Raw genomic sequence first — 461,373 nt, 5'->3', positions numbered from 1 at the left:
TCGGCAGTCGGGCCACTGGTCCACGCTTCCAATCGAATCGCCATTTCTGCGCTGATCGCCGCCTTGCCGTTGATGACCCTCGATAATGCCACGCGGGATACACCCAATTGCGCAGCCGCATCGGTAACGCCAATACCCAGCTCGGGTAAAACGTCCTCTTTCAAAATACTGCCCGGATGGGGTGGGTTAAATTGGGCGGTCATGCTGCCGTCTGGCGATGTACCGATAGTTTCAGCCCGACCGCCTTAGTAACGGCTAGCAGGGTTTTGATGGTGGGGTTACCTTTGGGCGACAAGGCCCGGTATAAGCTTTCGCGTTTAATACCCGCCCGCTCGGCAACTTCCGCCATACCTTGCGCTTCCGCAATCTGGCGTAGTGCCGCCAATAACGCTTCGCGGCCACCGGGCTGGTCAACCTCTTCTAACGCTGCCGCTAGATATTCATTGGCAAAATCAGGATCTTCGCGTAATAGCTCGATAACCGTTTGGTCGTGTGGTTTTGATGCTTCACTCATGGTCTGTTCTCTGCTTCCAGTCTTTCCAATAGGCAACGGCTTTGTCGATGTCGCCCTGTTGTTTGCGCTTGTCGCCACCGATTAGTAACAGCAGCAGCTTGGCCCCGGCCTGCGCGTAATACACGCGATAGCCGGGACCGTAATCAATGCGCAGTTCCCATACGCCGTCTTGTATGGGCTTGCAGTCGCCGAGATTACCGGCGGCCATGCGTTGCACCCTGGTTAATACCCGAGCTTTCGCTTGTCTATCCGCCAAGGCTGACAGCCAATCCTTGAAGGGTAGCCGCCCATCGGCGGCCTGGTAGTCTTCAATTTGATACATTGTGGATTATAAGTTACAAGTAGACAACTGCAAGCGGTTTACCGTTAGGCGTCGGCTTCGCTTTCCGAAGCATAACGCGGCTCGACAGCTTCGACTATTTGATGCAGCTTCGCCGCCGCCATTCTGGCGCCATCGACCAAGGCTGCCAAAACAAATCGATCTTCTATGGTGTCGTCAGCCCATAGTCGCGCCGACAACGTTTTGGTCAATTCTTCGATAGCATTGATAAATTTGAAAGCGTCTTGTTGCCCCTCGGTCTGAAGGATTGAACTTAGTTCCGCCGATGCCGCGCGGGCGGCATCGACCTGCGCGGCCATGGCAAGCCGGTCCTTTATAGCTTCGTCATGCCACAGGCGTTCCGACAGCATTTCGGTTAATTCTTCGATAACGTTGGTGAATATGAAAGGGTCTGATTCTGGTCTGGACAATGACATGGTGGTTACTCCTTATGCGTTGGGGGTTTCGTGGCTATCCCAAGCCTTAATGCTGCGGTCGATGGCCGTCAACTCATCTATTACTACCCCAATTGCTGGTAATAATTCGCTGTTCTCCATCGCACTAAAAACTAACTCCAAAATGCAACGCGCCCGCTCGGTTTTAATCACTATGTCATCAAATAGATCTATCAGGTCTCTGGTATTAAGATCGCTATTGTTGTTATGTTCTTGGTTTTCTGTATTCATGATGTTCTCCTGTTATTTCTGGCGGATTGCCGCAGTCATCACCCGCTCGACCAGCTTCGATTTGTGCTCGGTGGATAGGTGCGCGTAGCGTTTGGTGGTTTGGGTGGATTTGTGGCCTAGCACTTCGCCAACCTCATAAAGGGAAGCGCCGGACATGGCCAGCAAACTGGCGGCACTGTGGCGTAAATCGTGAAACCGGAAGTTTTCGATTCCCGCTTCTCGTAATGCCTTATCCCAATGCTTTTTGAACTCGAACGGTCGTTCTGGCTTGTTCTCGCTGGCAAAGATAAGCGAGACACCGACTTGGCGCAGCGGCCGTAGCTGGTCCACAACAAAGTCAGGCAGAGGACACCAGCGGGGTTCGCCGTTTTTGCTGGTTGCCAACCTGGCCAGGTTGTTATCGAAGTCGATGTCACTCCAGCGGAGGTTAAGCACTTCGGCTTTACGCATGCCGGAAGTCAGCGCCATCAACACCAACAAATGCAGCTTATCCCAGTCTGATTTTTGACACGCCGCCAGCAGCCGTACCCGTTCGCCTTCATCCAGGAATCGATTAATCTGGTTGTTAACCTTGCGAGCGGCCACCCGGGCGACCGGGTTGGCAACAACATAACCCTCGAAAATCGCATATCTGAAAATCGCCGACAGCACGGTGCGATAACGATTGACCGTAGACGGCGAACGGTCTCGATTGATTGCTTTGGTCTTGCCGGCGCCATCGCCACGCAGCACCTTGCCCGCTTCAAAAGCTTTAAGCCGTTGGCGGATCATATCCGCGCTGATGTCGACCAACTTATAGTCACCCAGGCAAGCTTGCCAATACTGGGCCCGCCTGGCTTGGTTGACCGCGTCCTTGCCTTGCCATTGCCGCATGTATTCGTCGACCAAATCAGCAAACCGCAAACCAGCACCGCGCGAGCCCAAGGCCTCCATCATTTCGTGGTCAGACTCGATGCGCTTTACCCAGGCTTGCGCATCGCCTTTGCGGGTGAAGGTTTTGGATTTTATTGCAATGCCGCGCTGGGTGATGATCGCTTTATAGACGACACCCGACTGGCGTTCAATTTTTCGGATGGTGGCCATTAGGCTGGCCTCTCTTCGCTGAAAGCTGCCGAAAATTGCGGCAAAGCGTAGTCTCTCAGGTCGAGTGATAACGCAAGCTGTCGCAATGTTTCCGGATCAGAGTCTACCGGCAGCGATTCAAGCAATCGCTCATATACGTCTCGGCCACGTGACAGGGAATAAAGTATGCGTTTTCGTGGATCGTCATCACCCTCGCCAACATAAAAGCAGCGCAAATCTCGAAGGCAATACCCTGTCAGGCCAAAAACGTTGCCAAAGCGCCGCGCCTCACCCTCTGTGGGAAAGCCGGGAGAGGCCAACAAATGATTGTCAGGATGATGAACAGTCCAAAGTCGAATGACTGGGTGGTCGTAGGCGCCGCATGTCTTACACTGCACGCTACCGCCGTCGGGAAAATACGGATAAACCTCAGCAGGCAAGAAAAACCCTTCAGGATCACCGCATGAAGGACAATACGCAAACCGGTCAAATAGGAAATAATCTGAATTGACACAAGAAACGACCGGACCCGCGTTGTGTTGCCTTTTAGGAATAGTGGTCATGTCATTCCACCCCGCGGCTAGTTAACGGCTCCACGACCTGTGGAAACCTATCGAAGACCAAGGGGCTGCTTTCCGAATAATTGCAGCCAACATCCTCAGCCAAACAATTGATGGTGTTCTGTGCATCACCGGCAATTGAGTGTATTGCCTGGAGCGCATTACGTAAAAGGCGTGGGTTGGTATGAAATTTTGAACTTTCAGACGCGCAAATAAGCAAATCTGAAAATAATTCGATTAAATCAAACGCTTCTTGCGAAGTTTGATCAATATGAGTGATGGTTTGTTTGAACGTTTGGACATCAGCACCAGGTTCTGGTCGTGATGTTGATGGGGTTTGTTTTGAATTTATTGCGGACATAAAAAAAGCCCTCGGTGTAACACAGGTTCTCTGGAACCTTTTTGAAAAAATCCACATGTGCCCTAAACGGTGCCCTGTGGCGTTTTTTCAACGTGTTAAACCGATGGCTTTATGATTATTATCCTTAAGAATCAATCAGTTATCTGGTAGCGGGGGCAGGATTTGAACCTACGACCTTCGGGTTATGAGCCCGACGAGCTACCAAGCTGCTCCACCCCGCGATTGATTTGACTTATTATACAGACCTTAAATTATTTAGCAAGCAATAAACATGCTATTTGTTAAATAATGCCAACAGATAAGTTCCTTATGTGCTTGCTGTTGCTTTTAAAATCTGATTATTAGGGTTGGCCGGCTGGCAAATCCGCTGTACTCAGATCGGTATTTAAACAGGTCGGATGACCGAAACCATTTGCACTAACACCGGTACCTCCGTTCGGATTGGTGGTAATGTCATAAACGATATTATCAGGACGCTGTGGGTCGCCACTCACTCCCCCGACGCCGACGATATGGTCAAGCCCCAGATTATGCCTGACTCTCCAGGCGATATTATGATCGGCACAAGATGTGTCGCCGCTTAAACCGACGCCACCGACCAGCGTTTTACCCACTGAATACAAGCCTAGGCCACCACCGAATACATTAATGCCACCAATTTTTGACCCAACCATAGGATCTTGAGGAGTACCGTTTAAGCCTGAATTTCCACCGTAAGCAACGCCGGTTTCAACTGGATTGCTCTCTTGAAGTCCGAATAAACTACCACCAGGCTGTACCGCTGAATATAAATTCGCTGTCGATAACGCCAAACCATTGGGCTTGCCGGAACCAGCAGAATCTGAGGAAGAATCAAGACTGAGCGAATTGGCTGTGTTGGCTTTTTGCGCTGAGATAACGCGACTGGCCGGCCACTGTGCGCCCCGATTGGTGCCGGAAAACGCTACGGCACAAACCACGCCGTCACGATTAACTAATGTGGCCCACATATGCAAATTAAGCCCGCTTTCCTCCGCACTCACTGCGTCGTCAAGTGCAGCTTTTAATGTGGCGTGATTGGGCAAACCCCGACAGGCATGCCCCACCCCTTTATTGTCATCTTTATCGGCGATTGCCGCACCGGTGTTGGCCAGCATCAAAAGTGAAGCAGCGAATAACCATCGTGTATTCATAAAAAGCCCTCCTAATTGTTTGTATATTTATTAGGCTTGAGGCTTAATATTTTCCGCAACGCAGCCTTCAATCAGTCCCCCAAACCGACATGGATTTTAGTCGCATGAATTATCATGGGTCAAATGAGAACAATGCCAAAAAACACTGACTGTTAAAAAATCGTTAATTCAGTTCAAACTGAAAAATCAAACCAGAGGCGCATAATCAAGGCGGCAAAGACGCCTGCCACCACGTCGTCCAACATAATGCCAAATCCACCGTGCACGTGCTTATCGAGCCATTTGATCGGCCAAGGCTTGACGATGTCGAACAAGCGGAACAACACAAAACCCGCCAATAAGCTCTGCCAGGAAAAGGTTATGCCGGTCATCGTAATCAAAAATCCGGCTACTTCATCCCAAACGATACCGCCGAAGTCATGGACTTGCAATTTTTTAGCGGCTTGATCGCAAATCCAGATACCGATGCAAACGCTGACCAGCGTTACCGTTAGATAAATCCACTCATTCGTTTGCAGCAAAGCGAGGTATAGCGGAATAGCGGCGAGCGTACCCATCGTGCCGGGCATGGTTTTGGATAAACCGGAACCGAAACCAAACGCCAGAAACAAGGTAGGGTCTTTGACGATTTGCAACGCACTCAAACGTGCGTTGCCGTAATGCTCCTTAAGAAAAATGCTCAAAACCCTTCACCTCGAATGCCTCCACAAACCCTGCCCTATTCATCCGCAAACCCGGCTCGGCCTCGATACGCCCCACACAAGTAGCCGCAGGCAATGATTGAGAACGATCCGCCGACACAGTAAAACACAATTCGTAATCATCGCCGGCAATCAAGGGCATGCGCCAATCGCCGCTGTGCTCGATAAACTCTCTCACTGACGCGGATAGCGGTAAGTTGTCCCATTGCAAACACGCACCAACGCCGCTTTGTTCCAAAATATGCCCCAAATCGGCAGCTAGTCCGTCGGAAATATCGATACAGGCATTGGCGACGCCGCGCAGCGCCAAGCCTTCCGACACCCGCGGCTGTGGTTGGTTAAAGCAACGCAAAGCCAACTCCTGATCGGAGCAGGCATAACCTTGTTTAATTTTCAAACCCAAACCGGCATTACCCAGTTGACCGGTGACATAAATCAGATCACCTGCCTGGGCCCCGGAACGCAATAGCGCCCTACCCTGCGGCAGCACCCCCATCGCTTGCACCGTCAAAGTCAACGGTCCGGACGTGGTGTCGCCACCAATCAAATCGACATTATGTTGCCGAGCCAGATTGATAAAGCCATTCGAGAAAGCTTGTAACCAAGTTTCATCGACTTTGGGCAAGGTCAACGCCAATGTCACGGCGAACGGCTCGGCACCCATTGCCGCCAAGTCACTTAGATTAACCGCCAATAATTTATGACCCAGCAGCTCAGGATCCGCGTCAGCAAAAAAATGCACATTCTCGACCATGGTATCGGCGGTGACCGCCAATTGGTAGCCGGACGGAATGTTCATTAGCGCGCAGTCGTCGCCTATGCCCAATTGATTAAACGGATGCCGAGGGGCATGCACCGCAAAATAGCGGCGGATAAGATCGAATTCGGCGACCGCCATCAGTTTTGGATTTTCGCCTGCTTGGCGGCTATCTCGACGGCGCGCTGTTTTTGCGCGACTTTATCGAGAATACCATTCACGTATTTATGACTGCCGTCGGCGCCGAAATCCTTGGCCAGATTGACGCCTTCGTTAATGATGACTTTGTACGGGGTTTCCAAGCGGTTGATCAGCTCGTATGCGCCAATGCGCAGGATAGCGCGTTCCACCGGGTCGATTTTTTCGACCGGCCTATCGACGAACTCGGCCAGCGCGGCGTCTATCACATCCAATTGTTTCGGTACGCCATGAAACAGCTCGCTGAAATAGGTTTTTTGCGCGCCTTTCAGATGCTCTTCTTCCAGAAAATAGGTTTCGATACGGATCAGGCTCTCGCCGGACATTTGCCATTGATACAGCGCCTGTACCGCGCACTTTCTGGCGTTGGTTTTTGCTTGACTCATTAAAGACCCAGGTTATTAAAGAGACTGACCATTTCTATCGCCGATAAAGCAGCTTCCGAGCCTTTGTTACCGGCTTTGGTGCCGGCACGTTCGATAGCTTGTTCGATGCTGTCCACGGTCAACACGCCAAAAGCCACCGGCACGTCATATTGCAATGCAACTTGCGCAATACCTTTCACGCATTCGCCAGCGACATATTCAAAATGCGGTGTGCCACCGCGAATCACCGCGCCCAAGGCAATAATCGCATCGTATTTTTTGCTGGCAGCAATTCGTTGCACCACCATCGGCAACTCAAACGCGCCCGGCGCTTTTACCAGGGTAATGTTGTTTTTATCCGCGCCATGACGAACCAAAGCATCGATCGCGCCGCCTTCCAGTTGTTCGACAATAAAACTGTTGAAACGCGAAGAAACAATGCAAAACTTGCCGCCTTGCGCGGAAAAGTTGCCTTCCAGAGTCGTGACTGTTGCCATCTGTTTACCTGTTGTTGAATGATTGAAATCTTTTAAAATCAAAATCAATGCGTCGCATCGATATGCTCGACCACTTCCAAATCGAAGCCGGACAAGCCTATGTATTTTTTCTGCGCACCCATCACCTTTAAACGCCTTACTCCCAAATCCGAGAGGATGCGGGACCCGGCCCCGGTGGTGCGCCAATCCGAATCGGCACTTAAATCCTGACTGTTTTTGACGCCATGATCCTGCATTTGATAGGCGTGAATCAGCTCGACTAAATCCTTGTTGTTTTCTTTCTGGCGGATAATCACCAACACACCGCGCCCTTCTTCGGCGATATTTTTCAAGGCTTCCCGCACCGGCAGACTGCAATCGCTGCGCTTGGAAAACAATAAATCGTCGATCAAATTACGGGCGTGGACACGTACCAACACCGGTTCGTCGCCAGCGACATTGCCCATCACCAAGGCCAGATGCACATTATCGTCGTTGCAATCCTGGTAGGCATACAATCTAAAATCGCCGAATTCGGTCGGATAGACGCATTCGCTGATCCGCTCCAGGGTATTTTCGTGTTTGATGCGGTAGTGGATCAAATCGGCGATGGTACCGATTTTCAGATTGTGCTGTTCGGCAAACACTTCCAGATCGGGCCGGCGCGCCATCGAACCGTCGTCGTTCAGGATTTCGACAATCACCGCCGCCGGCTCAACACCCGCCAGCCTAGCCAGATCGCAACCGGCTTCAGTGTGACCAGCCCGATTTAACACGCCACCGGCTTGCGCCATCAATGGAAAAATATGCCCGGGCTGCACCAGATCGCTCGGCTGGGCATTTTTCGCTACCGCCGCCTGCACGGTCAAGGCGCGGTCGGCGGCGGATATACCGGTTGTCACGCCGGTAGCCGCTTCAATCGATACGGTGAAATTGGTGGTATAAGGCGTATTGTTGTCGCTGACCATCAGCGGCAAACGCAACTGCTGACAACGTTCACGGGTTAAGGTCAGACAGATCAGGCCACGGCCGTATTTGGCCATGAAATTGATGTCTTCCGGCCGGGCAAAGGCCGCCGCCATCAACAAATCGCCTTCGTTTTCCCGGTCTTCATCGTCCATGATGATGACCATTTTGCCTTGGCGAAGGTCGGCTATGATTTCTTCTATGCTATTCATTTAATAAAGCCTGCGTTTTGTAATAAGGCCTCGGTGACACCGCCTTGACTATAAGCTGCGGTTTCGCCTTTCATCAAGCGCTCCAAATAACGGGCCAGCAAATCGACTTCCAGATTCACCTCGTTGCCGGCTTCGGTGCTACCCAGGGTGGTTTCTTGTAAGGTATGCGGCACGATGTTCACGGAAAAATACGCGCCGTCGACAGTGTTGACGGTGAGACTGATGCCGTTGATGCAAATCGAGCCTTTTTCGGCGATGTATTTGGCTAGCGAATCCGGCGCCTTGAATTTGAAGCGGATCGAGCGGCCATCGGCCTGCTTCTCGACCACTTTGCCGATACCATCGACATGACCGCTGACGATATGTCCGCCCAGGCGGCTGGACGGCGTCATCGCCAGCTCCAGATTAACCGGCGTACCGGTACTTGCTGTCTTTAAGGTGGTGCGCGATAAAGTCTCGTTGGAGACGTCGGCGCAAAAATAATGTTCGCCCAATTCCACGGCGGTCAGGCAAACGCCGTTCACCGCAATGCTGTCGCCCAAGGCGCATTCGCTCAACGACAGCTTGCCGGTATCGATAATTAACCGGCAATCGCCACCTTTAGGCTGGATGGTCTTGATTTTGCCGATGGCTAAAATAATCCCGGTAAACATGGTTATCACTCTATAAAAGTAAAAATGTCCGTAACGATCAGCGCGGCGCTGGCTCGGAGGATTGCTTTGGCGCGTGGGGGGGCGGGTCTTTCTTTAGCGACTTAGCCGGCTTACGATAAACATCAACGGTTTGATAGGTGCCGCTATGATAATCGTAGATTTCGATTTCGTGCTTTTCGCCAATCAATTTGCCGCCTTGAATCTGCAAGGTACTGGTTTCCGGGGTATCGTCCTCATCCGCCGTCGCCGAAGCAGGCAGCAGGCTAAATACCAATGTCATGACAATAATACTTTTCATCGTTTCAATCGGTTTTTGCTTGATAGCGTAATCTTAAATCCGGTCCAATTTGCCGGGCTTCGATCAGGCGCAGTGTTTTTTTATCCTGCATGGTCAGCATGCCCGGCAGACTAAATAGGCCGCGCCCTTGATCGCCCAACACACACGGCGCCATGTAAATCAACCATTCATCGATCAGTCCGCTATTGAGCAGCGCACCATTCAGCGTGGCGCCGGCCTCCACCCAAGCCGTGTTGATTTGTAACTCGGCCAGCAACTTAAAAACCTGTACCAAGTCTGCGCGCCCGTTCCGCGCATCGACCTGAAAGACTTTGCAGCCCACGTCGCGTAATTTCTGCTGTTTTAGCGCGTTGTCGCTACAGGTAATAATCCACACATCTACCGCATTGTCCAACAGCCTGGCGGATAAGGGCATGCGTAATTGCGAATCCAGCACCACTTTGACCGGCTGCACCGCATCGAAATCGACGCGCGCATTCAATTGCGGATCGTCGTACAACACTGTATCGATGCCGGTGACAATTGCGCTGCTGGCCGCCCGCAAGATCTGTACGTCTTGCCTGGCTTGGGCGGATGTAATCCATTGACTCTCGCCGGAGGCCAGCGCGGTACGGCCGTCGAGGCTCATGGCCAGCTTGCTGCGTATCCACGGTAAACCCAGCTGCATACGTTTAAAAAAGCCTTGGTTTAGCTTTTCTGCTTCTTGCTGCAAGACGCCGACCAGCACCTCAATGCCTGCCTCCCGGAGTTTTTGCAAACCGCGTCCAGCCACCAGGGGATTGGGATCCTGCATCGCCACCACGACCCGGCTGATCCCGGCAGCGATCAGCGCGTCGCTGCAAGGGCCGGTTTTACCATGATGGCTGCAAGGCTCCAATGTGACATAGGCTGTGGCGCCCCGCGCATTATCTGTTTTAGCCAGCGCATCGACTTCGGCATGGGCAAATCCGGCGCGTTGCGTCCAGCCCTCGGCAATCACGTTGTCGTCTTTGACCAACACACAACCGACATGGGGGTTGGGATCGGTTGTGTATTTGCCCTTTTCCGCCAATTTGACGGCGCGCGCCATATAGGCCGCGTCTTGACTAGGCGTCATGCTTTTGCAGATTTTCGATCATCGCGGTGAATTCGGAGACATCCTGGAAGCTGCGATACACCGAGGCGAAGCGTACGAAAGCGACATGATCAAGTGTTTGCAATTCTTGCATCACCAGTTCGCCCAATTCGCGAGCCGGAATTTCCCGTTCGCCCTTCGCCGTCAGGGCTTTTTTGATGCGGCTAAGCGCCGCTTCGACGGCGTCCACTTGTACCGGGCGCTTTTCCAGGGCCCGCTGCATGCCGGACCGCAGCTTGGCTTCGTCGAAACTTTGCCGGGCGCCATTGCGTTTAATGATGCGCGGCAAGGTCAATTCAACCACTTCAAAGGTGGTAAACCGCTCTTTACAGGCCACGCATTCGCGGCGACGTTTGACTTGATCGCCGTCGTCGGCCAAGCGGGTATCGATCACCCGAGTATCTTGTGCAGAGCAAAACGGACAACGCATAGTAAAGAGCCAAATCGAGATTCAAAGGGCGGCCATTTTATTACAGAATGGCTTTATATTGAAATCGGCTAATAAACCGCGCCTCATTCGTTCAATATCCCTTTCGCGACCGAGCGGATATGCACGTCGCGTTGCGGAAAAGGTATCTCGATATGGTGGGCCAGCAAAGCTTCGTATATTTTTGTGTGCAGGCGATGGGTAACGACTGTCCTATCGCTGAGTTCGCGGACGAATACGTTAATTTTGAACTGTAGGGCACTATCGCCAAAGCCGACAAAGATCACCAACGGTTCCGGGTCGCTCAGCACTTGCTCTACGCTTTTTACCGCATCGGCCAGAATTTCCTCCACCATTGCCACGCTGGTGCCGTAGGCCACGCTGACCGGCACCACCACCCGGGTGACGGTATCCGACAGAGTCCAGTTGATCAAACGGTCGGTAATAAAGGTTTTATTCGGCACCACCAACTCTTTTCTATCCCAATCGACAATATGCGTCGCCCGCATTTGAATGCGGCTGACCCGGCCGGTCACATCGCCGACCGTCACCGTGTCGCCAACCCGAATCGGCCGCTCGAACAACAAGATAATGCCCGACACCATATTCGCGAAAATCTCCTGCAAACCAAAACCCAAACCCACCGACAGCGCGGCCACCAGCCATTGCACTTGCGACCAACTGCCGCCCAGCTCTTTGGCAACCGCCAGAAAGGCGATGGTTATTAAGGAATAACGCACTAACTGGATCAACGCATAACGACTGCCGGCGGTCATTGCGAACTTGCCGGCGGTTACCAAATCCACCAAGGCTGGAAAATTGCTGGCAAACACAAAGGCCAGGCCGCTGTAAACCAAGCAAATCAGCAAATTGATCAGCGTGATGGGTTGTAATGTTTCTTTACCTTCCACCATTTCACTATGCTGCCACAGCACGACCTGATCGAACACTGTCAAGGCCGGCAAAATATCGCTCCAGATCATCCAGAAACCCATCAACATGATCACCATCACTACCGTGGTCAATAACTTATGGCTTTGCTGATTGATTTTGGAAATATCCAGTAATTGCTCCTCGACCGGATAGCCCCCTTCCAAGTTGGCGCTACTCACGGCAGCTTGTTCGACCTGTTTACGTTTTTGTCGCGCATTTTTTAAGGCCAATTGCCGTTCCGTGTTGCGCAACCAACGCAATACCAAGCCCTGGAACAATACGGTGATAAAAATCAAGCGTAGCGTTAGTAGCAACTTTTCCTGCAACTCCAATGCGCTTTGGTAGTAGCCCGCCACCGCAAAGCCGATGATGACCAGCGGCGTCAAGACGGCGATACCGTACCAGAGGTAACGCAAACTGCTGAGCCAGCCATCGGATTGTTGATAGAAGTTTTTGCCTAAGCCGGTTATGGGTTGCGTGAGGCGATGCAACACGTAGCTCATCATCAACATCATCACAATCATTGCCGTTCTACCCAGCGCATGACTGTGTTCCGAAAACAAATCGCTACCGGTCATCGCGGTGATAAACACGCAAGGTACCAGCACGAATCGCGCCCATTTCATTTGCGCGTAAAGTAACTGGACCGCATGTTGCGGCCACTGCAACAAGTTGTCGGCGACACCGCCGGGTTTAAACAAACGAAACACGAATTGCACTATGCACAAGGACACAGCGGTGGCGGTCAGGCCTTCGGCAAAAGCATGGCTAAACAGATTGGCCCGAACGTTCAATATCAACACACCAGCCATCCAGGCCATAAGCAATGGACCCGATAAGGAGAGCAATAACAGATATAGCAAGCTGGATAAAATTTCCGCAAATTCTTGATTGACGGCTTTTTTTCCTAACAGCTCCGTCAAGCGCTGTTTGACGCCGGCACGAAAGCGCCAGTGGAATATTACGACACTCAAACCACCGAGTACCAACAGCGGGAAATGACTAATACCGTCCCAAAAACCGCTCACCACCCCCAACCAGTTCCCGGGACTCATAAACCACAGCAAGGAGGAGAAAATATCTTGCAGGAAATATTTGTCGATAACCGGGGCACTTGGCACCCAGAGCAAGCGTTGATCCAAATACGCGCTAAATTTGTCGGCTATACCCAGCATTTGCTGCAAACTAAAATCGACATCGCCCAGCACTCGGCCGTATTCGTTGTAACCGTTAGCCAGTCTTGCCACCAGATCTTTCTGATCGTTCAGCAACATCCGCAATTCGGTACGCACCCTCAGCTTTTCCGAGTCCGGTGTGTTCTCCGGCAACTGGGCAATACGCGTCAACAACAGTTGATTAATATCGACCAGGCCCTTTTTGGCTTCATCCAGCTTGAACATTTCCAAACTCGCCAGCGCAATCTGATTTTGAATCTCGTCGCTCAAGGTGCTGTATTGTTTGCGTTGCGGCAAATTACGGCGCTGTTCGCGCAGTAAATTACCCAAGGCCGGACTTAAACCCGCCAGGCTGATTTTTTGCTCGGCGCTTTGAAAGTCCTTTTCCAGTTGTTTGTAGCGGACGTCGATTTCGTTTTTCTGGAGCGAGTACAGCTCCATATTTTTGTTTATTTCCTGCAAACTGCGGTTGAACTGCATGTTCTCTTTCGTGGCAGCGCGAATTAACGGATGCTTGCCCTCCGCTTCTTTTTCCGCCTGCAATAACGCTGCTTGTTCTTTGTCAGTTTCCTGCTGACGCCGCTCAAGTAGGAAATTATCGAGGTCGGCAATCACCAAGCTCTGCTGCTCGCGTTGCAAGGTCAACAGATGGACACGATCTTTATTGGTTTGCAATTGCAAAGGATTGCTAAGATTTTCCAGCTCCAGCGTTTTCAGCGTGCTGTTTAACAGGCGAATCCGGCTATCCAGCTGCACTTGCCTGGCTTCTTTTTGATATAGATTATCGCCGGCTTCAGACGCCAACACTTGCTGTTCACGCTGACTGGAGGCCTGCTTACTCTTGATTTCGGAGACTTTTTCCCTGATCAATTGCGGGCGGCCGCTCAGTTCGCCCAAAGTGGCTTCGATACGGCTAATCTCCGCATCCAAATCGCTAAGCCGGGTTTTTTCGATAAGCAGCCGTTGCTCTAACTCATCCGTCGGAAAAATCGCTAGTTTCTCCGGCTTACGAGTTTTCAAATTGGCTTCGGCCTCGGCTATTTGTTTTGCCAATTGCTTAACTTCTACCGGCAAGCTGTTTAATGCCTGCTTGAACGATTCAGCCTGTTTATCCTGGGCCTCCAATTCATTGAGGTTGTCTTCGCTCTCATGATAAGCGGCCAGAATCCGGTTTTTCTGCTCTTCAGGCAGATTTTGCTTGTCTTTGACGGTCTGAATACGTTGTTGTATGTCGGCAAGCGATAGCGATTTAATCGCCGGCTTTTGATTTGCGGCGTGGGCTAGGTTTAAACTGATCAGCAAAAACAGCAAACAAAAGGCAAAGCCGGATCTTAAAAAATTAGGTTTCATGCGTTGGCTGGATAACAAAATAAATCTTAAAAACACATTATAAGAATGGAAAACGGATTGAGCGAACTGGAAGGTGTTATTAAATATCGCCTTGATCATCAGCATAACGAGTTCGCTGCGGACATCGACATCAGCGAACTCAATGCCTGGCGTAGCCTGTTTTATCGCTTGCGGCTGATTGGGCAAATAGCCGAAAAATACGCTGGGCTGGGGTTTGGCAACATCAGTCGGCGCCTGGTTCCAGGCGGTCAGGCGTTTTTGATCTCCGGCACTCAAACCGGACATTTGCCGGTTCTTGACAAACAACACTATGCGCTGATCGAAAGCGCATCGCCGGAACATAATGCCATCAAGTCGCGTGGCTTATCGCAACCGTCCTCGGAAGCGCTCACCCATGCCAGCGTTTACCAGCAACACCCAGCGATTAACGCCGTGATACATGTGCACTGTCCGGAGTTGTGGTTGCAGACCGACCGGCTGAATCTGGCTTTTACTGCGGCAAACGTGCCCTACGGTACCCCGGAAATGGCCAATGCCGTTGCCGCGTTATTTACCTCAGGTAGACTGCAACAAACTGGATTATTCAGCATGCTCGGCCACGCAGACGGGATTGTGGGGTTTGGCGAGACCTTACCCGAAGCGTCCTGCTTATTAATCGAGCAACTCGCCAAGGCCATGGCTATTGAGCAAAACCGGCCGTGGCTTTAGAATACCTGCATTCATTAGCATTTATTAATTTTTCTCATGCCGGACATTATCATTTACACCGCTAAACTCTGCCCGTATTGCACCATGGCAAAAAAACTTTTTGATCGCAAAGGCGTCGGCTATACGGAAATCAATGTGGATGCCGAACCTGGACTACGTCAGCAAATGATGGAAAAAACCAAGCGTCGCACCGTACCGCAAATCTATATCGGCGAGCGACATATAGGCGGGTTTGATGACTTGCATGAGCTGGATATGAACCACGAGTTAGATCCGTTACTAAGCGCTTAAGCCGGTCAACACTGGTTTTGACATACCTTCCTGGACACCATCTTTATTGAATGACGCCAATTGCGATAACGCGCCGTGTATTATTTGTCTTGGATAAATGACCGGCCTAAAAATGCCCAAAATGCATGAGTCAACGGCGCGAGCAGCCCATTGTGGTCTTATTTGACGATCACCAATTGCAGACCAAGGCGGGTGACCAATTCGTTGCTCTCTACCCAAACCACTTTGCCCAAAGCGCTCAATCCAAGTTCGGCAGCCAACAGCTTAACCGGAGCGTTGATCTTGATGCAGGGATGATTACCCGTTAGCTTCAAGCACATGCCCTCTACCGAGCGATTCACGCCTTCCACACTGAAACGCTCCTTGTCGATAAACAATTCGGCTTTAAACGCTTCCAGCTTGCGGTAACCGCGCCGCTTGCGCCAGAGCTTGTGGGCATTGTGCACGACATCGCGAAACTCCATGCCCATCATGATGCGATTGCGTTCGCGTTTTACCCAAACGATATCGACTTCGCCAGCCAACATCAATTCCGCGACAAATATTTCCGCTCGCCGATCTTCATTCAACAACGCTTCAAAATCCTGGATAGTGGTGAGAAGGTCACCAGGACTGACTTCGACCATCGCGCCTTTCAGCGACACATCGTAGCAATTTAGTTGCAAGGTTTCGCCGCCAACAAATAATTGGCCTTCCGCGTTAAAGTTTTTTCGGTACTCTTTTCTATCCTGAAACATGATCGCAATCTCTCTATAACGTCGGTCAAAGATAGCTTAATTTTTGATTTGCGTTGCGCGGCGGCAGGCTTTACCTACCTGCACCATCAGCAATTCGTCAGTCCGTTAAGCAAATCGGCCTTGATGTCATCGATATTTTCCAAACCCACCGAAATTCTCACCAAGCTGTCTTTGATGCCGGCCTCGGCGCGCGCTTCAGGCGTCAAGCGACCATGCGTGGTCGTTGCGGGATGGGTGATCGTGGTTTTTACATCGCCCAAATTCGCGGTAATCGACAACATGCGTGTCGAATCAATCAGCTGCCAGGCGTGATCTTTACCGCCTTGCAATTCGAAACTGACCACTGCGCCGAAATGCGTCTGCTGGCGCTTAGCCAACTCGTGCTGGGCATGCGATTCCAATCCAGGGTAATGCACCTTGGCAACCGCCGGTTGTTGCTCCAGCCATTTGGCCAGCTCGAACGCATTATCGCAATGCGCTTTCATGCGTAACGCCAGCGTTTCCAGTCCACCTAGAAATACCCAGGCGTTGAACGGGCTCATCGTCGCACCGCCGGTACGCAGATAGGGATACACGTATTTTTCGATCAACTCTTCGTTGGCCACCACGGCGCCACCCACGCAACGCCCTTGGCCATCGATGTATTTAGTCGTGGAATGCACCACCAAGTCCGCGCCCAAGGTCAATGGCTGCTGCAAGATCGGTGTGCAAAACACGTTATCAACCACCAACAACACTCCATGCCGATGGGCAATGTCCGCTAATACCTTAATATCAGCGATTTCAATTAACGGATTGGAAGGCGTTTCCAGAAACAAAAACCGCGTATTGGGCTTAATCGCCGCTTCCCAGGCCGCCGGCTCGGTCAGGCTGACAAAATCGGTCTCGACACCAAACTTGCTGAAATAATTCTGGAAGGTCAAAACTGTGTTGCCGAACACACTGCGGGAACAGACCACATGGTCGCCGGCTTTCAGCAAAGCCATGCCCACGGCCATGATCGCCGCCATGCCCGACGAAAACGCCAGACAACGCTCGCCCTTTTCCAAATAAGCTAAACGCTCCTGAAACGCGCTGACGGTCGGATTGGTGAAGCGCGAGTAGATATTGCCGGGTTGTTTTCCGGTAAAGCGCAGGGCCGCTTCCTCAGCCGATTTGAACACATAGCTGGAGGTAGCGAAAATCGGGATGCTATGTTCGTCTTCGTGAGTGCGCTTATGCCCGGTGCGGATGGCCAAGGTTTCCGGGGCGTAGTCTTGCCAATCAAATTCACTCATTTCGGGTCCTGTTACTTTGCAACTTGCATCTCTATGATAAAGCTGCTGCTGTTACGCAATTCCTGCGCATTGTCATTGCGCAAGGCTTCGATGCGTGCCAGATAAGCATCGTCGATATCGCCGGTAATGTAATCATGACTGAAGCATGAGGTATCGAAATGCTTGATGTCCGGGTTACCTCGACCGACCGCTTCAATCAAATCGTCCAAGTCTTGATAGATCAGCTTGTCGGCGCCCAGAGCCTCGCAAATCTCATCCTCGGTGCGATCATGCGCAATCAGTTCATGCGCGGCCGGCATGTCGATACCGTAAACGTTGGGATAACGTACCGGTGGCGCCGCAGAGGCAAAATATACTTTATTGGCACCGGCATCGCGGGCCATTTGGATAATCTGCTCGGAAGTAGTGCCGCGCACGATGGAATCGTCCACCAGCAATACATTCTTACCGTCGAATTCCAACGAGATGGCATTCAGCTTTTGCTTCACCGACTTTTTACGCATTTTTTGCCCAGGCATGATGAAAGTCCGGCCGATATAGCGGTTTTTCATAAAGCCTTCGCGAAACTTCACACCCAGGTCATGAGCAATTTGCGAGGCGGCGGTGCGGCTGGTATCCGGAATCGGAATGACCACGTCGATGTCGTGGTCAGGCCATTCCCGCTGAATTTTTTCGGCCAGTTTTCTACCCATCCGCATTCTGGCTTTGTACACCGAAATATTGTCGATGATCGAATCCGGCCGGGCAAAGTAGACATATTCAAAAATACACGGACAGTGATCGACGACTTCCGTACACTGCTGGGTGTGTAACTGGCCGTCTGCTTCGATAAATACGGCCTCACCCGGCTCGATGTCGCGAATCAATTGAAAATCCAACACATCCAGCGCCACGCTTTCCGACGCGATCATGTAATCAGTGCCGTCATCATTTTCTCGCTTGCCAAACACAATGGGCCGGATACCATGCGGATCCCGGAAGCCCAACACGCCAAAGCCGGCGATCATGACCACGACCGCATACGCGCCACGGATACGTTTGTGCACGGCTCTAACCGCTTGAAACACATCGTCCACAGTCAATTTAAGTTTGCCGAATTGCGCCAGTTCATGCGCGAATACATTCAACAACACTTCCGAATCAGAATCGGTATTGATGTGACGTTGGTCATCCATAAACACCTGATATTTCAATTCTTCGGTGTTGGTCAGGTTGCCGTTGTGCGCCAAGGTCAAACCGAACGGAGAATTCACGTAAAAAGGTTGGGCTTCAGCCGAACTGGTGCAACCGGCGGTCGGATAGCGCACATGGGCAATACCCATATTGCCTTTCAGCTTCATCATTTGCTTGCTGGAAAATACATCCCGCGCCAAACCGTTATCCTTACGCAAATGCAAACGGCTACCGTCGCAAGTTACGATGCCGGCGGCGTCCTGGCCGCGATGCTGAAGTACCGTCAGGGCGTCGTACAAATCCTGATTAACACTTTGATTGGAAACAATAGCGGCAATACCACACATAGCAGACCCAAGTTATCGATAATGGATGTAATCCGCCAAACCGGTCGGCATGTGGGTTTTCAACCACACTGCCAAGGCTTGGAACGGAGGAATGAGAAGGGATTGTTTCCACCACGGATCTTCCGGCAACGGCGTTAGGCCGGCCAGCATCACCAACAAGGAAACCAGTACCGCCCCGCGGGCAATACCGAATAACATACCCAGCAAACGATCACTACCTGTCAAGCCGGTTTTTTCGATAAGCTGACTCAGCAAAAAGCTGATTAAACTACCCAAAATCAAGGTGGCGAAAAATAGCAACGCGAATGCGGCGGCGATTCTGGCAGAAGGATAGCTGATGGTGGATTGCAGTAACACCGAAACATCCCGGCAGTACTGCGTTGCAACCCAAACCGCCACCATCCAAAGTACCAACGCAAACGCTTCTTTAATAAAACCGCGCAGTAGACCCATTATCGCCGAAATCGCGATAATGGAAATGACGACGTAATCCACCCACAGCAACTTGGCCCAGGGTACAAAATCCAACATGGTCTAGCCGGCTAAATCAAACAATACGAGGTTGGCAAATGGCTATTCGTCCGCCGAAACAAAACTGTTGACGTTAATTTGCGCCAACTTAGCCTTCACGGCCTGGGCCTTGGCTTTATCGACGATAGGCCCTATGCGCACTTTAAAAACAGTACCTTTATCGCTGGCAACCTCTCTGACCGATGCGGCGAAACCTTGTTGCTTCAGATTATCCTGCAAACTGACGGCGTTAGGTTTTTGACTGAATGTACCCACTTGCAAATACCAGCGATTGCTGTCCTCGGCAGCCGCCGCTTTGCTGGCTGGTGTAGCCACCTGCGCAGGAGCCGGAACTGCCGCTACCTCTGCTTTTGGTTCTGGTAATTTGTTAACCGGTTTAAGCACTTTCGGCGTCGGACTGACCGCTTGTAAAGGCTGGACAGCAGGCGCAGGCGATTTGCTCGGTTTAGTCAGGACTGCCGGCGGCACATCTTCCGCTTCAGCAGGTTCTTCATCGACTTGCGCGACTGCCGCCGATGGCGCAGCGGGTTTGGCAGCCGGCAGACTCCGTGGCGCCGGCGCGGTGTCTTTGGCGGTCAATTTAACTTGCGGCTTAGGCGCTTCCAACTCCGCTTCAGATTCGCCTTCTTCCAGCACTTTAACCGCTTGTTTGGGGGCATTCTCAGCAGGGAGAGTTTCCGCTACCTCTTCAACTTTTTCCGGCAGAGGCATGATTTCCACATCCTGAGCCTTGGCAGGTAGCTCGGGGATTTTCAATTCATTGATGCTTTTGCCGGTTTCGTCGATCGGGTCGTCAAATAACATCGGCACGAAAATCGCCGCCAACGCGGTAATCACCGCCGCACCAATCAATCGCTGCTTTAACTCTTGATCCATTCTGATCACCTCTAAGAAAATTTCGATAAATATTCGGATACTAGAAAAAAAGAACCAAAAATCAAAAGCAACTCGTCTTGCCCGGTGTTTTGCCGAGCCGCGTGAAATGCCTCGGTAAAATCGGCAAAACCGCTACGGACATTGTCCAGGCCTTGTTGCTGAAAGATGGTTTCTAACATATCCGCACTAGCAGCGCGAGGATTAACCAGCGGCGCTAAGTACCAAGTTGTCACTTTGTCGCGCATCATGTTCAATACGCCGGCAATATCTTTATCCCGCATCATCGCAAAAACTGCGTGTATTCTGACTTCCGGGAAGTATTCGTGCAAATAGTCGATTAGTGTTTGCACAGCTTGCGGGTTATGCCCCACGTCAAGCAAGATTCGCGGCGAGCCGGCAATCAATTGAAAACGCCCGGATAGCTGGGCACTTTGCAAGCCTTGCCGAATTGCATCGTCACTGATCGCTAGTAGAGGCTGTAGGGTTTTTATCGCCATTATCGCCGACGAAGCATTTCGATATTGGTGCTCACCCTTAAAGGCCGGCGGTGGCAAGCGACTGATTTGCGTATCAGCAGACCGCCATTGCCAGTCGTCCGACCGTTTTTGATACGTGAATGCGTTGCCCATTTGCAGTACGGTGGCCCCCACTTGCTGAGCGACTTCGACTACCGAGCGAGGCCCTTGTTGATCGCCAATTATAGCCGCTACACCCGGCCTAAAGATGCCGGCTTTTTCCCGGCCGATGGCTTCTTCAGTATGGCCCAGCCAATCGACATGATCGAGTGCTATCGTCGTCACAATCGCCGCATCGGGATCAACAATATTCACCGCATCGAGCCTGCCGCCCAAACCGACTTCCAGCAACTGAATATCCAGACCCGCGTCGGCGAAAATACTCAACGCCGCCAATGTGCCAAACTCGAAATAGCTCAAACTGGTCTCGCCGCGTGCCGCATCTATACGGGCAAAAGCGTCGCAAATCATCGCATCGGCAACGGGCTCGCCATCAATACGAATGCGTTCGTTATAACGCAAAATATGCGGCGATGTGTAAGCACCCACTCTATAGCCCCCGGCGCGATATATCGCTTCCAGAAATGCCACGCAGGAACCCTTGCCGTTGGTGCCGGCAACTGTAATAGTCAGCGGCTTTTTCTGCTCGGGGTTAAGCTGCCGATATACGCCGGCAACCCGTCCCAATCCCAAATCGATAGGCCGAGGATGTAATTTTTCCTGCCAGTCCAACCAGGCTTGCAGCGAATCAAAACGTGTCATTTCGACCGTATTTATTCCTGAGGCTGCGGATTATCGCTCTCACCCTGATTGCTTAATGGCTCACTGTAAGGAATAACGTCGACCACGTCCGCGCTGCTGCTACCGGCGCACATAATAGCCAGAATACTGGCTATTTTATCGCGCATCTCGCGGCGATCAACGATCATGTCTATGGCTCCGTGTTCCTGGAGAAATTCGCTGCGCTGGAAACCTTCCGGCAACTTTTCACGAACCGTTTGCTCGATGACTCGCGGACCAGCAAAACCGATTAAGGCGTCCGGTTCGGCTACGTTTATGTCGCCCAACATCGCCAGACTGGCGGAAACACCGCCCATAGTTGGATCGGTCATGAAGGAAATATACGGAATTCCGGCTTCGGCTAATTTGGTTAAGGCCGCGCTGGTTTTGGTCATTTGAAACAGCGAGAACAAAGACTCCTGCATTCTGGCACCGCCGCTGGCAGTAAAGACGATGAACGGCACACCCAAACGCAAACTTTCGTTCACGCCGCGCACGAATCGCTCGCCAACCACCGAGCCCATCGAACCGCCCATGAAACCAAAATCAAACGCCGCAGCGACGATACCGGCGCCTTTCAGCGTACCTTTCATCACCACCAATGCATCGTTCTCGTTGCTTTGTTTTTGCGCCTGACTGATGCGATCTTTATAGCGTTTGCTGTCCTTGAACTTCAAAGGATCGCTGGGCTTTAATCCAGCACCGATCTCTTGACGGCCATCTTCATCCAAAAACATATTCAGCCGTTTGCGCGCCGAAATGCGTAAATGGTGATCGCATTTTGGGCAAACGCTTAAGTTTTTTTCTAGCTCGGCGTTGAACAAAATCGCATCGCAACGCGGACATTTATTCCACAAGCCTTCCGGCACGGTGGTTTTCTTCTGCGAGGATTCGGTTCTGATGGCAGAGGGGACCAGTTTTTCAAACCAACTCATTCGGTGTAGTCTCCGCTTGAAAGCTTAAACATCCATGGCTTCGCGCATGGATTTCAACAGGGTGATGATCTCATGCTTGGCTTGCTGAGGATCATCGAGATTTGCTTCTATTTTACTGATCAGCGCGCTACCCACCACGACACCGTCGGCAATAGCGGCGATAGTTTTCGCGGTGTCGGCATCCTTGACTCCGAAACCAACCCCAACCGGCAAAGCGGTATTCTGGCGAATCAGTTGTAATTTTTGTTCGACATCGGCGGTATCCAAATGCCCGGCACCGGTGACGCCTTTCAGCGACACGTAATATAAATAGCCGCTGCCCACTGCATCCATTTTCTGAATCCGTTCAGCAGTGGTGTTAGGCGCCAGTAAAAAAATCTGATCTATGCCGCGCTCGCGCAGCATATGGACGCAAGCCTCGGATTCTTCCGGCGGCAAATCCACGGTCAACACACCGTCAACATCGGCGCGTTGCGCAGCATTGGCAAAATCTTCGTAACCCATGATTTCGATCGGGTTTAGGTAACCCATCAACACCAATGGCGTGGTCTGATCGGTTTTCCGAAACTCGATGGCCATGCTCAATACTTTTCGCAAACCAACATGGTGCGATAACGCACGCTCACTGGCGCGTTGTATTACCGGGCCATCGGCCATCGGATCGGAAAACGGCACACCCAATTCAATGACGTCGGCACCAGCCGCGACCATTTCGTGCAGCAAAGGGACGGTGAATTCCGGATAAGGATCACCGGCAGTAATAAACGGAATTAAGGCTTTACGGCCGGAGGCTCTCAATTCGGCAAATTTGTTAGCTAAACGGCTCATAAACTGATGCCCTCGCGTTGCATAATCGTTTGCATATCTTTATCGCCGCGTCCGGACAAATTAATAACAATGATTTGATCCTTGCGCATGGTGGGCGCCAGTTTCATCGCATAAGCCATGGCATGGCTGGATTCCAGAGCCGGAATAATACCTTCCATGCGGGTTAAGGCATGAAAGCCAGCCATGGCTTCGTCGTCGGTTATGTTCACATACTGGGCTCGACCGGTATCTTTCAGCCAGGCATGCTCAGGGCCAACGCCGGGATAATCCAGGCCGGCGGAGATAGAATGGGTTTCGATGATTTCGCCATCGTCGTCAGCCATCAAATACGTCCGGTTGCCGTGCAATACGCCAGGACGGCCGGCACATAGCGGTGCTGAATGACGACCGGTTTCAACGCCGTCGCCGGCCGCTTCGACGCCGATCATTTTCACGGACTTGTCGTCGATAAACGGATAAAACAAGCCGATGGCATTGGAACCGCCGCCCACGCATGCCAAGAGCACGTCGGGCAAGCGGCCGGTTTGGTCGATGCATTGTTGACGGGCTTCACGGCCAATCACAGCCTGAAAATCCCGAACCATTGCCGGATAGGGATGCGGACCGGCCACGGTGCCAATAATATAAAAAGTATTATCGATATTGGTCACCCAATCGCGCAGAGCTTCGTTCAATGCGTCTTTGAGGGTTTTAGAGCCTGATTGCACAGGCACCACGGTGGCGCCCAACAACTTCATTCGATAGACATTCAGGGATTGGCGGGCCACGTCCACTGCGCCCATGTACACCACACACTCCAAGCCCAGACGCGCCGCGACAGTCGCGGTGGCAACGCCATGCTGACCGGCGCCGGTTTCGGCGATGATGCGGGTCTTGCCCATGCGCTTAGCCAACAGGGCTTGACCGACCGTGTTGTTAACTTTGTGTGCGCCGGTATGATTGAGATCTTCGCGCTTCAGATAAATCTGCGCACCGCCCAAATGCTTACTCCAGCGTTCTGCATGATACAGCGGCGACGGTCGACCGACATAATCCTTGAGATCGGCATCCAACTCGGCGAGGAACTCCGGATCCTGCATATAGCGCTGATAGGCTTCGTTCAATTCGGTAATGGCCGGCATCAGCGTTTCCGCCACAAAAATACCGCCGTAAGGCCCGAAATGGCCCCGGGCATCCGGCATATCGTATCTTTCTGTCATAGTTCTCAAGTCGCTTGATTAGTTTTTCTTATAAACGCAGCCATTTTCGCTGCATCCTTGATGCCTTTCCCGGCCTCAACACCGCTGCTCACATCCATTGCATACGGTTTTACAGCTTTAATCGCTTCCCCGGCATTTTCCGGCGTCAATCCGCCCGCGAGAATGATCGGCAAACTGCGGGTCGTCGGAATCAAATCCCAGTCAAAACCGCTACCGCTGCCGCCCTGCATTCCCGGATGATAGGCATCCAACAGTAATCCGGCCGCATCGTTGTATTGCTTTTGCAACCCTAGAACGTCCGTATCCGCTTGCATGCGAATGGCTTTGATATACGATTTATCGTAAATCCGGCAACCATCTGCAGGCTCATCGCCATGAAATTGCAGGCAATCCACCCTTACTTTATTCAAGACTTCACGAATCAAAGCCGGCGCGGCATCGACGAACAAGGCTACCACGTTAACAAAGGCTGGCAATGCTCTGCTGATGCTTGCGGCTTGTTCGATGCTTACGTTTCTTGGACTGGGCGGATAAAACACCAAACCAATAGCATCCACGCCCAAATTGGCGGCACAAAGCGCATCTTCCACTCGGGTAAAGCCGCAAATTTTAACGCGGGTACGCATCCAAAGCCTCACAAAAAATGGCGGCGTAGGATAACACAGCTATCCGATATGTCATGTCGGGACCAATAAAAAAAGGCTGACCCTTGTCAGCCTTTGTCCGACGGCTCTTCAGGCGGGCGTCAATGGGCATGATGATGGTCGTGATGATGACCGGCAACGCCATGCGTCGTTTCGTCCTGATGACTATCTTCCGGTTTCAAATCTTCGACTTCGGCTTCTTCATGCGTTGCCGGCAAACTATCCTCAACAGCACCTTCGTGTTCATGAGCGCGCGCCGCCGCTTGATTGACTTGATCCGCAGCGTGCACCGAGACGCCATGTTTATAAACCATCAGACCACCCAGATCGGCGGCAAACGCCAACAAGGCGGCTAAAATCGCCGCCATCAACAAGTACAGCGTGTTAGCTGGTCCGACTATCAGCCCTTTGCTAAACAAACGCCACGCCGACAGCGCAGTAGCCAGACTCAATACCGAAATACCCAGATGCTCATGATGCTCCATGATCTCGTGAACATCACCACCATGCGCCACACTCCCTGCCGCCACTAAACCGGCCGCCACGGTAAGCGCGGCAAACACGGTACCCAGATACAGAAATGCGCCGGCTATCTGCCGCCACTCCGAGCGCTTCGCCACGCTGCCGATCAAATCCAGAGTGAAGAACATAGTCAACAACGCAATCGGGAAATGCACCAGCAAGGGATGAATATTTTGTAACGCAGCAACGCCCGGCAATAAACTATCCAGACTTTCCGAAGGAGATTGCCGCACCAGCACTTCTAGGAAGGACAATAAGCTCTCCACCCCACCGGCCACTCCTCCACCGTTATCGCCGCCACCATGCACGGCAAACGTCAAGTGATCGTTTAGACCCCACATAAAATCTCCCCCGCTTCAGTTTTGCGCGGATACTACCACGATAGGCCTTAGCCTAGTTAATCGTCACTTGGGTGGACATAGTCAAGGCCCTGGTTTTACTTTCCAAAAACTCGGTGCCTTGTTGCTGGATAAACATCACTTGCAATTTCTCAGCATCGGCAAGTTTCATCCCTTCTTCCTGCCCCAGGCACAATAAAGCGGTAGACCAGGCGTCGGCTATGGTCGGGCTTTCGTTAAACACACTGACAGCAACTAAATCGTGCGTTACCGGCTTGCCGTTGCGGGCATCCAGAATGTGGCTGTAACGCTTGCCTTTGACGTCGAAATAATGCCGGTAAGTACCCGAGGTCATCACCGACATCGGCGTTTCCTTTGGTAATGTCACCACTTTGTGCATTTTTTGTTCGCCCGGCAGCGGTTTTTCCACCGCAATCCGCCAGGCCTTACCGTCCGGTTTGCTACCCAGCGCTTTTAATTCGCCGCCGATTTCCACCAGATAGTTTTGGATACCCAAAGCCTCAAGCGTGTTGCTGATTTTCTCGACACTATAACCCTGGGCGATTGACGACAAATCCACTCGTACATTCGGCAGTTTTTTCGACATATGACTATCGTCGACCAGCTGCAATTTGTCCATGCCGACATTCGCCAAAGCTGCTTGCAGCGCCGCATCGTCTGGGATAGTCAACTCTTCCCCCATGAAACCCCACATCTCGAACAAAGGCTTGATGGTCAAATCGTAACACCCCTGGCTCAGCTTGCTGACGTTGTCGGCCACTTTAAACAAAGCCACGATTTCGTCGCCGACCAGCTGAATATTTGTCGACGTGTTGGCGTTAAATTGTTCGATTGTCGAGTCCGGTCGGTAATTGGATAAGGTTTTATCCAAATCCAGGAAAACTTTTTCAACTTCAGCGCTGACTTGCGCATCATCCCGCGCTTGGGGCGTCCAATAACTGATGTGATACGTAGTACCTTGCGCGAAACCGCTAAAAGTCTTTACTGGCGGCAGCGGCTCCGCACATCCCAGTACCAGCAACAATCCCAGTATTACCGCGATCCATCCTTTCCGTAGCATTAAACCCCCGTGCAATTAACGCAAAAGCGCTGAAATAGTTTTGAAATGGCTATGCCGAGCATCCCGCAACCATTCGAACAACACCGATTCGTGACAGCTCAACGTGACACCTTGCTGCAGCATGCGCTGCAAGGCGTAATCTTTGTGCTGGACTTGGCGCGAACAAACCGCATCAGCCAACACATGAACTTGATAGTTTGCACTTAACAACTCAAGCGCGGTTTGCAACACGCACACATGCGCTTCCTGACCTATCACCACAACCTGCTTCCGACCGGTATCAGTCAGGGCTTGCTTGAAGCCGTCCGCGGCGCAACAAGAAAAACCGGTTTTACTAAAGGTACGGGTATTGCCCGGCAAACACTCGCTAATCTCGGTTTGCGTTGACCCCAGCCTTTGCGGATACTGTTCGGTCAATAACACCGGCACATCTAACAACCCGGCGGCCTGCAACAAGCGCCGACCGTGTGTGAGCATCTGTTGCTGGTCTAAAGCCGGCATAGCCGTCGACAAACGCCCCTGAATGTCCACCACCAGCAAAACGCTGTTGTCAGCGTCCAGTAAATTGGGATGCATCGTCATCGAAATTAGCCGTGCTTCATGATGCGCGCTCGGTCTCGCTGCCAATCCTTGTCTTTGGAAGCTGCGCGCTTGTCGTGCAATTTTTTACCTTTCGCCAGACCGATTTTCAGCTTGGCGCGGCCCTTGATCCAATACATCGATAGCGGAATCAGGGTGTAGCCTTTGCGTTCCACCGAGCCGATCAGCTTGTTCAATTCACGTCGGTGTAACAATAATTTTTTCTTGCGTACCGCGTCCGGATTGACGTGGGTGGACGCCGACAATAAAGCCGACACATGCGCCCCACTCAGCCAAGCCTCGCCGCGTCTGATCTCGACATAGCTCTCTTTCAGCTGAATCCGGCCGTCACGCAAGCTTTTCACTTCCCAACCTTCCAATACCAAACCGGCTTCGAAAGTCTCGTCTATGGTGTACTCGTGGGAAGCCTGGCGATTAACCGCAATCGTGTTATCGGTGGCTTTGTTGTCCTTCTTGGATTTTTTGGCTGCCATTCTGTAGCGAAGTTTTTTTAAACTGACTGAAAACGTGAATTTTGATATTTTACTCACACACCCGTTAAATAACGATATAAAAACACAAGGGCTCCCCAACATGACCGATAAAACCCCATCCATCCACGGCGAATGGTCCTCCCGTTTCGCCTTTATTCTGGCCGCCACCGGTTCGGCGGTCGGTTTGGGTAATATCTGGAAATTTCCTTACATCACCGGCCAAAACGGCGGCGGCGCCTTTGTGATGGTGTATTTAATCTGCGTGGCAGCCATCGGCATACCCATCATGATTGCGGAAATCATGCTGGGCCGACGTGGCCGGCAAAGCCCGATCAACACCATGCAATCCTTGGCCGAAGAAGCCAAAGCTGATCCACGTTGGGGCTATTTGGGCTGGATGGGCATGATCGCCGGTTTTTTAATCCTGGCCTACTATAGCGTGATTGCCGGCTGGTCGATGGCTTATATCTTTAAAGCCTTTTTCGGCGGTTTCTTCGGTACCGACGCCGGCGAAGTGAAGCAAATGTTCGACAATTTGATGGCCAGTCCGATTCAACAAATTTTCTGGCACACCGTGTTCATGTTCATCACCATGCAAGTGGTGATGCGCGGGGTGAAAGGCGGCCTGGAAAAAGCCGTGCGCTTTTTAATGCCGGCCTTATTTGTGATCCTGATTATTTTGGTGGCTTATGCGATGGCTTCCGGCTCCTATGCGCAAGGCATCCACTTTTTGTTCAGCCCCGATTTCAGCAAAATCAACGCCGACGCGGTGCTGACCGCGATGGGCCACGCCTTCTTCACCCTAAGTTTGGGCATGGGCGCGATCATGGTTTACGGCTCTTACCTGCCCAGCCATGTCTCGATTGCCAAAACCACCTTTTTTATTGCCGGCGCGGATACCGCGGTAGCCTTGCTGGCCGGCATCGCCATTTTTCCCTTGGTGTTTGCCAATCAACTGGAAGTTGCCACCGGTCCGGGCCTGATCTTTCAAACGCTGCCGTTAGCCTTTGGTCACATGAGTGGCGGTTGGTTATTCGGCGTGCTGTTTTTTGTATTGCTGTTTTTCGCCGCCCTCACCTCTTCAATTTCTTTGATTGAACCGGCCGTGGCCTGGCTGGTGGAAAACAAAAATATTGATAGGCAAAAAGCCTGCGTCTGGGCAGGCGCTGCTTGCTGGGGCTTGGGTGTGGCGGTGGTGTTTTCCTTTAACATCTGGTCAGAATTCAAAATCTTCGATAAAAATCTGTTCGAACTGCTGGATTACCTGACCGCCAACCTGATGCTGCCTTTGGGCGGTTTGTGCATCGCGGTGTTTGCCGGCTGGATGATGAAACAAGCCCATGCGGAGCAGGAACTGGAACTGCCGGCGCAAGGCTTTCAGGCTTGGCAATTTCTAATCAAATACGTAGCGCCGGCAGCAGTGTTCATCGTCTTCTTACATGTACTCGGGGTGCTGTAAATGATCACGGTTGTACAAAAAAGCGCCTTGGTCAAGTTTTCTGCCAAGCAAATGTTTGATCTGGTGGATGATATCGAGTCGTATCCCAAGTTCTTACCTTGGTGTTCCGGCAGCAAAATATTGAAACGCGAAGGCAACATCGTCGAAGGCCAAATCGACATCGCCAAGGCCGGCTTTCATAAATCCTTTACCACCCGCAATAAAGTCGATCAAGGCGGCAGAATCCAGATCAGCTTGCTGGACGGGCCGTTTTCCTCGCTGGAGGGATTTTGGAGCTTTATGCCCTTGCGCGAAGACGCCAGCAAAATCTCGCTGGACCTGGAGTTCGAGATCTCCGGTATGCTGGCCAACCTGGCCTTCGGCCCGGTGTTTAATCAGATCTGCAACACCATGGTCTCCTCCTTCACCCAACGCGCAAAAGCCTTGTATGGCGGATGAGTTGATTGCGGTTGAGGTGGCTTACGCCACGCCAGAACGACAATTGATGATTCCTGTCAGCCTGAAGGCAAATTCCAGCGTCGATCAAGCCATAGAAGCTTCCGGGATATTGCGGGAGTTTCCGGAAATCGATTTAAGTCAGCAGAAGGTGGGGATTTTTGGGGTAGTTTGTAATTTGGATAAAACTCTGTGCCCAGAAGATCGTGTCGAAATTTACCGACCTTTAACGCAGAATCCAATGGATGCGCGGCGGGGGCGGTTGCAGAAGTAGTTTGGGTAAACTTTTGATGGTTAACCAATTTGATTTAGGCAGTGCTAAATACAGACACACAGTTGAAATGAACCGATATTTTTATTTTTTTAAAACGTTTGGACATCGTTTTGACCCAATGTTTTGCGTCATTTAGGATGTCTAATTGTAGTTAGAGCGCTTATGCCTCAGAAGCCAATCACCATTCCCGATGCAGTTAGGCAATTGCTTGCGATTGTTGAGCTATTGCGCCAGTCGTACAAGACACAGAAAAAACAATTCACTCTCGATGGCCGATTGGTCGGCGACCTCGGCGAGGTATTGGCGGAAGAAGCTTACGACATCAAGCTATTTGAGGATCTGCAAAAGCACCACGATGCAACTGCCAGTGACGGCCGACTTGTTCAGATAAAAGCAACAATGCAAAAGAATCTGACCTTTCCGGTTGACCACATCCCGCTCTACTACATCGGAATACAAATTCACAGCGATGGCACATTTTCAGAGGTATTCAACGGCCCTGGCGCGCTCGCTTGGGAGGCCGTGAAGAACCGAAAGCCAACGAAAACAAATTTGCACTCTGTGTCCGTCTCAGCTCTTTCAAAACTTAACGCCAAGGTAGCGCCGGCTGATCGCATCCCAAAGCGCGCTCTAACCCTGCGCTCAAGTGGGACGCCTGCCGGCAAGCCGGCAGCCGCCCCTTAGCTCCACGTTAAGTTCCAACCCCTCGTATATGACACGCATATCAACTGAATATGAAGTGCTTGTACGCGATCTTCACGCGGCACTCGTCCGAAATGATCAATTTGACAACGTAAACGTTCTTCACAACGTGAAGATAAAAGGCCGTTCCGGGGCCACGCATCAAATTGATGTATATTGGGAATTCAAAGTTGCTGGCGTCACCTACAAGACCTGTATCGAATGCAAGCACTACAACAGTCGAGTAAAAAAATCTGATGTAGCTTCTTTTGTCGGAACCATCCAAGACATTGGAAACGTCACTGGAGTATTTGCTACTACCGTAGGGTATCAACAAGGCGCCGTACTCATAGCCAAAGCGAATGGCGTTCGCCTAGTCACTGTCAATCACCTGCTCAAATCTGTGAGCATCACCTCAAATTTCACTGCCCCGAACACGGATATCTTGCACATCAAATACGACGAAGAACAAGCCAAAGAGCGCCTCAAAGAAAGAGGGCTGACTTCTTTTTCAATTGCTTCTCAGTGGAACCGAAACACCGTGCTGTTCGATGCGAATGGAGAAGAGAAAATTGGTCTCGTTCAGTTCGTTAACGAAACAATGACAGAAGAAGGTATAGGCACTGTGGAGCCAGTCGATCTATACGACAAAACGGAGCTAGGCTTGCTTCGTATCGCTGAAGTTCAATACCGCCTAACAATGCATCGCTTCCAAACTACTGATGAGGTCGTTCTGAACGATACAGCGCGGGCCATCATGGAAGACGTTTTAGCAAATCAAGCTTGCTACCTGAATGACGATGGCTCAGTATCAAAAATTGAAACCTAACCCCTCATTCAACGGGACGCCTGGCGGCGCCCGTTAATTCGAACGTTATGTTCCGCAAAATGGACTCCGTTGAATTCGAGCTTATTGGGCAATGGCCGGATATTGATGACAAAGTCCTCGATGCCCTCCTTTGCCAAGAGTACTACTATGGTGGGGCGCTAGCCGCCCGACCCGACGGTGCTCAACCGGTTGTGATATTGCAATAATATAGAGAGCAGAGCGAAGCCCAACAAAATGCGAATGTTGGGCTTAATGTATACAACTTAACTTTTATGCCGGCCACCAGAGTCCTAAGGATTGGTTTTCCTAAACTTCAGGCTATTGGTAAATATCATTAATGCCGATCAATTTCCTTCGCTTGTGCCCCGCTATCAATGGCTTTATCAATCAACATCACGCTACCCCGTATCAGGGCGGCAAAGAGCAATATCGAAAAGACCAATCCCATCGGTAGTATGCCCAGCAAACCGGCAATGACAATGATCAGCATAGCTATGCCGGTGTTTCCTATCTTAGCGATCTTCATTTGCCCTCCCGGACCGTTTGTCGGTCGAAACGAAATCTCGCATTCACTATATCGGCTTATTTAAATTCAACAATACACGCAAGCGGTAATATATTGTTTTACTTAATAAAACAGTAACAATATTAAGTGTATTTGTGATTCACCCCTATTCGAGGCAAACAGCCACCCGATTTTTAAATTAGGCGGCTTCGTCCAGCAACTCCAGGCCTCTAAACACCGAGCAGCGCTTAAATACCTCTAGCTCCGGCGCCAGTTGTTTTTGCTGGCAGAATTTGGCGACCAGTTTGGTCAGGCCCTTGATGTCGCGCCCCGTAGCGCCGGGAAAGATGGCTGCCAATTCGTCGATCAATTCTTCTTTGACCGGCAAGCTAAATTGCTCAGTCATGACCCGCCAGATTTTGCATCTGTCCGCATGATCCGGGGCGTGGTAGCGGAGCATGGCGATACAGCGGGAAATAATAGCTTCGTCGATGTCGTCCACTCGATTGGTGGTCAGGAACAGCAGGCCGTTGAAATACTCCAGCACCCGCAAGAACACACCGACCACGGCATTGGAGGCCAGGTTGTCAGCACGGCTTTTGATGTACACGTCGGCTTCGTCGATCAACATCACCGCGCCCCAGCGCTGGGCGCGGATCAAAGTGTCCTTCAAGGTTTTTTCCATCTCCGCGACGTTTAAACCCAACTGCCCGGAATGCACCCGGTACAAGGGCCGCTTGATGATTTCCGAATAGACTTCGGCGGTCAGAGTCTTACCTACACCCGCAGGACCTGCACACAGCACCGTGGTGCCGCCGGATTTGCCGGCGACGATGTCGTCCATCAGCATGTCCATTTCCGCCGTCAGGATGTCTATCAGATCGGTTTGTTCCGGTGGCAAAATCAGTTTTTGTTTCAATTCCGGCTGATACACATATGGCTGGGTATCGTCGACGTGCACCCAAACGTGGTGATGCAACTCCAAATGAAACATCAGGATATAGCCATGGACCGGCATTTCCGTGAACATACCTTTGGGGACATCGGCTTTGGCGGCTTCCATGGCGCTTTCGGTTTTGCTGTCATAGCGCATGCTTTTACCGGCTTTGCGTAGATAAGTGCCGAGAATGTCGCCGGAGGCATCCAGGCTCAACGCCCGTTCGCTGAGGATATTTTCGTCGTTGACCAAGCGGCAGATCCCGCCGCCGGAGGACATAACCACCGTATTCTTCCGCGTCCAGTCGCTGCTGCGATGGCTGGCGGTTGGGTCCTCGGCATATTCGCCGGTACCCCACCCGGAAAACTGTTCGCCATAGCGCGCCCGCCAGTCAAAATACCGCGCGGTAGCCTCATCGTAACTGGCGATTAATTCCGGGGTTTCTTTTAAGTACCCTTTGGTGGCAAAAATCTCCGGGATGGTTTTGTTCGCCAGATCTTTGCTACGAATGATGAGGCTCTCCACCATGATTTTACCCTTGGTGTTGGCCTTTAATTCGATCAAGATCCGCCCGGCTTCTTCTTCTCCCGGTGGGGTGTAATCCAGGCGAGTGATCAGATAAGCCAAGGTTCTGCCGGAAGGCTGCACATGAAATAGCCAACCACGCAGCCCGCCCTCCAATAAATAATTGGCAATTGCCGGCAACAACATTTCCAGTTGATCGACGTTGTAGCGATGGCTGTTGTCGGCCAGCGCCGCTTGCAAGGCTATCAATAGCGCCGCTTGCTGTTGTAAGGCTTCACCGTGTTGCAAGTAGATGTCGGCCAGACTGGCTAATTCTGCCTCACTGAGTAAATCGTAAGGCACTTGCGCCTTGGTGCCAAAACGCAATTGCTCATTGATGCTTTGCAAGCGGGGGTGATCGTTAAGCAGTTGTTCGAGATGACGTTTGTCGATGGTTAATTTCATGGCATCAATCCTGTGACGGTAAGGCTAAACAAAGTACTTCGGCTAAATGCAGCGGCTTGGCGAAACCGCCATTGCCGATCTGCTGCTGACAAGAGAAACCGTTGCTGACCAGCAGTGCGTCAGGTTCGGCACGTAGCGCTGGAAATAAGGCCAACTCGGCCATGGCTTGGGCTTGATCGTAATGCTCGGCTTCGACGCCAAAGTTGCCGGCCATGCCGCAGCAGGACGATTCGATCAGTTCGAATTTCAGATCCGGCAGTTGCTTGAGAAGTTTGCGCACCGACTTGATCGCACCAACGGCTTTTTGATGGCAGTGGCCGTGCAACAGCAAACTGTTAACGCCGGGGATGGCTTGAAACTCTATAGGCCAGCGTTTGCCGGCTTGTTCGCGGACGATAAACTCTTCCAGTAACAAGACCTTTTCCGCCAGTTTTTGCGCCGGTTCGCCTAAACCCAGCTTTAAATATTCGTCACGCAAACTGAGAATGCAGGACGGTTCCAAGCCAATGATCGTGCGCCCCGCAGCGACATGCTCGGCGAGAGCCGCCAGCATGCGCTGCGCTTCGATGCGGGCCTTATCGATCAGACCATTGGAAAAATAAGTGCGGCCACAGCATAAGGGCCGATCCGCTTCATCGCCAGCCAAGGGCGTAGCAATATGCACATGATAACCAGCGGTATTCAGCAGTTTTTTAGCGGCTTCGGCGGCGGCCGGATTAAAGTAATAATTAAAGGTATCGACCAGCAGCACGACCTGTTTCTCGACTAACTCCGGATGCAAACTTAATTCGGATTGCGCCGGCACCTGAAACGCTTGCGCGGCGGGTTCCGGCAAGCGGACTTTGGCGCTGATGCCCAGCCAGGCTTCGCCTAAACGCGCCAGCAGCGGCATGCGATTGCGCCATTGGATTAAGGGCCGGAGCGCGCGCCAACGCAGTATTTTCGGTAACTCCGCCCACAAGCGCCGCCGCAGCGTCAAGCCATTGCGCCGCACTTGCTGCGCCAGAAACTCGGCCTTGATCAAGGCCATGTCCACTTCGTTCTCGCACTCGCGCTTGCAGCCTTTGCAACTGATGCACAAGGCCATGGTTTCGGCCAATTCCGGATTGAAAAAGGCCGCGTCGTTTTCGGCGTTCAATGCTGCTTTCAAGGCTCTCACTCGGCCGCCGGGCGACAGGCCGGGATTTTGCGTCACCCTAAAACTAGGGCACATCACCCCTTTGGCATCCCGTTCGCATTGCTTGCTGCCGATGCACACTGCCACGGCCTTGGCAAAGTCGGCGCCATGCTTGGGAATATCGGCATAGGCGTCGCCCATCCCGGCGTTTTCATAAGACGACCAATCCAGAAACAGTTTCATAGGCACTAGGCTGATTAAAAACCTAGATCAAGCAAAAACGAAGCCAGTCGGATCGGCATAGGGCGGATAAGCGCAACGCTTCCCGCTTTCCCTTCAGTACTTGGCGGATGCACTGCGCTTATTCGTCATGCCTTTGCTGCGATTGTGACATTTCCCCACCGGATTGCTGCTCGGCACACTGTAGCAAAACCGACAATCCGCAAAAGCCGCGAACGATTTGTCACAGCGTAGCCGAGCCAAATCACCGGCGACCCCAGGTAATACGGGCCACCTATTTCGGCACAAATATTGCGGAAATAGGTTTTTTAACCTGGGAAAACAAAAGTGGAATTAGAAAACTGGGATACCCGCTATTTCATCAGCTATAGCGGCGTGAAATTACCGTTGAAACTAGTCAACGAACTGGCAGACGAAAGCCATCTGGAAAACCGCAACACCTACTTCCGCGGCTGCTACGCTGCCGATCAACGTCTAATGCTGCTGGAAAAACTGGTCTATGGCGAAGTGGAATTACGCCATGTCTATACCTATCATGCTAACGGGGTTCTAGCCGAGGCGGAGATAACGGATGCGGACGGCGAGATCGACCTGTTACGCTTTGACGAAACGGGAGCTGCGTTGAAAGTTGATTAGCTGGCCGGTGTAATAGATTCATAAACCTTTGCCATAGGCAATTAGCTACCGCCTACAATACAATATGTCTCTCGCGCCTTAACCTTGGCGACCGACATTTTGTTTTCATTCAACCGCAAACCAGCATGAGCAAAGACATCCGCATCCAGCGCCTCAGCGGCGAAGCCCTGATTCAATACATTCCGGAACTGGCGCGACTGCGCATCGAGGTGTTCCGGGATTTTCCGTATTTGTATGACGGCGATTACGAGTACGAAAAGAAATACCTGCAAACTTACATAAATTGCCCGGAAAGCGTCATCGTGCTGGCGTTCGATGGCGACGCCATCATCGGCGCGTCGACGGCGATACCATTGAAATACGAAACCGACGAGGTCAAAAAACCATTCGTTGAGAACGGCTACAACCCGGATGAGGTGTTTTATTGCGGGGAATCGGTGCTAAACAAGGCTTATCGCGGCTTGGGCATAGGCGTGCGCTTCTTCGAACAACGCGAAGCCCATGCCGAAGATTTGGGCGGTTTTAAACACATCACCTTCTGCTGCGTTGAACGCCCGCTTGACCATCCGCGCCGGCCGGCGGATTACGTGCCGCTGGATACATTTTGGAACAAGCGTGGCTACGTCAAACATCCCGAGCTGAAAACCACCTATACCTGGAAAGATCTCGACGACGTCGCAGAAACCGCCAAACCCATGACTTTTTGGTTGAGAGAAGACCGTGCCTAAAATCGCCAGCGCCCAATACGACATCAGCTTCCTGGAAACCTGGGAAAATTTCGCAGCCAAGGCCCGCAGCTGGGTCAAGGAAGCCGCCGAGAACAAAGCCGAGATTCTGTTGTTCCCGGAATATGCCTGCATGGAATTGGCATCGTTGTTTCCGAAGGAGGTTTATTCTTCGTTGAACGGCCAACTGGATGCCTTGCAAACCTTGCTGCCGGGTTATCTGGACCTATTCAAAACCCTGGCCGCCGAATACCGGGTTTACATCCAGGCCGGCACTTACCCGGTCAAACACGACAGTGGCGAATTTCGCAATCACGCTTATTTCTTCACCCCGCAAGGCGACGTGGATTATCAAGAAAAGCTCACGATGACTCGCTTTGAGAACGAGCAATGGCATATTTCCCGCGGCCTGGACATCAAGTTATTCGATACTGTGTTCGGTAAAGTCGCGATCAACATTTGCTACGACAGCGAGTTCCCACACTATGCCCGCCAACAAGCCGAGCGCGGTGCCAGCTTGATTTTGGTGCCGAGCTGTACCGATACCGAAGCCGGCTATTATCGGGTGCGCATCGGTTGCCAAGCCCGCGCCTTGGAAAACCAATGCTACGTAGTACAAGCCTCATTGGTCGGTAACGCAGATTGGTCGGAAGCGGTGGATGTGAACTGCGGTGCGGCGGCGATTTACACGCCGGTAGATCGTGGATTTCCGAATAACGGCATTCTGGCGATTGGCGAATACAACCATGTTCAATGGGTCTACGCCGATTTGGACCTCTCCGCCGTCGACATCGTCCGTCAGGAAGGTCAGGTGTTTAATTACCGGGATTGGCCTAAGCAATTCGATTGCCGCTAGGCACTCACAACCCTTTTCTAACCAGTACGCCAGGCAGCACGAGGCCTGGCGTACTGGATAATCTCGCATTTCGATCCAACAAAACGCCGATCAATTAAGACATTTCAGCTCGATCTCATCGTGCATCATCAAGGCCACTTGCTTTAACAAAGCTTATCTCCTTGGTTTTTGCGCCAATTCTCCTAAACTTGCGTAATGCCGAAAAAACAGTGCCCGCAATAGCCAAGCCCGGTTATTATTGAGGTGTTGTCCATTTACACGCCCCGGCGGAGATATGCATGCTTGACTCAATCGCTCTTGATATCCAGGCTCTGGTCAATCTGCTAAGCAGGTTAAGACCGGAATTGCTGGATCAAATTTGCGCGAAACATCCCGGTTACACCGAAACCCTCAGGCCCGGAAAATTAATGGGGCAAGACAGCGATTCGCAATCGCAGTTGCTGGTCGATTTAGCCATGAGCACCAAAGGCCTAGTCAAGCAGGAGTGTTTGAGTATTTATAATTTGCTGAGCGTGCGTTTGCGAGGTTCGGTGCGCTTACGTCTGATCGGCAGCACCATCGCCACCTTGTCGGCCGGCGCATTGATAGCAGCCTTGACTCAGGGAATACCCAAGTTGGTACTGGCGTTTGCCGTATTGACTGTATTTGCCGCGGCATTCATGCTGGTGGGTGAATGCCTGGAAGGTTATTTCGGCCGACAGCGCGGCTTGCGAGAAATGCAGGATAGGCTGCTGAAAAACCTATTGGAAGTAGCCGATATTGAAGCCGAGTTGCGTCTGATGGAGTTCCGCGGCAATTTCGACGGCATCGAACCGCAAATCCGCAAATTAAATACCGTCGCGATTACCAGCCAGCAAATCCAACATTTGGTCGGCTAAGTGCATTTCCAGGCGTAAAACTTAAACTTCAGACCTAGCCTCGCCAGACCGACAGATACCTGACTTCAGTAGCGAAGCTTCAAATCGCACGCCCCAACGAATCGACTAGACAGCGAATTGTCTTCACTGGGAAATTGGTTCACATCGACACCGCAACCCAAGTTCACCGGCCGGCTTTTGCGTTTTTCAGTCGGTTTAAGGTTTGCCGTGCCGCGCCCGGTATTACTCAACAAAAGATTCGAGCTATCAGTGGCGTCGGCTGTCAGCGCTTGGTCCGATGGGGTCAGAATTAACGCGGAGGGCGTGTCGAAGCTTTCTGGAGGCGGTGCATCCGCAAAAACGTTTAGCGCACAAATAACTAGCAAGCCGCCGATGATGGCGGAAACTGGTTTGGACTGCTTTAGAAACGAAAAATCATGGGCTTTCATGATTTCCTCCTGTTCCAAAGTTGGCATTATGAGCTCGGCAAACAAACCCTCCTTCTACATGAGTTTGTCCAACCTGCTCGGTCTAAGCTATCTGCCGGTAGCGGCCAAAATTGTTGCGACGACTAACAATCCGCTCTAGCAAATGGGGTTCTATCTAAACATTGATCGCTTAACACAATTTTAATTGGTTACTGCGAACCAGGCTGCAAATACAATCCTGGAAACGTCACTAATAATAGTCCGATCACGGTTAATTGGCGAATTTTAAAACGCTTAGTTGCAAAATTTTTCTTATGATAGTCAATTAGTTGACAAACAAATCTCATAAATTTTCGAGCATAATTGATGCCAAACCACTAGGATACACACCAAACTAGGCAGCAAATTCATTGCAAGCCGGGTTTGCTGTACTCAGGCCTTCGCTGAAAATCTTGGAAACGGAGCGCCAGCGAAGTGAAGATTTTTAGTCCCCGATAGCCGTAGCGCCGGGCGGGTTTTCGCAGCGAAGCGGAGAAAACCTGCAAGGCATCGCGACACGGCGTTAAGTCATGCGAGAGCCGATGTTTCGACACCTTGTTGGGTCGGAACGAGGTGACGCGGACGAATCGGGGCGCCGAAGGCATAAGCCGTCGCGTAATTTTTGCCGATTTTTTCCAGCAGGATGCCCGAAAAAATCTTTCGGCAAAAATAGCGACTCCCCGGTTCTCATAAATCCTGTGAAAACCAAACTACCCCCTTTCCCCAAATCAGTTAGACGGATTTAGGGCATGGCAACGTTGACCGGCCTGCCCAGTTTGGCAAACCGCTTGAGCAGTGCCGCTTTATGCAACAAAGCCGATTCAGTTGCAGATAATGTCGGCTTGAATGCCCGTCAGCGGCATTTAATCCTGGTCGAAATTTGTGCTGATTGCTGGTTTACGCGTTTTCGATTGCGAGTCGCAACAGCTAAGTAACACTTCCACTCAACAACTGTTGCCCTACAAACACCTCCTAAACACAAGACCCGGGAAATTGGTGCTCAGCAAGCAATTCAGCAGTTAATACCAACTAAAATCCCTCGCTATCCGCTCGCGCCTAACCCAACTTTCGCCCTAAAAACAATCGATAAATAAACCACTTAGCGTTCTTACCTGCCATCCATACCAAACATAGCGACGCTATTCGACAATCTGGCACAGCTCGTGCTGTATTGGAAATCAACAGCACTAATCAAAGCTTATTTAGCGTATCAAACAGCCGCCTACTTAGCGCGGCACAACAGGGAATATGGCATTTATATTTAAGAAATGGGGAACAGTGGCATGAGCAGTCCTTTAGCGACTTTTAATAAATTTGCACCGGCGGGCGCTCCCGCAGATTGGGACGCAGCGGACGTTGTTTCGTTAAAACCGTCTGTCGCTCAATTGTCCGAAGGTTTAACGCATTCGCGAGTCGCAGTTGCCTTGGGGGATTTTAAGTACGTCACTGAAACGCGCGATCATAAATGGGTAGATTTTTTACTAATCGGCGTGCTGACTATTTTTATCCACAACACCGTGGTCAATCACTTTAGCGGCGCGGCGTTTGAGCAGGAAATTGTGGAGCCGATCAAGCCTGAGACCAAAGTCCAAATCACGCTGACAAGACCACAACCCAAACCGGTGCCCCCACCGCCACCCTTGGTCAAACCTAAGCCACCCACTCCCAAGGTAGTACCACTGAAACCGCAAAAGCCTAAACCCGTGGAAAAAGTGGTAGAGCAAGCACCCGCGCCCGATCCGACTCCGGTAGTAGATACCGCGCCGGCAGCGCCTACCGCACCGCCAGCCCCGCCGGCGCCAGTGGTTGAAGAAAAAATCACCGAGCCGGTAGCCGACGCGGCTTACCTGCACAACCCACTGCCCGAATATCCGGAAGTCGCGCAAGAACGTGGCTGGGAAGGAAAAGTGGTGATGAAAGTACACGTGCTACCCGACGGCACCACCGATAGCGTTACCGTCAGCAAATCCAGCGGCCAGAAAATCCTGGACGATGCTGCCGTCAAAGCCGTTCTCAAGTGGTCTTTCGTGCCGGCCAAACGCGGCGATACGGCGATTGCCCGCTACACCACGGTTCCATTTACTTTTAAATTGTAATTATTTTTTGAGGATCAAAAATGTCTGATATCGCAACCAATGTCATCGTCGATGGCACCCTGAACACCTTAATCGCCGCTTCGGTCGTGACCTGGGGCTTAATCCTGATCAAAAGCGTTCAACACATTCGCATTTCCTATCACAACCGCCGTTACAACAAGGAGTTTTGGAGCGCGCCCAACATTCAAGCGGCTGCGCACTTGGAAAACCAGGACGGCCCTGCAGCACGAGTCGCCGGCATCGGTTTCTCCACGTTGATCGAAACTGACGGCGGTGCATCCACTCACGATCTGGAACACACCTGGGACAGACAGGAATTGCTGGACAGACGTTTGCGCCAGCAAATGCAAAAAGAACGCGGTTCGCTGGAAAGCGGCCTGGCGGTGCTGGCGACCATTGGCAGTATCTCGCCGTTCGTGGGCTTGTTCGGTACCGTGTGGGGCATCATGGGTGCGTTGACCAATATCAGCAAAACCGGTTCGGCCAGCTTGGAAGTGGTCGCCGGCCCTATCGGTGAAGCCTTGATCGCCACCGCTGTGGGTATCGCGGTCGCGGTACCTGCGGTTGTGGGTTACAACTTTTTCATCCGCCGTAACAAAGTGGTTTGGGCCTTCCTGGACGACTTTGCCATCGACTTCGTGCACTTGGCTCTGAAAAGCTCGTTCATCATCGAACGCGCTGGCAGTAAACCGGCAGCGGCGGCAGCTTCCGCACGTTTGACCGATGTCAGCGGCGGCAAAAAGTCCAATATCAAAGACACTCATGAAGAATTAATCGCGAAAGAGGCGCACGCATAATGGCTTTCAATACTAAAGACGACGGCGGCGATGACGTAATGGGTGAAATCAACGTCACCCCTTTGGTGGATGTGATGTTGGTGCTGCTGGTGGTGTTTATCGTCACCGCCCCCTTGTTGACCCAGGCGGTACACGTCAACCTGCCGAAAACTGCGGAAACCGCGCCGCCGGACGACAAAGCGGCCTCGTATCTGAGTGTGGATGCCCAGGGCAAAATCTACATCGATAAACAAGAGTTTCCGTTGGAAATCATCGAAGGCGAATTGCGAAACCGCCTGGCGGCCAACCCTGAGTTTGCTTTAAACCTGAACGCGGACGACGCGGTGCAATACGGCATCGTTGCCAAAGTGATGTCATCCATCGAACGAGCCGGCGTCACTAAGCTGTCGGTTCTGACCGTTCCGCAATAAATCATGAACTGGCCGGGTAACAAGTTTGCCCGGCTGGTTAATCGCGGCGGCGAAGGCTGCGGCACCAGCACAACCCGAACCACGCCAAGACCAAGGATGCCGCTGCTGCGTCCAGGGTTTATTTGCGTTTAGGCACAAACTTTTAGGAGAACTTTAGGATGGCGCGCAAGACCGCTCAAGACTTTCATCCAGAAGCGTTACAAGCTTTTGATAAATACGTGCATGGCTATATTTCCCGGCGGGACTTTTTATCATCGGTGCCTAAATACGCCCTACTCGGCCTGACCGCCGAAGCCCTGCTGGAAGCACTTAACCCGCGCTTCGCCGAAGCCAAGCAAGTAGCAGACGATGATCCGCGCATTAAAGCCACCTATGTGGAATACCCCTCCCCGCATGGTAACGGCAAGATTCGCGGTTACTTGGTACAACCGGCCAAAGCCGCCAACAAACTACCAGTGGTGCTGGTTATCCACGAAAATCGTGGTTTGAATCCGCATATCCAAGACATCGCTCGCCGCCTGGCGCTGGATAATTTCATTGCCTTCGCACCGGACGCGCTGTTTACCTTGGGCGGTTATCCGGGCGATGAAGACAAGGCCCGCGAATTGTTCCAAAAACTGGATAAGGAAAAAACCCAGGCCGACTTTTTGGCGGCAGCGCAAGCCATTAAAAAGCTGCCGCAAAGTAACGGCAAGCTCGGCGCGGTAGGTTTTTGCTACGGCGGAGGCATCGTCAACTTCCTGGCCACCCGTCTGCCGGATCTGGGCGCTGGCGTACCGTTCTACGGCGCCCAACCTGCCGCCGATCAGGCCGCAAAAATCAAAGCCCCTTTACTGATCCATTACGCTGGCGTCGACGACCGCATCAATGCTGGCTGGCCGGCTTATGAAGCGGCCCTGCAAAAAGCTGGCGTCAATTACGAAGCCCACACCTATCCGAGCGTGCAACACGGTTTTAACAACGACACCACCCCACGCTACGACGCTGCCACCGCCAAACTAGCCTGGGACAGAACCGTCAGTTTCTTCAACGCTTATCTGCGCGACAGTTAAACCATCGGGAGGATTTCAATGAAAGTGGAAGTGCATATTTGGGATTGGCCATTACGACTGTTTCACTGGTTGTTGGTAGTAGCCGTGGTCGGCGCTTACGCCACCGGCAAACTGGGCGGCAATCTGACCGACTGGCATGCCCGCTTCGGCAGTTTGATTCTGGGCTTGCTGGTCTTTAGATTGATCTGGGGCTTTATTGGTACCACTCATGCCCGCTTCGCCAGTTTCTTTCCGACGGTTTCCAGACTAGTCGAATACGTAAAAGGCGAATGGCAAGGCGTTGGCCATAATCCTGCCGGCGCCATAGCGATTATCGCCTTGCTGGCGGTGTTGAGTTTTCTGGCTATCACCGGCTTGTTCGCTAACGACGATATTGCTTTTGAAGGTCCGCTGTTTCATGCCATCGACAAAGAGGTCAGCGATAAATTGAGCGGATGGCATATTTTTGCAGTGAATATCCTGCTGGGCTTGGTCGCGGTGCATGTCAGCGCGATTGTCTTGTACCAACGCCTGAAAAAAACCAATCTGGTTGTCGCGATGCTGACCGGCAAAAAGCAATTGCCTAAATCCTTGGCACCCTCCCCGATCAAACCAGTCGGCCCGATCCGCTTCGTGATCACTTTGTTAATCGCGGTGACGGTAGTCTGGGGCGTTTGGAGCGGCGGTTTTGTGAATTATCTGGCGCCCTTGGCCAGCTTCCAAACGGCTACGGCCCATCCAAAAACCTAAACGTTACTTTTTCTACAACACCACAAGGAGTTAACCCCATGAAATTGAAACTGATAATCACACTGGCGCTGGGCGCTGTCACGACAGCGGCTGTGGCCGGCGACATAGAAGACCAGATCCGCTTCCGCCAATCCGCCTACTCGTTCTTGGGCTGGAATACTGCGAAAATCAAAGCGCAAGCAGCTGACCATCCGGAAACCTTTAATAAAGATCAGGTGATCGCTGCCGCGAATGCTGTTGCCGCGGTCGCCAATTCCGGTCTACTCAGCCTTTACGGCCCGGGCACCGATAAAGGTACCGGCTGGAAAGCGACGCGTCTGAAGCCGGAATTCTTCGAAAAACAGGACGAAGTGAAGGAAATCGAAGCGACGTTCATCAAGGAAGCCAACGAATTGCAAAAAGTGGCGGCTAACGGCGACGTAGCGGAAATCAAAGCCCAATTCGGCAAAGTTGGCGCATCTTGCAAAAGCTGCCACGATTTGATTCGGGTTCGCGAATAAATACATCTGCCCCGAACGCCAAAAATCCATGAGGCTTTAAGGCATTTCTAGACAGCAACTCGGCTTACCGGGACTTGTCCGAACCCTATTTGGACGAGTTCCGCATCTAAAAGTATGGACAGAAACACCAATTCGATCATGTTGACCAGAGGGTCGGATTGGGTTTGACCACTTCCCTAAAAACGGCATGCCTGGCTTAGTGCCTGCATTTCTAATCTTGGCATATTAACTTCAAATATTATCGTTTTATTTAATGAGTTAGTTTCGCTAACCTTTGCGTTTATCAGCAAACCATCAGTTACTAGGGACTTACTGGACAGATACTCATGCCTTTACAACAATTAGTCGAATATTTTAACGATAGACTGGAGCAAGAACACAATAACGGCTTACGGCCATTTGTGCTGGACAACGGCGCGGTGCACGGGATATTCGGCCCGATCTGCATCGGTAGCAGATTGTCGCCCCTGCGCCAGACTTTGCGCACAGCAAATGTTATCGGTCACATTGCGCAACTGAACGTATCCACTATCAACAAACAGACCATTGAAAGCAGCGAACTGGAACAATACCTGGCCCTGCCCCAGGCCGAACAAGCCAATGTCGAATCCATCATCAATTTCGACCGGATGTCACGAGCCGTACACATGCTGAACTATTTGCCGCAAGCACATCTGGACGAATTATTGTTTCTGGAAGTCGACCCGCGGCATATACTCGGGGTCAAAGAGGATCATGGCGCTTATTTTGAAGAAGTGATAGTAGCTTGCGGCCTGCAAACTGCCAATGTCGCCATCACATTGACTGCAAACAACGCTTATGCCGGTTTTTACCAATTGCTGCTAAAAGGCCTGAACAACTATCAACGCCGCGGCTACCAATTGGCGTTGAAGTTTGATTATCACTCGCTGGAAAAATCGGCCTTCGAGCTCATCACCCGTGCGGCGCCCAACTTTGTCGGTATCTCGGCGCTGGAATTGGACCGTATCCGCGACAATAAACTTCTGGAAAAACTCCAACAGTTAAGCAGTTTGGCAAGATCGATCAACAGCCAAAGCTTCATGCTGCAGATCGACGACAAACGCACAGCGGCATTGGCTCGCAATACCGGCTTCGAGTTGGTACAGGGGGACTATTTCGAACAAAGCGTCCAGTTATCTGCGGCCAACGGCTAATGAAATAGTTTAATCATGCCGGACATTTCACAGGACACTCTTTATACCGTCTTTTGAGGTGAATATGAGCGAGAGCAACCAACACAAACGTCCCGAATATAATTTGTAATTAGTGTTATGGTTCACGCCGCTTGTCGAATGAGTTGAAAAAGCAAGGATTTGCTGTTGGGCGATATAAAACGCGTCAGGTGATGCTGCAACTCAAGCTGAAAGTGCGCTATCCCAAACGCTATCAATCGACAACGGATAGCAATCACAATGAGGCCATTTTTCCCAATCATCCAGATCGGTAACTTAACGTCGTAAAACCCAATCAAGTTTAGGCGACCGGCATCATAAGCGTCCTCAGCATTTGCCGCCTATTGTTTTAACGTAGGCTTTTCCTCTAATTTCACTTGCTTTGTTTCTAAAGCAGGATCCCTGCCAGAATCGCGCTGGTTTTTCAAAGCTTCCCAAGCGACAATAGCCAATGGGAATGACATAGACCACCAACGACCAATCGATACTTGTCGAAGGTTTCCATCAACAGTGCTTCTATAAACCAGGTTCTGACCTTTGCCATGGCAAACAAACGCAGTCCTAAGTAATCATCAAAAGCCATATGCTGTCCAGGTAGCAAAGCTTTAGCGGTACGGGGGTCGAATTGCATTTTGGCATAGGCTTTTTGAAGCGAATGATGGCGCGCGGCTAACCGGAAAAAACCCAGTCTAAAAGGTGAACTACAGGTAAGTTTTCATAAGTGTCGATAATATTATGCTCAACATAAAACAAACAAATATTACTTAGGCGTAATCTGCTTACAAATGAAGAACCAGAAAACACAAGGCACCAAGCAAGACGAGAAAATGCAACACACGCCGATGATGCAGCAGTGTATTACCCATGAAATATAAGGATTTTTTTATATTATACTTAATTTACTATACTAAAACCTATACTGTCACTAATGAAACGCCTCATCGTCTCAATTCCTTGGCTTTTAGGTGCCAGATCTTCACAACACACTCTTTTTTATCGAACACCTTCACAAGTTTGCATGCTGCCCCAAACCCACACGACGCGGATCATGTGCGGCCGACCGCCAATACCGGACACATCATCGAAAAAAACCAAGTCGCTTATATCGGCCTGGACTCGTTATCGGATGGCATAGTGGGCAGTACGATTGGCTCGATTCTGTTGGCCGATTTGGCTGCTGTCGCCGATAATAAGGCGCTTCGGATCGACCAGTGAATGTGTCGTCGACGAGGCGACTGAAGTCATCAACGATCCTTTCATTCAAGTTTTGAACAAAGGCCGCGGCACAAAATTCCGATTGTTCATCGCCACACAAACCTTTACGGATTTTGCGGCCCGTACGGGTTCCCAGGATAAGGCCCGCCAGTGCTGGGTAACGTCAATAACCGATCGCCCTGCGCATCATAGACAGTGACATCTCTGACAATCTGCCCAAAACCCCGCTCAAACACATCATGCGCACTCAGGGCGTCGCCACCAGTTCGACCAATCCCAAGATCCTGCCAAAGCGGGCGTGATTAGCCTCCAAACCGTCCGAGCGGGGACTGTCGCCAAATCAACCATGGATAGGATGGATCAGTCTAGTCGACTCAAAAAGGTCGTGTTGTTGAAACTATTGGTCTCTATATACAAAAAGGTCAACAATCCGGTATCGGGAATGTTCGATGAAAACCGATACCCCCTACCCGTTTGCACACCCAGCGGCATAGCCGCGGAACACCTAAGTATGTCACTTGTGCGCCCTCGGCCATGCAGACATACAAGCGACATGTTTTTGGTCGTATTTGAATCGTACCGGGGCCGAATCCTTATGTCCTCCCTTGGCCATGATGTAATAATTCAAATTTCTTTCAAAGGCAAATATATATTAGTGATCAACTCCTGTTCGGACACATCAGGGAAGAGGTTCAGATAGTGAAAAAAACAAGGAAATTCCCGTAATTCTTCATTGCTTTCTGGCAACCATGTCCCGTATAAAAAACGTATCTTGTCGTCCATTGCTTCATGCGGGCCTAGATGGCGAATTACAGCGCAACGCCCTCCTGGGATGATTTTAGTCATGACACCTTGCGGATTCTCCGGCACGTCAGTTTCGACTGAGCCGCAGAGGTCAAATCTGAATTTTTCAGGGGGCGTGATTTTGGGGTCGTCGTAGGCGAGTCCGTAAGTATTGCTGGTTTTCACAGGGGACAATTGGCTGGCCTTGCGCCATTCGATAAAGACCCCGACCGAATCGTTCAATGTCTCAACCGCCCCACGGTGCTCTAATACGGCAACTTTGGTTTCTTTAAATTTCACGATGTTTACTTGCATGTTGGTTTTTCCTCTGGGTATGGGTAGCCGATATTTTTCATGCCAGGACTTCCATTGCGGTTTTTTTCTGAATTGTGAGGGTGTCTGACCAAAGGATTTTTTAAATGCGCGGGCAAACGATTCCGGATTTTCGAATTTGGCATCAAATGCGATATCGATAATCCGCAGATTTTGGCTAAATGCCAACTGGTATGATGCTCGTTTTAAACGTATCAACTGGATAAATCTGAAGACATTAATCCCCATATACTCAGAAAATTGCCGATGGAAGTGATATTTCGAAAATAAGGCAATCCGGCTTAATCTTTCTACAGATAAATCTTCATCAAGGTTGTCCCGGATGTAGTCACATACTCGGTCCATTCTGTCTTTATATGAACATCTCTGCATAGCTAGGTCAGTCATTGTTCCAGTAATCTCTAATATCTTCTAGGCGGGATTATTCTGTCATGCTCCAGAATGGGTATCCTGATCATAATTGCTATCCTAAGAACCAATTTTTTCCTATTGTCGCTAGCCAGGTTAATGAAGCAGACTAACGCACTTGCGAGCAGTGCTTACGCTTGTATCAGTGCAACCATAATGTCTTAAGCATACAAGTTGATTGCATTTTTGCATCGGAATACGCAACCGGTAGGCACACGCGGCAATGCCCATTAAAATGTGCATCCGCCCTCTTTATCTGGAATCGAAATGCCGTTAAAACCCGTGCTCAGTGCCATGGCGATTGCGTTGACCATCGGCACATTGCTGCCCTACATACGTGCTATCGTTAAAGGCGCCGTTCAGCCGCATGTGTTCTCCTGGGTGATTTGGGGCTGCACCACCTTCGTGGTATTTCTGGCGCAAATCGCGGATCGCGGCGGCGTCGGTGCTTGGCCGATCGGTGTGTCGGGCAGTTTGACCATCTTGGTGGCATTTCTGGCCTATCGGCGGCCGGGCGATTTGACCATTACCCATAGCGACTGGGGCTTTTTTGTGGCGGCCCTATCGGCTTTGCCGACATGGTATCTAACCGCCGATCCACTCTGGGCGGTAGTGGTGTTGACGGTAGTCGACGCGCTGGGTTTCGGGCCGACGGTGTATAAAGTCTATGCACAACCGGACAGCGAATCGCCGGGATTTTTGGGGTTTGAGGCGCAATGGAACGGAAAACCGAGTTAGCGCCCATGTTAATGGGCTGTCAGGATAAATTCATCTCCACTTCAGGTGCTACCTCATACATTAAAAATAGGACATATTGCTCCTTCAATGCCTGACGGGGCTACGTTCCGGCCTAATGTCGACAGTGTTTCAGTGAACAAAACTCCCCACCAACAGCTCAGTTGATGATGTATTTTTAGCCTTTAATACATTCGTCACATTTCCCCTGTATTTTTCAGTGTAATGCTCGATATTTGGCATGTTAGCGGCGGCCATTAAGTAATTGCCATCAAGCCACAACCGAGTTTCGCAACCAGAATAAAAGGGATGTTATTCCATGATATTTTGCAGAGCATTCGCATTATGCCTACTGTCGCTTAGCCTTTCGGTCCATGCGGGAATTTACGATCAACCGACGGCGAAAGGTGCTCAATGGTTAGCGGGGCAACAGAACATCGATGGCAGCTGGGGAGCAAGCGCAGACATTCAGCCGGTTTATACCAGTGCCGTTGTTCGCGCACTTGGTACCGCATACAAACGACAAAAAGCCTTCTTCGCCGGCCTTACCTGGCTGGAAAGCCACGATAGTGGCAACGTCGATCTAATTTCTCGTCGTGCAGGCACACTCAATAGTCATGGCGATGATCTCGGTTATGCGTTGACCTATTTGCAAAACGCCCAAACGCGTAACGGCACCGTCTTTTCTGGCTGGGGGTTGTCTCCGATCTATACCAGCTCGGCCATCGATACCGCTCTGGCACTGATCGCTTATGCCGATCTGGGCAGCAGTATACAAGTACAGCCAGCTCTCGATTTTCTGAAAAGTAGCCAGCGTACCGGCACTAACGATCAAGGCTGGGCGGTTGGTAATGCCGGCAGTAGTGACCCGGCCGTTACTGCGCTCGTGATTCAAGCACTAAGCCGTTACACCGTGCAGGATGGCACACTTGCCAGCGTTATAAGTAACGGCCTAAGTACGCTCAATACAATAGTCAACTCAACTGCGCCGACGGTTATTCAGGCGCTGGCAGCACAGGCCGCGCAAGAGGCCGGCAACAACACCCTTGCCACCACCTTTCTGTCGCGACTAACTGCCAGCCAGGGACTGGACGGCAACTGGGATGCCGATCCTTATACCACCGCATTAGCGACGCGGGCAGTGGCCACTGCCGCCAATTCATCGGTTCAATCCACGCCCGTCACCATCCCCGACCAAGCCTTGCGCAAGGCGATCAATCTGGCATTGGGGCGTAACTCCATGGATTATCTGAACCGAGGCGAACTAGCGCAGTTGACTAACCTGACCGCCGTCAATCAGGGCATTGCCGATCTAACCGGGCTGGAATGGGCCGTCAATCTGGCCAGCGCCAATCTTAACAATAACAATCTTGCCAACATAACCCCATTATCCGGTTTGACGCAACTGGCGTCGCTGGACTGGACCGGAAATCCAGGCAACCCTGGCGCACCAGTACAGGTGCCGGCGGTGCCGGTGTTGGGCCAACTCCTGATGGCTCTGGGGTTGTTTGCCATCATGGGTTATTGCCGTCGTTCGTCTATCAGCAAAGGAGTATGGTAATGCGCATTATGTTATGTTTGCTTCTGGCAGCCTTTACGGCGCATGCAGACTCAAAGTCTGCCAGTCAAACGGAGGCAAACACAGCCAGCCACGCACTGCCTCCGGAAAAACTGGATGCCATCCGCTTGATTGGGCGCCAGGTGCTACAAGCTAAAAATAAGGTACAGGAAGAGTCGCCGGAAAAAGAGCAACTGGTACAGTTACGTACAACCTTGGATAAATTAATCGCAGCAGAAGCATTGCCATCGCAAACAGTCCGCATCAGCCTGGGAAATAAAGCCCCCGTGGTAGCACCAAACCAGCAAGCAACAAGCGACGCCTTACGCGCAACTGCAAGAACGCAAGCCTGGGATGTGGTGACAAAGCTTCGTCAGGACGCAAGCCAATGGCAAAGCCGGACCAAGGCCGCCGCAAAACACGAACTGTATTCCGCAGGCTTTCCAGTGGGTGAGCAGCGAGGGCGACTTTTCGAACAATGGGCGGACAAGCTCGAAGCAACCATCAGCGACACCAACACAGACCGAGTCACTCTATTACGAGATTTTCGCGAGCGGCTCAAATTCGAAAAACACGGCGTCATTGACTTGCCGCTGGCTAGCAAAACCCCAACCATTCAAGCCATGCCCTGGGAAGAAGCCGAAGCATCCAAACCAACCTCCAAACAAAGCCGTAAAAACAAATCCAATCACTAACAAGGAATCGTCATGTTGCCACGCCGGTATTTGCCGCAAATACTTCGCTCATTCGCCATTTCCTTGGGTTTAGCCACCGTTTTACCCGTAACCGAGGCATTTGCGCTGCAATCCGAAACGCCTGAAATCATTTTCACAGGTAGCGAGGCCCAACCTTTAGTTGATAAATCAGCTCAATTAAAAAACGCGGTTGCCATTTATGAGTATGTGCGTAACCAATTTGAGTTTTCCGCTTACCACGGTTCGCGTTCGGGGTCGATCAATACCTTTATGGGGCAACGCGGTAGCGATGTCGACATCGCTACCGCGTTGATTGCCATGCTGCGTTCGCAGAACATCCCGGCCCGCTATGCTGTTGGCATCGTCCGGCTACCCGCAACTCAGTTGACCAACTGGCTGAGAATTAGCAATCTCGATGTCGCTGTGCAAGTGTTGAAAGACCAGGGCATTCAAGGTGTCACGCTGGCTGCTGATCGCAGTACGGTGGATTTGGAACACGTGTGGGCCGAAGTGTTAGTGCCTTTCGATCAATACCGGGGGTTGACGACCAACTCGTCGGTAGACTGCGCGCTGCCGGCAAATGTGTCACGTTGTAATTGGATTCCATTGGATGGCAGTTTTAAACAAAAGACCTACAATGGTTTGAATATCGATCCCTACAATGCTCTGAGTTTCGACTATACCGGCTATTACAATGCCATTAAGGATTCCGCGACCGATACACAGCTGCGTAAAGATAAAAACCCGCTGACCATTCTGGAAGAACAGATTGCAACCTGGTTGCGTAGCAGCAATCCCGGTAAAACCCTGGAGGATGTCGCCGATGCCGGGCAAATTGTCGAAATTCGAGATGGGTTATTACCTGCCTCTCTGCCTTACCCGGTAATAGGCAGCATTCGGCGCTACGATTCGGTGGCCCTGCACGATGCGGCCGTACCCGCTAGCGAGCCGAAAAAATGGGGTAAGCGATTGTCGATCAGCATCTATATGGTCGCCCCACTATCCGGCGGCGGCACGCTGACCGTTAATCTGGGCGCGGGCAATGCCTTATTAGCGGAACTGAATACCAGGCGCTTGACGCTCACTACCGAGTTTCCGCCGCCAGGTAATATCCCCAATATGGTCACCCGATTAGGCGGTACTGAAATAGCCCGTCCGCTGTCGGGTAACGGCACTATCTCCGGCTATACCCCCGCCATCGGTAACCCCTATACCATTACGGTGACGATGGACGGTTCCCCCGATCCCAGTGGAGGTACCAATGATCGAACCATTACAGCGACCTATTCCGGCATCATCGGCGGTTATTATTTGATCGCCACCGGCGGCGAATCGTCTAACTGGTCGCAAGTGCATCGGGCGGCGGATCAACTGTTGGCCGATAACGTCAACTACAAGATCGTTTTTAATCCCGCCGACCCCGGCAGTAATGGGCAGGCTTGCGATTATACCAGCGGTATGAACTGCACACCCTATGTGGATACCACAAACAATGGCTGGGACGCTTCAGACTTACCGCTTTTACAAAACAAACCGGCTCTGGATGCCCTAACCGGCGGTCTGCTATATGTTGCGGCTACCCAGTATTATGCCAACCAGCGCGAACAGTTCGAGCGAGCTGATCATCTGATGAAAACCAAGACGCCAATCATCGGTTTTCTCGGTGTGGTCAGCTCTGTGTACGATGTTGAATACATCGACGGCACCGCATTTTCCGTCCTGCCGGGTGGTTTGTTAATCGACATGAAGGGTATTACCATCGGTGGCTCGTACCGCAGCCATGAGGCAGCCCTTAATTACTCGAACCGCCAGTTCGAATTCCTGGGCCATATTTCCTCGTCGTTGGAACACGAAACCTGGCAGGAATTAACCGGCTACGATGCCGTATCGACGGTGCGCGGCATCCAGATGGCCTTGGCGGGCGGCTCTAGCCTTGTCAACGTCAAACGCGATACGACCACCAATACCGTACCGGCTTTTCTCAATTCGGTCGGTTTCGGGGCTTCGGCACCTTCGCCTTTTTCGCTGGCATCGCGCACCTTATTCAACACTACGCCAAACAGTTGGTCGCATACGACGACAACCGCGCTAGAGGGGTTCGATATGCTGAAAAAAGCGCCTGCCGGCGCAACCGATTCACGACTAGGAACGCTTTCTTATTACAACGACAATTGGAATGGCTACCTCACTAACTGCGATCAAAACGAAAACACCCTCAATGGTTGGAAGACCACCTATGGCGGTTCGACCACTTTGACCGCCGGTGGCGCCTGCGGAGCCAGTTGGGGAGATGGTACGACCATTGATTCCGCTCTGGTACTCATGCAAAACAGTTTTAACAGCATCCGAGGCGGTACGAATACAGCTTTTTTTAATTATCTGGATGCTGCGCAAGGCTTTATCAGCACCGATTTTGCCTACCGTTCCAAAACCCTCGCGGCCAATGTTTACTCGACTACGACCGTCGCTGGCATCCGCAACGATTTATTGTTGCGCGATACCAGTCAATCCTGGGTCGAATATACCTTGCCCGCCACTTTAGTCGCTGGCCCCAGTAACCATTTCGAGGTCGACATCCGCAAAGTGTATACGACTTCGACCGGACGGCTAAACTCGCTGTCTTTCGAAATCCTCAACCGTGGTAATTAACAACATGGACCGGAACCGCAACCCGATTAACCGACCTATTCGTCGCCACTGGATGGTGGCAACGTTCGCCGTTTTAAACTTGATGTTGGCGGAATCCATATTCGCGGGCGGTTACGTCGATGGCCGTGTAGCGCTTGAACCGGCTACCGCCATTAATACCGGTGCCATATCGGTCTCCCCAACTTTCAATAACGATCAGTTCAATGACAAGATACTGGTCGGCACAGTCAATAACGATCAAGTCAAGACGCCATCGACGGCGGACCCGGTGTCAACGGTCTCCGGCAACAATTACCACGACGAAACCGATATTCAGATTCGCGGGCGCAATGCGCTTAACTACTTGTTCACCCGCACCTATAACAGCGCGCCCAGTGCTACGACGGTTGATCGTGGACTGGGTTTCGGTTGGGTGCATTCCTACGGCATGCGTCTGGAATCCAACGATTTCGGGATTTGTCCCAATTGCAACAGCATACAGAAATCGGAAAACGCCAACAATAAAACCTCGTCGATCACCTATACCGACGAACGCGGCGGCGAGCAGAACTTTTTGGTTAATGAAACCAGTTATGCAGTGACCACCCCCAAAGGCGTCTACGACACATTGACCTTGGACAGCGCCGCGGGTCAGCACACGCTGACCTTCAGAAACGGCACTAAATACACCTTTGAGACGGTTAGCGGTAATTTAAAAACCACGCCCAACCTCACTGCTCGTTTGAAATTCATCGATAATTCTTGGGGCGACCGTTTGACCCTGACTTATGATGCCAACGGGCGACTGTCCACGGTGACCGATAATTTGGGTATTAGCGGTCGTAGCGGTCTGGTGTTCACCTATTATGCCGACAATCATCTCAAAGACATTACCGATTGGACGGGACGTCAATGGCGTTATAACTTTAGCGGCAGCGATCTGACCGGCAAAACCAACCCCCTGAACCAAGTCGTCAGCTATACCTATCAAGCCGGGCATTTGCTGCACGAGATTGTTCAGCCGCTGCAACGCAACAGCCAGACCGTCAAAACCACCTTCAATTACTACCAAAACGGTCGGGCCTTCAATTACCACAATGCGTTGAACCACACGGAAACCCTGGACTACGACCTCTACCGCAAAACCACCCGCGTCACCGACCCACGCGGCGGCATCCGCCGCTACAGTTATGATGCTGACGGCCGGATGACCAAACTGGAAGAAGCCGACGGCGGTTTATTGCTGTTCGAAAACCAAAGCGACGGTATTCGCAATAAAAAGTATGACGCGCTGGGTTATGCCACGCAATACAGCTACCGGCTCGACAAAGCCTTGAGCGGTGCCTCCGACACCGGCGGCAACGTTTCCCGCGAGCAAGACGCCTTAAATCAAACCGTCGACACGACTTACGGTCCTTACGATCAAGTAGCCACGGTCAAGGACAAGCGCGGCACCGTCATCACCACCAGTTTTTATACCAGCACGGCCGGCTGCGCCTTGAACGGTAAGCCGCAAGCGCTGACCCTGTCTACGCTGAACGGCCAAGCCAACGTCAAACTGCACGATTATTGCTGGAATGCCGACGGCACTCTGGCGACGCTGACCGAGTATCTGATACCCGGCAACACCGTCCGCAAACGGGTTACCGCCTACACTTACGAGGCGGGCAGTAACGGCTTGAAGCTGGCTGATACCAATGTCACCGGGTCCGGGCAGACCCTGCATACCCACTTCACCTATGACAGTCTGGGCCGGAAACAAACCGAAACATTCTATCGTCGGACTTCGCCGACCAACGCCACATTGTTGGCATTAACCACCACCTATACCTATGACTCGCTGGACCGGCCCGTCAAGGTCACCGATCCCGAAGGCCGCATCCAGGAAACCGTGTTCGACGCCAACGGCCAAGTGGCTCAGGAAAAGACTTGGTATCCCACCAGCGTAGCCAAAGTGGGCTGTGCGGCTCCCAGCGGCGGCTACGTCATCTGTACTGACGCCACCCATCAGTACGATGCCGCCGACCGCCGCATCGCTACCACCGATGTGTTCGGCAAAACCAGCCAATTCGGTTACGATGAAGCCGGCAATCTAAGCAGCCAGATCGATGCTAACGGCCATTCCACAAAATACGAATACGACGCGATGAATCGTAAAACGGCGGCCATCGACGGCAACGGCCATCGCACTGAAACGAAATACAATCTACGGGGCGAAGCGATTGCCGTCACCAACGACAACGGCGAAACCGTCAAAAGCGAGTACGACGCCGTCGGTCGCTTGACCAAGGTCGTCGATCCTTTGGGCTTCGAGACCAGTTTTTCTTACGACGCCAACGGCAACCAAACCTGCCTCATCGACGCCAATGCGATCAGCAATGTCGGCGACCCCGGCCATCAACCCCTCAACGCCGACGGCTGCAGCGAAAGCCGGCAATATGACGAGTTAAATCGCCTCAAGCAAAGCAAGGATGCCCAAGGCAACATCACCGCCTACAGTTACGATCTGCTCGGCAACCGCCTTACAGTTACCGATGCCGAAAACCATACCACTGCCTTCCATTACGACGACCTGGGACGCTTGACCGAAACCGTCGATCCGCTCATCGAAACCCCGACCGACAAGACCCAGCTGTCCGTCTACGACGAAGCCGGCAACCTGATCGAGACCACCGACCGCAAGGGCCAGGTTAGCCGGCACACCTACGACCGTCTGAACCGTCTGACCCAAACCGATCATTTAATCGACAGCAGTCAGGAAGTCTATACCTACGACCTATTTGGCGATCTGATCCAAAGCCAAAACGCCGATGTCACCTATACGTATACCTACACCGCCAAACACCAGCTCAAAAGCAAAACCGACAGCCGCTCCAGCAAAACCCTAAGTTGGGCTTACGACCCGGTCGGTAATATAGACACCAAAACCGACTACCAGGGTGACATCACCGACTACCAGTACGACAATGCCAATCGTCTGGTGGCCGAGACCAACCCTGCATACCTGCAAGTCAGTTACCATTACGACGGCGCGGGCCGGTTACTGGACCGCATCCTCAGTAACGGCGCCCAAACCCGCTACGGCTGGGACGCAGCGGGCCGCTTGACGCAACTGAAAAATACCACGCTTACCGGCCAGCTGGTTAACGATACGAGCTACACGCGTGACCGGCTCGGCAACATTTTGACTCAGATCGACCATAACGCCAGCGGCCAAGTCACGGGTACCACTACCTTCGGCTACGACCCGGCATATCGTTTGCTCAGCGCCGACTACCCCGGTACCGCCAACGATGAAAGCTTCAGCTACGACAAGGTCGGCAACCGCAAGACCTATACAAAGGCCGGCAGCGTCAAATATTACAACGTCGATGCCGCCAACCAGCTCAAAGACATCCGCACCGGCAGCCCAACAGGTACCGTCTTCGAAAGCTACCAATACGATGCCAACGGCAGCCTCACCAACGTCAGCGGCAACCGCAGCCTAACTTTAACTTGGGACGCCAACAACCGCGTCAAACAAATCAACACCAGCCAATACCGCTACGATCCATCCGGCTACCGCATCCAAAAAGCCGCCAGCCTGACCAGCCGTTACTACCTGGAAGGCGAACACCTGGAAGCCATTTACGAGAGTAACGGCGCGTTACGCGACCAATACCTGCGCGGCACGGTGATCGACGAAGTGGTCAACGGCTACCACCGCGACGCCAACAACAGGATGGTCAACAGTACCTACCACCACGACGCCTTGCAATCTGTGTTGGGGCAAAGTGCCCACGACGGCCAAATCCAGGCCACCCAAAGCTACACCGCCTTCGGCGGCAACCTAAGCTCAACCGGTACCAGCAACGCCGCGCAGAAATATACCGGCCGGGAAGCCGATGGGGAGAGCGGGTTTTATTATTATCGGGCCAGGTATTATGATCCCAATACTGGGCGGTTTATCTCGGAAGACCCGAAGGGGTTTGCGGCTGGAATTAATTTCTATGCCTATGTCGATAACAACCCGGTTAACGCCAATGATCCAACGGGATTGGACCTAATTTCCAATATCGTTTCAGGACTTGCAAAATTAGGTGGCCGATTAGGATCTGCTGAAACCAGGGCGCTGAACAAAGCGATTGCGGATGAATATCTCGCTACTGGTGACTGGGTGCTGAAAAGTGGGGGCGGCAAAGCAGAAGTTTTAATTCCCAATCCTGCTACTGGAGGCGCTAAAGGTGGAGCCTATGGCGATATTGTGCTAAAAAATATTCAAACAGGAAAAGAGCTGATCATTAACACCGTGACTACGCGCGCCGATGGTATTACGCCAGTAGCCAGAGAAATTGCGGCAGGTGTTAAAATTCAAAATCTTCGTCCGGATAGCGAATTTCAAATGGTTTCAAAAGTCACCGGCGGCGTTATCGGTGCCACAGCAGCGGGCAGTGCCAACGCCAGTAGCGGTATTTTCGGGACAGGAATTACGTGGAATGATGTCGGCAATTTTGTGATTGATTTTCTAACGCCAGGTGGTGTGGGCTCGGTTGGAGCTGGCAGCGACATTGTTCCCAATACAAGTTCCATCAATTGGAATTCTTCCAATTTTTGGAGCTCATCAGCCAATGGTGGCTTCGTGCTCTACCCAAACAAAGCCAATACCAATATGATGCGATCTGTGTATTCAAAGTAAAGGTAATCAAGTAATGTCTAGGGGTCATTCCATCTATCATTTTGCAACAAAAAATGATTATGCTCTTGTCATATCGGATATTTCATCGCAATTTGACCTGAAATATGTTGTGGATGAATGGCGGCTTGAACCGGATTTTCCAGTTTATAAATCGCCTTTAGAAGTACCTGATTTTGATTTTTGTAAATGGCCAAGTTCTTGTGAGACTAGGTTTTTCGTATTGCCAGTTAACGCTGAGCTGCCATTCAAATTTTGGGATAAACGGCAAACTCCCGAAAAGTACGGGTTTATGCCCTCTCAGATTGGTGACCCTCCAAACTACGACTTTGTATTTTTGGACCCTTGCGGCTTTCACAAAAGCGAAGAGTGGGGAGAAGGCTTTATTAAGGGATGCCTGTCCACGAATTCCATGCATCCGGATTCTCTTGCGATCTTCAACGCCTTCAAAAAATCAATCCGTAAGCGTTTCGAGCATATCGGTATTAATTATGTCGGGCCGGAGGCAGCGAAATACCTAGATTCTGGCGGACGCTTGGTACAAGACCTCAGATCGCCGCGAGAGCAAAATCTTAGACGACCCGACGAATCTGAACTGGGGAAATCTTTGCGAAAAAACGATCCAGAAAAGTTTGCTGCCGCCTTACCCTCATCAATTGATCTTAATACTCGTGATGGTTATGGATGGTCTTTGATCGAAATGGCTGTATTGCATGGAAGTGACAAAATAGTAAGGTACTTGCTGACACAAGGCGTTGAATTAGGACAGGCACCTGAATTGGCACAGAGATATTCAGCATTATCAAAGGAATATCAGAAGTCGTTTGAGCTTTTGAAATAACTCGATAAGGCTTATAGGATGCCAGCATCGAGTCCACCAAAAGCCTGGACGTCTTGAACACGACATGGAAGGTAACGCTATTGTTTTCATGCAACCTCCCTTCTGAGGCTAGTCGCCTATATGGCCGACATGAGAGGTTGCAATTCATACTATTCGTAGCCTGCTACGCGCTACTCGACTACGCCTATTTTAAGATTCCAGTCGGCCTGTTTGCCAATGTCATCTACTACCACGGCGTGGTGGCAATTTGCGCCGATCTGGTCAACTGGCTGGCTCCGTTGGAGCATGTATCGGCCAAGCAGAATCATTTGCTTTCGGCCAAGGCCGATCTGGAGATCGTGCGTGGCTGTGACGGTGCCGGTGTGTTGTTTTTGGTGGTGTCCGCCGTTCTGGTGTTTCCGTGCGGATTAAAGCGGAAACTGCTCGGTTTATTGCTGGGCATCGGTTTGATTTATAGCCTCAATCTACTGCGTATCTTTGCGTTGTATTTCGTCATCGCTTACCAACCCGGCTGGTTTCAGCTGATTCATACCTATGTGGCACCGACCTTAATGGTGGTGTTGGGGTGTTTTTATTTTGCCTGGTGGGCGTTCGGTTCAACGAATCAAAGTCATGAACCGGCGTGAGCTGTTTGTTCTGACCATGAAAGGTCTGCTGGCCTGGCTAGTGTTGTCCGGCTTGGTTTTGTATTTTGGGGAATGGCTGGCAAAAGGGCTGTTCCCGCTGCTTAAGGCGGTCATGATCTCAATGGCTCCCGACCTATCATCAAGCTTAAACTTACTGAAATCAGTGCAATCTCAATTGGATTATTCGATTGAGTTGTCGGCCTGGGTGCTTAGGCCTGTTTACTTGAACGCCAATCATTTCATTCCGCCTGGCACCGAGTTGAAATCATCCGCCCATTTGCTGCATAGCTTTGTGCCGCTAGTGATTGAAGGTTCGATTCTGCTGGTTTGGCCGGTGCAAGGCTGGCGGCAGCGATTATTGTTGGTCGGTTTGGGTTTGTTGGCTGCAGTTCTGGTGGTTATGGCCACTTTGCCGGCACAGCTATTAGGCAAATTAGAAATATCGTTTCAAGACATCGCCGAGTCAGGCAGTAGTCCTCGTGCTATTCCGTGGTATGTGGACTGGATGGTGTTTTGCGAATTGGGCGGTCGTTGGCTGCTCGGGATCGCGGCCGCTTGGTTGTCTATTCAAATACAGCGTGGATTGTTGCGAGTCTGATGTGCCATGTACTGACGACTGCGCTATTCCCTTGGTCTAAATTGACCTTGTGACAATTTTCTGATGATTTGAAATCAAGCGTGAGCCGCGCTAATTTTTGCCAACATCGAATTTCCGGTGCGATTTTTGTCACTAAATATTAATTTCATACCTTTTGCATGTCATACTATAAATGACGGTTTAAGTGACAATTTTGGCGCAGTAAAGAATATTCTTTAGCCCTGTCACTTAATCGAACGTATAAGTGACAAGGCGGAATGATGTTAATTGGTTACATGCGGGTTTCAAAAGCAGACGGTTCTCAGGCATGCGATTTGCAGCGTGATGCGTTAATGCTGGCCGGTGTCGATTCAAAGCACCTTTATGAAGATCATGCATCGGGAAAACGAGAAGACCGCCCCGGTTTAGCTGCCTGTCTCAAGGCATTGCGTGAAGGAGACACTTTACTGGTGTGGAAACTTGATCGACTGGGACGTGATCTCCGACATTTGATTAACACGGTACATGATCTAACCATTAGAGGTGTTGGTCTCAAGGTTTTAACCGGCCACGGCGCTGCTATTGACACGACAACCGCTGCCGGCAAGCTGGTCTTTGGCATTTTTGCCGCGCTGTCTGAGTTTGAGCGTGAATTGATTTCAGAAAGAACTGTAGCCGGTTTGGCGTCAGCCCGAGCACGCGGTAGGAAAGGCGGTAGACCCTTTAAGATGACGCCTGCCAAACTACGGCTGGCTATGGCGGCGATGGGGCAGCCGGAAACAACGGTAGGAAATCTCTGTAAGGAACTGAGCATTACCCGGCAAACATTGTATCGACATGTTTCACCCAAGGGAGAACTGCGGCCGGATGGGGTAAAGTTGCTGGCCAGTGGTTAGAAGACGTTTAATCTGGTGATATCGCAAGGCCAGCGCCAACCATTATAGGTAAAGTTAAATCATATGCCTGTCGGCTTTCTGCCCAACGAACAGCGTGAAAATTATGGCCGCTTTACCGCGACTTTATCAGGTGATGACTTGGCCCGTTACTTTCATCTTGATGACGCTGCTCATGCGCTGATCGCCAAAAAGCGCGGTGATCACAACCGGTTTGGTTTCGCCGCTCAACTTTGCACCGTTCGCTACTTGGGTACTTTCCTGGACGACCCGCTGGATATACCCGTTCCGGTCATGCAAACGCTAGCCAAGCAACTGGGCCTTACGATCACGGATAGTCTGCGGGCGTACAGCCTCGGTGAACAGCGATTGCAACATGCGACAGAAATCCGTACTTGTTATGGCTATGTCGAAATTACCGAGCCTCAAGTCGGTTTTCGTCTCACTCGCTGGTTATATTCTTTGTGCTGGACGGGTACTGACCGGCCTAGTGTGCTGTTCGAGCGAACAACTACCTGGCTGGTAACGCATAAGGTTTTGCTGCCAGGCTATAGTACCCTCGAACGTTACATCGCCCGTCTGCGCAGTCGGGTGGAGAAGCGACTATGGCAATCGCTGTGCCGTGGCATCAGTAGTGGACAGCAAGCAGGGCTTGAAAAGCTTTTGCTGATAGCAGACGGCAATCGTAATTCACAATTGGATCGCTTGCGGACTGGGCCGGTGATGATTAGCGGCCCATCGCTGATACAAGCTTTGCTTCGACTACATTCGGTACGCCAACTTGGCATTAAATTGTCAGTGGCTCACATTCCGACGACGCGCTTGGCGGCCTTGGCCAGATACGCGAGTACCGCCAAAGTAAGTGCAATATTGCGTTTGCCGCATCAGCGCCGACTGGCTACACTGGTTGCCTTTGTGCATTGCTTGGAGGCCACTGCGCAAGACGATGCGCTGGAAGTATTGGAAGCGCTACTACGCGACCTGTTTAATGCCGCCATCAAAGCCGATAAAAAAGCGCGGCTTCGCACGCTGAAAGACCTCGATAAAGCGGCTGCAACCTTAGCCGGCGCCTGCCAAATTCTGTTGGATACGGGGCTCCCCGATGTTGAGCTGCGTTCCCAATTGTTTGAGAGAATTCCGCGTGACGCACTGACGCAAGCCGTTGATGGTGTGATTGCCCTAATTCGGCCCGCTGACGACGTGTATTATCATGAGTTTGATGCCAAGTACAAAACGGTGCGTCGGTTTTTGCCCGCACTGCTTGAGCATATCCGCTTCGGGGCAAACTCTGATGGCGAGCCAGTCGTAGCCGCTTTTGATTGGCTACGCACCAATATCACCCTGAAGAAACCCGGAAACGATGCGCCGCTCGAATTGGCTGACAAGTCGTGGCAAAAACATGTGCAGGGCGATGATGATTCATTCGATTTACACGCCTACACCTTTTGTGTGCTGGAGAAATTACAAACCGCATTACGCCGGCGGGACGTGTTCGTTGCGCCCAGTTGGCGTTATGCCGATCCGCGTGCCGGTCTGCTTAAAGGCGAAGAATGGGAAACTACGCGGCCACTGATCTGCCGAACGCTCGGATTATCCGCTGCCCCAGAGCCTACGCTCACGGCCATAACCAACGAGCTGGATATTACTTACCGAGCCGTTGCCGCCAGACTGCCTGACAATCAAGCAGTGCGATTCGATACGATTGGCGACAAACAAGAACTGGTACTCAGTCCACTGGACAAATTGGACGAACCGGCCTCGCTGACCGCGCTACGCGATAAAGTTGCCAATATGTTGCCGCGAGTTGAGCTGCCGGAGCTCATGCTGGAGATTGCCGCACGCACGAATTTCACCGATGCTTTTACCCATGTCTCGGAACGCTCGGCACGTGCCACCGATCTCCATGTCAGTTTGTGCGCGGTGTTGATGGCCGAAGCCTGTAATACCGGATTGGAGCCATTGATTCGAGGGGATGTAACGGCGCTTAAACGTGACCGGTTATCCTGGGTCGACCAGAACTACATTCGTGACGACACCTTAACCGCAGCCAACGCCACACTGGTCGCGGCACAAAGCCGCCTTACGTTGGCGAATGTCTGGGGTGGCGGCGAGGTAGCCTCAGCGGATGGCATGCGTTTCGTTGTCCCTGTGCGTACTGTTCATGCCGGCCCCAACCCAAAATACTATGGTACCGGTCGCGGTGTGACTTGGTACAATCTACTATCGAACCAGTTTTCCGGACTGAATGCCATCCTGGTGCCGGGTACGCTACGGGACAGCTTAATCTTATTAGCGGTGGTGCTTGAGCAGCAAACCGATCTACAACCGACGCAGATCATGACTGACACCGGTGCATACAGCGACGTGGTGTTTGGCCTGTTTCGCCTGCTCGGTTACCGATTCTGTCCGCGTTTAGCCGATGTCGGCGGCACCCGCTTTTGGCGGATTGATCCCAAAGCTGACTACGGTTTACTCAATTCGATCTCAAAGCATCAACTCAGTTTGAAGAAAATAACGCCACATTGGGACGATATGTTACGGTTGGCGGGCTCGCTTAAGCTGGGCAGAGTTCCCGCCTCCGGCATCATGCGTACACTTCAAGTAGGCGATAGGCCAACTCGATTGGCCCAGGCTATTGCCGAATTCGGGCGTATTGAGAAGACGCTTCACACCTTAATGTATATTGATGACGAGGCCATGCGCCGGAGTACTCTGACCCAGCTAAATCGAGGAGAAGGTCGTCACAGCGTAGCCCGTGCAGTTTTCCACGGCAAACGCGGCGAGTTACGTCAACATTATCGGGAAGGCCAAGAAGATCAATTGGGGGCTCTCGGCCTTGTGCTGAATATGATTGTGTTATGGAACACCATTTATATGGAGGCCGCATTGAACCAACTTCGAATGGAAGGTTATCCGGTTAGTGACGAAGATGTCAGCCGATTGTCGCCTTTACAGCATGAACATATCAACATGTTTGGACGGTATTCGTTTTCGGTACCGGAATCGGTCGCGAACGGAGAGCTAAGACCATTACGCGATCAAGAGGGCAAAGATAACTGAAGGTGGTTAGCGCTGCTTGCAGCAAAATCGATGCTTACAATTTCGAATGCGGCCACCCCAAAGGCGCATCATGATAAGCGCTAACCCGGTTTTCCGTTCCACTGCGCCTCAAACCCCATGATCGGCAAATATCAGGACCATCTGCCGCTCTATCGCCTGGAGCAAATCGCCGCCCGTGACAACCTCATCTTGTCCCGGTCAACCTTGGCCGACTGGGTCGGACGCGTCGGTGTGGCGCTACAACCCTTGGTAGATCGTCTGACTGGGCACCTACTGCAAGGCAATACCTTGCATGCCGACGAAACGCCGGTGGCGCAACTCGACCCCGGCAGCGGCAAAACCAAGAAAGCTTATCTCTGGGCCTATCGCAGCAACGATCTGGCGGATGCCGGACCGCGACTCATCGTCTTCGACTACCAAAAGGGCCGAGGCGGCGAACATGCTCGTCAGTTTCTGGGCACCTGGAAAGGTCACCTGATGGTCGATGACTATGTCGGCTACAAAGCCCTGTTCGCGAACACGGGCAACGGCGAAGCTTGCATCGAGCTGGCTTGTCTGGCCCATGCGCGCCGAAAGTTCTTCGATTTACATCAAGCCAATCAAAGTCCCATGGCCTTTGAAGTCTTGCAGCGCATCGGTGCGCTCTATGCCATCGAAGCCGAAGGCAAAGAAATGAGCATCGAAGCCCGTCGGCAATTGCGTGTGGAAAAGAGTCTGCCACAACTGCGAGCCTTCCATGACTGGCTCATGAAAACCCGTATCGGCACCGCCCACGGCGGTGCGTCTGCCAAAGCCTTGGACTACACTTTAAAACGTTGGCCAGCGTTGATCCGCTATGCGGAAACAGGGCATCTGCCCATCGACAATAACCCGGTGGAAAACTGCATCCGACCCATTGCGCTGGGCAAAAAGAACTGGCTATTTACCGGTTCCGAACGTGCTGGGCAACGTGCCGCCGCTATTCAAACCTTACTCGGTACTGCCAAGCTTAATGGTCTAAACCCGGTAGCATGGTTAAAGGAGACGTTGGAAAAACTGCCGATCTGGCCCAATAGCCGCATTGATGAATTGCTACCTTTGACACCGGAGCAAATCGACGCCATTAAACAGACTTTGCCTGAAAGGGCAAAGTGGTAGGGTCACTCGCTTACCTTTATCGCGCAGCGTCCAGCGACCGAAGGGAGCGAGGTTGAGCGCCATGTTGGGCCACTGATGGCTGAAACAATGAGAGAGCTCAAGAGCGCTAGGCGGCAACGCCGAAGATGCCGTACACATAGGCCCTACTTCTTGGGCAGCGAGGAAACGAATTGAAGAGCGGCAGCTATGAGTTTGCTGCGCATCTCGTCGTTTCCGAAAGCGCGCGAATCGGCGCGAACCCAGCCAGCCATGTGTTTCCCGCGAGAGACCATGGGCTCAATGCCTGGGACGGCGAGAGCCCAATCGTCGTTACCCTTTCCCAACCGCAAAAGCATTCCGTCATCACGTGCTCCACAGAGCAGATTTCCCCAAAGTAGCCAAGCCCAGCCGCCAAACATTGCTTTGTCCGTGATGCCAGGTGTCGTTCTGAGATCGTCGAAGACTATCTCTTCAAGTCCTTTGTCTCGAGCCACGGTTGCTCAATTTACTTTGGGGTGCGATTGGGTACCGCCTTTGGTGCAGGGGCCCAGCGTAAAGAAAGGTAACAGGCCTTGTGCGGCCTTTCGTGCGAGGTCCATGTGACTGCCGGGTTAGCCCTCGGGCGGCTCTGAACTATCTGTGCCGTCATTGGGGGTTGAACACGACAGAGGTTGACAGTTCACTTTCGGTGGGCATCTGGAACTGCGTTTCCATGAAGTCAAACATGGCGGGCGTTACTTCAAAAGAAAACGAATCACCTTTGCTGACATTTCGAGAGAGAACACGATTTCTCCGAATCTCAAGGGGCGTAGTTACAAAGTGGGTGCGCACGGAAAGACTCTTAGCTTGGGCCAGAGCAACAAACCTGGACCTGTCGGCGACCTTCATGAATCCGAGGTCTAGGACCACGTTTCCGCCACGTTGCGCCACATCTGACGCCACCGCCCAGATTCTTTGCTCGCAACGTTGGACGCGCTCCATTATCCAGGCGATGTTTATCGGATTTGGTAAATCCGGGGCGTACAACTCGCCTATCCAATCGTCAATTGAAAAACGCACGCCTTGCTCTTGATCGGCAAGCGTACTTGAATAGGTTGTCTTACCAGCACCTTGCTGGCCAAAGACTATGTGAACCGTTGCCATGATGAATTCTTCTTAAAGAGTGCAGTGAGATAAGTCTGGGGCGAGATGGCTAACGCTGTGCATAAGCCGAGAGCAAAAGCACCTCGCTTTTGCGAATCGGGCGACCGAAGGGAGCGAACTTGATGCACTTGTTGGACGAAGCCGCTAACGCGGAGAAAAAAGCAAGCCTTGTCGCAGTGAAAAACTGTGAATGTATAAACGACCCAAAGTGAGGGCAATCACAAAAACCGGGGCTTAAATACCCAGCCATCAGTCCGCTGAAATCAATTGAAGCATGTATTTGCATATTGCTTACGTTAGCCCTTCAATTTACACTGACCCGCATGAAAATCACCCAAAAACGCACATTATTCAACTCATTGATTTTCATAAGAATACATCTGGAAAAAGATATTTTCTAAATATCGTAGTCTCAACATCTTGTCAAGAAACATTTCCCATATTAAATGACCGCTATTTTGTAATCCGGGCTTGTCCAACAAACGGTTCAGATTGTGGTTCGCGTTGCTCACACAATCTAACCTTATTCGTTATGCCTCATTTTGTTTTACGCTCCATCGCGGCTCTGGATTCATTGAGAAGTCTTCAGGATAACGCAATACCAATATTGCTGGGTTTCGCTCGTATACCCGGATGACGCGATACAGAAGCATGCCAGCAAGAAGAGCTGTATGTGATTGAGTGCCGTTGATTTTCAACTTTGACCAAGCAACGTTGGCTGCGGCGGTACCCTTGATCTCTATTCGCTGGACTTGACCATTTGATGTGATTTCGAGATCACAGTCTTCCACTTTTTCTCGGAATGAGCACAGTGGGTCTATAGATCTGAAATGGAATTTTGTTAGCTCTACGGCTCTATTGCCTACGGTTGAGCTCTTTACTGTTGGCGGAAACAGGGTGTTAAGACGCTGAAACTCAGATTCTGGGATATTAATTTCCAGTCGTTCCACGACTCGTCTCCTGTGAGGCATAACAAGGAATTAGATGGTTAACAACATATCTACCGCTAAATTTACATCGACGCAATAAAGCATTGATCTGCATTTGTTTTTTCCTTTCGTCTATCATCGGAACCAAGTAACAGTGGTTGGTTAAGGCCAAATCTGAACCATTGAATCAGATGGAGCGTTCGACCGCAAGGGTTGGACTTTACTCAGTGACCAGCCACCACTATCCCGCAATTAAGCCTTTGTACGCGACTAGAGTTTTATGTTTTCACCAGTCCAGCACTGACTGCGCCGCATTCATATACTCCATACTCCCAAAAACGTTTTCCCGGCTTGGCCGGGCCGCGCCAGCCGTTGGCGCGCAGTTGTTGGGCAATCAGGTAATTCATCAGGCCGTGACCGACCAGCAAGACGTTGCCATGCGCTTCCGCCAAGCCGATCAGCCGGTTTGCGGCCTGTAGCGCCCGGCACTTGGCAACTGCATAAGCTTCGCCGTTTTGCCCAAAACCGGCCAACCAGAGCAATCGACAAACCATCACCCACGCCGTAATGGGTAGTGCAATCAAACCGCTGTCGAAATGCGGCAGCGCCGATTCGCGAAACAAGCTATCCGCCACATGCAATTGGCCAAACCCCAACGCATGGGCCGATTCGACCGAGCGCGGCAAATCGCTGCATACCACGTAGCTGAGATGGCGCAGTTCCGCCAAGATTTCCGGCGGTGGCCGGTCGACGATGCCGGATGCGTCGTAGGCCTTGGCGATAGCGGCCAAATCCTTGCCGCGAGCCATGCCCGACAGTTGGACAGCCGGTTTGCCGTGTCTTAACAGGATGATTTGCATGTCAGGTTTGCGCGACGCTGTAACAGGAATCGCCTATCTTGGCGGCGAAAAATTTCAAAGCGCTCAATACGGCGTGCCGTCCTTGCGGGCGAAGCGGAAGCTATTGTCGACAAAGGCAGCCTGCAAGTCGTCGTCCGGGTAGACGACTTGGTCACCCGCGCTGCGGTCGCCGATTTCCAGATACAGGACATCACTCGTTGATTCGTTGACTAACCGGTGGGCATCGCCGCTGCCGGCTTTAAAACCGGCACACATGCCGGGCGACAAAGGCGTGGGGCCGACATCGGTGTAAAGGGTTGGGCAGCCTTGCAAGATGTAGATGAACTCGTCCTGCTGGCTATGTGCATGGCGCAACGCGGAAATCGCGCCGGGTTCCAATTTGGTTAGATTGACGCCGAAGTTTTGCAGGCCGAATAATTCGCCTAACGCCCGCTTTTCCCGGCCTGCCAGCCGGGCGCCATGCAGGTCCAAAATGGCTTGCGGATACAAGGATTTTCTTGCGCGTGGCGGCACTTGCTCCGCTACGACGGCAATTGGGGGCGCTGATTCAGTCATTGGGAATGATCCTAAGAGTTAAAAAATGCAAGATTAGTCGACAAACGGCGCGCAGATAAAATCGATGCCGCCGTAATCGCAACCGCACTGGCTCAACAGCGCGGTGATTTGGCCGCGATGGTGAGTTTTGTGGTTCAACAAGGTAGTCAGCATGGTAGCCACGGCCAACACTTTATCTTGCCCGGTGGACAGACTGCGAAAGGCGAAGCGCCGTTGCAAATCGTCGGCTTGCAAGCCTTGAATCCAATCCAGCAAAGTCTGGTCGCAATCGGCTTACGCTGCCCGCAGTTCAGCGAAGTCGGTGTAGAGCTCCAAATCCAAGCGCTGATACGGCACCGGCCGACCTTGCAACCGCGCCAGCCAGACGCGATCACCCAGCAGCAGATGGTTCCAGGTGCCGTGTATGGAATGAAAAAATACGCTCCTATCCTGTTTGCGTTCGGCATCCGCCAAGGTAGCGCAAGCGTCGTACAGACGCTGGTTGACCCACTGGCTGTAACGCGCCAGCAACAGCAAATTTTCCAACAAATTCATGAGATGCCTCCGCACTCTTGGTCTATGGTTCGCCGAAAGGCCTGTTGCAAGCTTTGAAATACCGGGCCGGGGCAACCAGGCATTGATCGGCAGTCGATACTGGCGACCGGAATCAGTTCCGCGCCGGTGCCTGTCAAGAAACATTCGTCGGCAGCATACAGGTCGTACACGCCCAAGGGCTGCTCCCTGGTTTCGATGCCGTTGTCCCGCGCCAACTGTAGCACCAATACGCGGGTGATACCTTCCAACGCGCCCTCGCTGCAAGGCGGCGTCAGTAAGCAGCCGTCGCGGACGATGAAGACATTGTCGGCGGTGCCTTCGGCGACCCGGCCTTGGGCGTTGAGCAGGATTGCTTCGTCGGCGCCGGCATGGTTGGCTTCGATCTTGGCCAGGATGTGGTTCAAATAATTCAGGCTTTTGATGCGCGGATCCAGGCCGTCGGCCGGCAAGCGGCGTATCGAGGACACGATTAGCCTCGCACCGGCCTGTTGTTCGTCAAGGGCTATCATCGTCAACTGGTCGGCAATGGCGATGACATTGGGCTGCGAACAGCTTTTGGGATTCAAGCCCAGCGCTCCGGCGCCGCGTGTGACCATTAAACGGATATAGCCGTCGTCGTCGGCAAACGCTTCGATCAGCCGTCCGATGACGGTTGTTAATTCGTCGGTAGAGAGGGGTATTTCCAGCGCAATCGCCCGCGCCGACAGCTGCAGTCGCTGCAAATGCCGTTGCAGACGGAAGGCACGGCGCTTGTAAAAGCGTATGCCTTCGAACACGCCGTCGCCGTACAGCAGTCCGTGGTCGTTGACCGGAATGAAAGCTTGTTCGGCGGGCATCAGTTCACCGTTCAACCAACACATTGAGAGGGGTTTCATCGATTTCTCCTGAAAAATAAATTTTGTTTTTACGATTTTCGGCTGATCACAACACAAGCCAGAACCGCCAACGCGGTTGCCAATTGTTCAATCTCGACGCTTTCGCCGATCAACGCCGAACCCGCCGCCATGCTTAGAAACGGCTGCAGCAATTGCAGTTGGCCGATCCGCGCGGTACCGCCCAGCGCCAAACCGCGATACCAGGCAAAAAATGCCAGATACATGCTGACCACACTGACGTAGGCGAAGCCCAACAGACTAGGCCAGCCGACCAGCTCGAAGCGCGGCGGCGCGGTTTGCACCACCCACGGCAGCAACAGCGGTGCACTTATCAATAAGGCCCAGCTGATGGTTTGCCAAGCGCCGAGCTGTTTGGCCAACCGCGCACCTTCGGCATAACCGTAGGCCACGCAGGCAATCGCCGCCAGTAAATACAGATCGGCTTGCTGCAAACCTGCCACACCGGACCGGTAAACGAAGATCAGGATCGCGGAGCTACCCAATGCCGTTGCCAGCCAGAATCGCCATGCCGGCCGATCACCCGACAACAGCACGCCGAAACCGGCGGTCAACAACGGCGTCAGCCCTACCACCACGGCACCATGCACTGCAGAAACGTGTTGCAACGCCAACGCCGACAACAGAGGAAAGCAGATCACCACCCCGCTGGCGGTTGCGGCCAACCTGAGCCATTGGCTGCCTTTGGGCAAGCGACCGCCTCGCCACCACAACGCCAATGCCGCCAACAACGAAGCGGCGACCGCTCGGCCCAGGCCGACGAATACCGGATCGAGTTCCGCCACCGCCAGCCGGGTCGCCGGCAATGTCAAGCTGAAACCGAGGATGCCCGCGCAGCCGAACCAATAACCGCGCGTCAGCTCGGAAGGCTGGGGAAGCGTCGTAGGGTTTCGGCCGCCAACGGCAAACTTGGCGCGGTTCAACAAGCGGAATTTCATAGTCTTGCCCTGTTTGATTGGAGGGGCTACTTTAGACTATGATCAGACTATCGATACAGATGCAAATTCTGTAAATTACATCGATACAATTTTGACTGATGATAAATTGTATCGATACCTAAACGCCGGAACTGTATTGCAACTGCCATGAATCTTCGTTACGAAAACCTCGCCGAACATTTACTCAACGCCATCGCGCAGAATCTGTACCGACCAGGGGCACGCCTGCCCAGCGTTCGTCAGCTCAGTCAGCAACATCAGGTCAGCACCGCAACGGCAGTCAGCGCATTGCGGCTTTTGGAGGACCAGGGTCATCTCGATGCTCGCCAGCGCTCGGGTTATTACGTCAGGTCGCGTCCGCGCAGTTCGCTGCAGGAGCCGGCAATTTCGGCGCCGCCGCGCGAACCGTCATTGGTGACGGGTCAGGAATTGGTGTTGCGTTTGGTCAAGGCCGCCAACGATCCGAGAATCGTGCAGTTGGGCGCAGCGGTGCCGGCGGCGTCGTTTTTGCCGACGCAAAAAATGGCCCAGCTGTCGGCCAACGTGGCCCGCCACTACAGCAAACGCATTGCCAATTACGAGTTTCCGCCGGGCGCGCCGGAATTACGCCGGCAAATCGCCCGCCGTATGTCGGAACAAGGCTGCCCGGTCGATCCCAACGACATTCTGATCACCAACGGCTGCCAGGAAGCGATGACGCTGGCTTTGAAAGCGGTCACCCGACCGGGCGACATCGTCGCCATCGAATCGCCGACTTTTTACGGACTACTACAGATCATCGAATCGTTATCGCTACGCGCGATCGAAATTCCGACCCATCCGCGCGACGGCATCGCGCTGGACGCGCTGCAACTGGCCTGCGAGCAATGGCCGATCAAGGCTTGTATCGCGGTTCCCAACTACAGCAATCCTCTGGGCTATTGCATGAGCGATGCCCGCAAGCGCGCCTTGGTGGATCTGGTCAACCGCTACCGGATCGCGCTGATCGAAGACGACATCTACGGCGACCTAGGTTTCGGCCCGCAACGGCCGTCGATGGCGAAAAGCTGGGATAGCGAGGGACGAGTGTTGTATTGCTCGTCTTTTTCCAAATCGCTGTGTCCCGGTTTGCGGGTGGGTTGGCTGGTGGCCGGGCCGTACCTGGAACAAACCGAATACCTGAAATACGTCGGCAATCTGGCGACGCCGACCCATGCGCAATTGACGGTCGCGGAAATGCTGGCCAAGGGCGGCTACGAACGCCATCTGCGCCAGGCACGCAACCAATATCGGCAAGCGGTGGAAACAATGACGGCGGCCATCGGCGTTTATTTCCCGTCTGGCACTCGTGTTACCCAACCGGAGGGCGGCTTCGTAATCTGGGTGGAGCTGCCGGAAACTGTCGATGCGACGGCGTTGAGCCGGCGGGCGTTAACGCAAGGTATCAGCATCGCGCCCGGCCCGATGTTCTCGGCAACACAAAAATACCGCAATTTCATCCGCCTGAATTGCGCGGTGGATTGGGACGAGCGAGTCAATCAGGCGTTGGTCAAATTGGGACAAATGGTCGACGATGAATAGTCCGGATTGTAATTCCCAAATGCCCTGAGTCATCCAAAATCAAGCCTTCGAGTCAATACAGCTCAGCTAGCCAACGAGCGGTTTTATCAAATTGAAGTAACACCTCATTGTCGATTTTGGTCAAGCCCCAGAAGCCATTCAGGGCTTTGTGTCGCTATTGACTATATAGCGCCATTTAATTTGTCACTACACTAAAAGTCGCGCCATAAAAATGCTCTTGGTGGCACACATAATCCTCAGCTCCATCCGCCCTCCCAAGTCATCACATTCCTTCCGATCATAAGATCAAGTAAAAAAGCAGGAGGATCGGCGAAAAACAGCTAAAAGAGAGGTTTTTCGAACATATAGAATTTCTGGCAACGTCTTAAACTCGCTTCAAAACCATAACGGTGAGCTAGCGATGTTAATTATTCACATAAAAAAACAGGGGGTTAAGCACCCTGGCGTTTCAATCCAAAACCCTATTAAGCATTTTTGGATTGGATTGTTCAGTGGCCTTTGCCTCATCAGCCAACCCATGGAATCAATGGCTGCTGATTCCATTCAAGCGAATGGCAACAGCCAACAGTCCCTGGCATCAAACACTAAATTTCAAAACACGCAGTGGGGACAAGTTGCCCGTAGACATCGCATTGATCCCTATATTCTGTATGCCGTTGCGCTCATGGAGTCGCGGAAAAACGGTGAACAGAATCGTGTCATGCCCTGGCCCTGGGCCATCAATAACGCTGGCAACTCCTTTATTCCTAACAGTCAGCAGGAGGCAGAAGTTTTACTCAATCAAATGCTGGACCAAGGTAAGCGCAATATCGACGTCGGCATCATGCAAGTGAATCTGCGATGGCATGGCCACCGCGTTGCGAAACCCGAACAACTCTTGATCCCGAGCATCAATATCGAAATCGGCGCTAGCGTACTCTCAGAGGCCATCCAATCGGCGCCAGACAATCTCGCTCATGGAATCGGCCGATATTACAGTTGGCAAAACGAGCCAGCAGCCATCCAGTACGGGCAAAAAGTGATTGCCCTGGCGAATCAAATCCGAGCAATTCTTTAGTCAATCGAGGATTGCAGAATGGATGAAAACCTTTACAAACTCAATCTCGACTACCTCATCGTCGCTCAAGCCTTAATTTTTTCCGAAAGCGAACAGAAAGCAATGTTCTGCCTGGGCTTAACGGCAGACGCGGTTTCATTGCTCAGAAAGATGCCGCTCGAACGACTGAAGAGCCTGGCACGAAACGATTGCCTGACCTTTGTTCCCCGTTTCAACTCTCACAAATGGAGCGAATTCCTAAACACCACAAAAGCCGAAGTCCCGGATGTACTCGATGCACGGGCCATCGATCTCCTGATGCTTTTGTCCACCCACCCTCCCGAGTCATGAGCAACCATTGCGCCTATGCTACTCGGCTTAAAGATCAGTATTGGGCCTATCAATTACTGAAGCGAAAGCTTCGTACGGTATTGGCATGCCGGGCCATCAAAACCCTGCGCCCCAAAGAATTGTGCAACCTTTATTTTTCCTTGCACCGAGAAAGCCCGGTATCGGGGCTAGTCCCAAGTATTACGGCGATGCCGCAGGCACGCGAATCGTTTCTGTACATGGCCCTATTTGCTTCAATCTATCGAAGCGCTTGTCCGGGTGATATCAGATCGGAAATAGACCTGAACGCTATGATTTTTGCCTGGGATACTTTTTGTGCATTCTATACAAACCATATTCAAGAACGTCGACCGTTTGGCCGCATAAGGCCTGCAAATTTCGATGAAGCCTGGATTATCACCGAAGCCCTGAAAGACGGACTTGCAGTACTACCTTACTGTACGACCTGCCATACGCCCTATTTGGTTATTCATGGCTGTAAATACCAACAGGTCTGCCAAATGTGCGTGCTAAACCAGATGCGTAAATCCAAATACCTCATTGGCTAATTGATTCTTTCCAAGAATCTTGGGATAGTAGCCACTAGAATTCAGGATCAGCCGAATATTCGAAGTGGAGTCCACCAATGGCGACATTCTCATCCCAATTAAGCCGAAAAGACACTTCCAAACCCTCAGTCTTTGCCGGACATCATGCTACCGTGATTTGCAACGAATGTAGCCGATCCATGGTGCCTAGAGTAGTCGTTTACTATGGCAGACCAACCAAGTCGGTTTGCCCTTTCTGTGGCGCGACGTTTGCGCGGTTTCCGAGTGGATTACAGCAATTTTTACAACGGTTTTCCCAAAAAATTGTTTCATTCGCTGCGTTTAAACGAATAGCTTTGGTAGCCGCTGGCTTTGGTTTGATTTGGCTTCTTGCAACGATGGAAATACTGCCTAGCGAGATGGAAGCCCTTGGGATTTTCGGTAGCATCATTTTCAGCGCTTTCGGCCTAACTGAACTTTTTTATCAAACTATCGAATTCATTGCGGAACAGTTATCGCACAACAGTAGCTATTATTGGTCGGCTATAGCTTTGATCGCAATTCTGATTCAGTATGTTAGAGATGATCTAACTCGTTACGTCGTGATGGCTTCCTTCCTGATGATAGTTCGATGGATACTAGCCGGTTTTGCAGCCGCTAGAAATTATTCTCAGTAAAAGTTAATAGTTTATGCGGCCTCGCGCCCGATTGTAATTCCCAATCTGGTCAATCAGATCCATGCGGCCTTGACCAGCTACACTTTTAAGTAGCTTGGCGATATCATTACCTTCGATACTGCCTTCCTCTTCTATTAACTGGCTTCTTGCAATACCAAGGGTGCCGCCATATTCGCCAGCAACGGCAATTCCTGCAACCGCTTCAAACATGGCAGCTCGATAATAAGCCTGCTGACCTGGAGTCAACCTATCTGCAACTTCGTTTACTCTCTGATCTGCCCATACTTCCGAGGCGTCTTTAAAACCGGAATACGACTGGTTTGACGCATACTTTATCGAATCCCAAATACTCATCCCTTTTGCCTGACCCTGTTGTACAAACTCAGCAAACTCTCGGATATGTTGATTGCTAACGGAGCCCACAGCTTCCAGATTCTTCGCTGAGTTGTAAATGCCACCACCCAAATAATCAAACGACGCCTCAGCTACCGAAGGCATTTCATTGGCCGCTGCCGCAATCGATTGTCTAAAGTGCTCTGCTTTGACATTCGCCAATTGCCCAAAGCCTTCTTTTGAAGTTTGTTCACGCTCTGCCAGGTTACGATCATATTGTGCTTCGACACGGGCTTCGCCACCGGCAATTTTCCCCGTTGCCGAACGAATCTGTGCCTGTGCACGCTGATTTAGCGATTCGGTTTCAGTGCGTGGGTCTTTAAGCTGAGCCTGTTCGACGGTAGCCTGAACCTTACCTGTTTCCGGTGCATTGGCTTTCAGGGATTCATTACGGTTGGCATCCAAGGTTTGATCGGCTTGCGGTGCATTAAAGGCATCGCCCAGCAGTTGGTAACCCAAGAGTTGCGCCTGGTGCGTTTGTTGATCATCCAGCGTGCGGTAACTGGGTGACGAAAACCCAGTCAATAACGACATACCAGCGGCGGCATAGGCTTGATCGGCATCGCTGATCCAACCTGCGGCTTTCCACTGCGAGGCCAGTCGTTGGGTATCACCACGCAGCCCATATTGATCGAGGTTTTGGTCCAGACGTTCCATCAAGCCGGGATCGTGCGCGATTTTGTACCCGGTTTCCGCCGCGCCGAAACTCGCTTGAGTCCCGAAGCGTTGTTGGGCCGATAGGGTTTGTTGATAGGATTCGCTGGCGGATACCGCGTCGGTTGCGCTGTTTTGCAACGAGGACAACGATTGATTTTGTAGCCCCATTGAGGCAACGTTTCGGGTGCCGGTTTGTGCATCCAGCGCCAGGCTTTTGGCTAAGCCGGCTTGATAGCCCTGACTGTCGTTGACGGTTTGACTGATGTCGGCGGCGATGGCGTCGGACTTGTCCTGACTGACTTTGAAGTCGTTTTGCAAGCGACCCGAGATCGCACCACTCAATTGGTCGCTACCCAGCTTGGCCCCGGCATTGGCACTGCCGGCCACCAACGCCGAGAACTGATCGGCGGAAATCCCGGTATCGGCATGTTTCTTGGCAAAGGCTTCACCGAACTGACGGTTATAAGCATCGGTATAACTGGAACTGCTGGCAATTTGATTACCCAGCGAACGGCTGTCAAATGCATCGCTGCTGATGCTGGCTGACTTCGAAGCCGTCGACGACACGCTGTGCATGAAGTTACTGGTGGCTTGTTCAGAAGCGCTATAAGCCGACGATACCGCCGTACTCATGTCTTTGCCGGCGGTAAATGTGGGTAGCACTTTGTCGACGCCAGTTTGGGTGACCGCCGACAACGGACTGTATTGATGTTGCGCCTGGGCATTCAAAACCGGCGCCGGGCTGATCACATCGGGCGTGGCGATTTTCTCATTCACGTAATCACCTCCATCCATGCGTCCTAAGAAATGGGTGGCGGTTACCGCTCCACGATAGATCAGCATCAAAGTGATCGCCGGTGTCGACGCCGCCAGCATGCCGCCAATCGACAGCCATTGCTGCAACTCCATGTCCAGCTGGTAAATGCCCATCATCGACGGCAGGTTATAGGTAGCCGTGGTCAGCGCTGCCATTTTGCCGGCGGCCGACATCTGGATGAACAGATTGATCACCGCCAGAATCGGCATCCACAACTGGATCCACAGCAGCATCGAGAAGTAGCTGATATTCATCCGGATACCGACATTGCCCAGCATCACCACGAAGGCCATGATCGGGGCGATTGCATAACTCAAACCTTCGATGAAGGCCATCATGGGCCGAACGATCTTGGCAAACAGGGTTTGCTCGGCCGCCCATTGGGTATTGCGTTGCTGAATGGCTTGTTCGACCATCGCCGCCTTGTTCCAGTGTAAGCCGTCTTCATGCCGGCCGATGACGCCTTTCTCGAACATCGGCATAATGGCCGACATCAGCATGTAATCGGCGGCATCGACTACTCCTGGCCCGGCCAAAGCATCGAAGGCGTCCTGAATTTTCGGTACCGTGTCGGCTGCCGCCGGCACACCAAGGGAGGGCTGTAGTAAACCTTCCAGCGCCGTCGCGAAATTACCGGTGGCTACCACGCTCAAATCGGCCCAGGCATCCGTGCAGGTTTTGGTTTGCGGTTGTCCGCCGACATAGATTTCCGTCATGTAGATGTCGGAATCAAACCTTATCGCATTCAACGGATCGGCATCGCGCAAGATGGCATCCACCGATTTCTGGTTCAGATCGACACCGGTCAAGGTGCATTCACGCACGTAGTTGGCAAACGAGGTTTCCATGTCGCTGCCGGCATTCGGCACGTTGGCCGCGCCTAAATTCACCCGCGACAGCAGATTCTTCCGCACCGCCGTCAAAGTCTGCAAACTGTCCGCAAAACCATTGCCGGTCATCGACGGTGTGCCAAAGCCCTGCTCAAACAAGCGTGTGGTGCGATAGCCCATGTTCGACATCACGCTACCCACTACCGCCGGCCCCAACGGCACATTGTCGACAACCACCACGCTGCCGGTATACGCATCTTCGATCGACACCCGCACCGATGGTGCATACAACATCAACCACAACACATAGGCCAGCAATAAATCCTGATAGCGAATGCCCCTGCCATCCCATTGCAACAGCGCCCGCAGCATGACGATGATGACCCCGATCAAACCACCGACGGCTGCGGCGGTCCGGTAATCGCCAGTCCCGGAGATCATCGCGATGGCATTCAGGACAGCTTGCAAATAGGCGGAATCGCCCACGGAGAAGATTTCAAACATGGGCGACCTGCCTTTTAAACAACGAGGAAGAAAACCATCATGGGGGACGTGGAATGAACGTTTAAGGACTTGGCCAAGCCATCCCGGAAGCCGGCAACTGCGCCACGGTGCCGTAGTGTTTAGGCTTCACGGTATTCATCAATTGCTGGTAAAACGCCATCAAGGTTTGCGGATTACCGTAGCGGCCGGCGATGGTGACGTACTCGTCTTGAATCTGCTCACGGGCATCCTCCTTCAAGGCATCCATCAGCAATTTGGCGTAGGCATGGTCGTTCATGTGCGCGGCGGTTTGTACTGCGGCGAGCAAATCGTTAACAATCAATTGCGCCAGTTCCAAGGCAATCACCGGCGCCGCTTCTTCGGCCCACAGTTTGGCAATACCGGCATCCTCCCTTGCCAGGTTATGAATCATGCCGCCGATGGCATCCGGCACAGTTTGCATGAAGGCTTTTTCGCTGTCGGTGATTTGACCGCTGTTGGTCGAGAATTTGTAAATCAAACCGTTGCCGGAATTGGCCGATCCTAACAAGATCTCCATCACCCGTTGCTTCAAGCCGACCAGATTGACATTCTGGACAATGGGTTTGAGACACTGATCGGCATCGTGGCCATCCGAACAGGTATACAGCCTGACGGTCTGATAGCTGTTGCCGGCGTCATTGCCGTACATCAAATCCTTGATCCGCAACACCGGTGGCGGCGCGCTGATGGCATTGTTCTCGCCTTTGCCGTCGGGCGCGGCTTGCGGCGCATCGACGATCACCGTTCCGGAAATACTCATCGCCGCTTCCAGCAAACTGTTGCCACCAAACCGAAACCAGCCGCCGGCGTTCTGATTGACCAAGGCCCGCCACACCAGATTACCCTGGATGATCTTGGTCATATCCGTCTGGTCGTTCTGTTTGACCTGCTGTACCGGATCGCCCAGGGTGCTGGTATTGGTCCAACTGGAAAAGACATCCGAAATGCCTTGGGTAAACGAGGCATTGGACAAGTTGGTTTTGCTTTGCAGGTCGAAGGCTTTGACGGTATCGTTCACCAAGCCCTGCGCCAACCGGCAGGAGTTGCTGAACATCTGGTTCATCTCCTGGATTTTCTTTTGCAGATCGGTCATCACCGAAGCACACCAGGGACACATCGCTCCGACGGCGAGTTGGAATGCATAGCCTGAGGCATTGGCGGCGACATTGCGCAGCAATTGCACGAACTGGTTGAAGTTGATGAAACTGAAGCTGCCGGCAAACAAATCGATACCGCCACAACCCGCGCTAAATGACGGCGGCACGAACGAGACCAGGTTGGTATTGGTGATGCCATTGCGCGCCACCAGGCTGCCGCCGGTAATCACGCCACGGCGCTGTCCCAAATGGGCGGTTGGGGCCGTGAAATTGGTCATGGTGCCGAACATACTGTCCATTTCCTGTTGCAGGTCGGCATAGGCTGGAAGAGAACTCTCGATCAACAGGATCAATACAACGACCTGGCGATAGCGTAATCGAATCGTAAACGACGTCATGGCGTGCTCCCCAAATGCGCACTGCGTTGCAATGCCTGGATCAGTGACAGTGGATCTCGAGTGACCGCAGGGCTGATGCTACCGGCCGTCGGTAACAACATCGGCGTGTTACGAATGCCCTGGGTGGTTTGGTATTGCGTGGCATCGATCCAGCCGGCTTCCTTGGCCGCCAGCAGAATCCGACCGGTGATTTCTTCCAGCGACAAGGCGCCTTGCGCCAACGGCACGATTTGCTTGGGCGGTTTCATCAGAAAAAGCGCAGGGGTTTGCTCAACCCCCAACATCGCGGCCTGACCGTTATCCCGCTTGAACTGACTAAAAAAGCTATTCGGCATCGGTAGGCCATCCAGCGACACGGGATAGATTTTGAAACCATAAGCGTTTTCCAGCATGGCCAGAATCGGCGCCTGCACATGGCAATAAGGGCAATCGGACCGAAAGAAAAACAAAATACCGGCTTGGGCGGCAATCGCTTTCAAAGCCTGTTCGGCGACCACACTGGCTTGATGATTGGCTTCGTTAGCCGCATAGGTTGCCACGGGTCGGCGCACGGTTTCATCGAGTTGCGGATCAGACATCACCACGTAGCGCGCGGCGTTGGTAAACCGCTCGGCTTTATCCATCATCACCCGCTGTAGGTAATAGAACGCCGCCACATTCTCGGGACTCGGATCGTCGATCGCCTGGTTCAGGTAATGCTCAAGGTTTTGCTTTAACCAGGCTGAAGACATCGGTTGGGGTTCTGCAGAAGTCTGTGCTTGATTTGTGGTTTCAACTTCAGTTTCAACGACGCTGGGCGGTTTGATATCAGGCTTGGGTTTTTCCTGAACGGATTGAATTTCGGGTTGGTTTTGTTTTGCCGGCTCCGGCAACACCTCATACCAAAACCAGCCGCGCTGTTTGTCGGCAAAATAGGAAACCTCGGGCGCGTCGTCTTTACCCATCGCCAGCGAGGCTCTGAGACACAAACTCATGATGATTGGTAAAGAAATGGCGATTCGGTTCATCGCGCCATTGTCCGTCAGATCTTCCCAGCGACTTTTGCAGCTGACGACGAAAACGCCATCAGCTGCAAGATGGTTCAAAAGCTATCGCAGAATCCGACCGTAACGGCAGACGATCGCAAATTCGGCGTCAACTGCAATCGGTACCCCATATCGGTTGCCTAAAATACTGGCGTTATTGCGAACGGGCGATGACCCGTAAATCCCAACAGGAAATCGACTTTCGATTTGCCTACGCTAGTAGGGAAACGAGGCAACGGCAATCGGCCTGAAAGCCGAAGTTATTTCCTAGGTAGGCATGAGTCACGCCGTTTTGCCAAGGCAATGCCTAAATGAGCCATCGAGTAAATGACAGTGAAATGCCTACTGCGGTAGGGATTCAATGTGCATATGGCTATGCAGTAAGGCGCTTTCCAAGGCTCGGAATTAAAAGAAAATCCCGTTAGGCATTGTCCATGTCTATCCCTACAGTTAAGTAATAGGAAAATTCATGTCAAGCGAACAACCTGTCAACAGTCAGCTCAATCTTACTGAACAAGACCTGCTGCATTGGATCGAAACCCGGTGCGATCATCTCCAGGCACAAGCCAAAGTATTGGTCGATGATTATTGGCGCCAAATGAAAAGCCAGCGCCAAAAACACAGCAAAAGCGAATCGGGCCGAATCGGCGTCCGCATCCGCTGCCGGGAAAACCAACGCGGTTTCAGCATTGAGTGGTATCGCATGGCCACGTTACGACAAAACGGTCAAACCAAGCCAATTGCGCAGTACGTTAAGAAAGGCCGCGGCTATCGTTATCCGCTCGGCAACCTGCTGAAGGGGGAACCCGCCTGGGAGACGGAATTAGTCGAAGAACTGGAAACCGAGTTTGCCCATATCCGGCAACAGCTCGATCGATTGGGAAAAATTCGGGATGCTCTGCAGCGTTATTGCAGGGTAATTGAAGCCGAAGCCAATAACAAATTCATCGGTTGATGATTGCAAGATTACGAGCATTGTTCCAATCGGCTTGCTAGAAAGATAGACCCCGATACGGCGATTACCTGTCGGTCGGGATGGCCATTCAATTTCAACGATTAATACATCCTGAAATCCATTCGAATGTCTGGAATTCGGCGAGCAAATTGAAATTATCACTGTGTCATAACGGCCAAAAGCCGTCAGTGGAGAAATGAACAAATCTAATTTTGAACGACAGTTACAACAGCTATAGCGGTCTTTCAAAACCTGACTTATAAATCCTAATCAAATACTCCTTCTGGCGAAACCAAGTCATCAAAATCATTACCTGAAAGATCTCCACAACCATTCAACATATTGTCTGACAACCCCCTCTTCCAATTTAGTAAGCTATCAAGCTTCATATCAAAGGTGACAAACTCAGCGGTGATTACTGGATAGTAGACAAAGACATCCCGTGTTTGACCAATTCGATAGGCTCTATCGGTTGCTTGATCTTCTTTAGCTGGATTCCAGGTACGGGTATAGTGAATAACATGGTTGGCGGCCTGGATATTGACGCCAAAACCAACTGCTAAAGGCGAGAGTATGATGACGCCGAATCCCGGTCGTTCTTGAAAGGTTCGGATCCTTTTTTGTCGACTATTTACGGCTGATGCAGCGGCTGACGTTGTGCCATTGATAATATCGGGCAAAATGCCGAATCGTTGAGCAATGTAAGCTTGAAGTTGACGTTGCAGGTCATGAAACTCAACGAAGACAATGACTTTTTCGTTGCGTTGCTGGATTTCTCCCAAAGCCGATAAAAGCCATTTTAATTTCGGTGACTTGATTTCATGGTCGGATAATGACTCATACAAATCAGCCTTCCTGCCCTGCGGGTAAGGGCTTGAGCACAACTGGCGTAAATACTGTATCAATCCTAAATGATTATTGCCGATTTGGTTGGATTGGTTTACTCGATAGCTTTGAACTGCTTGTGCATATAATTGCCGTTGGTAGTTCGATAAAGGCAAATCCCGACAACTATCGACTTCGATTTTGCTCGGTAAGTCTTTTGCTACCTGTGCCTTGGTTCGACGCAAAGTTTGCGGATCGATTAACGATTGCAACTGGTTAACCCTGGCTTTTTCCTCGTCGGTTTTAGCTTCGATAGGTCGGCGATAACGTGAGCCAAAATCGTTTAAAGCACCCAGCAAGCCCGGCTGAATAAAATCGAATAAGCACCATATGTCCGCTAGCGAATTTTCTACGGGGGTTCCCGTACAAGCAATCTTAAAGCGAACATTTTGCTTTTTGGCTGCGCGAGTAACCAATGCACCTGGATTCTTAATTTTTTGTGCTTCGTCGCAAACCATAATTGACCAAGCCTGAGCAGCCAGCGAGAACTCCAAGTCACGGAGGGTTTCGTAGGTCGTCAGCACAATCTTTGCGTTGCTTATCCAATTAGGCACTAGAAACTTCACCAAGCCTTCCTGAATTAACTGCGGATCAATCTCGGATTTGTCCAGTTTCTTATCGCGTAAGCTTGGCCCATAGAGCATCATCACGGGCAATCTGCGGGGCAGGAAAAACTTTTCGATTTCTTCTTGCCAATTTTCCAGTAACGAAACCGGGGCAACGATCAGCATGGGATCAATGTCTGGCTGGTCTTCTAAGCAGCGAGCCATAAAGGTGAGAATTTGTAGCGTTTTGCCCAATCCCATGTCGTCGGCTAACAGCGCACCGCGGCAATAGTCTGGCGTATATCGCCAAAGATTTTGCAACCAAGCCACACCTTGCAGTTGATGTTGTTTTAGCTGAATTGATTCGCGTAAAGATTTAGGTAATAACGGTTGGGCGTCATTGGGTAATTCAAGCGTTTTCTGTCTGTCTTCACGATAATCAATCCGGTCAATATTGCTTTTCAGTATTAACGATTGTCCGTTTGGCGAAGCGTGGGTGGCTTGAAAAGACCCTTGTAAAACTTCGTTTTCCGCATGATCTATTGCATTCAGCAGGTCTTTCGCTTCAACAATGCTGACTGGACGTTGAACCCCAGGAATATTTACTTGTTCTGAGCCTTCTATTTCAGCTTTATTAATAGCGTCCTGAATAGCATGTCGACCTTGCTGGTCAATTGGAATGCTCTGAGTCGGCGTGGTGCCTTGCTCAGCAACGCTAAATCCAAACTCAACGTTGTCGGGCACCCAGCCCGCCTCATCGGATTTGCGAGCGATATAGGGTGAAACATATTTCTTTTCAACACCAATTCCCTCAATCCGGTCAGAGTAACGACCCAAATCAAAAATATCGGCGTAGGCAAGCCCAACTGAATGTTTAGGCTGCCATTCATTAAAAATCAACTTTAGGTTTTCTAATTGGAATTCTGCATCGCCAAGGATTTCCAATTCGTAACCTTTCCAAAGCAGGCACTGCCGACCTGCTTTAAACTGCTTCTCAAATTGGGCTATAAATTCGCCCAATTGCTGAACATGTTCAAATTGAAAACAGCTGCTGTAATTAGATTCGGAACCGGTGGATTCGATATTTAACGATACTCCGGTTATTTTTCCCGTTTCATCATAGTTTGGATCAATGAAAAATCGCTCAAAATTGATACCCGCTGCTGTCCGCGCTTCCTCAAATTGATTTTCATCAATGACAGCAATGGCATCGTCGCCTAAAGTCGCATACGGATTTCGGATGAATGCTTCAGCCCGCTGACCGGACACATAGCGTCCGGGCCAGCGCCGCAGTTCCTGTAAAACCGAGCGAACCTGCGGCGACACCAAAACTTGCACAATGCCTTGCCCGTCTGGAATATCGTAACGTTCGGGAACCGAACTGTATCTATCAAAAGTTTCTAGCCATTTGCCGGGCGCACCGTCGAAGTCGGGGTCAACTTGTACAGTTTTTGCGCCATTACTCTTCGATTGATGCAAGTGCAGCATGAGTTTTTCAGGCGACAAAACTACGGTCCGCTGTAAAAAATCTGCCATTGATACTTTCGCCGTGCAGGCATATCGCCGGATAAGGCTCCAGGACTGACGATTTCTCTGTGGAGATCGATCTTGGGCGGATAATCCGTAAAACGCTCGTACCTCTTTCACTAGATGCCAAACTGGTTCGCTTAGTAGCCAACTTTGATTTTGAAGGGTGATGATGGCACCTTTTATTGTTGGCGCAGTGATTAACTTATGGCCCCGGCCATCCCACCAATCGCCGAAGGTAATGCGAAAGTCGTTATCCTCTAACGAGCCTTGACTAGACAAACTAGGTTTGTAAGCCGTTAATGCAGGTAGTTTTAGCAACTTTAATAAATCACCAGCATGGCCTTCTTCACTGGCTAAGTAGCGGTATAAGTCTTCCCAAGCCAGAAACAAATTGTTGTCTTTAGGTATTATGAAACCTAACTCCTCCAATTGGTTTAACAAGCTGAGGGTTGCAGAATCGTGTCCTAAAATCACCCATTGATTCTGCCAGTCGTCAAGACTAGGCTCGACGGTGTAAAAAACCCCTTCATGCGTGTACCGAGAAATAACCTGATGGGATAACGTCGATACACTTTCTAATGTGCGTTGAGTTCCAAACGGCCAAAATTTAGACAATCCACTCACGCAAGCCACCAACCTTTATTTTGTTGATACTGAAAACCTGTTTTTCTCAGTGCGTCGGCTATCGTTGCCTGTTTATCAGAAGTGCGAACCCAAACTGCACCGCCAAGGTTCCTATGATCATCAAAATGGAGATTGTGCATAGCACAAAACTCTCGGAGCTTATCGAGGTCAATCGGTTTCAATTGGTGGTTACTGCGCGATGATTCCTCCGTTAATTTTCTATTTTGTGAAGGACTAAAAGAGGGTGATATTCGCTTGGAAGCAGAGAATGGGTCTTGATGAGCATGATTTTCCATAGGGGCGGCATTTGCATATTTAAGTAGCGATTTTGCAAATTCTTGTTGCCAACCATCGAAATGCGATAGCTTGCCTTGCCAGCCTGGATGTCGTGTGTTTTTTAGACCTGATTGCGTTCCCGCTACCGAAGTTTGTCCTGTAGCAAAAGGCAGGTTATTGAAGCTAAATACATGACAGGCATTATTTTGTTTACCAAACTCGATGAAAACGAAGTTGCCAATTTTCATCAGGAAAGCATTATCGTAATTTTGATTACTGCCTTCCAATCGCATGCAATGCCCTTCCATTTGTTTCCGAATTCGTTTGTAATCGGTCTGCTGGTTATAAAAGCTGAAGTTCCCCAATGCCAACCAAAAATCTTCAATTGCTTCAGCATACTGCAACCAAAACTCCATGCGCTGAGTATCGGCCTGACGATCAGCCTGTAACAGCTCAAAAAAGTCCTTAATATGCTGCTTGGTCAACCACAGCTTGACCATGTTAGTAGCCGTCTCACCAATCTGGGCGTGCCACATTGGTTTATTGGCTTCCAGCCAAGGGCTTTTCCATTCCCGTAAAGCCGTATCCCGCAAACCGTGGTGTTCGGGGCGATTAACACACGCTTCATAACGTCTTAGCAGCAAGGCTAAGCCTTTGGTGATCAACAAGGTATGCTTATCCAAAAGCTGAATTAACGGTGCAATCTGCTGCACAAATTCAGGGTCTTTCAAATCGGTTGATGCTTGAACGTGAGCTATAACCAGTTCATCCATTACCCAGGTGTCGTCATCAACACCCAGGCGATTTTTCAATTCATCAACGATCTTCAAATCGCCGGCTAGCAACGCCTTGGCATAAGGCTTACAAGGCGCATCCGCTAAAAGATTTTTATGTTGGTACAGTGCTTGCGCCCAATCCATAACGGGTTTCTGTTTTGCGAGGGCTTGACAATGTTGGGCCAATAAATCACGAAGTATCAACCAGTTTTTGCCACCAGTGACTAGCTCAGTAGCATAGCAACGATAATTGAAATAGCTTTTTAGCAAGCCTTGATAACAACGGCGAAATTTGCGGGGTTCCTGTTGAAGATGCTCGACTGTTTTAAGCAAGTCTGTAAAAAGCACATCATGTTCAATCAATCTTGTCGATTCAGCACCATAGGGCGAAGATACTCCGAAACAAATGTATTTGATGTCACGAAAAGTGTTTAATTGCCCGGTATTTAGATAGGCAAGCACGGCAGACTCAATGCCGTGTGGGTCAGCAGGGACTGTGGCAATATCACCAAATTCACGCCGCAATGCCTGAGTACTCAGGGCCATTTCATGACTTAAATCAGGGAATGGCGACTGGAATGCCTCATGATTAATTTGCCGGAGTCGTTCGCGAAATGAATGGATCGGATTCATGACCCGGTTAACATGGAAACTGTTCGGTGTATTCGTTCATAGAATCATAACTGACGGTTTTCTGATTACTTAGGCGTTTCACAAGTGGGCATCAAATTAAGCCGTTGGGCCCGACGTGCAAATTTACGATCATCAAATGTCACAAACGTATTGCACTGTTTTGATGCCGCCAAATGCAAAGCATCTGCAAACTCAAGCCCGGCCCGGCACCAAGTAATCGCAGATTGTAACGAGGCGTCGTCTTCAATGATGACATTTGGCAAGCCTTGCAAATGTTCAAAAACAGCCATCACTTGCTCGGCTGGAAAGCGAAACTTTTCAGCCTGTGATAACACCCAGAAAAACTCGAGTAATACTGTTTTGGTCACGAATAATTGGGGTTCATCTCTGAATAATGCTAATGCTAGCGCGGATTGCAAAACATCATCCTGCGCGTAGTATCTAACCAAAATATTGGTATCGACCGACTTCACAGTGATTGCACCGCACCTTTAGCTATCGCATCCTCCATTTCCTCCAGACTGACCGTCGGCCCGGAATAGCCCAGGATTTTGGGGCCGTCTTCAACCCGTGAAGGCGGGTTGGTTTTCACCGGTCGCATGACGATGGCGTCGCCTTGGCGCTCAAAGATCAACTCGACACCGGGCTTTAAACCCAGGGCATGAATAAGATTGTCTGGAATATGGACGTCGCCGTGACTGGATAAGGTTGGCATATCGGCTATTCTCGAAAAAATTGAACTAAATGGATTCTCGCGTTTTCAGCTATAAAGCGCAAACACCAAAATTTTCATCACTGTTCGATGTAACACGAGCAGATTCCTTGATACCCCGAAATTCCAGTCGCAATTCAATTCGACGGCTTTCTTCCAGAGTCTCTTTTTGCGAGTTGGATGAATAGCCGCCGACCAAAAATAATTGGCGGATATCTTCATGTTGTTGACGCGACAGTTCAGCTTCACCGGCATCCTGCTTTGCCAATAATACACATAGTACACGCTGACTACGCTGCATACTGAGGTTAAGATTAAGTAAGTAACTACCACGTTTGTCAGCAAAGCCTTCCACGACGATACGTTTTAACCAAGCTTTACCCAGTTCGCTGTTGGCAACGCCCAGCACATGTGGAATAAAAGCACGTAATAATCGAGCCTGATCGGGTTTGAGTTGGTGGCTCCCGGTATCAAAGCGAGCGCGGTCGCCAAAATCGACGACTTGTCGGTCACGGTTGACGTGGATACCGGTAAATTGTGGGTCGTTTTGCGCGGCGAATTCGATTTGATCCAGCAGCTTGTCGATAGCGTCTCGGCGAGCATCGGTCGCCCGTTGTTCTTCGGAAACGGTTTTAGTCACCGCCAGCAATGCCACACTCATCACCAACAGAAACATCACCATTAATGCCGTCATTAAATCGGCGAATGAAATCCAGAACGGCTTTTCTGCTTCGTCTTTGAGCTTCTTGCCAGAGCTAATTCGCGCACTAAACATGATCTATCTCCTTGCCGGGATAGTCTCAACCACATCACCCAATTCAGCAATTGCCGATTTTAGAATATCAACAGCGTCCTTCAGCTGTTTTTGATAATCGGTATTGCTGGATTTTATCGCTTTCGTCAGATTACCCGTGAAAACTTCATGGGCATTTGCCAATTCTTCGCAGATTTCTTTAAAAATACCATCCACCGACGATTGCGCCTGTTGCAGATGGTCGGCTGATAGCTTGATTTGATTAACTAAACCTTGCGATACACTGGCATCCAGTTTGGCAATTTCTACCGTGGACTTAAGTGCGGCCACCATTTCAGACAGCGTTTTACCCGCTTTGTCATAGTCAGTTAGTGCATTCTGTACGGTAATTGCAGTGCTATTCAATGCTACAGAAGTTGTGGCAATTTTGTCACTGACACTACTCGTCTGTTGCATAACCCCTGCAACACTGTCACCCGCTTTGGCAAAGTTTTCGGCAGACAGTGCCAAGGTTCCTGCACTTGCTTCCATACGCTGGGTATTGTCTTTGGTGACATCGCGCATGGTTGCAACAGCCGCTTGCATTGATGAAACAACATTATCGGTTTGACCGAGCATGGTCTGAACTTGTTCGGTCAATTGCTCGATCAGGTGTGCGCTTTGTTCGGACATGTTTTGTTGTATGGCTGAAGCGCTTTGAAGCAGCTTATTTTGTTGTTCTTGATGATTTGCGGCTGCTGAGTGCGCTTGGTTTTGCAGTTGCTCTGTAATAGCTGAAACCTGTTCACCCAGCAATGACAGCGTGTTTTGTATTTGGGTGCTGGTTTCCGATTGTGATGACTGCATCATGTCACGCAATTGGGTGACAAACTCGGTCATGGTTGTATTCAGCGCCAACTGCCGGGATTCCATGCTTTCCAGGGCAACGCTTAATCGCTCGCTCATGGCATCAGCGGCATTTTTTCCTGCATCATCCAGATTGTTCGCCAGTTGATCGAATCGAGCAACGGTAGACTGCATGGCGGAAGTCGTCTGCTGTAATAGCTGGTTAATCGCACCCATTTGCCCACCAAACGAATCTTCAAGTTTTGCAGAAAACGTCACCAGGGCTTCATTCAATGCTTTAGTCACGACTTGGCCGTTGGTGTCGGTAGTCGTGTTAACAGCTGCGGCGATTTTTTGCAGTGGATCGCTCAAGCTATCTGTGATGGCGTTGGCGATTCTGTCACCGCTTTGTTCGGTTGTTTGAACTTGAGCATGAGAGCTGGCCGCGAAACTGGCCGCTATAGAGTCTGTTTGCTGTTTAATCATTTCAGCAAGCATTTCTTTAAGATCAGTTACCAAGGCATCTTTTAACTGTGCAGTTTGCGTGGCACTGCTTTCACCGGCGTTAACAAGTCTTGCTAGATATTCTTCGCCAGCACCGCCCTCGAAAAGTTTATCGAGTTCCTGGCATAATTCTTCAACCTGCTTGATTCGGCCACTGATGCATAATTTTTCGAGGAGCGTTGTTAACATTGCTAAGCCTATGGCTATCGCAGACATATAAAAAGCTTCCCGGACCCCAAGAATCAGGTGATCAAGGCTCAGTCGTACTTTTTCTGGATCGCTACTTACCGAGAAATTTGATAGTCCCCTTAGTAGTCCGATAAAGGTGCCGAGAATACCAATGCCAGTCAAAATGCCTGGCTGGTGCTTGAAATATTCTGTTTTGAGCTCAACACCGATCAGTGTCTCAACATTGAAAATAGACTCTGCCGGAACGGTAGATCGCCAGCGAACAACACGTTCCTGACCAAATTCGTCAGGGGCGGTCTGTGGATGCAATGATTCCTCGAACTCCGACCAGCAATATGCGAGCTTGGAAGAAGTCATGATGTCTTTACCAATCAACTCTACGTTGATTGCTTGTCCGTCCCCTTTAATGTCTTTCAGTTTCGATATTGCCCGTTGTAGTTCTCGACTTAAGCGAAATGACGGCAACAAAAATTTGATGATAAAAAATACGATCAATCCAAAGATGATGGACCCCAAAACCCATAAATGCCAGTAGGTTCTGAGGTTCTCTTCGGTGATATAGTCCATTGCAATTCCTTTTATTTAACGATTAGCTGAGTTACTTATATGGTTTTAGAACGGGTTTTATTAATCATCATCTAGCACCATTGAAGGGTTAACCACCTGATCGACACCAATTTCCAAGGTTTCTACACCTCTTAGCTTACGCTCCATGGCTTTAGTACGGGTTGTTTGTAGTGTTTCCAGGGTATTAGAAGCTGAGTTGATATGTTTATGTACCGCTGCTAATTGCTCGGAATATTTGACAAATTCGGTTTTGACCTCGGCTAAGACCTTCCAAACTTCGCTGCTGCGTTTTTGCACCGCCAAAGTTCTAAAACCCATGTTCAAGCTGTTTAACAGGGCTGATAACGTAGTAGGGCCAGTGATGGTAATTCGGTAGGCGCGTTGTAAGCGGTCGAACATCTCCGGGTGGCGCAACACTTCCGCATAAAGGCTTTCCACCGGCAAAAACATGATGGCAAAATCAGTGGTATGAGGTGGGTCTATGTATTTACTACTGATGTCTTTGGCGAAACTTTCCACCACTTTTAAAAGTTGTTTTTGGGCAATGTCAATTGCTGTGATGTTGCCTTCTTCCCAAGCGGCTAATAGGGCTTGATAGGTTTCCAACGGGAATTTGGAATCAATCGGCAACCAAACGGTTTTTTCGTCGGATTTGCCGGGTAGTTTAATGGCGAATTCCACATTCTCCCGGCTACCTTGTTTGGTTGCCACATTAACGGCGTATTGGTCAGGCGAGAGGATTTGCTCGAGGATATTGCCCAGTTGATATTCACCGAGAATACCTCGGGTTTTGACATTGGACAGCACCTTTTTCAAGTCGCCAACCCCAACCGCCAATGTTTGCATTTCGCCCAAACCTTTATGGACTTGTTCTAGGCGGTCGCTGACCTGTTTGAACGATTCACCAAGGCGTTTTTCCAGAGTGTCGTGCAATTTTTCATCGACGGTTTTGCGCATTTCATTCAATTGCAGAGTGTTATCTTCACGGATAGCTTTTAACTGATTTTCGATGGTCTGTTTGACTTCGAGAATGCTATTTTTGGCTTGTAAGTTTGCATCGGCCTGCTGTTTGCCCAAGTCCGAAAATTTGCTGCGAAGTTGTTCTCCAAAATCCTTGATGCCTTCAGAAAACTTGCCTTCAAACGATTTCAACCCGCTGTTGAGTTCGTCACGGTTGACTTTGGCATCGGCTTTGATCGTTGTTTCAAAAGCGGTGAAACGTTCAAGGGTCTTATCGCGAAATTCGTCCTGTTTTTGATTCAGTGCATTGCTGGTGGTTCGTAATTGATCGTTGAACGCCTTGATACCATCAGAAAACTTACCCTCAAACGATTTAAGCCCACTGTTGAGTTCGTCACGATTGACCTTGGCATCGGTTTTGATGGTTGTTTCAAAAGCGGTGAATCGTCCTAGGGTCTTGTCGCGAAATTCGTCCTGTTTCTTGTTCAAGGCCTCGCTGGTAATATGAAAGGACTCGGAAACACTTTTCTGGAATTCGTTGGAATGACTAATCAGTTTTTCCGACAAATCGTTAAACGCTGTTTTGAATGATTGTAGCTGTTGGGTTTGAATTGAATTGTTTTCGGAAATCCGCCTAAGCAAAGTATCTTGCAAAGTTTTGAAATTGTCCTGAGTCTCACGGCGGTTATCTGCGCTGACTTCGCGAAGTTCCCGGCGGGACTCAGAAAAACCTTGGCCGATGCTGCTTTCCGCGTTTTGTAACAAACGGGTAAATTCCGGGATAGCAGTATCCGAGTGACTTTTAAGTAAGCGATTGACTTTGATTAGTAACAAAATCAGCAGGATTAAGATTGCTGATAAAAGTAGGACGCCAATAAAAAAGGGTGTTTGAATTAATTCGGTCATATTTAGAGTGTCAAGGTTGTAACTCAACGATAAACTTGAGTTTTTAACGCTAGATTCTACGTTGCCGGGCCATTTAAACCAACTCAAAAAAGATCACTAACTAAATATTTCTTCGCAGTCAGAATGACCGCTATAGGTCAGGGACCAGCCAAAGAGGTTGAAAGCAGCGAGTGGCAGCTAGGGGTCGGTTGGACTCAGTGACGAACGACCGCTTTCAGGAGTCGGAACTCAATGACAGCTTTCCGGCGATGAATCTGAAGAGCGGACAGTCGCCGAGCGACCCAAAAGCGACATTTGAAGCCTTGCGCTCAATGTCGGCAGGGATTCAATGAGCTGACATTCAACGTTCAAATTCACTTGGCAGCGGAAGCCTGCGAAGCAGGCTGTAGCCGGTCGGGTGGAATGCAGCGTTAGGCGTTGGTGTTCGCATAGAACGTGACCAAGTTTCCGTCGGGGTCAAGGATGGCGAACTCCCTCGTTCCCCATGGCTTGATTTGCAACGGGGCATTCGGGTGCACTACGGCTTGGCTCGCGCATTGAGCGTGCAACCCTTCGATTGCTTGGACTTCCACCCTGCAACCTGTTGCTTCCGCAATGTGCCGATCTGTGCAAGCCCAAAAGTGAATTTCGACTGGGCCATTGGAAACAATGCCGTATTCACCTTGGGCTACGTGTACTTTGGTGAAGCCAAGCTTGGACGCGAAGAACTCGACACTTCGCTCGATATCAAGCGATGCGAGAACAGGCGTTGCAGAAATGAATTTAGTAGGTGTGCTCATGCGGGAGTCTCGACGCCCAAGTTATTAAGCTGTTAACAGCATATCTACCACGAAACTTGTGTAGCCACAATAAATCTGTGAACTATAAGAAATTTTCGCTTCCGAATATCATCCAACCTGCGCTAAAAAATCGCTTAATGTCGATATTCGCACCATCCAGGAGTTGCTCGGTCACAGCGATTTGAAAACGACGATGATTTACACCCATAACATGCTGAACCGGACGCTTAAAGAAGCGAAAAGCCCGTTGGATTTTTAAGCCAATCAAAATCATTGGCAGCAATGAGCCAGTTTGCAGTCAGTGGTCAATGAGTGTTCTGTGGCGGCAATCTGGCCGCTTGGTTGAGGTCGCCAACGACTGCTTTGCGGTCCGTCAGTTCGTAAAATCTGGATTTGCCTGACTGGCCGGTTTGGAGAAACGCGACCGTCAAGTTTGGGTCGTTCTGATACGGTCGCCAAGGACCGCTTTGTAGCCATCCAGTTCGCAGAATCTGGATTTGAGTGACTGGCCGGTTTGGAGAAACGCGACTGACCGCAAGGGGTCGTCACAAGACGACCAAGGGCGTTCCAAATAAGCCCAGTGACAAACTCCTCACTAGCATTCGTTTCAAAAAAGAAATCCTTGCTATCACCAGTCCCTATATATAGATTAAAAAAAGATTATATATAGATTAGCACCCTCAAATTTCAGCGCAAGAGAATTGCTGAAGCCCACGAATAGCATGGCCTGCGGCGATTTCACAACTTGCTCGAAGCGTCGGTCTAATGCCGTGTCAAACGTCGGCCTAATGCCGTGCTTTTTGTCGGTCTAATGCCGTGCCCGTCGGTCTAATGCCGTTACCTTGTCGGTCGAATGCCGTGCCTCCGTCGGTCTAATGCCGTATCCGCGTCGGCCTAATGCCGTATTGAGCGGCTTCGACCGACCCAAAATAGCGTCGGTCTAATGCCGTGCTTTTTTAGAGTTGCTGGTCGCCCAGAAAACGTTGTTGACTGGGCGTCGGTTGGCGTTTGATTTTCACCATATCATCAGAAAATTCAAAGCTAGCCAAAGTGCCAATACTCACCAAGGCCTCCAGCGCTTTACCCAACCGATATTTGAAATCGCGCAGGGTTTTCGAACCACTGCCGCTCAGTCGGTGAATGGTGGTAATTTTCATCGGGAACGGAGCGGCATGGGATGACAAAAAACCGTGTAACCATAATGCCAAGGGTTGTTTGCGCAATTTCTGCCGCTGTTCGAATTCAATGTAGGTGTAGCCCTCTTCGAACAGGCGCAGCATGGATTCGGTCAATTCCACTACGTAGCGCTGCGTCCGTTCATCACGGTAATAGCGCAAGAAGCCTTTTTCACCGAAGGCATCCCGGCCGTGAAAGGTGATTTCGACAAAAGCGCCGCCCAACCGGGCCATCGATTCTTTCAACCATTCATGTTGGCTTTTGCCGCTACCACGCCCCAATGCCGTCAACAGGGCATGGGCACTGAAGGTCACGCTAAAACCCGGTAATTGCTGCCGAGACAAGTGCACGATCTGCATCCAGACATCGAGATCGGATTGGTTGAGTTGTATGCCGAGGTAGCGAACCTCAATGCCATCGACCGCAGCCAACAATGTTCGTTTTTTGTAGGCAATGCGCTCCTTGCCTTGGATGCCGGCGAACAATGCGCTCCGTAAGCAAGCATTGGGCGTACCGCGTATCACCGACGGCCAATTGGGCAGTGAAGTCATGGGTTCGACGACCCGCAATTTGGCCTTTTTCCGCTCCGTCAGAGATTGAAAACGTTCGGTGAGATTATCGAGCGAATGGTTGGTGGTATTTCTGTCCATGACGACCACCTCACTTCTTCAAGCTGCCTGGATGACAACCATGACTCAAAACGTCGTGCGGAATCGGCATGGTTTTGACTAACGCCCGCTCCTCCGATGTCATATCGAGCTGATGATGACAATATTTTCGCCAAGCACGTTCAGTGACCAGTGTATCGTCATCCTGGCGATCGGGAATGTGCGACGCGCTGACATCGAGAACGCGATCCGATGAGTCGTCGCTTGCCACGTAAACGCCAAGCGGCTGATCGACTTGCCTGACAACGTGTTCAATCGATGCAGACCGTAATACCGAACCACCCAATCCTCCTGTCTGCCAAGCGTTATCCAGGCGCCAGGGTTGTTCGGGTTGAATCGGCACAATCGATTCGATGATAGTCTCGCTCACGGCGGCATCGGGCCGATTCAGCGAAGTACAGGCCGTGCCGCACAGTACGGACACAAGACAATGGATTGCGAGCGATTTGGATTTCATGAGAGCTCCAGGGGTAATTAAAGGGAGCTCGTTACACTAAACACTCTTTTGCCAGGCCTGCTTGCAGCTGACGTCGAATTCGTCGTCAGCTGCAAACGACGATTGAAAAATTCCCGGCAAGATGCGGCGTTATGGAAAATACGCCTTCGACGCTCATTACCCGCATCCGCCAACGTCTGTTTGGCGTCGAGTCCGCGCCTATAGGTCCGGTTGCGACAACGATTGATGAGGACGTGCCGCGTTATCCGCCCTTCATGAAGGGTCTGCCGGCTGCGCCTGTGGAACGCATCCTGTCCAGTCAAACGGAATTGATTGCGGCCATTGAACAGGCGCTGGCCATGCCGGATAGTCTTTATCAAACCATAGCTGCGCCGGTCATACGCCGTTATGCCGCCTACAGCCACTTGTTGCCGGCGTCGGAGTCGCATCATCATCGCGGCGCCGGTGGCTTATTTCGGCACGGATTGGAAGTCGCCCATTGGGCCACTTTGGCTTCTCAAGGTAGTTTGTTTGCCACATCAGCATCACCCAAGGAACGAAAAGCACAAGAATTACGCTGGCGTCTGGCGGTCTGTTTTGCCGGGCTGTTGCATGACATCGGCAAACCGGTCGCCGATATCGCCGTGGTCGACGCACAAGGGCAACATACCTGGAACCCTTGCGATGAAAACATCACCGACTGGGCTTTGCGAAATGAGATCGACCGATACTTTCTTCGCTGGCGGGATAACCGCCATAAACGCCATGAACAGTTTTCTGCCTTGGTGATCGAGCGCGTCCTAACTCGCGAAGCGCGCACATTCATTCTGGAGTCTGGCCCCGACATCATGCAGGCCATGCTGGAAACCATTAACGGTTTGGACCGCGGCTCCAAAGTTTACGCACTGGTGATAACCGCCGACTGCAAAAGTGTGGAACGGGATTTAAAAGCGCATTATCAAAACATCGACTCGGCCTTGGGCATGCCGGTGGAAAAGTACTTGTTCGACGCCATGCGCCGCTTGGTCAAGTCCGGACAATGGACCGTCAACGAAAAAGGCGCTCGACTATGGCGTTTTGAGGATGGCCTGCATATCGTCTGGCGTGCCGGTGCGCAGGACATCGTCACCCTGCTGGCCAAGGACAAAGTTCCCGGCATTCCGCGCGACGAAGACACCTTGGCGGACATCCTAATCGAACGCGGCTTGGCAATCCCTAAGTCCTGGCCGGATGGTCGGCAATACCGCTATTGGCAAATGCAGCCTGAAGGCTTGGAAAATCCGCTGTATCTGTTGCGCCTAAAATTCGCGGAACTGATTTTCAGCGGCGAGCCGCCAACCGTGGTTGAAGCGCGCGAAATTAGCGAACAGGATGCAACTGCGGTAAACCCCGAACCCGTTACCAATCCGGCACCGAAAATCAGCAAACCGGCAAAAGCCAAGAACGTTGCGGTTCTGAAGCCACCCCAACGCCCAGATAATCTTGCGTCAATTTTGCCAAAAGCAACACCACCAGAACCCGCAAATGACCCAAGCACCCTACCCGATTCGCGGCTAATCGAATCGGCACCACGCACTTTGAATTCTCAAGGCGCGAAGGACCTGAATACCTTGCCATCAGATCCCGATCAAGGACTGTCGCAAGCCAAATCAGCCGATAGTTCCCCTTCGTTGTATCAGTCAGTACAACCTGAAAGTACAGCGCCAGTTGCGGCGACCAATACAGAAACAACTAATTCGGCCGCAAAACCCGATCTCTCAACGACGGATACAAAAAGCATCTCTAATCCGGTCGATAGCGCCAAGTGCTGGCTGGAAAACCACGGCAATGCCGGCCAATGGCTAATGGACATCTCTTCTATGCTTAATCAAGGCCAATGGCAGTTAGGCAGCGATATTCTGGAAGTTCAAGACAAATATTTGCTGCCATTTCCAGCTACCGCCGAAAAACTCGCCGTCGATCCGCCCCAGTTCATCAAAATCCTGGAGGACAACGGTTGGCTGGTGACCGATGTCCTGTCGCCGATGCGCAAGGTACAAACCATCCAATCGGTCCGCGGCGTCCTGCTGGCATTGGAACCGAGTTTGGCTCTGAAGGCATTAGTGAAATCCCAAGCCAGAGTCACGCGGACAGCGCCATCTGCGCAAACCCCAAGCAGCAATGCTGACAAGAACAGAGATCCAGTTAAGTCTTCTCAGCCTAAATACGAGGCCTTTCGAGAGCCTAAGCCTGTCCGGCCCAAATCAAACGCGACAGGCAAGCAAAAATCAATATATGGCAACGCACCAGACTGTTCGATCAATTCCGAGCCAGATAAAGCAAGTTCTTCCCTAACAACCCCACCGGTAAAACCCGGAACAATCGACTTGCTGATTACACATGTGCGGCAACAAAACATTCCGCCCGATGAATCATCGCCAGAAGGCAACTGGCACACAGTGTCCAATACCGCGCTGGAACAATTTCTGTCGCAACATTCGACGATCAAGCGCACTCGCCTGATGCTCGATATCGCCAACCATCCGGATTGTCGATCGATCAGTGCCACAGAAGGCATCCAGGTTCGGTTACGCCCTTGAAATCCGATTACGACTACCAGTTTCCCTGGCGCCCCATCTTCGAGGTGTATGCCATCAGCGGCTGGCTGGGCGGGGCTGGTCTGGCGTATCTGACCAGTCGCTGGTCGGGTTTGCCGCGCGAACCTTTCGATTGGTTGATGACGGCGTGCGGAGTGATGGCGTGTTGGCGGTTGTCGCCGGCGCTGAGTCTTTGGTACCGCAAACGCCGGTTGCGTCAGTTTCGATTCCAATACCTGGATGCCGAAAAGCTTGTAGCGATGGTGAAACATCATCCCGAGGCCTTGTGGTTCGGCTGGGGATTTGATTGGGTACAAAAGCATGCGCAATTGGCGTATGAGATTTTGAAACGCGATGTATCGACCTTGATACCCAGCGATCATCAACGCATGGGCTCGGCCTGGATACACGGCCTGGAAGTCTCCGAAAACGACATTCGTCAGCCCTTGCAGCATACCGCCGGCCATACGCTGCTGGTCGGTACCACCGGCGCCGGCAAAACCCGCGCCTTTGATGTGTTGGTCACTCAGGCCGTCTTGCGCGGCGAGGCCGTGATCATCATCGATCCCAAAGGCGATAAGGACTTGATGGCCTGCGCCAAGCGCGCCTGCACCTTGGCCAAGCGCCCAGATCGTTTCGTGTATTTCCATCCGGCGTTTCCCGAAGACAGCGTACGACTCGATCCCTTGCATAACTTCAACCGGCCTTCGGAAATCGCCAGCCGTATCAGCGCCATTTCGCCCAGCGAAAGCAGTAACGATCCGTTCAAGGCCTTTGGCCAAAAATCGTTGGATAACGTGATTCAGGGCTTGATGGTGATCGAGGAGCGACCAACCCTGGTCAAGTTACGCCGTTACCTGGAAGGCGGTCCTTCGACATTGGTAATTCAAGCCCTGGAACGCTATTTCGACAACAACCTGGGCCATTGGCGACAAGAGGCGCGGCCTTACCTGAAGAATGCCAAGGACATCGATTCCAAAGCACTGGGCCTGGTTAAGTTTTACCGGGAGGTCGTGCAGTATCAACTGCCGAATCTGGATCTGGAAGGCCTGTTGTCTTTGTTCGAGCATGACCGAGCACATTTCAGCAAGATGGTCGCCTCCTTGATTCCGATCATGAACATGCTGACCTCCGGTTCATTGGGGCCTTTGCTTTCGCCCAACCCGCACGACGTGGATGATCTGCGTCCCATCACCAATACCGGTCATATCATCGAAAAAGCCCAGGTTGCTTACATCGGTTTGGACTCGTTATCGGACGGCATGGTGGGCAGCGCGATCGGTTCGATTCTGTTGGCTGACTTGGCAGCCGTCGCCGGCGATCGTTACAACTACGGTGTCTCGGACCGACCGGTGAATGTGTTTGTCGACGAAGCCGCCGAAGTCATCAACGATCCCTTTATTCAGGTGTTGAACAAAGGCCGCGGCGCCAAGATTCGCTTGTTCATTGCCACGCAAACCTTTGCCGATTTTGCCGCCCGTACCGGTTCCCAGGACAAAGCGCGGCAGGTACTGGGCAACGTCAACAACCTGATTGCCCTTAGGATCATGGACAGCGAGACCCAACAGTACATCACCGACAATCTGCCCAAAACCCGCTTGAAATACATCATGCGCACCCAGGGCGTGGCCACCAGTGCGACCAATCCCACGGTGTTTTCCGGCAATGTCGGTGAACGCCTGATGGAAGAAGAAGGCGATTTGTTTGCACCGCAGTTGTTGGGGCAACTGCCGGACCTGCATTACATCGCCAAGTTATCCGGCGGCCGGATCGTCAAAGGTCGCTTGCCGATTCTGCGGTCGGAACTGGATCGCCAACGGGACCGCCAAGGTGCGAGCTCATGACCCGCAATCTGTTGTTCAGCCTGATGCTCTGGCTACTGGAAGTAATCCTGGTGGCCAGTTTTGTGTCGGACCGCTGGACGCGCGAACTTCAGCGCGCCGAAGACCGGATGATGATCGGCTATTTTGGCGCCGAAAAAGAATCTCAAATCAGCCGTACCGCGCAGCGCTGGTTTGATCGCTTGTTTGTCAGCACCGGGATTCGAGACAGCGTGTTCCGCTATTTCATTCCGACCGAGCGCGAACGCCAGATGTCTAAAGGCTTCGAGGATGTCGGGCGCAATGATTTGTTTCCCTTTATCGAAAGCCGACTGAATGTGCTGTGGGACACGATCTTTCAAATGATCAAGCGCCTGACCACCGCCTGCATTTGGTTGCCATACTTGGCAGCTGCCTTATTGCCGTTTGTCGTAGACGGACTGGTGCGGCGCAAAATCAGCCAGACCAACTTTGATTACCCCAGCCCCATGGCGCATCGCTACAGCCTTTATCTGATTCTGGGCGCGCTGTATCTATTGCTGGTCAGTTTGACCTTACCGTTTCCGATTCCGCCGCAAGCCATCCCGATAGGCGTTTTTGGCGTCGCCTACGCCGTCAACGTGCTGTTGGCCAATACGCAAAAGCGGGTTTAGTGAGCGTCGCCATGGATTTCATCGCGTTTTTACCGGGCGACGGCCAAGGGATAATCGCGCCGGAGACCCTTAAAATCTACTGAGTCAGCAAACGATGCCGCCAAGCATACGCTGTGGCTTGAGTACGATCCGTTAAATAAAGCTTGGAAAGAATATTGCTGACATGGGACTTCACCGTTTTTTCGCCAATGCCCAGCTTCTCGGCAATCAACACATTGGAAAGCCCTTGAGCAAGCAATAACAGAACCTGCATCTCCCGGTCACTGAGTTCTTCATGAAAAGGACGTTCACTGTGACGACGCGACATAGCGGTCATTAACAACGTCGCAATGCGCGGACTTAGGGTACTTTCGCCCCGTGCGGCAGCGCGAATGGCCGCCACCAATTCATCCGGGTCGGTATCTTTCAGCAGATAGGACAGTGCGCCGGCCTGCGTAGCCTCGACCACGGTTTGCTCGGTTTCAACCGAAGTGAGAATAACGATATGGGTATGGGGACTTGATCTTTTGATGCGTTTGGTGGCTTCAATGCCATCCATGTCCGGCATGACGATATCCATCAAGACAACATCAGGTGAAAGTTCCTCGCATAGGGCAACGGCTTGCCTGCCGCCGAGTGCGGTAGCCAGCATTTTAAGATCTTGCTCGGATGATAATAAGGCATTCAGGCCCCGGCAAACAACGCCGTGGTCGTCAGCGGCGATCAGGGTGATAAAAGATGCTGATTCAGACTTCACTAAGGTGTTCCTCCCAAGTAATTGCAATGGTTGTTCCCTGGCCTGGTGCGGTTTCGATTGAGAATGTGCCAACGGGGAGTGAAGCGGCACGCTCGCGCATGGAAAGAATGCCCATCCCCTCGGTGGGGAGCGTTGGATTGAAACCCATGCCATCGTCTGTTATCAGCAACTCGAAACGCATTGCTGATTTGACCACGCTGATGACAATTAGCTTTGCGTTTCCGTGCCGTACGGCGTTGGTAACGCTTTCCTGAATAACGCGACTTACCACAAAAAACAGGCTGTCCGGCAGCATTAAATCCGGCGGAACGACGCAATGGATATGCACATTAAATTTGCTCTCCAGATTTTCGCACAAGGTAAGAAGGTTCACCGTAGAGCCCTCCTGTTCCGGGCTAATAATCCGCAGTTCCGCAATAACCCCCACCAGCTGCTCTTGCGCCTGTTTCAAGATAAGCCTGGATTCGAGCAGATTTTGCTTTGCCTCGCCTAAATCCGGCGCTTTTGAACTGATTGCCGCCAGTTGCAGCGCAAGGGCGAACAGATTCTGTTTTACCGTATCGTGCAGTTCTCGCGCCATGCGTGTCCGCTCATCTTGAATCGCGGCTTGTTGTTTCAAGCCCAGCAATTCCTTCAACTGCCCCACCATGATATTTAAGTTGTGGCTATGCTCGGATAATTCATCGGCGTCGTTATCGATAATGCGCTGATCTAAATCCCCCTCACGCCATGCACTGCTAACCGATGTGATATGCCGTAACCGCCGGATAAAGTTTTTCGAGGCTAAATACCCGCTCATCACGATACAGAGGGTAATGACGAATGGCATGAGCTCCGAAACCCAGTCTTCGTCGCGGTAGAATTGCTTGGCGATGCTGAATTTTGCCGTGATCAGCAGGGCGATGCGCCCTTTTTTTGTCGGCTCACGGACGCTAAGCGGGATATTAATAAAAACAGAATGGGGCAAATGCTCGGGGACCAATGCTTCGCCGCCGGAAACAGCGGCACGATGGGTCATTAACAAGGCGATGACGCGTTCATCGGCGCGCATCAGATGTTGTGCAATAGGGCGGTCATTTTCGTCAAATACCACATAGCTTGCGGTTGGATCACTGGAAGAACGTAAGTGATCCGCCACGGCATTATCGTCCAAATTTTCCCGCATCATCAGATCATCAATAATCTCCGGCGCATCGGCGATGTCTTGCGTATCCAGTGCCGCGCTTGCTATCAGGCGCCGTATGGGTTTCAGGCGTTCGGTCACTGTCTGTAAAACAGCGGATGGCTGCATCGCTTCATTAAAATGTTGGTAGTGGATAATGGTGTCAAAAACAGATATCAGCGACTTAATGCCGACTATAGAGACCACCGTGTAAACAAGGGTCAGCTTGAACCAGAAGCGCCTGGTAAACGCCGGGCGGCAGGATGAGATAAATTTTTTCATACGGTCAATATAAAGCAAAGCCCCTCCTGTTACTTCATCCTTAAGGCCTGGCCTTACTCCGCCTTAAGGAGGATTTTTACACCCGCCCCAGTACCGTTGTTGAGTCCAAGTGATCCCGTAATAATGTGACCAAGGGCATATTCGCTCTATGCGCAAACTGCGTAGGTCTTTCTTCTACAACGATCACTTAAAGGTTAACGCCATGAAACTTAACAATACCAATACACTCTTTGCGGCAACCACGCTGACTTTACTTAATGCTTGCGCCTCAGCGCCAACCCCAACCGCCGATGTGAGGGATCCTTATGAAAACTGGAACAGAAAAGTGCAGTGGTTTAATGACGGCCTAGACGATTACCTGATGAGACCAGTGGCACAGAGTTACCAATGGGTAATGCCCGATTTTGCCGATCAGGGGGTGTCGAATTTTTTTAGTAACATCGATGATGTCGGTGTCACCGTTAATTCAGCCTTACAAGGGAAATTTGCCCAGGCAGGTTCGGACAGTGCCAGGTTGGTTGTCAACACAACAGCCGGGTTAGGCGGTTTGTTTGATGTTGCCACCTTAATAGATCTACCAAAACACAAAGAAAATTTCGACACAACTCTGGGCGAATGGGGCGTGGGCACAGGGCCTTATTTAGTGCTGCCGCTTTTTGGCCCGAGTTCCGTCAGAGGCATTGCGGGTGTGGGGGGCAAAATGGTGACTAATCCGCTGCAATACGTCAGTGGCGTGGGGATGATCGGCATCCTCGGTGCCGTAGATAAACGTGCGGACATGTTAGCGATGGATAAAGTCGTCAACGAAGCCGCAACGGATCGATATGAGTTTTTCAAAAACATGTATCTGTCGCGAGACAGATCTATGGGTGGGGTGGGCGGTAATCAGGTAAACGACCCTTTAAAACCTGATGAAGTTGATACTAAATGATGTTTTTCAATAACTTATCAATATAAATCCCACCGTTTGACGACAGGTAGACAATTGCTGGTTGTTGCGCCCGTATTGGCGGTTTTTTGGGGATGCCTAACCTAATTCTTGTTGTTGATGATTTTGGCACCAGCCGCCTTAAGAATGATTAGGTATTCCTAATATCCAGTCAAAGGGGCGGAAATCTAACTAAATTTCAAGAGTGAAACCATATGAAGCCTGGCAAATGAAATCCTATTCAATTCTCGAAATAAACGAAGTTCTTAAAGGCGTGATTTTGGGTACAACGGATCAAAAAATTACAGCTCCGGAACAAATTGAGCTTGCAAATAGTAGCGAGATTTCTTTTATTGGAAACAAAAAATACGAAAAATTTTGGGGAATATCAAAAGCGGCTGTTGCTATTGTAAACGAAGACATTTCGATTGAGCCTGGATTAAATAGGGCTTTTATAAAAGTTAAAAATGCCGAACTAGCGATGTCACGGGTATTAAAACTTTTTGCGCCGCCAATGCCGCTATTCAATAGCGAAATTCATCCAACAGCGGTTGTTGATAAGACCGCCATCATGGGAAACGGGGCAAGGATTGGGGCGGGCTGTTATATCGGTCCGAATGTCGTGCTGGGTGACAACACGACGCTTTATCCCAATGTGACGATTTTTGACGACTGCACTATCGGAAACAACACCATTATTTGGTCGGGTGCGGTCATTCGGGAACGTTGCCATATCGGCAACGATTGCATTTTACACCCCAACGCCACCATTGGCGCCGATGGTTTTGGCTTTAGGCCTTGCCTGGAAACAGGCTTGGCAAAAATTCCACAAATTGGCAATGTGGTAATCGGAAATGGCGTTGAAATTGGCGCCAATTCTTGTGTGGATAGAGGTAAATTCAGTTCAACTGTGATAGGCGATGGCTGCAAAATCGATAATCTGGTGCAAATTGGCCATAACAGTAGGCTTGGCCGCTTTTGCGTGATGGCGGGAAATAGCGGTTTAGCCGGATCGGTAACGCTAGGGGACGGCGTTGTCATCGGCGGCAGCGCTTCCATTAACGACCACGTCACCATCGGTAACGGAGCCATTGTCGGTGGATGTTCGGGCGTAATCGGCGATGTTCCCGCCGGAAAAACGGTATTAGGTTATCCAGCCGTGGAAGCGCGTGTTGCATTAAAACAATGGGCCATTTTGAAAAGGCTGGTTAGTTTTTCTAAAAAATAAGCGCCTTATCCCCATGAAGGCAGTTCAGTTTTCCTCGGCTCGACTTTTCTTTTCAAGACAGTAATGAAGCAATTTAACCTATTCCACTTCGGCCTTATCCTGCCGGCGTTATCCGGCTGCGCTTTGGACGGCGGCTTATTAACAACGGTCGGCCCCGATTACCAAAGCCCGGAACCGCCCACGGCACAGCACTGGTATGCCAAACAGCCCGCTCCGGATGGATTACCGGTCGCGCATCAAGGCGATTTGTCCAGCTTAAGCAAATGGTGGGAATGTTTCGGCGATCCGGTGCTTGATCGATTGCTTGCCGCCGCGCAACAGGAGAGCGCATCCATCGCCAAAGCCAATGCGCAGATTGTAGAAGCCAGGGGCAACTTAGTCAGCTCCGAATCAGTATTCCTGCCGAGTTTGGATTCAAGCTTAAGCAGCACCCGCTCAAATTTCTCAATGGGCGGCACGCCTAGCCTACGCAACCAACATCAACTCAGTGTGCAGTCCAGTTGGGAGGTCGACTTGTTCGGCGGCTTAGCGCGGCAACGGCAAGCCGCCCTCAGCCAATTGCAAGCGCGTACGGCATCCTGGCACGATGCCCGTGTGGCGGTAGCGGCGGAGCTTGCCAATGCTTATCTGGCTTATCGTTATTGCGAAGCGCAAGCTTTGCTCAGTAAGGAAGATGCCGAATCCAGGCAAGCTTCGGCGCAGCTTACCAGCATGGCCGGTAGCGCCGGATTCCGCAGTCCGTCCGATGTCGCGCTGGCCAATGCCAGCGCCACCGAAGGCAGTAATTTGTTGTTGAAACAGCAGGCGCAATGCGAACGTTCGGTTAAAGGTCTGGTGGCCTTAACCGGTTTGCCGGAAGCGCAAATCCGGACGTTATTGGGCGATACGCCGCAGCGGATGGCGCAATTGCCCAAGCCGCCGCCCTTCCAGGTCACTGCCGTGCCGGCCAATGTGATCAGGCAACGGCCGGACATTGCCACCGCCGAACGCGACATGGCCGCGGCCAGCGCCAAGATCGGCGTGGAACAGGCCAAGCGCTTTCCGAAATTGAGTCTGTCCGGGAATATCACCCCCGTGTTCCAAAACATTAACGGTGCGGCCCTGACCTTGGCGGAAACTTGGTCTTACGGGCCGACGCTCAGCTTGCCGTTGTTCGATGCCGGTAAACGCGCCGCCAATGTGGAAACCGCTAAAGCCCAATACCAGTCGGCCATCGCCCAATATCGAGCGGCGGTCAGGACAGCGGTTAAAGAAGTCGAAGAAGCCTTGGTGCGCTTGGCGAGTGCAGACCAGCGTCTGCCCTTGGCGCATACCGCGGCTGCCGATTACCAAGCCCATTTTACAGCGACCCGGCAATTGTACGAAGTCGGCCTGGGCAACTTGATTGATGCCGAAACCGCCCGCCGCAACGCGTTTACCGCCCAATTGGCGGTCACGGAGTTGGAGCAAGAAAAAGTCAGCGCTTGGATTGCGCTGTATCGTGCCGTCGGCGGAAGCTGGGAAGATCGTGCGACCGAACCAGCGGCTTTAGTTGCGGAAAGATTGCCCGGCCAACCCGAGAACCCATCCATAAACATCATTTCTCAACCCTAGAATCAGTTATCCGGAAACCAATCATGACTAAAGAAAAATCGCTAAGCATTTGGCTTGTCGCGGTCGCGCTCATGGGCTTAGGGATGACCCTGGCGCTGAGCAAGGAAGCGCCGCAAGCCACTGAAAACGCCAAACCAAGCGCTAGACCGGCGCTGAATGTATCGGTTATCCAACCGGTCAATCGGGACATCCCGCGAAAATTAACCGCAAACGGCTCGGTCGCGGCCTGGCAGGAAGCCATCATTGGCGCACAAGTCAGCGACTTGCGTCTGGACGAAGTGCGTGTGCAGGTCGGCGAAAAGGTCCGTAAAGGCCAAGTATTGGCGGTGTTCGACAGTAAAAGCGTGATGGTCGAGATCGCCCAAACCCAGGCGGCCTTGGCTGAGGCCGAGGCCAGCCTGGAAGAAGCTCGACTAAATGCCGACAGCGCCCGAAAAATTGCATCCTCCGGTGCGTTAAGCAACCAAATGGTGCTGCAATACTTGACCGGGGAAAAAACGGCGCAAGCCAAAGCCGCCTCGGCAAAGGCGCAATTGGACCGGCAGCTTTTGCGCTTGGACCACACCCGCGTCGTTGCTGTCGACGACGGGTTCGTCTCTTCGCGCACCGCCACCTTGGGCGCGGTGGCCACGCCGGGACAAGAACTGTTCCGGCTAATCCGGCAAAATCGCCTGGAATGGCGAGCGGAAGTCACTGCTGCCGAAATGGTGCAACTTCAGCCCGGTATCGACGTGGCGATTTCGGTGCCCAACGTCGGTCAAGTCGGCGGTAAAGTGCGTTATTTGGCACCCAGCCTGGATATGCAAAGCCGTAACGGGCTGGTTTATGTCGATTTGCCCCAAGCCGGAGCAGCCGGTCTGCGCGCCGGTATGTTTGCCCAGGGTGTATTCCATTTGGGCACTAAGGCCGCGCTGACCATACCGCAAGACGCCTTATCGCTGCGCGAAGGCTTCAGCTATGTTTTTCGCTTAGGAGAATTTGCCCAAAACCAAGCGAAGGTTATCCAAGTCAAAGTGCAATTAGGCGAAAGTGCGGGCGACCATTACGAAATCCTTTCGGGGCTTAAGCCCGAAGACCAGATAGTTGCTAGCGGCGCGGCCTTTTTGGCGGACGGCGACAATGTCCGGGTGCTGCGTTAATGAATATATCCACGTGGTGCATAAAAAACCCCATGCCGGCTATGATGCTGTTTGTGATGCTGACTTTTGGCGGCTTATACAGCTTTAAGGCCATGCAAATCCAGAACCTTCCCGACCTGGATTTGCCGACCATAACCGTTATGGCAAGCCTGCCGGGGGCATCGCCTTCGCAACTGGAAACGGCTGTGGCACGGAAAATAGAAAACGCAATCGCCACTTTGCAAGGCTTGAAACATATCATAACCAAAGTGCAGGATGGCAGCGTCGGCATCACCGCCCAATTCCGCCTGGAAAAGCCTGGGCAGGAGGCCTTGGACGACGTGCGCTCGGCGGTGTCGAAAGTCCGCGCCGACATGCCCGCCGACTTGCGCGACCCGGTCGTCACCAAACACGATATCGCCAGTTCTCCGGTGCTGGCTTACGCGGTCGCCTCCAATCAACGCGACGACGAGGCCTTATCCTGGTTCGTCGAAGATACCATCGCCAAGCGTCTGCTTGCCGTGCCGGGCGTCGCCGATATCAAGCGGGTGGGCGGCGTCAGCCGGGAAATCCGGATTGCCCTGGATCCGGTCAAACTCCAATCCCTCGGCACGACTGCCGCCGATATTTCCAGACAATTACGCGAAGTGCAACGCGAAAGCTCTGGTGGACGTACCGACTTGGGCCAAGGCGAGCAACCTGTCCGCGCTCTGGCCAACGCGGCTTCCGCTGAGGAGTTGGAATGGATGGAACTGTCTCTCGCCGATGGCCGCCACATCCGCCTGAACCAAGTGGCGACAGTCAGCGATAGCGTTGCCGAACAACGCTCGTTGGCTTTATTGGACGGCAAGCCTGTCGTGGGTTTTGAGGTTACCCGCAGCCGTGGCTCCAGCGAAGTGGATGTCGGTGTGGGCGTACAGAAAGCGCTGGCGGAATTAAAGGCGGAAAACCCCGACATCGAAACCACCGAAGCCTTCAATTTCGTGATTCCCGTCCAGGAAGAATTCGACGGTTCCATGGCATTGTTGTACGAAGGCGCATTGCTGGCGGTATTGGTGGTTTGGCTGTTCTTGCGCGACTGGCGGGCAACCTTTATTTCCGCCGTTGCCATGCCGCTGTCCGCCATCCCTGCGTTTTTGGGAATGTATTATTTCGGCTTTTCCCTTAATGTCGTTACCTTGCTGGCGTTGTCGCTGGTGATCGGCATCCTGGTAGACGATGCCATCGTCGAGGTGGAAAACATTGTCCGCCACCAACGCATGGGCAAATCGCCTTATCAGGCGGCGATGGAAGCTGCCGACGAAATCGGCTTGGCGGTGGTGGCGACCACGTTTTCCCTGGTGGCGGTATTTTTGCCGACCGCCTTCATGAGCGGTATCGCCGGACGCTTCTTTAAACAATTCGGCTGGACAGCTTCGTTGGCAGTCCTGGCTTCACTACTCGTCGCCCGAATGTTGACCCCGATGATGTCGGCTTATCTGTTGCAACATGACCATAAGCCGACGGCTCCGGACGGACGGTTTATGACAGATTATCTTACGATGGCCGCATGGTGCCTTAAGCACCGGCTAATTACCATCGGTGGCGCGATGGCGTTTTTCATCGGCTCCCTGCTCTTGATCCCATTATTGCCTCAGGGGTTTATTCCACCGGACGACTTTCCGCAAACCCAGGTTTTTGTCGAACTTGCGCCCGGTGCAACTTTGGAACAAACCCGCGCATCCGCCGAAGCCGCCAGAAAATTGATCGCCGACCTACCTTATGTGAAAAGTGTGTACACCACGATAGGCGGCGATTCCGTCGGCACCGATGCGCTTGACATGTCCGCCGGCGCGGAAGTCCGCAAGGCTACCTTGACCATCTTGTTGGCCGCCCGTAACGAAAGGCTGGTGCTTAAACAAGTCATCGAACAAGATATTAGGGCCGCTTTGTCGGCTTTGTCCGGTGTCCGCAGCAAAGTCGGATTCGGCGGATCGGGCGAAAAATATGTTCTGGTGCTGAGTGGCGACGATCCCAAAGCATTGAATGCCGCAGCCAGGGCGGTCGAAAAGGACTTAAGGGCCATCCAAGGCATCGGCAACATCGCTTCCAGCGCCTCGTTGGTCAGACCGGAAATCGCCGTCAGGCCTGATTTCGCCCGCGCCGCCGACTTGGGCGTAACAACCGCCGCCATCGCCGAGACCTTGCGTATCGCCACCGTCGGCGATTACAACGAGTCCCTGCCCAAGCTTAATCTCGCCCAACGCCAAGTGCCGATCATGGTCAAACTGACCGAGGACGGGCGGCGCGACTTAAGCGTGTTGCAACGGCTTGCCGTACCGTCAGCCAAAGCGGGTATCGGCCCGGTCATGGTCAGCCAAGTCGCCAACCTTGACTTGTCCAGCGGCCCAGCCGTGATCGACCGTTACGACCGCTTCCGCAACATCAATTTTGAAATCGAACTGGCCAGCCTGCCGTTGGGCGATCTGAGCACCGTTGTACAGGCCCAGCCTAGTCTCCAAGCGCTACCCGCAGGGGTAAAGCAAATCAATATCGGCGATGCCGAAATGATGGCCGAACTTTTCGGCAGTTTTGGCTTGGCCATGCTAATAGGCGTACTCTGTATCTTTATCGTGCTAGTCCTGTTGTTTAAGGATTTTTTGCAGCCCATCACGATATTGTTGGCCTTGCCGCTATCGTTTGGCGGCGGCTTTATCGCCCTGCTGTTGGCACAAAAAAGTTTTTCCATGCCGTCTTTGATCGGGCTGATCATGCTGATGGGTATCGCTACCAAAAATTCGATCTTGTTGGTGGAGTACGCCATCGTCGCCAGACGCGACCACGGCATAAGCCGGGTCGATGCCCTGCTGGATGCCTGCCACAAGCGCGCCCGGCCCATCATCATGACCACTATCGCCATGGGCGCAGGCATGTTGCCGATTGCCATGGGCATGAGCCCGGCGGACACCTCCTTCCGCAGCCCGATGGCGATCACCGTCATCGGCGGCTTGGTGACGTCTACGCTGCTCAGTTTATTGGTCATCCCGGTCGCTTATACTTATTTGGACGATGCCAAACAGATAATGTACGGGCTATGGCAACGGCTTAACAAAACCAAAAACAAATTGGCCTTATCGGGGGAATTTTATGAATTACCTTAGGTAAAAACAGTAGCCGGTCAAACTTTATATAAGAGACGAACGGTAGCTGTTGATTAATTTGGTAATTGGCTTGTCGAACCATGAGCGAAATCAACTTGTTCAGCATTTCCCTAAACTGATCGCCTGCCGTCTGCCTAGCCCTGCTAATGTAACGTCCGCAACGTTTCTTTAGCTTTGGCGACTTTGGTCAAGATGGCGTCTGGAGTAGCGGTCCATTGGTAAGGCTTTGGTTGGGCATTGCAGTTCTCAAGGTACTGCATGATCGCCCGCTTCAATTCGTCGACACTGCGAAATACCCCGCGTCGGATACGTTCTTCGGTGATGTCACGAAAGAATCGCTCGACGAAGTTTACCCAAGACGCCGACATCGGCGTCGGCGTAAAGTGCATCTGGAAACGCGGATGCTTGTCCAGCCAGGCTTTCACGTTGGGATGCTTGTGGGTGGCGAAGTTGTCGACGATCAGATGGACGGCCAAGTCCTTGTCGGTCTGGCGGTCGAGCAGTCTCAAGAATGTCAGAAACTCGTCGTTGCGGTGTTTAGGTAAGCACTCGCGGATCACCGTGCCCTCATGGACATTGAGGGCGGCGAACAAGGTGGTGGTGCCGTGACGTTTGTAGTCGTGCGCATCGTGCCGTTCTTGCCGGGTTTTATCAGCAAACCCGGCTAAGTGCGATCAAGTGTCTGGATCTGGCTTTTCTCATCCACGGATACTATTTTTCAGCTGATCGCAAATTCGTCGTTAGCTGCAAACGACCTACCTAAAATCCTCTTCACAATAATGGCCATCCTAACCGGAGGTCATTATGGAACCCGTTGCCATCCCCCAAACCATCGACGATCCGATACATATCCTGCTGTGGGGTGCGGACGAGATTGTGCCCTTCATGGTCAGCATGCTCACCGGCATGTTGATCGATCAGTTCATGCCCGGCTTGGCCCTCGGTTTTATCGCAGTCAAGTTTTACCGGCGTTTCCGCGACAACCGGCCTGATGGCTATACCTTGCATGCGTTGTATTGGCTGGGTCTTTTGCCCAGTCGCGCGCAGACCATCCCCAATCCCTACATCCGCCGGTTCCTGCCATGAGATGGTCGGAGTTTCTGCAAACCTGGGACGGGCATGAGACCGAGAACCGGCTCAGCCGGGTCATTATCATCGGCCTGCTGGTGATTTGTGTCATTACCTCATTGGCCGCCTGGCGCACCGAGCGCAGCATCATTCTGGTGCCGCCGAGCTTGACGCAGGAAGTCGAGGTCACCCGCAGCCAAGCGTCCAGCGAGTTCAAAGAGTCCTGGGGATTGTTCCTGGCCGAATTGCTCGGCAACACCACGCCGGCCAATGCCGACTTTCTGAAAACCGCGGTCGAACCGCTATTGGCGCCGGATATTTACCGCAGTGTCCTGGATGCCATGAGCGATCAAATCAAGGCCATCAAAATGGACCGGGTCGCGATCAGTTTCACTCCGCGTCACGTCGCTTACGAAGCCGAGACCAACAAAGTCTTCGTCAGCGGCGAACTCAAAAGCCAGGGCCCCAGTTCCAAACCGGACGTGAAGCCTCGTACTTACGAATTCATCATCGCCATCAAAAACTATCGTCCCCGGCTGGAATACATCGACGTGTATCCGGATTCCCCCAGAACCTTGGACCGTCTGAAAGCAATGCAAGGCCAAACCCGCGAGGCTCGACCATGAATCGCTCATTCCCGCCAATTTTGTTATTCCTGACCGTTAGCACTGCCTTGTCTGCGGATGAATTACCCGTGACTGTGTTACCACCGGCAACCACTGTGGCCGAAGATTCTTCCTCATCACAGCCAGTTGTCCCATCGCAACCCGATTTTGGCATTGAATTACCCCCAGTCGATGCCAGCATCTTGAAAGCGGCCAAGCAACAGGCGTCGGCATCAACGACCGCCACTTCAATCGGTCCACAACACATTGCCGTTAAACCCGGCATCAACGAACTGATGCCAATTGCCGTCGGCCACTTGAATCGCCTGGTCACGCCGTTCGAACATCCGGTAGTCACGACCACCAGTCAGGCGACTACCAGTACCAAAGGCAAAATCGTTTATGTCGCCACCGCCGACGAAACGCCGGTCACCTTATACATCACCCCTGGCGACAACCAGGACATCGCACTATCCCTAACCCTGATCCCCAAACGCATTCCGGCGCGGGAAATCCACCTCGATCTGGATAAGGACAGCTACCAGTTGCTAAACCAATGGCAGCGCGCCGATAGCGCGAGTCGCTCCTCCGACCAACAGGAACAGGCCTACATCAGCCAACTTAAAACATTGTTTCGGGATTTGGGTTTGCAAAAGACCCCGGCCGGATATTCACTACGCGAACCGAAGTTCCAGGAACAGATTCGCTGCCTGCAAGACCGCGTGCAGATTAAAACCGGTCAAGCCCTGGAAGGCCAGGACCGGCTGATTCTGGTGGGGCTTGCCAAGAATACCGGCAGCGAGATGCTCGAGTTCGACGAACGCAGCTGTGCAACGACGCAACAGGATGTACTTGCCGTTTCGGTCTGGCCCAGCGTGGTATTGAAGCCCCAGGAAGCCACCGAATTGTATGTCGTGGTCCGACAAGCGCCTGAGGCGTCATCCAGTTTGCGACCTTCGTTACTGAGCGGAGGCCAACCGTAATGGCCAACGTCGAGTCCTGGTGGACACGCTTGAGTCCGACCGCCAAACGTAATATGGCCGTCGGCGGCATCGGTACCGTGGTATTGGCCGTCATCATCGCACTGGCCACTGTCACCCCGGAAGTCAGCAAGCCGCTGAGCAAACAGGCGACCATCCAACACATCCTCACCGATAGCGATCCGCGCTCGCTGGGGATTGATGGTATTTCTGCGCAATTGCGCGATCTGCTGCAGAAAAACGACGAACAAGCTCGTCGTCTGGCGGCTATCGAGGAACAACAAAAGCGCGAACAGCAATCCGACGAAATCCGTTTCAAACAATGGACCACCGCTGAGCGGGAAGCCTATGAAGCCAAGCTTCAAGCGGTCACCGGTGAAGTTGAGACGTTGAAGAACAAAGCGTCTACAACGGCAGTGGCTGGCAACCCTGGCGACGCCAATCAACCTGCTGTGGAGCCAACGGCACCAGGAAGACCGTCATACCGCCGCCCGAGCAATCCGCCGTTCGACAACGGGCAAGACGATCTCAACCGCGTGTTCGAGCAAGCCGCTATTCCCGCGCCGACTGCTAGCAATACCGGCGTCTCAGGAGGACGAGCCAATAACCAAGCACCGGCGGCGATGCAAATTCGGGTCATCCAGGAAGGTGCTCAGCCGTCCAACGGTAAAGACAAAGACGCAGTGTCGAACAGCGCTCACGGACAGTCGCAGCAAGGCCACACCAACAGCGACGTTTTCATCCCGGCCGGCAGCATTTTGACCGGCGTGTTGTTGAATGGCCTCGATGCCCCGACCGGCAAAAAAGCCAAGAAAGAACCAATGCCGGTGCTGTTCCGGATCAAGAAGGAAGCCATCTTGCCCAACCGTTTCCATGCCGATGTGCGCGAGTGCTTTCTGTTGGCCGCGGGCTTCGGCGACTTGAGTGCCGAGCGCGCCTATTTTCGCGGCGAGACCTTTTCCTGCGTACGCCAGGACGGTGGCGTAATCGAAGTCCCGATGAATGCCTACGCCACCGGCGAAGACGGCAAAAACGGTGTACGTGGCCGCGTCGTTTCCAAACAAGGTGCACTACTCGCCCAATCCATGATGGCGGGCTTTTTACGCGGCTTTTCCGATGCCTTTGGTCGCAACCAGATTCCGATGCTGATGACCGGCGGGCTGGGGGCACTTTCCGGTACTACACCGTTTCAAAGCGCGTTTTCCTCGCAGTCGATGGAAGGCGGTGCCCTGAAAGGCGCCGGTTACGCCATGGAACGTCTGTCGCATTTTTACATGGACATGGCCGAAGAGATTTACCCGGTCATCGAAGTCGATGCGACTCGCCAGGTCACCTTCATCGTGCAAAAAGGCACGGCGCTGAAGCTGAAGTCGCCGAGCTGATTCTTTAACCCAACTCCAAAGGTCGTTATGACGCCACGCCAAATTTCTTTATTGATAGCCACGCTACTCGGTACATCCATCGCCCTGGCCGCCAATCCGCAAAAGCAGGCGGTCTCGGATATTGCCGCCGGTTTGCTCTCGATCAAAATCGACGGCATGCAAGACTTGCCGATCTCGGGCCTGAAGATGGTCAAATCCGGCGAGCAGACGGTGTTTATCTCCAGCAATGGTCGTTTTGCCTTTTACGGCGGCAAATTGATGGACATCTGGACCCAGCAGGAAATCAAGGCACTGGCGGATATCGGCAATATCGCCAATCGCATCGATCTGTCCCGGATGAAACTCAAGGCCGACGACCTTGGCGCCGTGACTGTCGGCCACGGCAAAGGCCAGGTGCTGGTATTCATCGATCCGCGTTGCCCATACTGCGGCAAGGTCATGAAAGACCTGCAAGCCTTGCAAGACCAATACACCTTCAAACTGGTGATGGTCCCCATCCTCGGCCCCGAATCGCAAAACCTCGTCGTGCAACTGGCCTGTCAGCTGGGCGCGAGCGATGCCAAAACCAAAGACGCCGTGCGCGACCGCTTGTTGAAACAGGATTACACCGGCTTGCCGAGCGAACCGCCCGTTCAATGTAACAAAGAGCCGCTGCAAAAAGCCGTGGTCACCGCCAAGTTGTTCGATTTGAAGGGCGTGCCATTCCTGATCGCTCCGGACGGCCGCACTCACAGTGGCGCACCCGAGGTGTTAGCGGATTGGTTGGCCGATAAACCGAAACCGTCGCCCAGTCTGGCAACAACGCCCGATACAAACGCACAAAACACAAACGCCACGGAGAAAAAGCCATGAAACGCTTTCATCAGTTTTCTATTTATAGCCTCAGTGTACTGCTGATCGCCATCACCACCGGTTGCGCTACCGACTACGGCTGTAAAGGCATGCCGGACGAACCCAGCTGCCTATCGACCACGCAGGCCTACCAGGTGACCAATACGGCGATAAAGGAAGCGCCTCCCGAAACCAACCAGGAATCAGAGCCAATGTCAAAACCGGCACTCGCACCACCGTTACAACAACCCGTGCCCAAAATAGAGGATCCCACGCCGATTCGCACGCCATCCCAAGTCATGCGTATCTGGATCGCGCCTTGGGAAGATGCCGAGGGCGATTTGATGGTGTCCAACTACGTCTACACCGAACTGGAACCCCGGCGTTGGATGATCGGCAAGGCGGCTTCGACAGCCAGTTCGTCGTTGATTCCTTTGCAAGTCGAGCAACGCCCACCGGAGAAACGATCCAGCGTCGATACCACTGATGACGAGAGTCCAGTGAATCGATTAGGCAATAAATTGCCCTGATCATTGATCCCATTTCACCGCAGGTCACACCCCCTGCGAGAGCGAGCGGGCAACCGCTTAACAAACGCCGGACTGAACGTCCGAGATTCGACGGGCAACCGTCTTTTAACCTGAATGAGGATATTTTTGATGAAAACGTCGTATCGAACCGGGGTACTGGTGACCCTGGCATCGCTATTTTTTATGTTGATGGCATCCGACGCCATGGCCGGTGCTGGCGGTACCGAGTTCAACAACGTCTGGACCTTGCTGACCGGCTGGGTGGAAGGCTTGCTCGGCCGCATCATCGCCATCGTGTTCGTCATCGTCGGCCTGGTCGCCGGTGTCGTGCGTGGCAGCATCATGGGCTTCGTGCTGGGAATTGCCAGCGGGGTCGGCCTGTTTGCGGCACCGACCATTATCACCAACATCGTGACGGCCACGATTTAGGCCTGGAATAACGATGACCGGTTCAACTATTGATACCGAGAACGCGGCGGGCAACCGCCGCCCTTGCACATTGGCGAAGGATAAGCGGACCGTCAAGGTCCAAGCCGCCAATGGTCAGCCGATCAACCCCTGTCATCCGGCTAGAGCCCGGCAGTTGAAACGCAAAAAGCGTGCGGTTCGCGTTTGTCGACATCCCTTTACGATTCGCCTGCGTGCCGAGCATCAAACCGAAGCCATGCAACACCTGTATTTCGAGGATCAGACCCCATGACCACCGCGCAACGCCAACGTGCCGATCAGTTATTCACGGTACTGGCTTATGAATATGACCATCATCTGTTCTTGATGGCCGATAGCAGCATTGGTTTTGGCTTTCTGTGCCGACCGCTGACCGGTGCCGATGCCAGCGTTTCCGCGCGCGTCAACGTGTTGCTAAACCAGGACTGGCCGACTGACACCTTGTTGCAGGTGAGCCTTTGGACTTCGCCTGACATCGAAGAATCGCTGGCGATCATGCAGACCCGGCGCTTGAAACAGCAAAAGCCAACCTATAAAACCATGACTCAAGCCAGTATCGAGTTTCTGCGACAAGGCACCACCAAACCGCCGGAATCGATCTCGGGGGCTCGCTTGCGGCGCAGTCACATTTTCGTGACCGTGAAATTGCCCATGGCACATCCCCGGCCCAGTGAAAGTGACATCCGCCGGGCAACCGAATTGCAACTCGCTACGCAACAGTCAGAAGGGAGGTGATGGAAAACGGACGAATTACAACACCAAAATTCGCCCCGAAAACCACGAAATTCGCGGGATTCAGGCTAAAAACAAAAAATCTTGAATTCCGGACAGTTTAGGGATGAAAGTGCGGAAATATCCCGATGAATATCAGAAAAATAGCCCCAACAGTTGCGGAATAAATACCGTTTAAACGCCATTTATTCCGTCATCGAACGCGTTGTAAAACACGCAATAAATGATCTGCGGTCACATTCTCTACCAAGTTTTTATCGCTATCAGGAAAGCCTACCAGCTCCCGTTTCGGCAACCCAGGATGATTAACCCGCTTTCTGACAATACCCGCAAACGCCAAGGCTTTTCGATTCTTTGGAACAATCGTATAAGGGTCGGTACCGCCATGGTGAAACCCTGCCAGTTTGGCATCCCGCGCGCCATCAAAACCTAAAATCAACGTGTCGTCAGATACTTGATAATTCAAACTTGCCAGCATTCGGCCGGTCCGATTTAACGGTCCACCTTTCCTGTCACCCGCTGCAAGCGTCAAAGGCGACAACGCCTTCCAATCCTTACCTTCCGGATCAACTCCTGCCTCATGCCGCCGCCTATTCACCCGTAACAACGATTCGCCGATGCTACCAAGCATCTCTTCAGGTGTTGCAATTTCCCGGCGGATTGCCTCCATCATCCGATCTAAATGACTGGCCTCAAACTCTATCTCAAATTGCATAATCCACCGCCGCCTATATAATAAAGGAGTGAATCGGTCAGACTGCGCCTCGCGCGCTACTGCACAGTATCCGATCCATAAACGCGACCCTTAAAAGGTCGCGTTTTTTATTTCTTGAAAACCATCCTGCCGGCCCGCTGCCGATCAAAGTAACCCTCGCGCGCCTTTTCCGATTTTTGCGACCCCATAAACACCGTCGAGCCAGTCCAACCCGTCTGTCCCCACTCGAAAACCGCATACGCAAATTCATTTTTGCCGTCAATTTCCAAAGCCCGCAAATACCGACGTTTTAACCGCCAGCGACCTTTTTCTTTGGCATCCTGTACCCAAACCCACCAGATTTCATCCGGCTCGATCAGCGTCATTGCCAACAAATTGAGATATTGCAGCCGATGCTCCTTATCCGTATTCGCCAGCCACTTAAAATCGCCTTTGCCATCCTCGAACAACGCCTTGGTAATCGCCAGCGTACTCCCTGCCGCATCGGTAAACGCAGCGCCTTGCTCCAACGTCGCGCCGAAAATATCCAAAAACTCAGTCACCGCCGCTGCCGGGGCGATATCGGCTGGCAACAAAATATTCGATGAAACCTTGGTCGGCTTCGGCATGTCCGGTACTTTAAACCCAGTCGGCCATGGCTTATCGCGCTGCTTCAATACAGCGTCGTAACCCGTCAACGGCGGTACCGTCAGCGGTTCCAGATACGCTTTGCCCGGATTGTATGCAAACCCCGGATCGATCCCTTTCGGCACCCGCACCGTGCGCGGATTGCTGCCTTTAGCGCCAACCGTCTTTTCTTCCCACTCTATCGCAGGCGACTCATCTGGGCCGGATTTTCCTTGAGATGTCCATAAAGCCTGTGCCTCAAATTCGGATAATGAATCAGCGGTGCAATTACATCCCCAAGCATTTTGCGGGTAGTAATAGCCCCAAAATGGATCATCAATAGGCAACGTAATGCCATCCAGTTTTTTATGTTCAATCCTGGGGTGTTCTATAGTGTGATGGTTATAAGTCAGATAAGGTCTTAGGTGTTTGACTGCCATTTGCTGTTGCCAGCGGCCAGCGTTGTAAGACTGTTTAATGTTGGTATCGTAGATAATCTTGCTACGCCAACCCGGCGTACCGTTATACGACCAAACATGTTTTGCAACGATATCGTCAAACCGCAGCCGAAAATCTTCATAACCGCCGCCGTTCTGCTTGGCGTCGTAAATCGCGTTATAAAAATCCTCGACTAGCGCATCCTGAGCCGCGCCGGCTACTACAAACGCATGGCTATGCTGCTCCTGCCAAATATCGGTCCAGCCGGATGTTGGCAGCTGGATTTTTGCCTTATAGAAATCGATGGCTTCCTTAAAGGGTAGTTTTTCAGGCTTCAATTGGCATCTCCCAATACGCCAGCGGACCTTCTTCGCGAATAATCCGACCGCGAAACGGTGGTGCCAGTCCTTTCAATCGCCAACAATATAAGCGCTTTGTACGGTAATCCGTTGTCAACTGACGGCGTAGTTCACGCAAATCCGCACGGGTAATCGGATGACTGGGCCAAGCTAAATCAGCACCCATCTGTACCTCGCCCCGACCGATAAAATCCAGAGAACACACCAAATTAAAAGGGTCGCCTGCATCAAAGCCGTTCCCCTCTGCGTATCGGCGCACCGTAGCTTGTTTAATCTCGATATGCACATTGCTCATTGAGATCCTCTCAAAATGCCAGCTTTAGAGAAACAAACGGTAGCGTAATGGTTATGACCTTTACGTTTTGATATTCGACCGGCATGTAATACCCAAGGCGAAAAAGATGGTTAACACGTGTGCCGGTTTGTAGTGTGTCGAACCATAACTCATTCGAAACTTTGACGATTAACACCGCGTGTTTGAAATCAAAAACCCATTTTTTAATCCACATCGCTACGCCCCGCCAAATGCGCCGCCGCCATCCCCAACTGCAACGAGTCCGCCCAGGCGGAACCGCTTAAATTCAGCGCCTCAATCCCGGCAATCGCCTCATCAAACGAACCGGCCGCTGCCACCACCGCCGCAATCTGCTGAATTGCCGCCTCTTCGTGCGGCATACACAACGCCGCCAGTTGCTGACTGTAATTGCCGACGATATCGCCGTCCGCCTGTTGCTTAGCCAGCGCTGCCAGCCGCGTCAAGGCCGCATTGGCCGCATTGGCCGGTGATGCCGCCGCCGGTTTGCCGGATGCCGTTAAAATCTTCGCATCCTTGCCAGCCCGTGGAATCTGCAAGGCGTTATGCGCCCAATCCACATCAATCTCCAGACCCATTGCCGCGCCTTTCTCCAGCACATCCACCAACGCTTTTTGATCGACCTCATCCGCCGTGTCGTAGCGCCAAACTGGCATGCGGTCTTCCGGAAACAGCCCGTTCAACAACACAATCGGCTTGATGATTTGACTATTCAGCGTCGGCTCCAGCTGCCGTACGTCGTGCAGCATAATCTCGCGGCGCACCTTGTCATGGATCACTCCCAGCGCGTTGGTGCTAGTCTTGCCGTCCGCCTGGCTGGTCAACGTGCCGCCCAGGATGGCCATGGACTGTTTGCGCTCCCAATACTCGGTCGCGTTTAAAAAGTCGGTGACATTACCCGTCGAGGTTTGCGTCACAAAATCGATAGTCATCGTGCTGGGCACGATGCCGGCACCGTCGTTGCCGATATTACGCACTGCCTTCAGCAGCTGGTCGCGCTCGTTTTTGCCGATGCCGCTGGGATATTTACCCAAGCGCAGCGGCATGCCGTACACCTCTAAAAACCGCTGCATGTCGCGGATGTTGTAGGCCTTATACGCATACGTCCACGCCAGCACCCGAAACAACGCCGCTTGTTCGATATACCCGGACTTGGCCCGATGCTCATGCACTACCCAGCCCCATTCCCTGAGCGGTTCCGGCGCGCCGTTTTTCAGGTACATCAGCGCGCCGGTTTTGATGTCGATGCGCAACTCGCGTTGCGGCACCCAGTTCAAGGCCTGCGGTACCCATTCCGCGCCGGTGCGCCAATCGATCTCCAACGCAGCCAGGCCCTTGCCGATGGCATCGGTAATGTCGTACTGCGCGTCCTCAAAACGCGGGATTTTGCATAGCATGTCTTTTAATTCCTTGGTGCGGTCGATCTCGGCCTGGGTAGCATCCTCGCGCGGGTGCAAATCCCAACCCAAACCGGTCACCGCGCGGCGGCGTTTGCCCAATTCGCTGAAGATATGCGGGTCTTGCTCTTCCACCAGCTCGAACAGCGTGGCTTGGTCGGTGATGTAACCCTGGTCGGCTTGGGCGAAAGCAGCAGCCAGCCGGGTTGGGTCCAGCGTGTTGACGCTCATGTAATTGAGCATATGGCTTTGCGTGGATCGCGCCCCGGCTTGCAGGGTTTCCAGGCCTTTTTTGCTGACCTGGGTCAGTTTCGCTAGGGCGGCTTTGGCTTGTTTAATCATCGTCGGTCTCCATTGCATAAGACGGCTTTGCGTAATCAACATCGCCTAACAATGCATCACTTGGAAACACCATCGTGTTCATTTGGTCGTATAGCTTTACAACCTGATTAAAAACAGCGCTTGCTAATTTAGAGTCATAACCAAACTCGTCAACAAAGGTCGAGAATGTCGAGCCTCGCCCATTGATATACAACCAATCAAGATAATCCGCAGCGATCCGCAACAACGCGACATTATTCAAATGCGCTGTGTGCCTCCATTTGGCTAATTCACGCTGCTTCAAAATTTCGGCTTTTTCTTCATTCACCCGATTCAATATCTGGAGCTGCTCGTCGTCGGTGAACTCGCTTAGATCAAACGCTGTATCAATCATCATCCCAATCCTCATCATAATCAGCACTGCGGCGGCTGGTAGATCGGCGTTTTCCGCGCCCCCCGCCCGCTGATGTGTATTTAAATTCGCCGCCAAACTGTTTGGCGATCTGCCACAGCATTTCCAGCGCGTCCGGGCCGTCGTCGTGGTCGGCTTCCGGCCAGAATTTCAATTGCTCGGTCATGGTTGACTGATTCCTATGCAACCGAATCAGGCCATTATTAACATGTGGCTGCAAACTGATAATCCTCAGGGCTTTGTCAGTATCCGGTTGCACCGGAATGCCCGGAAAAGCAACAGAACGGCGCGCAGCCTCTTTTATTAACTGTGTATGCAGAAAAAATTGAAACTGCACGGTTTCTACCGCCCACGCCACGCATTGATACTCAATCTGATAGTCAATCGCTCGGGTAATGATTAAATCCGGAACCCGCTTGCAGATGTCCGCTTCCACCACATCCAGAATCATCGTTTTACGATCCAAGCCGCCGACCAGAATCGCCGACGGGTCACCTTTTGGTGTGCCTTTCTTACCCAACGATGGGTCAATCGCTCCAAAAAATATCCAGTCCGCCAATCGGTTAACCCAAAACTGAATATTTTTGAACGGTGCGTTTTCATCGTTGCCAGCCTCGTTTTGCTGCTCCTGGCTAAAGGCGTCGTGATCGGTCGCCCGCATACACATCAAGCGATACAGAGGCCGCACATCCGGCCAGCTGACCACTGCGCCGGCATCCATTTCCGCTTTGTTGGCTTCGTAAAATGCTAACGCCTCAGCTTCGAACTGCTCCTTTTCCTCATCTTCACCGCTGCGGGTGTAAAGCGCTTCCCACTGATCCCATAAGTCCATGCGGTCCGGCCAATTGACGATTGACCGGAATATTTGCCGCCGCCAGCCGGGTTTGCGGCTAACGCGGTTAATTGCCGCGTCGTAATGTAGAGACGTACCCACGTAAAAAACGTCCATGCCGCCGCCCGGTCCGGCCAGGCCGATAACCGCTTTCAGCACGATGTCTTCAACCTTGTCGCGCTGGGCTTTGACTTTAACGTTCTCGTCGTTTTCCAAGTCGTCAAGAAACATGATGTCAGGCCGATGCGGGCCGTGCTTCATACCCCGGATTTTCTTGCCGGTACCGCCGATGCGAATCTTGATATTGTTGGTCGTTATCGCCGTCGTCGCCTGCCACACCCGGCCTCGGCCTGTGGCTTCCGGAAAATCCATTAGAAGGCGTGGATTGGTGTCCAGCTCTGCTTTGATACTTTCCAGCATCTCCGCCGACTGTTCTTCAGTGTTCATCAGGATGCCTGCCATGTGCTTTCTGGCCTTGGCCGGAAGCCCCAGCGCCTTCGCGCCACCTTTTTCATCGATCAATACGGCCCGGCAGATACACCACAACAGACCCAGCTGCGTTTCATACGTCGATTTTGCCTCGCCGCGCGGCGCTTCGTGAACTTCGCGGGCATCTCGATCACTATCGATACATGCCGGCAAGCGTTTGAAAATAAACCGATGGAAATCGCTGAAAAACGCGGTTGGCACGTAATGCGGAAAATACGTCTGGCAGAAAAATTGATAATCGAATAGACAGCGTTCACGGCGTTCCTTCGTCGCCTCAGGATCGGTGGCAAAGGCCTCTACCTCCAGCTCGATCTGCTGGCGGATTTGCTCGCCGAGCACCGCCAGCTCTTTCTCGAACTCGCGCCAGTTGCGGACTTCTTGGATGTCGAGGGATTCAGACATGACGCAGTCCACTCCATTGCCAATCCGATATACCTATCGGACGTTTAATCGATAGGTAATGATCTGCTCTGGCTAGCATGTCGTGATATAGCGCTATTTGGTTCCGTGATTGACGCAACAGATCATTTGGGCTTTTGCTCTCTTTCGCAGATAGCCTCAGCCATATTCCGGACCATTTATAGCAATGCGGTTTCGGTGATTTACGTGCCATTTCGCCGGCATAGCACATAGCCTCTCGCAATGTCAGTGGTTGTTTTTCAACCATACCTTTTCCCCAACACCGCCCCAATCTCATCAATATGCGGCTGCAAGGCCCGCAAGGCTTGCGGATCGCGCTTTTGCAGCAAATCGACCACGGTTTTCAAGGTGTCCAGCGCTACCGACAAGCCGCTAAACTGCGGATTGATGCGACTAAACGCCTTGGCGAACTTGGCGTGAGCATCGGCCAGCTGCGACAGCACACCGGCTTTTTCATGAGCCGGAATCGGCGAATTGTCCAGCTCGCGGGTTGTGGTCAACACCAGCCGGGCAAAATCCTCAATCATGTTTTTGTTCAGCTCGTCAATGCCTTGCTCGCTGATTCGGTACGCCGCCCGCGCCGTGTCCCAATCGTCGCCGCGTTCTTTTGCCAGCCGTTTCCATTCGCGCGCCGTGTCGTAGCTGACATTGCCGCATGCAGCCGCAGCCGTCAGCGCCATGCCTTCAACGTACATGCGGCGGACGTTGGCTCGGGTTTCCGGCGTGTGTGCCATGGGTTCCCCTGGTTACCAGTGAATCTGGCGTTTGATTAACTCAATCGCCGCAGCGGTAATTAAGCCGCTGATCGCACCACCCACCGCGCCGCTTTTGGCAATGTCTACGGCTTGGCGTTTGTCTTCCGCTTCCAGCGCGGCAACGCGCCCGCCCATGGTATCGATGTGCTTCATTAGTCGGCTCTCCATGGCGTTCATCTGCTCTTTGGAGGCATCTTCTATTCGGTGCAAATCTTTGCGGATCACTTCAATCTGCACCATCAAGCTTTGATGCATCACCCGCAGCTCGCCGGTCAACTGCCCGAGTGCTTGGGCGACGGCGGTATCGTTTGGATCACTCATGCGGCCTCCTCAATCCAACGCACAATGCTCAGGAATTCACGGTGGGATATGCCGCTATTCATTGCATCCAACAGCTGTTCATGCAGATCCACTACGGAGTCGTGCATTAACCAAAACTCGCGAACCGCACATTGATTTTCACGGTACATGTCTTCCAACTTTTGATTGACGGCCTCGTCAAAGCGATGCGTTATCGCGGTTTCGCTGATAAATGACCTTGCCAATGCCGAATGCTCGATAGTCAATGCGGAGTGAATAGTCGCTGCGGCTCGTATCGCCCGGTAGCCGCGCTTAATGCGCTCGGCTAAAAAGAAAATCTGTTTTCGAGTCATGTGGCCTCCTGGTTAGTAGTTTGCTGCATAGCGCCATCTCCATAACGGGCAGTAAAGTGTTTGCAGGTTGGAGCTTACGCGCGCGCGCGAGGCTTGCTTAGGCTGGAAACGTTTCCAGCGCTGCCGGTTTGGGGTGCCAGGCGTAGAGTGCGACGCCACACACAACCCGATAGGACATGCTCATGAAAAAGGCACTAGCGTATTTAATCACTCGGGCGGCGGGGCTATTCCTGCTGGCGGTATTCAAGGTATTACCCGTGGTCGGCAGGCTGTGGCAATTTTGCCGAACGCGGTATTTGATTAATCTATGGATACCGTTGCGCATCATCCAATGGCTGATCTATCTGCCGATACACGTGTTTTTAGTGGTAATGGTTAGGCCCTGGCTGGCCTGGGTAGCCGTGAAATGGTTCAGCACCGAGAACAAATTGGACCTGCAACCTTGGTTGTGCTGGTTCATGACGCCGGATAACCCGCTATCTGGAGATAAAGACTGGCAGACGAAGCACATAGCGGCCGGATCGGACCCATTGAGCGACGAAAACCGCATCGCCTGGATACGCCGCAACGGCTTTAACTGGTTTAACTATCACATCTTAGGTTGCCGCAATGACACGGTATTCGAGCTGTTCAACCTGGCGATACAGAACGAGCATTGGCTATGGGTGCGCCCGGACGGCTATTGGCTGGTGAGAGCCTACATCCCCTGGGGCAAGCGCTACTTGAATCTGTTCTGGGGTTGGTCTTTGTTCGGCGAGATAGACGGGCGCTGCAAATTTACTGTGACCACCCGCTTTAAAGATCACAAGCCGGGGTAAGCCATGTTTGCAAAACTCTACGGACCCGATGACCACCAAGTGTTAGTGAAGCTGGATGAAGGCGACGAAGGGCCGGAGGTGCGGTTCTATTTCAAACCCGCCGGTCTGGGTATCTGCTCCTCGGCGTTGATCTTCAAAGATGACACCGACGATGCCTGGGAGAAAGCCGAAGCCGCATTCGCCAGTATCGACGAACAAAAAGCGATGGCGGTCGTTGGGGAAATAAAAGAAAGCCTAGCCAAGCACTTTAGCGACGGTCAATCGACATGAGCCCCGACGAACTTAAAAAGATCGCCGCCAAAATCAGCAAGTGCTTGGCCCTTGCCGCCAGCGACAACCCCGCGGAAGCCGAAGCCGCTCGCCGCCAGGCCGACGCGTTGATGAAGAAATACAACCTCACCAGCGGTGATGTGGCAGCCGCCGAGGTGCATGAAGAGGCTATCGATACCGGCGCGCCGTACAAAATGCCCATATACCTGGGCCGCCTGTCCGTGATCATTGCTGAAGCGTTCGGTTGCGGCACCGTCTGCGAGCTGGGCTTCGTCAATATCAACACCGCCGTCAAATTCTTTGGCTTGGGTTTAAAGCCCGAGCTGGCAGCGTATACCTACGAGGTATTGCGGCGGCAGATCGGCAAAGACCGCGCCGCTTACAGCGCCACGCTCAAACGCTACAAACGCGCCAACCGCATCCGCAAGGCCGATTTGTTCTGCCAGGCCTGGGTCAGCCGCATCGCTCGCCAGGTCAACGCCTTTGCCGGCAACGAACAGGAAAAGGCCGCTATCGAGGCCTACAAAGGCCGGCAATACGGCGAAAGACTGGAAGACGACCGCCGCGCCCCGGCCAAGCCCAGGCAGAACAACGACTGGCAAGCCCAAGCCGGCGGCTATCAAGCGGCCAATGATGTATCGCTGCATAAACCGGTGCAGGGTAAGCGTGGGGTGTTGTTGGGGGTGCAGCAATGAGCAGCGGCCAAGAGCCGCCGCCGCTAGTGGGCTTGGTTTTTGTGCTGCTGAGCCTATGCGTGATGTGGGGATATGTCTATATGTTGCTGGAAGTGGCTATTTGGGGCTGGGACTACACCGTTCAGCGCTTTTGGGAGCGACTGGCGTCGCTGGGGGCCGCAAGATGAAAAGCCAGTTTTTAAGGTTGGCGCTAAAGAATTTTCTGGTATGGCTGTTCGGCTGGAGTATGTGGGGTTTGGCCCATCACGAGGTTGCTACAGAATGTAAATTGCTGGGCAAATTTTACGTTGGCAGCGAAATATTCGAATGCGTGAAGGTGGAGCCAAAGCCATGATTGAGTTTGTAGCAGCATGGCTTATTTTTGGCGGGCTGACAATTAATACCGGAAGTCCCCTGGCATCCTTCTTTTTTGGGGTTGTAACCGGCGTGTTCTGGGCTGTTTTTGTCACGGTCACTAAATGACCTGGCAAGCCCGTGTCGACAGCAACTACCAGCGCATCAAAGCGCATTACGAAAGCCGGGGCGGCACGCGTTGGCAGGATGTCACCGCAGATCCGCGCGTCTTTAACCGGGTCTGGCGCAACATGCTGCGGCTGCCCAAGGGCGATAACCCACCACCTAAGGAGTATCGATGAAAGCCTTTTTTGATAGACCGTTATTTACCGGATCGGCATGCATAGTGGCGTTGTTGATCTGCTTGATAGTCGACCGCCCGGCGCTGGTCGCTCGCCTGTGGTGTGGCCGGCAAGTTTCCCCCAGTTAACCAGCGCGTTACATTTTAGAACTTACCAAGGAGCACACAATGAAACTAGGCATAGACTGGAGTCAAAACTCCACCAAACGCGGCGTTGTCTGGCTAATCGCCGGCATCATTGGCATTTATTACAGCTGGGGCACTCATGACGTCAACCAACTGCTGTCGGTAGCATCCGCCGTGGCGGGCGGGTTGGGTGTGGGGGTTAAGGATTAAGCTAAGTAGCGGGCACCCAAAACCGTGCCCACGCACTTGACTTTATTTCGAGAATTTTAATGTTTAAACAATTACATAAAAGAATGTCGCTGGCTCTGATAGTGCTTTCATACAAATTATTGATTTGGTTTGCATCACGTAATTATTTTCTTTGGGTTTTATATTTGGCCTTCTTTGATATTCCTTTAGTTATGGTAGCCACACTGATTTTGGCAATATTGGCCGCAATAAGAGAATTTAAATGTTGTCTTGTAGAGAATGATGTGCCAATTAATTTAAGCCATTCTTTTTACGAGGAAAATAAAGAGAGGGTCATCAGAAGGCTTAAAAAAAACATGCGCAGATATACTAGCTCTGTGCCTAGCGTAAAAGTTTCTGAAAAATAAAGAAGATTCTATATCTACTGGAGGTTAGTTTTGAATACCCTGATACCAGGCGCACAAGTGTCGAAACAAGGTATAACACTCACCGTTGATTTTGTTAGTAACGGCGTAGTGTATTACATGAAGCATCGCCAAAAACCAGATGGAGAACCAGATTCATTAGCAAGTGATTGGTCTCGTTTCATAGGTTTATTCAGAGTGCCTATCTCGGAATGGAACGCGCAAACGGCTTAAAAACGAAGGCCTAGAGCCTCATATAGCGCGCCATTGAGCGCCCAACCTCAGAGGGCCTTTGAGCCCCTTTTTTTCTGGAGGAATCTATGCAGTTCGATCTTGAATTCGATACCAGTCATTTGACCTATATCTTACGTGCTGCCAGGCAGGAAATAGATCAACCCGAAGCGATGTTGAACAGCATCGGCGAATCTTTATTGCGGGTTAATCGGAAACGCCATGAAAAAGGCGTCGATCCGGAAGGCAAGGAGTGGAAACAGCTGTCCGATTTGACATTGGCAGAGGGGAATCGCAAAGGCGGACCGCTGAAAAAAACTGGACGGATGCTTATGAGCCTGCTCTATCAAACTAATAACGATGAGCTTCGCTTATGGTTTGATGGTGCGCGAGATGCCAAGCTGGCAGGCTTTCATCAGTTTGGTACCAATCCTTATGACATCGTGCCAAAGCATGCGAAGGTATTGGCCTTTGCCGGCATTGTAACCAAGCGCGTCCATCATCCAGGCCTGCCAAAGCGGGAGTTGATTGGCTTTCCTGATTCTGACAAGCAATTGGTCGAGAACGTCACGGCCGATCATTTAACCAGGATTTTGCAGCGCGCGAGGGCAAGGTGAACAATTAGGCATTTGTTCTACTTTTTGCGCTCTTTACCAAGGGTCGCCTTAATTTCCTTAAGTATGGTTGAGAAATCATCTACAGCAATGCGTACATCATCTGGCGCGACGACGCGATGAGTTTCAGGAAGAGCCGTTCGAAACGCCTCATCGGGATTAATAGTGCGCCCATCCATTGCCGTAATGAGTAAGTCATATCGTTCTTTGAGGCGAGCCTTTAATTTTTTGACAGTATTTTCAGAGTGAATAGCCATGGCAAATCCAGATATAAAAATGTTAAATAAGAAAGTTGAAATAGCCGAAGTAAGGTTAGCGTTGCTAAAAAACAAAATAACCGATGCCGATTTAAATAATGAAGACGATGTAATTGAATGCCGTGTTTTATTAAGGGACGTTATCACTCCGTTGAATATTGCGCTAACTGATTTAAAGTAAATAATCCCGTTTTTATCGGTAAGCTTGAGAGTGCTTACCACACCGGCGGCAAATAAATATTTTGTCGCCTTCCAGGCTTCTCATTACAAACCGCCATTTGTAGCCGATTAGGCGGCAGATTAGGGATTTGAATATCAATTCAATTCACGATTACAAAACCGGCAAACTACTGCTTCTTTTTTAATAAGCTCCGCGCATGCGGGGCATTTCTTCATTTCATCAGCAATTAGCTTGGCTTTGTTTTTGTTCGATAAGATCAGCATGTCGATACCCATGATGATGTTGACCACAACCCAAGTTGTTAACACATCGCCGCCGGAAATATAGGCGTTCCATGAAATTCCGATAATCAGCAAGCAGCCTGCAATCCCGATTAACCATTTCCCCATGTACATGTAGCCCAATCCGGGCAACACAATGTTTAAGCCAATTGCCAACGGCAGGCTTTTTTCCTTGATTTGTTTCTCTTGATTCATTCCGTTTCTCCTTTGTTGATGGGTTTTTTCTGTTTCTCTACAGGTACAAAATTTAACAGGTCTAGCACGATTTCTTCGTTCTCATCAAGGGTTCCGGTTGAAGTGGACCCCTTATCTGGATATAGCGGGACACCATAAGCGTTTCTAAGAGCCACCAAACTATTCAATCCAGCCATGCGCGCGTCTTGCGTAGGGAATGCGCGGCAATTGCGTAAATAGGCCAGTTCAGTTGGTGTAGTGGCTGCGTTACCTGCTCGCACGTTGGATATCACCCAGAGCACGTCAACACCAATGTCGGCTTCGATTAGGCGCTGAATATAGTCCAGGTCTGGCATGCGCTCGCCTTTTTCATACTTGATTTGAGCGTTCTTCTTAACGCCACAAATTTCTGCGAATGCCGGTTGACTTAAACGCAATCGCTCTCTTTCGGCTTTTAGCCGCTCTCCGATACTGGTATTCATAAAAAAACCTCAAAAACTATTTACAGGTATTCAAACGGGTGCTATGCTTAAGCCGTATTCAGCATTTAACAGCCAACAGGGGGCGATTATGACACCGCAAGAAGCTAAACAAAAATTGATTGAATCCGGCGTGACGGCTGCCGAGTACGCACGTCAGCACGGTTTCAAGTACACCCAAGTCGTTGCCGTCTTAAACGGCACCAATAAAGGCCGCTATGGCGAGGCTCACCGGATTGCAGTAGCGCTCGGGCTGAAACAAGGAGAAGCGGCATGATTACCGACGCCATGATTCGAGAGCAGGGCATTGATATTGGGATCAGGCTGATGCCCGTTGCAAATCCAAAACCAATTTCAGGATTGAAAGAATTGTCCAGAGTTTTAGTGGAAGAAAGCGCGGTTGAGCAATTCAACAGAGCCATGACTAATTGGTTTCATGGGTTGATGCGGGAGTTAGGTCAATGAGTGTCTTTCCGGTTGAGTTGAATATAGGCGACGAACTTCCGTCAGTTCGCACATTTATTGACGGCGAGCTATTAAATATTGATGTTGACCAGCAAGCCATTACGCCAATAACTAAAACGCCCGACGCCGGTGATTCTGGCACTCAGCGCGAAATCGCCCAGGTCCAGCTATCGGAGTGGATTGGACAGCGTAAATTTTCGGCAGCTCTTCAAAAATTACTGACGGTCAGTGATTTAGTGGAATTGCAAAAAGTAAAAGAAACGAAAGCTTACAAGGGTTTGGTAGTTGTAATCGATGGAAAACTACAGACGGTCAGTAGTTTTAAGCAGCTCTGTGACTCCATTGGGGTCTCTGAGCAGCATGTTAGTGAACAACTATTAAACCTGAAGACCTTTGGTCCAGAATTTGTCGAGTATTCGGATAAATACCTGGGGTTTCGCGATGTCCGTGCGTTGCGCAAGTTACCAGACGACGAACGTACCGCATTGATCGAGGTAGCTAAGTCCGGCGATAAAGATCAATTGTTAGATTTGGCCGAGTCGTTGATAGTCAAACATGCCAATGAAAAGCAATCGCTGCAAACCGCCTTGGCTGAACAATCTTTGCGCCTTGAAGATATGGAAAACGCCGAGTCCAAACAGGTCAAAGTCCTGAAAGCAGACCTGGAAGCCGAGCAAGCCAAGGTCGCTAGGCTACAAAGCAATGACCACCGCGTCTACAGCTTCGACCTGCAAACCCACTTGGTGCGTGAGGAGTGCCTAGCGCATCAAGCGGAAGCCGAACTGGCTTTAAACAGCCTGCGACAGCTGTTTGAAGACTGTGTAAACGACGATAACAAAGTCGAGCGCGATCTGCGCATCGAACAAGTGTGGGTCACGCTGCACGTCACGGCGGCTCGGGCGATGGATGCCTTGGCCTTTCTACGCGGCTTTGGCCTGGAAGGCATGCCGGATTCTATCGGCCATAAGCATTGGTTGACTGATGACGAGGCGCTGCGCTGGCTGGACGATTACGAGCGGGTTGAGTACAAGCATATCAAGGCCAAGATAGAGCGCCACGACAAGCGCGAAGCTGCCAAGCCCAAAGGCCCAGGCCGCCCCCGCAAGGACAAATAAGGGGCATGCGTCATGAGAACCAACCCACTCGTACAACGGATGGACAGCAATAGCCCCGCCGTGCGCACCACTGCCCAGGTTATCGCGCTACGTCAGCGCGACCCCTGGAAAGAGGCCAGCGAGAAGCAGCGCGATGTGGCGCGGGCGCGGATGGTGATTGTGGAAAAGCTGATGGATATGGAGCGCAACGGCTTTAGCGCCAACAAGGCGGTGGAAACCCTGCTGTGTTACGCGGAGGTGGGCAATCTGCATAACCATTTGGTGTGGGCCATGCAAACAGCCGCGAAAGCCGGGCGAGCGTTCCCCAGCCGCAGCGCAATCTTCGAATGGCTAAAGGTCGTTAAAGACGGCGGCGGTAGAGTCGATCTGTTGGAAGCGCACAAGGGCAAAGTGGTGAAAGAGCAACCCGCGTGGTGGGGCCCTGCGCTGGAGTATTACAACCAGCCCAGCAACCCGGAATACTCCGTCGTGTGGCGACAGCTGGCCGAGGTGGAAGGTTTTGCCTGCACTTACGACCAAGTCAAAAACTACTTGAAAAGCGTACCGGCCATGCTGGGCCGCCATAGCCCGGCACGGATTGGCCGCAAGCTGTATCGGCTTACCGAAAAGGCCTACATCCGCCGCTGTACTGAGCGGTCCTTGCCGGGTGACGTGTATGTGGCCGACGGTTACATGGCTGACATTTATCTCGTCAACCCCATCGACGGCAAGTTTCCCTGGCGTCCGGAGCTGACGGTGGCCATGGACATGCGCAGCCGCTTTATCGTGGGTTGGCGGGCCGATGAGCACGAAGGCACCACGGCCGTACAGAACTTGTGGGCAGAAACCTTCGCCCGCTGGAACCACGTGCCGCTGTTTCTGTACGTGGATAACGGCTCCGGCCATAAGAACAAGCTGATGAGCGACGAGATGACCGGCTTTTATGCCCGCCATAACATCGAGGTGATTCACGCCATACCCGGCAACCCGCACGGTAAAGGCTGGATCGAGCGATTTTTCGTTGAGGTGAAGCGCGACTTTTTGAAAGCCTGGCGCCCCGCCTTTTACTGCGGCGATGACATGTGCGACGAGGCCCGCGCGGAAACCATCAAGGCCGTTAAGGCCGGCCAGTTGCAAGCGCCCACCTTGCTGGAGTTTGCCGACGCGTTTAACGCTTGGATAGACCGCTACGTGCAACGCCAGCATCCGGAGAACAAGCATGTCACGCGGCAGCAGGTTTGGGGCGAACTATCGCCGCTGCCGCCGCATGCCGATTTGCTGGAGATGAAGCGGCAAGCGGTGGTGCTGACCGTCAAGCGGGCCAGCATTACCCACAACAAACGCCAGTATGGCCATCCGGACCTGCATGCCTACAACCACATGCCGGTGGTGCTGGAGTACGACTTGATGGACAACCGTGTGGCAGTGATCCGCACCCAAGACGGTCGCTGGATCTGCGATGCGCATTTGATCAACGCCATAGATGCCATCGACAAGAGCCGCTCGGAAGAACGCCGCGACAAACGGGTGGAAGACCAGCGCAAACGCTTGCAGCGCAAGGTGGACGAACTCAACGCCCGCGCTGGCCTGGTGATAGACGCCGATGCCGTCGCCAGCGATGCACAAACCCTGTTGGACCAAACCCCGGCGCTGCCGGAACCCGAGATTGAGATTGATATTTTTACATTTGAGTGAGGTAAGCACATGAGCACAAGAGAAGAAGTTTACGTAGCGATAAACGAAGAGCGCGATTACCAGGATATGAAGTGGGGGGCTATCGATGAGCATTCACATGAAGTGGGTTCATGGTTAACGATCATGCGTTATTTGTTAGGAAAAGCCGAAAGCGCTTATACAACGGCGCACGGCGATAGTGCCTCGCTGGATGAAATACGTCAGCTGGTAGCCGTTGGTGTGGCATGCATGGAACAGCATGGACCAATAAAGCGAGAAAAAATTGATTTAGTCGCAATGAGAGGCTCTTTATGAGCACCTACCCCGAACACTACACCCCGGAAGACATCCGGCAGGTCGAGCAAATCAAGGCCTGGATGGCCGAGCGCAATTACAAGCAGGCCGCATTGGCCCGCCTGGCCCGCGTGTCGTCCAGCTCGCTGTCGCAAATCCTGGGCGGCACCTACGCCACCGCGCCCGGCAAGCTGCTGGTTAACGTCGCCAACGCCATGAAACACGCCGACGACACCGCTAGCGATACCGTCGCCGCCGTGGAAACCAGCGTGTTCCGTGTGGCTAATACCGCCTTCCAGATGGCCCGCCGCTACCGCAACTTTGCGGTGGTATCGGCCTTTGTCGGCACCGGCAAAACCTTTGCCGCCAAGCATTACCAACGCACCACGCCCAACACGTACTTGATTGAGGCCACGCCCACTATGACCGTGCAAAGCCTGATCAAGCTGCTGGCCCGCACGGTGGCCGGCTTTGACGGCAAAGGCAGCATAGACGACAAGTTTCGCGCCATCGTCGATAGCCTGGTCAACACCGACAGCTTGTTGATTGTGGATGAGGCCGACACCTTAACCCCGCATGTATTGCACACCCTGCGCCGGCTGCGCGACCTGGCTAATGTCGGCATCGTGCTGTGCGGTACCGAGCATCTGACCGGCCTGATTCGGCCCGCCCACGGCCAATTCGACCAAATCCGCAGCCGCGCCGGCTTTTGGCCGGAAACGATACGCGGCATCACCGCCGACGATGCCGCCGCCCTGGTCCAGGCCGCGTTTGGCGACGAGGACATCAGCGACGAGGTAATCGCCCGGTTGTTTGCTTACTGCAAAGGCTCGGCGCGGATGCTGATCGAGGGCCTGGTAGCCGCCATCACTCAATTCCGCAACGGCCGCGAGCTGAACGTACAGCTGGTGGATGCGGTGGCTAAACAGGCGTTATGCCTGCAATCGGTGGCGTAGGGGGCTGTGATGCGTAGAGAAATGATGATGGAAAAAGCCAAGCCATTAAAGAGGGCTGTGAGGATTAAGGGGCATTCAAGCCGCGTGTTTTTTTACGACGAATTTCACCAACGGCGCGCGATGGAACATAGCTATCACGCATTTGGTTGGCGAATTTTGGCCGATAGCGAGGTGGCACTATGAGCATCTGCATCATCACCATCCGCGACACCGACACCGGCGTGGATATTCAGTCGGTTGAGGTCGCCGATCCGTCCGGGGACCTGGACACGCCGGCCATCGTGCTGGGCGCGGCCATGGTCAACAACGCCCAGCGTTACCTGGAGCGCCGCGCAGCGGCGATATCGCCTTATCAATCGCACACCCAGCATTAGGAGCAGACCATGACCGAGTTTATCCCTAAACGCCGCATCTCCGACGATGTGAGCAACAACATTTTGATGGCGTATCACCAACGCCGGCAGACCGACGGCAAAAACCAAACGGCGCCGCTGAACAGAATCATTGACGCGCAAAACAAAGAGATGCTGGAACTGGAGCACCAGTTATTCACCGCCCGCGCCACCGCCGTCATATCACTACTAACGACAGCCGTCATCCTGTACCAATGGCTAATGGCCCCCGCGCTGGAGGCCCTGTAATGTCTAACGCCTGCGTCATCCCTTGCCCGTATTGCGCCAAGGACATAGACATCATCCAGGGAATGGAAGTGCTAGCCGGTCAACAATGGACCGCGCTCCTAAAACCCCTCCCTAACAGTGTGATCGGTGCCTTGCTGCGCTATCTGGAGCTGTTTAAACCGCTCAAGCAAGAACTGCGCTGGTCGCGTCGGCTGGTATTGACTCAAGAGATCGTGCCGATGATGACTGCCGCGCAGGTCAAGCGCAACGGCATTGTTTACGCTGCTCCGCTGCCCGTGTGGGAAGCGGAGATGATGAAGCTGGTCGTCAACCGTCCCGAATCGTTAGTGCTGCCGCTGAAAAGCAACGGCTATCTGCTGAGCATGATTGCCGGTCGAGGTGAGCGCGCAGCGGCCAAGCTGGAGCAAGACAAGATCGAGCAGCAACGCAACCGCAGTAATGTCGGCGGCGCGCCGATATCGGTGGCGGCGTTGGCCGAGCAGGCGCAGAAGAAAACCAAGAGCAAACCGCCGGCCGGTTGGAAAGGCGCTGTTCCAGTACAGGACAGCTCGTAGGGTGGGTTAGCGCTAGCGTAACCCACCAGACAACCTACGAAATGACAAGGAAACATCATGGCAACTAAACGACAAAAAGCCCCGGCACTGGCCTACGCCTGCCAAACCAAAGAAGACACCCAGTCTGCAATCTGCGAACTGGGCCTGGTGCAACGCGAGTTAACCCGCGTGGAAACCGAGATCAACGACGAAATCGCCGCCATCACCGATAGCCGCAAGGTACAGATCGAGGCGCTAAAAATGCGCTCTGAAGCGCTGTTGAAAGGCATTCAAACCTGGTGTGAAGCAAACCGCTCGGACCTATGCAAGAACGGCGCAAAAACCGCCAACCTGATCACCGGCGAAGTCAGCTGGCGGTTGCGTCCGCCCAGCGTGTCGATTCGGGCGGTGGATAAAGTGTTGGAAACGCTGAAAGTGCTGAAGCTGGACCGGTTCGTTCGCACCAAGGAAGAGCCCAACAAAGACGCGATGTTAGCCGAACCTAAGGCAGTATCCGGCATCGCTGGTATCACCATCGTTAAGGGCGTGGAAGATTTCGCCGTCACGCCGTTTGAGCAGGAGGTGGTGTGATGACGAGCTTAGAACGGGCTGGCTTGCAAAGCCGTATACAGATGCTGCGGGAGTGCGCCACACTGTTGCGCAATGCCGCCAACCATGCCGACAGCCGCGCCGCGTATAACGAGGACATGGCCGCCGCTGCCAACGCCGACAACGAAGCGGACGAGTTAGCGGCGCAATTGCAGGACGCGCAGCCGTGAGCGACTTGGTCAAACACTTCCTCAAACAGGTCGGCATCGCTAAAAGCTGGGCAGAAAAGACGCTGCCCGGTTGGGATGACGACATGCATCGCGCACTGTTGCAGCGCCACGGTGCGACCATGATCGAGGGCCGTATATCTGCCAAGAGCATGAACGTGCCGCAGCTGGCTAAAGCGTTGGACGATTATGCCGCCCGTGGTTGGCCGCGCCGTAAGGAGTGGGCCGGCACCAAAACAGCCTCGCCTAAAACCGTGTCGCCGCAGATCGGCCACATCGTCAAGCTGTGGGGCAAGCTGGGCCAGGCTGGCAAAGTCAGCAACGCCAGACGCCAGGCGCTGCTGGCCTTTTGTGCCCGGCAAACCGCGCACAACGTGCCGGACCTGGATAGCCTGACCACCGAGGAAGGTCAGGCCATTATCGAAGCCATGAAAGGCTGGCTGGGGCGCTAAGGCAAGGCTATGGACTTCCCGGACGTCGACCAATCGCTATTAGCCACACTGCCGCCCGTGCTACGGGCGATAGTGCAGGCGCTGGGCTATGCCCGCGCTAGCGATTGGTTGCGTCTGCACGGTGGGGTGAACATCAACCTACCGCAGCACTACACCCAGGCGCTGGGCTTGTCTGACGAAGAGCTTAAACGCATGCGCGTCACGTTAGCGCCGCACCTGGATAGCAATGGCCGGTTTTATTGCCCCAAGATCGACAAGCTGTGGATTAAGCACCGCAACGCCGCGATTGTCGCTAACGCGGATTGGCAAAGCGGCTCCAAACAGGCCCGTGCGTATCTGTTATCGATCCGGCAAATATCCAATATCCGCCGCCAGGCCGAGAGCGACGATATACAAGTGGATTTATTTAAAAGCCCCTAGGGGGCACGGCTCCAGCGGGCGGTGAGCTAACTCAAAAAACACCCGCAGTCGACCCGGATTTCCTTACCTCCGTCCGGCGAATCGGCCGATTGGCCCCATGTTACGTGGCTTTGTTTTATTAACGGAGATCTATGATGATTCATCACCTAAAAACCTTTCCCGCATTTTTTGAAGCAACCGCGCGCCATGAAAAGCTCTTTGAAATACGCAATAATCGCGACAGAGGCTTTCAGAAAGGGGACGCCGTGATACTTTACGAATATGATCAAATCAACGATAGAGTGACAGGCCGGGAAATCATGGCCAAAATCACCTACGTCCTGAATTTTGCGCAGAAGCCGGATTGGGTGGTGTTTGGGATTTCGATAATCGACAACCCGGCTAATTGAAATACAGCCCCTCTAAGCCCCAATACACCCAATCCCGCCACCGTTTCCATCCCAAAAGTCTTTAAACGTTTCTACGGGTTTTTAAACGGGTTTTGAACGCGGTTCCGTTTGCGTTATCAGACGGTATCGCATCGAATACTAACACCGTCCCCCTGGAAACATTTCCAGCCTCGTTTCCACTCGCCCAAATCCGGATACTGGCCGCAACTGAATTGTTGAGGTCGTCATGTCCAAGCCCGCCGTCAAACTTGCATCGCTTGCCTTCGAAATCGCCGCCGATGGTGCTGTGCCCGGCGAAGCGCATTTATTGCCGGTCGGTCCTTTCCGTGCCGCCGATGGCAGGCCGGAAGATTGTGAAGCCTGGCTGCTGGACGCCACGATTGCCGCCAGCGTGATTCAACGTCTGCGCGACCGTAAGAACGACACCCTCATCGACTACGAACATCAATCCCTGCGCGCCGAATGGAACGGTCAACCCGTTATCGCCGCTGGCTGGTTTCATGACATGCAATGGCGCGATGGCAAAGGCCTATACGCGGTAGGCGTGGACTGGACCAAAACCGCCAAGCAACGCATCACCGATAAAGAGTACCGCTACATCAGTGCGGTGTTTTGGTACTACAGCGGCACCGGCGAGGTGCTGGATGTGGTCAGCGTGGCTTTAACCAATACCCCCGCCATCGACGGCCTGGATGATCTGGGCGAAGAAGGCATGGCGGCATTAAACAAACGTTTTTCCCTACCCGACCCCAATCCGGAGCATACCGATATGGCCACACCGCAAGAAGAGCTAGCGGCGCTGCGCGTGACGCACGCCAACACCGAAACCGCCCTGGCGTCATTAACCGCCGAACGCAACACGCTGAAAACCCAGCTGGCCGCATTGACCGCCGAGCACGACGCGGTGGTCGGCGAACTGGCTGCGTTGACCAAGCAAATCAACGATGACAAGGCCGCTGCCGAAGTGCAGAAAAAAACCGACCTGATCACCGCTGCTTTGACCGATGGTCGATTGGCGCCGGCCTTAAAGCCTTGGGCGGAAAAGCAAACCATCGCCGCCCTGACCGAGTATTTCGAAACCACCGGACCGCTGCCCATCACCCAACGCCAGGCCGGCGACGGCCATACCACCGGTACTGCCGCGCTGACTGCCGAACAAAAGGCTATCGCCGACAAGATGGGCGTGACCGAAGAGGAATACCTCGCGGCACAGAAAAAACACGCCCGCTAACTGCCGGCACCGTCATTTACATTAGGAGCAAACGATGCTGACACAAGCGCAAATCGACGCACTGAAAACCACGCTCCAGGCCAATTTCGATAAAGGCCTGGTCGCTACACCCAGCAACTGGAAAATGATTGCCCGGTTGATGAAATCCACCAGCAAAAGCTCAACGTATGCCTGGTTGACGCAATGGCCTTCATTTAGGAAGTGGGTCGGTTCGCGGCTACACAAAGCGATTGCCGAAAAAGCCTATACCGTCACCAACGATAAGTACGAGGCCACTATTGATGTGCAACGTACCGACGTGGAAGACGATGATTTCGGTCATTACGCCACAGTGGCTTATGGTCACGGCGAAGCAGCCTCTCGGCTGATGGATGAAATCATGTTCTCGGCCTTGCTGGCCGGCTGGTCTACCAACTGTTACGACGACCAGTTCTTTTTCGATACCGATCACCCGGTGTATGCCAACACTGACGGTACCGGTGCGGTTACCGCCACCTCGAATATTCAAGCCGGTGCCGGCGCGCCTTGGTATTTGTTCGCGCCCAATGCACCGGCATTGATCTTACAAGAGCGCGTGCCGGCTACGCTGGAGTCGCAAACTAATGCCAACCAGTCTACCAATGTCTTCGAAAACGACGTGTTCAGTTTTGGCGGCCGGTGGCGCGGAGCGGCGGCTTATGGTTTCTGGCAATGCTGCTACGGCAGTAAAGCCACGCTGGACGCCACCAACTTTGCCGCCCTTTACGACCGGATGCTGGCCCAAACTGGTGACGGCGGTATCAAGTTGGGCACGGTGCCTAATCTGCTGGTTTGCGGGCCAACCAATCGTGTCGCCGCTGAAAATCTGCTGACCAAACGCACGCTCGCGACCGGCGAAGACAACATCAACTACAAAAAGGTCGAGCTGCTGGTTACCCCCTGGGTAGCGTAAGCGCCGATTTGATTGCCCGCATTAGGAGACTGAAATGCCCAAAGTTTATGTCCGCGTTAATCCACGCAGCCAAATCAGCAAGCGCCACCGTTGCGCGATTGAGTTTACCCAGACCTGGAAAGAGCTGGAAGACATCGACGCCGCCACCCGCGCCGCGCTGGAAGAAGACCCCTATCTGGAAGTGAGCGAAACCCCGACCGTGTTGGTTGAGGTGGCCGCCGCCGTCCAAACCGCTGCGCCGGAAGCCAGCGGCAACTCCATACAACCCACCGAGAGCACAGCGCAGCAGGACTCGGCGGACGCCGCACAAGGAGATAGTGAGCAAGTAGGCACGGCGTCCGCTGCTGATGGGCAGGCAACGGAGATAAACGATGTTAAAGATTCTGGCCTTAACGGGGTTATTAATGACCCATCCGATTCAACCTCCGATGCGCCGGAAGCCACCAGTGGTACTGACGCAGGGAAAATTCCTGGTAGTCAACAGGAAACCCAGGCCATCCAGGATGAAGCCGGGGCCGAGTTATCCGCTGCCAAAACGAAGCAAGCCTCGGTAGCTGAAGCGCATGTTGATACCCGTCTCGAAACGATCAAAGTGGCCATTGCACAACTCGACCCCAACAACGCCGAGCACTGGTTAAGCGATGGTAAGCCGGTTATCGATGCTGTGTCTGCGTTGGCCGGTTTCAAAGTGCTGGCCGCTGAACGCGACCAAGCCTGGAACCAAGTTAAAACCCAAGCGGTAGCCGGCTAATGCCCTTCGCCACCCGCGCCGATCTACTGGCCCGCAGCAATGCCCGCCGCTTAGCGCAACTGGCGGTGCCGGCCGATAAGACCATGCCGCCGGAAGCGGCGCTGCGGGTTGCCATCGACGGTGGCGACTTGACCGGCTACACCGCTGATGAACAGGTCGCGTTGACTCTGGCATTGGATGCTATCGACACCGCGCTGAATGATGCCGAGCAGGTGTTGATCGGTGCCGGTGTGCCGGACGGCACCCAAACCAGTTTGCTGGCACGGATGGCATCGACTATCGCATTGTTTTATCTGCAAGGCGCGGAGCGCATGACAGCCGAAGTGCAAAAGGCTTACGACGGCGTGATGGACATGATCAAGATGTTCAAACGCGGCGAACTGGACTTGGTACCGGCACCGCCGCCTGGCCCGCTTGATCCGGTTATATCCGAAGACTTGGTGCAGTTTGAAAGCTCAAGCCGACGCTATGGCAGCACATCGACCGTGATCGAGGACTGGTAATGATCTCGCTGACGCCCGTGCTTGACCACCTGAGAACTAAGCCGTCGGATTTTACCCATGCCTGGTTTCGCGATTTCGGCATGGCGGCCGAATTTGCTCAGATTGACCCGAAAGCGCTGCCGGTGCCGGCCATATGGTTAATACGTGCATCCGACAAATCGGATTCCGTGGATACGGAAGGCCGCGCCGAGGATATGGATTTGGCATTCGATGCCGTGATTGCGATAGAGAACATTCGCACTCAACGCGCAGGCGAAACTGACGATGTGTTGCTGGATTATCGCCACGCTGTGCGTAAAGCGTTGCAGGGGTGGGAGGTCGCAGCCGACGTCAAGCCTATCAAATTCAAAGGCGGGCGAGTCATGGAGTACACCGCGACCGATATTTACTGGGCTGATCGATACAGATTTAACGCCCTGATTACCAACTATTTACCCGATCCAGGCCCCTACGACAGCCTGAATTACATAGGAGCACCTGCATTATGAGCATGGCATTTGATTACATTCCCGCCTCGTTGCGCTATCCGGGCGTTTACGTCGAGATCGACGGCAGCCAGGCCGGGCTGGGCGACGATATTCCGGCTGTGTTGCTGGTCGGCCAAAAACTGGCGGCGGGCACGGCAGCAGCGGGCGAAATTGTCCGCATTACCTCGGTATTCGATGCTCAGCAAAAATGCGGAGTTGGCTCTATGCTGGCACAGATGGCCGCGCGTTACCGGGCAATAGATGAAGTGTTTGACGTGTATGTTTTGCCCTATTCAGACAATCCCGCCGGCGTCGCCGCTACCGGCACGATTGTAGTGACGGCCGCCGCTACTGCCAACGGCACTCTGGCGATTTATGTAGCTGGCAAACTGATCGATGTGGGCATCACCACCGGTATGACCACGGCGCAAATTGCCACAGCCATTAACGCGGCGTTTACCGATTTGGACATACCGGTGACGGCTGCGGTTATAGGCAGCACGGTAACATTGACCGCCCGCCACAAAGGCACATGCGGCAACAACATCGACATCCGTTTGAACCTGTACGGCGAAATCAAACCGGCCGGCTTAGGGCTGACCATTACTGCCATGTCCGGTGGATCGGGCGACCCTGCACCCGGCAATTTGGCAACCATCATTGGTAGCAACCGTCGGTATCGCTACATTGCCCTGGGTATTAACGATGCTGCCACGCTGGCAGCCTGGCACACCGAAAGCCAGCGCCGGTACCAGCCGCCCGTGCAAGGCGGCTTTAGAGCCTTTACCACGTATCGTGGTGATGCAGCCGCAGTAATGGCGTTTGGCGAAACCAAAAACTACGAGCACATCTGTGATTTAGCGTTGGAGATTAACCCAACCACCACCTGGGAGAGTGCCGCTATGTTGGCAGCGGCCGCAGGCCCGCAGCTTTACAACAACCCGGTCGAATCTCTGGAAGATATCCAGTTGACCGGCATGGTCGGCGTGACGTATTTCGATGATTTCCCGACCGCCAACAGCCTGCTGTTTAAGGGAATGTCGGTGATGAAGGTAGCTAAGGATGGCTCATGCTACATCAAGAGCTTGATTACCATGCATCAATACCGGCCCGATGGCAGCGCCGACGACGCATACCTGGACATCAATACGCCGGAAGTGATGGAGCGTATCCGCGAGTCACAAATTGCCGCAGCCAAACGCAAGTTTACTGGCACGGCGGCGGCTGAGAATGACGAGGGCTATAAGCCAGGGTTGCGCATTACTACTAAAGATTCGGTCACCGCCTTGTTGTTGAGCCATTACCAAAATGTGCTGGTACGCGAATTCGGTTGGTGCCAAAAGTACGATTATTACAAGGCCAATTTGTATGTCGAACAAGACCCGCTCAACCCCAGCCGCTTTAACTTCCGCGATACGCCGGTGCCATTGTCGCCATTCAAGATACTGGCTGGCCGCGCGCAGTTTGTGAAGCGCGTTTAACGACACTTTATTGGAGATTGACACATGGCCCAATTAAACAACATCCGCACCGTGTCGGTGCCGTCTATCGGAAAGTTGCCGCTGGGGGAAAACCCCGGCACGTTTACCCCATCTGGCTTGACGCGTCAGCACAAAGCCGGCCGCCTGCCTACCGACGGCGGTTACATCACGGCCAGCAAGCCGGCCTCGCTGGAGCTAAATATCAACCTGCAAAGCGGTATCGATATGGATGCGTTGAACGCGGTGGCCGGTGAAGACGTAATCATCCGTCTGCAAGACGGCCACGTGTACATGATGAGCGAAGCGTTCGTCACGGAACCGGTAGGTTTTGGCGATGGTGAAAGCAAGATCACCATTATGAGCAATATATCTGAGCGGATTGCGTAGGGGGCGGTATGGGTAAGCGAGTCGCGAGGGGAGTTTGGGAATACGACAGCCGGGCCGACTTTGATGCGGACGGCGGGGCTGTAAGGTACGGCAATGGACTGGTGAGGATTAATAATATAGATTTTGTTTGTGCAAATGGTTTATTGCGTCCGCTAGCAGGCGAGACTGGGGCTAATAAGCGGCCTATTTTGATTGCAATAGGCCACAGCTTTATAGCGCAGGACTCTCCGACCATTGATGCGTTTTACAGCGCGACGTCCGGCAATGTGACTGCCGGTGGGTCTACTAATGCGGGCGTCACTGCGGTCAGTCATCTGTTGTATTTCAACGCGCTAACGTTATGTACATTTGATTATTTGCTGTGCGACATTCCGGCTGCTCAAATTACGCCGTTGTCTACCAGCAAGTTCACCAACGGCATATATGGCGCTAGCGGGCAAACGCTGATTAACGTCATTGATGCTGCATGCGATGTGTTATTCCGTCGCGCTATACAACTAGCGGATGGCGCGGCGGTATTTTGTGTATTCGATCCGTGGATCAACGATCTTAATGCCAGTGATGTTGCAGGACATTGGCAAGCAATTTGGCGTACGTGGCTGCGCATTCAGTCCAAAGCGATCGATTCGGGCATCACTCCAATCCTGCATTCGCCGTCTCCATCTACGTATATCAACACGCCTAACAAAAGCGCAAACTGGTACAAAGTGCGCGACCTAGTGCTATCAGAGGGCATCAAAAATACGGACATTATTGCCGTGAATACCTCAGACCTGTACCGCAATACTGCTCAAGCATCTGGATACCCGTGGCCGTTGGGCTATGCATCGGATGCAGAGGCGGTGGCGCTAACCGGTCACGCAAATGGCAAAGTATACTCACTGTTTAACCGACATGCCGATGCCGCTGGCGGGAATGGATTACATCGCAATGCAAGGGGGCAGGCGCTGTGCGCGATAGCGACTCGCGATGCTGTAGAGGCTAGCGGCAAGCTGGTATTTGCACCTCCCGCCAACGTGTCGCACTTGTCGCTATTGAATCTAGCCGAAAATTCCACGTTCGAGGCGACGACTGGCACCGCTGTTGCGGGCGGTACTAATGTGGCCGCCGGTGCATCGACTACGCACCGGGGTTGGCAGCGCAATGCGTTCGGGGCTAATAGCCAAATCAATGTCACGGATGTGGTCGATACGCTGGGCAAGATCGAGCCATTAGTGTCGATATACCCGACATCAGCTGCCGCAGTGAGCGACCATGCCGGTTTGACATCCACGTTGCAAGCATCAACCCTTTTGGTCCCCGGCGTGTCGGTGTTGAGGTATTTTGAGCATGTCACTGTCCACAAGGCTCTTAATATTTCATCAATGGAAAGGCAAATCCGCGTCACCGGTGGCAGTTTTGCCGGTGTCGGTGCAGGGACTGGTGGCGGGTCCGCCCCGTCAGATCTTCCTCCGGATAATCAGCTGGGTTGGCGAAACGCGCCAGGCTTGCTGGAAGGGCAAGAGTTGGTATGGTCTAGTTTTCCTTTTTACTGTGACCCAACCCCAAATAATACTATCCGTAATATCGGCGGGTCGCTGTTGCAGTCGTCCGCGCCATTTACATCGGTTGGCAATGCGAACAACTCAGGCTCTGAACAAACCGTGCACTATGCCGGTCTGCAAATTGTTGGGTAATTATTATGAAACTATTAAATCCCATAAAATTTGGCAAAACCCAAGTCACCGAACTCAAATTCCGCGACTACACCACCGCCGCAGACTACCTGTCCTACGACAAGCGCGGCGGTGTGGCGCAGCGGGTGTCGCTAATCGCGAGTTTAACCGGCACCGACGAAGCGTTGATCGAGCAGCTGCGCGGGCCGGATTATCTCCGGGCTGAAAAGATCGCGACCGATATGATGCTGGCTGATGAGCTGGCAGCGTTCCCCAAGCCGGACGATGCGGAGCGCGACCTGGAAAAAAAGTCGGACGCATCGTCATAGCTGTGGCGTTGGTGACTAAGGTGTTGAATCAACCGCTTCCCATTGCCAAAGCCTTGCCGCTGGCCGAGTTGTTTATGTGGGCCAAGGTGGCGGCGGCGATGGATGGCAGGAAGTTCGAATAATTAAAAGAATCTGACGCGGTAGTCTCTGGAAACATTTCCAGCCTGACCACCTTGCACCCACCTCTATAAACTTCGGTTACATCCCGTGACCGGAGTTTTTTTATGTCCAATGCCGCCGAGGCCGAATTACGACTAAAGTTCGTCGATAAAGGCGCAAGCGCCGGACTCGACAAATTCACCGCCCACGTCGATAGAGTCACCAAGCAAACCGAAAGCGCTGTCGAGCGTTCCAACAGCCGGCAGCGCACCTCCTTCGAGCGGCTATCCCTGGCCCGCGAAACGCTGGGCATGCGCTCCGAGCAAAAAATTCAACGCGAAATTCAACAAACCGAAGCGGCTTATAAACGCCTGGCCGCATCCGGCACACTCAGCCAAGACCAACTCACCCGCGCCGCCGAAAAGACCCGGCAAAAGATTACCAAGCTGACCAATGAAATGGGCAAGCTGACAGCGGAGCAACAACGCGCTGCCAAAGCCGCGAAGGACTTTGAAACGGCACAGGGGCGGATTAGAACCGGTGTGGCCGTGGGCGCTGGTTTGGTCGCTGGCGGGTATGCGTTTCAAGCGCCGATAATGCATGCGATGACCATGGATGAACGCCTGCGCTATATGTCTAATGCTGCGTTTCGGGAGCGTGATAAATCTGGCCGTTTAATAGGTGCCAAACAGTTAGAAGAATCTATTAATTCCTCCATCAAAGAGGGAGGTACGCGGGAAGACGCCGCCGGCGCCTTGGAAACTCTGATTAATTCGGGGGCTGTCGGTCCAGCTGACGCAATGAAAATGTTGCCATCGTTGATGAGAGGGCAAAACGCATCGCGTGCCAGCGCTACCAATCTCGCTGAAATAGGCATCAAGGCGATCAAGGGGTTTGGTATTGCTCCAGACGACTTCGCAAATATTCTTAATATGGCACATGCCGGTGGCAAGGCCGGTAATTTCGAACTGGAAAATATGTCCAAATGGTTGCCGCAACAAATGGCAGCCGCTGGAGCAGCCGGCATTTCGGGTAAGGCCGGTTTTGCAAAGCTAGTGGGGATCAATCAAGGCGCTATCCTCAATGCCGGCACAAAGGACGAAGCCGGCAATAACGTCGTCAATATGCTTCAGAAGCTCAATTCCGCTGATAGCGCCAAGGATGTGCAAAAGCAGCTAGGCATCGATCTGAGCGGGCATTTGCAAAAGCGGCGCGGGCAAGGTGTTGACGGTATTGATGCGTTTGTCGAGTTGCTCGATAAGAGTGTGGCTAAAAACACAAACTACCAAAGCCTGCAAAAAAAGCTTAAGAGTGGCAAGAATAGTGAAGAAAGAACGGCTGCGCTTGAAAGCATGGCAAAAATCGCGGAAGGCGCTGGTATCGGCAAGTTGATTCAAGACCGGCAGGCCCTGATGGGTTTTCTGTCGTACATGAACAATCGTGAGTTTGTAACTAAGGTTGTCAACGAGGTCAAAGCTAATGATGTGAGGACCGGCGGCGAGATCGATAAAGATCAGTCGGTTATGACAGATTCGCCGATGTTTAAAGTCAGGGAAGCCCAGCAGCAAGCGGCTATCGCACAAAAGAACGCTATGGATAACTTGACGCCAATCATTGGCCGGGTTGCCGAGGGTTTTAGCGATTTATCACAAAGATTCCCAGATTTAAGTTCCGCTGTCCTCGGTGTGGGGCCTCCTATGTTAGCTGCTACCTCTGCGGCTGGGGCGCTTTCGATTGCGCTCGGCGGTGCCGCTGGTACTGGTGGTTTAGCTGGCGCGGCAACGATGGCGTCTTCAAAATTGGTTTCTGCGGCTGGCCTTATTTCCGCTGCGGTGGCCGGTTATGAATTTGGCACAAACACGGTTACGCCGCTCGTTGATGAGGTTGTGCGAAAGTTGACTGGCAATAAAGACGATACGGCGGGTACTGCGCTGTTTGATTTATTCAATAAGCCTGGCCCGGCATCCGAAGTGCACTTAACGGTGGAGTCCACCACGCCCGGCTTTATGGTTAAGCAAAAATCCAAGTCGGATGGCGTCAGCGTCACCACCAAGGGCAACACCGGCAACTTGTTTAACGGAGCGCCCTGATGGCCGAATCCTATCGCGACCGCTGGAGCAATGCGCGCTGGCGTGACATCGAGTTTTTGACCGATAGCCATGATGCTAAGGGCGGCCGCAGAAAAGCCGTGCATGAATTTCCCGGTGCCGAAGAGCCGGTGGTTGAAGACATGGGCGGCAAGGCAGGCGATTATCAGCTGAACGCCTATTTCATCGGCAACGATTACGACCGGGAAGCGGTTGAACTGATAAAAGTGCTGAACCAGCCCGGCGCCGACTGGTTGTTGCATCCCTGGTTAGGCCGGATTTGGGTGGTGCCTGTTAGCTGGTCACGGCGCGAGAGTAATGACCAGAACGGTTTTTGCACGGTATCGATTAGTTGGGTAGCGGGTGGCGATAAGCCGCCGGAAGCGACGCCTGATCAAGTCGATATCGCCGCCAGCAGCATCGACGCTTTTGCCGGTGCGGTGGTCGCCGATTTTAGTCTGTTGCCGATGAGTGCCGGCGGCTTGTCGGCGTTTGTTGCGCAAGTGCAAGGCAAGCTGGAATTTGTGCGGCAAGCGATCAGCTTTGCCACCTTGCCGCTGACGTGGTCTAGCCAGCTGCTGGGCTTGGTATCCGGCATCAAAGGCGATCTGGGTACGCTGGCAGCCATTCCTGGCAGCTATGCCAATGCTTTTCGCGGCTTGAGTAATGCCATCGGCTTGGGCGCGGACGATGCCGGCTTGGCCGATACCGACCGGCCCCGCTTGGTATCCCGCTTGGTGTCGCTGTCGACTAATACCGCGTACAGCAATTTAAGCGGCGTGGCCGCGACCGATAGCGCCGTGCGCGGCAATTTGGCCCGCGATGCGGCGTTGCAAAGCCGTTTGTTTTTGGCGGCTGCGATGCAAGTGGCGCTGGTGGATTATCGGGCCGAAGTGGACCGCACGGCAGCGCTGGTGGCGATTGATACGGCTTACGATACCTTGCTACCCACCTTGCCGGATGCGGTGTTTCAAGCGGCTGTCACAGCCCGCACTGCGCTGGTGGAAGCGGTGATGGCGCAGGACTTACAGCCGCAGCAAGTGCGCGACTTGGTCGGGTATTTGCCATCTACAGTGTTGGCGCATCGGCTACAGATTGATGAGGATGTGTTTTTAGCGCGCAACGGCGTGCGGCATCCGTTATTTGTGCGTGGGCGGGTGTATGGTTGAGATCCGTTTCAACGGCCAGCGCTATGCGTACTGGCAAAACGTGCATATCAGTGCCTCGGTTGACGATCTGGCAGCCTCGGTTAATCTGGCTGTGACGCGGCCCGGCAGCGGCGAGGCGTTGGGTATAGATGCCAACACCAAGATCGAAGTGTTAATCGGCGAAACCGTGGTGGCCACAATCCGTTCCGATATCGACCATGAACATGTCGATGCCAACAGCCACAGTATTGCCATTGATGCGCGTTCGTTGGGTCGCGAGTTGGTCGATTGCCAATACTCGAAAACCTTATCCGGATTAAAACTCGGCGAGATTGTGAAGCAGCTTTGCAGCACGTTTAACGTGCCTGTGAAGATCGATGCCGACACCGCCGTAGTGCCCGATTTTGCGATGCAATGCGAGTCGCCGTCCAATGCCCTAATCAATGCCGCCCGCGCCGCCAATTTGCTGTTATACCCCACGCCGGACGGCGGTGTGATTCTAACCAAGCCCACCGACGCAGCACCCGTGGCCACGCTGGTATATGGCGAGCATATCGAGTCGTTTGATGTGGTTAACGAGCACAAGCTGCGCTTTTCCGATTATCTGGTTAAAGGCTATGACTACGCCACTGATCAGGCATTGAAGGGCGCGGTAAAAGACAGCGGCATCAATTATTTTCGTCCGTTGCATATCCTGGCCGACAAGACCGGTCAAGGCCTGGGCGGTTGCGACCGGCGGGCGACATTGGAACGCAACCGCCGTCTGGCCCGCGCCCATCGTATCGATCTGGAGGTGTACGGCTGGACGCATGCCGGCGGCGTGTGGGACATCAATACCCAAGTGCGAGTGATTATTCCCATGCGCGATATCGACGGCGTGTATTTAATCGGTGATCGCGCTTTTACCCTGGACGACCAGCGCGGCAGCATGACCCGGTTGACGGTGATGAAGCGCGAAGCGTTTATCGGTGAAGAAAAGACTGGCGGCAAGGCTAAGAAAGGCGCCAAACATAAAGCTAACAAAGCCCAGGATAAGGTGATTTATGCAACAGATTTGGGCTAGGTTGCAGCTCTTGTTTGCCCACGGCGTGGCGACGTTGATTGGGCCTGATCGGGTGCAAGCCAAGGTGTTGGATGGCGAGGTGTTGGGCAACCTGGCGAGAGTTGAACCGTATGGGTTTAGTTATCGCCCACAACCCGGCGCACAGGTGTATTTGGCATTTCCAGGCGGCGACCGCTCCTATGGCGTGGCGTTGGTGGTTGGAGATAAGCGCTACCAGCTGGAGTTGCAAGCGGGCGAAGTGGCGTTGCATGACGATATCGGCCACGTTATCAAGTTGGGTCGCAATGGCATTGCAATCGATGGCGGCGGGCATGATTTGACGATCAGTAATGTTCCTAATATGCGGGTACCGGATGGCGACGTCATCGTAGGCGGTATTTCGGTGCGGCATCATTTGCACAATAACGTTCAGCCGGGTAGCGGCAATACTGGCGAGCCGCACTGAGGAATTTATGTTGAAACTAGTCCAAATCGATATCGGCGTATTCGATCTGCAATTTGATGATCCAGCGCTGAACGATGCGCAGGCGGCGATTGAAACCCTGGTGTATGCCGTGTTGTTTACCGATGCGGAAGCGCCGGCCAGCCGCGTGCCTGATCGCTATGAGCGCCGGGGCTGGTGGGCCGATCCGGAAGCCGGCACCGGCCTGTGGCATGTGCGTTACCAAGGCCTTAGCGATGCGGCCAGGCGCGAGGCGTTATCGATGGTTGAGCAAGCCTTGCTCGATCATGGCCTTACAGAAGTATCCGTAAGTGAGCAGGCCGGCGCTGGAAACGTTTCCAGTGTGTTTATGATCATCACCGGTTTGCATAATGGTCGCACCTTTAATATGAGTGTACCCCTGTGACCGATTATGTCCGCCCCTCGTATGTCGAATTAAAAGCCCGCATCGAAACCGATCTGGCAGCCGTGCCGGCGGTGCTGCGTGGGCCGTTGGCGGCGATGTGGGCGCGGGCGTGTCACGCTCAGCATGGCAATTTGGAGTGGATCGATAAGCAGTGCTCGCCGCTGACGTGCGAACTGGAACGCTTATATGACTGGGCAGCCCTATACGGTGTGGATCGCCTGGGTGCCACTGCGGCAACCGGTAATGTGTTAGCGACCGGTACCGTCGGTACCAGTTTGCTGGCCGAGACCGTGCTGCGCGGCCAGAATGGCCTGGATTACACAGTGTTGGCTGCGGTAACGCTGGGCGCCGGCTCCACGCCGGTATCGGCGCGCTGTAATACGGCCGGCAGCGCCGGCAATATGTTGGCCGCACAGACTTTGACTTTGGTCGACCCGGTTCCTGGTATATCCGGCACATTGACAGTTGCCGTTGGCGGCCTAACCGGCGGCGCGGAACAAGAGACCGTAGAAAGCTGGCGGGCACGGGTGGCGGATGAATGGCGCACGATGGTGACGCGTGGCGCTCGTTCCGGCAAGCCGGACGATTATCGCTATTGGGCCAAGTCTGCCCATCCTTCTATTACGACCGCATTGGTTCAGCCCCAGACGCTTGGTCTGGGCACGGTGATTGTTCGGCCTATTTGTAACGGTTTATTAAATCGTCTGCCGTCGCCGGCTGTGCTGGCTGCGTTGTCGGCGTATTTAACCGATATAGCTCCGGCGACAGCGGATTGGTCAGTGGCTGCGCCGCTAGTACATGCCGTGACAATATCGATTGATTTGCTGCCAGGCTACGACACGGTTGATAACCGTAACGCCATCACGGCGGCGCTGTCGGCATTGGTGCTGGCCGAGTCCAGCGAGACGTCGTTGTTAGCCATGGCGGAGATCGATGCGGCAATTGCCACCGTAACGACCCAGTACACCCGGATTGCGCCGCTCGCGGATATCGCCATCGGCGCCGGCGAGGTGTTTGTATTGCAACCGGTGGTGTGGGCGTAATGCAAATTACTCTGCACACGGATGACGAATTCGCCGCTGCGGAACAGGGCCTGTTGCCGCCTGGCGCGGCCTGGCGCTGGCCGGTGGGTGGGCTGGGTCATGACTTGTTGGTTGGCATGGCATCTGAATTGGCGCGTGTTGAAGCGGCGACCCAGCTTGTATTGGACAACGCTATCGAAACCCACCGGCCCAAGATTAGCAGCTGGCATATCAGCGAATATCGACGTGTAGCTAATGAGGCCATTGCTGGCGTGAGCGAGACGATGCCGCGAAAAATGCTGGCGGTTGGCAGTCACGTTGGCGACCGCTGCTGGAGTGCAGCTGGTCCGGCTACGACATTCCCGGTGGATTTGGTGCAGGTGGATCATTTAGTTACCCGGCCGCTGCGCGTGGGTAGTCATGTCGGCGATAGGTGCTGGGGGCATCGAGGCCGGTATATTCTGCGCGTGCGTTATTACCGGTCGGTGGTCGATTCGAAAGTATTGTGGGATGCGTTGGCCGAGTTTAAGCAGGCGCACGTATTTTTATGGTTTGAAGACATCACCGGCAGCGGTGGAGAGGTGAGTTATGCATAAGATTGACGGCGCGGGGCATATCGGCAACCAGTTTGTTTCCGAAGATGCGTTGATAAATCGCGCACCGACCGAATTGACAGATGATTGGCTTAATGCGGTGCAAGGGGAGATTGTTGAGGTGGTGCTGTCCGCCGGCTTGGTATTGTCTAAAGTGGACAATACTCAATTGCGGCAAGCCATCAAAATACTTAAGCAACCAAAGCTGATTAAGATTACTAGCAGCGGCAATTTTTTAACGTCAGCCAACATTACCCCCTCAACGGTTATTAAACTGACTCTGGTTGGTGGTGGCGGTGGCGGTGGCGGATCGGATGCCGCATTTACCTTGGCTCAGGGCGGCGGTGCGGGTGCTGCTATCGAGTTCCTAATCGCCGGCCTACAGCCTAATACCAATTACGCGGTGGTGATTGGTGCGGCTGGCGCAGGCGGCGGACCTGGGGCCAATGGTGGCACCGGTATTGCCACCACGATAACAATAAACGGTGTAGTTTATTCAGCTGGCGGTGGCATTGGCGGCCTAGGCACGACAACAGCAGTGATCAACGGCGGGCAGCTCCAAGGCGTGGCGAATGCAGCTGCGCTGGCGCTGCCTCATAAAAATATATTTCAGATTGCTCCTGCCCTTGGTTTTGCGGTGTCATCGGTGTCAATTGGTGTGGGTCCAAATGGTGGTTCAACGCCATTTGGTGTTGCGGGTATCGGCGGGCAAACAGGCGTCGGAGTGGGCAGCGATGCAAGCGGGTTTGGCGCTGGCGGCGGTGCCGGCATAGGGCTAGGCAGCGGCGGTGGAAATGGTTCGGCGGGATTGTTTATAGCGGAATGGGTGGAGTAGCAATGAGGCTGGCTGAAATTAATAATGGGGTGGTAGTTAACGTCGTGGAATCCGAGGCCGCTATTGGCGGATTTGTGGAATCCAATACGGCAAATATTGGCGATCAGTTTGTTGGTGGGCTGTTTTTGCCGCAGCCGTTGTCAATGTCGATTATACGAGATCAATTGTTTGCGTCTGTAGACATCGAACGGGCACGACTTTGGCGGTCCGGGTTTCCGGTGCAAATTGGCGGTGTTGCCAAGTGGTTTCATTCGGATGAATTTAGTCTGACTCAGCATTTAGGCCTGAAAGACAAAGCGCGTGATGTGTTGTCGGCCGGCGGCACTATGAACGATGACATCACGATTGGTGGACAACCAGTGCAGTGGTCCACCATGGATGGATCGTCCGTGACGATTACCGTGCAAGTGGCGTTTGATTTGGTGAGTAGCGCGGGGCTGCAACAGGCCATGGTGTTTGCAGCTAGTCAGGCGCATAAGGCTGCTATCCAAACGGCTGCCGATTTATCGAATTATGACGTATTGTCCAACTGGCCAGCTGTGTTCGGTGAGTGATTAAACGGTGCGACCGGCGATGGTGCGCTAACACCATCGCCGGCCACCATCCGCAGAGCGAGCTGCTTCTGGCCTTGGCACCGCGCCGTGTACACAGCGTGTCAAGCCTAGTTCAAAGTGGCTTTTTATGGAAATTGTACGTTGCGGTTGTTGCGGTAGAAAATTGGCTGAGGCAGAGTTTATTCGCTTGGCTATTAAATGTTCCCGGTGCGGAACGCTGAATGATTTGAAGGCCGTTGAGCCTCTCACTAGCGCGCCTCGAGCGCCATGTAATGAGGTGCCTCATGTCAAAACCAATTATTCCATGGGTGGGCGGAAAACGCCGCCTGGCTAAGACTATTCTGCCTTTGTTTCCCGATCACGAATGCTACGTCGAGCCGTTTGCCGGCGGCGCGGCTTTGTTTTTTATGAAACAACCGTCCGATGTCGAAGTATTGAATGACATCAACGGCGAATTGGTGAACCTTTACAGGGTGGTTAAACATCATTTGGAGGAGTTTGTAAGGCAGTTTAAATGGGCTTTGGTTAGTCGACAGATTTATGCTTGGTTGCGTGAGTCTCCGCCTGAAACGTTGACAGACATTCAGCGTGCCGCGAGGTTTTACTATCTGCAAAAGCTAGCCTTTGGCGGTAAGGTGGCTAATCAAACCTTTGGCACCGCAACTACCAGTGCTCCTCGGTTGAATTTGCTGCGGATTGAAGAGGAGTTGTCGGCTGCGCACTTGCGGTTGTCGCGGGCCTATATTGAGCACGTGACCTGGGATGATTGCATTAGGCGTTATGATCGGCCTCATACCCTTTTTACCTTGATCCACCCTATTGGGAGACAGAGGGTTATGGTGTTGGGTTTGCGTTTGATGAGTATGAAAAGATGGCCGGTCTGGCTAAGTCTATCAAGGGCAAGATGATTGTCTCGGTCAATGATATTCCGGAAATGCGCGAGGTGTTTCGCGAGCTGATTATCGAGTCTGTCGACATCGATTATACCGTCGGTGGCGGCGGCCGGAGAAAGCCCGCTCGCGAGCTGATAATTAGGAATTATTGAGTGTTTATTGCGTGTCCTGAATTCAAGCCAAATATGCGTTTATTCCCCGTCCGGAATTCAAACGCTTTTTGTCCGGAATTCAAACGCGCTTTACTCAGTCGTTGTCGACCATTGGCTTGTATCCGGAGGTATTGGGTGCCGATCAGTATGTACGCATCCTGAACACGCTGCTCAACTGGCAGCCCGATGCCGGCTGGAAAGACCGGGTGGTACCTGAGTGCGATCCTACCCAATTGATACGGGATCAATTGCTGGATTTCGACAATGCGATTCGGACCGACGAAAAAGGCATTTGGCTAGGACAAAAACGCGTTAAGACCTTATCCGCCAAACGCACACCGGATCATTTTTACTTCGGCAGCGCCAAGAGTTATCTGGGCGACATTTTGTCCGGCACCCGCGGCATTCGTCAAAACACCTTGCTCAGTTTGACCCTGCATTACCCGGATGCCGAATCGACCCGCACCCGGCAAGAAGGCGTGCGGCAATTCATTACCAACCAGGTCAATACGCCAATCGCCCGGTTTTTGCCGGCACTGGTACAACGCAAACTCCATTTCGACGTGTTGTTCGACGCCTATCGTGATGGCGACCGGCCGATTCGGGCGTATTTCGGCGTCTTGCTGTTTTGCGACGAACAGGAAGAAGCCGCAGCGGTGTCCAATGCTCGGGTGTATTTTCGGGAATTGGGCTTTCAGCTTTTGGAAGACAAGTATTTCTGCCTGCCGTTTTTCCTGAACTGTTTACCCTTTGGGCCGGAGCGTTCAGCGATTGCCGACCTGAAACGTTATCGCACCTTGGCCACGCGCCATGCGATTCCGTTATTACCGCTGTTCGGTGATTGGGCCGGCACCGGGACGCCGACCTTGAATTTCGTCTCCCGTAACGGCGAACACATGGCTGTGTCGCTGTTCGATACCACTGGCAACTACAACCTGTGTATCGCCGCCGAATCCGGTAAAGGCAAATCCTTCCTGACCAACGAGATCATCGTCAGCTACCTGACCGAAGGCTCGCAAATCTGGGCCATTGATGTTGGCCGCTCTTACGAAAACCTGTGTGAAGTGCTGGAAGGCGATTTCGTCAAATTCACCCACGGCTCCGGCATCTGCATGAACCCATTTGAAATCGTGCAGAACTTCGAGGAAGAAGCCGACATGTTAGCCGGATTGGTCAGCCAGATGGCGGCGCCGACCGAGAAACTCACTGACTTTCAAACTGCGGGTCTGAAGCGGATTTTGAAGCAACTGTGGACCGAGAAATCGCAGTCGATGTCGGTCGACGACATTGCCAAACACTTGTGCAATGAAGCCGATCAGCGTTTGAAGGATGTCGGCGAGCAGTTGTTTCCGTTCACTACCAAAGGCGAATACGGCCGCTACTTCAATGGCCGTAACAACGCTAAATTCGCCAGCGACTTTACCGTGCTGGAATTGGAGGAGCTCAAGGGCCGCAAGCATCTGCAGCAGGTCGTTCTGCTGCAACTGATCTACCAGATCCAGCAGGAAATGTATCTGGGCGAACGCAATCGACCCAAGATCGTCATCATTGACGAAGCCTGGGATTTGCTCACCGAAGGTGATGTGGCCAAGTTCATGGAGCACGGTTACCGGCGATTTCGTAAATACGGCGGTGCGGCGGTGACTATTACACAGTCTGTGAACGATTTATACCGCAATGCAGCTGGCCGAGCCATTGTCGAGAACTCGGCCAATATGTATTTATTGGGCCAAAAAGCCGAAGTCATTGAAGGCATGAAGCAGGATCGACGTTTGCCGTTGTCGGACGGCGGCTATGAACTGCTAAAAACCGTGCATACCTTGCCCGGTGCCTATTCGGAAATTTTCTTCATCACCGAGATGGGTTCCGGCATCGGCCGCCTGATCGTCGACCCCTTCAAGCGCATCTTGTTTTCCACCAAACCCGAAGATGTGCAGGCACTCAAGCAGCTGCGTCGGCAAGGCTTGAGCTTAGGCGATGCCATTCAACAACTACTCGACAGTCGACAAACCAAACCCCGGGAGGTCAGCCATGGACGTTAAATCACAATGGCTGAGCATGGTGTTGATTGCCGCCAGTTTAGGCACCCTAGGCGGCTGGTTTGCCGCGCATCAGCAGCTGCAACAACCGATTGCTCGACTCAATCTCGTAACACCGGTATTCATCCTGGACAGGGCCAAGCTGATTCAGTCAATACCGCCGAATGCCACACAGGATCAAATGGCCAAGATGGTTGACGACTGGCAAGGCCAAGCCAAAAAACTCAGTGATGCCGGTTATCTGGTGATCGATTCGACTGCCGTGGTCGCTGCGCCCAGTGATTTATACATTCAAGCGCAAGGACGGTGAGTTATGAGCAGCACTCAATCTTCATCAAACCCTGCGCATTCTAAACCCGCCCGATTAAGACCCTACCAAACCAAAGCGGCATTCGGGATGTTCTTGCTGAAAGCGCTGCCCATCCTGGTATTGATATTGGCGGTTGAACGCTACGTCGGTCAACGCTTTCTGATTGGCGGCGATGATCAAGTGGATCGCTGTTTGCCTGACAAGTGGATTTACCTGATCGACACTTACAACAAAGACATCTGGCGGGGCGATCTAATGGCCTTTCACGCCGAACGCATGGCGCCTTATTTCAAGGATGGGCAAATCATCGTCAAAATCGCCGCCGGCGTCACGGGTGATACTGTCCATGTCGATCAACTGCACACGACGATCAACGGTGAACGGGTTATTGACGGGCTAACGTTGGCCGAAAAACTAAAAAAGCCGGCCAATAGTTTTAAACGTCATGAAACCATTCCACCGGCTGCCTATTGGGTAACCGGACAAACAGACAAAAGCTTCGATTCACGATACTGGGGCTATGTCTACGATCATCAAGTGATTGGACGGGCTTATGCGTTGTTTTGACCTCCTTCAGTTTCCTTGGCGGCAATCGGTGATCTGTCTGCTTTGTTGGGTTGATATGCACCCGGTTCAGGCTGAGGAAGCCTGGCTGCAACGTTCTCAGGCTATTTTGCAGACCTTGGAGGGACAGCCTCGACCCGACTGGTTGACCGGTCAGTCTGAACAACTGGATATGAAACACCAGGCGCAAAAAGTGTTGGAAGCGTCGCAGGCGATTCGAGCAGAGACGCCATCGACACAATCGACAACAGTGGCAAGCGGCCTGACGACAACCCCTTCGAACAAACCACTTACCCTGTTGTTTGTGTCCTTCTCGCTGGGTGAGCCCGTGCTGAAAGGCATCGTTGAAGAAGCCGCAGGCCGGGACGATGTGTTACTGGTCTTTCGTGGTCCAAAGCCCGGCCAAAAACTACCAGCGTTGATGGCCGACCTGAAACGATTGCTGAAAGGCATTGATCCCGTTCCGAACATTGTCATTGATCCCACCCGTTTTCAAAGCTGGTCGGTATCGTCCGTACCAGACATTGTCGTCGAACAAGACGGTAAAGCCCAATTGCACGTTCGAGGTGTCAGCAGTTTGCCCTGGCTGGATGAACAACTCAAAGCCGGCAAACAGGGTGAGATGGGAACGATGGGCGATGTCGGCGAGATTGCTGAAATCGACTTGCTCGAAGAGATCAAACGCCGGATGGCCGCCATCGACTGGAAACAAAAGCAGCAACAGGCCATCGCCCGATTTTGGGACCAACAAAAATTCGAAGTATTGCCAGTTGCCCATCAGGACCTTGATCGGACCGTGGATCTAACCATCACCGCACCGCGCGATCTGGCAGCGCCCAATGGTCAATTAATTATCCGTGCCGGCCAAACCGTCAATCCGTTGGACAATATGCCGTTTGGCTTATGTCTGATGGTATTCGATGCCACGGTACCGGCTCAGGTCGAGCTGATTCAACATCAATCCTGCCAGGACAAAAAAGCCCGTGTGCTGTATTTGGCCACCTCCCTACCCCGTCAGGATGGCTGGGAACACTTGAAGACCTTGGAAACTAGGCTTCAGGCACCCGTGTATTTACTGACGCCGGATGTGCGCATTCGTTTTCAATTACAGCAGGTACCGGCGATTGTGGAACAGGCCGGCAACCACCTGATGGTTCATGAACGCAAAGTGCCGTCTTTACAGGGAGCGCCATCATGAAGCGATGCGTTTTCCATTGGGTTTTTGGTTTACTGATGACGCTGGCAATCCCACTTTATGCCGATACCACGACAACCACCACTGATCCCTTGTGTGCCGATGCCCAACTGTGGTCCGGCAAACTCATCACCGATATTTGTTGGAGCTGTTTGTTTCCGATTCGCGCCGCCGGTGCCTCGTTAGGGGGTGGCAATGTGCCGAGTATCGCTACCGATCAGAAGTTTTGTTTCTGCACCGATCCCATGGGCATACCGGAATTGGGCATGACCATGGGCTTATGGAATCCTGCTCGATTGATCGAGATCGTTCGTAATCCCTGGTGCTCGCCGGCACTGGGCGGCCATAAGTTCAGTGCTTCAAATGTTAGATTGATCGCCACCACCGGCAAGGCTGACTTCGATGCCAGTGAAATGTCGTTTTTCAATTACCACTACTTTGCCTTTCCGCTAACCATCATGCTGGATCTGTTCTGGGATGGCCGTTGCAACAGTGACGGCTATCGCGACTTTGATTTGCTGTATGTCTCGGAACTGGATCCCACCTGGAACAACGATTTGCTGGCGTTCTTTACCAGTCCGGAAACGGCCTTGTTTGCCAATCCGGTGGCTATTTCAGCGTGTGTGGCGGATGCCGCGGCAGCTGCTACCGGCAATCCTCTAGATGCCTTGTTTTGGTGTGCCGGTGCTTGGGGGCATATGTATCCCTTATCCGGGATTTCACCGACCAGTTACGGCACCGATCCGCGGATTACCAGTTTGTTGGCCACACGGGCCACCGCCGCTTTGCATCGCCGAGGACTAGCCTGGAAAACCTCCGGTAATGAGTCTCTATGCGGTGGCTCCATTTACCCCTTTATCCCCAAATCGCAATACCGACTGTCGATGTTTTATCCGGTTGCGGAGACCGAATCCAATCATGTCATTGGCGAGACGACGTTTAAATGGGGCGCGGGACGTACCTTTCCGGGACCGGGTGAAGATCATCTGTACCTGCTGTGGCTTTGGCAGGACTGCTGCGTGGGGTTGTGATGGGCTTCAGAGCGCTATTCGATCCTCAGCGACGGTTTGTCCAGACAACCTCTGGAATATTGTGCGTGACGCTGGCCTGGACGCCATTTGGGGTGTCTTGGGCGGATGCAATTCAAGCTGCTGGCCAACAGGGACAGCAGACTGGGCAACAAATAGTGGGTGGGTTTCAATTTCCGCAGGATAACGGCAGTGGCGTGATGACATTGAATCCGGGTTCCACGCAGGAAAGCGCCATCTCGATTAGCACGTTGTTTCCGGATGCCAATACCACCAACAGCACAACGGCCAATATCACCAGTCTGTATGGCAACAATCCAGGCACGATTGCCGCCGGCTTGGATACGCAAACTACGTTAAACACCGAAAGCAGTGCCACCGGCAATGCCTATCGGACCCTGGTCAACAATGCGCACCAGTCGCATCCGGATCTTCAAAACGATGCTATCTGGAATGCCGGTGATCAGGTGTTTGCCGATTTTACGCCTTGGGCGCAGTCGTTCTCGGACTGCACCACGGTGACAACGCAAACCGCGACTAGCCATGCGGTGCAGGTGCCGGATTATCAATTGTGTCTGCGCCAACCGACTATACCGTCCAGTTGCACGGCGACGCATCAAGTGCAGGTCGAACCGCTACTGACCTATGTCTCCGGTAACGGCGGCATCTCAAGCTGCGGTCCGGGATGTATGGATTTGTATGTGGGTGTGGTCGGCGACAATTACTGGTCAGCCGGTTGTAGTGTGTTTAATTGGCAAGTCACTTATAACGTCATCCACCCGGAAGCGATTACCAGTGCCACCTTGGAAATGGTGGAGTTTGATGACCTTGCGCGGGTGTATTACGGCGGCAATCTGATTTATACGGGTTCTTCGGGCTGGGGCGGATCCTGTGAGCTCAGCAAAAGCTGGGTGGATCATCCAAATACGGATGTGACCTATGCCTTCAACAGCACGGGCAATAAGGTGTTTCGACAGGACACGATGGTCGGTGGCAATGGCGAAGGTTATTCACGGATTCGCCTGCGCTACGATGTCTCGAAGCTGATCAGTCAGGATCAATGGAGCTGGAGCGGACCGAACTGCCAAAACCTGGCCAACGCGATTACCGATGGTATTTGCCAGGCCGGCAGTCAACTCAGTTGTACCCATGACCCGGCCAATGACACAGGTTGTTATGTCGATCCGACCTCGCAAATTTTGATTTGTGGGTCGGATTTAAGCCAAGCACCGGTGGCCAGCTCAACCGGGATTCGAAATACCTGCATGGGTGTCTCGGCAGCAGGCCAATGTGATTTAAGTGCCACGGGTCAATGCTGGACCGACACAGCAGGCACGCATTGTCTGCAACCGCCGAGTGGTAATACACCGACCACGAGTTGTTCCACTTTGGAAAGTCGCAGCTGTTCGTTTATTAAAAGCCAGTGCTTGGACGTACTGGGCTCGGGTACTTGCTGGGACAGTGTCGATACCTATGACTGTGGTCAGTCGATGGCCATTCCCGGTATTCAAACTAGCACCCAGCAACAGTGTGCAGGTCCGATTCGCTGTATGGGTGAAGACTGCGTTGCGCTGAATCGCACCCAGAGTCAGGATTTCAGCAAGGCGGTGGCTTTACTCAATACCGCTCAGCAAATGGCGATGGATTTGAGCTGTGATTATGCCAATGCTGATCTGCAGCAGAAAGATCCCACCTCCTGCCAAGTGTTCAAAGGCAAGGACGCCCGTTGCAAAATGGTTGGTGGTGCCTTGAATCTGGTGGATTGCTGCGAAACGCCTTCAGGCGCCATGGGGCTTGGAAAATACATCGACTTACTGCTGGCCACCAGTCAAATGGACAATGCGATTATGACCATGGACAGTACCTCAGCGATTCGTGGTGCCTGGGAAACCCTGAGGACACCGTTCTCAATTGCCGGTGATGCCTGGAATGGCGTGCAAAGTAGCTTTGCCTCCGGCGTCAATGACTTGGTCGGCTCCGATTTGCTCAGTGTATCGGATATTGCCGAGCAAGGCCTGTTGGATGCACTCAAAAGCGAACTGACCAATTCCGTGGCCGAATGGATTGGAAGTACCTTTGGCGAAGCGGCAGGTAATGCCTTGTTCAGTGCGGGAGGCCAGGCAGCCTTCGATTCGGCCGGCAATTTAACACCTGCCGCGGAATCCGGCGGCGTTGAACTGGGCGGCGGTGCGGCCGTGGCCGGTGAAATGCTCAGCACTCTGATGGGTGCCTATACCGTGGTGATGATCATCATTATGGTTATCCAGATGGTGTATTCCTGTGAACAATCCGAATACGAACTAGCGGCGAAGAAGCAGCTGAAAGTCTGCAAAGACTTAGGTACCTTCTGCAAAAGCAAGGTGGCGGGAGGGTGTTGGGAGCGCGAGGAACGTTATTGCTGCTACAACTCACCATTAGCCCGTATTCTCAACGAACAAATCAAACCGCAATTAGGGATGGATTTTGGTACGCCTGAAAATCCCAGTTGCACCGGTATCAAAGTATCGGACCTGGATCGCGTCGATTGGACTCAGGTCAATCTGGATGAGTGGTTAGGCATTCTGGCACAGACCGGGCATTTACCGACAGACGCCAGCGCCGCATCGATGTTGAATCTCGATCAATTGACCGGCAGTGGCAGCCGGTTGAATCCGCAGAAATACAGTGCAGCCTCCAATGGGCGGCAGGATACCTTAACCCGCACCCAGGGCCGAATGACCGACCTGGATGCGCCCAAGGTCAAACGGCAATCGGAACTGGAAGGATGGGGAATGGGGCCACAATAATATTCGTGACGTCTTTCGACTATGTCAGAACCATAATAGCTGTCGTACTCTATACAAGATTTTGCGATTATGTCCGAGATCGATTTCGGTTCATCCCCGCGGGTGCGGGGAACGCTGTAGACGGCAACGGCAAAGCAACACCGAAAACGGTTCATCCCCGCGGGTGCGGGGAACGCGCTTTTTTAAAGTCGCCGGCGGCGCCGAATGTCGGTTCATCCCCGCGGGTGCGGGGAACGCGTATCTCTGTTCGAAACCTGCCGGAAACAGCGGGGTTCATCCCCGCGGGTGCGGGGAACGCAGCGGCTTTATCCGCTTTAGGCGTCGCCATGGCGGTTCATCCCCGCGGGTGCGGGGAACGCTCAAGGATTAGCAAATCAGGCTCAACCAGCCCCGGTTCATCCCCGCGGGTGCGGGGAACGCTGGTTGCGGCGGGATAGCAATGATGCCAACGGCGGTTCATCCCCGCGGGTGCGGGGAACGCGCATTAGTTTCTTGCGCTCGGTCGTCTGCAATCGGTTCATCCCCGCGGGTGCGGGGAACGCTTTTTCATGGGCTTATTCCATCGTCTTTATTGCGGTTCATCCCCGCGGGTGCGGGGAACGCCATGCCCAGTTGCTCATTCAGTGCCAGAAAGACGGTTCATCCCCGCGGGTGCGGGGAACGCTAAGCCCGAATGGGCTCAAAGGCAAACGGCATCGGTTCATCCCCGCGGGTGCGGGGAACGCGGTGCGTAGCTTGCGAAGCATTGCCGCGTGTCCCGGTTCATCCCCGCGGGTGCGGGGAACGCCCAGAGCCGACCAGCTCCACCTCAAAATCCAGCGGTTCATCCCCGCGGGTGCGGGGAACGCGGCGTTATTGGATTGATAGGTCGCGCCTGTGCCGGTTCATCCCCGCGGGTGCGGGGAACGCGAGATAGACTCGATGGCCGCTTGCTGATCGGCCGGTTCATCCCCGCGGGTGCGGGGAACGCCGCCCTGCACCGGCGGTTGGTAACGGCGTTGGCGGTTCATCCCCGCGGGTGCGGGGAACGCGTTTCGAACATGCCTTCGCCGAGCTTTTGATACGGTTCATCCCCGCGGGTGCGGGGAACGCGCCCTAGCATGATAAAGTTTATCGCATTGGTTCGGTTCATCCCCGCGGGTGCGGGGAACGCGTCGTAATGGCATTAAATACAGTTATCAAAGACGGTTCATCCCCGCGGGTGCGGGGAACGCTTTGCGGCTGGTGACTAGCCAGCGGCGTAAGTCGGTTCATCCCCGCGGGTGCGGGGAACGCCCCACCATATCGACGGCTAAGGCTCATATCCACGGTTCATCCCCGCGGGTGCGGGGAACGCCGGATCGTGGAGAACCACGCCAAGATCATGGCCGGTTCATCCCCGCGGGTGCGGGGAACGCTCGTAATAATAATCTTGATAGATTAGTTTCGACGGTTCATCCCCGCGGGTGCGGGGAACGCTCGAACGGTCTGCAATCCAACATCGTAAGTGCCGGTTCATCCCCGCGGGTGCGGGGAACGCCGTGGCGTATTCGGTCGAAATCGAAACGCTGCCGGTTCATCCCCGCGGGTGCGGGGAACGCTTTCTGTGCTTTATTTTAGGATTACAGGCCGTCGGTTCATCCCCGCGGGTGCGGGGAACGCTCTTTAGTAACTCTCTAGCATTCATAGTGTTACGGTTCATCCCCGCGGGTGCGGGGAACGCTGGCGTTACTGCTTTCAAGTCCTTCTTCGTTGCGGTTCATCCCCGCGGGTGCGGGGAACGCTTTAGTGGCAGCGGTTTTTGCGTCTGCCTTGGCGGTTCATCCCCGCGGGTGCGGGGAACGCTGTTGTGGAGCCGCTACTTGACGAAATGTTGACGGTTCATCCCCGCGGGTGCGGGGAACGCAGTGCTGGGTTAAGACTCGGTTGCATAAAAGTCGGTTCATCCCCGCGGGTGCGGGGAACGCTTTTCCTCGCACAGTAACTAACCTCCACTCTCCGGTTCATCCCCGCGGGTGCGGGGAACGCACTAGTGATAGTTGGCTTGCTGATTCTCTTGACGGTTCATCCCCGCGGGTGCGGGGAACGCTTATTCTCTCGAATTAAAAAAAGAGTATAGTCCGGTTCATCCCCGCGGGTGCGGGGAACGCGGCAGTTTGCTGCATTTCCGGCGAGTAGCGTCTGGTTCATCCCCGCGGGTGCGGGGAACGCTCGCACGGAGGCTTTGGAGGCTTGTCTGACATCCGGTTCATCCCCGCGGGTGCGGGGAACGCATTGACCGATTGAATAACACTCTCACCATGATCGGTTCATCCCCGCGGGTGCGGGGAACGCTTTTCGATAAGACACCAACGTAAATACCCCGTCGGTTCATCCCCGCGGGTGCGGGGAACGCGCCCGCGAAAAACACGCAGAAAACCCTGACGCCGGTTCATCCCCGCGGGTGCGGGGAACGCTCTACGTTCAGATAGGAATAACCCTATTTTGGCGGTTCATCCCCGCGGGTGCGGGGAACGCAAATAATGTTTGGTCAGTCTGTATTGAAGCGGCGGTTCATCCCCGCGGGTGCGGGGAACGCGATCGTATTAATGATCAGACCAGCCTTGATGCCGGTTCATCCCCGCGGGTGCGGGGAACGCCACGGTGACGGAGGTTACAGGTTAAAATTTGACGGTTCATCCCCGCGGGTGCGGGGAACGCCATATGTCAATGCTGGCTGGTTTGTGTTTCCACGGTTCATCCCCGCGGGTGCGGGGAACGCTATTTGGCTGAATACATCTTGCTTGTAGCTTACGGTTCATCCCCGCGGGTGCGGGGAACGCTTGGCCGAATCCGGCGTAAATATCCCAGTCGGCGGTTCATCCCCGCGGGTGCGGGGAACGCTTCTTCGCTTCTTTGTGTTCTTGTTTACCTGCCGGTTCATCCCCGCGGGTGCGGGGAACGCTCGCAATCAGGCTTGCCGGTCAGCGTTGACAACGGTTCATCCCCGCGGGTGCGGGGAACGCCCCGAGATATTGCACCACCCGGCTCGGCCCGTCGGTTCATCCCCGCGGGTGCGGGGAACGCTTTCGTTGAAACCCCTTGGGTGATTGGGCGAACGGTTCATCCCCGCGGGTGCGGGGAACGCTGGACGCAAAGATAACCGCGCTGTTCAACAAGCGGTTCATCCCCGCGGGTGCGGGGAACGCTCTGGATATTTCGCCATTTCGCGTTTCGACGCCGGTTCATCCCCGCGGGTGCGGGGAACGCTATTTGCACCAAGCCGGATGATGCGTCGATTACGGTTCATCCCCGCGGGTGCGGGGAACGCTCGTAACTCGGTACGAATACCCAAAGGTTAGACGGTTCATCCCCGCGGGTGCGGGGAACGCTTTATTTTAGCTGGCTTAAAATTTTCGTTTACTGGTTCATCCCCGCGGGTGCGGGGAACGCATTGAATAAAGCGATAGGTTCCAACCAACAATCGGTTCATCCCCGCGGGTGCGGGGAACGCTAGGGGAGTGGGGAGAATGCGCGGCACCATCCCGGTTCATCCCCGCGGGTGCGGGGAACGCTATGACAAGTGGTTGAATCAGATCGATGGCAGCGGTTCATCCCCGCGGGTGCGGGGAACGCGCCGCCAGCGCCGACCGCACGCAAGCCGCCGCCGGTTCATCCCCGCGGGTGCGGGGAACGCTTTCATTTCCATGCTGTAGTGGATCGGCGTGACGGTTCATCCCCGCGGGTGCGGGGAACGCCCTTCATCCAGAATTAGTGTGGCGTTAGATGGTGGTTCATCCCCGCGGGTGCGGGGAACGCCATCCAGTTGACCGCCCCACCAATCGCGTAATTCGGTTCATCCCCGCGGGTGCGGGGAACGCACAACCACATCAGCGATGAAGTGATTGATTCTCGGTTCATCCCCGCGGGTGCGGGGAACGCCATTAATAGTGCCAACTGCCCTGTTACTGTCACGGTTCATCCCCGCGGGTGCGGGGAACGCGCAACGGCCGATAAGTTAATCGACGCGGCCGACGGTTCATCCCCGCGGGTGCGGGGAACGCCTGTGGAACAGATGCTGTACCTTCGATGTCACCGGTTCATCCCCGCGGGTGCGGGGAACGCGAGTTGCAAAACAACGGTTATTACCTGCAAATCGGTTCATCCCCGCGGGTGCGGGGAACGCGTCAAACCGATTACGGTGCCGATCAAAATTACCGGTTCATCCCCGCGGGTGCGGGGAACGCTTTCAGTTCGTCGATGTCGAACAGGTCGCAGCCGGTTCATCCCCGCGGGTGCGGGGAACGCGCTTTCGACCGTTGATCCAGTATTACGCGCGACGGTTCATCCCCGCGGGTGCGGGGAACGCTTTCGCATTCAGGATGACGCCGTTTCCGGTCACGGTTCATCCCCGCGGGTGCGGGGAACGCACTGGTTGAACCGTCCGATAGCGTTAACTGCACGGTTCATCCCCGCGGGTGCGGGGAACGCCTGTGCAACAGATGCTGTACCTTCGATGTCCCCGGTTCATCCCCGCGGGTGCGGGGAACGCCTCGTTACGCATTGCCAGCATGGCGGCGTGGGCGGTTCATCCCCGCGGGTGCGGGGAACGCGACTTACATATTTGAGGATAAGCAATGTTTAACGGTTCATCCCCGCGGGTGCGGGGAACGCGTCTGGTGGTAGCTCAACGAGTAGATTTATTCCCGGTTCATCCCCGCGGGTGCGGGGAACGCAAAATGCGGCACGGCTTGCACGGTTGGATTGGCGGTTCATCCCCGCGGGTGCGGGGAACGCGGCGGCATTCATCCGAACGAACTGACATGCAGCGGTTCATCCCCGCGGGTGCGGGGAACGCACCGTAATAGATGAGCTAGTTGTCCGCGTCGGCGGTTCATCCCCGCGGGTGCGGGGAACGCAACTTTTGCGGAAAGTGGTCTGTATAAACGGACGGTTCATCCCCGCGGGTGCGGGGAACGCGCGCGTTCCGGCCATCTCACTGTATGATCTGGCGGTTCATCCCCGCGGGTGCGGGGAACGCGGCGGCATTCATCCGAACGAACTGACATGCAGCGGTTCATCCCCGCGGGTGCGGGGAACGCCACCGTAATATCGGCATGATCGATAGTGGGCGCGGTTCATCCCCGCGGGTGCGGGGAACGCTGCCGGAACCAGGGCTCGGCAAACGTTGCCGGCGGTTCATCCCCGCGGGTGCGGGGAACGCGTCCTGTTGCCCGGCATGATTGGCGTGACCTACGGTTCATCCCCGCGGGTGCGGGGAACGCTTTGATCTGGCTGGCGTGAGTAAACGCCCGGTCGGTTCATCCCCGCGGGTGCGGGGAACGCCAGTTGCTCTACCCATATCGAGAAGGTTTGGCCGGTTCATCCCCGCGGGTGCGGGGAACGCCTATAACGTGGCGATTGGCGCATTACTGTTAGGCGGTTCATCCCCGCGGGTGCGGGGAACGCCCGCGCCGACGGTTTCTTTTAAGGCCCGCAGCTGGTTCATCCCCGCGGGTGCGGGGAACGCTGAATACCAATCCATTTAACGACATAGCCATACGGTTCATCCCCGCGGGTGCGGGGAACGCACAATAAGAAAGACGGCGGGCATGCAAAAGCACGGTTCATCCCCGCGGGTGCGGGGAACGCGTATTAGCGCTTGTTTTTAGTGAACTGCTATACGGTTCATCCCCGCGGGTGCGGGGAACGCTTTCGACCGACAGTTCATAGATATGGCTGAAGCGGTTCATCCCCGCGGGTGCGGGGAACGCATTGTCAGCAAGAAGCAACCAGAATCGAGTTTCGGTTCATCCCCGCGGGTGCGGGGAACGCGCAGGACAGGCTTGGCGCTGTTCATCATATAACGGTTCATCCCCGCGGGTGCGGGGAACGCCTCCATTCGATCTGTTTGCGCAATTCTCATTTCGGTTCATCCCCGCGGGTGCGGGGAACGCTTTTGGCCGTCTGCCGAAGTGCGCTGTCATTTCGGTTCATCCCCGCGGGTGCGGGGAACGCTATTGATGTTGCAACAGATCGCATTGCGTTTCCGGTTCATCCCCGCGGGTGCGGGGAACGCTGCCATGCGTGTCTGTAGACTGCGCTTGACGCCGGTTCATCCCCGCGGGTGCGGGGAACGCGAGCCAACGTGTGCCGCCATTTTTGCCGGTTGCGGTTCATCCCCGCGGGTGCGGGGAACGCGTTCTAACAAATGCTGGCCTTGTGAAACTAAGCGGTTCATCCCCGCGGGTGCGGGGAACGCTCAAGTTTGCCTGTTTCGATCTTCCCACCACGCGGTTCATCCCCGCGGGTGCGGGGAACGCACTAATCGTAACTTATTGTTACGCATATAAAAATAACTCGGCTAAATTTCTACCGAATTTTTTACCTTTTCCAAGTTGTTAAAGAGCTGGCAAAACCCCTTACAGCACCCCATACCCCAACAGGAATTTAGTGCGCATGCCTCCCTCACCCCGGCCCACGCCCTGAGAGCGAGGGAGACAAATCCGGATCTTCCAGCGGAAAAATCGACACCAGTTTTAAACCGTCCAGCTCGACCGGCAGGCGGCGGTTTTTACCCAGGGTCATAAAATCGAAACCCGATTCGGTATTGGTGGACCAGACCATGACGGCGTTGCCGTCTTCCAAGCCATCCTCGACTTGCGACCAGATCATTTCGCGCACCTTGGCAGACAAGTCGCCGACATAGACGCCGGCGCGAATTTCGATTAGCCATACCGCCAAGCGCCCACGCAGCCTGGGCGGAACGTTTTCAACTACGATGACCAACATCGCCGATACTCTCTGGGTTGGGAATGACCGGAGCGATGTTTTCCTCGGCCGGTTTGGGGACTTCCAATTCGCCGGCCGCCAGCACTTCTTCGATGGTCGGGATGATTTTGCGCAGAATTTTGCTTTGCCGGAACACGTCGCGACACATCAAGCGTACTTCGCGCTCCGGGTTGGGATAATTCTTGGCGGCGATTTTGAAGGCGTGCGGGACGATTTCGTCGAATTTGAACAGGTCGGCAATGTCGTAAACGAACGATAGCGGTTTGCCGGTGTGAATGAAACCAATCGCCGGCGCATAACCGGCAGCCAACACCGCCGCTTCGCAAATACCGTACAAACAGGCGGTGGCAGAACTGAGGCAGCGGTTGGCGGTATCGCTGTTGTCCCACTCCGTATAATCGTAATTACGACCTTTCCACTCCACGCCGGCCTGTTTGGCCAATAATTGATACAACTTCCTGACTCTGGCGCCTTCTATGCCGCGCAGTTGCTCGACACTTCGGCGTTCGGGCGGCTTTTCGCCGAAACGGATTTCGTACATTTTGCGCACAACCTTCAAGCGGGCATCATCGTCCAGCGCCAATTTGGCTTGATACAGCAATCTGTCCGATCTGGCTCCACCTGGTTGGCCCGCTGCATATAATCTCACACCGGCTTCGCCGACCCAGACCAGCAAGGTCCCTGCCCTGGCGGCCAACGCGGCGGCGTGATGGGAGACGCGAGTGCCGGGCTCCAACATGATGCAAGCGATGGAGCCGACCGGGATGTGAGTGCGAATGCCCGTTTCGTCAATGACGACAAAGGCGCCGTCCTTGACGTCAATCTGGCCTTTTTCGATGAAGACCATGGACACGCGTTCTTTCATGGCGATAGGTTTTAGGGGTGGGAGCATGTCGAACAGCCCTTATTCAAGTGACAAAGTAAGTAGTCGGCGCCAATCAATCGCTAGGCTGGGGTTTTCTGGTTGCGTTGGCCATCCAATATCGCATACCCCGCCGGCAAAAAGCGCTTATCGCCGGTTTCAGTTCATTTCTTATTCGCGGTACGGGCAAAATCGACCCGGAAACAGCGACACTTCCGAAGCCTTCATGGATAGCCACAGAAGGTTCGATCGCACCTAGTAAGCATTCTATCGTACACACGGCAGGCTCGGATGCACGCCCGAAACGTCTGGCGGCACGCCCGGCAGGTCTGGACGCACGCACAGACCGTTTGGGGGCAGCCACAGAACTCGGGGCGGCACCTCCGAAACGCTTGTGCGCACCGACAAACTCTCTGTAAGCCCCCACAAAACGATGGAACACACCCCAAAAACTACCCATTGCCCAGTCGTTTTACCATCAGCAAGCCGCAACCGAAGGCTTTGACCCCATCACAGAACTCATGGGTTGTGAGCATGAAAGCTTGGAATTGCATGATTTTTTTCCTCAGAACCTGGCGATAGATAACAGGCCACAACCGAAGGCCTTGGCCGGGCCGATACCACGTATAACTTGCGATTCGAATTCCGCCGGATCGATTATCGTCATAACACCATCGAAAAGGACCGTTTGAATCTTGCCGCTACGCGCTTCCTTGGCTTTACGAAAATAGGTGACCGGTTCAGGTTGGACAATCAAGGTTTCCAACTGAGCAAAATCCTGAACCTTGCGTTCCAACCAGGCTTGTTGCTGCTCTTCATGCAACAACGGCACGCGGACGGTTTTAGTAAAGGTCTTGCCCTTTTTTTCGACCGTACCTTTGCTGCTGTCTTTGATGGTTTTAATTGGATTGGCACGCAACCGAAAGCGTAAACGTTGACCGCTGGGAATAGCCAACGCAAATTCGCGTTGCGCCAGCAGCAATGGGCTTTGCTCACCGCCTTCCGGCTTGATTGCCGATTGCAGTAGCACATGAGTACCAACGCCCGACTGAACTTGCTCGACCCGAAACAAAAAATCCCGTTCCGCGTCTTCACAGCCAGGGAACAGTCGCCACAAGGCTTGATGAAATTGATACGGATTTTTCGCTTGCTGCCAAGGGATATGGATCTTACTCAGAAACATGCTGCCCTCCTTGTCCATCCGTTACATAAACCGTACGGCTAGCGAATTGCCTCGGCTGGTGAATGATAGGCACATCGCGCTTTTTTAGCGGCATGGCCGTCTTTAAATATTCCTCGCTATAGACCGTTCCGCCGGTTTCGCCGCTCAACGCCAATGCCGACAGCGCCGAATCGGCAGACACGCGAGCATCGAATAGCGGCCGCGCCAACGGGCAACTGCGGCGCCCGAGGACCGGCGTGTATAACGGTCGTTTCAAGGCGTGCTCGATTTCGTCCAGGCTGATTAATGCTTCGTCATTATTCCAAATCGCCACGGTATAAAACGCGTCTTGCCAATATTCCCGCCAGGTTTGAATGGTATCGTGGCTTTTTAAGCCTCGGTAATCCTCGCGGGAATTTTTAACGGTGTGGTAGTCGGTCATTTTTTGACCTTGCTGATCGACACGAACAGCAAACGACACACTGGACGCCAAAGCTTGCAAGCCTTCGCGGTCGATGCGGTCAATACCCAGACACGCCCCCAATAAACCCAGTAACGCGCTTCGGCCCGGAAATAATTCCGAAGGCCGCAAGCCCTCGAAACTTTCCCGACCCCAGGCTTGTAGCGGCCCTTGTAGTTTAAGAATCAAATAATCGCGCATGGCGTTTATCCTTGGCCGTTGGCTCTGACCCAGCTTTCCAATTCGGGCAATGATAGTTTTGAGTTGATACCTTCCGGCAAACTAACATCATCCAGTGCAAATTCGGCGCAACGTTCTTGCAAACCATAGCCGCGATGGATTTTGTCCCAATAACCATTTAATGCAGTGATCGACGGTTCCCGGAAACCGCCGGTTTTGTAATCGACCTGAACCGGCTTTTCAAAGGCGTTGGCCAACGAAACCGGCTGATGAGAGAAGCTGACCAAGGCCAAATCCGCCAAATTGTGCGCGGCAAAACTTTGTTGCTTGGCGCTTGGCACTTCGGTTGCCAGCATGTGCAACACATGGGCGGCAATGCCCAGGGCTTTAGCGCGACCTTCGGCGGTTTCCTCGGCCTTGATGTCGGACAACAAGCCTAGATTGACCTGCAACTGTTTCAAGTTAAGGCTGGCGTAACGGTAAAACACACCGGAAGAAAATTCCTGGGTATCCAAATGCCCGGAGCCCAATTCCTGCAAATCATCGACAGCCGTGAACCAATCGATGTCGGCATCGACGGCGTGAGTGGTGATGGCGTGGGCGACGGCCAGCGCACCATCGATTTTGCCTACCTGGCTCATCAAGCCCGAAGTTGCCATACGACCCGACAGGGCAATATCCAAACCTGTTGCCAAAGCCTGACGGAAAGCTAATCCGTCTTTTTCGATTTGTTTTTGCAGCTTCTTGGCATCGACACCCTCGGCTTCCAGCGCTTTGATTTGATCGCAGAAATAAGCTACTTCCTCCAGTACCCAGGGCGCTACCGCATCATCTTTAGCATCGCTAGCACTAGCGTCTTTGCCGGAAATGTAATCGATGGCTTGTTTGATCAAGGCTTCGTCGTAACGATTGGATAACGCGGCTACCGCTTGGCTTTGGTAGTCGGCCAAATGTTTGGTGCGAACGCTAGGCTCGCCCAAATGCTCACGGTAATAATCGCTATGCCGCATCGTCCGTTTCAGACTCTGACTGGAAACCCGTACCCGGCGTTTACCGCCGAAAATCGCCGATTTTTGCATGTTCATGTCGTCGCGGTTCAGGCAAGACGGGCTGTGAGAGATCAAAACGTGGAAGTTGATAAAGTTTTCGTTCATGGTGGTTTCCTTTGGGTTAGGCCAATTTATTCGTATGGTTCTGGTTCCCAAACTCCTGTTTGGGAACGGATTCTTGAAAGTTCCAGCTTTCATTTTCCTGCTCGGGAAGCAAGAGCTTCCAAGACCGAGCGCCCAAACTGGAGCTTGGGCGCCAGCAAACGCTTTCGTTCACGGTTGGCGCGGCGTTAAGCAGATTCTTTAGTTTTGGTGTTTTGATAGAAGAAAAAGTCTTCCAGCAATTGGCGTTTGGCGCGGTCGTTCCAGTAATAAATGGTTTTGGCGGCAGATAACCAATCCAGCTTGGGTTGAATTTGTTTGAGCAAGCGCCGCAGTTGGATTAAATCGTTTGGTTCTTCGGATCGAATCACCATGAACAGTCGCTTTTCGTTGATGTCGGCTTTAGCCAATGCTCTTCCTAACGAATCGCCGCCGTCTTGATGAGCAATCAGCGGAAGGCAATACACCACGCGTTGAAAGCGATAAATGTCTTTGCTGGTCGCTATGTTTTGTATTAGCCGATAGAAAGCAGGCACTTCAATTAAGTCTTCAGGCCTCGCAACACGCCTTAGCTCTGCTTGCAATCCGGGTTTTTGCTTTTGTACTTTTTCGTAACGCTCATACACAGCCATTAAATCTGGCTCATATTTTTGTCCTTCACTCATGGGTTAACTCCTTGTGGCTCCAGTTCGTTAAGCGATTTGTGTAACGAGCGTCTGGCTAATGCCAGCGCTTTCAACATTTTGGGTTCCTGTCGGTAAGGCTCGGTGGCTTGCTCGAATAAATCGAGTGCGGCAGCTCTGAGCTTCCTATTCAGCACTTGCAGCGTAGAATCGGGCTCCGCGAAATTCACGCCGGCAAAAGTTTGATGCAACAGGTTTTCGGTTTGCTGGTAATAATTCGCTTCGACCGGGTCGCACAAATTAACCCCGGAACCGTGGACTTTATCCTTTACGCCAACCGCAAACAGATAGAGTGCTTTGCGCAAGGCGGTTTTATAAGCCAAACCGCCTTCGATGATTTTATGAATCACCAATCCATGCTCCGCCCAACCATGCGCCAAACTGAATAGCTCATGCCGACGCTCCAACACGGTCGCTTGGTTGTTGCGGTAACCGCCGACGATCAATTGAATTTTGTCGGCCGCCATGAAGGTTCTGGCCTGTTGCAGTACAGGAGCGGCTTGTTGACCTTGTTTGTCGTCCAATTGATCGACCACTAACTTACTCAAATGCGTCCAGGTCGGCGCGGTAGTGGTGAACGACGGAAACTTCTCTTCTTTTTCGCCTTTTTTGACGGCAAATATGCGAGACGAAAGCGGATGCGGCCAAACACCTTCCACGCTGTAATTGAATTTGGCTTTTTTGAAGCCTTGGTAAACCGGCTCCTCGCAGCCGCAACAGCTACACGTCGCCATATCCTCGACCGGTAACAATTCGAAATGCGCAGGCTGCCAAAGCAAACCACGATTTAAGCCAATCGATGAAGCCGGGATTTTTTGCTCTGCCTTGATGGTGTCGATGTAATTCGGGCGTTGACCTTTGGTTTCCTGATACCAAGGCATAGCCGATTCGGCGGACTCCGCAGTCAAGACGTTCAGCCAAAGCGTCTGCCTCAAATTTTTGCCTTTGATCAAAACCGTAATCGGCGTACTGCCGCGCAGGCTTCCTTTAAAGCCACCGCCCATGCTCGGCGCATTATTGGCGACGTTGAACAACGCTATTGCCGCGCAACCTCCGCATAAGGCATCGCCCAAACCCGGCGGATTAACGAAGGCCTTATTGGTGCCATCGGCAACGCCAGCCAACAGCTTATCCATGCAGGTCGGCTCTTTGGCGTTGACGCCGCGAATCTGCATGAACGGCGTTTGCGGATGATTCAAATCGAACCAATCCAATTTGTCTTTGCAAGCCTCCGCGTAGCTTTCCGACGTCAATGGTTGCTGAACAAATCGCCCCAACTCTTTTTTATCCTTGGGCGTAAACAATACTTGGGTGATGGCACAAAGCAATTGCAAGCACGCCAGTTCCATGTCGTCGCGCGGCAAACACAGTTCGCCGTCCACTTCTCCGCAGAGCAGTTGTTGCAGACCGATTTTTTGATAACGGCCTTGGTGTTGAATGGGTACCCAATTCGATGACAGCAAGTTAAAGCTCATTCCGATCCTCGTTTTTATCTTTTCCAAATCACTGACAACGCGACAAGCAAAGCCAATACAGCGACCGCCATGGCAGACGAGTTGTTCAAGCCCTCAATCAATTTTGAAAAATTTTCAGGCGACATAAGACCTCCAAAGCTCAGAAAGGCCGCATCATACTCTGAAAAAAATTTTTTACAAGCTATTAGGTATAAGTAAAAAATAACTCTATAAAAAGCATGTTAAAATCTTTACTCCCTGTAGCCACAGGGATGAACCGCTATTTGGTATCAGTTAATTTCTGATACAGCCATTTTCCCCGAACCCTCGGGGCTTGCGGGGGAGAAATCCCCCGCACTTCTGTTCATCACATCTATCCGTTCAAACCCGATGTCTCTTTGATAGGAATATCGTTTGTTGCCATATTCAGCAAAAAACGCATGGTCCGTCCCTTTATTGAGCATCAATCGCACGAAGCCATCTGTCTCAATCGAGGGAAAACTAGCGGATTTACCCCAGCTATTTGGCACGGCGACAGTATTCAGGTTTAGAGCTTCCGCTTTCTCGCTTTCGTCAAGATCGTTCAAACACACACCGTTCAAAAGACACTCTCGACCATCAGCATTTAGGCAGATCGGCAAAACGTTCAAACTCATCTCGCCATCACGTGTCAGCACAGCAACGTTCGCGTCGTTATCGTCTAAACCAGGATTCATTCTTAAATTCCTTAGTGCGTTATAGCGGCTTGCGTTGCAATCTAAATCGAATTTTTCGTAGTTTTTGCTGATCAATTCTGGCTCATCATCCCAAGGATTCTCACCGTAAACCTTTTCTATCCAATCGCGGTAAACACCCGGAAAAGTGATCTGCGCATCGTTCTCTCGCTCGGCCTGCTCCAACAATTGCTGCGTCCGCCAAAGCACCCGGCTGTTGCCGTAAACCACCGCATGCAAGTCGTAATCGATGTTTTCCGGCAGCAAGACAGTGCAAACCGGCTCAGTGAAACCAACTGGCCGGCCGGTTTGATTTTTAGCATGCCGATGCAAGCGCCCCATGCGTTGAAACAACAAATCGACCGGGCAAAGCTGGGTGATCAGCCAATCGAAATCCAAGTCCAGCGACTGCTCGACCACTTGTGTCGCAATCAGCAAACGGCCTTGCTGACCGCGTGCGGAAGATTCCGGTCCGAACCATTCGAGTACGGTTTGTTCCTTTTTCTGACGGTCGGCAAAGATAAAACGGGAATGAAACAACAGGAGTTGTTCTTCGTTCAGTGTCGGCGACTGTTGCATCTGTTGCCGCAACGCTTGGTAAATCTGCTGAGCCACGGCGACCAGATTGCAAACCAAGCAAACTTGCGCGCCTTGTTCCGCGGCATTCAGCATGCGTTGCAACAAATTTTGGTCCGGCAACAATGCCGGCGTTTTCAGCAATTCAATATTGACGGTCGTCGCTTTGGGTTGTTGCTCGGGCAGTTCGGACAAATCGAAGCATTCGACTCGACCGGCTTGGCAATGGCTGATCAGCGGATAATGCTTGTTGTCGTTCGGCAAAGCGCAATTCCACGCTGCCGCTAACTGGCGTTTTTGTTCGAACGGCAAGGTTGCCGACAACAATATCGCGCTGCCGCCGGCCAAGCGTTGTTGCTCCAGTACGGCTTCCAGCAAACCGTACATGTAGCTGTCATAGGCGTGAACTTCATCGACGATCAACACGCTGCGGCCTAAGCCGAAGCCGCGCACGAACTTGTGTTTGACCGGCAACACCGACACCAACACCTGATCGACGGTACAAACGCCGATTTGCCCAAGAAAGACCCGTTTGCGGCTTTGCGCCAGCCAGTTACCGCATTGCACCCAGGCTTCTTCGTGACCTTGCGCGGTTTGCGGTCGGCAGGCTTGTTTCAAATCGATGAAATCCTGCTGATACTTGGCTCGACCATGGGCCAAGACCAAGTTGGTTTGATCGACAAACAACAGCGGCGCAGCTTTTTCCAGACGGCTCAACATCGCATTGGCCGTTGCTTGCGTCGGTAACGCAAACACGATGCTGTCGGCCAAACCCGCTGCCAACAGTTGCCAAGCATAGGACAGCGCGGTTTCGGTTTTACCGGAACCGGTGGAGGCTTCGATGATCGTCAATCCTGGCGCTTGCGGGAGTTTATCGACCAGACATTGCACCTGCCGCGGTCTGCTATCCGAATCGAGCAATGAACTAACGCCTTGGTAGGCTTTAACCTGTCCGATCACGCCGGCATCAGCCAAGGTATCTTCGGCAACGGTCAGTCGATTGACATACCAAGCTCTTAGCGCATCGATGTCGTCGCAAGGCTGGTCGTTGTATTCGAAGTGATCAGAAGAACCCAACCAATCACACACCGAACAAAAACCGGCCAGCATGATTGCTCGCGATTGATTGTTTTTGCTGGTTTTCAATTCGGGAGGATTGTCGCTGAGCGTTAATCCGGCGGGTATTAAAAACAGTTGCTCCAAAGCTTGCAGCCATTCCATTCGGCTTTGTTTGAGTGTATCCATTAGCTGCTTAGAGACGGCTAACGGTAAAGCGTATTTAGGCCTATCTTTGTCGCCACTATCCGGCACTATGCCGTGGTGCCCGACGACTGGCGATAACCAACTGCACCAAGCCTCCCAATCGTCGTTGTCCTCGAAACAAAAATCGCCATCGCCCGCCGAAAAACGCTCTTCGAGGTCTTTATAGAACCAATACAAACCGGCCGGGCCGTGGTTGTATTCCTTAATCTCAAGACCATTCAACTGCGCGGGCACTTCCGATAACTGAGGATTGACTGCTTTCCAAGCCTCTGCGGCTTTTCGCTGAAAACGCAGATCGAACTTGCCGTAATCGTGCAAGGCGATGAAAAACAGCATCCAAGCTCGAGTATGCTGGTCGTCTAAATTGCTCGCCGCAGCAAAGCTGCGGCGAAGACTAGAGCTGGCTTTCAGCCAAATATCTGCCACCGCCGCCACATCCAAACAATGGTAAGGCAGCAAATGGTAAGCCGGGCCGTCATCGGTTTCTGGCTTGGCTTTACCCCAATATTGGAAATACGATGCCGTCACGCTCAATCCCTGGTTTGTTTGAAAATCCATGTCTTGCGGACATTATCCGCCGCCAAATAGTGTAGTCGTTTGTCAGCCTTCATCCGAAAGTAACCGATTTACCAGTTAATAGTTGCGGTAAACTGTACCTCATAACTAAATTGTCATGCAAATAAAGTTTGCATATACTCATGACTGATAACGAGCAGGATTTATTACTCAAGTGGGACGTACGCCAGCGCTTGACGTTGCTGGAAGCCACCGTTTTCTGGACAGGAGAGTTGGTAACGAACTTTTTGACCGAAACTTTTGCCATTAGCCGGGTGCAGGCTACCAAAGACATCGCACTTTACATATCGCTACGGCCGGACAATCTACGTTACGACCGCTCATTGAAGCGCTATCTGATTACTGACCAATTTGTTCCGCTCTTGATCACTGGTCACCCGCATGAGTGTTTGCATGTGCTGCAGGCAACACAGAACTCGTCAGCATCGATACTCACTTTAATCAGTAACTTACCAGCTGTTGAGGTTGTCTCAGCCCCGATGCGCCTGATCGATATTGCCGTTTTAAGACCGATTTTACAGGCGGCGCGTTTCGGTTTACTTCTTGAAATCGAATATCAATCCATGACCAGGCCCGAGCTGGCTGAGCGCCTGGTGCAACCCAAAACATTAGTATTCGATGGTTTGCGTTGGCATATGCGGGCTTTTAGCCTGACCCATGGCGAGTATCGCGATTTCGTGCTGGCGAGAATTTGTGTGGCCACGTCAAAAGGTAAACCGGATTCGCCCAGCCCTGTTGATACGGCTTGGGAAACATTACTGAATGTTAATATAGGCCCACATCCTGGCCTAAGTACATCCCAGAAGCAAGCAGTCGAACGCGATTTTGGGATGATAAACGGATGCATTTCGACGCCAGTCAGAGCGGCACTATTGCCGTATTTTTTGTTGGCACTTCGTATTGGCAACGACGATTTAAAACGCGAAGCCATCACTCAACAAATCATTTTGCTCAATCGTAACGAATTGGGAGCCTTTATTGATTTTAACTAAGTAGTGAGCTTCGTCACCCAGCCATTAGTATGTTGATCACTTCTCAACCGACTAGTCCACGTTGCAGCCCATTATGGCCTGATCCAATTTTCCCCAAACTCTGCCAGATTGCGTATTACCGCCTTGTCTGTAACCAATGTTCGCCAAGTTGCTTTTAACAAACTCTGCTCCCGTCATCATTTGGTAAGCCCTATCTTAGTTAGCATTATTAAGACATATTGCAAACCAACCCGCTTTAGAACCTACTCCAAACCTTATGATCGGATAATCCCACCACAACTAGCATAGTTTATCCAGATTAGTAGTCATATTGACCCGCCACTTCCGGTGGTTTGCAATGAATCGGGTTCATCAATCACTGACTCGTCCTCGGTAACGGTTTCCGGCTCATCCTGGAGCCCAGATTCTTGCCGTGCCAACCGTACCTCTTCACCATGTCCCTGGGCATACGCCTCTCGATGCGCTTGCCGTTCTATGGTGACAATTCGATTCGCCAATCGCTGTAACCTTTGCTGCCAATGGTACCGGGCATCCACACAATGCTTATTGTCGATGACCTGGCATAGCCACAAGGTATCCATGACCATCATCAACTGATCGAGAAGCCGAATCAGCTCTACAAACTGGGCAATTTGCGGCGAGGCAATCCGAGCGACAAATTCGCGGGGATGGGTGTAGGTGGGTATTTCAGCAATCCCGTTATCCGCTTTCAATTTCTCCAGCCGGGCTTTTTCTTGCTGAAGTTGTTCGGCGCATTCGGTAATCATCATGCTGACAATAGCTTCAATTTCATCAACGGCTTCTTCCTGGCCGACGATCCGTAAAACCACATCAATGGCATACAGAGACCGAATCAAACGCTCATAACTATTGCGTATGACCCGAATGGCTTGCTCGCTGTTAATTTTGAAAGTTCGTTCAAACACCGGACGACTAATCGCAGTTCGCGCGGGTTTAATCGGTGCGGAAGTTTCAGCCATATGGGTTCCTGGTTCACGATGAGAGATAGTACCCGATAGTAAGCCAAGATTTTTTAATGCCCTTTGCAGCTAATGACGAATACGACATTAGCTGCAAGATCCCTCCAATTTTTTTCTGCTTCAATGCCACCGACAGTTGTTGGCTGGTCAAGTCGGTTCAGATTTTTCACTAAGGCCGATTCAGGTTAGCAACTCCACCCAACCCTTCATGTTGTCTTTCAAGATGACTGAATCCGGCATTAGCCGGCGTTCCGTTGTTAAGCGGCGGCGATGGTTTTCATGGTCGTGTCAGGTGCGTCAAGCCTGATGTATTTATATTTTTACCCAGTCCGGGAATGTATTTTCCCAACCGGGATGATGCCTCCAGGACTATCCCCATCACCGCGCAGATGGGCTTATTTCTTTACTGTCGGGCGCGGCCGATGGAGGATTTGATCATGGCAAACCGTGGTGTGAACAAAGTTATTTTATTGGGTCGTCTTGGCGCCGATCCGGATATTCGGTATCTACCCAATAACGGCGGCAAAGTGGTTGCGGTGCGTTTTGGCGACCAGCGAAGTCTGGAAAGATACAAAAAACGCCAAACAAGAACGTACCGAATGGCATCGAGTGGTTTTTTTCAAAAAACTGGCCGACACCGCTGGCGAGTATTTGAAGAAAGGTAGCCAGATTTACGTGGAAGGAACGCTTCGCACCCGGCAATGGGACAAAAACGGCGAAAAGCGCTACCGCACGGAAGTCGTGGCTCATGAACTGCAAATGCTGGATCGCGCGAGCGATACGTCAGGCACCAATGGCACGCATCAGTCATCTTCATCATCCTCTGCACCGGATGTGGCTGGTATGGATGAGGATTTTGATGATATTCCGTTTTTCTAATCAACAGCATTGAGTGACTTCCGGCCAACCGGCTTGAACTACTCACAATTTGCCGAATAGCACTGCAATCTCGGTGTTTTTTACCCCAAGGGGACGTCATTCCCCGACTGGGGCATTGCGTCCTCACTTTTTAAGGAGACACGCAATGAGCAATCAATCCCGTACGAATTACCCACCCAAAACCCGCAATCTGCTGATGCCGATTGACGCTAACCAGGTCTATGGCCTTTCCGAGCAATCCTGGAAAGTGCTTACCGAAGTGACTTTCCCCACAGCTAAAACCCCGGAAGCCATCCTAATGGCTCTGGATTACTGCAAAGCCCGCAAGCTGGATATTTTCAAAAAACCCGTGCATGTGGTGCCGATGTGGAGTGCTGCTTTGGGGCGTAATGTCGAAACCGTCTGGCCGTCCATCATGGAAATTCAGACCACCGCGTCGCGGACCGGTGTTTGGGCTGGCATGGACAGGCCCGTCTGGGGCCCTGATGTTACCAAGACTTTTACCGGTCGCTATAAGGACGACAACGAGCAATGGCAGGAATCCAGTGTCACCGTGACCTTTCCCGAATGGGTGGCGGTTACTGTGTATCGGATCGTCGGCGGCAAACGATGCGCCTTTACCGAGGAAGTCTACTGGCTGGAGGCTTATAGCACGGCCGGCGGTAAAAACTCGCAAGTGCCGACCGCCATGTGGATCAAACGCCCCAAGGGGCAATTGGCTAAATGCGGAAAAGCGGCGTCCTTACGTGCAGCCTTTCCGGAGGAATGCGGTTATGCGGCCGAGGAAATGGATGGCAAAACGCTCGACGACCTCACCGACGCTACCGTAATTGATGGCGAAGCGACTGTGTGGGAAGGCGATGCAGGGGATCGGTTTGCCGAATCACCCGAGCACACGCCTCAGGTGATCAACTTGTCGCAAGTCCATCCCAAGGTGCAAAAGGCCGTAGCGGAATTGGTACGTCGTACCAAGGCGGCAGGTGCCTGGAAAGCAGCCTACGACTATGCCCACCAGAAGTTCAAAGGCATCGACCTGACCTTTGCGTTGGCCGAGTTGGACAAGGTATCACAAGTTGATCCCAAGGCAACACAAGCCCTGGAACAAACCGAAAACACTGGCATGCCACCCTTGTCCGCGAAAGACATGGCGATGAATCAGGCCCGTCAAACCCTGGGGCACGCGGCGTAGAAGCGCTGCAATCCCAAATTCTTTAACCACCCACGAGGGCGTCATGATTCGCCCACGGGGTAGGACATGACGCTCTTGTTTTATCAGGAGAGGTCATGAACACAAACGATCAATCATTAAACCGCGTGCCCTGTCATACCGACTGGCAACGTTACGATTCACCCACGGTGTTACGCCGTCACGGCCGTGGTTTTCTGGAACGCCTGTGGCGACCCCAGGCCAACGAACCGAACCCGCAGCCCTTGAGCCGACCGGAACTGACAACGCTGGCCGAGAGTTTTGGCGGTGTGTGTCTGCCGGCGCAAGACGAACTGCTGTTGCTGTTCGGCGATGGCCATTGGGCCCGGCGTTGCCAAACCCAGTTGCACAAGCTCGGCATCGAGACGGTTCGCTTCGGTTGTCAGGTACAACTGACCGGATTTTCGCGATGAAGGTCATCGACGTTTCGCAACGTTCGGACGCCTGGCGGCAATGGCGCTTACAAGGTGTCAGTGCCAGCGAAGCGGCCATTGTCATGAATCGTTCGCCGTACAAAAGCCCTTGGCGGCTCTGGGCCGAGAAAATCGGCCTAGTGCTGGAAGCCAGTCTGGACAACAACCCGTTGATCCTCGCCGGCATCCAGCAAGAGCCCGAGGCTTTGCAACGCTTCGAGGACAAACACGATCTGATGTTGTTGCCGCTGTGCGGCGAGTCGGAACAGTATCCCTTGATGCGCGCCTCGTTCGACGGCTTGTCCGAATCGAATGAGCCCGTGGAAATCAAATGCCCGCATGAGACCACGTTTTTGGATGTGCTGTTGAATCGGGAAGCGTCCGAGGCCTATCAACTCTATTGGTGCCAAGTCCAGCAACAATTGCTGGTTTCCGAAGCACAGCGCGGCTTTTTGTTTTTCTATCATCAAGGCCAGGACATCGAGTTCGAAATTCAGCGCGATGAGACCTTTCTCACCGAGCTAGTCGCTGCCGCGATGGATTTCTGGTCGGCGGTCAAATCGAAAAAGGAACCGATCAAGGATCCCGAACGCGATTTGTACTTGCCCAAAGGTCATGCGGAGCAGCAATGGCTACAACTGGCGGCGAGTTATCGCAATCGTGCCGTGCAAATCGCGGATTTGAAAGTGGAGCTCAAAACCTTGGAGGATAGTCAGGCGGCCATTGAAAACACTTTGGTGTTGCTGATGGGCGATTACGTGGCCGCAGAGCATTCCGGGTTGCGGATCAGCCGTTTTCAAAGCCAGGGTGCCATCGATTACAAGGCGGCACTTCAAACCTTGCAACCGGATGTTCCGACGTCGGCTCTGGAAGTCTATCGAAAACCGTCGGCCACGCGAGTCCGTGTGACCTGCCGGGACGACGACGGTAAACGCGCCGAAGTCCCGTTCGATGCCCAAGCCTTGAAAGACCTGGCTGGCGTGGACTTTTGGTTTTGATGGTTCGTTTCAAGACATCCTGTAACCCTGGCGGTTGCAGGGTGTCGCTTGATGGACAGGAACATACATTCGGTGCCGGCGTGTCGGTTTTAGGCTGGATTTTCAAAAAAGTTCAACCCAAAACCCGCATCGTTCAGGCATTCCCTTCGTGGAATCCCGAATCCGGTTTCGACCGGCGTTCCGTTATTAAGCGGCATGAGCGTTTGCCTCGTGTGCCAGGTGCGTCAAGCCTGGTGTTTTTGTTTGTCCCGTTGGGGTTCATCACCTTTGCGGGATTCGGTGACCCCTTTTTTTGATTGAAGGAGGTCATTATGAATCACGACTTTTGGAAAACATTGCATGGCTGGTTGAACGTTGCCCACAGCATCGACATTCAGGCCAAAAAGCGTTTGCTGCTGGAGATGCATCGTCAAATCTCGGACCCCGGCTTGAGAAGCGACATTCAACGCATCGTACGTTTGATGGACCGGGAGCTGTTGGCCCGCGCCGAATGGGCGATGTACTGCGTCATGCAGTTGCGTTAACTTTTTATCCGCCCTGGTTTGCCAGGGTTTTAATCACCCGTCGGGGCTCATTACCCCTCGGGGCGGTGCGCCCCTTGTCATTTGAGGCTAGTCCTCGAGGAGCTCACCATGTATCAATCTTATTCCATTGCCGATACCTTCGGCATACCTGCACCGGCCGCCATGAAAGTGGAAGGCTTTATCCCTGGACAAAACGTCTATGTACCTGCACAAAAGCCGTATGTGTTTCGCAAGGATCACTTGCGCGATGTTCTGGCGTTTTTAGGCGCACACAATGGCGATGGCTTATACCTGACCGGTCCTACCGGTTCCGGTAAAACCTCGTTGTTGGAGCAAGTCGCGGCGCGTCTCAATTGGGGCATGCATTCGGTCACCGGTCACGGTCGACTGGAACTCAACGATCTGCTGGGTCAGTACATGCTGGTCGACGGCGGCGCGATGAAGTGGATTGACGGCCCGTTGACCCTGGCGGTTCGCTTAGGGCATGTGCTGTTGATCAACGAAATTGATGCCATTGATCCGGCAGAGCTGATCGGCCTGAATGAAATCGTCGAAGGCAAGCCGTTGACGATTCCGCAGACCGGCGATGTGATTGTCCCGCATCCCAAGTTTCGTTTGGTCGCCACCGGCAATAGTGCAGGTAGCGGCGATCAGTCGGGCTTGTACCAAGGGGTATTACGGCAAAACCTCGCTTTTCTGGATCGGTTTCGTTTGATGGAAGTCGGTTACCCCGAACCGGAAGATGAAATGAAGTTGTTGGCTGATGTGGTGCCGAGTATGCCGGAAACGGTACGCGAGAGCATGATCAAGGTCGCCAATCAGATTCGTAAAGTCTTCATTGGCGGCGCGGATGGCGGCGGCATGTTATCGGTGACCTTATCCACGCGCGGTTTAGTGCGTTGGGCGTCATTGGTGGCCACTTTCAAAAGTGCGCCCAATGTCTTGGCCTATTCGCTGGATCGGGCATTGACCTTTCGGGCCGAACCCGCCGAACGCGAAGCGATTCATCGCATCGCCAAGGATGTGTTTGGCGATGACTGGACGGTTTAAGCATGGCCGCCTGGAATCTCTATCGTCATCGTAACAGTGACGGTAGTTCCAAGGATTGGGCAGTCAGGAGTAATTCGGATGGTTCGATCACCACTCGTTGGGGGAAAACGGCAGATAGTTTGCCGGGCGTTAGTAACCGATACGGCGTTAAGCAGTTAGACATCGAACGACAAAAGCAGACCAAGGGCTATGTATTGGTCGGCGCAGTGGATATTGATGTGAACGGCAAGGTGGTGTTTCCGAGTAAGACTTCGGTAAATACATCACAAAAGCCGCCTGAACCTGACGCAACTCCCGAGTTTGTGCCAACACCACCAGTCGAGGCACTGTATTGGACCATTGATTGCCATGCAAAGCAGTCCATTCGTGTGGAATTGGGTATCGAGGTCAGGCGACTGATCGGCGTTATTCAAACCGTATCGGATCATCAGCCTAAGCCTAAACAAGACTGGGATGGCTGGCAACAGTGGATTGATGCCACCCTCAATGCCGAAACCTTTGAACTCAGTGGCCAGATCAAATCAGTGAATGGCGTTTTGCCTTGGCTGTTTTTACTAGCGCTGAAAGCAAAAAGCTTCAAAGGCGTGGAGATTGATATTGCCACCGAAACTGCCCGAGATCTCTCGGTTGATCTGAAAGTTGAACAGGAGGTGCTGGCATTTTTCGGTACTGATCTGGACAGCATTCGTGACACCGCAGAAGTCTTAGGTTTGCTCAAACCCCGATTAAATCTGGCAGCGGCCATGTCCGACACGGACGACTGCTGGTTTTAACCGGTTTTTTATTTTCATTAAACCCGACAGGGGCACATCGGCCCCAGCGGGGATGGGTGTGCCTCTCATTTTAGGAGGTTCCCATGTCCCATGAAACGCAAGTGATCTTAGACCGCGTGGTCTTGGTAAAAGTGGACGCCAATATCTACGGCGCTCGCAAGAAACTGAAAAAAGAAGACCTGGTGCTGGCCGACGGTAGCAAATTGCCGCCGGAGGATTTAGCCAGCTTAGGGTCTAAACGTTTGCTCGATCCCGATAAGCTGACGGTATTCAACCGCCTGAAGAAGGAATCCGAACGCATTTGTTTACGCGTCGGCACTCGCTTTATGGGGGGCTTTGCCGTACCGGTTGAATCGGCCGCCAGTATTACCGCGGAACTTGAGCGTATCGGGCTGGATTTTGCAGTGGCTAAAACCGAGTTTATTGCCGGCTATGATGCAGCGGTGACAGACTGGGTGGTTCGCCATCCGGAATTTGCCGGCATCATTGAACAAGCAGTGGATTCGGTGGAGTTTGTCTCAACGCGCTTGTCGTTTGATTTTCTGGTAGTCAGCGTCGGGTTACCCGATAGCTTGCAGCCGGCGGACATCGCACGACTGGAAAGCAAAATCGGTTCACTCAGTGAGCAGATGTTCTACGAAATCTCCGTGGAAGCCAATCAACTCATCGAGCAATCGTTGCTGGGCAAGGAGCAAGTGACGCGTAGTGCGTTACGGCCGATTCGCCGCATGAGGGACAAACTCGATGGGCTAGGTTTTCTGGGTCATCGGGTCGCGCCGGTCGTCAGCACCATTGACGATCTATTGGCTAGGATTCCCACCAAAGGCGCCATTGAAGGCAGCATTTTGCAGGAGATTTTAGCCACGGCAATGCTGTTGTCCGATCCGGATAAAACCCGGCGGCATGGTGAAGGATTGTTGGTAAATCAAACACCCGTTGTTGAAGAGACGGATGTTGATGAAACCGTCGATCATGCAGAGTTAGAACCACCAACGGTACTAACAGCAACAACAGTCGCAGCCGAACCAACACCAGTCATCGCTGAAAGCGCTTCAGACATTACCGATTTTACCGATCTGTTTGACGGTATTTTTGATGATGAACTTGAAGCGGATTCTGCAGCGGATGACTGCGCGCTTGAGGTCTTGCTGGATAAAAGCCAGGCCAAACTGGAAACCGGTAACTTTGCAGATAAACCCAACCACTCGGAGAATTCAGCAACACCTGAAACGGTGATTGCAGGAAGCGATGACGAGGCGGACGATTCTGACCAGGACTACTGGTTCTGATCTGACGCCATTTAACACTTTACCCACTGGGGCAAATTCATGTCCCACTGGGGTCATGGTTTGCCCTTTATTTAGGAGCACACCATGAAAAATAGAACCTTACAAAACGCATTTCCCATCGTCGCGGCCGCCATCGGCAATCGCTTTGGCGTCAAAGTCAGTGTCGGCGGTGATAAAGCCGAAACCGATGGGCAAACCATTTGGCTGCCGGCCTATGAGGGTGATGATCCGGATTACCAAGATGTCGCCTGGGGGCTGTTGGCACATGAAGCGGCGCATATTCGTTATTCGGATTTTACGCTGCGCTTTGGGCATTCGGTATTGCGCAGGCGCTTATGCGGTGCCATCGAAGATGTCCGCATCGAGCACGAACTGGCCAAGGACTTTCCGGGAACGCGACTAACCATCCGCACCGTGATTGAAAAGATGATTGTCAAAGGCGACTTTGTGGCCAGCAGTATTGATGATCATCCTGCCAATATTCTCTACAGCTTTGTATTGAAAAATTTGCGTGTAACGGTACTGGGTCAAACGGCCTTACTGCCTTTGGTCGCGCAAACCGAAGTGGCACTGAAAGCGAAATTTCCGAAAGGTGCCGTAACGCGGCTGAAAGGCTTGTTGTCAGAAGTGCCTGATGGTTTGCAATCGGAATCCGATTGTCTGCATTTGACTGATCGTATCCTGACGATGATTGAGCAGGAGTTCGAGCAACAACGGCAGCGCAATCAGGCCCAGCAATCGGTAGATGAGGATACATTGTCTGACCAGACTGATACGGATGATGCAGAACAAGACACTGGCGACAACGCGTCTTCAGAATCGGAGGGTGACGATGATTTGAATCCGGGAAAGCCTGACGAGGAACCGACAACATCTCCCGATAGTACCCCATCCAACCCGCAAGGGGATGATGAAGATGCTATGGAGATTCCTGACCCGATGGGCGTCTTGCAAACCCTGTTGTCCGCCGGAGACGGTGACATCGAGCAGGATTTATTCGAATCGCTGAAATCGGTGTTGTCGTTAGCAGCGGAAAACGTATCGGAACTGTTGATGCCCAGTGGCCACGAGCCGCCCATGGACGAGCGAGCCGGTGCGTTTTTGCTGCGTAAGGTGCAAGGCGAATCGGGAAAAATCCGCGCCGCTTTGCAAGGCCTGGTGCAATCGCAAACTCTCAACCGCTCGCAACACGCCTGTCGTGGACGGCGGATGGATGGCAAGCGTTTACACCGTTTGTCCTTGGGTGAAACCAAGGTGTTTCAGCGCAAACAGGCCAAATCGGCACCCAATACGGCGATACATCTGTTACTCGATAAATCCGAAAGTATGGGTTACCAAGTGACTGATAGCCAAGGCCAACCCATCGGATCGCGTATGCCGATTGCGTTGGAAGCCACCTTGGCACTGGCATTGGCATTTGAAGGTATTCCAGGCGTCAATCCTGGCGTCACCGCGTTTCCAGGACATCAAGACGACTCGGTATTTCGCTTGCTGGAACATGGCCAACGCGTGAATACTCGAACCGGCGCCTTTTCGCTGGCCGCTACGGGCAGTACGCCGATGACCGAAGCGATTTGGTTTGGTGCGGCCTCGCTGCTGCGTTGCCGGGAACAGCGCAAAGTGCTGATGGTAATAAACGATGGTCAACCCAACGATACCCTAAGCACGCTGGAACTCCTGCAGCGCTGCCGCGATAGTGGTATTGAAACGGTCGGCGTGGGATTGGGATTGGATGTCAGTCATCTATTTCCGGTTGCCATAACTATTAACGATCTGTCGGAGCTGAGAGCGCAATTGTTCGAGCTCTCGAAAGCGGTGTTGTTGGCGGCCTAAGTCTCGGCCAGTCAATTGTCCGTAGCCCAATCCTTGGCGTAATGCCTTGGATTGTGGCTATGGGTAGCTGATTGCAAACGCAGTTTGTCGAATGCACTCACTTCCTGGAGCCCATTCGACAAACAGACATTTCATGCGTTCTTTTATGAATGCTGAATCCGGCCTCGGTCGGCGTTCCGTCATTAGGCGGCGAGCACGTTAAACCGTGATCGTGTTGGGTGCGTAAAACCCGATGTAAATCGCAGTGGTATGACCCTCTGCAAATTCTAAACCCGCTTCGGGCGACCATCGCCCGGCTGGGTGCTGTTCATTCGAAGTGTTTTCTTAAATTTTCAAAGGAGAACTTCAATGAACTTTATTTTCGGCATCATTATTTTGGCGCTGTTTATCCTCGCCTTGCGGGTAATTTTGGCAACGTGTTTGCAACTGCTGGCGATGCTTAAATCAGGCAAGGCAGCTATCAATCGCTATCGTGCGCAACAATCCGCTAAACGTTCGCTGTCGGTCATCATGCCGCGCATGGACCATGACGTGGATTGGCTGGCGATGTCGGATTCGGTGCGGCAGGAAATCCATAGTCGCAACGCAGGTTCCAATCGGCAAGTTGATCGATTGGATGTGGAGTTGCAGGTAAAAACCAAAACCATGGAACTGATCAAGGCCGATATTCAAATCGCCAAGCTGCTGCAGGAATTGGAAAAAGTCAGGCCGACGGTGGTGTTGCAGGACGTTGATTCCGGTAAACGGACTAAACGCTCGAAAAAAGCAACATCACTGACAGAAGGCGATTCAAACAAATCATCACATCCGGTGCATCAATTACGGACCGCTCTAAAGCCTGGCAATGTGCAAGTGATTCCGGCTAATGAGCTCGCCCGCCATTGAAAACCGACCACTGAGCACCCGTTTGTGTTTTGACAATACGAACGGGGCTTCTGTCGACTGGTGCTTCAAACTGAGTCGGCAATAAGTCTGACGGTATCAAGGCCGAAAGATCTTCTTGGCTCTCGCGCCTAAGTTGGCGAATGCGGCTCAACAACATCCAGGCGGTTTTTGGATCGTCAATATCGTTCAAGACTTCCGCTTCGGCGTAATCCAAATCAGCAAATAATTTTTTGCAGATGGGGGTGGCTTGATCGTTGGAATCCAGCGGAATCGCCATCGGTTTTTTCGTTGGATACGTCTCCTTGGTCTGACTAAGACTGAGGAATTCAAAAATGCGCAAAATATCGTCAATCATGGCTGTTTCTCTGCTTTTTAATGAGTTTTAGCCACAATATACCGATTTTTACGCGAATTCAACCCCGCTGTATGAGCCAATTTTCAGCTTTGATCAGCGTTTTTAACCCTGCGGGAACCTCATCCTGCCGGGTGGTCGTTCCTGCGATTTTTTGGAGGCAATGACCATGTCATCAACATTAGAAAATGGCGTTAGCCATTCGCATTCTGAAATTGAAGGTGTTTGGTATTTGAATCAGTACCGCTGCCCTTACTGCAAAACCGAATGGGAGGATGTATGGGATTGCGGCTGTAACGATCGCTGCCCGGACTGTAACAAAGAGATCGAGCCTTATGAAAGCGCATTGATCGAGGGTGAATCGGCGGAAACCGACTCGCCAGTCCAAGAACCAGCCTTAGCCAATGCCACGCCGGAAGGCATGAATCGACTATTCGTAGTGTCCTACGAGATCGACTATGTCCATCGCGTGTCGGTAGGCATCACAGCGGAGTGTCCCGAATCGGCACAACAGATTGCCGAACAGGCATTCAATGACGCCACCATTTGGGATGACACCGCCGCCATACCGTTATTGTCGGATGAATACCTTGAGTCGGGCGATGAAAGCTTGGTATGGGAATGCGTGGCCGTTGAACAGCTGCCGGAACCGGATCATTCGGTACGGCAATTGAAGAAAGAACAAGCGGCCATGCGGGTTTGCCGGGGATTGGTTGAAGCCTATCAACAAGGTGAAGCCGGCGGCGGCAGTATCGATTGGGACGATTTGGATCAGTTAATCCCTCTGGCATTGCAAGCCTTGGGAAAAACAGCGCTCGAAATCAAATCCTAAACAAATAGCGCGCGTTGTTCAGACGCGTAATTCGTAAAAGCCTGAGTTAGCCAAGTCATTCGATGCGGCGCTCATTTTTTTCCACCCAAACGGGAATGTCCTATTCCCGCTGGGGATTCGTGATGTTTCCGTTTTTTCATTGAGGACAACATCATGACACAAATCTTTGAACACACATTCGGCACGGGGCATTGCATCCAATATCAGCGTTTGGCCTCCGGCACCTGTTATCACGCCGACACACCGGAATCGGTGGTCGAGCTGTTGGAACAGCTTCGGCATAGCCGGCGCAAAATTCGGCTGTATTACGGCGATCCAACAACCGGTCAGTCCTGGCTCGATGAACATGATGTCATCGGCTGGATTGGCCGCTCGACCGGCACGATCAAAGTGCCGTTGTTGATCGAACCCGGTGATATCGGCGGTCCGGCATTACTGGATCACTGCATAGTCCGTGTCGACAGTCCCCGCCAGGTGCTTTACCAACACGAAGACTTTCGCGTCGGCGAGGTGGAACTGGTGAGAGGTGAGCTTAAACGCTTGCCCTGGGAAATCTGGATCGACGGCAGCGTGCAAGCCCGGTTCAAGGCAAAAACCGAAGCCCGGCAGTATCAGGACTTCATTCAAGGTAAGCGGTTTGCGTTGATCTGACGCGCCGTTTGATTTCGACACTCGGATAAGCCGAGATTTTTTATTTTACCCCTGCGGGATGATTCTATCCCGCCAGGGATAAATCGGTCGTCAGGGGCTTCTTTGGAGAATACCATGACAGACCCCTATCAATATTACCCAACGCCAGAGGCACTGAGCCGTAAAGCTTGGGCGATGTTCAAGAACCAGCAATTCGCTCGGGTATTAGAGCCCTCAGCAGGCGAAGGACATTTGCTTCGTCCAGGGCCATACCAGTACGGTAAACGTTTGCCGATCGATTGCATTGAAATCGATATCCGCAAACACGCGGCTCTGCGCGATGAAGGCTTTGCTGTGGTGGGGATGGATTTTCTGCAGTTTCAAAGCGGCAGTGTCTATTCGCACATCATCATGAATCCGCCGTTTTCCGAAGGCGCCAAACACGTGTTGAAGGCTTGGGAGATCTTGTTTGACGGTGAAATCGTCGCCATTCTCAATGCCGAAACTGTGCGCAATCCGTTTTCGAAAGAACGCCAGTTGTTATTAAGGTTGATCGAGCAGCACGGCGAGGTCGAGTTTCTGCAAGAAATGTTCGCCGGCGAGGATGCCGAACGCAAAACGCCGGTCGACGTGGCCCTGGTCTGGTTGAAAAAAACTTCGACGTTCGAACAGGACATCCTCGGCAGTATTCTGGACGATTTGCGCCAGGATCGTCGGGAGGCCGACGATTTAGCGGGCGAGTTTCAACTGCCCCATGAGTTGGCCTTGCCGAATGCCTTCATCGATAACGCGGTGTTGATGTTCAACGCCGCAGTCGAAGCAGCGCGACAGGCCGTGGTCAGTGAAGCCCGTGCCAGCCGTTATCGGACCATGCTGGGCAAAACGCTCGGCGAACTGAGCGGTGGCGGTATCAGCAGTGAAGACGACTCGTCATCGGATGCGGTGAAGCGGATGCTGTTCAAACGCTATCACGATCTGAAGAATCGGGCCTGGGCCAGCATTTTACGCTCTACGCAGGTGACTTCACGCTTGTCATCGACGGCGCAGAAACGCTTGGAGTCGGATTTTGAAGCGGTGAAGTCCTTGGAATTTACCGTGCCGAATATCTATGGCTTTCTGCAAGGCATCATCGATCAGCAAGGTGAAATTCAACTGAGCATGGTGTGCGATGTGTTTAATCTGATCACCCGCTATTACAGCGATAACGCAGTGTTTTACATGGGCTGGAAAAGCAATGACAAACACCGCACGCTGGGCATGCGGATCAAAACTACTCGGTTCATTCTGCCGGGTCACGGCTCGAGTTCTTACCAAAACGGTCTGAATTGGGAGTCGGAACGGCTATTAGCGGATTTCGACAAGGTGTTTGCCTTGCTCGATGGTAAGACCGAAGCGGAAGTGAGTTTGGTGTCGGTGTTTCGGCAGCATTTTCACGCGCTTCGGGTTGGAAAACGGATCGGTGGCAGTTATTTTGACGTTCGCTATTATCCGGGCGTCGGCACCATCCACTTTTTTCCGAAAAGCAAAATCTTGATCGATCGGATGAACCGTTGGGTTGGCCGCCAGCGCCGCTGGTTGCCACCGGTGGAAAGCCAAGCCGGACAAGGTTTCTGGCAGCAGTTCGAACAAGCGGAAAGCTTCGATAAGGCGTTTCATGCCGAAGTGAAAAAGCAATCCAAACTGGAGGGTCGGAATTACCGTTTCAATCCCTATTGGGCCATCAACCACGGCGGCGCGTCGGAACGGGAACAAGGCCAGCGTCTGTTAACCCAGGCGATGAGCAGCGTGTTGGCCAGCCGAGGCATCGATACCGACAGCTTGTTGGATAACGATCAAGGCTGTGTCCGACAATTGGACTGGGATGGTCTGCCTGACAGTAATTTGGCCTTAGTTTCATAGCCAGGGCACAAAACCTCAAGCAATACGCTTACATAATCACTAATCAACCCAGTATCACCCGCCTTGGGGAGATGAACAGTTCTCCCCAAGGGGGTAGTCTGTTTCATGTTCTCGGGGCTTTTTTTATACCCGGATATAACACATGAAAACACAAACTAACGAAGTCGCGATGAAAGTGAACCAAGCCAACTTGGTCAAAAGTCTACGCTTCAGTTTCACCAACAAAACCACGGTGCTCGGCGAGCTCATCCAAAATGCTCGCCGGGCCCATGCCGCCATGGTGGTGATTAACTATTGTTCTGAAACCAAAACGCTACAGGTTTTGGATGATGGCTGCGGCATCGACTCGATTGCAACACTACTGACAGTCGCCGAATCCGGTTGGGATGCAGACGTGGTTGCCCATGAACATCCGTTTGGAATCGGATTTTTATCGGCACTGTTTGCCTGTCGGAAAATCAGCGTCATTAGTAAAAGTGGTTCGATTGACGTCGAAACCGACCACATTTTGGCATTTAAGCCGGTGACGATCACACCAGTCCAAGATTGGAACGGCATCACTAGCACTACCTTGCAGGATGTGGATATGGACATGAGGCAAATTACCACGACTCTAAAGCGTTTGGTACTCGGTTTCCCCATTCCAGTGCTGTTCAACGATCAATTACTTGAACGCTCATGCGCGCTGGATTGCGGATTGACCTTTGTTGAAACCGAGATTGGCGCAATCTATCTGCATGGTATGGACCAACCCAATGGAGCGCAATATGAGTTTGATATTTATCTGCAAGGTTTGCCCATTTATTCCTCGCATAGCTACACATCACATCGCCATATCATTCATCTGGACTCTTCTCGTTTTCACGCCCGCTTGCCGGATCGTGACAAACTGGTAGACGAAGCGGATGTCATCAAACGGATTAAAGCGGTTCTAGCGCAAACCATCGAACAGCGGTTTATCCAGATGAAAGCCACTCAGTCTGCCAAAGATTTCGTAGGTTTTTATGAAATGCTGCGGCATTGGGAGCTTTTGAAGTTACTCAACGATGTGCCGGTAGTGCCGCCTGAGGCTTTACGCGAAATCATTGCTTATCCGGTTTGCGATACCGAGGTTTTTGATAACTTCGAGCAGCAACCGGATAAAGCTATGACCCGCGCAGAAGTAGAGGCTCGCGGCATCGTATCAATTGATGATGACATCAAAGAGGACGGCGCTGGGCGTTATTTGTTTGCCTGGAGTCGGGATTATTTGCTTTACCACGGTACGTTGGATAACGGGCATTGGATTCATACATTAATTCGGCATCTCAATGATGAAGAGCTGGTGATTGAAACGGTCAATGAAACCCATCAGGCTCAATTCCAAGGTGATTGGTGTTGGGTCTACGTGCGTTTTTGCGAGGCTTACCGAATCCGGCTTGGACAGGATGTTGTTGAAATCACGGATGGGGCTTGCTACCAAGGTCAGGAAAACGCTGATGACATCATTGTGCCCAGAGGCGAAAGCTCGGCTCAGGTGTTGCAACAAATGGCCAGCTTCAGAAGCGAATACGATGAATTTCAGGAATCGACCTTTGAAAGCGATTCGGATGCTTTCGTTGCTTTTGTGGTGGCCAATACCGCCAGCGATCCAGCTAATGCTATGCAACGCTTGTTACCGGATTTTTGCGGCTGTCCTGCGCTGTACGGCAAAACCTTCGTGGTGGAGTTGGATCAGCAAGGCAAACCGGCTTCCGTGATGGCATATCCAGCGGCTCAATCCGTTCAAGCGCAAACACTTGTAGCTGATATAGGTAGCTAAGTCTCTTTTATATACGAGCGCATTATCCAGCCGGATAATGCGCTAGTTTTCATCACCGCAAATGAAATCACGCTAAAGTTCCATTCATGAATAGTGATAAGAAACCACTAGTGTCCGGTTAAAAGAGCCTCTAAAATGCGGTAGGCCTTATGTAGCAAGGGTTTCAAAGGACTAAAAGCTGTCTCCGACTTGAAGGAAAAACCAATCTTCATGCAGTCTGCTGGTTTTTTAACCGGTGGAGAGCGCGATGTACATTGGCAAAACTTTGTTCGCCCAAATCATGGACGTTTTGCCATGGAAAACCTTTCATCGCATCGTGACCCGTTACGATGGCGATTACCGAATCCGAACACTCAGTTGCGCCGAGCAGTTTCGGATTCTGGCTTTCGCGCAACTGACCTATCGGGAAAGTCTGCGTGACATCGAAGCCTGGTTGTCGGCTCAATCCAATAAGCTTTATCACATGGGCATCCGCACTACGGTTTCTCGCTCGACACTGGCCGACGCCAATGCCAACCGTGATTGGCGCATCTATGCCGAATTTGCTCAGCGTTTGATCGCGCAAGCGCGGAAACTCTACGCCAGCGAGGACTTAGGGTTAGACTTGAGCAATACCGTTTATGCACTGGATTCGACCACGATTGATCTGTGTCTGTCCGTGTTTCCCTGGGCCCAGTTTCGCACCACCAAGGCGGCGGTCAAATTGCATACCTTGCTGGATTTGCGCGGCAGTATTCCAAGCTTTATCCCTATCTCGGACGGCAAAATGCATGACGTCAAGGCGCTCGACTTGCTGATACCCGAACCGGGAGCTATTTATGTGATGGATCGCGGCTATGTCGACTTCGCCAGATTGTATGTCTTGCATTTGACCGGTGCGTTCTTTGTAACGCGAGCCAGATCCAATCTGGATGCTCATCGCATTTATTCAACCCCAACCGATCGTCATCTCGGTATCATCTGCGACCAAACTATCGCACTCGATGGCTTCTATACCCAAAAAGACTATCCTCAACACTTGCGCCGTATTCGATTTAAAGACCCGGAAACCGGCAAGACGCTAGTCTTTCTAACCAACAACTTTACCTTGACATCGCTAACGATTTGCACACTCTATAAAAGTCGATGGCGGGTCGAATTATTCTTCAAATGGATCAAGCAACATCTTCGTATCAAGTGTTTCTATGGCACCTCGGAAAATGCCGTCAAATCCCAACTCTGGATCGCCGTCTCGGTTTATGTCCTGGTCGCCATCATCAAAAAACAACTCAATCTGGATGCTTCTCTCTACACTTTGTTACAGCTTTTATCGGTCACTTTGTTCGAGGAAATCCCCATTCAACAGGCCTTACAGGGCATCGAATACATATCCGATCAAAATGCCTATTCTAACCAATTGAATCTATTCAATTCTTAACCGGACACTAGTGATGTCTTGGTGGTGATAACGCATTCTATCCTTATCCGAGGGTTGACATCCAAGGCTGAATTTCATCAGTTCTTGAACATAAACTCGCTATCGTCTGTTGATTGGCTCGTTTTTAAGAATCTCATATTGTGCCACAGAACTAATCCTAATGAGACCGTTTAGCAAAAAGCCTCAGTTTCGGGTAATGCTAACCTCCACTTGTGAATTAGTCCGAACGCTGAAACCAGTCCAATTGTTGATGGAGTGTAACTACCGAACCGACAATAATCAGCGTCGGCGGCGTCATCTCGGCCTGTTCCACACGACTGGGCATATCTGCTAGTGTTCCGGTTGAAACCCGCTGGTTTCGGGTCGTGCCTTCCTGAATGACGGCAATGGGGTGATTGGCCGGACAACCGTACTCGATCAGCGATCGGCAGATGGTTGCCAATCCAGCCAGTCCCATATAAATCACAATGGTTTGATTGGGACGAGATAATTGCTGCCAGTCGAGATTGATACTGCCGTCTTTTAAGTGGCCGGTGACAAATGTGCAGGATTGAGCATGATCGCGATGGGTCAGCGGAATGCCCGCATAGCTGGCACAGCCTGCCGCTGCAGTAATGCCAGGCACAACCTGAAAGCTGATCCCTAGTTGTATAAAGGACTCGATTTCTTCACCCCCACGACCAAAGATAAAAGGATCGCCCCCCTTTAATCGGGCTACCCGTTTGCCGGCCAGGGCTAAATCAATTAACAGTTGATTAATCGACTCCTGCGGTAGGCTATGGTTATCCCTCTGTTTGCCGACATAGATTTTCTCGGCGTCTCGTCGGGCCATATCGAGCACTTCTATAGAAACCAGCCTGTCATAAACAATAACGTCTGCCTGCTGCAGCAGACGCAAGGCTTTAAACGTTAATAAATCGGGATCGCCAGGACCGGCACCTATTAAATACACTTCACCCTGATTTGCTGTAGGGTCAGCCTGCTGCAGTTGCGACCGCAGCAGTTCTTCCGCTTCGTTCTGCTTGCCTACAAAAACTAATTCAGCCACTGGCCCTTGTAAAATCTTTTCCCAGAAAACTCTACGCAGACTCGGTTGTGGAATGCGTTGTTTGACCAATAATTTGAATTTTTCAGCCAATTGCACCAACAGGCCAAACGATGCCGGAATGGCACTTTCCACCCTAGCCCGTAAAAGTCGCGTTAATACGGGAGATACACCACTTGAGGATATGGCGACAAGTAGGGGCGAACGATCAATAATGGCCGGGAATATAAAGGAACATAACGCCGGATCATCAACCACATTAACGGGGATTTTCCGCTGATTCGCCAACTTGGAGACCTCTATATTCGTGGAGCGGCAATTGGTAGCGGAAACCACGAGTCCCATACCGTCGATGTCCTCATGCGTAAATGCTTTTTGGCGGATAACGATTTGATTTGACTGTTGCATAGCAGCTACCGCGTTACCAACTTCCAAAGCAACAACGATGATGCTGGCTCCAGCCCGCAGCAGTAATTCAATTTTTCGCGCCGCAATTTCGCCAGCGCCTACCACCAAACACGTTTGGTCTTTAACTTTTAAGAAAAGAGGAAAATAATCCATAACGCTTTGTTTTACTGCTATGGAACCGTGCAAGTACTTTGATGATAAATCAGCTCTTCGACAGGTCGACCGCCCACCAAATGCTCATCAATGATGCGCTGTAAATTGGTTTCATTGACGTTGTAATACCAGATACCGTCGGGTTGCACGCATAGGATGGGGCCGGATTTGCAGGTGGCAAAACAGTGGGTGCGGGTGCGCTTAACCCTGAGTTCGCCTTTGTCGATACCGGCTGCTTTAAACTTCTCGCCCAGGGTTTCGAATAAGGCCTGCGCTTGGCCATTTTCGGTGCAGCGAGGACCGGTACACACCAGCAAGTGGCGTTTGTAGTCACCCATTTTGGGTTTTTCTGGCATAGGTGTCGTGTTATCAGTCATGGTGGGTAGGTTCCAGAACAGTTGGGGCGCTAAATTGCGCTCGGTCATCGCGGTAATGTTGTAGGGCTGTGCTGTCGAAGCCTGCTTCGTCAGCGACTAACCATAAGTTGAATAAGGCGTCGCCGTGTTGATCGAGTACCTGAATGCCATAGGCTTGATCATCACGGCTGACAAACCAAATCTGCTGCGTTTTGCGCCAGTCGATGTGCAAATGAAAGGCGTCGTTGACGATACTCACCCAGCCGTTTTTGCTTTGCAAATCAGCGGCGTTAATCAACAATTCCGCCACGGCACCCGCTTCGCTGCGCACCACGGCGCGTAATTTGCCCCAAGTCTGGAATGATTCCAGCAAACGATCATGGCTGTCCGGGATTGCCCGTTGCGCGCTGAAGATGCCGGCAGGATCGTCAGGTGTGGCTTGACTGACAGCATCGAGTATCTCCGACAACGGCTGGGCGAAGTATTCCGCCGCCTGTAGCAGAGTCGCCTTGGGTGTGTCGCGCAAATATTGCCGCACACAAGCTTTCCAGCCCTCCAGGCCCATGCTCAGCGAACGCCCCGCCTGTTCGCCTGCTCGGGTTTCGCCGGTCATGGCGTCATATTTGTTGGCATAGCCGCGTGGCGTCACCATCAACCCTGCACGGACGAAGGTGCTGCTGTTGCCAACCAAGACCGTGGTCAACATACCAATATCGCAATCGGCCATCTCCTCCAAGCGAACCAGCTGAATGTGTTGCCGAGCACGATAACCGGATTTAACGATCGCAACCGGCGTGTCCGGGCTCCGATGACGCAGCAATATAGTTTGCGCTTCGACGATATGCTGCGTGCGGCGACCGCTTTTCGGGTTATACAAAGCTACCACGAAATCCCCGCGCGCCGCGCTTTCCAGGCGGCGGGCGATCACCGGCCAAGGCGTCAACAAGTCGGACAGCGAGATCGAACAAAAATCATGGGTCAGCGGCGCTCCGACCAGGGATGCGCAACTCGACAACGCGGTACTACCGGGGACCACTTCCACCTGAATTGGATCATCCGGCGTCCAACCACTGTCCAGCAGCAGTTCGTAAGTAGGCCCGGCCATGCCGTAAACACCGATATCGCCGGACGACACCATAGCGACGATTTTGCCCTGCTTGGCATGTTCATACGCTTCGATACTGCGATCGAGTTCTTCGGTCATACCTTTTTTGATGACTTCCTTGCCATCGAGCAAGTCTTGCACCAGTTTGATGTAGGTGCTGTAACCAATCACCACGTCCGCTTCCGCAATCGCTTGGCGAGCGCGGGCAGTCATGTGCTCATGCGCGCCGGGGCCGATACCCACCAGTAAAATTTTGCCTGTTTTTTTCATTTGATTCTCGCTATCGAAACGGTGGCGTTCTTGCCGTCCGTGCCGCAATATTTATGTTTCTCTACCAGTAAATCCGACAATTCGGCATTGGCCGCTCTCAAAGCGGCCGCTTCCGCCACCGCCGGTGTACCCATGTATTTCATGACCACCTCGGATGGATTCGGTACCGGAATGGCAGCCAAGACTTCTGCCGGGTAAAAAAACAACGGCCAACGGTGTAGTTGGGCCAGTTGTAACAGGGCCGCTTCGTCGTTTTTTTTGTCGATGCTGGCCAAGCCGGCTACCGTAGATACATCGAGCCCGCAACGCCACAAGGCCTGGGCCAAGGCTTGCCGCAAGGTATCCAGGCTGGCATTGCGGTCGCAACCCATGCCAATCATGACTTTCATACACTTACGCTTGATCGGTGGGCGGCCTATACACCACCAATCGCTCAGCCAGTTGTTGCCAAACGGCCGGATCGATGGCCCGGTGTGTAACCCATAAAACCGACCGGTATTGTTCGGTATCAACGTCCTCGAAACGCTGGAACAGATGAATATTGGCCGGTAACGGCGATGGCCGCGTCCACCAATTTGAGCTGCCGGCTTCCTGCACGAAGGCAATCGGCAGTTGATTGACCACGTCCGCCGACACACGCGTGATGTTGACCTTAGGGGCTTCCACTTGCCAGCCCAGTTCACGGCCCAAGATATCCACCGGAATGGTTTTGCCCACGTCCGATGCGGTGGTCAGTACCGGCGTGGCATTTAGCAACGCGGCGACCTTTTCGGCATAAGCATTGGCACCGCCGACATGGCCGGATAGCACCGGGATCACGAATTCGGCGGCATCGTCGATCACCAGCACACCGGGATCCACATCCTTGGATTTAAGATGCGGCGCAATCAGCCGTACCACCGCACCGAGCGACACCAGAAAAATAATTTGGTCGTAGGATGCGAACAACTCGCCGAGTTGCGCGCTCAACGCCCCCTGATACACGCAACGCGGATTGGCAAAATCACCCAAATGTTTGGATTGCTTCTCCGATACCACCACCTCCGCTTCGGGGAGTTGTGGTGCCAGGCGAGTGGCAATCCCGGCGCCGTGTTTGGTAATCGCCACCAGGGCGACACGCACTTCATTCATCGATTGAGTCCTTTTTCTTGCGGCAACCGCGCTGCATTTCGCTGCGCTGACGGCCTGGGTTTTTGATGATAAGTAACGACAGATAATTGACCTTTTGCCCCTCGAGGCTGGCGATGTCGTGCACCATGCGTTCTTCCGGCGCCCCGGCTTTTTCGATAAACCAGCCTTGACCGAGCAAATCACGGCGGCGCAGCAAATCGATTACATCGTCCAGCAAAGGTTTGACCTTAAGCAGCACCAAGGTGTCGAAATCCTCGAGCAGGCGTTCAATCTGATCAATGCCGTATCCGGCGGGGATGATGGCGATAGTGTCATCAACATCAGCCAGCGGTTCGCCACTACGCGCCGCAGCGGCATGAAACGACGACACCCCCGGCACGACTTCCACGGTGACATCGGCTTGCAAAGCACGCACGCTGCGTTGCAAATGGCCGAAAGTGGAATAGGTCGAGGCGTCGCCCTCCACCAGAAACAACACATCCTCGCCGCGTTGTAATAGTGCCAACACGGTTTGTGCTGCTGCCAGCCAGTAACGGGCCAGAATCTCGGCATCGTGAGTCATCGGAAAATGCAGCTCGCTATGTTCGACAGGCAGTTTCAGGCCGGCGCTCAAGGCTATATTCAAGGCATAACTGTCGCTATTTTTCTTGCGTACCGGATAGGTCCAGTGCCGGGACCCCGATAGTAAGTCCCAGGCACGGCGGGTAATCAAGCCAGGGTCGCCGGGGCCGAGTGAGACGCCGTAGAGTGTGCCGAGTTTAGTGTTCATCGTGACCGAATAATATGGGCTGTAAAGAATGGGTGGCAGATACGATCCACACTGGATTTTCGGCCTGCATGCGATGCATATTGAGAATCGGGCTACTACGCGAGGCTTGAATCTGACAGACGTCCCAGTCTGCGCCGAGTTGTTTCAGGGTATCGACGGCGGTGGACAGGTTTTCCAGCGTGACGAAGTTCATCACCAGCCAACCCGCCGGGCGCAAACGCCCTAAACACAAGGCTATCAATTCCGCCAATTCGCCACCGGAACCGCCGATGAATACTGCATCCGGATCGGGCCAGGTGTCGAGAAATTGCGGCGCCTTGCCATGCACTAAGCTGTAATTGCTGATACCCCAGGCAGCCTGATTCTGTTCAACATTAGCCATGTCATCGGCGTTTTTTTCGATGGCAAAGACATGACCCTCCGAACATAGCCGCGCCGCCTCCAAACCCACCGATCCGGAGCCGGCGCCGATGTCCCAGACAATACTTCGACGCGCCAATTGCATCCTCGCCAACGATACCGCACGCACTTCGCGTTTAGTGATCAGGCCTTTTTCCGGCTTGCGCTGCTGAAAGCTGTCGTCGCTGACGCCAAACAATACCGGTGCGGACAAAGCCGTTTTGCGTTTTAGAATGACGACGTTGGGATCGAGATAACGGCTTTGAGCGACCTCCGCGATACTCAGCCAGGCGTTGATTCGCTGTTGCGGCTGCTTTAGAGCTTCAGCAATCGCCATTTCGAACGCATCGGCCAAGCCTTCGATTTGCAATAAGCGGGCGATACGTGCTGGGGTGTTGTCCGGGCTGGTCAATATCGCCAGCAAATCGTGTTGGCGGCAGCGCTGAGCTAATTCGTACAAGCCATGCTCCGGCGTGGCCCCGCCCAGCCATTCACCGGCATCCTTGCTGTGGATCGAAACGATAGCGGCGGTTTGCCAAGATAATTTCAACTCGGCAAAGGCTAGTTGTATCGTACTTAGATTGGGCAAGATGCGTACCCTTCTGGACTCCAGCTTGCCGGCCAGGAAACCGGCGATGCCGTGGCACAAGGGATCACCAGTCGCTAGTACAGCTACTGCTTCATTTTGCGCCAACGCGACATTGATCCAGTCCGGCACTTGTTTGAGTTGCCCGGTTAAGTCGTAGTGTCTGGCCTGAGTAATGTCTTTAGCCAGCGTTGCCAGCAGACGGCTGCCGGCGATGACATGCTTTGCTTCGCGCAATGCCTGCAAGGCCTCCTGGCTCAGGCTGGCGACGCCGTTGTCTAGTACGCCGATAAAACTGCACATCGCTTGCATGATCAATTCCTTCCGGCTTCGGCCAGTTTGTTGCCATCGAAATCGCACACCAGAACACTGATGTGAAAACCGCCGGGATAACGGTTTTCCAAGGTGGCGATGACTCGGTTAGCCAGTTCGACATGAAATTCGTATTCCAATCCCAGCTCGGCCATGCATTCGGAGGCGTAACGAGCGGTTTCCTGGGCGGCGATGGCGTCGCATACATCGTCCGGCGCTCCGATGCTGCGGGCAATGTCGGCCACCAGTTCCACATCGACTGGGGCGCGACCGGCATGCGTAATGGTTTCACCCTGAGCCATTTTGGTCAGCTTGCCGACCATACCGCCAATGATGATGTTTTGAATGCCGCAACGAGCGGCGGTGTCCAGTGCTGGTGTCAGAAAGTCACCCATTTGCACGAAACAGCTTTCATCCAGGTCGGGCAATTCGCGCATCACGAATTTCTCGGTGCGGCCGCCGGTGGTCAGCACCACGCTAGCCTGCCCCTGATTGGCCGCAACTTCCACGCCTTGCACCACGCTAGCCCGAAACGCCGCCGTGGAATACGGATGCACGATTCCGGTCGTACCTAGAATCGAAATACCGCCGATAATGCCCAAACGATAATTCAGGGTTTTTTTCGCCATCTCTTCGCCGCCCGGCACCGAGATCGTTACCTGTAGGCCTCGGGTTTTTAGCGCTTCGGCGGCGATCAGACGGATGTTATCCTCGATATTTTTACGCGGAACCGGATTGATGGCCGGACCGCCGACCGCCAGCCCCAAACCGGGCCGAGTGATCAGGCCTATGCCCGCGCCGCCTTGCAATACGATAGTATTCGGTTGTTCTATCCACATCACATCCGCCGTCAGCCGAGCGCGATGGGTGCAGTCCGGATCGTCGCCGGCGTCTTTTTCGATGACAGCATGTGCTCGGTCGTTCTGTACGAAGCTTTCTTCGACTTTGAATGCCACGTCTTGCCCATTGGGCAGCACGCAGTCGATAGTGTCCGGCACGTGCCCATTCAGCAAACCCTGCACTGCCGCCCGTGCCGCTGCCGCCGAACAGGCGCCGGTGGTGTAACCCTTGCGGGTACCTTTGGGTTTGCGTTCCGGCATTGCCATGCTATCAGCCGTTTTTCTGCCGGGTTTCCGTCAAGCTCAACAAGGCATGAATCGCCGCGACGACCAAGGTCGAGCCGCCCTTACGTCCACGGGTGATGATCCATGGCACATCGGCTAATTCGGCGAGTAAATCCTTGGATTCCGCTGCAGAGACAAAACCGACTGGCATCCCGACGATCAGTGCCGGCTTGACGCCTTCTTCTTTGATCATCCGCAACACTTCCAACAACGCGGTCGGTGCGTTGCCAACTGAGACGATACCGCCGGCGATTAAACCCAGGCGTTGCGCTTTACGCATGGCTTGTACCGCGCGGGTGCTGTTGACCTGTTTGGCGGCGGCTATGACATCCGCATCGGCGATGAACTGGCGGGCGCTGATGCCAAAATGCGCTAGGCGCGGCTGCGATAAGCCGACGCAAATCATTTCCACGTCGGCAACGATCGGCGCACCATTTAAAATGGCTTGAATACCATCTTCGACTGCATGCGCGGAAAACTCGGTCAGGCCATTAAACTCAAAATCCGCAGTGGCGTGGATCATGCGACGCACCACTTGCCATTGGCCGTGGGAATAATGGTGCTCGCCGACTTCGCGGTCGACGATGGCAAAGGAATCGTGTTCGATTTGTTGCCCAGCCTGGGTCAGTTGTTCGGTTTGAATGTTGTGGCTCATGGCTACTCTAATGATGGTGGTGATGTTCGGCTTGCTCGCGATACTGACAGCCGTCGCATTCCAGCATTTTCGGCGCGATCGGGTCCCAGGCTTCGGTAACCCGTTGATCAAGCAATTTAAAAATGGCCGGATCAAAACCAAAATACGTACCGGCACCGAAGACAATCTGCGGATATTGGCTTTGCAAGCGTTCGATTTGTTTGCCGATGCGCTCGATCAGCAAGCCGGTAAACAGGTAATAGGGCAAAATCGCAATCTGCGTCATGCCCAGTCGTACTTGACGTTGCACAGCGGTTTCCAAACGCGGATGGGTAATACCGGTGAAGGCAATGTCGACGAGTTCATGCTCGGTAGCTTCAAACAGCCAACGCGCTAATTTTGCCAATTCCCCGTTGGCGACTTTGTCGGAGGAGCCGCGGCCTAATATGATCACACCGGTGGTTTTTGGATCCGGCATCGCCAGAGATTTGAGTGCCGTTTTGAGCTGTTTTTGCAGAATGGCCAGTAATGTTTCGTTGCTGCCCAAATGCGGCGCGTAGATGAATTCGACCGCCGGAAAATTTTCGCGGGCTTCCTCGATGTGCTCGGGAATCTCCATCTTCACATGCCCGGCGGCGCTGATGATCAGCGGTACGATTATCACGCGGCTAGATCCTTGCGCGGCGCGGCTCAATCCTTCTTCCAACAGCACCTCGGCGAGTTCGATATAGCACAACTCAATGCGCCAGTCGGGGTGTTGCGCCTGCCATTGTTGTTGAAATTCGCGAATTTCATCGTTGCCGGCCTGATTGCGCGATCCGTGGCCGACCAAGAGAACGGTGGTTGTCATACTTATTCCTTAGATTGAGGCCGCTCGGCGCGGCGAAAACGATGGGTAAAACCGGCATCATAAAGTTTGGATTTTTTTAACGATGGCCAGTGCCGCGCGCCCAAGGTGGGGCTGATGACGATCATGGCCTGACTGTTGATTTTGGCGGCCCGGCAGCGTTCGCGAATATCAGCCAGGGTGCCGCGAATAATCTGTTGTTCACCCGGCCAGCTGGCTTTGTGGACCACCAATGCCGGTGCATCATCCGACCAACCTGCGTCTTTTAACTCGCGTTCGATCGTGGGCAGCAAGGTGATCGATAAAAACAGGCACAGCGTGGTGTGATGGCTGGCCAATTCTTGCAATGATTCACCGTCCGGCATCGGTGTGCGGCCTTCAACACGGGTTAAAATCACGGTCTGCGTGACTTCGGGCAAGGTCAGGCTTTCGACTGCACAAGCCATCGCGGCAAACGCCGACGAGACGCCCGGCACTACTTCGACGGCAATGTTGGCCGCATCCAGTGGTTGCACCATTTCAATCAATGCACCGTACAAGCCAGGGTCGCCGGTTTGCAGGCGAATGACGGTTTTGCCCGGACCGGCTTGTTCGGTCAGCCAGTTGGTAATCTGCTCCAAAGTCATGTCTTTGGAATCTTTGATCAAGCAAGCGCTTGGTGCCCATTGCGTCGCGGCGGCTTGTACCAGCGAACCGGCGAACAAAATGGCGTCAGCCTTGGCGATTAAGTCGCGGCCTTTGACGGTGATTAGATCGGGGTCACCCGGACCTGCGCCGACAAACCAGACCTTCTGCTGATTAGGCTGAATAGAGTGAGCGCTCATAGAAAAAATCCAGCCGCAACCTGCGGATTGAATGGGAAATAGTTATGCAGATAAGACCCTTGCAGCGAACCCACCCGGTAAAAGTTTTCGCTGCGACTACGATTGCGTTGCGGCTTCGATTCGGTGAACGGTTGCAGTGTGGTTTCCAGTTGCGAGTGATGAAAGCTATGCCCGCGAATTTCACCTTGTTCCAACTGCACGCTGTGCATGCCAAGATTGACCAGCCGTTTTTGCATCTGCACGCTACCGGGTAGTAATCCTGCCATCGCTGCCGCATTGCCGTGTTTATCGGCCAAACGTTCCAGCAAATATAAAAAACCGCCGCATTCGGCGTAAATCGGTTTACTGGCTTGATGATGTTGCTGCAAGGCTTGTTTCATGGCGACATTGTCGGCCAATGTTTGGAGATGTAGTTCCGGGTAACCGCCGGGCAAATAAACACTGTCTGCCTCGGGTAATACGTGGTCTGCAAGCGGCGAGAAAAACGTCAGTTCAGCGCCCATGGCTTGCAAACAATCCAGATTTGCTTGATAGATAAACGAAAATGCGGCATCGCGAGCTACCGCGATACGCTTACCAGTCAGCAATTTCGGCGGCGGATCGGTAGTAATCGGCGCGAAGGTGACCGGCTCCGGCAATCGGCACGGCGCAAGACTGCCGAGCAATTCGGCGGCTCGCGCCAGGCGAAGATCGAGATCGCCGATTTCGTCGGCCTGCAACAAACCCAGATGTCGCGAAGGTAAGCCGACCGCGTCGTCTTTCGCCATCGCCACCAGCAAAGGCATGTTATTCGGCAACGCTTCTTCTAGCAGTTTGGCATGACTAGGACTGCCGACTTTGTTGGCGATGACCCCGGCAAACGGTAAGTTGGCACGGTAATGGGCTAAGCCATAAGCTACTGCGGCAAAAGTTTGTGCCATGCCGCCCGCATCGATGACAACGGCCACAGGCACGTCTAGTGTTTGTGCCAAATCGGCGCTGCTGCTATCGCCGTCGAACAAGCCCATGGCACCTTCAATCAAGATAACGTCAGCGTCGGCGGCGGCGTTATAAAGCATCTCACGGCAATGCGCTTCGCCCATCATCCATAAATCCAGCTGATAAACCGGTTGTCCGCAAGCAAAGCTCAAGATTTGCGGATCGATAAAATCCGGGCCGGTTTTGAACAGGCGTACCTTTCGGTTTTGCTGGCGATGGTAATAGGCCAAAGCTGCAGTTATGGTGGTTTTGCCTTGCCCGGAGGCAGGGGCGCTGATCAATATCGCCGGGCAATGGCGTGTTGCGGTAGCATTCATCACTAAAACGTTACTTTACGCAACAATCGGCCCGATATTGCGCCTAAGGTCAGCCAGAAAATAGCGTTGTTGATGGATGTCAACACCACAAAATGCTGTTGTAAGGCTTCGGGCGCTAAAGCCTGAGCAACCTCCGGATGCGGTGCGCCGATCAGATGCGGTAAGGCCAGTAAGCCAGCGCCGCCGATTTGCAGCCAGCGCTGTTTGGTCAAAAACAGACCAAACAAGCCAATCGCGGTAGCGGCGGCCGTAAAAAGCCACCACGCTTGGCGACTATGTAATTCGGCGCTGTCAGTACCCGGCAACTCCGGCGGCAAGCCCAATGATGGCGCGACAAAAAATACCAAATAACCGGCCAAACCCCAGCCGAGTCCGTACAGGTAACCGTGTTGATCCCGCCAGTACAGGGCGACACTGATAAACAAGGCAAAGCCGAAGCCGGTCAGGCCATTGAACAGCAAAGTAAAGCCATTGCGTTGCCAGCCGTCCGTCGGTTGCCAGTCATGCACATGCTCAGCCGATGGCGTTTCGAATTGTTCGGCGGCCAAAATCAAGGGCAAGGTTTGATAGTGTTGTAGCACGCTGAGTAACAAGCCGCCCAATAGTCCCGCCAGTAGCGAGATGGCGATCAGCCTACGAAAATCCGCCATGTTAATGGCAGGGAAACGCAGCGCTATGGCGTCCGTCGTGGGCGGCGTTATGCAGGTAGTTGTTGGCGTCCTGCAAGAAACCCAAACCTAAAACGACGGTCAGGCCCAAAACAATAGCACTCAGGCCGGGCAGGATTTTTGAGGAAGAAAGGGTGGTAGATACCGCGAGTGTTTTCATGGTTGTCTGTTCCGAATAAGGTGGACGGAATAACAGAGGGAAAGACAAACCAAAAAAAACCGATTTGACAGATCGCCCTCCGCAATACTGTTGACTACAGTTTTAGGCCTGTCTCCGGGCTCGTGACGAATCACCTACCGTTGCGGGGGCAGCGTCGGCATTTAACCGACTTCCAGTTTCACCCGCCAAGAGCGGGAACCTTAAAACCAGCGGCGATTGTATGCCGCAGCTAGTCGTAGGGCAAATGAAATGTATTGAAATAAGAATAAACTGTGCGGCAGCAGTTCCTCTCGACAAGTTATCGATCAACCAGTAATCGCCCGCAACGCGTGATTCTATCAAAACTAAACACATGCTCTCTCGGGCTTTCATAACAACGCCCCACCAATCTTCGTCTGTAATCCGGCTCGCCTTTTTCGAGATAAATAGTGGCGCCACAAATGGGACATGCCGCCGAATACCGAACTAACCGAATTACTCTTAAATCCCCGTCTCGTAGCAGTTCGAACTGGGCAGACTGTTCATGAAAATTTGTAAACAGTTCATGAGCTACGACGATTCGATCATCCAACAATAATATCCAAGGCTTGATGATCGTGACCCAGGAACCATAGGGAATCGCGAAAATACTGACCAGTAATGTCAAATCTTGCGTTGTCACGGATCTGGGTACGGATAACGATAGCCATCCAGCATAAGCAATTAACACCGAGAACCCAGCTATGATTGCTAGCCAACCCGCTATAACCCAGACATGCCATTGTCTTAATTCGATTTGTCCACGCCGAAATAACCGACTCGCGATCCAACTGGGTTTGACTTCACCTAGTTCAGTCATTTGATAGCTGGCTTGCAAATCGGCTGCATTGTTCCTGCCAAGGACGCCGTCAATCGTTTGGTCTTCTTCCGTTATTTCCGGTATCGGTTCTGCCTTGATATAGAACGTCGTGAGTTGTCCCGGACCGCCCTTTGTGCTTTTACGGTCAGGTTTTGGATAACAAGACAACCCACGTTTACGAGCAAACTCTAAGATTTGCGGCTCTCGGGTTTCGCAATATTTCTTCAATGAACCCGGCCAGTCGATCCACTTTTTAGGATCGGAAATTCCTATAGATTCACCGACTGCGGCGACGATTTCATCAGCCGTGAACCGGCGCTTCGACTCTTCGAATTCTGACTTCTTCAACGATTCCTGGGCTAACGCGCGCAATATGCGGTGCCCTTTTTCATCGCTTGGCTCGCTATCCAACCAATCGATCAAGCATTGAATTACCTCGCGCATAAACCACCCCAAACCAGGTAACCAGCAGTAGTTGTCTGGCTAGCGAATAGCCGATTCATAACAATTTCCTCCATAACAAATTCAAGATAAGCAATATAAAAATGATTTTGGAATGCAATTATTCAGGTCAAACACCAATTAAGGCTCTACTTCTTGTAGGCAAAGTCCCTGGTAAGCAGAACGAGATTAGAAGAATTTCAGGATCATTCAATTCATTGGACCCTGCAATTAGCCTGGCGTTATCAAATTGGCCGTCCGTTATTTGCCGAAAAAAGCGTCGCCAGCGCAATAGGACAATTATTTTCAACAAAGCCAAATCATATCTATCGGGGGTTCCGGAGGTTTGTGACCCAAATCAGGTCACTTTGCGACCGGGACATTTCCGCGTTGCCTGCCTAGCATATCGACAACAGTCGTTAATCAACTCAGAGGCGTTTATGTCAACACTGGATGAAGATCTTGCCCGGTTAAATTTCGAATATCTCATGCTAGCCAGGGAATGCGCACGCAGTAATCCTGAAGAAACGGCCTGGCGCTTTGGATTAGATCGGAATGGTATAGACCATCTCGCCGGCACGACACAGGAGCAACTTCGTGAACACGCCGAAAGCAGTCGCGCAGTGATTCAGTTATTGCCGGTTTATGTTCCAAGCAACTTGCCCATGGTCGCCTATGTGGATCTTCTCCAACCGTGTATCACTGGAACTGCGGATGAAACCAATGCCCTTTAAAAGCAGGTCAAATATAGGCGCGGACTTGCTATTGGCCGAAAGGCTAATCCAGCTTGGCGCACGTCCTCCGATTGTCAGCCAACTCTGCCATTTAACCCGAAAGCAAAGCATCGAATTATCTAAAGCGGTACAAGGACAACCGCCCAAACAAGGCATGCTGCCTCATGATCATCAATGGGCCATCCGCTCGGCGTTCAACAACATTCATGCCTCGCTATTTTTAAGCATAATTGAAGACATCAGACACCGACTTTCTACTCCGAACCTGAGTGCAACCTTACTGGTTACGGCCTATGAGATCTACAGCAACGTCGCTTCCAAAATTTTAGCCGATCGGCAATTTATCCAACCACGCTCCAGCCAACATTATCCGTTAGACATCAACCGGGCTTGGTATTTAATTAGCCTGCTCTCGGCGGGTGATTTGGTTTTCATTCTTTGCGGGCGTTGCCGCGCCCGTTACCTAGGCATGATTCACCCTGAAGCCGCATTTAGTCAATGCCCTATCTGCGAGGTGTGGACTGATCGCTCAGGTCGGCGACGCTGGGTTTCCGCAAAATCAAAAATGCTCACATTGAACAAACAAAGAGCTCGTTAGAGACGATCCATCAGCTACTAAGGAGAAGTCGCATGCATATCGTTGTTGTCACAGCCACCCATTCCCAAATACCCCAGCCAATCCATGGCAAAAATCTAGCCCGCTTGGCCCGAGAATGCTTTGCCAATCAGCAATCGCTGACGATTGATTTTAAGGACGTCAAAACCATCACGCAGGGGTTCTTTCAGGAATTGTTTTTGCCACTGGTCGCCGAATTCGGATCCGATTATCTGAAATCGAAACTGAAAATAGTCAATATGGCGGGGCACGTCGACAACATGATGCAGTCAGCATTCAAAAATCTTGAGGCCTACTTTGACAAACTGACAACGATAGATCAACTGGGTTGCGATGAAGAGATCTATGCCATGAATCAAACTTGGCTCATCAAAGCCAGAGAAATCACACGGGAGAACTCGGTTCTGACCGAATTAATCTTGGGGATTACCGATGAGGCCATGCGCTTGGCAGTTGGTCGTTTATCTTTAGAAGACATTGACTTAATTTCCCGCTCAAACTGGCTATGTTTTACCCCTCGATTTTCGAGTCAGTTTATTCAAAACATCAATAGAGAATCGCCTCCGATGGTGGAAGCCATGCTTGGATTAAGCGGCACTATTGATTAAGGGAGGCAGCTAATGCTCAAGAAATATCAACAGCAAACCTTGGCAATTGAACTGCTCAATCTCCATGCGAAAGTCAAAATCGTGCATCAAGCAACGGGAGTACCGATAAAGTTACTGAGGCAGACATACCGTCAATTACATGGCCAATCGCCCAGCCGTGGATCGATCAAGTTTTCAACCCGAGGTTTGACTGGTAGTCGCCGTAAGTATAAAGATGTAACCATCTTCGCCGTGTGTTTTCAGGTTGCCACGGCCAAATCGAAAGAAGGCCAAATCCAGACGCTAATTACTGCCTTTAATGCGTATAAAAAATCATATCCCTTGGGACAACTCGAGTTTTCCGATGCTTGGGTGGTGGCACAGGACATCAAAGATAAACGAGTTCAACTTTCGAAGTGTCCACAATGTCAATCTTGGGTTTTGTTAAAAGCCCGTGAAGATCTCACTGATCGCTGCAGCATCTGCAAAATACATTTATGAGAAGGTTAACCAAAAATATTTGAATCCTGAGTAAGATAAAATGGCAACCAATCCGGTCATTGCTTTATTTAAAACAAGGCCGGATCGAACCAGCGACCTATTTATTGGTAGACAACAAATACATGAGTAACTCCCAGAAACGTCAGTCGGTATTGAGACCCATCATGATTGATCTTGAGGCGGTTTCAGAAGTCACAGGGCTTTCTGAATCTACCATCCAATCATTGATTCGTGCCGATGAGTTCCCTAAGCCTCGTAAAGCATCTGCACGCCGTTCCTGCTGGTTACTACGCGAAATTGAAGAATGGGCTGAGTCGCGTCCTGTTTCCGATTTATTACCCCCCCCTAATACGGCAATAGGCGGACGCAACGGCAAACCTAAATCTAGAAATGTGCCAATGACTCAAGATGCTCTGACAGATTAAAGAGCCATAGGCGTTTTTCATCGTCATATTGATGCCGATTATAAGTTCCTACCACACCGGGTAACATATGACCGAGAATCGTTTCACCTACGGAATCTGGACATCCTAATTTTGCAAGCAAGGTGCGTGAAGTCCGTCGCAAATCATGCGGTGCCCAATGAGTCACCGTTAATCGAGGCCTCACCTGCTCAGGGCGTATCTGACTATAGGGCTGTCTATAAAACACCTGTTCAGTGACGTATTTTTGTTCGATGTGCCCCACTTTATGACGGGATGGAAATAGAAAACCGTCTCCATATAATTTTTTCCGCCGTAACACCACTGCCAAACCCCTACCGAATAAGGGCACCCTTTGATCTGTAGCAGTTTCATGTCGAGCATTTTTCGTTCTAATTTTCGGTATCGTCCACCAAACTTGACCGCCCTCTTCACTAATTTCAGTTCCTGACATGCCGACAATTTCTGAGCCACGAGTTCCGGTCCAAAGATATAACATTAGAACGTCAGTAATTATCGGTGCGAAATTTGGAAGCCAAGCTATCAATTCACCGATTTCGTCTTCAGTGAGTACGCGTTTAACCACGCCGATGTTCTTACCTTCTATGGTCTTTCCTTTTGATCTAATTTTTCCACGTAAAATTAAGCGCCACCAATTTACTGCAGCTTCAGGTAGTCTGCCGGCATCCATTGCATAATCCCATGCTGCTCCTAACTCACATCGTAATTTTCCGGCCTGCACGGGCGATATTGCGGCGTACTTTTGAATCAAATCAAAAGCCATTGCGCGGGTAATTGCAGTGGATGGTAAATCCGCCATATCACCCAGCATCGTGTTAAACATCCTAGTAATTTCAGTAGAACCTTTTTTGGCTCTGTGGCGACAAACATGTCCAGCTAAATATTCATCACACAGCACTCGGACTGTATAAGCGTTTTCAGAATTTGCCGCCTCTTGTTTTATTATTAAAGCTTTTGCCTCTAATTTAGCTTGCTTTGCCTCTAATACAGGATCATTACCAGAATCACGCTGGTTTTTCAAAGCTTCCCAAGCGACAATAGCCACGGGAAATGACATAGATGGCCAATGACCAATTGACACCTGCCTAAGGCGTCCATCAACAGTGCTTCTATACCGATAAAACCAAGTTCTCACTTTTGCCATGGCAGACAAACGCAGTCCTGGGTAATCGTCAAAAGCCATATGCTGTCCTGGCTGCAAAGCTTTAGCGGTGCGGGCATCGAATTGCATTTTAGTATAGGTTTTTTATGTTGATCGATGACACGAGTATAACTCGAAAAAACCTATACTAAAACCTATACTAAACAGCAAAGTGCAGGGAAGTTTTGAAAAGTGTAGCTGGAGTGAACCCGGCTCACAACATAGAACTATTATCTGTTATTTCATTAACTTACGAATGAATATCCAAACAAAACAAGACAGCAGGCAAGGCAACGAAACACAGCACACCCCGATGATGCAACAATATATGCGCATCAAATCCGGCCAGCCTGACACGCTGCTGTTTTACAGAATGGGCGATTTCTACGAGCTGTTTTTCGATGATGCAAAAAAGGCCGCGCAGTTATTGGATATTACGCTAACCGCTCGCGGCCAATCCGGTGGACAACCAATCCCTATGGCCGGCATTCCTTACCATGCGGCGGAAAACTACATCGCCCGCCTGCTGAAACAAGGCGAATCGATTGCGATATGCGAGCAAATCGGCGACCCGGCCAAATCCAAAGGGCCGGTGGAACGCAAAGTCGTGCGCATCGTCACGCCAGGCACTGTCACCGACGAAGCCTTGTTGGAGGATCGCAAGGACAATCTGCTTGTGTCTCTGGCAGTATTCGACAAGTTGTTCGGACTGGCCTGTCTGGATTTAGGCAGCGGTAAATTTACGCTGCAACAATTGGACAACGAAACCCAGCTGCTTAGCGAAATCGAGCGCTTGAATCCGGCGGAACTGCTGTATAGCGAAGATATTAGACTACCGCCCGCCGTCAAGGAACGCCGCGGCTTATGTAAGCGTCCGCCCTGGCATTTTGACCTTGATAGTTGCCGGCTATTGATTTTGAAGCAGTTCAATAGCCACGACTTGAAAGGTTATGGCTGCGAGCATTTGCCGGCGGCGATTTGCGCGGCGGGTTGTTTGCTGCAATACGTACGCGACACTCAGCAAAGCGCCCTGCCCCATATTCAAGGCATTCGGGTCGAGAACTGCGACGACAGCATCAGTCTGGACGCCGCCAGCCGCCGCAATCTGGAGCTGGACAGCCATCCCAGCGGCCAGATGCAATACACCTTGCTGGGCGTCTTGGATAAGACCGCCACCGCGATGGGCAGCCGTTGCCTGCGGCGCTGGATACACCGGCCCTTGCGGGATCATGCTGTTGTCAATGGTCGCTATGCCTGCGTCGCCAGTCTGTTGGCGAATCAATTATATAAAGACCTACAAGGCAGTCTGCGTCAGGTCGGCGATATAGAACGTATCAGCTCGCGCATTGCGTTGAAATCGGCGCGGCCACGCGATCTACTGGTGCTGCGCCATACATTGGCGACCTTGCCGGCTTTACAAAGTCAGCTGGCCGACAGCGATAACCCGCATCTGGAAAACCTACGCTCGCAACTGCGCGAACAACCGGAATTATTGGCCCTGCTGCAACGCGCCATCATCGATAATCCGCCGGTCTTGATCCGCGACGGCGGCGTGATTGCCCCCGGCTACCACCCGGAGCTGGACGAGCTGCGTAATCTCAGCCAGAACGCCGACCAATTCTTGATCGACATGGAACAGCGCGAGCGAGCCGCTACCGGCATAGCTACACTCAAGGTGAATTACAACCGGGTGCACGGCTATTACATCGAGATTTCCAATGCTCAGGCCGACAAGGTGCCAATGCATTACACCCGCAAGCAAACGCTGAAAGGTGCCGAGCGTTACATCACTCCGGAACTGAAGTCGTTTGAGGACAAAGTGCTCAGTGCCAGAGAAAAATCGCTGTCCTTCGAGAAAGCTTTGTACGATCAATTGCTGGATACGCTGGGCGATGCCCTACTCGATCTACAGCATTGTGCCAACTCGTTGGCCGAACTGGATGTATTGGTAAATTTCGCCGAACGCGCCGAAACCTTAAACTTGTCGCAACCGGTATTGGATCAACAACCCGGCATCGACATCGTTGCCGGTCGACATCTAGTGGTGGAAGCACTCTCCAGCATTCCCTTCGTCGCCAACGACCTGAATTTTTCGACAGAGCGCCGGATGCTGGTCATCACCGGCCCGAACATGGGTGGTAAATCGACTTATATGCGCCAGGCCGCGCTGATCGTGCTGCTGGCGCACATTGGCTGCTACGTGCCTGCGCAATCGCTACGTTGCGGACCGATAGACAAGATATTTACCCGCATCGGCGCCTCCGACGATCTGGCCAGCGGCCGCTCGACTTTTATGGTGGAAATGTCGGAAACCGCGAATATTCTGCATAATGCCACCAGCAACAGCTTGATCCTGATGGATGAGATCGGCCGCGGCACCAGCACTTTCGACGGCTTATCGTTGGCCTGGGCCTGCGCCGATTATCTGGCCCGCCATACCCAGGCGTTCACGCTATTCGCGACCCATTATTTCGAATTAACTACGCTGGCCGAAGAACAAAGCAATATCCACAACATCCATTTGGATGCGATGGAGCACGGCGACAAGATCGTGTTTTTACACGCCGTCAAGGACGGCCCGGCCAGTCAAAGCTACGGTTTGCAAGTGGCGGCGCTGGCCGGAGTGCCGCAGAACGTGATTGCCAACGCCAAAAATAAACTGGCGCAATTGGAAAACACCGCCTACATTGAGCTGCAAAATCATAGCGAAATCAACCAATTCGACTTATTTACCAGCCAGGAATGCCATCCGGCTGTCGTGCTGCTGGAAGAACTCGATCCCGATCATTTGAGTCCTCGGCAAGCATTGGACGCCTTATATCGTTTGAAAGCGCTGCTAAAAGTCAACAAGCGTTGATAGGCAGACATGTTCGCGGCACGCAGCATTGTTCAGACAATTTACCTCGTGCAGCCAGGCAGCTAACAGCGGAAAACCTTGTTTTACATTAACTAATTGCGATTGCAACTAGTATACTTTCCCAAGTATTTCCACTTTGCACAGTAAATTCCATGGCGACACGCCACTTCGAAAAATCATTGATCGTCATTGCGCTGATCGTTCTAACGGTTGGCTTAAGCTATACGGATGCACTGTGGCGCTTTGATCGGTGGATTTATGATGCCCAACTGAAGCTGCTGGCCACGCCGGCTTCAAAAGATATTGTCATTATCGAAGTCGATCAAAAAAGCCTGCAAAAACTAGGGCGCTGGCCCTGGCCCAGAGATATTCACGCTCGCCTGCTGGAGACGCTGGCGTCGGCAAAACCCAAGGCGATTGCGTTGGATTTTATTTTTTCCGAAGCGGATCAGCAACATCCTGAATTGGACGCGCACTTAAGCCGCGCACTAGCGAGTAACAAACAAGTAATACTGCCGGTTATTGTCGAACGCAATGGCAATAACGTAGTGGAAACGCTGCCATTACCTGAATTCGCCAAACACGCTGTGTTGGGGCATGCCAATGTCGATTTGGATAAGGACGGCATCAGTAGAAGCATTTTGTTGCAATTGTCCTTGGGCGACTCGCAGTGGTTGGCGATGCCGCTGACTATTTATTCTTTGAACCATCCGGAAATACTTGCCGATTTACCGGGCTTACGGACCGAAACATCGCCAGAAAGCATACATGGCGATTATCGGGTGTGGTTGCCGTTCTTTGCGCCGGGCAGCGATTTCGTTAGAGTTTCTTATTTGGACGTATTGTCGGGGAAGGTGTCCGGACAATTATTCACCGATAAATACATATTGGTCGGGCTGACCGCCAGCGGCATAGAACGCGACCTGCCGGCACCCTTGGCTGTCGGTGATCGGCCCATGAGCGGGGTGGATTTCGTCGCAGCCGGCTTGGATGGCCTCATAAAGCAAACCCTTTGGCAGCCGTTACCGGGCCATTGGCAATTCCTCTTAAGCCTGGCGATAGCCGGTATCGCCGTCAAGATCAGCACTTGTTTTTCACTGCGCTGGCTGGCACTGGCTGTCTCGATACTATCGATGGCAATTTTACTGTTTTGCTTGGTCTTACTGCATACCAGCCACTATTGGTTTGCACCGTCCGTGGCGTTACTGGTGTTAATAATCAGCTATCCACTACGCAGCTGGCGGCATTTTGAGAAACTGATCCAGTCCTTATTCGCGGAACGCAAACGCGCCTACATCACCTTAAACGCTATCGTCGATGGTGTCATAACCACAGATAATAAAGGCTCAATCGAATACATGAATGCCGCCGCTCTGGATATCATCGGCAGCAAACGCCCCAAGACCGCCAGCCAAAATATCGACGAAATATTTAGCCTGGAAATAGACGGCAAACCGCATCGAATCGCTGAATTGATACAGCAAAGCGTCATCAATCAGGGACCGTTGAAAATCAGCAATACTCGCCTATCCATTTCCGACCACTACGCGATGAACGCCAATCTGACCATCGCCCCTTTGATAGGCAGTCGGGGCGCACTGATGGGCACGGTGTTGACCATCAACGATATTGGCGAACGGGTGCTCATGGCGAAAATGCTGCTGAAAAAAGCCGAAGAACAAACCGTAATGCGAGAATTGATTAACCGGACCGAACAAGTCAGCTTGGCCAAAAGCCAATTTCTGTCGCAAATGAGCCACGAATTGCGCACGCCGCTGAACGCCATTATCGGTTTTGCGCAGCTGATGCAAATGGACGATCCGGAACACCCTTTGGCCGAAACCCACCTGGACTCGGTCAATGAAATACTCAAGGCCGGTCTACACTTACTCGGGCTAATAAACGAGCTTTTGGATCTGGCTAAAATCGAGTCCGGCAAAATCAGCGTGAATATCGGCAGCATCAATTTGGTGGAGCTGATCAACGATTGCCAAACCCTGATCACACCCTTGGTGCAAAATAAAGGCCTGGCGCTAATTGTCGATAATCCCTTACCCGAGAACATTGGGCTACAAGCTGACCCGAAACGCGCCAAACAAATTTTATTGAATTTTCTGTCCAACGCCGTGAAATATAATCGCCCCAACGGTTCCATTAACCTGAGCAGCAGACGGGTAGACGATAATCGGGTAAGAATTTCTATTACCGATACCGGCAAAGGTCTGGCGGAGCAACAACAGCAATTGTTATTCCAATCATTTCAGCGTCTGGGTGCGGATAATACCGACATAGAAGGCACCGGTATAGGATTGGCAATTACCAAACAACTTGCGGAACTGATGAACGGTACTGTCGGCGTTAGCAGCACGCCGGGTGTGGGCAGCACGTTTTGGGTGGAATTACTGATCCGTTAAGCCGCTGAGGTTTTTATCTAATACCGGTAACCGTTCCGTAAGCGCTAGTTTCCGATGTTGGGCGCGCACGACCGGAAGCCAGACAGTGAACCAAATCCCATATAGCCGCCGGGCTCCCGCCTTCGCCGGTGAGACATTATTCAAGAGCAGCGTTAACGAATAGCCCTAAAACAAAAAAGCTCTTGAATCTAACAACAATTAAATGCTGTCTATACTTACACGCTAAATTTCAATACCGCCCACGCGGCTATTGATGTCCAAAAACACCGTTTGTAGAGGCCATTATGAAACGTCTTTTCGCCTGTTGTAGCCTGGGGTTAGCCCTTTGCATGCCGAATGCGGTATCAGCCGATGAAACAGTCATCGGATACATCAAAACCATCAACGATCAAACGACTATTGACGAAAGTAGCGGCCCGATCAAAGCCAGCCTTGGTTCGCCGATTCATGTCGGCAACGTCATTAAAACCGACCAGAACGGCGCTGCCGGGGTAACGCTGAAAGACAATACCATTTTGTCGATCGGCCCGAATACCGAATTCAAAATAGAAGCTTATCAATTCGAACCCCAGCAGGACAAATTGCAATTAAACGCCAGCCTATTAAAAGGCACCCTGCATTATATTTCCGGCGTCATCGCCAAACTCAAGCCGGAAGCGGTAACGGTAAAAACTCCTACCGGCGTGATTGCGGTAAGAGGCACGCGTTTTTTAGTCAAAGTTGAAGAATAAGCCGAGTATTTGCCATGACGACAATTTCCTTACCCAAAATCCTCACATTCGCCGCTGCACTGGGTTTAAGCGGTTGCGCCAAATCTTATTTGGTATTGCTGGAAGATCACGACGGCTCAACCGGAAAAGTGATTTTCAGCGGTGCCAACAGCGAAACCGTGATCGAACAAGCCGGTTTTGGTGCAGCTCTGGACAACTCCAAAACCGTATTCAAAGTCGAACAAGAAAAGATCAATAAAGACTTTGGCAGAGCCTTGGCTTCCGAGCCGGTATTGCCGGAGATATTTTTATTGTATTTTGAGACCGGCGGCACCAAGCTGACCGCCGAATCGGCGGCTTTGATTCCCAAGATCATCGAAACCGCCGGCAAACATCCGGCCGCCGATATTTCAGTGATCGGTCACACCGATACGGTGGGCGATGCGGGCAAAAACGAAAAATTGGCGAATGAGCGCGCCGTTCAGGTAAGCCGTTTGTTCGACCCTAGTAAGCTGGATGTGAAGGAAGTCGCCGTCACATCGCACGGCGAAAAGAATTTGTTGATCAAGACCGGCGATGAAACGTCCGAACCGCGAAACCGTCGGGTAGAAGTGACGATTCGATAATTACCAAACAAATAAAACCGCCGGCGCTGAAACTGGCGGTTTTATTTCCTTATTTTTATTCGCTAGCTAGAACTTTCGCCAATTGCGCAGCGGGTACATAGCCGGGCAAGATATTGCCTTTTTGCGTGACTATCATCGGTGTGCCGTTCATACCAAACGCTTCACCTAAGGCCATATGTTCATCCACAGGGTTTTCGCAGGTTTTTGCATCCAGATGCTCACCTTTCTTCGCGGTGGTTAGCGCTTTATTTTTGTCGGCAGCACACCAGACTGAGACGGCTTTTTTATAGGAATCCGACCCTTTGCCGGCTCTAGGGAAAAACATGTAGCGTATCGTAATACCCTGCGCCATATATTGATCGATTTCCGAGTGCAGCTTGCGGCAATATCCGCAATCGATGTCGGTAAAGATAGACACGACATGTTTGCTGGTTTCCGGTTTGAAAATAATCATTTTTTGTTCGCCGACTTTATCCAGCGAGGCTTTACGCACGTCAGCCAGCTTGGATTCGGTGATATTTTTCTTTGCTTCGGCGTCGAAGAGCTGCCCTTGCAATAAATATTTACCGTCTTCGGATGCATAAAAGATATTGCCACCCATAGACACTTCGTACAGCCCTTTGACTTCCGATGGTTTCACCGAGTCAACCTGCCCCCCCGGCATAAACTCACTCAAGGCTTTTTTAATGGCGGCTTCGTCGGCAAATAATGCTGGGCTAGTCAAAGCCAGTAGCGTCAAAGCCAGAATGTGTGTGATTTTTTTCATGTAATTACCAGGGAAGATTAGAAAGGAATGTGGTTGACCACAACGCTGGTGCTTTGTTCAGCGTTATTGAAATAATCTACCTATATCGAGAAACATCGCCAAGCCCATCAGCAGCATTAATAGCAGCATGCCGGCTTGCTGAAAATACAGTTGCATTCTTTCCGGAAGCGGGCTGCCTTTAATGGCCTCAACCGCGAAAAACAGCAAATGACCGCCGTCCAGCACCGGCACCGGTAGTAAATTCAACACACCCAGACTGACGCTAACCAAACCTAGAAACTTCAGAAATGCAGTAAATCCCATTTCAGCCGATTGACCGGCGTATTGGGCAATGCTGATGGGGCCGCTCAAATTCTCGATTGAAGCGGAACCCACCACCATTTTTCCCATCATTTTTAGAGTCGTCACCGCATAAAACCAAACTCTCTTTCCGGCGACTGGCACTGCATCCAAAGGCGATAAGGCATGTATCACCATCATGGAGTCCAGCAATTCTTTCGGCGCGTCGACACCTGCGCCGATTTTACCGACTGCCTTACCCTCGCCCTGCTGCTCGCTACGCGGCGTGATGCTTAATGGCAATTGCGCGCCGCTGCGCTCCAGCAATAATTTAATTTCGACATCCGGCCGGGCCTGCACATAATCCACCCATTGTTGCCAGTCGGTAATGGCGGTGCCGTCCGCGCTGAGAATTAAATCCCCGCTTTGTAAACCAGCTTGTTTGGCAACCCCATCGTCAAGCAGCTTGCCGATAACCGGCTTTATAGTCGGTACCCAAGGCTTCAAACCCAAACGCTTATGTAGCGTTTCCGGAGTTTGTACATCTTGTTCAGTTAGGTGAATCAAGCGAATTTGTTGACTATCGTCTATCGCTTTAGTCAGCACGCTGATCTCGGTTTTACCGTCAATCGCCAAGGTCAACAAGGTATCCAGGGCTTCTATCCAGGTCGGCGTTGGGGTGTCGTCGATACTGACGATTTCGTCGCCTGTTGCAAAACCGGCTTGCTCGGCCAGAGATCCGGCCTCCACCCCACCGATGACCGGTCTGACCCCGGCTTCGCCGATGACCAACACCAACCAAAATAAAACCACGGCCAGCAGTAAATTGGCGATAGGTCCGGCGGCGACTACGGCGGTTCGGGCCAGCAACGGCTGCCGGTTGAATGCATAGGGCAAATCCTCGGCTTTAACGGCTTCTTCGCGTTCGTCGACCATTTTTACATAGCCGCCCAACGGAATCGCAGCGACGACGAACTGAGTATCGGCGGGGCTTTTTTGCCAGCTAATCAGCGGCTTGCCGAAACCAATGGAAAAACGAATAACTTTGATGCCTACCTTGCGCGCCGCCCAAAAATGGCCGTATTCATGAAACGCCACCAGTACTGCGATGGCGACGATAAAATAAAACAAGGTATGCAAAGTATCCATTAACTAGTGTTTGAGCTCGGCAATCACTGCATTAGCAACGTCCCTGGCCTGCTGGTCGGCTGCTAGGACATGTTCGAGCGTATCGGCGCAATCGGCTTTAAATTTTGCCATGCTCCGCTCTATGATGCGCGCAATATCGGTAAAGCGCACCTGCTCGTTCAAAAAGGCTTCTACAGCAATTTCATTGGCTGCATTCAAAACAGTCGGCATAATGCCACCGGCTTTGATAGCTTCGTAGGCCAATCTCAGACAAGGAAAACGCTGTAAATCGGGCTGTTCGAAATCCATGTGTTTGACTTCGAAAATATTCAGCGGTGCGACTCCGGAATCGAACCGTTCCGGCCAAGCCATCGCGTGCGCGATTGGCGTACGCATGTCGGGGTTGCCCATTTGCGCCAATACCGAGCCATCGACATAATCAACCATGGAATGAATGATGCTCTGCGGATGAATCACCACTTGAATGGCATCGGGGTCCATATTGAACAGCAGACAGGCTTCGATCAACTCCAAGCCTTTGTTCATCATCGTCGCCGAATCTACGGAAATTTTCCGGCCCATATCCCATTTTGGATGTGCCACCGCTTGGTCGGGCGTAACGGTATCCAGATCGGCTATCGGCGTTTGTCGAAACGGACCGCCGGATGCAGTCAATAAAATGCGTCTGGCTTGTTTGGCAGTATGCCCGGTGGTGTAACCGGCCGGCATGCATTGAAATATTGCGTTGTGTTCGCTGTCTATCGGTAGCAGCGTAGCGCCGTTTTCGGCGACCGCTTGCATAAAAATTTGCCCGGACATGACTAAGGCTTCCTTGTTGGCCAGCAATACCGTTTTGCCGGCTTTCGCGGCCGCCAAGGTTGGCAACAAACCTGCTGCGCCAACGATAGCGGCCATTACCGCATCGACATTGTCCAGGGTGGCGACTTGCGTCAAGGCATCTGCGCCGGCCAGTACCTTCATGCCGGCGACCGGCGAACCGGCGATTTTATCTTTAAACGCTTGAGCATTGTCCGGATTGGCGACTACCGCATATTCCGGTCTATGTGCCAGACATTGTTCGAACAAGGCGTCGATATTACCGTTGGCGGTTAATGCCACCACTTTGTATCGATCAGGATGGCGCGCTACGACATCGAGTGTGCTGACGCCAATCGAGCCGGTGGCTCCGAGTATGCAAATACCTTTCATGCGTAAAACACCCTACCAATCAATAAAATGCCAGCATAGAAAAAAGGTGCGGCCGCGATAATACTATCCACCCTATCCAATACGCCGCCGTGGCCAGGCAACAAGTTACCGCTGTCTTTAACACCTTTTTTACGTTTGATCAGACTAAAAAACAAATCACCATAAATCGAAATCAACACGGTCATGACCGACAAAATCAACATATCGGTCCAAACCAATCCATTCAGAAATCTTAATGCTCCAGAGTCAGCCTGTTCCGGCTGAGTTGCGGTAATCCAACCATAGATAGTAAAACCTATACCGCATACAGCAGCAGATATTAAGGCGCCATACATGCCTTGGACCGTTTTACCTGGGCTTATTTCCGGAGCCAGCTTGTCTTTGCCCCAAGTTTTACCGGAAAAGAAGGCGGAAATATCCGCAGCCCAAATCAACAGCAAAAAGTAGATCACCATGCCGGGACCGTAATAAGCCCTTAATTTGCTGAGAAACATCCACGCCGAAAGCAATACCAACCAACCGCTGAACGTCTTGAGCCGCGATTTGAATTCGATATTTATCAACTGGGAACCGGCTTTTCGGATCAAAACCATCATCAACACCCAAAACATCACAGGAGCGATGACAAACCATTCCAATGCATCCGAATAATCCTTGATTTCCGGCCATTCCATCGCTTCGCTTAGCAGTTCCAACAACACTGTCCAGTAAGTAACGCCCAGCATTGGCAAAATCAGAAACGCTACGAAAATTATTTTCCGGGTGACTGTGTTGACATCGGTCAAGGCCATCCATTCAAAGGCGGCTATCAAGGTAATGACTGCGATAAAGAGGGAGAAATAAAGGGCTGGCAATTGCATAACTGCCGTGATGCACACGGCAGCCAGTACTAGCGCGGTTAAGATGCGTTTTAATAACATGTGTTTGATTTTTAATTATTATGGTTATAGAAAAATCCCTAGAGAACTCTGTTATCGATGACTTGTTCGCCAGTGTGTCCGAAGCGCCTTTGCCGGCCTTTGAAGCTACCGATAGCCTTTTCCAACGCTTTCTGATCAAAATCGGGCCAAAGCGCATCAGTAAAATAAAATTCTGTATACGCCAATTGCCATAGCAGAAAATTACTGATGCGTTCTTCGCCGCCCGAACGGATAAACAAATCAGGCTCGGGTAACTCTGCGGTAACCAGATACTGATTGACGAGCTGCTCTGAAATAGCTTGTTCGTCAATCTCGCCCGATTTTACCCCGGCAACGATTTTCCGCAATGCTTGGGTGATGTCCCAACGTCCGCCATAGTTGGCGGCAATCAACAATGTCAATCCGTCGTTTTGTGCTGTTTGCCCTTCGGCAGTGGCGATTTTTTCCCGCAGCTTTTCCGGAAACGCACTTTTATCACCGATGATTTTCAGCCTGATGTTATTTTTATCGAGCTTGTCAACCTCGGATTGCAGCGTGTTCATGAACAGTTCCATCAGCAAACTGACTTCATCCTGCGGCCTGCGCCAGTTTTCGCTGCTAAAAGCGAACAAAGATAGCACTTCGATGTTCTGTTTGGCACAATATTCGACGATCTTCCTGACCGCCTTGACGCCGGCATAATGCCCCATGATCCTGGGCATCAAGCGTTTTTGCGCCCAGCGACCGTTGCCATCCATGATGATGGCAATATGCCGTGGGTTGCCGTTATTTATCGCCGGTTTATCGTTATCAGCAGCAGTCATCTCGCCTCTCGGTTACATGGAAAGCAAGTCGGCTTCTTTTTCTTCAAGATGCTTCTCTACTTCCTTGATGTATTGATCGGTGAGCTTTTGGATCTTTTCTTCGGCCTGACGTGCGTCGTCCTCGGAAATTAGTTTCTCTTTCAACGCGTCCTTGATCGCGGCATTGGCGTCACGGCGAATATTTCGAATCGCTACCCGACCTTGTTCCGCTTCATTTTTGACGATTTTAACCAAATCGCGGCGGCGCTCTTCGGTCAGTGCCGGCAAAGGCAAGCGAATCACCGTGCCTTGTGTAGCAGGGTTTAAACCCAAACCGGAAGACATAATGGCTTTTTCGATAGCCTGGATCATGCTTTTTTCCCAAGGCACGACTTTCAAAGTACGCGCGTCCTCGACGGACACATTAGCAACCTGAGATAAAGGTGATTCATTGCCGTAATAAGTCACACTGATTTGATCCAGCAAACTGGGATGGGCGCGCCCGGTTCTAATTTTGGTAAATGCTTTTTGCAAGGACTCGATGCTTTTCACCATACGTGATGCGGCATCTTGTTGAATATCGCTGATCATTTTGTTAGTTCCTCTCGATTAGGGAGCCTATATCTTCACCGCGCATCAAGCGCATGATCGCTCCCGGCTCAAATACATTCATTACCCGCATAGGCAGATTATTGTCCCGGCACAAGACCAAGGCCGTGGTGTCCATGACATTCAAGCGCTGGTCGATGGCTTCGTCATAGGTCAGACGAGGATAGAATACTGCGTCCGCGACTTTATTCGGGTCCGCCGAATAAACGCCTTTAACTTTCGTCGCTTTAATCATCAACTCGGCATCTATCTCTATGGCGCGTAAACTGGCGGCGGTATCAGTAGTGAAAAACGGATTGCCCGTGCCGGCAGCGAAAATAGCCACTCTACCTTTTTCCAAATGCCTGACGGCCCGGCGACGGATATAGTCTTCGCACACCTGATTGATTTTCAGGGCAGTCATCACCCTAACAGGCTGCCCGAGATACTCCAGCGCATCCTGCATGGCCAAAGCATTAATGACCGTTGCCAGCATGCCCATTTGATCGCCGGTGACCCGATTCAGGCCTTCAGATGCTTTCTCGCCGCCGCGCAAAATATTGCCGCCACCGATGACCAAGCCGACCTGGATACCTGCATCGCACAAGTCTTTCACTTCCTGAGCCAAGCGTTGCACTATATCGGGATCGATACTGCCGCCGCGTTCGCTCGCCAGTGCTTCGCCGCTCAATTTAAGTAAAATTCTCTGACAAATCAATTGACTCATAATCAAATATCCACCGTAAACATGGGTTAAAAGCAACGAACTAATATAAATAAACCCGGCGAACCGGGTTTTATTAGGAGGCGTTTAGCCTCTAACTTGTGCCATAACTTCGGCGGCAAAATCTTCTTCTTTTTTCTCGATGCCTTCGCCCACTTCGAAACGAGCAAAACGCACTACAGCGTTGCCTTTAGATGCCAGCAATTTACCAACGGTAACGCTGTCGTCTTTGATGAAAGGCTGACCCAACAACGTGACTTCCGCCAGAAATTTATTGATACGACCGCCGATCATTTTTTCAACGATCTCGGCAGGCTTGCCACTTTCCAGTGCTTGCGCAGCAAAAATTTCTTTTTCCTTGGCAATGACATCGGCCGATACTTGATCATCCGACACATATTCAGGCTTGGCAGCAGCAACATGCATCGCCACGTCTTTACCCAAAGCTGGATCGTTTTTGGTCAATTCGACGATAACGCCGATTTTACTGCCGTGCAGGTAAGCTGCCTGACCACCATCAGTGGTGGTGAATTTAACGAAACGGCGCACAGTAATGTTTTCGCCGATTTTAGCAATCAACGCACGACGAGTATCGTCTACGCTGACGCCAGTGCTCAGTAACATGGCTTGTAACTCTTCGTCGCTATTGACATTCGCATTCAACAAGCTGTTGACGACATCATTAGCAAAACCAATAAAATCATCGCCTTTGGCAACGAAATCGGTTTCGCAGTTAACGTCTACCATAACAACGGTTTTAGCGTCGTCAGAAACTTTAACACCAATAATGCCTTCCGCCGCGATACGGCCGGATTTTTTATCGGCTTTTGCAAGACCGGCTTTACGCATGTTTTCAATGGCCAGTTCCATATCGCCATTGGCTTCAACCAGGGCTTTCTTGCACTCCATCATGCCTGAGCCGGTACGCTCACGCAATTCCTTGACCATCGCCGCACTAATACTCATCATTTTTTCCTCAAATTTTATTAACTAAAAAAACGCCTCACAAAGGAGGCGTTTAAAAGACAGTCTGTTCTGAATACCAGATTCAGCGGCGCTCAACCGCTTTGGCCGAGCGCGTTTAAAACTTACGCTTCCGTTACGACTTCTTCTACAAAATCGTCGGCTTTGGCTGAAGCATCCATACGCAAGGCTTTCGCTTCCAACACGGAGGCTGAAGCGCTTTGGCAATACAAAGTCACTGCGCGGATAGAATCGTCATTACCTGGGATGACATAATCAATTTTTTCGGGCGAGTTATTGGAGTCAACCACGCCAACCACCGGGATGCCTAATTTTTTGGCTTCCATAATGGCATTTTTTTCATAACCTACGTCCAGAACGAAAATAGCGTCGGGTGTGCCGCGCATATCTTTGATACCGCCCAGGCTGCGCTCAAGCTTTTCCAATTCGCGCTCCATGCCCAAAGCTTCTTTTTTGCTGAAACGTTGGTACAAGGTGCCATCGGCTTTCATCGCTTCCAGTTCTTTCAAACGGTTGATGGATTTTTTGATGGTTTTGAAGTTGGTCAACATGCCGCCCAACCAACGATGGTTGACGTAGGGCATGCCACAACGTTTTGCTTCTTCCGCCACGACTTTACGCGCCGCTTTTTTGGTACCAACAAACAGAATGGTACCTTTGTTGGCGGTCATTTGACCAAGATAGTTCATCGCATCGTTAAACAAAGGAAGCGTTTGTTCCAAATCGATGATATGAATTTTGTTACGGGCTCCAAACAAGTAGGAAGCCATTTTCGGGTTCCAGTAACGGGTTTGATGTCCAAAGTGAACACCCGCTTCCAGCATTTGACGCATTGACACTGCTGCCATTTAGTTCTCCTAAAATTGCCGAATAATTCGGCGTTGGGTTACGCCTCCACCCGCCCCGATCAGTGACCGAAAATCTGCAATAGACTTTCAGCACCCCACCGACCGTGTCGACAAGTGTGAGTATTGGTTACATAGTGAACTTGCCTTTATACCATGATTAGAATTTCACAACAACTTCAACTCTGATAGACTCCTGTCGGCGTTTGCCTGCGAAAGCATCTTGATTGGATAGCAAAAACGGGCCCGCACTCGCTTTTATCCCAATAATTAGCCACCTGCCGATGACTATTACCATAAAAACCGCTGAAGAAATCGACAAGATGCGCGTTGCCGGAAAACTGGCCGCAGAAGTACTTGAAATGATCGCCCCCTACGTCGTTGCCGGGATATCCACCGAAGAGCTTGACCAAATTTGCCACAATTACATCGTCGATGTGCAACACGCTATTCCCGCGCCTTTAAATTATCGCGGCTTCCCTAAATCGATTTGCACATCCATCAATCAACAAATTTGCCACGGCATTCCCAGCGAGAAAAAACTGAAGAACGGCGACATCGTCAACATCGATATCACGGTGATTAAAGACGGTTACCACGGCGACACGAGCAAAATGTTTTGCATCGGCGATGTCAGCCCACACGCCAAACGCTTGGTAGATATCACCCGCGAATGCCTGTTTTTGGGGATAGCGGAAGTCAAGCCCGGCGCCCGCCTCGGCGACATAGGCCACGCCATTCAAAAGCACGCCGAAAACAATCGCTATTCCATCGTCAGAGAGTTCTGTGGTCACGGCATAGGCAAAAAGTTTCACGAAGATCCACACGTGATGCATTTCGGCAAACGCGGTGAAGGCGAGATAATCGAACCAGGCATGATTTTTACGATAGAGCCCATGCTCAATCAAGGCAAACGCCATATGAAAATCCTCGCCGACGGCTGGACTGCAGTGACCAAAGACCGTAGTTTGTCCGCACAATGGGAACACACGATTTTGGTGACCGATACCGGCTACGAGATTTTGACGCTGAGACAGGAAGAGCTGTGAGCCAAGCGCTGTTCACCGAGAATGATTTTCTCAACTGTTTCGCGGGCGACAATCCGGTCGCCAAATTCAAAAATGCGATTAACGAGGAAAATGCGCAGTTAAAAATGCGCTTTAACCCGGACCAGGCGACGGTCGGCCTGCTGACCGAGAAAGCTCGGTTCATCGACAATCTATTGACCGCCTGTTGGCTGCATTTCCTCGACGCAGCCGCCAGCTGCCACAGCCTGATCGCGACCGGCGGGTACGGCAGAGGCGAATTGTTTCCTTACTCGGATATCGATATTTTGGTGTTGCTCGGCGCAGCCAACCCGATAGACTATCAACAGCAAGTATCCGGTTTTTGTAACTTCCTATGGGATATTGGCTTAAAACCAGGACTTAGTACGCGTAGCGTAACAGAGTGCCTGGCTGTTGCCGAGGACGACCAAACCGTATTTACCAACCTGCTGGAAATGCGCCTGATTACCGGCAACTCCGAACTATTTAGCGATTTAAAACACCAGGTAAATTCCGAAACACTCTGGCCATCGGAACAATTTTTTCCAGCCAAAATGGCTGAACAACAAAAGCGTTACAGCAAGTTCCACGACACCGCTTACAACCTGGAACCGAACATCAAGGAAGGTCCGGGCGGACTCCGCGACTTGCAGGTAATCAGCTGGGTATTCAAACGCCATTACAACGCATCGTCTCTCCGAGAGTTAATCAAGTACGGTTTTTTACCGAAATCGGAATACGACAACCTCATTACCGCTCGCGACATCCTCTGGCGCCTGCGCTTTGCACTACACAATCTGACCAACCGCTGCGAAGACCGCTTGGTGTTCGACTACCAACGCGAGTTAGCCAGCCAGTTCGGCTACATCGATAAGAACGAGCAACCGGATGTCGAGCAATTCATGCAGTTTTACTTCAAAACTGTCGTGGATATCGAGCGTCTGAACGAAATGCTGTTACAACTGCTGAACGAGAGACTGATCAGCAATAAGGAAAGCCTGGCCCCAATCCCTATCACCGCCAATTTTTCCTCGATTGATGGCTATCTGGAAGTCAGCCACAAAGACGTATTTCAAAAACAACCGCTGGCTTTGCTGGAAATTTTTTTAATCTTGCAACAATCGCCCTCTTTGAAGGGAATTCGTGCCAGCACCATCCGTTTGATTCGCAAAAATCTGCACCTGATCAATGCCGACTTCCGCGCCAATAAACAGGCCAACCGCCTGTTCATGGATATTCTCAGACAGCCTCGAGGCATTACCAGCCAACTCAAGCGAATGAACCGCTACGGCGTACTCGCCGCCTATTTGCCGGATTTCGCCAATATCGTGGCGCGCATGCAGTACGACCTATTCCACATCTATACCGTAGACGAGCACACTCTGTTTGTTATTCGTAATTTGCGGCGCTTCTCGCTGGCCAAACACAATAAGGAGTTGCCGTTTTGCAATAATATTTTTTTACTGATTTCAAAGCCTGACATTTTGTACATTGCCGCCATGTTTCACGACATAGCTAAAGGCAGGGGCGGGGATCATTCCACGCTAGGCGAAACCATCGCCAACAATTTTTGCCAGCAGCACGAATTATCAAGCCACGACACCAAGTTGATCACTTGGCTGGTTCGTCAGCATTTGCTGATGTCGATGACTGCACAACGCAAGGACATCAGCGACCCGGACGTCATCCACACCTTCGCCCAGGAAGTCGGCAGTATAGAGCGGCTAAATTATTTATATCTGCTAACAGTGGCAGACATTCGCGCCACAAATCCTAGCCTGTGGAATGCCTGGAAAGATGTATTGCTGAAAGATTTGTATATTTCCACCCACCAAGCCTTGCATCGCGGACTACAAAATCCGATGGTCCGATCTGAACGGGTACAGGAAAACAAAAAAGAAGCGCGCGACGAGCTTTTGAAACTGGGCATATCCAAAACCAATATTACACAGTCTTGGCAGCATCTCAGTGACGACTATTTTCTGCGCTATTCTGCGGACGAAATAGCCTGGCACACAATTGCGATCGCGGCCTGCCAGGAAAGCGAACTGCCGCTGGTGCTATTGCGGCCGCAAACCCAGCGCGGCAGCGCGGAGATTTTCGTTTACACCCGTAACGAAGCGCAAATTTTTTCAATTTCGACCGCCACCCTGGACCACCTGGGCTTAACGATTCTGGATGCCAGAATCATTACCACTGCCGATCAGTACGTCTTGAACAGTTTTCAGGTGCTGGAACAATCCGGCGAAGCCATTAACGACTTGTATCGCGAGGTGCACATCTGCACCTCGCTACGCCAAGGTTTGATTGCCAAAAAGGTTAAAGCCTCAAAGAATATCCACAAGCAATCCCGTCAGGCCCGGCACTTTCCGATTGAAACCAGTATCACCTTTCTGGAAGATCCATCGCACAAACACACCGTGATCGAATTAGTTACCACGGATCGCGCCGGTTTGCTGTCTACCATAGGCAAGGCGTTTACGGAGTTGGACATCCAATTGCACGATGCAAAAATCACCACGATAGGCAGTCGCGCGGAAGACATGTTCTACATCAGCGACCAGCAGTCAATGCCTATCACAGACGAGGACAAAAAAGCCCAAATACGCACCACCATGTTGCGATATTTGAGCCTGAAAAGCTAAAGCCTTATCTAGCTAACAAACGTTCGCCGCGAGCTAATTTCGGCAGACGACCTTCCAACCCCATCGCAGCCTTCATCGCTTTGTTGCGGGCGGGAGTGATGCGTTGGGCCAAACCCAGACCAAGATTTCTTAGCAGTTTAATCGGCAAAATGTCGTTACTAAATGACCGATAAAACACATCCATTAAGGTCATCATTTTCAGATTCTCGTTGCGGCGCATCGCTTCGTAACGCTGCAACACCGCCAGATCTGCGATGTCCTTGCCGCGTTTGCGGGCATCGACCAGTATTTCCGCCAGCGCCGCAGCATCCAGCAAGCCGATATTGACGCCCTGGCCGGCCAATGGGTTAATCATGTGCGCTGCATCGCCCACCAGAGCCACACCTCGCTTCACGTAGCTTTGCGCATGCTGCCGCTTCAGTGGGAAACTCGCAACACCCAACACCTGCTTGACCTCGCCCAGACAATCGGGAAAAGCCGCTACCAGCTCATCCCGTAATTGCTCGTAAGACAAGGCTTGTAAACGTCGAACTTCATCGGGGGATTGATACCAAACGATGGAACCGTAATTGCCTGTCAACGGCAAAAAGGCTTGCGGACCGCTGGACACAAAACGCTGCCAGGTGATGTCCTGCTGCGGATAGGCGGTTTCTATGTAAATCACTAGGGCATGCTGGTTATAATCCCAACTGGTCACGCCCAAGCCTACCGCCTGCCTGACTCGCGACTGTCCGCCATCTGCCGCAACCAGCAACTTTGCCTGAAGCACGCGACCGTCCGCTAATACCAACTCCGATTCGCGACCATCGTAATTTATTTTGGTGATGGTTTGCGGCATCAGTAATTCGATATTGTCAAAACTTGGCAGCCTATCCAATAATGCCAGCTGGGTGATGCGATTTTCGACAATATAGCCCAGCTCGGGATAGCGAATGTCATCGCTGTTAAAGGTGGTGTCGCCGGCCGTTTCCCAAACCCGCATGCGCTTAAACGGACAATAGCGCCGTGACGTCACACCTTCCCAAGCGCCAACAGCTTCCAGAATGTTTTTCGAGGCGATACTTAAGGCTGAAACCCTTAAATCATGTGGCTGCTCGCTGGAAAAAGCTTCTGGAACCTGCGCTTCTATCACAGCTACTTTTAACTCGCTGCCGCCCAGGCAACAAGCCACGGCGGCACCCACCATTCCCCCGCCGACGATCACCACATCAAATTGTTCTTTCATATTTCTTCACAAAGTTTTAAAACTAAAGGCCAGACGAGAGAACGACGCCGCCATTGGCTTTACGAAATGACAGAGGCCGCGCAACATGGTAGAATTACAAAGTTTCGCCAACTGAAATTCCGAAGTTAATTAGGGGTTCTCGCCGCATAGGACGACTCTAACACGCAGCAGGCAGAAAAACCATAAACGGCACTATCGGTAAGGAAAATACCGGCTAGCGCATTTAATCAGTAAGAGAGGATCTGGATAGCAATGATTAAAAACGCCCAGAAAATTAACGCAATACACATGCTTTACGACGCTGATCTCTCCCAGGATAGCTGCGGTGTCGGATTTATCACCCGCAAAGACAGCAAACAGACCCACGAGCTCCTAGTCAAGTCACACGAAGCCTTGTGTACGATTCCGCATCGCGGCGGCATGAGCGCGGAAGGCATAGGCGACGGCGCCGGCGTTAATATCGATTTGTCTCTGAAGTTTTTCCGTAAGGTCACAGGGAATGATGACCTGGAACTGGGACAATTCGGCGTAGCCAACTTTTTCTTCCCGGAAGATCACGCCCATTACGATTCTGAAGCACAAAAGCTGGTCGAAGAACAATTTCTGCAATTCGATCTGCCCATTATCAAATGGCGGGAAGTGCCTGTTGACAGCTCGGTGTTAAATGCGGCGGCGTTGCGCGCGCAATTACCGATCAAGCAGGTCATTTTCGGTCGCCCAAAATCCCTTAAAGATGCCAGTCACGAGGCTTTTGAAAGACATATTCAGTCCGCGCTGTTAACGATAGAAGCCAACGGCTTTACTCGCCCGGAACTGAAAGGTTTTTATCCGTTGTCGATGAGTTCCCGCACCCAGGTTTATAAAGGCCGCCTGAACTCGTTTGAAGTCATCCCCTACTTTGTCGACTTGTACGACGCCGACCACGAAATCAGCACACTGTTCTTCCATACCCGTTTTTCCACTAACACCGCGCCGGCGACGATGATGGCCCAGCCGTTTCGTTATATGGCGCATAACGGCGAGTTGAACACCGACAAGAAAAACCGCCTCAGCGAAAATGCTATTGCTCGGCAAAACAACAAACATGTCGTGTTTCCCTGCGGACAATCGGATTCCGGTCGCCTGGATCAAACACTGACCCGCCGCATTAACGAAGATCAGCTGGATATCGTCACCGCCATTTTGGCAATGATGCCGCCAGCCTGGGAAAACGATACAACCCTATCGGCAGACGTGCGTGCCATGCTGGAATATTTCAGCCTATACGAAGAGAAAAACGACGGCCCGGCGGCGTTAATCTTCAATGATGGCATCCGTGTCGGTGCCCGCCTGGACCGCCTGGGCTTACGGCCATTGCGCTCTGTCGAAACCGCAGAGTATCTGGCGGTGATGTCCGAAGCCGGCCAGATCGATTTCCCACCCGAAAAAGTGCTAAGACGTGGCCGCATCGAGGCTGGCGGCATGCTGTATTTCGACCATAACACCGGTGAGTCATACAATAGCCATCAAGTCATGGAACGTTTGGCCAAGGAAAGAGACTATAAAGCGCTGCTAAAACAAAGCTGCCTTCACATCAGCGAATTGCCCAAAGTAGAGCTTACGGAACTCAACAACGAGCATGAACTGAATATCGATCAACGTCACACTGCTTATTCGCTGAACCAGGAAAGTTTTAAGTTTTTGCTGGACCCTATTCTGCAAACCGGCTTGGAAAAAGTCTCGGCGATGGGTTACGGCCTGACGCCGAACGCTTTGAGCGCGTCTGAAGGCGGTATGTCACGTTATTTCAGCCAACGCTTTGCTCAGGTTACCAATCCGCCACTGGACTCTCTGCGTGAAAGCGACGGCATGACCTTGCGCGTAGCCTTGGGTGCCAAACCGACTTTTGCACCGCAGAACAGCAAACAGCTGATGATCGAATCGCCGATCCTGCAACGCACTCAGCTGGAACAGATTCGCAGACAAAGCCAAGTAAAAACTGCGACTATAGAGGCGCTATACACTCCGAACTTTGAAAATGCCGCGCAAAACGAACTGGCTTTGGAACAAGCTTTGCAAACTGTCTGCAAAGAAGTCGAACAAGCCGCGCGCAGCAATACCGGCATCATCATTCTGAGCGACGCCAATATCAGCAAAACCCAAGCCGCCATCCCTGCGTTGTTGACCATTGCCGCAGCCAACCAGCATTTAGTAAAACATGGCTTGCGCTTTAATAGCTCATTGATCATGGAAACCGGCCAGGCAGCCAGCCCGCACGACGTGGCCACCATTCTGGGTTTCGGCGCATCCGCCATCTGCCCGCTCAGTGTCCATAACCGGGTAACAACCGAATACGCCGATCCGGCAGCCCAGCAAAAAGCGCTATACAGCTTTCAAAAAGGTGTCGAAAAATCGCTGATGAAAACCATGGGCAAATTCGGCCTGTGTACCGCTGAAAGCTATATCGGCGGCGAGTTTTTCGAATCCAATTACCTGGATACCGACGAACCGAAATTAAAACCGTATTTCCCCAACATCAATGCTTCCGTCGGCGGGGTGCGTTACAGTGACATCGCCGCCAGCGCAACGGAATGGCACCATAAGGCGCTATCCGTAAAAAGCGAAAACGATATTCCGTTTCTAGGCCTATTCAAAGAGCGTAACGAAGGTGCCGGCCACACGTTTGGCAACACGGCGGTGCGCGAATATATCAACATGACCGATGAAGCGATCATGTACATAGCGCCACAACAAGCGCCGGAAGCCAGCGATACGGCGTATTTGGATTTCGGCTATGAGAAACGCACACCGGCGCAAATTGACGCTTTCGGTATTACTCCGGCTTATCGCAGCTTTACCCACAACCTGGCTCAGGAGCGGGCGAACCGCCCAGCTGCTTTGCGCGATGTAATGGAGTTTCCGGCCGATGTCAGCGACGCTAACAGCAAAGCCGATTTTGATCGCCTTTTGGGCAGCCAGGATTTGCACGGTAACAATAATTACCTGATCCGCGGCCTACAAGTCGAGAAAAGCAACGGCGTGGTGTTTAGCATTCGGTTTACCGAGAATTCAAGCAAAGCGCGTCTGGAACAATTAGCCGAACACCTAAAAGCTCGCTTTGCCGGTAACGATTTCGGTTTAACCCTGGAAAACGACAGTATCAGTCTGCGGGCGAACGACAGCGACAGTCTGATTTACAACTATCTGAGCAACGTGCGCCCTGCCCGCTCGCGGATAGCGCTGGACCTTGTTCAGCCCGCCCATCAAATCACTCCGACTTTTGCATCCGGTGCGATGAGTCACGGCGCGCTGCTGGCCGAAGCCCACGAAGCAGTGGCGCAAGGTACCAACATTGCCGGCGGTATGAGCAACTCCGGGGAAGGCGGCGAACACTCCAGCCGCTTTGGCACAATTCGTTCCAGCAAAATCAAACAGTTCGCTTCCGGCCGCTTCGGTGTTTGGGCTGGCTATTTGGCCGATCCGAATCTGGAGGAAATCGAAATTAAAATCGGCCAAGGCGCCAAGCCTGGCGAAGGCGGTCAATTACCGGCACCCAAAGTATCGGTGGAAATTGCTGCGCTACGTGGCGGCACACCCAAAGTGGAACTAGTCAGCCCACCGCCGCATCACGATACCTATTCCATCGAAGACTTGGGCCAATTGATCCATGACGCCAAGGCAGCCCGCGTCCGCGTGGTGGTAAAACTGGTTTCCTCGGAAGGCATAGGCACCATCGCAGTTGGTGTTGCCAAAGCCGGCGCCGATGTAATCAACGTAGCGGGCAACACCGGCGGTACCGGCGCGGCGGCTGTTACCAGCTTGAAAAACACCGGCCGCTCGCCGGAAATCGGTATCGCCGAAGTGCATCAAGCGTTGGCTGCCAACGGTTTGCGCGATAAGGTCATTCTGCGTTGCAGTGCGGCTCACCAAAACGGTGCCGACGTGGTGAAATCGGCTATTCTCGGCGGCGATTCCTTCGAGTTCGGTACCACCGCGCTGATGATGCTGCGCTGCGTGATGGCGAAAAACTGCAATATCCGCTGCCCCGCCGGGTTGACCACCGCCCACGAAGAATTCAAAGGCGATCCGCGTGTATTGGCACAATTCTTTATGAACCTGGCCCACGAAGTGCGCGAAATCCTGGCTGACCTGGGTTACACCAGTTTGCAGGAAATTCGTGGTAAAACCGAGTTGCTGCATCTGATCGACCACCCCAGCATGGTCGGCCAAATCCACCTGCAAAAACTACTGGCGGAAGTACCAGTCATTAAAATCGAGAAACCGATTTATCTGGAAAAAGATTTCGCGATCGACGATTTGATCTTCGCGCGCGTCAAATCGGCGTTGTTCGAAAAAGGTCAAAAACAGGTAGTCGTCGAAGGGGACGAATTCAAACTGAACAACCGTAATAAAACCGTCGGCGGTCAAACCGCGGTCGATCTGGAACGCTTGTTGGCTTATGAATTAAGTTCGGAACAAGTAGCTGCGTCGCCCATCATCTATACCAACCAGCATGGCCGCCGCTATCTGGCCGACGATTCCATTATCGTCCGCACCCATGGTTCGGCAGGTCAAAGTTACGCCGCGTTCAACAACGACGGCATGCGTATGGAGCACACCGGCACCTGCAACGATGGCGTCGGCAAAACCGCTTGCGGCGGTACCATCGTTATCAAATCTCCCGGCGGCGGCTCCAAGTTGCCTGGCGAGAACGTGTTGATCGGTAACTTTGCACTATTCGGTGCGTCCGGCGGCAAAACCTTTATCAATGGCGAAGCCGGAGACCGTTTTGCAGTACGTAACTCCGGCGCGATGGCTGTCGTCGAAGGCGTCGGTGACTTTGCCTGCGAATACATGATTAACGGCGCGGTATTGAATCTGGGCGGTTTTGGTAAAGGCTTCTGCACCGGAATGTCTGGCGGTAATGCCTACCAATACGACCCTGATAATCGCTTAGACGATTTGTATGACGACACCTCGGTATCGATACACAGTTTGACCGATCACACCGATGTAGCAAGTAGTCATGAGCAATTCATTTTGTACATGCTGGAGCAACATGTTGAACATACCGGCTCGGAAAAAGCCCAGGCCATTCTGGCTAATTGGACCAACGAGCGTCAGCACTTCAAATTTGCCTTGCCGCTCTGGTTAAACCGCACGCAAACGGCCGAATACCTGAGCAAAGCTTTGGATCGCAAAGCTATGATCGAAGAATTGTCGGTGGCATTTGCGCAAAAGCAAATCGAGCAAATCAAACAGGCTTACAAAAACGACACACCACTGTTCGACGGTGCTATCCCCGGTTACGGCGAAACCGACACCGATCTCACTTTGAAACTGATCAACAGCTATGCGGTGATCGATAAAGCGCAGCAAATTGCCCGCGATCAACTGAATAAAGCCGGCCAACCTGCAACCGAAGCCTTAGTTGATAAACATGCTTACAAGTTAGTCATGGAACGTCCGCGCAAACTGCAAGACGCCCTGATTAAAAATATCCGCGAAGCTTACAGCCAATACGATGACGGCCAGTTAGCGGCGTTGATGGCGGAAAAACGCCTGAACGACTACAAAACCACGCTGATGCTGCGCGACGTGCAAAGCATTTACTCGATCGGCTCCACGGCCTGGATCATCGAACAGGATAGATTCAATCGTGTCGCTTTGGCCGGCCTGCCGTCCATCGATAAAAATCTGGCGAGCTTGGAAAGCCTGTCTATCGTTAAAGACATGCTGCAAAGCGCGTCCGCCTAAGCCCATGGAGGGTGCCTGCCACGCACCCTCCACACCGCGATTGGCAAGAACCAAATACAGTGACTGGACAGCCTGACACCTGTCCACAGATGGTAATGAAATGAAAGCACCTTTTATCCCTCAAAACGCTCCTTACAGTGACACCCAACGCGCCTGGCTAGGCGGCTTTTTCGCCGGCATGCACAGCCACATGCTGCATAGCGCCGGCAGCGTCAATCAAGCCGACGCCCGCACCTTGCACATTCTTTACGGCACCCAGACCGGTAACTCCGAGTCGCTAGCCAACGACGCCGCCAACGCGGCTAAAAAGCATGGTTTACAACCTGTCGTTAAAAGCATGGATGAAGTTGAGATTGGGCAATTGCCGCAAATGCAGTACTTGTTGATCATTACCAGCACATATGGCGAAGGCGCGATGCCGGACAACGCGGAAATGCTGTGGGAAGCCGCGAATAGCGATGCGGCTCCGAGCCTGGAAAATGTCAATTATTCGGTATTGGCTTTGGGTGACACCAGCTACGACTTGTTCTGCCAGGCCGGCATAGACTGGGATAACAAATTGGCTGCTCTGGGCGCTAAACGCCTGTTCGACCGCGTCGATTGCGACGTGGATTTCGAAACGCCGGCGGAAAAATGGCTGAGCGAAGTGATTCCGTTGATGGCGGAAGGTGCCAGCACAGTTGCGGTTGTCGATACCGAAACCCAACCTGCCAAATCGGTCTACAACCGCAAAAATCCGTTTCCGGCCAAAATGCGCGTCAACCGCATCGTCACGGCATTGGATTCGTCGAAAGAAACTCGGCATTACGAAATTTCCATTGATGGCTCCGGCCTCAGTTACGAAGCGGGCGATGCCTTGTGCGTAATCCCGACTAACTGCCCGGATCTGGTCGCGCAAATTGTCAAAGCCATCGGTTGCACCGGTGCAGAAGATGAACCGGTCAATGGCGAGCTAATGAAGCTGTCGGATGCTCTGCGTACACATTTCGAGATTAAATTACCCGGCAAAGAACTGATTGAAGAAATCGCCAGCCGTTCCGGTGATCAGGCGTTGAACGCTTTACTATTATCCGGCGATAAGGAAAAGCTGGCCGATTATCTGTGGGGCCGCGACATACTCGATCTATTGCTGCAATTCCCCGGGGTAGAGTTTTCCGCCGCCGAATTTTTGCGTTTATTAAAACCGCTACAACATCGCGCCTACTCGATATCCTCCAGTGGCAAGAAACATCCGGACAGCGTGCATTTGACCGTCGCAAGCGTGCGTTACGACGCGCACGGCCGCCAACACAAAGGCGTCTGCTCCACCTATCTGGCCGATTTAGTTAATGAAGAAAGCGATGTGCGGATATTCTTCACGCCCAACAACAACTTCCGCGTGCCGGCCGATGATAGTTTGCCGATGATCATGGTTGGACCAGGCACCGGTATCGCGCCGTTCCGCGCTTTTCTGCAAGAACGCGAATTCCGTAAAGCCACTGGCAAAAACTGGTTGTTTTTCGGTGATCGCAATGCCTCCACCGATTTCATCTACCGTGACGAAATCGAAGCGATGCAAACCAGCGGCCTGTTGACCAAGCTGGATTTGGCTTTCTCGCGCGACCAAGCGGAAAAAATCTATGTTCAGGACCGTATGAAGGAGCATGGCGCCGAACTTTATGCCTGGTTGGAACAAGGCGGCTACTTCTTCGTCTGCGGCGATGCTTACCGGATGGCGAAAGACGTCGATCAAGCCCTGCACGATGTGATCCGCGAGCACGGCAAGAAAACCCTGATCGAGGCGGTCGAGTACGTCAACCAACTGAAAAAAGATAAGCGCTACGTCAGGGACGTTTATTGATCTAACATGATGTTAATGGGTGCGCCTGTCGACGTACCCATAACAGTTCCTCTAATCCCATCCACCTGAGCTTCCATGCCTTTCACGCCTTTCCACATGGGGCCCGGCACAGCAATCAAAGCGGTTTGCGGTAAATATTTCAGCTTGACGGTGTTCGGATTTTCCCAGGTTCTAATGGATATAGAACCCCTGGTGCGCATGGTCCGCGGGGATAGTGTTTTACATGGTGTGACTCACACCTATCTTGGCGCAATCTGTATTGGCGCGTTTTCTGTATTGGTCGGCAAACCGTTTTGTGCTTCCTTATTACGGTTTTGGAATGCCGGCCTTGAACCAAAATACCTGCGTTGGCTCAGTACCCAAGCCGATATCTCATGGACACCCGCCATTGCTGGTGCCTTTATCGGCACGTTTTCTCATGTGTTGCTAGACAGTATGATGCATGCAGACATGCAGCCATTTGCACCCTTCAGTATTAGCAACGCACTGTTGGATTTTTTACCGGTGGGTTTCCTGTATCTTATTTGCGTGTTTTTAGGTGTTTTCGGGGTTTTTACTATCTTGCTGGTTTGGGCTTGGCGCAAGTGGGCTATCGACGTTTGATCATCGATAGCCCGCATCTAGCCCAACAATGCCGCCTACACGGCAGCCGAACTAGATGCAGGAAACCCTAAGTAGGGCTTAATCGATAGTCATCCGTTGTCCGCTTTTTTTCAACTTTTTCGCCAAATTTAGCGTCAATATACCGTTCTCGTAACGGGCCTTGCTGGCCGCTTCGTCGATCTCGGCCGATAGTTGAAAACTGCGCGATACTTCACCGAAATAGCGCTCGCTACGCAGCAATTTATCGTCTTTATTTTCCGAGTCCATCTGGTTAATTTGCGCGCGGATGGCAACCACATTGCCGTCGATATCCACATGGATATTCTCTTTACCGGCACCCGGAATTTCGGCCTGGACGACAAATTCCCCGGGATTTTCCTTCACATCAACCTTGATCTGGGCTGGCAAACCATCCCCATGTAGCGGCTTGATGTAATAACCGGGATTAACATCGCGAAACAGTTCGTCAAACAGACCGCGACTAACAAATGGGCTTAAGTTACTCATGTCGATTCTCCTCTTTGTTGCATGTAAAAACCTTAGCGGTTCTATGGCGATATGGTGTTATACAGCAAAAATTTCAAGAGGAGGCCACACAAAAATCACTTGCAATCGGCGGAAAAAATGGATTCAGAGGATAATCGGCGCATTAGATAATTCGTTCGGATTATCCAAGGCGGACGCCGGAAAATGCTGTTGTAACTGAGCGGATATTTGGGCAATCCCCTCGACTACGCCTTGTTCGAATCGACCAGCCCTAAACTGTGCTTCCATGTTTTGACAAATCCGCGCCCAGACCGCTTCGCCGACCTTAGTGTGTATGCCGCGATCAGCGACGATCTCGACATCGCGGTCCGACAGCAGCAAATAAATTAGCACGCCGGTATTATGCTCGGTATCCCAGATTCGACATTGTGAAAATACTTCTAGCGCGCGTTGTCTCGGCGTAATACCGTGCAACAACTCGCCTATCTCCAACGCACTTTCCACAACGAAACGGATTTCCCCTAAATGCGAGGTTTCACTATTTGCAATCGCCGCTTCAATGGCTTGCAAGCTGCGTTTGGGGAACGCCAGACGCACGCGCCAAGGGCCGCTGACAATATGCTTCAGGAATCTAAACACTTGCATCGTCTACCATCTCCCCGACGCACCGCCGCCGCCAAAACCGCCGCCTCCGCCGGAGAACCCGCCACCGCCACTGAATCCGCCTCCACCAAAGCCGCCGCCTCTACCGCCACGAAAACCGCGACCGTTACTTTGCGTCATTAGGAAGGCCACAAACGCCAGCAGCAATGCGAACAATAAGCCGCCGCCCAGAAACCACACCAGGACACCCACCACGCCGCCATTAATCAACCCGCCGAGAAATCGCCCCAGCACCGCGCGCAAAATGCCGCCGCCCGCAATCGCCAGCAAAAACAGATAGGGAAAGTATTGATTCAACGGACCATCTATAGCACGTGGAGCAGCTGGCGCCGGCAAAGGTTCGCCTTGAATCAAGCCGATCAAGCTATCTACCCCGGCATTTATCCCTGCGGCATAATCGCCCTGCCGAAAATACGGGATCATGATGTCGTCGATGATCCGCTTGGCCGACACATCCGGCACCACGCCTTCCAAACCGTAACCCACTTCTATGCGCGTGGCGCGGTCATCCTTGGCCAGTAACATCAGTATGCCGTCATCGACGCCCTTGCGGCCCAGACGCCATTGTTCGACCACGCGAATGGCGTATTGCGCAATGTCTTCCGGCTGAGTGCTGGCTACGATCAATACCGCAATCTGAGTGCCTTTTTGTTGCTCAAAAGCCTGTAAGCGCTGTCCCAGCGTAGTTTTCTGTTGGGCGGACAGTGTGGCGGTCAGATCGGTTACGCGCTGCTCAAGATTGGGCACCGCTTGTTCGGCAATAACAGCCTTCGCAAACAGGCAAGCGACCAGCAAAACGGCGACTAGCAACCGTGGAAACCCGGCAGCCTCCCCCATTTTATTTACCAAAATCGACCACCGGCGCCGTGGATATGGCTTTTTCGTTTTCCACCGTAAATGATGGCTTGGTCTTATACCCAAACAGCATCGCGGTCAGATTGCTGGGAAAGGAACGCACGGTGATGTTGTATTCCTTGATCGCTGCGATGTAACGATTGCGCGCCACGGTGATGCGGTTCTCCGTGCCTTCCAGTTGCGCTTGTAAATCGCGAAAATTGGTGTCGGCTTTCAATTGTGGATAGTTTTCGGATACCACCATCAAGCGCGACAAAGCCGAGCTTAATTCGCCCTGCGCCGCCTGAAACTTGGCAAAGGCCTGTTCGTCATTTACTAGCTCAGGCGTCGCTTGAATGCTACCCACCTTGGCGCGCGAGGCTGTTACCGCTTCCAGAACTTCCTTCTCATGGCTGGCGTAACCTCTTACCGTATTTACCAGATTCGGCACCAAATCCGCGCGGCGTTGATATTGATTCAGCACCTCCGCCCAACCGGCATTGATTTGTTCGTCTTGCGTTTGAAAGGTGTTGTAACCGCAACCGGGCAGCATCAAGGTCACGATTAAAAGAAAAATCGTTACTATGTTTTGCATCGTCCACTCCGTGAATAGGAAAATTTTAATTGATGACAGGAGCATAACACGTAGCCACTTGCGCAACGTAAAGCGTCAGACTTTGGTCCTTATGCCCTCTTCCGCAAAACCAATAGCCGGTTATTGGCGGGCATGGCATGGTCGGCCTCTAATTCCAAGCCAGCATTTTCGGCCAAGCGCATGATCTCTTCAAAATCCTTTATCCCGCTCGAAGCATCCCGTTCTTTCAACCACAAATCGAAACGCGCGTTGCTTTCACTGGTATACGCGCCAGCATAATTGAATGGACCGTAGATACACATCGTCGCCTCGGCACTCAAATAAGTCGCCAGCCGTTCAAATAACAGCCTTACTTCGTCGCTACTCATGATATGCAGGGTATTCGCGGTAAACACCGCATCAATTCGTTCGCACGGCCATAGCGTATCCGCCACATCCAAGCTTAGCGGCGGCAGAAGATTATCTAGTTGTGCCTCGTTCCGCCATAAATCGATCCCCGCCAGATTCTCCGCCCTATCGGTTGGCTGCCATGCCAAATGCGGCAGATTCTCGGCAAAATGACAGGCGTGCTGCCCTGTACCGCTGCCAATTTCCCAAACCGTGGTCGGTTGGCTAAAGACCGTTTTGATAATGTCTAAAATCGGCTCCTTATTGTTCTCGCAAGCCTGGGAAAATGGTTTCTGTATCGTCATGAGCAATGCTTTGATGGTATTTTGATGCTTTAACTCTACTGTGATTAAAAATGGAAGTAAAACAAATCGACAGCATGGCGCAAATCGACGCCGTTGCTTGGAATCGGCTGTCCGGCACCGACTATCCATTTTTACGTCACGAGTTTTTATCCGCACTTGAACAAAGCAATGCGGTTTGCACACAGACAGGCTGGCAGCCGGCGCATTTACTAGTTATGGACCAGCAGCAATTGCTGGCGATATTACCACTGTATTTAAAAAGCCATTCCTGGGGGGAATATGTGTTCGATCACCAATGGGCCCAAGCGTACCAACAGCATGGCCTAGCCTATTACCCAAAATTAGTCAGCGCTATCCCGTTTACTCCCTGCCAAGGACCACGTCTGCTATGCGCTAGGGAGGTTAATCAAGCGTCAGTCTGCACCTTATTGTTGGGTTTTATTCAACAAGTGGCCGAGCGGCGCGGCATTTCCTCCTGGCACTGCTTGTTTCCCGAACATGCCCAGCTTGATTGGTTGCAAGCCTTGGGAGTAAGCGTCCGCGAGGGCGTGCAGTTTCAGTGGTTTAATCGAAATTACCTGACGTTTTCGGATTTTTTACAGACCCTAAGTGCCGACAAACGCAAAATGATCAAACGCGAGCGGCGCCGGGTGGCGGAGCAAGGTATCGATATGCTGCGTGTTCCCGGAAGAGAGGTTACCGACGCCCAATGGCAGGTGTTTTTTCGCTTTTACGCGCTGACTTACTTAAAACGCAGCTCCGAACCTTACTTAAATCTGGCGTTTTTTAAGCAAATCGCGCGAACCATGCCCGAGCAATTAATGCTGGTTTTGGCGGTTAAAGATGATACCTATGTGGGCGCAGCCTTGAGCTTTATCGGTTCAGATACCCTATATGGCCGGTATTGGGGCTGTCAAGCGGAATACAACGCACTGCATTTCGAAGCCTGCTATTACCAGGGCGTGGACTATTGCATAGAACACGGCTTGGCCCGCTTCGATTCCGGCGCGCAAGGCGAGCACAAAATCTCCCGTGGCTTCGAGCCGGTCACCACCTATTCCGCGCATTGGTTAAAGGATGCCGACTTTGCTAAAGCCGTCACGCAATTCGTGGACCGGGAAAAAAAAGCGCTTCAACATTACAAACAAGACGCGGCGAATTATCTGCCGTTTAAACGCACTTAATAAAATAGCGCTACGTCAGCCTTTTTCCAGCTCGGTTTGACAAGACAAACAATATTTACAGGCAATTGCCTGACGCCGCGCTTCCGGAATCGGTTCGCCGCATTCCGCGCAATGGTTAGCGGATTCGCCGGTATAGATGGCTTTTCGCGTCTCGGCAACAAAAAGCTCGGTCATCTTGTCCATTCTTTCTAAAATGGCGTCGGTACCGCCGGCCCAGGCCGTGGACATTATTGCGACTCCTGACTATGCATAGCTTTGTATCTAACGATGGGCTTCCAGCCACACACCAAAATCCTCGAACGGCATCGGCTTGCTAAACAAGTAACCCTGCGCCAAATCGCACTTATAACTGCTGAGTTTGTCCATAATTTCCTGAGTTTCCACGCCTTCGGCCGTGACCTGCAAACCCAGATTGTGCGCCAGATTGATGGTGGCTTTGACGATCACCGCATCGTTTTCGCTATGCAACAAATCGACGACAAACGATTTATCGATTTTTAATTCCGTCAACGGCATGCGTTTTAAGTAAGCCAGTGACGAATAACCGGTGCCAAAGTCGTCAATCGACAATTTGTAGCCCATTTCATTCAGACGCTGAATCACTTCCATTGCCCGCTCCGGATCAGTCATGATAGAGCTCTCGGTAATTTCCAGCATCATCCAACCCGGCTTGATATTGGCTGCCGCCGCCACACCAGCCATCACATCCGGCAGTTCCGGATCGTGCAAATCCTTGGCGGACAGATTAACTGAAATAATCAATTCCCAGCCGCGTTTACGCCATTCGGCGCAATGCTTAAACGATTGTTTCAACACCCAGGAAGTCAGATGCTTGATCACTCGGGTTCTCTCCGCCATCGGAATAAACTCGTCGGGCGAGATAAAGCCGTGCTTGGGATGCTGCCAACGCACCAACGCTTCCGCACCATAAACTTGCCCTGTCGCCACCGACACTTTGGGCTGGTAGTAAATATGTAATTGTTCTTTTTCGATGGCCTGGCGCAGTTCACTCATCAAGGTCAGACGGCGAGGACTGTGATCGTCGTAAGACGGCGCGTAAGTGGTGTAACCTTCGTGTGACTGGCCAGCAACGAATAATGCCACGCCGGCTTTTTGCACCAGCGTATCCACATCGTCGCCGTGCTCGGGAAAATTAACGATGCCGATATTGCTATGAATCACCAGACTCAGACGTTCGACTTTAAACGCCGGATCCAGAGCCGCCTGGATATTTTTCGCCAAGGTGAGGCCGGCTGTTTCGTTATCCACCGCCGACAACAAGACGCTGAAAATATTGCCGTCGATACGGGCGACGCTATCGGTGCCCAACACCACGCTTTGCAAACGTGTGGCTATCTGTTTCAGGATTAGATCGCTGCTGTTACGGCCCAGTGTGTCGTACACTTCCTTAAAATTGGCCACTTCCACCAGCAAAATAGACAGCATTTTGTTTTGATTGCCGGCGGCTAAAATCGCTTGTTCCACCCGGTCGTAGAACAATACCCGATTCGGCAAGTCTGTTACCGAATCGTGGGTGGTGGAATAACTGACTTGTTTTTCCAGCGATTCGGCTCGGGAACGCAATTCCTGGGTCTGATCCAAAATCATCGCCCCAGCTTGATAAGCGATTACCGAGCTGGAATATTGGCCCCAAAACCCGAAAATGAACGGTAAAGCTTCGAGCATCCACAAGCCATAGTTTTCGGTTTGTGCTTTGATGATGCCGTTTAAAGAGATTTCGCCGACGTAGTAATAACTCAACGCCAACAGCGCACTGATAATGCTGGCAAGCGCGATAGCCACGCCTTGATATGTGGTTTTAGATACCTCGCTTTTCAGCACGCGAACATTTTCGTTCAATATGTTTTTGGCGGGTATCATCTTTTTCCCAGCGTCTGTTTCATGAATTCGCTATCGTCGTTTAGCTTCTGCCGACCAAGCTTGCAAGCGACGGGCCTCGACAACATTCACTAAATAATAGTTAGCCAAGGCATTAATTACAAACTCAAGCCCCTCAAATGACCATCTCGGCTTGTAACAATTTGATCTGATCCCTGACGCGGGCGGCATCTTCAAATTCCAGATTTTTGGCATGCTGATACATTTTTTCTTCCAGTTGTTTCAAGGCTTTGGCGGCCTGTTTCGGTGTCATCGCCTTGTAATTCCCAGCCGGCTCGGCGACTTTGGCTCTGGCATTGGAAATCGAACCGCCGGAACCGGGAATCGAGAGTTCCAATATATCGGTCACCGATTTGAAAATGGTTTTAGGCTCGATATTATGTTCTTTATTGAACGCTATCTGCTTATTCCGGCGCCGTTCGGTTTCGTCGATAGCCAACTGCATAGAGCGCGTGATTTTGTCGCCGTACAATATGGCCTTGCCGTTGGCATTCCGCGCCGCCCGGCCTATGGTTTGTACCAGCGATACCAACGAGCGCAGGAAACCTTCCTTATCCGCATCCAGAATCGCTACCAGCGACACTTCCGGTATATCCAGCCCTTCTCGTAACAAGTTGATCCCGACCAGCACATCGAACACCCCCAGCCGCAAGTCGCGGATAATCTCCACCCGTTCCACCGTTTCGGTGTCCGAATGCAGATAACGTACCTTGACGCCATGCTCCATCAAATAATCGGTCAAATCCTCGGACATACGTTTGGTTAAGGTGGTGACCAGCACCCGTTCCTGAACAGCGGTGCGTTTCGTGATTTCCGACAACAGATCGTCGACCTGGCGGGTCGCCGGCCGCACTTCGACCAACGGATCGACCAAGCCGGTCGGCCTAACCACCTGTTCTACCACCGCGCCGGAATGTTCTTTCTCGTAAGTGCTTGGCGTGGCGGACACATAGATACGCTGGCCGCAGATTTGTTCGAATTCCTCGAATCTGAGCGGCCGGTTGTCCAAGGCCGATGGCAAGCGAAAGCCATACTCCACCAGGGTTTCCTTCCGCGAACGGTCTCCTTTATACATTGCCCCGATCTGCGGCACGGTGACATGGCTTTCGTCGATGATCACCAAGGCATCGTTAGGCAAATAATCGAACATGGTCGGTGGCGATTCGCCATCCGCACGATTGGACAAATGCCGAGAGTAATTTTCGATACCGGAGCAATAGCCGACTTCCATGATCATTTCGATGTCGAACAGCGTGCGCTGCTCCAGGCGTTGCGCTTCCACCAGCTTATGATTGTCGCGCAATTGTTCCAGGCGTTCGGCCAGTTCGATTTTGATTTTCTCTACCGCACTGAGCAATTGGTCGCGCGGCGTGACGTAATGGCTTTTTGGATAGAGCGTGAAACGTGCCAAGCGCTGAGTGACTTCGCCGGTCAGCGGGTCGAACATCGACAAGCGCTCGATTTCGTCGTCGAACAACTCAATTCGTAAGGCCTGTTCTTCCGATTCGGCCGGAAACACATCGATCACCTCGCCGCGCACTCGATAAGTGGCGCGGCGCAGTTCGGTATCGTTGCGGGTGTACTGCATCTCAGCCAGACGGCGCAGGATGTCGCGCTGCTTGATCATATCGCCGCGCACCAGATGCAGCACCATCTGGAAATAGGATTCCGGCTCGCCCAAGCCGTAAATCGCCGAAACAGTGGCCACCACGATAGTATCGCGCCTTTCCAGCAAGGCTTTGGTAGCCGATAGCCGCATTTGCTCGATATGTTCGTTCAACGAGGCGTCCTTATCAATGAAGGTATCGGAGGCCGGGATATAGGCTTCGGGCTGATAATAGTCGTAATAGGAAACGAAATACTCGACGCTGTTATCCGGAAAAAACTCCTTCATTTCGCCGTACAGCTGTGCCGCCAGCGTCTTATTTGGCGCCATGATCATTGCCGGCCGCTGGGTTTGCTGGATCACATTGGCGACGGTAAAGGTCTTGCCCGAGCCGGTCACGCCCAACAGAGTTTGATGCAATTCGCCATTGTTGATGCCATCCACCAACTCGGCGATGGCAGTAGGCTGGTCCCCGGCCGGTTGATAACGGCTTTGAATCTTGAACGGTTTATGCGCCGGCCCTTTTTTTTGCGGCCTCGCCTCCTCCACACCAAGAATGCCAGTGATCGCCGACTGACTGATTTCCATGCGCCGTTTGTCACTCATTCTTGTAACCCACTTAGGATTTTGGTTAACACCATGTTACTTACAAGCCGTTTCCGGCTGGTCATAGCCCAAAGTATCCAGCTCGGTCTTAGGATGTAAAAAACCTTCAACCGGTGCCACGGCCACCAGGGAACGTGGCGCGGCCAACAGAACGGGCTGTCGCAATTGCCCGTCCCAAGGGCGAAACGACAAAGGCATGCCTTTATAGCCCTGCAACGCAAACGCCTCGGAAAACACATAATCCTTGATCGCCTGGGTTTGATTGGACTTGCTGCGAACGCTGGCCTCGCCTATCGCCCGCACCGCCAGATAGGCCGCGTAATCTTCTTCTTCCATCCAGCGGCCTGCCGTGTCCTTGAAGCGATTTTGCAATTGCACCGCGCCCCATTGTTCATGAGTTCTATGCCAAGCGGTGGCGATCAAACCCTGGGTACCGATCACCGGCCGCGGTTTCCAGGTCCGGTAATCCAGATATTCGCCAAACAAGCCCTGTTCGTCTGCAACAACCAACACATCGTAATCGTCCACTTGGGTAAATACCGGCACGTCGGATTGGGCGGTACGGCGGGCATCGTAATCGTTGGTCCAGGCTTTTTCCGCGACCAGTTTGATACCAAACTTCTTGGCCGCGCGTTTAATGGCCGCTGCATATAACTTGTCTTCCGGCGTGGGGCCTATCACCAAAAACCAGTTTTGCCAGCGTTTTTTGAGCATATATTGCGCCAGCGCATCGGCACGCATGGCCCGGCTGGGTAATAGGTGCAAAATCTGATGGCGGCAATCCGTGTTGCGCAACTCGTCGTCGCTGGTAGCGGCATCGAACAGCAATTTGTTTTTCGCCACCGGCGAGTCGGCGAGCTTGTTTAGTTGGTCAGACTGCACGTTCAACACCACCAAACCAACATCGTCGCCTAATTGATTGAAGGCCTGCTGTAAATCGCCGCCAACCGGCACCACCACTTTCTTTAACTCGTAGTGCTGGCCGGTAAATTGCCCGGTGGTATTATTGTCGGCAATCGCCAATTCGGCACCGATCTGGCCTTTGTTCTGGATAAACGGATCAAGGTTGGACAAGGCTGCCGGCGCTGCTCGCTCCTGACTGAAATAGCCGATTTTGACTATCTGCTTGGCAGGCTCGGCGGGCTTGGTGACCTGCGGTTTGGCCGGTGCGGCTTTCTTGGCAGGCGCGGCAATTGCGTCGCTTAGCAACAACGCTAAAATCCAACAAAAACAAAATGAAATAATCGCAATTTTTTTCATAATCCGATACGGAACGACATAAAAGCGCTATTTTAACGGATTCGGTTCGGCCGGGCTCTGTCAATAATCGTCCCGCTCTATTGAATTTTAGTGGTTTAACATCAATACTTAGCCACCTTTACATTCGCCGCGTTTGCCATGTCTGAGCCAGATTTCTCTTTAGATTTTCTCGATCAAGAGGTCACGATTGATAGCTCATGGTCTAACAAGCGTAGTGCGGTTCGCTATCGACGCAACGACATCCGTGCTGCCGTTAAAGTCAAAAGCATCTGGTTTCCACGCTTGTTTCCGGTCGTGTTGCGGGATGTCAGTAGCCGTGGCGCGGCGATATTCAGCGAGAAAAAACTCGGTAAGAATAAGCGCATATTCCTGTATTTACTATTCGCCGACGGCAAGCGTTTTGATATCTCCGCACTTGTTGTACATTGCGACCGGGAAAATGGCCGTTACGGCATCAAGTTCGACAACATTGAAAAACATTTAGCAGAGCATTTACTGCATACCCAAACCGATCTGCTATTCAGCTAACAGCAAAATAATATGCCGATACTCAGTGAAATTTATATATACCCGGTCAAATCGCTGGCCGGAATTCGTGTGGCACACTGGCCGGTTGATCAGAAGGGCTTGCTGTACGATAGAAAATGGATGCTGATAGACAGCGATAGACAGTTCCTCAGCCAACGCCGTTTACCAAAAATGGCGTTGATTAAAACCCGCATTGCAGATCAACAATTAATTTTGTCGGCTCCCAATCAAGCGGATCTAGCCCTGCCTTTGCAAGCTACAGACGGCGACGACATTGAAGTGGTGGTCTGGCACGACTGTTGTGTCGCCAAAACCTGCGGCGATAGTGCCGATGCCTGGCTGAGCGATTTTTTACAAACCGAGTGCCGACTGGTTTACCAAAGCGATGACGATGTTCGCAAGGTCGATCCTAACTATGCGTTGGAAAGCGACCAAACGTCATTTTCCGACGGCTTTCCGTTTTTGATCGTGTCGGAGAATTCCTTAAACGCCCTTAACCAAGCCATGCCGTTGGCAATTGACATGATTCGCTTTCGGCCGAACCTGGTCGTCACCGATAGCGATAGCTACGCCGAAGATACTTGGCGACGGCTTAGAATCAACGATATTGGTTTTAGATTGCCCAAACCCTGCTCGCGCTGTTCGGTACCGACCATAGACCCGCTAACCGCCGAAACCGGCAAAGAACCCTTGACGACGCTGAATCGTCTGCGCAAATGGCAAAACAAAGTCTATTTTGGGCAAAACGCCTTGCACGATAAACCCGGCAGCTTGTCAGTCGGCCAGACAGTGCTGATCGACGAAATCGGCGAACCGCAGCCTCCGCTATCCTTAACATAGAAAATCCGTTACTTTCACTATCAATGCGCATATCCGCGCATTTGCGTGCTGCCAATTTAGATGCTTTGTTTTACCTGTTTGTTGAAGTTATTTGCCTTGCTAACAGGGGCTTTTGAAGTTTTACCAGCCAGCGGATAAAGCCTTCTAATACCTATTTAGTCATTTTTTAAGCTAAAAAAGCCTACTTTCAATTACTAGCTCTATCGAGCGAACCAATAAGTCAAACCCCGTCCCTACATAAAAACGATATTTCGTACCTCAAGCGACATATCGTGCCAAATCGCTCCCGCATCAATTGTACACGCTGGTTCTTCCAGCCAAGCATCGCCGTAAAACCCCTTAAAAAACATAAAGATAAATTATTTTCACGCATGAAATTAATAACTGGCACAAGAATTGGCTATTAATTCACGTAATACAATTTTTTGAATAAAACAGAAATAAGTTAATTAAATTTATTTAGACATTTAGAAAATGGCATTTAGCAGCATGAAAAATTATTTTAATTGACTGCATTTAAATAGTTACTAGACACCTGTATTTTTTCATGCAACAGGTCATTAATATAAATATTTTTTCAGCAAAAAATGCCCATTAATAAAACACTAAATCTAATCAAATATAGAGGTATCAAGATGGAATCAATTAAATTTAAAAAGAGCTTCGGTAGCGATTTTAAGACCCTACCCTCAAACCATGCTAGCCGACTTTGCAATGTCGCATTGGCAGTTACAATGCTACTCGGCGCGCATTCCGGATCGGTGTCGGCCGCGGCTTTTGACAGCAATATTGTGATTCGCGGCTCGGCGGAGTTTGATAGTTCCGGCTCCCCGTCCGATCCTGTAAACGCTACCCAGGCGGGTTCGCTGACCAGCATTATCGCCGGCTCTACCTCCACGACCACACTGGTTGGCTCCACGATCACAGGCCCTGATCCGTTGTCAGGCACCTTAAGCCACATCGGCGACGGCTTTGGCATAAACTTAAGCGCTAGCGGCACTGGCGGCACCGAACCGTCGGGCATCAGCCCCCTGTTTGGCGACTATACCTTTTCGATTGAAAACAAATCGGCTGTGGATAGTTTTGTGGTGAACTTACAATTCCATTACAGCCATCAAGTCGAAGCAATCGATACCCAAGTGCTAAACGATAACGGTGAATTCGCCGAATCACAGATCGCTTTTTTCAAAGCAGATGGCAGCGAATTAGTATTTTCTAAAGTAGTCTCGGACACCCTTTTCGGTAACGAAAAATTCATACCCAGCTCTCCATTTACCGATATTGGTAGCGGCGTAGGCGGCGCGTTGTCAGACGTCGGCACCTTACTCTTGTCATTTCTGCTGAACCCAGGCGATTTAATCAGCTTTGGCGATAGCAATCCGGATCTGTTCATATATGGCGGCGCCGACTCCGGCAGATTTTCGATAAACGCTTCCAGCCTGATTACAGTCGATTCGGTTACCAAACAAACCAACAACACAGTACCGGAACCGGAAACGCTTTGGCTGCTGGCGATCGGCTTAGTCTCAGTCCTTACCAGCAAACATCGTCACTTCGCTTTCAATTAATATCAATTCAACTCAAAGGTACTCGACATGTCAAAATCATTCAACAAACCACTCTTGAAACTGGCCATGATAGCTATCACCGGATTACCGGTATCTGCCTCGGCTTGCGGCTCCGATCCCTTTCTGGGCGAGATTTGCACATTTAGCTTTAATTTCTGCCCTCGCGGTTACCTCGAAGCCGCCGGACAGACCCTGAGCATTCAGCAAAATACAGCATTATTTTCGTTATTGGGCACGCAGTATGGCGGCGATGGGCGGCAGACTTTCGCATTGCCGGACCTGCGCGGCCGGTCGCCAATAGGCGACGGGCAAGGTCCGGGGCTATCGCCTATCCAGGTGGGAGAAGAAACCGGTTCGGAATTTATCACCATACTCCCAAACCAAATGCCCGCGCACAACCACTCGGCGCAAACCAACGTCACTGTCTCTGCTTCGATTAACGCGGTGAGCACTGCCGGCAACTCCACCAATCCCTCCGGTAAAGTATTGGCGACTTCGGCATCCAGAGATAATCTGTATTCGAACGCCACCCCTAATGCATCGCTAGACCCAGGCGCCATCAGCACTTCCGCGTCGGCGACGACCACGGTTGGCATCGCGGGTGCAAACCAGCCCTTGTATATCCGTTCGCCTGTTTTAGGTGTCAAATACTGTGTGGCCACACAAGGTATTTTTCCTAGCCGAAATTAAGGGCTGGGATGGTATAAATCTGCTTCGCATGTGCGGATGGTGGCTCCCAAAGCGTAACGTAGCTGCTATTTAGCTAAGCAAGAAGCCCTTCTCCTTCTGGGAGAAGGTGGGATGGGGGGAATCAAAATAAAGCTTTTTACTCATTTATCTCCCTCTCCCACGGGGAGAGGGAACCATCTGATCTAAATTTAATGGTAGTGACGCAAGAAAATAAAAACCGCTTTACCCGAGTTTAAATCCCACAAAAAAACCGCCCGCGCCACTAACGCCCCGACTGGTAAACACCGCTAGCCGGTCCAGCAAAAAACTACCGGATTCCTTGGCAACCTCAGCGGCTGAGTTAGCCGCATTTTCCAAGGCCATGTTGTTGATGTTGATCAGATCATAATATTCGGCAACGAACAAAATCGATACAATCGCCCCGCCCACGAACAAAGCCGTACGTAGCATTTTTTTAGCGAAATAGCCGACCGCCATTCCCAGAATAAACGGTGCGCCTAAATTACCCAATAAGAAAGCTTCGGAAAAAATATCGTCGGCGGCATGCATTTCAATAGCGTTATTCATAAAATCCAGTCGTAAAATGGGCAAAATGTCGACGAGATTTTATAACGAATCCGGTTTGGTTAGGGACGAGGATTATTAACAAGGCTCCCCGGATTTTGTACAACAAGCGCAAACACCATTACGGACACACCCAACCCTGAATGCAGGCATCCATGCAGGCTGGCGTTGAAGTAAACAGGCAAAATTTTTCCATCGGCGTCAAGTCCGGGCTGGCATTCAAATCCGCCGCTATGGTATTCAATTGATCCAGACGGCCTAAACTTTTTGTCCTGACTCTGCTGTAGTATTCGGTATTCGGCATATTGGCAATACAAGCCTTTAACTCGGCGGCTGTCGCGTACGACAGCAAACAAGTGCGTTCATACTGGGTAATCGAAGGCAGCTTACTGAAGATTTTGTTAATGTCCGCAGGCGCGGCAATAGCAGTAGCGAAGATTAAAGTCATTGTCACTGCGGAGACTATCGATTTAAGCATATTCATAACAGCATTCCTCTGATTTAAACAGGCTTGGAAGCAAAACCTGATTTGATTGAATTGGAGACTGCGGAAGCGTTATTCGCAGGCTTCCTCTCCTAACCGGGGCTGTCGTAAACGTTAAATGTAGGTTGGGCAGAGCGAAGCCCAACAAGATCAGAATGTTGGGCTTCATTGGATTCAGCCCAACCTACCCTTTATGACATCTAAGCAGCCTGTGATACATAGTGCTTGTCGCTAAGTGCGGCGATGGCCTGTAAATCAATCACCCTATCCACCGAAGCAATGGTCTCCGGACGATGGGCGATGATGATGCGGGTCAGTTTTAGTTGCTGCACCGCGCCGTTCACCAACTTTTCGCGTGCCACATCCAAATGACTGGTGGCTTCGTCTAATATCAAGATTTTTGGGCGTTTGTATAAGGCCCGGGCCAGCAACACTCTTTGTTTCTGCCCGCCGGACAACACGGTGCCCATGTCGCCTATCAGCGTGTTGTAGCCCATGGGCATGGTCATCACATCCTGGTGCACAGCCGCCAGTTGCGCGCAGGTTTCGATCCAGGCTTGATCCGGTTCCGGATCGAAAAAACAGATGTTGTCGGCAATCGAGCCGGCGAACAATTGATCTTCCTGCATGACCGCCGCCACCATATTGCGGTAATCGTGAGTATCGATGCGGTTCAGGCGCACGCCGCCGATCAGGATCTCGCCGGCGCTAGGCTGCAACAAACCCAGGATCAATTTGGCCAGCGTGGTTTTGCCGTAACCGGATGGGCCGATGATCGCCACCGACTCGCCTTCGGCAAAATCCAGATTCAGATTTTTCAGCACCGGCGGCTCGGATGGTGCGTAACTGAAATCCAGATTGCGGATTTGAATCGATGCCGGCAATTGCTCGTGGCGGGCACCGCTAAAATGCTCGTCCTCGGCTTCGGCCAGCGCAATATCGGCGACGCGCTCGGTATGCAAGCCCAGCATCTTAAATTCGATGCCTTTCTCAATGAAACTGCCGACCCGATGTGTGAATTGATCTTTAAAGGACATGAAGGCAAACAGCATCCCCACCGAAAACCCGCCATCCAGAATAAACAAAGCGCCCAGCCAGATCACCGCGATGTTTTCCACCCCAAACAATAAGCTGTTCAGCGCCCGGTAGATGATATTCAGCTTTTGCACACGAATGCCGGCGTTGAAATGATCGACCATCAAGTTTTGATAGCCGTGCCGACGTTGCAACTGCCGGTTGAATAACTTCACGCTTTGCATGCCGCGCACGGTTTCCAAGAGATTGGTTTGCTGCTTGGCGGCGCGCAAAATTTGTTCTTCGCTGGCTGCGCGCAACGGCGAAAACGAAGCCAGGCGTAAAATGCCGTACAGCAACGCCGCCAGGCTGACGATGGCTGCCAGTTTCCAGCTGTACACCATCATCATGCCCAAAGTAACTAAAGCCATCACCCCGTCGATGATGGCTTCCAGAAAGCTGGTGGTCAGAGTTCTTTGAATCACATTTAAGGATTCGAAGCGCGAGACGATGTCGCCAAGATGGCGCTTCTCGAAGAAATTCATCGGCAACTGCAACAAATGCCCGAACAGATTGCTCATCATCTGCAAATTAACCGAGGTACTCAGCACCAGTACCACCCAGGAGCGTAGCGCGGTAATGGCTATCTGAATCAAGGCCAATAGCAAGAACCCCAAACCCAGTACGCTCAACAGATTAGTGTCCTTGGCAACCACCGCGTTATCGACTACCAGTTGCATAAAAAAAGGCGCTACGATTGCAAACACTTCTATGGCCGCAGCCAATAAAATGATTTGCAAGGTAGCGCTGGAGGCACCGTTTAACTGGCCGATGAGGCGGGATAGCTTGATTTGTTGACGTTCGGTTTTTGCAGTAAACGCTTGGGTGGGCTGCAATTCCAGGGCAATACCGGTGAAATGTTTGGAGACTTCGGTATAGGGTATATGGACCCTGCCTTTGGCCGGATCGAGTATCGTCGCCACGCCGCGTTTGACCTGAGTCAACACCACGAAATGATTGAAATCCCAATGCAAGATGGCCGGCAGGCTAAGTTTGCTCAGTTCGTTTAAATCCACCCGCACCGGCCGCGAGCCCAGATGCAATTGGTTGGCGATCTGGATCAGATGATTCAAGGTCGAGCCTTTCAGCGACAGCGAAAACTTCTGCCGCAGACTAGCTAAATCGACCCGGTGACCGTGGAAATTGGCCACCATCGCCAGGCATGCCAGACCGCATTCGGCCGCTTCGGTTTGCAGAATTAGCGGGGTTTTTCTGCGGCCGGAAAAGTCGAGGATGTGTTGCATAGTCATGGTTAAACCCGTCCTAGAATGCTGTAAAGAGGATCGAATACCCATTCGATCAGGCGGCGATGATCCAGCCAGATGTCCGCGTCCAGCAGCATGCCGGATTGCAGCGGAATATCCTGGCGATAAGCTTGCACCGCTTGTTTATCGATCTCCACGGTGACCCGGTACACCGGCTCTTGCAAAGTCACCGGCAAATCGGCTTCTTTGGGTGTAATCAAAGTTTTGGCGATTTCGACAATCCGGCCCTGATGACTACCGAAGCGTTGATAGGGAAAAGCTTGGTAACGCACCGACACGGTCTGACCCTGCTCGACAAAGCCCACCGCACTGGACGGCACCAATAACTGGGCTTGCAACTTGGCGCCCAGCGGCAGAATGGACAGCAAAGGATTGGCGGTCGTGGCGTTTTGCCCTTGTTCGGCCAGGATCGTGGTGACGGTGCCGTCGTGCGGCGCGGTAATCACAATGTTGCGGCGCGATTCGGATTCGGTAATGTTTTGCGCCAAAGTCGAAATATTTCGTTCTATGGCCGCCCGTTGGTTTTTGAATTTCATCTGGCTACTGTCCGCTTCCAGCTGTGCGGAGCGGATGTCGCGCTGCAAAGTCATTTGCACGCGTTGCAGGGCTTGCAATTTGGCTTGGTGATCCAGCCATTCGTCTTGTTTTTGCTGCGCTTGCACCGCCGAAACGAATTTCGTGGTCAATAGTTGTTGATAGCGCTGCGAGGTGGCGGCGGCGCCGGCCAGGCGCTGTTGCTGGGTGTCTATCTCGCTATTGACTTGCTGCAATTCGCGCTGCATGCCATGCAGTCTATCCAACACGGAACGATACTGAATCTGATCGATTTGCTCTTGTTTCACCAGCTCGGTTTCCAGGCTTTCCCGGCGCTGTTTCAATTGCTCAATCGCCGCCGCCTGGGCTTGCGGGGTTTCCCGCGAACTGATCTCTGTCGATAACACGAACAAAGTGTCGCCGGCTTTAACGGCCTGCCCTTCGCGTACGTGCTTTTCGATCAAGGTGCCGGCCTGCGGCGCATAAACCTTAATCAAACCCATGCTCGGCGACAAATAACCGTTCACATGAGATTTTCGGGTGTATTCGCCCCAAAAGGCAAAGGCGACCAACAGCAAAGCGCTGCTGACAGCTAAAGCGGTGAGAAAGGCAAACGACAAGGATTCCACGTGAATAACCTCCCCTAAGGGCTTGTCTTTTTTAAAGTCCAAGGCTTGTTGTCGAAATAACTCATGTTTCATAACGCCGTTTCCTTCTCACCATTTTGACATTCTGACCAAACCCCTCAGAGAACGCCGTAGTCGGCCGCCCGCCGCATGTCTTCGGTCGGCTTGAGGTTATTGGTCACCACTTGCGGACATCTAAAACACGCCGAGCGGCCTTCCTGTAGCCACCAACGACAGTCGGCACGAATCGCGCAAACCGGCAATTGCTCGGTGACCGTCGGCGTAAAGCGCACAACTTTTTCCGCCAATCGGCATTTGGATTCCGCCTCCGCGTAGTGCCCGCATCCACTGCAAGCGCACGGCGCGGAAAAGCGGAATACTTCCGCCGGGCTGACAGGGCCAGCCAATTCGAGCAATTGCTCGGTCACCGGTTGCGGGGCACTCAGATAGGCCATTTCCGGTTTATCCGCGGTGCCGGTCATCACGCCGATGACTTGGGCACCTTCCCATTCCGGCTGCGCGCTGGGACATAACACTGGGTTCTCCAAGGTCATGGCACTATCAACCCAGCTGGGTTGCTCCTTGCAGACCGCCCAAGCCCCCGGCCAAACCGCCGGCACTTGGGTTGGTAATGACGTTATTCAATCCTCTAAACTGATCGAACCAGGGGCCGCCGGCGATAATGCCTTTATTAAGCACCAAGCTTAACGAGGCCCCGCCGCTGACTTGATCGAGTTGCTCCTGATTCAATTCCACGCCGGCAGCCTCCCGGGCTTGCAAAGCGCGTTCTATGCCTTGTGCGGCAAAGGCGGATAATTCATCGGCAGAAATTCGAGTAGTTTTGTTTGACATGACAGTTCTCCTAAATAATTTAAAAAGCCTTATCTCACGACGAGATTGGCCACGACGGTTTTGACGTTGAACGCGCCGGGATTGATCACCGGCCAAAATTTGCGCGGAAATTGGCTTAAATCTTGATCCGGACCAATCAAGCCGCCGGACACCCGATTTAAATCCTCTGCTGGCAAGACTTTCAGGTCTTGATCGAATTTGGATTTTTGAGACATTGTCTTTCTCCTTAATAAAGTTACGAGGCTGGCGCACCGCCGGCCCAACGACTGCGATACCGACAAAATTGCTTGCCAGCCGCATCCCCACCTACCGGTTTGTGAACTTGAGCGGGTATTGATACTTTAGGCGTTCGCCACCCTGGAAAGCTGTGACAAATTCCACTGCGAATCCGGGTAGTTTTTCATTCGACGGGCATTCGTGCAGCTACTGCGGCTACGCTAAACGCGGTACTTGGCTGGATGTGTATATTGCGAAACTTTTTCACAGCCTAAATTTAAAGATCGTCTTCAGCATCTACAATTATTAATACGGGCCTTAAATGACGTTCGCCTTAATGCCTCGGTACTGAGTCTATCGAAAGACCAACCAGCTCAGGCTCCGACAAGCTCAGCCCGAACGAGGCACCAGGGATAAATAGGGCTGATTTGAATGGCAATATCTTTAATGCAAATGACGACATTGATAGCAACTGGTAGCTTTTCATAGCCGAATTGGTCGGCAGCTGCCGCTTAGGCTTAATCCTGGCCACACTACCCGGGCCGCTTGGACCGCATAAGATGGTATTTCCGGCAAAACACAAGATCGTTTGGAACGACATTGCAAGCCGCTTTTGCTTATTTAAATGCTGCGCAGCATACTGCCCGAAATACGCTGACAAGATCAGTTCATAGCTATAGCCATTGACCAAACAACCATGAAAAACACGCCTTCACCCGCGGAACAAACAGTGTTACCTGAGGCCGTTGCGCCCTCATTTACCCGAGTTTTAATTTCCAATATCGTGGGTTTGGTGATGTTGCTTGGTCTGGCGCTTTTAGTAGGAATGACTTGGCAAAGCGTCACCAGCACCGAGGAAACCACCCGGCGCGAGGTGAAAGAAACCCTGGACCGCGCGACCGAACGCCTGCTGACTTTGATTCGGGCGGCAGAGATGACAGCCGAATCCGCTGAACGTGCCGCGATTGCCCCGGAGGTAACGGGCGCCACTTTACAATCGACACTGGAATATTCACTGGCTGCATTCGAACAGCGCCCGGAATTAAGTTACCTGGGCATCTCCCTGGCGGCTTCAGGCGAATACGGCGCGTTGGAACGCACTGCAAATGGCGAGATTTTACTTTGGCTATTCCCGGGCAACCGAACGGAAGGCCCGCTGGCGCGAAAGTTCATATTGACCGAGCAGGGATTCGTGCTCCATCAACAGCTGCACAACCAACACTACGATCCCCGCAGCGACGCGTTCTACGAAGCCGCTTTGCGCAGTCCAAGCGGCGACACCTGGGTTCCGGCTTACCGCTGGGCGGCACCTTTCACTGGCAATGAGCCCTTGTGGGGCTTCAGCTACGGCAAAGTGCTCAAAGATGCCGGCGGTCGTTTGATCGGCGTTCTGGATGCCGACTTCGACATCCCGGCCTTGAATAGCTTTCTACGCGCCATAGGTACGGAATATCACTCCCAGTTTCAGATCCTTGAGCTGGGAGCCGCTCCGCGCCTAATCGGCGATCCGCTGCAAGTAGGCCGGGCACCACTGCCCTTGCCCGCCGAGTTGAACCCTTTGCTGAATTTCGCCGGCGAATTATTCCTAGACCGCATGCTAGTGGAAGGTGAACAACGCTGGGTTGCCGCCCGGCGCATGCCGCTGAAAGGCGGCATGTCTTGGTTGGTCATTACCTCGCGAAAAGTGTCGTATATCGAGGACATGCTACGCCGCCAGTTATATCAGGTGGGCGGCATGGGCGTGGCAATTACCGCGGGACTGGTGCTGGTCTCGATGCGCATGGCCCGGCGCTTCGGCAAACCGCTGGCGGTGCTGGAACGCAGGGTTGCCGGCATCGGCCATACTGAACTAGAAGCCCCGGCGGCCGCCACTTTCGCCACGAACGAATTCCGGGAAACCCAGATTCTGGGTGAAGCACTCGACCACATGGCCGTGGCCGTTAAACAACTGCTGGAAGCCAAAGAACAGCAAGCCGCTTCTCTGGCCTTAAAAGGCGCTATTTTCGACTCCACCCATACCGCGATCTTTAGCCTGGATCACCAGCTGACCGTTATAGAATGGAACGCGGCCGCTGAACGTTTGTTTGGCCTGGCGCGTGAATACATTCTTGGTAAGTACATCACCGATGCTGTGTTCGCACCCGACGGCCGCGCTGATTGGGCCGAGATCCTCAGCACCACGGATTCCGGCGCGTTTCAATTTCTCGGCGCCCAAGGCGTGTTCGACGCGGAATTGCGGGTAGCGGCTTTTAGACGCAACGGCTTGGAAGTCCGCACGCTGTTTCTAAACGACATCTCGGAACGACAACGCGCGGATGCTGCGTTGCGGGAAAGCTTAGCCCGCTTCCACGCCGCCACCCGCGCGACAGGAGATGTCGTGTGGGACTGGGACTTCGCCAGCAACGACATCTGGTGGAGCGAGAACTTTCAAATTGTGTTTGGCTACAACGCTGACGAGATTTTGTCTTCATTCGATTTCTGGGCCCGCCGCATTCACCCCGACGACCGCGACCGTGTGGTAGCACACCTTCAAGCCACAGTAGCCGGCAGCGAGAAAACCTGGTCTGAGGAATACCGTTTTCGGCGAAAGGACGGCAGCTATGCCGACTTGTTTGACCGAGGCCAATTGCTCTGTGACGACACGGGGCGCGGCGTGCGGATGATAGGTGCCATCCAGGACATCACCGCGCGTAAACAGGCCGAATTGCAGATTCGCTATCTGGCCACCTACGACGGCTTGACCGGCCTGCCTAACCGCGACCTGATCCAGGACCGCATTGCCCAAGCCATCGCCCACGCGCGCCGCGCCGGTAGCCAGCTGGCACTGTTATATCTGGATTTGGATCGCTTCAAGGTAGTCAACGACGGCTACGGCCATCCATTCGGCGACGCGGTATTGAAGGTCGCCGCCGAACGGCTAGGCAGCCTGATCAGGGACGGCGATACCGTGTCTCGCCTGGGCGGTGACGAATTTCTGATTTTGCTGACTGATCTAAACAAAGATAGCGATGCCTATTTCCTCGCCCAAAAAGTGGTCCAGCATCTTGATAGTCCACTGCTAGTTCAGGGGCGTAATATCCATTTGTCCGTCAGTATTGGCGTCAGCGTGTTCCCGCAGGACGGCGAAACTGCCGAGGCGCTGATCGACAACGCTGACGTGGCGATGTACCGCGCCAAGGACCTAGGCCGCAACACCTGTCAATTCTTCACCCGCGAGATGAGCGAGGAAACCCTGCGCCGTGTCAATATAGAAACGCGCTTGCGGGAAGCGTTGGCGGCGGGACAGTTTCAGCTGGCCTACCAACCCAAGGTCAACCTGAAAAACGGGCAAATTTCCGGCTGCGAAGCCTTATTGCGCTGGCAACATCCCGAGATGGGTGCGGTCTCTCCCGCCCAGTTCATTCCAATCGCCGAAGACTCCGGGCTTATCGTACCCATAGGCGATTGGGTGTTGCGCGCGGCTTGCGCTCAGGCGAAAGCCTGGACAGACGCCGGTTTGCCGCCGGTCTGCGTGGCGGTCAACATATCCGCACGCCAATTTCTACAGCAGGATGTGATCAGTTGGGTGATGAATACGCTCGAAGCCACCGGCCTGCCGGCCTCCCAACTCGAACTGGAACTGACCGAGAGTTTGATCGCTGAGGATGTCGAGAAGGTCATCGCCACTTTTAGCCAGCTCCGGAGCGCCGGCGTGAAGCTGTCCATAGACGATTTCGGTACCGGCTATTCCAGCCTCAGCTATTTGAAACGATTTCGCGTAGATACCCTAAAAATTGATCAATCCTTCGTCCGCGACATGCTCACCGACCCGGAAGACGCCACTATTGTCTTGGCGGTGATTGCACTGGCGCACAACCTGGCGTTCAAGGTGATCGCCGAAGGCGTGGAAACCGAACCACACTGCCAGTTTCTGCGCGAACACCACTGCGACGAGATACAAGGCTATTACTTCAGCAAGCCATTACCGGCAGCGGAATTCGAGGCCTTGCTGCGTACCGGCAAACGCTTGGTATAAACGGCAGACGCTTGGCGGGCTGGCATTTGCAAAGTTGACACCCGCCAATGCATTGAGCGCTATTCCCACTTTCGCCGCAAAAGTGGTATGTCTGTGATTTAATTGGCCGGCAATGTGTGAAATACTTCACTATCATGACGCAAACTTAGTAAGCTAGGCGTCACATACAAACAGACCGTTATCGAAAGCGGCACTCTACTAAATCAAGCGGTTATAGCCTCATCATGCAAGCAGAAGTCATCACCAGTCTGAGCAACATTCCCTTTCTCGCCGATTTGCCCGAGGAGGCTTTGGAGGCCTTGGCAGCAAGGGCCAAGGTCATTAAATTCCCGAAAAAGGCGATGATTATCGCCGAGGGCGACCAGACCAGCTCTATGTATGTCATTTTGTCCGGCAAGGTGCGGGTGTTCGGCAGTAACGACAAAGACAAGGAAGTAACCTTATTGATTCAGGAAGCCGGCTCGTATTTCGGCGAATTGGCCTTGCTCAGCGACGAACCCCGTTCCGCCGCCGTGGAAGCCCAGGAAAAAACCGTGTGTGCAGTCATTGCCAAAACCGATTTCATCCACTGGTTGAAACTACACCCCGATGCGGCGATTGCCCTGCTTAAAGTATTGGCGGAAAAAGTCAGATTCCTGACCGAGAAAGTCAAACAAATGGCCTTGTCGAATGTTTACGAACGTACCATTAAAGTGCTGCAAGATATGGCGGAAAAGGACGGCGACGTTTATGTGATTCACAATCGCCCGACCCAGCAAGAGCTGGCGACGATGGTGGGTTCGTCTCGGGAAATGATTAACAAAGTAATGAAAGAACTAACCAAAGGCGGTTACATCAGCGTCGACGAAAAAACCCTCAGAATCGAAACCACCCCACCAGCCTCATGGTGAGCTGCGTATAGCGATTATCGACAACGCATTATCGCTACTGCACATTGGGCCAATTGACAAAAATAAGAAAATCTAGGGCAAAGTTAATTATTACCTTGATCAGTTAGGGTTTCAGACTTTATCATCCGAAAAAAAACATCTTTCGGAGATAAAATGCGCTGCCTTGTGATTTGCTTCATGGTTTTATTTGCGCCAATGTGTTTGGCAGAAACCGATGCGACCGCGACAAGCTGTAGCGTGGAAAAAGCCGCCAAACTGGTTTCGCTGCAAGGCACCTTGTTTTACGACGTCGGCGCCAAGGGACAATGGCAACCGGCGCAACTCGAGCAAAGCCTTTGCGAAGGCAGCCGGGTTCGAGTCGAAGCCTATAGCCGCGCATCCTTGTTGCTACCCAACGGCATCACTCTGCGCCTTGCCGAAGGCACTGTACTCACTTTAAACGGCATCGCCCGCAATCAAGCCACATTGGTCGATTTGCTGAAAGGCTTTGTGCATTTCATCAGCCGCACCCCCAAGCAATTACAAATCACCACGCCCATCGCTAACGCCGGACCGGAAGGCACCGAGTTTGCGTTACGAGCCGACGATAGCAGCGCCGAATTATGGGTTTACGAAGGCGCCGTGCGCTTTTTCAATACCTATGGCGACATTCACCTAAAAGCCGGAGAAGCCGGGCAAACCTTGTTGGGCCAGGCCCCACGCGCGCGAATCGATCTTAAACCCGCCGATGCGGTGAATTGGGCCTTGTATTACCCGCCACTTTTACCCTATTCCGAGTCCGACGCGCCTATAACGCCTGCTCTACGCGCCGCGATGCAGAATTATCGGCAAGGCCGGGTCGATTTGGCACTCACCGCTTTGGACCGGACGCCCCCGGCTGAACAGTCTTCAGCGTTTTTGAAAGCCCGCGCGGCAATCAGGCTGACAGCCGGGCAAAGCCAGTTGGCGATGCAAGATATTCAAGCCTTGCGCTCCATCAATACGAATGACGCGGACGCTTTCGCACTGGAAAGTGTTCTGGCGCTCACCCAAAATCGCAAAGCCGACGCGCTGAATCTGGCCGAGCGCGCGGTGACGGCAAATCCGCAATCGGCTACTGCTTATTCAGCATTATCGTATAGCCAACAAGCCGGATTCGAACTGGAAAAAGCTTTAGCAGCGGCGCAACATGCTAGTCAGCTAGCACCTAACGATGCGATGACTTGGGCGCGGCTGTCCGAACTGCAATTGGCCTTGGGCTTGCGCACCGAAAGCGCTGAGTCAGCGACCAAGGCTTTTATGCTGGACCCCAATTTAGAAAGAACCCAAACCGTGCAAGGCTTTTCGCAATTATTCAGAGTGGATACCGCCCTAGCCTTGCGGCATTTCGAAGCAGCCGTGCAACTGGACTCTACCGCGCCACTGCCGCGACTGGGTTTGGGTCTAACGAAAATCCGCAGCGGCGACTTGGAAGCCGGCCGCCGCGACCTGGAAATTGCCGCTATTCTGGACCCGAACAATTCCTTGTTACGCAGCTATCTGGGCAAAGCCTATTACGAAGAAAAACGCCCGGCGTTGGCTGGCGATCAATTTGACTTGGCGAAGCAACACGATCCGAAAGACCCCACGCCGTATTTTTACGATGCACTACGCAAGCAATCCTTGAATCGCCCGGTCGAAGCCCTGCGCGACATGCAGCAATCCATAGAACTGAACGAAAATCGCGGCGTGTACCGCTCGAAACTGCTGCTGGACGAAGACGCTGCCGCCCGCACCGCCAACTTGGCACGTATTTATAACGATCTGGGTTTTGGCCGGGTGGCGTTGAAGGAAGCCTGGAAGTCCTTGGGCCACGATGCCACCGATCCGTCCGCGCATCGCTTCCTGTCGGATGCTTACGTCGGTCAACCGCGCTACCGCGTCGCCCGCGCCAGCGAACTGTTGCAGGCGCAGTTGCTGCAACCGATCAATATCACCCCGGTACAACCGCAATTGACCGGGGAGAATATCGGCATTCTGAACAGCACCGGACCAGGCAGTTTATCGGTGAACGAATACGACTCCTTGTACACCGGCAACGGCGCGCATTTGGTTATGAACGGCGCCTACGGCAGCCGCAACACCCTCACCGATAACGCCATCGTCTCCGGCGTGTACGACAAACTATCGATGAGCTTTGGGCAATTTCATTATCAAACAGACGGCTTTCGGCAAAACGACGACTACAAGCAAGACATCTACAATGCCTTTGCCCAATACGCCATCACCCAGGATTTGAATGTTCAGGTGGAGTTAAAGACTGAAGATGTTCAAAGCGGGGATACGCCTTTTCGGTTGAACGGGTTCAGCGCCCCGAACCAAAGACAAACCATAAAGCAAGACACTGCTCGAGTCGGCGCACACTACCGAATCGATAACCATCAGGACATATTATTTTCGTCTTTCTATACGACCCGCAAGAACGAAATTAATGACCGTATATTAACGGTCGCTGGTCCAATCAGTTTCAACCGCTTCACCGATGACATATCGGCTATTAAAAGCTACCAAACCGAGCTACAGTACATTTTTACTCATGAAGATTTCGATATAACCAGCGGTGCAGGTTATATCAATTTAGACAATGACATTTTATCCAGAAGCTTGGGGCGCAGAACCACCGCGCCTTTTGCCGTAACAACCAGTCCGTTATTTACCTTTTCTCGGCTTAGTGAACGGCAAACAGAGTATTTCAATATTTACAGTTATTTAAAATATAGACTGTCATCTAACTTAAACACTACTTTAGGTCTTAGTTACGACTCTTACGAAGACACCACCTTTAAGAAGTATCAGTTAAACCCTAAATTCGGCCTTATTTGGACTCCCACGCAAAACCTGACCTTACGCAGCGCGGCCTTCCGCACCATAAAAAGACCGCTAACTAATAATCAAACTATAGAACCCACGCAGGTAGCCGGTTTTAATCAATTTTACGACGAAAATAATGGCTCTGCCGCATGGCAATATGCGGCAGGTTTAGACTACAAACCCACACATAATCTATTTATGGGTGGGGAAATTATTTGGCGTGACGGCCAGCAGTCGACTAGCAATATTTCCTCGCAATTTAGCCGGAATGAAGCCACACATATGGCTTATGTTTATTGGTCGCCTAGCGATTGGCTAACCTTAAAAAGCGAATACCGCTTCGAGAAATTCAAACGTGAATTTGCTAATAACCTAGACCCATCAAACCCGCGCAGTCTCGCCTCGCATCAGGTACCTTTGTCCATCAACCTGTTTCATAACTCCGGGCTATTTGCCAAGTTATCCGGCACTTTTGTGGACCAGCACGCCACATCGAGCAGGCTATTAGCTGGCCTTCCCGCCAATGCCCCCAGATTTACAGGTGACAGTGAGAGTTTCTGGGTTTTCGATGCCCTGCTGGGCTATCGTCTTCCCAATAGATTGGGCACGCTAGCGTTGGAAGGCCGTAACTTATTCGATAATAACTTTGTTTACCAAAGTGTATTCGACGCCAGCGGCCCGCAACTTAGCCCTTTTATCCCTGAGCGACAATTGTTCGTCAAATTGAGCTTGTTTTATTAATTTGACGACTAATTTCGTTCAGGATTTTTTAAAAACAGGAGAAATATAATGAAAAAAATGCAAGCGGCAACCTTCCTATTGATGAGCACCTTAATCATTGCGTGCGATAAAAAAACCGAACATACCCCACCAGTAAAACAAAGCTCTTCAGTACCCGCCCTAGTTAAACAAACAGCGATATTGGCGGAAGGTATTAATTTTAAAACTAATCAATCTGTTGTAATTGATGCTCTGACTGGCAAGGAAGTCAAACCTTGCACCAAAACACCTACGCCAGGCAAAGAGGGTGCCAGCAAAGATACTAGACAAAGTAATCCAAAAACCGGACCAGTTACCGGAGATTGCCAAAGCCAAATTCTTAGCGTGGACGAAGCCGTATTGAACGCGATGAAAATTACTGGTCCTGTCGATGGCGTGATTTTAAAAAATAATAAAGAAGTTAAAGCCAAGTTTTTTGTGTCGGTAAAAGCCGTATTCGAAGGCTCTTACTGCAACACGTTCTTTTTGAACGGCGACCAATATGAAGTCTGCTACACACAAGAAGAAATCGACGCTGCTTTCCAATAAGTAAGCATGTCAAGGCTACCCTGCATATGATTGTTGGTGGACTCGCCTCTGCGGTCCACCAAATTCAAAACCACTTTTAAGCCTATCCACGACTGGCAAACTCCTTATGGCCCGTCCGTTACGCATAGCCGTTATTACCGTTCTCGGGCTTATGCTAAGTACGCTGGTAGATTTAGCTTTCGATATGGAAAGCAGACTGGGTTTGGACACCTTATTCAAAATCCGCGGCCCGCAAACAACACCCGATCAAGTGGTAATCGTCGCGATGGATGAAGCGTCCGAGACTCGCTTGGGCGTGGGTCAAGACTTGACCCGCTGGCGCGAGTTTCATGCAAAGTTGGTTGACCAATTGAATCGCCAAGGCGCGATTTTGATCGTGTTCGATCTGCAATTTATCGCCGCTAACCCCAGCGTAGACCCTATGTTCGCTGATGCAATGCGCGCTGCCGGCAAGGTCTTAATCAACGAATGTGTGCAAAAATTTCGCCGAGGCGTCGAGGACTTTTATGGGCGGGAAGAATGTTCGGACCGCAATAAAATACCCGCCATTTCCCGCGAAGGGGAACCAGCCACAACCTTATCCGAGCAGTTGGTAGTGATGCGCAAACTGTCGCCAACGCCGGTGATTGCTCAGGCGGCGCTGGATAGTGCGCCGTTTTATCTAATAAACAACTCGGAAAACGCCAGCATCCGCGAGTCCTGGACCTTTTACGATGCTCTCGCCGAAGCACCCAGTCTACCCGTCTTGGCCTGGTTTTATTACCAACAAGCAAGCAGCGATTATCCGGATGAACAGCCCTTGTCGGCTTGGTTGACTGCACAGCGTCGAGCGTGTGCAAACCCTACTCCAGATTTAGCGAAACTGAACACCCACACCAAACAATTGATCTGCCAAGGCGACAGCCGTTACCTAAATTACTACGGCCCACCCCGCACGCTCAGAATGGAATCCTACGCCGATGTTTACGAAGGTAAGGTTGAAGACTTACAAGGCAAAGTGATATTCGTCGGCCGCGCCAACCGCCAATTTTCGCCCGGCAAATCCGACTTTTTCCCAACCCCCTATTCCGATTCGCGCACCGGCAAAATGGCCGGCGTGGAGATCATGGCCACGCAATTCGCCAACTTGCTGGAAGATAGTTTTATCGAAATACCTGCGCCGGGTTGGCTAATATCGAGCTTATTCGGCTTGCTTATCGCCCTGTTGCTGGTCGGATTTGCCGGCTGGCCAGGCATCGTCCTCAGCCTGGTGTTAGCCTCGGCTTATGCCGGCTCGGCTGTCTGGTTGTTCGGCCAGCGCCATTGGTGGTTGCCGGTCGCCGGGCCGCTATTAATTCAATTGCCAGCGTCCTGGCTTCTCAGCTTGGCCTGGTCGCGCTACGACTTAATGCGCGAACGCGGGCGCATACTTGAATTCGTCAGTAGAGTGTTTCCGCAATGGGTCGGCATGTTGCCCGCAGCGCCGGGGCAATGGACGGAAGCCGGTATCGCTGGAACTGAAAAAGATGTTTCCGGTTTATGTCTGGCCACCGACATAGAAGGCTATACCGCCATCGCCGCCCAACACTCGCCACGAGAAATGTGGGAGCTATTGAATACCTATTACCAAGTGCTAGGGCATCCGGTAGTGTCGCATGACGGTGTGATCGCCGACGTCACTGGAGACGCGATGATGGCAGTGTGGTTCGATGCGCCGGCCAGCAAGCAACGCCACGCTGCCTGTTTCGCCGCCTTGGAAATGGCCACGGCGGTGGAATCGTTTAATCTATCCTCCAGTCTGGCACCACTCGCCACCCGCATCGGTTTGTATGAAGGCGAACTCACGCTGGGCAGCCTGGACGCCGGCACCTCCAGTCATTACCGGGCTATTGGTGATACGGTCAACACCGCCTCGCGGATTCAGGGTGTGAACAAGTATTTAGGTACGCGGATTCTGGCATCGCACAGCATCGCCGCCGATTTGGACGGTATCGTCTCCCGTCCGGTGGGTTCGTTTCGCGTCGTTGGCCGTGCGGAGCCTTTGAATCTAGTGGAAGTCGTCGGGGTAAAAATCAGCGGCGATCCCCCACCGAACGAAGTACATCGCATCTTTGCCGACGGTTTGGCAGCGTTCAAGGAAGGTGTGTGGCCGGAGGCTGTCCGCCTATTTCAAGCGGCACTCGCTCTCGACGCCAACGACGGCCCCAGCAGATTTTATCTGCAAAAAGCTTTGCACTATAGTGAAATGCCGCCGTTGGCATGGAATGGGATCGTGGTGTTGGATAGCAAATAAACCGCCGCAGCGATATCTAACTTCCGTTACTCCATGGCGCTTCAGCAGAACAATCAGAGCGTGTTAGCCGCTTTCAACGGCGGGGTCTTGAGCCCAGTCCGGCAATTTCATTCGCCAATTCGATACTAAACCTTGTCAAGCACCGGCTTTGCGCAGCGACACTGGCTTCAGCACCCTTACCTGCCGCTTCGCTGCACTCAAAGCGTTTGCCGATCACCGCTTCATCGGCTTTTTTCAATTGCCATTGCACGGAGAAGCGGCTTTGGCCGCTGGCGGTTTGATGCAACTCGAGAATATCGAAGCTGATTTGGTAATCGATAGCCTGGCGCGGTGCCCATGGATAGCGAACCACTTGTTCTATGCCCAGTTGCTTGGCTAAAGAAAGCCGCAAAACACGAGCAATATTGTCATCCAGACGTTCGGCCCAGCGATTTTGGTCGTCCAGTTGGTACTGATGTTCGCTCAATGCAGTGATTAGCTGCGGCCGGTCCAAATACGCCGGCAAATGAATCGGGCCCAATCCCAACACGGTATCGGCCGGTAACACGGTAGCCGACGGCGCGGCGGTTTCGGCGCTAAGCATGTAAAACTGTATCGGCTGGCTACTGCAAGCGGTCAGTAACAGCACTGAAAGTAGCATTGGCAAATAAATTATGTGTTTCATATTCATCCGGTTAAATCTGCTAAAAACCCAATCTATTTGCCGTATATCAACGACTCTGGCCGCCGCTCCAACGACTCTGTCAAATCCTTCAAGGAACGTGCGGCATTGCGCATTTCCACTAGGGCTTGCCCAAGTTGCGCATCCGGCGCGGCCATGGTTTCCACTGCGGTCAAAGCATTTTGAGAGCCTTCCATCATCTTGGTCGCGGCATTCAGGCTTTGTTCGGCGGCTTTCAACACCGGCAACAACTCTTTGTTAAAGTCTTGCAAAGTGGTGCGGGTCTCGGTCAGAGCGCCATTGGCATTGGTCATTAACGGCCCGATCTGATCGTTTAGCGAACTCATCAGCCGTTGGGTTTCTTGTAGGGATTTAGCCAGGGCCGCCATCGATTTCTTGGTATCGTCCGACTCCAGCAAGCCATGCATCGAATTCAAGGTATCCGCCATGTTTTTGGTAATCTCTTCCAAGGGCAACTGCCGCACCCGGTTGAAGATTTCGTCAGCGGTGTTGCGAATTTCATCGACTGTGGTCGGTACGCTGGGCAGTTCCGGCAGATTCTTGTAATCCAGTTTGACCAGATTGATCGGCTTGTCGCTATAAAAATTCAAATCCACATACAGTAGGCCGGTTAGCAAACTCTGGGTCTCCAAGCGGCCCTTTAAACCGGCATCGATCATACGTTGAGCATCCTGCATCCGCTGTTTTTTGCTGTGGCCGCCGGATTGCTGTACCGACAGGTCTTGCAGTAAGGCTGGATCGATTTCGATCACCACCGGCTTGAAAATGCGGCCGGTCGCAGAATCCATCACTAAAGAAATCTCGTTGACATTGCCGATCTGCACACCCTGTAACTTGACCGGCGCGCCGACATTCAGCCCGTTCAAAGCCGAGTCGAAAAAGATGACGAAGCGTTTTTTATCCTTAAAAAAATCACTACCGCCAAAGATCATCACCCCCGCAGTCAGCAGGATCAACGCGCCGACCAAAAACGCGCCAATGGCGAGTGGATTGGCTTGTTTGCTCACGCCGGACTCCTCATGTGTCGATGATTACTATTTTGCTCGGTTTGGTCGCCGCGATTCAAAAATCGAATCACGTTGGGGTGTTTGGATTCATGCAGCAGTTTTTGCGGGGAACCACCGTCGATATTGGTGCGGGTTTCGGCATCCAGAAACACCGAGTTGTTGCCGATCGCGAAAATACTGTCCAGATCGTGGGTCACCACCACGATGGTAGCCGACAGTGCGCTACTCAAGCTCAGAATCAGATCGTCCAGCAGTTTGGCGGTGATCGGGTCCAAGCCGGCCGACGGTTCGTCGAAGAACAGAATCTCCGGGTCCAGGGCCATCGCCCGCGCCAAGCCGGCGCGCTTTTGCATGCCGCCGCTCAGTTCGGAGGGATAATAGTCTTCAAAGCCGGCTAAACCGACCAGCGCCAACTTATAGGAGACAATCTCCCGCACCTTTTTTGGTGGCAACTGAGTGGCTTCGGTAATTGGCAGCGCCACGTTTTCGGCTAAGGTCATCGAGCTGAGCAAAGCACCGCTTTGAAACAACACCCCGGTGCGCGCCAAAATTTGTTGGCGGGCTTTGGGGTTGGCTTGCCACAGTCCTTGCTCGCCATAACAGACATCGCCTTTTGCCGGCGATTTCAAGCCTATCATATGCCGCAATAAGGTGGTTTTCCCGCAGCCGTTACCACCCATGATGATAAACACATCGCCGCGGTTGATCGTAAAATTCAGATCGCGCTGAATCACGAAATCGCCGTAAGTCATCGTCAAATCTTTTACGGTGATGCAGGCTTCGGCCATCGTCAAATCCCCAGCCGGTTGCAGATGATGGTCATCACCGAGTCGGCCACCACGATAAACACGATGGCCGTCACCACCGCCGAAGTGCCGGCATCGCCGACCGCCGAGGCGCTGCGGCCGCACTGCATACCGCGCATACAACCCGACAGCGCGATCAAAATCCCGAACACCGAACACTTCACAAAGCCGATAATAAAATCCTTCATCTTAACGGCGTGGGCTGTGCGGTCCAGATACTCGGTCAACGACACATCAAAAAAATTCACCGTCACAAAGCCGCCGCCGATGATGCCCATCAAGTCGGCGTAAAGACATAATAGCGGCATGATGATGATCAAGGCCAGCATGCGCGGCAACACCAGAAACGCCATCGGGTCCAGGTTCATGGTTTTTAGCGCGTCGATTTCGCTGTTGACATGCATCGTGCCGATTTGGGCGGCATAGGCCGCGCCGGTGCGGCCTGACATGATGATTGCGGTCATCAAGCCGCCCATTTCCCGAGTCATGCCCAGACTAACCAGGTTGGCGATGTAGATTTGCGCGCCGAACAAAGACAGTTGCACCGCGCCGACGAAGGCCAGAATCAAACCCACCAACAAGCTGATCAAGGTAACAATCGGCAACGCCGATGGTCCGCATTCTTGAATATACAGCCATAAATCCTGGCGGCGAAAATGCGCTTGACCCCGCATGGTGGCAAAAGTGCTGATGATCATTTCGCCGACAAAGATCAACATCTCCTTGCCATGCTGAACCGCTTTGCCGGTGCTGACTACGAAAGCCTGCGACCAGGAGGTCTGAGTTTGGTCACGGTGCGCATCGACGCGCTCCGGCACGGCGGAAACCAGCGTCAATAAGCCCTGAATCGAGGTTGGCAGGGTAGATTTATCGACCGCGACAACTTTTTGCGAAGCGTAGTCAATCAGTTTGATTAACTCTGTGACCAGCATGCTGTCCCAACGCCCCAGGGCCCCGGTCGAGAAGACGATTTTTTCGATAGCATTGGTTTCAATCTGCGCCAATACCGGTTCCAGCGGGGGTAATTGCGCATCCAGCACCCAGTCTCCGGATAGCGCAATTTCCAAGGCCTTTGCCTGACGAATCGCGCTGATGGCACAAGTTGGAGCACTATGGGTGGCTGGCGGTAGGATCTTTGAATTTTTCATCCCTGTTGGTACTAATAAAACTTAGCCACAAGTATGCGCAGAACGCCGACGCATGGCAATAGCCGACAGATAAGTATTTTTAGCGCAACACGCCTAAAAATAGCCTGATGCAACTGCTTTAACTGCATGCCCCCGCATGCTCAAAATCGGCATGTCGGCAGCGCAAAGCTTATCAGGACCTATCAAATTTTCGCCAATTCGCGAATTTCCCAGTCGGCCTTGATTTGCAAAATTTGCGGTTGGATATCCAGAAAACAGGCCACCATCGCCGGATCGAAATGCTGCCCGGCACCGTCGCGGATAGTCGCGACCGCCTTCTCGACCGGCCAAGCTTCCTTATAGGGCCGGCGCATGGTCAATGCGTCGAACACATCGGCCACTCCGACAATACGCACCGATTCGGGAATGCTTAGGCCCGCCAGCCCATTTGGGTAGCCGGTCCCATCCCATTTTTCGTGATGCGACAAGGCCACTTCGGCCGCCAGTTTAAAAATCGGTGCATCGCTTTTCGACAGAATATCGTAACCAATCTGGCAGTGCCGGCGCATGATGCGCCATTCTTCCTCATTTAACGCACCTGGTTTACTCAGTACCGCATCGGGCACGCCGATTTTGCCGGTATCATGCATCGTCGCGGCAAACTCCAGCAATTCGGCGTCGGCACAACTCCAGCCGACATTTAAGGCCAAGGCTTTAGCATAAGCGGCCATCCGCCAAATATGTACCCCGGTGTCGTTGTCGTTATAATGTCCGGCTTCGCCCAGCATATAGATTGCATCGCGGTGGCTTTTTTCCAATTGCGTGGCTCTCACTAGCGACAAATGAGTTTTCACCCGCGCGCGCACCAGACTGGGCACCACCGGCTTACTCAAGTAATCTACGCAACCCACCGCAAACCCCTGCTCCTCATCACCCAACTCAGATAAAGCGGTGACGAATATGACCGGGATGGTTTCGGTGGCCGGATCGGCTTTCAAAGCCCGACAGACTTGGTAGCCGTCCATATCAGGCATCTGGATGTCCAACAAAATTAAACTCGGCCTATGCTTGGCAACCGCCAGCAGAGTTTCCTGACCGTTACGCGCAAACACCAAATGATATGTAGGCTCGAGAATTTCGCGGAGTATCGCCAAATTCGCGGGTTCGTCATCCACGATCAAAATAGGATTATTAGGCATGGGTATTTTACTGAGTTGGTATATCGAGCTGGTTTATTAACGCCAAAGCTAAGCTTTCAGCTTCCCGAAAATTATAGTCGCGAATTTGCGTAGCGAGCGGCGCCAATAAATCGGCGTCAACCAAGCCCTCCAGTTTAACCATTACGCGTTCGGCATGACCTGGGTTGTCTTCATCCAGCGCCGTTAATAGTTCGTCCAGCAAGAATTTGGCCCCACCCAGCGCTTCGGCATGGGTGTGATGATCAAGCGCTGGTATTGTGTTTCGGCTTAAGTTGCCGATGCTGCTGATAACCACGTCAAGCGCCTGTTGCAGCGCTGCGGAGGCCGCAGCTAGAGGCTCACCGCGATTCAAGGCCGTTTCCAGTTCGGCGCTGCGTTTGGCTACATCCGTCAGTGCCAAACCATAAGCAGCGCCTTTTAGCTTGTGCGCCAAGGCCGCTACCTCGGTAAGCTTCCCTTGCTCTGCTGCAGCACTGATTTCCTGTCCGGCAGCGCGATACTGATCAATAAAGTATGTTAGATAGGATTGATATAGATCAAGCTTATGCCACATTTTTAGGCCGGCGTTAACATCGATTCCTGGCCAATCGTCTTGGCCAGGATTTGTCGGCGCAATCAGGGGGACGGATTGGTCGCTGGAAATTACCTCGTCACGCCGATCACCGGATGCAGGCAGCGTAAGTCCGAGAAGCGATTTTCTTCCTGCCCAACGCGTGATCAAAGCCAGCATTTGCGGTACGTTAAAGGGCTTGGCGATAAAATCGTTCATACCCGCTTCCAGCGCTGCATCCTGCAAGTTTTTAAATGCGCCGGCCGTGAGTGCCAGGATGGGCAAATCAGACCACGTCGGGTTTTCACGTATCCGCCGAGTGGCGGCATAACCGTCCATGCGCGGCATTTGCACATCCATCAACACCAAATCCACTGCGTCAGGATGGTTAAGCAGCCAATCCACGGCGTCTTGACCGTCGCTTGCTAAACTGACTTGCGCCCCCTCGGACTCCAAAATCCGCCTGGCCACTTCGCGATTGATGTCGCTATCGTCCACTACCAATATCCGCAAACCTTGAATCCGCGTGCCCGCCGAATTAGGCGATGTATCGGGCGCGGCTAACGGCAACGGTGGCTGCGGCGCTTTTGACAATACCGCCGCGACAGCGTTATACAATGCTGAGGGCGTTACCGGTTTACTTAATATCCCATCGACATGATTCATGTCGGCATGAGCGGCCAGCCGTTCACGGGAATAGGACGCGCTGATCATCAGAATAATGGCTATTTGCGGCTGATCGAGCTCAACAGCGGACAGAGACGCGCGGATAGCTTCGGCTGCGCTGATGCCGTCGGCTCCCGGCATGGGCCAATCCAGCAATACCACATCATAGGGATCAGCGCTCTCAAGACTGGCTAACAGCTCGACGATTGCCGCCTGGCCCGAAGCGACCAGAGTGGTATCCCAATCAAGACCCCGCGCCGACATATGCACCGCTTCGCGCGTATTCTCGCAGTCATCGACCACCAGTAATTTCAAATTGTGCAAGGGCGGGATGGCTTGCGTCGGATTGAAATCCAGGTGGCGCTGCAAGCGCAGCACAAACCAAAACTCGCTGCCTTGGCCGGCGACACTGCTTACCCGTAACTCGCCACCCATCAAATCCACCAACTGGCGACAAATTGTCAAGCCAAGGCCGGAGCCGCCAAAGCGGCGGCTGATCGTATTGTCAGCCTGGGTAAAGGCGGCAAACACATCATCCAACTGCGGTTCTGAAATACCGATTCCGGTATCACGCACGGCAAAGCGCACCGCTACCGTATCGCCGTTTTGCCAGTCATCGACAGTAACCCGCAACACGACTTCGCCGCGTTCGGTAAATTTAATCGCATTGCCGAGTAAGTTGATCAAGACTTGCTGGATACGCAAGCCATCGCCAATTAGGGCATCGATACCCGCTGGCGGGATGATGATCAATTCCAGATTTTTGTGGTCGGCCGATGCCGTCATCAATGCCGCGAGATGATCGAACATATCGCTGAGCCGGAAAGGTAGGTTTTCGATTTCCAGGCGTCCGGCTTCGATTTTGGAAAAGTCCAGAATATCGTTAATGATCGCTAACAAGGAGCGCCCGGCATCGCGAATTTTCCTCACCAAACTGCGTTCTTCTTCGTTCAGGGCGTGCTGTTCCAGTAAATAACAAAAGCCCAGTACCGCATTCATGGGCGTGCGGATTTCGTGGCTCATATTCGCCACAAAACTGCTTTTTACCCGCGTCAAACGCTCTGCGCGCTGCAATGCTTGATTGAGTTCTTCCGTACGTTGTTCGACCAAGTTTTGCAAATGATCCCGATATTGCAGCAGTTCCATCTCTTGTTTTTTACGCACGCTGATGTCCTGTACCGTAGCAACCCGGTACATCACCTTTTGTTCTGGATTTTTAACGCTGACCAAATCCACCGCCACATCAAACTCAGAGCCATCCTGGCGTCGATAAACCGATTCGTAGCGTATTTTGCCGAATTGGTCGGCTTCATGGAGATGGCGTCGGGCCGACTCGACGTGTTCAGGCGCATACAGGGACAGAATCAATTGACCTTCAAACTGATCGGCGTTGTCGTAACCCAACATGTCGGCGAACGCCGGATTGCAGGTCACTAGACGCCCAGTCTCGGGATTGCCTATGGCTATGCCATGCCCGCAATAGCGGAAAGCATCGATCCAACGTTGCTTTTCGGCGGCCGCGAGTTTGGCCTCGGTGATGTCTTGCACTGTCCCAATTAAACGCAAGGGTTGACCATCGGCCGTGGTCTCCAGTTTGGCTTTGGACAACACCCAACGCTGCTGGCCTTGCGCGGTGCAAATACGGTATTCCAAACCGTTACCGCTATTGCCCGCCAAACAGTCCTGATGCCAGGCGCTTCTGGCTGCACGATCATCGGGATGCACGGTATCCAACAGCTGTTCCATGGATAAAGCTTGATCGGTTTCGGGTGATAGGCCAAACAGCCGGAAGGTTTCCTCGCTCCACATCGCTTGCCCGCCCGGTAGGTAGCGGACCCACGAACCAATATGAGCGACGGCCTGAGAATCTGCCAACAACCGTTCTTTTTCTATCAGGCTTTGTTCGATTTGCCGGCGTTCGGTGATGTCTAAGACAATACCTCGATAGAGTAGCGGCCGACCTTTCTCATCCAACTCTGGTTGCCCACGCGACATTAGCCAGCGTTCCCGGCCGTCAACCAGTTCGGCAAGCCGCCATTCCACGTTCAACTCGATATTTTGCTGTACCGCTTGGTGAATTGCCGCTTGCGCGATGGCGCGATCATCCGGATGCACAGTGGACAGCCAGACGTCGTAGCAGGCTTGGCAAGAAAACGGTTCCAAGCCGTACAAGCGCCATAGACCTTCATCCCATTGATTTTCGTTGGTCTGTAAATTCCACTCCCAGATACCGGCGTTGGCAGCGCGTAGCGCTTGGTTCAAACGCCGGTGATTAACATCCGATTCCAAACTGGCCATTCGCTGCAACTCAGTTCTGGAGCGGCGCAATTGTTCGAAAGCCAGATTAAACGACAGCCCCATCAAGGCAAAAATAGCCGTGGAATAGTAAGAGCGCACCTCCGCAACATAAAAACTTCCCTCAGGCGGGATAAAAAAATAGATCCCAATTGAAACGGCGATGGCTGTTGCAATTAGGCCGCTAAGTAACCCTCCCAAGTAGGCACTTAAAAATACCGCCGGGTAAAACAATATCCAGGTCAGTGGCGACAGTGCGGACCATAGCGACCATTGCAGTAAACCAGCGGCGATAGGAATCGCCAAAGACAGGACCGAAGTCGAGTTTATTGGCATTTGGCGGAAGCGGATGTTAAGCATGACGATGAAACTGCCGGCAATCTGCACTTGCGGACTGCAAACAACGCCAGAACTTATGCATACAAAACCATGCTGACAGTCACTCTATTGCCGATGCCACGGTAATTCAGGCGGTCAGATGCCAAGCTGTTGGCTTTTAACGATATCGCTGCGGCGCGATGGCGGGGGTTCTTGATGTCGTGCAGCGTGTCTAGCGGCTGTCGTGCAGTGCTGGCAGTCAGGGTTTTAGACCTCGAGTCTTGCACACGCAGTTCCGCAAGTGCCGACCAACACGTTTCGTCACCCCCTATTGGAAACTTGTGCGAACCGAAAAGCATGCGCCCCTCTAAATTTTATTGGTACCAGTCTAACGCGTTAGCTTACCAGATGAGTTTGTTGTGGCAAATATCTAGGGCTGGCAATCTCAACAGATTAAGGGGTATCTGAAGCTAGTAGAGTTTTTGATGGCACCGAATAAACGGATTTCGCACGCTATAAAAAAGCCCCTGAGCAGGGGCTTTTTGTTTGTTATCAGGTGTCCGTTAAAATGGAATATCGTCGTCGAAATCGTCATAAGAAGCCGGCGCCGCTGGCGAGCCTGACGGCGCGGACGGGCGATTGTCGTAACTGCTGGCCGGCGGCGTATTGTTGTCTGAATAGCTGGCGGTACCGCCGCTCTTGCTGTCGAGCATATGCATATTGTCGGCCACGATTTCCGTCGTATAACGCTCCTGACCGTCCTGGCCTTGCCATTTTTGCGTGCGAATCCGGCCTTCTACATAACATTGGCTGCCTTTTTTCAGATACTCGCCGGCGATTTTCGCCAGACCGCTGAAAAACACCACCCGATGCCATTCGGTTTCTTCCTTACGTTCATTGGTGTTGCGGTCTTTCCAGCGGCGGCTGGTGGCTAAGCGGATGGTGGTAATGGCATCGCCGCTCGGCATATAGCGGACTTCCGGATCGGCGCCGAGGCGGCCGATCAGCATAACTTTATTGAGCATGGTGTTCTCCGTGTAAAAATTGCGAGTAACAGCGGCTTACTGCCACTGCTTCAAAAAAATACCTAGTTGGTTTTTGTCGAGCTGCTGGTTATCGACTTTCAAATACGCGGCATTTTCTTCAAAATGCAGCCGTACTTCCTCAATGCCGTTAATCGCTAACAACTGCTTAGAAAATTCCTCTCCACGTTCGGGTTTGACCGCTTGCAATGACAACAGCAAGTTGGCCCAATAGCGCGGGGGCGACATGAACAGCGCGATCACTATCCAACTGGCGGCGATGCCCGCCGAAAACATAAACACCGCCGCGGCACCGAATTCACCGTACAACCAGCCGCCGGCGCCACCGCCCAAAAACGCGCCTAGGAATTGGGCGCTGGAATAGATGCCCATGGCCGTACCTTTGAGATCGCCGGGCGCGGTTTTGGAAATCAGTGAGGGCAAGGTCGCTTCCAACAGATTAAAACCGCAGAAGAAAACCCACAAGCAGGCAATCAAGCCGATCAACTCGCCGTGAAATAACACAAAGCCAATGTTAGCTAACACCAAGGTGGTAATAGCGCCGATAAATACTTTTTTCATCTGCCGTTTTTTCTCGGCGATGATCACGAAAGGGATAATCATCGCCATCGACGTCACCAACACCGGCAGATACACCATCCAGTGGCTGCCGCCTTGCAGACCCGCATCCCGCATCAGTAGCGGCACCACGACGAAACTAGCCATCAGAATCAAATGCAGCGCAAAAATGCCATAGTTCAGGCGCAGCAAATCGGCATTTTTGATGACCGAACCCAGTTCAGAAGGGATGTATTCGGCATCGCGGTGCGTGGTAATTTTTTCGGGGTTAGGCACGACGAACAGAATCACCAAAATTGCCAGCGCCGCCAGTACGGCAATCATCCAGAAAATACCGGCAATACCAAAATGATGGGCAATAATCGGACCCATCGTAATCGCCACGCTAAAGGAAACACCAATGCTGGCACCTATCGTCGCCATGGCTTTGGTGCGGTGTACTTCTTGAGTCAAGTCGGCCAGCAAAGCCATTACGGCAGCGGAAATCGCCCCGCAACCCTGCAAGGCTCGCCCGATCAAAACGCCATAAATATCGGTAGCCAGCGCGGCCCAAATGCTACCCGCCACGAACAGAATCAGTCCGATCACAATCACCGTCTTACGGCTGAAACGGTCGGACAGCAAACCGAACGGAATTTGCAGGATGGCTTGCGTCAGGCCGTAAATACCCATGGTCAAACCGACCAATTTGGGTGTTGATCCGGGCATTTGTTCGGTGAACAACGACAACACCGGCAGCAGCATGAACAAACCCAGCATTCTGAGAGCATAGATACTGGCCAGCGATACGGTAGCCCGCTTCTCCATGGCCGTCATCGGACTGGTAATATCCTGAACCTGTGTCAAACCCAAACTCCCCTTTTGCGTCGAATCTTTAAAGTTGGCTATAGTACCAGTTTATTCAAATCCTCGGAATTCATGACCGCAGCCAGCGGCGGATTTACCCCTAAACCGGCAGCTATCAAATCAAATACGCCAACACCCTATCCTCTAAACAACATACGCGCCGATTCGTATCTCAAGACCAACTCGCGCCAATTCAGTGCATCGCGCACCAAGTTTGAGAGTGTTCTTTCAAATATGGCTACAACACCTACCAACCCTACTAATCACTCGCCAAGGCCGTTTTGGCCAAAGTATGCGAACCTCTGACGTCATTTCGACTCATGAACATAATTTAAAGCTAATAAACAAGATTAACGTCCAGGGAATACGTCAAAAACGCCATTTTTAAACTCAGCTCGCTGGCTAACCGTCTTTGCATGCCATTCAACGCCTACCCGCCGTCAGCCGGCACAATTACTGCTTGTAGATACCATGCGACTAGCACCAGACCCTACTTCATCTATCCTGAGGCCTATGCCTTATTCCGATATCTCCCAGGTTTTCAGTTCTAGCCTGCAGAAGTTATTGCAGGATAGAGAACGCATGTTAAGTACCTTGATGAGCAACTTGAAAGGTATGGTTTACTGCTGTCTGGTAGACCAACATTGGACAATGGTTTTTGTCAGTGAAGGTTGCCAAGCGCTCACTGGCTATAGCGCAGACGACTTATTGTTTAACCGCCGTATCACATACGAAGAACTAACCCTAGAAGACGATAGGATTTGGATTCGCGAACACATCAACGCCGCGGCGCTTAGCGGCGAACAATTCGAGTTGGACTACCGCATCACCCACGCCAATGGCAGCATTCGTTGGGTCAGGGAAAGTGGCGTCGCCCTGTTTAACGAACAAGGTGAATTGGAGGCCTTGGAAGGTTTTATCCAAGACATTACCGCGCACAAGCAAAGCGAGCAACTGGCACGTGAAGCTGAGGAGCGCTACCGCTCCATTTTCGAAAATGCCATCGAAGGGATTTATCAAACCACACCGGCCGGCCAATACTTAAATTTCAATCCGGCCTTAGCCCGCATTTACGGCTACGACTCCACCGACGATCTGATGCGCGCCATCAGCGACATTCAAACCCAAATCTACGTAGAGCCGGGCAAGCGCGCAGAATATATCGCCATGATGCAGTGTGATGGTCGGGTGCTGAATTTTGAAGCCCAGGTTTACCGGAAGAACGGCGACATTATCTGGATCACCGAAAACGCTCATGAAGTGCGAGACTTAAACGGCAATTTGCTATTTTATGAGGGCACCGTCGAGGATATTTCCGAGCGCAAACAATACGAGCAGCAGATCGAATATCAAGCCACGCACGACACCCTCACCGGGCTACCTAATCGCACTATGCTGGCCGATCGGCTGCAACAGTGCATGCATTTTTGCGACCGCTATGCCAACAAATTAGCGGTGGCCTTTGTCGATCTCGATCAATTCAAACTGATCAATGACAGCATGGGCCACCATGTGGGTGATCAGCTGCTGGTGACCATGGCCGAGCGTTTGGGCGCGTGCCTGCGTGAATCGGATACGGTTGTGCGGCTGGGCGGTGACGAATTTGTACTGTTGCTCACTAACGTGCAAAAAATAGAAGATCTTACCCACACCATGCAACGCATCCTCGCCGCGGTGGTAACACCGTGTATGATCGATGGTCGCGATTTTGTCGTCTCTTGCAGCATCGGCATTGGCATTTATCCGGACGACGGGCACGACCCCAATACCTTACTCAAACATGCCGACTCCGCGATGTACAAGGCCAAGCAATTAGGTCGCAATAATTTTCAGTTTTTCACCCCGGAGTTGAATCAAGCCTTAACCACCCGAATCAAGATCGAGTACCGCCTGCGCCACGCCATCGAAAACGAAGAGTTTTTATTGCACTTTCAACCTAAGGTGGATTTTGCCACCGGCGCTATCTGCGGCACCGAAGCCCTGATCCGCTGGCAACCGCCGGGCGAACCGCTAATTTCCCCAATGAGTTTTATTCCAGTGGCCGAAGAAACCGGGCAAATTGAAGAAATCGGCCGCTGGGTTTTGATCAATGCTTGCCGAAAAGCCTGTGAATTCCAGCAACGCACCGGCTGCAAGTTTCCCGTCGCTGTCAACGTCTCCCCCAGACAGTTCCGGCAACTCGATTTGGTCTATACCGTAAAATCGGTATTGCAAATAACCGGCATCGATCCCCAGTACCTGGAATTGGAAATTACCGAAAGCAGCCTGGTCCATGACACGCGACATTTCATTCAAACCCTGCACGATCTGAAAGCCTTGGGCGTTAAACTCGCCATAGACGATTTTGGCACCGGCTATTCCAGCATGGCCTATCTGAAAGATTTTCCGGTTGATCGGCTAAAAATCGACAAAGTATTTGTCGGCAATCTGGAAACAGAGCCGACGAATGTTGCCATTCTCAAGGCCATTATCGCTCTTGGCCATGGTTTGAACATAAAAGTGGTCGCCGAAGGCGTGGAAACGGCGTATCAGCAGCAATCTTTGCAGGACATGGGCTGCGACGAGTTACAAGGCTACCATTTCAGCAAACCCTTAACGGCAGAATCCTTTGTGGCACTTCTAAAACAACAGGATGCTGAGTTGATTGCTGCCCCCATCGGCATCTATGTTTAGCGACTAGATAAATCGACGAGCAGCAAATCCGCTTTGCTCGAGGCGAACCATTCCCCGTATAGTATCCCGTTGTCAAAAACTCTAGGAATGCACAGCAGTGGACACCATCAGCATACGCGGCGCCCGCACTCATAATCTAAAAAACATCGATCTGGACTTGCCGCGCGACAAGTTGATCGTTATCACCGGCCTGTCCGGTTCCGGCAAGTCGTCATTGGCTTTCGACACCATTTATGCGGAAGGCCAGCGCCGCTACGTCGAATCGCTGTCGGCTTATGCCCGCCAGTTTTTATCGATGATGGAGAAACCGGATGTCGATCATATCGAAGGCTTGTCACCGGCGATTTCCATCGAGCAAAAATCCACCTCGCACAATCCACGTTCAACGGTTGGAACGATTACCGAGATTTACGATTATCTGCGTTTGTTGTACGCGCGGGTCGGCATTCCGCGTTGTCCGGAGCACGGCGTATCCCTGGAAGCGCAGACCGTCAGCCAGATGGTCGATCAAGTGTTGGCGCAGCCGGAAGGCGAGCGCTGGATGTTGCTGGCGCCGGTGATCAATGACCGCAAGGGCGAGCACGTACTGCTATTGGAAGACCTGAAAGCCCAAGGTTTTTTGCGCGCCCGCATCGACGGCGAAGTTTACGAGTTGGACGAGCCCCCTGCCCTAGATTTAAAGAAAAAACACACCATCGAAGTGATCGTCGACCGCTTCAAAATCCGCGACGACATTGCCTTACGCTTGGCGGAATCCTTCGAAACCGCGCTGCGCCTGTCTGAGGGCTTGGCAATTGCCGCTTCAATGGAAAGCGATCAACAACTATTGTTCTCCGAGCGTTACGCCTGCCCACATTGCGGCTATAGCCTCAGCGAACTGGAACCGCGCATCTTCTCCTTTAATAACCCGAAAGGCGCCTGTCCTAGCTGCGACGGCCTGGGCGTGCGGCAGCATTTCGATCCGCAGTTGGTGGTGCATAATCCGGAAATCAGCCTGGCCGGTGGCGCGGTGCGCGGTTGGGACCGGCGTAATGCTTACTACTACCAGATTATTTGCGCACTGGCCGCGCATTACGATTTCGACCCGGAAGCGCCGTTTTCGCATATCTCCAAGGACATTCAGGCCGCTATTCTGTACGGCAGCGGCGAAGAGAAAATTAGTTTTACCTTCCAGATGGGTAACGGCAAACCCAAAGCCAGCCGGCATGCCTTCGAAGGCATTATTCCGAATATGCAGCGCCGCTACCATGAAAGCGACTCGCAAATGGTCCGTGACGAATTATCCAAATATCTGGCACAACAGACCTGCTCGGTGTGCGATGGCGCGCGTTTGAATCTAGGTGCGCGCAATGTGTTTGTCGATGAACAACCTTTACATCACGTCACCCGTTTGCCGATCAAACAGACACTGGGCTTTTTCCAGCAGCTGAATATTCCCGGCCACCGTGGCGAAATCGCCGCAAAGATTAATAAGGAAATTCAGGAACGCCTGGAGTTTTTGGTGAATGTGGGTTTGGATTATCTGACCCTGGACCGCAGCGCCGACACTTTATCCGGCGGCGAAGCGCAACGCATCCGCTTGGCCAGCCAAATCGGCGCCGGCCTGGTGGGTGTCATGTACGTGCTGGACGAGCCGTCGATAGGTTTGCACCAACGCGATAACGAACGTTTGTTAAACACGCTGTATCGATTGCGCGATTTGGGCAATACGGTGATCGTGGTCGAGCACGACGAAGACGCGATCCGCGCCGCCGATCACGTGGTGGACATCGGCCCCGGTGCCGGCGTGCATGGCGGGCAAATTGTTTCGCAAGGTACGCCCGCGCATATTCTCGCAGACCCCAACTCCTTGACCGGCCAATATCTGTCCGGCGGCTTGAGCATTGATATCCCCAAAAAAACCACGCCGCGCGACCCGAGCAAACAAGTCACCATTCGCAAAGCCAGCGGCAATAACCTGCAAAACGTCGACGTCAGCTTCCCGGTGGGCTTGATGACCTGTGTGACGGGGGTATCCGGCTCCGGCAAATCGACGTTGATCAATGACACTTTATACAGCCACGCCGCCCGACTGATTAACGGCGCCAGCTGCATCCCGGCGCCGTGCGAAGCCATTGAAGGTCTGGAACAATTCGACAAAGTGGTGGACATCGACCAAAGCCCCATCGGTCGCACCCCACGCTCTAACCCGGCCACCTACACCGGCATTTTCACGCCGGTGCGCGAGTTGTTTGCCGCGACGCCGGAAGCCCGCTCCCGTGGCTACACGCCGGGCCGCTTCAGTTTCAACGTCAAAGGTGGCCGCTGCGAAGCCTGCGCCGGCGATGGCGTGATCAAGGTGGAAATGCACTTTCTGCCGGACATCTTCGTACCGTGCGACATCTGCCACGGCAAGCGCTATAACCGGGAGACTTTGGAAATCCGCTACAAAGGCAAGACCATCCACGAAGTACTGGAAATGACCGTGGAAGACGCCACCCAATTCTTCTCCGCCATCCCCAGCCTGGCCCGCAAGCTACAAACCTTGATTGATGTGGGCTTAAGCTACATCACCCTCGGCCAGAACGCCGTGACCCTGTCCGGCGGCGAAGCGCAACGGGTGAAATTGGCGAAAGAGCTATCCAAACGCGACACCGGCACCACGCTGTACATCCTCGACGAACCGACCACGGGCCTGCATTTTCATGACATCAAACAATTGCTGACCGTGTTGCACACCTTGCGCGACCACGGCAACACCGTGATCATCATCGAACATAACCTGGACGTAATCAAAACCGCCGACTGGATCGTGGACATGGGCCCCGAAGGCGGCAGCGGCGGCGGTATGTTGGTGGCGGAAGGCACGCCCAAACAGATTGCCAAGCACAAGAAGTCGCATACCGGGACGTATTTGCAGCGGTTTTTTTCGTGAATTACCGCTGAAACCATGAACGAGCTTCAAGCAGAAATAAGCCAAGCGATTCAGGCGCATGCCGCAGTCGATGCGATTTATCTGTACGGCTCCAGAGCCAAAAATACTGCCCGGCCCAATAGCGATTGGGACATTGCGGTAATTTTCAGCGATTACGAAACCGATCCGCTGGAACGGGCGGTGCGTCCGCAAATGCTGGAAGCCGAAGTCGAACGCGAATTAAAACGCTACAATCAAATCAGCATCGTCGATCTGGAAGCCGCTCCGGTCTTGTTGCAAGTTGGCATCTTGCAGTCGGCTGTCAAATGGTACGACCGCAATGTACCGCACGTTAGACGCGTCGAGCAAAGCATCTGGTCGAAATGGGAAAAGGATTATGAGAGATATTGCCTATGAACAGGCGCTGATGCGCCATCGCCGCAAAATGTTGCGTATTTTGGACGAGTACAGCCAGGAAAATATCAACACCTGGACCGAACGCGACCTGCTGGCGATACAGCGCGCACTACAAGTCTATATAGAAGCCTTCATCGGCATGGCGCGTTATTTCGTGGAGCAAAAATACCAGCTAACAGTCAGCCAGTCGCGGGAAGCGCTAGACGAATTGAAAAGCCAAGGCGATTTGCCGGCCGATCAGCATGCCGACTTGATGAAAATCCTCGGCTTCCGCAATGTGCTGGTGCACGACTACCTGGACCTCAACGACGGCATCGTGCAAGCCATTGTCACCAAAAGGCAGTATGCGATTTTGGAAGAGTGGATGGTGGTTTGGCAGCAGAAGTTGGATGAATGTGAGCCGAAATGAGTTCAATCGGTCTAGCCTTTTTGGTTCCCGCGCGCTGTGTGGTAACCAGAAAGCACCGCGCTGAGGTGCCTGAATAACCAGCCAAGCATTCCAACGCAGCGCGTTGGAACGAGACAGAACAAGTATCAACAACCTCGTTATATGCTAACAGTCAAATCGGTCGCTGAAGTCACGCCTAATCGTTTCGGAAGCGTCATATAACGCAACTATTGTTCCCGAGACTGGAGAGCAGGAACAAGGACATTTGTACATTCATTATGGAGAGCCTGTGGCAAAAATAGAGTTTCCGAAATCCCTGAGAGAACTTCTCGAGGAGAGTGATCTTCAAGCCCCCATCCGCGCCCTTGCTGACCGGGTCGGAGAAATCCTTGCAGACAATAAACTCCCATTTTTCCCCGACTACACCGACCACGGGGTTGAACATATCAACTGTGTGTTGAAATCTGAAGTTGAGCTAGTTCCAAAACCAATCTGGAAAGACAGCAAAAAGGATTCCGACCCACGCTTGCTTTGCGACGCCGACGCCGTGGTAATCATCGGCGCAACGTTGTTGCATGACATCGCCATGCATCTCAGGCCCAATGGATTTCTGGAATTAGTTGGAAAAGAGTCAAGATTTCAACCTCTACCTTGGTTCAAAGATGACCAAGAAGGCAACGTAGCCAATATTGCCTGGCAGTTGTTATGGGGGGACTATGCTCGAGAAGCAAGACGGTTTAGCGACCGTCAATTGACCAACATCATAGGAGAGCAATCGGCCCGAGTTTGGAAGTTCGAAGACCTTCCTGAGGATACCGGACAATGGGAAACCAATCATTTCTTGATCATCGGCGAGTTTATACGGCGCCACCATGCTCGTCTTGCCCACGAAATTGCGATCTACGGTTTTCCAGGCCTGACAGTCGGCTCGGGTGAGGGACAGTTCCCCGCCATGGGTAAAGAGCAGGGCCACCCGTTGATGCGACTGGCCGATCTGATTGGGCTAAGCGCGCGTTCGCACGGGATGTCGCTACGCGTTTGCAAAGCTTACTTGGATTCCAGCCCACTCTACCCTGGGACCCCAAAACCAATGGGCTCCGCTGTACTTTACCCCATGGCTCTATTACGGGTAGCCGATTACCTTCAAATTGACCAACAACGTGCACCGGCAGCTTTGATGCAATTGCGGGATCCGCAAAGCCCGGTTTCCATACAGGAATGGCGTAAACACCGTGCGGTGCAGCAGATTAGTCCGGCCAGCGATCCTCGCGGCAAGATGGTCACCGTCGGCACCGATATAAGCCTGTCGCTCTATTTGCAACTGCGCGATCTGTTGTCCGGACTGCAAGCTGAAATGGACCATTCAACCGCAGTATTGGACGAGGCCTACGGCGCACGGACCGACCTCGGTCTGGATCAACTGAATCTCGCCATTCGTCGGGTCTATTCTAACCTACACAGTCCGGCGTTTCGCGATAGCCTGCCCTATATTCCGAATCGGACCGGGTATACCGCTGATCCGAATTTACTTACTCTCCTCGTCGAGCCGCTATATGGTAAAGAACCGGGCGTCGGCGTTCGCGAATTAATGCAAAACGCGGTCGATGCCGTTCGCGAATTACACGCATGGTGTAAAAACCACAAGGTCGCTATCGAATCACTCGATTTGCCAGAGCAAGAAGGCGACGTATCGATAGACTTTATCAAGCGTGAGGATGGCTCATGGTACCTGCGTGTCCGCGACCGTGGCATCGGCATGCGTGCCGATACCATTCAAAACCATTTTTTGCGAGCCGGCGCCTCATTTCGCAGCAACTCCGAATGGGCTAAAGAATTTCTCGACGATTCAGGCAAACCGCGCGTAATGCGCTCCGGGCGCTTTGGGATAGGCGCCTTTGCGGTCTTTCTGCTAGGCGCTTCTTTTAAACTTTGGACTCGGCACGTCGGCGCGGACAAATCCACTGGCAATATGTTGGAAGCTTCCGCTAATAGCCAACTCATTGAAATCCGCCGTGTCGACGATTTACCAATCGGAACCACTATCGAAGTCGAAGTCAGCAGTGAATCTATGAACGCGTTAGGGCTGGAAAGAGAAAAATATTTTCCCTTCGCAGGACCAAGGGAACAAATTGACTGGTATTGCTGGGACTGGCCCAAAGTCATTAATCGAGTGCTTCGTGGCACGAATCTCGAAAAACTAGATCAGGAATTCGTATTCCCCGTGAGGAGCAATAACTTACCGAAGGAATACGCCGTGATCTACCCCGATGGTTTCGATGCGATTTTTTGGACTTTCGAGAAATACCCCGCTCTTTCGTGCAACGGTTTAAAAATTGAAAAGCGAGGTTCCTACTCCCATACCGATTTTGATTGGCCAGGGTACATCCAAACCATAAGACCAAATATTGCTGTACTCGACAGTGCTGGAAACTTACCTTTGACCACTCAGCGCTATCAGCTCTCTCAAAAGGCCGTTCCGTTTATCGATGAGTTGGCACGAGATGTCTTATTATCCGTCATCGCTTATGGACTCATTTGCGGCCCGACATCTCGGGACGAGGCTCTTTCCTGCAAATATCGGCATCCTCTTCATAAGGATCCGGTCTCTATTTACGAATTCGGTCAAAAAAAAGATTCTCTGTTCGCTGAAGGCCTTCTACGTTGGTGTGCCACCAAAGCCGCAATGGTTCCTGTAGATCCGTGGCTTTATTCACTTCTGAATGCTGACTCCTACCTTTTGTTTGGCAGTTTGAACTCTGTCAATTCTCTAGCCGGGAGGCAACTGTCGGCGTCCACTAGTTTGTTTGAACCAATTAACGAAACCGGCCATGCCGTTTTACCATGGATGGGGACCATAAATATCGAAAGCGATGAGGATTGGCTCGATAAAACTCGGTTCTGGGTTTTTAACTTTTTCAATACGCTTGCGAGTGAAGGGATTGTAGCCCTAGGCACCGCAACAGCCATTCGCTTGGTCGCCGTCGAAAGTCAAAAAGGTCTTTTCAAGCTTGGTAAGACAGGAAGGTTCGCACCAATGGTGTATGGCTTATTCGAAGAGACGGTGACCTGGAAGACAACTAGCTGGCCCGGAGGTAGATCTCTTATTGAATTGCAAACTGGCACATCCGACTCGAACGTGCAGTTACAACCAATTCTTGAAATGATCGAAGAAGTTTTGGAAGCAAATAGAGAAGATGTAGACGCTGTTTTTGTGGCGGAGATTAAAACGACTAGTGCAAATTCGCCGGAATCTTTGATAGCCAAAATCTGGAATGAATGCCTAGGTCCTACCGCTATCCCTTTCGATCCAATTGCGCGAGAGGCTCTGATTGCCAGAGGCTACCAACATCCGGAACTAAAACGTCACATTGAAGCGTTGCAGGAAATGAAGGACACTGGCTCTAAATGGGTGTCATATACAGGCAACCATCATTGGCGTCGGTAAAATTCCGACAAACGGTCTTTATCTAAATTCGCCAATTATTTATGATGAGCCAGGTTCGGTCGATTAGTTTTCCTATTCCGCTACCGACCGCCGCTTCTCGCTTGCAGCAAGTAGCCTCGATGTAATCGAGGATTCGGAGACCTAATCCCTCGATTTCGCTAGCGCTGCATCGAGGCTACAGAAGCTCCATTCGATGGCCACTGATTAGACGTGCAATTGGCTGACAACTGTCGGATAAATAAAGCAAGAAATCTACCCAATTGACCTTGCACGGTGATTTAATCGCCCTTAAACCGCGTATAAAGAGATTCTCTTTCCCACAATGTCCCACCGCCTCGCCATCATCTCCGACACCCACGGCTTGCTTCGCCCTGAGGTGCTGGCGGCGTTGCAGTGCTGCGAGCGGATTTTCCACGCCGGCGACGTCGGCAAACCCGAGGTATTGCAACAACTGAACATATTGGCACCGGTGACAGCAGTGCGCGGTAACAACGATAAAGGGGCTTGGGCTGAGGAACTGCCCATCTGTGCCAGCGTCATGGTCGGCCAAGTTTCAATTTATTTGATCCACGATCTGGCAGAGTTGCCCATCGATCCGGTCGTGGCCGGAATTCGCGTCGTCATTTCCGGCCATTCGCATAAACCTTCGCTTCAAGAGCGTGACGGCGTACTATATCTAAACCCCGGCAGCGCGGGCCCACGCCGGTTTAAATTGCCTCTAGCAGTTGCCGAACTGATCATCAACGATAAGACAGTCGAGGCCCGGATCATCGAGCTGGAAGTATGACGCGATTCGCGGGAGCCAGTGATCGATTGCTGATCAGCATTTACGCCAGCGAACTGAGCGGCTGGCATTATGCAGTGGTACGCAGTAGATTGTGCGGCCGCGCTATTTGAACTGAAGTTGGCCGCCGGTGCCGGCGCCGTCTTTGACTTCCTGGGCTTTGTAATTCCTCAAAGACTGCACCAGGTTGTTGTAGGCATCAAAAAACGCTGCGGCGGTGGATATGCCTTCCGGGGTTCGGGTAAAGCTCGCCAAGCCAAAGCCGCCTGCAGCATTCTCGCCTAAGAATCCGCCCCACCCGGAAGCCTGCAAAGCATTGGCGGTTGCGCTGCCCTGGGAAATGCCGATTTGTACTGTCGAGCGGATATCGATCAAGGTCAGAGCTACGTCCGTACTGCGTTTATCGGCTGCGCCCGCCGCAGCGCCCGCCAATGCGTCTATAAAAATCCCGCCCAACGAGATTTGCCCTGGCGGGGCGTAATGCTGATACATGCCGCCGCCGTAAAGGCCGGCTCTGTTGCCCTGGGTGGATTCGTTGAGGACGATGACCTGCGGTTCCAGCAGATAATCGGCGGCGACCCGTTGGCCTTTTTGCTGTTTGGAGCCGGCCCGGTACTCACCGGATTCACGTTGCTGTGAGGTAATGGCATTGAGTAATGCCAAGGTGGCCTGATTGCCGATGCCGGTAATCACAAAGCAGTTGGATTGCTGCACCGCCAAACGAATCAATGGGTCAAGGGTGGTTACGGCGCTGGCACCGGTGATACGGCCGTCGCTGACCGCCAGGGTACCTAATGGGCTGGCGCAATGTTCCAGCGTTTTATTGGCATTGACGCTGGTAGCCCCACCCGCCGAACCGCTAATGAGGTTGGCACTGCCGCCGGTTTGTACACCCGGTTTTGTACAAGCGCTCAACGAAATCATCACTGCCAGCCAGCTTAGTTGTTTGGTTTTTATGCAGATCATACCAACACACCCCTGTCGAAATTAGCAAGCTCGGAAACTGAAATTTAGCACTCTGAGAAAATGTTAGAGTAAAACCCTAGGGGAATGCAAACAAATCGCAGTGTGTGTTAAATGCCAGGAATTTCACCGCCAAATTACGGCGCTTCGACTCCTACCCACGAGACTCCTAGAGGTTCTACTTTTAAGGGCAAAGCTCCGAAACTTTGCCTGCCTAGGCAAAGCTAACGAACGAATTAACCGAAACTCGAAAAGCCCCAAAATGACTTATTATCGGAAAGGTTTCGCCGTCGCCCGTGCAACTGGCTATGCGATAGCAGCAAGGCAAAACCAGAGGCGTGGGCACTGGGTTCGGCATTGGAAGATAGGGAATCGCATACATACAGCGATTATTTGAATTGGCCGGACGATATACGTTAAGAGCTGATTGATGGCGACGCTTATTGATATCACCGGCACCTGATTTGCCGCATCAGGATGTGGCGGGGGAAACTTATTTCCAAACTCGGCAAGCACTAGCGGGCAAATCCTACCGTGCTTTTATCGCACCCGTCGATGTGCGTTTACCCAAAGCCCAGGAAGCGGACGATTCTATTGACACAGCCGTGCAGCCCGACGTATTGGTACGTGTGCTGTTACTGTATTTTTGGGTGTTACTGTATGTTTACGCAGTAACTTAGACGATCTCACTAAATCTACGCGCATAAAAAACCATAAGTTCTTATGTGTAAAGGACTTATGGTTAATCTGGATACTGCTAAAGCTATAAATGGTGGCGATACCGGGGATCGAACCTGGAACCTCGGGGTTATGAAACCGGCATTTTAATTTTTTATATATAAAATTCAATGACTTACAACTCTTGCCAAGTTCAAAAACAGCCTGAATTAGCGGTATTCAGCGTAACTTCATTTCAGAGCCGTTGCAAAAATGGTAGCAGTGCTACCAGGCGAGTCCATATAGTCGTCATGCCAGTTCGTTTACTGGGAATAGTTTGTATTGCATAACTCCGGACTACGTGAACAAATTGTTATAGTGCAATCTTCATGTCTTATGCCTAAGACACACCCATTCGGATTGAAGTGTATCGATTTATTTAAGCGTATACATCGTTCGTAGTATATTTATGAATAAATTGATACATTCGAGATTCACAATGGATAAAATCAAAAAATCCTTTTTCACCGGGTGCTGGCTCTCCGCTCAACGTTAAGATTAATACTTTGGGGGGGGCGCTGCTCGCCAGTCTAATCAAAAATGGCATGGTCTTTAGTCCGTCCCACGGCGACATGGCCTTTACCGTACCCTTGTTCCACGAATTCATGCGCCGCGCCATGTCCGATTTCCATATCTGAAGCGGGTGAACACTGTCGCGCGCCGCAACCACACCTGATTTATTTTGATTTATGAAAGTCCTGATTTATAACGAGCTCGACCCTAAGTCCATTCCGGGTTTTGCAAAAATGCAAGGCTATCTGGAAAATGACGACTTCAAATCGGCAGAGGTCAAAAAGGTCGGTGACAATCTCTACCGGGCCCGACTTAACCAGCGCGATCGCTTGTTGTTTGCCATCTATCGTTATCAGGAACAACGCTATGCGCTGATTCTGGAATTCATCAAAAACCACGTTTACCAGGATTCGCGATTTATGCGTCAGGTCAGCACGATCGATGAAACCAAAATTCCCGACATACCGTCGATACCGATCGGCGAAGAGGCGGCACTGGTTTATCTCAACCCTCAGCAGCCGCGTTTCAACCTGCTGGATAAAATCATCTCTTTCGACGATCGCCAACAAGCCATATACGACGTACCACCGCCGCTGATCGTGATCGGTTCGGCAGGCAGCGGTAAAACTGCGCTGACGCTGGAAAAAATGAAACACGCGGTGGGCGAGGTGTTATATGTCACCCAGTCGGCTTATCTGGTCAACAACGCGCGCGACCTGTATTACGCTCACCAGTACGACAACCCCGAGCAACAGATCGATTTCCTATCGTTTCAGGAGTTTCTGGAGAGCATCCAGGTGCCGGCGGGCAAACCGGTCAGCTTTGCGGCGTTTCAGAGCTGGTTCAACCGTTTTAGCCAAGGCCATGGGCTGAAAGACGCGCACAAATTGTTCGAGGAGTTCCGCGGCGTCATTACCGGCCCCGCCACCGACAAAAGCTGGCTGAGCCGCGAGGATTATCGCGCCCTGGGCGTCAAGGAATCGATCTTCCTGGCCGAAGAACGTGACGCGGTTTACGACGTATTCGAAAAATATCTGCAGTTTCTTGCCGATAACGCACTATACGACCCGAACATCGTCAGTCACCACTATCTGCAATCCATTCAAACCCGTTACGATTTTGTGGTGGTCGACGAAGTGCAGGATCTGACCAATATTCAGCTGTATCTGATCCTGAAGTCCCTGCGCCACAGCCGGGACTTTTTACTGTGCGGGGACTCAAATCAGATCGTGCATCCCAACTTCTTTTCCTGGGCCAAGGTCAAAAGCCTGTTTTACCGGCAGGACGATTTACAAACCGGCGATGAGCTGATCCGTATCCTCAACACCAACTACCGCAATTCACCGCAAGTAACCGAAATTGCCAACCGGATTTTAAAGATCAAAAATTTGCGCTTCGGCTCCATTGACAAAGAAAGCCATTACTTGGTGGAAAGCAACGGCCACAATCAGGGTGAAGTGCTGTTTTTGCAGGACACGACAGAGATTCGCCGGGAACTTGACAACAAGACCAAGGCGTCGACCCGCTTCGCAGTGATCGTCATGAGTGCCGAGCAAAAACCGGCAGCCCAACAGCATTTCGGCACGCCGTTAATCTTTACCATCCAGGAAGCCAAGGGCCTGGAATACGAAAACATCATTCTCTACAACTTCCTCAGCCAGGAAGAAACCCGTTATCGGGACATCAGCAAGGGTGTAGACGCTGCCGATTTGCAGCATGATCTCAAATATGCCCGCGGTAAGGACAAGACTGACAAATCGCTGGAGATTTACAAGTTTTACATCAATGCACTGTACGTCGCGCTGACGCGGGCGATCAAGAATTTGTATTGGATCGAAAGTCAACCCAAACAGGCGCTGCTGGACTTATTAGGCTTGGGCGAAGCCCAGGCCAGTCTGCAACTAGCCAGCCAGAATTCCAGTCTCGACGCTTGGCGACAGGAAGCGCATAAGCTGGAATTACAGGGCAAGCAGGAACAGGCCGAGCGCATCCGCAGCGAAATACTCAAGCAAAAAACGCCGCCCTGGCAAGTGATCGATGCGACAGCATTGCCTGAGTTGAAGCAGAAAGCGCTGGCCGGCAACGACAAGCAGGCCAAAATGATGTTGTTCGAGTACGCGCTGGTCTACGAAGACCTCGATATCATCAACAGTCTGTTGAAAGCCGATTTCAAGGCCGCCAAACAGCCCGACAAAGGCCTGCAACTGCTGCAACAAAAGCACTACAGCGCTTACAGCTTCAAAAAACCCGATGCGGTGTTGAAACAAGTCGATCAATACGGCGCCGATTTTCGAAACATCTTCAACCAAACGCCGTTGATGGTGGCCGCCTGGATGGGCAATGCCGAAGTCATCAAGGCCATGGAAGCGCTCGGCGCCGATACCGAAAAAGTCGATAGCAACGGCCTGACAGCCTTTCAAATCGCCCTGGCGCAAAGTGATCGTAGCGAAGCTTACGCCAGGAAGAAACTGGCCGACATTTATCCGCATTTGGAACCCACCAGCATGAGCATTCAGGTCGATGGCCGCCTGGTCAAACTGGATAAACACACCATGGAGTTTTTCCTGCTGAATCTGATGATCACCTTGTTCTACCGGGTCATGCCGAACAAACTCCGTTACCGTATCGAGGGCTTCACCACACAGGACTTCATCGACGCAATTCAGCATTTGCCGGTCAGCATCCTACCCGAACGCCGCAAGCAAAGAGCCTACCTGTCCAGCATTCTGGCCAAAAATGAAATCGACAAAGACGACAAGCACAACCGCAAGCTGTTTTATCGCGTGATGCGTGGTGCTTACATTTTCAATCCCAAGCTGGCGATTAAGGTGGAAGGCGAATGGGTCGATATTTACGATCTGCTCAGCATAGATAAACTGATGCCTCAGTACGAAGCGAGGCAGGACTGGTGGCGAGCCGATTACAACGCTTATCGCGAAAAAAGTATGGCAGCGTGTAAAGCGGAGCTAAAGCGATTAATAGCGGACAATCAGGCGGCTGTTTAAAAGGGGCGTTGGTAAATTTTTGACTGAAAGTAATACAACCGATTTTGCCGATTGCATTTATCCAAAGTGTCCAGTTAGCAAAATCCTGGGCCTGGAAATTGGATGTCCATAAAGGAGACCTTGGCGACATCAACCAACCGGCCATTACCTGCCTTCCGAAAATATAAAAAATAGCGTTTTGAATGACTGCTTCAACATCATTTTCTGACATCTCTATCTTATGGTAAGAAATCAACACACAACTCGATTACGACCATTTTCCTTTGCCTGATACAGCGCTTTATCGGCGCGGATAATAAAGTTTTCCACGTTCTCACCACACTGCAATCGAGCAATACCAATGGAGATGGTGACGATACCTATCACTTCGTTGTTTGCTTTGCGCCGCAAATGACTTTTTTCCATGGCGGCTCGGATATTTTCACAAATTTCCCGTGCCTCTTCGAGCGTCGTATCCGGCATGATGATAGCCAGTTCCTCACCACCGTATCTGGCCACATGGTGGTGAGGAAAGGCAAACTGACACATTAACGAAGCGACAAACTTGATCACATTGTCACCGATAATATGGCCGTAGCTGTCATTGATACGTTTGAATCGATCGATATCCATAAACAGGAGCTTCGCTGACTTCCTGATCCACTAAATGTTCCAATGTTTGATCGAACGCGCGCCTATTCAATAATCCGGTTAAGCCGTCGGTTTTAGCGATTCGTTGCATCTGACTCAATTCCGATCGCAACTGTTCTATCTCGTGGCCGGCTCCCTGGAGCTTGGTTTGCATAGTTTGGCTGGTGAGCGCCAAAGACTGGGTTTCCTGAATAATCTCCCGTAACAAGACTCGAATATCGACCGTTTCGGAAAGATTTTCCAGAAGGGTCGATTTTTTCTGAAAATTATCGTTGGTTTCTTCGGCCCTGTTATAAGTATCGCTAATAGCACAAGTCGCTTGGTCGATGACCTTCTGAAATTGATGATTGAGATTTTCGAACGATTCGAGCGAAGCATTGCAAATATATTTGCCGTAAAACTCCAGACTAACGGCTTGAGTGAAGGGTTTGCCTTCTTGCAATAACAAGCTGAATGCTTTGGTCAACGTAGCGTTTTTGCCGGTTATGTATTCGTAACAAATGGCATAGTTAATCGGATTGGCCGCAATATTGTATTGGTGGATTAAAGGTAAAATCTGTTTCAGATACTCGGCAGCAATAAGCTCGCTAGGCAGTAACGTTTCTGCCACCCTTGTTGGCTACTGCATTGATATAAATAGAGGATGTCGTGTCGTAATCACGCAGTGTAATCAATCCAGATGAAGGAACATTTATTACCTATAGGCAGGCGACATTTTACGGCGGATATAAATGCTCAAGTAAATCATCAGCAATCCGCGGAAAACTAAGTTGGTACTGAGTCCAAAAGAAAAGAACCAGCTTTCGCTCGTAGGCCATTGAAGCCAAACCATCAGACCCAAAACAAATGAAACCGCGCTGATGAATAGGTTAAAGCCTAGTTGCGAAATTTTTAATTTCATTGCGAAAACGGCCTGAAGTACGCTACGCGTTAACAAATAAAGCGCGATCATTAAACTCAACCGATCCGGTGTATCTGAAATATCAAATATTAATAACGTACCGAAGATGAGGTCCAAAGCGCCGGCATTCATACGTTGCATAAAATCGCATACTTCTAACGAAAAAACTGCGTCAATACATTCAAACGCGCCAAGTAACATAATCAATATGCCGATTACGGGTAACCAGGAAAAGTCTGCGACCGACAATATAGCAACCGTGGGATTGAATATGCTTGCCAATGAAAACACAAACCCGACGATGACGACGAAGACGCCTTGCATAAGCCACAACCACCAAGGGATGTTCAGGCGTCCGTCTTTAGTGAAAAAGCTAAACAACTTCATATTTTGTAGTCATCGGTTAAAAGTTATGAGAAATCCCCAGCCAAAGGTTGTTGTTATGGAAACCAATGAACTCATTTCGCTTCTGGCGGTTACCATGTTCCAAACCAAGCGTAACCAGCGACTCCTTACTTAAGGCATAGCGCAGTTCTATGCCGCCCAAAAAGATTTCCTCTGGATTGCCAAAGTGTTCGTCCAGCCGATTCATTGTGGTGTAGCAATTTTTTTCGAAGTCGAAATCTACTGCCAATTTTATTTTCTCGCTCAACTTGGTCTCTATTTCGATCGATGCATAGTGAGTCTGATAAGAAGCGTCGTCGTTTAATGCGATTGAACGCTGATTGCGGGCATTGCCAACTTCAAAGTGGTACCCTAAAAACAGTTCGATATCCTCCGTTAATTCGATAGCGAAATGCGTACCCAACGTCCATAAGTCGGTGCTGCGATGCTTGAATACGCCATCGTAGTCGCGCAAGCCGTAGCGCCCCAACACATGCATTGCGAGCCAAGCCGTCAGTTCCTGCTCCACGTGGATTGACCAAATGTGAGAGGTCAAACTTTCGTTTCCTTCGATGGCGTCGCCGAATTCTTGTTCAACCATGTTGAAACCTAGCAAGCGATCCGGAACGAAACGGTAAATCGCACTCACCGTCGTCGCCGATTCGAATTGACGACTGACGGCAGTTTGAAAATTTGCGTGGGTAAAGTCGGTGTTTTCGGCAAACACATAGCCACCCGCTTCGGCAAAAAAAGTTGTATCGCCGAAATTTTCCGGCAAATCCAGCAATACTGACGCCGTCGGTTCGTATATAAAATCCGATCGCCCCGAAGGTCTGTCCACCGCTGGCTGTGTGGGGTCATCAAGCAAGGAAAGTTGTCGCGTAACGGTAAAAAGTGCGACATCATCGGTATAAAACGCTCGGTTTGATAGTTCCACGTGATAATCCGCCGCCGCTTCCACGCTGTAAAGCGACAGCAAGAAACAGCCTGATAGAAAGATTTGCTTCGGTTCTTTCAGGCAAGAACCATCAATTATCGCTATATGTTTATGGTAAAGAGTCAAGATCATTTCTTAGGAAAAAGCGTTGGGTAACCTTCGACATATATCCAATCTTTATCTTTGACGGGTGTATGGCAACTGATACAGTCCTTTTTGTAATTTGCCGATACATTGATATTGGTGCCGTCATTCTTAACCAAAGCCCAGCCCCAACCGTCGCCCCAACTAGTGTTTTTAGGAAAACGCCCTTGCCTATCTTTAATCATCACAAACCACTGTTTGATGGTGTTGTTGGCATAGCTAACACCTGTACCAGTCGTGTAATTGCCTGCGGTCGATGCCCGTAACTCTTTGACAATGGCGGCACCGTCAGGAAATTTTCCGGTTTTACGGAATTCATCAACCGCTTTGCCATCGGCATAAACATCATGAAAACCGCTGGCGTCGCCTTCAGGTACATGCCACGAACCGAGGTGCACCATAGTTCTTCGAAAGTCGGTCGGTAACGTAATCCGGCCGGTCTCATCCACATAAGGGGAAAAATGCGCTGATGCGTTTGCCGTATTCCCTTCAGCGTGGGTTAACGACATGCCTATTAATGGCAGCACAGCCGTTACGACCATTAAATATCGAGCTTTTATATTTCTTCGCATGGTTTTATTCCTTGGTTACCGGGTATATCGAGGGAATTGCAACGTTGTCCCGCATGAAACCATGCGGGGGCTATTCATCATCGGGTCGCAATACCAAGAGGGCGAGCCAACAGATCTCCTCTATTAGGGATGTTATAGGGTGAATATTTGTTTTCGGTAATCCTGCCTTCCGCGCCGATTTCGACGACATTCAGCGTGCCACCGTCACCGACGGGCGTTTTATCGAAAGTACGATGTTTTACCGTATAGAGGTATTTTTCGTCGGGACTGAGCGCAAGTTGGTAAGGCGCTCCATAACCCCTCAAATCCATGTGTTGAATTTCTTTGGGGTGCCTGGGATCGCTCAAATCGTAAACCGATACCGTATCCGAACCGTTGTTTGTCGTATACGCACGGGTACCAGCCTTATTGATAGCTACCCAACAAATGAGCTCACCGCTGTTAGAAGCTGAATCCACGAATTTGAGGGTACCGCTATCATCGTATTCAAAGACGCCCAGTTTTGCGCCAGTTACCATGGACACGTAAATTAAGGGTTCTTTGGGATGAGATTGCAGACCGAACATCAACGGATCCGGTTTGCCGTCTTTGTTGGTATCAAGACCGCCGTCAAAAATGCCTTGCGGGGCTTCCAACTCTTGTAGCAGCGATAATTTTCCGTCTTCGGATAGCTGTAATACACGAATCGTGGAAGGTTTTTGTTTATTCAGCAACTTACCCCACATTGCCTCGCGCGCCGGCAGGTAAAAGCTGCCGAAATCCCCGTCGTAAACAAACCGGTTGTTCACGATCAACGCTTGCGTGGGTGAACGCGATGCCGTTGCCAATTCCACTTTGCCCTCCGGAACCGGCATCAGAGCGCCATTCTCTGTAATTTTATGCACGCTATAGTTAGGTTTGCTGGCTGCCATGTCGCGACCGGGATCCTCGTTTTTGTTGACCACGACCAGGTAATCACCCGCGTAGCCAATACTGACTGGATTTTTGCCTCCCGAAGGAAACGGTGAACCCGGGACGGGTTTTAAGGATCCGTCGTCAGAAACATCGAAAACGGCAACGGTGTCCGAACCGCCATTCACCGCAAACAATCGTTTTTTATCGGGACTTAGCGTAATGGCCTGATCCAGATCGAAAGGGCCGAAATGTGGAAGCACAAACTTGGTTTTCCAGCCCATGCCACCGGTTAAAAAAGGCGAGCCCGGCAAAGGCGCCAGACTGCCATCCGCATTTTGCCGGTAGGCGGCTACTGCGTTGCCATTGACAACAGGGTCGTTGGTAAGCGTATATATCGTTGTGTTTTTTCCGGAGTTTTCATCGGCATATAAAATGGAAAATACCGATGAATAAATCAAGACCGACAATATCCATAGGCTCCTGTTAAACAATATTTCTTTTTTCATTTTGAATTCCTGACTAAGTAATGGGTCGTTCAGAATGGTGCCAAGGACGCTATCCGACAAGGGCGCAACCAAAGTGTTGATCGTTTGCCGAATCTACTATTGGCTTCATGTGCACAGTTAGGGCCAAATGCTCTTTGTTTACGGCAGCGTTCTGACTAGAAGGAAAAATAGGTTGCGAAGAACATTCCGGTCTTTCCAGGCAAAGCTAATAGTCTGCCGACCCGTCAAAGCAATGTTGGCCGGCATATCCGGATCACCCTGACGCAGCCCGAAAAATGCAATTGGGTTGTCCCAATTACACTTTCCGAGTAGCGAACTTCAGTCCTGTTTTATTTGTATGGTGCTGGTTCTAATACATCCTGATAACCGCCGGTTGCGGCTTTGCCTTTACCCTTTCCAAATTTCAAAATTGGATAGTATTGAGTAAAAACGAAGTCGTCCGCTGCTGAAGCTGCATGGCATGCATTGCACGCTGCTGTTGGCAGGGCTTCTGCCGTCTTTTTAATTGTTTTGTGATCTTCTGTGCTGAATGAAAAAAACGCCCAATTGCCCGGTTCATTCGGGAAGTTTTTTTTGCTTTTTATGGTTGCCTCCAGACCGGCAAATTCGCCGCTGAAATAACCGTTGCCGCTAACGGCCGTTTTCGAACCGACTGAAGTCATTTCTTTGATGGTGATAGTACCCTCGGGAAATGTTCCGGTTTTCTTGTAGTGAGCCCAACTGTCCGGGTCGACGTAGACGTGGTGAAACTCGGGAAACGTCGCTTTGCCGTTATTCATGTCATTGGGCGTCAAGGGTGTACCAACATATACCCATTCCCGGTATCCGGTCGGCCGTTCCAGTTTTCCGTCCTTGATCGTGAAGTACTTTTCCGCCATGACTGGGTTCGAACCCAACGCCAAAGCGACAACACCCATAACTAAACTGCTTTTTACGAATCGGTTTTGCTGTTTCATCTTCTTTTCTCCTGGTTGTGATGGTTTGAGCTGTGTCAGCCTAATTGTTTTTGCTTTTGAACACCCGAAATAAATCAATTAGTGACCGTATTGCTGTTGAAACAATGTCTCAAACTCGCCATAACCTTGCGCAGCAAGTTCCGCTCTTGGTACAAAGCGCAGGGCGGCAGAGTTGATGCAATAACGCAACCCTGTGGGCTTGGGACCATCCGAAAATACGTGGCCGAGATGAGAATTACCTTGCGCAGAACGTACTTCGACTCGGCTAACGCCAAACCAACTTCGATCCTCTTTCTGTGTGATATTTTTTGGCGCTAATGTCAGAAAAAAGCTTGGCCAACCGGTGCCCGAATCGTATTTATGTAATGAATCGAAAAGCGGCTCGCCGCTGACGATATCCACATAAATACCTTCGGCTTTGTTATCCCAAAATTCATTTTCAAACGGTTTTTCGGTTGCCCCGTTTTGTGTCACCTCGCGCTGTAATGGGGTTAGCTTCGATATATTCATCGCCCGCACGTCACTAGCGTTTTCAGCAGAAGCCATCTCAATCGCGCATAGAACCGAAGCAAATACAATCCAGAAGAACTTTTTGATAGCCATTGATTTTTTCAGCATGGTTGCAAACCTCTCACATCGACTAAGTTGTTTTAATGCGGCTTTCAGGGACTCGAATACTGTTTTTATTGGTTTTCTATTGCAAAAAAATGTTCGTATTCGCCATAACCCTGAGCCGAAAGTACAGATCGCGGCACGAAGCGTAACGCCGCCGAATTAATGCAATAGCGCAGCCCCGAAGGCTCCGGTCCGTCCGGAAAAACATGACCAAGATGCGAATTTCCCAGCGTAGACCGTACTTCGGTGCGAATCAGGCTATGACTTCGGTCAGTGACTTCCTTAATGTTTTTGGTCTCTAGAGCCTGAAAAAAACTCGGCCAACCACTACCCGAATCGTATTTGTGGAATGAGGAGAAAAGCGGTTCGCCGCTAACGACATCGACATATATCCCTTCGGCATGATGATCCCAAAATTCGTTTTCGAACGGTCGTTCGGTCGCTCAATATTGGGTAACCGCCCGTTGCAGTTTTGTCAGACAGTGGATTATGAATACTTGTTCGTTTGAGATATTCGCTGCCATCGCCCGCCTCCAAGGATCGCTTGCCGAAAAGGGAAAAGGTTAATTTTCCTGACTTCGGCAACACTCTAATGCGGAGAAATGGTTTTGAGAAATAGGGATTTGTTGAAGAACGATAAGCCGTGCTTATAGTTTGAAATGCGCCGAATTAAAAGCGGTTTGCGAAGGTTGAAATTTATATGCGGATCTATGCCTTGGGCCATTGATGGCTATTAATCTCGTTCATGAAGTAGGTCAATGCCGGTTTCCGCGTTTGATCCATGGGTACGACAAACTCGACGACGCGTGTTAACTTGGGATCGGTGACCGGCTTGCAGTCCAGGCCGGGTTGTAATACCGAATAACGAGGAATCACCGCGACGCCCATGCCGATGCGAATCAGACTTTGAATCCAATCTTCGCGCTCGCACTGAAATACAACGTTGAGATTCAATCCTTGAACCGAAAACAATTCGCGAAATTCCTTACCAAATTCGCAATGTAATCGCTCGATATACCGCTCGGCCGCGATACTGCGCACGGAGACTTCGCTTTCCCGAGCAAAGGGATGGCCTTGCGGAAAGGTAATTGCCATTTCCTCGTTAAACAGCTCGACGTGCTCCAGTCTCGGATTAGCCGGTCCGTGGCGCGCGTAGAAAGCGCCGTCGATAGCGCCGCTGAGCAATAAACCCGGAATACTCTCGTGAACGACATCGTGCAGTATAAGCTTGACCTTGGGGTGATTCATCTGAAATGTATCCAATAAATCGCAGATCATGTGCGGTCCGATGGTGCACATCACGCCAATATTGAGCTCTGAGGTTTCTCCGTTGACCACTGCCTTGGCCGTCCTTCTGACCATGTGCTGAGTACGTTCGATTTGCTCGAAATAACTTCTTAAAGATTTTCCCAGTTCCGTCAGTTCGGTTTCGCGACCATTACGCGCAATCAAATCGCCGCCCAATTCCGCTTCCAAACGCTTGATCGCCTGGGTTAGCGCGGGTTGAGTGACATAGCATTGCTCCGCCGCTTTGGTAAAGTTTAAAGTGTTGGAAAGGGCCAGAAAATAACGAATTTGATTAAAGTCCATGATTCTTGAGGTTTGAAAATGAATAAACGATTTGAGACTTAGAAAGATTATCTGATTTTTGAGCCTTGTCATGAAAGAATGAGTTTTACGCCGCTAGCTGACCGAACCAATTTTTGAATGAATATTTGGTGTAAAAAATTATCTTTGTGACTGGTTATACAGCAAGAACGGTCGGATGGGTTTTTGGATGCTGAACGGCGGCAACGGGTCGGGTGTTGACCGTCCGCTCATCAGATTCATTGCCGGAAAGCTGACATTGAATTCCGATTCCCGAAAGCTGCCGTTCGTCACTGTACCCAACCGACCCAAACTTGACGGTCGCACTTCTCTAAACCGGCCAATCAACCAAACACAGAGCATAGGAACTGGAGATCCATAAAGCGGCCATTGGCGACCAAACCAAATCGCTAGAGTCGAGATGTTGCGCGGTTGCATTAGGCTTGGCTTGCTGTTTCCGTCCCTTTCGTTTGACGGTGTTCTCAAGATGTCACACTTTCGCCCGCGGATCGTCAAGCCCCAAGCGGCTTAGGCGAACCTGGCCTAGCGTCTTGAGAGGTACGGAGGTGGATAGCCCCCCGCCTGCACGCTTTCTAACCTTGTACTTGTTGCGTAACCACCGACGCAACCGCGCTGCGGTGTAGTTAGGTTCAAACGTGATAATTACAACTAACTGCGACGTTATGTACACTGTTTTAACAAGGCGGCAAATGTTTCAGCAGAAACGGCCGGGCTTTTGTAATAGCCTTGATAAAAATCGCAGCCGTGCTCTTTCAGAAAGTTAAGCTGTTCTTCGGTTTCTACGCCTTCAGCCAAGACTTTTAATCGTAGCGTGTGCGCCATGCCAATGATGGCGGCAGCGATTTCTTTGTCATCTTCCAGTTGAGGGATGTCGTCAATAAACGATTTATCGATTTTCAGTGTGTTCAGAGGGAAACGTTTTAGATAAGCGAGGGATGAATAACCGGTCCCGAAGTCATCAATGGCCAGACGAACACCTAACGTCCGTAATTGCCCGAGAATGTGCACGGCTTCGGATTCCCTTTCCATCAAGGCCGTTTCGGTTAATTCCAATTCCAGGCACTCGGCCGGAAAACCCGTTTCGTTGAGTATGGCGGTCATATGGGTGACGATATCCCCATGCCGAAATTGATGCGGCGACAAATTCACAGCCAATCTAAGCGGCGGCAAACCAGCTTCGATCCAACGTTGTCCCTGACGGCAAACTTCTAACAATACCCATTCGCCAATCTCGCTAATCAGCCCGGTTTCTTCGGCCACCGGAATGAACTGACTGGGCGGTATGCTGCCCTCGTCAATATTTTGCCAGCGTAACAAGGCTTCTGCACCGATGATGACACCGGTACGAAGATCTATCTGCGGTTGATAAATTACCTGCAGTTCTGCTTTAGTGATGGCGCGTCGCAACAACGATTCCAGGTTGATGCGGCGTTTAGCCGCCTCAGTCAGGTCTTCAGAAAAGTATTTAAAGTTACCACGACCTTCGTCTTTGGCACGATAAAGGGCGGCATCGGCATGCTGCAGCAGTTCTTCGGATGTTTCACCATGTTCAGGAAACAAGCTGATGCCAACGCTGACCCCAATACGGACTTCCGCCCCGTTGGATAAGCGCCAGGGCTCGCTCAGTGCTTCAATAATCTCGGTGGCCACTAGCGCCGCATCCTGGGGATGGGACAAATCTTCCAACAACAACGCAAACTCATCACCCCCCAGCCGGGTGACCGTATCCACACCCCGTAAGCGACTGGTTAAGCGTGCAGCGACCTTTTGCAATAGTTCGTCGCCGGCTAGATGACCAAAACTATCGTTGACGTCCTTGAATCGATCCAGGTCCAGCATTAACAATGCAGCCGATTTACGTTCGCGGTTTGATAACTCGATGCAATGCTCCAGACGGGCGAACAACAACAAACGGTTTGGCAAGTCCGTCAAGGGATCATGATGCGCCAGATAATCTAGGCGATTAACCGCATCCTTGAGTTGGGTGATATCGGAAAATACGCCGACATAATGCGTCACCTGCTGGTATTCGTTGCGGACGGCACTGATGCTGAGCATTTGCGGATAAATCTCGCCGTTGTTACGTCGGTTCCAGATTTCCCCTTGCCAGTAGCCGGTTTTATCGATTTCAGCCCACATGACCCGATAAAACGCCTCATCTTGCCGACCCGATTTGAGGATTTTTGGCGTTTGTCCAATCGCTTCAGTGGCCGAATAACCGGTTAACTCAATGAAGGCTCGATTGACAACCAGTATCCGGGAATCCGCATCCGTCACCATGACCCCTTCCCGGGCTGACTCGAACATCGCCGCAGCCTGGCGCAGGTAGTCGTCGTTGGCCTTTTGTTGGCTGATATCGATCATGACGACACGAAACAGTTGAACACTATCAGTCCCGACCGTGCGGTTCATTTCCAGCCGTACCCAATAGGCTGCACTGTCCGGTTTGACAAGATGTAACTCAAAGACCTGGGGGACGCCTGTCTCCGTCAATTGTTGGCGGTGTAAGCAGTAAACGCCCTGGTCTCTATCTAATATAAACTGGGTGAAGGGCTTTTTGAGCAACTGTTTGCGAATGACGCCGAGCAGTGACGTGGCCGTCAGATTGGCATTCAGGATAACATCGCGGTCACTGATGGTCAGATAACCCACGGGCGCCAAATCGTATAAATCAAAATAGCTTGCCCAGGATTTTTCCAGTTCATCCTGCGCATGCCGGAGGTTGTCGTAGAGCATCTCCAGCTCGATCTGATGCACCTGCAATTCATGCACCAGCCTTTTTTCGTCACCCGGCGTTGCTGGGACGATTTCGGGTTTGGCTGTCAGCCGCTGCTCGGCTTTACGCCGCAGCTCATCAGGATTTTGGGTGAGGTCTGGCTGTTTTTTCATACCCCATTTCCTCTGAGTTGCGCCTCCAGCTGCTTAGTTTGAGATATGTCGATCAAGGTGATGACCACGCCGTCAATGACATTGTCCTGGGTGCGATATGGCATGATCCGCACCTTGAACCAACGGTTGTCATGGGTTGTGACTTCTTTTTCCATAAATACCAGCGTGCGGAGCACCTCCTGTGCATCCTGGTGCAAGTGTGGATAATCCAGTTCTGTGACGATATCGGAAAGCGGGCGACCCATATCGCCTGCGATCAATTTGAATAGCTGCGTGGCGTGACTGGTGAAACGCCGAATGTTGAGGGCGTTATCCAGAAATACCGTTGCAATCTCCATGCTGTTGAGCAGGTTGTTCATGTCATTGTTGACCCAGGAAAGGTCCGTAACCTTGGTTTGCAGTTCGGCATTGACCGTTTGCAACTCTTCGTTCAAGGATTGCATTTCCTCCTTGGAGGTTGTCAATTCCTCGTTGGTGGATTGCAGCTCTTCGTTGGTCGACTGCAATTCTTCATTCGCGGATTTGAGTTCTTCTTGGGTGGATTGCGCTTCTTCCCGCAGGCTTTGGTTTTCTTCCCGGGATTTTTGCAAATCGTCCAATGCACACTGTAATTCGGCATGGGGTGCGTGTCGGCTGCGTTTCCGGGGTTTCGGCGTGGCCACGTCAGTAAAAATGAGCAGAAGCGTTTTCGTTAAGGCTTCTGGTGTGTCGATAGCCTGCACGGACAGGTTGATCATCTGACTGCCGCCGTTGGTGCCTACCGTCAATCCTGGCAACACCACCGGCTCGGCTTGCAGCTGGGCACGTTGGATGGCGGCGGCGAGTTCATGGCGCAGGCCTTCCCGGGCCATGGCGTGAATATTCAGATTGGCTTTGCCGGCAGCCGGTTCCAGATATTTACCGGTACGACCGTGAATATAAAGGATATCGCCTTCGGCATTGACCAATACTGCCGCCGGTGAATAGTGCTGTAATAACAGCTGCTCGACCCGGCTTTGCGGATTTAGAACGGTTACAGGTGTCTTGGTATCGGAATGCATCTTGGCTACCACGGGGAAAAATTTACTGGGGAATTCAAAATCAGAAAAAGATAACGGTTGATCGATACGTTGATAGAGTCGTGAGTGGTTATCGATGACCGTAAACAGTTCGCTATACATGCCAATGGTTTCGGCATTACCGAGTAACAAAACGCCGTGCGAATTCAAGGCATAGTGAAATAACGGTATCAGTTTTTTCTGGCACTCTGACTCCAAATAAATCAGCAGATTGCGGCAGCATAGTAGGTCGAGCTTGGTAAACGGCGGATCGGTGATGATGTTTTGCTGAGCAAAGATCACCATTTCGCGAATATCCTTTTTGATACGAAAACCACTACCTTCAACGACGAAGAATCGTTTCAACCGCTCTGGTGACATGGCATCAGCCATATTGCCGGTGTAGAAGCCTTGCCGGGCTTTCTCGATGGCATCGACAGCAAGGTCAGTAGCAAAAATCTGCAATTTAAACAGATGTTCCAGACCACTTTCGGTCACGACTTCCTTAAACACTATCCCCAGCGAATAAGCCTCTTCGCCGGTCGAGCAGGCCGAAACCCAAGCCCGTAATTCTTTTCCCTGCGGATACTCGGCGAGCAATGTCGGGATGACATGATGTTTAAGTTGCTCCCATACGGGCGCATCCCTAAAGAAATTAGTCACTCCGATTAACAGCTCTTTGAACAGCAGATCCTGCTCTTGCCGATTTTCGCGTAGATACTGAACGTAGTGAGCAATGCTGTCGATCTGGTGTAAGCCGATACGCCGTTCGATGCGCCGATAAAGGGTGTTTCTTTTATATAGGGAAAAGTCGTTGCCCGTCCGTGAGCGCAGTAACACGATGATTTGTTCCAATGCGCTTTGTGATTTAGCTGGCAGCACAGGTTCAGAGGCTACATACTCGCCGCGTCGTCTTTGCTGGAGACAGTGCGCTATTTGCTCCCAGAGCATGTCAGGGTTGCCGACAATATCGACCAATCCTGCATCAATCGCGCTGTGCGGCATGGCATCGAATTTAGCGGAATCCGGGGATTGCGCCACTGCTAATCCGGCATTATCCTTGATCGCGCGCAAACCGAGTGTACCGTCGGAGCCCATGCCTGACAAAATTACGCCGATGGCCAGTTCATGCTGGTCATCTGCGAGGGCATGGAAAAAATAATCAATCGGCAGCCGTAATCCGCGTGGCGCGATGGGATCGTGTAAATGCAGTTTGCCCTGGAGAATAGATAAGTCTTTATTAGAGGGAATGACATAGACGCAATCGGCTTTGACCTGCATGCCTTCGTCAGCCTGCTCGACCTTCATCGGTGTGACCCGCTGCAACAATTCCGGCAGGATGCCTTTGTGAGTGGGATCAAGGTGTTGGACGACCACAAACCCTGCGCCACAGCCAGATGGAACATGACGAAACAATTGTTCGAGCGCTTCCAAGCCCCCCGCCGATGCACCAATACCGACAATTGGTGGTCTGTTATTACGATTCATGAGCACTTGAGCAGATGCGATTGCTGCCACCTTTCACCTGACAACCGCTGACCCAAGAAACTGACTGCGAAATTTTTCAATGTTGTTGTACCAAAAGATAAACCTATCAAGATACGCTTATCTGCACACCTGTCTAGAATTTAGGGGCAGAGTTTTAGCGCTTTGATTCATCCGTCTCAAAATTTCTCGATAGGCTACCACGGTATATAAACGGGCATTGTCATCCTATTGACGACTGACACAAAGGGGGGAATACTGCCCTAAAATCTGTCGAAGTGGTCGACGCTAACCCGTTTTTCGTTCCACATCGCCTAATCCAACCCACGCAAATAGAGAGGCCTCACTCGGCACTAGCTTATCCACCATTTTAGTGGCTACACCTGCCAGTATCGCTGCTGATATTAGCTTTGACAACTCGCTAATAAAGACCCTGAAAAGTGACACATGCAGTCAACAGGGCAGAAACACAACCTATCTGGGTGCCGGACAAATCTTGACCCGTACAGAGTAGCCATGACGCCTAAAGACAAAAAACCTCCCTCTGACGCTGGGTTGCGAGCAAAGGCCGAGGCGCAGCTAACCAACAGTCAACCCACCGAGCTCTCGGCTCGCTCCACCGAAGAATTATTGCACGAGTTATGCGTGCATCAGATAGAGCTTGAAATGCAGAACGAAACCCTACGCCGGGCACAGCAGGAACTGGAAGAGTCGCGCAACCGCTTTGTCGATCTGTATGAGTTTTCACCGGTCGGTTATCTCACCCTCACTACAGAAGGTATGATCGCCCAAATCAATCTGACGGCGGTGACGCTGCTGGGACGGGAACGCAATAAGCTTATTGATAAATGCTTGCGCAGTTTGGTGATGGCGGATGACCAGGATAGATGGCTGCGCCATTTCGCTGTTGTGACGACACGGGATGAGAAGAGCAGTATTGATCTAGCACTTCAACGCGGCGATGGCTCGGTGTTTCAGGCGCAACTCGAATGTAAGAACAATCCCTCAGGCGTGCGTATCGCCTTGAGCGACATCACGGAACGCAAACGGTTAGAAACCGAGCTTGAGAACTATCGACATCACCTGGAAGCCTTGGTCGAAGAGCGCACCGCTGAGCTTTCTATCGCCAAAGAACGCGCTGACGCTGCGAACAAAGCAAAGAGCACATTTCTCGCGAACATGAGTCATGAGTTGCGTACGCCAATGAACGGCATTATAGGAATGACGGCGCTTGCACGCCGCCAGGCCACTGATCCGAAGCAGCTCGATCAGCTCAACAAAGTGGCACAGGCGTCACAGCATTTACTGGCGGTCATCAATGACATTCTCGACATTTCTAAAATTGAAGCGGAACGATTAATCCTTGAAAAAGCGCCGTTAAAGCTGCCTAGCGTTTTAGAAAACATGCTTAACTTGCTAAGCACTAAGGCCCAGGATAAGGGACTAAAATTCATTATTAACTTGCCGCCAGAACTGGCAACGCAAACCTTTCAGGGGGATTTGCTTCGCCTAGGACAAGTGCTCTTGAATCTCGTCAACAATGCGATCAAATTTACTGCACACGGCTCAATCACGGTAACCATTAGTCAAACGCGTGAAAGCGCTGATAGTGCGTTGTTGCGTTTTGACGTTAGAGATACCGGTATCGGCATTGCACCCGAAGATCAAGCGCTTTTGTTTACTGCCTTTGAGCAAGTAGATAGCTCAACCTCGCGGAAATACGGCGGCACAGGTTTAGGCTTAGCCATCAGCAAGCGACTGGTCCACCTAATGGGCGGCGAGATTGGGGTAGACAGTAAAGCGGGGGCTGGCAGTGTCTTTTGGTTTACCGCTTTGCTAGAGAAGATAGCAAATGTCGAGGAACCAGCTCCTGCGCGCTCACTAGAAGTTGTTGAACAGCAATTGAAAAATCTGCACGCGAATGCGTTCATCTTGTTGGTGGAAGATGATTTGATAAATCAAGAGGTCGCCAAACTTCAATTAGAAAGCGTAGGCCTGAAAGTTGATTTGGCAGAGGATGGTGAACAGGCGGTTGAGATGGCGTCGCGTACTGCTTACGACGTGATCTTGATGGATGTACAAATGCCGAAAATGGATGGTTTGGCTGCGACCCGAGCCATTCGTGTTTTGCCTAATCGAGCCACTGTACCTATCATCTCAATGACCGCCAATGCATTTGATGAAGATCGGCAGGCCTGTTTAGGCGCAGGCATGAGTGATCATCTCGGCAAACCGTTCATGCCTGAGGAGCTCTATGCCGTGCTACTTAAGTGGCTAAAAAAGTAAACCACAAATATTGTTATTTTTTCCAGTCCCCCTAACGACAAAACGGTGCATTTAAACAAACGACATCCCAACCAACGCTTTCATTTGGCTTCGGCAAGACGGGTGGGTTTTAGCAGGAGCGAGGCAGTGGTAATCCCCCCATTTTGAGCAGAGTCTAAAAGTAGAGGTTAAGCGGCGAGTGCCAATTTTTGTTTAGGCGTGATGCCGCCGATGGCCATGTTGGGCCGTTCATGATTGTAGGTCCATAACCAGCGCTCAGCAAAATCTTGAACCTGGGTGATGGAATCAAACAGATACTGAGCCAGCCATTCGTAGCGCACGGTTCGGTTGTAGCGTTCAACGTAGGCATTCTGTTGCGGGTTGCCCGGTTGGATATAGTTGATCTGGATACCCTGTTGCTCGGCCCAGGTTTTTAGCGTCTCGCTGATGTATTCCGGCCCATTGTCGCAGCGAATGGCGTCAGGTTTTCCGCGCCATTCGATGATGCGATCCAAGGTGCGGGTGACCCGCTGAGCCGGTAACGAAAAATCCACTTCTATCCCTAAGCCTTCCCGATTAAAGTCATCAATGACATTGAGCAAGCGGAACGCGCGCCCATCAGCCAGTTGATCGTGCATGAAATCCATCGACCAAACGGCGTTGAGCCGCTCTGGGACGGTCAAGGGTTGTGGGGTTTCCCGTACCAAACGTTTCTTGGGCTTGATCCTCAGGTTGAGTACCAACGCTCGATAAATCCGATAGACCCGTTTGTGATTCCAGCGAAAGCCTTTCACGTTGCGCAAATACAAGTAACATAATCCAAATCCCCAGGTCCGGTGTGTGTCGGTCAAACGTAAGAGCCAGTCGGCAATCTCGGCGTTTTCTGTCGAGCGCTTAGACTGATAGCGATAACCGCTCTGGCTGATGTCTAAAGCCGAACACACCAACCGAAGACTGGCCCGCTTAGCCTGTAACAGGGCTTGCGCCATCTCGCGTCGGCAAGATGGCGTTAGGCCTTTTTTTCCAGGGCTTCCTTGATGATTTCGGCCTTTAGCCGTTCTTCGGCATACATTTTCTTCAGTCGCCGGTTTTCATCTTCCAGCTCTTTCAGGCGAGCCATCAAGGATGCATCCATGCCGCCATATTTGGATCGCCATTTGTAAAACGTGGCAGAGCTAACACCGTGTTCCCGACAGATCTCAGGCACTGGCGTGCCGGCGTCCGCTTGCTTCAAAATCGCCAGAATCTGGCTGTCACTAAATCGTGAGGTCTTCATGTAAAACTTCCTTCGTCTGTTACGAGAAAATTCTACTTTTAAACGCTGCTTTTTTCAGGGGGGATTACCCAGTGATAAGGGCAATTTGCTCGCCTAAAACCGGACACTCAATTGGGTACAGGATGCCTTAAATAGTTGAAATTGGAAAGTTGTCTCGACCGGCAGGTAATGGCCGTTGTGACTCGGCCATAATGTCGATTTGCTTACCGAATACCTGCCATTCGGCTGATTCACTGGATATATAACTCTTAGTAACTCCGCACCCCTAACTATTGACCTTATTGGTGCAACGTGACAGTCAAAAATGGGTGGGAATTAGCCGGCTCAAAATCGGTAGCAGTCAAAAATAAACGACTGCTACCTCATTATTTAACGCTAAATTTCGGTCTGTTCCGAAATTTCTAGTGCGTCATCAACCTCTATTCCAAGATAACGTACAGTACTTTCAAGCTTGGTATGACCCAACAATAGCTGGACAGCTCGCAAGTTTTTTGTCCGACGGTAAATCAAGGTTGCCTTTGTCCGGCGCATCGTATGGGTTCCGTATGCTGCTGGATCAAGACCGATTGACGTCACCCAATGCTCAACAATGCGAGCGTATTGCCGGGTTGAAATGTGTGGTGATTCATGAATTCGACTAGGAAAAAGATATTCATCGGATTTCAATTGAGCCTGGCTAATCCAGTTTGCTAATGAGTCTCTGGTTTGTTCGGTTATCTCAAATTGCACCGGACGATGGGTTTTCTGTTGCATGACCATTGCGCGAGATGATACCCGGCCGCCTTGAGCCACATCGCAGACTTTAAGCTTCACCAAGTCGCACCCTCGGAGTTTGCTGTCAATGGCAAGATTGAATAACGCTAGTTCCCGTGTGTTTTTGGTCATCTGCAAACGGATGCGTATGGCCCAGATTTCTTTCAACTTTAAAGGCGATTTCTGGCCAATCAACTTACCTTTGTTCCAAGGGGCGTGCCGATTCCGATTGCTTGGATTTTCCTGATTCATGACGAACTCCTAATGCTTGTTTAAGGAGACTTATTGTCATGCTATCGCGTTGATCACACGGAAATCACCAAGCGTTTGCCAACGCTTTGTTGATGATGCCCTATCCATAATCCACGAATATCGACCCTACGGGTGATTTTTTAAACCAGTTTTCTCCGGCTGCAGGTTTTACACTTTCATTAATCTTCATTGAATGAGAGCGTGTCATGCTATTGAGTTTAACCAAAGTCACACCGGCGCGAGGTCGGGGCAGACCAATACCACTTATACCCAGTCATATCGCGCTATTGATTGGCATCGTATCCAGTTTTTCAAACGAGTTAAGCTGGGCGGCTGAAAACCAGTCAAGTGAGCGATCGGCCAGCATCCTTTCTGCCAAATCTTTACTGCAAACCACGGTATGGGGGGACGTCGCTGCACGACATCAACTGGATCCCTATGTCTTGTATGCAGTAGCGTTGATCGAGTCGAAAAATCATCATCAGAAAAACAAAGTAACACCTTGGCCCTGGGCGCTAAATCATGCCGGCAAAGCCATCATTACAACGAATAAACAAGACGCTATTATCCAGCTTAAACAGCTGCTGAAGGAAGGTAACCGAAATGTCGACATCGGCATTATGCAAGTCAATCTGCGCTGGCATGGCCACCGGGTTGATAAGCCCGAACAGTTGCTCGATCCAACGACCAACCTCGAGATAGGCGCTGAGTTGCTCGCCAAAGCGATTCAATCATCGCCAGATAACTTCGCCTTGGGTGTAGGGCGTTATTACAACTGGAAGAATATTCCTGCCGCCATTGAGTATGGCCAAAATGTCATTAACCTAGCAGCGCATATCAGAACGATCATTTAGACAGGTCATTTGAATGGACAATGATTTGTATAACCTCAACCTGGATTACTTGCTGGTGGCCAAAGGGATGATTGCCGCCGGCGATGCGTATAAGGCTCAGTTTTATCTTGGTTTGCCGACAGACGCCATTGAAATACTCCGCAATATGTCGATCAAACAGCTGAAAGCATTGGCTGGAAGCGACTATCTAAAATTTAGTCCTCGAATCAATCCCAGTCACTGGCGAGAATTTATTGAAATACAAACATTTGCCACAGATTCTCCAGAACATCGGGCCAAAGAATTATTATCGATACTAGCCCAGGATGGCGCATCATGAGGCGCTCGCACCCTTACCAATTGCAGTGGTACGAGCATTGGCTGTTATATGAATTGCTAAAGCGAAAATTACGCACTTCGATCGTCAAAAAAATCATTTCATGCCTGGGCGACAAAGATTTACAGTACATTTATTATAAGCTGCACCGAGAAAGACCTCTGCCCGGAAAGATCCCTAGCCTCGATTCGATCACCCGGTCCCGCGAAGCATTTTTGTATGTGGCCGTATTTGCGTCTATTTATCGTTGTGCCAGTCAACGTAACGTGAAAACCGGCATTGATATCAATGCTGTGATGTTTGCCTGGGATTGTTTCTGTAAAACCTTTCCTGGTCATATTAGTGAGCGACGACCTTTCAGTAAAATCAGACCCGCTAATTTCACTGAGGCCTGGGTGATTGCTGAGGCTATCCAAACTGGCATGGCAGAATTGCGATACTGCAGTCGATGTCATCATGATTTCGTGATCTTCTATGACAGCAATTATCAGCCCATCTGCCAGGTGTGTGCCATGAAAAACGTATCAAGTACATGACAACCGTTTGAATGATGCTTGGCATGAGCATTCGAGACATTGGGACATCGATTTGAGATCGTCTTCTCTATCTTATGGCGCAACCCTTCGCTGATGTAAGGTTTTTATAGCGTTTGATAACCCAGTAAAGCAAACTTTGCAAATTCAAGAATTCTTTGAAATCCATGCCTTATATTAAAGAATGCTTTAATATGTTGGCGAATAATTAAAAAGAATTTAAATATCATGCGCAGCACTGGCGATTACATCACCTCTACAACTTTGGGCGAGCCGGTGCGGGCGTTTGTCCCGCATGCCTTACCGCCGATCAATCCCGCTTTGGCCGTCGAAAGCTTTGCGGGGCTGAATCATAATGCGGAGTTGGCCTTGGCAAGGTTATCGGGGGTTTCCGGCCTAGTGCCATCGGTAGATTGGTTGTTGTATAGCGCGATCCGAAAGGAGGCGTTACTGACCTCACAAATCGAGGGCACACAAGCGACGTTAACCGACTTGTTTGACGATGAAGCGGGCTTTGCTGTCAGTAATACCGACGATGTGGAGGAAGTGACCAACTATCTCCGAGCATTCCGTCTGGTGCAGGAAAACCTGCGCGCTGCCGATGGCTTGCCGATCAGTGTCCGATTGTTGTGCAATGCTCATCAATTACTGCTGGATGGAGCGAGAGGTACGGGTAAACAACCCGGCGAGTTGCGCCGTTCGCAGAACTGGATTGGTGGTACCCGGCCCGGCAATGCGGCGTTTGTGCCGCCACCGGCGGAAAGGGTTGCGGATTTGTTGGCTGATGTAGAACGTTTCATTCATGCAACACCGTCTGACGGGTTACCGCCATTGGTAAAAATTGCCCTGGTGCATGCCCAATTTGAAACCATTCACCCGTTTCTAGATGGCAACGGCCGGATTGGTCGCTTGCTGATTGCGGCATTAATGGAGCATTGGGGCTTATTACCAGAACCCTTGCTCTATCTTAGCGGCTACTTGAAACAACATCAGAGCGAGTATTACCGCCGTTTGTCTGCCATCCGTAGCGAGGGTGACTGGGAAGGATGGGTGTCGTTCTTTTTGGAAGCGGTGGCGGTGGCCGCGACCGATGCCGAACGCAATATTGTGGCAATTGCCAGCCTGATCACGGCGGATCGGCGGCGCCTGCTGGCTGCGACGAAAGTCGGTCCGGCCAGTTATCGTTTGTTCGAGCTTTTGCCTATGATGCCGCGCTTCAGTATCGAACAGGTGCGCCAGAAACTGAACACAACCTTCCCAACCGCTACGGCGGCGGTCAAGGTTTTGGAGGAGCTGGGTATCGTAGTGGAATTTACCGGGCTTAAAAAAAACCGCAGTTACAGTTACCAGTCCTATATCGATTTGTTGGCGGGCTGAGGGACATGAATCGAAACCCACTAGATTTTGATGCTAAAGCCTTAGACAGCAAAGTACCACTCTTAAAGAATGAGTTTGTTTGCAAACTCTGATTCATAAATCGAGTGTCAGAAATCTAAATTCGTTTCTGACAAATTGCAAATGAAGCAAGGCGTGCTCAGCGCTTAGAGACAATATAAATGAGCCCTCAGTCTGAGTCAGACTGAGGGTGTAAATAGATCAACCTTAAGGTAAAATAATCCAATAATTTCAATATCATGACTTGGAAATTCTGCAATATCGACGTACGATAATCGCACCAAGATATTCGGGAGCTAATGATGTCATCCTCTCTATCAAACCGATTTAAAGGCCGAGCCACGATTCAGCAATCGAACGTCCATTCAGTTTTTAGCGGACATCATGCCACTGTACATTGCCATGACTGTAAACGCTCTATGGTGCCACGAGTTGTCACTTACTATGGCCAGCCACTGAAATCGATTTGCCCGTTTTGCGGAAGCACGTTTGCATCGTTCCCATCGGGTTTTACGCGATTTATCCAATCCAGATATTCAGATGTTCTTTCCTTTTTAGTTCTTCAAAAGCTGGTAACTATAACGATATGTCTTGTAGTGCTATGGTTTGTTGCTGACTGGGGAAACCTCCCAGATAACATCAGTTTGTTTGCAGCATTCGGAACGGTGTTCTTTCTTGCGTTGATATTGGCTGAATTAGTATTTCAGGGAGTCGAGCGTATGGCAGCCAAGTTTCTTCATCAAAGTAATTACTATTGGGCGATATTGGTATTAGTTTCCATGTTTATTGCCCATGAGTTCCCGGCGCTAGCTGGCTATGTTGCTCTATTTTTCTTTATGATTATTGCTCGTGGCTTTGTTGCTGTCTTTATCCTAGCCTGGAAAAAACCAGTAAAATCCACCTTTCAATAATTGATCAGCCCACGGGCTCGATTATATTGTCCTATCTGGTCGATCAGATCCTGTCTGTTTTGGCCAGCTGCACTTCTCAATAATTTAGCGATAGTATTGGCTTCATTTTCGCCTTCTTCATTTATCATCTTCTGCTTCGCTTCCCCCAATCCACCAGTGTTTTCACTACTCACAGCGATCCCATCAAAGGCTTCAAACATAGCAGCACGATAATAAGCTTGCTGACTTGATGTCAGCTTGTCGGCAACTTTATTGACTCTTTGATCAGCCCAGGCTTGCGTAGCTTGAGCGAAACCAGGATAGGACTGGGATGCCGCGTGTTTAAAAGCGTCCCAATTTCCAGCACCTCTTGACTGCGCTTCATCATAACTATTATTGAATTGTTTCAAGTACTCCTGTCCAGCAGCTCCCATGGCTTCAAGATTTTTAGCAGTACTGTAGACTCCACCGCCTATGTAGTTGTAAGACAACTCTGCAGCAGAAGGCGTGTCATTGGCCGCAGCCGCAATCGATTGCCTAAAATGCTCTGCCTTGACATTCGCCAATTTCCCAAAGCCTTCTTTTGAGTTTTGTTCACGCTCAGCCAGGTTACGATCATGTTGTGCTTCGATACTGGCCTCGCCGCCGGCAATTTTCCCCGTCGCTGAACGAATCCGTGTCTGCGTACGCTGTTCTAGCGATTCGGTTTCAACGCGTGGGTCTTTAAGCTGAGCCTGTTCGACTGATGTCTGAACCTTGCCAGTTTCAGGAGCATTGGTTTTCAAGGTTTCGTTCCGGTTGGCATTCCACCTTTGATCGGCCTGCGGCGCATTAAAGGCATCGCCCAACAGTTGGTAACCCGAGATGTGTGCTTGGTGCGATTGTTGATCATCCAGCGTGCGGTAACTGGGTGACGAGAAGCCGGTCAATAACGACATGCCAGCGGCGGCATAGGCCTGATCGGCATCGCTAATCCAACCGGCGGCTTTCCATTGCGAGGCCAGTCGCTGCGTATCACCTCGCAAGCCATATTGATCGAGGGTTTGATCCAGGCGTTCCATCAAGCCAGGATCATGCGCGATTTTGTATCCCGTTTCCGCCGCACCGAAGCTCGCTTGCGTTCCGAAGCGTTGTTGAGCCGATAAAGTTTGTTGATAGGATTCGCTGGCGGATACCGCGTCGGTTGCGCTGTGTTGCAACGAGGACAACGATTGATTTTGTAGCCCCATTGAGGCGACGTTTCGGGTACCGGTCTGCGCATCCAGTGCCAGGCTTTTAGCCAAGCCGGCTTGATAACCCTGACTGTCATTGACGGTTTGACTGATGTCGGCGGCGATGGCATCGGACTTATCCTGACCGACTTTAAAATCATTTTGTAGTCGCCCCGAAATCGCTGCATTCAATTTATCGTTTGAGGTCTTGCCGCCGGCATTGGCACTGCCAGCCACCAGCGCCGAAAAGTGATCCGCAGAAATACCAGTATCCGCATGCTTCTTGGCAAAAGCTTCGCCAAATTGACGATTATAGGCATCGGTATAACTGGAACTGCTGGCGATTTGATTGCCCAATGAACGACTATCAAACGCATCGCTGCTGATGCTCGCCGACTTCGACGCCGTGGACGACACGCTATGCATAAAGCTATTGGTGGCTTGCTCGGACGCTGAATAGGCAGATGAAACGGCCGCGCTCATGTCCTTCCCGGCGGTAAAGGTCGGCAGCACCTTGTCGACCCCGGTTTGAGTAACCGCCGACAATGGACTGTATTGATGCTGCGCTTGCGCATTCAAGACCGGCGCCGGGCTGACCACATCCGGCGTAGCGATTTTCTCGTTCACATAATCGCCACCGTCCATCCGTCCCAAAAAATGGGTAGCAGTCACTGCCCCGCGATAAATCAGCATCAAGGTGATGGCCGGCGTCGACGCGGCCAACATGCCGCCAATCGACAGCCATTGTTGCAACTCCATATCCAGCTGGTAAATGCCCATCATTGACGGCAAATTGTAAGTCGCCGTAGTCAGTGCAGCCATTTTGCCTGCGGCCGACATTTGGATGAACAGATTGATCACCGCCAAAATCGGCATCCACAATTGGATCCACAGCAACATCGAGAAGTAGCCGATATTCATCCGGATGCCGACATTGCCCAGCATCACCACAAAGGCCATGATCGGTGCGATGGCATAACTCAAGCCTTCGATGAAGGCCATCATCGGTCGGACGATCTTGGCAAACAGGGTTTGTTCGGCGGCCCATTGGGTGTTGCGTTGCTGGATGGCTTGCTCGACCATCGCCGCTTTGTTCCAATGCAAACCGTCTTCATGCCGGCCGATCACGCCTTTCTCGAACATCGGCAGGATCGCCGACATCAGCATGTAATCGGCGGCATCGACTACGCCGGGTCCGGCCAACGCATCGAAGGCATCCTGGATTTTCGGCACCGTATCGCCTGCCGCCGGTACGCCCAAGGTCGGTTGCAACAACCCTTCCAGCGCCGTCGCAAAATTTCCATTGGCCACTACGCTCAAATCGGCCCAGGCATCGGTACAGGTTTTGGTTTGCGGTTGGCCACCGACATAGATTTGGGTCATGTAGATGTCGGAATCGAAGCGGATGGCATTCAGGGGATCCGCATCGCGTAAGATGGCATCCACCGATTTCTGGTTTAAATCAACACCGGTCAACGTGCATTCACGCACATAATTGGCAAACGAGGTTTCCATGTCGCTACCGGCATTCGGCACGTTGGCTGCGCCTAAATTCACTCGCGACAACAGATTCTTCCGTACCGCCGTTAGGGTCTGCAAGCTGTCGGCAAAGCCATTGCCGGTCATCGACGGTGTTCCAAAGCCTTGTTCGAATAACCGTGTCGTACGATAACCCATGTTCGACATCACGCTGCCTACGACCGCCGGCCCCAACGGTACGTTGTCGACCACTACCACGCTGCCAGTATAAGCATCCTCGATCGACACCCGTACCGACGGCGCATACAGCATCAACCACAACACATAGGCCAGCAATAAATCCTGATAGCGAATGCCTCGGCCATCCCATTGCAACAACGCCCTGAGCATGACGATGATGACGCCGATCAAACCGCCGACGGCCGCCGCGGCACTGTAGTCGCCGGTGCCAGAGATCATCGCAATCGCATTGAGGACAGCTTGCAAATAGGCGGAATCGCCCACGGAAAAGATTTCAAACATGGGCGATTGCCTTTAAAGAAATAGGGTAAAACCAAGACACGCCTACGATTGATAGAAAGCACCAGTAAGCGAGTCTTGTAGTGCAGTTCGGACAGAGGCTCATGCGGTTGACTCCATTAAGGCGTCGGCCAAGCGGTGCCAGACGCCGGCAATTGCGCCACGGTGCCATAGTGTTTAGGCTTCACGGTGGTCATCAATTGTTGGTAAAACGCCATCAGGGTTTGCGGATTACCGTAGCGACCGGCGATGGTGACGTATTCGTCCTGGATTTGCTCCCTTGCATCCTTCAAAGCGTCCATCAACAACTTGGCATAGGCGTGGTCATTCATATGTGCCGCAGTCTGCACAGCGTTGAGCAAATCGTTGACAATCAGCTGCGCCAATTCCAGGGCAATCACCGGTGCCGCTTCTTCGGCCCAGAGTTTGGCAATGCCGGCATCCTCCCTAGCCAGGTTATGGATCATGCCGCCGATGGCATCCGGCACGGTTTGCATGAAGGCTTTTTCGCTGTCGGTGATTTGACCGCTGTTGGTCGAGAATTTGTAGAGTAGTCCGTTGCCGGTATTGGCCGAACCCAGCAGAATTTCCATCACCCGTTGCTTCAAGCCCACCAGATTGACGTTCTGGACGATGGGTTTCAGACACTGATCGGCATCATGACCATCGCTGCAGGTATACATCCTGACGGTTTGATAACTGTTGCCGGCGTCGTTGCCGTACATCAAATCCTTGATACGCAACACCGGCGGCGGCGCGCTAATGGCATTGTTTTCGCCTTTGCCGTCGGGCGCGGCTTGCGGCGCATCGACGATCACCGTACCGGAAATGCTCATCGCCGCTTCCAGCAAACTGTTGCCACCAAACCTAAACCAACCGCCGGCATTTTGATTGACCAAAGCCCGCCAAACCAGATTGCCTTGGATGACCTTGGTCATGTCGGTGGGATCGTTTTGTTTGATTTGTTGCACCGGATCGCCCAAGGTACTGGTATTGGTCCAACTGGAAAACACATCCGAAATGCCTTGGGTAAACGAGGCATTGGACAGATTGGTTTTACTTTGCAGATCGAAGGCTTTGACAGTGTCGTTGACCAAACCCTGAGCCAACCTGCATGAGTTGCTGAACATCTGGTTCATTTCCTGGATTTTCTTTTGCAGGTCGGTCATCACCGACGCACACCAGGGACACATGGCACCCACGGCCAACTGAAACGCATACCCTGCGGCATTGCCAGCCACATTACGCATCAATTGCACAAACTGGTTGAAGTTGATGAAACTGAAGCTACCGGCAAACAAGTCGATCCCACCGCAGCCGGCGCTGAACGACGGCGGCACGAAGGAAACCAGGTTGGTATTGGTGATGCCGTTGCGCGCCACCAGGCTGCCGCCGGTAATCACGCCGCGGCGCTGTCCTAAATGGGCGGTCGGCGCCGTAAAATTGGTCATGGTGCCGAACATGCTATCCATTTCCTGTTGCAGGTCGGCATAAGCAGGAACGGCACTCTCAACCAACAGAATCAATACTAATACCTGGCGATATGGGTAACGATAGCGAAATGAAAACGACATCATGGCGTACTCCCGAGATGCGCACTGCGTTGCAATGCCTGGATCAGCGATAGTGGATCTTGAGTGACCGCAGGGCTGATGCTACCGGCGGCCGGTAACAACATCGGCGTGTTACGGATGCCCTGAGTGGTTTGGTATTGGGAGGCATCGATCCAACCGGCTTCCTTGGCCGCCAGCAGAATCCGACCGGTAACTTCTTCTAACGACAACGCGCCTTGCGCCAACGGCACAATCTGCTTGGGCGGTTTCATCAGAAACAGTGCCGGGGTTTGTTCAACGCCCAACATTGCAGCCTGACCGTTATCACGTTTGAACTGACTGAAAAAGCCGTTCGGCATCGGTAAACCATCCAGCGACACAGGATAAATCTTGAATCCGTAGGCGTTTTCCAGCATCGCCAGAATCGGTGCTTGTACATGGCAATAAGGGCAATCAGATCGGAAGAAAAACAAAATACCGGCTTGGGCGGCAATCGCTTTCAAGGCTTGTTCGGCCACCACGCCGGCCTGATGATTGGCTTCATTGGCGGCATAGGTTGCCACCGGTCGGCGCACCGTTTCGTCGAGTTGCGGATCGGACATCACCACGTAGCGCGCAGCGTTGGTAAACCGCTCGGCTTTATCCATCATCACCCGCTGCAGGTAATAAAACGCCGACACATTCTCGGGACTCGGATCGTCGATGGCCTGGTTCAGGTAATGCTCCAAGTTTTGCTTCAGCCAGGCTGAGGACAGTGGCTGGGGTTCTGCAGAAGGCTGGACTTGTGTTTTGGGTTCAATTTCAGTTTGAACGACGCTGGGCGGACTGATGTCAGGCTTGGGTTTTTCCTGATCGGCTTGAGTTTCCGGTTGGTTTTTTTTTACCGGCTCCGGCAATACCTCATACCAAAACCAGCCGCGTTGTTTGTCTTCGAAATACGACGCAACCGGTCTGTCGACAGCCTCATCAGCCGAGGCGGTCAATGCCTGCAGCAATAACGTCATTAACATCAACAGTACGAAGGGATATGGGTTCATAGCCCTATTGTTACACCAGTCACCTGGCTATTCGTGTGCAATAAAAGTCAAATTCGACCTAATTTGTACGACAGGGCAATTTTTTTTACCTTGGCTGCAATAAAGGCCGATTTTGGCCTTTATTGTCAGTCCATCGGTTTTTACCTCGCCTAGAATCCGCGGCAGGTTTTGATCAGACTCAGCGCATAAACCTGTGCAGGATTTCCGTTCGGCGGTTCCCTGATCTATCAGGGACATTCAGCGAACATTTTCAGTCATTGGCAATGTGCCGTGTCTAAACAGGGACAGGCCGATAAACCGGTTATCAGGGAACATCGATGTCAACCTGGCCATGTTTCGCAGAACATATCCCTAAGTATTCAGGGACGCGGCGTCTAAATGTCTGTACAGGTTTTTGGCCTCAGCCCTGTGTCAAACCGGACCCCCCCAAAAAAAATCCCTCAGGGACGACCACTCTAAATCCCTGAAGTTAAGTATTAGGAAAATTCATGAAAAGCGACGATAGCGAGAAAGAATCCTTACTGCCGACTGATGCAGCCATCCCAGTGTGGCTGGAGAGTAAAGCGGAGCAATTGCATGCCCACGCGCGGATGTTGGTGGATGATTACTGGCGACAAATGAATCAGCGACATCAACATGTGACCACCCAAGAGCGCGGGCATATTGGCGTTCGGATTCGTCGTCGTGAAAGTCGTTTGTCGTTTAGCATCGAGTGGTACCGGATGGCCACCCTGCGCCAAAAGGGTCAAACTAAACCGATTTGCCAATACCTGAAAAAAGGTCCTGGCTATCGCTATCCCCTGCAGCGGATCCTGAAGGGTGAACCCGACTGGGAGCAGCAACTGGTGGAAACCTTGGAAAACGAATTCGCCGATATCCGTAAACAAGTGGCCCTGCTGGGTACACTGCGCGATGCCTATTGGCAGTTTCAAAAAGCCATGGCAACGGGCTCGCACTGAGTGTCGATGACGCTGCTGATGGGCAGACCAAGGCCCAAAGTTATCCACAGGGCAGCGGCCCTATATTTAGATTAAAAAAAGATTATAAATAGATTAGCACCCGATTTTTTAGGTCGTTGAAAATCGCTGTAGGCCACGCCAATCGTGACTTGCAGCGATTCCAAAAAACGCACTGAGCGTCGGTCGAATGCCGTGTAAAACGTCGGCCGAATGCCGTGCTTTTTGTCGGTCGAATGCCGTGTCTGTCGGCCGAATGCCGTGCCACCGTCGGTCGAATGCCGTGTCCGTGTCGGTCGAATGCCGTTAGTGCGTCGGCCGAATGCCGTATCGACCGAGCCAAAATAGCGTCGGTCGAATGCCGTGCTTTTTTTCAACCGCTGTTGCCCTGTAAATACCGTTGCTGGCTCGCTGTGGGGTGTTTTTTAACTTTGACGGTATCCTCGCCGATCTCAAAGCTTTCCAGACTACCGCAGTCGACCAAGGCTTCCAATGCTTTGCGTAAACGGTATTTGAAGTCACGCAGGGTCGTGGCACTGCTGCCGCTCAAACGGTGGATGGTGTTGATTTTCAACGGATAGGGCGCTGCATGTGACGACATAAATCCCTGTAACCAGAGTGCCAAGGGGTGTTTACGTAATTTACGACGTTGCTCGAACTCGATGTAGGTGTAGCCGTCTTCAAACAAGCGCAGCATGGATTCGGTCACTTCCACCACGTAGCGATGGGTCACTTCATCACGGTGATACCGTAAGAACCCTTTTTCGCCAAAGGTGTCGCGGCCTTGAAAGGTGATTTCCACAAAGGCGCCGCCTAAACGCGCCATGGATTCCTTCAACCATTCGTGCTGACTTTTGCCGGTCGATCGGCCTAAAGCCATCAGCAACGCATGCGCACTGAAGGTCACGCTAAAGCCCGGCAATTGCGTTCTGGATAGATGCACGATCTGCATCCAGACGTCCAGATCGGACTGATTGAGCTGAACGCCGAGATAACGGACTTCGATCCCCTCGACTGCGGCCAATAGGGTACGTTTTTTGTACGCTATCCGCTCATTGCCCTGCACCCCGGCAAACAAGGCGCTGCGCAAACAGGCATTCGGCGTGCCGCGCATACCGGCAGGCCAATGCGGTAAAGTCGCCAAGGGTTCGACTTTTGTGGGTTTGGATTTTTTAAGGGCCACCAGTTTTTGAAAGCGGTTGTCGAGATTGCCTAACGCGTCGTTGCTTGTGATAGTCATGACGCCCCCTTATTTCAGCAGACTACTGGGGTTGCAGGCATGCTGTAAGGCAGCCCGCATGTCTGTCGAGTCGATCAGCGCGCGTTCCTCAAGCGACAGGTCGAGCTGATGATGGCAGTATTTTCGCCAGGCGCGTTCCAACTGGGATGGGTCGTCGATCTGCGTGAATTCGATTGAATCCGCAAAGCTGTTGTCAGGGTGTTTGGGCTTTGCAACGGTATCGGCATCGTTTACGGCCCGCCAGGGCTGATCCACTTGCCTGACAACATGCTCTATCGACGCGGTCCGTAGCGCCGAACCGCCTATTCCGCCAGTCTGCCAGGCACTATCCAGGTGCCAGGGCTTTTTGGAATCAAGCATCATCGATCCGATGACGATTTCGTGAATGTGTTCATCCACTGCACTCGGCGATGCGCAAGCCGTGCACAGCGCCAAGCCTACAATCGGGATAAACGAGCGAATATGAGGGGGGATGGTGTCAATGTTCATGCTGCCTCCAGACGAATCAGAAAGCGCAGTACATTAATCACAAACTTTTCTGCTCTTCGTACAATAAAGGTCGAATTTGACCTTTATTGTACGAAGGGTCCAAAATTTTTATGTCACGATGCGGCGCCATGGAAAACGCCACGTCATCTTTCATCCAACGTATCAGTCAGCGTCTTTGGGGCGATAAACCGGCTTTGGTCAGTGCACCACCGGCATCGTCTGGCGAGGAGATTCCACGTTATCCACCATTCATGAAGGGGCTGCCGGCGGCATCGGTAGAGCGTGTTCTGGCCACCCAAAGCGAGCTGATTCAATCGATAGAGCAGGCATTGGCATTGCCCGATGCGTTATATCAGGCGATTGCACTACCGGTCATTACACGCTATGCCGCATTCAGTCACTTGTTGCCGGCCTCCGAATCACATCACCATCGCGGCGCCGGTGGTTTGTTTAGGCATGGCCTTGAAGTCGCACATTGGGCGTCCCTGGCATCGCACGGCTGCCTATTTGCAAGCGACGCCACACCCAAATCCCGTAAAACCTTGGAGCCGCGCTGGCGATTGGCCGTGTGTTTTGCCGGCTTATTGCACGATATTGGTAAACCTGTCTCCGATATCGCTGTTACCGACAGTCAGGGGCTGCACACCTGGAATCCCTGTGACGAAAATTTGATCGACTGGGCGGCACAACACCGTATCGATCGTTATTTTTTGCGCTGGCGAGAGAACCGTCATAAACGCCACCAACAGTTTTCGGCACTGGTTATCGAGCGGGTGTTAACGCGTGAGTCGCGTGCTTACCTGCTGGAACCGGGACCAGAAATCATGCAAGCGCTACTGGAAACCTTGCATGGTCTGGATCGCGGTAGCAAGCTCTATGAGTTAGTGGTTACCGCAGACTGCAAAAGCGTGGAACGCGATTTGAAAACCCATGCGCATTCGGTCGATGCGGCGTTGGGGATGCCGGTCGAGCGGTATCTGTTCGATGCGATGCGGCGCTTGATTAAATCAGGCCAGTGGCTGGTCAACGACAAAGGCGCCAGAGTATGGCGATTTCAATCCGGTGTGCATATTGTTTGGCGGACTGGCGCGCAAGACATCGTCGGTTTGCTGGCCAAAGACAAGGTGCCCGGTATTCCGCGCGATGAAGATACCTTGGCGGATATTTTGATCGAACGCGGTTTGGCGATTCCCAAACGCGATGCCGCAGGCCGCCAGTACCGCTATTGGCGTATGAGACCGGATGGCTTGGACGCCGTGTTTTACATGCTGCGTTTGGCATCGTTGGAGTCGATATTCAGCAATGAGCCGCCGGCCGCGATCGAAGGATTTGAAGTTGAGGACGAGGAATCTACTACACCAACCCAACCAGGAACCAAAGACCAGGCATTGCCGGAAAAGACTGAAGCAGTCAAATCTCGCAAACCGACCAAGCCTAAGCCGGTTTCGCAGGCACCATCAACCGACCACGAGATGCCAACCTTGGCGGCCATTCCCGATGGCACTAGCCAAGAGCAGGTCCCGTTATCCCCAGTCTTGCAGGTTGAATCGGATACCGGTGATACCGACAAACCCACCCCCCTTGTCGATGACGGATGCACGCCGAGCGTGGATGGCGATACCAAGTCTTTAGCCGACCCTCAAGCGGACATCGTGACTGAGCATACCCAATCCCAATCCATCCAAGACCCAGAAGTCTTATGGCTCCGCAATCATGGACAGGCCGGCGCGTGGCTTATCGAAATCGCGAACCGGATTAGTCAGGGGCAGTGGTCATGGAACGGCGACATCTTCGAAAAACAAGGAAAATGGTTATGCCTATTTCCAGATGTTCCGCTAAAGCTTCAAGTTGAAAGCGATGTGTTCATTCAAGGATTGGTCGATCAAAACTGGTTAGTGACCGATGTTCTGTCTCCGATGCGGAAAGTGCAAACCTTAGGGCAGCAACGCGTCGTACAACTGGCTGAGGAACCTGCGCAGAGGCTATTGCGCATGATAGGCGCTTTACCGGTTCAAGCATCGAATGCCACACCAACTGCATTGCCTGCTGAAAATGTCGAAGTCAAACCAGACAAGCGTATCGATCCCGTCAATCCATCGACCCTTCAAAAGCCCACCCAGCAGCGAAACACAAAAGCCAAACCACGCAGTCACAAGCAACCAGCAGAACCCCCAGTAACGTCGACAACAGTCATGGATTCAGTCAAACCAAGCATTAACGACGGCATTCCGAGTGTGCAACCTGGGCAAGATTTTCCGGCAGTGGGCGTGTGGATCTCGACACTGCGCACCCATCCCGATCAGCAAGACGCCTGGATCACTGTTTCTGATGACGAACTTGGGGTCTACCTGGACGGACATCCCGACTTGAAACGCTACGAGTTCCTACGCGAAATCAGTCAGCATCCTGACTGCCAAGTGCTGGGACGTGGGCAAGGCATCAAAGTACGGATCAAACCATGAAATCCGATTACGACTACCAATTTCCCTGGCGGCCCATCTTCGAGGTGTATGCCATCTCGGGCTGGCTAGGCGGTGCCGGTTTGGCGCATTTCACGAGTCGCTGGTCGGGCTTGCCACGCGAACCCTTCGACTGGTTGATGACGGCGTGCGGGGTCATGGCGTGTTGGCGATTGTCGCCGGCCTTGAGTCTTTGGTACCGCAAACGCCGGTTGCGACAGTTTCGGTTCCAATACCTGGATGCCGAAAAGCTTGTCACCCTGGTGAATCGCAACCCCGAGGCCTTGTGGTTCGGTTGGGGATTCGATTGGGTGCAAAAGCATGCGCAATTGGCCTATGAGATTTTGAAACGCGATGTCTCGACGCTGATTCCCAGCGATCATCAACGGATGGGCTCGGCCTGGATACATGGCCTGGAAGTGTCCGAAGGCGACATTCGTCAGCCCTTGCAGCATACCGCCGGCCATACGCTACTAGTCGGTACCACCGGTGCCGGTAAAACGCGCGCCTTTGATGTGTTGGTGACCCAAGCGGTATTGCGGGGCGAAGCGGTGATCATCATCGATCCCAAAGGCGACAAGGATTTGATGGCCTGTGCCAAACGGGCTTGTGCCTTGGCCAAGCGCCCGGATCGCTTCGTGTATTTCCACCCGGCGTTTCCGGAAGACAGCGTGCGTCTGGATCCCTTACACAATTTCAACCGGCCTTCGGAAATCGCCAGTCGCATCAGCGCCATTTCGCCTAGCGAAAGCAGTAACGATCCCTTCAAGGCCTTTGGTCAAAAATCCCTGGATAACGTGATTCAGGGTTTGATGGTGATCGAGGAACGGCCAACCCTGGTCAAACTGCGCCGTTACCTGGAAGGCGGTCCTTCGACACTGGTGATTCAAGCCTTGGAACGCTATTTCGACAACAACCTGGGCCATTGGCGACACGAGGCGCGACCTTACCTGAAGAATGCCAAGGACATCGATTCCAAAGCGTTGGGATTGGTGCGGTTTTACCGAGAGGTCGTGCAATATCAATTGCCGAATCTGGATTTGGAAGGCTTGTTGTCCTTGTTCGAACACGACCGAGCGCACTTCAGCAAGATGGTCGCCTCCTTGATTCCGATCATGAACATGCTGACCTCGGGTTCTTTGGGGCCTTTGCTGTCACCCAATCCCCACGACGTGGATGATTTGCGTCCCATCACCAATACCGGCCATATCATCGAAAAGGCCCAGGTTGCTTACATCGGCCTGGATTCGTTATCGGACGGCATGGTGGGTAGCGCCATTGGATCGATTCTGTTAGCCGACTTGGCCGCTGTCGCCGGCGATCGCTACAACTACGGCGTCTCGGATAGACCCGTGAATGTGTTTGTCGACGAAGCCGCCGAAGTCATCAACGATCCCTTCATTCAGGTGTTGAACAAAGGCCGCGGTGCCAAGATTCGCTTGTTCATCGCCACCCAGACTTTTGCCGACTTTGCCGCCCGCACCGGTTCTCAGGACAAAGCCCGGCAAGTGCTGGGTAACGTCAACAACCTGATTGCCCTGCGCATCATGGATAGCGAAACACAGCAGTACATCACCGACAACCTGCCAAAAACCCGCTTGAAATACATCATGCGCACCCAAGGCGTAGCGACTAGCGCGACCAATCCCACAGTGTTTTCCGGCAATGTTGGTGAACGCCTGATGGAGGAAGAAGGTGATTTGTTCGCACCGCAGTTACTCGGACAACTGCCGGACTTGCATTACATCGCCAAGTTATCCGGCGGCCGCATCGTCAAAGGTCGCTTGCCGATACTGCAATCGGAACTGGACCGACAACAGAATCGCCAAGGTGCGAGCTCATGACCCGCAATCTGTTGTTCAGCCTGATGCTTTGGCTACTGGAAGTGATCCTGGTGGCCAGTTTTGTGTCCGACCGCTGGACGCGCGAACTGCAGCGTGCCGAAGATCAGATGATGATCGGTTATTTTGGCGCCGATAAAGAATCACAGATCAGCCACACCGCGCAGCGCTGGTTTGATCGCTTGTTCGTCACCACCGGCATCCGCGACAGCGTGTTCCGCTACTTCATCCCCACCGAGCGCGAACGGCAGATGTCCAAAGGCTTCGAGGATGTGGGGCGTAACGATTTGTTTCCCTTTATCGAAAGCCGGCTCAACGTACTGTGGGACACGATCTATCAAATGATCAAGCGCCTGACCACCGCCTGCATCTGGTTACCGTACTTGGCAGCTGCCTTGCTGCCGTTTGTCGTCGACGGACTGGTGCGGCGCAAGATCAGCCAGACCAACTTCGATTACCCCAGCCCCATGGCGCATCGCTACAGCCTTTATCTGATTCTGGGTGCGCTGTATCTGCTGCTGGTCAGTTTGACACTGCCGTTTCCGATTCCACCGCAAGCTGTGCCAGTAGGTGTCTTTGTCGTCACCTACGCCGTCAACGTACTGTTGGCCAACACGCAAAAGCGGGTGTAGGTGTTCCATGAATGTCATCTGTTTTCTGCACGGCATGATCAACACACATCCGGCGCATAACCCCAAACGTGTTTTACCCCTCAACCTCAACACAACCCAGGAGCATTATCATGTTAAACCGTTCTATTAACGACACCGCTACGTCGGATCCTTTGGTTAAATACATTACGTTAACCGCTAAGAAAGTCGCTCTGTACCCAACGTCGCCTGAGCTCGATTCACTTTTTCGAGCGTTTATTGAGTCCTGTATTGCAAATAGCCAGGACGATATTTTGGTAAGCGCTTTACGACAATCGGAAGGTTTGCACGTATTTTCGCTATTAAATGAGCGCATTGTTTCGCTCGCCGAACGGATTCGGGTGAGATTGCCGTCTATGCCGAATGCAGAGTCGATCGTATTCGCCATCCCGATGGTCATCGAGTCCCATCCTGAAAAGGCTTTACCTAAGCGTATTGAAGACCCCGAACGCATTAGACAATTGCTTCAAAGCCATGGGCTGATCAACGATAGACAAGCCCTCGCCATTCACGACGAATTATTCACCCTTGAAGACATCAACTGGTTACCTAGCCAAATTCGCCAGATCAACCAGCAGTTGATCGAGCAAGCCGAAGGCGAAATTCCAACATCGGAATCACGCCGTTCTTTTGTTATGAAGCCCTCGGAGAATCCGGAGGGGGACCTCATTTTGCGATTCCTGGTGGGTGTGGTGATTAGCGATCAGGCATTAACGCCTCTTTTTTGTGAACAGCCCAAATCGGATGACTTTGGGGAATTTGCCGAAGAATGGTCAGAGGCCTTTAAAGAGGAGATGGATGAACAAACCGGTCACAACGTCTGGGAGATTGAAAAACCCAATCCACTCAGTATTGCCGCCTCGCGCGGGATTCATTTACTCAATGAGCTTGATATCTTCTATAAGCTAAATATGAAAGCCCAAGAATACCCCGTGTCAAAAGTCGTGCTCAGTAAACACGGTGTCGATGACATACCCACCGAAATACGGGCGGCTTTTTTTGATCGTGAAAAAGAATTGTCAACCGTTTACGTTTGGCCGCTCTTGACAACCGATGACGCTAAGTCAGTATTCGAAGACATCAACGGGCTACTGACCAATCTCAATATTCCTCACGTGATTGACAACAATCTTCTTCCTGCCATCGAGTTCACGGGACATTTCGATCACTATTGTGAATCGATGTCCAGGCAATTGGAACCAGAGGAGCCTCAAACATTCTTTATATGCTGAGTGATTTGGGTTGAACATGATGATGGCAGCCTGATGGCCTTTGAAGAGGGTCAGATGTAGCGCCCAGAATTTACATGAAATGGCTTGAATCAGCTGGCATACCCTCGCGGTCATGGTCAAAAGCCGGGCTGCGAGGATTATTGCTTGTTAAAAAGTCACTCAGTGGTGCGATTAGTGCGCCTTCGAGAGCTGCAGCCACAAGCATCATGATTGACTCGTCGGAAAAACAACTAAAGATCGCATTCCCAAAGCAAAAACCCATCGACAACATCCTGCGTTGATCGGTGACGTTGGGCGTTGATCAGCGACATGAAGGACTCATTCAGAATCTGCAATGCTTCCGGATCGTCGGCATTAACGTATCGGCTTGATCTTCCCTGTCCGTTCTTGCACCTCTCAGGCTGCCAATTTTGCGGATAGGAATTAACTTGATAGCCATGGCTAGCCAGTATCTCGGCAACAAAGGGTTCTCCGCTTTTGACCGTCCACTTAACCTTTTTCAATGTGTGCAGTCCACCCAGCAAAACCAATATCGGCTTTTCGCGCGAGAACTCGGACAACCGATTGGCCATATTTACGTCGCGGTCTTGATCGGCGTCAATGGCCTCGATGCCCAAGCATGGAAATTTCGATTTGAGCGTGACCAGATAATCAATCAGTTTTCGCAGTCCAGGATGATCGATGGCATACGGTATTTTAATCTCCGCTACCTGTGTTTCACCCTGGGTTACAGCATCGATGACGGGTTGTTGATTGCGGTTAATTTCGAGTCCGACAGTCAAGCATTGATGTCTTTCCAGGGTCGCATCAACCAGACGCGCGAAAAGCTGTGTTGATTCCGGTCTTTGGTGGCTTTCGCCGATGATGACAATGTTGCCGGGTTTGATATTGTCCTGGATAGTCGAGAAATCATTCGACCATCCAAGACTGGGTAGCAATACAACATAAATACCAAACCAGCATCTTTTCAGCATCTAAATGGCTCCTAAGAAATAAAAAGGCGTGTTTTATTAGCCTTGTCTACCGATAACACCTCCGTTAATTTCAGTAGAGCAGAATGAATAAGATTCAGCTTTGAACGGCCAAACTACATGACCAGAAGTTATTCAATACACCGCTCATCATCATGCCTTGGATTGTTTACATAATCGCTGATCGGTGTTGTAGTCATATCAGCGTACGCCTGATTATCCAGTAATTGAAACACGTCATTGTCAGTGGCGGATTTATCCAACCAATCCCGGTAATGGTTTACAGGCATGATCACCGGCATACGTTCATGAATCGGTTGCATCAGTTGCGTTGCAGCGGTCGTGATGATGGTACAGGAATAGAGTGTTTGCGCTTCGTGCTCCCAATGTTCCCAAAGTCCAGCAAAGGCAAATAACTGATTGTCTTGCCGGTGGATATGAAACGCTTGTTTATGCGTTTCCAATTTCTGCCACTCATAAAAACCTCTTGCGACGACTAAGCTGCGTCGCTTATGGAAGGCAGCACGAAAACTGGGTTTCTCTCTAATGGTTTCTGCTCGTGCGTTGATGAGGTGATGGCTGTGTTTATCATCTTTTGACCATGACGGCACTAACCCCCAAAACAGGTTTACCGATTTTAGCGATTTATCGTCTAGCTCAACGATGCACAGGATTTTTTGCGCAGGGGTAATGTTGTAGCTAGCTTGAAAGCGAGGCAAGCGTGGCAACTCAAAATGTTCAGCAATGCTTTCAGGGGTTGCTGTGAGCTGATAACGACCGCACATTGCCCATGCCTCCGTGATAAATGACTGACGTTATTAAACGTCAGAAATGCGTAACAACCAAACTCATTGAGCAATAAGAACAAATACAAAACAATTCCGTTTTTGAGGTACACTGCTTGCCCTCATCAGAACCACGAATTTGGGATATAAGCATGAGCGTCATTTCTATATCAAGCTATCAACCACGCAATACGAAGCCATTGATTAGTGCTGCACTATGGTCTGACGATCTGGAACTGCCGATTCTGGAACCTCAACAGCAATTGAGTACGATTGAATTGCCGTTATTCACGTCTAAAGTGCCTGCGGGTTTTCCATCACCGGCTGATGATCATTTGGAATCGACGATAGACCTCAATCAACATTGCATCAGCAATCCACCAGCCACCTTCTTCGTTAAAGTAAAAGGTCATTCCATGACCGGTGCAGGCATCAATGATGGTGATATGTTGGTGGTAGATCGTTCTTTACGTCCAAACAACAATAGTATCGTGGTTGCGGTGATCGACGGTGAAGTCACCGTTAAAGCGCTAGATACGACTACCGATGAAATTTGGTTGCGATCAAAAAATCCCGACTATCCTGATTTCCAGATTAAAGAAGGCATGGAGTTACATATTTGGGGTGTGGTCAAAAACGTGATTCGTTCGCTACCGGTATAGATGACTTCAGCACCCATATTCGCGATTGCGGATTGCAACAATTTTTACGCCAGCTGTGAAAGAGTCTTTCAGCCAAAACTGAACGGCAAACCAGTGGTCGTGCTGTCTAATAACGATGGCTGCGTGATTGCCAGAAGTAATGAAGCCAAGGCTTTGGGCATCAAAATGGGTGCCGCTTATTTCAAGATTGAGCAGTATGCCAAGCAAGAAGGCATTGCGGTATTTTCTAGCAACTATGCGTTATACGGCGACATGAGTCAGCGTGTGATGCAGATTTTATCTAGCTTTGCACCGCGATCTGAAGTGTATTCCATTGACGAATGCTTTTTGGATTTTACCGGACTGCCACAAAACCTGACGGAATATAGCTTAGATATTTGTGCGATTGTAAAGCAATGGACAGGTATACCGATTTCCATTGGCGTTGCGCCAACTAAGACCTTAGCGAAGTTAGCCAATCGGTTAGCGAAAAAAGGTCATTCCAAACATGGGCCCGCTCTGGACTGGCGCGATATTGCTGATCCCGATGCAGTGTTAAAAACCATTGCGCTGGATGACCTTTGGGGTATTTCCAGGCGCTGGAAAGATAAGCTCAATCAAATCGGTATTCATCATGCGCTAACACTGAAACAATCTGATCCAAAACAGCTACGTCAACATTTTGGTGTAGTGATGGAACGGATTGTGACCGAGTTGAACGGTATTTCCTGTATTGCCTTAGAAGAAATGCCCGCACCGAAAAAACAGATTCTGACCTCGCGCAGTTTTGGTGAACGGTTGACTGATTATGATGATTTACGCGCAGCGGTCACGCACTTTGCCACACGGTCTGCGGAAAAATGCCGACAACAGCGATTGACCACGCACGTATTGACGGTGTTTATTCATACCAGTCCGTTTGATACCCGCAATCCGCAATACTCCAACAGTGCGACCATAGCGTTTGATCGTCCAACCAATGATACCTCGCAATTGATTGCAGCCGCTCAACAAGGTTTGAAGCGGATTTTTAGACGCGGCTTTTCTTATCAACGTGCCGGTATTCTATTGCCTGACTTATGGTCAGCAAATGTCGCGCAGCTGTCGTTATTTGACAGCGGTGAAAACAACCTGCGATCTGATCAGCTGATGACCGCACTGGACGACATTAACCGCAAACATGGTAAGCGTAGTGTTTGCTATGCGAGTGAAATGCTTAGCAAGCGCTGGCAGATGCGGCAGGAATTCAAATCGCCGTCCTACACCACCAATATCAAGGAACTGCTGACGGTTCAAATTTGAAGAAAATCTTATGCATTTGTAAGCGCTATTTCGATCCTCACCCGACATACGTTTTTCGCCAATGCAGACGCAAGCCCAAGCATCTAAGAGTCTTGCTTCTTCGAAGACGACTATCTATCTAGGCCTCCGGCAGCAGGCCAAGAGTTGCCGAAGAATAATCTATGATCTTTGACTGCAAACTAGCTCATTGGCACCAATGATTTGGCTTGGTGTTGGGTCAAAAATCTAATCTATTATTGAAAGCCCAAGCGTTATGTACGGAATATTACGTAAGATTAAGATGACTCGAACGCCTGACTTAGGGATGTGGTGACAGTTAACAGGTTAGCTTTACGTTGGGCGTCACACACGGACATGAGGCATCGAACAATCATTGTATTGGTGACGCTGCCCATGGTCGTCGCTATCGGTACCTATGTTCGAACCTTTGATCAGCTGCGATTCTCCGATAGCACGTAAACATAGCCTGAGTTGGGTTACGCTATCCTTATTTATGCCTTTGAAAAAAACCGATCAAAATAAGTTGGAGTAAATATTGTGTCCCGTGAAATTTTACAGGCGATAGCTGATATTTATAAACGGCATGACCCGGAAGATGCCGATTTTTATACGTTGGAATGGGTGCAAGACAAGTGTTCTTATTTTTACAAGTCGCCAAAAGAATTGCTGGCAATTTTGCAAATGAGCCAAGACCGGGGGATCAACACTGAAGGTGCGCTGTGGTCAAAAGAAGACGGTTTAGCAGCCCATCGCGAGATGAAGTATAACGGACCAGTTGATGCATATTCTTACGAGCTAATGGAGAAAAGCGGTGAACTGGCTAGACTAGAGGCTGCTTGTAAGGCTGAGGAAATTGCGAGGAAGCTAGCCATTGAAAGCTTGCAGTGCTAATGCGGGTAGTAGCGAAAGCCCACTCCGGACTTTGCTAGCCGAAATGTAGTTCTCCGCATTATGGTCGGCAGCAGCAGCCCATTTTTGCCTCTCGCACCTCTCCAAGGCAGCCAGTCGGCGAAGTTAGACTCTGTGAGCCGCAGAGCCACAAAGCCGCCGTTGGCGATCTCAACCTATCGGCCAAAAGCCGACTACCGCAATTAAATCGATTCTGCCCGGTTTAGTTTGCATAGCAGCCTGTGGATGGCAACCATTCATTGAAATCGGCAAGATCATTCTATTTTGCTACTTGCGAAATTGCATGCTACTTGCACACCTGAGATCACAGGAATTGCACACTAGCTGTTTTTCTTGTTGCACACCGAAATCACTGACTTGCGCACTCATTGAAATTATCAAAAGCAGGCACAGACAATGAGTAAAATGATAGTTGGTTGACCGGCAAAAACCGACCCTTTTCAGTCTATCGCTCCATTTGACACATTTGATTGAATGGCAGCAAGATAAAGTTAACAAATAATGAGAAATCCCCCGGCTTTGCCGGGGAGACAGCAAAAGTTTGACATTTAGAGGAGTCCATCAAGACACTCGTGATCGTGAACCGCCAAGTACACGACAGAGGAGAACCTGATGGACGAGAAAGAAAGCTTAAGTCACTCAAGATGGGAGTGCAAATATCATGTTGTATTTATCCCCAAATGTAGGCGACGAACCTTGTATAAGGAATTGCGTAAACATTTGGGTGAAGTCTTTCGACGACTAGCGAGTCAGAAAGAAAGTCGAATTATAGAAGGTCATTTGATGCCGGATCATGTGCATATGTTGATTGCGATACCGCCGAAGTATGCGGTTTCACAAGTCATTGGCTACATCAAAGGGAAAAGTGCTATTCATTTGGCGCGTGTCTATGGAGAGAAGAAGCGTAATTTTGTTGGGCAACATTTTTGGGCGCGAGGTTACTTTGTGTCGACGGTTGGTTGGGATGAAACGATGATCCGGGAGTATATTCGCCACCAAGAACAAGAAGACCAGCGAATTGAACAAATGACTCTTTGGAACTGACGCCCCCTTTAGGGGGCTATTAAATTAGGGCCGCGTTAGCGACCCTCTTTACCGCTTTGAGCGGTTCACTACATAAAGCCCCCGGCTTTGCCGGGGGATATTTACTTCGTCACTCGTTGTTTGCTCAAATTACAAAATGCTTCCGTATTCCTTATTCGTTAGGCCCTTATAGTGAAAAAGAATTTTCCACCATTTGGTGGTTACGATGATCCTGATGTTAAACGTGCGTTCAAATGGATGATAAGTTTTTTGGATAACGCCGAATGGCGGCGAAGGACTGAACAAATTGAAGCCCAGCTAGAGGTAAATCTAACTCCTCATACATCACGAGAAACAGCCACCCCATACAAATCCAATTCAGTAATTGATGATCGTATCGGCTGGTATTTATATTTGATTGATACTGTACTTCATAATCCAGTGAAATATGAGCCAACTCAAGGGGCTCGGATAGTTCCCATATTTAAACGACTTGGAGCCGACCTTGATCAACTTAAGGACATCAAACACGTCGATGATCGAGTCGAACGGATGTTGACAAAGGAGAAACAACAACCTGATGGAGCATTATTTGAGCTTCTAGTTGGTTTGATCTGGAAACGAAACGGAGCAAATGATGTTGAATTTCTTAACGAAGCCCCACCCGAAAAGCAACCCGACCTTAAAGCGTCAATAGGGAAAAACACCTGGTATATTGAGTGTAAACGACTAAATAAAAGCTCTGAATACAGTCAAAATGAAAGGCAAAAATGGTTGAGAATGTGGTCGATAGCGAGGGACATCCTATACGACAGACAATACGATGTAGTTTTAGATGTTGTCTTTCATGTTGAACTTAGTTCGCTTCCAGATGATTTTCTTGTCAAGGAGTTATGCGGAAAACTTGCATTGGTTAATCCACCATGCACTATTATTTCAAACGAAATCTGGGACGTTTCAATTGCTCCAATTGACTATGATTCAATTAGAGAACATTTATCGCGTTTCTTGGTTAAATACCCATCGGATCAAATAATCGAACTGATTGGGGGAAGACGTGAACCGAACCGAGGGTTCACACATCTAGTCAAAGGACGGTTCAAACGATTAGGTGATGAAATCGGGAATAACCGTTTTCTTGATGAGGTGTCTTTTGCTGTAGCTGCTTACTGGAGCTGCGACGCCGAACGAGCAGTAGAACGGAAGGCGAGAGATATTCGGGGACACCTTGCCGAAGCTGTTAAGCAGCTTCCAGCAAATAAACCTGGAGTCGTGCATATAGGCCTAGAAACGCTTGACGGTGGCCTTGTTGAAATTGAACGCTATAAACGAATATTTAAATCTGTTTGTGAGTTCGATGCACGGGGTAAAGACCTCCGTTGGGTATATTGCCATTTATTTCAGTCTTATGCTCCTCCATCTGACTGTTGGATTATCGATGAAACAGTGTATTTCTTTAATAGAATTGATCAGTTTGGTCTTGAACCAATACCAAATAATTCTGCAATCGTGATGAAAGATGACGATACGGAGGCCAACAAACTGCCTGTTCATTGGTTGCGGCCAACTCCATAATGACAGCCGCCTATGTATAAAATTCAAAATTTAAGACAAAGCTGAGATTGGAAATAATCTGTAAATGGCTGAAAATGGATGGTATTCAAGACCGACTATTTAAACCAATTCTACTAAAAACATGGTCAATTCCTTGGCACTCATTGGCTCAGGATTAAATGAAATGTGTTTCATTCTGCATATGCCAATCAGAACTGCCGCCGAAAAACTCCAAAAGTGGCTGTTATCTTCAAGTTGCGTATTAAAAATAATAGACTTTATGCGTTCAGCCACGGAGAAATAATCACAGTTACCACCACGATCCCATACCGGGGTTATTTCATGTAGTATGAGAACCGCTAAGACGAATGACATCGACCGTCTTTGTAAGACAGTTTGATAATCAAATGATTTAGAGCTTGCGTAGGTTGCAATCTTGGCCGTTAAAAACTCTCTAGCCCATACATCGCAGGCCAGCTCTTCTTCTGCTCGCACATCATGCCGTTCTCCATTTTGATCAAGCATTACATGACGGAATTCGTGGAATAATGCAAATCCTAGAGCTGAAGTTGTTAAATCATATGCAGCTTCATATTCAACGTCATCAATATCGTCACCAGGTGATGATATTTTTGGAATGTCTGGTGGCCAAATATCTTCTATAGAACTATTGCCTTCAATAAACAATTCCGCAGCTTTTATTCTTTCTTTATAAGTTCGCTCTACATCATCTAGTCCCTCGTCTTTTATTAGTTCATCAAATATACGATAATTAAACGAAGCGGCTGTTATGACTGATGGGATATAAGTTTCAATCGCTTTCCAACCTGAAAAGCCAATCAACCAAAATACATCAATAATTTTTAAGTCAACTCTAATCTCGCTGCGCGTGGCTTCTAGTGTTAGTTTATTATTATTTTTTATGACAATCTTTGGATTGTAATGCTCCCAAAGCTTCAAGACTTCATCTTTTCGCTCTGGAACTACGCCTTTCATAAGTTCAATAAAACATTGCTTAAATTTTTCTTGTTGTTCGAGGTCACTCATATTGATTATCAGATTTCAAAAATAGTTTATAAGTAAGGGGGGACTAAGACTAGCCGCTTGCAATCGAAAACCCGCAAACCTGCAATCAGCGCAATTTCAGACCGGAATTATTTGCAACTGAACCTGCAATCATTCGCTCCGACCTGCAATCATCCGCCGTAAACCAAGATTATTTGCAACTGACATATGTCGTTGGCCATTGGCGGCAGCCGGCCAAAAAGCCGCCATTAATACAGCGGATTTTAACGAATAGTCTACACTTTGTTTGTAAAACACACATATCAAGGAATTTCAAACAAAATGAACCCATTAGCGTATTTGACTATTAGTATAACAGCAGTATTCGCAACTTATTTTTTAAGTCATAGAAATAATTTGAAAGTTTTGGGCGAGAAAAGAGTAACCGAGATTCGTAATGCATCTTGCGATCTTATTGAAGCGTGTCAAAAACTATATTATGCAAATGACACAAGGTACAATCAGCTTCATATTCCCCCAGTAGGAACGGTTACTAACGAGGTGCGTCTTGAAATATTAAAACAATGCGAACATTATCAAGCACATGTTGTTTCATCCGCATCAAAATTACGATTACTATTTAAAAGTGATGATAAGGACTATAATAACCTTGAATTGTTGATTGTAAAACTCATTGAAGGCTGTGACTTAAAAGACTTCAATAATGGAATGAATATTCAAAATAGAAATAGTGCTGAAAATGAGCTGCTAGATTTTCTTAGAGACTTATTGGATAGATATTGGAATGAAATATCTGAATCAGAATTAAATAAGGCACTTATTTATATAAAATCGAAGCTACATCCACAAAAAGCAATTTCTTAATAAAAAGTCTCTTAGCCTTTTTCGGTGAGTAAAAAAGGGTATTCTGATCGTCTCTTATGGATCGATTGCGACAATTCGCAGCTTCCAAAAGCCCTCATTCGCTACTGGCGCAATCATATCGGAATTGGTGGCGGTTTTGCGACCGGAATCGGTGGCTGTTTTCAATAGGAATGGCTGGCTGTTTTTGGTCGGAATACGCACTAATTGTGTTACCGCTCCAATCGAACTCTCAGACGTCGCGCCCGTTCCCGAAACGCCGCTTCGCCTCCTTCGAGAATTTCACAAACGACACTCCTAATCTCGGCGTTCTCAAGCCCCCCCGACCAATAAGAAATCTGCGGCAAGGCTTTGTGAGGGTGAGGCCCCGCCTCCGCAATAATAATTTGATCGGCATTTGTGTTGATTACGAGGTTCGCATTATGCGTAACAATGATCACCTGACGGTGCGACTTAGCTTCGATGAACAACTGCACTAATTCGTCAAAGACCGATTTCGGATCGAGGTTCTCTTCTGGCTGGTCTATGAGAAGAGGTCGGTCGTCTTTGTCATCCAAACCGAGATAGAGAAGCAAGAGAACGTAAGCGATCTTTTGACCGCGTCTGTATAAGCAGACCGAAAGGAGTGAAGATAGTGTCCACTTATCACAAGGTGGACACCTATGAAGGAGCACAGCACGCGAATATCGCGGCCATTAATCGTGGGGCACGGGCGAGACGGCCGTTGTCTTTATGATCCGGAAGCCAAGCGGGAGTTGGTAGAAGTTTGCTTGCAACCGGGTATATCGGTAGCCAAGGTCGCGCTGGAATACGGTATCAATGCCAATCTGCTCCGCAAGTGGATGGGGCATTACCGTGAAACTGGCCATGCTGGTCGGAACAGTTCATTAGCATTGCCGGCTTTTGTACCCGTTCAGTCGCTAAACGTTGAACAATCGGTTGAGTCGATATTCAGTGCGGAGCTACCCAACGGCGTTAAACTTGCGATGCAGTCTGTCGCACTCAGCGATCTGCCGTTGATTTTGAGGGCGTTGGCCGAACTACCATGTTCCGTTTCGACGCCGGATTGAAGGTCTACCTGCACCGCGAGCCGGTCGATGGCCGCAAGGCGATCAATGGTTTGGCATTGCTGGTAGAACAAGCCTTAGGCTTGAATCCGTTCGAACCTGCCATTTACGTATTCAGCAATCGGCGCCGAGATCGGATCAAACTGCTGTTGTGGGATCGCACCGGATTTTGGTTGATGATCAAGCGGCTGGAGACGGATCGGTTTTGTTGGCCGAAAGAGGCCCCCGTGGTGACTTTAACGGTCGAACAACTGCACTGGCTATTAGCCGGTATTGATCTGGCGGCGATGCGACCGCATCCGGCGCGAATCTATACAAAAACCAGCTGAAACAATGACTTAAATCGCGTAAAATAGCGGCATGACGACCACAATCACGCTGTCCGCTGACGAATACCAAGCGTTGTTGTCCGACCACCAAACCTTGCTGGCCGAACAACAACGACTGACTCAGCAATTGCGGTTAGTGATCATTGAGCGTGATTTATTGAAAGAACGCGTAGATGCGTTTTTGCATAAGCTATATGCCGCCAAGTCCGAAGCGCGGGCCAATCCTGCCCAACACGATCTATTCCTGAACGAAGCCGAAGCCTTAGCCCCTAACGGTACGCCGGCGGCCGAGGAAAGCACTCCCGAAACGGTTGAGGTGGCTGGTCACAACCGCAAAAAGCGCGGCCGCAAACCACTCGACCCGCATCTGCCGCGCGAGATCGTGCGCCATGAACTGCCGGAAGCCGAACGCATCTGCGGCTATGACGGCGCGCTCTTGGTGGAAATCGGTGCGGAAATCAGTGAACAACTCGACATCGTGCCGCAACAGGTGCGGGTGATTCAGCATCACCGTATCAAATATGCCTGCCCCTGCTGCGACAACAGCCTTCGGGTCACGCCGGCACCGGCGCGCATTATTCCCAAAGGCTTGCTGACCGAAACCGCATTGGCCTGGGTGGCAACCGCCAAATACCAGGATAGTCTGCCGCTGTATCGGCAAGCTGCGCTGTTGAGCCGGTTCGGCGGCGATCTGTCGCGTAACACCCTGGCGGCGAGCATGGTGCGGGTTGGCCATGCCGTGCAACCTGTCATCAACTTGTTGCGCGACCATCTACTCGATGCCGCTCTGATCCTGGGCGACGAAACCGTGGTTCAAGTACTCAAGGAATCCGGGCGCGCCGCGCAAAGCAAAAGTTACTTGTGGGCACAAATGACCGGTTCCGGGCCGCCGATCCGCTTGTTCAGCTACACGCCGGGTCGCGGCGGAACGCATGCGCAGCCGCTGTATGAAGGCATCAAACCCGACGCGGTACTGATGAGCGACGGCTATGAAGTGTATAACGCCATTGCGGCGGTGCGCGGTGTCATTCACCTCGGCTGTTGGGCGCATGCACGCCGCTATTTTGTCGAAGCCGAAGCGGCCATCCCCAAAGCCGCGCGTGGTCCGGAATCACTGGCGACACAATTTATTGCCGCGATCAGCGAGTTGTATGCCATTGAAGCCAAGGCCAAAGACCTGAGCGTCGAACAACGTGGGCAACAACGACAACGGTTAAGTCAACCGGTATTGGCTAAGATCGAAGGCTTGCTGGTAGAGCATCTGCATGCGGTCACCCCCGGCAGTTTGCTAGGCAAAGCCTTACATTACCTATCGTCGCAATGGCCCAAACTGATTCGTTTCATCGATAACGGTGCTTGGCCTATTGATAACAACCTCTGTGAAAACGCCATACGCCCGTTTGTCGTAGGACGCCGCAACTGGCTGTTTTGTGACACAGTGGCCGGCGCCCGTGCCAGCGCCAATCTCTATTCGCTGATCGAAACCTGCAAGGCTAATCGTATCGACCCATACACCTATCTGGTCGATCTGTTCCGAAAGCTCCCCACGGCGAAAACCGCTGAGGACTTCGAAGCATTGTTGCCTTGGAGGCTCGCCGATCAAACGGCTTAATCACTTTCTAATTGCCAGGACATTATCCAATTCAGTTCAAGTACGTCGTTCGAAGATCGCTTACAAGAGAACTATACCGCGCGTACCCGGTGACAGCTTGCGGATGTCGACTCCATCGTAGTCGATTCCATAGCGTATCTGAATATGGTCGGTGCTGAATAGCCACTGGGCAAAGCTTTTCGACCATTTGCGGAACTCTGCCTGGTCCGCTCGCGCTACAGGGGAATGGTCTAATAGGTCTTTCTGGTAAAGCTGCCGAAATTTCGCCATTGCCGCGACCACCCCAGTAGAATCCCCTGTTTCCCAAGCAGCTTTCAGCACCTCATTTGCCTTTTGCTGAAGTGTTCCTTTTCCCCGGAAGGCCCCCAGCTTTCTTAGGTCAATAAGACCTTCCTCTGCCGCCCCTGCCCATAGTTCCACATCTGCAATTCGTGCGACGGAGAACGAAAGCTTCTTTAGTGTCCCTGACGACGACGCCAGTCTCTTCATTAAAGGTGAGTAGAGCTCCTCCAGTACCGATTGCTCAGCGATGAGCGCTTCAAATGCCCTGCCATAGGCTGCCTCACGGTCAGTCTGCAATCCGAGGGCGCGGTCTCTTGCACCTTTGGCATCTTCCAACTTGTCAGTTAGTGTTTGCAGTGCCGCTGACTCCGTCGCAATGTTCTTAGATAGAGCTGCGTAGCGGCGTTGTGCCTCCTTATCGGCGTTGACCAACTTCTCTAGCCGCTCCATCTCAGCTAATAATATTGCCTGCGTAAGCTTACTGAGATCAGTGTCGTCTGGGAAATACGGAGCATTGGGATCGCCAAGTGGCGGCACTGTTCCCTTGAGTTTGCTAATCTCGCTATCGACCCACTTCACGTATCCTGTGAGATTTTCATCGACCGGCCCGGAATAGTCCAACAAAAAGGCAGCCCAATCCTGTTCGGAAATGCCGCTATGGGTATGGCGCGACTGTGCTTGCCGCAGAGCCTCAGGAGCCTGATTACGACGCATGTCATTTACTTCATCCTGCATAGCGAGAAAAACCTGCCGTTGATTCGTGAACCGACGGAGGTTTGCCTGAATCTCATGAGTGACACCAGCTAATTCCGTATGTCGTTGGGCTCTCTTCTCGCTCCCTTTCGACACCAGTTTAGCGCGATCGGATGTATAGGCATCGACCAGTTTCTTCTTCTTCGCCACCTCCGCCTCGTAGCTAGCGACGAGCTTCTCCTTCTCCAGTTCCGTGCTGATGCGGTCTGAAATCTGGGAAACTGCCTCGGCTTCTCTAGCGCGTGCTAAGCGATGCCGTGATGCGCGTTGTTCCAGTAGTTCAGAAAATTCCAACGCACCGTCTCGGGCATCATCGGGATGCGCCTCGAAGATTACACGTTCGATCTCGCCAAGAAGACCGTCTGCCAGCCCGTTTGAAGAGCAGAGCTCTTCGACAAACTGCTGCGATAGATACCGTACGCGTTCATAACTAAGTGGGCCGTTGGCATCAGAGCCATCGAGTGCTCGCGTTTCAGGATCTCCCGCAGCCCAACTTACCTTGACCTTTGCGTCACCGACTAATGGTCTCGCCCGTGCAAGAAACGATGGATTTGCCCACTCTCCAGCCCTCCATGCCTCGTACGGAATAGAGTCGCAACCTGCCGCGATCATATCCGCCAGCGCTGTTTTGCCAGAACCACGAGCCCCGATAATTGCTACGAGCCCAGGATTGAGAGGTATGCTTGGCGTCGTCATCCAGGGTGCATCAAGAATATCTATCCCGGAGATCACCTGAGAGGGTGTTGCAGACGTCGGCGGTTCAGAGCCAATATGTGCCCGATCCGCTGGATCGATACATGCTTGCCTCAGTGAGTCGAACTCAAGTCCGCCCTTGATCCAGGAGAAACGATCTCCGAACGGCGAGGCAACACTTGCTAGGTCATGGGCATCGCTTCCATGAAGACAAGGCTTGAGTCCACCGTACACCCCGCGAACGTCAGCAGCAGACATCGAAGGCTTTTTCCCAAGCCAGAATTCCCTCTGTGTCTCGCTGCTAGCTAATATTACATGAGCAAACCCTTCGATCTCTCGTCGAAGTACCTGGTCAGCCGCCTCTCTGATGCCGGATGTTCCATCGGTCGAACCGCCAGCCACGCCGATTAGGATGTTTTTCTTGGCCCAACTGTACTCCGTGAACACTTCCCGAAGCTGTTGGAACCTGACCTTGAATTGGCTGGCACCGTAGGTAAGCGCCGCTCCATCGTTGGTAATATTCGGGTCTGCTCTCTTGCCCAACCTGATCAGATCGTCGCGTGTGCAGTCGAACCTATCCTGCATCACGTTGAAATGCAGGCGTGATAGCAGCCGTTGTAGCTCATCAATGTGCTGTGGATCTTCAGGACTCACGAACAGGTGTAAGTTGACGAAACCGCCTTTTGAGGTCGCGGCATCAAGCCTCACTTCCACATTGGGGAAGATGAGTCCCATATTAGGGAGTCTCCCCGCCGCCTTGTGTCGCAGGACTTCTTGGTAGGTGTCGGTGACATAATAGTCGGTGACGGCAATCGCCTCGATGATCGGGGTCGCCTGTTCAAGCGCCGTGAGATAGTCGTCCCATGCATTCGGCCCGCTAAATTGATTGTTCATGACGGTGCCGGGCGCATGGATATGTGGTTCCCACCTGCGCCATTCCGATCCGCGATTCAGCATAAGCCCCCTTGGACATTTTCCTTTCTGTATATCATTTGGTAGAGTTAGTTATGTCTAGTAATGATCCAAATGCCGCCATTGAATCACGTCAGGCGATAGACCGCAAAGGGTCGGGTCTTGACCGTCCACTCTTTAGATTCATCGCCGGAAAGCTGACATTGAATTGCGATTCCCGAAAGCTGCCGTTCGTCACTGTACCCAACCGACCCCAAGCCGCCATTGATCAACTCCAATAACGAACGACCGCTATAGATACCTTCCCGAACATTCGAAGCGCCTTAACTATTACTTAAATCTTGATCATTTACACTGTTGTCCAGATGAAGAAACTTTAAAGGTCAACATGCGATTGTTATTAGCGGAAGACGATCCGATGATCGGCCAGTCGATCCGGGATGGATTGCAGCTGGATGGCTTCGTGGTCGATTGGGTACAAGACGGGGAGCAAGCCAAACAAGCCCTATCACATGCGGCGAGCGAGTACGCTTTATTGTTGCTCGACTTAGGGCTTCCACGCCTATCGGGCCAAGAGCTACTGGTCGAACTTCGTAAATCCGGCAACGCCATCCCGGTGTTAATCCTAACAGCACGCGATGGGCTAAGTGATCGAGTCGCCGGTCTTAATAACGGCGCCGACGATTATCTAGTCAAACCGTTTGCCTTGGAAGAGCTCGTTGCCCGTATTCATGCGCTGGTACGCAGAAGTGCTGGACGCGGCACTTCAGACATTGAATACGGCGCCTTGCGCATTAACCCGCTGAGTCACGAGGCCTGGTTACGCGAAACCTTAGTTGACTTATCCGCCCGCGAGTTCGCATTGCTACATGCTTTGATGGAACAGCCGGGTGCTGTACTGTCTCGTCCGCAATTGGAAGAGCGCCTCTATGGATGGGGCCAGGAAGTGGCGAGTAATGCGGTCGATGTCCACCTGCACAATCTGCGCCGCAAACTCGGTGTCGACATTATTTTTAATGTCCGTGGCGTCGGTTTTAAAGTGGTGAAGCCATGACTACTTCTATTCGCAACCGGCTAACCCTTTGGTTAATACCCGTCTTGCTGGTTGCCGGTATCACGTTTGCCGTGCCGACTTGGCTGAACGTTCACGAAGAAATTGACGAACTATTCGACAAGGTGTTGCGTGAAGCAGCTTATTCCTTGTCCCATTCAAACAGCTTGCAAGATGTTAAACCCAACACAAACAGCTCTGGTTTAAACAGCGATGGGATTGACCTAGTCAGTCAGACCCGTGGCCCGGATGGTCGAATTCTGTTTCGATCCCATTCGTTTTCGCCATTACCGCAAGGCGGAAAACTGGGATACGACACGCTTAACTGGCAGAACCAAGACTGGCGAGTATTTAATTTAAAAACCGATAGTGGATTTGTCCAGGTCGCTCAAACGACGCAAGAACGCCGTGAAACCGCCAACGAAGTTGCCTTGCATGTATTGACGCCGTTACTGATTTTACTGCCGGGATTAGCTTTATGGGTTGGCTGGGCGATTGGTCGCGGTTTAGCGCCATTGGCTCAAGTCGCTGAAGCGGTGGCGTGTCGCAATCCTCATTCATTAGTTCCGATTCCGAATAAGGGCTTACCGGAAGAAGTTAGCATCTTAGTCAGCGCAATAAACACGCTGCTGAGTCAATTGGATCAGGCACTGGCGGCACAGCGCCAGTTTACTGCCGATGCGGCGCACGAACTGCGCAGTCCGCTCACTGCACTGTCCTTGCAGGCACAACTGGCCGAGCGTGCCACTGAACCCGCTCAGCGTGATCTAGCTATGCAAACCTTACGGCAAGGTATAGCCCGTGCCAGTCATCTGGTTCAGCAATTGCTGATTTTGGCTCGCCTCGATCCGGAGGCTGGCGATTATCCGCTCACCCCGCTATTTTTGGATGATTTGGCGCGGAACGTGGTAGCCGATTTTGCCCCGCAAGCCGCCCATCGCCACATCGATCTCGGCCTGTCGCGCGCGGATCATGTCAGGGTTGCCTGTACCGAAGAGGCGCTGCGCATTCTGCTCGGCAATCTGCTCGATAACGCCATCCGCTATTCACCAGCAGATGCACGGATTGACGTCAGTGTCACCTCCGAAGCCACTGCGATTCGTCTGGAAGTCAACGACACCGGCCCAGGCATTGCCTTGGATGAGCGGGCTCGCGTGTTCGACCGATTCTACCGCGTATTGAATAGCGCTGAATCCGGCAGTGGTCTTGGCTTATCCATTGTGCGGCGAATAGCCGAGCAGCATCAGGCTGATATTAGGCTGGTCGATGGGGATGGCGGCATTGGCCTCAAGGTGATTGTGACATTCCCGGAGGCGAGCGCATGACGCCTTTTGCTTCCAGTCGTTTTCCAATAACGATTCTCGCTTTGTCGTTGACGGCCTGTACTCCACAAGGCATGGATTTGAATGACGTTGCCGACGATCTGGAGCGACGTACCGGTCAGCATTTTGCCGAAACCGGTGCCGACGAAACCGCATGGCCCGCCAATATCGCTTTAAATGACGGCTTATCCGATGACGAGTTGATCAGTTTGGCGCTATGGAACAATGCGGCCTTTCGCGCGACCTTGGCGGATTTAGGCCTGTCTCGCGCCGATCTTGTGCAAGCTGGGATGCTGCCCAACCCCACTTTTTCGATGTTGGTACCTTGGGGGGCAAAACCTTTGGAACTGACGATACGCTATCCGTTGGAAATTTTCTGGTTGCGCCCGCAACGGGTCGAGTTGGCTAAATTGGATGTTGAACAAACCGCGCAACGCCTGGTGCAGACTGGATTGGACTTGATTCGCGACGTCAGATTGGCGCATGCCGAGCTAACGTTAGCCAAAGAACGCCTGCAACTGGCTCAAGCCGCTGTAAGCCTGAGTCACAATATCGCCGAACTCACACAAGCTAGGTTGCGCGCTGGCGACGCCAGCGAGCTGGAAGTCACCAATGCTCAAGTCGATGCCCTGCAAGCCCAGGAACAACACAGCCGCCTGCAACACGATTGCGAGATAGCGAATGAGCGTTTACGGCATCTGGTCGGCCTGAGTCTGGAACAGTGGCCCAATGCCATCAGTACGGAAGCCTTAGCTAATGGCGAAAAATTTGAGTCGGAAAAACTGGTCGCGGAGGCGTTACTGGCTCGCCCCGATCTACGTGCCGCAGAAATTAATGTAGAAGCCGCTGGCGAACGTATCGGCTTGGCGCGCGCCGAGGTATTTAATTTCACCGCCAGCCTCAACGCCAAGCAAGTGAACGGGCCCTTATTGGCAGGACCAGGCTTAGACGTGACATTGCCTATCGTTAATCAAAACCAAGGTGGTATCGCGCAAGCGCAGGCCCGTTTTGATAAAGCTGCAAGGCAATATGTCGCCACCCGACAACGGATTGCCTTGGATGTCAGAGAAGCCCATGCCCGATTGCAACAGGCCAGTGAAAGCCTGAAACAGTGGCAACAGACTATCCTGCCGCCGCTGCAAACTGCCATACAGGATGCTGAAAACGCCTATGCGGCCGGTAATGTCACCTACCTCTTCGTGCTCGAAACCCAACGCCGTTGGCTGGACGCGCAATTGAAAACCGCGCAAGCCGCCGCTGATTTACGCCGCGCCCGCGCAGAACTGGAACGCAGCGTCGGCCAGCATCTGAAGCCCGCTTAATTCACTAATTATTAGACTCCACGGTTGGGCCTCTATGAAACCCGCGTATCCAAACCACACGCCATTGACGTATCGGCTTCTGCTATCAGCCTTACTACTATTAGCCAGCAACCTATCGGCCGCCGAATCCACATCGCCGCCGCCTGCCAAAATCGAGCATCCCGTTAAGGAAAGTGATCTGACCAAAGTTGTCTTGACAGCTGAAGCAGCCAACCGGCTCGGCATCGTCACCACAAAGGTTGTAAAGCGACCACTAACGCGAACGCGCTTGTTCGGCGGCGAGATCACACTGCCGGCGCTGAATGCTTCAGCAAACAGTAACAGCCAATCGGTTTATACCATCCTGCCATCGCTGGCACCGGCAGAGCTCGTGCGTTTGGCGCAATCGCAAATCGACGCCGACGGTCAGGTGGAGCAGGCCAAGGTGCAAGTGCAAGCCGCGCAGATAGCCTTGAATCGCACCGAACAGATGCGCCGCGACAAGGTGGGCACCGAACGCTCGGTCGATGATGCACGAATACAGCTAGGCTTGGCCGAGGCCAATCTGAAAACCGCGCACGAACGCCGCGATTTGCTTGGTCCCGCGCTGTTAGACGTCAACAACCGCAGCACGTTTTGGGTGCGGGTGCCTGTCTATGTTGATGATTTATCGGGATTGAACACCGCCGCCCAAGCCCGTGTTGGCGGGCTAAAAGATTCGCCTGAAAATGTCTCTCGTCCTGCCGTGCCGGTTGCAGCGCCGCCTTCCGCCAATCCGGTGGCCGCCACGGTCGATCTGTTCTACGCAGTGAAAAATTCGGATGCCGCATTCCGCCCCGGTCAGCGGGTCGGTGTTTCAATCCCGTTGCGTACGGATGACGAAAATCTCGTCGTACCCTGGTCGGCGATTGTGCATGACGTAAGTGGTGGCAGCTGGATATATGAAGTGTTGGAAACCAATAGGTATATGCGCCGACGGGTACAGGTACTGCAGGTGGTTGACGATCAAGCCGCCATAACGGGCGACATCGTGGCGGGTATCGAAGTGGTTACTTCCGGTGTGGCCGAATTGTTCGGCACCGAATTTGGAGTCGGCAAATGATGCGCTGGTTGATTACTGTTGCCTTACGCCAACGTCTATTAGTGTTGGCCTTGGCTGTGGTACTGGTGATATTGGGTGTGCAAGCCGCCCGGCAAATGCCGTTGGACGTGTTCCCGGAATTCGCGCCGCCGCTGGTGGAAATACAGACTGAAGCACCCGGATTGTCCACAGAGGAAGTGGAGAGCCTGATCACCGTGCCCTTGGAAAACGCGGTCAACGGCACGGCCTGGCTAAAAACCCTACGTTCCAAGTCGGTGTTGGGTCTGTCGTCAGTGGTCTGTATCTTTCAGGAGGGCTCGGATTTGATGCGGGCCAGACAGTTGGTGCAGGAGCGCGTCGCCACCATCACACCACGCCTGCCGGCCGTGGCTCGCGCACCGGTGATGTTATCGCCGTTATCGTCCACCAGTCGGGCGCTGAAGATTGGCGTTTCATCGAAAAAACTATCGCAGATGGAATTGTCCGAATTGGCTTTGTGGACCATTCGCCCACGCTTGATGGCGGTGCCGGGTGTGGCCAACGTAGCCATTTGGGGGCAACGTGATCGGCAGTTACAGGTACTGGTTGATCCTGATCGCCTGGCCGCCAACGGCGTGACGCTGGATGCGGTGGTGCGTGCGGCGGGCGATGCGGCCACCGTATCGGCTGGGGGTTTTGTCGATCTACCCAATCAACGCCTGCCGGTGACACATGTGTCTTCGCTGCAAACACCGGACGATATGGCCCGCACCGTGGTGCAGTTCACTGGCGGTGCGCCATTGCGCTTGGGCGATGTGACTGAAATCGTTGAAAGTCACCCGCCGCCGATTGGCGATGCGGTGATCAACGATGGGCCGGGTTTGCTCCTGATCGTCGAAAAACAACCCTGGGGCAATACCTTGGATGTGACTCGCAAGGTCGAAGCGACCTTGGCGGCTTTGCAACCCGGTCTCCACGAGGTCGACATCGATCCGACTATCTTTCGTCCGGCAACCTTCATTGAACGTTCGTTAGATAATTTAAGTGATGCACTGATATTGGGTTGCATTCTAGTCGCGGTCATTCTGATCGTCTTTTTGTTCGAGTGGCGAACCGCCGTGATCAGCCTGTCGGCGATTCCGCTGTCGCTGCTAACGGCTGCGGTGGTGCTTTATTTGCGCGGCGGCACGCTTAACACCATGGTACTGGCCGGCCTGGTGATTGCGGTTGGTGAAGTGGTGGATGACGCCATTATCGACGTCGAAAACATCATGCGCAGGTTGCGGTTGAACCGAGAGGCAGTTCATCCGCTGTCAACTTTCCGGGTGGTCTTGAAGGCCTCGCTGGAAGTGCGTAGCGCGGTGGTGTTTGCCAGTTTGATCGTCGCGCTGGTGTTCGTGCCGGTGTTTTTCCTGGACGGCTTGGCCGGCACCTTTTTTAGGCCACTGGCGTTTTCCTATTTGTTGGCGATTCTGGCTTCGCTGCTGGTGGCGCTGACCGTGACGCCGGCCTTGTGCCTGATGCTATTACCGAATGCCAAGCCACGCCAAAGCGAAGCGCCGCTGACGCAGGTTTTAAAACGGCATTATCGGCAGCTCTTGCCGGCTATCGTCAGCCGTCCGCAATGGGCGACGGGTTTCCTGATGGTGGCTTTTATATCGACAGCCATCGCTTTACCGCGACTCGGTGAATCGTTTCTGCCCAACTTCAAGGAAACCGATTTTTTGATGCACTGGGTCGAAAAGCCTGGCACATCGCTGGAAGCCATGCGCCGCATTACGATACAGGTCAGCAAGGAACTAAGGGCGATTCCCGGTGTACGCAATTTCGGTTCGCACATTGGCCGAGCTGAAGTCGCCGACGAAGTGGTGGGCCCGAACTTTACCGAGCTATGGATTAGTTTAGATACGGCGGTCGAATACGACAGTACCGTGGCGAAAATCCAGGCCGTCGTCGAAGGTTATCCGGGTCTGTACCGCGATGTGTTGACCTATCTGCGCGAACGGATCAAGGAAGTGCTGACCGGCGCCAGTGCGACCGTGGTGGTGCGCTTGTACGGACCTGACTTGGATGTGCTACGAGATAAGGCGTCCGAAGTCAGTAGAGCTATCAATGATGTGCCCGGCATCGCCAACCTCAAGGTGGAGCCGCAAATATTGGTACCGCAGATACAGATACGGCTTAAGCCTGACGTGGCGGCCAACTTTGGTTTGACAGCCGGTCAAGTGCGCCGGGCCGCAGCCACACTAATCAAAGGTAGTAAGGTTGGCGAAATTTACCGTGACCAAAAAGTCATCGACGTGACGGTTTGGGGTGCTGAGCGGGTCCGTCATGATCTCGCTGCACTCAGACAACTCACTATCGATACGCCATCCGGGGCACGCGTGCCGTTGGGCGATGTGGCGGACATCTACATTGCACCCACGTCGAACGAAATCAAACGAGAAAACGCCTCGCGCCGAATCGACGTTACCTGCAATGTCAGTGGCAACGATTTAGGTGGCGTGGCGAGAGAAATTGAAAGGCGCGTGAAAAACCTGACGTTTGCGCAAGGCTATCACCCGGAATTTCTGGGCGAATACGCAGCACGACAAGCGTCCAGCGAACGGCTGGCGTGGTTGAGCTTGGCTTCATTGCTGGGCATCCTGGTGTTACTGCATGTCGATTTTCGCTCGCTGCGCTTGGTGCTTTTAGTGGCGTTAACCTTGCCGTTTGCGTTGATCGGCGGCGTTGTGGGAGCGTTTTTAAGTGGCGGGGTACTGTCGCTCGGCTCGCTGGTCGGTTTCATCACCGTACTGGGTATTGCTGCCCGAAACGGCATCATGCTGTTAAGCCACTATCGACATCTGGAACAACAAGAAGGCCAGGTATTTGGAGCAGGATTGGCGATGCGTGGCGCCGAAGAACGTCTGGCACCGATACTAATGACCGCTGCCTGTGCCGGTCTGGCCCTGTTACCGCTAATCCTCAAAGGCAACGTGCCCGGCCACGAAATCGAATACCCCATGGCGGTAGTGATACTCGGTGGCTTGATTACCTCGACGTTGTTGAATCTGTTTTTAATGCCTTCCCTGTATTGCAGGTATGGCAACGCTACAGCATAAAAATTAAAGGAAGTTACAGGATTTTCAGTGTCAGAAAACGGGTGACGTGCGGACCTCCAAAGAAGGGAGTTTAAAGAGTTGTTAGTGACTGGTTTTGGCCGTTGTTATTCTGTGAAAATGTAAGTTTGCTCGCCTAATACCTGACATTCAGCTGATTCAACGAATACATGAACTCTTGAAGTTGGAAAGTATGGCCGACAGCCCTGTAATTGACTTCATTCAAGACAGTTTTAGCTAATAGACGTCATGGATTTTTATTCAGTCTAGCCGCCAGATGAGTAATTCTGCGCTGTGATTTTTGATTTTTCACAGCCATCGCCAGCGCTTTGGGCTGGGCAATCACGACGACTAATTGTTTGCCACGCGTGACGCCGGTATACAGCAGATTGCGTTCCAGCAGCATAAAATGCTGCATGGCCATTGGAATCACCACCACCGGATATTCCGAGCCTTGCGATTTGTGCACGCTGGTTGCATATGCCAGCGTAATTTCGTCCAAATCGCTGAATTCGTAGTCGACCTCCCGATCGTCGAATAAGATCTTGACCTGGCTTTCTTCAAGATCGATGGCTTTGATCACTCCAATGTCGCCGTTGAAGACTTCCTTGTCGTAGTTGTTGATCCGCTGAATCACCTTATCACCCGGCGCATAGGTATTGCCGAAACGGGTAATCTTGGGTTCGCTGTGTCCGTTTAACCGCGCTTGCAATTCGACGTTCAACGACCGCGCTCCCAGGCCACCGCGATTCATAGGCGTCAGAATCTGCACGTCGTTGACCGGATGAAATTTAAAACGCTGCGGAATCCGTTCGAGGACGACGTGCATCAATTTTGCGAAAATCTCCTCAGGTGTTTCGGCGTAGAGGCAATAAAAGTCGCTGAGGCTTTCAGTTTTATCCACCACAGGTATTTGCCCGTGGTTAATCCGGTGCGCATTCGTGATGATTTTTGAGGTACTGGCTTGGCGGAATATCTCTGTCAGACGCACGGTGGCAATTTGACCGGAATCGATGATGTCGGCCAGCACCGATCCGGGGCCGACGGAGGGTAATTGATCAACATCACCAACAATTAAAACCGCAGCCTCCGTCGGTATGGCTTTTAGCAACTGATTCATCAACACCACGTCCATCATCGACGACTCATCGATCACCAAGCAATCGAGGTCTAGCGGGTTTTCGTCGTTATGCTTGAAGGCAAACTGAGTCGGATCGAACTCCAGTAGACGATGAACGGTTTTCGCTTCCATGCCAGTCGATTCAGTTAAACGTTTTGCCGCTCGACCCGTCGGGGCGCACAAACCGATTCGCACCCGTTTCGCTTTGAGAATCTTGAGCAGACTGTTGACCAGCGTGGTTTTACCGACACCGGGGCCGCCAGTGATCACCGAGACTTTATGCTGGAGTACCAGCCGAACTGCTGCAGCTTGCGACTGCGACAAGGTCATGCCAGTTTGCCCTTCAACCCAAGGAATGGCTTTATCCGCGTCAATCACACCCCATGTCGCATCACCTTGATTTAATCGGTTCAGATGGACGGCACAACCTATTTCAGCACGGTGTAAAGGCGTCAGAAAAATGAATTCGTCGCTGCCGTCGATTTCGGCGATCAAATTGCCTTCGGTTAATTCTGCCGCGATCGCTTGATCGATAATCGGCAATGGAATTTCCAGTAGCTTCGCCGCCATTTCGCACAGATTGCTGCGAATCGCAGCGCAGTGGCCTTCGCCGGACCATTCCTGCAAGACATGCCGGACACCCGCTTGCGCTCGCAGCAGGGATTGCGGGCCGATGCCTAGCTTCTGGGCCAGCGTGTCAGCCGTCTTAAAGCCGATGCCGTGAATATCCAGTGCCAGGCGATAGGGATTTTCGCGCACTTTCTCGATGGCCTGATCACCGTAGGTTTTGTAAATGCGCACCGAACGCGAGGTACCGACGCCATGGGATTGCAGAAAAACCATGATCTCCCGAATCACTTTCTGTTCAGCCCAGGCACTGGTCACACGCTCCTGGCGTTTCTTACCAATTCCTGGTAATTCCAACAGACGCTCGGGTGTTTGCTCAATCACATCGAACACCAGCTCACCGAAGGCTTTGACCAGTTTCTTGGCAAAATGGGGACCGATACCTTTGACCATCCCTGAACCCAGGTATTTTTCGATACCGTCCAACGTGGTCGGGGGCACGATTTTTAACGAGATGGTTTTGAATTGTTGGCCATGTTGGCGATCATTAACCCAGCAACCCAGGCATTCGATGTATTCACCCGCTGTGACACTGGCGGCCGAGCCGATCACCGTAATCAATTCCCGATAACCTTTGACCTTGACCCGCAACACGCAAAATCCCGAGGCCTCGCTATGAAACGTCACGCGTTCGATAGAGCCGTGCAGTATTTCAACTGGGTTGTCGGCAGAATGTGACGGGCTGGGTTGGAAATCCATACTCAATAAGCTATCTCTAGCGTTTTTTCATCAAGTCATCGAGCGTCAGTCCGCAGTTGGGCGCGAAGGACAGCATAAAAAATCTGACCTCAGGCTGATCCATTGCTTCAATATCCCGTTCGAGTTGTTCGGCAGCTATTTCAAATTCAGCATTGCCGGCTTTCAATTCGGCCTGGCATTTCAGGTAGGCGGATATCTTGTCAGCTGCTTTGATGATTTTCTGATGGGCTTCAGACATTTGCTGGTGATCGATCAAAACCCGGAAATCGGGTTGTAATGCTTCAGGCAGAAGATTCAATAACTCTTGTTCCGCTTGCTGCTCGATTTGCTTGTAGGCACCGAGAATTGCTGATGAATGGTATTTGATGGGTGTGGGCATATCACCGGTAATGACTTCAGTGATGTCATGGTAAAGGGCTGCGGTTGCCACGGCATTGGCATCGACTTGACCTTCAAAATAGCGATTTTTGATGAGCGCCAAGGTATGGGCAATGACAGCCACTTCCCAGCTGTGCTCCATGACATTTTCTTCATGGGCGTTGCGTTTTAGTCCCCAGCGTTTAATCCATCTTAAGCGCGAAAGGTAAGCATAAAAATTAGAACTAATCGATGATGACATGGGGTTCAGAAGTCCTTGGTTTGTTCAAAGCAGATTAAAACACTGCAGCGCAATAGCCTTAATCTTACTGCCGCTGAATCGTTATCCCCAAATTCTGTGGATAACATTGTTTAAAATATAGGGTTAGTTCATCTAACCCGCTGTTCTACTTAAAGGCTTATCAAATTGGGCAATAATTGGTCATCAATACACCGTGACGTTTTACATCCACCAGTTACTGTGGCGGAAGCTGTCGCTCGGTTGTTACTGGTTCTGGAAAAGAAGGACCAGCTGACAATAGCGGCAATGGAACCGAACAACCTGATAGACCTGCATTTCGGGCTTGGACTGGCGATTCGAAATGCCTACGACCTCCATAATCCGGATAATCCGTTACTACTTGAATGTGCCACGTCCCATCCTGATGACGCTGCACTTTTCATCATTCATGCTCTGTGGCAACGGCTACAGTAAACAACCACTTTACGGATCAACAGATTGCCTGCGTTACGCCTTACCTTTGGATTTTTTATCGTTCTATGCTGGAGCGGTGCGCATGCTCACCCCGGTAAGGTTAATACCGAAGGTTGCCATACCCATCGAAAGACGAGTGAATACCACTGCCATCAAGATCGCATCAAGGCAAAATTGGAACCGGTCGTGCCACCCAGTCAAACAGCGCAGCCTCTTGCTCAAGTGCAAGCCAGTATGGAGTCGAAAGAGCTTTTTAAGCTTGATTACGAAGGATTCACCCTTTGGATTGATTGCAAAGAACGAGCCGCTATCCGATTTCGCTATACCGCCCAGCGAGACAATGGCAATGTAAAGCGCTACGATCATTTCGAGTTGGGGCCAGGTGCACCAGCAGCGTGCCAACAGTTCAGTAGCCAGGCCTACGGCAATGGCTATGACCGTGGTCACCAAGTGCCCGCAAATCATCTTGATGACTCGGTCAATGCGATCCATCAATCGAACTATATGGCGAACATCTTGCCTCAAACCTCGCAGATGAATCGAGGTGCCTGGTTGCTTACGGAGGAAATCATCGAGTGTTACCGAGATATTGATGATCTCTTAGTCCTAGGCGGCATAATCTGGGGTCAGGATACCAGCAACGATATTTTTGCTTCCAGTCATGGCGTACGCACCCCCGACTACTTTTACAAAGTGATCGTACGGGGCACTGGCGCCGATGAACGGGCAATTGCCTGGGTAGTGCCGAATTCCACTGAGGCCACGAAACGCAATCTGGATTACTTTCTGGTATCGATTGACGAACTGGAAAAACTTACTGGGGACCAATTTCCAGTTGCGGATTATGCAAAACATGACAAGCCAGCCACCAGCTGGTTAATTCCATACGGCTGTAACAAAAGTTAATCCTGGCATAGAGTGACCAGCTAGGCTACTAGTCATGAGCACTCAGTGAATTGCCATTGATAAGCAACCCTTGCCATAAGTTTTCCTTCGCTTTATCATTATAAAAATTCATCGAGATCGATTAATTATTCACTCAATATGGCATATGATCACCTGTCGACTGTCAACGATCCTTGGATCCAAACGCCTTAAAGTCGCCGATGTTTGTCACGCAACAGGCATCGCGCGGGCGACGGTAGATCGCTATTACTACGATCAGGTAAAAAGCTTTGATCGCGAGGTCCTTGCCAAATTGTGTCGCTATTTGCAGGTAAAGCCGGGGGATCTACTGGTATTGGTCGACCAACAAGATCTATTTGAATCGTGGGAACAGCCCATTCAGCCCAGCGAACCGAAAATCAAGGGAGGCGTATGATTGAGCGCGAGGTGAAGGTTTTGCTTGATGCCAATGCGGTGAAGCAAGTCCAAGTTCATTATGCCGTGATGGCACAAGGTTACATGGTGGTCATCAACGGACAACCATTGGAAACGACCAAACGTGAAACCAAGGAATTTAAAACCTTGGACGCGGCAGCCAAACAATTATTCAAACTGGGGATTGCGGATTTTTCAGTCAAGCTAAAAACCTGAACTGGCTGAATAAACCGACATACCAATTTTTTGCTTCAAGGAATTCGAAGTGGGCGTAATCAGAAACTGCATTTTTGGCAAACAATGCGATAAAAAATGGGCCGAGTTGACTCAAACAGACAATCAGGACGTTCGCTATTGTTCAGCCTGTGAACAGAATGTTTACTTGTGCCAGGACGAATACACTTTAGCCGAGGCGATCCAAGCGAATCGTTGTGTTGCCGTTGATATTGATGAAAACGTGCGGCTATTAGGTGAGCCATTACCTCTCCCTTATTACTAGACTCATGCCTCTCTCTGCCTCATGAACATAAACGAAATGGGATATTTGAAATTATGCGTGGGTGAACGCTTTGATCATGACATGCCCGCGGAAGGCATGAGCATAATCCTAGCGAATGGCACGCCTTTGCTGACGTTTAATTTTTCGGCGTCCTCTCGAGAAATCCAAGCCTTTCTGAATGGGAATTCTTCGTTTGCGTTATTCGCAAAAGCCGAACTCATTTTGTTTTTATTCAAAATCGAGGGTTTTCTGGATTGGTCAGATTTGGCGTTTACCATTCATCTAGCCGGTGATGAGACGATTGATGAGGGTGGTGCTTATTTGCCCATTAATCTGGTATTGGTGGATCCCGACACCAAAATTGTCAAAGGTCTACGCATAGTGACGGTTTCACCGGATTTCAGGTCAAGATTGGCCGAATTGATTCGAACACAAGCCTCAGAGCCGTTTGATACCATGGCGTATTATCGTGCCATTGGCAGTCTTTACGAAACATACCCCGCGGCAAGCGATTTACTTAAACAAGCCGTGATTATTGAACAAGGTGGCAAGACACTACCCGCAAGCCATGGCTAGCGACATTCATGGACACAACGACTCATTTATAACCCCGACCCGGTAAGAGAATGACGAAATCCCAACTCATCGAAAACATCAGCCTTAGATTGCCTCATCTACTGCAACGTGACGTTGAAATGGCCATTAACATCACCATCGATGCGATGACCCACCATTTGGCCCAAGGTGAACGCATTGAGATTCGTGGATTTGGTGGGTTCTCGTTTATTCAGCGAGCCGCGCGGATAGGGCGTAACCCTAAGACAGGCGAACAAGTGAGTTTGCCCATTCGGCATTCCACTCACTTCAAACCAGGACTGGATTTACGTGAGCGTGTTGAACAGTCGAGAACCGCGATTCCCATCACGGATGATTAGACATAACACCTTCTGTGATATCTAAAAGCAATCATGGTGATTTGCAGTTAAAGGCATATTACCCAGTGACTTAGATTGCTTTCGCCCCGTTTTTTTAAAAAAAATCTTCACTCGTACAATAAAAGTCGTATTTGACTTTTATTGTACGCAACTCGCCCTTAATCCTCCTCACAATAATGACCATCCCAACCGGAGGTCATTATGGAACCCGTTGCCATCCCCCAATCGATCGACGATCCGATCCACATTTTATTGTGGAGTGCGGACGAGATCGTACCCTTCATGGTGAGCATGCTGACCGGCATGTTGATCGATCAGTTCATTCCTGGCTTAGCGCTCGGGTTGATTGCAGTCAAATTTTACCGGCGTTTCCGCGATAATCGGCCTGACGGCTACACATTGCATGCGCTGTATTGGTTGGGTTTGTTGCCCAGTCGCGCTAAGACCATCCCCAATCCTTACATCCGCCGGTTCCTGCCATGAGATGGTCGGATTTTCTGCAAACCTGGGATGGGCACGAGACCGAGAATCGGTTTAGCCGCGTCATCATTATTGCCTTGCTGGTGATTTGCGTGATTACTTCGCTAGCCGCCTGGCGCACCGAACGCAGCATCATTCTGGTGCCACCGAGCTTGACGCAGGAGGTCGAAGTCACCCGCAGTCAGGCGTCCAGTGAGTTCAAAGAGTCCTGGGGCTTGTTCCTGGCTGAATTGCTCGGTAATACCACCCCGGCCAATGCCGACTTTCTGAAAACCGCGGTCGAGCCGTTATTGGCGCCGGATATTTACCGCAGTGTCCTGGATGCCATGAGTGATCAAATCAAGGCCATCAAAATGGATCGGGTCGCGATCAGTTTCACCCCGCGTCACGTTGATTACGAAGCCGAGACCAACAAGGTTTTTGTCAGCGGCGAACTGAAAAGCCAGGGCCCCAGTTCCAAACCGGACGTTAAGCTCCGTACCTACGAATTCATCATCGACATCAAAAATTATCGGCCCCGGCTGGAATACATCGACGTGTATCCAGATTCCCCCAGAACCCTGGCCCGTTTGAAAGCCACCCAAGGCCAACCCCAAGAGGCTAAACCATGAAACCAGTACTGTGTTCTTGGCTGTTACTCACCATTGCCGGTCCGGCGTGGGCCAACGATGAGTTACCGGTGACGGTGTTACCACCGGTCACTACCGTGGCCGAAGAGTCATCCTCATCGCCATCACAGCCGGTTGCCTCGTCGCAGCCAGACTTAGGCATCGAGTTACCACCGGTCGATGCCAGCATATTGAAAGCCGCCAAACAACAAGCGGCAGCGTCAAACTCAGTTTCAGCCACTTCCATCGGTCCACAGCACATTGCTGTTAAACCCGGCATCAACGAACTGATGCCGATTGCCGTCGGCCATTTGAATCGGCTGGTCACGCCGTTCGAACATCCAGTGGTCACGACCACCAGCCAGGCGACTACTAGCACCAAAGGCAAAATCGTCTATGTCGCCACCGCCGACGAAACACCGGTGACGTTATACATTACCCCTGGCGACAACCAGGACATCGCGCTATCACTGACTTTGATCCCCAAACGCATTCCGGCGAGGGAAATCCATCTCGATTTGGATAAGGACAGTTACCAATTGCTAAACCAATGGCAGCGCTCGGATGCCGGTGATCGAAATTCTGGCCAAAAGGAACAAGCCTACATTAGCCAGCTGAAAACCTTGTTTCGGGATTTGGGTTTGCAAAAGACCCCAGCCGGTTATTCACTCCGCGAACCGAAGCCGCAGGAACAGATTCACTGCCTGCAGGACCGCGTGCAGATCAAAACCGGCCAAGTTCTGGAAGGCCAGGACAGGCTGATTCTGGTGGGACTAGCCACAAATACTGGCGGCGGCATGCTCGAGTTCGACGAACGCAGTTGCGCTACCACCCAACAGGACGTGCTGGCCATTTCAGTTTGGCCCAACGTGGTGTTGAAGCCGCAGGAAGCCACCGAGCTGTATGTCGTTGTCCGACAAGTGCCTGAGGCGTCAGTCAGTTTGCGTCCCTCATTATTGAACGGAGGGCAACGGTAATGGCGGTCGTCGAGTCCTGGTGGACACGATTGAGTCCGGCTGCCAAACGCAATCTGGCCGTCGGCAGCATTGGTACCGTGCTGTTGGCCGTCATCATCGCGTTAGCCACTGTCACCCCGGACGTCAGTAAACCGTTGAGTAAACAGGCGACCATCCAACACATCCTGACCGATAGCGATCCACGTTCACTAGGCATCGACGGCATTTCTTCGCAATTACGCGATCTTCTGCAGAAAAATGACGAGCAAGCCCGCCGGCTGGCAGCGATCGAAGAACAACAAAAGCGAGAACAGCTATCCGACGAAATCCGCTTCAAACAATGGACCACCGCCGAACGCGAAGCCTATGAAGCCAAACTTCAAGCCGTCACCGGTGAAGTCGAGTCGTTGAAGAACAAAGCGTCCACACCGTCAACGACCGGCACCCCAGGCGACATCAACCAACCACTACTGGATCAGCCGGCACCCGGAAGACCATCAAACCGTCGCCTGAGCAACGCGCCGTTCGATAACAGCCAAGACGATCTCAACCGCGTCTTTGAGCAAGCGGCCATTCCTGGACCGACACCGGGCAATACCGGCGTCTCGGGAGGTCGAGCAAATAGCCCTGCGCCGGCGGCAATGCAGATTCGCGTCATCCAGGAAAGCGCTGAGCAGTCCAATGGTAAAGACAAAGACGCAGCCCCTAGCGAGGGTCGAGGCCGCTCGAACCGTGATCACGTCAGCAGCGATGTCTTCATCCCCGCCGGCAGTATTTTGACCGGCGTTTTATTAAACGGTCTGGATGCGCCAACCGGCAAGAAGGCCAAGAAAGAACCGATGCCGGTGCTGTTCCGGATCAAGAAGGAAGCCATCTTGCCCAATCGTTTCCATGCCGATGTGCGCGAGTGCTTTCTGCTGGCCGCGGGCTTCGGCGACCTAAGTGCCGAGCGCGCCTACTTTCGCGGCGAGACCTTTTCCTGTGTCCGTCAGGACGGTGGCGTGATCGAAGTGCCGATGAATGCTTATGCCACTGGCGAAGATGGCAAAAACGGGGTGCGTGGCCGGGTGGTCTCCAAACAGGGTGCGTTACTCGCCCAGTCAATGATGGCCGGTTTCCTGCGCGGCTTTTCCGATGCCTTCGGTCGTAACCAGATTCCGGTGTTGATGACCGGCGGCATCGGTGCGCTATCCGGTACCACACCGTTCCAAAATGCCTTTTCCTCGCAGTCGATGGAAGGCGGTGCGCTGAAAGGCGCGGGCTACGCGATGGAACGTCTGTCGCATTTTTACATGGACATGGCCGAGGAGATTTACCCGGTCATCGAAGTCGATGCCACCCGCCAGGTCAACTTCATCGTGCAAAAAGGCACGGCATTAAAGCTGAAGTCACCGAGCTGATTCATTAACTAAAACCCAAAGGTCGTTATGACGCTACGCCACATTTTTTTATTTCTAGTCTCACTATTCGGTACATCGATTGCCATGGCCGCCAATCCGCAAAAGCCTGCGGTCTCGGATATTGCCGCCGGTTTGCTCTCGATCAAAATCGACGGCATGCAAGACTTGCCGATCTCAGGCCTGAAGATGGTTAAGTCCGGCGAGCAGACAGTGTTTATTTCCAGCAACGGCCGCTTTGCCTTTTACGGCGGCAAATTGATGGACATCTGGACTCAGCAAGAGATCAAGGAACTGGCGGATATCGACAAAATCGCCAACCGTATCGACCTGTCACGAATGAAACTCAAGGCTGACGATCTGGGTGCGGTAACGGTCGGCCATGGCAAAGCCCAAGTCCTAGTGTTCATCGATCCGCGCTGCCCTTACTGCGGCAAGGTCATGAAAGACCTGCAAGCCTTGCAGGACCAGTACACCTTCAAGCTGGTGATGGTCCCCATTCTCGGTCCCGAATCGCAAAACATTGTCGTGCAACTGGCCTGTCAATGGGGCTCAAGCGAACCCAAAGTCAAAGACTCCGTCCGCGAACGCTTGTTGAAACAGGATTACGCGGGCCTGCCCAATGAAGCGCCTCAGTCATGTAACAAAGAGTCACTGCAAAAAGCTATCGTCACTGCCAAGTTATTCGATTTGAAGGGTGTGCCGTTTCTGATTGCGCCTGACGGACGCACCCACAGTGGCGCGCCGGAATCGTTAGCCGATTGGTTAGCGGACAAACCGAAACCGTCACCCAGCCTGGCAACAACGCCCGATACAAACGCACAAAACACAAACGCCACGGAGAAAAAGCCATGAAACGCTTTCATCAGTTTTCTATTTATAGCCTCAGTGTACTGCTGATCGCCATCACCACCGGCTGCGCCACCGACTACGGCTGTAAAGGCATGCCGGACGAACCCAGCTGTCTGTCGACGACACAGGCTTACCAAGTCACTAATACGGCGATAACGGAAGCGCCTCCGGAAAATAACCCCAATTCGGAGACAAACTCATCAACGGCACTCGTACCGCCGTTACAGCAACCCGTACCCAAGATCGAAGATCCCACGCCGATTCGTACCCCATCGCAGGTCATGCGCATTTGGATCGCGCCTTGGGAAGATGCAGACGGCGATTTGATGGTGTCCAACTATGTCTACACCGAACTGGAACCCAGGCGTTGGATGATCGGCAAGGCGGCTTCGACAGCCAGTTCTTCGTTGATCCCGCTGCAAGTCGAACAACGTCCACCGGAGAGACGCGCCAATGTCGATACCGGGGACGACGAGCGTCCAGTCAATGGATTGAGCAAATCATTGCCTTGATGGGGCAACCCATTTAACCGCAGGTCCCACACACCCTGCGAGACTGAGCGGGCAACCGCTTAAAAACCTGCCGGACTAACCGTCCGAGATTCGACGGGCAACCGTCTTTTAACCTGAAATGAGGATATTTTTGATGAAAACGTCATATCGAAGCGGGGTCTTGATGGCCCTGGCATCGTTATTGTTTATGTTGATGGCCAATGATGCCATGGCCGGTACCGCTGGTACCGAGTTCAGCACCGTCTGGAGCTTGCTGACCGGCTGGGTGGAAGGCTTGCTCGGCCGCATTATCGCTATCGTGTTCGTCATCGTCGGCCTGGTCGCCGGTGTCGTGCGCGGCAGCATCATGGGCTTTGTGCTGGGCATTGCCAGTGGTGTCGGCCTGTTTGCGGCACCGACCATTATCACCAACATCGTGACTGCCACGATTTAGGCCTCACCACGATGACCGGTTCAACGATTGATACCGAGACTGCGGCGGGCAACCGCCGCCTTGCTTCATTGGCACACGATAAGCGGACCGTTAGGGTCCAAGACGTCAACGGCCAGCCAATCAACCCCTGCCATCCGGCCAGAGCCAGGCAGTTGAAACGCAAGCACCGCGTATCGCTGGTGTGCCGGCATCCTTTTACGATTCGTCTCGATCCGGAATGTCCAGCCGAAGACCTGCTGCAGTTTTTTGAAGAGGATATCTTCCTATGACCACCGCACAACGCCCCCGTGCCGACCAACTGTTCCCGGTACTGGCTTATGAGTACGACCATCATCTGTTTTTGATGGCCGATAGCAGCCTTGGTTTTGGCTTTTTGTGCCGGCCGATGACCGGCGCCGATGCCAGCGTTTCTGCGCGCGTCAACGTGTTGCTGAACCAGGACTGGCCCACCGACACTCTGTTGCAGGTGAGCATATGGACCTCGCCCGACATCGAAGAATCGCTGGCGATCATGCAAACGCGGCGTTTGAAACAGCAAAAACCGACCTATAAAACCATGACCCAGGCTAGTATCGAGTTCTTGCGGCAAGGCACCACCAAACCGCCTGAAGCGATTTCCGGAGCACGCCTGCGGCGCAGTCATATTCTGGTCACGGTCAAATTGCCGATGGCCTATCCCAGACCCAGTGAACAAGACATCCGTCGTGCCAGCGAATTGCAAATGGCTACCCAGCAATCGCTGTCGACCATCGGCATGTATCCGGAACTATTGGGCGCCGATCAGTATGTGCGTATTCTGAACACGATTCTAAACTGGCAACCCGATGCCGGTTGGAAAGATCGGGTGGTACCCGAGTGCGATCCGACCCAACTGATCCGCGACCAATTGCTGGATTACGACAACACCCTCGAACTCGATGAAAAAGGCCTGTGGCTCGGAAGTAAAAGAGTAAAGACGCTGTCCGCCAAACGCACCCCCGATCATTTTTACTTTGGCAGCGCCAAAAGCTATCTGGGCGACATTTTGTCCGGTACTCGCGGCATTCGCCAGAATGCTTTGCTCAGTCTGACCCTGCATTACCCGGATGCCGAATCAACCCGCACCCGTCAGGAAGGTGTACGGCAATTCATCACCAACCAGGTTAATACGCCAATTGCCCGGTTTTTGCCGGTGTTGGTGCAGCGTAAACACCATTTCGACGTGTTGTTCGATGCCTACCGGGACGGCGACCGGCCAATCAGGGCCTATTTCGGGGTGTTACTGTTTTGCGACGAACAAGAAGAAGCCGCAGCCGTGTCCAATGCGCGGGTGTATTTCCGGGAGCTGGGTTTTCAGCTGTTGGAAGACAAGTATTTCTGCCTGCCGTTTTTCCTGAACTGTTTGCCATTTGGTCCCGAGCGTTCGGCGATTGCTGACTTGAAACGCTACCGCACCCTGGCTACCCGGCATGCGATTCCGTTATTGCCGCTATTTGGTGATTGGGCGGGCACCGGTACGCCGACCTTGAATTTCGTCTCAAGGAACGGTGAGCACATGGCGGTATCGCTATTTGATACCACCGGCAATTACAACCTGTGCATTGCCGCCGAATCGGGTAAAGGCAAATCATTTCTGACCAACGAAATCATAGTCAGCTACCTGACCGAAGGCGCACAAATCTGGGCGATCGATGTTGGCCGTTCCTATGAAAACCTCTGCGAGGTACTGGAAGGCGATTTCGTCAAATTCACTCACGGTTCGAGCATTTGCATGAACCCATTCGAGATCGTGCAAAACTTCGAGGAAGAAGCCGATATGTTAGCCGGCTTGGTCAGTCAGATGGCGGCACCAACCGAGAAACTGACCGATTTTCAAACCGCCGGTCTGAAACGTATTCTCAAGCAACTGTGGACCGAAAAAGCACAGGCAATGTCCGTGGACAACATTGCAAAATGTCTGTGCGCTGAAACCGATCAACGTTTAAAAGATGTCGGCGAACAGTTGTTTCCCTTTACTACCCGAGGTGAATACGGTCGCTACTTCAATGGCCGCAACAACGCCAAATTCACCAATGACTTTACCGTGCTGGAACTGGAAGAACTCAAAGGCCGCAAACATCTGCAACAAGTCGTACTTTTGCAGCTGATTTACCAAATCCAACAGGAAATGTATCTCGGTGAACGCAACCGGCCCAAGATCGTCATTATCGACGAAGCCTGGGATTTGCTCACTGAAGGCGATGTCGCCAAGTTTATGGAACACGGTTATCGGCGGTTTCGTAAATACGGTGGCGCGGCGGTAACCATCACCCAGTCGGTGAACGACTTATACCGCAATGCCGCCGGCCGCGCCATTGTCGAGAACTCGGCCAATATGTATTTGCTCGGTCAAAAAGCCGAAGTCATCGAAGGCATGAAACAGGATCGGCGTCTGCCACTATCGGATGGCGGCTACGAGTTACTAAAAACCGTACATACCTTACCCGGTGCGTATTCGGAAATCTTTTTCATTACCGAGATGGGTTCCGGTATTGGCCGCCTGATCGTCGATCCTTACAAACGCATTCTGTTCTCCACCAAACCTGAAGACGTCAACGCCCTGAAGCAGTTGCGTCGCCAAGGCTTGAGTTTGGGTGATGCCATTCAACAACTCATCGACAACCGCAGCAGCAAACCCAGGGAAAATAGTTATGGATCCTAAATCGCAATGGCTCAGCACCGTTTTCATCGCAGCCTGTCTGGGCTGCATCGGCGGTTGGCTGGCTGCGCAACAGCAATTACAACAGCCCATCGCTCGATTAAATATGGTCACACCGGTGTTTGTACTTGACCGGGCCAAGCTGATTCAATCGATACCGCCCAATGCCAGCCAGGAACACATGGCCAAGATCGTCGATGACTGGCAAGGTCAGGCCAAAAAGCTCAGTGATGCGGGCTATCTGGTGATCGATTCAACGGCGGTGGTGGCTGCTCCGGAGGATGTCTATGTTCGACACGCCGGACGCTAAGGGTATGAAGAAACCAAGACCCCATTCGCCATCGTCGTACCGTGTCACTCGATTGACTTTAGGCCGCTTCCTACTCAAGGCGATACCGATTTTATTGCTGGTGTTGGCCGCTGAACGCTATATCGGTCAACGATTTTTAATCGGTGGCGACGACCAGGTCGACCGTTGTCTGCCGGATAAATGGGTGTATCTGATCGATACCCACAACAAAGACATCTGGCGCGGCGATTTGATTGCCTTTCGAGCAGAGCGCATGGCGCCCTTTTTCAAGGATGGGCAGATCATCGTCAAAATCGCCGCCGGTGTTACAGGTGACACCATCCACGTCGATCCGCAGCACACCACAATAAACGGTGAACGGATCATCGACGGGCTGCCTTTGACGGAGAAACTCAAAAAGCCGGCGACACAATTCATACGTCATGAAACCATTCCACCTGCAGCCTATTGGGTGACAGGGCAAACCGACAAAAGCTTCGATTCGCGTTACTGGGGCTATGTCTACGATCATCAAGTGATTGGACGGGCCTATGCGTTGTTTTGATCGACCACAGCATTCTTGGCGGCAATCGGCAGTCTGTTTGTTCTGTTGGGTCAGTGTGCAAGCAGTTCAGGCAGAGGAAGCCTGGCTGCAACGTTCTCAGGCTATTTTGCAGGCCTTGGATAGCCAGCCTCGCCCAGACTGGTTGAATGGCCAATCTGAACAGTTGGACGTGAAACGCCATGCGCAACAAGTGTTGGACGCCTCGAAAGCGATCCAAGCAGAGGCACTATCGACACGATCGACAACGGTGGCAAGCGGTCTGCCGACAACACCTTCGAACAAGCCACTCACATTGTTGTTCGTCTCGTTTTCACTGGGTGAGTCCCTGCTGAAAGGCATCTTTGAAGAGGCGGCAGGCCGGGATGATGTATTGCTGGTGTTTCGCGGCCCCAAGCCCGGCCAAAAACTGCCGGCATTGATGGCCGACCTCAAACGCTTGCTGAAAGGTATTGATCCACTGCCCAACATCGTGATCGATCCCACCCGTTTTCAGCGCTGGTCGGTTTCATCGGTGCCTGACATCGTCGTCGAACAGGACGGTAAAACCCGTTTACACGTTCGTGGTGTCAGCAGTCTGTCCTGGCTGGACGAGCAGCTAAAAGCCGGCAAACAGGGTGATTTGGGCACTTTGGGCGATGTTGGCGAAATTACCGAGATCGACTTACTCGAAGAGATAAAACGCCGGATGGCTGGCATCGACTGGAAGCAAAAGCAGCAACAAGCTATCGCTCGGTTCTGGGATCAGCAAAAATTTGAAGTGCTGCCAGTCGCGCAGGCAGATCGTGACCGAACCGTGGATCTGACCATCACCGCCCCGCGCGATCTGACGGCACCGAATGGTCAACTGATCATCCGAACAGGACAAACCGTCAATCCTCTGGACAAAATGCCGTTTGGCTTATGCCTGAAGGTGTTCGATGCCACGGTGCCGGCTCAAGTTGAGCTGATTCAGCATCAGTCCTGCCACGACAAACAGGCCCGCGTGATGTATCTGGCCACGTCGTTGCAGCGTCAGTCCGGGTGGGACAGCTTGCAGCGTTTGGAAACTGCGCTTCAGGCACCGGTGTATTTACTGACGCCGGATGTGCGCAGTCGTTTTCAATTACAGCAAGTACCGGCGATTGTCGAACAAGTCGGCAACCAGTTAGTGGTTCGTGAACGCAAGCTGCCTGTTTCAACAGCGGGAGCTAAATCATGAAGCGATTACAGCGGACGGCTATCATGGCCTTGGGATTTTTATGGCTGTTGATCTCGGGTGTAACAGCGGCCGAAACCACTACGAATAGCGTCGACCCGTTGTGCTCGGACGCCGAACTGTGGTCCGGCAAGCTGATCACTGATATTTGCTGGAGCTGTTTGTTTCCGATTCGTGCGGCCGGGGCGTCGCTGGGTGGTGGCAACGTACCGAGCATCGCGACTGATGAGAAGTTCTGTTTCTGTACCGATAGCATGAACATTCCGGAATTAGGCATGACCATGGGTCTATGGAATCCTGCTCGATTGATCGAGATCGTCCGCAATCCCTGGTGTTCGCCTGCGCTGGGCGGGCATAAATTCAGTGCCTCGAACGTGCGTCTGATTGCCACCACTGGCAAGGCGGACTTCGATGCCAGCGAAATGTCGTTCTTCAATTATCACTATTTTGCTTTTCCGCTGACTATCCTGCTGGACCTGTTCTGGGATGGCCGTTGCAACAGTGATGGCTATGGGGACTTTGATTTGCTGTATGTCTCGGAACTCGATCCCACCTGGAACAGCGACTTGCTGGCGTTCTTCACCAGTCCGGAAACGGCCCTGTTTGCCAATCCGGTGGCCATTTCCGCATGTGTTGCCGATGCCGTAGCGGCGGCTACCGGTAATCCTTTGGACGCATTGTTCTGGTGTGCCGGTGCTTGGGGGCATATGTATCCCTTATCCGGGATTTCGCCGACCAGTTACGGTACCGATCCGCGCATCACCAGTTTGTTGGCCACGCGGGCGACGGCAGCTTTACATCGACGCGGGTTGGCCTGGAAAACTTCAGGTAACGATGCCTTATGTGGCGGCTACATCTATCCCTTCATTCCCAAATCGCAATACCGGCTATCGATGTTTTATCCGGTCGCGGAAACCGAATCCAATCACGCCATTGGCGAGACTACCTTCAAGTGGGGTGCGGGGCGGACTTATCCGGGGCCGGGGGAAGATCACATATATATCCAATTTCGTTGGCAAGACTGCTGCGTGGGTTTATGAGGCGATGAAACAATTCTTTGATCCCCAAGCAATCGCCACACAAAGCCTGTCTGCGGTGCTGTGCGTAACCATGGCCTGGACACCGTATGGTGTTTCCTGGGCGGATGCGATTCAGGAAGCCGGGCGAGAGGGTCAACAACTGGGCCAGCAAGTCCTCGGCGGTTTTGCGTTTCCGGTCGATACCGGCAATGGCACGCTGACCTTGAATCCTGGAACGGCTCAGGAGAGCGCCATGTCAATCGGTACGCTGTTTCCGGATACCCATAGCACCACGACTACGACCCAAGATTTTGCCGATCTTTATGGCAACAACCCTGGAACGATCGCAGCCGGGTTGGACGCACAGACTGCATTGAACAGCGAAACCAGCTTTACCGGCGAAGCATATCGCACTTTGATCGACAATGCTCACCAGTCGCACCCGGACTTGCAAGCCGATCCGATCTGGCAAGCCGGCGACCAATTGCTTGCCGATTTTACCCCATGGGCACAGTCGTTCTCGGACTGCACGACCACCACGACCCAAACCGACACTCTGCAATCAGTGCGAGTGCCTGATTATCAGCTGTGTCTGCGGCAACCGACGGTACCGCAAAGCTGCACCGCTACCCACCAAGTCAATGTACAGCCCTTGATCCGTTTTGTCAGTGAGGATGGCGGTTTTTCCAGTTGCGGGCCGGGCTGTATGGATTTGTATGTCGGCCGAGTCGGTGATGATTACTGGGAATCGGATTGCGGCTTGTTTACCTGGCAGGTCAAATACGAAGTCTTGCATCCGGAAGCCATCACCAGCGCCACGCTAGAGTACGTCAAATACGATGACCACACCCGTGTCTATTACGACAATCAGTTGATCTATACCGGTGCCAGCGGCTGGTTCGGGGATTGCGAGCTTTATACCAGCTGGAACGAATATCCCAACACCAATGTACTGTATGCCTTCAATAGCAGTGGCATCAAAGTGTTTAAGGAAGAAACCCGGGTTTCCGGACGTGGCGAAGGCTATTCGCGGATTCGGCTACGCTATGACCTGTCGAAACTGATTACCCAGGATGAATGGAGCTGGAGCGGACCCAATTGCCAAAACTTGGCCAATGCGATTACCGATGGTATTTGCCAGACTGGCAGCCAATTGAGTTGCTCGAACGATCCCGCCAATGCCTCGGGCTGTTACGTCGATCCCACGTCGCAAGTGATGGTCTGCGGTTCCGACTTGGCGCAAGCCCCGGTGGCCAATTCGACGGGGATTCGCAATACCTGTATGAATATCCATGCGGCTGGGCACTGCGATCTGAATCAGTACGGCCAATGCTGGACCGATACCGCCGGCACACATTGTTTGGAGCCGCCAGCGAACGGAATACCCAACACAACCTGCGCGTCGTTGGAAACCCAAGGTTGCTCTTTCATCAAAAGCCAATGTACCAGTGTACTGGCCTCAGGCACTTGCTGGGACAGCGTCGATACTTACGACTGCGGCCAAACAGTGGGCATTCCCGGCATTCAAAGTAATACCCAGCAGCAATGTGCCGGGCCGATCCGCTGCATGGGCGAAGAGTGCATTACCGTGAATCGCACACAGAGCCAGGATTTCAGTAAGGCGGTCGCCTTACTCAATAGCGCCCAGCAAATGGCGATGGACTTACATTGTGACTATGCCAATGCCGATCTCCAGCAACAGGATCCTACTACCTGCCAGGTATTCCAGGGTAAACCCGCCAGTTGCAAAATGGTCGGCGGCGCCCTCAGTCTGGTGGATTGCTGCGAAACGCCCTCGGGTGCGATGGGGCTGGGACGTTACATTGATTTGCTGATCGCCACCAGTCAGATGGACAGCGCGGTGATGGCCATGGATAGCGCTTCGGCGATTCGAGGCGCATGGGAAACCATGCGCACCCCGTTTACGCTGGCCGGAGATGCCTGGAACAGTTTTCAGGCGGATTTTGCCTCGACGGTGAATGACTTGGTCGGCACCGACATGCTCAGTACCAGCGATATTGCTTCGCAAGGTTTACTGGATTCACTGAAGAGCGAATTAATGAAGTCGGTAGCGGAATGGATAGGCCAGACCTTTGGCGAAGCCGCCGGTAATGCCTTGTTTAGCGCTGGCGGCCAGGCAGCCTTTGATGCTGCGGGCAATCTGACGCCAGCGGCGCAATCGGGTGGTGTGCAATTAGGCGGCGGCGCGGCAGTGGCTGGGCAATTACTGAGTACCTTGATGGCGGCTTATACCGCCGTGATGATCATCATCATGATTATCCAAATGGTCTATTCCTGTGAGGAACCGGAATACGAACTGGCGGCCAAGAAACAACTGAAAGTCTGCAAGGATCTGGGGACTTTTTGCGAAAGCAAAGTATTAGGTGTCTGCATGGTCCGTAAGGAAAGTTACTGCTGCTACAACTCGCCACTGGCCAAAATCCTCAACGAACAAATAAAACCGCAGCTGGGCATGGATTTCGGTACGCCGGAAAGTCCCAGCTGTACCGGCATCAGAGTTGTGGACCTGGATCGGGTAGATTGGACTCAGGTCAATCTGGATGAATGGTTGGCAATTCTGGCGCAGACCGGACATTTGCCGTCCGCCGCCAATGCCGCGTCCATGCTCAATCTGGATCAACTCACCGGTACCGGCAGCCGACTCAATCCGCAGAAATACGGTGCTGTCTCCAGCGGCCGACAGGACACCTTAACCCGCACTCAAGGCCGAATGACCGATCTGGATGTACCTACGGTCAAACGGCAGTCGGAACTGGAGGGCTGGGGAATGGGACCATAGCCACAAAGCTTCATATTGGGTATTTCAAGTTTCGAGGACATCCCAAATAGTCCCAGCTTCGATGATTGTCGCAAACTGTCCTGCATTAAATCCATCAGGATAGAGATTATCTTCGTCAATCTGTTCAAAAACTGAGGATAGTGCATCTCCACAAATCTTTGCAAAGTCACCTTTTATGACAGTGCTAGAACCATGTTTAGTTTTTTCGGTATCGATAGCTTGGTGCAAATCCCGCAATAAATGACGTTCATTTCTAAGCGCAATGATAACTTCCTGAAGCGAGACTTTTAAAAATCCCTCGAAATATTCATGATCATGCTCTATTGAAGTATCGATAATCCAGAAATGTGTTTGGATCTGACTGGAATCTCGCCCAAGTACCAGCGCTGACAATGTCGGATCAGTCGTTAACTCCTTGGTCACCCATGCACTTTTACGTTTTAATTGAAGAGCCGCTTTACGGAGAGTATTCGTTCTATGCAGCCAGGCATCGTGATGTGTCTTGCGAATGTAGCCAGACTTTATTTCAAAAACAAATAAATGATCATCACGTAAGCAAATTAAATCGATTTCGCCGACTTCTTCACTGGAGTCACGTGGTGGGTTAAGGTTTCCAACCACTTTAAAACCAAATTCTGTAAATGTTTCTGCCAGCCTTTTCTCGATGCGATTGGTTTCCAGATTCAGTTCCTCTCGATTTCGTCCCAATCGCCGTAAGTTATTAACAGCGGCAGTTACATTATTTTGAAACGCAAACATCCAAGGAAGCTGGAACAGATAATTGCCAATCTTCAAAATTGGCCTTTCATGTAATTCGGGTTTCAGGGCATGTTCATGCTCACGTAATTGCCGTGATAATTCTTTAATATCGTTTGACCAAAAGTCGAGAATGGCTTCGGTTATTTGCTTGTTGCCCTTTGGATATTCCTCGCTCACAGTCCAGTTACAAATTCTGGCAATCTTTGCTTTACGCTCTGCAAAGGTAATTGGAAATCTAATTTCGCCTTCAACCTGCCCTGCAAAGGAAAATACAGTCAATGCAGTCAACCAGTCCCCTGCCCTTTCGTATTCTCGGCAGTAGGGAAGAATATAATCGTATTTATAAAATGCGTGCATCAATTCAATTGTCAACAGTGTCAGCAATAAATCGACTTTGAGACCACTCTTGGTTGTGAAGTCATCAACAAAACCATAAATTTCAGTTAGTTCAAGTTTGGTTCGAATAGCTGAAATAAATGCAAACCGATTGTTTTGTTCGTTTTCTGGTCTACCGAAACGTTCAAAACAAAAACCTAATCTAAAAAATTCATCAATAGCACGGAATTGCCAATACTGAGATAATCGCTCAAGCTTCTTACCGTTCCGCCCCCATTCATACCCTTCCTGATTTACCCTTGGATATAAAATCAGCCTTTCATTTTCAAAGCGAATGTCGTAATCATCATCGAAACAAAAATTCTCGATGGTTTTACCTACAGATTTATTAAATTGCAGATAGGCGTCAATGAGGCGTTCAAATGTCTCTAGATAGAACAGACATTTTTCGGCTACCCTAGCCGTGGAATGAGATGGAAACAGTAACGAAGCCATATGTTTTCGAAGCGATTCGCCGATGATTCGCTCCGATATAAAAAAATCATTTTGTCCACTGGCTTTTAGCTTTGAAACGAGTATTTGATTGAGGGCATCAGACATTTCCTGAAAGGCATCCCGACTAGCCTCGGCATGATCCTTTTCAAATTGATGAGGTCTCAATTCATGTTGTCCCTGGTTGTAAACAATATGTTTAAATGCGAACAAGCTTGCATAGACCAGTGTTTCTAAGGGCGTTAAGCGTTTCAAGTCGGCTTCAATCAACTTTATCGCGTCCTTAAATCTGCCGTTTTCTTCTTCGAGAATTTCGCACGCTTTAATAAAATCAGATAGGTACACTGCTTCGAGAATTTCGCACGCTTTAATAAAATCAGATAGGTACACTGCGTCGCCCAGATCAAGCGCATCGATTTCCTGCCAACGCAATGACTTTGGTGACAAAAACACCTGAGAATAGCGAATAGCTCGCCGGAGTGTTACGGGTGCCGTGACAACTAAGTGTTGCAACCAATTAGGTCTGGTTACTTTGTTTTGCTGAAGATAACGAGCCAAAGCCAGGGCGAAGGCTTCCTCTGCAAAAATATCCTCCGAAGCTTCATCCCAAAAAGCGGCCGTCCAAAAATCATGATCTCGATCAGCTGCGCTCAAATTTCGCTTACCGGCTTTGGCCGGTTTTCCATCCAGGTATCGGTGAGTCAATTTGATAATCGCGTCAGTCGCGGACTCACTAGTTTCGGTTAAGCGTAGAAAACGCTCTTGATAAAGGTTGGGGACGGGCTCTGTCATCATCAGGTTATTACTGATCTGAATTAGGCAGGGTGCATTTTTAGCGACGTGTTATCGACCAGCCAATGCTCCTGAACGATGCCTGCCTGATGCAATTTCATCAGCTGCCAACACGCTTGGATGATGGGATAGCGGGTATCGGATAAAGCCATACGGCAACCAGCGAGTTGTTTTTCATAGATTTTATGATTGGCTTTGCCGGAGTTTTTAAAATAAAACTCCAATGCTGCCAAGCCTGGCCCAATCAGTCCGGCAAAGTTTGGAAAAGACTGCGCGATGCTCAGACCTTTCGGATCCATGTCGCCCATTACCCAGACTGGCAAGGGGTATTTCTCGATCAGACTCAATACCGTGCCGGCCTGATACACCTGATCGCCCCGAAACACCACTAACGGTTCGGTCGACGCTGCCAATTCATCCAGCTTCATCGCACTCAACTGATCGAAACACCGGTAATTTTCAACGACCCAGATGCTTTGATGTTCAATGCTGGTAATGTTGTCTAGGGCTATATCACAATGACTGTGGTCCGGCAGTCGATAGTGTTCACCGTTTAACTTGAGCATCCTGCCCGGTACGGGTTTCATGGCTAATCGGCTTTTCTTCACCGATTGCCCCGCTAGTTTTTCATCGATGGCAAGCGTTAAAACCTGCTCGCGCTGCATGGTGGAAAATTCACCCATTCCGACTTGCTGCAGATCAATACCGGTAATTTTATTAACCAACTCACGCAATTCCTGTTTATCTGCGCTGGTCAGATGCAGCTTTTTGGCTTGGGTGAGGCCAATATTGTATTCGCGGTGAATGGCCTGCCAGGATTGATTGAGCGGAAAAATCTCTTGCTCGCAAGAAATTGCGCGGGCAATCACGGTCAGCTGGGTTTTATTCATTGTTCACCCGTTTGGCAGCACAATATGATGTCACAAATCTTCTTATTGCCGGTTAAGCCGCTACCCTGACTTGCCTCCTTCCATTCGATTTGCAACGCTTTATGCTGCTGTTTCAAGCATTCATTCATCACACACGCTAACCAGATGGTGGGTTCGATATCGGTAGCAAACACTTGTTGAAATGCCAGCGCCGATAAGGGTCGACCGGCTTGCTGCCTGACTTTGGCCATATAGGCCGCCAGTTGCTGCCGGTATCTAGGAACCTCTAAGGTCTGTTTTTCTGTTGGCGTGAGGTTAATCGAATTCAAAGGCCTTTGCTTTTGTTTGGCTAACAAGGCGTCGCTATCGATACGGATCTTCTGGGCAATCTCGACCAGTTCCTGCTCCACGGCATGATCCAAGGGATCGGCATGTGCGGATAGTGCTAAAGGCTGGATACGATTCCAGTGTTCCGGAATCTGATCGTGCTCGCTCCAGTCCAGCGGCTGGTAATCGGGGTTTTGCCGTAGATAAAACGCAAAGCCCTGCACCAGTTGCGCTCTTACTTCGATTTGACGTAGTTCGAACAGAAAGATTTTGAGTTTATCGAGAATGTCTTGCAGTCGCTGTTGGTACTTCGGCAAGAGCCTGAGTAATTGCCGTTCCAGCAGTTGATGTAACTCCGGCTGCTCTTCGACATATTCCAGTAAAAATTCAGGCTGCAAGGCGCTGATGGCATTGACCAGTTTTTCTAGGCGGGCAATGTAAAAGCTGTTTTGCTTTTGCTTCTCAGCCAAGGTACGAACATTCGCAAAACGGCTGTTGACCAGCATTAACAAGTAACTGGTGTTCTCCTCCAGATTGTCGGCCAAATCGAATACCAGCCGTTGGATTTCCAGCAGGTAATGGTCGACATCATCCAGCCTATTTTCCCGCCAGGCATCCTGATACAAACCAATTTGCTGCTCCAGGGTGTCTATCCAGCTCGACAGATCGGTATCTAGCCGGCGGATCCGGTCGCTACTCAAGGCACTATCGAGGAACTGGCTCAAGCGGCCGGCGATACGAAAGCCATCGTCGCCATGATCGACCAGTACTTTGAATTGCTTGAGTTGATTGAGGGTGCGTTGGTTTTGGCTATCTGAATAGATAGTACCGTTGAAATAGGCTTTGGCGATTAAGTCGCTATGATTAGCCAGTGCCTTGAACAGCCGTTCCAGGCTTTGTTCGGCCTGACTCAAAACAGGCTCTCCTGGGCCACGTCATCTTCGTCCTGGGCAATTGGCAATTGCTCATGCTCTTTGATGAATTGCAGCGCTTGATAGAAATAATCCAGCTTGCCGGTCACCTGATAGATCAGCGTATCGCGGTTGGACAGATGCAAATAGCCCCATTGATCCAACGTCTTCAGCAGTTTTTCCAGACGGCTTTTCACGGCATCGTCAGTACAAACAAAATCTTTGAAGCGGCTGAAGGTTTGCAAGCGATCCGCCAAAGCCTGATTACTCTCGATGACCTGTAATAATGCCCCAAAACTCAGTGTATCGCCGGGCGACAAAGCCGTATCGCGATGCAAACAGGCCATCATCATCTCCAGCCATTCCACGACCGGCTGCAATTCCACCCGAAATTGTTGAAAGATCCGTTGAATATCGCGACGGGCGCCGGCGTCGATTTGCCGATAGGCGGCATAATACGCTAGACCGTTCTGAGTCTTGCTCAGACGGTATTGCAATCGGCTCAAGAATTCGTCGACTTGTTGTGCGTTTTCAGTCAGCTGTAAAAAACGAAAGCCGGTTTCGTCGCTGATTTCGCAAATGAACTCGCCTTGCAGCAAGCGCTTTAGTATCACATCAAACATCAGCTAGCTCTCTGACCATGGGCGCCAATTCCGCGAGATAAGCGTCATCGATTTCCATCTCCACCAATTCACGCTGGCCAACGACCTGATATCGGTTTTTGAACAATCGCAGAACATCGGGGTCTGGGTCGGGAAATGCCGACAGCAAGGTGATGCCGTTATTACTGAGTAATTCCAACAACAGCTCGATATTGACCTGGTGTAGTTCCTTTAATTCATCCATCGGCCAGATGATGTTTAAGGGTTGGTCCTTGCGGATCATGTTGACCAAGGCGATAAAGAAGACGCACAAAATCAGATAGGACAAGCCATGACTGGAGATTTGCTGTAACTCCTCGGCATGGGTGGCGCGTTTGCTACGGCCGTTTTCGCTGACTATGATCTCCAGTTCCAACAAGTTGACCAGTTTCATTTCCACCCGACCCTTGCCTGGCATCTGTTCCGCTACCAAACGCACCATGTCCGCAAAGGCCTCGCCGGGCAACCGGCCATCGCCGTTGCGGTTCCAGTCATCGTATTGCTTGGTAAAGGCGACGATTTGAGGCCAATAGCCCAAAGTCTGCACTTTTGAGGTCAAGCGCCCCTGGATGCTTTCGATTTTATCGAAACGGATATTGCTATCAATATGTTTTGCCAAACGTCTGGACAGTGAATCGATGCCGCGGTCGAAATGTTCCAACGCTTGTTGATAATTCCGGATTACCGCGCCGAACAGATTGGCCTGATTAACTAATAGACTGCGAAGATCCTGGTAAGCACTGTCGTACCAATTCAAGATTGGCGATAGCCAGGCCGTTTCATCGCTGTCCAGGCCCAGTTCATTCTCCTGACTAGCATAATACTGGGCCGGACCGGTGCCGGGATATCGGGCTAAGGTCTGTTTCAAATGCCTCAGCTTGGCCAGCAGCAGGCGACGCTGGCTTTTATAAGCCTCGTTCAAGCTACGATATTCGTTTTGTAATAAGGCCAAGGTATGCGATTCGTCAAAACTGATGACATTGGCGGCATAACGTGCATAGGGCGTGCAGTCGTCTAGTAATTGTTCGAGAGTCTTCAATTCCTGCGTCAATTTCTCAAGCGATGCGGCCAGCTGATCCATCTCGGCTTTTAATGCTCTGCTGTGCTGTTGATAATGGTGCTTGGCGGCTTCGTACTGTGCCTCGGTTAGCCGGAGTTCTGCAGTTAGTTGGCGAATCGCAATGCTCAGCTGAGGGTAGCCAGACCAATGCAGTTGCTCCCAACGCCGATATTCGCTGACTGTTTCAGCTGCGGCTTTGGCGGCTTGCAACTGCTTTTTCAAAGTATCAATTCGGGTCTCAAGCTGTTGCAAGGCATCGACATCGATTTTTCGGGTTTTCAGACTGTTCAGTCGTTGCTGATCGAGTTCTTGAAGGGCCTGTTGCTCTTGGCTTTTTAGCACTGAAATGTCTTGCCGGATATGCTCGACTTGTTGGCCGGCAACCTGTTTGATTCGGGCGATAACCGTGTCGAGTTCGACAGCCAGCTGCTTTTCCTCGTGTTGCAGTTGCCGTTTTAAGCCCTCTAATTGTTGTTTGGTATCTGCCAAAGCATGCTCGACTGCTACTTTTTCAGTCTCCAACTGTTGTCTGCGCTGACGTTTGCTGCTTTCAATTTGCAGCTTCAAAGAGCCTAGTTCGCTGTGAATTCCCTTCAAACCGGTGAGCAGGCGACCCTGCTCGGTTTCGGCTTGTTGGGATTGCTTGTGCAGTTGGTTATCAATCTTTTTCAAAGCCGTCAATTGTTGCTCGACCTGTTCGTCCAAGCCGGCCAACTCGCGTAAGCGATGTTCATGGTCAGCCAGCACGGCGCGGATTTGCTGTTCGTCGGCTGCCAAATCCGCCGGCAGTACCTCCAGATTCAGTGACACCCCGTACAATCCGGTTGGCTTTTCCACTAACGTCGGCTCAAGGTCTTCTCGCAGTAATAGTTCCGGATTAACCACTTTGGCAATGTTCTGCGCCCAGCCGGGTTGATGCTCACGTAAAAAACGCAGCAAGGTATCGGCTTCGGTATCCAGTTGTCTCTTTAAACGACTGATCGTCTCATCAATCGCTTGTTTCTCTGACTGATAATGACGCTTTTGGTCCAAAACAGACTCGACTTCGGCCTGATTGGCTTTGATTCGCTTGTTGATGCCAGCAACGTCATTTTTCGCCTGTTCCAATTGTTGTTGCAGGCTTTGCTGAAGTTCCAGCTTGGCTTCTCGGGTTTGGAGTAATTCCGGATCAGGTTGGATTTGGGCAATCTGTGCATTCAGCGCCCCCAGCTTTCCCTGAACCTCACCGGCCGATCCATGTAGCTTTTCCTGTTCGCCATTATTCGCGGCTCTCAGTTGTTCTCGGGCCTGGTTATGTTCCGCACGATGTTTGGCTTCATCTTGGCTTACCTGTGCCTTGACCTCACCCATCTGCCGTTCATGTTGGTACCGCTGCTCGGCGTAAGCTTTCTCGGTGTCAGCCTTGATCGCGGCGAATTGAGCATTAATGTCCTGCACTTCAGAGGTCAGTTGCTCATAGTGCTGTTGTTCCCTGGCCAGATTGTCGGAGAGGACAGACTGTTGCTCGGCCTGACGAATACTCAGCTGTATTTCTTTGGCGTCCCATTCGGCTTTTTCTTTCTCCAGTTGGGTTTTCTGCTTTTCCTGGCTGCTGAGCTCGGCTCTTTGTTGGGCAATAGCCGATTGCATCTGAAGCTCCTCGATTTCCCAAGCAGTCTTCAGGGTTTTCAGTGATTGTTCGGCTTGTGAAAGCTGTTCTTGTTGCCCTTGCTGTTGCTGGCGATAACGCTCCTTCAACAGCAATAGGCGCTTGTAAAGTTCACCGAATCGGCTTTTAAATTGTTCCTGTTCAGCCGCAAGCTCACTGAGTTCTGTGGCCTGTTCCCGCTCGGCTTCGCTGTGTTGGTAGGCCCGGTATTCCTTGTGCCAATCCTCTAATTTATCCATAGAGACATCCAAGGCAATGGAATCGCGGTTCTCGTCGATACAGTTGACCAGCATTTCCCGCAAGTCGGCAAAATCAGTCGAACGTTGGAGCATGCCGGAGACGATTTTTTCGATGTCCTTCAGTCGCCGCCCGGCACTACCCTGACAAAAGCTAAAACGGGCAATCAAATTGCGCAATTCCTGACCCTTGCTATGCGGCAGGTTTTGAATCACCGTGCGATAGTCGCTACAGGACGTCAGCTGATTGCTGGAATTAATTTGACGTTTGTCCAAATGCCGTTTCAGATCGCGGCAGGAAATCGGATAGCAAGAGCCATCCAGCCGAGTTTCCAGAAAATCGTCACGATCAAAGCCCTTATCGACGAAGCGATAGCAAAGACCTTCTTCATTGAGTGAGGCATAGATCACTACCAGGCAAACTTGCTGATCCCGGCGATACTCGAAAATGATGTAAGACGACTCATTGGGCAAATAATGCTTGGCAAAGCTGTCGGTGACTTTACTTCTCGGCACCAATCGCCCAGGTCGTTCGCCAAAAAACAACGGGATCAATCGCAGCAAGGTGGTTTTACCAGCACCGTTGACACCGTTCAGGTTGGTGTGCCCCTCCAACCGAACTTCTTGTAACGTGCCCGGTTTATAGGAGTCGATCAAAATCAGCCGAATTAATGCAAAACTTCCCATCCGTTACCTTTTTGACTATACAAGTTTCCTTGATTACCTCTCAAACGAACTATCCAACATCGACCAGTCCATTCAGGGAAAAGAGGGAAGTGGCGGCGTCATCCTAATTTGAAAATCAGTTACCTCAAATTCACTGAACCGCGTCTTTCAAACCTTTGCCGGCTTTGAACGATGGCAGTTTAGCCGCTGCAATGGTAATCGCTTCGCCGGTTTGCGGATTGCGGCCGGCGCGCTCCGCACGTTCTTTCACTTCAAACGTACCGAAGCCTACCAAAGCCACGGAATCACCCGCTTTCAGTGCAGTTTGGATGGATTGGGTAATACTATCCAATGCGCGGGAGGCATCGGCTTTGCTGATTTCGGCATGGCCTGCAATTGCTGCTATTAGGTCGGATTTATTCATTTTGGTCCTAAAAGAGTTGTTTAAAAATTAAATAGCAATATAAAGAGTTGATTAACCGCAAGTGTTATGCCGAGCAAAATCTTGATATTTATGATTATGGCATAGCAATTGGAGTGATAGGACTATTGGCGTGATCCATGATAGTACTTCAAATGGATCTGGTGATAATTTTGTTCCTAATTCACTGCCAGTCCACTAAACGATACATTTAGGTTCATTGCCATCGCATTACAAATAACCCAATTTTGAATTAAACCGATCCGTCATGAATGAATTCCATTATTAATTGTTTTTCCAACATTCCAGGGCAGTTTGTGTCAATTGAAGGGATAACCTTAGTTGCTCATGTAACTCTTGGGTATGTCTAATTCAGTTCTTGAAAATACTTTAGCGTCCTTCCACGTCGCCGAAGCGTTTTGTCGCTTTCGGCCTAAGCAGGTCTTGAACCATTTTCGCGTCGATTTTATTAAGGTCCTTCGCTTTAACTCATAACGTAATTGGGTAATCAATCAGTGATAATGCGGTTTATCATCGGTCAGTATGTCCCGTCTCAAAGCCTGTCCTTGAGCCTCGCCAACAGGTTCATACGTTCATGCAGCACGGCCAAGATCACGGGCTTCCGGCCTTCTGGTGAGGACATGAAGAAAATATAGTGATGTTCACAGCGACACACCCGGACCTGGGGATACTTGGGGAAAAGCACCTTGGAGAATAGTCGCCCTTCCGCAATAGCCAGGAAGCGTTTGTTTAACAATTCGGCATAACGAAACGCTTGCTCACGCCCCCATGTGTCATCGGTATAGCGGGCGATAGCGGACAAATCCTGGATAGCCTCCGCCGTAAAATCAACGGGCAGGCTCATGAATCGGTGTTGACCAGGGTTTCCTCAAAGATGGTATGAACGGACGCACTCACGACTTCGCCACGTTCGGCGGCTTCAATGCGGGGTTTTAAGAACGCTTCCAGTTCCTGCATGGCTTTTTCTTCATCGGCGGTCAGCGGCAACAAACGCTGCATGGCATATTCCTTGATGCTTTTACCCTGTAAGGCAGCCATTGCCTTAATGCTTTGATGCTGTTGATCGGTGATCTCTATCGTCAGGCGGCTCATGGTCCCATCCGTTCGGTGGCTTAAAATCTCACTATGGCACAAAAATGTAAAAATGTTAATTTGTGTTTTTAGGCCCTGGTCGCTGCAAAACCTGGTTCGAAAAGACCCGTTTGTCTAATAAACAAAGGCTTTTTAGACAACATGCAAACCCCATAAAACCAAGGACTCGCGTGCTTACCCTATTAAAGGATGAGAGCTACTGATTTTGATGGGATCTCGAATCCTAATTCAAATCACAATAGGTAACGCCCATGTTGAATCAACCCGTTAACGCATCATCGCTTACGACCTGTCCCCGCTTGATAACCCGCCAGCGAGCGGGCGCATCGCCGCTTTCTGGAGTTTTTCGCGGCCAATATCCGCAACCGGCACACGCGGCGGGCCTATGCTCGCGCCGTGATGGAATTTCTCGATTGGTGCGAGGTAACGGCGGGTATCGTATCGATCTTCGAGGTGCAGCCGTTGCATGTTGCCAGCTGGATCGAGGGCAAAACCCGTCAGGTCTCCGCCCCAACGGTCAAGCAACAGTTAGCCGCCGTTCGCCATTGTTTTGACTGGCTGGTGACCGGGCAAGTGGTGTCGTTGAATCCCGCCGCCTCGGTTCGCGGTCCGGCGCATCGGGTAAAAGTCGGCAAGACGCCGGTGCTAGATGCCGAGGATGCCCGCCGCCTGTTGAATAGTATCGATACCGGGACACTTATCGGTCTACGCGACCGGGCCCTGATCGCGTTGATGATCTATTCCTTCGCCCGCATCGGCGCGGCTTTGGGTATGAAGATCGAGGACGTCTACACGCAAAACCGCCGCCTCTGGGTGCGGTTGCGGGAGAAAGGCGGTAAACGCCATGAAATGCCCTGCCACCATCACCTTGAAGATTATCTCCTGGCCTATATCGAAGGGGCTGGGCTAAGCGATGATCCCAAGGGCTTATTGTTTCGCAGTCTGGGTCGCGGCACCGGTCGGCTGAGCGTCTCTTCTCTGGGTCAAGCCAATGCACATGCGATGATTCAGCGCCGGGTTGCCGCCGCCGGCATTGCCACCAAGATTGGTAATCATAGTTTTCGGGCGACCGGCATCACCCTTTATTTGAAAAACGGCGGTACATTAGAGAAAGCGGCCGTGATGGCCAACCACGCCAGTACCCGCACCACCCAGCTCTATGACCGTCGCCGCGATGAGGTGACGCTGGATGAAGTCGAGCGGATCAGGATTTGAAGGTAAAGGTTGTCATCTACTGCGATCCTTGTGGCTGCGTCATTGAGTAAACAACTCGATCCATTTTGCCAGCCGTGTTTCTCAAGCGGCCAGCCCGCCAAATCCTGATTTTTGGAACGGGGTGGCTACAAAGCAGTCACTGGTGACCTCAACCAATCGGCCATTTTCTGACAGTCATTGAATCAAAAAACCAAGCCACTCAACGGTCAGTTTCAGCTTCTAACCTGCCATTTGCAGTGACCTAAACTGACTTATCAGTGCCCCTACTTAACGTGCAACAATCAGCCAAACTTCATGCCGTAACTCACGAACGGCTTGAATTATTTCGTATAGTGAGTATCATCTAAACGAATGATTACTCTACGTCGCTCCAAAATTTGGCTTTCTTTTGTGCTGATCCTCGCGATCCTTGGTCATTTCGGCCTGGGACATCGCGATGCGTCGGCCTTTGTGCTGTGTTTTGGGATGGATGGTCATGTCGCTGTAGAGCGCGTTGCTCAAGAGCAATTAGCGAATGTGAATAAAACCATCCAGTCCAATGACGAAACCAACGTCTATACGGCCAATGGCGATAATCCCTGTCCGTCACCCTGCACCGACATCCCTATAGACGGCGATAATCACACGCAGTTATTGGTGACTGATTTACTTAAGTTAACGATTGATATTGGTTTCCTGCCGGTATTTTTCCTATTTTCACTGTTGGCGTTTCATGCCCGATCTTTTATTCGGCAACCGGCATTTTTCGATCCACCGTTCACCGATCCCCGACTGCTCGCCTTGCGCAGCATCGTTTTACTGATTTAGCCCCATCTCCTAGCTGCAACCTACCAGCCAAAACCGCAGGTTTAATACCTGTGTTTTTTGCTGACGTTATCTCTATGCTACGGAGAAGTTTTCCATGTTCTCGAATTCTATGCGGTCATTTGGCATCGCATTGTGTTGTTTCATTATTACCGGGCCGGTAGATGCCAATTCGGCTGACGGCACGCTGTTGTCGGCTCAACCAGACCATCAGGTTCTGAGTGATTCCAGTCGGCCAATCGCCGAGGAATCGACCGGCGTCTTGGTTTTATCTCAAGCCCTGGCCTTGGCGTTAACCCAAAACCCGGAACTGTCGGCCTTTTCCTGGGAGAGCCGAGCCCAGGAAGCCGCTACCCTACAAGCCGGATTGCTACCTAATCCCACCTTCAACGCCAATGCTTCGAACTTCGGCAATCGGGTTCTTCAGGGCTTCGATGGCGATTCAGTTACCTTGGAACTCAGTCAATTGATCGAGTTGGGCGGTAAGCGTAGCGCACGCATCGAAGCCGCCGCGCTGACCAAACAGCTCGCCGATTGGGATTACGAAGCCAAACGTGCCGATGTGCTTACCCAGGTGACTCAAGCCTTTATTGACGTGTTGGCGGCTCAGCAGCGCTTGGCGCTAACCCAACAAACGCATGACTTGGCGAATCAGACGACGGTGACGACAGCCGCGCGGGTTCAGGCCGGCAAAGTATCGCCCGTTGAAGAAACCAAAGCCAAAGTCGCGCGTGCCTCGGTACAAATTGAGCTGATGCATGCCCAGAAAGAACTGGAAGCCGCCCGCAAACGTTTGGCGGCGGGTTGGGGCAGCACCACAGCGCGCTTTGAGTCAGTGGCCGGTGATCTGAACAGCCTACCTACGCCAGCTTCCCTGGACTCATTGCAACAACGCCTGTCTAAAAATCCTGATTTAGCCCGTTGGGTCACCGAAATAACCCAACGTCAGGCCCTCATCGCCATGGAAAAGTCCAAAGCCATCCCGGATGTGACCGCGACCGTCGGTGCCAGTAAATATCTGATGCCCAATGATTACGCCTTAGTGGTTGGTTTCTCGGTACCCTTGCCGGTGTTTGATCGCAATCAAGGCCGCATTCAGGAAGCCGAACATCGGTTGACCAAAGCGGAACAGGACATGCGCAATACCGAAGTACGCATCACCACGGCATTGAACACCGCCTATCAGGCTTTGGATAGCGCCTATTCCGAAATTCTGACTTTACGGCAAGAGATTCTGCCCGGTGCGCAAAGTGCCTACGATGCTGCCCGTGAAGGTTATCGCTTGGGCAAGTTCGGTTTTCTGGATGTGCTGGACGCGCAACGCACCCTGTTTGGTGCCCAAAATCAGTATTTAGTGGCCTTGGCCAATTATCATAAGTCCGTGGCTGACGTAGAACGTTTGATTGGTAGCGGCATGAACGAGACAGTGGCGGACAGCCAACCCGAGGTATCACCATGAACACGATTAATAAAAAACAAGGGATCTCTATCGCCGCGATTATCGTTGTTGGCGTATTGCTCAGCGTATTCATTTTGCGCACCGATAAGACCATGACGGAAGCCGATGAATTGGTTGAAGAAGGCTCCACAGCCGCTAAATCTCAGATGCCCCAGGACGATGATAAACGCGAGCGTTCCGATAAAGAAAATCAATCACAAACGCCTGATCGTGACGAGGTCTTGCAAGAAGGTGCATTGGTGGCAATGACCGATCAGCAGATCGTAGAAAACGGCATATCGATACAGGCAGTAAGCACAGCTCACATCAAAAACGTCGTAATCCTGCCAGGTGAAATTCGTTTTAATGAAGATAAGACCTCGCATGTCGTCCCTCGTCTGGCAGGTGTGGTCGAAAGCGTACCCGCCAATTTGGGCCAACAAGTCAAAAAGGGTCAGGTCATGGCGGTGATTGCCAGTACGGCGTTGTCCGAACAGCGCAGTGAATTGCTATCGGCGCAAAAGCGTCTGGAATTAGCTCGTGCCACTTTCGCGCGGGAAAAGCATTTATGGGAAGCGAAAATCTCTGCTGAACAAGACTATTTGCAAGCCCGGCAGGCGATGCGGGAAATGGAAATTGCCGTTCATAACGCCCAACAAAAATTGCTTGCACTTGGCGCAAGCCCTACGGTATCAGCCAATAGCGGTGCGATCAATCGTTATGAAATTCGCGCACCGTTCGACGGCATGGTGGTCGAGAAACATATTGCTTTGGGCGAAGCGGTCAAGGAAGACGCCAACATCTTCACGATTTCCGACTTATCAACGGTATGGGCCGACATTATCGTGTCGGCAAAGGATCTCAATGTGGTTCGGGTTGGTGAAAAGGTCACGATCAAAGCGACAGCGTTCGATTCCACGGCATCCGGTACGGTGTCCTACGTGAGCGCATTAATGGGCGAACAAACCCGAACCGCCAAGGCTCGTGTGACCCTGGCGAATCCGCAGATGGCTTGGCGACCGGGATTGTTCATTAATGTCGAGGTCGTTGCCAACGAAACCGAAGTGCCGGTCGCCGTATCGACCGAAGCCATCCAGACGATCAACGACAAGCCCACGATTTTTGTTCGGGCACCCGGTGGCTTTATCGCCCAACCGGTCAAAACCGGGCTATCCGATGGCGCACACACCGAGATCGTGGCCGGGCTCGAACCGAATACCGAATACGCTGTCGATGGCAGCTTCATTATCAAAGCGGAGCTGAGTAAAAGTAGCGCCGAAGACTCCGATTGATACAGAGGAATTGACATGTTTGAGCGTATCATCCGCATCGCCATAGAACATCGCTGGCTGGTTATTTTGTTCGTAACCGGTATGGCGGCGCTAGGCATCTACAGTTTTCAAAAACTCCCCATTGACGCCGTCCCGGACATCACCAATGTCCAGGTGCAGATCAACACCACGGCCCCCGGCTATTCGCCGTTGGAAACCGAGCAGCGCATCACCTACCCGATGGAAACCGTGATGGCGGGCTTGCCTCATCTGGAGCAGACGCGGTCGCTATCGCGCTATGGTCTGTCGCAGATAACGGTGATCTTCAAGGACGGCACCGATATTTATTTTGCACGGCAACTGGTCAATCAACGCATCCAGGAAGCGAAAGATAAATTGCCCAATGGTATTACCCCGAAGATGGGGCCTATTGCCACAGGCCTAGGGGAAATTTACCTATGGACTGTCGAAGCTAAAGACGACGCAAAAAAGCCGGACGGCTCAAGTTACACTGCAACTGACCTGCGTGAAATCCAGGACTGGATCATCAAGCCGCAGTTGCGCAACGTGCCGGGGGTGACCGAGATCAATACCATCGGCGGTTACGCGAAACAATACCAGGTTGCGCCGATTCCGGAAAAGCTCGCGTCCTACGGTTTGACTTTACAAGACATCGTGGTCGCGCTGGATCGTAACAACAATAATGTCGGTGCGGGGTATATTGAGAAGCACGGCGAACAGTATTTGATCCGCGCACCGGGTCAGGTTAGTTCGATAGAGGATATTGGCAACATTATTCTTGGCAACGTGCAGGGCGTGCCGATCCGTATTCGCGATGTCGGCCAAGTCGAATTTGGCCGCGAATTGCGCACCGGTGCCGCCACCGAAAATGGCCGAGAGGTCGTGCTGGGCACGGTGTTCATGCTGATTGGACAGAACAGCCGTGCCGTTTCGCAGGCGGTTGACAAGAAGATGGCGGACATCAATCGCACCCTGCCTGAAGGCGTGCAGGCTGTCACAGTCTATGACAGGACGGTATTGGTCGATAAAGCCATCGACACGGTCAAGAAGAATTTAATGGAAGGCGCAATCCTGGTGATCGCCATTCTGTTCCTGTTCCTCGGCAACATCCGCGCGGCCGTCATTACCGCGATGGTGATACCGCTGGCGATGCTGTTTACCTTTACCGGCATGGTGGCGTACCAGGTCAGCGCCAATTTGATGAGCCTGGGCGCACTCGACTTTGGCATCATTATTGATGGTGCGGTGGTCATTGTCGAAAACTGTGCGCGACGGCTCGCCCACGCCCAAGTGCTGCAAGGGCGGCCATTGAACCGTAGCGAGCGCTTTCAGGAAGTATTTACAGCCTCGAAAGAAGCCCGGCGAGCGCTGCTGTTCGGCCAGTTGATCATCATGGTCGTTTATTTGCCGATCTTTGCGCTGACCGGCGTGGAAGGCAAGATGTTCCATCCAATGGCTTTTACGGTAGTGATTGCCTTGGTCGGCGCTATGATTCTTTCAGTGACCTTCATTCCAGCCGCAGTGGCCATCTTCATCGGCGATAAAGTGACCGAGAAAGACAATATCCTGATGCAATCGGCCAAGCGGTTTTATGCGCCGGTGCTGGATCGGGCGATGGCCAACAAACCCGTGGTATTAACCTTCGCGGTGGTAGCGGTGATTTTGTCCGGCCTGTTGGCGACCCGTATGGGTAGCGAATTTGTGCCGAGCTTGAATGAAGGCGATTTTTCTATTGGGGCGTTACGTACGCCCGGCACCAGTTTGTCGCAATCGGTCGCCATGCAGCAGCAGATTGAAAGCTCTCTGAAACAGCAGTTTCCGGAAATCGAACGGGTGTTTTCCAGAACCGGCACCGCCGAGATTGCCTCAGACCCGATGCCGCCCAACAATTCGGATGGCTATATCATGCTCAAGCCAGCCGATCAGTGGCCTGAGCCGAAAAAATCAAGGGACGAACTGCTGGCTGCCATACAGGCAGCGGTCAACAAACATCCCGGTAACCTGTACGAATTCTCCCAGCCCATTCAATTGCGCGTGAATGAACTGATTTCAGGCGTGCGTAGCGATGTGGCCATCAAAGTGTTTGGCGATGACATGGTTGTGCTGAACGACACGGCAAACAGAATTGCATCGGTGATCAGGAATATTCCTGGCGCATCCGAGGTAAAAGTCGAGCAAACCACAGGCCTGCCCGTGCTGATGGTCAACATTGATCGCGATAAAACTTCGCGTTATGGGCTGAATGTGGGTGACGTGCAGGATGCCGTGGCTATAGCCATTGGCGGAAAAGAAGCCGGCACTTTGTTTCAAGGCGACCGCCGCTTCGACATCATCGTGCGTCTGCCGGAAAACTTGCGCAGCAATATGGAGGCCATTAAGCGCTTACCGATTGCATTGCCGTTTGCGCCGGGCGCAAACGGCTCGGTGACGTATATTCCGCTGGCCGAAGTGGCAAGTCTGGAATTGTCGCCAGGGCCTAATCAGATCAGCCGGGAGAATGGAAAACGCCGGATCGTGGTCAGCGCCAACGTACGAGGCCGCGACATCGGTTCATTTGTTGCCGACGCGCAAGGACATCTTGAGCAACAAATCAAAATACCACCCGCTTATTGGACTACATGGGGCGGACAGTTCGAGCAATTGCAATCGGCCACGCAGCGCTTGGAAATTGTGGTGCCGGTGGCATTGATACTGGTTTTTACATTGTTGTTCATGATGTTTGGCAACATCAAGGACGGTCTGTTGGTTTTTAGTGGCATCCCATTTGCGCTGACCGGCGGCTTGGTTGCGCTGTGGTTGCGCGACATTCCGATGTCGATTTCAGCGGCAGTGGGTTTCATCGCCTTGTCGGGCGTGGCGGTACTGAACGGTTTGGTGATGATTGCCTTTATCCGCAGCCTGCGTGAAGAAGGCATGTCGCTGGATAAGGCGATTGTCGAGGGGGCGCTGACCCGTCTTAGACCGGTACTCATGACAGCTTTGGTGGCGTCATTCGGTTTTGTGCCGATGGCGCTGGCCACCGGTACCGGGGCTGAAGTTCAGCGCCCCTTGGCTACCGTGGTGATCGGCGGCATCCTGTCGTCAACGGCGCTGACCTTATTGGTATTACCGATTTTGTATTGGTTCGCCCATCGCCAGGACGAACACATTACAACCGCGACGCCTGACGGTGAGGCTATGGCTTTTAATGAGGAATTGAATCATGAGTAACTGCAATCAAACAGAAAAATCCTGCTGTTACCCTGGCGAGAAACCGGATGCCTCCCAGCCGACGCCATCAAACTCGCCGAGCGACATGACGTTCAAGATCGAAGGTCTGGATTGCGCCGAAGAAGTCGCCACCTTGAAAAGCGCAATCGGTCCGCTGGTGGGCGGCAGCGACAAGCTGGCCTTCGATGTTTTAAACGGGCGCATGATGCTGTTGTCTGATGCGGAGCCTGTGACGGAAAAAACTATCATAAAGGCGGTCGCTGCAACCGGTATGAAAGCCGTTCCTTGGCAACCCGGTCAGACAGAGGCCGATGCCCAGCAACTGCACCGTTCGAAGACCGTTTATACCGTGCTCAGCGGTTTGTTTATTGTGGGCGGCATGATCATTCATATCGCCATGGCCGAAGGCTTAGCGAATCTGCAAACCGTTTTCAGCCTGCAAGAAAATGTTGAACTGCAATGGGACGTGGTGACTCGCTATCTGCATAGCTTATTGAATGCCCACGCTCAGCAGGCGATACCGCTGCCGGAAAAAATAGCCTTTGGCCTAGCCGTCACTTGCGGTTCCCGGCATGTGATTGTGAAAGCGTTTTATGCCTTGAAGCGCTTGCGGGCCGATATGAATTTGCTAATGACGATTGCCGTTATCGGCGCATTATTCATTGACGAATGGTTCGAAGCGGCAACGGTCAGTTTCTTGTTTGCCCTGTCTCTGGCAATTGAAAGCTGGAGTATAGGCCGCGCCCGTCATGCCGTTGAAGCCTTGCTGGATTTAGCGCCATCGACGGTTAGGGTCAAGGAAGAAAGTGGACATGAACGCATAGTATCTGCCGCAGAAGTCAGTATAGGCGCACAATTTATTCTCTCCCCAGGCGATAAAATCCCGCTCGATGGCGAAGTCACCCGAGGTTCCAGTTCGGTCAATCAGGCACCGATTACCGGAGAAAGCATGCCCGTGGCCAAACAAGTCGGCGATGAAGTGTTTGCCGGTAGCATTAATGGCGAGGGAACGCTGGAAATCCGCTCCACCAAACGCGTGACGGATACCACCCTCGCACAGATCACGCGTCTGGTCGGGGAAGCGCATGGCAAGCGCACCGAAGTCGAGCAATGGGTGGAGAAATTTGCGCGTATTTATACACCGGTCGTGATGCTGGTAGCGTTGGCGATGTGCATCATTCCGCCGTTGTTTTTCGAAGGCGTCTGGGATGAATGGTTTTACCAGGCCTTGGTGTTGTTGGTCATCGCTTGCCCCTGTGCGTTAGTGATTTCGACACCGGTGAGCATTGTTGCGGCGCTGGCCTGTGCCGCCCGGCAAGGCGTTCTCATTAAAGGCGGTACTTATATTGAAGCCCCCGCAGCCATTCAGGCCTTTGCTTTTGACAAGACCGGCACGCTGACCCGCGGTGAACCGATTGTGACCGGTGTCTATCCGTTCAACAGTCATAGCGAAGAAGAGCTATTGTCCCGCGCTGCCGCGCTGGAAGCGCGTAGCACTCATCCGCTGGCGAAAGCCATATTACGTCACACAGAAACACTCGGTATCCGTGTGGCCAGCGCCGACAATGTGACGGTGTTGCCCGGCAAAGGCGTTACCGGACTATTTAACGGCACGGATTACTGGCTGGGATCGCGTCGTTATCTATTGGAACGCAGTCAGGAAATCCGCGAAATCAGCGACAAAGCCATTGCCCTGGAACAGACCGGACAAACCGTGATTGCGATTGGCAATGACCGGCACATCTGCGGCCTGATTGCGGTTGCCGATCAACCCCGCGCTGACATTCAATCGATTTTGCAGGCCTTGAGACAGACGGGTGTTAAACACCTGGTCATGTTGACCGGTGACAACCAGGTAACCGCCAATAACATCGCGGCCCAGATTGGCATCGATGAGGTACATGCTGAATTGTTGCCCGCCGATAAAGTGGAGATCGTCGGTCAAATGGTCGAGCAATACGGACAGGTGGCGATGATAGGCGATGGTGTCAACGATGCACCGGCGCTAGGGCGGGCCAGTCTGGGGATTGCGATGGGCGTATTAGGATCGGATGCGGCTATCGAAATAGCCGATATCGCCTTGATGGGCGACGACCTTTCAAAGCTGCCTTGGCTGATCGGACATTCCAAACGAACGTTATCGATCATTCGACAGAATATTACCTTTGCGCTGACGATCAAGGCGGTTTTCGCTACGCTCGCCTTTGCAGGAGTGGCGACCTTATGGGAAGCCATTGCCGCCGACATGGGAGCTTCTTTATTGGTTGTGGCAAACGGATTGAGATTGCTACAGACTAAATAGGGTTGAGCTTGCCTACTTTGAAGCCCAGGAAATCAAATACTGTCTGTCAACCGTGTGTCCCATCGTTCTTCTCAGAAGAACGATGGGACAGCTCTGATCAATTAAATTCCGGCCATGTAGCCCTTTATTATTGTTTGGGTTCATGATCCATCATTGGTGACCTCCGCAGCACCCATCATTTCCCATCATGTCGTGCATGTGCTGCATGTGCTCCATATGTTGATCCATCATCTGCTTGCGCTCTTGGGGGTTCTTCGTCTGGCGTATTTCGGCTAGTTCCTTTTCCAATTTCTTAATTTGTTCCTGCATCTCCTTTTCGGACATTGGCTTTTGTTGCTCTTCAGCGGCAAACGCAATGGGACTGCCAAATGCTATCAAAGCAATTATGAATAGAGCGGATACTTTCATGAGTTTTCTCCTAACGAATTGATTAGAACAGTGGATTTAAATCACTATGGATATAGCTTCTCTGCCAATGGCCGTAAAACAGACAACAGCCTCAGATCGAACTCCTTCTTTGGATTTTTTCTTATACCATGATTTCTACAACTGCACAATTAGGATAAATACAGGTGTTCTCAACTTATCCCTCCACTGATTGATCACCCGGCTTACAAGGCTAGTATCATTTTTCCGTGTTTGGAGATAGTGAGAGTCAGCTAAGGTGCAATATCCAGACACCCGCAGCAGTTTAGTGGGGATAGGCAGCAAAGGGTCGGGTGTTGACCGCCCGCTCTTCAGATTCATCGCCGGAAAGCTGTCATTTTTTTTGGGTTTTACCAATCGCGCATTTCACCTTAAATTAAGCGATAATCGGCATTCCGTCCGTATGGACAATACACCAGCAATGGTTTTTTTAAAGTCAGAGAAAGTGATGGCAGCATTAGTAGAAGGCAAAGTAAAGTGGTTCAACGATGAAAAAGGCTTTGGTTTCATTGAGCAAGCCGGCGGCAAAGATGTCTTTGTCCACTTTAGTGTGATCCAAGGCAGCGGTCGGAAAAGCCTGAAAGAAGGCCAGCGCGTGACGATGGAAGTGACCGCTGGGGCCAAAGGCCCACAAGCTGAAAACGTGACGCCTTTATAGTCGTCTAATCAGAGGTCTGCCAAGCGTGAAACCCAGTCCGGTCTAAACGCTTGTTTTTATTGTAAATAATGGCGGTAAATCTCGACGTTTTAACATAATCAGCGTTATGCGAAGTCACACTGTTAACGCAATATAATTGCGTCCTGTTTTAGCAAAGTTGAAATGTCCTATCTGGAGTAACTTAACCACGCGTTAATTTACCCGGGAGTCGGAAGCAATGTGTGTAGTGGCCCGATAACATAAATCGCAGGAACTGATACCCAAAAAAGGCTTTAATACCCCAACGTTTTTCCCTGCATCTAGCATTTTACCAAGCTTGATTGAAAACTCTGCTCCCACGGTAGATGTCTCCCAATCTTCTGGAATCACCCCGACCTCGGTCAGCTTATAACCCGGCGGAACAGTCGCAGCCGCGCCGAAAGCCCTGTCGCCGGGAGCGTGGAGCCCCAACTGGGCAACAGGCAAATAGCGGCGGCTGGCTTCCTTTACACCCCTGTCCGCTTCCCTATCTCGCGGCTCACTCATTGCTCCGCCTCGCGTAAGGTATCTTCCAACTCTCGCCGCAGCTCTTCCCTATCCGGCAGGTACAGCTGATATTTCTGCACGAATAATTGGCTGTTCAGGTTGTAGGTGGCGTATTCCACCAGCAGTTCGTCTTTATGCCGACTGAGGATGATGCCGATGGGCGGATTGTCGCCTTCGATATTTTCCTCGTTGGCAAAATAGCCCAGGTACATGTTCATTTGGCCAATGTCGTGATGCTGCACATCGCCCATTTTCAGGTCGATCAGCACAAAGCAACGCAAAATACGGTGATAAAACACCAGGTCTACTTTGTAATGGGTGTTGTTGAGGGTAATGCGGTATTGCCTGCCGACAAAGGTGAAGCCTTTACCCAGCTCCAGTAAAAATTGCTGCAAATGATTGCACAACAAGGTTTCGAGTTGGGTTTCCGAGACCTGCGCCGGCTCCGGGATTTTCAGAAATTCAAAAATGTAGGGTTCGCGCAGCAGATCGGTGGGTTGGGCCAGCGTTTGGCCTTGTGCGGCCAACTGCAATACCCCGGCTTTATCTTTACTGGCCGCCAGTCTTAAAAACAAGGAAGAGGCTTTTTGGCGTTTCAGCTCCGGCACCGACCAGCGTTCGGCGATGGCCTGTTTTTCGTAGAAACTACGTTCCAACTCGTCATCGAGCTTTAATAATTCGACATAGTGTGACCAGCTCAATTGGTGAGAAGGCTTCTGACTTATTGGGTAACGCAAATAGAACAGGCGCATGTAGACCAAATTGCTGCGACTGAAGCCTTTGCCGTGGCGCAGGCTTAAGTCGGTAGCCAAGGTGCCGATCAAGGCTTTGCCATACTCGGCGCGGATTTTGCCGTCTTGCTCAAACTCGATGATATGCCGACCCACTTGCCAGTAGGTTTCCAGCAGACTGATATTGACAGCCTGCATGGCCTGCACCCGGCCTTGGGTATAGCTGTCGGTGATGCGCTCCAGCAGGGTTTGATAATCAGTGTTTTGGGTCAACTCCATGCAAACCCCATCCTTTGCAGGTGGCCGTTGACTTTGGCTTCCAATGCGTCCACTCGCAAATTGATTTGTGGCACCGGGGTTTCGTAGCGTTCGGCCAGTTGCTTGACGCGCTGGGTCAATTGCTGGCTGATGCGGTCCATTTCGCCGTGGATGCCCTTGAGGGCGACCATGTCTTGAAAACTGGCCCCTTCCGGGATGGTGACCGGGGCATAAGGCATGCCGGCGTATTTATCACTGACGTATTTGATGAACAACAATACCAGCACATAATCCTTGTACTGAGATGCATCCATTCCGCCGCGCAGTTCGTCGCAGCTTTTCCATAGCGAGCTATACAGCTCGGATTTTTTGATGGCCATGTGTGTTTGTTATTATCTACCGGTAGAAATTTGGGGGTAGAGTGATTATAAAATCCTTGTAACCTTAAGTCGTGAGGTTAACTCTAGTGAGCGGAGAATACACTGATAGCGAGCGCTGTTTCAATTGCGGCCTATACGCGAATCGCTTGATAACCTTTTTTACATTTGGCCGTGCACAACTTATTCTCGGCAACGATGGCTTCTTCCTGGGTGTCGAACCACTCCTTCCTGACCGTGCCTGGAGAACCTACCCTGCCCCACTCCTTGATCAGCGACCAATCATCAAATAGACCCGGCGTTACAAACATCTGATAAAAACGATGCATGTTGTCTTTGTCATCGTGTCGTTCCATATATAGATGATTCATCGCTTACTCTCCAGAATGGTTGACGGACTTTTCACTTTGCGTAGATTTCATCCCCGCTTCCCGAATCCGCATAATGGTTTGCCAGGTGGTTTTGAATTCCCGAGCCAACTCCGAAACGTTGCTGCCAGCGGCCAATCGTTTCACCACTTCAGCACGATCTTCCGCATTGATCGCCGGCGGCCGACCAAACTGCTTACCCGCGGCCTTCGCGCGACTAAGGCCAGCCTGGGTTCGCTCAATCAGCAGATCACGCTCAAACTCAGCGACCGCTGCGATCACCTGCATAGTCATCTAGCCGGCAGAACTGGTCAGATCAGCGCAAAGTCGGGTAATATTCAGCAGCCTGTATGAAGAGCCTCCATGACTGAAGCGTTACTACTCTTGTTCATCCTGACTATGGTGTATTTCATGACGAAGAAACCTAAAACCACCCCCGAAAAGCCAATATCTACAAAGGCCAAAGCGGAACAACCTGCAGCACCGGTAGCCAGTAAAACTACCGCTAAAAAAACCAGCACCACGCAGAAAACCCCGAAAAAGACCCCGGATGTCGAAGCCAACGCTAAGGCTGAACAGACACCTACGATCAAAGTGACTAAAAAACTAACGGAAACGCCTACAGCAGCTATAACTCCCTCTGCCGAAACCGAACAACCTAAAACTACCAAAACCACCGCTAAAAAATCCAGTCCAGCAAAGAAAGCGCCGAAAAAGCCTGAAACCGCAGTCCCGGAACCCGTAGTGGCAACGTCGGAAATATCGGCAAGTGAACGGACCGGTTTAACCGCAGGCAGCATTTGGCATTACTTATCCGAGAACGGCGCTACCTCGGTTACAAAACTGATTAAAGAACTGCCGGAAGAAGAAAAAGTCATCCAGCGAGGTATTGGCTGGTTGGGCCAGGAAGGCAAAATCACACTGAGTATCTTAGACCGGGCCGAGATGATAGCGCTGAAAGAATAGCTTTGCTTGTAATAGGACGGGTAATGGCCAATCAGTTCGTCCTTGTTTCACAGTAAAGGATGACGATTTTGATCGGGCGTTCGTGGTTTGGCCGCTAATTTTTGTATCAGACTAAAAGCGTTTTATTGCGATGGATCTGAAATTAAAATTGGCAGAATTTATTGGTTTGTAGAAATTTGCGTACTCACAGTTTCGGCCACTATGTGTAGTTCCAAATTATGTGTAGATCGTTCCTATCACCTGGATGAGAGGTAGATTCCACGTGGGATACAGCCAATATGAGTAATTCTTAGCTTCACATAGTTTCGCCGGTAGTCCTGAAGTAAAAACTCATAGGCATCAGGGATTCAATGACTCACGTCCTGCGCCACTCAACCAGTAAGCTATTTGATAGCCAATTGACACCCTAACTTGAGATTTCATGACTATCACAATGAATCAAAGTGCTGGACTCAACAATGAGCCGATGTAATCTAACCGATGGCAAGTGGATGCTGCATCTTCAAGCATTGAAATTATGTGTAGTTGCACTTGGCCTTATGCAACGGATACCAAGGGCTGAGCCATAAGACAAATTTGCATATACACATAGTTTGGATCTACACATAGTGGCCGCTATGTGTAGATCAACATAACGGCCAATTGCCGACCTTCGGGGTTGATTTCTGAATGGCCGGTTTATGTCATAAATTGCTCATGTAACGGGTAGAATAAGGAGACGCGGTCAGCGTCTGTCTTGATTCGATTGATGGGCATGGCCTTTACGACTACTATTCACCGGATAAGCTCCTTATTCGATTGATATGTGTTTTTAAACACACGTAAACTACTCATACAAAACCTGCTCTTGAGTGTAGTATGTGCTTTTCCCCCCAATTTTTTCGTTAATAATCGAATGACCTGTTGGTGATTCTGTGGCATTTTTGTTATGAACGCATAAGAAATCTCGTATTTCACCACTTATAAGATCAGGCTTTCTTTCGACTATTGAATTTTCAGCCCTCAAAAGCACATCCCCAATCTTCTGATGAAGAACCTCTATTGCATCCCTCGGTAGTTTTCCACATTTTGTTTTTGGTGATATTAGAGCAGCCCAAAGTATTTCATCCGCATAAGCATTGCCAATGCCTCTCATATTGCTTTGATCTATGAGAAAACCCTTGACTGTTGCGGTTTTCTTTTTATCCAAGCATGAAGCAAGATAATCAATTGTAAAGTTCTCAGAAAGCGCATCTGGTACATCTGAATATTCTGGATTTATTACCGCAATTGCTTGCTGCATAAAATCTGACATGACAAAAAAATCACCATCTTCAAATTCTAATTTGATTATCTGGTGTTTAATATTTCCTTCTTCATTAATATATAACTGCCCTTCTCGCATTAAATGCATGCTGACCTTAACCCCATTATCAAAAGAGAAAATCAGCTCTTTTCCTTCCCTGCTTACAGCACTGACAGAAGCCCCACACAAGGCATCCATAAAATGTTCTGTAGTTGTGGTTTGCTTCTTAGTTTTTGACGCGTTCACTTTCAGGACTTTTTTACCCAAAAGACGCTTTTCTAGGTTTTTACTTATGACTTGTAAATCTGGGAGTTCAGGCATTGTTGTTCTCCAGTAATTTCTCAGTGTGCTCAGATGAGAGTGGAATTGTCTTGGATACCAGCGTTTCAAAATCATCATTCAGGAAGTTCCAAAAACTCGATTCCTTCTGAAATTCGAATGTAGGAACATTCTTTTTCTTATCGGTAGTTGGGTAGAAAGCGACTATTGCGCTATTGTCGAATTTGTAGAAAGAATATGTGGGGTAAAAGTCATAAAGCCTCAATACAACTTTCCTTGGGTACTTCTTTTGGATGTTTAGAAAGAAATTAACAGCATCTTCTACCAATCCCAGGATATAGCGCCCATCATCGAAATTATATGCAAGCTGCCTCATTAGTGCGTCATTTAGAAAGTTTGGAAGGAAAATGTACAGTCTTTTTGATTCTTTTCTCTCTAGAAACCCCAAAATAAGATCATGGTTGTTTTCTCTCCAGCTCCTTGAGTGGATGAAAAAAAGCGCCAGTTCACTGGACATAGCAAGCAGAGTTTGGAATGCCCCCATAAAATCTTGAAACATTCCAGCTTTTGATAGCCCGGTAGACCGTAGATCAAGATCACGAATCTTTTCTCTCACTTCATAGCAAAACGGTGCTACAGCAGCACGTAGATTTCCATCGCTTCGATTGAAATATGTGCCTGGCTTTATTCCAAGCAGATCAGAAGGAAGATGCAACTCGCCACTGTCTTCGGGAATTAAAAAGTAAACTCGATCCTTACCTAGTTTTCCGACAAAAAGCCCAAACTCAAAGATTACGTTATCCCGTACAGCTTTATGACGTCTATTTCTTATTTTAAGGACATCGTCAGGACTGAATACGAATATTCCACAATCAAATTCATTGAGAGCATTCTCCAAGTCCTCTAATGAACTATTTGAAAGCTTGAAAATTCCCTGGCTCCATATAGTCACCTCAAAGTCATATGCAACTTCAGATTGGATGGCTCGGGCAAACGGCAAACTTTCAACGGATGAACCGATAAATACTCTTGGCTTCATACTCTAAACCCTGCTTTATTCTTCCATTCTCGCCGAACTGATTTTTTACACATAACAAGTTATTATATAGGTCTGCATATCTTGTACACTAAACATATTACTAAGGTCAATCTCCTTATGAAACCCTTGAAGTGTTGGATCGAACGCGTCGTCTTTTCTATGTGAGTTGCACAAGGGCATTGAAAGACTTAGCAGTCGTCCTCTTCACGACCGATCCTGAACAGGCAGAAGCACATGTGCGCCAACTTGATCTTTTTGAAGGTGAGGCCATTCACACAGAAGCCGTTTTCGAGGCAGCGTAATTCGGCCAAAAGAAATTTGGATTCGGTACCCCGTCTCAGGGGCTTGCGTTGCAATAGCACAAGGTGGGCGGCGGGGGCCTCAACCAGATGAGAGGGTCCAGCAAGGTGTTTACATGATGCATCACAGGCTTGCAGTTCGATTCGAAACGCTTCGTTCATTGTGGTTGCAGGCGATATGGTCTGGTAATGGCTCTAAGGCCCTCTTGCAATCCAATGGCGTAGCTCCTGCCCCCCTGGCTTCGGTAGTAGTAAGGACGGGCCAATGGATGATTTATATGACCATGAGATTTAATGAGGCTTTAAAGCTTAAGCAACCCGCTTTGAGTTAGTTATGTATTGAGTTTTAGATAGTGGCGACTTGTAATAGTCCTCGTCCAGAAAGCGTAATAAAGTTTTAAGGTCAGCCTTGTTGCCAGGCAACACAATTTTTTCAATCCCATCTGCAGTTGTTGTTGCGAGTGGAATATTGAATTCAGCTGCAACTGCTTTTATGTCATTTAAAGGTACATTTTCAAGAATTTGGCTTTGCTGAATTAGTGAAAACTTTCTTCTTACCCAAGTATCTGATATTGAAATTAAATTTGGAAGGCTATCTGCTGTTATAAGTTGCAATGAAGCAAAATCGTCAATGTCGCTGTCTGTTGCTTCTTTGTAATATTCACTCATATCGAATATTTGGCGGAGTAAATGAAAGCTAAAAAACTTTAAAGACCCGTCCTTGAGTATGGCAGTTAACTTCGAATCAATTGTTAAACCAATACCTTCTATTTTTTTATAGACGTTTGCTGAGTGAAATATAGATAGTCCATTCGTAGAGATGATTTTTCTTTTATCAAAGTGTTGAATCAGGATTGTTACCCCTCCGGATTGATCTATATAACCAGTGAATAAAGCCTTAATAATTTGAAAAACCTCTGGTGATGCGACAACCTCTGCTACTGAAAGTGGGTTTCTTATTACTATGGATAATCCATCTATATCATCAAAGTTCGCAATGACGAGCGCCTGACCGGAGTCCGGTTTATACTTGCCATCAAAAGCAATTTCCTGATCAATTGAGTTTGTAAATTGCATTTCTTGATTTTGTAGGAATGGAGTCAGTTCGCTTTGCACTTCCTGAGACAAAGAAAATCTTACTACCCTGCTAGCAGGATCATCGGTCAACGCAAACAAATTAAGCATTTTTACTATATCTCCATCAGCATATTTTCTGATATTTTTTTAACAAACTTCACACTTTTAGCGTCCCTTATGTCCCGCTTTGAGATCAAGACGTAAACAACTCCGGAAGATGATTCAACTTTATAAAATCTAAAGTGTAATAGCCGAAGTAGGGGGTGAGATGGCATTGCACTTATTAGCCACAATATTAGAACAAGGATCGATGTCAATATAACTATCATGTCAAATTGCAACTCCGAAGCGCGAGCTATGATTGGTATCAAGTAACTACCAACAAACATCAGCAACATAAAATCATTTGACTCAACTTTCTTTGCATCAAACGCAATCGATTCACTTGAGCGCGACAACATCTTGATTATTAGAATTGGGAGAATGGAACCAATACTGCCGATGACTAAAAGTTCTGCAACATCTTGTTGCCAGCCATGCTGGTCGAAGCGAACATAAGCAAGAGTCAACATTACTGGTGAAAATGCTGACATGAACAATAGAGTTTTTAACCAATTTCGCATAATAGTAATCGTATATACATAATAAGATATTTCCACAGACGAAAAGTAAGAGTAAATGCTTATTGAAGCATCTATTCACCAGCATTTACTACTGTACCCTCAAAATCATCACAAAGCTTATCAACCAAGTCTTCAGTTTCTTTGAAGAAGTATTCTCCAACGATCTGTCGATTGAGTGCCTTGTAGCGGCGATATATTTTCGCGAAATCATCATAAATTTCAGTTTCCGACACATGCGACTTAATCTTTACGATTAGCCGCATACCGTCTTTGTCGTTGCGCACATACTGGAAGAAATCTAAAATCTTGGCTTCAAAATCCTGTATCAGTGTGCCAGTTTTGGCCTCTTGCTCATTACGCGCGGCGATGATAGCTAGAATATCAAACTGCCCACCAGTGCCAGGTGGTGTCCCTACGGCAACTTCGGTTGGCTTCTTTTTCTTCCTTTTTGAGTCTTCGGGAATGACTTCAACCATGCCAATCTGATTATCAAAATACACCTCAATCGGGTCTTTAATGTCTTCGCTGCGGTGCATCATGTTGTAGAGGGTATTGAATTTACGCCAGAAGAATAAAAAGCTTGGCTCGCTGTACTTGGCATCCAGTTCAATCACATATTCAATCCGATTAAGAATGGTGAAATACTGGGCCGCTTTGGCCTTTGTATCGGCGGTTCTCTGGGGATTGGCATCGATGTATTTCTTTAAGCTGCTTTCAAAATCCAGGTAGTTTTCAGGGTCATCGCGTTTGACCGAATCTTTGTAAATCGCCATGAACACCGTAAAAAACTTATCGAAGGTGTCCGATTTTTTCAGTTCACTGAGCAGAACATCCAATACCTTTTTATCGCTGAACGGATCAAAGTCACTCACCACCACATCGGAAAAATGTTCAAAGGCATCTTTAATGTTTTGGACATTCACATTGTTGTAGGAGAAATCGACAATCTTGCAATCGTTCTTATATTTTGCGGTACGGTTAACGCGGGAAATAGTTTGAATGGCACTGATGCCATTAATTTCTTTATCCAAAAATAAGGTATGCAGTCTTTTATCGTCAAAGCCGGTTTGCAGCTTGGCGACCACAATCATCAAACCGTTTTTACTCAGCGCAAAACTTTCCAAGACCTTTTCTTCGGTCAACCCGCCATTCAAACCCGTGGCACTTTGTTCGTCCTGATTACTGGAATACACCACATGGATGGGTGCCTCGGCATATTTGGCGAATTTTGGCTGTTGTACCAAGGCGTTGAAGTGCTTGGTTACCGCTTCTTTGTAAGCAATTGCCGCTTTGATGGAATGTACCGCCAACATCGCCTTACCGGTACCGCGTATTTGGCGATAGACGTCTTTTACCAATAGATCGGCCACATACTTGGCTATGGCATCAATGCGATCACGATTTTCATAGATTTGTTTTTTCTGGGCGTCTTTGTAGTCTTTTTCAGTGAAACCGGTCAGCGGATTACTGGGTAGATCAAACAACATCTTAGAGGCAACCGGCACAATGTTTTTCAACGGGTTCAGAATAAAGCCATCCTCAATCGCTTCTTTCATGGTGTAGCTGTCAAAAGGCCGCCAAAGTTTTTCGCTTTCGGCATAACCACTGAATTCACCAAACCGTGCCAGAGAATGATCATCGGGGGTGGCGGTAAAGCCGATAATCAAATTCTTTTTGGTACGGGCGCCGGCATAAGCTGAATTATCAAACGGGCTTTGCAGCTCATCGAAGATGCTGATCATTTCTTCATGCTGGTCGCCGCTGTTAGAACGGTGGATCTCATCAATCAGAAACACGATGCGCATGTTAGCCAGTTTTTGCAGCACCTCAGCATCCAGCATTTCCCGCACCGAACCGAACTTTTGCAAGTTGACGATCACCAAGCGGGTATCCGATGCCAGCGCTTCTTGAAAGGTCTTTTTATTGGTGGCTTCCTTGACCATACGATTATCGATGTTCATGTTCAGCATCAATGAATCTATCTGGCTTCGCAGCTGCAAACGATCCACCACAATCATGATTTTGTCGTAAACGTATTCGCTCTTAGCGTAACTATCTGGGCGTCGCAAGTCTTTCAATTGCAATGCCGACCAACCGATGATGTTGGATTTGCCAAACCCAGCCGCGTATTGCATCAATAAGGAATACACGTTTTTATTATTGGAATAGGCTTTGCGTTTTTCCAGCAGCTCTTTTTTCTTGGCTTCGCCGACACCGGCCAACTGCTTTTCTAACAGCTGTTCAAAGTAATCGGGTTCTTTTTCATGCGCCAAAAACTCATCAATCTTGGCCATGATTTTATCGGTGCCGAATTTCTGCTTGGGGCGTGGTGAAATCAAGTGCCCTGCTTCATTTTTGACTTCTTTAACGCCTTTGTTCACATAGACATCACGCTCGATAAAGTTGTAATACAAAATCTCCTTTTCGATGAACAACTTGCCATACAGTGCAGTAAACAACTCTTTCAGCTTATCTTTTTTATCGGCATCGGGCTTTAACAATGGATAAGGCTTAAACACCCCAGACGCTTTTTTCTCAATCTCTTCCCGGTCAAATTTGCCTTCACGGCAGGTGGCCAACATTTCGTCAAAATAATCCGCCAGGGTGCGAATTACAAAGGTTTCGCCTATATCGGTGGTGGTGATATGAATGGCTTTTTCGAATATCTTCAGGAAATCTTTGCGATAAGCCAGCTTTTCGTTATCACTGAGCATGGCATTGCTATCAAACTGCTGATGATAGACTTTCACGGCCTCAAAATAATCTTTAATGACTTTGCCACGGCCATTCTTGGTGGCATTTTGGCTGGTGTAGTTGGATTTTAATTCGCTGTATCCCAAATAAATGCCATTCACAAACAACACAATATCCGGGCGGAATGAAAACACCTGCTGGCCTTGGTAACTGTATTTATAATGCAGCTCCTGCACCAAGGAGAAGATGTTTTCCTCAAACAGCGCATTGTCGTGGATTACGCTGTCACTGGTGTAAAACAGATGCAGCTTAATGCCCTGCAAAGTAATGGACTTGTTGGCGTTGATAAATAGCGCTTTGTTGCGGCTACTGCCACAGCGTTCCTGAATTAGCTCGATCAAATCCGCCAGTAACTTTTGCTTATTACCGCCGTATTTTTTCAGCAGCTGCTCATAAGGCTTTTTGTTCAGCTCGGTATCCGAGATAAACGCCTGCAAATCTTCTTCAATAATCAGCGATTGGGTGACGGTGTTGGCTTTAACTTCCTTATAACCCAAGCCATCCCGAAAAAAGGGGACTAAAAACTTATCTTGCAGGTGTAGTTCGTTCATAGCTCACTGGCCCATTCCGCTTTAACTCGTGCGATAACGTCGTGTAATAAGCTGGGCCGGATGTGTAATGTCGTTTGTTGGGGAATCGCGGCTAACAGCGCCACTACTTCAGACGGTGTGCGTAACTGTTGGCGAACAGCACGAATTAACAAACCCAAAGTGCCATGCGCGGTAATATTCAGGCTTTTAGCGGCTAAACGCGCGGCGGTAGTCTTCGCCATGCAATCCCCATTCAACATCATCCTGGATAAAGGTTTCAGTTAATACCTGTTGATGAGACTCCAGATAACGACGCAGGGCTTCTGTGACGATTTCCTGCAAGTTACCAGCCCATCCCTGTTGCACCAGTGTTTGCGCCTGTTGCCAGAGTTGATCGGGTATTTCAGTCTGGTGTGTGTTATTCATGGCGATGCTCCGGTTTAAATACACGAATCTTTCCCGTGACTATATCGTTAATCAGGGCTTTACGTAGTTCTTTGAGCTTGTCGATTTGGCTGTTGATGGTGGCGACGATGCGGTCGATGTGCGCGGTTTTTTCGTCGAGGTAATCCACAATTCTATGTTGCTCATCAATACTGCCAAAAGCTATAACAAAATTCTGAAACATTGGCATTCTTAAAGAATCAACGGTAGATTTGGCGTTGAGACGAAGTGCATCTTTATAGAAGTTTTCTCTCATATAATAGAAAACGAATTTACCTAAAACATGTCTAAAGTGGCTAATTTTGTAAACACGCTGGTGGTATTCAAATTTTTCATTCACATAGTGAAATACTTTACCTACTCCGACTCCATCCCCGGCTGTCAGAATTGCTTCACCATCAAATGAGTAAGAATTTATTCTCTCGATAGTTTGAGATCGAACAAAAAATGGATAACTCCCGCCTTCAACATTATCTACAGTATCCTTCCCACCGGTTTTTATGTATGCAAGATTCTTCAACCTCTCAACGCTCCAATGTTCAGGCACTTCGCCAAGCCACTCAACCTCACTGTCTTTCATCGCCACGGTTTTATCCAGTCCACGGGTGACGGTTTCGTTGATGAGGGATTGTTTGAGTTTGCCGTACTGATCCGCCTTTTGGCTGAGCAGATCAATTTTTCTGTCAATCTGTGCGGTTTTGGTGTCGAGGTAAGCAGCGATTGCTTCTTGTGTTAAATATGGTGGTACGGGAACCGTAATTGCACCGAGTTTATCGAAATATAATCGGAGCCTCATATCCATTATGCCTCGTGAATGCCTTTTAAATATTTGCTGGGCATTCCCTGTTCTAAATAAATAAGCAAAATATCTTTCATCCAACAACGTTGAATTAACTTTTCTCAAAACATCGTAAGCTGGACTCGTAACTCCATCATAGTCCGACAAGCCTACAGACCCCATCCATGCTAAAAGCTTATTGACTACGATATCGCCCTTTTTAACCATCCAATAGCCATCGGTAGAACTTGCCTTATTTCCGCGAGCTTCTAAATCTTTGCGTGGCCTAACCCCTATGCTGCTGTATAGGGATAACCTTTCGACAGGTTCAGGGCGAAGGGATTTTTGAGTTTCCTTAATCAAGGTTTCTTGTTCGTTATCAAACCAATAGCGCGCTTCGCTGGTGGTCACGACCACCGGCTGTTCTTTGTAATCCAGGCTGGCGATATAGGGTTTGATGTCTTGTTCAAAGTAGTCGGCAAGCGAGCTGTATTGCTGTGGGTCAAACGTGGTGATCGTAAACTCGGTGATGTCACGCTCGCCGTTGCTCAACTTTGTGGGCGTCAGTTTTTCGCTGGTTTTGGTTGCCGGTAATTGCGCGGCAAAACTGTTGCCGTGTTCATCGACATTGGTGAGCATGATTGCTTGTTTGTTGAAGTAGAAATACTCTTTATCAAACACGCGGGCGTAGTCATTATCTTGATAGGTGGTGAGGGTGTCGACGATCTCTAGGCGACTGGCGGCATCGACTTCTTTGCGCTTGGAGCCTTTGCTCTTTTTCAGCGGTTTGAATTTGTCACTGGCGTTAATCAGCATCACTTTGTCTTTGTGGTGCGGCTGTTTGTTTTTATTGAGTATCCACAAATAGGTGTAAATGCCGGTGTTAAAAAACTCGTCGGTCGGCAGTTGGATAACGGCTTCAACGATGTCGCTGTCCAACATCCATTTGCGAATATTGCTTTCAGCCGAACCGGCATCGCCGCTAAACAGCGTGGAACCGTTGTGTACCACTACGCCCATGCCGACGCTATCCAGCTTGGAAATAAGGTGCTGCATAAACAACAGCTGCCCGTCTGAGATTGATGGCAAGAATTTAAAACGGCCGGTTTTGTCGTGGGTGATGTCTTTTTCGTAGCCTTTCCAGCTGACGCCATAAGGCGGATTGGCGATGACGACATCAAATTCTTCATTATAAAATTTATCGTCTACCAGGGTGTTGCCGTGTTCTATTTTGGAATCGGGGCGAAAGCGACTTTCAATTTTGGCCAGCGCGTAAAGCGCGTCATTCCAGTCTTGACCGAAGGTTTGCGTGAGACGTTTGAATTTTTGGTTGATGCGATCTTCAACCCCAAACAACATGTTGCCACCACCGCATGTACAGTCGTAAATTTTTAACAGCGTGTCGGATTCTTCAATCTTGGAAGCGATGATTTCGGCAATCAACGCGATCACGTCGTCGGGGGTGAATTGTTCCCCAGCCGTTTCGGCGGAAATATCCGCCCATTTTCGCTTGATGTGTTCTTCTAATGTGGTGATTTCGGAGTTGTTAAAGGGCTTAAGATCGATCTCCGCCCATAATTTGGTATAGCCCAATAAGACTTTTTTGGCTTTAAGCTTGGTCACCACACCTTTGATGTCGAGGAATTTTTCGCCCTCGGACGCCTCTACGCCGAGCAGGTCTTTGGTTTCACCGTCAAAGCCTTTAAGGTAAGCATCAAAGTCAATCTCGAAGGACTTGTCGTTTTTGCAGATGTCGGTTAATGACTGGTTTTTTTCAAAAATGAAAATGTTATAGCCCTGACCTTTGTCGCGGATCATGTCATAAAGGTCGTTTTTATCGATACCGTTAAACGCGGCTTCACCAATATCGGCTTTAAGCTCATCAAACATGCGGATCAGGCGGCTTTCAATCATCGCCAAGGCAAAAAACGGCATCATAAAAGAGGGCCACTCGGATTCTTTAATGCCGCTGCCCCGTAACAAGTCAGCCGTTGCCCAGATTTTTGATTCGTATTGGAGGATGTCCATTCTGTGTTAAGTTCCAGTTTTGGTGATTTAAGTCAGCCGGATTTTAAGGCGGGCTTTGATTTATGATGGAAAGCATAACGACAATTTTAACATTGAATAAGCCCCGCCTATATAGAGCTGTATGTATCAGCACACCATTACAATTCAAGTTTCACCATACATTGTCGGACAAAAGAATTGTCAAGCCACACAATCAATACCGAAGACTGTTAGAGCGTTCACTCCCGATGACTCAGCCATAATAATGGTGGCTTGTGCCTGCATGTATTCAACAAGTGCAGAGAACGGTTTGCTCTTCTCCCCCCCAGGGATGTCCCAAGCTTTGTCGTCGAGCCTAAAAAGCACTAGAACTCCATGAGCACTGTTAAAACCCTTCAAGTATTGGCTTACGATTTGCGTTCGCAATGTATCGGTAAGTGAATTCGCTGAGTAGCTATGTTCTCTGGACAACGGCTTTATCTCGACGCAGACTTTCCCTTGCGGGCAGCCAAGCTGGATATCCGGCTCCTTATTTTTGTCTACCTCTTCTTCGCGAGTGACAGTAAACCGCCGATTTTGAGTTTCTCGAAAACGTGCTGCAAGCCAATTCTGTAAATGCTTTTCGGGTATGTTTGGACTGAAAAGGCCTCGGTCGCTGAAGGGCCCCTCCTCAGTGCCTTTGCGTATTTCTTCTAAGCGAGCTATGACCTGTTTAAAGAGTTGAGCTTCGCTTTCTGGATCTGTAACGAAGGGCGAGCTGATGTTGTAAAGGTTACGCGGATCAATCTGTGAAGTCTGCAAAGCTTCCAGTGCCGCATGTTCCATTATTCGATCACCCAACCATTGCTTCGTGTTGGGTGAGATTTCTGCTGTTTCAAGTTCAATAAGTGCGCGATGAGCCGCCAAACCTCTTGTCTGGGTAAGAAGGTTCGGAATTTTTGAGCGAAGCTCTAACACAACATGTTCAAACACGCCCTGGTTCTCTTCGCTAACTTGAGTGTCTGGAGATGGTTGATGTTGAGTGAGAAGGCGATGTAATCGAAGCAAGACGTCTATCGCAGCAACATTGGCTGGTTGTTTGAACCATCTACAGTCGTTGGCCATTCTGGCAAAAGAATTGACTAGCTCGCCCGCTACAGTGGGCGAGTTGGCGACGTAATCCTCGAACCAGGCCCAAGCGGACGCAGGATCTTCTTCCAGCCAGGTACGGAGCCAATGTATCTCGCCAACCAGTCCTTGTGGCGAAATGGAGGCGACAACCTTGGCACGACAGAGGTCTGTCAGAACATCGGAGGCGATGAGTCCACCGGCACGAAGTGCCTTGACGACATCCTTTAATGTTTTTGGGTGACTGATACGCCCATCTGTAATCATTGGCGTCAATGGTGCCAGTAACGCAGCACCAACATCAGCGGAGCAGCGAAGCGCCATCTCGAGACAACGACGCAACCCATGTGTATCGGTCGCCAGTTGCGCTTCACTTTCAATGCATGACTTAAGTGACTCTGAAACTGCGGGGGGGTGAGCAGTAACCAACGGTTCGAACCAGTCTGGCCCGTTCAGCTCCCATACGGCAAGTTTGGCTGCCCGGCCAGCATCGACATCGGGCAAAGATGCGATTTCCATGCCTTCATCCAGCAGCGTGTGCAAACCGGCCAACGCAGCGAGCGCGTCCCAAGGAACTGTACCATCGCTGTAGTCCGCTGGATTTGGAACTTCAGTTGTTGCCCATTCTACCTTGAGCCCGGCAGCTAACGCATCCGCCACAGTCTGATCGAAATCCCTCGCAATCAACCCATAGTCAACGTGCGTGAGACTATTTCGACCTGATTGATTGTAGGAATAGTTAATCAGCCAGTGGAGACGCCCTTTATGACTTGCGTCGCGGATATGCTCGACATTGCTCAGAAGTTGTAACCTGTTTACTTCATGTTGGGCCTGTAGCCCGCGTTTTCGAGCGATTTCTTTACTTTTCCATTCCCGACGATGCTTTGCACCGTCTATCCAGTTTGTGCGTTGAGTGGCTATACATGTTGTTCGAGCTTCGTTGTCTGTTCCTGAGACAAGGGACGCCAGTGCATCTGTGCGCTCACGTCCCCGGAGCCCTCGGAAGATCACATCCATTCCAACGGTGAACCAAATGTTGCGCAAGTCTATGTTGGTGACGCCATCATTTGCTCGCACGATCAGTTGGGGCACGTCATCGGCTGCGAAGCTCACGAGGCAGTCCATGCCCCAGACAAGTCTGCTAGTCGAATGGGTGATGTTCTCGGACTGTGCAATCTCAAGTGCAATTTGCCAGCGCAGTCCTGGATGATTCGCAACAATGGAATGGATGCGGCTGAATTCCTCGCGGTTGGTGAAGCCGGTGTCCCTTAGCGCCTCAAGGCGCTCGGCCGCCTCCATACAGGCCTCCGGATAGTTGGTGTGTGTTCGTGGCAGTAGTGTGAGCAAGCGCTCGAAGCAGTCCGGCAGCACATCCAATAGCCAAGCCCGTTCGGGCTGGTCCGAATCCGGGAATCGTGCGAATCGCTTTCCCTGTTCAGGCTTCGGTAGTGCCTCAAGTACAGCTCGTAACAGCGCCTCCGCCGACACAGCGTTCGTCTCCGGGAGCATGTCGTCCTTCAGGGTGCGTGACATAGGACTTGCTCCGTAGCTTCCCTCAGACTGAGTTGCCCCGAAAATCGCAACCAGTTGCTCGACGCTCAGACTCTGCCAATCTGCGGCTGGCAGTGCCGACGCGATGAGTTCGTTGGTAGTGAGAAGGCCAGAAACAAGGTCATCTTTGATGGCTATGCGCTGCTCGGGTGTTGCTATCGTCTTTAAGACTGTGAGGGCGTATCGACGCTCGCGATGGCTCGCAACGGTGTTCCTATAAATGCCGAACACTGCCTCTGCACAATCCGCTAGGTGTCCATGCTTGATTATGGGGAATAGTGCACTTGTGACCTGCGTCGACAGATCAGGTGTTACCAGTATGCCAGCGACGAGACCCGGTGACAGCCTCCTGCCAACCCGCCGGAACTCACTTATGTCGTTGTACCAGTCGGTTCCGAGCCCATTCTTCAGGCGGTTGACATAACCCATAAAGGCTCTATCGGCGGACAGAGAATCCCATGCCTCCGGGTCACCGTCGAACAATAGCATTTCAGGAAAGTACTGTGTAAGCCATTCACGGGCAGCGACGTTGATTGTTGCGAGCCAACAAAGTGCCCAGCGACGATTAGGAATGAGCACGACTGTGCCAAAAGGTGAAGAGGCAAAGAGCGTGAGCATACGATGGAACGGAACACCAATAGCTAATTGTCTGTTCACCCAACAGGCTGCTAGATATGCTCGTATTATCCGGTGGTGAAACCGAACCCTTCCAAAGGTTGCTTCATCAAAGACGGCTGCTGAAAGAAGGCGAGCGATCTCGTTTGGCTTCCACCCTGAAAGCACAGATGATGGCGCAACTTCGTCGGCCCTAACGGTTGGCGCAGATTCAGTTGCTATGTAGGCGCGGCCTGAAAGCTCCGCAGCGGCAGCAAGCTCTTCTGCTCCCCTACGTAGTTGGTCCTGAGATAGCACGGCTCCCGCAGCGCGGTAGCTCGGGTTCATCTCGGTCAATCGGTTCTCGATGTTGAATTCAATAAGCTCTCGGTAGGTTCCCAAGCTGCGCTTTTCATTCCACAGGCGAACCATCCACCCCAGATCAAGGGGGCGGGTGGCCATAAATGCATAGCCGCCATCAGAGACCGTATCCCAGAATGCCTTGGCATCGAGCACACCAAAGGCTTCGGCAAGTCTCTTCGCTTCCGAAATGGAGAGAGGATCAATGGAGACGACGAGCGGCTCAATGACTTCCATAGTCGGCAGCCGAATGACGTCGAGCGTTGTGCCTCCCGAGCCAATTTCAGATGTCTGCGTCTCCTCCAACGCAGAAAGCGCGGCTGCTATTGGCCTTCCTAGGTACTTATTAACAGCTACCCTGACACTTTCGATTGACCAGTCTGTCGGACGCGATGAGATAACGAAGTGTACTCTGGACATATTCCCGCGCAAGGCCCACGACACCACAGATAGTGCTTGCTCAAAGGCAGTCTGACCTGTGAGACGCGCTTCATCCACGGCATCAAGTAGGAAGTACGCAGTCCCTGTAGACACCTTCCAATGCTCGTATTCATCGAAGGACTCCGCCAGAGCACGTTCCCAGGATTCCAAATCTACCAGCAGGTTCAAAGCGACGAAGAACGCCGTATTGCCAGCACTTCGTAGCCTTTGAGCCTCAAGTTCGAACTCAACCGTCTTTCCGATACCCGCTTCACCGACAATCACAGAAAGGGGCTTATTATGCAGGTCTTTCCAAGTGAGTTTACCCTTGGTTAAGCCAAGGTAGGCGCTCCAGTCATCGCCGTCGTCCTGCCGGTTCTGCGCAGATGAAAACGTTCGGGATAGTTCGGTTGGCGTCGCAGTTGAAAAGGTGTTCATGCTTGCCTCAATATTCGGCTTCCCATAGCGCTTAGTTATTTACTTGTTGATGTATTTCTTCGCTCTGTTCCCCAAAATTCAAGAAAAGAATATTATTTTTCTGCGCATTATCCTTAAACTTGAAGTCCCATCGTTTCTCCATAAATGAGAGTAACTTGATTCCCCTGTCATTGATTTGTTCTGGCCCCCATATATCTTGTTGAGAAACTTCTATCTCAGAATGCGATCCATCCGAATATCCATTACGAACTTTTTCTTTCGCCGCATTATATTTGGCTTTCTTTTTTTCAACGAAGATATCGTTTTGGAGCGACGAATTAATTGATGCAGAAAGCAAAAGCAAATTACCGAGTGTTGCGTTGTAATACCGTTTTTTTTCTATGTCGACTCCAATAAACGCATTTGCCCATTCGTCCGTCTCTGTCTGTGGGTAGATATGCTCAATAGATATTTTGTCATTCTCTGTTTTCAGTAAATCACTCCAATCAATTTTCTTATGCCTGCTTTCAGAGAGTAAGCTGATCTCGTATTCGTATAGAAAATAGCGCAACCCAGACCAACCGTAATAGCCAGAGCCGTTTTCAAATTTCTTGCGCAGAATATTGTAAAACTCAATATCCCGAAGCGTTCCATCATCGTTGAAAGTGTAGGAAAGTCCGTCATCCAATTTTTTGGAAATTTCATCAAGGGTTGTCTCCTTACGATCCAATGCTCTAGCGGCGTTGTAAAACTCACTGCTTCGGTAATTAGCCCGAGCACTGGTTGTGCGAAAAGCAATGAAAATAAAACGTTCGATTCTCTGGAAGATTCGGATTCTGTCTGCTTCGCTTGGTTCATTTTTCAGTATGGCCATTATCAATGGCCTAAAATACACCATACCAACACGGTTTAACCGGTCTATCCATAGGCGCTCATTCTCCGATATGCCCTCCGCTAAGTCAGGGTAAAAGGAATTGAACCAATGGACGGCAGACTCTTTCAGGCTGTTAACGAAATCTCTGATTTCTATGGGCTGAAGCTGAGCAGAGGAAATGACTTTTACTTCTTCGGCAACATCTATATCTGCATCGTCAAAATCCAGAATATCAGTCACATACCGCTGCTCTTCTGCAATTTCCAATACAACTTCTCTTTCGATCTTTTTATGAACATTCTGCGGCGTAAACTGTTCATCAAGCAGGAAACGGATGTAGTCGCGACCAGTTTGCCGCGAATATTTGAAATACATTGTCCAGTGAGCGCGCAAAAAATCGTCATCGTTAAGGGGGCGCGATTTGTTTCTGCCGAGTTGGTGATACACCTCTTTCCACGCATCGTTGATAGTATCACGCAGGTTTTTACGCGATGCTGCATCAAGTTCATCGTCGGTATAAAGAGTAGTTAGGTAGATCAGGCGATTTTTAAGCAGCTCCAGATCAGATAGCTTCTTGCCACGGTTGTTCATGGTCTCGAAAGCAACAAAAACATCGAAGTCATCTTTTATGACATATTCGTTGAAGAGAAAGCGCTTAGTAAGCTTTTTATAAATTTCCTGAAGCCCTGTGATACCTTCCTCCCTATGCAATTCGCGGAGCTGCTCTGTAAAATAGGTTTTCGCATTACTCAGATTGAGCGTATAAAAGGTCTCCTGCACGAAACCTCCCCCGTCTTCGCCAAGAATTTGAAACCGCAAATAGTTGTAGCTGGGATTGTCCTGTGTATAACCAAATTTATAGGTGCGAAATTCATCACCTGTAGGCTTTATCTTGAACAAGTATCGGCTCTGTAAGGCCGCAAGACTAAGGCTTTCGCTGATATATACGTTTTCCTCTGGCTTGCCCTTGTTCTCTGGGAGAGCTTTGAAAAAATCAACCAGTGCTTGCAAAAAGATAATGAATGTTGTCAATCGCTGCTGACCATCTACTACGTGATATACGCGATAGGAGTGGTCATCTACTAACCAAAATTCTTTATCGCTATCGGCAATATTGCGCGCAGGAATCTCCTTCAAGGTAAGAACCCCTGTGTAATGCGAACGGTTACTTGAAAGATTCAGCAAGTCCTCCCAGAATGCTTTAAGCTGCTCGCGCTGCCAAGCATACCCCCGCTGATAATCAGGTATGCGGAAGATTTTCTCTTTGAAGAGACTATCGAGCGGTTTTGGTTCGTCCATTTTGATTCCGTTTTAGGGTTTATAGCGTAAAGCTAATATTTCAAAGTCAGTGTCACACCCCAAGGGCGCCCATTTACTTTTGCAGATTCTGACACGGGTACTCAACGTCGAATTGGAACAAATGTTTCGAAACTGGCATCCCGGCTTCCGGGCGGCAAATGGTGAAAAAATCCAAAAGGTTGCTTAACTGCCTCCACCGGTTTTGCATACTCTCCAAATTGGCCTCATTTTCGTCAAGTATATCTCTGATATTTTCGCCGTTCGTTGGGCAGAATTAAATCGGCGTTATACGGACGAAAATGACGAGTATTTCTTGCATGAATGCGGCAGTGAAATGCTTAAATCCCCCATTGCGTTATTTTAACCGATAACCCTTTTTAACTTTTTTGCTGCTGATTTTTTGGCTAGCCAATTCCGCTTCTTGTTCAGTGGTGAACCATTCCTTCCGCACCGTACCTGGAGAACCTACCCTGCCCCACTCCTTAATCAGTGACCAATCGTCAAATAAACCTGGTGTCACAAACATCTGATAAAAACGATGCATGTTGTCTTTGTCATCGTGTCGTTCCATATATAAATGATTCATCGCTTACTCTCCAGAATGGTTGAAGGACTTGTCACTTTGCGGTGATTTCATCGCCGCATCCCGAATCCGCATAATGGTTTGCCGAGTGGTTTTGAACTCCCGAGCCAACTCCGAAACGTTGCCGCCAGCGGCCAAGCGTTTTACAACGTCAGCCCGCGCTTCGGCATTGAGTGCCGGCGGTCGGCCAAACTGTTTACCCGCTGCCTTCGCGCGACTAATGCCGGCTTGGGTTCGCTCAATCAGCAAGTCACGCTCAAACTCAGCAACCGCTGCGATGACTTGCATGGTCATCTTGCCGGCAGAACTGGTTAGATCAACCCCGCCTAACGCCAGACAATGAACGCGCACTCCGGAACTAGAAAGATGCTCGACCGTGGATCTAACATCCATGGCATTGCGGCCAAGGCGATCCAGTTTGGTCACCACCAACACATCGCCAGATTCCAATCGCTCGATCAGTTTATTAAAACCGGGGCGCTCTTTAGCCGCTACTGAACCACTGATGCTTTCTTCAATCAAACGATGCGACTGAATGGCAAAACCGGCAGATTGAATTTCTAGGCTTTGATTTTGGGTGGTCTGGTCCGTGGTCGAGACTCGACAATAAGCAAAGACGCGTGACATGTGCTAATTCCGTCCGAAATGGATGTACGAATCATAACACATGTACGAAACTCGTTTTGACTACTTTAGTACATATTTTTTAAGCACTGTCCGAAACCGGTGTCAATGTCAGAAGACGACTGCACGAATGTCAGAAGTGGACTGCACGACTTGAGATACCTTTAATAATATGGGCCGATTGGCTAGAAATATCTTACGGGGGTAGAGTGGGATGGTGGCGCTTTGGCCGGTTTTGCCCGTGACAGAAGTCGCCACCCATTTTCTAACCATTAGATAAGAGTTTCACGCCGTCTGGTCGCAGCTCCCCCTTGGGTGAAACATGTCTATATAAAGTTTGTCTGGCAATACCCAATTCTTTACATAGGTTCCCGATCACTGTCTCGGGCTGCCCGATAGCCGCCATGGCCAACCGCAGTTTGGCGGCTGTCATTTTAAAGGGTCGTCCGCCCTTTCTGCCGCGCGCACGCGCCGAAGCCAATCCGGCTACCGTTCGTTCTGAGATCAGCTCCCGTTCAAACTCGGAAAGCGCTGCAAAAATTCCGAAGACTAATTTCCCAGCGGCGGTCGTGGTATCGATGGCTGCGCCTTGACCCGTTAACACTTTAAGGCCGACACCTCGGCCTGTTAGATCGTGCACGGTATTAATCAAATGCCGCAAATCGCGACCTAACCGATCCAGCTTCCAGACCAGCAGCGTATCCCCTTCGCGTAATGCTTTGATGCAAGCTGAAAGACCAGGTCGATCTTCCCGTTTTCCAGAAGCCTGGTCTTCATAAATGTGAGCGGGGTCGACGCCGGCGGCTAATAGGGCATCGCGTTGCAAATCGCATGCCTGGGAACCATCGGCTTTTGAAACCCGCATATAACCAATTAGCATTTTTCACCTGTCACTTATACGGTCGTTTATGTGACACTTTAAAAGACTTCGTCAGTGTCGTCAAAAAATGTCATATAACCCGTAATATAATCTATGTATTATAAAGGGTATGAATTTGATTTATTGTGACACCATTTCGCGGGAATTCCAAAAGCGGATAGATGTGTTCGGATTGTTCGTATGGTCTTGGTATCTCGACGACCAAACAGCAGAACCGTAAACAACGCTTTTGCGACTACTGGGTTTGTTCGAGCCTCGTCAATAGTCTTTGCTAACGATCTTTCGGCTATCTGCCAATAGTGAATTTCTTTTTCAGTCGGTTCGGAAAGCACAGGCAGCGGATGACCGGCATCAACGATTTGATCCGGTTCAGGCCAAAATAAGGAGGCTAGACTACCCCGAGCCTTTATTTCTTGGTTTTCTATCATGCTCATTGCCACCGCAGAGGCTTCCAAAAACTGCAATTGCGCCGATGGATCTAACGTTTCGAATGGATACCAGCGAAATTGCCCTGCTCGAATAGGGTGGCCGCAGGTGGCCCATATCCTTGCAAGGTCTTTCGATTGCAGCCCGCTGATAGAAATCGGCATACTCAATTCTTCAATTAACGCCCGTAACAGCCGGAACCAAATGCCGGCATGTACTGGTCGTCTAGGCAAGTCAACTTCCCCACACGTCAATGCTTGTTCGGTTCGCCTATCCATTGTCTTGATCGCGTCACTGGCTTCACGTATTAATGCCGCATCCAGTTGATGCCAGGAACTCAGCTGGCCATCACCAATATACGATTGCAGCCAGCATCCGTGAATGGGACAGCTGATAAATAAAGGGAACTGCCACATCAGCTTAAATGTTTCGTGACCCGATGATTCATTCAAGCAGCTTGGACAGGCTCGTTGTAGGGTTTGCTTGGGCAACCAAGCTCGCCATCTTGGTATCAATCTGCGCTGACGCTTTGGGTGTGGAAATAAAACCGACATTTGATGAACATAACTGGCGTAAGAATTAGGATCAGGGTCCAAACTGTCCAGTAACCAAGGTGCCCAGCCCGACATCGTCATCAAGCGAAGTCTATCTACCGCTACACCGCTACGTTGGGCAATGATTTCAAGAAAACCTATGGGGGGCAGAATATCGATATCTAGCAATTGCCCCTGTCCCCATTCATAACGTAATAAATATTCCAAGTCCATTTGGTAACACCGGGCAATTCGATATAGCCAGGACGATAAGGCTTCGTTTTCGACAGGGACCGGATGAACCGGCCATCGTTGAGCCGATGTCAATTGAGCTCTCTTTCAAATTTCCGGCGGCGTTCGCTCGGGCCGGCGTAATCAGCTAATGCTAATGTCCTTTGGTTGATGGCCTCTTCACCCGTTTCGATACCGGCAATAGCGGCTTTGGTCAGCAACAACGCCAGCTCACCTATCGTGCCCTCACAACGCGCTAACAGATACCGAGCCATGTCGTCGGTCGCAATATTGGATGGTCGGCGCAAGGGGAATGCCGCCACAAAACTTGCCAGCAGCGAACAGGTATCCTTGTCAACTTGCCATAACGGTAATATCAAGGGCTCGAAACGATTTTCCAGTTGATCGTCGGAACGAATAGCCAAATAGGCGTCACGAGTGCCGACGCCCACTAAGGGAATTCGAAGTTCGTTCCCTAAAAACCGCAGCAAGTTAAGAAATTCCCGCCGGCTGTTGCTGTTACCCGCCAACATATTATGCAGTTCATCAATCACCAGCATCTTGACGCCGATACGGCGCATTAGGCTCAGTGCTTGTTGTTCTAAGATGGCGATAGGTTGACGCGATCTTAGTGGCGCCCCCATCGCGGCAAGCAATGCTATATGAAAGCGAAGTATTGAGGGTTCGGATGGCATTTGCACACAAAGAACAGGAATATGCTCAGCGTCCGGGCTCGAACTGGGTAGATGTTGACGCCGAAACTTTTCAACAATCATGGATTTTCCATTATTGGTCGTCCCGATAATGAGGAGATTCGGCATGCGTTGTTTCGCTGGCCATTGATACAGCGTCTCCAGCCGATTGACTGCCTCCACCGCACGCGGGTAACCGATCCATCGTTCAGCACGTATATGCGTGATCCGTTCGGGAGACTGGAGATGAGCCAAGCGTTGGGCTGGAGGGGTCAAATGGGATAGGTCTAAACTAGAGTTGTCTTTCATCGTTACCACTCCTCAATGTCGCTGAAGGGTACGGCAGACGTAATTTCCGATTGGTCGGAATCAGGCGGTATCTGGGGTTTACTTTTCTTTGTCGAATGCGTTAAGTGTTTAAGCCGCTCATTATTTCGTCTAGTTCGTTTCGTGGCTTTTTGGGCATCGTGAACAATATCGCGCATCTGGTCGATCATCCGAAAGAGAGAAACTTCATCCACTTGGTCCCGACCTTCAGCCCGCAACCGTTTGATGGCTTGACGATGTTCCCACAACGTAATGGCAGGGTTTTCCAAGGAGCGGTAAGGAATTTCCAGGTACTGTTGACTATCCGGGTCCAATACCCAGATACGGCTAATATCCCTTGGATCGCGACGTATCAGGAACATAGTGCCGCCCTTCTTCCGCCGGGCAATTAGCGGCTTTAACCCATTGGCAAAGTAATCAATGTAGTCGACTCTAAAACCGGTACGCGTCAAGGAGCGTCGGATAATCGGCAGAAAATCGATCAGAAATGCTTTTGCATGAGTGACAACAGGCGGCGGGCCATTTAAGGTAAGCCCTTTGGACCAACGCTTTGTCGGGGGTTCTTGTAGATCATTATAATGGGTTTCACCATGATAATAAGCGACCGCTATCGTTAGCCAGCGTTCCAATTCATGGAGTGTTAACGCGGCCTTTTTTTCAGAATCATAATCGCCGCGAGCTTCCGGATTTGAAAAGGTAGTACCGGGGAGCTCATGAATATCCCCCATCATGGTGCCTATCAACCGTTCAATAATACCGCCATAATGCGGTTGCCCTAGCGGACGATAACTCAGCGAAATGCCATGTTGTTCACAGCCCCGCTGCAACGCTTCGCTTTTAAATTCCGGCGCATTATCCACATAAACTGACCTGGGTTTTCCACTCATAGGCCAATCGACTTCTAACTGTAATTGTTCAAGCCAGGGACGCTTATCGCAAACCATATGGGCTAGACAGAGTCCGACAGAAATGGTGGATGGAGGTTCTAACGTCACAACCATACCGACAATGCAATCACTAAAGACATCAATAGCGATGGTCAGGTACGGTCGACCAATAGGCTGGCGGTCGCGTTCGTCAACGACAATTAGGTCAATCACCGTATGGTCAATCTGAACTTCTTCCAAAATGGCGGTGATTTCTGGCGGCGTACCGCCGGCTGACAACAAAGATCGAACAGCATCGGCGCCTTCCCGCGCTTGTTTCACCTGCACTGGATTCAACCATTTTATTCTTAGGGCAACCGTATTACGGGCGGGAACCGGTAATCCTCTAGTCTTACATTCCTGTTTAATACGCCGGTAAAGTTTCGCGACTGTCAGCTTTTGCCGAGTCATAAACTTTTTCCGTATCAATTCACTGACGATATTTTCTACCGCTTCGACCAATCGCCTTTTACCTTTGCCCCCACTGGTGTGTGTTGGGGCAAGATCCGTCACTAACCCGGTACCTTGCCGGAATCTTTGAATCAGGACATAAACTTGTCTTCGGGAGATACCCAATTTTTGAGCGGCTTCATCGGCTGATTGATGTCCAACGATTTCTAAGGCCGCGAGTCGGCCAATGATACTGGCTCGCATACGAGCCAACTCCCAATGTTCTTGAGATAAAGTCAACACTCCCTGTTCAGTGAATTTAGTGGACTCGGGTTCCATACCAAATACTCACTTCTGTGAAGAGAAGTATTGAGCATAATGACGCGCTGTGCAGATGTCTATTGATATTTTTTTGCTCAATAGTTGACTGCACTAAGTGGTTCTAGCCCAATAAGATGGTGCAGTCATCTTCTGACATTGACACCGGTCGATTTCGGTCATCAATATCAGAAGACGACTGCACGAATTCAGAAGTTGACTGCACGACTTTAGATACCATTAATATTGGTGGTGTCATTTTCAGAAGCCGGCTTCACACACTAAGAAAACCTTTCATAGTTCATCGGACAACGCCAAAAAGCTATTTAGCGCCCCAAACCCTATTCTTGTGAAGAGAAGTGCTGAGCAAAATGACGCACTGTGCAGATGTCTATTGATATTTTTTTGCTCAATAGTTGACTTCACTAAGTGGTTCTAGCCCAATAAGATGGTGCAGTCATCTTCTGACATTGACACGGTCGATTTTGGACGGTACCGATTATCTAAACGCCAACGACGCCATTGAAGTCAGCAAAAGCGGTACGCTAATTTAGCCAGTCTCGCAAAGCCGATACAACCGACCGAAAAAACTGAAGTCGTTGCTAGCGCGGAGGGCTATAAAGTCCTGCTAAAAAAATACAATACGCTGCCAGACAATGCCGATAGGCTAAAAACAATTTACAAACACGCCGTGGCCTTAAAGGACGTCTGTCCTGATCCGGCACAGTTTAGAACGACCTTATTCGATCTGTGCAATAAAGCTGACCCGAGCATTAGCAAAACGACCGTTAACAAAGCAATTGCGTTTTTTATGGTCATGGGACTGGTTCATACCGAAAAGGCTAAAGGTGGTGTCGATGCCGTTCGTGTAAAAAAATGACACTCGAGGATTTTTTATTGAAATCTGACAAGCTGATAATCGCTAAGCTTCTGGAACTTGGTAAAACCCAGGCCATAGATTTTAAAGCCAAGGAAATTAAAAAGCTGAACTTATCAACAATCAGTAAAGACAGCATCAAAAAATTGATCGGTGAATGAGGCCTCAGGTTCCTTCGGGTTAATTCCATGTACTTCCAGGTTTCTTCTGATCATTTGGGTCACGGCCTGCATGGGATAAGCCTCCCCATCATCGACTGCGTTACTTCGAAAATCAGCAAATCCAGTTCGCTTCAGAAATTGCGCCAAATCCCAAGCCTCCTGTTCGGATAACGAAACACTCAAGCATATTTCACCCGCACTAACTGTCATTGCGCACCTGCCTTATCCGAACCGGCCTCATCAACCGATGAGTCATCTTCCTTGGAAAGTTTCGCTGGCTCACCCAACAGTCCAGATTCTTGTCGGGCCAGTCGCACTTCCTCTCCATGCCCTTGTTCATAAGCTGCCTGATGCGCATGCCTTTCCATTGTGACAATTTTATTGGCCAGTCGCTGCAAGCGCTGCTGCCACTCCAGGCGCGCGGCAATGCAGTGTTTGTTGGAGATGATCTGGCATAGCCATAAAGTGTCCATGACGATCATCAACTGATCCAGCAATCGAATCAACTCTACGAATTGCGCAATCTGCGGCGAGGCAATCTTGGCCACAAATTCCCTAGGGTGCGTGTAGGTCGGCGTTTCATTGATGCCGTTGTCGGCTTTGAGTTTTTCCAGCCGACTCTTTTCCAGTTGCAGTTGCTCCGCGCATTCGGCAATCATCTGACTGACGATGTTTTCGATTTCATCGACGGTTTCTTCCCGACCGATGATGCGCAGGATCACGTCGATCGCATACAAGGACACCATCAACCGGTGATAGCTATCACGAATGACCCGAATGGCTTGTTCGCTGTTTATGCTAAACGTGCGCTCAAATATCGGCCGACTGATGGCGCGACGCGAGGCTGATTTTGGCTGAGGAGCTGTTTCGGACATGACCGTTTCCCATGTTGGATAAATGAGCCATGATCGTAAGCCAAATTTTTTTTGGCCTTTTTACAATAAAGGCCGAATTCGACCTTTATTGTACGAGCATCCTTAAATTTTTCTGTTTCAATGCCTGCCAATTGAATCGGTTAGCTTTTTGCTTGCCTGTTTTTCTAATTTTCTCGGCTGATCTTTCAGGATTGCCTTGATCCGACTGCGGTCGGCGTTCCGTTTTTAAGCGGCGACGGTGGTTATCCATCGGCGTGTCAGGTGCGTCAAGCCTGATGTAATGGTTGTGTTTTAGATTTTCATCCTGTCTGGGAGTGCGTATTCCTAGCCGGGAATGTGCCTGCCGGATGTGACCCATCGCCGCGCAGGTGGGTTTTATTTTCACTTGTCGGGCGCGGCCGATAGGAGGACATCATCATGGCCAATCGTGGTGTAAACAAAGTCATCTTGCTGGGCCGTCTCGGCGCCGATCCGGATATTCGCTATTTACCGAATAACGGCGGCAAAGTCGTGGCAGTGCGTTTGGCAACCAGTGAGGTTTGGAAAGATGCAAAAAACGCCAAACAGGAACGAACTGAATGGCATCGGGTCGTGTTTTTTAAAAAACTGGCCGATACCGCCGGCGATCTTTTGAAGAAAGGCAGCAAGATCTATGTGGAAGGCGCTCTTCGCACCCAGCAATGGGATAAGAACGGCGAAAAGCGTTATCGCACGGAAGTGGTTGTGCATGAGTTGCAACTACTCGATCGCCCAACTGTGCCCGCCTCTACAAGCGGTTCATCATCGAACCCGGCATCAGAAGACGCTGATTGGGATGACGAGTATGCCGATATGCCGATATGCCGCTCAACTAAACCTAGCTATTCATGAGCTGCCGCAAGCGCGGGTAAATTTTAACGTACTGCCGACCCGTTTTTGCGGTGACGGCTTTTCAACCCAAAGGGGACGACTATCCCCGTTGGGGCCATGGCGTTCTCATTTTGATAAGGAGACCCACCATGAGCAATCAAAATCGAAACTATCAACCTAAGTCGCGCGACTTACCCATGCCGATGGCAGCCCAGCAAGGCTATGGTATTTCGGAGCAGTCATGGAAGGTATTGACGGAAGTGACATTCCCCACGGCGAAAACCCCGGAAGCCATCCTGATGGCGCTGGATTATTGCAAGGCCCGCAAGCTCGACATCTTCAAAAAACCGGTGCATATCGTACCGATGTGGAGTGCCGCTTTAGGCCGCAATGTCGAAACCGTCTGGCCGTCCATCATGGAAATTCAGACTACCGCATCCCGAACCGGTGTTTGGGCCGGCATGGACAGACCCGTCTGGGGTCCTGATATCACCAAAACCTTTACCGGTCGCTACAAGGACGACAACGAGCAATGGCAGGAATCCAGTGTCACCGTGACCTTTCCCGAATGGGTGGCGGTTACTGTGTACCGGATCGTCGCCGGCAAACGTTGCGCCTTTACCGAGGAAGTCTACTGGCTGGAGGCTTATAGCTCGGCCGGTGGTAAACACTCGCAAGTGCCAACCGCCATGTGGATCAAACGCCCTAAGGGGCAATTATCCAAATGCGGTAAAGCGGCGTCGCTCAGGGCAGCCTTTCCGGAGGAATGCGGTTATGCCGCCGAGGAAATGGATGGCAAAACCCTTGACGATATTGCCGACGGTAGCGTGATCGATGGTAGTGCCACAGTTTTGAATGCAGCAGAGGTTGGCAGTGACGATCACGATTTTGGGGGCGATGCTGGCGTTGATGCAAATCGTGTCATCGATCTGTCGCAAATCCATCCCAAGGTGCAAAAAGCGGTCGCTGAACTGGTTAGACGTACTGCGGCGGCAGGAGCCTGGAAAGCCGCCTACGACTATGCCCATCAGAAGTTCAGAGGTATCGATCTGACGTTTGCCTTGGCCGAGTTGGACAAGGTCTCTGAGGTCGAACCCAGGACCACACCGGTATTGGAACAATCTGAAGCGACGGCCATGCCGCCATTGACAGCGAAGGACATGGCTATGACGCAGGCGCGTCAGGCTTTGGGCGCCAACCGTTAGTCATTTCACTGTATAGGGCTGTCCTGTTGCTTAATCACGCAATCGGCTAGGCCATTTTCATACTGATGTGTGCTGGATTTCAGCATCCGTCACATTCAACTACCACCCCTTCAGGGCGTCATGACTCGCCCGTGTGGGGATTCATGATGCTCTGAGTTTTAGTTAAGGAGAGATCATGAATGCAATCGATCAATCGTTAAATCGGCTGCCCTGTCATACCGACTGGCGGCGTTACGACTCACCCACGGTGATTCGCCGACATGGGCGCGGCTTTTTAGAACGCAGTTTTAAACCGGGTGTAGCCGTGGCAGAGGTCGACAAACCCTCCAAAGCGGAATTACACCATTTGGTGGAAAGTTTTGGCGGCTTGGTATTGCCAACTGCGGATGCCGTGTTGTTGCTATTTGCCGATTTCCATTGGGCCAAGCGCTGTGAACAGCATTTAACCCAACGCGGCGTGCCTTCGTTGCGGTTAGGCTGCCACATTCAGTTGCCGGATGCCTGGCAATGAACGTCGTCGACGTTTCGCAACGGTCCACCGCATGGCGGCACTGGCGTTCACAAGGCGTCAGTGCCAGTGAAGCGGCCATCGTCATGAACCGCTCGCCTTACAAAACCCCTTGGCGGCTCTGGGCTGAAAAAATCGGCCTGGTACTGGAAGCCAGCCTGGACAACAACCCCTTGATCCGCGCCGGGATCCAGCAGGAGCCCGAGGCTTTGCAACGCTTCGAGGATAAACACGAGCTGATGTTGTTGCCGCTGTGCGGCGAGTCGGAACAGTACCCCTTGATGCGGGCATCGTTCGACGGCTTGTCCGACGCGAATGAGCCCGTGGAAATCAAATGTCCGCACCAGACCACGTTTCTGGATGTGCTGTTGAATCGGGAAGCGTCCGAGGCCTATCAACTGTATTGGTGCCAGGTGCAACAGCAACTGCTGGTGTCCGAAGCACAGCGCGGCTTTTTGTTTTTCTATCACCAAGGCCAGGACATCGAGTTTGAAATTCAGCGCGATGAGATCTTTCTCACCGAGTTAGTCGCTGTCGCGATGGATTTCTGGTCGGCGGTCAAGTCCAAAAAGGAGCCACCTAAGGATCCCGAACTTGATTTGTATTTGCCCAAAGGTGATGCGGAGCAGCAATGGCAACAACTGGCGGCGAGTTATCGCAACCGTGCCGTGAAAATTGCGGATTTGAAAGCGGAGCTAACCACCTTGGAGGCTAATCAGGCGGCCATTGAAAACACGTTGGTGTTGCTGATGGGTGATTACGTGGCCGCAGAGCATTCCGGGTTGCGGATCAGCCGTTTTCAAAGCCAGGGTGCCATCGATTACAAGGCTGCACTTCAAACCTTGCAACCGGATGTTCAGGCTTCGGCGCTGGAACTCTATCGAAAACCGTCTGCCACGAGAGTCCGTGTGACCTGTCGGGATGACGACGGTAAACATGCTGAAGTACCGTTCGATGCCCAAGCCTTGAAAGACCTAGCGGGTGTGGACTTTTGGTTTTGAGGGGTCGTTTCAAGACATCCTGTAACCCTGGTGGTTACGGGATGTTCATTGATTGACGACCGGCCAAGATAGTTGACGCCGGACACCTCATGAAATCCTTCAGTTTAGGCATGTCGGTTTTAGGCTGGGCTTTTAAAAAAGTCCAACCCAAAACCCGCATCGTTCAGGCATTCCCTTCGTGGAATCCCGAATCCGGTTTCGACCGGCGTTCCGTTATTAAGCGGCATGAGCGTTTGCCTCGTGTGCCAGGTGCGTCAAGCCTGGTGTGTTTAGTTTGTCCCGTTGGGGTTCATCACCCTCACGGGACCCGATGACCCCTTTTGATGATTGAAGGAGGTCATTATGAATCACGACTTTTGGAAAACCTTGCACGGCTGGTTGAACGTTGCGCATAGCGACGACATTCAGGCCAAAAAGCGGTTGCTGCTGGAGATGCATCGTCAAATCTCGGACCCCGGTTTGAGAAGCGACATTCAGCGCATCCTGCGCTTGATGGATCGGGAGCTGTTGGCCCGCGCCGAATGGGCGATGTACTGCGTCATGCAGCTACGTTAATTTCTTTATCTACCCTGTTTTGCCAGGGTTTTAACACCCGTTGGGGCTCATTACCCCTCGGGGCGGTGCGCCCCTTGTTTTTCTGAGGCTAGCCCTCGAGGAGCTCACCATGTACCAACACTATTCCATTGCCGACACGTTCGGCATTCCGGCCCCTGCTTCCATGAAAGTGGAAGGCTTTGCCCTCGGACAAAATACCTATGTACCGGCGCAAAAACCCTATGTGTTTCGCAAGGATCACTTACGCGATGTGTTGGCGTTTTTAGGCGCACACAATGGCGACGGCTTATACCTGACCGGCCCCACCGGTTCCGGTAAAACCTCGTTGTTGGAGCAAGTTGCGGCGCGTCTCCATTGGGGCGTGCATTCGGTCACCGGTCACGGTCGATTGGAACTCAATGACCTGCTAGGCCAGTACATGCTGGTCGACGGCGGCGCGATGAAGTGGATCGACGGTCCGTTGACCCTGGCAGTCCGCCTGGGTCATGTATTGTTGATCAACGAAATCGATGCCATCGATCCTGCCGAGCTGATTGGCTTGAATGAAATTGTTGAAGGCAAGCCGTTGACGATTCCACAGACCGGCGACGTGATTGTCCCGCATCCGAAGTTTCGTTTGGTGGCCACCGGCAATAGTGCTGGGTCTGGCGATCAGTCGGGCTTGTACCAAGGGGTGTTGCGGCAGAACCTCGCGTTTCTAGATCGTTTTAGGCTGATGGAAGTTGGTTACCCCGAACCCGAAGACGAAATGAAACTGTTGGCCGATGTAGTGCCGAGTATGCCGGAAACGGTACGCGAAAGCATGATCAAAGTCGCCAATCAGATTCGTAAAGTCTTTATCGGCGGTGCGGATGGCAGTGGCATGTTGTCGGTGACCTTATCCACGCGCGGTTTAGTGCGTTGGGCGTCATTGGTAGCCACCTTCAAAAGTGCGCCGAATGCCTTGGCGTATTCCTTGGACAGGGCCTTGACCTTTCGAGCTGAACCCGCCGAACGCGAAGCGATTCATCGCATCGCCAAAGATGTGTTTGGCGATGACTGGCAGATCTAGTCATGGCTGCCTGGAATCTCTATCGTCATCGTAATACTGACGGCAGTTTCAAAGACTGGGCGGTTACCACCCATGCTGACGGCTCGATCTCGACGCGTTGGGGCAAGACAGCTTCTCGTCTGCCGAGCATCAATACGCGAACGGGAATACGCCAGCACGATATCGAACAGCAAAAACAGGCCAAGGGCTATGTGTTTGTGGCCGTGGTGGACATTGACGGTGACGGCAATGTGGTGTTTCCGGGTAAGACTTCGGCAACTCAATCACAAGTGCCAGAGCCTGATTCAAATCCAGAGCCCATGCTAACGCCGCCAGTTGAGTCGCTGTATTGGACCATTGATTGCCATGCCAAGCAGGCGGTTCGAGTGGACTTGGGTATCGAGGTCAGGCGACTGATCGGAGTTATTCAATCCGTATCGGATCAGCACTCTAAGCCTGAAAAAGACTGGGATGGCTGGCAACAGTGGATTGATGCCACCCTCAATGCCGAAATCTTTGATCTGAGCGGCCAGATTAAATCAGCGCATGGCATTCTGCCTTGGTTGTTTTTACTGGCATTGAAAGCAAAAGGCTTTAAAGGCGTGGACATTGATATTGCCACCGAAACCGCCCGAGATCTCTCGGTCGATCTGAAAGCTGAACAGGACGTGCTGGCATTTTTCGGCACTGATCTGGACAGCATTCGGGACACCGCAGAAGTCTTAGGTTTGCTCAAACCCCGCTTAAATCTGGCAGCGGCCATGTCCGACAAGGACGACTGCTGGTTTTAACCGGTTTGTTATTTTCATTTAACCCTACAGGGGCACATCGACCCCAGCGGGGATGGGTGTGCCTCTCATTTTAGGAGGTTCCCATGTCTCATGAAACGCAAATCATCTTAGACCGCGTGGTCTTGGTAAAAGTGGATGCCAATATTTACGGCGCCCGCAAGAAACTGAAAAAAGAAGACCTGGTGCTGGCCGATGGTAGCAAATTGCCGCCGGAGGACTTAGCCAGTTTAGGGTCTAAACGTTTGCTCGATCCGGACAAGCTGACGGTGTTCAACCGTCTGAAGAAGGAAGCCGAACGCATTTGTCTGCGCGTCGGTACCCGCTTTCTGGGTGGCTTTGCCGTGCCGGTTGAATCGGCCGCCAGTATTACCGCGGAACTTGAGCGTATCGGGCTGGATTTTGCTGCGGCTAAAACCGAGTTTATTGCCGGTTACGATGCGGCGGTGACGGACTGGGTGGTTCGCCATCCGGAATTTGCCGGCATCATCGAGCAAGCTGTGGATTCAGTGGAGTTTGTCTCGACGCGCTTGTCATTTGATTTTCTGGTGGTCAGTGTCGGGTTACCCGATAGCTTGCCGCCGGCGGACATCGCACGACTGGAAAGCAAAATCGGTTCTCTCAGTGAGCAGATGTTCTATGAAATTTCCGTGGAAGCCAACCATCTCATCGAGCAGTCGTTGCTGGGCAAACAACAAGTCACCCGCAGCGCGTTACGGCCGATTCGCCGCATGCGGGACAAGCTCGATGGGCTAGGTTTTCTGGATCATCGGGTCGCGCCGGTCGTCAGCACCATTGACGATCTGTTGGCGAGAATCCCCACCAAAGGCGCCATTGAAGGCAGCATTTTGCAGGAGATTCTGGCGACAGCCATGCTGTTGTCCGATCCGGATAAAACCCGTCGGCACGGTGAAGGATTGTTGGCGACTCAACTGCCTGTTGTTGATGAAACTGAAGAAGTCATCGAATACGCGGAGTCCGAGCCACCAGCAGTACTCGTCGTGCCAACAGAACCGACACCCGTCATCGCTGAAACCGCTGCAGACAGCCCCGATTTTACTGATCTGTTTGACGGCATCTTTGACGATGAACTCGAACCGGAATCGGCATCGGATGACTGGGCGCTTGAGGTCTTGCTGGATAAAAGCTAGGCCAAACTGGAAACCGGTAACTTTGCAGATGAATCCAACCACTCGGAGCATTCAGCAGAACCTGAAACGGTGACTGCAGGAAGCAATGACGAGGAGGATGATTCTGACCAGGATTACTGGTTCTAATCTGACGCCATTTAACACTTCACCCAATGGGGCAAATTCATGTCCCTCTGGGGCCGTGGTTTGCCCTGACTTTTGGAGCACACCATGAAAAATAGAACATTACACAACGCATTCCCCATCGTTGCGGCAGCCATTGGCAATCGCTTTGGCGTCAAAGTCAGAGTCGGCGGTGATAAAGCCGAAACCGATGGTCAAACCATTTGGCTGCCAGCCTATGAGGGCGACGATCCAGATTATCAGGATGTCGCCTGGGGCCTTTTAGCCCACGAAGCCGCGCATATTCGTTATTCGGATTTTACGTTGCGCTTTGGACATTCGGTATTGCGCCGGCGCTTATGTAATGCCATCGAAGATGTTCGCATTGAGCACGAACTGGCCAAGGACTTTCCAGGTACCCGGCTGACCATTCGCACCATGATTGAAAAGATGATTGCCAAAGGCGACTTTGTGGCCAACAGCATTGATGATCATCCGGCTAATATTCTGTACGGCTTCGTGTTGAAATATTTGCGGACCAAGGTGTTGGGTCAATCGGCGTTATTGCCATTGGTCGAGCAAACCGAAGCGGCATTGAAAGCAACGTTTCCGAAAGGTGCGGTAACGCGCCTGAAAGGCTTGCTATCCGAAGTGCCGGAGGGCTTGCAATCGGAGAGTGATTGCCTGCAATTGACCGATCGCATCCTGACCATGATTGAAGATGAGTTCGAGCAACAACGGCAGCAGAACCAAGCACAGCCATCGGCAGATGAGGAAAACACGCCTGAGCCGGATGACATGGAGCCCGATGAACGATTGCCCAACGACATTGACGAAAATCCGTCTTCAGAATCGGCGGGTAACGATGATTCGACTCCCAAAAATTCTGACGATGAACCGGCAACGCCATCCGACAGATCTACATCCAACCCACAAGGCGAAGATGAAGAAAACGCGGAAATTGCAGATCCGATGGGCGTCTTGCAAACTCTGTTGTCCGCTGGTGACAGTGATATCGAGCTGGATGTGTTTGAATCGCTGAAATCGGCCTTGTCGTTGGCGGCGGAAAATGTATCGGAATTGCTGATGCCCAGTGGCCTAGAGCCGCCCATGGACGAGCGGGCCGGTGCGTTTTTACTGCGCAAGGTGCAAGACGAATCGGGAAAAATCCGTGCTGCTTTGCAAGGCTTGGTGCAATCGCAAACCTTAAACCGGTCGCAACATGCGTGTCGTGGACGGCGGCTGGATGGCAAGCGTTTACACCGTTTACCACTGGGCGAAACTAAGCTGTTTCAGCGTAAAGAGACCAAAGCGGCACCCAATACGGCGATCCATCTGTTACTCGATAAATCCGAAAGCATGGGGTATCAGGTGACCGATAGCCAAGGCCAACCGATGGGATCGCGAATGCCGATTGCGTTGGAAGCCACTTTGGCATTGGCCTTGGCATTCGAAGGCATTCCGGGAGTCAATCCTGGCGTCACAGCGTTTCCAGGCCATCACGACGATTCGGTGTTCCGATTACTGGAACATGGCCAACGCGTGAATGCCCGAACTGGCGCCTTTTCGCTAGCCGCCACCGGCAGTACGCCGATGACGGAAGCGATCTGGTTTGCTGCGGCGTCACTACTGCGTTGCCGGGAACCGCGCAAGGTATTGATGGTGATAACCGATGGACAACCCAACGAGTCACTGAGCACGCTGGAACTGTTACAGCGTTGCCGTGATAGTGATATTGAAACGGTCGGTGTAGGCTTGGGATTGGATGTCAGCCATCTATTCCCGATTGCCATCACCATTAACGACCTTTCAGAGCTGAGAGCGCAATTGTTTGAACTCTCGAAATCGTTGTTGTTGGCGGCCTAAGCCCAGTCAATTATTCGTAGTCCAATCCTTGGCTAAAGCCTTGGATTGTGGCTACGGGTAGCTGATTGAATCCGCAGTTTGTCGAATGCACTTACTTCCAGGAGCCCATTTGACAAACAGACATTTCATGCGTTCTTTGATGAATGCTGAATCCGACTTTGGTCGGCGTTCCGTCTTTAGGCGGCGAGCACGTTAAACCGTGATCGTGTCGGGTGCGTTAAGCCCGATGTAAATCGCAGTGGATCTACCCACTGCAAATCAAAACCCACTTCGGGCGACCATCGCCCGGCCGGGTGCTGTTCATTCGAAGTGTTTTCTTAAATTTTTAAAGGAGAACTTCAATGAACTTTATTATCGGGATCATTATTTTGGCGATGTTCATCCTCGCCTTGCGGGTGATTTGGGCAACGGCGTTGCAACTGCTTGGTGCGTTGAAAAATGCGGCTCAAATGTTGCGCAGTTATCAAAGCAAGCGCCAAGCACGACATCGGCTACCGGTCATCATGCCACGTAGTCGCGATGACATGGATTGGCTGGCGATATCGGATTCGGTGCGTCAGGAAATTCAGAGTCGTAATCGTGAAACAAATCGCGAGTTGGAGCGATTGGAAATTCAATATCGAGCCAAACAGAAAACAATCAAACTCTACGAGGCGGATATTGAAATCGCCAAACTAGAGCGGGAGCTATTGAAAATCAAACCGATGACTGTTGCGGTCGAAATCAAGCCTAAACCGCGTCGGCGTACAAAAAAAGCGATCGGGCCAGCCATTGTGGACGATAAGTCCGCTAAAACTGCTCAACAAGTATTTCAATTGCGGGAAGCGCTGAAAGGTAACGCCAACGCGTTAACGATTAATCAGCAAGCCCGCCATTGAATACCCGCAACGTGGTTCCGGTTGCCGTATTGATATGGCGAACTGGGATCGCGTGTTGATTCGATTCATCGGCTAATACCCAGCTGCCTTCGGGCAATAGCGATAACAAATCGTTCTGGGTTTCCCGGCGAATTTGTCGAATCTTGTTTAGAAACGGCCAAGCTTGCTCTGGATTATCAACCCGCTTGAGCACGTCGGCTTCTAAAACATCCAATTTTTGGAAAATTTGTTGGCAATGTCGAACGACTTTCAATGGTTCATCGACCGGAATCGCCATCGGTTTTCGCCTTGGATACGGCTCCTCCGTCCGCTTAGGACTGAGGAAATCAAAAATGCGCAAAATATCGTCAAACATGGTTATTTCTCTGCTTTTTAATGAGTTTTAGCCACCATATACCGATTTTTGTGTGAATTCAACCCCGCTGTGCGAGCCTATTTTCGGCTTTGAGCAGCGTTTTTTACCTGCAGGAACACCATCCTGCCGGGTGGTCGTTCCTGCATTTTTAGGAGGACATGACCATGAAAACAATCAACCTATCCAGCAGTGGCACAACCCCTGCCGAAAACAGCGCGGTTCGCTATCTGAATCAGTACCGCTGCCCTTACTGCCAGACCGAATGGGAGGATGTTTGGGATTGCGGCTGTAACGATCGCTGTCCGGACTGCAACAAGGAAATCGAGCCTTATGAAAGCGGATTGATCGCGGGTGACTCGGCGGAAACCGAGTTGCCGTACGATGGACCGTCCTTAGCCAATGCCATGCCGGAAGTCTTAGGAAAACCTGCGCTGGAAATCCAATCCTGAAAACTGCGCGATGAAATTTTTATGCGCACACTTTGTAAAAGCCTGAGTTAGCCAAGTCACTGGATCGGCGCTCAGTGTTATCCACCCACACGGGAATATCCTATTCCCGCTGGGGAATCGTGATGTTTCCGTATTTCATTGAGGACAACATCATGAATCAAATCTTTGAACACACCTTTAGCACGGGTCATTGCATCCACTATCAGCGTTTGCCATCCGGCACCTGTTACCACGCCGATACACCGGAGCCGGTGGTTGAGTTGTTGGAACAGCTTCGCCATAGCCGACGCAAAATTCGGCTGTATTACGGCGATATCCAAACCGGGCAGTCCTGGCACGATGAACACGATGTCATCGGCTGGATCGGCCGCTCTATGGGATCCATCAAAGTCCCATTGCTGATCGAACCCGGCGAGATCGGTGGTCCAGCATTACTGGATCAGTGCATCGTTCGCATTGATAGTCCTCGCCAAGTGCTTTACCAACACGATGATTTTCGGGTTGGCGAGGTGGAATTGGTTAGAGGTGAGCTTAACCGCTTGCCGTGGGAAATCTGGATCGACGGGAGCGTGCATGCCCGGTTCAAAGTAAAAACCGAAGCCCGGCAGTATCAGGACTTCATTGAAGGCAAGCGGTTCGCGTTGATCTGACGCACCGTTTTGATTTTGACACTCGGTTAAGCCGAGTTTTTTCACACTACCCCTGCGGGATGATTCTATCCCGCCAGGGATACATCGGTCGCCAGGGGTCTTATCGGAGAAGACCATGACAGACCCTTATCAATATTACCCCACACCAGAAGCACTGAGTCGTAAAGCTTGGGCGATGTTCAAGAACCAGCAATTCGCTCGGGTATTGGAGCCTTCAGCAGGCGAAGGACATTTGCTACGTCCAGGACCCTACCAGTACGGTAAACGTTTGCCGATCGATTGCATTGAAATCGATATACGCAAGCACGCGGTTCTGCGCGATGAAGGTTATGCGGTGGTGGGGATGGATTTTCTGCAGTTTCAAAGCGGCAGTGTCTATTCTCACATCATCATGAATCCCCCGTTTGCCGAAGGCGCCAAACATGTGTTGAAGGCTTGGGAGATATTGTTTGACGGTGAAATCGTCGCCATTCTCAATGCCGAAACCTTGCGCAATCCGTTTTCGAAAGAACGCCAGCTGTTATTGCGTTTAATTGAGCAGCATGGCGAGGTCGAGTTTCTGCAAGAAATGTTCGCCGGCGAGGAAGCCGAACGCAAAACGCCGGTCGATGTGGCCCTGGTCTGGTTGAAAAAAACTTCGACGTTCGAACAGGACATCCTCGGCAGTATTCTGGACGATTTGCGCCAGGATCGCCGGGAGGCCGACGATGTGGCGGGCGAGTTTCAATTGCCCCATGAGTTGGCCTTGCCGAATGCCTTCATCGATAACGCGGTGTTGATGTTCAATGCCGCGGTCGAAGCCGCGCGACGGGCCGTGGTCAGTGAAGCGCGTGCCAGCCGTTATCGGACCATGCTGGGTAAAACCCTTGGTGAATTGAACGGTGGCGGCATCAGCAGTGAAGACGAGTCGTCTTCGGATGCGGTGAAGCGAACGCTGTTCAAACGCTATCACGATCTGAAGAATCGGGCATGGGCCAGCATTTTACGCTCTACGCAAGTGACTTCACGCTTGTCATCGACGGCGCAGAAACGCTTGGAGTCGGATTTTGAAGCGGTGAAGTCCTTGGAATTTACCGTGCCGAATATCTACGGCTTTTTGCAAGGCATCATCGATCAGCAAGGTGAAATTCAATTGAGCATGGTGTGCGATGTGTTTGATCTGATCACCCGCTATTACAGTGAAAATGCGGTGTTTTACATGGGCTGGAAAAGCAATGACAAACATCGCACCTTGGGCATGCGGATCAAAACCACTCGATTCGTTCTACCAGGGCACAAAGTTGAGTCGTACCACAATAGCCTGAACTGGGAGTCAGAACGTCTGCTAGCGGATTTCGACAAGGTGTTTGCCTTGCTCGATGGTAAGACCGAAGCGGACGTGAGTTTGGTGTCGGTGTTTCGGCAGCATTTTCACGCGCTTCGGGTCGGCAAGCGGATCGGCGGCAGTTATTTTGACGTTCGCTATTATCCGGGCGTTGGCACCATTCACTTTTTTCCGAAGAGCAAAACCTTGATCGACCGGATGAATCGTTGGGTTGGCCGCCAGCGCCGCTGGTTGCCACCGGTGGAAAGCCAAGCCGGACAAGGTTTCTGGCAGCAGTTCGAACAGGCAGAGACCTTAGATCGGGCGTTTCACACCGAAGTGAACAAGCAGTGTCCACGCAGTAGCCGGCATGTCCATTTCGATCCCTTTTGGGCGATCAAGCACGGCGGCGAGTCGGAACGGGAAAAAGGCCATCGTCTGTTAACCCAGGCGATGAGCACGGTACTTGCCAGCCGAGGCATTGATCCCGATGCGGTATTGGAAAACGAACCATCCAGCTTGCTGGAATGGGCCGAGGCTCTACCATCGGATACAGTCCTGGCTTTGGCATCGTAATACGGTGTTATACAGGTCTTTAATTTAACCACTGGCCTAGCCAGTATTACCCGCCTCGGGGAGATGATCCGTTCTCCCCGTCGGGGTTGGACTGTGTCGTGTCCTCGGGGCTTTTTTATTCGAGGAAACCAATTCCCAAACACCTGACGCAAGAGAGGCGTCAACTTAAGTTTTATTAGCGAAGGATGCTTCAGCGGACGGCCAACGTTTGCGGGCATCGCTGACAACGCTTTGCACATTTTTGACAACCCTTCCGGAGAAAGTCCACCCCGGAAGGGGACGGCTTTCTCCACATTTTAAGATTACCGGAGAAAGCCCATGTTATACATTCGAGGAACCAATAATCGTTACCGTATGGCCGATGAACAGGATGTCATCTTGGAGGCCATACAGATCTACAACCGCACGTTCAGTCGAGGCGAAGCCTTGACCAGTCCGGACAAGGCGAAGGACTGTATTAAATTGAAATTGGCGCCGTATGAGCACGAAGTATTTCTGTGTCTGTTCTTGGACAATCAACATCGGGTCATCGCTTGCGATGAATTATTCCGGGGTACGATTGATGGCGCTAGCGTGTATCCGCGCGAAGTGGTCAAAGCCGCGCTGCACTATAATTCCTCGGCTCTGATCATGGCGCATAACCACCCGTCGGGCATTAGTGATCCCAGTCAGGCCGATCGCGTGATTACAGCAAAACTTAAAGAAGCCTTGGCCTTGATTGACGTTCGCGTACTTGATCACTTCATCGTCGGCGAAACCGTGTATTCATTCGCTGAACATGGATTGTTGTGAGCTTGCTCTTAGGCAATCAAGGCTGATCTACACGACACAGAACGTGGATCTCTACCCAATAGGCTATCTAAAAATCTGATAACAGCGCCCCGTCCTTGAGACGGTGGCGCATTGCTCCATCATGAGACAATATTTGTGAAATGTTTCACAAATATCACTAACAACTTGCGTTTTATCCCGTTTTTCCCCGTCGTCCAGCCAACGCCCCGCAAAGTCTTGCGAGGAAGGTACCCCAAAACAGACCACTTTCCGTGTGAGATTTTTCCAATTGATCCCCCTAGCATATCGCCTAAAGCAAACACTTAACGTAGAGATAACGCTAATGTCGACACTGGAAGAGGATTTATCCCAACTCAATTTTGAATATCTGATGCTGGCCCGCGAGGCTGTCCGCAGCAATGCGCTGGAAGCCGCTTGGCGTTTTGGTTTGAATCAGAAACAACTCAGTATCATGGAAACACTGACACTGGAAAAGATTCGGGAATTGGCGAGTAACAGTCGGGCAATGATTCGCTTATTACCCCTAAAGACGCCACAACATATAGCGCCGTCCTTACATAGCGCATTGTTATTGCCCACTCATAACAACGGGGAGGATGCCTAAATGTACCGGTTACCCAGCGAAACTGCGTTGCCTGAATTTTTGGAAACCCTTTCCATGGCCAACAAACTCATTCTATTAGGCGCTAGGCCGCCAGTTGTTCAGCATCTGTGTGGCATTGGTCGCAAAGTGGCGATCCGCCTTTACAAGGAAGTCCATCACTGCCCCTCTAAGTCTGGCATGTTGCCTTACGATTCGTATTGGATTGCACGATCATCGATGAATGCACTACATGCTTCGATTTTCCTGGGTATGTATTCCGACTTCTCTCAACTCGTAACGCAGAAACCTGTCCACGCCACCCGATTCATGACGGCCTATGGATTGTACGGTGAGACTGTTGGGCGTGTTTTTAATGACAATAGATTAGACGTCAGCAGTGATCAAGGTAATTTCTTAGGCATCAACCGTGCCTGGCATCTTATTCAGCAGGTTAATAGCCGTGAAAGTCGACTTGTGCTGTGTGGAATCTGTCAATCCCGCCATATCGTGCTGAATACATTGCCGAAATTTTATCAACGCTGCCCAATATGTGAGGTTTGGGCTGAAAAAAACATACGCCGCCACAAGGCGTCTTGTCTTGGCTGGGAACGCACCTTAGCCTCAGATTCACGGTTATCGACATCTTAACCACCGACAAGGAGACTGTTATGTATGTCGTAATCAAACACCTCACCAAACTGAAAACACCCCAAGCCTGCCATGGCAAGCAGTTGGTGCAAAGGGCGCGAGAATGTTTTTTACGCAACGAATGCCTGACGCTGGATTTTGAAGCGGTCGAATCCATCGCCACAGGATTTTTTCAGGAAGCTATCTTCACACTACTAAACGAATTCGGGGCTGACTTCCTAAAAAGCAATTTGCGGGTGGTCAATATGACTCCTGCTGTTGAAGCCATCATGCAAGATGATTTGACCCATGTGGATGAATTTATTGAGCGATTGATGAGCCGGCAACAGGACGTGGTTGATCAAGAACTCTACGATCTGAATTTGGCTTGGCTGGTAAAGGTGCGTGCACTCGCCCGAGAGAATGCCCTACAAGCGCTGTTGATCATGGGGGTTACCGATGAAAAGTTGAGATTGGCAATGGCGAATTTGTCCATGGACGAGATGCAGTACCTAGCTCGATCAGGTTGTTTATGCTTTGCACCACGCTTTACTTCCCAATTTATTCAGGGATTTGGACAGCGCCGCTATGATCGAGTGGATTTGATCCTGGCTCTCACTGCAGGGTAAAGGGGACGTGATGTTAGTTAACTATAAGCAACATACACTGGCCCTTGAACTCATCAAGCGCAAAGCCCGTATTTCCACGATTCATGGAGAAACAACCCTTTCAATCAAATGGCTGCGAAAAGCTTATCGTGAATATCATGGGATTTCTGCGCGATCCGGTGATAACAAGCAATCGATCCACGCGCTCACGCGAACTAACAAGCAATACAAGGAGGCGACAGCCTTTGCAGTTTGTTATAGGCATGCTGAGTTAGTTGTTGAACAGGTGGAAATTTACAAAGTCATCAATGCTTTTGATGCGTTCAAAAAAATACACCCGATCAGCCAACTAGGTTTTTCCGAAACCGGTGTGATTGTTGAAGAGCTTAAAGCCAATACGATTGAGCTGACGCGATGTCCTGTTTGTAATTGCTGGAATTTGTTGCGCGCGCGCATGAATCATATTGAGCGGTGTGGCGTCTGTAAACAGCTTATAAAAGCTTAATTGACTCGCCATAAGCATATTGCATGCACACTTTAAGCTACCGGCCCATGGCAAGTATATTTCAAAAGCAATTCTGTATTTGCCATCGTTCAGTTATTTCAAACCGATATGAACGCAATCTGATGCTAGGGTTGTGGACAGCGTACGACCTGATTTTCATGGTTGTCGGCATACACATTCGCATAATCGAAAATACTAACCCAGGGATAAACATGAATACTTTAGACCTGCATAAAGCTGCCGATTTTCTTAAGATTCATCCAGTTACATTGCAGCAAAAAGCCAAGTCTGGAGAAATACCAGGCGCTAAGATTGGTAAATGCTGGGTGTTCATTGATTTGGATTTGATCGAATACATTCGTTCGAAATATACTGGACAAGGCAAGCAGGATGTAGGTCAAGGAGAAACAAGACCATGCTCTTTAAAAGAAAAGGATCAAAATATTGGCATTACAAGTTTACGATTAACGGAAAAACAATATTCAGATCTACTGGAACCGAAGACAAAACTAAAGCTCAAGAAATAGCTGACAAAACGAAGGCCAAAGCTCACGATATTATCAAAATGGGTGAAAAGCCCCGTTATATCTGGCAAAGTGCAGTAACTCGCTGGATTTCGGAATCAGAGAAAAAATCGATAGACACTGACAAGTATCACCTAAAATGGTTAAGAACTTTTCTCGATGATGTATATATCGATGAAATTAACGAGACGTTAATTGAAAAAATCATTGCTGAAAAGCTTAAGGTTGCCGGAAAAACTCGTGTGAATCGCACTACCGAGTTAATACGATCCATCCTGAATAAATCTATGAAGGAATGGAAGTGGATCGATAGCGTTCCACACATCCGGCGGTTTAAAGAAAATAATCAAAGGCTGAGATGGCTAACACCCGAGGAAGCCAGAAGGTTGCTAGATGAGTTACCAGAGCACACAAGGGCAATGGCAATCTTCACGTTGGCAACAGGTTTGCGAGAATCTAATGTCACCCAGTTGGAGTGGTCACAGATCGACATGCAAAAAAAAATAGCATGGATTTATGCTGATCAGTCAAAAAATGGGAAGGTCATTCGGGTGCCACTGAATCAGGATGCAATTGATATTTTGGCGCTCCAGATTGGAAATCATCCAGTGCGAGTATTTACTTACCGAGGCTGTCCAGTGTTAAAGGTAGGAACAAAATTCTGGCGTGAAGCATTAAAACGCGCTCAAATTGAGAATTTTACTTGGCATGGATTGAGACATACTTGGGCAAGTTGGCACGTTCAAAATGGGACACCACTGAACGTTTTGCAAGAACTGGGAGGTTGGAGTAGCTACGACATGGTGCTTAGATATGCACATCTAGCACCCGATCATCTTAACGACTACGCTAACAATGTTTCATCAATCGTTGCAAAATCGGTAGCACCCAAAAATGTAACAGTGATGAAAAAACGCTAAATTATTGATTTAAATGGTGGCGACACCGGGAATTGAACCTGGAACCTCGGGGTTATGAATCCCGCGCTCTAACCGGATTGAGCTATATCGCCACTGGGAACAGCTTTGAAAAGACGCGCATTATAGGACGCGTCTTTTCAATTGTCAAACATTGAAACGAAAGTGCATCACGTCACCATCCTGGACTTTGTACTCCTTGCCTTCCAACCGCCATTTACCGGCGTCTTTGGCTCCTTGTTCGCCGTTGTAAGCTATAAAATCCGCATAAGACACCACTTCGGCGCGGATGAACCCCTTTTCGAAATCGGAGTGAATCACGCCCGCGGCTTGCGGCGCGGTGGCGTTGACAGGAATGGTCCACGCTCTGACTTCTTTGACGCCTGCGGTGAAATAAGTCGAGAGATTCAATAGTTCGTAGCCGGCACGTACCACCCTATTCAAGCCAGGCTCTTCCAAGCCCAAGTCTTCGAGGAATTCTTTCTTTTCGTCTTCATCAAGTTGCACGATTTCGGCTTCTATGGCCGCGCAGACAGCGACAACCTTGGAGCCTTCCTTTTCGGCAAAGGCTTTGACTTTGTCCAGCATCGGGTTGTTCTCAAAACCGTCGTCTTGAACGTTGGCAACATATAGCGTGGGCTTGATCGTGATCAGGCACAGGTCCTTGATCAGTTTGGCTTCATCTTCGCTTAGACCCAAAGTACGCACGGCTTCACCGGCATTGAGATGTTCCAGCACCCGTTCGAGAACTTCCTTTCTGGCCAGCTCATCCTTGTTGCCGGACTTTGAAGCCTTTGCGGCTTTTTGCAGCGCTCTTTCGACGGAAGACATGTCGGCCAGCGCCAATTCAGTATTGATGACTTCAATATCGTTGATCGGATCGACTTTGCCGGCAACGTGAATCACGTTGTCGTCATCAAAACAGCGCACCACATGCACAACGGCATCGGTTTCGCGAATATTACCGAGAAATTGGTTGCCCAAGCCTTCGCCTTTCGACGCGCCGGCCACTAATCCGGCGATGTCGACGAACTCAATGGTGGTCGGTAATACGCGTTCAGGATTGACGATGGCCGCCAGTTTATCCATGCGCGGATCCGGTACCGGCACCACACCCACGTTTGGGTCTATGGTGCAAAAAGGATAGTTTTCAGCCGCAATGGTGGCTTTGGTCAGCGCGTTGAACAGAGTTGATTTACCGACGTTGGGCAGCCCAACGATTCCGCAATGTAGTGCCATGAATTTTATACAGAAGGATTAATTTAACAGGAGCCGGATAAACCGGAAGAGTGCGGGCGCGATTATACAGAGAATTTACGGATATGACCGCGCCGACACGAGGAGTAGCGCATCGTTTAAAGACGATGCGCTATCGGATTGTTACTTGACTTGCAAAACACCACCTTGACCGCTACCGCCACCGCCCTGTACTTCCTGCGCTTTATAGTTTCTGAGCGATTGGACCATATTGTTATAGGCATCAAAAAAGGCTGCCGCGGTAGCTATGCCTTCCGGGGTTCTGCTGTACATGCCTATGCTACCCCCGGCCGCGCCGGCAAAAAGTCCGCCCCAACCGCCAAACGCGCCGCCGCCCGAGGTACTCATATTGTTCGCGGTGGCACTACCTTGGGAAATGGCAATTTGTACGGTTGAACGAATATCGGTCAGTGTCAGTGCCACATCGGTAGTTCTCGTTTCCACGGCATGCGAAACCGCGCCGGCAATGGCGCCTAGACCGCCCAAACCGGCAGCACCTAATCCGGCACCGATTAATCCGGCCCCGATGGAGCCCCCTTGTCCGCCTGTCGATTCGTTAGCGACGATAATCTGCGGGTCAAGTAAATAGTCTGCGGCAACACGTTGGCCTTTGTGTTGTTTTGAACCTGACCGATATTCTCCGGAGTTTCTTTGTTGGTCGGTGATTCTATCCAGCATGGCGCTGGTGCTCATATTGCCAATACCGGTGATAATAAAACAATTGGATTGCTGTACTGCCAAGCGGATTAACGGATCAACTGTGGTTACACCTGATGCTCCCGAAAAACGGCCATCGCTGACCGCTAAGGTACCCAATGGGCTGGCGCAACGCTCCAAAGACTTATTGGCGTTGACGCTGGTCGCTCCGCCGGCAGAGCCAGAGACTAAATTTGAACTACCACCTGTCTGCAAGCCAGGCTGTTGCGCGCAGCCGGCAAAAGCAAAAACAGAGACCAGTAATGATAAATCTCGAATTGATTTAACGCTCATCCAAAAAACTCCAAAAAATTGCCGTTCAGTTAATGACGCCTAGCAAACTAAAAAATTCGAGCGATAATAGACCAAAACTTATGAAAAGAAAAAGGAAATACTCATGCATTCAAAAAAGCCTTTTTTGTCAACGCTATTTGTATTATTCGTAGCGTTTGGCCTTGTCGCGTGTACACATCAAGAGAAACAAGTTAAGTCAGACACCATCAGAATTTGCGACGAGAATGGCTGTGCGGATCGCCCGAAAGACTATGCCTCTTTTCAGCCGGAACCGGCGATGTCCGCTGAAGACGCTGCAAAAATCAAAGCACTTGAAGAGCTGGCCGCAAACGACCCGCGCGCCGCTTACGATTTGGCCCTGCGTTTCTTTAGAGCTGACGGTGTTCGCCAAGATACTTATAAGTCGATCAAATGGATGCGTGAATCCGCCGAGAAAGGCAACTTCGACGCGCAAAAAGCTTTGGGTAGGGTTTATCTGACGGGTCTCGGTGAAATGGGCTCCGATCCGGGCGAGGCTGAAAAATGGTTGTCCATTACCGCCAACAAAGGCGACAAAGAAGCAAGCAGTTTACTTAAAGAGGCAGTAAAAGCCCGCCAATCGGAGCAAGCCGATTACCAATGGCGGAGACGATGGCAACAGGTTTTTTACAACAACTGGTATTCCGGCTATCGCTACAATTGGTACTGGGGAACCGGGAGGTGGTATTTGTATTAATCTGAACAAACTCCGGTATTTGCTTAATTAAAAACCAAGTACCAGAATCGCAACGATCCCCCGTTTTACGCAAAGTGTAAAAATTCACAATTTTAGCTACGGAATCAGATTACGAATAACCTAAAAATGTTTTTAACCCTGATCTGAGCAGGCTTCGCCGAATACTATTGTTTTATCTCGGCCGCTGGCTTTAGCTTGATACAAGGCGGCATCGGCGTAATTAATCATTTGGTCAATGTCCGGCGTTTGTTCGGATTGAACCAAGTCGCCATTCAGGCAATACAAACCAATACTCAGGGTCAAATTAACCATCTCTTTATCGATAGACCATTCCAGAGCTTTAATTTCCTGACGAATACGTTCCGCGAATGTTTTACCGCTATCGCAACGGGTGTTGGTAAAAATCGCGACAAACTCCTCACCACCAAAACGCACCAGAATATCGGTATTGCGGACTTGTCGCTTTAACGCGTTAGCCACGCCGGTTAATACTTGATCGCCAAACAAATGGCCGAAGCGATCATTAATCACTTTGAAATGATCAATGTCCATCACCAGCAGACAAAAACTAGTTTTGTAGCGCTTATGATGAGCGATAACGACTTCGACTTGGTCGTAAAAATACCGCCGATTATGCAGGCCTGTTAATTGGTCATGCATGGACATACTGGCAAAATGATCTTTAAGTTGATTGGTTTCGGCGACCAAGCTCTCCAACTCGGCCGTCCTCAACGCAATTTGCTGTTCCATTTGCTGAACCAGGCGCCGAGTGGTGATCAACTGACCAAGCATGTTTTTATAGACTTCCAATAAACGAATATGCCAATCGCTGAAGTAATTTGCTTGCGGATGCGATACGTTTAAAACGCCAATCAGAGTGCGGTTGAAGGTAAAAACCGGCACGCTGATAATTGAGCCGGGCGATTGGTTCACGTTTCCAGTTTTTTCAAATCGCTTATCTTCATGACAATTTTGACAATGTTGCAAAACACCGGTCGCAGCGGCCGCACCGATCAAGCCTTCCCCGACTTTAAAGCGCAAAGGCCTATCAACATTTGGTTCAGTATTGCCCAACTCACGAACACTAATACCGGCGACATTGCTTAATAAGCCTTCACTATCCACGATAAAAAAAGAGCAGCGTTCCATGTCTTGATATTGGATAAGGCTTGCCAAAGCCTGTCTGATTAGGGCTTTTTCATCATCGACTTGATAGTCGATTTCGGACAGTTGTTTAACTGCGGACAGCGCATTGACGAGGTCGATCAGCAAATCTTGCATGCCGAAGCCCGCTAGTTTGGCATCTTGACTGTCTGCGCTGTGCTGATTCATCAATTCCCCATGATGGCTGCAAGTTTTTGCATAGCCGGCTGATTTTCGCCCAGTTGTTCGGCTAGCTCGCGTATATTTTCCAACGGTAACTTAATTTTCCGACATTCCGGCTCAAACTCTTGCAGATTAATCGATTCACCGGCAATCACGGCTGCACTTAATCGCTCACAAACCCTCAATAAAGTCAGCAAGGGCAGTTCTATACCGTCAAAATCCTTATTTTCATAATTTTGCAATAGAATCTGATACAAAGCCGGCAAATGCCATTTATGCAATAAAAAATGACCGATTTGATAATGGCTCTGCCCCATTTGTCGAGAAATTCCCTCACTCACCGGCAAGCGAGTTCTTTTGCTCTCGACAAAAACCTCATACAGCTCTTCGGGCTGCAAATAGCCGAGCACCAATACGCCGATATTGAGCAGCAATCCGCCGGAATAAATAGTCGATGGCGTAAACTCGCGCAATTGTGGAATTTCGGCTGCCAATTTTTGCGCGGATACCGCCGTTGTTAATGAGCGTATCCAAAAATACTCGGCGTCGAATCCTTGGCATTTACGCGTATCAAATTGAACATTAAAAATAATTGCCATTGCCAGGGCTTTTACTAAATCCAGGCCCAGGACCTGAAAAATGGCGGTACGAATGTCTGAGACATTACGGCCTCGGGCAAAGTAGGCCGAATTCGCTAATCCAAGCAATCTGGCGACCAAACCAGGCGATAAAGATAAGGCATCCGCCAGCTTTTCTATGGGTATGTCCGGCGTGTTAATGGCACCCAGAATTCGCAGACTCGCCTCGGGCAAAACCGGCAAGTTTTTCAGCGAACTCATCTGCAATTCAATTGTTTGCTTTACACCGGCATTCATCAACCATGACCATGACCTGAAATAATTAAACAAACCGAGAGTTTGCGGTAATCGTTGTTACTCATTGCATCTTTGGGAATTATCATCGATTGACGCCTCCCTTTATCATGCACCCAATGCAGCGCGATTAGTAATCCGGTTACCACAGTTGATGCTTGAATCTCGATAGACTGGTAATGGTCGCCACTTCCCAGCAGCGACCATCCATGCTGAGGAGTATAGCGCAGATATGCGCCGCCAATTTTGCCGGATGCCATATTGCTTCGCCAACTCAAAAATACCGCCATCGTTAGCAAGCATTGGTAAGGCATCGGCAGCGCGTTTAGCCAACATGCCGCCAGCGTCACCGCGTGGATGGCGCTAACGATGAATGTCAGCGCCCGTGAGCGCCCCACTGTAAAATTCATGCTCTGTTCAAGATTTTTCGACACAATCGCCGCACCTTTTTCGAGCTAAGGTAAACTACCCTGCTAAATTATGTTCACGTATTCCTACAAACCTTACCGCCATGCTTGAAGACCGGACAGTTCACACAAACGCTTTTAGCGAACCCAATGCACTTGCTTTATCCAGAAAAGTATTCGCATCCACCGGCCTGAGCCTCATAGAAGTTAGCGGTCAGGATGCCGCAAAACTCTTACAAGGCCAGCTAACATGCAACATTAACGATTTATCGGCAGCGCAAGCCAGTATAGCTGGATTCTGCAACGCCAAAGGCCGGGTCATCAGTACGCTATTGGTGGTTAAATCGCTGGAATCTTTTTACCTGATACTACCTGCGGACTTACTCGACACCGTGTTAAAAAAATTGCGGATGTACGTGCTGCGAGCCGATGCAAAATTGCATGATCAAACCGGAAACATGCATATCCTGGGCATATCGGGTCTTTCGCCTGAATTTGACGTTCCGACAGACAATTTCGCAATCGGGCAAATACCGTTAACGACCATTAAGTTGCCCGGCGCGCCGCGCCATCTGCTATTGGGTACGTCTGATCAGATCGATGAATTTACCGGATTACTGTTTAGCCGATACGCTTTCGAATCCGGCTGCCTGGACGAGTGGCGCTATCAGGACATCTCCACTGCCCTGCCCTGGTTTGATATTAGCCAATCCGAACAACATATTCCGCAGATGTTGGGTATTGACCAGCTTGGCGGCATCAGTTTCAGTAAAGGCTGTTACACAGGCCAGGAAATCGTGGCCCGCAGTCACTATTTGGGCAAAGTCAAACGCGCCTTGTTTATTGCCGAATGCCGTCAATCAGCAAGCGACGTCATTAACGGCTGTAAGGTGTTGGACGGCATTTCTCAGCAAAATATGGGGTGCGTACTGACGAACGCGGTCTGGACCGGAATAAACCGTGCGCTGTTGGTCCTGCAAATAGTTGATGGACTGCCAAAAAACCTTATACTTGATGACGACTATCGTACGCCTATCGCGATAATTTCGGATCAATAGCGGAAATTCAATCCATGCAATTCAAATCTGTTCAAGACTTTTTAGTCCATGTGCAAGCGGAACTAGACGCCAACCGATTAATCCTGCCTACCTTGCCGGATGTCGCCATCAAAGTCCGCGACGCTGTCAGTAAAGGTGATGCCACCGCGCAAAGCCTGGCCGAGATCATCGCAACCGACGCCGCTATTTCCGCCCGTTTGATACAAGTGGCCAACAGCCCCTTGTATCGCGGCACCATGGAAATCAAGAATATTCAAATGGCCGTAACCCGGCTCGGCAACAACACCATTCGCACGCTGATTACCAGCTTGATCATGCAGCAAATGTTCACGCCTACCACGGCGCTACTGGAAGGCTATTTCCGCAGCACCTGGGAGCAAGGCGTCAATGTCTCGGCGATCAGCCGGGCTTTGGCTGCTTTCGTGCCTCATTTAAACGCCGATGAAGCCATGCTGGCCGGGCTGATCCATCAAATCGGTAAATTACCAATATTGACACTGGTCGAGAAAATTCCAGAGTTTAGAGACAGCCCGTCCCGATTAGACAAGCTGCTGGAGAAAGCCCACCCGCATGTCGGCAAACTGATCATGAACACCTGGAATTTCCCGGAAGAACTTAAATTGGTGCCTTCCGAATATGTAGATTTTCAGCGCGACTCAGGCTCTAAAGCCGATTATGTCGACTTGGTGCAAGTCGCTTTTCTGCAAAGCATCGCCGGCACCGATCACCCCGCCTGCCGCGTCGATTGGAACACCGTACCGGCCTTTGTTAAATTGGGCATCCAGCCCGATACCGAAATTTTGGAAATTGAAGGAGTCTCGGAAGAGATCGAGCTTGCCCATTCAATGTTCCTTTGAGACATAACAACACATGATAGACGCCCACGACGCCGCCCGGTTTCGCCGTTTAGGCACACTAACCATCTTTGCTGTGTATTTCGTGATTCTGGTTGGAGGCATTGTCCGCGCCTCTGGTGCCGGCATGGGCTGTCCGGACTGGCCGACCTGCTTCGGACAATGGGTGCCACCGACTCACGAGTCGCAATTGCCGGCCAATTACCATGAAATTTATGCGGCGCGCGGTTACGAAAGCACCGCCTTCAATCCGGTAAAAACCTGGACCGAATACACGAATCGTCTGGTCGGCGTGACTATCGGTTTTCTGATTTTTCTGACGGCCTGGACCTCCAGGGTTTATCTGAAAGCCGATAAAGCAATTTTTTATTTAGCGTTATCAGTTTTTTTACTGGTTGGGTTTCAAGGTTGGCTGGGTTCGGCCGTGGTGGCAAGCAACCTGAAGCCATTAATGATAACCCTGCACATGCTGCTGGCCCTGTTTATCGTCGCGCTACTCATATACGCTATCGCCAGATCGCAAAAACCGCTGCTGCAAGCCATAGACAGCCATTGGCTGACACCGCGTTTTGCTTTGGTTTTAAAAATTGCCATGGCCATGACCTTACTGCAAGTGGCAATGGGAACCCAAGTCAGGGAAGCGGTCGATTACATCGCTCATGAGCACAGCTACATCGACAGGCAGTATTGGCGCGATAGTTTTCCGATCATTTTTTATATTCACCGGTCTTTTTCATCGCTGATTTTGTTCACCAACCTCTGGCTGGCCTGGAAAATTTATCAGCAAGCCGACAAACATAGCCTGCTGTTGCGCACCGCCTATGTGTTAATGGGATTGATCGTTACCGCCATTTTGGCCGGCGTCAGCCTCGACAGACTGGGTTTTCCAGCCGTTGCTCAACCAGTACATCTATTGATGGCTAATCTGATTTTTAGCGCGCAATTTTTCATCTTTATTTGCTTAAATTACTCTTCCAGAAAAGCAAGCTAGACAAGCCAGGATTTTACGGTAATTATCAATAAGTTAAGCAATATCGAGCCAAGTTGCGATACAATGCCGGGCATAGCTAGCCCATGGCCGGCAACTCTCTTTTTTTCTACAGGTATTATTAATGTCCGACACCCCCTCCTCCGCCACGCCTTCCTTTAAAGATTTATCGCTTTCAGACCCTATTCTCAAAGCCCTGGAAAGTGTCGGTTACGAAACCCCGTCCCCTATTCAAGCACAGATTATTCCGTTCGTGATGGCTGGCCGCGATGTGTTGGGCCAAGCACAAACCGGCACAGGCAAAACTGCCGCATTCGCCTTGCCGATTTTGTCGCGCATTAACCTCAATCAAAAAGACCCGCAAGCTTTGGTGCTAGCCCCGACCCGCGAGTTAGCGATACAGGTTGCCGAGGCGTTTCAAAGTTATGCCGCACATATCAAAGGCTTTCACGTATTACCGATCTACGGCGGCCAGGATTACACCAGCCAGTTGCGCCAATTGAGTCGCGGCGCGCATGTCGTGGTCGGTACACCGGGACGGGTCATGGACCACATGCGTCGCGGCACGCTGAAACTAGACCAACTGACTACTTTGGTATTGGACGAAGCCGACGAAATGTTGCGGATGGGTTTCATCGACGATGTCGAGTGGATTCTGGAACAAACCCCGTCCACGCGCCAAACTGCACTGTTCTCGGCAACCATGCCGACTGAAATTCGCAAAATTGCGCAGAAATACCTGAACAACCCCGAACAAGTGACCATCAAGGTCAAAACCGCCACCGCCGCCAATATTCGCCAACGCTATTGGTTTGTCAGTGGCGTGCACAAAATGGATGCCCTGACCCGGATTCTGGAAGCGGAAAACTTCGACGGCATGATTATCTTCGTCAGAACCAAAACCGCCACCATCGAAGTAGCCGAAAAACTGGAAGCGCGCGGTTTTTCCGCCTCGGCCATCAACGGCGACATGTCGCAAGCCCTGCGCGAACGCGCTATCGACAACCTAAAAAGCGGCAAACTGGATATTCTGATCGCCACGGACGTCGCCGCTCGCGGCCTTGACGTTGATCGTATTACCCACGTCGTCAATTACGACATTCCTTACGACACCGAATCTTATATACATCGTATCGGCCGTACCGGTCGCGCCGGCCGCACCGGCGATGCGATTTTGTTCGTCTCGCCACGGGAAAAACGTCTGTTGGCCAACATTGAGCAAGCCACCAAACAAAAAGTCGAAGAAATGCAACTGCCTTCCACCGACTTTATTAACAACGCGCGCATCAACCGTTTCAAACAGCGGATTACCGACACCCTGGCCGGCGAAGAACTCAGCTTTTATAACCAATTAATCAACCAATATCAGGTCGAGCACAACGTACCGGCGCTCGACGTTGCGGCAGCCTTGGCAAAATTGTTACAAGGCGATACGCCTTTGTTGATGAAAGAACCGAGCAAGAAGCCACGCAAAGACGCGGAAGAAAAAGGCCGTCCGGATCGTGGTGACCGTGGCCCGAGGCGCGAAAAAGGCCGGGCCGGCGCTGTGGACATGGAAACTTTCCGCATCGAAGTGGGCCATGCCGACGGGGTGAAACCCGGCAATATAGTCGGCGCCATCGCCAACGAAACCGGTATAGACGGCGATCACATCGCCCGCATCAAAATCGAGGAACACTACAGCACCGTAGAGTTGCCTGCCGGCATGCCCAAAGACTTGTTCCAGGCGTTGAAAAAAGTCCGGGTAGTCGGTAAACCTTTGGATATTTCCAAATTCGACCCGGCTTTGGTAAAAAAAGACAAAAGCAAAAAACGAGTCGGTTCACCGTCAAGACGCGGCAAAAACAAAGACCAGGCCGAATAACTGATTTGTAATCAGCCGGTCGCGGGTTCGAGTCCCATCGCCAGCTCCATATATATCAAAGGCTTAGGTGTTTTTCACCTAGGCCTTTTTTATTTTGAGTCACCATAGAGTCACCACGCGAAATAGAAACAGGTGGTAATTGATAGGTGTGCCATCGGTCAGAAACTCAATTTGAATAATCAAGGAAGTGCGCAATGCCGACATTCAAACAAGCTGCTATTACAGTTTTTTTCTGCTGCTCATTTCTTGCTAATTTGGCGCATGGTGGCGTGGTCTACAACATTACGGACCTAGGAACACTACCAGGTAGGTGCTGTGATTTGGCCAGCTATGGTCTCGCCGTGAATGATTCTGGGCAAGTAACAGGCTTAGCAACCACCGCCACCTCTACAGGTCAATTTGGATTTGTTGATCCGCAACCGCTTGCTTTTGTCTCGAACTCCAGCGGATCAATGACAGGACTTGGTTTTTTGGCCCAACCCTATAGCTACGGTCACGACATCAATAACCTAGGACAAGTGACGGGTTATTCGGTTGGGTTCGGCGGTGGACCTCGTGCTTTTATAGCTGAGAAAGATCAGTCAATGATTGATTTAGGTGTGCTGCCAGGGGGAAGTAGTAGCGTTGGAAACAGCATAAATGATGCCGGACAGATTACTGGCTGGGCTGATGTGGCTGATGGCTCACGTCATGCATTCATCTCTGATGCTCCAGGGCAAATGATGGATATAGGGCTGTTGGCTGGGTATGATAATTCGGAAGCGAAAGCGATTAATGCGTCTGGACAAATAACTGGATCAGCTTTCAACTGGGTTGGAACGTCACATGCTTTTGTTTCTGAATCGAATGGTTCATTGGTCGATTTAGGCACGCTTGGTGGAGACAGTAGCGCTGCCTTTGGTATAAACGACCTTGGCTTGGTTGTCGGTAGCTCAGCAAAGTCCGATGGCGAAACTCACGCTTTTGTAACCGACGATAGCAAGAAAATGATTGATCTAGGTGTTTTATTCAATGGGTCATTCAGTGTGGGTTACGGTATCAATAACATTGGTCAAATCGTAGGTGTTGCAGATGACGCTAATGGAAAAAACCGTGCCTTCATATTCGACAATGGGGTGATGAAAGATTTAAATACCCTGTTGATGGCAAATTTCCTCGGGTGGGATCTGCTAGATGCTAGAGGGATTAACTCTATTGGTCAAATTGCAGGTACAGGCGTTTACAACGGAAAGACTCGTGCATATTTGCTCACTCCTACCTTAGACCCAGAACAAACCATCCCCGAGCCAAACATCCTTTTGCTATTTCTAACTGGTTTTTGTTTGCTGGCGTTCAATCGGGCTCGAAGGGTAGGTCAATGACTAGCTTATGTGACCGTTCCTAATCCGCGTCCGGCGAGAACCCTATAATCGTCCCAAACTGCCAATACTCCTCTTCCGCAGACGCCGGAAAAATCCCCGCCGTTGCCGGTTATCCCCCAACCCTCAATGGGGGATTGCCGGAAAGCGCCACCGATCCAGCCAAGCCGAGCCGATATACTTCATTTGCGTTTGTGGTGGCGATCACAGCGCAATCTTGCTAGTTCATGAAGCAGGGATGCTGCCGGCGGTCTGGGTGAGACTGCCGGCTTTTTTGTGGCTGATGAATTTTTGATGGTACAATTTTTTCAAGTTGGCAACTGGCTAAACCGGAAGGATTAGTTCCCCGGTCGTTGGAAGTAGTTGCAAGAAAAGGCTGCGATTCGTCGTGGCCTTTGCTTTTTGTGGCCGATTGTATCGATTGGGCTTTTGGGCTATATTCAAACCGTCGGCAATCCCAGCTTTGGTAGCTGGGGTAGTTGTCGACGCAGAAGCGGCTATGGAGCTATCCAAACCGCTTCTGTATTTTCTGCCTCATCAAATACAATTGAAACCCCTTTATTATCAATATCATCCAGATTTGGATCATCTCTTAATCCTGGGACAATCTTCCCTGGTTGCCTCCTAAATGTTATTTGACAACCGCAAGCTTTGGCGGGGCCCGCTTAGCCACAGTCTCGCCGTTCGGTCCCGCTTCCAGGTAATACCTCGCCAATGGTCGCCCCGTCGCCTCGATACAGATGTCGTCCAGTATTTTGTCAGCCGATTCCCGCAGCGCTTTGTTGTTCATCATTTCCCGAATAATGACCGCAGTCGAGCACTCGTGAAGGATGCACCCGTCACTTATAGAATCACCAACATTGGCGCCATCTTCAACA

General features: G+C 51.4%; 435 protein-coding genes, 2 tRNA genes, 6 pseudogenes, 1 CRISPR repeat array and 1 riboswitch (2 of these 445 running past the window's edge). Of the genes and pseudogenes, 237 read left to right on the top strand and 206 right to left on the bottom strand.

Translation table 11 applies throughout. The features are described from left to right. From METH11B_RS0102565 to METH11B_RS0102475, 20 genes are all read right to left on the bottom strand, one after another. Window positions 1-203, bottom strand: partial view of a HigA family addiction module antitoxin gene (locus METH11B_RS0102565; protein ID WP_026600644.1) — the 5' portion only. The gene continues 97 nt to the left of window position 1, outside the view; the window shows 203 of its 300 coding nt (coding positions 1-203); it begins with the start codon at window positions 201-203; its stop codon lies beyond the left edge, outside the window. Beyond that, window positions 200-514 (bottom strand): addiction module antidote protein, encoded by a 315-nt coding sequence (locus tag METH11B_RS0102560; protein ID WP_026600643.1) that lies wholly within the window; start codon window positions 512-514, stop codon window positions 200-202. The genes METH11B_RS0102565 and METH11B_RS0102560 overlap by 4 nt, the downstream gene beginning before the upstream one ends. After that, a complete protein-coding gene (locus METH11B_RS0102555) occupies window positions 507-836 on the bottom strand; it encodes a type II toxin-antitoxin system RelE/ParE family toxin (RefSeq protein WP_026600642.1) in 330 nt (109 codons plus the stop codon). The genes METH11B_RS0102560 and METH11B_RS0102555 overlap by 8 nt, the downstream gene beginning before the upstream one ends. A gap of 44 nt (window positions 837-880) precedes the next feature. Further along, complete coding sequence (locus METH11B_RS0102550; protein WP_026600641.1) at window positions 881-1,270, bottom strand: hypothetical protein; 390 nt, start codon at window positions 1,268-1,270, stop codon at window positions 881-883. Window positions 1,271-1,282: 12 nt separating this feature from the next. Beyond that, on the bottom strand, window positions 1,283-1,519 hold the full coding sequence (locus tag METH11B_RS0102545; RefSeq protein WP_026600640.1) for a hypothetical protein: 237 nt from the start codon (window positions 1,517-1,519) through the stop codon (window positions 1,283-1,285). 12 nt (window positions 1,520-1,531) lie between these two features. Continuing rightward, window positions 1,532-2,602 (bottom strand): tyrosine-type recombinase/integrase, encoded by a 1,071-nt coding sequence (locus METH11B_RS0102540; RefSeq protein WP_026600639.1) that lies wholly within the window; start codon window positions 2,600-2,602, stop codon window positions 1,532-1,534. Next, the gene (locus tag METH11B_RS28275; RefSeq protein ID WP_081733735.1) at window positions 2,602-3,144 is read right to left on the bottom strand and encodes a hypothetical protein; all 543 of its coding nucleotides are present in this window, start codon (window positions 3,142-3,144) and stop codon (window positions 2,602-2,604) included. Before METH11B_RS28275 ends, METH11B_RS0102540 begins: the two co-directional genes overlap by 1 nt. Before the next feature lies 1 nt (window position 3,145). Beyond that, window positions 3,146-3,502 (bottom strand): hypothetical protein, encoded by a 357-nt coding sequence (locus METH11B_RS28270; protein WP_081733734.1) that lies wholly within the window; start codon window positions 3,500-3,502, stop codon window positions 3,146-3,148. A 144-nt stretch (window positions 3,503-3,646) separates the two neighbouring features. Continuing rightward, window positions 3,647-3,723, bottom strand: a tRNA-Met gene (locus METH11B_RS0102530). Window positions 3,724-3,843: 120 nt separating this feature from the next. Next, window positions 3,844-4,674, bottom strand: a complete 831-nt coding sequence (locus METH11B_RS0102525; protein WP_026600638.1) for a heme-binding protein — start codon at window positions 4,672-4,674, stop codon at window positions 3,844-3,846. A gap of 173 nt (window positions 4,675-4,847) precedes the next feature. Next, window positions 4,848-5,357 carry a phosphatidylglycerophosphatase A family protein gene (locus METH11B_RS0102520; protein ID WP_026600637.1) on the bottom strand — a complete coding sequence of 170 codons (510 nt, stop codon included), beginning with the start codon at window positions 5,355-5,357 and terminating at the stop codon, window positions 4,848-4,850. Continuing rightward, window positions 5,341-6,273, bottom strand: a complete 933-nt coding sequence (gene thiL / locus METH11B_RS0102515; protein WP_026600636.1) for a thiamine-phosphate kinase — start codon at window positions 6,271-6,273, stop codon at window positions 5,341-5,343. Before thiL ends, METH11B_RS0102520 begins: the two co-directional genes overlap by 17 nt. Continuing rightward, window positions 6,273-6,716 carry a transcription antitermination factor NusB gene (nusB, locus tag METH11B_RS0102510; protein WP_020481571.1) on the bottom strand — a complete coding sequence of 148 codons (444 nt, stop codon included), beginning with the start codon at window positions 6,714-6,716 and terminating at the stop codon, window positions 6,273-6,275. The genes thiL and nusB overlap by 1 nt, the downstream gene beginning before the upstream one ends. Continuing rightward, window positions 6,716-7,192, bottom strand: a complete 477-nt coding sequence (gene ribH, locus METH11B_RS0102505) for a 6,7-dimethyl-8-ribityllumazine synthase (RefSeq protein WP_036276704.1) — start codon at window positions 7,190-7,192, stop codon at window positions 6,716-6,718. Before ribH ends, nusB begins: the two co-directional genes overlap by 1 nt. A 44-nt stretch (window positions 7,193-7,236) precedes the next feature. Beyond that, window positions 7,237-8,349 (bottom strand): bifunctional 3,4-dihydroxy-2-butanone-4-phosphate synthase/GTP cyclohydrolase II, encoded by a 1,113-nt coding sequence (ribBA, locus tag METH11B_RS0102500; RefSeq protein WP_026600634.1) that lies wholly within the window; start codon window positions 8,347-8,349, stop codon window positions 7,237-7,239. Beyond that, the gene (locus METH11B_RS0102495) at window positions 8,346-9,002 is read right to left on the bottom strand and encodes a riboflavin synthase (RefSeq protein ID WP_020481574.1); all 657 of its coding nucleotides are present in this window, start codon (window positions 9,000-9,002) and stop codon (window positions 8,346-8,348) included. The genes ribBA and METH11B_RS0102495 overlap by 4 nt, the downstream gene beginning before the upstream one ends. A gap of 37 nt (window positions 9,003-9,039) precedes the next feature. Next, entirely contained in the window at window positions 9,040-9,300 is a 261-nt protein-coding gene (locus METH11B_RS0102490; RefSeq protein ID WP_026600633.1) for a hypothetical protein, read from the bottom strand. Between the two features lie 4 nt (window positions 9,301-9,304). Continuing rightward, on the bottom strand, window positions 9,305-10,396 hold the full coding sequence (gene ribD, locus METH11B_RS0102485; RefSeq protein ID WP_026600632.1) for a bifunctional diaminohydroxyphosphoribosylaminopyrimidine deaminase/5-amino-6-(5-phosphoribosylamino)uracil reductase RibD: 1,092 nt from the start codon (window positions 10,394-10,396) through the stop codon (window positions 9,305-9,307). Further along, on the bottom strand, window positions 10,386-10,844 hold the full coding sequence (gene nrdR, locus METH11B_RS0102480) for a transcriptional regulator NrdR (protein ID WP_020481577.1): 459 nt from the start codon (window positions 10,842-10,844) through the stop codon (window positions 10,386-10,388). The genes ribD and nrdR overlap by 11 nt, the downstream gene beginning before the upstream one ends. 83 nt (window positions 10,845-10,927) lie before the next feature. Then, window positions 10,928-14,299 (bottom strand): mechanosensitive ion channel domain-containing protein, encoded by a 3,372-nt coding sequence (locus METH11B_RS0102475; protein WP_026600631.1) that lies wholly within the window; start codon window positions 14,297-14,299, stop codon window positions 10,928-10,930. Between the two features lie 45 nt (window positions 14,300-14,344). Here METH11B_RS0102475 and METH11B_RS0102470 point away from each other — a divergent pair, with 45 nt between their 5' ends. Both METH11B_RS0102470 and grxC read left to right on the top strand, forming a co-directional pair. Next, window positions 14,345-15,007, top strand: coding sequence for a class II aldolase/adducin family protein (locus METH11B_RS0102470; protein ID WP_026600630.1), 663 nt, complete (start codon window positions 14,345-14,347; stop codon window positions 15,005-15,007). Between the two features lie 36 nt (window positions 15,008-15,043). Next, window positions 15,044-15,298, top strand: a complete 255-nt coding sequence (grxC, locus tag METH11B_RS0102465; RefSeq protein WP_020481580.1) for a glutaredoxin 3 — start codon at window positions 15,044-15,046, stop codon at window positions 15,296-15,298. 158 nt (window positions 15,299-15,456) lie between these two features. On the opposite strand, the gene METH11B_RS0102460 is transcribed toward grxC, so the two are convergent. From METH11B_RS0102460 to smpB, 14 genes are all read right to left on the bottom strand, one after another. Then, window positions 15,457-16,035 (bottom strand): PilZ domain-containing protein, encoded by a 579-nt coding sequence (locus tag METH11B_RS0102460; RefSeq protein WP_026600629.1) that lies wholly within the window; start codon window positions 16,033-16,035, stop codon window positions 15,457-15,459. 86 nt (window positions 16,036-16,121) lie between these two features. Continuing rightward, window positions 16,122-17,312 carry an O-succinylhomoserine sulfhydrylase gene (locus METH11B_RS0102455; protein WP_026600628.1) on the bottom strand — a complete coding sequence of 397 codons (1,191 nt, stop codon included), beginning with the start codon at window positions 17,310-17,312 and terminating at the stop codon, window positions 16,122-16,124. A gap of 11 nt (window positions 17,313-17,323) precedes the next feature. Beyond that, a complete protein-coding gene (gene purF, locus METH11B_RS0102450; RefSeq protein WP_020481583.1) occupies window positions 17,324-18,832 on the bottom strand; it encodes an amidophosphoribosyltransferase in 1,509 nt (502 codons plus the stop codon). Window positions 18,833-18,844: 12 nt separating this feature from the next. Continuing rightward, complete coding sequence (locus tag METH11B_RS0102445) at window positions 18,845-19,363, bottom strand: CvpA family protein (protein ID WP_020481584.1); 519 nt, start codon at window positions 19,361-19,363, stop codon at window positions 18,845-18,847. Between the two features lie 42 nt (window positions 19,364-19,405). Beyond that, window positions 19,406-20,239, bottom strand: coding sequence for an SPOR domain-containing protein (locus METH11B_RS0102440; protein WP_026600627.1), 834 nt, complete (start codon window positions 20,237-20,239; stop codon window positions 19,406-19,408). An 11-nt stretch (window positions 20,240-20,250) separates the two neighbouring features. Continuing rightward, a complete protein-coding gene (gene folC / locus METH11B_RS0102435) occupies window positions 20,251-21,516 on the bottom strand; it encodes a bifunctional tetrahydrofolate synthase/dihydrofolate synthase (RefSeq protein ID WP_026600626.1) in 1,266 nt (421 codons plus the stop codon). 11 nt (window positions 21,517-21,527) lie between these two features. Beyond that, entirely contained in the window at window positions 21,528-22,469 is a 942-nt protein-coding gene (accD, locus tag METH11B_RS0102430; protein ID WP_026600625.1) for an acetyl-CoA carboxylase, carboxyltransferase subunit beta, read from the bottom strand. A 24-nt stretch (window positions 22,470-22,493) separates the two neighbouring features. Beyond that, on the bottom strand, window positions 22,494-23,297 hold the full coding sequence (gene trpA, locus METH11B_RS0102425) for a tryptophan synthase subunit alpha (protein ID WP_026600624.1): 804 nt from the start codon (window positions 23,295-23,297) through the stop codon (window positions 22,494-22,496). Beyond that, entirely contained in the window at window positions 23,294-24,496 is a 1,203-nt protein-coding gene (trpB, locus tag METH11B_RS0102420; RefSeq protein ID WP_036275557.1) for a tryptophan synthase subunit beta, read from the bottom strand. The genes trpA and trpB overlap by 4 nt, the downstream gene beginning before the upstream one ends. 5 nt (window positions 24,497-24,501) lie before the next feature. Beyond that, complete coding sequence (locus tag METH11B_RS0102415; RefSeq protein ID WP_026600622.1) at window positions 24,502-25,122, bottom strand: phosphoribosylanthranilate isomerase; 621 nt, start codon at window positions 25,120-25,122, stop codon at window positions 24,502-24,504. A 119-nt stretch (window positions 25,123-25,241) separates the two neighbouring features. Further along, window positions 25,242-26,003: a DUF2231 domain-containing protein gene (locus tag METH11B_RS0102410; protein ID WP_026600621.1), complete on the bottom strand. Its 762-nt coding sequence runs from the start codon at window positions 26,001-26,003 to the stop codon at window positions 25,242-25,244. A 52-nt stretch (window positions 26,004-26,055) separates the two neighbouring features. After that, window positions 26,056-27,081 (bottom strand): FAD:protein FMN transferase, encoded by a 1,026-nt coding sequence (locus METH11B_RS0102405; protein ID WP_026600620.1) that lies wholly within the window; start codon window positions 27,079-27,081, stop codon window positions 26,056-26,058. Window positions 27,082-27,096: 15 nt separating this feature from the next. Next, window positions 27,097-27,663 (bottom strand): isochorismatase family protein, encoded by a 567-nt coding sequence (locus METH11B_RS0102400; protein WP_026600619.1) that lies wholly within the window; start codon window positions 27,661-27,663, stop codon window positions 27,097-27,099. 5 nt (window positions 27,664-27,668) lie between these two features. Continuing rightward, entirely contained in the window at window positions 27,669-28,154 is a 486-nt protein-coding gene (gene smpB / locus METH11B_RS0102395) for an SsrA-binding protein SmpB (protein ID WP_020481594.1), read from the bottom strand. Window positions 28,155-28,254: 100 nt separating this feature from the next. Here smpB and METH11B_RS0102390 point away from each other — a divergent pair, with 100 nt between their 5' ends. The 5 genes from METH11B_RS0102390 to METH11B_RS27545 all read left to right on the top strand — a co-directional run bounded on the left by METH11B_RS0102390 (window position 28,255) and on the right by METH11B_RS27545 (window position 31,832). Next, on the top strand, window positions 28,255-29,613 hold the full coding sequence (locus tag METH11B_RS0102390) for a sodium-dependent transporter (RefSeq protein WP_026600618.1): 1,359 nt from the start codon (window positions 28,255-28,257) through the stop codon (window positions 29,611-29,613). Further along, the gene (locus tag METH11B_RS0102385) at window positions 29,614-30,051 is read left to right on the top strand and encodes a type II toxin-antitoxin system RatA family toxin (protein WP_026600617.1); all 438 of its coding nucleotides are present in this window, start codon (window positions 29,614-29,616) and stop codon (window positions 30,049-30,051) included. 4 nt (window positions 30,052-30,055) lie between these two features. Then, window positions 30,056-30,322, top strand: a complete 267-nt coding sequence (locus METH11B_RS0102380; RefSeq protein ID WP_197027003.1) for an RnfH family protein — start codon at window positions 30,056-30,058, stop codon at window positions 30,320-30,322. A 162-nt stretch (window positions 30,323-30,484) separates the two neighbouring features. Then, window positions 30,485-31,006 (top strand): DUF6998 domain-containing protein, encoded by a 522-nt coding sequence (locus tag METH11B_RS0102375; RefSeq protein WP_026600615.1) that lies wholly within the window; start codon window positions 30,485-30,487, stop codon window positions 31,004-31,006. Between the two features lie 28 nt (window positions 31,007-31,034). Beyond that, a complete protein-coding gene (locus METH11B_RS27545; protein WP_026600614.1) occupies window positions 31,035-31,832 on the top strand; it encodes a restriction endonuclease in 798 nt (265 codons plus the stop codon). A gap of 334 nt (window positions 31,833-32,166) precedes the next feature. Here the strand turns inward: METH11B_RS27545 and METH11B_RS0102360 are convergent, their stop codons facing one another. The 3 genes from METH11B_RS0102360 to METH11B_RS0102350 all read right to left on the bottom strand — a co-directional run bounded on the left by METH11B_RS0102360 (window position 32,167) and on the right by METH11B_RS0102350 (window position 35,603). After that, entirely contained in the window at window positions 32,167-32,358 is a 192-nt protein-coding gene (locus METH11B_RS0102360; RefSeq protein WP_026600613.1) for a hypothetical protein, read from the bottom strand. A gap of 178 nt (window positions 32,359-32,536) precedes the next feature. Next, a complete protein-coding gene (locus tag METH11B_RS0102355; RefSeq protein WP_026600612.1) occupies window positions 32,537-34,243 on the bottom strand; it encodes an AAA family ATPase in 1,707 nt (568 codons plus the stop codon). A 4-nt stretch (window positions 34,244-34,247) separates the two neighbouring features. Next, on the bottom strand, window positions 34,248-35,603 hold the full coding sequence (locus METH11B_RS0102350) for a (Fe-S)-binding protein (protein ID WP_026600611.1): 1,356 nt from the start codon (window positions 35,601-35,603) through the stop codon (window positions 34,248-34,250). Between the two features lie 324 nt (window positions 35,604-35,927). On the opposite strand from METH11B_RS0102350, the gene METH11B_RS0102345 reads away from it, so the two are divergent. From METH11B_RS0102345 to METH11B_RS0102330, 4 genes are all read left to right on the top strand, one after another. Further along, on the top strand, window positions 35,928-36,236 hold the full coding sequence (locus METH11B_RS0102345) for a DUF6156 family protein (protein WP_026600610.1): 309 nt from the start codon (window positions 35,928-35,930) through the stop codon (window positions 36,234-36,236). Between the two features lie 125 nt (window positions 36,237-36,361). Beyond that, window positions 36,362-36,964, top strand: coding sequence for a GNAT family N-acetyltransferase (locus METH11B_RS0102340; RefSeq protein ID WP_026600609.1), 603 nt, complete (start codon window positions 36,362-36,364; stop codon window positions 36,962-36,964). Then, window positions 36,957-37,817 (top strand): carbon-nitrogen hydrolase family protein, encoded by an 861-nt coding sequence (locus METH11B_RS0102335; RefSeq protein ID WP_026600608.1) that lies wholly within the window; start codon window positions 36,957-36,959, stop codon window positions 37,815-37,817. The genes METH11B_RS0102340 and METH11B_RS0102335 overlap by 8 nt, the downstream gene beginning before the upstream one ends. Before the next feature lie 278 nt (window positions 37,818-38,095). Next, window positions 38,096-38,695 carry a hypothetical protein gene (locus METH11B_RS0102330; protein WP_026600607.1) on the top strand — a complete coding sequence of 200 codons (600 nt, stop codon included), beginning with the start codon at window positions 38,096-38,098 and terminating at the stop codon, window positions 38,693-38,695. Between the two features lie 65 nt (window positions 38,696-38,760). On the opposite strand, the gene METH11B_RS0102325 is transcribed toward METH11B_RS0102330, so the two are convergent. Continuing rightward, the gene (locus METH11B_RS0102325; protein ID WP_155931064.1) at window positions 38,761-39,123 is read right to left on the bottom strand and encodes a hypothetical protein; all 363 of its coding nucleotides are present in this window, start codon (window positions 39,121-39,123) and stop codon (window positions 38,761-38,763) included. A gap of 767 nt (window positions 39,124-39,890) precedes the next feature. Here METH11B_RS0102325 and METH11B_RS0102320 point away from each other — a divergent pair. The 9 genes and pseudogenes from METH11B_RS0102320 to METH11B_RS30100 all read left to right on the top strand — a co-directional run. Further along, on the top strand, window positions 39,891-40,076 hold the full coding sequence (locus METH11B_RS0102320) for a hypothetical protein (protein ID WP_026600605.1): 186 nt from the start codon (window positions 39,891-39,893) through the stop codon (window positions 40,074-40,076). A 348-nt stretch (window positions 40,077-40,424) separates the two neighbouring features. Further along, on the top strand, window positions 40,425-41,237 hold the full coding sequence (locus tag METH11B_RS0102315; protein ID WP_026600604.1) for an energy transducer TonB: 813 nt from the start codon (window positions 40,425-40,427) through the stop codon (window positions 41,235-41,237). A 20-nt stretch (window positions 41,238-41,257) separates the two neighbouring features. Beyond that, window positions 41,258-42,034, top strand: a complete 777-nt coding sequence (locus METH11B_RS0102310) for a MotA/TolQ/ExbB proton channel family protein (RefSeq protein ID WP_026600603.1) — start codon at window positions 41,258-41,260, stop codon at window positions 42,032-42,034. Further along, window positions 42,034-42,444: an ExbD/TolR family protein gene (locus METH11B_RS0102305; protein ID WP_026600602.1), complete on the top strand. Its 411-nt coding sequence runs from the start codon at window positions 42,034-42,036 to the stop codon at window positions 42,442-42,444. The genes METH11B_RS0102310 and METH11B_RS0102305 overlap by 1 nt, the downstream gene beginning before the upstream one ends. Window positions 42,445-42,602: 158 nt before the next feature. Next, a complete protein-coding gene (locus tag METH11B_RS0102300) occupies window positions 42,603-43,496 on the top strand; it encodes a dienelactone hydrolase family protein (protein ID WP_026600601.1) in 894 nt (297 codons plus the stop codon). 18 nt (window positions 43,497-43,514) lie between these two features. Beyond that, window positions 43,515-44,225, top strand: coding sequence for a cytochrome b/b6 domain-containing protein (locus METH11B_RS0102295; RefSeq protein WP_026600600.1), 711 nt, complete (start codon window positions 43,515-43,517; stop codon window positions 44,223-44,225). A 38-nt stretch (window positions 44,226-44,263) separates the two neighbouring features. After that, a complete protein-coding gene (locus METH11B_RS0102290) occupies window positions 44,264-44,725 on the top strand; it encodes a c-type cytochrome (RefSeq protein WP_026600599.1) in 462 nt (153 codons plus the stop codon). A 326-nt stretch (window positions 44,726-45,051) separates the two neighbouring features. After that, a complete protein-coding gene (locus METH11B_RS0102285; protein WP_026600598.1) occupies window positions 45,052-45,900 on the top strand; it encodes an EAL domain-containing protein in 849 nt (282 codons plus the stop codon). A 125-nt stretch (window positions 45,901-46,025) separates the two neighbouring features. Beyond that, a pseudogene (locus tag METH11B_RS30100) lies at window positions 46,026-46,193 on the top strand (IS3 family transposase); the annotation flags it as partial. Between the two features lie 149 nt (window positions 46,194-46,342). On the opposite strand, the gene METH11B_RS0102275 reads toward METH11B_RS30100, so the two are convergent. Beyond that, window positions 46,343-46,501, bottom strand: coding sequence for a hypothetical protein (locus tag METH11B_RS0102275; RefSeq protein WP_155931062.1), 159 nt, complete (start codon window positions 46,499-46,501; stop codon window positions 46,343-46,345). A gap of 431 nt (window positions 46,502-46,932) precedes the next feature. Between METH11B_RS0102275 and METH11B_RS30095 the strand changes: the two genes are divergently transcribed. After that, a complete protein-coding gene (locus METH11B_RS30095) occupies window positions 46,933-47,133 on the top strand; it encodes a hypothetical protein (RefSeq protein WP_442919021.1) in 201 nt (66 codons plus the stop codon). A gap of 624 nt (window positions 47,134-47,757) precedes the next feature. On the opposite strand, the gene METH11B_RS0102265 is transcribed toward METH11B_RS30095, so the two are convergent. Continuing rightward, entirely contained in the window at window positions 47,758-48,636 is an 879-nt protein-coding gene (locus METH11B_RS0102265) for an AraC family transcriptional regulator (protein WP_036275554.1), read from the bottom strand. A 288-nt stretch (window positions 48,637-48,924) separates the two neighbouring features. On the opposite strand from METH11B_RS0102265, the gene METH11B_RS0102260 reads away from it, so the two are divergent. The 11 genes and pseudogenes from METH11B_RS0102260 to tnpC (METH11B_RS0102210) all read left to right on the top strand — a co-directional run. Next, window positions 48,925-49,395, top strand: coding sequence for a hypothetical protein (locus METH11B_RS0102260; RefSeq protein WP_026600595.1), 471 nt, complete (start codon window positions 48,925-48,927; stop codon window positions 49,393-49,395). A 316-nt stretch (window positions 49,396-49,711) separates the two neighbouring features. Continuing rightward, window positions 49,712-50,953 carry a hypothetical protein gene (locus METH11B_RS0102255; RefSeq protein WP_026600594.1) on the top strand — a complete coding sequence of 414 codons (1,242 nt, stop codon included), beginning with the start codon at window positions 49,712-49,714 and terminating at the stop codon, window positions 50,951-50,953. Next, window positions 50,953-51,645 carry a hypothetical protein gene (locus METH11B_RS0102250; RefSeq protein WP_026600593.1) on the top strand — a complete coding sequence of 231 codons (693 nt, stop codon included), beginning with the start codon at window positions 50,953-50,955 and terminating at the stop codon, window positions 51,643-51,645. The genes METH11B_RS0102255 and METH11B_RS0102250 overlap by 1 nt, the downstream gene beginning before the upstream one ends. Before the next feature lie 12 nt (window positions 51,646-51,657). Beyond that, the gene (locus METH11B_RS0102245; protein ID WP_026600592.1) at window positions 51,658-54,294 is read left to right on the top strand and encodes a transglutaminase-like domain-containing protein; all 2,637 of its coding nucleotides are present in this window, start codon (window positions 51,658-51,660) and stop codon (window positions 54,292-54,294) included. Between the two features lie 4 nt (window positions 54,295-54,298). After that, window positions 54,299-58,948: an RHS repeat-associated core domain-containing protein gene (locus METH11B_RS0102240; RefSeq protein WP_081733733.1), complete on the top strand. Its 4,650-nt coding sequence runs from the start codon at window positions 54,299-54,301 to the stop codon at window positions 58,946-58,948. Window positions 58,949-58,961: 13 nt separating this feature from the next. Next, the gene (locus METH11B_RS0102235; RefSeq protein WP_026600590.1) at window positions 58,962-59,786 is read left to right on the top strand and encodes a hypothetical protein; all 825 of its coding nucleotides are present in this window, start codon (window positions 58,962-58,964) and stop codon (window positions 59,784-59,786) included. Window positions 59,787-59,923: 137 nt separating this feature from the next. Further along, complete coding sequence (gene xrtM / locus METH11B_RS0102230) at window positions 59,924-60,412, top strand: exosortase family protein XrtM (protein ID WP_026600589.1); 489 nt, start codon at window positions 59,924-59,926, stop codon at window positions 60,410-60,412. Next, complete coding sequence (locus tag METH11B_RS0102225) at window positions 60,399-61,010, top strand: hypothetical protein (RefSeq protein ID WP_026600588.1); 612 nt, start codon at window positions 60,399-60,401, stop codon at window positions 61,008-61,010. The genes xrtM and METH11B_RS0102225 overlap by 14 nt, the downstream gene beginning before the upstream one ends. A gap of 257 nt (window positions 61,011-61,267) precedes the next feature. Continuing rightward, the gene (locus METH11B_RS0102220) at window positions 61,268-61,885 is read left to right on the top strand and encodes a recombinase family protein (protein ID WP_442919020.1); all 618 of its coding nucleotides are present in this window, start codon (window positions 61,268-61,270) and stop codon (window positions 61,883-61,885) included. A 63-nt stretch (window positions 61,886-61,948) separates the two neighbouring features. Beyond that, a complete protein-coding gene (locus tag METH11B_RS0102215) occupies window positions 61,949-64,942 on the top strand; it encodes a Tn3 family transposase (protein WP_026600586.1) in 2,994 nt (997 codons plus the stop codon). A 120-nt stretch (window positions 64,943-65,062) separates the two neighbouring features. After that, a pseudogene (gene tnpC, locus METH11B_RS0102210) lies at window positions 65,063-66,079 on the top strand (IS66 family transposase); the annotation flags it as partial. 143 nt (window positions 66,080-66,222) lie between these two features. On the opposite strand, the gene METH11B_RS30090 reads toward tnpC (METH11B_RS0102210), so the two are convergent. The 9 genes and pseudogenes from METH11B_RS30090 to METH11B_RS0102165 all read right to left on the bottom strand — a co-directional run bounded on the left by METH11B_RS30090 (window position 66,223) and on the right by METH11B_RS0102165 (window position 71,910). Next, entirely contained in the window at window positions 66,223-66,552 is a 330-nt protein-coding gene (locus tag METH11B_RS30090) for a TfoX/Sxy family protein (protein WP_026600584.1), read from the bottom strand. Between the two features lie 151 nt (window positions 66,553-66,703). Further along, the gene (locus METH11B_RS0102200) at window positions 66,704-67,201 is read right to left on the bottom strand and encodes an AAA family ATPase (protein ID WP_026600583.1); all 498 of its coding nucleotides are present in this window, start codon (window positions 67,199-67,201) and stop codon (window positions 66,704-66,706) included. A 530-nt stretch (window positions 67,202-67,731) separates the two neighbouring features. After that, window positions 67,732-68,151, bottom strand: coding sequence for a hypothetical protein (locus METH11B_RS0102195; protein ID WP_026600582.1), 420 nt, complete (start codon window positions 68,149-68,151; stop codon window positions 67,732-67,734). A 257-nt stretch (window positions 68,152-68,408) separates the two neighbouring features. Then, window positions 68,409-68,990, bottom strand: coding sequence for a histidine phosphatase family protein (locus tag METH11B_RS0102190; protein ID WP_026600581.1), 582 nt, complete (start codon window positions 68,988-68,990; stop codon window positions 68,409-68,411). Between the two features lie 63 nt (window positions 68,991-69,053). After that, the gene (locus tag METH11B_RS0102185) at window positions 69,054-69,545 is read right to left on the bottom strand and encodes a cupin domain-containing protein (RefSeq protein ID WP_026600580.1); all 492 of its coding nucleotides are present in this window, start codon (window positions 69,543-69,545) and stop codon (window positions 69,054-69,056) included. Further along, window positions 69,538-69,633 carry a hypothetical protein gene (locus tag METH11B_RS30085; protein ID WP_442919019.1) on the bottom strand — a complete coding sequence of 32 codons (96 nt, stop codon included), beginning with the start codon at window positions 69,631-69,633 and terminating at the stop codon, window positions 69,538-69,540. Before METH11B_RS30085 ends, METH11B_RS0102185 begins: the two co-directional genes overlap by 8 nt. Then, window positions 69,615-70,079, bottom strand: a pseudogene (locus tag METH11B_RS29680) (DinB family protein); the annotation flags it as partial. The pseudogene METH11B_RS29680 and the gene METH11B_RS30085, both read right to left, overlap by 19 nt. Continuing rightward, window positions 70,076-70,954 carry a branched-chain-amino-acid transaminase gene (gene ilvE / locus METH11B_RS0102170; protein WP_036275549.1) on the bottom strand — a complete coding sequence of 293 codons (879 nt, stop codon included), beginning with the start codon at window positions 70,952-70,954 and terminating at the stop codon, window positions 70,076-70,078. The gene ilvE and the pseudogene METH11B_RS29680, both read right to left, overlap by 4 nt. A gap of 29 nt (window positions 70,955-70,983) precedes the next feature. Beyond that, window positions 70,984-71,910 (bottom strand): DMT family transporter, encoded by a 927-nt coding sequence (locus tag METH11B_RS0102165; protein ID WP_026600576.1) that lies wholly within the window; start codon window positions 71,908-71,910, stop codon window positions 70,984-70,986. A 147-nt stretch (window positions 71,911-72,057) separates the two neighbouring features. Here METH11B_RS0102165 and METH11B_RS0102160 point away from each other — a divergent pair, with 147 nt between their 5' ends. The 5 genes from METH11B_RS0102160 to METH11B_RS28985 all read left to right on the top strand — a co-directional run bounded on the left by METH11B_RS0102160 (window position 72,058) and on the right by METH11B_RS28985 (window position 76,061). Further along, window positions 72,058-73,470: an aminotransferase-like domain-containing protein gene (locus METH11B_RS0102160; protein ID WP_026600575.1), complete on the top strand. Its 1,413-nt coding sequence runs from the start codon at window positions 72,058-72,060 to the stop codon at window positions 73,468-73,470. Between the two features lie 400 nt (window positions 73,471-73,870). Further along, window positions 73,871-74,527, top strand: coding sequence for a transglycosylase SLT domain-containing protein (locus METH11B_RS0102155; RefSeq protein ID WP_026600574.1), 657 nt, complete (start codon window positions 73,871-73,873; stop codon window positions 74,525-74,527). Between the two features lie 18 nt (window positions 74,528-74,545). Then, window positions 74,546-74,857: a flagellar transcriptional regulator FlhD gene (locus METH11B_RS0102150; RefSeq protein WP_026600573.1), complete on the top strand. Its 312-nt coding sequence runs from the start codon at window positions 74,546-74,548 to the stop codon at window positions 74,855-74,857. Further along, window positions 74,854-75,405, top strand: a complete 552-nt coding sequence (locus METH11B_RS0102145; RefSeq protein ID WP_026600572.1) for a FlhC family transcriptional regulator — start codon at window positions 74,854-74,856, stop codon at window positions 75,403-75,405. Before METH11B_RS0102150 ends, METH11B_RS0102145 begins: the two co-directional genes overlap by 4 nt. A 77-nt stretch (window positions 75,406-75,482) precedes the next feature. Beyond that, on the top strand, window positions 75,483-76,061 hold the full coding sequence (locus METH11B_RS28985) for a hypothetical protein (protein ID WP_036275547.1): 579 nt from the start codon (window positions 75,483-75,485) through the stop codon (window positions 76,059-76,061). A gap of 3 nt (window positions 76,062-76,064) precedes the next feature. Here the strand turns inward: METH11B_RS28985 and METH11B_RS0102130 are convergent, their stop codons facing one another. The 3 genes from METH11B_RS0102130 to METH11B_RS0102120 all read right to left on the bottom strand — a co-directional run bounded on the left by METH11B_RS0102130 (window position 76,065) and on the right by METH11B_RS0102120 (window position 81,785). Continuing rightward, a complete protein-coding gene (locus METH11B_RS0102130) occupies window positions 76,065-79,262 on the bottom strand; it encodes a conjugal transfer protein TraG N-terminal domain-containing protein (protein WP_026600570.1) in 3,198 nt (1,065 codons plus the stop codon). A gap of 61 nt (window positions 79,263-79,323) precedes the next feature. Further along, on the bottom strand, window positions 79,324-80,778 hold the full coding sequence (locus METH11B_RS0102125; protein WP_026600569.1) for a conjugal transfer protein TraH: 1,455 nt from the start codon (window positions 80,776-80,778) through the stop codon (window positions 79,324-79,326). After that, window positions 80,775-81,785, bottom strand: a complete 1,011-nt coding sequence (locus METH11B_RS0102120; RefSeq protein WP_036276678.1) for a conjugal transfer protein TraF — start codon at window positions 81,783-81,785, stop codon at window positions 80,775-80,777. The genes METH11B_RS0102125 and METH11B_RS0102120 overlap by 4 nt, the downstream gene beginning before the upstream one ends. A 487-nt stretch (window positions 81,786-82,272) precedes the next feature. Between METH11B_RS0102120 and mobI (METH11B_RS0102115) the strand changes: the two genes are divergently transcribed. Continuing rightward, window positions 82,273-82,758 carry a conjugative transfer protein MobI(A/C) gene (gene mobI, locus METH11B_RS0102115; protein WP_026600567.1) on the top strand — a complete coding sequence of 162 codons (486 nt, stop codon included), beginning with the start codon at window positions 82,273-82,275 and terminating at the stop codon, window positions 82,756-82,758. A 266-nt stretch (window positions 82,759-83,024) separates the two neighbouring features. On the opposite strand, the gene METH11B_RS0102110 is transcribed toward mobI (METH11B_RS0102115), so the two are convergent. The 8 genes from METH11B_RS0102110 to METH11B_RS0102075 all read right to left on the bottom strand — a co-directional run bounded on the left by METH11B_RS0102110 (window position 83,025) and on the right by METH11B_RS0102075 (window position 94,223). Further along, entirely contained in the window at window positions 83,025-86,342 is a 3,318-nt protein-coding gene (locus tag METH11B_RS0102110) for a DEAD/DEAH box helicase (protein WP_155931061.1), read from the bottom strand. Next, the gene (locus METH11B_RS0102105) at window positions 86,339-88,027 is read right to left on the bottom strand and encodes an EH signature domain-containing protein (RefSeq protein WP_081733732.1); all 1,689 of its coding nucleotides are present in this window, start codon (window positions 88,025-88,027) and stop codon (window positions 86,339-86,341) included. Before METH11B_RS0102105 ends, METH11B_RS0102110 begins: the two co-directional genes overlap by 4 nt. Window positions 88,028-88,092: 65 nt before the next feature. Then, window positions 88,093-88,500 (bottom strand): type II toxin-antitoxin system VapC family toxin, encoded by a 408-nt coding sequence (locus METH11B_RS0102100; RefSeq protein ID WP_026600564.1) that lies wholly within the window; start codon window positions 88,498-88,500, stop codon window positions 88,093-88,095. Then, complete coding sequence (locus tag METH11B_RS0102095; protein WP_026600563.1) at window positions 88,497-88,742, bottom strand: AbrB/MazE/SpoVT family DNA-binding domain-containing protein; 246 nt, start codon at window positions 88,740-88,742, stop codon at window positions 88,497-88,499. The genes METH11B_RS0102100 and METH11B_RS0102095 overlap by 4 nt, the downstream gene beginning before the upstream one ends. A gap of 49 nt (window positions 88,743-88,791) precedes the next feature. Continuing rightward, on the bottom strand, window positions 88,792-89,514 hold the full coding sequence (locus tag METH11B_RS0102090; protein WP_026600562.1) for an OmpA/MotB family protein: 723 nt from the start codon (window positions 89,512-89,514) through the stop codon (window positions 88,792-88,794). Window positions 89,515-89,517: 3 nt separating this feature from the next. Then, window positions 89,518-91,578, bottom strand: a complete 2,061-nt coding sequence (gene zorA, locus METH11B_RS0102085) for an anti-phage ZorAB system protein ZorA (RefSeq protein ID WP_026600561.1) — start codon at window positions 91,576-91,578, stop codon at window positions 89,518-89,520. Window positions 91,579-91,638: 60 nt separating this feature from the next. Further along, complete coding sequence (locus METH11B_RS0102080) at window positions 91,639-93,444, bottom strand: DNA recombination protein RmuC (RefSeq protein ID WP_026600560.1); 1,806 nt, start codon at window positions 93,442-93,444, stop codon at window positions 91,639-91,641. A 410-nt stretch (window positions 93,445-93,854) separates the two neighbouring features. Then, window positions 93,855-94,223 carry a bleomycin resistance protein gene (locus METH11B_RS0102075; RefSeq protein ID WP_026600559.1) on the bottom strand — a complete coding sequence of 123 codons (369 nt, stop codon included), beginning with the start codon at window positions 94,221-94,223 and terminating at the stop codon, window positions 93,855-93,857. A gap of 91 nt (window positions 94,224-94,314) precedes the next feature. Between METH11B_RS0102075 and METH11B_RS29675 the strand changes: the two genes are divergently transcribed. Continuing rightward, window positions 94,315-94,482 (top strand): tyrosine-type recombinase/integrase, encoded by a 168-nt coding sequence (locus METH11B_RS29675; protein WP_081733730.1) that lies wholly within the window; start codon window positions 94,315-94,317, stop codon window positions 94,480-94,482. Between the two features lie 697 nt (window positions 94,483-95,179). Here the strand turns inward: METH11B_RS29675 and trfA (METH11B_RS0102065) are convergent. Continuing rightward, a complete protein-coding gene (trfA, locus tag METH11B_RS0102065; protein WP_026600557.1) occupies window positions 95,180-96,049 on the bottom strand; it encodes a plasmid replication initiator TrfA in 870 nt (289 codons plus the stop codon). Window positions 96,050-96,059: 10 nt separating this feature from the next. Next, a complete protein-coding gene (locus METH11B_RS0102060) occupies window positions 96,060-96,524 on the bottom strand; it encodes a hypothetical protein (protein ID WP_026600556.1) in 465 nt (154 codons plus the stop codon). A gap of 131 nt (window positions 96,525-96,655) precedes the next feature. Between METH11B_RS0102060 and mobH (METH11B_RS27525) the strand changes: the two genes are divergently transcribed. Genes mobH (METH11B_RS27525) through METH11B_RS0102045 form a run of 3 tightly spaced genes read left to right on the top strand, consistent with a single transcriptional unit; the run spans window position 96,656 to window position 101,552 of the window. Further along, window positions 96,656-99,082, top strand: a complete 2,427-nt coding sequence (gene mobH, locus METH11B_RS27525; RefSeq protein ID WP_026600555.1) for a MobH family relaxase — start codon at window positions 96,656-96,658, stop codon at window positions 99,080-99,082. Continuing rightward, window positions 99,079-100,923 carry a conjugative transfer system coupling protein TraD gene (gene traD / locus METH11B_RS0102050; RefSeq protein ID WP_026600554.1) on the top strand — a complete coding sequence of 615 codons (1,845 nt, stop codon included), beginning with the start codon at window positions 99,079-99,081 and terminating at the stop codon, window positions 100,921-100,923. Before mobH (METH11B_RS27525) ends, traD (METH11B_RS0102050) begins: the two co-directional genes overlap by 4 nt. After that, window positions 100,920-101,552 (top strand): DUF4400 domain-containing protein, encoded by a 633-nt coding sequence (locus tag METH11B_RS0102045; RefSeq protein WP_026600553.1) that lies wholly within the window; start codon window positions 100,920-100,922, stop codon window positions 101,550-101,552. The genes traD (METH11B_RS0102050) and METH11B_RS0102045 overlap by 4 nt, the downstream gene beginning before the upstream one ends. 76 nt (window positions 101,553-101,628) lie before the next feature. Here the strand turns inward: METH11B_RS0102045 and METH11B_RS0102035 are convergent, their stop codons facing one another. Beyond that, window positions 101,629-102,288, bottom strand: a complete 660-nt coding sequence (locus tag METH11B_RS0102035; protein ID WP_026600552.1) for a response regulator — start codon at window positions 102,286-102,288, stop codon at window positions 101,629-101,631. After that, a complete protein-coding gene (locus METH11B_RS0102030; RefSeq protein ID WP_155931060.1) occupies window positions 102,278-103,750 on the bottom strand; it encodes a sensor histidine kinase in 1,473 nt (490 codons plus the stop codon). Before METH11B_RS0102030 ends, METH11B_RS0102035 begins: the two co-directional genes overlap by 11 nt. 184 nt (window positions 103,751-103,934) lie before the next feature. Between METH11B_RS0102030 and METH11B_RS0102025 the strand changes: the two genes are divergently transcribed. The 5 genes from METH11B_RS0102025 to METH11B_RS0102005 all read left to right on the top strand — a co-directional run bounded on the left by METH11B_RS0102025 (window position 103,935) and on the right by METH11B_RS0102005 (window position 111,739). Then, complete coding sequence (locus METH11B_RS0102025) at window positions 103,935-104,663, top strand: MlaA family lipoprotein (RefSeq protein WP_036276663.1); 729 nt, start codon at window positions 103,935-103,937, stop codon at window positions 104,661-104,663. 226 nt (window positions 104,664-104,889) lie between these two features. After that, the gene (gene lpxD, locus METH11B_RS0102020) at window positions 104,890-105,888 is read left to right on the top strand and encodes a UDP-3-O-(3-hydroxymyristoyl)glucosamine N-acyltransferase (RefSeq protein ID WP_036276660.1); all 999 of its coding nucleotides are present in this window, start codon (window positions 104,890-104,892) and stop codon (window positions 105,886-105,888) included. Window positions 105,889-105,951: 63 nt separating this feature from the next. Beyond that, entirely contained in the window at window positions 105,952-107,481 is a 1,530-nt protein-coding gene (locus tag METH11B_RS0102015) for an efflux transporter outer membrane subunit (protein ID WP_026600548.1), read from the top strand. Window positions 107,482-107,504: 23 nt separating this feature from the next. Continuing rightward, window positions 107,505-108,620 (top strand): efflux RND transporter periplasmic adaptor subunit, encoded by a 1,116-nt coding sequence (locus tag METH11B_RS0102010; protein ID WP_026600547.1) that lies wholly within the window; start codon window positions 107,505-107,507, stop codon window positions 108,618-108,620. Beyond that, window positions 108,620-111,739: an efflux RND transporter permease subunit gene (locus METH11B_RS0102005; protein ID WP_051426988.1), complete on the top strand. Its 3,120-nt coding sequence runs from the start codon at window positions 108,620-108,622 to the stop codon at window positions 111,737-111,739. The genes METH11B_RS0102010 and METH11B_RS0102005 overlap by 1 nt, the downstream gene beginning before the upstream one ends. A gap of 143 nt (window positions 111,740-111,882) precedes the next feature. Here METH11B_RS0102005 and METH11B_RS26040 read toward each other — a convergent pair. Beyond that, a pseudogene (locus METH11B_RS26040) lies at window positions 111,883-112,454 on the bottom strand (IS630 family transposase); the annotation flags it as partial. An 89-nt stretch (window positions 112,455-112,543) separates the two neighbouring features. Here METH11B_RS26040 and traL (METH11B_RS0101990) point away from each other — a divergent pair. The 9 genes from traL (METH11B_RS0101990) (at window position 112,544) to METH11B_RS0101950 (ending at window position 118,317) form a co-directional block, all read left to right on the top strand. Beyond that, window positions 112,544-112,825 (top strand): type IV conjugative transfer system protein TraL, encoded by a 282-nt coding sequence (gene traL / locus METH11B_RS0101990; protein WP_026600544.1) that lies wholly within the window; start codon window positions 112,544-112,546, stop codon window positions 112,823-112,825. Further along, window positions 112,822-113,433: a TraE/TraK family type IV conjugative transfer system protein gene (locus tag METH11B_RS0101985; RefSeq protein ID WP_026600543.1), complete on the top strand. Its 612-nt coding sequence runs from the start codon at window positions 112,822-112,824 to the stop codon at window positions 113,431-113,433. Before traL (METH11B_RS0101990) ends, METH11B_RS0101985 begins: the two co-directional genes overlap by 4 nt. Continuing rightward, entirely contained in the window at window positions 113,430-114,395 is a 966-nt protein-coding gene (locus METH11B_RS0101980; RefSeq protein ID WP_026600542.1) for a TraK domain-containing protein, read from the top strand. Before METH11B_RS0101985 ends, METH11B_RS0101980 begins: the two co-directional genes overlap by 4 nt. Further along, window positions 114,395-115,774: a TraB/VirB10 family protein gene (locus METH11B_RS0101975; RefSeq protein WP_026600541.1), complete on the top strand. Its 1,380-nt coding sequence runs from the start codon at window positions 114,395-114,397 to the stop codon at window positions 115,772-115,774. Before METH11B_RS0101980 ends, METH11B_RS0101975 begins: the two co-directional genes overlap by 1 nt. Before the next feature lie 27 nt (window positions 115,775-115,801). Further along, window positions 115,802-116,626 carry a DsbC family protein gene (locus tag METH11B_RS0101970; protein ID WP_026600540.1) on the top strand — a complete coding sequence of 275 codons (825 nt, stop codon included), beginning with the start codon at window positions 115,802-115,804 and terminating at the stop codon, window positions 116,624-116,626. Beyond that, entirely contained in the window at window positions 116,623-117,135 is a 513-nt protein-coding gene (locus METH11B_RS0101965) for a TraV family lipoprotein (protein WP_026600539.1), read from the top strand. The genes METH11B_RS0101970 and METH11B_RS0101965 overlap by 4 nt, the downstream gene beginning before the upstream one ends. A gap of 129 nt (window positions 117,136-117,264) precedes the next feature. Then, window positions 117,265-117,564 (top strand): TraA family conjugative transfer protein, encoded by a 300-nt coding sequence (traA, locus tag METH11B_RS0101960; protein WP_026600538.1) that lies wholly within the window; start codon window positions 117,265-117,267, stop codon window positions 117,562-117,564. A 13-nt stretch (window positions 117,565-117,577) separates the two neighbouring features. Then, window positions 117,578-117,835, top strand: a complete 258-nt coding sequence (locus METH11B_RS0101955; protein ID WP_026600537.1) for an RRXRR domain-containing protein — start codon at window positions 117,578-117,580, stop codon at window positions 117,833-117,835. Then, entirely contained in the window at window positions 117,832-118,317 is a 486-nt protein-coding gene (locus METH11B_RS0101950) for a TraC family protein (protein WP_026600536.1), read from the top strand. The genes METH11B_RS0101955 and METH11B_RS0101950 overlap by 4 nt, the downstream gene beginning before the upstream one ends. A 190-nt stretch (window positions 118,318-118,507) precedes the next feature. Here METH11B_RS0101950 and METH11B_RS0101945 read toward each other — a convergent pair whose 3' ends face one another. The 9 genes from METH11B_RS0101945 to METH11B_RS0101900 all read right to left on the bottom strand — a co-directional run bounded on the left by METH11B_RS0101945 (window position 118,508) and on the right by METH11B_RS0101900 (window position 126,024). Continuing rightward, window positions 118,508-119,029, bottom strand: coding sequence for a phage virion morphogenesis protein (locus METH11B_RS0101945; protein ID WP_026600535.1), 522 nt, complete (start codon window positions 119,027-119,029; stop codon window positions 118,508-118,510). Between the two features lie 107 nt (window positions 119,030-119,136). After that, a complete protein-coding gene (locus METH11B_RS0101940) occupies window positions 119,137-120,411 on the bottom strand; it encodes a PBECR2 nuclease fold domain-containing protein (RefSeq protein WP_026600534.1) in 1,275 nt (424 codons plus the stop codon). Then, on the bottom strand, window positions 120,401-120,727 hold the full coding sequence (locus METH11B_RS0101935) for a hypothetical protein (RefSeq protein ID WP_026600533.1): 327 nt from the start codon (window positions 120,725-120,727) through the stop codon (window positions 120,401-120,403). Before METH11B_RS0101935 ends, METH11B_RS0101940 begins: the two co-directional genes overlap by 11 nt. Window positions 120,728-120,930: 203 nt before the next feature. Then, a complete protein-coding gene (locus METH11B_RS26035; protein ID WP_026600531.1) occupies window positions 120,931-122,484 on the bottom strand; it encodes a DUF935 domain-containing protein in 1,554 nt (517 codons plus the stop codon). Then, entirely contained in the window at window positions 122,477-122,860 is a 384-nt protein-coding gene (locus tag METH11B_RS0101920; RefSeq protein ID WP_155931059.1) for a hypothetical protein, read from the bottom strand. The genes METH11B_RS26035 and METH11B_RS0101920 overlap by 8 nt, the downstream gene beginning before the upstream one ends. Next, a complete protein-coding gene (gene terL, locus METH11B_RS0101915; RefSeq protein WP_026600529.1) occupies window positions 122,850-124,598 on the bottom strand; it encodes a phage terminase large subunit in 1,749 nt (582 codons plus the stop codon). Before terL ends, METH11B_RS0101920 begins: the two co-directional genes overlap by 11 nt. A gap of 257 nt (window positions 124,599-124,855) precedes the next feature. Next, window positions 124,856-125,350: a DUF1804 family protein gene (locus METH11B_RS0101910; protein WP_026600528.1), complete on the bottom strand. Its 495-nt coding sequence runs from the start codon at window positions 125,348-125,350 to the stop codon at window positions 124,856-124,858. Window positions 125,351-125,362: 12 nt separating this feature from the next. After that, window positions 125,363-125,692, bottom strand: coding sequence for a hypothetical protein (locus METH11B_RS0101905; RefSeq protein ID WP_026600527.1), 330 nt, complete (start codon window positions 125,690-125,692; stop codon window positions 125,363-125,365). Then, entirely contained in the window at window positions 125,689-126,024 is a 336-nt protein-coding gene (locus METH11B_RS0101900) for a hypothetical protein (RefSeq protein ID WP_026600526.1), read from the bottom strand. Before METH11B_RS0101900 ends, METH11B_RS0101905 begins: the two co-directional genes overlap by 4 nt. Window positions 126,025-126,206: 182 nt before the next feature. Here METH11B_RS0101900 and METH11B_RS0101895 point away from each other — a divergent pair, with 182 nt between their 5' ends. The 10 genes from METH11B_RS0101895 (at window position 126,207) to METH11B_RS0101845 (ending at window position 130,008) form a co-directional block, all read left to right on the top strand. Then, window positions 126,207-126,842, top strand: a complete 636-nt coding sequence (locus METH11B_RS0101895; RefSeq protein ID WP_036275543.1) for a DUF7338 family protein — start codon at window positions 126,207-126,209, stop codon at window positions 126,840-126,842. A gap of 3 nt (window positions 126,843-126,845) precedes the next feature. Further along, the gene (locus METH11B_RS0101890) at window positions 126,846-127,112 is read left to right on the top strand and encodes a hypothetical protein (RefSeq protein WP_026600524.1); all 267 of its coding nucleotides are present in this window, start codon (window positions 126,846-126,848) and stop codon (window positions 127,110-127,112) included. Beyond that, window positions 127,109-127,807: a DUF7168 domain-containing protein gene (locus METH11B_RS26030; protein WP_026600523.1), complete on the top strand. Its 699-nt coding sequence runs from the start codon at window positions 127,109-127,111 to the stop codon at window positions 127,805-127,807. Before METH11B_RS0101890 ends, METH11B_RS26030 begins: the two co-directional genes overlap by 4 nt. After that, entirely contained in the window at window positions 127,804-127,974 is a 171-nt protein-coding gene (locus METH11B_RS28980) for a hypothetical protein (protein WP_155931058.1), read from the top strand. The genes METH11B_RS26030 and METH11B_RS28980 overlap by 4 nt, the downstream gene beginning before the upstream one ends. A gap of 163 nt (window positions 127,975-128,137) precedes the next feature. Beyond that, window positions 128,138-128,269, top strand: a complete 132-nt coding sequence (locus METH11B_RS29925; protein WP_269319465.1) for a hypothetical protein — start codon at window positions 128,138-128,140, stop codon at window positions 128,267-128,269. Further along, a complete protein-coding gene (locus METH11B_RS28975; protein WP_155931057.1) occupies window positions 128,266-128,442 on the top strand; it encodes a hypothetical protein in 177 nt (58 codons plus the stop codon). The genes METH11B_RS29925 and METH11B_RS28975 overlap by 4 nt, the downstream gene beginning before the upstream one ends. Next, the gene (locus METH11B_RS29920; protein ID WP_269319464.1) at window positions 128,439-128,570 is read left to right on the top strand and encodes a hypothetical protein; all 132 of its coding nucleotides are present in this window, start codon (window positions 128,439-128,441) and stop codon (window positions 128,568-128,570) included. The genes METH11B_RS28975 and METH11B_RS29920 overlap by 4 nt, the downstream gene beginning before the upstream one ends. 39 nt (window positions 128,571-128,609) lie before the next feature. Continuing rightward, window positions 128,610-128,777, top strand: coding sequence for a hypothetical protein (locus METH11B_RS28970; RefSeq protein WP_155931056.1), 168 nt, complete (start codon window positions 128,610-128,612; stop codon window positions 128,775-128,777). Window positions 128,778-128,836: 59 nt separating this feature from the next. After that, window positions 128,837-129,163 (top strand): hypothetical protein, encoded by a 327-nt coding sequence (locus METH11B_RS0101850; protein WP_026600522.1) that lies wholly within the window; start codon window positions 128,837-128,839, stop codon window positions 129,161-129,163. A 317-nt stretch (window positions 129,164-129,480) separates the two neighbouring features. Beyond that, window positions 129,481-130,008, top strand: a complete 528-nt coding sequence (locus tag METH11B_RS0101845; protein WP_026600521.1) for a phage virion morphogenesis protein — start codon at window positions 129,481-129,483, stop codon at window positions 130,006-130,008. Window positions 130,009-130,025: 17 nt separating this feature from the next. On the opposite strand, the gene METH11B_RS0101840 is transcribed toward METH11B_RS0101845, so the two are convergent. Beyond that, window positions 130,026-130,262 carry a hypothetical protein gene (locus tag METH11B_RS0101840; protein ID WP_026600520.1) on the bottom strand — a complete coding sequence of 79 codons (237 nt, stop codon included), beginning with the start codon at window positions 130,260-130,262 and terminating at the stop codon, window positions 130,026-130,028. Between METH11B_RS0101840 and METH11B_RS0101835 the strand changes: the two genes are divergently transcribed. Then, a complete protein-coding gene (locus METH11B_RS0101835; RefSeq protein WP_026600519.1) occupies window positions 130,261-130,443 on the top strand; it encodes a hypothetical protein in 183 nt (60 codons plus the stop codon). The genes METH11B_RS0101840 and METH11B_RS0101835 overlap by 2 nt on opposite strands. A gap of 134 nt (window positions 130,444-130,577) precedes the next feature. Here METH11B_RS0101835 and METH11B_RS0101830 read toward each other — a convergent pair whose 3' ends face one another. Further along, entirely contained in the window at window positions 130,578-130,919 is a 342-nt protein-coding gene (locus METH11B_RS0101830; protein WP_026600518.1) for a hypothetical protein, read from the bottom strand. After that, the gene (locus METH11B_RS27520; protein WP_026600517.1) at window positions 130,916-131,380 is read right to left on the bottom strand and encodes a helix-turn-helix domain-containing protein; all 465 of its coding nucleotides are present in this window, start codon (window positions 131,378-131,380) and stop codon (window positions 130,916-130,918) included. Before METH11B_RS27520 ends, METH11B_RS0101830 begins: the two co-directional genes overlap by 4 nt. Before the next feature lie 88 nt (window positions 131,381-131,468). Here METH11B_RS27520 and METH11B_RS0101820 point away from each other — a divergent pair, with 88 nt between their 5' ends. The 41 genes from METH11B_RS0101820 to traN (METH11B_RS0101615) all read left to right on the top strand — a co-directional run bounded on the left by METH11B_RS0101820 (window position 131,469) and on the right by traN (METH11B_RS0101615) (window position 164,022). Continuing rightward, window positions 131,469-131,654 (top strand): DNA-binding protein, encoded by a 186-nt coding sequence (locus tag METH11B_RS0101820; protein ID WP_026600516.1) that lies wholly within the window; start codon window positions 131,469-131,471, stop codon window positions 131,652-131,654. After that, on the top strand, window positions 131,651-131,842 hold the full coding sequence (locus tag METH11B_RS0101815) for a hypothetical protein (RefSeq protein ID WP_026600515.1): 192 nt from the start codon (window positions 131,651-131,653) through the stop codon (window positions 131,840-131,842). Before METH11B_RS0101820 ends, METH11B_RS0101815 begins: the two co-directional genes overlap by 4 nt. Beyond that, on the top strand, window positions 131,839-132,957 hold the full coding sequence (locus METH11B_RS27515) for a hypothetical protein (RefSeq protein ID WP_026600514.1): 1,119 nt from the start codon (window positions 131,839-131,841) through the stop codon (window positions 132,955-132,957). Before METH11B_RS0101815 ends, METH11B_RS27515 begins: the two co-directional genes overlap by 4 nt. A 12-nt stretch (window positions 132,958-132,969) precedes the next feature. Continuing rightward, on the top strand, window positions 132,970-134,631 hold the full coding sequence (locus METH11B_RS0101805) for a Mu transposase C-terminal domain-containing protein (protein WP_081733728.1): 1,662 nt from the start codon (window positions 132,970-132,972) through the stop codon (window positions 134,629-134,631). A 9-nt stretch (window positions 134,632-134,640) separates the two neighbouring features. Continuing rightward, complete coding sequence (locus METH11B_RS0101800; RefSeq protein WP_026600512.1) at window positions 134,641-134,925, top strand: hypothetical protein; 285 nt, start codon at window positions 134,641-134,643, stop codon at window positions 134,923-134,925. Further along, window positions 134,922-135,860, top strand: a complete 939-nt coding sequence (locus METH11B_RS0101795) for an AAA family ATPase (RefSeq protein WP_026600511.1) — start codon at window positions 134,922-134,924, stop codon at window positions 135,858-135,860. The genes METH11B_RS0101800 and METH11B_RS0101795 overlap by 4 nt, the downstream gene beginning before the upstream one ends. Before the next feature lie 179 nt (window positions 135,861-136,039). Continuing rightward, window positions 136,040-136,234, top strand: coding sequence for a hypothetical protein (locus METH11B_RS0101785; protein ID WP_026600510.1), 195 nt, complete (start codon window positions 136,040-136,042; stop codon window positions 136,232-136,234). Between the two features lie 9 nt (window positions 136,235-136,243). Further along, the gene (locus tag METH11B_RS0101780; protein WP_026600509.1) at window positions 136,244-136,501 is read left to right on the top strand and encodes a hypothetical protein; all 258 of its coding nucleotides are present in this window, start codon (window positions 136,244-136,246) and stop codon (window positions 136,499-136,501) included. After that, a complete protein-coding gene (locus tag METH11B_RS27510; RefSeq protein ID WP_026600508.1) occupies window positions 136,501-137,055 on the top strand; it encodes a hypothetical protein in 555 nt (184 codons plus the stop codon). Before METH11B_RS0101780 ends, METH11B_RS27510 begins: the two co-directional genes overlap by 1 nt. Before the next feature lie 57 nt (window positions 137,056-137,112). Further along, window positions 137,113-137,625: a host-nuclease inhibitor Gam family protein gene (locus tag METH11B_RS0101770; protein WP_026600507.1), complete on the top strand. Its 513-nt coding sequence runs from the start codon at window positions 137,113-137,115 to the stop codon at window positions 137,623-137,625. After that, window positions 137,625-137,813: a hypothetical protein gene (locus METH11B_RS0101765; RefSeq protein WP_026600506.1), complete on the top strand. Its 189-nt coding sequence runs from the start codon at window positions 137,625-137,627 to the stop codon at window positions 137,811-137,813. Before METH11B_RS0101770 ends, METH11B_RS0101765 begins: the two co-directional genes overlap by 1 nt. Continuing rightward, window positions 137,810-138,262, top strand: a complete 453-nt coding sequence (locus METH11B_RS0101760) for a regulatory protein GemA (RefSeq protein WP_026600505.1) — start codon at window positions 137,810-137,812, stop codon at window positions 138,260-138,262. Before METH11B_RS0101765 ends, METH11B_RS0101760 begins: the two co-directional genes overlap by 4 nt. A 9-nt stretch (window positions 138,263-138,271) precedes the next feature. Continuing rightward, a complete protein-coding gene (locus METH11B_RS0101755) occupies window positions 138,272-138,682 on the top strand; it encodes a hypothetical protein (RefSeq protein ID WP_026600504.1) in 411 nt (136 codons plus the stop codon). 131 nt (window positions 138,683-138,813) lie between these two features. Next, window positions 138,814-139,071, top strand: a complete 258-nt coding sequence (locus METH11B_RS0101750) for a DUF3850 domain-containing protein (protein ID WP_051426987.1) — start codon at window positions 138,814-138,816, stop codon at window positions 139,069-139,071. A gap of 226 nt (window positions 139,072-139,297) precedes the next feature. After that, complete coding sequence (locus METH11B_RS0101745) at window positions 139,298-140,302, top strand: phage protease (RefSeq protein WP_026600502.1); 1,005 nt, start codon at window positions 139,298-139,300, stop codon at window positions 140,300-140,302. 34 nt (window positions 140,303-140,336) lie between these two features. Continuing rightward, window positions 140,337-141,233, top strand: coding sequence for a Mu-like prophage major head subunit gpT family protein (locus METH11B_RS0101740; RefSeq protein ID WP_026600501.1), 897 nt, complete (start codon window positions 140,337-140,339; stop codon window positions 141,231-141,233). 34 nt (window positions 141,234-141,267) lie between these two features. Continuing rightward, on the top strand, window positions 141,268-141,984 hold the full coding sequence (locus METH11B_RS0101735) for a hypothetical protein (RefSeq protein WP_026600500.1): 717 nt from the start codon (window positions 141,268-141,270) through the stop codon (window positions 141,982-141,984). Next, a complete protein-coding gene (locus METH11B_RS0101730; protein WP_026600499.1) occupies window positions 141,984-142,487 on the top strand; it encodes a phage protein Gp36 family protein in 504 nt (167 codons plus the stop codon). The genes METH11B_RS0101735 and METH11B_RS0101730 overlap by 1 nt, the downstream gene beginning before the upstream one ends. Next, the gene (locus tag METH11B_RS0101725; RefSeq protein WP_026600498.1) at window positions 142,487-142,975 is read left to right on the top strand and encodes a phage tail terminator protein; all 489 of its coding nucleotides are present in this window, start codon (window positions 142,487-142,489) and stop codon (window positions 142,973-142,975) included. The genes METH11B_RS0101730 and METH11B_RS0101725 overlap by 1 nt, the downstream gene beginning before the upstream one ends. After that, window positions 142,972-144,435: a phage tail sheath protein gene (locus METH11B_RS0101720; RefSeq protein WP_026600497.1), complete on the top strand. Its 1,464-nt coding sequence runs from the start codon at window positions 142,972-142,974 to the stop codon at window positions 144,433-144,435. Before METH11B_RS0101725 ends, METH11B_RS0101720 begins: the two co-directional genes overlap by 4 nt. A gap of 24 nt (window positions 144,436-144,459) precedes the next feature. Then, complete coding sequence (locus tag METH11B_RS0101715; protein WP_026600496.1) at window positions 144,460-144,822, top strand: phage tail tube protein; 363 nt, start codon at window positions 144,460-144,462, stop codon at window positions 144,820-144,822. A gap of 188 nt (window positions 144,823-145,010) precedes the next feature. Beyond that, window positions 145,011-146,498 (top strand): hypothetical protein, encoded by a 1,488-nt coding sequence (locus METH11B_RS0101710; protein ID WP_155931055.1) that lies wholly within the window; start codon window positions 145,011-145,013, stop codon window positions 146,496-146,498. 5 nt (window positions 146,499-146,503) lie between these two features. Beyond that, window positions 146,504-146,806, top strand: coding sequence for a phage tail assembly protein (locus METH11B_RS26005; RefSeq protein WP_026600494.1), 303 nt, complete (start codon window positions 146,504-146,506; stop codon window positions 146,804-146,806). 224 nt (window positions 146,807-147,030) lie between these two features. Beyond that, window positions 147,031-148,995, top strand: a complete 1,965-nt coding sequence (locus METH11B_RS26000; protein ID WP_026600493.1) for a phage tail tape measure protein — start codon at window positions 147,031-147,033, stop codon at window positions 148,993-148,995. Then, on the top strand, window positions 148,995-150,161 hold the full coding sequence (locus METH11B_RS0101690; RefSeq protein WP_026600492.1) for a DNA circularization protein: 1,167 nt from the start codon (window positions 148,995-148,997) through the stop codon (window positions 150,159-150,161). Before METH11B_RS26000 ends, METH11B_RS0101690 begins: the two co-directional genes overlap by 1 nt. After that, a complete protein-coding gene (locus METH11B_RS0101685; RefSeq protein ID WP_026600491.1) occupies window positions 150,154-151,203 on the top strand; it encodes a phage baseplate assembly protein in 1,050 nt (349 codons plus the stop codon). The genes METH11B_RS0101690 and METH11B_RS0101685 overlap by 8 nt, the downstream gene beginning before the upstream one ends. After that, window positions 151,184-151,648 (top strand): phage baseplate assembly protein domain-containing protein, encoded by a 465-nt coding sequence (locus METH11B_RS0101680; protein WP_026600490.1) that lies wholly within the window; start codon window positions 151,184-151,186, stop codon window positions 151,646-151,648. Before METH11B_RS0101685 ends, METH11B_RS0101680 begins: the two co-directional genes overlap by 20 nt. A gap of 7 nt (window positions 151,649-151,655) precedes the next feature. After that, window positions 151,656-152,051 (top strand): phage GP46 family protein, encoded by a 396-nt coding sequence (locus METH11B_RS0101675; RefSeq protein WP_026600489.1) that lies wholly within the window; start codon window positions 151,656-151,658, stop codon window positions 152,049-152,051. After that, window positions 152,048-153,094 (top strand): baseplate J/gp47 family protein, encoded by a 1,047-nt coding sequence (locus tag METH11B_RS0101670; RefSeq protein ID WP_026600488.1) that lies wholly within the window; start codon window positions 152,048-152,050, stop codon window positions 153,092-153,094. The genes METH11B_RS0101675 and METH11B_RS0101670 overlap by 4 nt, the downstream gene beginning before the upstream one ends. Continuing rightward, window positions 153,094-153,669 (top strand): hypothetical protein, encoded by a 576-nt coding sequence (locus METH11B_RS0101665; RefSeq protein WP_026600487.1) that lies wholly within the window; start codon window positions 153,094-153,096, stop codon window positions 153,667-153,669. The genes METH11B_RS0101670 and METH11B_RS0101665 overlap by 1 nt, the downstream gene beginning before the upstream one ends. Further along, the gene (locus METH11B_RS0101660) at window positions 153,662-154,501 is read left to right on the top strand and encodes a hypothetical protein (protein WP_026600486.1); all 840 of its coding nucleotides are present in this window, start codon (window positions 153,662-153,664) and stop codon (window positions 154,499-154,501) included. The genes METH11B_RS0101665 and METH11B_RS0101660 overlap by 8 nt, the downstream gene beginning before the upstream one ends. Before the next feature lie 2 nt (window positions 154,502-154,503). Beyond that, window positions 154,504-155,055, top strand: coding sequence for a DUF4376 domain-containing protein (locus METH11B_RS0101655; RefSeq protein ID WP_026600485.1), 552 nt, complete (start codon window positions 154,504-154,506; stop codon window positions 155,053-155,055). A 127-nt stretch (window positions 155,056-155,182) separates the two neighbouring features. Beyond that, the gene (locus METH11B_RS30080; RefSeq protein ID WP_081733727.1) at window positions 155,183-155,389 is read left to right on the top strand and encodes a Com family DNA-binding transcriptional regulator; all 207 of its coding nucleotides are present in this window, start codon (window positions 155,183-155,185) and stop codon (window positions 155,387-155,389) included. Continuing rightward, complete coding sequence (locus METH11B_RS0101650; protein WP_026600484.1) at window positions 155,340-155,963, top strand: DNA adenine methylase; 624 nt, start codon at window positions 155,340-155,342, stop codon at window positions 155,961-155,963. Before METH11B_RS30080 ends, METH11B_RS0101650 begins: the two co-directional genes overlap by 50 nt. Continuing rightward, entirely contained in the window at window positions 155,927-156,100 is a 174-nt protein-coding gene (locus tag METH11B_RS29340) for a hypothetical protein (protein ID WP_197026922.1), read from the top strand. Before METH11B_RS0101650 ends, METH11B_RS29340 begins: the two co-directional genes overlap by 37 nt. A 68-nt stretch (window positions 156,101-156,168) precedes the next feature. Further along, a complete protein-coding gene (gene traC, locus METH11B_RS0101640; RefSeq protein WP_026600483.1) occupies window positions 156,169-158,142 on the top strand; it encodes a type IV secretion system protein TraC in 1,974 nt (657 codons plus the stop codon). After that, window positions 158,132-158,449, top strand: coding sequence for a hypothetical protein (locus METH11B_RS0101635; protein ID WP_026600482.1), 318 nt, complete (start codon window positions 158,132-158,134; stop codon window positions 158,447-158,449). Before traC (METH11B_RS0101640) ends, METH11B_RS0101635 begins: the two co-directional genes overlap by 11 nt. 3 nt (window positions 158,450-158,452) lie before the next feature. Then, complete coding sequence (gene lepB, locus METH11B_RS0101630; RefSeq protein WP_036275540.1) at window positions 158,453-159,016, top strand: signal peptidase I; 564 nt, start codon at window positions 158,453-158,455, stop codon at window positions 159,014-159,016. Then, entirely contained in the window at window positions 159,003-160,211 is a 1,209-nt protein-coding gene (locus METH11B_RS0101625; protein WP_197026921.1) for a TrbC family F-type conjugative pilus assembly protein, read from the top strand. Before lepB (METH11B_RS0101630) ends, METH11B_RS0101625 begins: the two co-directional genes overlap by 14 nt. Beyond that, the gene (locus METH11B_RS0101620) at window positions 160,208-161,239 is read left to right on the top strand and encodes a TraU family protein (RefSeq protein ID WP_026600479.1); all 1,032 of its coding nucleotides are present in this window, start codon (window positions 160,208-160,210) and stop codon (window positions 161,237-161,239) included. Before METH11B_RS0101625 ends, METH11B_RS0101620 begins: the two co-directional genes overlap by 4 nt. A gap of 65 nt (window positions 161,240-161,304) precedes the next feature. Next, complete coding sequence (gene traN / locus METH11B_RS0101615; RefSeq protein WP_231499567.1) at window positions 161,305-164,022, top strand: conjugal transfer mating pair stabilization protein TraN; 2,718 nt, start codon at window positions 161,305-161,307, stop codon at window positions 164,020-164,022. Between the two features lie 86 nt (window positions 164,023-164,108). Further along, window positions 164,109-170,303: direct repeats of the CRISPR family, unit length 29 nt; unit sequence CGGTTCATCCCCGCGGGTGCGGGGAACGC. A 145-nt stretch (window positions 170,304-170,448) separates the two neighbouring features. Here the strand turns inward: traN (METH11B_RS0101615) and cas2e are convergent. The 8 genes from cas2e to cas3 all read right to left on the bottom strand — a co-directional run bounded on the left by cas2e (window position 170,449) and on the right by cas3 (window position 179,834). Further along, window positions 170,449-170,772 carry a type I-E CRISPR-associated endoribonuclease Cas2e gene (gene cas2e, locus METH11B_RS0101610; RefSeq protein ID WP_036276602.1) on the bottom strand — a complete coding sequence of 108 codons (324 nt, stop codon included), beginning with the start codon at window positions 170,770-170,772 and terminating at the stop codon, window positions 170,449-170,451. Beyond that, window positions 170,753-171,664 (bottom strand): type I-E CRISPR-associated endonuclease Cas1e, encoded by a 912-nt coding sequence (gene cas1e / locus METH11B_RS0101605; RefSeq protein ID WP_036275538.1) that lies wholly within the window; start codon window positions 171,662-171,664, stop codon window positions 170,753-170,755. The genes cas2e and cas1e overlap by 20 nt, the downstream gene beginning before the upstream one ends. Before the next feature lie 535 nt (window positions 171,665-172,199). After that, window positions 172,200-172,817 (bottom strand): type I-E CRISPR-associated protein Cas6/Cse3/CasE, encoded by a 618-nt coding sequence (gene cas6e / locus METH11B_RS0101600; protein WP_026600475.1) that lies wholly within the window; start codon window positions 172,815-172,817, stop codon window positions 172,200-172,202. Beyond that, on the bottom strand, window positions 172,804-173,457 hold the full coding sequence (cas5e, locus tag METH11B_RS0101595) for a type I-E CRISPR-associated protein Cas5/CasD (RefSeq protein ID WP_026600474.1): 654 nt from the start codon (window positions 173,455-173,457) through the stop codon (window positions 172,804-172,806). Before cas5e ends, cas6e begins: the two co-directional genes overlap by 14 nt. A gap of 5 nt (window positions 173,458-173,462) precedes the next feature. Next, window positions 173,463-174,590, bottom strand: coding sequence for a type I-E CRISPR-associated protein Cas7/Cse4/CasC (gene cas7e, locus METH11B_RS0101590; protein WP_026600473.1), 1,128 nt, complete (start codon window positions 174,588-174,590; stop codon window positions 173,463-173,465). A 185-nt stretch (window positions 174,591-174,775) separates the two neighbouring features. Next, on the bottom strand, window positions 174,776-175,252 hold the full coding sequence (casB, locus tag METH11B_RS0101580; RefSeq protein WP_026600471.1) for a type I-E CRISPR-associated protein Cse2/CasB: 477 nt from the start codon (window positions 175,250-175,252) through the stop codon (window positions 174,776-174,778). Then, complete coding sequence (gene casA, locus METH11B_RS0101575) at window positions 175,249-176,745, bottom strand: type I-E CRISPR-associated protein Cse1/CasA (RefSeq protein WP_026600470.1); 1,497 nt, start codon at window positions 176,743-176,745, stop codon at window positions 175,249-175,251. Before casA ends, casB begins: the two co-directional genes overlap by 4 nt. A gap of 269 nt (window positions 176,746-177,014) precedes the next feature. Further along, window positions 177,015-179,834 (bottom strand): CRISPR-associated helicase/endonuclease Cas3, encoded by a 2,820-nt coding sequence (gene cas3, locus METH11B_RS0101565; protein WP_026600469.1) that lies wholly within the window; start codon window positions 179,832-179,834, stop codon window positions 177,015-177,017. Window positions 179,835-180,031: 197 nt separating this feature from the next. Here cas3 and METH11B_RS0101560 point away from each other — a divergent pair, with 197 nt between their 5' ends. Further along, on the top strand, window positions 180,032-180,844 hold the full coding sequence (locus METH11B_RS0101560; protein WP_197026920.1) for a WYL domain-containing protein: 813 nt from the start codon (window positions 180,032-180,034) through the stop codon (window positions 180,842-180,844). Window positions 180,845-181,149: 305 nt separating this feature from the next. Here METH11B_RS0101560 and METH11B_RS0101555 read toward each other — a convergent pair whose 3' ends face one another. Next, entirely contained in the window at window positions 181,150-181,824 is a 675-nt protein-coding gene (locus tag METH11B_RS0101555) for a hypothetical protein (protein WP_026600467.1), read from the bottom strand. Window positions 181,825-182,367: 543 nt separating this feature from the next. On the opposite strand from METH11B_RS0101555, the gene METH11B_RS25995 reads away from it, so the two are divergent. The 11 genes from METH11B_RS25995 (at window position 182,368) to METH11B_RS0101500 (ending at window position 191,675) form a co-directional block, all read left to right on the top strand. After that, complete coding sequence (locus tag METH11B_RS25995; RefSeq protein WP_026600466.1) at window positions 182,368-182,703, top strand: single-stranded DNA-binding protein; 336 nt, start codon at window positions 182,368-182,370, stop codon at window positions 182,701-182,703. A gap of 145 nt (window positions 182,704-182,848) precedes the next feature. Continuing rightward, window positions 182,849-183,892 carry a phage recombination protein Bet gene (gene bet / locus METH11B_RS0101545; protein ID WP_026600465.1) on the top strand — a complete coding sequence of 348 codons (1,044 nt, stop codon included), beginning with the start codon at window positions 182,849-182,851 and terminating at the stop codon, window positions 183,890-183,892. A 95-nt stretch (window positions 183,893-183,987) separates the two neighbouring features. Continuing rightward, on the top strand, window positions 183,988-184,323 hold the full coding sequence (locus METH11B_RS0101540) for a hypothetical protein (protein ID WP_026600464.1): 336 nt from the start codon (window positions 183,988-183,990) through the stop codon (window positions 184,321-184,323). After that, window positions 184,320-185,321, top strand: a complete 1,002-nt coding sequence (locus tag METH11B_RS0101535; protein WP_026600463.1) for a YqaJ viral recombinase family nuclease — start codon at window positions 184,320-184,322, stop codon at window positions 185,319-185,321. The genes METH11B_RS0101540 and METH11B_RS0101535 overlap by 4 nt, the downstream gene beginning before the upstream one ends. Further along, window positions 185,318-185,617 carry a hypothetical protein gene (locus tag METH11B_RS0101530; protein WP_155931054.1) on the top strand — a complete coding sequence of 100 codons (300 nt, stop codon included), beginning with the start codon at window positions 185,318-185,320 and terminating at the stop codon, window positions 185,615-185,617. The genes METH11B_RS0101535 and METH11B_RS0101530 overlap by 4 nt, the downstream gene beginning before the upstream one ends. 15 nt (window positions 185,618-185,632) lie before the next feature. After that, window positions 185,633-185,845 carry a hypothetical protein gene (locus METH11B_RS0101525; RefSeq protein ID WP_026600462.1) on the top strand — a complete coding sequence of 71 codons (213 nt, stop codon included), beginning with the start codon at window positions 185,633-185,635 and terminating at the stop codon, window positions 185,843-185,845. A 108-nt stretch (window positions 185,846-185,953) separates the two neighbouring features. Then, window positions 185,954-186,895: an AAA family ATPase gene (locus METH11B_RS0101520; RefSeq protein ID WP_026600461.1), complete on the top strand. Its 942-nt coding sequence runs from the start codon at window positions 185,954-185,956 to the stop codon at window positions 186,893-186,895. Between the two features lie 2 nt (window positions 186,896-186,897). Continuing rightward, window positions 186,898-187,668 carry a hypothetical protein gene (locus METH11B_RS0101515; protein WP_026600460.1) on the top strand — a complete coding sequence of 257 codons (771 nt, stop codon included), beginning with the start codon at window positions 186,898-186,900 and terminating at the stop codon, window positions 187,666-187,668. An 83-nt stretch (window positions 187,669-187,751) separates the two neighbouring features. Beyond that, window positions 187,752-188,957 carry a DUF3150 domain-containing protein gene (locus METH11B_RS0101510; RefSeq protein ID WP_026600459.1) on the top strand — a complete coding sequence of 402 codons (1,206 nt, stop codon included), beginning with the start codon at window positions 187,752-187,754 and terminating at the stop codon, window positions 188,955-188,957. 84 nt (window positions 188,958-189,041) lie between these two features. After that, window positions 189,042-190,790, top strand: coding sequence for a VWA domain-containing protein (locus METH11B_RS0101505; protein ID WP_026600458.1), 1,749 nt, complete (start codon window positions 189,042-189,044; stop codon window positions 190,788-190,790). A 348-nt stretch (window positions 190,791-191,138) separates the two neighbouring features. Next, the gene (locus tag METH11B_RS0101500; RefSeq protein WP_026600457.1) at window positions 191,139-191,675 is read left to right on the top strand and encodes a hypothetical protein; all 537 of its coding nucleotides are present in this window, start codon (window positions 191,139-191,141) and stop codon (window positions 191,673-191,675) included. Here the strand turns inward: METH11B_RS0101500 and METH11B_RS0101495 are convergent. After that, entirely contained in the window at window positions 191,653-192,030 is a 378-nt protein-coding gene (locus tag METH11B_RS0101495) for a hypothetical protein (RefSeq protein ID WP_026600456.1), read from the bottom strand. The genes METH11B_RS0101500 and METH11B_RS0101495 overlap by 23 nt on opposite strands. Before the next feature lie 166 nt (window positions 192,031-192,196). Here METH11B_RS0101495 and METH11B_RS0101490 point away from each other — a divergent pair, with 166 nt between their 5' ends. The 5 genes from METH11B_RS0101490 (at window position 192,197) to METH11B_RS0101470 (ending at window position 198,606) form a co-directional block, all read left to right on the top strand. Next, window positions 192,197-192,859, top strand: coding sequence for a hypothetical protein (locus tag METH11B_RS0101490; RefSeq protein ID WP_026600455.1), 663 nt, complete (start codon window positions 192,197-192,199; stop codon window positions 192,857-192,859). Between the two features lie 153 nt (window positions 192,860-193,012). Beyond that, the gene (locus METH11B_RS0101485) at window positions 193,013-193,510 is read left to right on the top strand and encodes a hypothetical protein (protein WP_026600454.1); all 498 of its coding nucleotides are present in this window, start codon (window positions 193,013-193,015) and stop codon (window positions 193,508-193,510) included. Between the two features lie 114 nt (window positions 193,511-193,624). Beyond that, window positions 193,625-195,388, top strand: coding sequence for a DUF4942 domain-containing protein (locus METH11B_RS0101480; protein ID WP_026600453.1), 1,764 nt, complete (start codon window positions 193,625-193,627; stop codon window positions 195,386-195,388). Window positions 195,389-195,530: 142 nt separating this feature from the next. Beyond that, on the top strand, window positions 195,531-197,189 hold the full coding sequence (locus METH11B_RS0101475; RefSeq protein WP_026600452.1) for an ATP-binding protein: 1,659 nt from the start codon (window positions 195,531-195,533) through the stop codon (window positions 197,187-197,189). 247 nt (window positions 197,190-197,436) lie between these two features. Then, entirely contained in the window at window positions 197,437-198,606 is a 1,170-nt protein-coding gene (locus METH11B_RS0101470) for an IS4 family transposase (RefSeq protein ID WP_026600451.1), read from the top strand. Between the two features lie 217 nt (window positions 198,607-198,823). Here METH11B_RS0101470 and cysG read toward each other — a convergent pair whose 3' ends face one another. The 15 genes from cysG to METH11B_RS0101395 all read right to left on the bottom strand — a co-directional run bounded on the left by cysG (window position 198,824) and on the right by METH11B_RS0101395 (window position 211,974). Then, window positions 198,824-200,212: a siroheme synthase CysG gene (cysG, locus tag METH11B_RS0101465; protein ID WP_026600450.1), complete on the bottom strand. Its 1,389-nt coding sequence runs from the start codon at window positions 200,210-200,212 to the stop codon at window positions 198,824-198,826. A gap of 17 nt (window positions 200,213-200,229) precedes the next feature. Further along, on the bottom strand, window positions 200,230-200,589 hold the full coding sequence (locus METH11B_RS0101460; RefSeq protein ID WP_036275537.1) for a (2Fe-2S) ferredoxin domain-containing protein: 360 nt from the start codon (window positions 200,587-200,589) through the stop codon (window positions 200,230-200,232). After that, complete coding sequence (gene cobJ, locus METH11B_RS0101455) at window positions 200,582-201,943, bottom strand: precorrin-3B C(17)-methyltransferase (RefSeq protein WP_026600448.1); 1,362 nt, start codon at window positions 201,941-201,943, stop codon at window positions 200,582-200,584. Before cobJ ends, METH11B_RS0101460 begins: the two co-directional genes overlap by 8 nt. Beyond that, the gene (locus METH11B_RS0101450; RefSeq protein WP_026600447.1) at window positions 201,940-202,332 is read right to left on the bottom strand and encodes a cobalamin biosynthesis protein; all 393 of its coding nucleotides are present in this window, start codon (window positions 202,330-202,332) and stop codon (window positions 201,940-201,942) included. The genes cobJ and METH11B_RS0101450 overlap by 4 nt, the downstream gene beginning before the upstream one ends. A 4-nt stretch (window positions 202,333-202,336) precedes the next feature. Then, a complete protein-coding gene (locus tag METH11B_RS0101445) occupies window positions 202,337-203,074 on the bottom strand; it encodes a cobalamin biosynthesis central domain-containing protein (RefSeq protein WP_026600446.1) in 738 nt (245 codons plus the stop codon). Then, the gene (gene cobI / locus METH11B_RS0101440) at window positions 203,067-203,843 is read right to left on the bottom strand and encodes a precorrin-2 C(20)-methyltransferase (protein ID WP_026600445.1); all 777 of its coding nucleotides are present in this window, start codon (window positions 203,841-203,843) and stop codon (window positions 203,067-203,069) included. The genes METH11B_RS0101445 and cobI overlap by 8 nt, the downstream gene beginning before the upstream one ends. After that, window positions 203,833-205,140, bottom strand: coding sequence for a bifunctional cobalt-precorrin-7 (C(5))-methyltransferase/cobalt-precorrin-6B (C(15))-methyltransferase (locus tag METH11B_RS0101435; protein WP_036275536.1), 1,308 nt, complete (start codon window positions 205,138-205,140; stop codon window positions 203,833-203,835). Before METH11B_RS0101435 ends, cobI begins: the two co-directional genes overlap by 11 nt. Before the next feature lie 2 nt (window positions 205,141-205,142). Beyond that, complete coding sequence (locus METH11B_RS0101430; RefSeq protein ID WP_026600443.1) at window positions 205,143-206,246, bottom strand: cobalt-precorrin-5B (C(1))-methyltransferase; 1,104 nt, start codon at window positions 206,244-206,246, stop codon at window positions 205,143-205,145. Between the two features lie 4 nt (window positions 206,247-206,250). Then, entirely contained in the window at window positions 206,251-206,919 is a 669-nt protein-coding gene (locus METH11B_RS0101425; protein WP_026600442.1) for a precorrin-8X methylmutase, read from the bottom strand. Between the two features lie 7 nt (window positions 206,920-206,926). Further along, on the bottom strand, window positions 206,927-207,748 hold the full coding sequence (locus METH11B_RS0101420) for a sirohydrochlorin chelatase (RefSeq protein WP_026600441.1): 822 nt from the start codon (window positions 207,746-207,748) through the stop codon (window positions 206,927-206,929). 2 nt (window positions 207,749-207,750) lie between these two features. Then, window positions 207,751-208,569 carry a precorrin-4 C(11)-methyltransferase gene (cobM, locus tag METH11B_RS0101415; protein WP_026600440.1) on the bottom strand — a complete coding sequence of 273 codons (819 nt, stop codon included), beginning with the start codon at window positions 208,567-208,569 and terminating at the stop codon, window positions 207,751-207,753. After that, entirely contained in the window at window positions 208,566-209,864 is a 1,299-nt protein-coding gene (locus tag METH11B_RS0101410) for a cobyrinate a,c-diamide synthase (protein ID WP_026600439.1), read from the bottom strand. The genes cobM and METH11B_RS0101410 overlap by 4 nt, the downstream gene beginning before the upstream one ends. Before the next feature lie 2 nt (window positions 209,865-209,866). Beyond that, the gene (locus METH11B_RS0101405; RefSeq protein ID WP_026600438.1) at window positions 209,867-210,514 is read right to left on the bottom strand and encodes a CbtA family protein; all 648 of its coding nucleotides are present in this window, start codon (window positions 210,512-210,514) and stop codon (window positions 209,867-209,869) included. A 1-nt stretch (window position 210,515) separates the two neighbouring features. Continuing rightward, window positions 210,516-210,692: a CbtB domain-containing protein gene (locus tag METH11B_RS28250; RefSeq protein ID WP_081733726.1), complete on the bottom strand. Its 177-nt coding sequence runs from the start codon at window positions 210,690-210,692 to the stop codon at window positions 210,516-210,518. Window positions 210,693-210,780: 88 nt separating this feature from the next. Beyond that, window positions 210,781-210,910, bottom strand: a riboswitch (cobalamin riboswitch). An 80-nt stretch (window positions 210,911-210,990) separates the two neighbouring features. Beyond that, window positions 210,991-211,974, bottom strand: a complete 984-nt coding sequence (locus tag METH11B_RS0101395) for a hypothetical protein (protein ID WP_026600437.1) — start codon at window positions 211,972-211,974, stop codon at window positions 210,991-210,993. A 101-nt stretch (window positions 211,975-212,075) separates the two neighbouring features. On the opposite strand from METH11B_RS0101395, the gene METH11B_RS29670 reads away from it, so the two are divergent. From METH11B_RS29670 to METH11B_RS28245, 5 genes are all read left to right on the top strand, one after another. Next, entirely contained in the window at window positions 212,076-212,705 is a 630-nt protein-coding gene (locus METH11B_RS29670) for a flagellar transcriptional regulator FlhD (RefSeq protein ID WP_020481840.1), read from the top strand. Further along, a complete protein-coding gene (locus tag METH11B_RS27505; protein WP_026600436.1) occupies window positions 212,695-213,303 on the top strand; it encodes a FlhC family transcriptional regulator in 609 nt (202 codons plus the stop codon). The genes METH11B_RS29670 and METH11B_RS27505 overlap by 11 nt, the downstream gene beginning before the upstream one ends. Window positions 213,304-213,335: 32 nt before the next feature. Continuing rightward, window positions 213,336-213,929 (top strand): STAS-like domain-containing protein, encoded by a 594-nt coding sequence (locus METH11B_RS0101380; protein WP_026600435.1) that lies wholly within the window; start codon window positions 213,336-213,338, stop codon window positions 213,927-213,929. A 12-nt stretch (window positions 213,930-213,941) separates the two neighbouring features. After that, a complete protein-coding gene (locus METH11B_RS0101375; RefSeq protein ID WP_026600434.1) occupies window positions 213,942-214,409 on the top strand; it encodes a FlhC family transcriptional regulator in 468 nt (155 codons plus the stop codon). 164 nt (window positions 214,410-214,573) lie between these two features. Next, window positions 214,574-214,834: a helix-turn-helix transcriptional regulator gene (locus tag METH11B_RS28245; RefSeq protein ID WP_197026919.1), complete on the top strand. Its 261-nt coding sequence runs from the start codon at window positions 214,574-214,576 to the stop codon at window positions 214,832-214,834. On the opposite strand, the gene METH11B_RS0101370 is transcribed toward METH11B_RS28245, so the two are convergent. After that, complete coding sequence (locus METH11B_RS0101370; RefSeq protein WP_036275530.1) at window positions 214,794-216,083, bottom strand: tyrosine-type recombinase/integrase; 1,290 nt, start codon at window positions 216,081-216,083, stop codon at window positions 214,794-214,796. The genes METH11B_RS28245 and METH11B_RS0101370 overlap by 41 nt on opposite strands. A 166-nt stretch (window positions 216,084-216,249) precedes the next feature. Here METH11B_RS0101370 and mutS point away from each other — a divergent pair, with 166 nt between their 5' ends. The 4 genes from mutS (at window position 216,250) to METH11B_RS0101350 (ending at window position 222,600) form a co-directional block, all read left to right on the top strand. Beyond that, complete coding sequence (gene mutS / locus METH11B_RS0101365; protein ID WP_026600432.1) at window positions 216,250-218,850, top strand: DNA mismatch repair protein MutS; 2,601 nt, start codon at window positions 216,250-216,252, stop codon at window positions 218,848-218,850. A gap of 152 nt (window positions 218,851-219,002) precedes the next feature. Further along, window positions 219,003-221,264, top strand: coding sequence for a CHASE2 domain-containing protein (locus METH11B_RS27500; protein ID WP_026600431.1), 2,262 nt, complete (start codon window positions 219,003-219,005; stop codon window positions 221,262-221,264). A gap of 284 nt (window positions 221,265-221,548) precedes the next feature. Continuing rightward, the gene (locus METH11B_RS0101355; RefSeq protein WP_231499565.1) at window positions 221,549-221,995 is read left to right on the top strand and encodes a FecR family protein; all 447 of its coding nucleotides are present in this window, start codon (window positions 221,549-221,551) and stop codon (window positions 221,993-221,995) included. 14 nt (window positions 221,996-222,009) lie between these two features. Then, on the top strand, window positions 222,010-222,600 hold the full coding sequence (locus tag METH11B_RS0101350) for an OmpA family protein (protein ID WP_026600429.1): 591 nt from the start codon (window positions 222,010-222,012) through the stop codon (window positions 222,598-222,600). Window positions 222,601-222,655: 55 nt separating this feature from the next. On the opposite strand, the gene METH11B_RS0101345 is transcribed toward METH11B_RS0101350, so the two are convergent. From METH11B_RS0101345 to rpsB, 9 genes are all read right to left on the bottom strand, one after another. Continuing rightward, a complete protein-coding gene (locus METH11B_RS0101345) occupies window positions 222,656-223,366 on the bottom strand; it encodes a DsbC family protein (protein ID WP_026600428.1) in 711 nt (236 codons plus the stop codon). Window positions 223,367-223,429: 63 nt separating this feature from the next. Further along, entirely contained in the window at window positions 223,430-224,794 is a 1,365-nt protein-coding gene (rseP, locus tag METH11B_RS0101340; protein WP_026600427.1) for an RIP metalloprotease RseP, read from the bottom strand. A 3-nt stretch (window positions 224,795-224,797) separates the two neighbouring features. Beyond that, on the bottom strand, window positions 224,798-225,982 hold the full coding sequence (gene ispC / locus METH11B_RS0101335) for a 1-deoxy-D-xylulose-5-phosphate reductoisomerase (protein ID WP_026600426.1): 1,185 nt from the start codon (window positions 225,980-225,982) through the stop codon (window positions 224,798-224,800). Next, window positions 225,979-226,902 (bottom strand): phosphatidate cytidylyltransferase, encoded by a 924-nt coding sequence (locus METH11B_RS0101330; RefSeq protein WP_026600425.1) that lies wholly within the window; start codon window positions 226,900-226,902, stop codon window positions 225,979-225,981. The genes ispC and METH11B_RS0101330 overlap by 4 nt, the downstream gene beginning before the upstream one ends. A gap of 38 nt (window positions 226,903-226,940) precedes the next feature. Beyond that, window positions 226,941-227,705, bottom strand: a complete 765-nt coding sequence (locus METH11B_RS0101325; RefSeq protein ID WP_020481854.1) for an isoprenyl transferase — start codon at window positions 227,703-227,705, stop codon at window positions 226,941-226,943. 12 nt (window positions 227,706-227,717) lie between these two features. After that, window positions 227,718-228,275, bottom strand: a complete 558-nt coding sequence (gene frr / locus METH11B_RS0101320; protein WP_020481855.1) for a ribosome recycling factor — start codon at window positions 228,273-228,275, stop codon at window positions 227,718-227,720. A gap of 4 nt (window positions 228,276-228,279) precedes the next feature. Further along, on the bottom strand, window positions 228,280-228,999 hold the full coding sequence (gene pyrH / locus METH11B_RS0101315; RefSeq protein ID WP_020481856.1) for a UMP kinase: 720 nt from the start codon (window positions 228,997-228,999) through the stop codon (window positions 228,280-228,282). An 84-nt stretch (window positions 229,000-229,083) separates the two neighbouring features. Then, window positions 229,084-229,962, bottom strand: coding sequence for a translation elongation factor Ts (gene tsf / locus METH11B_RS0101310; RefSeq protein ID WP_020481857.1), 879 nt, complete (start codon window positions 229,960-229,962; stop codon window positions 229,084-229,086). A 122-nt stretch (window positions 229,963-230,084) separates the two neighbouring features. Next, complete coding sequence (gene rpsB / locus METH11B_RS0101305; protein WP_020481858.1) at window positions 230,085-230,828, bottom strand: 30S ribosomal protein S2; 744 nt, start codon at window positions 230,826-230,828, stop codon at window positions 230,085-230,087. A gap of 281 nt (window positions 230,829-231,109) precedes the next feature. Here rpsB and map point away from each other — a divergent pair, with 281 nt between their 5' ends. Beyond that, window positions 231,110-231,874, top strand: coding sequence for a type I methionyl aminopeptidase (map, locus tag METH11B_RS0101295; protein ID WP_026600424.1), 765 nt, complete (start codon window positions 231,110-231,112; stop codon window positions 231,872-231,874). After that, window positions 231,871-234,516 carry a [protein-PII] uridylyltransferase gene (gene glnD, locus METH11B_RS0101290; protein ID WP_026600423.1) on the top strand — a complete coding sequence of 882 codons (2,646 nt, stop codon included), beginning with the start codon at window positions 231,871-231,873 and terminating at the stop codon, window positions 234,514-234,516. The genes map and glnD overlap by 4 nt, the downstream gene beginning before the upstream one ends. Window positions 234,517-234,520: 4 nt before the next feature. Here the strand turns inward: glnD and METH11B_RS0101285 are convergent, their stop codons facing one another. Next, window positions 234,521-235,741, bottom strand: coding sequence for an FAD-dependent monooxygenase (locus tag METH11B_RS0101285; RefSeq protein ID WP_026600422.1), 1,221 nt, complete (start codon window positions 235,739-235,741; stop codon window positions 234,521-234,523). Between the two features lie 252 nt (window positions 235,742-235,993). Between METH11B_RS0101285 and METH11B_RS0101280 the strand changes: the two genes are divergently transcribed. From METH11B_RS0101280 to METH11B_RS0101265, 3 genes are all read left to right on the top strand, one after another. After that, entirely contained in the window at window positions 235,994-241,477 is a 5,484-nt protein-coding gene (locus METH11B_RS0101280; protein ID WP_026600421.1) for a glutamate synthase-related protein, read from the top strand. 100 nt (window positions 241,478-241,577) lie between these two features. Next, window positions 241,578-243,317, top strand: a complete 1,740-nt coding sequence (locus METH11B_RS0101275; protein ID WP_026600420.1) for a sulfite reductase subunit alpha — start codon at window positions 241,578-241,580, stop codon at window positions 243,315-243,317. A gap of 75 nt (window positions 243,318-243,392) precedes the next feature. Continuing rightward, complete coding sequence (locus METH11B_RS0101265; protein ID WP_036275527.1) at window positions 243,393-243,920, top strand: metal-dependent hydrolase; 528 nt, start codon at window positions 243,393-243,395, stop codon at window positions 243,918-243,920. 78 nt (window positions 243,921-243,998) lie between these two features. On the opposite strand, the gene METH11B_RS0101260 is transcribed toward METH11B_RS0101265, so the two are convergent. From METH11B_RS0101260 to METH11B_RS0101240, 5 genes are all read right to left on the bottom strand, one after another. Continuing rightward, window positions 243,999-244,427 (bottom strand): Hsp20/alpha crystallin family protein, encoded by a 429-nt coding sequence (locus tag METH11B_RS0101260; protein WP_026600418.1) that lies wholly within the window; start codon window positions 244,425-244,427, stop codon window positions 243,999-244,001. A 123-nt stretch (window positions 244,428-244,550) separates the two neighbouring features. Then, on the bottom strand, window positions 244,551-245,051 hold the full coding sequence (locus METH11B_RS0101255; RefSeq protein WP_026600417.1) for a TPM domain-containing protein: 501 nt from the start codon (window positions 245,049-245,051) through the stop codon (window positions 244,551-244,553). A 3-nt stretch (window positions 245,052-245,054) separates the two neighbouring features. Then, window positions 245,055-245,906, bottom strand: a complete 852-nt coding sequence (locus METH11B_RS29915; protein WP_026600416.1) for a TPM domain-containing protein — start codon at window positions 245,904-245,906, stop codon at window positions 245,055-245,057. A gap of 1 nt (window position 245,907) precedes the next feature. Then, window positions 245,908-246,498, bottom strand: coding sequence for a LemA family protein (locus METH11B_RS0101245; RefSeq protein WP_026600415.1), 591 nt, complete (start codon window positions 246,496-246,498; stop codon window positions 245,908-245,910). Window positions 246,499-246,587: 89 nt separating this feature from the next. Continuing rightward, window positions 246,588-247,190, bottom strand: a complete 603-nt coding sequence (locus tag METH11B_RS0101240; RefSeq protein WP_026600414.1) for a DUF938 domain-containing protein — start codon at window positions 247,188-247,190, stop codon at window positions 246,588-246,590. Between the two features lie 50 nt (window positions 247,191-247,240). Here METH11B_RS0101240 and METH11B_RS0101235 point away from each other — a divergent pair, with 50 nt between their 5' ends. Then, on the top strand, window positions 247,241-248,374 hold the full coding sequence (locus METH11B_RS0101235) for a GNAT family N-acetyltransferase (RefSeq protein ID WP_026600413.1): 1,134 nt from the start codon (window positions 247,241-247,243) through the stop codon (window positions 248,372-248,374). Between the two features lie 15 nt (window positions 248,375-248,389). Here METH11B_RS0101235 and METH11B_RS0101230 read toward each other — a convergent pair whose 3' ends face one another. The 4 genes from METH11B_RS0101230 to METH11B_RS0101215 all read right to left on the bottom strand — a co-directional run bounded on the left by METH11B_RS0101230 (window position 248,390) and on the right by METH11B_RS0101215 (window position 253,745). Beyond that, window positions 248,390-248,602: a TraR/DksA C4-type zinc finger protein gene (locus METH11B_RS0101230; protein ID WP_026600412.1), complete on the bottom strand. Its 213-nt coding sequence runs from the start codon at window positions 248,600-248,602 to the stop codon at window positions 248,390-248,392. Window positions 248,603-248,635: 33 nt separating this feature from the next. Beyond that, window positions 248,636-250,255 carry a putative bifunctional diguanylate cyclase/phosphodiesterase gene (locus tag METH11B_RS0101225; RefSeq protein ID WP_026600411.1) on the bottom strand — a complete coding sequence of 540 codons (1,620 nt, stop codon included), beginning with the start codon at window positions 250,253-250,255 and terminating at the stop codon, window positions 248,636-248,638. A gap of 133 nt (window positions 250,256-250,388) precedes the next feature. Then, a complete protein-coding gene (gene uvrB / locus METH11B_RS0101220) occupies window positions 250,389-252,485 on the bottom strand; it encodes an excinuclease ABC subunit UvrB (protein WP_081733724.1) in 2,097 nt (698 codons plus the stop codon). A 36-nt stretch (window positions 252,486-252,521) separates the two neighbouring features. Next, a complete protein-coding gene (locus METH11B_RS0101215) occupies window positions 252,522-253,745 on the bottom strand; it encodes an ABC transporter substrate-binding protein (RefSeq protein ID WP_026600409.1) in 1,224 nt (407 codons plus the stop codon). A gap of 138 nt (window positions 253,746-253,883) precedes the next feature. Between METH11B_RS0101215 and METH11B_RS0101210 the strand changes: the two genes are divergently transcribed. The 4 genes from METH11B_RS0101210 to METH11B_RS0101195 all read left to right on the top strand — a co-directional run bounded on the left by METH11B_RS0101210 (window position 253,884) and on the right by METH11B_RS0101195 (window position 257,371). Next, window positions 253,884-254,273, top strand: a complete 390-nt coding sequence (locus METH11B_RS0101210) for a PilZ domain-containing protein (protein ID WP_020481875.1) — start codon at window positions 253,884-253,886, stop codon at window positions 254,271-254,273. Window positions 254,274-254,285: 12 nt separating this feature from the next. Further along, entirely contained in the window at window positions 254,286-255,113 is an 828-nt protein-coding gene (locus METH11B_RS0101205) for an MOSC domain-containing protein (RefSeq protein ID WP_026600408.1), read from the top strand. 722 nt (window positions 255,114-255,835) lie between these two features. Next, complete coding sequence (locus METH11B_RS0101200; protein WP_197026918.1) at window positions 255,836-256,681, top strand: PEP-CTERM sorting domain-containing protein; 846 nt, start codon at window positions 255,836-255,838, stop codon at window positions 256,679-256,681. 27 nt (window positions 256,682-256,708) lie between these two features. After that, window positions 256,709-257,371 carry a phage tail protein gene (locus METH11B_RS0101195; protein ID WP_197026917.1) on the top strand — a complete coding sequence of 221 codons (663 nt, stop codon included), beginning with the start codon at window positions 256,709-256,711 and terminating at the stop codon, window positions 257,369-257,371. Window positions 257,372-257,593: 222 nt separating this feature from the next. Here METH11B_RS0101195 and METH11B_RS0101190 read toward each other — a convergent pair whose 3' ends face one another. From METH11B_RS0101190 to METH11B_RS0101160, 7 genes are all read right to left on the bottom strand, one after another. Then, window positions 257,594-257,938, bottom strand: a complete 345-nt coding sequence (locus METH11B_RS0101190; RefSeq protein ID WP_020481879.1) for an FUN14 domain-containing protein — start codon at window positions 257,936-257,938, stop codon at window positions 257,594-257,596. Window positions 257,939-258,056: 118 nt separating this feature from the next. Then, on the bottom strand, window positions 258,057-258,419 hold the full coding sequence (locus METH11B_RS0101185; RefSeq protein WP_155931052.1) for a hypothetical protein: 363 nt from the start codon (window positions 258,417-258,419) through the stop codon (window positions 258,057-258,059). Between the two features lie 200 nt (window positions 258,420-258,619). Then, window positions 258,620-260,743, bottom strand: coding sequence for a peptidase domain-containing ABC transporter (locus METH11B_RS0101180; RefSeq protein ID WP_231499563.1), 2,124 nt, complete (start codon window positions 260,741-260,743; stop codon window positions 258,620-258,622). A 2-nt stretch (window positions 260,744-260,745) separates the two neighbouring features. After that, entirely contained in the window at window positions 260,746-261,993 is a 1,248-nt protein-coding gene (locus METH11B_RS0101175; protein ID WP_026600402.1) for an HlyD family secretion protein, read from the bottom strand. Between the two features lie 44 nt (window positions 261,994-262,037). Then, window positions 262,038-262,472 (bottom strand): hypothetical protein, encoded by a 435-nt coding sequence (locus tag METH11B_RS0101170; RefSeq protein WP_026600401.1) that lies wholly within the window; start codon window positions 262,470-262,472, stop codon window positions 262,038-262,040. Window positions 262,473-262,479: 7 nt separating this feature from the next. Beyond that, window positions 262,480-262,770, bottom strand: coding sequence for a hypothetical protein (locus METH11B_RS0101165; protein ID WP_026600400.1), 291 nt, complete (start codon window positions 262,768-262,770; stop codon window positions 262,480-262,482). A gap of 29 nt (window positions 262,771-262,799) precedes the next feature. Next, entirely contained in the window at window positions 262,800-262,985 is a 186-nt protein-coding gene (locus METH11B_RS0101160) for a hypothetical protein (RefSeq protein ID WP_026600399.1), read from the bottom strand. Window positions 262,986-263,683: 698 nt separating this feature from the next. Here METH11B_RS0101160 and METH11B_RS0101155 point away from each other — a divergent pair. The 5 genes from METH11B_RS0101155 to METH11B_RS0101135 all read left to right on the top strand — a co-directional run bounded on the left by METH11B_RS0101155 (window position 263,684) and on the right by METH11B_RS0101135 (window position 274,300). After that, window positions 263,684-267,001 (top strand): bifunctional diguanylate cyclase/phosphodiesterase, encoded by a 3,318-nt coding sequence (locus tag METH11B_RS0101155; RefSeq protein WP_026600398.1) that lies wholly within the window; start codon window positions 263,684-263,686, stop codon window positions 266,999-267,001. A gap of 224 nt (window positions 267,002-267,225) precedes the next feature. Next, on the top strand, window positions 267,226-267,891 hold the full coding sequence (locus tag METH11B_RS0101150) for a Crp/Fnr family transcriptional regulator (protein WP_026600397.1): 666 nt from the start codon (window positions 267,226-267,228) through the stop codon (window positions 267,889-267,891). Between the two features lie 153 nt (window positions 267,892-268,044). After that, a complete protein-coding gene (locus METH11B_RS0101145; RefSeq protein WP_026600396.1) occupies window positions 268,045-271,461 on the top strand; it encodes a FecR domain-containing protein in 3,417 nt (1,138 codons plus the stop codon). A 48-nt stretch (window positions 271,462-271,509) separates the two neighbouring features. Continuing rightward, window positions 271,510-272,028 (top strand): hypothetical protein, encoded by a 519-nt coding sequence (locus tag METH11B_RS0101140; protein WP_026600395.1) that lies wholly within the window; start codon window positions 271,510-271,512, stop codon window positions 272,026-272,028. Window positions 272,029-272,134: 106 nt separating this feature from the next. After that, window positions 272,135-274,300, top strand: coding sequence for a CHASE2 domain-containing protein (locus tag METH11B_RS0101135; RefSeq protein ID WP_026600394.1), 2,166 nt, complete (start codon window positions 272,135-272,137; stop codon window positions 274,298-274,300). 73 nt (window positions 274,301-274,373) lie between these two features. On the opposite strand, the gene METH11B_RS0101130 is transcribed toward METH11B_RS0101135, so the two are convergent. From METH11B_RS0101130 to METH11B_RS0101095, 9 genes are all read right to left on the bottom strand, one after another. Beyond that, the gene (locus METH11B_RS0101130) at window positions 274,374-274,964 is read right to left on the bottom strand and encodes a PqiC family protein (RefSeq protein ID WP_197026916.1); all 591 of its coding nucleotides are present in this window, start codon (window positions 274,962-274,964) and stop codon (window positions 274,374-274,376) included. A gap of 32 nt (window positions 274,965-274,996) precedes the next feature. Continuing rightward, window positions 274,997-275,989, bottom strand: coding sequence for an MlaD family protein (locus METH11B_RS0101125; RefSeq protein WP_026600392.1), 993 nt, complete (start codon window positions 275,987-275,989; stop codon window positions 274,997-274,999). Then, window positions 275,986-276,777, bottom strand: a complete 792-nt coding sequence (locus METH11B_RS0101120) for an ABC transporter ATP-binding protein (RefSeq protein ID WP_026600391.1) — start codon at window positions 276,775-276,777, stop codon at window positions 275,986-275,988. Before METH11B_RS0101120 ends, METH11B_RS0101125 begins: the two co-directional genes overlap by 4 nt. A gap of 2 nt (window positions 276,778-276,779) precedes the next feature. Beyond that, window positions 276,780-277,943: an MlaE family ABC transporter permease gene (locus METH11B_RS0101115; RefSeq protein ID WP_026600390.1), complete on the bottom strand. Its 1,164-nt coding sequence runs from the start codon at window positions 277,941-277,943 to the stop codon at window positions 276,780-276,782. Window positions 277,944-278,125: 182 nt separating this feature from the next. Continuing rightward, window positions 278,126-279,121 (bottom strand): response regulator, encoded by a 996-nt coding sequence (locus tag METH11B_RS0101110; RefSeq protein ID WP_026600389.1) that lies wholly within the window; start codon window positions 279,119-279,121, stop codon window positions 278,126-278,128. Window positions 279,122-279,128: 7 nt separating this feature from the next. Next, window positions 279,129-283,019: a response regulator gene (locus METH11B_RS27495; RefSeq protein WP_026600388.1), complete on the bottom strand. Its 3,891-nt coding sequence runs from the start codon at window positions 283,017-283,019 to the stop codon at window positions 279,129-279,131. A gap of 26 nt (window positions 283,020-283,045) precedes the next feature. Then, entirely contained in the window at window positions 283,046-283,309 is a 264-nt protein-coding gene (locus METH11B_RS28965; protein ID WP_197026915.1) for a hypothetical protein, read from the bottom strand. Between the two features lie 204 nt (window positions 283,310-283,513). Further along, window positions 283,514-283,975 (bottom strand): single-stranded DNA-binding protein, encoded by a 462-nt coding sequence (locus METH11B_RS0101100; RefSeq protein ID WP_020481898.1) that lies wholly within the window; start codon window positions 283,973-283,975, stop codon window positions 283,514-283,516. Between the two features lie 36 nt (window positions 283,976-284,011). Next, entirely contained in the window at window positions 284,012-285,397 is a 1,386-nt protein-coding gene (locus METH11B_RS0101095) for an MFS transporter (protein ID WP_231499562.1), read from the bottom strand. A gap of 582 nt (window positions 285,398-285,979) precedes the next feature. On the opposite strand from METH11B_RS0101095, the gene METH11B_RS0101090 reads away from it, so the two are divergent. The 6 genes from METH11B_RS0101090 (at window position 285,980) to METH11B_RS0101065 (ending at window position 296,000) form a co-directional block, all read left to right on the top strand. Next, entirely contained in the window at window positions 285,980-288,070 is a 2,091-nt protein-coding gene (locus METH11B_RS0101090) for a putative bifunctional diguanylate cyclase/phosphodiesterase (protein WP_026600386.1), read from the top strand. Window positions 288,071-288,167: 97 nt separating this feature from the next. Next, window positions 288,168-290,984 carry an excinuclease ABC subunit UvrA gene (gene uvrA, locus METH11B_RS0101085; RefSeq protein ID WP_026600385.1) on the top strand — a complete coding sequence of 939 codons (2,817 nt, stop codon included), beginning with the start codon at window positions 288,168-288,170 and terminating at the stop codon, window positions 290,982-290,984. A gap of 15 nt (window positions 290,985-290,999) precedes the next feature. Next, entirely contained in the window at window positions 291,000-291,380 is a 381-nt protein-coding gene (gene mntA, locus METH11B_RS0101080) for a type VII toxin-antitoxin system MntA family adenylyltransferase antitoxin (RefSeq protein WP_026600384.1), read from the top strand. Continuing rightward, window positions 291,361-291,789 carry a type VII toxin-antitoxin system HepT family RNase toxin gene (hepT, locus tag METH11B_RS0101075; protein WP_026600383.1) on the top strand — a complete coding sequence of 143 codons (429 nt, stop codon included), beginning with the start codon at window positions 291,361-291,363 and terminating at the stop codon, window positions 291,787-291,789. Before mntA ends, hepT begins: the two co-directional genes overlap by 20 nt. A 268-nt stretch (window positions 291,790-292,057) precedes the next feature. Further along, entirely contained in the window at window positions 292,058-295,213 is a 3,156-nt protein-coding gene (locus tag METH11B_RS0101070) for an HD domain-containing protein (RefSeq protein ID WP_026600382.1), read from the top strand. A 322-nt stretch (window positions 295,214-295,535) separates the two neighbouring features. Beyond that, window positions 295,536-296,000: a metallophosphoesterase family protein gene (locus METH11B_RS0101065; protein WP_026600381.1), complete on the top strand. Its 465-nt coding sequence runs from the start codon at window positions 295,536-295,538 to the stop codon at window positions 295,998-296,000. A 102-nt stretch (window positions 296,001-296,102) separates the two neighbouring features. Here METH11B_RS0101065 and METH11B_RS0101055 read toward each other — a convergent pair whose 3' ends face one another. After that, complete coding sequence (locus METH11B_RS0101055; RefSeq protein ID WP_026600380.1) at window positions 296,103-296,963, bottom strand: hypothetical protein; 861 nt, start codon at window positions 296,961-296,963, stop codon at window positions 296,103-296,105. Window positions 296,964-297,403: 440 nt separating this feature from the next. Here METH11B_RS0101055 and METH11B_RS25975 point away from each other — a divergent pair, with 440 nt between their 5' ends. Both METH11B_RS25975 and METH11B_RS0101040 read left to right on the top strand, forming a co-directional pair. Then, window positions 297,404-297,640: a hypothetical protein gene (locus METH11B_RS25975; RefSeq protein WP_026600379.1), complete on the top strand. Its 237-nt coding sequence runs from the start codon at window positions 297,404-297,406 to the stop codon at window positions 297,638-297,640. A gap of 726 nt (window positions 297,641-298,366) precedes the next feature. Further along, a complete protein-coding gene (locus tag METH11B_RS0101040; RefSeq protein WP_026600377.1) occupies window positions 298,367-301,195 on the top strand; it encodes a UvrD-helicase domain-containing protein in 2,829 nt (942 codons plus the stop codon). Between the two features lie 231 nt (window positions 301,196-301,426). Here the strand turns inward: METH11B_RS0101040 and METH11B_RS29660 are convergent, their stop codons facing one another. The 12 genes and pseudogenes from METH11B_RS29660 to METH11B_RS0100985 all read right to left on the bottom strand — a co-directional run bounded on the left by METH11B_RS29660 (window position 301,427) and on the right by METH11B_RS0100985 (window position 314,756). After that, window positions 301,427-301,807, bottom strand: a complete 381-nt coding sequence (locus METH11B_RS29660) for a GGDEF domain-containing protein (RefSeq protein ID WP_026600376.1) — start codon at window positions 301,805-301,807, stop codon at window positions 301,427-301,429. Next, on the bottom strand, window positions 301,776-302,435 hold the full coding sequence (locus METH11B_RS25970; protein WP_026600375.1) for a GGDEF domain-containing protein: 660 nt from the start codon (window positions 302,433-302,435) through the stop codon (window positions 301,776-301,778). The genes METH11B_RS29660 and METH11B_RS25970 overlap by 32 nt, the downstream gene beginning before the upstream one ends. A gap of 84 nt (window positions 302,436-302,519) precedes the next feature. Then, window positions 302,520-303,113 (bottom strand): hypothetical protein, encoded by a 594-nt coding sequence (locus tag METH11B_RS0101025; protein ID WP_026600374.1) that lies wholly within the window; start codon window positions 303,111-303,113, stop codon window positions 302,520-302,522. Window positions 303,114-303,129: 16 nt separating this feature from the next. Further along, window positions 303,130-304,071, bottom strand: coding sequence for a hypothetical protein (locus METH11B_RS0101020; RefSeq protein WP_155931050.1), 942 nt, complete (start codon window positions 304,069-304,071; stop codon window positions 303,130-303,132). 104 nt (window positions 304,072-304,175) lie between these two features. Further along, window positions 304,176-304,763: a cytochrome P460 family protein gene (locus tag METH11B_RS25965; RefSeq protein WP_036275521.1), complete on the bottom strand. Its 588-nt coding sequence runs from the start codon at window positions 304,761-304,763 to the stop codon at window positions 304,176-304,178. Window positions 304,764-304,840: 77 nt separating this feature from the next. After that, a complete protein-coding gene (locus METH11B_RS0101010) occupies window positions 304,841-306,163 on the bottom strand; it encodes a lactonase family protein (RefSeq protein WP_026600371.1) in 1,323 nt (440 codons plus the stop codon). 329 nt (window positions 306,164-306,492) lie between these two features. Beyond that, window positions 306,493-307,119 (bottom strand): cytochrome P460 family protein, encoded by a 627-nt coding sequence (locus METH11B_RS0101005; RefSeq protein ID WP_026600370.1) that lies wholly within the window; start codon window positions 307,117-307,119, stop codon window positions 306,493-306,495. 78 nt (window positions 307,120-307,197) lie between these two features. After that, window positions 307,198-307,737 carry a peptide-methionine (R)-S-oxide reductase MsrB gene (msrB, locus tag METH11B_RS0101000; RefSeq protein ID WP_026600369.1) on the bottom strand — a complete coding sequence of 180 codons (540 nt, stop codon included), beginning with the start codon at window positions 307,735-307,737 and terminating at the stop codon, window positions 307,198-307,200. A 65-nt stretch (window positions 307,738-307,802) separates the two neighbouring features. After that, a pseudogene (gene msrB, locus METH11B_RS28240) lies at window positions 307,803-308,165 on the bottom strand (peptide-methionine (R)-S-oxide reductase MsrB); the annotation flags it as partial. A gap of 277 nt (window positions 308,166-308,442) precedes the next feature. After that, entirely contained in the window at window positions 308,443-309,324 is an 882-nt protein-coding gene (locus METH11B_RS0100995) for a LysR family transcriptional regulator (protein ID WP_026600368.1), read from the bottom strand. A 678-nt stretch (window positions 309,325-310,002) separates the two neighbouring features. Continuing rightward, window positions 310,003-312,231, bottom strand: coding sequence for a putative bifunctional diguanylate cyclase/phosphodiesterase (locus METH11B_RS0100990; RefSeq protein ID WP_026600367.1), 2,229 nt, complete (start codon window positions 312,229-312,231; stop codon window positions 310,003-310,005). Next, window positions 312,228-314,756, bottom strand: coding sequence for a chemotaxis protein CheB (locus METH11B_RS0100985; protein WP_026600366.1), 2,529 nt, complete (start codon window positions 314,754-314,756; stop codon window positions 312,228-312,230). The genes METH11B_RS0100990 and METH11B_RS0100985 overlap by 4 nt, the downstream gene beginning before the upstream one ends. A 444-nt stretch (window positions 314,757-315,200) precedes the next feature. Between METH11B_RS0100985 and METH11B_RS30075 the strand changes: the two are divergent. Then, window positions 315,201-316,046: pseudogene (locus METH11B_RS30075) on the top strand (histidine kinase dimerization/phospho-acceptor domain-containing protein); the annotation flags it as partial. A 207-nt stretch (window positions 316,047-316,253) separates the two neighbouring features. Next, entirely contained in the window at window positions 316,254-317,039 is a 786-nt protein-coding gene (locus tag METH11B_RS30070; protein WP_442919027.1) for an ATP-binding protein, read from the top strand. Between the two features lie 167 nt (window positions 317,040-317,206). On the opposite strand, the gene METH11B_RS0100975 is transcribed toward METH11B_RS30070, so the two are convergent. Next, window positions 317,207-318,294, bottom strand: a protein-coding gene (locus tag METH11B_RS0100975; protein WP_155931049.1) for an IS3 family transposase whose coding sequence is annotated in 2 segments (ribosomal slippage) — window positions 317,207-318,033 and window positions 318,033-318,294 — 1,089 coding nt in all. Because the reading frame shifts where the segments join, the coding sequence is not laid out codon by codon here. 375 nt (window positions 318,295-318,669) lie between these two features. Further along, a complete protein-coding gene (locus METH11B_RS0100965; protein ID WP_026600362.1) occupies window positions 318,670-319,299 on the bottom strand; it encodes a tyrosine-type recombinase/integrase in 630 nt (209 codons plus the stop codon). Window positions 319,300-319,586: 287 nt separating this feature from the next. Between METH11B_RS0100965 and METH11B_RS25955 the strand changes: the two genes are divergently transcribed. The 5 genes from METH11B_RS25955 to METH11B_RS28960 all read left to right on the top strand — a co-directional run bounded on the left by METH11B_RS25955 (window position 319,587) and on the right by METH11B_RS28960 (window position 323,308). Continuing rightward, window positions 319,587-320,153 carry a transglycosylase SLT domain-containing protein gene (locus METH11B_RS25955; RefSeq protein ID WP_026600361.1) on the top strand — a complete coding sequence of 189 codons (567 nt, stop codon included), beginning with the start codon at window positions 319,587-319,589 and terminating at the stop codon, window positions 320,151-320,153. A 13-nt stretch (window positions 320,154-320,166) separates the two neighbouring features. Beyond that, a complete protein-coding gene (locus tag METH11B_RS0100955; RefSeq protein ID WP_026600360.1) occupies window positions 320,167-320,472 on the top strand; it encodes a flagellar transcriptional regulator FlhD in 306 nt (101 codons plus the stop codon). Next, window positions 320,469-321,005, top strand: a complete 537-nt coding sequence (locus METH11B_RS0100950; protein ID WP_026600359.1) for a FlhC family transcriptional regulator — start codon at window positions 320,469-320,471, stop codon at window positions 321,003-321,005. The genes METH11B_RS0100955 and METH11B_RS0100950 overlap by 4 nt, the downstream gene beginning before the upstream one ends. Before the next feature lie 225 nt (window positions 321,006-321,230). Beyond that, a complete protein-coding gene (locus METH11B_RS0100945; RefSeq protein WP_026600358.1) occupies window positions 321,231-322,379 on the top strand; it encodes a Fic family protein in 1,149 nt (382 codons plus the stop codon). 317 nt (window positions 322,380-322,696) lie between these two features. Continuing rightward, window positions 322,697-323,308: a hypothetical protein gene (locus tag METH11B_RS28960; protein ID WP_231499561.1), complete on the top strand. Its 612-nt coding sequence runs from the start codon at window positions 322,697-322,699 to the stop codon at window positions 323,306-323,308. On the opposite strand, the gene METH11B_RS0100935 is transcribed toward METH11B_RS28960, so the two are convergent. The 3 genes from METH11B_RS0100935 to traF all read right to left on the bottom strand — a co-directional run bounded on the left by METH11B_RS0100935 (window position 323,302) and on the right by traF (window position 329,086). After that, window positions 323,302-326,499: a conjugal transfer protein TraG N-terminal domain-containing protein gene (locus METH11B_RS0100935; protein WP_026600356.1), complete on the bottom strand. Its 3,198-nt coding sequence runs from the start codon at window positions 326,497-326,499 to the stop codon at window positions 323,302-323,304. The genes METH11B_RS28960 and METH11B_RS0100935 overlap by 7 nt on opposite strands. A gap of 116 nt (window positions 326,500-326,615) precedes the next feature. Further along, window positions 326,616-328,073 (bottom strand): conjugal transfer protein TraH, encoded by a 1,458-nt coding sequence (locus METH11B_RS0100930; RefSeq protein ID WP_026600355.1) that lies wholly within the window; start codon window positions 328,071-328,073, stop codon window positions 326,616-326,618. Continuing rightward, on the bottom strand, window positions 328,070-329,086 hold the full coding sequence (gene traF, locus METH11B_RS0100925; RefSeq protein WP_026600354.1) for a conjugal transfer protein TraF: 1,017 nt from the start codon (window positions 329,084-329,086) through the stop codon (window positions 328,070-328,072). The genes METH11B_RS0100930 and traF overlap by 4 nt, the downstream gene beginning before the upstream one ends. Before the next feature lie 488 nt (window positions 329,087-329,574). On the opposite strand from traF, the gene mobI (METH11B_RS0100915) reads away from it, so the two are divergent. Next, entirely contained in the window at window positions 329,575-330,045 is a 471-nt protein-coding gene (gene mobI / locus METH11B_RS0100915; protein ID WP_026600352.1) for a conjugative transfer protein MobI(A/C), read from the top strand. A gap of 370 nt (window positions 330,046-330,415) precedes the next feature. Here the strand turns inward: mobI (METH11B_RS0100915) and trfA (METH11B_RS0100905) are convergent, their stop codons facing one another. Both trfA (METH11B_RS0100905) and METH11B_RS0100900 read right to left on the bottom strand, forming a co-directional pair. Beyond that, window positions 330,416-331,282, bottom strand: a complete 867-nt coding sequence (gene trfA, locus METH11B_RS0100905; protein ID WP_026600350.1) for a plasmid replication initiator TrfA — start codon at window positions 331,280-331,282, stop codon at window positions 330,416-330,418. Window positions 331,283-331,291: 9 nt separating this feature from the next. Beyond that, window positions 331,292-331,771 (bottom strand): hypothetical protein, encoded by a 480-nt coding sequence (locus METH11B_RS0100900; RefSeq protein WP_026600349.1) that lies wholly within the window; start codon window positions 331,769-331,771, stop codon window positions 331,292-331,294. Window positions 331,772-331,899: 128 nt separating this feature from the next. Between METH11B_RS0100900 and mobH (METH11B_RS25945) the strand changes: the two genes are divergently transcribed. From mobH (METH11B_RS25945) to METH11B_RS0100875, 4 genes are all read left to right on the top strand, one after another. Beyond that, window positions 331,900-334,233 (top strand): MobH family relaxase, encoded by a 2,334-nt coding sequence (gene mobH / locus METH11B_RS25945; RefSeq protein WP_051426985.1) that lies wholly within the window; start codon window positions 331,900-331,902, stop codon window positions 334,231-334,233. Next, window positions 334,230-336,074: a conjugative transfer system coupling protein TraD gene (gene traD, locus METH11B_RS0100885; RefSeq protein WP_026600347.1), complete on the top strand. Its 1,845-nt coding sequence runs from the start codon at window positions 334,230-334,232 to the stop codon at window positions 336,072-336,074. Before mobH (METH11B_RS25945) ends, traD (METH11B_RS0100885) begins: the two co-directional genes overlap by 4 nt. Further along, window positions 336,071-336,703, top strand: coding sequence for a DUF4400 domain-containing protein (locus METH11B_RS0100880; RefSeq protein ID WP_026600346.1), 633 nt, complete (start codon window positions 336,071-336,073; stop codon window positions 336,701-336,703). The genes traD (METH11B_RS0100885) and METH11B_RS0100880 overlap by 4 nt, the downstream gene beginning before the upstream one ends. Before the next feature lie 110 nt (window positions 336,704-336,813). Then, a complete protein-coding gene (locus METH11B_RS0100875; protein WP_026600345.1) occupies window positions 336,814-337,953 on the top strand; it encodes a hypothetical protein in 1,140 nt (379 codons plus the stop codon). A 230-nt stretch (window positions 337,954-338,183) separates the two neighbouring features. Here METH11B_RS0100875 and METH11B_RS0100870 read toward each other — a convergent pair whose 3' ends face one another. Then, window positions 338,184-338,927, bottom strand: a complete 744-nt coding sequence (locus METH11B_RS0100870) for a hypothetical protein (protein WP_026600344.1) — start codon at window positions 338,925-338,927, stop codon at window positions 338,184-338,186. A 128-nt stretch (window positions 338,928-339,055) separates the two neighbouring features. Beyond that, on the bottom strand, window positions 339,056-339,709 hold the full coding sequence (locus METH11B_RS0100865) for an SOS response-associated peptidase (protein WP_026600343.1): 654 nt from the start codon (window positions 339,707-339,709) through the stop codon (window positions 339,056-339,058). A gap of 152 nt (window positions 339,710-339,861) precedes the next feature. Here METH11B_RS0100865 and METH11B_RS0100860 point away from each other — a divergent pair, with 152 nt between their 5' ends. From METH11B_RS0100860 to METH11B_RS0100835, 5 genes are all read left to right on the top strand, one after another. Beyond that, window positions 339,862-340,371, top strand: coding sequence for a LexA family protein (locus METH11B_RS0100860; RefSeq protein WP_026600342.1), 510 nt, complete (start codon window positions 339,862-339,864; stop codon window positions 340,369-340,371). After that, window positions 340,372-341,652 (top strand): Y-family DNA polymerase, encoded by a 1,281-nt coding sequence (locus METH11B_RS0100855; protein WP_026600341.1) that lies wholly within the window; start codon window positions 340,372-340,374, stop codon window positions 341,650-341,652. 537 nt (window positions 341,653-342,189) lie between these two features. Then, a complete protein-coding gene (locus tag METH11B_RS0100850; RefSeq protein ID WP_026600340.1) occupies window positions 342,190-342,543 on the top strand; it encodes a hypothetical protein in 354 nt (117 codons plus the stop codon). A gap of 630 nt (window positions 342,544-343,173) precedes the next feature. Then, window positions 343,174-343,605, top strand: coding sequence for an IS200/IS605 family transposase (tnpA, locus tag METH11B_RS0100840; protein ID WP_026600339.1), 432 nt, complete (start codon window positions 343,174-343,176; stop codon window positions 343,603-343,605). Window positions 343,606-343,776: 171 nt separating this feature from the next. Next, window positions 343,777-345,159: a hypothetical protein gene (locus METH11B_RS0100835; RefSeq protein ID WP_026600338.1), complete on the top strand. Its 1,383-nt coding sequence runs from the start codon at window positions 343,777-343,779 to the stop codon at window positions 345,157-345,159. A 99-nt stretch (window positions 345,160-345,258) separates the two neighbouring features. Here METH11B_RS0100835 and METH11B_RS0100830 read toward each other — a convergent pair whose 3' ends face one another. Next, on the bottom strand, window positions 345,259-346,185 hold the full coding sequence (locus METH11B_RS0100830) for a phage exclusion protein Lit family protein (protein ID WP_026600337.1): 927 nt from the start codon (window positions 346,183-346,185) through the stop codon (window positions 345,259-345,261). Between the two features lie 300 nt (window positions 346,186-346,485). Between METH11B_RS0100830 and METH11B_RS0100825 the strand changes: the two genes are divergently transcribed. Further along, complete coding sequence (locus METH11B_RS0100825; RefSeq protein WP_026600336.1) at window positions 346,486-347,028, top strand: hypothetical protein; 543 nt, start codon at window positions 346,486-346,488, stop codon at window positions 347,026-347,028. 209 nt (window positions 347,029-347,237) lie between these two features. On the opposite strand, the gene METH11B_RS0100815 is transcribed toward METH11B_RS0100825, so the two are convergent. Next, the gene (locus tag METH11B_RS0100815; RefSeq protein WP_269319463.1) at window positions 347,238-347,699 is read right to left on the bottom strand and encodes an AAA family ATPase; all 462 of its coding nucleotides are present in this window, start codon (window positions 347,697-347,699) and stop codon (window positions 347,238-347,240) included. Between METH11B_RS0100815 and tnpA (METH11B_RS25940) the strand changes: the two genes are divergently transcribed. From tnpA (METH11B_RS25940) to tnpC (METH11B_RS0100800), 3 genes are read left to right on the top strand one after another with little or no spacing between them, the layout of a single operon-like run. Continuing rightward, window positions 347,688-348,095 (top strand): IS66-like element accessory protein TnpA, encoded by a 408-nt coding sequence (gene tnpA / locus METH11B_RS25940; protein ID WP_231499560.1) that lies wholly within the window; start codon window positions 347,688-347,690, stop codon window positions 348,093-348,095. The genes METH11B_RS0100815 and tnpA (METH11B_RS25940) overlap by 12 nt on opposite strands. Continuing rightward, complete coding sequence (gene tnpB / locus METH11B_RS0100805) at window positions 348,071-348,421, top strand: IS66 family insertion sequence element accessory protein TnpB (RefSeq protein WP_026600333.1); 351 nt, start codon at window positions 348,071-348,073, stop codon at window positions 348,419-348,421. The genes tnpA (METH11B_RS25940) and tnpB overlap by 25 nt, the downstream gene beginning before the upstream one ends. Before the next feature lie 31 nt (window positions 348,422-348,452). Next, window positions 348,453-350,033: an IS66 family transposase gene (gene tnpC, locus METH11B_RS0100800; protein ID WP_026600332.1), complete on the top strand. Its 1,581-nt coding sequence runs from the start codon at window positions 348,453-348,455 to the stop codon at window positions 350,031-350,033. 60 nt (window positions 350,034-350,093) lie between these two features. On the opposite strand, the gene METH11B_RS0100795 is transcribed toward tnpC (METH11B_RS0100800), so the two are convergent. Continuing rightward, window positions 350,094-352,718 (bottom strand): TrlF family AAA-like ATPase, encoded by a 2,625-nt coding sequence (locus tag METH11B_RS0100795; RefSeq protein ID WP_036276540.1) that lies wholly within the window; start codon window positions 352,716-352,718, stop codon window positions 350,094-350,096. A gap of 343 nt (window positions 352,719-353,061) precedes the next feature. On the opposite strand from METH11B_RS0100795, the gene METH11B_RS0100790 reads away from it, so the two are divergent. The 5 genes from METH11B_RS0100790 to METH11B_RS0100770 are packed head-to-tail and all read left to right on the top strand — an operon-like array spanning window position 353,062 to window position 360,511. Beyond that, window positions 353,062-353,727, top strand: coding sequence for a response regulator transcription factor (locus tag METH11B_RS0100790; RefSeq protein WP_026600330.1), 666 nt, complete (start codon window positions 353,062-353,064; stop codon window positions 353,725-353,727). Beyond that, a complete protein-coding gene (locus METH11B_RS0100785; RefSeq protein ID WP_026600329.1) occupies window positions 353,724-355,049 on the top strand; it encodes an ATP-binding protein in 1,326 nt (441 codons plus the stop codon). The genes METH11B_RS0100790 and METH11B_RS0100785 overlap by 4 nt, the downstream gene beginning before the upstream one ends. Continuing rightward, window positions 355,046-356,368, top strand: coding sequence for a TolC family protein (locus METH11B_RS0100780; protein WP_026600328.1), 1,323 nt, complete (start codon window positions 355,046-355,048; stop codon window positions 356,366-356,368). The genes METH11B_RS0100785 and METH11B_RS0100780 overlap by 4 nt, the downstream gene beginning before the upstream one ends. Window positions 356,369-356,402: 34 nt before the next feature. Next, the gene (locus METH11B_RS0100775; protein WP_026600327.1) at window positions 356,403-357,449 is read left to right on the top strand and encodes an efflux RND transporter periplasmic adaptor subunit; all 1,047 of its coding nucleotides are present in this window, start codon (window positions 356,403-356,405) and stop codon (window positions 357,447-357,449) included. After that, window positions 357,446-360,511 (top strand): efflux RND transporter permease subunit, encoded by a 3,066-nt coding sequence (locus METH11B_RS0100770; protein ID WP_231499559.1) that lies wholly within the window; start codon window positions 357,446-357,448, stop codon window positions 360,509-360,511. The genes METH11B_RS0100775 and METH11B_RS0100770 overlap by 4 nt, the downstream gene beginning before the upstream one ends. A gap of 244 nt (window positions 360,512-360,755) precedes the next feature. On the opposite strand, the gene recD2 is transcribed toward METH11B_RS0100770, so the two are convergent. Together recD2 and yfbR are read right to left on the bottom strand one after the other, a co-directional pair. Then, window positions 360,756-362,954, bottom strand: a complete 2,199-nt coding sequence (gene recD2, locus METH11B_RS0100765) for an SF1B family DNA helicase RecD2 (RefSeq protein WP_026600325.1) — start codon at window positions 362,952-362,954, stop codon at window positions 360,756-360,758. A 16-nt stretch (window positions 362,955-362,970) separates the two neighbouring features. Beyond that, window positions 362,971-363,573, bottom strand: a complete 603-nt coding sequence (gene yfbR / locus METH11B_RS0100760; protein WP_036275519.1) for a 5'-deoxynucleotidase — start codon at window positions 363,571-363,573, stop codon at window positions 362,971-362,973. Window positions 363,574-363,792: 219 nt separating this feature from the next. Between yfbR and METH11B_RS29655 the strand changes: the two genes are divergently transcribed. The 20 genes from METH11B_RS29655 to traN (METH11B_RS0100655) all read left to right on the top strand — a co-directional run bounded on the left by METH11B_RS29655 (window position 363,793) and on the right by traN (METH11B_RS0100655) (window position 380,563). After that, entirely contained in the window at window positions 363,793-364,026 is a 234-nt protein-coding gene (locus METH11B_RS29655) for a DUF6794 domain-containing protein (RefSeq protein ID WP_231499558.1), read from the top strand. A gap of 24 nt (window positions 364,027-364,050) precedes the next feature. Then, window positions 364,051-364,932, top strand: a complete 882-nt coding sequence (locus tag METH11B_RS28230; RefSeq protein WP_155931047.1) for a DNA/RNA non-specific endonuclease — start codon at window positions 364,051-364,053, stop codon at window positions 364,930-364,932. 145 nt (window positions 364,933-365,077) lie between these two features. Continuing rightward, window positions 365,078-365,347: a helix-turn-helix domain-containing protein gene (locus tag METH11B_RS30065; protein ID WP_026600320.1), complete on the top strand. Its 270-nt coding sequence runs from the start codon at window positions 365,078-365,080 to the stop codon at window positions 365,345-365,347. After that, a complete protein-coding gene (locus tag METH11B_RS0100735; protein WP_026600319.1) occupies window positions 365,344-365,562 on the top strand; it encodes a hypothetical protein in 219 nt (72 codons plus the stop codon). Before METH11B_RS30065 ends, METH11B_RS0100735 begins: the two co-directional genes overlap by 4 nt. A gap of 379 nt (window positions 365,563-365,941) precedes the next feature. Continuing rightward, a complete protein-coding gene (locus METH11B_RS0100730; RefSeq protein WP_231499557.1) occupies window positions 365,942-366,421 on the top strand; it encodes a hypothetical protein in 480 nt (159 codons plus the stop codon). A 50-nt stretch (window positions 366,422-366,471) separates the two neighbouring features. Beyond that, on the top strand, window positions 366,472-366,780 hold the full coding sequence (locus METH11B_RS0100725) for an integration host factor subunit beta (RefSeq protein ID WP_026600317.1): 309 nt from the start codon (window positions 366,472-366,474) through the stop codon (window positions 366,778-366,780). 201 nt (window positions 366,781-366,981) lie between these two features. After that, window positions 366,982-367,263 (top strand): type IV conjugative transfer system protein TraL, encoded by a 282-nt coding sequence (gene traL, locus METH11B_RS0100720; RefSeq protein WP_026600316.1) that lies wholly within the window; start codon window positions 366,982-366,984, stop codon window positions 367,261-367,263. Further along, complete coding sequence (locus METH11B_RS0100715) at window positions 367,260-367,871, top strand: TraE/TraK family type IV conjugative transfer system protein (RefSeq protein ID WP_026600315.1); 612 nt, start codon at window positions 367,260-367,262, stop codon at window positions 367,869-367,871. Before traL (METH11B_RS0100720) ends, METH11B_RS0100715 begins: the two co-directional genes overlap by 4 nt. Beyond that, window positions 367,868-368,845 carry a TraK domain-containing protein gene (locus METH11B_RS0100710; protein WP_026600314.1) on the top strand — a complete coding sequence of 326 codons (978 nt, stop codon included), beginning with the start codon at window positions 367,868-367,870 and terminating at the stop codon, window positions 368,843-368,845. The genes METH11B_RS0100715 and METH11B_RS0100710 overlap by 4 nt, the downstream gene beginning before the upstream one ends. Then, a complete protein-coding gene (locus tag METH11B_RS0100705) occupies window positions 368,845-370,224 on the top strand; it encodes a TraB/VirB10 family protein (RefSeq protein ID WP_026600313.1) in 1,380 nt (459 codons plus the stop codon). The genes METH11B_RS0100710 and METH11B_RS0100705 overlap by 1 nt, the downstream gene beginning before the upstream one ends. Window positions 370,225-370,251: 27 nt before the next feature. Continuing rightward, window positions 370,252-371,076: a DsbC family protein gene (locus METH11B_RS0100700; RefSeq protein WP_026600312.1), complete on the top strand. Its 825-nt coding sequence runs from the start codon at window positions 370,252-370,254 to the stop codon at window positions 371,074-371,076. Then, complete coding sequence (locus METH11B_RS0100695; protein WP_026600311.1) at window positions 371,073-371,585, top strand: TraV family lipoprotein; 513 nt, start codon at window positions 371,073-371,075, stop codon at window positions 371,583-371,585. Before METH11B_RS0100700 ends, METH11B_RS0100695 begins: the two co-directional genes overlap by 4 nt. A 133-nt stretch (window positions 371,586-371,718) precedes the next feature. Beyond that, complete coding sequence (gene traA, locus METH11B_RS0100690) at window positions 371,719-372,018, top strand: TraA family conjugative transfer protein (protein ID WP_036275516.1); 300 nt, start codon at window positions 371,719-371,721, stop codon at window positions 372,016-372,018. 11 nt (window positions 372,019-372,029) lie between these two features. Next, window positions 372,030-372,287: an RRXRR domain-containing protein gene (locus METH11B_RS0100685; RefSeq protein ID WP_026600309.1), complete on the top strand. Its 258-nt coding sequence runs from the start codon at window positions 372,030-372,032 to the stop codon at window positions 372,285-372,287. Beyond that, the gene (traC, locus tag METH11B_RS0100680) at window positions 372,284-374,698 is read left to right on the top strand and encodes a type IV secretion system protein TraC (RefSeq protein WP_026600308.1); all 2,415 of its coding nucleotides are present in this window, start codon (window positions 372,284-372,286) and stop codon (window positions 374,696-374,698) included. The genes METH11B_RS0100685 and traC (METH11B_RS0100680) overlap by 4 nt, the downstream gene beginning before the upstream one ends. After that, window positions 374,688-375,005 carry a hypothetical protein gene (locus METH11B_RS0100675; RefSeq protein ID WP_026600307.1) on the top strand — a complete coding sequence of 106 codons (318 nt, stop codon included), beginning with the start codon at window positions 374,688-374,690 and terminating at the stop codon, window positions 375,003-375,005. The genes traC (METH11B_RS0100680) and METH11B_RS0100675 overlap by 11 nt, the downstream gene beginning before the upstream one ends. Then, window positions 374,983-375,549, top strand: a complete 567-nt coding sequence (gene lepB, locus METH11B_RS25920) for a signal peptidase I (RefSeq protein WP_036275515.1) — start codon at window positions 374,983-374,985, stop codon at window positions 375,547-375,549. The genes METH11B_RS0100675 and lepB (METH11B_RS25920) overlap by 23 nt, the downstream gene beginning before the upstream one ends. Then, window positions 375,536-376,747: a TrbC family F-type conjugative pilus assembly protein gene (locus tag METH11B_RS0100665; protein ID WP_081733719.1), complete on the top strand. Its 1,212-nt coding sequence runs from the start codon at window positions 375,536-375,538 to the stop codon at window positions 376,745-376,747. Before lepB (METH11B_RS25920) ends, METH11B_RS0100665 begins: the two co-directional genes overlap by 14 nt. 23 nt (window positions 376,748-376,770) lie before the next feature. Beyond that, window positions 376,771-377,784, top strand: a complete 1,014-nt coding sequence (locus tag METH11B_RS0100660; protein ID WP_197027002.1) for a TraU family protein — start codon at window positions 376,771-376,773, stop codon at window positions 377,782-377,784. 4 nt (window positions 377,785-377,788) lie between these two features. Next, window positions 377,789-380,563: a conjugal transfer mating pair stabilization protein TraN gene (traN, locus tag METH11B_RS0100655; protein ID WP_026600303.1), complete on the top strand. Its 2,775-nt coding sequence runs from the start codon at window positions 377,789-377,791 to the stop codon at window positions 380,561-380,563. Between the two features lie 24 nt (window positions 380,564-380,587). Here traN (METH11B_RS0100655) and METH11B_RS0100650 read toward each other — a convergent pair whose 3' ends face one another. The 8 genes from METH11B_RS0100650 to METH11B_RS0100615 all read right to left on the bottom strand — a co-directional run bounded on the left by METH11B_RS0100650 (window position 380,588) and on the right by METH11B_RS0100615 (window position 390,834). Then, window positions 380,588-382,945 carry a nuclease-related domain-containing protein gene (locus tag METH11B_RS0100650; RefSeq protein ID WP_026600302.1) on the bottom strand — a complete coding sequence of 786 codons (2,358 nt, stop codon included), beginning with the start codon at window positions 382,943-382,945 and terminating at the stop codon, window positions 380,588-380,590. A gap of 20 nt (window positions 382,946-382,965) precedes the next feature. After that, entirely contained in the window at window positions 382,966-383,832 is an 867-nt protein-coding gene (locus METH11B_RS0100645) for a DUF7281 domain-containing protein (protein WP_026600301.1), read from the bottom strand. Continuing rightward, the gene (locus METH11B_RS0100640) at window positions 383,829-385,052 is read right to left on the bottom strand and encodes a hypothetical protein (RefSeq protein ID WP_026600300.1); all 1,224 of its coding nucleotides are present in this window, start codon (window positions 385,050-385,052) and stop codon (window positions 383,829-383,831) included. The genes METH11B_RS0100645 and METH11B_RS0100640 overlap by 4 nt, the downstream gene beginning before the upstream one ends. After that, complete coding sequence (locus METH11B_RS0100635) at window positions 385,049-385,672, bottom strand: condensin complex protein MksE (protein WP_026600299.1); 624 nt, start codon at window positions 385,670-385,672, stop codon at window positions 385,049-385,051. The genes METH11B_RS0100640 and METH11B_RS0100635 overlap by 4 nt, the downstream gene beginning before the upstream one ends. After that, window positions 385,665-389,321, bottom strand: a complete 3,657-nt coding sequence (locus tag METH11B_RS0100630) for an ATP-binding protein (protein ID WP_026600298.1) — start codon at window positions 389,319-389,321, stop codon at window positions 385,665-385,667. Before METH11B_RS0100630 ends, METH11B_RS0100635 begins: the two co-directional genes overlap by 8 nt. Before the next feature lie 130 nt (window positions 389,322-389,451). After that, window positions 389,452-389,724 carry an HU family DNA-binding protein gene (locus METH11B_RS0100625; RefSeq protein WP_026600297.1) on the bottom strand — a complete coding sequence of 91 codons (273 nt, stop codon included), beginning with the start codon at window positions 389,722-389,724 and terminating at the stop codon, window positions 389,452-389,454. 550 nt (window positions 389,725-390,274) lie between these two features. Then, entirely contained in the window at window positions 390,275-390,586 is a 312-nt protein-coding gene (locus METH11B_RS0100620) for a type II toxin-antitoxin system RelE/ParE family toxin (protein WP_026600296.1), read from the bottom strand. Then, window positions 390,583-390,834, bottom strand: a complete 252-nt coding sequence (locus METH11B_RS0100615) for an antitoxin (RefSeq protein WP_026600295.1) — start codon at window positions 390,832-390,834, stop codon at window positions 390,583-390,585. The genes METH11B_RS0100620 and METH11B_RS0100615 overlap by 4 nt, the downstream gene beginning before the upstream one ends. Before the next feature lie 336 nt (window positions 390,835-391,170). Here METH11B_RS0100615 and METH11B_RS0100610 point away from each other — a divergent pair, with 336 nt between their 5' ends. The 6 genes from METH11B_RS0100610 (at window position 391,171) to METH11B_RS0100585 (ending at window position 401,095) form a co-directional block, all read left to right on the top strand. Further along, window positions 391,171-392,049, top strand: a complete 879-nt coding sequence (locus METH11B_RS0100610) for a tyrosine-type recombinase/integrase (RefSeq protein ID WP_331280428.1) — start codon at window positions 391,171-391,173, stop codon at window positions 392,047-392,049. A 390-nt stretch (window positions 392,050-392,439) separates the two neighbouring features. Beyond that, on the top strand, window positions 392,440-392,856 hold the full coding sequence (locus METH11B_RS0100605; RefSeq protein ID WP_155931046.1) for a hypothetical protein: 417 nt from the start codon (window positions 392,440-392,442) through the stop codon (window positions 392,854-392,856). 94 nt (window positions 392,857-392,950) lie between these two features. After that, on the top strand, window positions 392,951-394,312 hold the full coding sequence (locus METH11B_RS0100600) for a TolC family protein (RefSeq protein WP_036275510.1): 1,362 nt from the start codon (window positions 392,951-392,953) through the stop codon (window positions 394,310-394,312). Beyond that, window positions 394,309-395,583: an efflux RND transporter periplasmic adaptor subunit gene (locus METH11B_RS0100595; RefSeq protein ID WP_026600291.1), complete on the top strand. Its 1,275-nt coding sequence runs from the start codon at window positions 394,309-394,311 to the stop codon at window positions 395,581-395,583. Before METH11B_RS0100600 ends, METH11B_RS0100595 begins: the two co-directional genes overlap by 4 nt. A gap of 15 nt (window positions 395,584-395,598) precedes the next feature. Then, window positions 395,599-398,793 (top strand): efflux RND transporter permease subunit, encoded by a 3,195-nt coding sequence (locus tag METH11B_RS0100590; protein WP_026600290.1) that lies wholly within the window; start codon window positions 395,599-395,601, stop codon window positions 398,791-398,793. After that, window positions 398,786-401,095 (top strand): heavy metal translocating P-type ATPase, encoded by a 2,310-nt coding sequence (locus METH11B_RS0100585; RefSeq protein ID WP_081733718.1) that lies wholly within the window; start codon window positions 398,786-398,788, stop codon window positions 401,093-401,095. Before METH11B_RS0100590 ends, METH11B_RS0100585 begins: the two co-directional genes overlap by 8 nt. A 150-nt stretch (window positions 401,096-401,245) precedes the next feature. Here the strand turns inward: METH11B_RS0100585 and METH11B_RS0100580 are convergent, their stop codons facing one another. Beyond that, window positions 401,246-401,503, bottom strand: coding sequence for a hypothetical protein (locus tag METH11B_RS0100580; RefSeq protein ID WP_026600288.1), 258 nt, complete (start codon window positions 401,501-401,503; stop codon window positions 401,246-401,248). Between the two features lie 466 nt (window positions 401,504-401,969). Here METH11B_RS0100580 and METH11B_RS25915 point away from each other — a divergent pair, with 466 nt between their 5' ends. Further along, on the top strand, window positions 401,970-402,179 hold the full coding sequence (locus tag METH11B_RS25915) for a cold-shock protein (RefSeq protein WP_036276516.1): 210 nt from the start codon (window positions 401,970-401,972) through the stop codon (window positions 402,177-402,179). Between the two features lie 192 nt (window positions 402,180-402,371). Here the strand turns inward: METH11B_RS25915 and METH11B_RS0100570 are convergent, their stop codons facing one another. The 5 genes from METH11B_RS0100570 to METH11B_RS0100550 all read right to left on the bottom strand — a co-directional run bounded on the left by METH11B_RS0100570 (window position 402,372) and on the right by METH11B_RS0100550 (window position 404,726). Next, entirely contained in the window at window positions 402,372-402,704 is a 333-nt protein-coding gene (locus tag METH11B_RS0100570; RefSeq protein WP_026600286.1) for a hypothetical protein, read from the bottom strand. Next, the gene (locus tag METH11B_RS0100565; RefSeq protein ID WP_026600285.1) at window positions 402,701-403,714 is read right to left on the bottom strand and encodes a PDDEXK nuclease domain-containing protein; all 1,014 of its coding nucleotides are present in this window, start codon (window positions 403,712-403,714) and stop codon (window positions 402,701-402,703) included. The genes METH11B_RS0100570 and METH11B_RS0100565 overlap by 4 nt, the downstream gene beginning before the upstream one ends. After that, window positions 403,705-404,073, bottom strand: coding sequence for a type I restriction-modification system subunit M N-terminal domain-containing protein (locus METH11B_RS25910; RefSeq protein WP_026600284.1), 369 nt, complete (start codon window positions 404,071-404,073; stop codon window positions 403,705-403,707). The genes METH11B_RS0100565 and METH11B_RS25910 overlap by 10 nt, the downstream gene beginning before the upstream one ends. 131 nt (window positions 404,074-404,204) lie before the next feature. Next, complete coding sequence (locus METH11B_RS0100555) at window positions 404,205-404,441, bottom strand: WGR domain-containing protein (RefSeq protein ID WP_026600283.1); 237 nt, start codon at window positions 404,439-404,441, stop codon at window positions 404,205-404,207. 3 nt (window positions 404,442-404,444) lie between these two features. Then, complete coding sequence (locus METH11B_RS0100550) at window positions 404,445-404,726, bottom strand: helix-turn-helix domain-containing protein (RefSeq protein WP_231499556.1); 282 nt, start codon at window positions 404,724-404,726, stop codon at window positions 404,445-404,447. 75 nt (window positions 404,727-404,801) lie between these two features. On the opposite strand from METH11B_RS0100550, the gene METH11B_RS28225 reads away from it, so the two are divergent. Further along, window positions 404,802-405,404 carry a winged helix-turn-helix domain-containing protein gene (locus METH11B_RS28225; RefSeq protein WP_026600281.1) on the top strand — a complete coding sequence of 201 codons (603 nt, stop codon included), beginning with the start codon at window positions 404,802-404,804 and terminating at the stop codon, window positions 405,402-405,404. Window positions 405,405-406,230: 826 nt separating this feature from the next. Here METH11B_RS28225 and METH11B_RS0100540 read toward each other — a convergent pair. The 19 genes from METH11B_RS0100540 to METH11B_RS28950 form a co-directional block, all read right to left on the bottom strand. Continuing rightward, window positions 406,231-407,010 (bottom strand): DNA-formamidopyrimidine glycosylase family protein, encoded by a 780-nt coding sequence (locus METH11B_RS0100540; protein ID WP_026600280.1) that lies wholly within the window; start codon window positions 407,008-407,010, stop codon window positions 406,231-406,233. Further along, window positions 407,003-408,007, bottom strand: a complete 1,005-nt coding sequence (locus METH11B_RS27475; RefSeq protein WP_026600279.1) for a TIR domain-containing protein — start codon at window positions 408,005-408,007, stop codon at window positions 407,003-407,005. Before METH11B_RS27475 ends, METH11B_RS0100540 begins: the two co-directional genes overlap by 8 nt. A gap of 608 nt (window positions 408,008-408,615) precedes the next feature. Next, entirely contained in the window at window positions 408,616-409,491 is an 876-nt protein-coding gene (locus METH11B_RS28220; RefSeq protein WP_026600277.1) for a Kiwa anti-phage protein KwaB-like domain-containing protein, read from the bottom strand. 5 nt (window positions 409,492-409,496) lie between these two features. Further along, window positions 409,497-410,006: a hypothetical protein gene (locus tag METH11B_RS0100520; RefSeq protein WP_026600276.1), complete on the bottom strand. Its 510-nt coding sequence runs from the start codon at window positions 410,004-410,006 to the stop codon at window positions 409,497-409,499. Window positions 410,007-410,077: 71 nt separating this feature from the next. After that, window positions 410,078-413,311, bottom strand: a complete 3,234-nt coding sequence (locus METH11B_RS0100515) for a DEAD/DEAH box helicase family protein (RefSeq protein ID WP_026600275.1) — start codon at window positions 413,309-413,311, stop codon at window positions 410,078-410,080. Further along, window positions 413,308-413,532, bottom strand: a complete 225-nt coding sequence (locus METH11B_RS28215; RefSeq protein WP_081733716.1) for a hypothetical protein — start codon at window positions 413,530-413,532, stop codon at window positions 413,308-413,310. The genes METH11B_RS0100515 and METH11B_RS28215 overlap by 4 nt, the downstream gene beginning before the upstream one ends. Then, a complete protein-coding gene (locus METH11B_RS0100510; protein WP_026600274.1) occupies window positions 413,498-413,716 on the bottom strand; it encodes a hypothetical protein in 219 nt (72 codons plus the stop codon). Before METH11B_RS0100510 ends, METH11B_RS28215 begins: the two co-directional genes overlap by 35 nt. Then, window positions 413,709-416,540 carry an N-6 DNA methylase gene (locus METH11B_RS28210; protein ID WP_026600273.1) on the bottom strand — a complete coding sequence of 944 codons (2,832 nt, stop codon included), beginning with the start codon at window positions 416,538-416,540 and terminating at the stop codon, window positions 413,709-413,711. The genes METH11B_RS0100510 and METH11B_RS28210 overlap by 8 nt, the downstream gene beginning before the upstream one ends. 180 nt (window positions 416,541-416,720) lie before the next feature. After that, on the bottom strand, window positions 416,721-420,989 hold the full coding sequence (locus METH11B_RS0100500) for a hypothetical protein (RefSeq protein WP_026600272.1): 4,269 nt from the start codon (window positions 420,987-420,989) through the stop codon (window positions 416,721-416,723). A 31-nt stretch (window positions 420,990-421,020) separates the two neighbouring features. Further along, window positions 421,021-423,141, bottom strand: coding sequence for a DUF262 domain-containing protein (locus METH11B_RS0100495; protein ID WP_026600271.1), 2,121 nt, complete (start codon window positions 423,139-423,141; stop codon window positions 421,021-421,023). 355 nt (window positions 423,142-423,496) lie between these two features. Then, the gene (locus METH11B_RS0100490; protein WP_026600270.1) at window positions 423,497-423,727 is read right to left on the bottom strand and encodes a WGR domain-containing protein; all 231 of its coding nucleotides are present in this window, start codon (window positions 423,725-423,727) and stop codon (window positions 423,497-423,499) included. Window positions 423,728-423,730: 3 nt separating this feature from the next. Beyond that, the gene (locus METH11B_RS0100485) at window positions 423,731-424,351 is read right to left on the bottom strand and encodes a recombinase family protein (protein ID WP_026600269.1); all 621 of its coding nucleotides are present in this window, start codon (window positions 424,349-424,351) and stop codon (window positions 423,731-423,733) included. A 262-nt stretch (window positions 424,352-424,613) separates the two neighbouring features. Beyond that, window positions 424,614-425,228: a recombinase family protein gene (locus tag METH11B_RS0100480; RefSeq protein ID WP_026600268.1), complete on the bottom strand. Its 615-nt coding sequence runs from the start codon at window positions 425,226-425,228 to the stop codon at window positions 424,614-424,616. A gap of 98 nt (window positions 425,229-425,326) precedes the next feature. Continuing rightward, a complete protein-coding gene (locus tag METH11B_RS0100475; protein ID WP_081733715.1) occupies window positions 425,327-426,514 on the bottom strand; it encodes a TniQ family protein in 1,188 nt (395 codons plus the stop codon). After that, window positions 426,511-427,419 (bottom strand): TniB family NTP-binding protein, encoded by a 909-nt coding sequence (locus METH11B_RS25885; RefSeq protein ID WP_036275507.1) that lies wholly within the window; start codon window positions 427,417-427,419, stop codon window positions 426,511-426,513. The genes METH11B_RS0100475 and METH11B_RS25885 overlap by 4 nt, the downstream gene beginning before the upstream one ends. 2 nt (window positions 427,420-427,421) lie before the next feature. Then, the gene (locus tag METH11B_RS0100465) at window positions 427,422-429,092 is read right to left on the bottom strand and encodes a Mu transposase C-terminal domain-containing protein (RefSeq protein WP_026600265.1); all 1,671 of its coding nucleotides are present in this window, start codon (window positions 429,090-429,092) and stop codon (window positions 427,422-427,424) included. A gap of 972 nt (window positions 429,093-430,064) precedes the next feature. Continuing rightward, on the bottom strand, window positions 430,065-430,319 hold the full coding sequence (locus tag METH11B_RS28205) for a DUF7706 family protein (RefSeq protein WP_036275505.1): 255 nt from the start codon (window positions 430,317-430,319) through the stop codon (window positions 430,065-430,067). Beyond that, the gene (locus tag METH11B_RS0100450) at window positions 430,316-430,984 is read right to left on the bottom strand and encodes a hypothetical protein (RefSeq protein WP_026600263.1); all 669 of its coding nucleotides are present in this window, start codon (window positions 430,982-430,984) and stop codon (window positions 430,316-430,318) included. The genes METH11B_RS28205 and METH11B_RS0100450 overlap by 4 nt, the downstream gene beginning before the upstream one ends. A gap of 85 nt (window positions 430,985-431,069) precedes the next feature. Then, window positions 431,070-431,369 (bottom strand): hypothetical protein, encoded by a 300-nt coding sequence (locus METH11B_RS28950; RefSeq protein ID WP_155931044.1) that lies wholly within the window; start codon window positions 431,367-431,369, stop codon window positions 431,070-431,072. Window positions 431,370-431,401: 32 nt separating this feature from the next. Between METH11B_RS28950 and ssb the strand changes: the two genes are divergently transcribed. The 10 genes from ssb (at window position 431,402) to METH11B_RS0100400 (ending at window position 440,917) form a co-directional block, all read left to right on the top strand. After that, window positions 431,402-431,854 carry a single-stranded DNA-binding protein gene (ssb, locus tag METH11B_RS0100445; RefSeq protein WP_026600262.1) on the top strand — a complete coding sequence of 151 codons (453 nt, stop codon included), beginning with the start codon at window positions 431,402-431,404 and terminating at the stop codon, window positions 431,852-431,854. A gap of 128 nt (window positions 431,855-431,982) precedes the next feature. Continuing rightward, window positions 431,983-433,038: a phage recombination protein Bet gene (gene bet, locus METH11B_RS0100440; RefSeq protein ID WP_026600261.1), complete on the top strand. Its 1,056-nt coding sequence runs from the start codon at window positions 431,983-431,985 to the stop codon at window positions 433,036-433,038. 175 nt (window positions 433,039-433,213) lie between these two features. Further along, window positions 433,214-433,549, top strand: a complete 336-nt coding sequence (locus METH11B_RS0100435; protein ID WP_026600260.1) for a hypothetical protein — start codon at window positions 433,214-433,216, stop codon at window positions 433,547-433,549. After that, the gene (locus METH11B_RS0100430) at window positions 433,546-434,547 is read left to right on the top strand and encodes a YqaJ viral recombinase family nuclease (RefSeq protein WP_026600259.1); all 1,002 of its coding nucleotides are present in this window, start codon (window positions 433,546-433,548) and stop codon (window positions 434,545-434,547) included. Before METH11B_RS0100435 ends, METH11B_RS0100430 begins: the two co-directional genes overlap by 4 nt. 342 nt (window positions 434,548-434,889) lie before the next feature. Continuing rightward, window positions 434,890-435,102: a hypothetical protein gene (locus METH11B_RS0100425; RefSeq protein ID WP_026600258.1), complete on the top strand. Its 213-nt coding sequence runs from the start codon at window positions 434,890-434,892 to the stop codon at window positions 435,100-435,102. Between the two features lie 109 nt (window positions 435,103-435,211). Next, on the top strand, window positions 435,212-436,153 hold the full coding sequence (locus METH11B_RS0100420; RefSeq protein ID WP_026600257.1) for an AAA family ATPase: 942 nt from the start codon (window positions 435,212-435,214) through the stop codon (window positions 436,151-436,153). A gap of 2 nt (window positions 436,154-436,155) precedes the next feature. Beyond that, complete coding sequence (locus tag METH11B_RS0100415; protein WP_026600256.1) at window positions 436,156-436,923, top strand: hypothetical protein; 768 nt, start codon at window positions 436,156-436,158, stop codon at window positions 436,921-436,923. Window positions 436,924-437,006: 83 nt separating this feature from the next. Beyond that, window positions 437,007-438,071 (top strand): DUF3150 domain-containing protein, encoded by a 1,065-nt coding sequence (locus METH11B_RS0100410; protein ID WP_026600255.1) that lies wholly within the window; start codon window positions 437,007-437,009, stop codon window positions 438,069-438,071. A 210-nt stretch (window positions 438,072-438,281) separates the two neighbouring features. Further along, window positions 438,282-440,039 (top strand): VWA domain-containing protein, encoded by a 1,758-nt coding sequence (locus METH11B_RS0100405; protein ID WP_026600254.1) that lies wholly within the window; start codon window positions 438,282-438,284, stop codon window positions 440,037-440,039. Between the two features lie 341 nt (window positions 440,040-440,380). Then, a complete protein-coding gene (locus METH11B_RS0100400; protein WP_026600253.1) occupies window positions 440,381-440,917 on the top strand; it encodes a hypothetical protein in 537 nt (178 codons plus the stop codon). Here METH11B_RS0100400 and METH11B_RS25875 read toward each other — a convergent pair. Continuing rightward, window positions 440,895-441,272: a hypothetical protein gene (locus METH11B_RS25875; RefSeq protein ID WP_036275503.1), complete on the bottom strand. Its 378-nt coding sequence runs from the start codon at window positions 441,270-441,272 to the stop codon at window positions 440,895-440,897. The genes METH11B_RS0100400 and METH11B_RS25875 overlap by 23 nt on opposite strands. Window positions 441,273-441,436: 164 nt before the next feature. On the opposite strand from METH11B_RS25875, the gene METH11B_RS0100390 reads away from it, so the two are divergent. The 10 genes from METH11B_RS0100390 to METH11B_RS0100345 all read left to right on the top strand — a co-directional run bounded on the left by METH11B_RS0100390 (window position 441,437) and on the right by METH11B_RS0100345 (window position 448,809). Next, window positions 441,437-441,721, top strand: coding sequence for a hypothetical protein (locus METH11B_RS0100390; protein WP_026600251.1), 285 nt, complete (start codon window positions 441,437-441,439; stop codon window positions 441,719-441,721). Between the two features lie 152 nt (window positions 441,722-441,873). After that, a complete protein-coding gene (locus tag METH11B_RS0100385; RefSeq protein WP_036276489.1) occupies window positions 441,874-442,371 on the top strand; it encodes a hypothetical protein in 498 nt (165 codons plus the stop codon). Window positions 442,372-442,486: 115 nt separating this feature from the next. Continuing rightward, window positions 442,487-444,250, top strand: a complete 1,764-nt coding sequence (locus METH11B_RS0100380; protein WP_026600249.1) for a DUF4942 domain-containing protein — start codon at window positions 442,487-442,489, stop codon at window positions 444,248-444,250. Window positions 444,251-444,568: 318 nt separating this feature from the next. Next, window positions 444,569-445,042 (top strand): RadC family protein, encoded by a 474-nt coding sequence (gene radC, locus METH11B_RS0100375; RefSeq protein WP_026600248.1) that lies wholly within the window; start codon window positions 444,569-444,571, stop codon window positions 445,040-445,042. Between the two features lie 322 nt (window positions 445,043-445,364). Further along, on the top strand, window positions 445,365-445,646 hold the full coding sequence (locus METH11B_RS0100370; RefSeq protein WP_026600247.1) for a flagellar transcriptional regulator FlhD: 282 nt from the start codon (window positions 445,365-445,367) through the stop codon (window positions 445,644-445,646). Further along, entirely contained in the window at window positions 445,647-446,273 is a 627-nt protein-coding gene (locus METH11B_RS0100365; RefSeq protein WP_026600246.1) for a FlhC family transcriptional regulator, read from the top strand. It abuts the gene before it with no gap. Window positions 446,274-446,293: 20 nt separating this feature from the next. Further along, complete coding sequence (locus METH11B_RS0100360) at window positions 446,294-446,881, top strand: STAS-like domain-containing protein (RefSeq protein ID WP_026600245.1); 588 nt, start codon at window positions 446,294-446,296, stop codon at window positions 446,879-446,881. Between the two features lie 10 nt (window positions 446,882-446,891). Beyond that, window positions 446,892-447,365: a FlhC family transcriptional regulator gene (locus METH11B_RS0100355; RefSeq protein ID WP_026600244.1), complete on the top strand. Its 474-nt coding sequence runs from the start codon at window positions 446,892-446,894 to the stop codon at window positions 447,363-447,365. 212 nt (window positions 447,366-447,577) lie between these two features. Further along, on the top strand, window positions 447,578-447,892 hold the full coding sequence (locus METH11B_RS28945; RefSeq protein ID WP_155931195.1) for a helix-turn-helix domain-containing protein: 315 nt from the start codon (window positions 447,578-447,580) through the stop codon (window positions 447,890-447,892). Then, window positions 447,781-448,809, top strand: a complete 1,029-nt coding sequence (locus METH11B_RS0100345; RefSeq protein WP_036275499.1) for a tyrosine-type recombinase/integrase — start codon at window positions 447,781-447,783, stop codon at window positions 448,807-448,809. The genes METH11B_RS28945 and METH11B_RS0100345 overlap by 112 nt, the downstream gene beginning before the upstream one ends. Before the next feature lie 14 nt (window positions 448,810-448,823). Here the strand turns inward: METH11B_RS0100345 and METH11B_RS0100340 are convergent. The 3 genes from METH11B_RS0100340 to METH11B_RS0100330 all read right to left on the bottom strand — a co-directional run bounded on the left by METH11B_RS0100340 (window position 448,824) and on the right by METH11B_RS0100330 (window position 451,053). Continuing rightward, window positions 448,824-448,901: transfer RNA gene (locus METH11B_RS0100340), tRNA-Met, on the bottom strand. Window positions 448,902-448,953: 52 nt separating this feature from the next. Next, window positions 448,954-450,045 carry a redox-regulated ATPase YchF gene (gene ychF, locus METH11B_RS0100335; RefSeq protein ID WP_020481911.1) on the bottom strand — a complete coding sequence of 364 codons (1,092 nt, stop codon included), beginning with the start codon at window positions 450,043-450,045 and terminating at the stop codon, window positions 448,954-448,956. 141 nt (window positions 450,046-450,186) lie between these two features. Next, window positions 450,187-451,053, bottom strand: a complete 867-nt coding sequence (locus tag METH11B_RS0100330) for a hypothetical protein (protein ID WP_020481912.1) — start codon at window positions 451,051-451,053, stop codon at window positions 450,187-450,189. 103 nt (window positions 451,054-451,156) lie between these two features. On the opposite strand from METH11B_RS0100330, the gene METH11B_RS0100325 reads away from it, so the two are divergent. Continuing rightward, window positions 451,157-451,768: a tetratricopeptide repeat protein gene (locus METH11B_RS0100325; protein WP_026600241.1), complete on the top strand. Its 612-nt coding sequence runs from the start codon at window positions 451,157-451,159 to the stop codon at window positions 451,766-451,768. 132 nt (window positions 451,769-451,900) lie between these two features. On the opposite strand, the gene METH11B_RS0100320 is transcribed toward METH11B_RS0100325, so the two are convergent. The 3 genes from METH11B_RS0100320 to METH11B_RS0100310 are packed head-to-tail and all read right to left on the bottom strand — an operon-like array spanning window position 451,901 to window position 454,400. After that, entirely contained in the window at window positions 451,901-453,100 is a 1,200-nt protein-coding gene (locus METH11B_RS0100320; protein ID WP_026600240.1) for a sensor domain-containing diguanylate cyclase, read from the bottom strand. Further along, on the bottom strand, window positions 453,100-453,969 hold the full coding sequence (locus tag METH11B_RS0100315) for an HDOD domain-containing protein (protein WP_026600239.1): 870 nt from the start codon (window positions 453,967-453,969) through the stop codon (window positions 453,100-453,102). Before METH11B_RS0100315 ends, METH11B_RS0100320 begins: the two co-directional genes overlap by 1 nt. After that, window positions 453,969-454,400 (bottom strand): protein YgfX, encoded by a 432-nt coding sequence (locus tag METH11B_RS0100310; RefSeq protein WP_129871411.1) that lies wholly within the window; start codon window positions 454,398-454,400, stop codon window positions 453,969-453,971. The genes METH11B_RS0100315 and METH11B_RS0100310 overlap by 1 nt, the downstream gene beginning before the upstream one ends. A gap of 77 nt (window positions 454,401-454,477) precedes the next feature. Here METH11B_RS0100310 and ygfZ point away from each other — a divergent pair, with 77 nt between their 5' ends. From ygfZ to METH11B_RS27470, 5 genes are all read left to right on the top strand, one after another. Continuing rightward, window positions 454,478-455,431, top strand: a complete 954-nt coding sequence (gene ygfZ / locus METH11B_RS0100305; RefSeq protein ID WP_026600237.1) for a CAF17-like 4Fe-4S cluster assembly/insertion protein YgfZ — start codon at window positions 454,478-454,480, stop codon at window positions 455,429-455,431. Between the two features lie 14 nt (window positions 455,432-455,445). After that, window positions 455,446-456,288 (top strand): HDOD domain-containing protein, encoded by an 843-nt coding sequence (locus METH11B_RS0100300; RefSeq protein ID WP_020481918.1) that lies wholly within the window; start codon window positions 455,446-455,448, stop codon window positions 456,286-456,288. 13 nt (window positions 456,289-456,301) lie between these two features. Beyond that, window positions 456,302-457,276 carry a COX15/CtaA family protein gene (locus METH11B_RS0100295; protein ID WP_026600236.1) on the top strand — a complete coding sequence of 325 codons (975 nt, stop codon included), beginning with the start codon at window positions 456,302-456,304 and terminating at the stop codon, window positions 457,274-457,276. A gap of 121 nt (window positions 457,277-457,397) precedes the next feature. Then, on the top strand, window positions 457,398-459,137 hold the full coding sequence (locus METH11B_RS0100290) for a DEAD/DEAH box helicase (protein ID WP_026600235.1): 1,740 nt from the start codon (window positions 457,398-457,400) through the stop codon (window positions 459,135-459,137). A gap of 194 nt (window positions 459,138-459,331) precedes the next feature. Then, window positions 459,332-460,498, top strand: coding sequence for a DUF3466 family protein (locus METH11B_RS27470; protein ID WP_026600234.1), 1,167 nt, complete (start codon window positions 459,332-459,334; stop codon window positions 460,496-460,498). Window positions 460,499-461,126: 628 nt separating this feature from the next. Here the strand turns inward: METH11B_RS27470 and METH11B_RS0100270 are convergent. Further along, a protein-coding gene (locus METH11B_RS0100270) for a hypothetical protein (protein WP_026600233.1) crosses the window boundary here: on the bottom strand, window positions 461,127-461,373 show its final stretch. 518 nt of this gene lie beyond the right edge of the window; only the last 247 of its 765 coding nucleotides appear in the window; its start codon lies off the right edge, out of view; its stop codon occupies window positions 461,127-461,129.

The organism is Methylomonas sp. 11b (assembly GCF_000515215.1).
Classification (GTDB): domain Bacteria; phylum Pseudomonadota; class Gammaproteobacteria; order Methylococcales; family Methylomonadaceae; genus Methylomonas.
Note: the sequence above shows the minus strand (reverse complement) of the source record. Positions and strands in the feature narration are given on the sequence as shown.

What these genes read in the sequence shown, in the direction of transcription:
- METH11B_RS0101745 (WP_026600502.1), top strand. Translation starts at nt 139,298, where the DNA reads ATGTCCAAGCCCGCCGTCAAACTTGCATCGCTTGCCTTCGAAATCGCC.
- METH11B_RS0102220 (WP_442919020.1), top strand. Translation starts at nt 61,268, where the DNA reads ATGATGTTAATTGGTTACATGCGGGTTTCAAAAGCAGACGGTTCTCAG.
- METH11B_RS0101815 (WP_026600515.1), top strand. Translation starts at nt 131,651, where the DNA reads ATGATTACCGACGCCATGATTCGAGAGCAGGGCATTGATATTGGGATC.
- METH11B_RS29340 (WP_197026922.1), top strand. Translation starts at nt 155,927, where the DNA reads ATGGCCGGTCTGGCTAAGTCTATCAAGGGCAAGATGATTGTCTCGGTC.
- METH11B_RS0100330 (WP_020481912.1), bottom strand. Translation starts at nt 451,053, where the DNA reads ATGAGCGTTAAATCAATTCGAGATTTATCATTACTGGTCTCTGTTTTT.
- ribD (WP_026600632.1), bottom strand. Translation starts at nt 10,396, where the DNA reads ATGACGCCTAGTCAAGACGCGGCCTATATGGCGCGCGCCGTCAAATTG.
- METH11B_RS0101770 (WP_026600507.1), top strand. Translation starts at nt 137,113, where the DNA reads ATGGCAACTAAACGACAAAAAGCCCCGGCACTGGCCTACGCCTGCCAA.
- METH11B_RS0101460 (WP_036275537.1), bottom strand. Translation starts at nt 200,589, where the DNA reads ATGACTGATAACACGACACCTATGCCAGAAAAACCCAAAATGGGTGAC.
- METH11B_RS0102445 (WP_020481584.1), bottom strand. Translation starts at nt 19,363, where the DNA reads ATGTTGGATTTTGTACCCTGGGCCAAGTTGCTGTGGGTGGATTACGTC.
- METH11B_RS0102415 (WP_026600622.1), bottom strand. Translation starts at nt 25,122, where the DNA reads ATGCGTACCCGCGTTAAAATTTGCGGCTTTACCCGAGTGGAAGATGCG.
- METH11B_RS0101040 (WP_026600377.1), top strand. Translation starts at nt 298,367, where the DNA reads ATGAAAGTCCTGATTTATAACGAGCTCGACCCTAAGTCCATTCCGGGT.
- METH11B_RS0100430 (WP_026600259.1), top strand. Translation starts at nt 433,546, where the DNA reads ATGAACGTCGTCGACGTTTCGCAACGGTCCACCGCATGGCGGCACTGG.
- METH11B_RS0101665 (WP_026600487.1), top strand. Translation starts at nt 153,094, where the DNA reads ATGCAAATTACTCTGCACACGGATGACGAATTCGCCGCTGCGGAACAG.
- METH11B_RS0101655 (WP_026600485.1), top strand. Translation starts at nt 154,504, where the DNA reads ATGAGGCTGGCTGAAATTAATAATGGGGTGGTAGTTAACGTCGTGGAA.
- ilvE (WP_036275549.1), bottom strand. Translation starts at nt 70,954, where the DNA reads ATGAAACCCCTCTCAATGTGTTGGTTGAACGGTGAACTGATGCCCGCC.
- METH11B_RS0100965 (WP_026600362.1), bottom strand. Translation starts at nt 319,299, where the DNA reads ATGAATCAGGAAAATCCAAGCAATCGGAATCGGCACGCCCCTTGGAAC.
- METH11B_RS0101165 (WP_026600400.1), bottom strand. Translation starts at nt 262,770, where the DNA reads ATGTCAAACAAAACTACTCGAATTTCTGCCGATGAATTATCCGCCTTT.
- METH11B_RS27520 (WP_026600517.1), bottom strand. Translation starts at nt 131,380, where the DNA reads ATGAATACCAGTATCGGAGAGCGGCTAAAAGCCGAAAGAGAGCGATTG.
- METH11B_RS29660 (WP_026600376.1), bottom strand. Translation starts at nt 301,807, where the DNA reads ATGGATATCGATCGATTCAAACGTATCAATGACAGCTACGGCCATATT.
- METH11B_RS0102235 (WP_026600590.1), top strand. Translation starts at nt 58,962, where the DNA reads ATGTCTAGGGGTCATTCCATCTATCATTTTGCAACAAAAAATGATTAT.
- zorA (WP_026600561.1), bottom strand. Translation starts at nt 91,578, where the DNA reads ATGGACTATATCACCGAAGAGAACCTCAGAACCTACTGGCATTTATGG.
- METH11B_RS0101195 (WP_197026917.1), top strand. Translation starts at nt 256,709, where the DNA reads ATGTCAAAATCATTCAACAAACCACTCTTGAAACTGGCCATGATAGCT.
- METH11B_RS0101245 (WP_026600415.1), bottom strand. Translation starts at nt 246,498, where the DNA reads ATGCAAAACATAGTAACGATTTTTCTTTTAATCGTGACCTTGATGCTG.
- traL (WP_026600316.1), top strand. Translation starts at nt 366,982, where the DNA reads ATGGAACCCGTTGCCATCCCCCAATCGATCGACGATCCGATCCACATT.
- METH11B_RS0102360 (WP_026600613.1), bottom strand. Translation starts at nt 32,358, where the DNA reads ATGAAGATCGCTAAGATAGGAAACACCGGCATAGCTATGCTGATCATT.
- METH11B_RS0101520 (WP_026600461.1), top strand. Translation starts at nt 185,954, where the DNA reads ATGTATCAATCTTATTCCATTGCCGATACCTTCGGCATACCTGCACCG.
- METH11B_RS0101120 (WP_026600391.1), bottom strand. Translation starts at nt 276,777, where the DNA reads ATGGCCGAAGCCTGCATCACCGTAAAAGATTTGACGATGACTTACGGC.
- METH11B_RS0102355 (WP_026600612.1), bottom strand. Translation starts at nt 34,243, where the DNA reads ATGAAATTAACCATCGACAAACGTCATCTCGAACAACTGCTTAACGAT.
- cas6e (WP_026600475.1), bottom strand. Translation starts at nt 172,817, where the DNA reads ATGTTTCTGAGTAAGATCCATATCCCTTGGCAGCAAGCGAAAAATCCG.
- trpA (WP_026600624.1), bottom strand. Translation starts at nt 23,297, where the DNA reads ATGAGCCGTTTAGCTAACAAATTTGCCGAATTGAGAGCCTCCGGCCGT.
- METH11B_RS0100825 (WP_026600336.1), top strand. Translation starts at nt 346,486, where the DNA reads ATGAACCCATTAGCGTATTTGACTATTAGTATAACAGCAGTATTCGCA.
- METH11B_RS26030 (WP_026600523.1), top strand. Translation starts at nt 127,109, where the DNA reads ATGAGCCCCGACGAACTTAAAAAGATCGCCGCCAAAATCAGCAAGTGC.
- METH11B_RS0100550 (WP_231499556.1), bottom strand. Translation starts at nt 404,726, where the DNA reads ATGCAGGTGATCGCAGCGGTCGCTGAGTTTGAGCGTGATCTGCTGATT.
- METH11B_RS0101375 (WP_026600434.1), top strand. Translation starts at nt 213,942, where the DNA reads ATGCTCAAGAAATATCAACAGCAAACCTTGGCAATTGAACTGCTCAAT.
- METH11B_RS0102460 (WP_026600629.1), bottom strand. Translation starts at nt 16,035, where the DNA reads ATGTTTCAGGATAGAAAAGAGTACCGAAAAAACTTTAACGCGGAAGGC.
- METH11B_RS0100950 (WP_026600359.1), top strand. Translation starts at nt 320,469, where the DNA reads ATGAGGCGCTCGCACCCTTACCAATTGCAGTGGTACGAGCATTGGCTG.
- METH11B_RS0101445 (WP_026600446.1), bottom strand. Translation starts at nt 203,074, where the DNA reads ATGAATGAAGTGCGTGTCGCCCTGGTGGCGATTACCAAACACGGCGCC.
- METH11B_RS0101145 (WP_026600396.1), top strand. Translation starts at nt 268,045, where the DNA reads ATGCGCTGCCTTGTGATTTGCTTCATGGTTTTATTTGCGCCAATGTGT.
- METH11B_RS0102005 (WP_051426988.1), top strand. Translation starts at nt 108,620, where the DNA reads ATGAATATATCCACGTGGTGCATAAAAAACCCCATGCCGGCTATGATG.
- METH11B_RS0100625 (WP_026600297.1), bottom strand. Translation starts at nt 389,724, where the DNA reads ATGAATAAATCCGACCTAATAGCAGCAATTGCAGGCCATGCCGAAATC.
- METH11B_RS0102285 (WP_026600598.1), top strand. Translation starts at nt 45,052, where the DNA reads ATGCCTTTACAACAATTAGTCGAATATTTTAACGATAGACTGGAGCAA.
- METH11B_RS0102470 (WP_026600630.1), top strand. Translation starts at nt 14,345, where the DNA reads ATGGAAAACGGATTGAGCGAACTGGAAGGTGTTATTAAATATCGCCTT.
- METH11B_RS28250 (WP_081733726.1), bottom strand. Translation starts at nt 210,692, where the DNA reads ATGAAAACACTCGCGGTATCTACCACCCTTTCTTCCTCAAAAATCCTG.
- METH11B_RS0102025 (WP_036276663.1), top strand. Translation starts at nt 103,935, where the DNA reads ATGAAACTTAACAATACCAATACACTCTTTGCGGCAACCACGCTGACT.
- METH11B_RS0101765 (WP_026600506.1), top strand. Translation starts at nt 137,625, where the DNA reads ATGACGAGCTTAGAACGGGCTGGCTTGCAAAGCCGTATACAGATGCTG.
- msrB (WP_026600369.1), bottom strand. Translation starts at nt 307,737, where the DNA reads ATGCTGAAAAAATCAATGGCTATCAAAAAGTTCTTCTGGATTGTATTT.
- METH11B_RS0101345 (WP_026600428.1), bottom strand. Translation starts at nt 223,366, where the DNA reads ATGAAAAAAATCACACACATTCTGGCTTTGACGCTACTGGCTTTGACT.
- METH11B_RS0101750 (WP_051426987.1), top strand. Translation starts at nt 138,814, where the DNA reads ATGATGATTCATCACCTAAAAACCTTTCCCGCATTTTTTGAAGCAACC.
- METH11B_RS0102250 (WP_026600593.1), top strand. Translation starts at nt 50,953, where the DNA reads ATGCGCATTATGTTATGTTTGCTTCTGGCAGCCTTTACGGCGCATGCA.
- METH11B_RS0100995 (WP_026600368.1), bottom strand. Translation starts at nt 309,324, where the DNA reads ATGGACTTTAATCAAATTCGTTATTTTCTGGCCCTTTCCAACACTTTA.
- METH11B_RS0100495 (WP_026600271.1), bottom strand. Translation starts at nt 423,141, where the DNA reads ATGGACGAACCAAAACCGCTCGATAGTCTCTTCAAAGAGAAAATCTTC.
- METH11B_RS0102145 (WP_026600572.1), top strand. Translation starts at nt 74,854, where the DNA reads ATGAGCAACCATTGCGCCTATGCTACTCGGCTTAAAGATCAGTATTGG.
- METH11B_RS0102075 (WP_026600559.1), bottom strand. Translation starts at nt 94,223, where the DNA reads ATGAGCACACCTACTAAATTCATTTCTGCAACGCCTGTTCTCGCATCG.
- METH11B_RS0102010 (WP_026600547.1), top strand. Translation starts at nt 107,505, where the DNA reads ATGACTAAAGAAAAATCGCTAAGCATTTGGCTTGTCGCGGTCGCGCTC.
- METH11B_RS0100985 (WP_026600366.1), bottom strand. Translation starts at nt 314,756, where the DNA reads ATGAATCGTAATAACAGACCACCAATTGTCGGTATTGGTGCATCGGCG.
- METH11B_RS28220 (WP_026600277.1), bottom strand. Translation starts at nt 409,491, where the DNA reads ATGCTTAATTTGTTTGCGTTGACCGATGATCCTGCTAGCAGGGTAGTA.
- METH11B_RS0101025 (WP_026600374.1), bottom strand. Translation starts at nt 303,113, where the DNA reads ATGAAGTTGTTTAGCTTTTTCACTAAAGACGGACGCCTGAACATCCCT.
- METH11B_RS0101850 (WP_026600522.1), top strand. Translation starts at nt 128,837, where the DNA reads ATGTTTAAACAATTACATAAAAGAATGTCGCTGGCTCTGATAGTGCTT.
- mobH (WP_051426985.1), top strand. Translation starts at nt 331,900, where the DNA reads ATGGAAAACGCCACGTCATCTTTCATCCAACGTATCAGTCAGCGTCTT.
- METH11B_RS0100695 (WP_026600311.1), top strand. Translation starts at nt 371,073, where the DNA reads ATGAAACGCTTTCATCAGTTTTCTATTTATAGCCTCAGTGTACTGCTG.
- METH11B_RS0100595 (WP_026600291.1), top strand. Translation starts at nt 394,309, where the DNA reads ATGAACACGATTAATAAAAAACAAGGGATCTCTATCGCCGCGATTATC.
- METH11B_RS0102165 (WP_026600576.1), bottom strand. Translation starts at nt 71,910, where the DNA reads ATGAAATTCCGCTTGTTGAACCGCGCCAAGTTTGCCGTTGGCGGCCGA.
- METH11B_RS0101110 (WP_026600389.1), bottom strand. Translation starts at nt 279,121, where the DNA reads ATGCCTAATAATCCTATTTTGATCGTGGATGACGAACCCGCGAATTTG.
- METH11B_RS0100425 (WP_026600258.1), top strand. Translation starts at nt 434,890, where the DNA reads ATGAATCACGACTTTTGGAAAACCTTGCACGGCTGGTTGAACGTTGCG.
- METH11B_RS0101675 (WP_026600489.1), top strand. Translation starts at nt 151,656, where the DNA reads ATGTTGAAACTAGTCCAAATCGATATCGGCGTATTCGATCTGCAATTT.
- METH11B_RS0100555 (WP_026600283.1), bottom strand. Translation starts at nt 404,441, where the DNA reads ATGAATCATCTATATATGGAACGACACGATGACAAAGACAACATGCAT.
- METH11B_RS0102560 (WP_026600643.1), bottom strand. Translation starts at nt 514, where the DNA reads ATGAGTGAAGCATCAAAACCACACGACCAAACGGTTATCGAGCTATTA.
- METH11B_RS0102225 (WP_026600588.1), top strand. Translation starts at nt 60,399, where the DNA reads ATGAACCGGCGTGAGCTGTTTGTTCTGACCATGAAAGGTCTGCTGGCC.
- METH11B_RS0100380 (WP_026600249.1), top strand. Translation starts at nt 442,487, where the DNA reads ATGACAGACCCTTATCAATATTACCCCACACCAGAAGCACTGAGTCGT.
- METH11B_RS0100710 (WP_026600314.1), top strand. Translation starts at nt 367,868, where the DNA reads ATGAAACCAGTACTGTGTTCTTGGCTGTTACTCACCATTGCCGGTCCG.
- METH11B_RS0102260 (WP_026600595.1), top strand. Translation starts at nt 48,925, where the DNA reads ATGCCGTTAAAACCCGTGCTCAGTGCCATGGCGATTGCGTTGACCATC.
- METH11B_RS0101985 (WP_026600543.1), top strand. Translation starts at nt 112,822, where the DNA reads ATGAGATGGTCGGAGTTTCTGCAAACCTGGGACGGGCATGAGACCGAG.
- METH11B_RS0102200 (WP_026600583.1), bottom strand. Translation starts at nt 67,201, where the DNA reads ATGGCAACGGTTCACATAGTCTTTGGCCAGCAAGGTGCTGGTAAGACA.
- METH11B_RS0102315 (WP_026600604.1), top strand. Translation starts at nt 40,425, where the DNA reads ATGAGCAGTCCTTTAGCGACTTTTAATAAATTTGCACCGGCGGGCGCT.
- yfbR (WP_036275519.1), bottom strand. Translation starts at nt 363,573, where the DNA reads ATGTCATCATCGATTAGTTCTAATTTTTATGCTTACCTTTCGCGCTTA.
- METH11B_RS0102255 (WP_026600594.1), top strand. Translation starts at nt 49,712, where the DNA reads ATGATATTTTGCAGAGCATTCGCATTATGCCTACTGTCGCTTAGCCTT.
- METH11B_RS0100830 (WP_026600337.1), bottom strand. Translation starts at nt 346,185, where the DNA reads ATGAGTGACCTCGAACAACAAGAAAAATTTAAGCAATGTTTTATTGAA.
- METH11B_RS0100480 (WP_026600268.1), bottom strand. Translation starts at nt 425,228, where the DNA reads ATGCTAATTGGTTATATGCGGGTTTCAAAAGCCGATGGTTCCCAGGCA.
- METH11B_RS0102130 (WP_026600570.1), bottom strand. Translation starts at nt 79,262, where the DNA reads ATGTTTGAAATCTTCTCCGTGGGCGATTCCGCCTATTTGCAAGCTGTC.
- traN (WP_026600303.1), top strand. Translation starts at nt 377,789, where the DNA reads ATGAAACAATTCTTTGATCCCCAAGCAATCGCCACACAAAGCCTGTCT.
- METH11B_RS0100955 (WP_026600360.1), top strand. Translation starts at nt 320,167, where the DNA reads ATGGACAATGATTTGTATAACCTCAACCTGGATTACTTGCTGGTGGCC.
- METH11B_RS0101820 (WP_026600516.1), top strand. Translation starts at nt 131,469, where the DNA reads ATGACACCGCAAGAAGCTAAACAAAAATTGATTGAATCCGGCGTGACG.
- METH11B_RS0100990 (WP_026600367.1), bottom strand. Translation starts at nt 312,231, where the DNA reads ATGAAAAAACAGCCAGACCTCACCCAAAATCCTGATGAGCTGCGGCGT.
- METH11B_RS25875 (WP_036275503.1), bottom strand. Translation starts at nt 441,272, where the DNA reads ATGTTTGACGATATTTTGCGCATTTTTGATTTCCTCAGTCCTAAGCGG.
- METH11B_RS0101240 (WP_026600414.1), bottom strand. Translation starts at nt 247,190, where the DNA reads ATGACGATACAGAAACCATTTTCCCAGGCTTGCGAGAACAATAAGGAG.
- METH11B_RS0100730 (WP_231499557.1), top strand. Translation starts at nt 365,942, where the DNA reads ATGAGCATAATCCTAGCGAATGGCACGCCTTTGCTGACGTTTAATTTT.
- METH11B_RS0101625 (WP_197026921.1), top strand. Translation starts at nt 159,003, where the DNA reads ATGCGTTGTTTTGACCTCCTTCAGTTTCCTTGGCGGCAATCGGTGATC.
- METH11B_RS27470 (WP_026600234.1), top strand. Translation starts at nt 459,332, where the DNA reads ATGCCGACATTCAAACAAGCTGCTATTACAGTTTTTTTCTGCTGCTCA.
- METH11B_RS0102400 (WP_026600619.1), bottom strand. Translation starts at nt 27,663, where the DNA reads ATGACGATGCATCCCAATTTACTGGACGCTGACAACAGCGTTTTGCTG.
- METH11B_RS0101780 (WP_026600509.1), top strand. Translation starts at nt 136,244, where the DNA reads ATGACCGAGTTTATCCCTAAACGCCGCATCTCCGACGATGTGAGCAAC.
- METH11B_RS0102550 (WP_026600641.1), bottom strand. Translation starts at nt 1,270, where the DNA reads ATGTCATTGTCCAGACCAGAATCAGACCCTTTCATATTCACCAACGTT.
- METH11B_RS0100365 (WP_026600246.1), top strand. Translation starts at nt 445,647, where the DNA reads ATGTACCGGTTACCCAGCGAAACTGCGTTGCCTGAATTTTTGGAAACC.
- METH11B_RS0102540 (WP_026600639.1), bottom strand. Translation starts at nt 2,602, where the DNA reads ATGGCCACCATCCGAAAAATTGAACGCCAGTCGGGTGTCGTCTATAAA.
- lepB (WP_036275515.1), top strand. Translation starts at nt 374,983, where the DNA reads ATGTTCGACACGCCGGACGCTAAGGGTATGAAGAAACCAAGACCCCAT.
- METH11B_RS0100420 (WP_026600257.1), top strand. Translation starts at nt 435,212, where the DNA reads ATGTACCAACACTATTCCATTGCCGACACGTTCGGCATTCCGGCCCCT.
- METH11B_RS0100450 (WP_026600263.1), bottom strand. Translation starts at nt 430,984, where the DNA reads ATGTCCGAAACAGCTCCTCAGCCAAAATCAGCCTCGCGTCGCGCCATC.
- METH11B_RS0102160 (WP_026600575.1), top strand. Translation starts at nt 72,058, where the DNA reads ATGAATCTTCGTTACGAAAACCTCGCCGAACATTTACTCAACGCCATC.
- METH11B_RS0101005 (WP_026600370.1), bottom strand. Translation starts at nt 307,119, where the DNA reads ATGAAACAGCAAAACCGATTCGTAAAAAGCAGTTTAGTTATGGGTGTT.
- frr (WP_020481855.1), bottom strand. Translation starts at nt 228,275, where the DNA reads ATGATCAGCGATATTCAACAAGATGCCGCATCACGTATGGTGAAAAGC.
- cas7e (WP_026600473.1), bottom strand. Translation starts at nt 174,590, where the DNA reads ATGAACGAAAACTTTATCAACTTCCACGTTTTGATCTCTCACAGCCCG.
- cobM (WP_026600440.1), bottom strand. Translation starts at nt 208,569, where the DNA reads ATGAGCGCTCACTCTATTCAGCCTAATCAGCAGAAGGTCTGGTTTGTC.
- METH11B_RS0101895 (WP_036275543.1), top strand. Translation starts at nt 126,207, where the DNA reads ATGAAAAAGGCACTAGCGTATTTAATCACTCGGGCGGCGGGGCTATTC.
- METH11B_RS0101620 (WP_026600479.1), top strand. Translation starts at nt 160,208, where the DNA reads ATGAAGCGATGCGTTTTCCATTGGGTTTTTGGTTTACTGATGACGCTG.
- METH11B_RS0101525 (WP_026600462.1), top strand. Translation starts at nt 185,633, where the DNA reads ATGAATCACGACTTTTGGAAAACATTGCATGGCTGGTTGAACGTTGCC.
- METH11B_RS0100385 (WP_036276489.1), top strand. Translation starts at nt 441,874, where the DNA reads ATGAATCAAATCTTTGAACACACCTTTAGCACGGGTCATTGCATCCAC.
- METH11B_RS0102350 (WP_026600611.1), bottom strand. Translation starts at nt 35,603, where the DNA reads ATGAAACTGTTTCTGGATTGGTCGTCTTATGAAAACGCCGGGATGGGC.
- METH11B_RS0102150 (WP_026600573.1), top strand. Translation starts at nt 74,546, where the DNA reads ATGGATGAAAACCTTTACAAACTCAATCTCGACTACCTCATCGTCGCT.
- METH11B_RS0100490 (WP_026600270.1), bottom strand. Translation starts at nt 423,727, where the DNA reads ATGAATCATTTATATATGGAACGACACGATGACAAAGACAACATGCAT.
- METH11B_RS0102080 (WP_026600560.1), bottom strand. Translation starts at nt 93,444, where the DNA reads ATGACCGAATTAATTCAAACACCCTTTTTTATTGGCGTCCTACTTTTA.
- map (WP_026600424.1), top strand. Translation starts at nt 231,110, where the DNA reads ATGACTATTACCATAAAAACCGCTGAAGAAATCGACAAGATGCGCGTT.
- METH11B_RS0101830 (WP_026600518.1), bottom strand. Translation starts at nt 130,919, where the DNA reads ATGAATCAAGAGAAACAAATCAAGGAAAAAAGCCTGCCGTTGGCAATT.
- METH11B_RS0100435 (WP_026600260.1), top strand. Translation starts at nt 433,214, where the DNA reads ATGAATGCAATCGATCAATCGTTAAATCGGCTGCCCTGTCATACCGAC.
- METH11B_RS0100520 (WP_026600276.1), bottom strand. Translation starts at nt 410,006, where the DNA reads ATGCGAAATTGGTTAAAAACTCTATTGTTCATGTCAGCATTTTCACCA.
- METH11B_RS0101450 (WP_026600447.1), bottom strand. Translation starts at nt 202,332, where the DNA reads ATGAAAGTCATGATTGGCATGGGTTGCGACCGCAATGCCAGCCTGGAT.
- METH11B_RS0100615 (WP_026600295.1), bottom strand. Translation starts at nt 390,834, where the DNA reads ATGAGCCGCCTGACGATAGAGATCACCGATCAACAGCATCAAAGCATT.
- traF (WP_026600354.1), bottom strand. Translation starts at nt 329,086, where the DNA reads ATGAACCCATATCCCTTCGTACTGTTGATGTTAATGACGTTATTGCTG.
- bet (WP_026600261.1), top strand. Translation starts at nt 431,983, where the DNA reads ATGAGCAATCAAAATCGAAACTATCAACCTAAGTCGCGCGACTTACCC.
- METH11B_RS0102320 (WP_026600605.1), top strand. Translation starts at nt 39,891, where the DNA reads ATGGCAACGTTGACCGGCCTGCCCAGTTTGGCAAACCGCTTGAGCAGT.
- mobI (WP_026600352.1), top strand. Translation starts at nt 329,575, where the DNA reads ATGAAAAGCGACGATAGCGAGAAAGAATCCTTACTGCCGACTGATGCA.
- METH11B_RS0101180 (WP_231499563.1), bottom strand. Translation starts at nt 260,743, where the DNA reads ATGACTATGCAACACATCCTCGACTTTTCCGGCCGCAGAAAAACCCCG.
- METH11B_RS0100930 (WP_026600355.1), bottom strand. Translation starts at nt 328,073, where the DNA reads ATGATGTCGTTTTCATTTCGCTATCGTTACCCATATCGCCAGGTATTA.
- METH11B_RS0100515 (WP_026600275.1), bottom strand. Translation starts at nt 413,311, where the DNA reads ATGAACGAACTACACCTGCAAGATAAGTTTTTAGTCCCCTTTTTTCGG.
- METH11B_RS28210 (WP_026600273.1), bottom strand. Translation starts at nt 416,540, where the DNA reads ATGGACATCCTCCAATACGAATCAAAAATCTGGGCAACGGCTGACTTG.
- METH11B_RS0100880 (WP_026600346.1), top strand. Translation starts at nt 336,071, where the DNA reads ATGACCCGCAATCTGTTGTTCAGCCTGATGCTTTGGCTACTGGAAGTG.
- METH11B_RS0100355 (WP_026600244.1), top strand. Translation starts at nt 446,892, where the DNA reads ATGTTAGTTAACTATAAGCAACATACACTGGCCCTTGAACTCATCAAG.
- trfA (WP_026600557.1), bottom strand. Translation starts at nt 96,049, where the DNA reads ATGGACAGAAATACCACCAACCATTCGCTCGATAATCTCACCGAACGT.
- METH11B_RS28975 (WP_155931057.1), top strand. Translation starts at nt 128,266, where the DNA reads ATGACCTGGCAAGCCCGTGTCGACAGCAACTACCAGCGCATCAAAGCG.
- METH11B_RS0102325 (WP_155931064.1), bottom strand. Translation starts at nt 39,123, where the DNA reads ATGAAAGCCCATGATTTTTCGTTTCTAAAGCAGTCCAAACCAGTTTCC.
- METH11B_RS0101515 (WP_026600460.1), top strand. Translation starts at nt 186,898, where the DNA reads ATGGCCGCCTGGAATCTCTATCGTCATCGTAACAGTGACGGTAGTTCC.
- traC (WP_026600308.1), top strand. Translation starts at nt 372,284, where the DNA reads ATGACCACCGCACAACGCCCCCGTGCCGACCAACTGTTCCCGGTACTG.
- bet (WP_026600465.1), top strand. Translation starts at nt 182,849, where the DNA reads ATGAGCAATCAATCCCGTACGAATTACCCACCCAAAACCCGCAATCTG.
- METH11B_RS0100870 (WP_026600344.1), bottom strand. Translation starts at nt 338,927, where the DNA reads ATGCTGAAAAGATGCTGGTTTGGTATTTATGTTGTATTGCTACCCAGT.
- METH11B_RS28980 (WP_155931058.1), top strand. Translation starts at nt 127,804, where the DNA reads ATGAGCAGCGGCCAAGAGCCGCCGCCGCTAGTGGGCTTGGTTTTTGTG.
- METH11B_RS0100780 (WP_026600328.1), top strand. Translation starts at nt 355,046, where the DNA reads ATGACGCCTTTTGCTTCCAGTCGTTTTCCAATAACGATTCTCGCTTTG.
- METH11B_RS0100320 (WP_026600240.1), bottom strand. Translation starts at nt 453,100, where the DNA reads ATGAATCAGCACAGCGCAGACAGTCAAGATGCCAAACTAGCGGGCTTC.
- METH11B_RS0101650 (WP_026600484.1), top strand. Translation starts at nt 155,340, where the DNA reads ATGTCAAAACCAATTATTCCATGGGTGGGCGGAAAACGCCGCCTGGCT.
- tsf (WP_020481857.1), bottom strand. Translation starts at nt 229,962, where the DNA reads ATGAGTATTAGTGCGGCGATGGTCAAGGAATTGCGTGAGCGTACCGGC.
- METH11B_RS0101150 (WP_026600397.1), top strand. Translation starts at nt 267,226, where the DNA reads ATGCAAGCAGAAGTCATCACCAGTCTGAGCAACATTCCCTTTCTCGCC.
- cas1e (WP_036275538.1), bottom strand. Translation starts at nt 171,664, where the DNA reads ATGCTCCCACCCCTAAAACCTATCGCCATGAAAGAACGCGTGTCCATG.
- hepT (WP_026600383.1), top strand. Translation starts at nt 291,361, where the DNA reads ATGAGAGATATTGCCTATGAACAGGCGCTGATGCGCCATCGCCGCAAA.
- mobI (WP_026600567.1), top strand. Translation starts at nt 82,273, where the DNA reads ATGTCAAGCGAACAACCTGTCAACAGTCAGCTCAATCTTACTGAACAA.
- METH11B_RS0100415 (WP_026600256.1), top strand. Translation starts at nt 436,156, where the DNA reads ATGGCTGCCTGGAATCTCTATCGTCATCGTAATACTGACGGCAGTTTC.
- tnpC (WP_026600332.1), top strand. Translation starts at nt 348,453, where the DNA reads ATGACGACCACAATCACGCTGTCCGCTGACGAATACCAAGCGTTGTTG.
- ispC (WP_026600426.1), bottom strand. Translation starts at nt 225,982, where the DNA reads ATGAAAGGTATTTGCATACTCGGAGCCACCGGCTCGATTGGCGTCAGC.
- METH11B_RS0100790 (WP_026600330.1), top strand. Translation starts at nt 353,062, where the DNA reads ATGCGATTGTTATTAGCGGAAGACGATCCGATGATCGGCCAGTCGATC.
- METH11B_RS0101965 (WP_026600539.1), top strand. Translation starts at nt 116,623, where the DNA reads ATGAAACGCTTTCATCAGTTTTCTATTTATAGCCTCAGTGTACTGCTG.
- METH11B_RS25965 (WP_036275521.1), bottom strand. Translation starts at nt 304,763, where the DNA reads ATGCGAAGAAATATAAAAGCTCGATATTTAATGGTCGTAACGGCTGTG.
- METH11B_RS0100390 (WP_026600251.1), top strand. Translation starts at nt 441,437, where the DNA reads ATGAAAACAATCAACCTATCCAGCAGTGGCACAACCCCTGCCGAAAAC.
- METH11B_RS0101720 (WP_026600497.1), top strand. Translation starts at nt 142,972, where the DNA reads ATGAGCATGGCATTTGATTACATTCCCGCCTCGTTGCGCTATCCGGGC.
- METH11B_RS29670 (WP_020481840.1), top strand. Translation starts at nt 212,076, where the DNA reads ATGATTTTGGAATGCAATTATTCAGGTCAAACACCAATTAAGGCTCTA.
- METH11B_RS0101890 (WP_026600524.1), top strand. Translation starts at nt 126,846, where the DNA reads ATGTTTGCAAAACTCTACGGACCCGATGACCACCAAGTGTTAGTGAAG.
- METH11B_RS0100735 (WP_026600319.1), top strand. Translation starts at nt 365,344, where the DNA reads ATGATTGAGCGCGAGGTGAAGGTTTTGCTTGATGCCAATGCGGTGAAG.
- METH11B_RS0102405 (WP_026600620.1), bottom strand. Translation starts at nt 27,081, where the DNA reads ATGCTACGGAAAGGATGGATCGCGGTAATACTGGGATTGTTGCTGGTA.
- METH11B_RS0100700 (WP_026600312.1), top strand. Translation starts at nt 370,252, where the DNA reads ATGACGCTACGCCACATTTTTTTATTTCTAGTCTCACTATTCGGTACA.
- METH11B_RS0101425 (WP_026600442.1), bottom strand. Translation starts at nt 206,919, where the DNA reads ATGAGCCACAACATTCAAACCGAACAACTGACCCAGGCTGGGCAACAA.
- METH11B_RS28965 (WP_197026915.1), bottom strand. Translation starts at nt 283,309, where the DNA reads ATGCTTTTCGGTTCGCACAAGTTTCCAATAGGGGGTGACGAAACGTGT.
- METH11B_RS0102525 (WP_026600638.1), bottom strand. Translation starts at nt 4,674, where the DNA reads ATGAATACACGATGGTTATTCGCTGCTTCACTTTTGATGCTGGCCAAC.
- METH11B_RS0101805 (WP_081733728.1), top strand. Translation starts at nt 132,970, where the DNA reads ATGAGAACCAACCCACTCGTACAACGGATGGACAGCAATAGCCCCGCC.
- METH11B_RS0100675 (WP_026600307.1), top strand. Translation starts at nt 374,688, where the DNA reads ATGGATCCTAAATCGCAATGGCTCAGCACCGTTTTCATCGCAGCCTGT.
- METH11B_RS0101535 (WP_026600463.1), top strand. Translation starts at nt 184,320, where the DNA reads ATGAAGGTCATCGACGTTTCGCAACGTTCGGACGCCTGGCGGCAATGG.
- METH11B_RS0100485 (WP_026600269.1), bottom strand. Translation starts at nt 424,351, where the DNA reads ATGTCACGCGTCTTTGCTTATTGTCGAGTCTCGACCACGGACCAGACC.
- METH11B_RS0101435 (WP_036275536.1), bottom strand. Translation starts at nt 205,140, where the DNA reads ATGCAAGCGATGTGCAGTTTTATCGGCGTACTAGACAACGGCGTCGCC.
- METH11B_RS25885 (WP_036275507.1), bottom strand. Translation starts at nt 427,419, where the DNA reads ATGAAAGACAACTCTAGTTTAGACCTATCCCATTTGACCCCTCCAGCC.
- ychF (WP_020481911.1), bottom strand. Translation starts at nt 450,045, where the DNA reads ATGGCACTACATTGCGGAATCGTTGGGCTGCCCAACGTCGGTAAATCA.
- METH11B_RS0101100 (WP_020481898.1), bottom strand. Translation starts at nt 283,975, where the DNA reads ATGCTCAATAAAGTTATGCTGATCGGCCGCCTCGGCGCCGATCCGGAA.
- METH11B_RS0102190 (WP_026600581.1), bottom strand. Translation starts at nt 68,990, where the DNA reads ATGCAAATCATCCTGTTAAGACACGGCAAACCGGCTGTCCAACTGTCG.
- METH11B_RS0102310 (WP_026600603.1), top strand. Translation starts at nt 41,258, where the DNA reads ATGTCTGATATCGCAACCAATGTCATCGTCGATGGCACCCTGAACACC.
- METH11B_RS0102240 (WP_081733733.1), top strand. Translation starts at nt 54,299, where the DNA reads ATGGACCGGAACCGCAACCCGATTAACCGACCTATTCGTCGCCACTGG.
- METH11B_RS0101725 (WP_026600498.1), top strand. Translation starts at nt 142,487, where the DNA reads ATGATCTCGCTGACGCCCGTGCTTGACCACCTGAGAACTAAGCCGTCG.
- METH11B_RS0101010 (WP_026600371.1), bottom strand. Translation starts at nt 306,163, where the DNA reads ATGAAAAAAGAAATATTGTTTAACAGGAGCCTATGGATATTGTCGGTC.
- METH11B_RS0102455 (WP_026600628.1), bottom strand. Translation starts at nt 17,312, where the DNA reads ATGAGTGAATTTGATTGGCAAGACTACGCCCCGGAAACCTTGGCCATC.
- METH11B_RS0101275 (WP_026600420.1), top strand. Translation starts at nt 241,578, where the DNA reads ATGAAAGCACCTTTTATCCCTCAAAACGCTCCTTACAGTGACACCCAA.
- METH11B_RS0101330 (WP_026600425.1), bottom strand. Translation starts at nt 226,902, where the DNA reads ATGTTATTAAAACGCATCTTAACCGCGCTAGTACTGGCTGCCGTGTGC.
- METH11B_RS28275 (WP_081733735.1), bottom strand. Translation starts at nt 3,144, where the DNA reads ATGACCACTATTCCTAAAAGGCAACACAACGCGGGTCCGGTCGTTTCT.
- METH11B_RS0100360 (WP_026600245.1), top strand. Translation starts at nt 446,294, where the DNA reads ATGTATGTCGTAATCAAACACCTCACCAAACTGAAAACACCCCAAGCC.
- METH11B_RS0102330 (WP_026600607.1), top strand. Translation starts at nt 38,096, where the DNA reads ATGCTTGACTCAATCGCTCTTGATATCCAGGCTCTGGTCAATCTGCTA.
- METH11B_RS27510 (WP_026600508.1), top strand. Translation starts at nt 136,501, where the DNA reads ATGTCTAACGCCTGCGTCATCCCTTGCCCGTATTGCGCCAAGGACATA.
- METH11B_RS0102340 (WP_026600609.1), top strand. Translation starts at nt 36,362, where the DNA reads ATGAGCAAAGACATCCGCATCCAGCGCCTCAGCGGCGAAGCCCTGATT.
- cas5e (WP_026600474.1), bottom strand. Translation starts at nt 173,457, where the DNA reads ATGCGCGATTATTTGATTCTTAAACTACAAGGGCCGCTACAAGCCTGG.
- METH11B_RS0102495 (WP_020481574.1), bottom strand. Translation starts at nt 9,002, where the DNA reads ATGTTTACCGGGATTATTTTAGCCATCGGCAAAATCAAGACCATCCAG.
- METH11B_RS0100600 (WP_036275510.1), top strand. Translation starts at nt 392,951, where the DNA reads ATGTTCTCGAATTCTATGCGGTCATTTGGCATCGCATTGTGTTGTTTC.
- METH11B_RS30065 (WP_026600320.1), top strand. Translation starts at nt 365,078, where the DNA reads ATGATCACCTGTCGACTGTCAACGATCCTTGGATCCAAACGCCTTAAA.
- METH11B_RS0102265 (WP_036275554.1), bottom strand. Translation starts at nt 48,636, where the DNA reads ATGACTGACCTAGCTATGCAGAGATGTTCATATAAAGACAGAATGGAC.
- METH11B_RS0101920 (WP_155931059.1), bottom strand. Translation starts at nt 122,860, where the DNA reads ATGATGATTGATACAGCGTTTGATCTAAGCGAGTTCACCGACGACGAG.
- lepB (WP_036275540.1), top strand. Translation starts at nt 158,453, where the DNA reads ATGAGCAGCACTCAATCTTCATCAAACCCTGCGCATTCTAAACCCGCC.
- METH11B_RS27545 (WP_026600614.1), top strand. Translation starts at nt 31,035, where the DNA reads ATGACACGCATATCAACTGAATATGAAGTGCTTGTACGCGATCTTCAC.
- METH11B_RS0102095 (WP_026600563.1), bottom strand. Translation starts at nt 88,742, where the DNA reads ATGCCAACCTTATCCAGTCACGGCGACGTCCATATTCCAGACAATCTT.
- METH11B_RS0101155 (WP_026600398.1), top strand. Translation starts at nt 263,684, where the DNA reads ATGAAAAACACGCCTTCACCCGCGGAACAAACAGTGTTACCTGAGGCC.
- METH11B_RS0101840 (WP_026600520.1), bottom strand. Translation starts at nt 130,262, where the DNA reads ATGGCTATTCACTCTGAAAATACTGTCAAAAAATTAAAGGCTCGCCTC.
- METH11B_RS0102125 (WP_026600569.1), bottom strand. Translation starts at nt 80,778, where the DNA reads ATGACGTCGTTTACGATTCGATTACGCTATCGCCAGGTCGTTGTATTG.
- METH11B_RS29920 (WP_269319464.1), top strand. Translation starts at nt 128,439, where the DNA reads ATGAAAGCCTTTTTTGATAGACCGTTATTTACCGGATCGGCATGCATA.
- METH11B_RS0102155 (WP_026600574.1), top strand. Translation starts at nt 73,871, where the DNA reads ATGTTAATTATTCACATAAAAAAACAGGGGGTTAAGCACCCTGGCGTT.
- METH11B_RS0100400 (WP_026600253.1), top strand. Translation starts at nt 440,381, where the DNA reads ATGAACTTTATTATCGGGATCATTATTTTGGCGATGTTCATCCTCGCC.
- METH11B_RS0101235 (WP_026600413.1), top strand. Translation starts at nt 247,241, where the DNA reads ATGGAAGTAAAACAAATCGACAGCATGGCGCAAATCGACGCCGTTGCT.
- METH11B_RS0102090 (WP_026600562.1), bottom strand. Translation starts at nt 89,514, where the DNA reads ATGTTTAGTGCGCGAATTAGCTCTGGCAAGAAGCTCAAAGACGAAGCA.
- METH11B_RS0100635 (WP_026600299.1), bottom strand. Translation starts at nt 385,672, where the DNA reads ATGTTTGATGTGATACTAAAGCGCTTGCTGCAAGGCGAGTTCATTTGC.
- METH11B_RS0100935 (WP_026600356.1), bottom strand. Translation starts at nt 326,499, where the DNA reads ATGTTTGAAATCTTTTCCGTGGGCGATTCCGCCTATTTGCAAGCTGTC.
- METH11B_RS28245 (WP_197026919.1), top strand. Translation starts at nt 214,574, where the DNA reads ATGATTGATCTTGAGGCGGTTTCAGAAGTCACAGGGCTTTCTGAATCT.
- METH11B_RS0101350 (WP_026600429.1), top strand. Translation starts at nt 222,010, where the DNA reads ATGACGACAATTTCCTTACCCAAAATCCTCACATTCGCCGCTGCACTG.
- tnpB (WP_026600333.1), top strand. Translation starts at nt 348,071, where the DNA reads ATGTTCCGTTTCGACGCCGGATTGAAGGTCTACCTGCACCGCGAGCCG.
- METH11B_RS0101980 (WP_026600542.1), top strand. Translation starts at nt 113,430, where the DNA reads ATGAATCGCTCATTCCCGCCAATTTTGTTATTCCTGACCGTTAGCACT.
- METH11B_RS0101490 (WP_026600455.1), top strand. Translation starts at nt 192,197, where the DNA reads ATGTCATCAACATTAGAAAATGGCGTTAGCCATTCGCATTCTGAAATT.
- METH11B_RS28960 (WP_231499561.1), top strand. Translation starts at nt 322,697, where the DNA reads ATGATGTCATCCTCTCTATCAAACCGATTTAAAGGCCGAGCCACGATT.
- METH11B_RS0100570 (WP_026600286.1), bottom strand. Translation starts at nt 402,704, where the DNA reads ATGAGTGAGCCGCGAGATAGGGAAGCGGACAGGGGTGTAAAGGAAGCC.
- METH11B_RS0101265 (WP_036275527.1), top strand. Translation starts at nt 243,393, where the DNA reads ATGCCTTTCACGCCTTTCCACATGGGGCCCGGCACAGCAATCAAAGCG.
- METH11B_RS0101555 (WP_026600467.1), bottom strand. Translation starts at nt 181,824, where the DNA reads ATGGCTGAAACTTCCGCACCGATTAAACCCGCGCGAACTGCGATTAGT.
- cysG (WP_026600450.1), bottom strand. Translation starts at nt 200,212, where the DNA reads ATGGATTATTTTCCTCTTTTCTTAAAAGTTAAAGACCAAACGTGTTTG.
- METH11B_RS0100540 (WP_026600280.1), bottom strand. Translation starts at nt 407,010, where the DNA reads ATGCCTGAACTCCCAGATTTACAAGTCATAAGTAAAAACCTAGAAAAG.
- METH11B_RS0102185 (WP_026600580.1), bottom strand. Translation starts at nt 69,545, where the DNA reads ATGACTGAATCAGCGCCCCCAATTGCCGTCGTAGCGGAGCAAGTGCCG.
- rpsB (WP_020481858.1), bottom strand. Translation starts at nt 230,828, where the DNA reads ATGGCAGCAGTGTCAATGCGTCAAATGCTGGAAGCGGGTGTTCACTTT.
- METH11B_RS0100565 (WP_026600285.1), bottom strand. Translation starts at nt 403,714, where the DNA reads ATGGAGTTGACCCAAAACACTGATTATCAAACCCTGCTGGAGCGCATC.
- mutS (WP_026600432.1), top strand. Translation starts at nt 216,250, where the DNA reads ATGAATATCCAAACAAAACAAGACAGCAGGCAAGGCAACGAAACACAG.
- METH11B_RS0101910 (WP_026600528.1), bottom strand. Translation starts at nt 125,350, where the DNA reads ATGGCACACACGCCGGAAACCCGAGCCAACGTCCGCCGCATGTACGTT.
- thiL (WP_026600636.1), bottom strand. Translation starts at nt 6,273, where the DNA reads ATGGCGGTCGCCGAATTCGATCTTATCCGCCGCTATTTTGCGGTGCAT.
- accD (WP_026600625.1), bottom strand. Translation starts at nt 22,469, where the DNA reads ATGAGTTGGTTTGAAAAACTGGTCCCCTCTGCCATCAGAACCGAATCC.
- METH11B_RS27500 (WP_026600431.1), top strand. Translation starts at nt 219,003, where the DNA reads ATGGCGACACGCCACTTCGAAAAATCATTGATCGTCATTGCGCTGATC.
- METH11B_RS0101135 (WP_026600394.1), top strand. Translation starts at nt 272,135, where the DNA reads ATGGCCCGTCCGTTACGCATAGCCGTTATTACCGTTCTCGGGCTTATG.
- pyrH (WP_020481856.1), bottom strand. Translation starts at nt 228,999, where the DNA reads ATGAGTCAATTGATTTGTCAGAGAATTTTACTTAAATTGAGCGGCGAA.
- METH11B_RS0101945 (WP_026600535.1), bottom strand. Translation starts at nt 119,029, where the DNA reads ATGCAATTTGAGATAGAGTTTGAGGCCAGTCATTTAGATCGGATGATG.
- METH11B_RS0101255 (WP_026600417.1), bottom strand. Translation starts at nt 245,051, where the DNA reads ATGCAAGTGTTTAGATTCCTGAAGCATATTGTCAGCGGCCCTTGGCGC.
- METH11B_RS0100585 (WP_081733718.1), top strand. Translation starts at nt 398,786, where the DNA reads ATGAGTAACTGCAATCAAACAGAAAAATCCTGCTGTTACCCTGGCGAG.
- METH11B_RS0101230 (WP_026600412.1), bottom strand. Translation starts at nt 248,602, where the DNA reads ATGTCCACGGCCTGGGCCGGCGGTACCGACGCCATTTTAGAAAGAATG.
- METH11B_RS26005 (WP_026600494.1), top strand. Translation starts at nt 146,504, where the DNA reads ATGAAACTATTAAATCCCATAAAATTTGGCAAAACCCAAGTCACCGAA.
- METH11B_RS25915 (WP_036276516.1), top strand. Translation starts at nt 401,970, where the DNA reads ATGGCAGCATTAGTAGAAGGCAAAGTAAAGTGGTTCAACGATGAAAAA.
- traA (WP_026600538.1), top strand. Translation starts at nt 117,265, where the DNA reads ATGAAAACGTCGTATCGAACCGGGGTACTGGTGACCCTGGCATCGCTA.
- METH11B_RS28270 (WP_081733734.1), bottom strand. Translation starts at nt 3,502, where the DNA reads ATGTCCGCAATAAATTCAAAACAAACCCCATCAACATCACGACCAGAA.
- METH11B_RS0101065 (WP_026600381.1), top strand. Translation starts at nt 295,536, where the DNA reads ATGTCCCACCGCCTCGCCATCATCTCCGACACCCACGGCTTGCTTCGC.
- METH11B_RS0101685 (WP_026600491.1), top strand. Translation starts at nt 150,154, where the DNA reads ATGGTTGAGATCCGTTTCAACGGCCAGCGCTATGCGTACTGGCAAAAC.
- METH11B_RS29915 (WP_026600416.1), bottom strand. Translation starts at nt 245,906, where the DNA reads ATGGGGGAGGCTGCCGGGTTTCCACGGTTGCTAGTCGCCGTTTTGCTG.
- METH11B_RS0101185 (WP_155931052.1), bottom strand. Translation starts at nt 258,419, where the DNA reads ATGAATATGCTTAAATCGATAGTCTCCGCAGTGACAATGACTTTAATC.
- trfA (WP_026600350.1), bottom strand. Translation starts at nt 331,282, where the DNA reads ATGACTATCACAAGCAACGACGCGTTAGGCAATCTCGACAACCGCTTT.
- recD2 (WP_026600325.1), bottom strand. Translation starts at nt 362,954, where the DNA reads ATGGATTTCCAACCCAGCCCGTCACATTCTGCCGACAACCCAGTTGAA.
- METH11B_RS0101845 (WP_026600521.1), top strand. Translation starts at nt 129,481, where the DNA reads ATGCAGTTCGATCTTGAATTCGATACCAGTCATTTGACCTATATCTTA.
- METH11B_RS29925 (WP_269319465.1), top strand. Translation starts at nt 128,138, where the DNA reads ATGATTGAGTTTGTAGCAGCATGGCTTATTTTTGGCGGGCTGACAATT.
- METH11B_RS0101090 (WP_026600386.1), top strand. Translation starts at nt 285,980, where the DNA reads ATGTTAAGTACCTTGATGAGCAACTTGAAAGGTATGGTTTACTGCTGT.
- METH11B_RS0101225 (WP_026600411.1), bottom strand. Translation starts at nt 250,255, where the DNA reads ATGATACCCGCCAAAAACATATTGAACGAAAATGTTCGCGTGCTGAAA.
- METH11B_RS0100465 (WP_026600265.1), bottom strand. Translation starts at nt 429,092, where the DNA reads ATGGAACCCGAGTCCACTAAATTCACTGAACAGGGAGTGTTGACTTTA.
- METH11B_RS0101175 (WP_026600402.1), bottom strand. Translation starts at nt 261,993, where the DNA reads ATGAAACATGAGTTATTTCGACAACAAGCCTTGGACTTTAAAAAAGAC.
- METH11B_RS0101210 (WP_020481875.1), top strand. Translation starts at nt 253,884, where the DNA reads ATGTCTGAGCCAGATTTCTCTTTAGATTTTCTCGATCAAGAGGTCACG.
- METH11B_RS0100945 (WP_026600358.1), top strand. Translation starts at nt 321,231, where the DNA reads ATGCGCAGCACTGGCGATTACATCACCTCTACAACTTTGGGCGAGCCG.
- METH11B_RS0101205 (WP_026600408.1), top strand. Translation starts at nt 254,286, where the DNA reads ATGCCGATACTCAGTGAAATTTATATATACCCGGTCAAATCGCTGGCC.
- METH11B_RS0101540 (WP_026600464.1), top strand. Translation starts at nt 183,988, where the DNA reads ATGAACACAAACGATCAATCATTAAACCGCGTGCCCTGTCATACCGAC.
- METH11B_RS0101420 (WP_026600441.1), bottom strand. Translation starts at nt 207,748, where the DNA reads ATGACAACCACCGTTCTCTTGGTCGGCCACGGATCGCGCAATCAGGCC.
- nusB (WP_020481571.1), bottom strand. Translation starts at nt 6,716, where the DNA reads ATGAGTCAAGCAAAAACCAACGCCAGAAAGTGCGCGGTACAGGCGCTG.
- radC (WP_026600248.1), top strand. Translation starts at nt 444,569, where the DNA reads ATGTTATACATTCGAGGAACCAATAATCGTTACCGTATGGCCGATGAA.
- METH11B_RS0101260 (WP_026600418.1), bottom strand. Translation starts at nt 244,427, where the DNA reads ATGAGTAACTTAAGCCCATTTGTTAGTCGCGGTCTGTTTGACGAACTG.
- traD (WP_026600347.1), top strand. Translation starts at nt 334,230, where the DNA reads ATGAAATCCGATTACGACTACCAATTTCCCTGGCGGCCCATCTTCGAG.
- METH11B_RS0101475 (WP_026600452.1), top strand. Translation starts at nt 195,531, where the DNA reads ATGAAAACACAAACTAACGAAGTCGCGATGAAAGTGAACCAAGCCAAC.
- METH11B_RS0101795 (WP_026600511.1), top strand. Translation starts at nt 134,922, where the DNA reads ATGAGCACCTACCCCGAACACTACACCCCGGAAGACATCCGGCAGGTC.
- METH11B_RS0101170 (WP_026600401.1), bottom strand. Translation starts at nt 262,472, where the DNA reads ATGACCTTGGAGAACCCAGTGTTATGTCCCAGCGCGCAGCCGGAATGG.
- METH11B_RS0101730 (WP_026600499.1), top strand. Translation starts at nt 141,984, where the DNA reads ATGCCCTTCGCCACCCGCGCCGATCTACTGGCCCGCAGCAATGCCCGC.
- METH11B_RS0100295 (WP_026600236.1), top strand. Translation starts at nt 456,302, where the DNA reads ATGATAGACGCCCACGACGCCGCCCGGTTTCGCCGTTTAGGCACACTA.
- METH11B_RS0101470 (WP_026600451.1), top strand. Translation starts at nt 197,437, where the DNA reads ATGTACATTGGCAAAACTTTGTTCGCCCAAATCATGGACGTTTTGCCA.
- METH11B_RS0100290 (WP_026600235.1), top strand. Translation starts at nt 457,398, where the DNA reads ATGTCCGACACCCCCTCCTCCGCCACGCCTTCCTTTAAAGATTTATCG.
- mntA (WP_026600384.1), top strand. Translation starts at nt 291,000, where the DNA reads ATGAACGAGCTTCAAGCAGAAATAAGCCAAGCGATTCAGGCGCATGCC.
- METH11B_RS0101740 (WP_026600501.1), top strand. Translation starts at nt 140,337, where the DNA reads ATGCTGACACAAGCGCAAATCGACGCACTGAAAACCACGCTCCAGGCC.
- METH11B_RS0100775 (WP_026600327.1), top strand. Translation starts at nt 356,403, where the DNA reads ATGAAACCCGCGTATCCAAACCACACGCCATTGACGTATCGGCTTCTG.
- METH11B_RS0100685 (WP_026600309.1), top strand. Translation starts at nt 372,030, where the DNA reads ATGACCGGTTCAACGATTGATACCGAGACTGCGGCGGGCAACCGCCGC.
- METH11B_RS0101505 (WP_026600458.1), top strand. Translation starts at nt 189,042, where the DNA reads ATGAAAAATAGAACCTTACAAAACGCATTTCCCATCGTCGCGGCCGCC.
- METH11B_RS0100300 (WP_020481918.1), top strand. Translation starts at nt 455,446, where the DNA reads ATGCAATTCAAATCTGTTCAAGACTTTTTAGTCCATGTGCAAGCGGAA.
- METH11B_RS0102475 (WP_026600631.1), bottom strand. Translation starts at nt 14,299, where the DNA reads ATGAAACCTAATTTTTTAAGATCCGGCTTTGCCTTTTGTTTGCTGTTT.
- lpxD (WP_036276660.1), top strand. Translation starts at nt 104,890, where the DNA reads ATGAAATCCTATTCAATTCTCGAAATAAACGAAGTTCTTAAAGGCGTG.
- cobI (WP_026600445.1), bottom strand. Translation starts at nt 203,843, where the DNA reads ATGAACACTAAACTCGGCACACTCTACGGCGTCTCACTCGGCCCCGGC.
- METH11B_RS0101380 (WP_026600435.1), top strand. Translation starts at nt 213,336, where the DNA reads ATGCATATCGTTGTTGTCACAGCCACCCATTCCCAAATACCCCAGCCA.
- METH11B_RS0102545 (WP_026600640.1), bottom strand. Translation starts at nt 1,519, where the DNA reads ATGAATACAGAAAACCAAGAACATAACAACAATAGCGATCTTAATACC.
- METH11B_RS25910 (WP_026600284.1), bottom strand. Translation starts at nt 404,073, where the DNA reads ATGGCCATCAAAAAATCCGAGCTGTATAGCTCGCTATGGAAAAGCTGC.
- METH11B_RS0101395 (WP_026600437.1), bottom strand. Translation starts at nt 211,974, where the DNA reads ATGCGCGAGGTAATTCAATGCTTGATCGATTGGTTGGATAGCGAGCCA.
- ygfZ (WP_026600237.1), top strand. Translation starts at nt 454,478, where the DNA reads ATGCTTGAAGACCGGACAGTTCACACAAACGCTTTTAGCGAACCCAAT.
- cobJ (WP_026600448.1), bottom strand. Translation starts at nt 201,943, where the DNA reads ATGAAAAAAACAGGCAAAATTTTACTGGTGGGTATCGGCCCCGGCGCG.
- trpB (WP_036275557.1), bottom strand. Translation starts at nt 24,496, where the DNA reads ATGACAGAAAGATACGATATGCCGGATGCCCGGGGCCATTTCGGGCCT.
- METH11B_RS0101935 (WP_026600533.1), bottom strand. Translation starts at nt 120,727, where the DNA reads ATGAGCAATGTGCATATCGAGATTAAACAAGCTACGGTGCGCCGATAC.
- METH11B_RS0102290 (WP_026600599.1), top strand. Translation starts at nt 44,264, where the DNA reads ATGAAATTGAAACTGATAATCACACTGGCGCTGGGCGCTGTCACGACA.
- METH11B_RS27475 (WP_026600279.1), bottom strand. Translation starts at nt 408,007, where the DNA reads ATGAAGCCAAGAGTATTTATCGGTTCATCCGTTGAAAGTTTGCCGTTT.
- METH11B_RS0101510 (WP_026600459.1), top strand. Translation starts at nt 187,752, where the DNA reads ATGTCCCATGAAACGCAAGTGATCTTAGACCGCGTGGTCTTGGTAAAA.
- METH11B_RS0101410 (WP_026600439.1), bottom strand. Translation starts at nt 209,864, where the DNA reads ATGAATGCTACCGCAACACGCCATTGCCCGGCGATATTGATCAGCGCC.
- METH11B_RS0102300 (WP_026600601.1), top strand. Translation starts at nt 42,603, where the DNA reads ATGGCGCGCAAGACCGCTCAAGACTTTCATCCAGAAGCGTTACAAGCT.
- cas2e (WP_036276602.1), bottom strand. Translation starts at nt 170,772, where the DNA reads ATGTTGGTCATCGTAGTTGAAAACGTTCCGCCCAGGCTGCGTGGGCGC.
- METH11B_RS28205 (WP_036275505.1), bottom strand. Translation starts at nt 430,319, where the DNA reads ATGACAGTTAGTGCGGGTGAAATATGCTTGAGTGTTTCGTTATCCGAA.
- METH11B_RS0101755 (WP_026600504.1), top strand. Translation starts at nt 138,272, where the DNA reads ATGGACTTCCCGGACGTCGACCAATCGCTATTAGCCACACTGCCGCCC.
- rseP (WP_026600427.1), bottom strand. Translation starts at nt 224,794, where the DNA reads ATGGATACTTTGCATACCTTGTTTTATTTTATCGTCGCCATCGCAGTA.
- METH11B_RS0101160 (WP_026600399.1), bottom strand. Translation starts at nt 262,985, where the DNA reads ATGTCTCAAAAATCCAAATTCGATCAAGACCTGAAAGTCTTGCCAGCA.
- METH11B_RS0100660 (WP_197027002.1), top strand. Translation starts at nt 376,771, where the DNA reads ATGGCCTTGGGATTTTTATGGCTGTTGATCTCGGGTGTAACAGCGGCC.
- METH11B_RS0101130 (WP_197026916.1), bottom strand. Translation starts at nt 274,964, where the DNA reads ATGAAACACATAATTTATTTGCCAATGCTACTTTCAGTGCTGTTACTG.
- METH11B_RS0100315 (WP_026600239.1), bottom strand. Translation starts at nt 453,969, where the DNA reads ATGAATGCCGGTGTAAAGCAAACAATTGAATTGCAGATGAGTTCGCTG.
- METH11B_RS0100665 (WP_081733719.1), top strand. Translation starts at nt 375,536, where the DNA reads ATGCGTTGTTTTGATCGACCACAGCATTCTTGGCGGCAATCGGCAGTC.
- tnpA (WP_231499560.1), top strand. Translation starts at nt 347,688, where the DNA reads ATGAAGGAGCACAGCACGCGAATATCGCGGCCATTAATCGTGGGGCAC.
- METH11B_RS0100620 (WP_026600296.1), bottom strand. Translation starts at nt 390,586, where the DNA reads ATGAGCCTGCCCGTTGATTTTACGGCGGAGGCTATCCAGGATTTGTCC.
- METH11B_RS26000 (WP_026600493.1), top strand. Translation starts at nt 147,031, where the DNA reads ATGTCCAATGCCGCCGAGGCCGAATTACGACTAAAGTTCGTCGATAAA.
- METH11B_RS0100715 (WP_026600315.1), top strand. Translation starts at nt 367,260, where the DNA reads ATGAGATGGTCGGATTTTCTGCAAACCTGGGATGGGCACGAGACCGAG.
- METH11B_RS0101430 (WP_026600443.1), bottom strand. Translation starts at nt 206,246, where the DNA reads ATGGCAATGCCGGAACGCAAACCCAAAGGTACCCGCAAGGGTTACACC.
- METH11B_RS0100370 (WP_026600247.1), top strand. Translation starts at nt 445,365, where the DNA reads ATGTCGACACTGGAAGAGGATTTATCCCAACTCAATTTTGAATATCTG.
- METH11B_RS0102555 (WP_026600642.1), bottom strand. Translation starts at nt 836, where the DNA reads ATGTATCAAATTGAAGACTACCAGGCCGCCGATGGGCGGCTACCCTTC.
- METH11B_RS0100405 (WP_026600254.1), top strand. Translation starts at nt 438,282, where the DNA reads ATGAAAAATAGAACATTACACAACGCATTCCCCATCGTTGCGGCAGCC.
- METH11B_RS0102120 (WP_036276678.1), bottom strand. Translation starts at nt 81,785, where the DNA reads ATGAACCGAATCGCCATTTCTTTACCAATCATCATGAGTTTGTGTCTC.
- tnpA (WP_026600339.1), top strand. Translation starts at nt 343,174, where the DNA reads ATGGACGAGAAAGAAAGCTTAAGTCACTCAAGATGGGAGTGCAAATAT.
- ssb (WP_026600262.1), top strand. Translation starts at nt 431,402, where the DNA reads ATGGCCAATCGTGGTGTAAACAAAGTCATCTTGCTGGGCCGTCTCGGC.
- terL (WP_026600529.1), bottom strand. Translation starts at nt 124,598, where the DNA reads ATGTCTGAATCCCTCGACATCCAAGAAGTCCGCAACTGGCGCGAGTTC.
- ribBA (WP_026600634.1), bottom strand. Translation starts at nt 8,349, where the DNA reads ATGAATAGCATAGAAGAAATCATAGCCGACCTTCGCCAAGGCAAAATG.
- METH11B_RS0101955 (WP_026600537.1), top strand. Translation starts at nt 117,578, where the DNA reads ATGACCGGTTCAACTATTGATACCGAGAACGCGGCGGGCAACCGCCGC.
- METH11B_RS28970 (WP_155931056.1), top strand. Translation starts at nt 128,610, where the DNA reads ATGAAACTAGGCATAGACTGGAGTCAAAACTCCACCAAACGCGGCGTT.
- METH11B_RS0101800 (WP_026600512.1), top strand. Translation starts at nt 134,641, where the DNA reads ATGAGCACAAGAGAAGAAGTTTACGTAGCGATAAACGAAGAGCGCGAT.
- METH11B_RS30080 (WP_081733727.1), top strand. Translation starts at nt 155,183, where the DNA reads ATGGAAATTGTACGTTGCGGTTGTTGCGGTAGAAAATTGGCTGAGGCA.
- METH11B_RS0101115 (WP_026600390.1), bottom strand. Translation starts at nt 277,943, where the DNA reads ATGAAAAATTCAAAGATCCTACCGCCAGCCACCCATAGTGCTCCAACT.
- METH11B_RS0101975 (WP_026600541.1), top strand. Translation starts at nt 114,395, where the DNA reads ATGGCCAACGTCGAGTCCTGGTGGACACGCTTGAGTCCGACCGCCAAA.
- METH11B_RS0101325 (WP_020481854.1), bottom strand. Translation starts at nt 227,705, where the DNA reads ATGACTGCTGCTGATAACGATAAACCGGCGATAAATAACGGCAACCCA.
- smpB (WP_020481594.1), bottom strand. Translation starts at nt 28,154, where the DNA reads ATGGCAGCCAAAAAATCCAAGAAGGACAACAAAGCCACCGATAACACG.
- METH11B_RS28225 (WP_026600281.1), top strand. Translation starts at nt 404,802, where the DNA reads ATGACTGAAGCGTTACTACTCTTGTTCATCCTGACTATGGTGTATTTC.
- METH11B_RS0102275 (WP_155931062.1), bottom strand. Translation starts at nt 46,501, where the DNA reads ATGGCTTTTGATGATTACTTAGGACTGCGTTTGTTTGCCATGGCAAAG.
- purF (WP_020481583.1), bottom strand. Translation starts at nt 18,832, where the DNA reads ATGTGTGGTATTGCCGCTATTGTTTCCAATCAAAGTGTTAATCAGGAT.
- METH11B_RS0102045 (WP_026600553.1), top strand. Translation starts at nt 100,920, where the DNA reads ATGACCCGCAATCTGTTGTTCAGCCTGATGCTCTGGCTACTGGAAGTA.
- METH11B_RS0101660 (WP_026600486.1), top strand. Translation starts at nt 153,662, where the DNA reads ATGCATAAGATTGACGGCGCGGGGCATATCGGCAACCAGTTTGTTTCC.
- METH11B_RS0102295 (WP_026600600.1), top strand. Translation starts at nt 43,515, where the DNA reads ATGAAAGTGGAAGTGCATATTTGGGATTGGCCATTACGACTGTTTCAC.
- METH11B_RS0101900 (WP_026600526.1), bottom strand. Translation starts at nt 126,024, where the DNA reads ATGACTCGAAAACAGATTTTCTTTTTAGCCGAGCGCATTAAGCGCGGC.
- METH11B_RS0101735 (WP_026600500.1), top strand. Translation starts at nt 141,268, where the DNA reads ATGCCCAAAGTTTATGTCCGCGTTAATCCACGCAGCCAAATCAGCAAG.
- METH11B_RS0100865 (WP_026600343.1), bottom strand. Translation starts at nt 339,709, where the DNA reads ATGTGCGGTCGTTATCAGCTCACAGCAACCCCTGAAAGCATTGCTGAA.
- METH11B_RS0100770 (WP_231499559.1), top strand. Translation starts at nt 357,446, where the DNA reads ATGATGCGCTGGTTGATTACTGTTGCCTTACGCCAACGTCTATTAGTG.
- METH11B_RS0100410 (WP_026600255.1), top strand. Translation starts at nt 437,007, where the DNA reads ATGTCTCATGAAACGCAAATCATCTTAGACCGCGTGGTCTTGGTAAAA.
- METH11B_RS0101370 (WP_036275530.1), bottom strand. Translation starts at nt 216,083, where the DNA reads ATGCAATTCGATGCCCGCACCGCTAAAGCTTTGCAGCCAGGACAGCAT.
- METH11B_RS0102375 (WP_026600615.1), top strand. Translation starts at nt 30,485, where the DNA reads ATGCCTCAGAAGCCAATCACCATTCCCGATGCAGTTAGGCAATTGCTT.
- METH11B_RS0101405 (WP_026600438.1), bottom strand. Translation starts at nt 210,514, where the DNA reads ATGGCGGATTTTCGTAGGCTGATCGCCATCTCGCTACTGGCGGGACTA.
- METH11B_RS0101480 (WP_026600453.1), top strand. Translation starts at nt 193,625, where the DNA reads ATGACAGACCCCTATCAATATTACCCAACGCCAGAGGCACTGAGCCGT.
- METH11B_RS0102245 (WP_026600592.1), top strand. Translation starts at nt 51,658, where the DNA reads ATGTTGCCACGCCGGTATTTGCCGCAAATACTTCGCTCATTCGCCATT.
- METH11B_RS0101495 (WP_026600456.1), bottom strand. Translation starts at nt 192,030, where the DNA reads ATGATTGACGATATTTTGCGCATTTTTGAATTCCTCAGTCTTAGTCAG.
- casA (WP_026600470.1), bottom strand. Translation starts at nt 176,745, where the DNA reads ATGAGCTTTAACTTGCTGTCATCGAATTGGGTACCCATTCAACACCAA.
- METH11B_RS0100875 (WP_026600345.1), top strand. Translation starts at nt 336,814, where the DNA reads ATGTTAAACCGTTCTATTAACGACACCGCTACGTCGGATCCTTTGGTT.
- METH11B_RS0101055 (WP_026600380.1), bottom strand. Translation starts at nt 296,963, where the DNA reads ATGATCTGCATAAAAACCAAACAACTAAGCTGGCTGGCAGTGATGATT.
- cas3 (WP_026600469.1), bottom strand. Translation starts at nt 179,834, where the DNA reads ATGGATTTTCAAACAAACCAGGGATTGAGCGTGACGGCATCGTATTTC.
- METH11B_RS0100590 (WP_026600290.1), top strand. Translation starts at nt 395,599, where the DNA reads ATGTTTGAGCGTATCATCCGCATCGCCATAGAACATCGCTGGCTGGTT.
- casB (WP_026600471.1), bottom strand. Translation starts at nt 175,252, where the DNA reads ATGAGTGAAGGACAAAAATATGAGCCAGATTTAATGGCTGTGTATGAG.
- METH11B_RS0101485 (WP_026600454.1), top strand. Translation starts at nt 193,013, where the DNA reads ATGACACAAATCTTTGAACACACATTCGGCACGGGGCATTGCATCCAA.
- traL (WP_026600544.1), top strand. Translation starts at nt 112,544, where the DNA reads ATGGAACCCGTTGCCATCCCCCAAACCATCGACGATCCGATACATATC.
- mobH (WP_026600555.1), top strand. Translation starts at nt 96,656, where the DNA reads ATGGAAAATACGCCTTCGACGCTCATTACCCGCATCCGCCAACGTCTG.
- METH11B_RS0100900 (WP_026600349.1), bottom strand. Translation starts at nt 331,771, where the DNA reads ATGAACATTGACACCATCCCCCCTCATATTCGCTCGTTTATCCCGATT.
- ribH (WP_036276704.1), bottom strand. Translation starts at nt 7,192, where the DNA reads ATGGCAACAGTCACGACTCTGGAAGGCAACTTTTCCGCGCAAGGCGGC.
- METH11B_RS0100645 (WP_026600301.1), bottom strand. Translation starts at nt 383,832, where the DNA reads ATGAATAAAACCCAGCTGACCGTGATTGCCCGCGCAATTTCTTGCGAG.
- METH11B_RS0101355 (WP_231499565.1), top strand. Translation starts at nt 221,549, where the DNA reads ATGAAACGTCTTTTCGCCTGTTGTAGCCTGGGGTTAGCCCTTTGCATG.
- METH11B_RS0101715 (WP_026600496.1), top strand. Translation starts at nt 144,460, where the DNA reads ATGGCCCAATTAAACAACATCCGCACCGTGTCGGTGCCGTCTATCGGA.
- METH11B_RS0101215 (WP_026600409.1), bottom strand. Translation starts at nt 253,745, where the DNA reads ATGAAAAAAATTGCGATTATTTCATTTTGTTTTTGTTGGATTTTAGCG.
- METH11B_RS0100705 (WP_026600313.1), top strand. Translation starts at nt 368,845, where the DNA reads ATGGCGGTCGTCGAGTCCTGGTGGACACGATTGAGTCCGGCTGCCAAA.
- METH11B_RS0101785 (WP_026600510.1), top strand. Translation starts at nt 136,040, where the DNA reads ATGAGCATCTGCATCATCACCATCCGCGACACCGACACCGGCGTGGAT.
- METH11B_RS0100580 (WP_026600288.1), bottom strand. Translation starts at nt 401,503, where the DNA reads ATGAAAGTATCCGCTCTATTCATAATTGCTTTGATAGCATTTGGCAGT.
- METH11B_RS0100785 (WP_026600329.1), top strand. Translation starts at nt 353,724, where the DNA reads ATGACTACTTCTATTCGCAACCGGCTAACCCTTTGGTTAATACCCGTC.
- METH11B_RS0101970 (WP_026600540.1), top strand. Translation starts at nt 115,802, where the DNA reads ATGACGCCACGCCAAATTTCTTTATTGATAGCCACGCTACTCGGTACA.
- METH11B_RS0100325 (WP_026600241.1), top strand. Translation starts at nt 451,157, where the DNA reads ATGCATTCAAAAAAGCCTTTTTTGTCAACGCTATTTGTATTATTCGTA.
- METH11B_RS0100345 (WP_036275499.1), top strand. Translation starts at nt 447,781, where the DNA reads ATGCTCTTTAAAAGAAAAGGATCAAAATATTGGCATTACAAGTTTACG.
- METH11B_RS0100725 (WP_026600317.1), top strand. Translation starts at nt 366,472, where the DNA reads ATGACGAAATCCCAACTCATCGAAAACATCAGCCTTAGATTGCCTCAT.
- METH11B_RS0101635 (WP_026600482.1), top strand. Translation starts at nt 158,132, where the DNA reads ATGGACGTTAAATCACAATGGCTGAGCATGGTGTTGATTGCCGCCAGT.
- METH11B_RS28215 (WP_081733716.1), bottom strand. Translation starts at nt 413,532, where the DNA reads ATGGCGAAGACTACCGCCGCGCGTTTAGCCGCTAAAAGCCTGAATATT.
- METH11B_RS27515 (WP_026600514.1), top strand. Translation starts at nt 131,839, where the DNA reads ATGAGTGTCTTTCCGGTTGAGTTGAATATAGGCGACGAACTTCCGTCA.
- METH11B_RS0102440 (WP_026600627.1), bottom strand. Translation starts at nt 20,239, where the DNA reads ATGGATCAAGAGTTAAAGCAGCGATTGATTGGTGCGGCGGTGATTACC.
- METH11B_RS0101905 (WP_026600527.1), bottom strand. Translation starts at nt 125,692, where the DNA reads ATGAGTGATCCAAACGATACCGCCGTCGCCCAAGCACTCGGGCAGTTG.
- METH11B_RS0102215 (WP_026600586.1), top strand. Translation starts at nt 61,949, where the DNA reads ATGCCTGTCGGCTTTCTGCCCAACGAACAGCGTGAAAATTATGGCCGC.
- METH11B_RS0102015 (WP_026600548.1), top strand. Translation starts at nt 105,952, where the DNA reads ATGAAGCAATTTAACCTATTCCACTTCGGCCTTATCCTGCCGGCGTTA.
- folC (WP_026600626.1), bottom strand. Translation starts at nt 21,516, where the DNA reads ATGACACGTTTTGATTCGCTGCAAGCCTGGTTGGACTGGCAGGAAAAA.
- METH11B_RS0102490 (WP_026600633.1), bottom strand. Translation starts at nt 9,300, where the DNA reads ATGAAAAGTATTATTGTCATGACATTGGTATTTAGCCTGCTGCCTGCT.
- traA (WP_036275516.1), top strand. Translation starts at nt 371,719, where the DNA reads ATGAAAACGTCATATCGAAGCGGGGTCTTGATGGCCCTGGCATCGTTA.
- grxC (WP_020481580.1), top strand. Translation starts at nt 15,044, where the DNA reads ATGCCGGACATTATCATTTACACCGCTAAACTCTGCCCGTATTGCACC.
- METH11B_RS0101280 (WP_026600421.1), top strand. Translation starts at nt 235,994, where the DNA reads ATGATTAAAAACGCCCAGAAAATTAACGCAATACACATGCTTTACGAC.
- uvrB (WP_081733724.1), bottom strand. Translation starts at nt 252,485, where the DNA reads ATGAGTGACAAACGGCGCATGGAAATCAGTCAGTCGGCGATCACTGGC.
- METH11B_RS0100500 (WP_026600272.1), bottom strand. Translation starts at nt 420,989, where the DNA reads ATGAACACCTTTTCAACTGCGACGCCAACCGAACTATCCCGAACGTTT.
- nrdR (WP_020481577.1), bottom strand. Translation starts at nt 10,844, where the DNA reads ATGCGTTGTCCGTTTTGCTCTGCACAAGATACTCGGGTGATCGATACC.
- METH11B_RS0100860 (WP_026600342.1), top strand. Translation starts at nt 339,862, where the DNA reads ATGAGCGTCATTTCTATATCAAGCTATCAACCACGCAATACGAAGCCA.
- METH11B_RS0102385 (WP_026600617.1), top strand. Translation starts at nt 29,614, where the DNA reads ATGATCACGGTTGTACAAAAAAGCGCCTTGGTCAAGTTTTCTGCCAAG.
- METH11B_RS0100510 (WP_026600274.1), bottom strand. Translation starts at nt 413,716, where the DNA reads ATGAATAACACACACCAGACTGAAATACCCGATCAACTCTGGCAACAG.
- METH11B_RS27505 (WP_026600436.1), top strand. Translation starts at nt 212,695, where the DNA reads ATGCCCTTTAAAAGCAGGTCAAATATAGGCGCGGACTTGCTATTGGCC.
- METH11B_RS0101140 (WP_026600395.1), top strand. Translation starts at nt 271,510, where the DNA reads ATGAAAAAAATGCAAGCGGCAACCTTCCTATTGATGAGCACCTTAATC.
- METH11B_RS0101950 (WP_026600536.1), top strand. Translation starts at nt 117,832, where the DNA reads ATGACCACCGCGCAACGCCAACGTGCCGATCAGTTATTCACGGTACTG.
- METH11B_RS0100855 (WP_026600341.1), top strand. Translation starts at nt 340,372, where the DNA reads ATGACTTCAGCACCCATATTCGCGATTGCGGATTGCAACAATTTTTAC.
- METH11B_RS0102305 (WP_026600602.1), top strand. Translation starts at nt 42,034, where the DNA reads ATGGCTTTCAATACTAAAGACGACGGCGGCGATGACGTAATGGGTGAA.
- METH11B_RS28985 (WP_036275547.1), top strand. Translation starts at nt 75,483, where the DNA reads ATGGCGACATTCTCATCCCAATTAAGCCGAAAAGACACTTCCAAACCC.
- METH11B_RS0101835 (WP_026600519.1), top strand. Translation starts at nt 130,261, where the DNA reads ATGGCAAATCCAGATATAAAAATGTTAAATAAGAAAGTTGAAATAGCC.
- METH11B_RS0100795 (WP_036276540.1), bottom strand. Translation starts at nt 352,718, where the DNA reads ATGCTGAATCGCGGATCGGAATGGCGCAGGTGGGAACCACATATCCAT.
- METH11B_RS28945 (WP_155931195.1), top strand. Translation starts at nt 447,578, where the DNA reads ATGAATACTTTAGACCTGCATAAAGCTGCCGATTTTCTTAAGATTCAT.
- METH11B_RS0101285 (WP_026600422.1), bottom strand. Translation starts at nt 235,741, where the DNA reads ATGAAAGAACAATTTGATGTGGTGATCGTCGGCGGGGGAATGGTGGGT.
- METH11B_RS0102390 (WP_026600618.1), top strand. Translation starts at nt 28,255, where the DNA reads ATGACCGATAAAACCCCATCCATCCACGGCGAATGGTCCTCCCGTTTC.
- METH11B_RS0100650 (WP_026600302.1), bottom strand. Translation starts at nt 382,945, where the DNA reads ATGATGACAGAGCCCGTCCCCAACCTTTATCAAGAGCGTTTTCTACGC.
- METH11B_RS0102105 (WP_081733732.1), bottom strand. Translation starts at nt 88,027, where the DNA reads ATGAATCCGATCCATTCATTTCGCGAACGACTCCGGCAAATTAATCAT.
- METH11B_RS0102410 (WP_026600621.1), bottom strand. Translation starts at nt 26,003, where the DNA reads ATGTGGGGTCTAAACGATCACTTGACGTTTGCCGTGCATGGTGGCGGC.
- METH11B_RS0100630 (WP_026600298.1), bottom strand. Translation starts at nt 389,321, where the DNA reads ATGGGAAGTTTTGCATTAATTCGGCTGATTTTGATCGACTCCTATAAA.
- METH11B_RS0101190 (WP_020481879.1), bottom strand. Translation starts at nt 257,938, where the DNA reads ATGAATAACGCTATTGAAATGCATGCCGCCGACGATATTTTTTCCGAA.
- METH11B_RS0102060 (WP_026600556.1), bottom strand. Translation starts at nt 96,524, where the DNA reads ATGAAATCCAAATCGCTCGCAATCCATTGTCTTGTGTCCGTACTGTGC.
- METH11B_RS0101680 (WP_026600490.1), top strand. Translation starts at nt 151,184, where the DNA reads ATGCAACAGATTTGGGCTAGGTTGCAGCTCTTGTTTGCCCACGGCGTG.
- METH11B_RS26035 (WP_026600531.1), bottom strand. Translation starts at nt 122,484, where the DNA reads ATGATTAAACAAGCCAAAGCCGCCCTAGCGAAACTGACCCAGGTCAGC.
- METH11B_RS0101690 (WP_026600492.1), top strand. Translation starts at nt 148,995, where the DNA reads ATGGCCGAATCCTATCGCGACCGCTGGAGCAATGCGCGCTGGCGTGAC.
- METH11B_RS0101500 (WP_026600457.1), top strand. Translation starts at nt 191,139, where the DNA reads ATGAACTTTATTTTCGGCATCATTATTTTGGCGCTGTTTATCCTCGCC.